This is a genomic window from Bradyrhizobium sp. CCBAU 051011 (genome assembly GCF_009930815.1).
In the GTDB taxonomy this organism is placed as follows: Bacteria; Pseudomonadota; Alphaproteobacteria; order Rhizobiales; family Xanthobacteraceae; genus Bradyrhizobium.
In genome coordinates, this window is sequence record NZ_CP022222.1 from 2,283,834 (window position 1) to 2,735,062 (window position 451,229).

The window sequence follows — 451,229 nt, forward strand, 5'->3', positions numbered from 1 at the left end:
CTAACGCAGAAGGTGATCGAGGCGGGCATTGCGAGCTGGTCCGGCGGCGAACACGAGGAGCGCCAATTGATCGTGCGCGGGCACGCCAATCTCCTGGAAGATCTGCACGCACTGGAGGATCTCGAACGCGTCAAATCGCTGTTCGACGATCTCGAGACCAAGCGCGGCGTTATCGATCTGTTGGGCCGCGCCGAGCGCGCCGAGGGCGTGCGGATTTTCATCGGATCGGAGAACAAGTTGTTTTCGCTATCCGGTTCCTCCACCATCATCGCGCCCTATGGCGACGCGTCGGGCCGCATCGTCGGCGTTCTCGGCGTGATCGGGCCGACCCGGCTCAATTATGCACGGGTGATTCCGACGGTGGATTATGCCGCCCGGATCGTCAGCCGGATGCTGGGTGGCTGATCCCGGGGGCGAATTGGCCTTATATCCGGCGCGGTTGTGCTTGATTTTCCGCCTCTAAAGCACGATATCCCCCGCAGCAAATCCCCATTGAGCCAGACGCGTTTTTTGAGAAGGCAGCCTTATGACCGATCCCAAGCGGCCGAATGACAACACGGCAAACCCGGCAGAGACGGGCGAGCCCGTGGTCTCAAAGCCCTACATCATGCCCGACGATCCCGAGGAAGGATCGGTGGAGCTGCTGGTCAAGGAAGCGACCGAAGCGCGCGACAAGATGCTGCGCACGCTGGCCGAGATGGAAAACCTGCGCAAGCGCACCGCCAAGGAGGTCGCCGACGCGCGCGCCTATGGCATCACCGGCTTCGCCCGCGACATTCTCGAGATCGCCGACAATCTGCAGCGCGCGCTCGATGCGATCCCGGCCGACGTGAAAGAGACCGCCGATCCCGGCATCAAGGCCTTCATCGAAGGCGTCGAGCTGACCGAGCGCTCGCTGCTCAACACGCTGGAGAAGAACGGCGTCAAGAAGTTCGATCCGTCCGGCGAGAAGTTCGATCCGAATTTCCAGCAGGCGATGTACGAAGTGCCCGATCCGTCGGTGCCGCAGGGCACGGTGGTTCAGGTCGTCCAGGCCGGCTTCATGATCGGCGAACGCGTGCTGCGCCCGGCGCTGGTCGGCGTCTCCAAGGGCGGCGCCAAGGCCGCGCCGGCGGCGGACGTGGCGAGCTAAGCCGAAAACCTACAGCGGCTTCTCGTCCGCTTTCGGACGATACGTCCCAAAACTCCAGAGATTGCCTTCCGGATCCCGGCAGGCGAAGTCGCGGCTGCCGTAGTCGGTGTCCCGCAGCTCCATTTCGATCCGCCCGCCGGCCGCCTTCACCTTGGCGTGCAGCGTGTCGGGATCGTCGACGGCGACGTAAATCGCATCCGTGCGGCGACCACCGATATCGCCGACAAGCTTGCCATATTCATCGTCCCTGCTCTGGCCGAACATCAGGATCGAGGGCCCATAGGCAAGTTCGGCATGATGGATCATGCCGCCGTTGCGGTAGACGACGCGTTCGGTGAAACCAACCACGTCCTTCAGCCACCCGATCATGGCCTCGGCATCCCGGCAGCGCATCGTTGGATAGAGGCGGGGCGCTTCGCTTTGGCCTGGACTGGTCACGGGCAACTCCTTGCTGGCTGCTCTACTGCGCCAACTATGCCCTAGTGCTCCAGTTCCGGCTTGAAGATTTGTTACCCGACGGGCTACGCAGCTAGCGCCTCGAGCGGCCGCGTCAGGCGGCTGTCGATCAGCGTCAGCCGCCGGGCCCAGGCCGTCGGCGTCTCGCCGGCAAGATCGACAAATTCGCGGGCCAGATGCGCCTGGTCGGAATAACCGCTTTCGGCCGCAATGGAGGCCCAGCCGCTTGCGGTTTCCGTCCGCGCAAGCCGGCACGCTTCATGAAAGCGCATCATGCGGGCGACCGGCTTCGGCGACAAACCAATTTCGGCCCGGAAGCGATCGACCAGATGCTTGCGGCTCCAGCCGATCTCGCTTGCAAGCCTAGTAATACGCACGCCGCCCGCGCTGCGTGTGAGCTGTCCATAGGCGAATGCGATCTCGGGAGAAGGCAGATGGCTGGCACGGCTAGCTACAAAATCCTCGACCAAATCGAAGCGATCCTGCCAGCTGCATGTCGCGCCAAGCCGTTCGCGCAGTCGCCAGCCTTCGTGGCCCAGCACCTCGCCGATGTCGACCATGCGCGCGGCGAGATCGACGACGGCGCCGCCGAAGAAGCGATAGGCGCCGAGCGGCGTGAAATCCACCTGCACGCATTCGGCGCCGCCATCGGATTCGATGTGAACCGGGCCGGCATAAAGTCCGGCGGCGAAACTCGGCTGCCGGTCATCAGCGTCAGGATCGCGCCCGAGCGCGATCAGGAACGGCGTGCCGAAGCTGATGATCAGCGGCACCACCAGGCCCGCGATTTCGCGCTGAAAAAACCGGCCACGCGCCGTTTCGCGATAGCCCGTCAATCCCGAGATCAGGCCGGCCATGCGCTGTGACGGCGCACGACGGATCATCTCGAACGCGAACGGAGCCGCCGGATCGGACATTCCAGGCCTCTGAAGCTGACGCGCCTTACGCCGCGATATCGCCCGACTGGATGCGCTTGACGCCGGCCTTGGTCATGTCGGCCCAGGCCTTGGCGAGCGAGCCCTGGAGGTCGATGCCGCGGCAGGCGTCCTCGATCACATAGGTTTCGAAGCCGGCCTTGCGCGCGTCGAGTGCGCTCCATGCCACGCAGTAGTCGGTGGCTAGGCCGGCGAGGAACACCCGCTTCACCTTGCGCGCCTTCAGATAGGCGGCGAGCCCCGTCGAGGTCTTGCCGTCGGCCTCGGTGAAGGCCGAATAGCTGTCGACGTTCTTGTTGAAACCCTTGCGGATCACGAGCCCGGCATGCGGGATTGCGAGATCCTTCGACAGCGACGCGCCCTCGGTACCCTGGACGCAATGATCCGGCCACAGCACCTGCTTGCCGTAGGGAAGATCGACCGTCTCGAACGGCTTCTTGCCGGAGTGGGATGTTGCGAAGGAGACATGGCCCGGCGTGTGCCAGTCCTGCGTCATCACCACATTGGCAAAGCCTTTGGCGATGCGGTTGATGACGGGAACGACCTGATCGCCGTCCTTGACCGCGAGACTGCCGCCGGGAAGGAAGCAATTTTGCACGTCGATGACGATGAGCGCGGAAGCGTTATCCGGCTTGATCGGTGCGGCCATGAGTGCTCCTGGTGCGAGGGCAGCGACCGATGTCGCGCCGATACCTGTCAGAACCAGCCTGCGAGAAAGCATAGCGCGTCTCCCCTGTTGCGAACCCGACAGGAGGCAAGGCTAGTTCCATGTGTGTACGAACGAAAGCTCGAAATTGCGGCGCGGGCCGCAAATTTCGCATTCAGCCCCGCGGATGAATTCCGTCGCGCACGGCGCGGAAGCGCGGAAAGGCCTTGCTCCAGTCGTCGCGCGGCGACGAGCCGATGATGCGCATCGAGGTCTGGGAGCCGAACCGCAGCCATTGCACGATCGTGACAGGCGTATTGTCCTTGCCGCTGATGGCGTCGATCCGCGTCTCGTAGCCGGGTTGGCCGTCGATGCGGACCGGCTCGGACATCGTGATCCGCCCGTCGCGCACGCCGGGAATGGTGGTCGCGATCTGCTGGGCGAAGCGGCCGCGATCGTCGGGCGACGCCGCGGTCGAGCCGATCAGGCCGATGATCATGAAGGGCGCGATCTCAAAACCCTTCTTTTCGTCGCTATCGGAGAGAATGAGGGCGGCGCCCGGCGCCAACGTGCGGATGTTCTTGAAGCTCGAGAGCTCGCTCATCTTGAACGGCATCAGCCCGAGCTGCTCCTCGACCGGCACCTCGTTGCGGATCTTGGCGGAAGCGAACATCTGCCGCACGGCATCGTCGGTATAGATCTTCGAGGCGTTCTCCGGCACCTGAACGGCGACATAGCCGGAGAAGGTAGGGCCGGGCAGGATCATCGAATAGCGGCGCACATTGGTTGAGCCATCCTTGCCGTTTTCGACCGTGTAGTAACCAAGTCCTGCTGATGTCTCGATGCTCTCCGGCTTGATGCCGCCGGTGCCGCCCGGGTTGGCCTTGAAGGCATTGGCGACCTCGCCATAGGCCTCGGCCGGCAGGTCCGCGACCAGGACCTTGACGCCCTGATCCTCGGTCTCGAATCCGATGAACGCTCTCGCCTTGTTGAGGCCGACCAGCGGCGTCATGCCGACCCTGGCGCCCGGCGGGAAGACCGGGTCGGCGGCAAACGCGGAAGAGAAGACGGCGGAATGGGCGGCAACGATCAGGGCAACCGCAGCAAAATATGGAAGGGGCTTCATGGAGTATCTACCGGGTTTGCATGGAGGCCGTTCAGCGGCCCGACGATGCGGCGCGTGGAATCTCGAGTGGAATCTTTCGGGCCTTGCGGGAACGACAGGGTCGTTCCGGTCGGCCCGCTTTTAGCGGTTTTGACGTCCCTGCAACAGGGCAGGGCAGGCGTCCGTTCCTCCGATATCTCGGCTTTTTTGCGGGTTTCTGCCCGCTCTCCGGGCTGTTTTTGAGGCGCTTCCAGCGGCCAAATACCGCTCCCCCCTCCCAGGCGGCGGCGGGCCAATGCGCAACGCCTCCGTGGCGCGGGCGATAAGCGGCCTTGCCGATTTCTTAACGCCGCTCCAGGCGCGGACCCCGGGCCCGCCCCGGGCTGACACATTCTTTCAAACGTCAGGCTTTTCAGGCCCTAAGCTTGCGTTCGGTCCTTGCAGGCATAACCCACCCTCCTATATGAGGCTCACCGTCGCAATATCGCGAGTATTTGAACGTTGGGGGTTCGGTTAGGTGCGCCGTCCAGGGCCCAGCCAACCTGCCGCAAAAAGAAGGATATGAGGACCATGGGAAAGGTCATTGGGATCGATCTCGGCACCACGAATTCGTGCGTCGCCGTAATGGACGGCAAGACTGCCAAAGTCATCGAGAACGCCGAGGGCATGCGCACGACGCCGTCGATCGTTGCCGTTACCGATGACGGCGAGCGTCTCGTCGGCCAGCCCGCCAAGCGCCAGGCGGTGACCAATCCCGAGCGTACGTTCTTCGCAGTGAAGCGCCTGATCGGCCGCCGCTACGACGACCCGATGGTCGAGAAGGACAAGAAGCTCGTTCCCTACAAGATCGTCAAGGCATCGAATGGCGACGCCTGGGTCGAAGCCGACGGCAAGACCTATTCGCCCTCGCAGGTCTCGGCCTTCATCCTGCAGAAGATGAAGGAGACCGCGGAAGCCCATCTCGGCCAGAAGGTCGAGCAGGCCGTCATCACCGTGCCCGCCTACTTCAACGACGCGCAGCGCCAGGCCACCAAGGACGCCGGCAAGATCGCCGGTCTCGAAGTGCTGCGCATCATCAACGAGCCGACGGCGGCAGCGCTCGCCTACGGCCTCGACAAATCGAAATCCGGCACGATCGCGGTCTACGATCTCGGCGGCGGCACCTTCGACGTCTCGATCCTCGAGATCGGCGACGGCGTGTTCGAGGTGAAGTCGACCAACGGCGACACCTTCCTCGGCGGTGAAGACTTCGACATGCGTCTGGTCGGTTATCTCGCCGATGAGTTCCAGAAGGAGCAGGGCATCAACCTGCGCAACGACAAGCTGGCCCTGCAGCGCCTGAAAGAGGCGGCTGAAAAGGCCAAGATCGAACTGTCGTCGACCACGCAGACCGAAATCAACCTGCCGTTCATCACGGCCGACCAAACCGGGCCGAAGCATCTGACGATGAAGCTGACGCGCGCTAAGTTCGAGGCGCTGGTCGACGATCTCGTCCAGAAGACCATCGAGCCCTGCCGCAAGGCGCTGAAGGATGCGGGCCTCACCGCCGCCGAAATCGGCGAAGTGGTGCTGGTCGGCGGCATGACCCGCATGCCCAAGGTTCAGGAAGTGGTGAAGCAGTTGTTCGGCAAGGAGCCGCACAAGGGCGTCAACCCGGACGAAGTCGTCGCCATCGGTGCGGCGATCCAGGCCGGCGTGCTGCAGGGCGACGTCAAGGACGTGCTGCTGCTCGACGTGACGCCCCTTTCGCTCGGCATCGAGACACTGGGCGGCGTGTTCACCCGCATCATCGACCGCAACACCACGATCCCGACCAAGAAGAGCCAGGTGTTCTCGACCGCCGAGGATAACCAGAACGCGGTCACCATCCGCGTCTTCCAGGGCGAGCGCGAAATGGCGGCCGACAACAAGGTGCTCGGCCAGTTCGACCTGATGGGCATTCCGCCGGCGCCGCGCGGCATGCCGCAGATCGAGGTCACCTTCGACATCGACGCCAACGGCATCGTCAACGTCTCGGCCAAGGACAAGGCGACCGGCAAGGAGCAGCAGATCCGGATCCAGGCCTCCGGCGGCCTGTCGGAATCCGACATCCAGAAGATGGTCAAGGACGCCGAGGCCAACGCGGCCGAGGACAAGAAGCGCCGCGAGGCGGTCGACGCCAAGAACCATGCCGACGCGCTGGTGCATTCCACCGAGAAGGCGCTGGCCGAGCACGGTTCGAAGGTCGAGGAAAGCGAGCGCCGCGCCATCGAGGACGCCGTCAGCGACCTGAAGGAAGCGCTGAAGGGCGAGGATGCCGAGGCGATCAAGGCCAAGACCAACACGCTGGCGCAGGCTTCGATGAAGCTCGGCGAGGCCATGTACAAGCAGCAGGCCGAGGCAGACGCCAAGCGGGATGCTGCCAAGGATGACGTGGTCGACGCGGAGTTCACCGAGGTCGACGACGACAAGAACAACAAGAAGTCGGCTTAAAGCGGGCTTTCGATCATGACCCTCATCCAACAGAGCGCGCGGCTTGCGTTCGATGGGTGGGGGTCATTTTTCTTTAAGCCGATGGCGGCATCTTCGATTGAGGGTGTTTTCGGTACGAAGACGAAATTCGGGCGGGTTTGACTAATGTCCACCAAGCGCTGCTATTATGAAACGCTGGAAGTCGAACGGGGCGCGGATGACGGCAAGCTCAAGGCGGCCTTCCGCAAGCTGGCGATGAAATGGCATCCGGACCGCAATCCGGGCGATGCCACCAGCGAAGTGAAATTCAAGGAAATCAACGAAGCCTACGAGGTCCTGAAGGACGGCGAGAAGCGCGCCGCCTATGACCGCTACGGCCATGCTGCCTTCGAGCAGGGCATGGGCGGCGGCGGCCCCGGCTTCGGCGCCGGCTTCGCCTCCTCATTCTCCGATATTTTCGAAGACCTGTTCGGCATGGCCGGCCAGCGTGGGCGCGGCGGTGGCCGTGAGCGCGGCGCCGACCTGCGCTACAACATGGAAATCACGCTCGAAGAAGCCTTTCAGGGCAAGACCGCCCAGATCGAGATTCCGGTTTCCGTCACCTGCGAACCCTGTTCGGGCACCGGCGCCAAGGCCGGCACCAAGCCGAAGACCTGTTCGACCTGCGGCGGCGCCGGCCGCGTTCGCCAGGCGCAGGGCTTTTTCACGCTGGAGCGGACCTGTCCCGGCTGTCAGGGCCGCGGCCAGATGATCGAGGATGCTTGCCCGAACTGCTCGGGCTCGGGACGGGTGACGCGCGACCGCACGCTGTCGGTCAACATCCCCCAAGGCGTCGAGGACGGCACGCGCATTCGGCTCGCCGGTGAAGGCGAGGCCGGCGTCCGCGGCGGCCCGCCGGGCGACCTCTATATCTTCCTGTCGCTGGCGACCCACGAATTCTTCCAGCGCGACGGCGCCGATCTGCACTGCCGGGTTCCAATCTCGATGGTGTCAGCCGCGCTCGGCGGCGAATTCGAGGTCCCGACCATCGACAAGGGCAAGACCAAGGTTAAAGTGCCGGCCGGAACACAGTCCGGCCGCCGTTTCCGCATTGCATCAAAGGGCATGCCGGTGCTGCGCTCGCGCCAGACTGGCGACATGTATGTCCAGGTGATGGTCGAAACGCCGCAGAATCTGACCAAGAAGCAGCAGGAACTGCTCTCCGAGTTCGAAAAACTGTCGTCGGGGGCCACCCAGCCGGAAGCGGCGGGCTTCTTCACCAAGGTCAAGGACTTCTTCGGCAACCGCGCGGGCACGTAGGCCGCACGCGCGGAGATAGCCGGACGGCGCGGCATCGCGCAGTCATGATTCATTCAGCTTGCACAGTGTCTTATCGCGGGCTCGCGGGCACTTTGGCGCGGCTGACGCATCACCGTTTGGCTTGACCATATCCCCGTCGACCTATACGTGTTTATGACTGTTTTCTGACATCCCGCTCGTCAGCGGGGTCCCGCCTGGTAGCGACATGCCTTTGCAATCGTCCGTGCGTGCGTTGAAGAAGCCTCTCCGTCTCGACGATGAGGTTCGCTTCCTCCGTTCATGGATCGAAAAGCCGCTGCACATGGGCGCGGTGATGCCGTCGAGCAAGCTGCTCGCCCGGACCATGGCGCAATATGTCGACGTCGAATCCGAAGGGCCGGTCATCGAACTTGGGCCCGGGACCGGCGCGATCACCAATGCGCTGATCGAACATGGCGTCGATCAGCGGCGGCTCGTGCTGGTCGAGTACAATCCGGGCTTCTGCGCGCTGCTGCGCGATCGCTATCCGCAGGCCAAGGTGGTGCAGGGCGATGCCTATGCGCTGCGCGCCTCGCTTGGCGAGATACTGGATGCGCCGGCTTCCGCGGTGGTGTCCGGCTTGCCGCTTGTGACAAAACCGATGCTGACGCGCCTGAAGCTGATCCGCGATGCCTTCGCGGCGCTCGCCCCCGGCGCGCCCTTCGTACAGTTCACCTATTCGGTCGCGCCGCCGATCCCGAAATCGCTGCCGGGCGTGTCCACAGAAGCCTCCGAGCGGATCTGGATGAACCTTCCGCCGGCGCGGGTCTGGGTGTATCGCAAGGGCTGAGCCGTCCTGCGTTGTCGCGCAGGGCCCGTCCTGATCCGCGATTTCTGAAACATGTCCGCGCTGAAAATCCTCGTGATCCCGGGATCGCTACGATCAGGCTCGCTGAATGCGAAACTGGCCGCTGTTGCGGCGCATGCCTTGGCGCAGCAAGGCGCCGAAGTCACCCGTATCTCGCTGTCCGATTTTCCGCTGCCGATCTATGACGGCGATCTGCAGGCGAAGTCCGGCGTACCGAAGCACGCGGTCAACCTGAAGCGCATGATGGCAGCCCATCACGGCGTGCTGATCGTGACGCCGGAATACAATTCCTCGGTGCCGGCGCTGGTGAAAAACACCATCGACTGGGTGAGCCGGGTGCAGGACGCGCACGAGACCCGCGGCCAGGTGTTTCGCGACCGGGTGTTTGCGATCGCCTCGGCTTCCGGCAACCGGCTTGGCGGCGCCCGCGCGCTGGCCGCGCTGCGGCTGATCTTGTCGGCCTGCCATGCCCAGGTGATCCCGAACCAGTTCGCGCTGCCATTCGCCGATGATGCCTATGACGAGATGGACCGCCTGAAGAATGCCGCCGACAGCGACGGGCTGAAAGCAATGGTGCGGCAGTTGATCGACATTTCCCAACGCATGATGTGAGGTGACATGCAGCCAGCCGATATCGCAGCCAAGGACCGCCTGATCGTCGCACTTGATTTGCCCGGGGTGACTGAGGCAGAAGCGATGGTCTCGCGGCTCGGCGACAGCGTGAGTTTTTACAAGATCGGCTACCAGCTCGCTTATGCCGGCGGATTGCCGCTGGTGCAGCAACTGGCGAAGTCGGGCAAGAAGGTATTCGTCGATCTCAAGCTGCACGACATCGGCAACACGGTGGCGCGCGGCGTCGAGAGCGTCGCAAAGCTCGGCGCGACTTTCCTCACGGTGCATGCCTATCCGCAGACCATGAAGGCCGCGGTCGAGGCCCGCGCCGGATCGGGTTTGAAGATTCTCGCGGTCACCGTGCTTACCTCCTATGACGACGGCGATCTGCATGCCGCGGGCTATCGCCTCAACGTCTCGGATCTGGTGGAAGCGCGCGCGCAGCAGGCGCAGGTGCTCGGCGTCGATGGCCTCGTCAGCTCGCCGGAAGAGGCGGCGGCGTTGCGCAAGATTGTCGGCCACCAGATGAACCTGGTGACGCCAGGCATCCGCCCGGCAGGTGCTGCGACCGACGACCAGAAGCGCATCATGACGCCGGCGCGTGCGATTGCCGCCGGCGCGGACTATCTGGTGGTCGGACGCCCGATCACGGAAGCTGCCGACCCGAAGGCTGCGGCGGATGCCGTCCAAGCGGAAATCATGCAGGCGCTCGGATAGTCCAACCGGCGAAACAAAAAACGGGAGAGTGAGATGGCGAAGGGATACTGGATCGGTCGCGTCGACGTTCACAATGAGGAAGGCTACAAGCCTTACATGGCGGCCAACCCGGCCATCTTCCAGAAATTCGGCGGGCGCTTCATCGTGCGCGGCGGCAAGTTCACCGCTGTCGAAGGCCAAAGCCGCTCGCGCAACGTCGTGATCGAGTTCGACAGCTACGAGGCCGCGCTGGCCTGCTACAACTCGCCGGAATACCAGGCCAATATCAAGGTGCGGCAGCCGCACTCGACTGCCGAGCTCATCGTCATCGAAGGCTACGATGTTCCCGGGCTGTCCGAAGAGGCCTGATCCGCTACCTGACGGGAAGTTGCCGTAATCGCCCGCCCCGGCTATACCCCGTGCAGAGGTAAGAGCCATGGCCGATATGCGATTGATCGTAGCGGGGGCCGGCGGCCGGATGGGCCGCGCGCTGGTGCGCGTCATTTCGGAGACGCCGGGCGCGGTTTTGACCGGCGCGCTGGAAGCGCCCGGCTCGGAACTGCTGGGCAAGGATTCCGGCGTGCTCGCAGGGTTGCCGGAAAATGGCGTCAAACTCTCCGCCGACCTGTGGGCGCTGTCGGCCAATGCCGACGGCATTCTCGACTTCACCGTGCCTGCCGCCACCATCGCCAATGTCGCGATCGCCGCCGAACGCGGCCTCGTGCACATTGTCGGAACCACCGGGCTGTCGGTGTCCGACATGGCCGTGATCAAGAGCGTTACCCAGCGCGCGGTGGTGGTGCAATCAGGCAATATGAGCCTCGGCGTCAATCTGCTCGCAGCGCTGGTCAAGCGCGTCGCACAGTCGCTGGACGAAAGTTTCGACATCGAAATCGTCGAGATGCACCACAAGGCCAAGATCGATGCGCCGTCGGGTACGGCATTCCTGCTCGGCGAAGCCGCCGCTGCCGGCCGCGGCGTTGACCTGCATGCCCGCTCCGCGCGCGGCCGCGACGGCGAGACCGGCGCGCGACGGCCGGGCGACATCGGCTTTGCCTCGCTGCGCGGCGGCACCGTCACCGGCGATCACTCTGTGATCTTCGCAGGCGCCATGGAGCGGATCGAGCTGACCCACCGCGCCGAGGACCGCACCATGTTCGCGATGGGTGCCGTCAAGGCCGCACTGTGGGCTCGGGGCAAGGCGCCCGGCTTCTACACGATGACCGACGTGCTCGGCCTGACCGACTTCTAACCATCGAACAACGGAATTTGTAATGAGCGATCGTCTTCTCGTGCTCGTGCGGCATGGCCAGAGCGACTGGAATTTGAAGAACCTGTTCACCGGGTGGAAAGATCCTGACCTCACCGAGCAGGGCATTGCCGAGGCCAAGGAAGCGGGCCGCAAATTGAAGGCGCAGGGGCTGACGTTCGATGTTGCCTTCACCTCCGACCTGACCCGCGCCCAGCATACGCTGAAACTGATGCTCGCCGAGATCGGCCAGACCGGACTGCCGACGACGAAGGACCTCGCGCTCAACGAACGCGACTACGGCGATCTCTCCGGGCTCAACAAGGATGACGCCCGCAAGAAATGGGGCGAGGACCAGGTGCTGATCTGGCGCCGCTCCTACGACGTGCCGCCGCCCGGCGGCGAGAGCCTGAAGGATACGCTGGCGCGTGCGCTGCCTTATTACGTGCAGGAGATTCTGCCCGGCGTGCTGCGCGGACAGCGTACGCTGGTCGCCGCCCACGGCAACTCGTTGCGTGCACTGATCATGGTGCTGGAGAAACTGACGCCCGAACAGATCCTCAAGCGCGAACTCGCCACCGGCGCACCGGTGATCTATCGGCTGAATGCGGACTCGACGGTGGCGACGAAGGTTGACCTGGCGGCGTGAATTAGGGCGCGTAGGGTGGGCAAAGGCGCGCAAGCGCCGTGCCCACCATCTATTGGCATCATCGGTCTGAAATGGTGGGAACGCTTCGCTTTGCCCACCCTACAAGTTCTCAATGCAGCCCCACCTGTCCCGCTTCCCAGCCGAGCATCGCCTGTTTGCGGGTGATGCCCCAGTGGTAGCCGGTCAGGGCGCCGCCTTTGCCGAGTGCGCGGTGGCAAGGCACGACGAACGACACCGGGTTGCGGCCGACGGCGGCGCCGACGGCGCGTGAGGCCTTCGGGCTTTTGATCTTGGTGGCGATGTCGGAATAGCAGACCGCGCGGCCCATCGGGATCTTCAACAGCGTCTCCCACACCCGCACCTCGAAATCGGTGCCGATCAGGACCACGCGCAGCGGCTGGTCCGGCCGCCACAGCCTGGTATCGAAGATGCGCTGCGCAAGGCCAACGGTGCCGTCGTGGTCCTCGACATGGGTCGCGTTCGGCCAACGCCGCTTCATGTCGGCGAAGGAGACCTGTTCCTGGCCGGGGTCAGCGAAGGCAAGCCCCGCCAACCCACGGTCGCTGGCGATCACGATGGCGGTGCCGAACGGCGAGGCATGGAAACCGTAACGCAGGATCATGCCGGCGCCGCCGTTCTTCCATTCGCCGGGCGACATCGCTTCATGGGTCACGAACAGATCATGCAGCCGGCCCGGGCCCGACAGCCCGGAGTCGAGCGCGGCATCGAGGATGCTGGCGGAATCGCGCAACAGGCCCTTGGCGTGGTCGAGCGTCAGCGCCTGCATAAAAGCCTTCGGCGTCAGCCCGGCCCAGCGGCGGAATAGATGGTGCAGTTCATCGGGCGTCAAGGCGGCGGCGTCCGCCATCGCCTCGATGGTCGGTTGCGCGCGCCAGTGCTCCGAGATGAAGGCGATGGCGCGGCGCACGGAATCATAGTCGCGCTGCGCGGCGCTCTGGAGGCCCGGCTTGGCCAGGCGCTGGTCATGTATGGCTGATATCATCATGGGTTCTGATTTAGGGCTCATGCGCGGCTCAAACCACCCGATTTCCGACAAGCCCAACGTAGCGTTTTCGAGCGAAGTGGGAACCGGTTCGCGCGAAGAAAACGCGTAAAAAAGAAAGCCTCAGGTGACGGGGTTGTAAGTAATGCCGCGCTTGGCGGTCTGCAGCGCAGCCAGTAAGGCTTTGGCAAAACTCGCCTTTTCGTCGGGACCCAAAAAATGGCCGATCGTAACCCGGCGGCCGCGGGATACCAGATAAAGGTGCTCGATGCCGAATTCGGGATCGCCGGTCTGTTCGAGTTGCACCCAGAGCGGATTGAACGACCATTCGATCAGATGACCGCGATGACTGACCCGCCGCACCCGCAATTCGGACGGCGTCACCACGATGTCCTCGGTGGCGTCAGCGCTGCGAAAATTGATCCGGAACGCCCAGTAGATCACCAGCACATCGAGGCCGAAAAAGCCGAGCACCGGCCAGGCACCCATCAGGCAAAATGCGATGCCGGCAACAAAACTCACCGCGCCGATGAATGCCATCAGCACCAGAAAGCCAGTGCGGTTGAGCGACCGATGCGGCGTCACCCGCGCCGAAAAAAGCGTCGGCTGGTCGAGCGCCGGATCAAAGTCGTTGCTTGCTGTCATCGCGTATCAGTATATCCCGATCATGGCCAAAATCATCCGCTCTCTCAGCGCCAAAAAACCCGGCGTTCCATCCGCGCCGAAAAAACCGGCCAAGAAGGCCGCCAAGGCGCCGCCCAAACCGGCGAAGAAATCAGCCAAGCCAAAATCTCTGAAACCAAAGCCCTGGACGCCGGCCGAGATCCATGAGGCCTTCAGCCGTTTTCGCAAGGCCAATCCGGAGCCGAAGGGCGAGCTCGAACACCTCAATCCCTACACGCTGCTGGTGGCGGTCGTGCTGTCGGCGCAGGCGACCGATGCCGGCGTCAACAAGGCGACGCGCGCGCTGTTTGCGGTCGCCGACACGCCCGAGAGGATGCTTGAGCTCGGCGAAGAGAAAGTGCGCGAGTACATCAAGACCATCGGGCTCTATCGCAACAAGGCCAGGAACGTCATCGCGCTGTCGGAAAAGCTGATCGCCGAGTTCGGCGGCGAGGTGCCGCGCACCCGGGCCGAAATCGAGTCGCTGCCGGGGGCCGGGCGCAAGACCGCCAATGTCGTGCTCAACATGGCCTATGGCGAACATACGATGGCGGTTGATACGCATGTATTCCGCGTCGGCAACCGCACAGGGCTTGCACCCGGCAATACGCCGCTGGAAGTCGAGTTGGGATTGGAGAAGGTGATCCCGTCCGAATTCATGCTGCACGCCCATCACTGGCTGATCCTGCACGGGCGCTACACCTGTCTGGCCCGCAAGCCACGCTGCGAGGTGTGTCTGATCAACGACCTCTGCCACTGGCCGGAAAAGACGGTGTGAGTTTCTTCTCAACCTCGCCCCGCTTGCGGGGAGAGGTCGACGCGCTCTTGCGCGGCGGGTGAGCGACTATCTGGTTTGTCAAGTTGCATTGGCATACGCGGTTCGCGCGTCGCGAGCTTTTGCGTTGAGCCTGACGAGGAGCTTGCGGGCAAGGGCAATGCGAACGACCATTTTCTCCTTGCCGGCCTTGAGCAGCCTGTCGCGGAACTCGGCAAGGCTTTTGTCGTAGCGGGCGGCGATGGCCGCGACGAGGAAGAGGATCGAGCGGACGCCGGCGCGACCACCGCGGGTGGGTCGCTTGCCCTTTCGCTTACCGCTGTCATTGGCGATCGGGGCAAGGCCGGCAAGCTTGGCAATGGCTTTGTTGGAGAGCGTGCCAATTTCCGGTAGTTCGGCATGAAGGCGCGCAACGGTCCGCCCGGCGACGCCCTTCATCTCGCGCCAGGTCTCGGCGAGCTTTGCCCACAGCGGATCGTCATCGATCATGGAGGCGATTTCCCCCTCGAGCGAGCGGGATTGGCGCTTGAGCAGGGCGATCACTTCGTCGAGGCTGGCCAGCATCTCGGGGTTATCGAGCAGGCTTGCGCGACGCTGCTTCTGCACGGTGAGATCGTCGGTGACCTGCCGGAGCCTTGCCACAAGCGCCTTCAGGCGCTGCTGGGCTTGGCTTGGCAAGGGGGTCGGAGCCAGGTTCTTGGCATGGGCGAAGCGGGCAATGACGGAGGAATCGATCCGGTCGGTCTTTTCCAGAATGCCCATCGCCTCGGCGTAGCGGCGGACGTTGCGTGGATTGGTCAGCGCGCAGCTGATGCCTTTTTCCCACAGCTCGACGAATGCCCGTCGCTCGTACCCGCCACTGGCCTCCATCACCACCAGCGTGACGGCATGTTCACGGCAGAACGCGGCCAGTTCCGCAATGCCTGCCGTATCGTTATTGAAGCTCGCAAGCCGATGCCCGGGCTCGATGCAGACATCGAGCTTGGCTTTCGAAACGTCCACTCCACAAATTGTGTTCTTCACGGTAACCTGCCTTGTCCATGCGATCGGAGCTCAAGCGACTGTTCGGTCGTGCGTGACATGGCGAAGATCCCAAAGCTCACCCACGGTTGTAGCCGGAGGGGGAACGGGCGACATCGCCACGCGTCTTGGCCGGTGGCCACCGGCCAAGACGCTAAGTCGCTTCCATCGCACAAATCTTGGCCGTGCAGATACAAGGGGGTACAGGTCCATCAATTGACGGAGCACGCGGAGAGAGCCCCTCACCCCAACCCTCTCCCCGCGAAGAGCGGGGAGAGGGAGAACTAAGCCACCGGCATTCCCGTTTTCCTCGCCGGCTCGATCAGCTCCGGCCGGGGGCCCGACAGCCGCTTGTGCATGTGGACCATGAAGGCCATGCCGAACACGGGTGTCGCCAGATTGACGATCGGGATCGAGACGAAGGCGGCGATGAAGAGGCCGGCGGTGAACACGGTCGCCGCATTGTCCCTGCGCATCGCCTTGGCTTCCGCCGGCGAGCGGAAGCGCATGGCGGCGAGTTCGAAATATTCGCGGCCCAAGAGCCATGCGGTGGCGATGAAGAAAATCAGAAAACCCGCACCCGCGAACAGCACAAAGGGCAGCGCGATCAGGTAGACCAGGATGGTCAGCAGCGCCGTCTTGATGCCCTCGGGGATCGAGATGCCAAGCGGCAGCGCGGCGCCGGGGCGCTCGGCCGGATAATGTTCGCGCTCGACATGCTCGGCGACGTCGTCGACGAACACGCTGGCGATCAGCGAGGTGACTGCCGGCATCAGGAAAATGCCGCCGAGGACGACACCGAGCCCGGCCGCGATCGAGATGATCCAGGAAAGGATGTTGAGCGTCGTGTGGAAGCCCGGCCCCAGCATTGCCTCGGCCCAGCCTTCGCCGTATTCGGCGAACCAGCTCAACGCGCGCTGCAAGCCGATGGCCAGCACCGTGATCAGCACCAGCGCCAGCCCGATCGAGCGCCACAAAATGGTACGCATCGGCGGCGACAGGATCTGCGAAAGCGCCTTGACGGCGGCGTCCAACATGGCGGTCTGGCCTCTTGTGAAAAAACCCTCGCGAGAGGTAGATAGCCCCAGGGGTTTCGGCAAGAGCCTGCCGGCTCCCGGGAGGCGAACCGCCGTCAAAAAACAACGCCGCTAGAGGCTGCTATGACCCGTGTTCAGGAACTCTATCCAGACAACAAGATCGTGCTGCGCGAGGTAGGCCTGCGCGACGGCCTGCAGCTCGTGAAGACGTTTCCGTCCACCGCCGCCAAGCAGCGCTGGATCCGCGACGAATATGCCGCCGGCGTGCGGCACTTCGAGGTCGGCTCATTCCTGCCGGCGAAGACGTTTCCGCAATTCGCCGATGTGCAGGACATCATCGCGACCGTGGCATCGCTGCCCGGCGCTTACGGCATCGCGCTGACGCTGAACGAGCGCGGTGTCAACGAGGCGCTGGCGTCGGGCGTTGCGGAAGTGGCGACGGTGGTTTCGGCGACCGAGGAGCACAGCCAGGCCAACGCCAACCGTTCGCGCGAATCTGCGATCGCCAACGTCAGGCGGCTCTGCGAGTTGCGCGACGCCAGCGCGCACAAGCCGGTGGTAAATTCCGCGATCTCGATGGCGCTGGGTTGCTCGATCGTGGGGCCGGTAGACCTAAAGGAAGTGTTGCGGTTGACGGAAAAGCTGTTCGAAGCTGGCGTCGACATGGTCGCGATCGCCGACACGGTCGGTTATGCCGGGCCGAAGCAGGTCGGTGAACTCGTCGCAGGGGCGGTGAAGATCGCGGGAGCCAGGCCGATCTGCATTCACCTGCATGACACCAGAGGCATGGGCATCGCCAACGCTTCCGCCGCGCTCGATGCCGGGGCGCGTGTGCTCGACGGATCGCTCGGTGGTCTCGGCGGTTGCCCGTTCGCGCCGGGCGCCACCGGCAATGTCGTGTTTGAGGACCTCGCGTTCCTGTGCGAGAGCAAGGGATTTGCCACCGGCATCGATATCGAGAAGCTGATTGCGGTGCGCGGAATTCTGAAATCCGAAATGCCCGGTGAGGCGCTGTATGGCGGATTGGCGCGGGCCGGCTTGCCGCGCGGGAGAGCGGCGAGGGCGGCCTGAACGCCTTTCGTCATGGCCGGGCTTGACCCGGCCATCCATGCCTTCCTTGCCGACGACCGCAACGGCTCGCCTTCCCAACTACAGCCGCGTCATCCGCAGCCGCAGCGCGTTGCCGACGACGCTCACCGAAGATAGCGCCATCGCCGCAGCGGCGATGATTGGCGATAGCAACAAGCCGAACGCCGGATAGAGAATGCCGGCGGCGATCGGGATGCCGGCGGCGTTGTAGACGAAGGCGAAGAACAGGTTTTGCCTGATATTGCGCATGGTCGCCTGCGACAGGCGGCGAGCGCGGACGATGCCGACAAGATCGCCCCTCAACAGCGTGACCCCTGCGCTTTCCATCGCGACATCGGTGCCGGTGCCCATGGCAATGCCGACCTCGGCGGCGGCGAGCGCCGGGGCGTCGTTGACGCCGTCGCCCGCCATCGCGACGATCCTTCCGGCCTTCTGCAGTTTTGCCACCACCGCGCTCTTCTGATCGGGCAGCACCTCCGCTTCGACATCGGCGATACCGAGGCTTCTTGCTACGGCGTTCGCGGTGGTTCGGTTGTCGCCCGTGAGCATGATGACCTTGATGCCTTCAGCCGCCAGCGCCTTCAGCGCGTCTGGCGTCGATGCCTTCACCGGGTCGGCGATGGCGAAAAGGCCCGCGAGCTTGCCATCAATGGCCATGCTGATGACGGTCGCGCCCTCGCCGCGGAGACGTTCGCCCTCATCGTTCAATACGCTCGCGTCGATGTTGAGCGATTGCAGGAAGTTCGCATTGCCAAGCACAATGGTCTTGCCGTCGACCTTGCCGGTGGCGCCCTTGCCGGTCGGCGAGTCGAACTCTTCGACTTTACCGAGATCGAGATTGCGCTCCCTGGCTGATCGCACGATCGCATCGGCCAGCGGGTGTTCGCTCGCCCGCTCGACGGTGGCAGCCAGCCGCAGAATATCGGTCTCGTTAAATCCGTCTGCCGGAACGATGGCGACCACCTTCGGCCTGCCTTCGGTCAGCGTGCCCGTCTTGTCGACCACCAGCGTATCGACCTTCTCCATGCGCTCCAGCGCTTCCGCATTCTTGATCAGCACGCCGGCCTGCGCGCCATGCCCGACGCCGACCATGATCGACATCGGCGTGGCAAGGCCGAGTGCGCAGGGACAAGCGATAATGAGCACGCTGACCGCAGCGACCAGGCCGAATGCCAGGCGCGGTTCGGGGCCGAACCATGCCCAGGCGCCGAACGCAAGCAGCGCCACGGCGATCACCGTCGGCACAAACCAGCCAGCGACCTGATCTGCCAGCCGCTGGATCGGCGCACGCGAGCGCTGCGCGTCTGCCACCATCTTCACGATCTGCGACAGCAGCGTATCGCGTCCGACTTTCTCGGCGCGCATGACGAAGCCGCCGGATTGATTGAGCGTGCCGGCGATGACCTTGCTGCCGGCTTCCTTGGTCACGGGCATGGATTCGCCCGTCACCAGTGCCTCATCGAGCGAGGAGCGGCCTTCGAGAATGACGCCGTCGACCGGCACCTTCTCGCCCGGCCGCACGCGCAATCTGTCGCCGACGGCGAGGGTGTCGATCTCGACTTCATGGTCCGCGTCATCGTCGCCGATCCGGCGCGCCGTCTTCGGTGCAAGCTGCAGCAGCGCCTTGATCGCTCCTGACGTCGCTTCACGCGCGCGCAGTTCGAGCACCTGGCCGAGCAGTACGAGCACGGTGATGACGGCAGCCGCTTCGAAGTAGACCGCGACGGCGCCGCCATGGCCGCGGAAGGTGGCGGGAAAGATACCGGGCGCGACCGTGCCGATGACGCTGTAGACATAGGCGACGCCGGTGCCCATCGCGATCAGCGTGAACATGTTGAGATTGCGCGTCTGTAGCGATTGCCAGCCGCGCACGAAGAACGGCCAGCCGGCCCAGAGCACGACGGGAGTGGCGGACGCGAACTGGATCCAGTTCGATAGCGTCGGATCGACGAAGCCATGGCCGCCGACGAGGTGACCGCCCATTTCGAGGACGACCGCGGGCAGCGCGAGCACGAGGCCGATCCAGAAGCGGCGCGTCATGTCGGCCAGTTCTGGATTGGGCGGCGTATCCAGACTCGTGACCTCCGGCTCCAGCGCCATGCCGCATATCGGGCAGCTTCCGGGGCCGACCTGGCGGATCTCCGGGTGCATCGGGCAGGTGTAGATCGCCCCTTCCGGCACCGCGGCCTTCGGTTGCTTGTCCTTTTCGAGATAGGCGAGGGGATCGGCGGCGAATTTGGTCCGGCAACCGGCCGAGCAGAAATGAAAGGTCTCGCCCTTGTAGTCGAAGCGGTGCTTGCTGGTCTCGGGGTTCACGGTCATGCCGCAAACGGGGTCGCGCACGGTTGCGGCAGCGTTACTGTGATGATGGTGAGCATGGCCATGGCCGCCGCAGCAGGCGCTGTTGGACGCGCCGTCTCGATCGGCGTTCTCATTCCTGTTCATCATCCGCTCCGGCGCTTGAAACCTATACCCTGTAGGGGTATATAGGCTCCATGCGAAAAGACATCAAGGCATCCTGTCAAAAGCGCCTCAGCCGGATCGAGGGCCAGGTCCGCGGCCTGTCAAAGATGGTCGACGAGGACCGCTACTGCATCGACATCGTCACGCAGATCTCCGCCGTGCGGGCTGCGCTGCGCCGCGTCGAGGAGGAAGTGCTGCGGGATCACGTCTCGCATTGCGTCGAGCACGCCATCACCAGCGGCAACAAGGCCGACCAGCGCGAGAAGATCGCGGAGCTGATGGCCGTGATCGGCCGCTCCGACAGATAAGGCAGCAACGCGCCTTAGTCGTAGTGATGGCCGTGCTTGCGCGCTTTCGGCTTCTTGTCGGACGCCGTCGGGATCATCACCACGCGGCCGTAGCGTACGCCGCGCTCGGCGATGATGTGATCGGCAAAGTGCCGGACCTCACCGCTGGCGCCCTTCAACGCCGTCACCTCCATGCAAGAGTCGTCGTCGAGATGGACATGCAGCGTTGCTAGCGACAGATCGTGGTGGCCGTGGAAGCTCTGCACCAACCGTTTCGACAGGTCGCGCGCGGCGTGATCGTAGACATAGACCAGCGCCGCAACGCATTGGCCTGACGGCGCTGCGTCCTCGGCGTTCTGCTGCAGGCCGGCGCGGGCGAGATCGCGGATGATCTCGGAGCGGTTCTGATAGCCGCGGGCTTCCGCCGCCGCGTCGATCTCGGCGAGCAGATCGTCTTCGATCGTGATGGTGATCCGTTGCATGGAAAATTCTGTCCTGAGCCGGAGTATGATATTTCTATTGTATCGTCATACTGCGCTTGCTAGCGTGAGGCGCCGGTTAAGTCGAATTGATGCGGTCGCATGCCGACTGTAGCAGTTATCCTGCGGGGCATGAGCGTTGCGTAGAACTGCCTGGGGAGCATTCTCCGCTGCCGCATCCCTGTTCGTCATGGCATCTCCCGCAGATGCGCAGAGTACCGCTGCGGCAGGGTCCGGCCAGCTTCCCGCGGTGACGGTTACTCCGCCCCAAGCATGGCCACGTAACCGGACCAAGCTGCCCCGCCGCGAGAGAAGTGCGCGAAATTCATCCGCAGTCCAACCAAGCGCTGAAATTCCGCCCCAGGTCAGTAGCGGCGTGACGGCCGGCTCCGCGACATCTGGTCCGGCATATCTCCAACCCACCGCCGCCAGTGCTATCAGCATCAGCGGCGCTGAGGTGAATGCCCGGCCGTTCTCGCGCGTCGGCGAGGCGCTGGAGGCGGTTCCCGGGCTGATCGTCACCCAGCATTCCGGCGAGGGCAAAGCCAACCAGTATTTCTTGCGCGGCTTCAATCTCGACCACGGCACCGATCTTGCCATCAGCGTCGACGGCATGCCCGTCAACATGCCGACCCATGGCCACGGTCAGGGGTATGCCGACATCAATTTCATGATTCCCGAGCTGATCCAGTCGGTGAATGTCCGCAAGGGTCCATACTTCGCTGATGTCGGCGACTTCGGCTCCGCCGGATCGGTCGCGATCGACTATGTCAACAGGCTGCCGAAGAACATTTTGGAGACAACCAATGGCAGTTTTGGCTATCACCGTGGCTTAGCGGCAGGGTCGACTGCGGTCGGTGCAGGCACGCTGCTCGCGGCTGTCGAAGGCGTCAAACACAACGGCCCGTGGGACGTGCCTGACAATGTGCGCAAGCTCAACGGCGTGCTGCGCTACAGCCAGGGCAATGCCACCGACGGGTTCACCCTGTCGGCGATGGCCTATTCCAACGGCTGGAATTCGACCGATCAGGTGGCGCAGCGTGCGATCGATCGGGGCATTATCGGCCGGTTCGGTTCGCTCGATCCGACCGATGGCGGCGTCGCGAGCCGGTTCTCGCTGTCGAGCAATTGGGCGCAATCGAGTGCGTACGGACAGAGCAAGATCAACGCCTATGTGATCAACTCGTCGCTGCGGCTCTACAACAATTTCACCTACTTTCTCGACGACCCCGTCAATGGCGATCAGTTCAGCCAGATGGATCGACGCACGGTCTATGGCCTCAACGCCAGCCACGCCTTCGACATGCGCGTGGGCGGTATCGAAACGCAGACTCGTGTCGGGTTGCAGACGCGCGGCGACGATATCCGCGTCGGCCTGTTCAAGACGTTGCAGCGCGAGACGCTTTCGACCGTTCGCGAAGACAGCGTGCGCGAGGGCAATGTCGGCCTGTGGGCCGACACGACGGCGCGCTGGACCGACTGGCTGCGCACCACGATCGGCATCCGCGAGGATTATTTTGCGGGGAGGGTGATCAGCGACACGCCGCAGAATTCCGGCAATGCGCAGGCGTCGATGACGAGCCCCAAGGCCGGCTTCGTGCTGGGGCCGTGGTACAGGACTGAATTCTACGGCAATGCCGGCTACGGCCTGCACTCCAACGATATCAGGGGCGCGACCATTACCGTCGATCCCATCGACAAGGTGACGCCGCAGGATCGCGTGCCGCTATTGGTCCGCTCGAAGGGCGCGGAGGTCGGCATCCGCACCAAGGCGGTTGAAGGGCTCACGAGTTCGCTCGCGGTGTTCGTGCTGAACTTCGATTCCGAACTGCTGTTCGTCGGCGATGCCGGGACTACCGAAGCCAGCCGGCCGAGCCGGCGGGTCGGCGTAGAGTGGACCAATCAATATCAGGTGCTGCCCTGGATGCGGCTCGATCTCGACGTCGCCTATACCCGCGCTCGCTTCACCGATTTCGATGCCGCTGGCAATTTCATCCCGGGCGCGCCGGCATGGGTGGCGGCCGGCGGCGTGACGTTCGGCGGGGAGACCGGCTGGTTCGGCGCGCTGCGCGGGCGTTATTTTGGCCCGCGTCCCCTGATCGAGGACGACAGTGTTCGTTCGCAAGCGTCGCTGATCTTCAACGCGCGGGCCGGCTACAAATTCGACAACGGCCTGCAGCTGCAACTCGACGTGCTCAATCTCTTCAACGCGCGGACCAACCAGATCGAATATTACTATCTGTCGCGATTGCCCGGCGAGCCGATCGGTGGCGTGGCCGACCGGCATGTGCATCCCGCCGAACCATTGGCAGTGAGATTGACGCTGGCGGGGAGGTTTTAGCTTGTAGATTCCATGGGGCGGTGAGCGTGCCCTCTCCGGTAGGTTTGGGTTTCCACACTCGAACCATCGGAGAGTCAGATGCAAGCATCGACCGTAGACACGCCCACCGCCGCACAGTTTGGCACGATTTTCGTTGCGATTGAACTCAGCCAGAAGAGCTGGTTGGTGACGCTGCACAGCCCGGACAAAGACAAGCTATCCCGCCATAAGCTGGAGGGTGGCGATGATGTCGAACTATTGGCGTTGATCAGTCGGGTTCGGGAGCGGGCGGCTCGGGCGCTGGGAGGCGTTCCGGCGGTGGTGAGCTGCTACGAGGCCGGCTATGACGGGTTCTGGCTACACCGGCTTCTGCTGGCGGCAGGAATCACGAACTACGTGTTTGACCCTGCGAGCATTGCTGTGGATCAGCGGGCGCGGCGGGTGAAGACCGACCGGATCGACGGCGAGAAGATGTTGCGGACGCTGATGGCGTATCTGCGCGGTGAGCCACGGGTGGTGCGGATCGTGCGGGTGCCGGCGCCGGAGCAAGAGGACGCCCGCCGCGCCAGCCGCGAACGCGGCCGGCTGGTCAAGGAACAGACCGCTCACACCAGCCGGATCAAGGCGCTGCTGCGGCTGTTGGGCATGGCGGTCGGGAATCCGCGCCGGCGCGACTGGCTGAGCTGGCTGGCGGTGCAGCGGGATTGGCAGGGCCAGGCGGTGCCGCCACGGATGCTGAGCGAGATCAGGCACGAACACGCGCGACTGATGCTGGTGCGCGAACGGCTTGAGGCACTCGCGCAGCAGGCCTCAGCGGATCCAACCCCTGGGGCGGCGCAGATGACCGAGCGTAGCGAGCTGTTGCTCCGGCTCAAATGCCTCGGCCCTGCGTTCGCGACGACGCTGACCAACGAGGTGTTCTACAAGGACTTCCGTAACCGGCGTGAGGTTGGGAGCTATTTCGGGTTGACGCCCAGTCCGTGGCAGAGCGGCGGGGTCGACCGCGACCAGGGGATCAGCAAGGCGGGCAATCCACGCGCCCGCTGTGCCGCGATCGAACTGGCCTGGCTGTGGCTGCGGCATCAGCCGGACAGCAAACTCACCCAAGAGTACCGGCGACGCACGCTCAATGCCGGCAAGCGCATCAAGCGCGTCGCCATCGTGGCCCTGGCGCGCAAGCTGGTGGTGGCGCTCTGGCGCTATCTCACGACCGGGCTTGTGCCGGATGGCGCAAGACTCAAGACCGCAAAGGCGTAACCGCTTCAACCAACGCCAAGGCGTCGCGGCATCGGCCGCGGTCCGCGCGGAATGGATGATGACCGTGCCACCCTCGGGCCAAATCAACAGGCCGTTTCGTAGATGGGTCTCATCCTCGTGGCTTCCTCGCCGCATGCATGCGGAATGTGGGTACCGGGCTGTACGCCCGACCGGATATGAGGTGATGCAGTGAGACGCTGCATAAATCGTCGGAAGCCAGTTCCTGAGCGCACCGACCGCGGCGGCACGCTGCGCTACGCATGGCTCCGCGCGCCGCCACTCCACCGAATACAAAATTCACATCCAAGCCACCAGTCGGCACGCTTGACTCGAATTGTTGGCTTGTAATGGTGGGCACGCTTCGCTTTGCCCACCCTACAATCCGTGCTTACGTCACCATCTCGCGCGGCTTCATCCGGCGCTCCGGCGGGCGGACCGGGACGTATTCGACGGCGAGATAATGTTCCGACACGGTGACGCGTTCGACCATCGTCGTTTCGACGGTGATTTCCTCGACGATCACTTCTTCAACCGCAACCGGAAGCGGCGCCTCTTGGTCAACCTCTTCAGGAACAAGCGGCGGCGACTTGACCTCTGGAAACACACCGAATTCGCCCGCTACCTCCGCGAGCGGCTTCTGCTTGTCGGCCCAGTGCAGGGCGGTGTAGTCGAAGCCGTGCACGATGGTGGGTTTGACGACTTCGAAATAGGGCGAGATGTCGAAATCGCGCGGCATGTAGAGCGAGGAATCGCGGATGTGCAGGATTTCGCGCCGGGCTTTTCGCGAGGCGGCGCGGGTGATCTTGGGCAGGATCGGATAACGAACGGCGTCGAACGCCTGCGCGATCAGCGCCGAGCAGATGATCTTGGTGGGATCGCCAGAGCCGAATGCGATCATGCGGCGCCGCCAGCGCTGCGGTATCGGCAGCGGAATCAGGTAGCGCATGAGGTCGACGATGTTCTTGGTGTCGTAGCCAAAGCCGATGCGATTGATGGCGTAGCGGCACACCGTGGTGCGGTCCTCGTAGGACAGGCCGATCGGGCGGCAGAGGCGGGTGTGATAGGGATAATATTTCGATAGCGGGGCCGAGGTCACGCCCTCGCCGATATTGGCCTCGATCAGCACATGCGGCTCGCCGTCGGGCTCGGTCGCGCCGTCGACCGGGCCGACATAGAGCGCGGCGTGCGACCAGGTGGATTGCGTGAGGTATTTGATGATGCCGGAAATGCGGTTGTTGCCTTCGACCAGCAGCACATCGCCGGGCTCGATGACGCCGCGCAGATGCTCGGGGTCGCTGGGTGTGAACGGCTCATAGCCCGGGACTTCCTTCTGCAGGTAGCCCGCAATCACCTGGCCGATAGTGTCGAGCATTACGCCCATGAAACTCCCCCAGAGCGGCTTTTCTCCCGCTTTTTTTGTTTCCTTATCATGGTCGCAAGCCGTTTCAATTTAGTTCATGCACAGGACGGATCAATCATGATTGATTTACCATGAGTGTTGCTGCGTCACGTGAGATGCGGCACAGTTCGCTAGCTGTTCTCGCTTCCTTCAGGCCGTGGAAACCATGACATGACATTGACCCGCCGCACCTTTCTGTCGGCGTCCGCCGGCTTGGCGGCGATTCCGGTTTTTTCCGGAGGACGGGCGGGAGCGGCACCCCTGCCACGCGACGCTGACATCGTCGTGATCGGCGCGGGCGCGGCCGGCATTGCTGCGGCGCGGCGGATCATGGCGGCGAATCGCAAGGTGATCGTGGTGGAGGCGGCCAACCAGATCGGTGGCCGCTGCCAGACCGACACTTCCACCTTCGACGTGCCGTTCGATCGCGGCGCGCGCTGGATGCACAATCCCGAGACCAATCCAATGATCAAGCTGGCGCGATCAGCGGGCCTCGAGATCGCGACCGCGCCCTCGGGCCAGAGGATTCGCATCGGCCGCCGTAACGCCCGGCCAGGCGAGACCGAGGAGTTTCTCGCCGCTCTGGTGCGCGCCAACCGCGCTATCGACGACGCCGCGCGGCGGTTCGACGTCTCCTGTGCATCGGTATTGCCGAAGGATCTCGGCGACTGGGCCGGCGCAACGGAATTCGTGTTGGGGGCCAGCTTCTCCGGCAAGGATCTGAAGGACGTCTCTGTCGGTGACAAGTCTCGCGCGCAGGACCGCAACACCGCGATCGGCTGCCGGCAGGGATTGGGTACGCTGATCGCAAAACTCGGCGAGCAGGTGCCGGTGGCGCTGTCGACGCCGGCCAACCGGATGTCCTGGAGCAACCGCGACGTCATGGTGGAAACGTCAGCCGGAAAGATCGTCGCGCGCGCCGCTGTCGTCACGGTGTCGACCAACGTGCTGGCCGCGGGCAATATCAAATTCGCGCCCGACATCCCGAAGCGCATGCTTGATGCAGCGTCGAAACTCAGTCTCGGCAGCTACGACCGGATCGCGCTGCAGATGTCGGGCAATCCGATGGGCCTTGCCCGTGACGACGTCATCATCGAGCAGAGCAATTCGACCAGGACAGCGCTGATGTACGCCAACATCGGCGGCTCGTCCCTCTGCATCCTCGATGTCGCCGGCTCGTTCGGTCGCGATCTCTCGGCGCAGGGCGAGAAGGCCATGGTGGCGTTTGCGGTGGAATGGCTGACCAAGCTGTATGGCAGCGAGGCGGCGGCCGCGGTGAAGAAATCGAGCGCGACGCGCTGGAACGCCGCGCCGTTCGCGCTCGGCGCAATGTCGGCAGCCGGGCCCGGCGGGCAGTCCTCGCGCAAGGTTCTGACCGAGCCGATCGGCTGCATGTATCTGGCCGGCGAAGCCACCCATGAAACGCTGTGGGGAACGATCGACGGCGCCTGGGAGAGCGGCGAGCGCGCCGCCGAATCTGCGTTGCGGCGGATCGGCGCGTTAAGGGATCCCGAGCCGGAAGCGCGGCCGTCGAAGCAGCGGCGGCGCGGGTCCCCGACCAACTGATAGCAGGGCCGTAGGGTAGGCAAAGCGAAGCGTGCCCACCATTCCGCTGACGGTGCGTGTTGTGGTGGGCACGCTGCGCCTTGCCCACTCTACGCATCTCGCATGTCAGCGCAGCACGCCATCCAGCGCCGGCAATCCAAAAATCACCGCCGCCGCGATCAGCGCGTAGCAGATCGCGCGGAATACGGTCTCGCTGGCCTTGCCGAACAGCGAGGCACCGAACCAGACGCCGCAGGCGTAGACGGGGCCGACCACGAACGCGAACTTGATCGCATCCAATGTGATCAGCCCGGTCGCGGTGTAGCTGACGGCCGAGAAGAGATCCGACGCGCCGAAGAACAGCACGATGTTGGCGCGCGCGATGATGGAAGGAATCGGGCGGCCGAGCCAGTAGCCGACGATCGGCGGACCGCCGGTCTGCGCCAGCCCGCTGCAAAAGCCTGATAGTCCTCCGATGCCGATCGCAATCGCCGCGTGGTCCTTGCCGCGGTAGCGCCAGCCCGAGAGCAATAGCATCAGCAGCGCGAATACGAAGATGGAAATGATCCAGCGCGTCGTCACCGGCTCCAGCCGGCTAAGGAAATAGGTGCCGATCGGCACGCCGATCAAGGCGCCTGTAACTATGACCGCGGTCGCCTTGCGGTCGGCCTTCTCCCACGCATTCGGCAGCAGTGGCGCGGCCGCAACGAAGTCGATGATCAGGAGCAGCGCCGCCACCAGCCGCGGGTCGGCGATCGAGCTCGCCAGCGGCATGAAGATCAGCGCCGAGCCGAACCCGGAAAACCCCCGCGCCGTGCCTGAGACGAAGGCGACCGCGCAGATCGCCATCGCCGCGTTGAGGCTAACGTCAGCCGGAATGAGCGCCGCGGGACTCATGCGGCATCATCCCCGCAAGGTGCCGCCGGTCTTCTTCGTCACCTCGGCCACGATCTTTGCCGCTACCGCGTCGATCTCCTGATCGGTCAGCGTTTTCTCGCGCGGCTGGATCGTCACGGCGATCGCGATCGATTTCTTGGCGGGATCGATGCCCTTGCCCTCATAGACGTCGAATACCGATACGTCCGTGATCAGCTTCTTGTCGACGCCTTGCGCGGCACGAACGATGTCGCCGGCCTTGACGCCTTGATCGACGATGAAGGCAAAATCGCGCGACACCGGCTGGAACGCGGAGAGTTCGAGCAGCGGCTTGGCGCGGCTTGGCTTCTTCTTGGCTTCGGGAATGCGGTCGAGGATCACCTCGAACGCCATCAGCGGGCCGTCGGCGCCGAGCGCTTCAAGCGTGCGCGGATGCAACTCGCCGAAATAGCCGAGCACGTTCTGCGGTCCGATCTGGATCGTCCCGGAGCGTCCCGGATGCAGCCAGCTCGCGCCACCCGGCACGATCTGCAGCGCCTGCATCGGCGCGCCGGCGGCAGCGAGCACAGCGAAGGCGTCGGCCTTGGCGTCGAGCGCGTCGGTCTGGGCCGAGCCGGACCAGTGCCGCCCCATGCCCTTCGCCGAAGCAAAACCGTGGCGCACGCCGGAGGCTGCGACAAACTGGTTTTCGGGTTTGTCGCCCTTGAAGACCTGTCCGACTTCGAACAGCGCGACATCCGGGTAGCCGCGGTTGGTGTTGGCCTGCGCCGCGGCGACGAGGCCCGGCAGCAGGCTCGGCCGCATGTCGGAGAGGTCGGACGCGATCGGGTTGGCGAGCACAAGCTCCGCCTGGCCGCCGCCGAACAATTCGGCGTGCGGTTTGGAGATGAACGACCAGGTCACGGCTTCCACCATGCCGCGTGCGGCCAGCGCGCGCTTGGCGCGGCGGGTGCGGGACTGGATCGTGGTCAGCACCGGCTTGCGTGCATCGTCGCCGCGTTCGAACGGCGTCATCGGCACCTTCTCGACGCCCACGATGCGGACAATTTCCTCGACGATATCGGCCTTGCCGTGCACGTCGGTGCGCCAGGAGGGGACAGCGATCTTCACCACGGGGCCGTTGCCGGCGACCATGAAGCCGAGGTGACCGAGGATGCGCCGCATCTCGACCAGCGGCACCTCGATCCCCGCGAGGCGTTTCACCTCGGCGAGCGGGAAATCGATGATGCGGTCGTCGCCGAAGGCATTGCCGACGACCACGGTTTCCGACGGCGTGCCGCCGCAGAGCTCCATCACCAGCTTGGTCGCAAGCTCGAGCCCCGGCACCATGAACGCCGGATCGACGCCGCGCTCAAAGCGGTAGCGTGCGTCCGAATTGATGCCGAGCTTGCGCCCGGTCTGGGCGATGTTGATCTCGTTCCACAGCGCCGATTCGATCAGCACGTCTGATGTGTTCTCGTCGCAGCCGGAGGTCTCGCCGCCCATGATGCCGGCGAGCGATTCGACGCCGTGCTCATCCGCTATCACGCAGATCGTGGGATCGAGCGTGTAGGTGCGGCCGTCGAGCGCCAGCAGGCTCTCGCCTTCCTTCGCCCGACGAACCCTGAGATTGCCCGTCACCTTCTTCGCATCGAACACATGCAGGGGACGGGCGCGGTCGTAGGTCATGAAGTTGGTGATGTCGACCAGCGCATTGATCGGCCGCAATCCGATCGAGATCAGGCGCTTCTGCAGCCATTCCGGCGAGGGACCGTTCTTGACGCCGCGCACCAGCCGCAGCGCAAAGCCCGGGCACAGCGTGGTATCTTCCACCGTCACCTTCACCGGGCAGGGAAATTCGCCTTTGACCGGCCTGATGCCGGGATCGATGAACTTGCCCATGTCGGCGGCGGAGAGGTCGCGCGCGATGCCGTGCACGCCGGTGCAGTCCTGGCGGTTCGGCGTCAGGTTGATTTCGAGCACGGGGTCGCCGAGGCCCGCCCATTCGGCATAGCCCTTGCCGATGGGCGCATCGGCCGGCAACTCCATGATGCCGTCATGGTCCTCGGAAATCTCGAGCTCGGCTGCCGAGCACAGCATGCCTCGGCTCTCGACGCCCCTGATGGTGCCGACGCCAAGCGTAATGTTCTTGCCTGGGATGAACGTGCCGGGCGGCGAAAACACGCTGACCAGGCCCGCGCGCGCGTTCGGCGCGCCGCAGACGACCTGCACCGGCGCGCCGCCGTCGCCGGTATCGACCATGCAGACACGCAGGCGATCCGCGTTCGGATGCTGCTCGGCCGAGATCACCCGCGCGATCGAAAACGGCGCAAGCGCCTTCGCCTTGTCCTCGATGCTCTCGACCTCGAGCCCGATCATGGTGAGTTTCTCGGCGAGCTTTTCCAAGGGCTCGTCGGTGTCGAGATGTTCCTTCAGCCAGGAGAGCGTGAATTTCATGGTGTTTGCTTCTCTTGTCCCCTCTCCCGCTTGCGGGGGAGGGGCAGGGTGGGGGCTCTCTCCGCAACAGCAGCGGCAATTGTTTCGAGAATGCCGGTGCGGTTTGTCATGACGTCGTGATTGCTGAAACGGAGGACCTTGAAGCCTTGCGCTTCAATAGCGGCGGATCGGACGGCGTCTTTTTGCTCTGCCTGATCAGAAAAATGCTGGCCCCCGTCGAGTTCGATCACGAGCTTGGCCGCATGACAGACGAAATCGGCGATGAAGTTCTTGATGGGGACCTGACGGCGGAAGCTAGCGCCGTTCAGGCGATGATTACGGAGTTCCGACCAGAGGATTCGTTCGACGTCTGTCGAGTTCCTGCGAAGCGCCCGTGCGTTTGTGCGCAGCCTGTCGGAGACCTTCCAGTTGGGATGTTCCGGATCGACCATCGACACCTCCGATGCGGAGATACCCCCACCCCAACCCTCCCCCGCAAGCGGGAGAGGGAGCTTGACCGCTTGCCTGGATGGAGGGTCCGTATCCATGTGAAGAAAGCTAGTCGCCCAAACGGCGGTCCATTCCCTCTCCCGCTTGCGGGGGAGGGTTAGGGTGGGGGCTCTCTCCGCGACGATGATGACGAGGGACGGCACGGCGGAGCCTGATGTCAGCTCAACTCCGCTCATGACTGCTTCGCCTGCCCAAACACCTCGACCAGCCGGAAGCGTTCGCACATCAGCATCATGTCTTCGCGAAACTTGCCTTGCCGGCCGAAATAGGTGCGGTGTGCCTGTCGCCAGTAGTCGAGGCTGCGATCGCCTTCGCCTTCATCATAGGCAAAGGCAGCGTTCACCTCGGGGAAGCGGCGATAGGTGACTTCGATCGTTTCGATCACGCAACGTGGCGCGCCACGCCCGTCGAGCACGACCCATTGTTCGCCAGGCGTCGACGTGTTCGGCTCGTCCTCGGTGGAGCAGGTCGCGGTCTTGAGGCCCCTGATCACGAGGTCGAGCAGCTCGTCGGCCAGCTCCGGCCCGTCGCCGAACGCGAACGAGCGCAAACCCTGATATTTTTCAGGGACCGAATTCACGTGCTCAGGCCTCCCGCGAGCGTCGGGACGTCGAGCGGCTTGAAACCGTAATGCGAGAGCCAGCGCACGTCGCTCTCGAACAACTGGCGCAGATCGGCGATGCCGTATTTGAGCATGGCGATGCGGTCGATGCCCATGCCCCAGGCAAAGCCCTGATAGACATCGGGATCGATGCCGCAGGCGCGCAGCACATTTGGATGCACCATGCCGCAGCCGAGAATTTCGAGCCAATCCTCGCCTTCGCCGAAACGAATCTCGCCCTTGTCGCGCCGGCACTGGATGTCGACCTCGAGCGAGGGCTCGGTGAATGGGAAGAACGACGGCCGGAACCGCATGTTGATGTGGTCGACCTCGAAGAACGCCTTGCAGAACTCGTGCAGGATCCATTTGAGGTGGCCGAGATGCGAGCCCTTGTCGATGACGAGGCCCTCGACCTGATGGAATTGCGGCGTGTGCGTTGCGTCGGAATCGATGCGATAGGTGCGGCCCGGGCAGATCACGCGGATCGGCGGCTTCTGCGACAACATCGTCCGCACCTGCACCGGGGAGGTGTGGGTGCGCAACAGCATGCGCGAACCGTCTTCTCCAGGGATGAAGAAGAAGGTGTCGTGCATTTCCCGCGCCGGATGCCCTTCCGGGAAATTCAGTTTGGTGAAGTTGTAATCGTCGGTCTCGATATCGGGACCTTCGGCGACGGAAAATCCCATGTCGGCGAAGATGGTCGTCAGCTCGTCCCAGACCTGGCTCAGCGGATGGATGCGGCCCGCTTCCGCGGGCGCCTCGCGCAGCGGCAGCGTGACGTCGATGGTCTCGGAGGCAAGCCGGGCGTCGAGCGCGGCGGATTTCAGGACATCGCGGCGCGCGGTGAGCGCCTGGGTGACCTTGTCCTTGGCGAGGTTGATCGCCGCGCCCTGCGTCTTGCGCTCGTCCGGCGACATCTTGCCGAGGGTGGCGAGCAAGGCGGAGATCGAGCCTTTCTTGCCGAGCGCTGCGACGCGGACGGCTTCGAGGGCAGCTTCATCGCCGGCGGCGGCGATATCGTCGAGAACGGACTTTTCGAGTGTGGCGAGGTCGGACACGGTCAAATCTCTTTCGCAAAAGGCCGCCGGGTTGTCGCCGCTCGGGGGCCAAAACGTCAAGCAAAAAGCCCGTCAAATGTCGGACCGGCGGCCCGGCACCCTTGAACCAATTCACGCGGAGCCGCACCAAGATGAGTTCGATCAATGGAGCTCGAGATACGTTTTGGACCCGGGATGGCTGTTCTGGCCCTCGTTCTATCGTTTGCCGCACCGGCCGCCGCCGAAGATTGTCCGGCGAAGTCGAGGGACGAGGTCACGGCGGCGATGAAGGCGGCTCCGAGTTGCAAGCGCGCCATGCAGATAGCCTCGGCCTGCTCGGGCGGGGCCACCGGCGACGTTGGGCTTACCGACGCCGTCAAGGCGAGATGCGAGGGTGACTTCCTGGCCCGCCTCAGCGCGCAGCAGAAGCGGACCTATCAGCGCGAGAAGGATGCCTGCGACCGAAAGTTCAGCCACGAGGAAGGCACTATGTACATTTCGTTCGCGGCGTTCTGCCGGGCGAAGGTCGCCCAGCGCTATTCGCAGCGCGCACTCAAGGCGGCCAAATAGGCCGGCCTCAGGCCGCCAGCGCGGCCTTGGCCTTCTCGGCGATCGCCTGGAACGCCGCCGGCTCGTTGATGGCGAGATCCGACAGCACCTTGCGGTCGACCGTGATGCCCGACTTCGACAGGCCGTTGATGAAGACGCTGTAGGTCATGCCGAACGGGCGCACGGCCGCGTTCAGGCGCTGGATCCAGAGCGCGCGGAAGGTGCGCTTCTTGCGCTTGCGATCGCGGAACGCATACTGGCCGGCCTTCTCGACGGCGGCCTTGGCGGCGCGAATGGTGTTCTTGCGGCGGCCGTAAAAACCCTTGGCGGCCTTGTAGACTTTCTTGTGCTTGGCGTGAGAGGTCACACCGCGTTTGACGCGAGACATGACTGGAATCCTTGATCAGAAATGAGGTGACGGGATCGCCGCGCGCAGGCGCGGCTCGGCTGTATCGGCGTGAACGCGATCAGGCGTTCGGCAAGAAGTACTTCTTGACGTTGTCGCCGTCGGTCTTGAACAGCACGCGGGTGCCGCGGAGCTGACGAATCTGCTTCTTCGTCCGCTTGATCATGCCGTGGCGCTTGCCGCGCTGGGCGTGCATCACTTTGCCGGTGGCAGTCACCTTGAAGCGCTTTTTAGCGCCTGACTTGGTCTTCAGCTTGGGCATTTGGCTCTCCTGTGGCCGCAACACGAAAACGCCCGTGAAGGCGTTGTGCCGGCTAAAATGCTCGTTAGAGCGTTGAAAGTGCTCAGGTTTTCCCAGAAAAAGGAATAACCCGCACGGACATCGACACGGCAGCCCTTGATCAGCCGGGCGATGAAGGTCGGGCTTATGACAGAGGAAACGCCAATTGGCAACGATGAACCGCGGCGCCCGACGCCGCTACCTATCGCTGACGTCATTAACACCCCGTCCGGAGCAGGAACAATGACCCATTTTCAGCGATCGATTGCCGGTTTTGGCACTTCTCCCGGCCTTCGGGCCTCGCGCTGGCTTCCCGTTTTCGCCGCTCTGGCCGTCATGGCGGCCCCGGTCACCGCCGAAGCTGCGCCGAGGGGAGCCAGGGCAATCCGAGCCTATGACGGCATCTGGAACGTGGTTTTCGCCACCACGCGGGGCAATTGCAGTTCAGGCTACAGCGTTCCCTTCACCGTCATCGGCAGCCGGGTTTCATCGGCCGGCGGCGGCAGGGTTTCGGGATCGGTCAGTCGCGCCGGTGTGGTTGCGGTCCGGGTTTCGGTCGGCGCATCTCGCGCCAGCGGCGGCGGCCGGCTTGTGGGCAGCTACGGCGCGGGCTCGTGGCGCGGCATCATCACCGGCGATTACTGTAGCGGTACCTGGCAGGCTACGCGGGGCTGACTTTTAAGAGCCGTAGCCCGGATGTAGCGAAGCGAAATCCGGGGTGCTGCGTATGCGGATCGACCTGCCCCGGATTGCGCTTCGCTCCATCCGGGCTACGAGAAATGAAAACGGCCCGCCGGATCGTCTGACGGGCCGCTTCATATCTTACAACCGACTAAACTCAGCGCGGCGCCAGCACCATCACGACCTGGCGGCCCTCGAACCTGGCGTCCTGCTCGACCTTGGCGAATTCGGCGACGTCGGCCTTCACCTTGTCCAACAGTTTGGTGCCGATCTCCTGGTGCGCCATTTCGCGGCCACGGTAGCGCAAGGTGATCTTGACCTTGTCGCCTTCCTCGAAGAACCGCTGCATCGCGCGCATCTTCACGTCGTAGTCGTGATCGTCGATCATCGGCCGCAGCTTGATCTCCTTGATCTCGACGATCTTCTGCTTCTTGCGGGCTTCGGCCGCTTTCTTCTGTGCCGAATACTTGAACTTCCCGTAGTCCATAATCTTGCAGACGGGAGGATTGTTGTTCGGCGAAATCTCGACAAGATCCATGCCCGCCTCGAGGGCCATCTTGATGGCCACCACGGTCTCGATGGTCCCGTGGTTGGTGCCGTTCTGATCGATCAGCTGGATCTGCGCGTTGCGGATATCATCATTGGTGCGCGGCCCGTCTTTGGTTGCAGCGGGCGGGGCTCTGTTGGGACGGCGAATGGGTAACTCTCCAAAGTTGTGAAAGGAAGGGCCGTAGTTTGAAGCAATATGCCGAAGACAGCAAGCGAACTCGCTCACTGCGCCCGAAAACCGTCAAATGCGAGGCAATTCGGTCACTTCAGCCAAATATAGGCCGGCCACCTGATCCGCAAGCGCCAGAGGGTCGCGCTTGACCCGTGAAGCGCGCTCGCGGACAAAGCGGCAGGGCGAGAGACCGATCCATGACCAATTCAGCAGCGATCGACCAGGAACCGACCTTTATCGAGGTGGGAGAGGGCGACGGCGGCCGCCGCATTGCCGTGCGCGCCCGCGCCGGCAGCGGGCCGGGACTGTTCTGGCTCGGCGGTTTCAATTCCGACATGAGGGGCACCAAGGCGCTGGCGCTCGACGCCTGGGCCGCGGAACACGGCCGCGCCTGTATTAGATTCGATTATTCCGGCCACGGCGAATCGGGCGGCGCCTTCATCGACGGCACCATCGGGCGCTGGCTGGAAGAAGCCGTCGCGGTATTCGAGCAGTTCTGCCGGGGCCCGCAGGTCGTGATCGGCTCCTCGATGGGCGGCTGGATGGCGCTCTTGCTGGCGCGCGCCATCGCCGACCGTGAGGCAAAGCAGGCGAACCTCGCCGGGCTGGTGCTGATCGCACCGGCGCCCGACTTCACCGAGCAATTGATGTGGAACAATTTTTCGGACGAGATCCGCGAGGAGATCAGGACCAAGGGCGTCTGGATGCGGCCGTCGGAGTATGGCGACGGCACGCCCTATCCGATCACCCGCGCGCTGATCGAGGAGGGACGCAATCACCTCTTGCTCGGCAGCGCCATCGAGGTCGGCTGCCCCGTCCGCATCCTGCAGGGCGCGAAGGATCCTGATGTGCCCTGGCAACACGCGTTTGCGCTGGCGCACCGGCTGCCGGCCGAGGACGTGGTGCTGACCATGATCCAGGATGGCGACCACCGCCTGTCGCGCCCGCAGGACATCGCGCGCATCATGGCCGCGGTAGCGGAGATGGGGTGATCTTCTTTTCCTTCTCCCCTTGTGGGAGAAGGTGGATCGCTGACGCGAAGCGGCGGCGAGCCGGATGAGGGGTTCTCTCCGCGGAGACAGACCCCTTGTATCTGCACGGCCAAGATTTGTGCGATGGAAGCGACTTAGCGTCTTGGCCGGTGGCCACCGGCCAAGACGCGTGGCGATGTCGCCCGTTCCCCCTCCGGCTACAACCGTGGGTGAGCTTTGGGATCTTCGCCATGTCACGCACGACCGAACAGTCGCTTGAGCTCCGATCGCATGGACAAGGCAGGTTACCGTGAAGAACACAATTTGTGGAGTGGACGTTTCGAAAGCCAAGCTCGATGTCTGCATCGAGCCCGGGCATCGGCTTGCGAGCTTCAATAACGATACGGCAGGCATTGCGGAACTGGCCGCGTTCTGCCGTGAACATGCCGTCACGCTGGTGGTGATGGAGGCCAGTGGCGGGTACGAGCGACGGGCATTCGTCGAGCTGTGGGAAAAAGGCATCAGCTGCGCGCTGACCAATCCACGCAACGTCCGCCGCTACGCCGAGGCGATGGGCATTCTGGAAAAGACCGACCGGATCGATTCCTCCGTCATTGCCCGCTTCGCCCATGCCAAGAACCTGGCTCCGACCCCCTTGCCAAGCCAAGCCCAGCAGCGCCTGAAGGCGCTTGTGGCAAGGCTCCGGCAGGTCACCGACGATCTCACCGTGCAGAAGCAGCGTCGCGCAAGCCTGCTCGATAACCCCGAGATGCTGGCCAGCCTCGACGAAGTGATCGCCCTGCTCAAGCGCCAATCCCGCTCGCTCGAGGGGGAAATCGCCTCCATGATCGATGACGATCCGCTGTGGGCAAAGCTCGCCGAGACCTGGCGCGAGATGAAGGGCGTCGCCGGGCGGACCGTTGCGCGCCTTCATGCCGAACTACCGGAAATTGGCACGCTCTCCAACAAAGCCATTGCCAAGCTTGCCGGCCTTGCCCCGATCGCCAATGACAGCGGTAAGCGAAAGGGCAAGCGACCCACCCGCGGTGGTCGCGCCGGCGTCCGCTCGATCCTCTTCCTCGTCGCGGCCATCGCCGCCCGCTACGACAAAAGCCTTGCCGAGTTCCGCGACAGGCTGCTCAAGGCCGGCAAGGAGAAAATGGTCGTTCGCATTGCCCTTGCCCGCAAGCTCCTCGTCAGGCTCAACGCAAAAGCTCGCGACGCGCGAACCGCGTATGCCAATGCAACTTGACAAACCAGATAGTCGCTCACCCGTCTCAATCGCGCTTCGCGCGATTGATCCACCCTCTCCCACAAGGGGAGAGGGGAAGAAAAAATGACGAGCCGGGAGGCAACGCCATGAACACCGCCACAATGCTCCGCGCCTTCTGCGACGCTGTCGAACTGCGCAACGGCAAGGCTTTCTCGGAACTGTTCACCGAAGACGGCGTCTATCACGACGTGTTCTACGGCGCATTCGAAGGCCGCGCCAAAATCGCAAGCATGATCGACGACTGGTTCTATCGCACGGCCACCGATTTTCGCTGGGACATGCACGATCCCGTCAGCGACGGTGAGACGCTCTATGCGCGCTACACATTCAGCTACCGCTCTACGCTGCCGGAAGCGGAGGGCGCGCGGGCGATGTTCGAGGGCGTCGCGGTCATGCGGCTGCGCGACGGCAAGATCGCGGAATATCACGAGGTCGCCAACACCGCGCCGGCCTTCGTAGATCTCAAATTTGCGCCGGAGCGGATTGCGAAGATCGTTGCCAAGCAGGGCGCGGCGCTGAAGGCGCGGCCGGAGATGAAGCGGCATTTGGTGGAGTGATTGCCTCTCCACCGTCATTGCGAGCGTAGCGAAGCAATCCATCTCTCCGCTTGCGGAAGCATGGATTGCTTCGTCGCTTCGCTCCTCGCAATGACGGATGAGAGAGCGTGTGCAATAACGAATGCGACTACGGCGGCGGCAACTTCGCCATCGGCTTGCGTTGCGCCAGCGCCGCGACCGTCGACGTTCCGATCGGGCCTTGCTCATCATAGAGCCAGCATTCGCCGATCGCGACGCCGTCGGTGGCGTGGTGGTTCACCACCTCGAAGCCAATCCAGGGCGTCACGGGAAGCCGGTGCAGGTAGAGCGTGACGTCGCTGTTGATGTAGCCGAGGCCCTGGTCGCCGGCGTTGGCGAAGGGGCTGGCGAAATCGGCGCCCGTTGCGACATGCACGAAGGGCGACATCGGGATGCCCTCGACCAGTTCGCGCACCTCGCTCATCCAGAGACGCCGCGGCCCAGGCGAACCCATGTGACCCACGATCGGCCGCGTGGTCCATTTGCCGTTCATGCCGAGCCTGACATCGGTGGGCTTCGGAATGTCCGCCGGCTTCGGCGCGTCCCAGTTCGGGGGCGACCAGACATTGCCCGGCGCGTTTTCCGTCTTGCGCAATAACTGGCAGGAAGCGCGCGCCATGCTGGTGCCGCCACTGAAGAATTCGGCCTCGACCACCCTGATGCGCAGCCCGTCACGGATCTGCCTGCTCCTGACCTCGATCGGCGTCGTGATGTTCGGCAGGCGAAACATGTCGACGGTAAGCCGCGCCGGCACGAAATCATCGGAGCCGTGGCGCTGCTCGATCACGTGCGCAAGCAGGCCGATGACGACGCGGCCGTGCAGCGAACTGGGGTCCCACGGGCCGTTAGAGACGGGCGTGGGCATGAAGATGTCGTTGGCGCGGTCGTGCGTGAAAAAGGGCTGGTTTTTTGTCATGCACGGCGACCATGGCGGATTTCGTTGCGTGAAATCAAGAGGCCCGGCCGGTGGCCTCTCCCTTCGAGACGCGCTGTGCGCGCCTCAGGGTGAACGGTCAGGCAGCGGTGGCGAGGCGCCACTCTGTCCGAACGTCTTCATTCGTCTCGGTGCCGATCGCCTTCGCCGCCAGTGCGTTAAATCTCTCGCGATCCACCAACTGCGACAGCGCCCATATCGCCGCGCCGCGGACCAGCGGGCTTGCGTCATCAAGCAAACGCTCGGCCTCTGCCGCCAGCGACGCATCCTCCGCATTGCCGATCGCGATCAGCACGTTGCGGATGAAACGGTCGCGGCCAATGCGCTTGACCGGGGATTTCGAAAACAGCGCGCGAAACGCGGTGTCGTCGAGCCGCGCGAGATCGGAAAGCTGTGGTGCTCGCAATTCGGCGCGCGCGGCGAGTTTGGCTTCACTGCTTTTCCTTGCAAACTTGTTCCACGGGCACACCGCAAGACAATCGTCGCAGCCATAGATGCGGTTGCCGATGGCTTTGCGAAATTCGCGCGGGATCGGGCCCTTGTTCTCGATCGTGAGATAGGAAATGCAGCGCCGCGCATCGAGCTTGTAGGGAGCCGGAAACGCCGCGGTCGGGCAGATCTCCTGGCAGGCGTTGCAGGAGCCGCAATGATCGGTGTCGGCGGCATCGCGCGGCAGGTCGGATGCGGTGAAAATCGCGCCGAGAAACAGCCATGAGCCGAATTCGCGCGAGACCAGGTTGGTGTGCTTGCCCTGCCAGCCAACTCCCGCCGCCTGCGCCAACGGCTTTTCCATCACGGCCGCGGTATCGATGAACACCTTCACCTCGTCGCCTGAGGCCGCGACCAGCCACCTTGCCAGCGTCTTCAGACGTTTCTTGATGACGTCATGATAATCGTCGCCCTGTGCGTAGGCCGATATCGCCCCGCTTGTGCGCTTGGCAAGAAGTGCAAGCGGATCTTCAGTGGGGCCGTAGTTGACGCCGAGCATGATGATCGAGCGGACGCCGGGCCACAGCACGCGCGGGTCCATCCGCCGCTCGGGCTGCGCCGCGAGCCAGTCCATGTCGCCATGCGCGCCGGCAGCGAGGAATTCGCGGAAATATTTTCCGGCACTAGCGATCGCGTCCGGACCGGTCACGCCGATGCAGTCGAAGCCGAGTGTCTCCGCCTCGCGCATGAGCGCGGTCTTCAAGTCGGCGGCGGAGAGTTTGACGGCCTTGTTCAGAAGTCGAGGTCCACGTAGGTGCGCGAGGCCGGCACGCCCGCCAGCCATTCGCTCAGCAGCGGGCGGAACGACGGGCGGGATTTTACCCGCGCGTACCACGCCTTTGCCGCGTCGTCCTCGCTCCATGGCACGTCGCCCAGATAATCGATCGCCGAAAGATGCGCCGCGGCGGCGAGGTCCGCGTAGCTCAGGCGGTCGCCGGCGAGGAAATTCCGCGTCTGCGCCAGCCAGCCGATATAGGCCAGATGATAGCGCACATTGGCCTTGGCCGCGCGGATTACGTCGGCCGCCGGCGCCCCGCCGCCATTCTCCTCGCTCATGAACCGCTTGTAGATGCGCTCGGTCACCAGCGGGTTCGAGGCCTCCTCGAAGAATTTTTCGTTGAACCACGCCATCAGCCGGCGCACCTCGACACGCTCGCCCATCGAGGCCGGCAGCAGCCGCCGGTCACCCGCTTCCAGGCCGTGCGTCTCGTCGAGATATTCGGCAATGACGCCGGCGCCCGGGATCGGCGGAAAGCCGTCGGCCATCAACACCGGCGTTGTGCCGGCCGGATTGAGCACGAGGAACCCCTCACGCCGCTCCCACGCCCGCTCTTCCACCAGGCGCAGGTCGAGGCCGTGTTCGCCGAGCACCAGGCGAATGAAGCGCGAATGCGGGCAGAACGGGTGGTGATAAAGCGTGTACATGAAATCCTTGGGGTAAATCGCGCCTGAAGGAACCCTCAAACCGCGTCATGCGAATCGGGACACTAGCCAAGCAGGCGCATGAGGCAACCTATGTTTGGCGTTTTTTTGCGATTGCGGCATGGGGAGGAATAGGCGAGAAGAACGCGCTTTTTCCAGCCAGAATGGACCACACCATGATGTCGGATGCAGTGAAGGCGGTGATTCTCGGCATCATCGAGGGTATCACGGAATTTCTCCCGGTTTCCTCCACGGGCCACATGCTGCTCGCGCAACGCTTCTTTGGCCTCGGCGAGGGCGCCTTCTGGCAGAGTTTTGTGATCCTGATTCAGCTCGGCGCGATCCTTGCCATCGTCATGCTGTATTTCGTCAAGCTGTCGCGCGTGGCGCTCGGGATGTTCACAAATCCCGACGACCGCCGCTTCGTCATCGGCGTGCTGTTGGCATTCCTGCCTGCGGTCGTCATCGGCCTGATTGCGGGAAAATACATCAAGGAGCTGCTGTTCAATCCATGGGTGGTGAACTTCACGCTGATTGTCGGCGGCGCGATCCTGCTCTGGGTCGATCAGCTCGAATTGAAGCCGACCGAGGATGACGCCACGCGCTATCCGCTGTTGATGTATCTTTGGATCGGCATCGCGCAATGCGTGGCGATGATTCCCGGCGTATCGCGCTCCGGCGCCAGCATCGTGGCGGCAATGCTGCTCGGTGGTGACAAGCGATCGGCGGCGGAGTTCTCGTTCTTTCTGGCGATTCCGACCATGGTCGGCGCGTTCGCCTATGACTTCTACAAGAACCGCGCCGAGATGACACTCGATCACGTCGGCATCCTCGCGATCGGCTTCGTGGTCTCCTTCATCACGGCGGCGATCGTGGTGAAGACGTTCCTGACCTACGTCACCCGCCACGGCTTCACGTTCTTTGCGTGGTGGCGCGTCGTCATCGGCACGATCGGCCTGATCGCGCTGGCGCTGGGGAAGTAAGATCCGAAAATTGTAGGGTGGGCAAAGGCGCTCTTGCGCCGTGCCCACCATTTATCTCGGCGGCGCGAATGGTGGGCACGCTTCGCTTTCCCACCCTACGAAACTACGCGCTCTTGCGCTGAAACTGCCCGGCGGCGCGGAAGCGCCAGAGATATTGCGGGGCGACCGCCTGCATCGAATCGGGGGTGATGCCGAGCCCTTCCAACGTGAGCCCTGCTGCCTTGGCGGCGTCAGACACCACATTGTCCGACTGCAGCATCGCCACCTGGTCCGGCGTCAGCTTCAGTGGACCCGGCGCAAATTGCAGGAAATGTGCCTGAAACCGCGCCAGTCCCCACGGCAGCGACAGCAGCATGCGCTTGCGCTCGGTGATCGCGAGAATGGTTTCCATGATCTCGCGCATGGTCAGCACTTCCGGTCCACCGAGCTCGTAAACGGCGCCCGGCTTCGTCTTGCCGTCGACGGCATTGGCCACAGCGGCCGCGACGTCGGCGACATAGGCCGGCTGCATCCGGGTTTCGCCGCCGCCGATCAGCGGCAGGAAGGGCGAGATCCGGGCCAGCGAAGCAAAGCGATTGGTGAATTGATCCTCGGGCCCGAACAGGAGCGAGGGCCGCAGGATGGTGGCGGAGGGCACCGCCGCAAGGACGGCCTTCTCTCCGGCCGCCTTGGCGCGGCTGTAAGCCGAGGGCGAGTTCTCGTCGGCGCCGATCGCGGATACATGCACCATTCGCGCGCCGGTGGCGCTTGCCGTCCTGGCGATGGTTTCGGCCCCCTTGGCCTGTACGGCGTCAAAGGTCTGCGCACCGCTCTCGGCCAGGACGCCGACCAGGTTGATGGCGACCGCCGAATCGCGCATCGCCGCCTCGACGGAGGCCGGATAGCGCAGATTGGTCTGCACGGCGTGGATCTGGCCGACCCGGCCGAGCGGCTGCAGGTGCCCGGCCAGTTCCGGCCGCCGCACCGCCACCCTGATCCGGTATTCTCGCTTGGCCAGCGCCCGCACCACGTTTCGCCCGAGAAACCCCGATCCGCCAAAGACCGTAACGAGCGTTTCCAGGTTCGATGTCATCGGGTCAATTCCTGCCGGTCAAATTCGAACGATAACGGTGGGATTTAGCGGATTCGCGATACGCCAACGTGACCCTGCTGTACAGCGTATTCGGAAGGCGATGAAGCGATTTGACAAGCGCGTGACCGTTCCTTACTAACCCGCCCGGGCCCAGGTGGCGGAATTGGTAGACGCGCTGGCTTCAGGTGCCAGTGGCTTCACGGCCGTGAAGGTTCGAGTCCTTTCCTGGGCACCATTGCCCTTGCCCATGATTCGCGAAAATGCGGGCTGCTTGGTCCGCTGACGGGTGCACGAGACCGGGCACAGCGGGCAGCCGACTCATCGCGATTGGAAACGGAACAGGCTCCTCGCCCGGCTGACGATTGGCAGGGCCAGCGAGAAGGCTTTGACGAACCAGCCAGGGCTCCCCAGGTGGCGCAGCGCTTCAATTGCACCCGCTGCGTGAGCTTCTTGAAAGTGAGCATCGCTGAAGTGCTCTGGATTGGCGTACCACTCCAAACATCGCGCAATACCCTCCTGCAGTTCGGCGCTGTCGGGCAAGCGAACAGCAAAGGCTAGCTCTCGGCGGAAGCAGATGGCCTCGATTCTTGCGCGCCGCTGTTCCTCGTATTCGATCCCGCATCGTTCGAGCCTTGCGTGTGTGGCTTCGTGCACGATCGTTGATGCGATCTGCTCGACCGTCGTGGCCGGGTCGGCCACATATCGCTCATCGAGGACGCAGGCCCTGAGTGAATGGTTGTATGCGCCAAGGCCGTGCGGCAGCAGGTGCAACCAAACTCGTTCAAGCTCGCGGGTGATGCGTGCGTAGTCCAGCGGGCTATGCTGCTTGATGAGCAGCAACGCACCTTCGACGCGCGTCAAGTCTTCGGGCCTGCCGCGCCAACATCCGATCCAGATTCCATCAAGGTGCCGGCCGGTGGACCTCGCGAGTTGAATTCTGTCGACGAGGCGAGGACGTGCCTGAGGCGGCCTATGGGGTTTCTTGCTCATCAGGATGCAATCAGAACCGGCTACGATCCGGGGCAGGCACGCCATGAAGCCTCTCGCGCTGGGCTCGAGCCAGACCAGGCGTTTCATCGCCGACTTCTTGAGTGAGGCAGCGCGTTTCAAATGCGACGCCATAAATTCGGCGCGGGCGATCCAGCCGTTCAGCTCCTGTAAGCTCAGCTTCGCTGCATCTGCCTCAGTCTCTGGTGCTCCTGATCGTTCGCCCATTTTCCGAGCCTCAAGCGTCAGTTAGATAGATGGAGATGCCGATATCCATCCCTGTCTCACCCGCAACGGCAGCTAGTCGTGCAGGAATTTCCAGGGACTTCATGACGGCCGAATCGGGAAATGCCACCGCAATGTCCATCTGCGAGGATCCAATGAGGTTTTCTGAGACCAGCCGCTGCATGCGGGCACCGATCGATTGAACGCAATCGAGAGCAGCAGCCCATTGGTCCTGATCACCTGGAATGTGGATCTGGGCATACGCGCAGACGCGATCCGTTGGCTGCTCGTAGCGATCCAGGGGCCGTCCCAACGCCGCCTCCAAGTCAGGCCGCGACAAGGTGACGTCTGGTATTCGGATCACGATTCCAAGGGGCTGCCGATTGACCATTTTTCATTCCGTCACTTCGTTACCGATCAGCGCGACGCCAATATCCGAGCCCGGTCAACTGCCTGACCAGCAACCCGCCACTGAAGCCTCGGTAGATTTCCAAACGATCGTCGTGCGAGAGGAACAGAAGCTGTCGTCCCGGCTTCGCCTCGACCAAAGCGTCCCAGCCCAGTTCAAGGGCAAACTTCACCGTCTTGGACAACCGTTCGACCTCGTTCGCTTCGAACCGATGGCCAGGGGCTTGGTACAGTCGACGCTCCTCATTATTCGCAGCTCGCCATTTTCTGTACCGCCTCCAGCTTTCTGTCGACGCCGAAGGCTCGTCCCACCCGTCGCCGCTAAGGCACCACAAAAAAACCAGCGTAGCCTCGGAAAATTTCCCGATCGATAGCGCGATTGTATTCGCGGCGGCCGCATAATCACGGTTGCCACTCTCGTAATAGAGAACTGATCTCGGATCAGCCTGTTCTGAGATCTCACGACGAAGCTTCTTCTCCAACAAAGTCGCTTCGTCTCGGGCCAAGAACTTCATTCTTTTATCCGTCGCCGAGAAACTGAATGACTATGCACGCCGTTCCGCCCGTCGATCTGAGCATATGCGGAGGCGCTGTCCCTTGCCTGCTCGTAGCGGTCCAGAGGCCGTCCCAACGCCGTCTCCAAGTCAGGCCGCGACAAGGTGACGTCTGGTATTCGGATCACGATTGCAAGTGGCTGCCGATTGACCATTTTTCATCAGGCTGTGGGCCGTTGTGACGCTATTCCGGTGAAACTCGCTTGAGTTCGCCAGCTTTTGCCGAGGAAAATTTGCTATCATCATTGCTGAGGCAGGTCAGTGTTGTTGACCACGCGATAAAAGTTCGTGATCAAGGTATTTCGGTCCTTCTGTGTAATTACGAACGCCCATGTTTCGACCCAAACCCCGTCATTGTCCTCGCCTGAGTCAATCGCAGAAACGATCATATTGGTCGCGACTCGGTCGATCTTGAATTTCCCTGGCTTGGCTTCAACGGTGAAGTCTTCACCAGTGAACACTTGAGGCCCCTCGTCTCGAATGATCATACGGATTGGGAGAGGCTTATCAGACGCGAACAACCCGGGACCGCTGACAGGACCAAGACTGCCCTCCCACGTGCCATTTGCACGGCCAAAGTCTTGGGCTTGGCCCGGCGTAGGGATCGAGAGGGTCCATGCGATGACAAGAGCGCCGACCAGCAAGAATAGCCCACGCGCAATATGCATTCCTTGCTCCCTCTCTGCTTTTCGCAGCAATCCGCTTGGCTTTATCGCTAACAACTTTTAGGCGAGTCGCCGTTACGGACTACTTAAGGACACCGCTCAAGTGCCGTTGATCTCATCGACCCAAAAGAAAGCCCTGGGCACCAAGTGCCCTTGCCCATGATTCGCTGAAATGCGGTCTCTTTGATCCGCTGACCGGGTCCGCAATACCACCGGGCCCTCGTGCGCACCGACCTCAGGGATTTTCCGACGGCTTCGGTCGGCCGCTCGCGGCGAACGCCGCCTCGATGCGCGCATAGCCTTCGCTTGCGGCAGGCATCCGCGGGTCGAGCCCGCGGGCGATTCGGAAATCGTCGAGCGCTTCCGGCAGCCGGCCGAGCTTCTCGTGGCTTTGCGCACGCTCGACATAGAGGCCGGCCTGCATGGGCGCGTTGCGGATCGCGAGCGTGAAGTCGTCGAGTGCCTTGTCGTGCGCGCCACGCTCGCGAAACATGCCGCCGCGCTGCACATAGGGGCCGACCATGCGCGGGTCGAGGCGGATCGCCTCGCTGAAATCCCTGGTGGCGCCATCGAGATTGCCGCCGGCGCGCCGCAGGATGCCGCGGGCCTCGTAGGCCTCGGCATGTCTGGGATCGAGGCGGATCGCCTCGTCGAAGTCGGCCGCCGCGCGTTCGCGCTGGCCGGCGGCGAGCGCAATCGTGCCGCGCGTGACCCGCGCCTCGGCCGACTTCGGATCGAGCCGCACGCCTTCCTCGGCTTCGGCGAGCGGATCGCCGGGCGCTTTCAACAAGGTCAGGGCGACGGCGCGGCGGCTGTGCGCGATGGCCAGGCCAGGCTCGAGCTTGATCGCCTGATCGAGATCGGCGAGCGCGCGCTCGGCGCTGCCGCCTTTGCGCAGCAGGCTGTCGGCCCGCTCAAGATAGAACACGGCGAAGTAGGGCTGGATCGCGATCGCCGCGGCGGCGTCGGCAATGGCGCGGTCGTGATCGCGCTTGCGGCGGTGGCTCGCCGCCCGCGCAATCTTGTAGAACGGATCGCCTGGATCCATCGCGATCGCCTGGTTGAGATCCCTGAGCGCGCCCTCGTCGTCGCCCTTCGCCTGATAGGCCTTGCCGCGCGCGGCGTAATGGCTTGCACGCCGCGCGTCGCGGCGGATCAGCTCGCTCAGGTCGGCGATGGCCAGATCGTGGTTGCCGAGCTTCTGGTAGGCCGCGGCCCGTTCGAGCAATGCCTGTGTCTCACGCGGTTCGAGCCGGATCACCTCGCCAAAATCGACGATCGCTGAATCGAGTTCGCCCGTGGCGGCGAGATGGCGTCCGCGCGCCGTGTAAACCTTGGCGAGGTCGTGGGTCTTGAATTGCCGGCCGAGCGGCAGGATTTTTGTAATCAGGACGACGCGCGAGCAGGCGCTGACGGCTTCAGGGCCGCCGTCACCGGCCGTGCAGGCCGCGAAGTCGTCGGATGGCGAGCAGGCGGCGAGGCCGAGGGCAAGCCCGAGCAGCAATATGACGTCGCGAACCACAGCCTCACCTCGATGCCAATTCGGCGAGGATTTGGTCGCTGCGCAGGCGCGCCGGGTTCGAGGTCGCCGGGCCGCTATGTCCGCGGGCGGATTTTTTCTGAAGCGTGAGCCAGCCCGCGACCGCGGTGACGCGACAGATCTGCGGGCTATGCCGCCGGATCCGGATCGTGCTCCGACGTATGTCCGTCCCGACCGCGGCTGAACACGCCATAGTCGCTGGATTTCATCCCGTTGCCGTTTGCCGTCGCAACCGTCAGCCCCAGCTTCAACAGCTCGCGCACCGCAGCGGCGCGGGTCGGCATGCGGTGCCTGAAGCGGAAATCATCGATCACGGTCAGTTCCTCGGGGGAGAGCATCACCTGGAGCCGTTCACCGCGGGTATCAGCCATGGCAAGAGGTCCTGATTGAGGAAATTGAGCAGGGTTGTCCAATTGAGCCGCTTACTCAACGCGCGTCGTTGCAGCCGGTTCCATCAAACCCGATTCCGACTTCAAATTAGCTAAATACATCAGTAAAAACAGTATTTTAGCGGTTGATTTACGGTTAGCCCAAGCGCATGATCTGGCCCCTGGAGTACGGCCATGACAGAGCACATCAAGCTGCCGCGTAAGCTGTCCGAAGAGCAGGAATGTCCGCCGCCGCGACGACCGAGCCACGCCAAGGTCATCGAGAATCTTGACCGCTGGGCCAATAGTCCGGAGCTGCAGCCGCCGACATTGTCCGACAAGAAGGCCGCTCCTCCGAATGCCCCTAAATAAGGCCTGCCACGCCGTCGCGACCGCGTCGCGCCAAGGCCGGGGAATGCACGTCCCGCGTGCAAAAATCCCGGCGAGGCCGCAAATTCCCGCCCTATAAGCCACGCCCAGCCGCTCGCCTCCCGCGGCTCGGAGCGCTAGTGTTCCGTCGAATCGACCAGAGACACGAGGCTTTCCTTCATGACCATCCGCCTGCATCGCGGCGATCTGCCCGATCTGTCCCGCTACAAGGATTCGGTGGCGATCGATACCGAGACCATGGGGCTCAACCCGCATCGCGACCGGCTCTGCGTGGTGCAGATGTCGAATGGCGACGGCAGCGCCGATGTCATCCAGATCCCGAAGGGCCACACCGATGCGCCGAACCTGAAGGCGCTGCTGGCCAATCCGGCCATCACGAAAATCTTTCACTTCGCCCGCTTCGATCTCGCCGTGCTCTACAACACCTTTGGCGTGATGCCGCAGCCGGTCTACTGCACCAAGATCGCCTCGCGGCTGACCCGCACCTATACCGACCGGCATGGCCTGAAGGATCTGGTGCGCGAACTGCTCAACATCGATCTGTCGAAGCAGCAACAGTCGAGCGACTGGGGATCGGCGAGCCTCAGCGAGGCGCAGCTCGCTTATGCCGCCTCCGACGTGCTGCATCTGCATGCCCTGCGCGAGCGGCTCGATGCCGTGCTGGCGCGGGAGGGGCGCAACGAACTGGCGCAGGCCTGTTTCGACTTCCTGCCGACCCGGGCCAAGCTCGATCTCGGCGGCTGGGAAGCCGAGGACATCTTCGCGCATTCGTGACCGAGACCATTTGAAGCGCCGCGGAGCCCGCTTCCGCCCCGTTTCGGTCACACTGATCGCGAGTGTCCGGGCTGCATAATCCCGCGATTGCGGGTAGAATGACGCTTTCTTGGGCGTCTTAGCGTCCCTTGGAGCCGCGGTGAACTCGATACAGAATCCAGCCTATGCCACCGGAATGGAGGCCCGCTTTGCGGCGGCCGCCCGCCATAGCCGGATGGTGCGGATGCTGCGGGTTGCGGTTCCCACGGCCGTGGCGCTGGCAATGGCCGTCGTCATCTACATCGCCATCTTCAACCCGTTCAAGATTACGGAGCTGGCGAAGCTGCCCGTCGACATCAGCAATCTCGTGGTGTCAGGCACCAAGATCACGATGGAAACGCCGCACCTCGCCGGCTTCTCCACCGATCAGCGCCCTTACGAATTGTGGGCCAAGGCGGCGGTCCAGGATCTGGCCAACCCCGACCACGTCGAGCTCAGGACGTTGCGGGCCAAGGTCATGATGGAGGACAAGAGCACGGTGACGATGGACGCCCGCACCGGATTTTTCGACAGCAAGCAGCAGATGCTGGACCTGCGCAAGGATATCTTCCTGCAATCCTCCACCGGCTATGAGGCGAAGCTGTCGCAGGCCTATGTCGATATCAACAAGGGTTCGGTGACGTCGGACGAGCATGTCGACGTCAAATTGCTGAACGGGACGCTCACCGCTGATCGGCTGAGGATCATCAACAGCGGCGAGGTCGTGCGTTTCGAAGGCAATGTCGTGATGAACCTGATCATGGAAAGCCCTCCGGCGCCTGAGCCCGAACCGGAGCCTGCGCCGCCGCCCAAGACGCGGTCCGTTACCGGCAAGTCGGCCAACACGAAATGAAATTTATGATGCAGTTGTTCTCGCGCAGTTTTGCGGCAGCCGCGCTTGCGCTCGCCTTGACCGCCTCCGGTAACGTCTTCGCGCAAGGCGCGATGTCAGGCGTGCCGAATGCGATGCAGGGCTTTTCGCAAAACCGCGATCAGCCGATTCAGATCGAGGCGGCCTCGCTCGAGATGCGCGACAAGAAAAAGGAGGCGACCTTCGCCGGCAACGTGAAGGTCGTGCAGGGCGACACCACCATGACCTCGAAGTCGCTGGTGGTGTTTTACGATTCCGGCTCGGATCAGGCCGCGCCGCAACCCGCCGCACCGAAGGGATCGAAATCCGGATCGATGCAGTCTGCGACTCCCGGACCCGGCGGCAGCTCGTCGATCCGCCGGCTGGAAGCCAAGGGCTCCGTCGTGGTGACGCAGAAGGATCAGGTCGTGACCGGCGAGACCGCGATCTTCGACACCCGGGCCAACCTCATCACCATGGTGGGTGGCGTGGTGCTGACCCAGTGCAAGAACGTGCTCCGCGGCGACCGCCTCAAGGTCGACATGACCACCGGCGTGTCGCGGGTCGAATCCGACAGCGGCAAAGTGCAGGGCATGTTCATCCAGGGTGAGAATTGCGGGTCCGGCTCAGGTGGGGCGAAGCAGGCGCCGGTTGCCATACCGTCGCTGATCCCCGGTAAAAAATAAGATAGATCAGTGCTTTAAAGATTCTTATGGGCGCGGATGGTTGAAGCTTGAGGTGCGAGCCTGTATCTACTGGCAGGGCGCACGGGGGGGTGTTTCGCTGGGCAGGGGACATCCATTCATTCATGGTTCGCGGGCGTAGCGATTCGCCGGCGGGCGCGTCGCGGTATCACCGTGAAAGGCTTAAGCGAAGCGGAATGGTGGATTTACTCGGCATGTTCCGTCGACGCCCCGCGAAACGCGGCGCACCTGGCTTTGCGCGCTCGCGCGAGGACATCACGGCGCTCGGCGATTCCTTCGGTGACATGATGACGAGCCCGGTGCGCGATGCGCCGCCGATGGCGCGTGCCGCCTCACTGCCCGGGCTGGACTTGCCGCAGTCCGAGCCCGACGTCGAACCGCCGCGCGAAGAGCGGCCACGTTCGCGGGCTCAGGCGCCGCGGCCCAAGTCCAACGTCAAGGCCAATGGCGGCGAAGCGCCACGCCTGATCAAGCGGCCCGGTTTTCTTGCGGTGCATAGCGTGGAAAAGAGTTTCGGCACGCGCCAGGTCGTGCGCGGCGTCAGCATCTATGTCCGCCGCGGCGAGGCGGTCGGCCTGCTCGGTCCGAACGGCGCCGGCAAGACCACGGTGTTCTACATGATCACCGGCCTGATCAAGGCGGACCGCGGCGCCATCGAACTCGATGGCCACGACGTGACGAAACTGCCGATGTATCAGCGCGCGCGGCTCGGCATCGGTTACCTGCCGCAGGAAGCCTCGATCTTCCGCGGCCTGACCGTGGAGCAGAACATCCGCGCCGTGCTTGAGGTTGTCGAACCCAACCGCAAGAAGCGCGAGGCCGAACTCAACTCGCTGCTCGATGAGTTCAACATCACCCGCTTGCGGAAATCGCCTTCGATCGCGCTGTCCGGCGGCGAGCGGCGCCGCGTCGAAATTGCACGCGCACTGGCGACGCGTCCGAACTACATGCTGCTCGACGAGCCCTTTGCCGGCATCGATCCGATCGCGGTCGGCGACATTCAGGACCTGGTCCGCCACCTCACCAACCGCGGCATCGGCGTCCTGATCACCGACCACAATGTGCGCGAAACGCTCGGCCTGACCGACCGCGCCTATATCGTCTATGCCGGGCAGATCCTGACCGAGGGCAGCCCGGAAGAGATCGTCAACGATCCGGATGTACGCCGCCTTTACCTTGGCGAGGAATTCCGGCTGTAGTGCGTGCGCCTTGCGAATGCGCGGACGGTTTGGCGTTAAGATATTGCGCTTATTCAGAAAACCGCGGAGTATCCCGGCCCGAAATCGGCTTTCGCCGTTGCCGATCGCGCCATAGCCCGTTTTTTGCATCCGTCAAGACGTGTACAAGGGCTTTAGACTAATATAAGCAAGAATCGGACCAACTTTTAGTGGATCGGTTCTTGACCTCATGGCGCTGACGCAGAGATTAGAGTTCCGCCAGTCGCAGTCGCTGGTGATGACGCCGCAATTGATGCAGGCGATCAAGCTGCTGCAATTGTCGAATCTCGACCTGTCGGCCTTCGTCGAGGAGGAGCTGGAACGTAATCCGCTGCTGGATCGCGCCAGCGACGGCCCCGAACCCCCGGTTGCGGGCGAACCGGCCGCCGAGGGGGCCGAGTTCTCCGATCCCGGCAGCTATGGCGAGGATGGCGGCGGCGATGCCTCCGATATGGGCACCAGCCCGGGGAGCGAGGCCTTCGAGCCCGGCCAGGAGGACTGGTTGAACAGCGACCTCGGCAGCCGCACCGAGATCGAGCAGACCCTCGACACCCCCCTCGACAATGTCTTTTCCGAGGAGCCCGCGGAAGCCGCCGCGCGCGCCGCGCAGGATGCAGCACCCACCGCCTACACCGAATGGGGCGGCGGCGCCTCCAACGACGACGACTACAATCTGGAAGCCTTCGTTGCCGCCGAGGTGACACTCGGCAGCCACCTCGCCGAACAGCTCGCGGTTGCGTTCTCTGCGCCGGCGCAGCGCATGATCGGACAATATCTGATCGACCTTGTCGACGATGCGGGCTACCTGCCGCCGGATCTTGGGCAGGCGACCGAACGCCTCGGCGCCTCGCAGGCCGACGTCGATGCCGTGCTCTCCGTACTGCAGAAGTTCGATCCGCCCGGCGTCTGCGCGCGGAATTTGAGCGAGTGTCTTGCGATCCAGCTCCGCGAACTCAACCGCTACGACCCTGCGATGCAGGCGCTGGTGGAAAATCTCGACCTGCTCGCGCGGCGCGACATTGCCGCTTTACGCAAATTGTGCGGCGTCGACGATGAAGACATCACCGACATGATCGGCGAGATCCGGCGTCTCGATCCGAAGCCCGGCCTCAAATTCGGCTCGGCACGGACGCAGACCATGGTGCCCGACGTCTATGTGCGGCCGGGCCCGGACGGCGGATGGCATGTCGAGCTCAACAGCGACACCTTGCCGCGCGTGCTGGTCAATCAGGTCTATTACACCGAGCTGTCGAAGACGATCCGCAAGGACGGCGACAAATCCTACTTCAGCGACTGCCTGCAGAACGCGACCTGGCTGGTCCGCGCGCTCGATCAGCGCGCCCGCACCATTCTGAAGGTCGCCACCGAAATCGTCCGCCAGCAGGATGGCTTCTTCACCCATGGCGTCGCGCATCTGCGGCCGCTGAATCTGAAAGCAGTGGCGGACGCGATCCAGATGCACGAATCGACGGTCTCGCGAGTGACCGCCAACAAATATATGGCGACCAATCGCGGCAGCTTCGAACTGAAATATTTCTTCACCGCCTCGATAGCGTCGGCCGATGGCGGCGAGGCGCATTCGGCGGAGGCGGTCCGTCACCACATCAAGCAATTGATCGACGCGGAAGCCCCGAGCGCGATCCTCTCCGACGACACGATCGTGGAACGATTGCGTGAATCCGGCATTGATATTGCCCGCCGCACGGTCGCGAAATACCGCGAGGCCATGCGTATTCCTTCCTCGGTCCAGCGCCGCCGTGACAAACAGAGCATGCTCGGTAACGCACTTTCCGCTCCCGCCACCTCCTCCGACCGGTCCCGCGACACGGCCCCAGCCTGATTGCGTTCGCGTCAGATCGCGATAGTCTCAGTTCCCCCAAGCCGGCCCGGGAAGACCAGAATAGTCGAGCCATCAAGCGAGGCATCAAATGACCCTTCGAATCTCCGGCAAAAGCATCAGCGTCGGCGAGGCGCTTCGTTCGCGCGTCAGCGAGCGCACCGATGAGGTTTTGAGGAAATATTTCGACGGCAACTATTCCGGCCACATCACGCTGAGCAAGGATGGCTTCGGCTTCCGCACCGATTGCGCGCTGCACCTTGATTCGGGGATTACGCTGGAGGCCGATTCCAACGCCACCGACGCCTATGCCAGCGCCGACCAGGCGCTGTTGATGATCGAGAAGCGCCTGCGCCGCTACAAGAGCCGGCTCAAGGACCGCTCGGCCCGCAAGGCCTATGCGGCCTCCGCGGCGCTGGCGGAGATCGACACCCCGTCGCTGGACGCGCCAAGCTATGTGATCGAGGCGCCGGCCGAAGGCGACGAGGAGGTCACCTCCTACAGCCCCGTCATCATTGCCGAGGCGACCACGTCGCTGAAACGGCTTTCGGTCAGCGAGGCGGTCATGGAACTCGACTTGACCGGGGCCTCCTGCATCGTATTCCAGCACGGGTCCAGCGGCCGGGTGAACATCATTTACCGCCGGACGGACGGCAATGTCGGCTGGGTCGACCCCCCGGCGGTTACCCCATGACATATATGGCGAGCCGCATTGACGCCCCGGGCCACCCTCCCTATGGTCCGCCGCCCCTAACGATGGCAGTGCAGGAACCCGCATCCGGGAGTTGGCACCGGCCAAGCGTTGGAGTAGAAGCCCAGCAAATCGGGACCCGGACTAACCCCGCCTCCCGTCTCATCTTCTTGACGCCCCGGTTCTAGAACCTATCTCGCAACCTGACGGTTAATTCACCTCGGAACGCCCCATGACGATTACCGATCTGGTCGCACCCGAGGCGATTCTCCCCGCGTTGAAGGTCATCAGCAAGAAGCAGGCGCTGCAGGAACTCGCGGCGCGCGCTTCTGCCCTGACCGGCCAGAACGAACGCTCGGTGTTCGAGGTGCTGTTGCAGCGGGAGAAGCTCGGCACCACCGCCGTCGGCTACGGCGTCGCCATTCCGCACGGCAAACTGCCGAAACTGGAAAAGCTGTTCGGGCTGTTCGCCCGGCTCGAGCGCCCGATCGATTTTGAGGCGATGGACGGCCAGCCGGTCGACCTGATCTTCCTGCTGCTGGCCCCGGAAGGCGCGGGCGCCGATCATCTGAAGGCGCTGGCGCGAATCGCCCGCCTGCTGCGTGACGTTGACGTCGCCAAGAAGCTGCGCGCCTCGCGCGACGCCCAGGCGATCTATTCAGTGCTGGCACTGCCGCCAGCGAGCGCGGCCTAGTTCCCTCCTGGGGGACGATTCCCCTCTTGGTAGAGAACGGGTTAAACGCAATTTTAAGCTAAATAGCGGTTATTTCGGGTGCTGGGATTTTCCATTTTGCCCGGAGTACATTGCCATGACGCTGCGGCTGACGATTTCGCGCGCGATATTGATTTTCGGATTGGTTACCGCCTTGGGTCTCGGTGCCGTAATTGCCACCAGTGTTTACGGGCTGTCACAGCTCAAGGTCGGTGGCCCGCTCTACAACCAGATCAAGCTCGGCAACGATCTCATTGCCGATATCCTGCCGCCGCCGGAATATGTCATCGAAGCCTATCTCGAGGCGACCCTCGTGCTGCACGATCCGGCGAAGCTTGCGGCACATCGTGACCGGCTTGCGCAGCTCAAGAAGGAATACGACGAGCGGCGCGATTTCTGGGTCAAATCCGATCTTGACCCCGTGTTGAAGACGAAGCTGGTCGACAAATCCGACGGCGAAGTGAAACGCTTCTGGACCGCGATCCAGGAGGGCCTGTTGCCCGCGCTCGCCAAAGGCGACAGCGCTGCGGCTGCGAAATCCTATGCCGAGATCACGGCGCGTTACACCGCGCACCGCGCCATCATCGACGATATCGTCAAGCAGACCAACGACCAGAATGCGGCGACCGAAGTCGCGGCGACGGAGCGCGTCAGCACCTTCACGTGGGTGCTGTGGGGCGTCTCTGCCGTGGTGTTCCTTATCATCGGCGCCGGCATTTTCGGCGTGGCCTTCGGCGTCATTCGTCCGATCGCGCAAATGACTTCGGTCATGAAAGGCCTTGCCGGCGGCGATCTCGCTGTCTCGGTCCCGGCGCTCAGCCGCGATGACGAAGTGGGTGCGATGGCACGCGCGGTTCAGGTGTTCAGGGACAACGCGCTGCGCGTTCAGTCGATGGAATCGGAGCAGGTGAACCTGAAACAGAAGGCGGAAGGCGACCGCAAGGCCGCGATGCAGCAGATGGCTGACGGATTCGATGCTGCGATCGGAAAAATCATCCAGACCGTATCGACCGCCTCATCCGAACTCGAATCGTCGGCCGGACAACTGACCAAGACCGCCGAAGTGACCCAGGTGCTTTCGGCAACCGTTGCCTCCGCATCGGAGCAATCCTCGGCCAACGCGCAATCCGCCGCAGCCGCCGCGGAAGAGATGGCGTCATCGGTGTCGGAGATCAGCCGCCGGGTGCAGGACTCGCACAAGATATCGTGCGAGGCGGTCAGCCAGGTCGAGCAGACCAATGCGCGCATCGCCGATCTCGCCCAATCCGCCAGCCGGATCGGCGAAGTGGTCAAGATGATCAGCGCGGTCGCGGAGCAGACCAATCTGTTGGCGCTGAACGCCACGATCGAGGCGGCGCGGGCCGGCGAGGCGGGACGCGGATTTGCGGTTGTCGCCTCCGAGGTCAAGGCGCTGGCCGCGCAGACGGCGAAAGCGACCGAGGAGATCAGCGAGCAGATCGGCCAGATGCAGTCGGCGACCAATCAGTCGGTGTCGGCGATCCAGGAAATCGGCGGCACGATCGGCCGCATCGCGGAAATCTCGCAGGCGATCGCAGCAGCCGTGGAAGAGCAGGGCGCCACGACGCAGGAAATCTCGCGCAACGTGCAACAGGCGGCGCAGGGTGCCACCCAGGTCGCGGGCAGCATCACCGACGTCAACCGCGGCGCGACCGACACCGGCGCTGCCTCGACGCATGTGCACGGGCTGGCCCGCTCGCTGCTCGCACAGAGCAACCATCTCAAGGGCGAGGTGGAGAAATTCCTCTCCACCGTTCGCGCGGCGTAAGAGACGCAAAAATACCAAAAAATACGCGGGCCGGTCCTGGAGGACGCGCCCGCGTATGATGAACTTTCTTTCGTTGCGGCCTCAATCGGCCATCACGGCAGCGCTTCTTGGCGGCCGCCGCGCGACTGAAGCAGCACGTGCTGCTTCAGCGACAGCGGCAAACGCCGCGTCAATGCACGCTAACGGCCTGAAGCTCGTTGCTCCATGCGTTGGCGATCGCAGCTTCCCGGCTGTCGGTCAGCATGATCGGGGTGCCGTCGGCGGCATGCAGCGCGAACAGTTTCAGCCCTGGCGCGATTTTCGGCGCCTGCGGAAACAGTCCCGGCACATCCTCGGAACGGACTTGTTTCACGTAGGCGATGTGGCCTTCACCTAGATGGGCCAGCGCTTCAACGGAAACCTTTTCGGATTCGAAGGTCACACTCACGTCACTCATGGTCTCGACTCCTTCTGGGTCTAAGCGGTCGAGTCCGCTACTTGTTCCATTATTCGTGCTCATTGATAGCTATTGTCTTAACGACCCTTTCAGGCTCCGGCCTGGCAAGATCGATCGACAGCAGCCCGTTCTTCAGATCCGCGCCCAGCACCAGCATCCCCTCCGCCAGCACGAAGGTACGCTGGAAGTGGCGCGCGGCGATGCCGCGATGGATGTATTGCCGGGCCTTGTCGTCCTGCTGGCGGCCCCGGATCACGAGCTGGTTTTCCTCAGTGGTCACATCGAGTTGGTCGCGGGTAAAACCCGCCACCGCCAGCGTGATGCGCAACCGTTCGGGCTGGCCGTTGGCGCGGTCGCACCGCTCGATGTTGTAGGGAGGATAACCGTCGGCGCCTTTGACGACGCGATCGAGCGCACGCTCAATTTCGTCGAACCCAAGCAGGAACGGACTGGATAACGAAGGAACACGAGACATCACAAAGTCCTCTCGAAGCGACTTTGAGGGGCCCTTTCGGCGCCCCATTCAACCGGCCGGCCGACTTGCCGTCCGGTCAAGGAACAATATGGGGGTGATTTGGGGACGGTTCAAGCACCTCTGAAAGCTGCGTAAATCGGCCGCGGCGGGTGTTTTCGGCGGTCATTCCGGGGCGGCGCGAAGCGTCGAACCCGGAATCTCGAGATTCCGGGTCTGGTCCTTCGGACCATCCCGGAATGACGGGGTCAGTCGCCAACTCGCTTCCGTCCATCGGCGGTAAAGAGATGCAGCTTGTCGCTAGCTGCCACCGCCCTGATTCGCTCGCCGATGGCGGGGCCGACGGCGCCGGGAATCCGCACGATGATTTCGCCCGGCGGCAGTTCGCCCGGGGTGGCGGCGACGCCCTGCTCCTCCTTCTGCCTTGTGCCGTAGACGAAGGTTTCGGCGCCGACGCGCTCGATCGCTTCCACGGTGAGGCCGAGCGCGACGCCGCCGGTTACCGTCTCGTTCGTGATGACGAAATCCTCGGACCGGATGCCCAAGATGCCGGCGTCACCAATGCGGGCATCATTGGCCAGTTGCGATTTCAGTTCGTCCGAGCGCAGCGGCATCAGATTCATCGGCGGGGCGCCGATGAAGGAGGCGACGAAGGTGGTCGCCGGCTTCTGGTAGATCTCCAGCGGATTGCCGATCTGCTCGACCTGGCCGCCATTCATGACCACGAGGATATCGGCCAGCGTCATCGCCTCGAGCTGGTCGTGGGTGACGTAGATCGAGGTCGTCGAAAGGCGGCGCTGCAATTTGCGGATTTCGACCCGCATCGCGATACGCAGCTTGGCGTCGAGGTTAGACAGCGGCTCGTCGAACAGAAACACTTTCGGCTGCCGCACGATGGCGCGGCCCATCGCCACGCGCTGGCGCTGGCCGCCGGACAATTGCCGCGGCTTGCGGTCGAGCATTGCCGAAAGTTCGAGGATGCGGGCGGCTTCCGTGACGCGCGTCTTGATCTCGCCCTCGGGCATGCGGCGGTTGCGCAGACCGTAGGCCATGTTGTTGTAGACGCTCATATGCGGATAGAGCGCGTAGTTCTGGAACACCATCGCGATGTCGCGGTCGGCCGGCTCGATCTGGTTGACGACGCGCCCGCCGATATCGATCTCGCCGCCGGTGATGGTCTCCAGCCCCGCCACCATGCGCAAGAGCGTGGACTTGCCGCAGCCGGAAGGGCCGACCAGCACGCAGAACTGGCCGTCGCCGACCTCGAAATCGATGCCCTTGATGGCCTCGAAGCCACCAAGATAGGTTTTGCGGACGTTGCGAAGCGTGACGTTGGCCATGACTACCTTACTTCTCCGTCTGGACCAGGCCGCGCACGAACAGCCGCTGCATGAATATGACCACCGCGACCGGCGGCAGCATGGCAAGGACCGTCGTCGCCATCGCGAGCTGCCATTCGGCAAGCTCATCGGTGGTCACAAGCATCTTCTTGATGCCGATCACGATGGTCTGCATCGAATCCTGCGTGGTGATCAGAAGCGGCCAGAGATATTGATTCCAGCCATAGATGAACTGGATCACGAACAGTGCCGCCATGGTCGTGACCGACAACGGCAGCAGCGTATCCCAGAAGAAGCGGAACGGGCCGGCGCCGTCGATCCGCGAAGCTTCCAGCAGTTCATCGGGCACGGTCATGAAGAATTGCCGGAACAGCAGCGTGCCGGTGGCGGACGCGATCAGCGGCAGGATCAGCCCGGCATAGGTGTCGAGCATGCGGAGATCAGCGACCACCTTGTAGGTTGGATATATACGAACTTCCACCGGCAGCATCAGCGTGATGAAGATAATCCAGAACGCTGTCTTGCGGAAGGGAAAGCGGAAGTAGACCACCGCGTAAGCCGACAGGATCGAGATAAAAATCTTGCCGACGGCAATGCCGATCGCCGAGACAAAGGAATTGATCAGCATGTTGGCGACCGGCTCGCGGCTAGTGCGCGAGCCGCCGACAAAGATGGCTCGGTAGTAGTTTTCCAGCGTTTGGCTGCCGGGCGTTGCCGGCATATGGCCGCCGACCACGGTCGCGGCGTCATGGGTCGAGGCGATCAGCGCGAGATAGACCGGGAAGGCGACGATAAGCACGCCCAGCGTCAGGATGGCGTAGGCGATGAAATCACTCAGGGGACGGTGCTCGACCATCAGTACTGCACCTTGCGTTCGACATAGCGGAACTGGACCGCGGTCAGCGCGATCACGATGACCATCAGCACGACCGATTGCGCGGCCGAGCCGCCGAGGTCGCCGCCGAGACGGCCATCGGCGTAGACCTTGTAGACCATGGTGGTGGTGGCGCCGGCAGGTCCGCCGCCGGTGACGGCGTCGATGATGCCGAACGTGTCGAAGAAGACATAGACGATGTTGACCACCAGCAGGAAGAACGTCGTCGGCGACAGCAGCGGGAAGACGATGGTCCAGAAGCGGCGCATCGGACGGGCGCCGTCGATGGCGCCGGCCTCGATCACGCTCCTCGGGATCGCCTGCAGGCCGGCCAGGAAGAACAGAAAATTGTAGGAGATCTGCTTCCACACCGACGCCATCACCACCAGGGTCATGGCGTGGTTGCCGTTGAGCAGCGGATTCCAGTCAATGCCCATGCCGCGCAGCGGGCGGGAGAGCATGCCGAGCGAGGGCTGGAACATGAAGAACCAGAGCACGCCGGCCACCGCCGGCGCCACCGCATAGGGCCAGATCATCAGCGTCTTGTAAGGGCCGCCCGCCTTGAGATTCTTGTCGGCTTGCGTCGCGAACAGCAGCGCGATGGACAACGAGAGTGCGGCGACCAGCGTCGAGAAGATCACCGTCGTCAGCATCGCCTTGTAGTATTCCGGCTGAGCGAACAGCGCCTGATAGTTTTCCAGCCCGACGAACTCGGAGACGAGGCCGAACGCGTCCTCGCGCAGGAAGGATTGCCAGATCGCCTGGCTTGCGGGCCAATAGAAGAAGACAACCGTGATGACGAGCTGCGGTAGCAGCAGCAGATAAGGCAGCAGGCGGTTGTTGAAGACGGTGGACTTTTCCATTCAGGCGTCGCGGTCTGCCGGGTGATGCAAGCGCCCCTCCCGGGTCACGGGAGGGAGCGCCGGTAGTGAGCCTTCAGATCGCTTACTTTGCAGTCTTCTCGAAGGTACGCAACATTGCGTTGCCGCGAGAGACGGCCGCGTCGAGCGCTTCCTTGGCGGTCTTCTTGCCGTCGAGGGCTGCCTCGATCTCCTCGGCCCAGAGGTCGCGCATCTGCACCATGTTGCCGAAGCGCAGACCGCGGGAATTCTCGGTCGGCTCCTTGTTGGTGAGCTCCTTCAACGGGGTCTGCAGGACCGGGTTCTTCTCATAGAAGCCTTCCTTGATCGACTTCTCGTAGGCCGCCTTGGTGATCGGCAGGTAGCCGGACTCCTGGTGCAGCTTGGCCTGGCGGCCGGTGTCCGACAGGAAGGTGAAGAACTTGGCGACGCCCTTGTAATCTTCCGGCTTCTTGCCGCCCATCACCCACAGCGAAGCGCCGCCGATGATCGAGTTCTGCGGCGCGCCGGCGACGTCCGGATAGTACGGCATCGGCGCGGAGGTGAAGTCGAACTTGGCGGTGGCCTTCACGGTGCCATAGTAGCCCGACGACGTCAGGAAGATTGCGCATTCGCCGGAAGAGAAGCGCGCCTCATTGGCGCTGGTGCGACCGCCATAGCTGTAGGTCTTGTCCTTCTGCAGGTCGACGAGGTTTTGCAGATGCTTGACGTGCAGCGGCGAGTTGAACTTCAGCTCGGTGTCGAAGCCGTCGAGGCCGTTGGCCTTGGTGCCGATCGGCACGTTGTGCCAGGCCGAGAACTGCTCGATATGCGCCCAGCTTGCCCAGGCGTTGGAGAAGCCGCAGGTGTCGTGGCCGGCGGCCTTGAGCTTCTTGGCGGCGTCGAACACCTCCGGCCAGGTCTTCGGGATATCGGCGACGCCGGCCTTCTTCAGTTCATCCTTGTTGATCCACATCACCATGGAGGACGAGTTGAAAGGAAACGACAGCATGTCGCCCTTCGAGGTCGAGTAATAGCCGGTGATGGTGGGCAGGTACGCCTTGGGGTCGAACGGCTCGCCGGCGTCCTTCATCAGCTGGTAGACCGGCTTGATGGCGCCGGTCGCGCCCATCATGGTGGCGGTGCCGACCTCGAACACCTGGATGATGTGCGGCGCGTTGCCGGCGCGGAACGCGGCGATGCCGGCGTTCATCGTGTCGGGGTAATTGCCCTTGTAGGAAGGCACGACCTTGTAGTCGGCCTGGCTGGCATTGAATTCCTCGGCAAGCCTGTTGACGACGTCATTGTTGGCGCCGGTCATGGCGTGCCACCACTGGATCTCGGTCACAGCGTGGGCAGGCGTTGCGAGCGCCAGCGCAACAGTCACTGCCGCCGCTGCGCTGAATTGTCGAAGTGCCATGGAATTCCTCCGGGTTGGGGTCGTCACCTTCGTTTCGCGCGATAACAGCGCTGGATGACGTGCAAATGACCCTATAAGCGAAAGGATGGTAGTGGGAAAGCGTGCGCCGAGGGAAGCCGGAAAATAGGCGAAGGGGACGTTTACGCCTGCGGCGAATAGCGGTGACGTGCCCCGGGTCTGCGGAGCAGCGTTGCCGGACGATGCTGCGCATCGCCTAGGCTGCACCGCGCCCGGGACACGAAACCGTCAGCGCTTGCGGTCGGAGCCGCAGACCGCGCCCTTGGCGACCAGCGCCGCGATCTCGTCTTTGGAATAGCCGAACTCGCCGAGCACCTCTGATGTGTGCTGGCTGAATTTCGGCGGCGTCCGGCGCAGGCTCGGCTTGGTCCGCTCCAGCCGGATCGGGGAGGCGACGCCCTTGTACCAGTCCTTTTCGATGATATCGCCGCGATGCAGCGTATGAGGATTGGTCAGGGCCTGGTCGATTTTTTGCACCGGACCGGCCGGCAGGCCGGCGGCCAGCAGGCGATTGCAGAGCGGCTCGGCCTCGTGCTGGCTGAACACGGCGGCAAGCTCGGCGCGCAATGCGTCGCGGTTGGCAATCCGGTCCTTGTTGCGGGCAAAGCGCGGATCGGTACCGAGCTCGGGCTTGCCGATTTCCTTGGCGAGCTTGCGGAAGGTGCCGTCATTACCGACGCCGATGAAGATGTTGTCGGTTTTGGTCGGGAAGATCGCATACGGCACTAGGTTCGGGTGCTCGTTGCCGGTCAGGCCCGGTGGCTTACCATGCATGAAATAATTCGCGGTATGTGGATGCATGATCGCGAGGCCGGTTTCATACAGCGTGGTTTCTAGAAACTGTCCCAAACCGGAACGCTGCCGCTCCGACAGCGCCATCAGGATGCCGATCGCCGCATAAAGCCCGGTGGTGATGTCGACCAGCGGAACGCCGATTCGCATCGGGCCGCTTTCGGGCGAGCCGGTCGCCGCGATCATGCCGGTCATGGCCTGGATGATCGCGTCATAGCCGGGATTGCCGCCGCGCGGGCCGTCGGCGCCGAAGCCGGAAATCCGGCAATGCACCAGCTTTGGAAATTTCGCGCGCAGCACGTCGTTGCCGATGCCCCATTTGTCGAGCGTGCCCGGCTTGAAATTCTCGATCAGGACGTCGGCGGTCTCCAGCAACTTCATCAGCACGGCGCGCCCGCCTTCGGAAGCGAGGTCGAGCCCGATCGAGCGCTTGTTGCGGTTGATGCCGACGAAATAGGCCGCGTCCTCATCATGGAAAGGAGGGCCCCAGTCGCGCACCTCGTCGCCGGCCGGCGGTTCAACCTTGATCACGTCGGCGCCGTGGTCGGCGAGGATTTGCGTGCAATAGGGGCCGCCGAGCACGCGCGTCAGGTCGATCACGCGCAGGCCGGTCATTGCGCCGGTAGAACTCATGGAGAAAACCTTCGCTCAGGATGAGAATGGAGGTCCTGAGCTAGCGGTCTTCAGGCGCGGCGGCAATGGCGTCGCGCGCACAGCCGCATGACGCGGTAGCAACCTCGCAAAAATTCCGCGGGGCGAACGGCCCGTCGATAGCAGCGGCGGGCCGTCCGGATCGTGTTGTCAGACGACGGCCGGTCGTTATACGACCGCCAGGCGGACATCCACATTGCCGCGGGTGGCGTTGGAGTAGGGGCACACCTGGTGCGCCTTCGCCACCAGCGCTTCCGCTTCCGCCTTGGGAACGCCGGGGAGCGAGACGGCGAGATCGATGTCGAGGCCAAAGCCGCCTTCCGAACGCGGGCCGATGCCGACGGTGGAGGTCACGGTCGCGTCCGCGGGCACCTTCGGACCGCCCTGGGAAGCGACGAACTTCATCGCACCGATGAAGCAGGCGGCATAGCCGGCCGCGAACAACTGCTCGGGATTGTTGCCGGCGCCACCGCCGCCGCCGAGCTCCTTCGGGGTCGCGAGCTTGACGTCGAGCGCGCCGTCGAGGGTGGCGGCAGTGCCGTCACGGCCGCCGGTGGCTTTGGCGCTGGTCTTGTAGAGCACGTTCACGGACATGGTGATCTCCCTTGGGTCTGCCGTTTCGATGGCCTATGTATTGCACACAATTAGATTGTGCGCAATATAAAATATTGCGGGCGGCACAATTTGATTGTATGCAATTGAAATCAAGCGTTTAGGTTCCCAAATCAGCGCCCGGGCGCTGCCCGTTAACGAGGTCGTGATGGCCAGGAAATCTTCGGCGGACCTTCCGCTCCGGCTCCATAATCAAATCTGCTTCGCGGTGTATTCCACCGCGCACGCGTTCAATCGCGTCTACAAGCCGCTGCTCGACAAGCTCGGCCTGACCTATCCGCAATATCTCGTCATGCTGGTGCTGTGGGAGCGCGACGGCGTGCCGGTGAAGGATATCGGCGAACGGCTGTTCCTGGATTCCGGCACGCTGACGCCGCTGCTCAAACGGCTGGAGGCCGCCGACCTAATCAAGCGAACCCGCAGCACCGAGGACGAGCGGCAGGTGCTGATCGCGTTGACGATCAAGGGCGAGTCGCTCAGGGAAAAAGCGAGGGCCGTGCCGCAATCGATTCTGGCGGCGTCAGCCTGCTCGGTTGGCGAACTCGTGGCGATGAAGAACGAGATCGTCGCGCTGCGCGACCGGCTGAATGCGGTGCTGGGGGAGTAGGGGGTGGGCGGTTAGAGGCGCTTCTTGGAGAAGGCGCGGCCGGACGCCGACTTCAGATACCTTTCGAAGGCGAACGCCTGCGCCGCATTGCTGAAGGCCACGTAAGTCTTGATCCTCCACGGTCCATGCTTCGATGTGTGCGGGACTTCACCAGCATTGTGCTTGGCCAGTCGCGCACGTGGGTCATCGGTAATTCCAACGTAGAAATGTAGCGAGTCGAGACTTTCGAGAATGTAGACGTACTTCATGGCGGATCGCCCCCGCCGTCCAGCCTACACTCGACCGATAGGCTTGCCGAGGCCCGGCTTCGCCCTTCGGGCTACGCCGCGGCAGCCTTCGCTTGCTTCGCTACGATGGAGCTCGGCTGGCTTGCCGAGCCGTAGCTTGCGAAGTAAGCGAAGGCTGGTGGAGCCAGGCGGGATCGAACCGCCGACCTCTTGCATGCCATGCAAGCGCTCTCCCAGCTGAGCTATGGCCCCTTAAGAATCGCGCGCCTCAAATTCGGCGTGCGGGCATGTCCCTCAACCACAGTTCAGGGACGATCTCAAGTCTCTTCATCACCTCCGACGTCGCCGATGATGTCGGTAACGTCTTCGTCGCCTTCTTCCTCGTCCGGAATGAAGGTGGAATCGTCGTCGTCATCGTCCTCGATGGTCTCATCGATCTCGATGTCGTCTTCCGATTCGGGAACCACGGCCTTGACCTTGCCGGTGTTCTCCTCGGCATCGGCCTCCTCGAGCGAGACCAACTCTTCGGCCTCGGCGGGCTCCGGCATGTCGGCAGCGGTGGTCGCGGCGGCAGCGGCGCGTGCGGCATCGCCACGGGCGGCCCGGGGCGGCGCAATCGGCGCAATCGGCACGACCTCGCCAGTGTAGGGCGAAATCACCGGGTTCTTGTTCAGGTCGTAGAATTTCTTACCCGTCGTCGGGCAAATACGTTTGGTTCCGAGATCGGATTTAGCCACGTGTGGATCCTGGGAAATTCTGAAAAACGGTGCTTCACTTGGCTAGTTGAGGGGCTGGTGTCAATAGCAGTTTGTCGCATTTGACGGCAGCGTGACGTGCTGGGGCCCATGTGATACTGCGGCCCCCGCAGAGGACCACAATCTTGACCCACTCAACCGCCCAAACCCCGCTGGAATCCCGCGCCGGCGGCCCCCTGACCGGGAAAGTCCGCGTTCCCGGCGACAAGTCGATTTCGCATCGCGCCCTCATTCTGGGGGCACTTTCGGTCGGCGAAACCCGCATTTCAGGCCTGCTGGAGGGTGAAGACGTCCTCAACACGGCCAAATCCATGCAGGCATTGGGCGCCAAGGTCGAGCGGTCCGGACCGTTTGCCTGGAAGGTCGCAGGCGTCGGCGTGGCCGGCTTCGCCCAGCCAGCCTCCCCGCTCGATTTCGGCAACTCCGGTACCGGGTGCCGGCTGGTGATGGGGGCGGTGGCGGGCTGCCCGATCTCGGCCGTGTTCGACGGCGATGCCTCGCTGCGCTCCCGGCCGATGCGCCGGATCCTCGATCCGCTCGAATTGATGGGCGCCAAGGCCGGCGAGATCAGGGAAGGCGGCCGCCTGCCGCTGACGCTGCATGGCGCGCGCGATCCCGTGCCGATTCTCTATCGGACTCCGGTGGCCTCGGCCCAGATCAAGTCGGCAGTGCTGCTGGCGGGGCTTGCCGCGCCCGGCGTCACCACCGTCATCGAGCAGGAAGCCAGCCGCGACCACACCGAACTGATGCTGAAACATTTCGGCGCCGAGATCGTCTCGGCCAGGGAAGGCAGCCACGGCCGCAAGATCGCGCTCACCGGCCAGCCCGAACTGCATGGCGCCGAGGTCGTGGTGCCGGCCGATCCGTCGTCGGCGGCATTTCCGGTCGTGGCGGCGCTGGTCGTCGAGGGCTCCGACATCGTTTTCTCCGATGTCATGACCAATCCGCTGCGCACCGGCCTGTTCACGACGCTGCGCGAGATGGGCGCGTCCATTGAAGAGCACGATGTTCGCGGCGACGCCGGCGAGCCGATGGCCACCTTGCGCGTGCGTGCCTCCAAACTGCGCGGAGTCGAGGTGCCGCCGGAGCGCGCGCCCTCGATGATCGATGAATATCTGGTGCTGGCGGTTGCGGCTTCGTTCGCGGAAGGCACGACGATCATGCGCGGCCTGCAGGAATTGCGCGTCAAGGAATCCGACCGGCTGGAGGCGACTGCCGCCATGCTGCGCGTCAACGGCGTCAGGGTCGAGATTGCCGGCGATGACCTGATCGTCGAGGGCCGCGGCCACGTGCCGGGCGGCGGTCTCGTCGCCACCCACATGGATCATCGTATCGCGATGTCGGCGCTGGTGATGGGACTGGCCGCCAACAAGCCGGTCAAGGTCGACGACACCGCCTTCATCGCGACGAGCTTCCCGGATTTCATTCCGATGATGCGCGCACTGGGCGCGGGGTTTTCGTGAGAGGCGGGCTTGCTGGGTTCAGGACGGCGCAAGCCCAAGGCTCGTCACCGCCTCAAGCCAGACCGGCGATTCTTCCCTGTACAATTTCTGCGTCTCCTCGAAGGTCATCGCGGTGTCATCGACGCCGAACGATTTCATGACCTTCAGCACCTTTTCGGTCTTGCCGCCGGCGACGAGGAGTTTTGAGAGTTTTTGAATGACGTCCGCCGGCGTGCCGGCGGGAGCGGCGCAGCACTGGAAGCCGGTCAATTGGAAGATGCGCGATGTTGCGCCCTGTTCCTTGAAGGACGGCACATCCGGCAATGTCGACATCCGCTTGCGCGAAACCGCGACCGCATGGCCGCGGCCGCTTTGCAGGACCGACAGTGCCGCGGAATAGCTGCCGTGGGCGCCGTCGATAAATCCGCCGGCAAGATCGGTCCACATCGGTGCCTCGCCGCGATAATGAACCGCTTCCATCTTGAGGCCGTACTGCTTGTTCATCTCGGCGACGGCCATGTGCGCGTATGACCCGGCGCCATAGGTGCCGATGTTGACCTTCTCGGCTTTCTTCGCATAGGCGACGAATTCATCGAGGGTCTTGGCGCCGGTCTTTTCGCTGGCGACGAACGGCAGACTGCCCGCCGGCATGATCGAGACGAGGACAAAATCCTTTTCGGCGTCGTAAGCGATGTCTTTGATCAGAACGCGGTTCATGATCATGGTCGTCGAGATCGTGAACATCAGCGTGTAGCCGTCGGGCGCGGCGCGCTTGGCTTCAACCGCTGCGACCGATCCCGAGGCGCCAGCCTTGTTTTCCACCGTCACGTTCTGGCCGGTCTCGGTCCGGATATATTCGCCATAGGTGCGCGCGAACAAATCGGTCTGCCCGCCTGCTGGATAGCCGGCGATGATCTTGATGGGCTTGGTTGGCCAGTCGGTCTGCGCATGGGCCGAAGTCCCGATCAGCGGGATCGCCGAGGCGGCGGCTGCGCTGCCGATAAAACGACGTCGTGAAATGGCGCTCATTGTGTCCCTCCCGCCGGTGCTATTTCTGCAGATCCTTGAATGGAATTCCCGGGCAGATTCAGATTAAAGGGGGTCAACGGCCTGGGCGAGGAAACATTTGGACGCATCTGGGGCGCGTCGGTCCGCACTGCGGAATTCACGTTCCTCAGTGGAGACGCCGTCGGTCCCCGAGACGGCGGTCCAATAACCTTTGGCGCGCGGTCTTGACCATCATCGCCGCTCTGTGCACATGGCACTCATGATCATCGCTATCGACGGGCCGGCGGCATCCGGCAAGGGTACGCTCGGCAAGCGGCTCGCTCACCATTACGGCTATCGCCATCTCGACACCGGCGTCATCTATCGCGCGGTGGCGAAGGCGCTGCTGGATCAGGGTTTTGATCTCACCGATGAGGCGCGCGCCGTCACGGTGGCGATGGAACTCGATCCCGAAAATTTCGGCCATCCCGAGCTGAAAACGCAGCGCATCGGCGACGCAGCTTCAGTCGTGTCGGCCATCCCCAGGGTACGCGAGGCGCTGGTCAATTTTCAGCGCCAGTTCGCGGCCGACCCGCCGGGCGCCGTGCTCGACGGGCGCGACATCGGTACGGTGATCTGCCCGAATGCCGACGTGAAGATCTTTGTCGTTGCCGATCCGCAGGTGCGGGCCCAGCGCCGGACGCTGGAAGCGCTGGCGCGCGGCGAAGCCGCCGACGAGGCGATGGTACTGGCGGACATCCTGAAGCGCGACGAACGGGACAAGAACCGCGCGGCCGCACCGCTGAAGGCCGCGGCCGACGCCCATATCCTCGATAACTCAAATCTCGATATCGAGGCCAGCGTGAGCGCCGCCATTGCGATCGTCGAGGCCGTCCGCGCCAGGCGGTGAAGTTTCGGTATCGGGTCAGGCTGTGCCGCAGGAGGCAAGGGCATCCGCGGCTTCAAGCCCTCTCAATTGAGTTGGATTTTGTCAGTTCTTCGAGCGCGCGCGGTCGAACGGCAATTGCTGTTCGGCCATCATGACGGGCTTCGACTTGGCAGCGGCAATCGCTTTGTCGGTCGCAAAAGCGGCCGGCTTGCCGGCAACGGCCACGGCGACGGTAAAGACGGCGAAGGCGGTCAGAGCGATCAGGCTCTTCATGGGTGGAGCTCTCCCTGTTTTTGGACCCGTGCCATCGTGTGGGGCGGGCGCTTAAGGGCGGGTTCCATCTCGCTTGGGCTTGCGGACCTTTCGCGTCATGCGGTCAACAAGGGGTTGAATGCGCGGTCCCAAAGCGCGGGCTCATGGTTAGCGTCCGTCAGCCTTAAGGGCCCGTAAATCGGGCCATTTCCGGCTTGCCGAAAATGGCCCTTGGGGCTATATCCACGGCCATCCGGGCCGCCGTCGATAAGATCAGGGCTGTCCGAGCGGGCCGGCAGGAGGTTTCAGCCCCTGCCGTCATTGGAGGAAAGTCCGCTCCAGGCTCCTGAAGTCGACACGCTGGTTTTCAGGCCCGGATAAATCAAACGTATCGAACGTGCAGGCATGCTGCCGGCCCGCTTTTGCGCTACTCCCGCAAAATGCGGTCGTTAGGGTTTGCGGACCCCTGACACTTCACGCGCGACGCGTCCCTTAACCCGAATGGCCGGCAATACCGCATCTGGAGAACATATGGCTTCGACTGCTGCTTCTTATAATCCTACCCGCGACGATTTCGCTGCAATGCTGGACGAGTCCTTCGCCGGCGGCAATCTGCAGGAAAGCTCCGTCATCAAGGGCAAGGTAGTTGCAATTGAAAAGGACATGGCCGTCATCGACGTCGGCCTGAAGACCGAGGGCCGCGTCGCGTTGCGCGAATTCGCCGGCCCCGGCCGCGAAAGCGATCTCAAGGTTGGCGACGAAGTCGAGGTGTTCCTCGACAGGATCGAGAATGCGCTCGGCGAAGCCGTGCTGTCGCGCGACAAGGCGCGCCGCGAGGAAAGCTGGGGCAAGCTCGAGAAGGCCTTCAACAACAACGAGAAGGTTCACGGCGTCATCTTCAACCAGGTCAAGGGTGGCTTCACGGTCGACCTCGACGGTGCCGTTGCCTTCCTGCCGCGCTCGCAGGTCGACATCCGTCCGATCCGCGACGTCGCGCCGCTGATGAACAACTCGCAGCCGTTCCAGATCCTCAAGATGGATCGCCGCCGCGGCAACATCGTGGTGTCCCGCCGCACGGTTCTCGAAGAGACCCGCGCCGAGCAGCGCCAGGAGCTGGTGCAGAACCTCGAAGAAGGTCAGGTGATCGACGGCGTGGTCAAGAACATCACCGATTACGGTGCGTTCGTTGATCTCGGCGGCATCGACGGCCTGCTCCACGTCACCGATATCGCCTGGCGCCGGGTCAATCACCCGACCGAGGTGCTCACCATCGGCCAGACCGTGAAGGTCAAGATCATCAAGATCAACCACGAGACCCACCGCATTTCGCTCGGCATGAAGCAGTTGCTGGACGATCCGTGGCAGGGCATCGAGGCCAAGTACCCGCTGAACGCGCGCTTCACCGGCCGCGTCACCAACATCACCGACTACGGCGCGTTCGTCGAATTGGAGCCGGGCATCGAAGGCCTGATCCACGTCTCGGAAATGTCGTGGACCAAGAAGAACATGCACCCCGGCAAGATCGTCTCGACCTCGCAGGAAGTCGAAGTGCAGGTTCTGGAAGTCGATTCGGTCAAGCGCCGCATCTCGCTCGGTCTCAAGCAGACCATGCGCAACCCCTGGGAAGTCTTCGTCGAGAAGTTCCCGGTCGGCTCGACCGTCGAAGGCGAGGTCAAGAACAAGACCGAGTTCGGTCTGTTCCTGGGTCTCGACGGCGACGTCGACGGCATGGTCCATCTGTCCGACCTCGACTGGAAACTTCCGGGCGAGCAGGTCATCGACAACTTCAAGAAGGGCGACATGGTCAAGGCCGTGGTGCTCGACGTCGATGTCGAAAAGGAGCGCATCTCGCTCGGCGTCAAGCAGCTCGAAGGGGACCCCTTCGCAGAACCTGGCGACGTCAAGAAGGGCGCAGTCGTGACTTGCGAAGTGCTCGAAGTGAAGGAAGCCGGCATCGAGGTGAAGATCTCGGGCACCGACTTCACCACCTTCATCAAGCGCTCCGAACTCGCCCGTGACCGCAACGATCAGCGCGCCGAACGGTTTGCCGTCGGCGAGAAGGTCGATGCCCGCGTCATCCAGTTCGACAAGAAGGCCCGCAAGGTGCAGGTCTCGATCAAGGCGCTGGAAGTGGCCGAAGAGAAGGAAGCCATCGCGCAGTACGGCTCCTCCGATTCGGGCGCCACGCTGGGCGACATTCTCGGCACCGCGCTGAAGAACCGCGAGAAGTAAGCGCTCGCTTATCTGTCTGCGACATCAGGCCCCGGTTTCAACCGGGGCCTTTTTGTTTCCCTCTTCCCGTAGCCCGGATGTAGCGTAGCGAAATCCGGGGTCCTTGCCGCGGATGAACTTGCCCCGGATTGCGCTTCGCTCCATCCGGGCTACGACGTGGACGGCAGGGGTCTTGTTTTCTTCATATTGCACCGCAATTGATGTAATCAGGTAAAGCTTCGCTAGCGCTGCAGATGCAAAACGACCGGGATATTTCAGGAGAAATTCGATGTCGCTCGATTCGGACGTGATCGTCGATCGCCGCAGGATCCGCCGGAAGCTGACATTCTGGCGCGTCGTGGCCAGCCTGGTTGCAATCGCCGCGATCGTCACCGTCGGCGTGCTCGCGACCAGGAGCGGTCCGGCTGCGCTGACGGCGTCGGGATCGATCGCGCGTGTCAATATCGAGGGGCTGATCCGCAGCGACCAGCAGCGCGTCGAGGCGCTGGAGCGGCTGGAGAAATCGAGCCACGTGGCCGTTATCGTGCATATCAATTCGCCGGGCGGCACCACGGCCGGCTCCGAACAGCTCTATGATTCCCTGGTGCGGCTGAAGGCCAAGAAGCCGCTGGTCGTGGTGGTCGAAGGGCTGGCCGCGTCGGGCGGTTACATCACGGCGCTCGCCGCCGATCATATCGTTGCTCGCCAGAGCTCGCTGGTCGGTTCGATCGGCGTGCTGTTTCAATTTCCGAATTTCACCGAGCTGATGAAGACCGTGGGCGTCAAGGTCGAGGAAGTGAAATCCTCGCCGTTAAAGGCTGCGCCCAACGGTTTCGAGCCGACCAGCCCGGAGGCCCGCGCCGCGCTCGATGCGCTGGTGAAGGATTCCTATGCCTGGTTCCGTGGCCTGGTGAAGGATCGGCGCGGCATGGATGAGGCGCTGCTCGAAAAGGTCGCCGATGGCCGCGTCTTCACCGGCCGCCAGGCGGTCGAATTGAAGCTGGTCGATCAACTCGGCGACGAAAAATCAGCCGTTGCGTGGCTGGTGGCCGAAAAGAAGATCAAAAGCGACCTGCCGGTGCGCGACTTCAAGCTCACCCCGCAGTTCGGCGACCTGACTTTCCTGCGCGCGGCAGCTTCCATCGCATTCGATGCGCTCGGATTGAGTTCCATCGCGCGCCAGATCGAGCAGGCCGGCGTTGCACAAGCGGTGGATCAGCTCAGTCTCGACGGCATGCTGGCGTTGTGGCGCCCTGCAGCCGCCAATTGAACCGCAGCGGCTGCTCTTCGCCACGTTCTCCCGCACCGCGGGTGTTGTCACAAACCCCTTCCGGGCGGCTGGGCATGCCATATCGCGTTGCCCAAAAGTGATTTAGCGTCTTGACAGTTCAAGGTATTTTCACGGAAATGGATATCCGCACGATCCCGGATCCCAACTTCGATGATCAAATCCGAACTTGTTCAGCGCATCGCCGAGCACAACCCGCACCTCTACCAGCGGGATGTGGAGAACATTGTGAACGCGATCCTCGATGAGATCGTCGCGGCTCTAGCACGCGGCGACCGTGTCGAGCTGCGCGGCTTCGGCGCTTTTTCAGTCAAGCATCGCCCGGCGCGCGCAGGCCGCAATCCACGCACCGGCGCGCATGTGCCGGTCGACCAGAAGAGCGTCCCCTTCTTCAAAACGGGGAAGGAAATGCGCGAGCGGCTGAACCGCGACGACAGCTCGCCCGAGGCCGGCGCGTAAAGCTTTTCCGGGCTTTGACTGGATGTAGCCGTGTTGCGGGGCTCGTACCCGCCTTTCTCCATCATATCGAGAGATGGTCATGCGAAAGTTCTTCACGGCGCTGGTCGTCATTCCCCTGGGGCTGATCTTCATCGTCTTTGCGGTCGCCAACCGCCATTTCGTGACGGTGTCGTTCGATCCTTTCAATGCGGCCGATCCGGCGATCGCGGTGAGCATGCCGCTGTTTGCCGTGATCATTACGGTGGCCATTCTGGGGGTCGTGGCCGGCGGCATGGCGACCTGGTTCCGCCAGCGGCACTGGCGCCGGGCGGCGCGCCACCATGAGGCGGATGCCCGTCGTGCCAGGGCGGAAACGGCCGATTTGCGGGCTGCGGCGGCGGTGTCCCGGGGCGATCAGCAGCGGCTTCCGGCGCCCTCTAGTTACGGATTCTATGGGGCCGCCGGGCGAGACAAGCAGGGCGCGACGTTGTAGAACCCGCCCCGTCAGCCCCGGTTCCAGCCGGTTACGGGGCTCGAACTAGGCGCCCGAGAAACCATGTCCCTGCTCGTCAAAATTTGCGGCCTGTCCACGCGCGAGACGCTCGAGGTGGCGCTTGAAGCGGGCGCCGACATGGTGGGGTTCGTGTTCTTTCCGCGGTCGCCGCGCCATCTCAGCCTCGAGACCGCGCGGGAACTCGGCAGGCAGGCCAAGGGCCGCGCCGCCAAAGTGGCGCTATCGGTCGATGCCGACGATGCGACGCTGGAAAACGTCGTCGAGACGCTGCGGCCGGATCTCCTGCAACTGCACGGCAAGGAAACTATCGCGCGGGTGCGCGACATCAAGGCGAAGTTTTCGCTCCCGGTGATGAAGGTGATCGCGGTCGAAACGTCGGCCGATCTCGCCGCGCTGCCGGGCTATGCCGGCGTGGCCGATCGCATCCTGTTCGATGCCCGCGCGCCGAAGGACGCCACGCGGCCCGGCGGGCTGGGCGCGGTGTTCGATTGGCACGTGCTGGAAAAGCTCGACCTCCAACTGCCGTTCATGGTCTCGGGCGGGCTTTCCGCCGCCAACGTGGCAGAGGCGGTCCGCGTCACCCGCGCCGGCGGCTTCGATGTGTCCTCCGGCGTCGAAAGCTCGCCCGGCGTCAAGGATCCCGAGCTGATCCGCAATTTCATTCGCGCCGCGCGCGCCAGCGAAGAACTGATGGTCCGATGAATCCTAACCTGCCCAATTCATTCCGCACCGGCCCCGACGAGCGCGGGCATTTCGGTAATTTCGGCGGCCGCTTTGTCGCGGAAACGCTGATGCCGCTGATCCTCGATCTGGAAAAGGCCTATGCGGCGGCCAAGGCCGATCCGTCATTCCAGACCGAGATGAACGGCTATCTCAAGGACTATGTCGGCCGGCCGTCGCCGCTTTACTTCGCCGAGCGGCTCACCGAGCATCTCGGCGGCGCCAAGATTTATCTGAAGCGCGAAGAGCTGAACCATACCGGCTCGCACAAGGTGAACAACGTGCTCGGCCAGATCATGGTCGCGCGGCGCATGGGCAAGAAGCGCATCATCGCCGAGACCGGCGCCGGCCAGCATGGCGTGGCCACCGCAACGCTGTGCGCGCGCTTTGGTCTGGAATGCGTGGTCTATATGGGCGCGGTGGACGTCGCCCGTCAGGCGCCGAACGTGTTTCGCATGGAGATGCTGGGTGCCAAGGTCGTTCCGGTGCAGTCAGGCACGCGCACGCTGAAGGACGCCATGAACGAGGCGCTGCGCGACTGGGTCACCAACGTGCACAACACCTTCTACTGTATCGGCACCGTGGCAGGCCCGCACCCGTATCCGATGATGGTGCGCGACTTCCAGTCGGTGATCGGCGACGAAACGCGCAAGCAGATGCAGGAGGCCGAAGGGCGGTTGCCGGATTCGCTGGTCGCGTGCATCGGCGGCGGCTCCAACGCGATGGGCCTGTTTCATCCCTTCCTCGACGATCCCTCGGTCGAAATTTTTGGCGTCGAAGCGGCGGGGCACGGGCTGACACAACTCCATGCCGCTTCGATCGCCGGCGGCCGGGCCGGCGTGCTGCACGGCAACCGCACCTATCTGCTGATGGACGATGACGGCCAGATCCAGGATGCGCATTCGATCTCGGCAGGGCTCGACTATCCCGGCATCGGCCCGGAGCATTCCTGGCTGCACGAGACCGGCCGCGTCACCTATCTTTCCGCGACCGACGACGAAGCGCTTGCCGCCTTCATGCTGCTGTCGCGACTGGAAGGCATTCCGCCCGCGCTGGAGTCTGCGCACGCAATCGCCAAGGTTACCGAGCTCGCGCCGAAGCGGCCGAAGGACCATCTGATGGTGGTCAATCTTTCCGGCCGCGGCGACAAGGACATTCCGCAGATCACGGAGATATTGAAAGGCAGGAAGCAGTGACTACCCGTATCGACGCACGCTTTGCCGAGCTCGCAAAAGAAGGCCGCTCGGCTTTCGTAACCTTCCTGATGGCCGGCGATCCCGATCCCGCGACTTCGCTCGACATCATCAAGGCGCTGCCCAAGGCCGGCGCCGACATCATCGAGATCGGCATGCCCTTCACCGATCCGATGGCGGACGGTCCGTCGATCCAGGCTGCGGGCCTGCGCGCGCTCAAGGGCGGCATGACCCTACGGAAGACGCTCGAGATGGTGCGCGGCTTCCGCAAGGAGGACAGCACCACGCCGCTGGTGCTGATGGGCTATTACAATCCGATCTACATTTACGGGGTCGACAAGTTCCTCGCCGATGCCAAGACCGCCGGCGTCGATGGCCTCATCATCGTCGACCTGCCGCCGGAGGAGGACGATGAGCTCTGCATTCCCGCGCTGAAGGCCGGTCTCAACTTCATCCGCCTCGCAACGCCTACCACCGACGACAAGCGTCTGCCCGCCGTGCTCGCGAACACCTCCGGCTTTGTCTACTATGTCTCGATCACCGGGATCACCGGCGCTGCCGCGGCCGATTCGAAGGCCGTCGGCGATGCAGTCGCCCGTATCAAGCGCCACACCAAGCTTCCGGTCTGCGTCGGCTTCGGCATCCGCACCCCGCAGGCGGCGCGCGCGATTGCCGAGAAGGCCAATGGCGCCGTGGTCGGCACCGCCCTGGTCGATGCGTTGCGCGACAGCCTCGACACGCAGGGGCAGGCGACCAGCAAGACGGTGGCCGCGGTGGCCGATCTGGTGGCGTCGCTGGCACAGGGCGTCCGGGGTGCCAAGCAGGCTGCGGAATAAGCCACAATTTGCGTGGAAATAGGCGGGCATGATCCGGAAAAGTGGAGACCGGTTTTCCGAAAAAGATCATGCCAAACTAGGAGGCAGCGGCTTGCCGGGTCCAGGCCAGGCCGCCATATATTCCAGTCAATGCGTTAACCGCATTCGGAGCGAAACATGAATTGGCTCACCAACGTCGTCCGGCCGAAGATCCGCAACATCCTGCGGCGCGAGACGCCGGAGAATTTGTGGATCAAGTGCCCCGATTCCGGACAGCTCGTGTTCTACAAGGACGTCGAGGCCAACCAGTTCGTCATCCCCGGCTCGAACTACCACATGCGCATGGGCGCGGTGGCGCGGCTGAAGTCGATCTTCGACAACGAGACCTGGTACGACATCGCGCTGCCCGAAGTGACGGCCGATCCGCTCAAGTTTCGCGATGAGCGCAAATATGTCGACCGCATCAAGGATGCCCGCGCCAAGACCGGGCTGAACGACGCCATCAAGGTCGGCTACGGCAAGCTGGAAGGCGCCGGCGTCGTCATCGCGGTGCAGGATTTCGATTTCATGGGCGGCTCGCTCGGCATGGCCGCGGGCGAAGCGATCGTGCGCGGGCTCGAACTCGCGCTCGAAAAGAAATCGCCCTTCATCATGTTCGCCGCCTCCGGCGGCGCGCGCATGCAGGAAGGCATCCTGTCGCTGATGCAGATGCCGCGTACGACTGTCGGCGTGCAGATGCTGCGCGAAGCGAAGCTGCCCTACATCGTGGTGCTGACCAATCCGACCACCGGCGGCGTTACCGCGTCCTATGCCATGTTGGGAGACGTCCATATTGCCGAGCCGGGCGCGCTGATCGGCTTCGCCGGCGCGCGCGTGATCGAGCAGACCATCCGCGAGAAGCTGCCGGAAGGATTCCAGCGCGCCGAATATCTGCTCGACCACGGCATGATCGACATGGTGGTGCATCGTCACGAGATGCGTCCGACGCTGGCGCGGCTGTGCCGGATCCTGACCAAATCGCCGCCGCTTGAAACAGCCTCCAAGCCTTCGCCGCAGGTCACGGACCCCGCCCAGATCGTCTCGACGCCGGAAGCCGTGCCGGCCGCGCCCCACGCGTGAACCTGCCGGCCGCCAATCCTCAGCCGCTCGGTGAGTTGATCGCGCGGCTGTCTGCGCTGCATCCAAAGCGCATCGATCTCAGCCTCGATCGCATGCACCGCCTGCTGGCGCGGCTTGATCATCCCGAGCGGACGCTGCCGCCGGTGATCCATATCGCCGGCACCAATGGCAAGGGCTCCACGATCGCCTACTTGCGCGCGATCCTCGAAGCCGCAGGGCTACGCGTCCACGTCTTCACTTCACCTTATCTCGTGCGGATCAACGAATGCTATCGCATCGGCGAGAGCGGCGGCGGACGGCTGGCCGATGATGCCGAGTTGCGCCGGGTGCTGGAGCATTGCGAACAGGTCAACGCAGGCGAGCCGGTCACGATTTTCGAGATGGAAACCGCGGCGGCGTTTTGCCTGTTCGCGGAGCATGACGCCGATGTCGTCTTGCTGGAAACCGGTCTCGGCGGAAGATTGGACGCCACCAACGTCATCGACCGGCCGGTCGCAACCGTCATCACGCCGGTCAGCATGGACCATACCGAGTTTCTCGGTAAATCCCTGACTGCTATTGCAGGTGAAAAGGCCGCCATCATCAAGCGCAGCGCGCCGGTGATTTGCGCGGAGCAGGGGGTGGAGGCGATGTCGGTAATCGAGGCGCAGGCCAATCGCATGCGCGCGCCGCTGCATGCGGCAGGCCAGCAATGGCATGTCGGCGTCGAGCGCGGACGGCTGGTCTATCAGGACGAGCGCGGCCTGATGGACCTTGCGGCGCCAAAACTGTTCGGCCGGCATCAGTTCGACAATGCCGGTCTTGCGATTGCGACGCTGCGGGCAATCGAGGCGTTCAGGATCGGGATGCCGGCATTCGAGGCCGGCATCGTTGGCGCTGAATGGCCGGCGCGGATGCAGCGGCTGGTCGCAGGCGCGCTGGTCGATCAGGGGCCGAAGGGCTGCGAGATCTGGCTCGACGGCGGACACAATGCCGAAGGCGGCCGTGTTGCTGCGGCGGCGCTCGGCGATCTCGAAGAGCGGGTGTCGCGGCCGCTGGTGGTGATCGCGGGCATGATGGCGAACAAGGATGTCGGCGCGTTCCTCGCCAATTTCGCAGGTCTCACGCGCCACATCATGGCGGTGCCGATTCCGGGCCGCGACAACGCGATGCCGCCGGACCGGGTGGCGGATGCGGCCCGCGCGCTCGGCATGCGCGTGGAAAATGCTGCAAGCGTCGAAGCCGCGCTGCACGCACTCTCGCGTCTCGCCTATGAAGTGCCGCCGCGGATTCTGATTACCGGCTCGCTCTATCTTGCCGGCCATGTACTCGCGATCAACGGCACGCCACCAGGCTAGAAATTAAATGACCGCTGGAATTGCTTCCAGCGGCCGCCCGGGAAGAAATAATTGATTGTTTATGGAATTCGCCAGCCCCGGTGTTTGCAAAGACTAACCAACGTGTCTGAAAGCCGCGAGTAGGAACCTGGGTTCCGCAATAGGAAACAAGGATAATGTTGCAGGCTGGTTTCACCCAAATGAGGTAGGTGGCCGCAGCATCGTTGTTGCATTGTGAGACAGAACAGCGGAGCTGTAATCGATATGCGTTTTGCCGTCATTGCCGATGTGCACGGAAACTATCTCGCGCTGGAAGCCGTGCTGGCCGACATCCGCGCGCAGGGCATCAAGGAAATCGTCAATCTCGGCGACATGGCAAGCGGCCCGCTCGACGCGCGGCGCACCATGGACGCGTTGATGGCGCTCGATGCCGTTCACGTGCTCGGCAATCATGATCGCTATCTGATCGATCGACCGCCGGAGAAGATGGGATCATGGGACCGCCCGGCCCATGCGCAACTCGATAAGCGCCATCTCGATTGGTTTCGCGCCGTGCCGAAGACATCAGTGTTTCGCGATCAGGTCTTTCTGTGTCACGCCACGCCCCAGCACGATGAGATCTATTGGCTGGAAAAGGTTTTGCCCGACGGCACGGTGCGGATGTCATCGCTGGATGAGATCGAGCAGCATGCGCTTGGCATCCCGCAATCCCTCATCCTCTGCGCGCACACCCACATTGCGCGCGCGGTCAGGCTTCGCGATGGCCGGTTGATCGTCAATCCCGGCAGCGTCGGCTCACCCGGCTATCGCGACGTCCATCCCTTTCCGCATGTCATCGAAGCCGGCACACCGGATGCGCGCTACGCGATCCTCGAACGCACCGATGGCGTCTGGCGCGTGACGTTTCGGCATGTGCCGTATGATCACGAGGCGATGGCGGCTCTGGCGCGGCGGAATGGTCAGGCCGAACTCGCGTCAGCGCTGGCGACGGGATGGATCGGATAGCCGACGCCCGTAGCCCTGTAGCCCGGATGGAGCGAAGCGCAATCCGGGGCAACTCCATCAATGAGCGAAACATCCCGGGTTACGCGGAGCCTGTCATCGGGCGCGCATTCGCGCGACCCGTTGGCTTCACTCGGGCTACGTGGTTTCGATCAACGCGGCTGATCGGCGACGTCGGACACACCGACATGGTCGCGATAGACCATCTCCCAGCCTTTCCAGCCGGTGAAGAGCAGGATCAGCACGACGACGAACGACAGCACCAGTCCGGTCGGGATGATGGCGGACGTGCCCTCGGTGTAGCGCGAATACCAGTTGTAAAGCTCGATCAGGACCGCAACGACATTGCCGCCGGCGTGCAGCCAGGCATCGTTGAGATTGCGGATGCGATCGTCTCCCATCAGGTCGATCACGCCGACGACGGCCGCGAGCGCGGCCATGATCAGGCCGATGCCGAGCAGCCAGAGCGATGCGGTGGCCCAGAACTCGTTCGAGGTTCGCCAGAACGCGATATCCGAAACAAAGGCCAGAACGAAGCAGGCGACCGGAAATGGAATGAGCATGGGATGGATTGGGTGACCGGCGATCTGCGCGGTCGATCTAGGGTTTGTCATGAATGCCTCCTCAATGGGCAATAGGCATTGAACTACCTATCAGGAGGCGAGTTCCTGCGCTGTGGCGCAAAGGGCGCGGGACAGTGCGTCGCACAACCCTGCGCAACGCCCGCTTCACGACATAGGGCCGCTCACTTCAGCAGCTTCATCGGGTCGGCGGCCTTCTGCTTGAGCTGATCGAAGGTGCATTGCCGCGGCGCCTTGTCGGGCCGCCAGCGCTGGATGGAGGTGCCGTGGCGGAATCGCTCGCCGCTGAAATGATCGTAGCAGACCTCGATCACGAGTTTCGGCTTCAGGGGACACCACTGCGCCGAACGCTCGGTCGACCATCGGCTCGGGCCGCCCGGCGCGTTGCCGGTGAAGCCGGGAGCTGCGATCAGCGGCTCCAACCTTGCCGTCAGTGCCGGCTTGTCCGCCTGCTTGATGGCGGAGGTGAAGCCGACATGATGCAGGACTCCCTCGTCGTCGTAGAGACCAAGCAGCAGGGAGCCGACAACCCTGCGGTTCGCTAGTCTGTTGGTGGCGTAACGGAAGCCGCCGACCACGCAATCGGCGCTGCGGAATTTCTTGATCTTCTGCATGCCGTCGCGGTTGCCGGCCTGATAGGGCAGGTCGATGCGCTTGGCGATCACGCCGTCCGACCCGCCGCCGGATTGCTTCAGCCATTTTTGCGCGGTGGCATAGCTCGTGGTGACGGGCGACAGGCGAAATGTCGGACTGGATTTGAACTGGGCCTTTGCAAAAGCCTCCAGTGCGGGGCGGCGCTCGCGCAGCGGCGAGGCGGCGAGTTTCTTGTCCGTCGCTGAGGCCAGCAGGTCGAATGCGAGAAACAGCGCCGGCGTTTCCTGGGAAAGCTTCTTGACGCGGCTTTCGGCGGGATGAATTCGCTGCAGCAGATCGTCGAACGAAAACGCTTTGCCGCGTGGCACGACGATTTCACCGTCGAGCACAAAGGCGCTGGCTTTCAACGCCAGCGCGGCGCGAACCAGTTCGGGAAAATAGCGGGCGAGGTCCTCCCCCGACTTGGACCGGAGGTCGACCTTGTCGCCCTGGCGGGATAGCAGGCAGCGAAAGCCGTCCCATTTGGGCTCGTACTGCCATTCCGCGCCGCGCGGGATGACATCGACCGAGCGCGCTTCCATTGCCGCGAGCGGGGCGGAATTCCGGCGAGCCTTACCAGACGGCAGGCTCAGGGATTCTTCTACGCGAGACATGCCGTCTCAACGCAAACGGCCGGCTATTCGCCGGCCGTTGTCGGAAAAATTCTATAAAGAGACGATCAGACCGCCGCGGTGATCCATTGCTGCAGCTTGGCCTTCGGCGCGGCGCCGACCTGACGGGAGGCCATCTCGCCGCCCTTGAAGATCATCAGGGTCGGGATCGACATCACGCCGTATTTCGAGGCCGTCTTCGGGCTCTCGTCGACGTTCAGCTTGACGATCTTGACCTTGTCGCCCATCGCGCCGGAAATCTCGTCGAGCGCAGGCGCGATCATGCGACAGGGGCCGCACCATTCGGCCCAGAAATCGACGACCACCGGGCCGGTGGCCTTGAGCACTTCGGCTTCGAAATCGGCGTCAGAAACCTTGCCAACGGCCATCGGAATTACCTCTTCGGTTAGAAATTAAGGGGCGCGGTCAAGAATCGCGCCCTGGGATGATGTGGCAAACCTATGAACGCGATCCTGCCGGGTCAAGCGCGGTCACGCCGAGATGATGGATGCCAGCTCGGCCTCCAGCGCGGGGGCCGGAATCTCCATTAATTCAGAGGTTTCGGTCCACAGCAGCGCGGTGCGGATCGGGAGCTGGGGATAAAGCTTGCCGAGCGCCGCCCGGTACAGCGCGAGCTGGCGGACATAGTCCCGCGGCGCCTCCTCCGGCCGGCTCGGCGGGGTATGGTTGGTCTTGAAATCGACGATCAGGACCTCGCTGTCCGTGACCACGAGGCGGTCGATCTGCCCGGACACCAGCGCCGGACGCCCGCCCGGCCGCTCCAGCCGCCCGACGATCGAGACCTCGGCGCGGCTGCCCGGGGCAAACACGGGCGCAAAGCGTGCCTCCGCGATCAGGGCCAGCGTGCTTTCGGCGAGCTGCTGCCGCTCCTCCGCGGTCCAGCCATCGGCATTGCGGGCCAGATAGGCCAGCGCGGCCTCGCGGCGGCGTTCGACGGCGACGTCGGGCAGGGATTGCAGCAGCCGGTGGACCAGCGTGCCGCGCTGCAGGGCGCGGGCGCGCTGCATGAGCGATTCGGCCGTCCGTACCGGCTGGTGCCCGCTGTCCGCGGGGTCGGAAGGGCGCAGCAGGCTTCCCGGCGAAATTTCAGGCTGTGCCGGGGTCAGCAGCCAGCTCGGCAGAACGATCGGCGCCGTCGAGGACGGCGTGGCAGCCGGAGCGGCCGATGGCGCAGTCTCCTCAGGGCGCGCATAGCGCTTCACGCGGCCGGCGGTCGTTTCGATCTCCTGAAGCTGCAATCCGGAACCGGCGAGCCCCTTGGTGATCAGATCGTACCAGGACAACGGCCGGACGCTCTTCATGTTGCCGGGCATGCAGCCGCCGACGACAAGGCGGTCCGCCGCGCGCGTCATCGCGACATAGAGCAGGCGGCGGTATTCATCCTCGGTATCGCCGATCATCGCCGCGCGGGCCGCGACGACGGCCGGCGGATCCTCGGCCTTGCGGCCGGCCCAGACCACGACACCTGGTGCATGCGGATCGGCATTGCCTACCGGCAGGTTGATCAGCTTCAGCCGCTGCGTATCCGAAGGCGAGGTCGTGGTATCAACCAGGAACACGACGGAAGCCTCCAGGCCCTTGGCGCCGTGCACGGTCATGACGCGGACCTCATCGCGCGAAATCTCCATGTCGCGCTTCACCTCGAGGTCGGCCGTGCGGAGCCACGCCATAAAGCCCTGCAGCGAGGCCGGCGCCTTGCGCTCGTAGTTCAGCGCCAGCTCCAGAAACTCATCGAGCGCGTCGTTGGCCTCGTGTCCGAGCCGCCGCAGGATTTGCGCGCGGCCGCCGTCGCCGCCGAGCAGCCAGGCATAGAACGCAAACGGCGTTTCGCTGGCAAAGCGACGCTCGCACTGCTCGAGCCGCCACAGCGCGTCGCGTAAGCGGCCGTCGGTCGGCGCGCGCGCGGTCAATGCGGCGCGGAGCGATCCCTTGCGCTGCCAGGCGATCTTGAACAGGTCGTCGTCGTCGAGTCCGAACAGCGGGCTCTTCAGCGCCACCGCCAGCGCCAGATCGTCCTGCGGCAGCAGGAGCGCGTCGGCGAGGTTCATCAGGTCGATGATTGCGATGTGCTCGGTCAGCTTGAGGCGGTCGGCGCCGGCGACCGGGATGCCGGCATGCTTCAGCGCCTGGATCACGGCGTCGAACGCGTTGCCGCGCCGGCGCACCAGCACCAGCATGTCGCCATAGCGCAGCGGCCGGCGGTCGCCCTTGCTGCCGGTCATGGCGCGACTGGCCACCAGCGCCTTGATCTCGGCCTGGATGCGCCGGGCCAGCTTCACTTCGGGGCTGGTCGCGGCAACGCCGTCGAACGGCGCGCGCCAGCCTTCGATGTCCTGCCGGTCGTCGGCTTCCGCGAGTTCCCAGAGATCGATCTGGCTCGGGCCAGCGTCGGCCAGCGCGTGATGGATCGGATTGCCGATATCGACCGCATGAATGCTGCGAAAGATATCCTGCTCGCGAAACACCTGGTCGACCGCATGCAGAATCGCCGGTCCCGAGCGGAACGAATAGGTAAACGATACTGGGTCGAACTTCAGCCCGGCACCCTCGAACTTCCGCTGAAGTGCGCGGCGGCGCAGGTCGAACTCGCGCGGGGCCGCGCCCTGGAACGAAAAGATCGACTGCTTCTCGTCGCCGACCGCGAACACCGTTCGGACCACGCCGTCGCGTGCGCCCGCGCCCGAGGTGAATTCGGAGATGATGTGCGCGACGATGTCCCATTGCCGGGGGCTGGTATCCTGCGCCTCGTCGATCAGCACATGGTCGACGCCGCGGTCGAGCTTGTAATGCACCCAGCCCGAGGAAACGCGGTCGAGCATGGCCAGCGTCTTGTCGATCAGGTCGTCATAGTCGAGCAGGCCGCGCTCCTGCTTCTCGCGGCGATAGTTCGCGGCCGCCGCGGTCGCGATATAGAGCAAGGCCTCGGTGCGGTCTCGGGCGACGACGGCGCGGCGGCGTTCGATCAGCGGGCCAAGGCGGCGAGCTTCCGATTCGAACAAGCGTCCAACGGCTGGATTGTCCCGCGCAAAATTCTTCGTCACCACGGATTTGCGCGGCGTGCGGTCAGCGTCGGTGAGAAACACGCAGAGATACTCTTCCACCTGGGCTGCGCCGGAAAACATCAACGCTGCGCGAAGCTGTGCGGCCTGGCTCTGATCGGTTTTGCTTCCGCTATCCAGTGCAGACGCGACTTCCTGCCAGCATGATCGCGGCAGGTTCGGTCCGTCCAATATCTCGCGCTCGACATCCTCGATGCGATCATCGGGAGCGACGCCGAGCGCCGCCGAAATCTGCGCCGCGGCGGCCTGCGCGCTCCCGGCGGCATCCGTCCAGGCCATGAAATGGTCGCGGCTGAGACAGGCCTCGCGCACCACTTCCTTGAAGGTGACGTCGGCGGCGCTTGCCATCGCCGTCATCAGTGCGCGTCCGGTGGCGCTGTCGGGATTGCGTGAAGCCTCGAGAAAAACGGCGAGATTGGCGCGCTCCATCATCTCGTTCTGGTCGCGGTCGTCGAGCACGGCGAAGCGCGCCGGCACGTTGGCCTCGAACGGGAACTGCTGCAGCAGCCGCGTGCACAGCGCGTGGATGGTCTGCACCTTCAGCCCGCCCGGCGTCTCCAGCGCGCAGGCGAACAGTTTGCGCGCCGACTTGCGCAAACGCACACTGGGATGGGGAATGCCGGCCTCGCGGATCGCCGCGTCCAGTGCGTCGTCGTCGAGCGTCACCCAATGGCCCAGCGTGGTGAACACGCGCTCAGCCATGTTGGCGGCGGCTGCTTTGGTGAAGGTGATGCAGAGGATCTTTTCCGGCGCCACGCCGTCGAGCAGCAGCCGGATCACCCGCTGCACCAGCACATGGGTCTTGCCGGAGCCCGCATTCGCCGAAACGAAAGCGGAAGCTGCCGGATCGGACGCGCGCGCTTGGGTAGCGCGAACCGCGTCGGGGATGATGCGCCGAGCCTTCACCATTCCTCGATCCCCAGGCCGCCGGCCGCCGACCATTCCTTGATCCGGGCGAGATCGTCATAGGCGCCGTAGCGGTTCGACCACATCGACAGGTTCAGCGAGGTGTAGGCGGTCTCCTCGTTTTCGAATTTGCGGATCAGCGCTTCAAGCTGCTCGCGGGCGTAGTCGGCCGCCTCGTCCGGCCGCTGCGGCGTATCGTTGTTCCTGATCTTCAGCTCCAGCGAGCGGTGCTCGCCGGGCGGATTGTTGCCGCTGAGGCGGACATAGACGAGCTCGCCGACGGAGGAGCCGGCGTCGATGTTCTCAAAGCCGCCTTCGCGCAGGATCGCGGCCTCCAGCGTCAGTTGCGGCGACAGGCCCATCCGCACCTGCTTACCCGTAGGCGGCTGGCCGGTCTTGTAATCGAGGATCGCAAAGCTGCCGTCATGGCGCTGCTCGATTCGGTCGGCGCGCGCCGACAGGGTGAAGATCCGCTCGTTGTCGAGCGGGATCTTGATCTCGCCTTTGATCTCGGCGGCAATTTTTTCGATGTCCTCGCGCCGCGCCTCTTCCCAATCCGCAAACCAGGTGGCGATGCGCTGAAACCGCGGCCACCACAGCGCCCGCGCCTCGGGCCGTTCCATCAGTGGTGCAAAGAATTTCTCGCCGATGCCGCGCAGCACCAGCGCGGGCTGCGGGGGCAGGGTGTCGGCAAATTTCTGCGTGAATTCGCCGAGTGCATCGTGGATGGCCGAGCCGCGATCGGCCGCCGACAGCGGCATGTCGACGGGATCGAGCGGATCGAGCCGCAGAATATATTTCGCGTAGATCGTATAGGGATCGCGCAGCCAGTCCTCGATCGCCGTGACCGACAGTTTGAGCGGCCGCGTCTCGACCGGCGGCTTCGGTGCGGGCTGCGCGATCGGTTCGACCGCGTCGGGCTGATCGAGTTCGGCAGCGAAGCGGACGTAATTATCGCCGGCCCTTCTGGCCTCTTCCCAGCGCGCTTCGCCCGCCACCGCCTCCAGCCGGTGCAGGAAGCGCGAGGCGACCGCCGGCGCGCCGCCGACCTTGGCCGAATGGGTCAGGATCACGTCGTCCATTCCCAATAATTGCGCGAAGTCGTGCGCGGAGAGGCCGATGCGCCGCTCCGGCAGGTCGAGGCCAAGCTCGTGGCGCATCGGCCGGCTGAGCCAGGGATCGACCCGCGGCGCCGGCGGCCACACGCCCTCGACCAGCCCGCCGAGGATGACGCGGTCGGATTCGGTGAGCCGTGCTTCGAGCTGGCCGTAGATCTGTAACTGCGCGTCGGCCTGCTCCGGCCGTCGCACCATGCGATCGGCATAGGCGGTCTGAAACACCTCGGGGTAATCGCCGAGCTGGACCATCAGGCCGCTCGGCTTCTGCTCGGCGAGCAGATCGTCGAACGCCGCTGACAGCGCCGATCCCTGGGCCTCCTCGAAGGCTACGGCCACGCCGTTCTGATCTGACGACAATGCAAGCAGGATCTCGCGATGGCGTACCGCGAGCTCGGCGAAATCGTACGGCTTTGACGAGCCCATGACTTCCAGCGGCGACAGTGCCTTCTGCAGCGATGCGATCAACGCTTGGGCCTGATCGAGTTCGTCATCCTTCAATTTTGCGCGCGGCTCGGAAGCGTGAAGCGAAGAAGTCTCCTTGCGCCGGAGCTTTCCGAGCTCAACGCGGAAACGGTCGAAGTCGCGCGCAAGGCCACTCGTTCCCGCTTGCGGCCGGGTGCCGCGCAGCAGCGCCAGTTCGAGAGTCTCGATGGCGTGCCTGAACGCGCCGGATGCGCCGCCTAGCCGGAACAGCGGATGCTTCAATAGCGCCAGCAGCGTCGGCGGTTCCAGTCCCTTGGCGACGGCTTCCGCGGCGAGGCGCGCAAAAATGCCGCTCGGCGTGTCCATCAGCGCGTCACCGCCGGAATCGTCAAATTCAAGATTCCAGCGCCTCAGCGCCGCCATCACCCGCCGCGCCAGCGCGCGATCCGGCGTCACCAGCGCCGCCGATTTGTTGAGGTGCCGCGCCTCGCGCATCGCTACCGCAATCGCCAGCGCTTCCATCTCCGAGCTGGGCGCCTCGACGACGGCCAGCTTCGTCATGCCGGCGGCGATCCGTTGCGATACATCCGGCTGCGCCAGCCGATCATGCCATTGCTCGGTCGCCGTCGACGGCCGCATCGTCTCCGACATCAGCACCTCGCGGCCCTGTTGTGCCGGCGTGCCCAGTATTTCGACGTCGCTCCGCTTGATGCCAAAACGATCCAGCAATCCCTGCATCGCGAATTGCGGATGGTTCGAGGAGGGCTGGGTGGTGAACTTGCCCTGCGCGTCCCGGATGCCGCCGATCGTCTGCCAGGCCTCCTCGTCGAGATCGGTGTCGAGCCCGGGCAGCACCACCGCGCCATGTTTGAGGCCCGCCACGGCTGTGAGGAATTTCGCGGTCGCGGGCATCGAACCCGTCGAACCTGCGGCAACTATGGGTCCTTCATGATACGCGGTCAGGCGCGCAGCTTCCGCCTCGATCAGGCGGTCGCGGCGTTCGGCGGGTTCGATCCTGCCGATTTCCTTCAAATGCTCCGGCCATGCCTTGCGCGCGATGCGCAGGAACTCCAGCGAATGCTGCCAGTATTTGTCGAACTGGTCGGGCACCAGCCTGTCGAGCGCTTCCCAGGCGACGCCGCGCGTCACCATGTCGTCCATCAGCCGCGCCAGATCGCCGGCCAGCGCCAGCGTCGAGGCCGGGCCGCCGACCACGAGCGGCGCCGACACCGGGCTCTTGGCCCAGGCCGCCACCAGATGCGCCAGCGTCAGTCGGCGCTCCAACTCACCGAGCCGTGGCGGAATGTCGAGCGGCGCCACGCCGCTGAATTGTTCGGAGCCTTCCGCAAACGCCAGCTCGTCCTCGTCGATGTCGCCGAGCGCCACGATGCGCGGCAGGATCGCGGCATCGGTCTTCAGCTCATCGAGAAAGATCTCCCGCGCCAGCCGCCCGGCGCGCCGGGTCGGCAGATAAAGCGTCGCGCGCGCGAGATTGAGCGGATCCTTGCGCGCCTCGAATCCCCCAACCAGCCGGCCGTCGACCAGCGCCGCGATGACGGTGCGCAGGAACGGCACGGAGAGGGGAACGCTGAAAATGCGCATGAGCTTCCTGATTCGAGGTCAGGCGCCAATATAGGCAGCGATGAGGGAGAGGTCATGCGGGTGAGGGCGGCGTCCCCGCTACTCACTGCCATCCGGGCCCATTCTACTTTGCATGGGGTTGTTTTCGAGATTTTTGTCTGAGCCTTGCGGCGGACGGCGTTCCCGGGCACGCATCGCGGATGCGTCCCGCCGACGGCGGATCGGTTCGAACCCCGGTCCAGCGCAGGATCAGGCCACGCTTTCCAAAAACGCTTCTTCCGCGGCCTGCACCGCGTCGGGGGTTCCGACGTGCATCCAGACGCCATCGAGCCGCAGCCCGAACAGCCGCTCCTGCTCGTTGGCGCGGTCGAACATCCTGGTCAGCGAGAACTCGCCAGTGGGTGCGTCCGCAAACAGCGACGGCGACATGATCGCTGCACCGGCATAGACGAACGGGACCACCTGATGTTCGCGCCGCTTGCGCAGCGCGCCGTCCGGCAGCATGGCGTAGTCGCCGCGGCCGGCATAGCCGATGCTGCTCGTGGTCGGCGCCATCAACAGCAGGATATCCATCCGTGCGGGGTCGAAGGTTTCGGCGAGCCGCTCCAGATTGGGCCGCACGCCATCGATCCACATCGTGTCGGCGTTGAGGTGGAAGAACGGCTCCGTGCCGAGCAGCGGCAGCGCCTTAACCACCGCGCCGCCGGTGCCGAGCACCTCGTCGCGCTCGTCGGAAATGATGATACGGGGACGCTTGCGGCCCGCGGTGTGCCGGATGATCTGGTCGGGCAGATAGTGCACGTTGACCACGGCTTCGGCGACACCGGCTCCGGCGAGCTTGTCGAGCACGTGATCGAGCAGTGGCTGGCCGGCCACGCTCACCAGCGGCTTCGGCATGTGGTCGGTCAGCGGGCGCATGCGCAAGCCGAGACCGGCGGCAAGGACCATGGCTTTGGTGGGCGTAACGGACATTTTCGGAGCTTCTCGAACCATCAAATCACGCCGCGGAGCATACCACGGCGATTCGCTTGAACCAGCAACCATGAGGCCTTAGTGGCCGCACATGACGGCCGTACGACGGCCACAGGCGCTGTCCAAACTCAGGCTTCGGCGTCCTCGGCCCCGCGCTTGGCCGCCTTCTTTTTCTTGTCGCCCTGTTTCAGGAAATTGACGCCGATCTGGTCGCCATTGACCCAGGCCAGTTCGCAGCGCCGATAGGCCAGCCCGGTGGACGACAGCAGCAGGAAGAATTCCTTCAGATGCAGACCCTCGACCGAACCTTCGACCGTCAGCTTGGCGCCGGTCTCGGAGACGTCTTCCATCACGCAATCACGCCGCCAGGTGCCGTCGATTCCCATCATGTGCGCTGCAAAGCCGCGCTCGAATACGACTCGATCTCCCCGGCGCCGTTCCGCCCCCGCCATGGCTGTCTTCCTGTTTCAAAAACCGGCTTACGCCATGGCTGCACAGCATGGCGGGTTCCAGATTAGATGCGGGTTGGCTAACAGGAGGTAAATCAGGGCAGTGGCGGCGGCACGTTGGCGGCATACCATTCGCGAAACGCCGCCAATGCCGGATGCGCCAGCGAGCGGTTCAAATAGGTCCAGATCCGCGGCTGATGGCGCAGATATTGCGGCTTGCCGTCGCGCCGGTTGAGCCGGGCGAAGGTGCCGAGCAGGCGCGTATTCCGCTGCGCCGACATGATGGCATAAAGTTCGGCGAAGCTGGCCGGGTCGAACTGACTGTCCGTCGCGCGCCGCGCCTTGATGTAGCGGGTCAAGAGCGACAGCTCGAGCTGTTCGGGAACGTCGAGCCGCGCGTCCTGCAATAGCGACACCAGATCGTAGGCGGCGGGGCCGATCACGGCATCCTGAAAGTCGATGATGCCGACGCGCAAAATCCCGGTGCGCTCACCGAGCCAGATGATGTTGGGCGAATGAAAGTCCCGCATCACCCAGGTTCGCGGCGCAGCCGCTGGCTTTTCCAGCAGCGTTCGCCACATCGCGATGAACTGGTCGCGTTGTTCCTGGCTCACCTCAGCGCCGCGATCTGGCAGATACCATTCGAGCATCAGCCCGATCTCGACCAGCCACGCATCGATATCGTAGCGCGGAATATCGTAGGAAGCCCGCGGCGCCAGCGGGGCCGTTTCCGGCAGGGCTTCGCGGTGCAACGCCGCGAGCATGTCGGTCGCCGCCTCATAGCGCTCGGCGATCGGCCGCGGCGGGTCGCCTTCGATGATGCCGGCGCTGCCGAAATCCTCGGTGATCAGGAATCCGGATTCGAGATCGGCATGGCGGATCGCAGGCGCCGAGAAGCCGTGAGCGCGCAGGCCATTGTCGATCGCGACGAACGGCTTGACGTCCTCGGCGAGATGAACGGCCGCGCTATAGGACTTGCCGCCATAGATCGCAGGGCCGTCCGGACGGCGCGGCGAATTCATCAGGATCGACGTGCCGTCTTTGTCGATCAGGCGTGCATAGGAGCGCGTCGAGGCATCGCCGGGCATGCGCTCACGCGCGGCATTCAGAAAGCCGGCGTCTTCGAGAAATTTTCGCAAAGCCTTCAGCCGCGCCACCTGCGCCGCCGCCTTGCCGTAGCCGGTGATCTCGGCGGCGCGGGCGGCGGAGCCGAGCGCGGGACGATGGCTGAAGGCGATATCGATGCGGTCTTCGGGCAGCGCATCGGGGGCGCGCTCCGGCCATTCGATCAGCGCCAGCGTGCCCTCGGGCAACGGCGATAACCCGATTTCCTCCAGCTCGCTCGCATCGTTGATGCGGTAGAGATCGGCGTGCAGAAGCGGAAACGGCTGGTCGTAGTTCTGCGCCAGCGTGAATGTTGGGCTTGGTACTTCCAGCGCAGGATCATCGGCGAGATAGCGGATCATGGCGCGCGCGGCGGCCGTTTTCCCCGCGCCGAGATCGCCGGAGAGCGTGATGACGTCACCCGGGCCGACCAGCAGCGCGAGGTCGGCCATCAGATGCGCCGTCGCTGCCTCATTTGCCAGCGCCGCCGTGAATGTTGTCGGGGCGGTCATTCGGCGGCGTTGCGGTGCGCGTTCTGGTCGACCGGGAAGTCGCAGGTGACCGCCGTGCCCTTGCCGACCACCGAATCGACGCGCACCCGGCCGCCATGCAGTTCGACGAAGGAACGCACCAGCGACAGGCCAAGCCCGGCGCCGCGGTGGCGCGACCCGTGCGAGTGGCTTTCGAACCAGTCGAACACCTTGTCCTTCACATCGGCCGGAATGCCGGGGCCGGAGTCGCTGACCGTGAAGATCACGCGATGCTCGGTTCGCCGCGCGCTGATGATGACCGCGGCATCGTGCGGCGAGAATCCGACGGCGTTGGCGAGCAGGTTATAGAGCACCTGCACCACGCGCCGCTCGTCGCCGGTGAAGTTGCCGATATTGGGATCGATGTCGACCTTGAGTTCGATGCGGTCGGTCGCCAGCCGGTCCTGAATGCCCTCGGCGGCGGCCTGAATGGCTTTTTCGATGTTGACCGGGCCGAGCTCGAGCTTCATGGCGCCGGCATCGATGGTGGCGAGATCGAGGATGTTGTTGGTCAGCGCCAGCAGCGCGTTGGTCGACTTGGTGACGTAGTCGAGATATTCGGCCTGCTTCGGCGTCAGCGGGCCGGTCGAGGGATCGCTGAGGAAATGGGCGAAGCCGATGATGGTGGTCAGCGGCGCGCGCAGCTCATAGGACACGTGGTGGACGAAATCGACCTTCATCTGGTCGGCGGCTTCCAGCGCCTCGTTGCGTTCGCGCAGCGCGCGCTCGACATTTTCGGTGTCGGTGATGTCCTGCAAGGTCAGTAGCGTCGCGCCGTCCGGCAGCGGCATGGTCATGCAATCCAGCACGCTGCCGTCCTTGCGCTCCAGTTTCAGCGCCAGCTGCGCCCGGTTCTCGATTCCCGTGATCGCTTCACGGAGCGCCCGCCAGGTCAGCGCGTCGTCGAACAGCGGCTTGCACCATGCTTCCACGGTCTCAATGTGGGGCTGCTCCTTCAGCGATTCCGCCGACAGCTTCCACATTCTGGCGAATGCGGGATTGAACAGCTCGACGCGGCCATTGCTGCCGAACACCGCAACCGCCTCGGCAAGATTGTCGAGCGTTTCATGCTGGACCCGCGTCAGCCGGTCGTAGCGGCGTGCGAGATCGAGGCTTTCGGTGACATTGTCGAACAGATAGGTGACGCCGCCTTCGAGGTTTGGCGTGGTGACGACGCTCAGCGCCCGGCCGTCCGGCAGAAACCAGCTGTAGGTCGCCGGCTCAACGGCGCGGTAGGCTTCGTGCAGCTTGGCCTTCCAGGCGCGGAAGTCGGGCTGTTCGGGCAGTTTGCGCGTCGCGCGCAAACGGTCGAGCACGCTGGAATCGTCGGGGTTGGAATCGAGGAAGGCCTGATCCAGGCTCCACAGCCGCCGGTAGGATTCGTTATAGAAGGCCAGCCGCCGTTGGCCGTCGAACACGGCAACCCCTGACGACAACTGATCGAGGGTTCGGCGATGGGCTTCCGCCATCCGCTCCATGGCGTCGCGCAACGCCGTCGCCTCGCTGGCGTCGATGGCGATGCCGGCACTGCCTCCGCCGAGCCTGAGTGCCTGAACGTCATAGATGCGCCGCTCGCCGCCGACCACGATCGGCAGCCGCGCGCTGAAGCTGGAATTGTCGTTCAGCACCTTGCCCATCTCGACGCGCTGGTCATTCTCCAGCAGTTCGAGATTGCGATGGAGCGTGTCTGCGAGGTTTGAGCCCTCGGTGGCGCGCACATAGGCCGTATTGGCGTAACGCAGATTGCCCTCGGTGCTCTTGGCCCAGATCGGCCAGGGCGCGGCGGCGGCGAAGTCGCGCAACAGATCCGTCTCCTCCAGCAGCGTTCTGTAGCGCAGATTAGCCTCGGCGAGGTCACGGCGCAGCCCGCCTAGTTCGCGAATCCGCACAATGGCCTGTCCGCCGATGGCGCGGCCCATCGCTTCGATGGCACGGCCGTTCGAGGTGGAGAGATTGAGCAGAAAGCCTTCGCCGGTCGCGCACAGTGCGTCGACCGCATGGTCCATCTGCAGCGCCGGTTCCGGCGGCAGCCAGGTTCCGAAGGCGAGGATGCGTTGCGGCGAGTTCGAGAGCGCGTCCTGCGAGATCAGAAGCGAGATATCGCCGCTGATCTGCGGCCGGTTGTCGCCCGCCGCCCAGGAGATGAGAACCTGGGGCTCGGCGAACAGAAGCGCACGCAGCCGGTCGGCCTGCACCTGCAGGTCGGCGATGTCGGAGCGCAGGCTGAGTTCGGTGCGGGTGGCCCGAATGCGTGTACGCATCAAGAGGATCGCCGCCACCACGGTGAAACCGAGCAACGACAGCGCCGTCGTCAGCGCCGCGAATTCCTGGTGATTGAGGTCTAACAAGGCGGAAATTGCCTGTGTGATAGTCAAATCGGCGGCGAACGCGGGTTTAGACAACGCGGGGAGAGCGATGGCAAGCGCGATCGTACCGTGGCGCGCCAGTGAGGTGCACGACAGCAGGGTTCGACGCATCGCCGCGACTACGCCCGACATTATTTGCCCCAAAAACGCACGACTGCAGGCCCGGCCCTACCCCCGCCGTGCACGAATCAAGTGAGAGTATCCCTCAAACGCGACTCAAGGGGTAAGAGTCCAGACCGTGAACGTGAATCTGGCTGTGAAGAAATCGGCGGATCAGCAATTTCAGCCGTGTTTAGCGACGCAATTCAACGCCCGGTCGACCCGAAACCGCCACTGCCGCGATCGGTTGTCGAGAGCGACGCAACGGGAACCAGTTCCGCCTGCACCACCGGCGCGATCACCAGCTGAGCGATCCGTTCGCCGCGCTTGATCGGAAACGGTGCGCCGCCATGGTTGATCAGAAGCACGTTGATCTCGCCGCGGTAGTCCGCATCCACCGTGCCCGGCGAATTCAGCACCGTGATGCCGTGCTTGGCGGCAAGCCCGGAACGTGGCCGGACCTGCGCCTCATAGCCTGACGGCAGCGCGATCGTCAGCGCCGTCGGTACCATCGCGAATTTTCCGGGCGAAAGAATCAGTGGCGCGTCCGCCGGCACCGCCGCGAGCAGGTCGAGCCCCGCGGCATCGGCGCTCTGATAGGCCGGCAGGGCCAGGCCTTCGCCGTGCGGTAATTGGCGGATGTCGACCTTCACCGTCGCGCTCACGAATTCTTCTCCACGCTTTTCGCAATCTTCGCCACCAGTTCGGTGGCGACCTGTTCCTTGGTCATGGCCGGCCAGGACTCGACCTTGATGTTGTCGGCATTGATCTCGTTGCCATCGCGCGTCAGCAGATGGACGGTGTTGCGATCGCCGCCCATCACGCCGGTTGCGGGCGAAACGTCGTTGGCGACGATCCAGTCGCAGCCCTTGCGCGCAATCTTGGCCTTGGCGTTGTCGATCAGGTGCTCGGTCTCGGCGGCGAAACCGATCACCAGCGGCGGACGCTTGTCCGTCAGCTTCGAAATCGTCGCGAGAATGTCGGGATTTTCGACCAGTTGCAGTGGCGGCATGCCGGCAGAGGTCTTCTTCAGCTTCTGCTCGCCTTCGTTGGCGACGCGCCAGTCGGCGACGGCGGCGGCGAAAATCGCAATGTCCGCCGGCAATGCGGCCTGCACCCGGTGCAGCATGTCGCGGGCCGATTCCACCCGGATCACCGTAACGCCGGCGGGATCGCGTAATTCGACCGGGCCGGAGACCAGCGTGACGTCAGCGCCCGCGGCCCGTGCTGCGGCGGCGATGGCAAACCCTTGCTTGCCGGACGAGCGGTTGGCGATATAGCGCACGGGATCGATCGGCTCATGCGTCGGCCCCGCCGTGATCAGCACGCGCTTGCCCGCGAGCGGGCGCGGCTGCGGCGGCCGCAGGATGTCGATGGCGGCGGCGGCGATCTCGACGGCCTCCGACATCCGCCCGACGCCGGCTTCATTGGACTCAGCCATCTTGCCGGCATTGGGGCCGATCATCTGGACGCCGTCGCGGCGGAGCTGCAGCACGTTGCGGCGGGTGGCGGCGTTATTCCACATCAGCGGATTCATCGCGGGCGCCAGCAGGATCGGCCGGTCGGCCGCGAGCAGGATTGCGCTGGCGAGATCGTCGGCATGGCCCTGCGCCATCTTCGCCATCAGGTCGGCGGTCGCGGGCGCCACAATGATCAAATCGCATTCGCGTGCCAGGCGGATGTGACCGGCGTCGAATTCGCTGCCGGGATCGAACAGATCCGTATAGACGCGCTCATGCGAGAGCGCGCTGGCGGAAAGCGGCGTGACGAATTGCTGCGCCGCTTTGGTCAGCACACAGCGGACGTCAATGTGCCGCTCCTTCAGCCGCCGGATCAGTTCCAGCGATTTGAAGGCAGCGATGCCGCCGCCAATAATCAGGGTGACGTTCCGCGCGTTGGAGGCGTCGACCGAGCGCGGGGCCTGTGCGGGGGCTTCGGCGGCGGAGCTGGGGGCGCCTGGCAATTCGGGACGTCCCTGGATGAGTTCTCCCAGGATGACCCGAACCTCCTCTTCGACGGAGCGGCCATTCCCGGCCGATCGGAGTCGCAAATAGGCTTTGACGGCTTCGTCGAGTTTTCGGATGGTCAGGCTGGCCATCGGGGGGCTCCGGCGGAGATATGCAGGCAATGCTAGCACATGATGCTATCATTGCAATCACAACTGCCGGACGGCGATCAGAATCCCGATAAAGGTCGCTGCGATGATCCAGAGCGCCACCGTCCGCCAGCGGCTCTTGCGGCCCTCGGCGCGGCCCAGGGCGGCGATCGTCTCTGGCGACAGCGTCAAGCCCTCGCGGGTCATCTTCTCCATGTTCTCGATCACGGCAACCGCCCGGGAGGCGATCGCAGGCAGGCTCGCCGCCACGCGGCCAAGCTCGCCCGCGCCGGACATCGCGCCTTGAACCCGGCCCAGCGGACCGAGATTGCGCTCGATCCATTCGCGCACCACGGGATCGGCGACCTTCCAGATATCCAGTTTGGGATCGAAGCCGCGCGCGACCCCTTCGACCACCACCATGGTCTTTTGCAACAGGATCAGCTCGGGCCGGGTCTGCATGTCGAACAGGCCGGTGACTTCGAGGAGAAGCGTCAACAGCTTCGCCATCGAGATTTCTTCGGCGGTGCGATTGTGGATCGGCTCGCCGATGGCGCGGATCGCCTGCGCGAAATTCTCCACCGAGTGATGGCCCGGCACGTAGCCGGCCTCGAAATGCACTTCCGCGACGCGGCGATAGTCGCGCGTGATGAAGCCGAGCAGGATCTCGGCGAGGAAGCGCCGCTCCTTCAGCCCGAGCCGGCCCATGATGCCGAAATCGACGGCGACCAGCCGGCCGGCATCGTCGAGAAACAGATTGCCGGGATGCATGTCGGCATGAAAGAAGCCGTCGCGCAGCGCGTGACGCAGAAAACTCTGGATCACCTTGCGGCCGAGATCGGGCAAATCGACCTGCGATGCTTCGAGGCGCGCGTGATCATTCAGCGCGATGCCGTCGATCCACTCCATCGTCAGCACGTTGTGGGTGGTGCGGTCCCAGTCGACGGTCGGCACGCGGAAATCCGGATCGTCGCGCGTGTTCTCCGCCATCTCGGATAGCGCGGCTGCCTCAAGTCGCAAATCCATCTCCATCGCGACCGAGCGCGACATCGTATTGATGACTTCGATCAGCCGCAGCCGCCGTGCTTCAGCCGAGTGCGCTTCCGCATTTCGCGCGACGAAGAAGAAATCAGCGAGGTCGCGATGGAAACGCGAGGCGACATTGGGCCGGAGGACTTTGACGGCGACCGCCCGGCGTACGCCATTGCGCTCCACCTCGCCGCGATGCACCTGTGCGATCGAGGCGGCAGCGACCGACGGTCCCAGGCTGACAAAAGCCTGCGCCACAGGGCGTTCCAGCGATGCGGCGATCACGGCCTCGGCTTCAACTTGCGCAAACGGCGGCAGCCGGTCCTGCAGGCTTTCCAGATCGCGCGCCATCGCGACGCCGACCACGTCGGGGCGGGTCGCCAGAAACTGTCCGAGCTTGAGATAGGCGGGGCCCAGCCGCGTCAGCGCGCGCGACAGCCGCGGACCGACCTTGGTGCCGGGCCGCTCGATCAGCCGCGCCAGGCGCAGCGCGAGTTGCCCGGGCGGCGGCACCAGGCTCGGGTCGACTACGCCGAACACGCCTTCGCGTGCGAACACGTAAGCGGCGCGGACGAGCCGCGCGATGTGGGGCGCCGCAGAAATCACAAACGCCAGCCCGAATGCAAAGCCACGATGCCGCCGGAGAGGCTTTCCCACTTCACCCGCGCAAAGCCGGCGGCGCGGATCATCTCGGCAAATTGATTGGGCCGGGGGAATTTCCGGATCGATTCGACGAGATACCGGTAGGATTCCGCATCGCCCGTCACGGCGCGGCCGAGCGGCGGGATCACCTTGAACGAGAACTGATCGTACAGCCAGTCGAGCCCGGGAACGTCAACGGTGGAGAATTCCAGGCACAGGAATCGGCTGCCCGGCCGCAGCACGCGATAGGCCTCGCGCAAGGCGGCGTCGATCCGCGGCACGTTACGGATGCCGAAGGCGATGGTGTAGGCGTCGAAGGAGCGATCGGGAAACGCCAGTTTCTCGGCATTGCCCTCGACAAAGGCGACCTGATGGTCGAGATGGCGCGCCAGCGCGCGGTTGCGGCCGACCTCGAGCATGTCGGTGTTGATGTCGCAGACGGTGGCATGGAAACCCAGGCCTGCCGCTTCCGCCGCGCGGAAGGCGATATCGCCGGTGCCGCCGGCGACGTCGAGCAGCGCAAACGGCGCGTCGTTTTTCGGCGGGTTGAGTGCCATAATCATGATGTCTTTCCAGACCCGGTGCAGGCCCGCCGACATCAGATCGTTCATCAGGTCGTAACGCCGAGCCACGCTGTGAAAAACGTCGTTCACCAGCGTCTGCTTGTCGCCCAAGGGCACGTCCCTGAAGCCAAAATGGGTGGTTTGATCCGGCCGGTCCATCAACTTTACTCCCTAGGCCAACCATAGCGCGCCGGCCGCAATGGCGCTATCACGTCACCTCCATAAGGTGAATGCCTGTATGCCTGAATTGCCTGAAGTTGAGACCGTCCGCCGCGGCCTGCAGCCCGCCATGGAGGGGTCGAAAATCCTCAAAGCGGAAGCCCGCCGCAAGGATCTGCGCTTTCCCTTTCAAAAAGATTTTATCGCGCGGCTGGAGGGCCAGACCGTGACCGGCCTCGGCCGCCGCGCCAAATACCTGATGGCCGATCTCGGCTCCGGCGACGTGCTGCTGATGCATCTGGGCATGTCCGGCTCGTTCCGGGTGCTGGACGGCGACCGGAACGATACGTCCGGTCAATTCCACCATCCGCGTAGCGAGGACCGAGCGCATGACCACGTGGTGTTTCACATGTCATCGGGCACGGCGATCGTGTTCAACGATCCGCGCCGCTTCGGCTATATGAAGATCATCGCCCGCAACGCGCTGGAGGACGAACCGCTGTTGAAGGATCTCGGACCGGAGCCGCTCGGCAACGAATTCGACGCCGCGATGCTGGCGGCATCCTGCGCCAACAAGAAGACCAGCCTGAAAGCCGCGCTGCTCGACCAGCGCGTGGTCGCCGGCCTCGGCAATATCTATGTCTGCGAGGCGCTGTACCGGTCGCATCTGTCGCCGCGCCGACTGGCGGCAACGCTGGCGACCAAGAAGGGCGAGCCGACCGATCATGCCGGGCGGCTGGTGAATGCCATTCATTCGGTGCTGAACCAGGCGATCAAGGCCGGCGGCTCCTCGATCAACGACCATCGCCTGACCTCGGGCGAACTCGGCTACTTCCAGCACTCGTTCCAGGTCTATGACCGCGAGGGCGAGAAGTGCCAGACCTCGAACTGCGGCGGCATTGTGCGGCGCTTCGTGCAGAATGGCCGCTCCACTTTCTGGTGCCCGAAATGTCAGAAATAACCGTCACTCCGACGCTCGAGACGAAGCGACTGATCCTGCGGCCGCTCGCGATGTCGGATGCGCCAGCGATCCAGCGCCATTTCAACAACTGGAACATCATCCAGCATCTCGCGCAGGTGGTTCCCTGGCCGTATCCGGAAGACGGCGCGGTGACCTTCATTACGCAGGAACTGGAAAGGGTCGCCGCAGGCGAGGAGATCTATAATTGGATGCTGGTGCTGCGCGGCGGCGATGGCGAGGCGATCGGGAATATTCGCTTTCGCCCGAGGTCGGACAATGTGAAGGGCAACCGGGGCTTCTGGCTCGCGGAGCGTTATTGGAATCAGGGTTTGATGAGCGAAGCCGTTTCGGCGGTGAATGATTTTGCCTTCCGCACGCTCGGGATCGAGAGCTTCTACGCCTGCAATGCGGCTACCAACGTGGCGTCGCGCCGGGTCAAGCAGAAGACCGGCGCCGAGTTCCTCGGCTATGTCGAGCTTGCCCATCACGACGGTCAGACGCTTGCGGAAAAATGGCGCGTGACGCGGGAAAACTGGTTGCGCCGGAATCGATAGCGAAGCGAAGCAATCCAGCCACCAGCCTCGCTGGATTGCTTCGCCTTCGGTCGCCGAGCTTCGGCGGATAAGTCGTCGCTCGCTCCCCGCATTGGCGTCGCGGGAGAGGGCTATCAGGTTCGAGCTGGGATTCTCAGGAAGCGAGCGCTGTCGTTCGCGATGGACGGGAGCGCCGCCATCGCGGGAAGAATCGCGGGCGTTTTCACCAACGCCTCGATGATCGGCGCGTCGCTGGCTGTCGCCGCATTGCCCAACCGCGCGTCGAGCCACTGCCAGAGGGCCCGGATTTCCTCGGCGGATTTGCCGTCTGGTGCATGTTCGCAGACCGCAAGGCCGGCGCTCAGTGCGTCCTGGTGATCGTTGCGCATCACGATGAGAGGCTTGGCAAGGATGTCGCCGATGTCGAGCGCGGCCTCGCAGCTCAGCAGGTTCTCCGCGCCCGCGAGGCGCGCCGCGGCCCGGATCGGGGTCTGATTCAGGACGTAGGCGAACGGCTTGTGCCAGGCCCTGACGACGCTGAGCGTCGCGGCCGTCGCCTCGATGTCGGCGATGCTTGGACGCGTCGGAATCAGGCAGAAGTCGGCATAACGAATGGCTGAATTGGTCGCGGCGCTGATCCCGCCCGCGGTATCGACGATCGCTACCGTCACGCCCTCGCGGCCGAGCGATTGCAGGCGCTGTTCGACCTCCCTGGCGGCGTAGATCGGCTCGACGATCGGCGCGGCATACGGGCGGCGGCGCTTCCAGTTCGAAAGGGTGCCCTGCTGGTCCGTCTCGATCAGGCGGACATTGTGCCCGGCCCGGATGGCCGCAAGTGCAAGGCTGATGGCGAGCGTGCTTTTCCCCGCGCCACCCTTCTGGGTGGCCAATACGATCGTCTGCATTCTGGATCCTCTGGATAGCTTTCAGGCATTTGGATTACGCCACGAGCCCCGCCGCATTCTGCGACGTCGAATTACGCGCTCGCTCAGACGTGCCCAGCCCGATCCAAAGGTCAGGGGATCGCGGTTGTCCGAATCAGTCAGCTTGCAATGATGCCCGATTCTGGAAAGGTGGTCATCCGGGCAAATACTGCCGTGTGGTGCATTTTGTGCCGGGTGAAACCACAACAAGAAACGGGAAAACAGCATGACGGGTCATTGGCGGGATCGCGCAGCCACCACTTTTCAGTGCCAGAAGCAGCCCGCGGCCGGCAGCCGCGGCATGGTGGTCAGCAATCACCCGCTGGCATCGAGCGCGGGCGCGGAAATGCTCGCGGCCGGCGGCAACGCCGTTGATGCTGCGATCGCGACCCTGTTTGCGCTGACGGTAGTCGAACCGATGATGGTCGGCATTATCGGCGGCGGCATGGCCCATGTCCGCACTTCCGACGGCAGCCACCGCTTCATCGACGGCCAGAGCACGGTGCCGCTGGCGGTCAGGCCCGATACCTACACCTCGAAGCCCGGCTCGGCGCATGACGTGTTCGATACCGTCGGCGATGAAAATCTGAACGGCCCGAAGGCCGTCGCGGTGCCGGGCTCGCTGAAAGCCTGGTGCGAGACGCTGCAGCGGTTCGGCACCATGAGCCTTGCCGACATCATGCAGCCCGCCATCAAGTATGCCGCGCGCGGCTATGCGGCGACGCCTTACTTGCACGAATGCATCACCGATAGCGCCGCAGAGATGTTGAAGGACAAGGCGATCTCGGCGATCTATTTGCCCAAGGGGACCCCGCTGAAAGCCGGCGAGCGCGTGGTGCAGTCGGAATATGCGGAGACGCTGCGCTACATTTCGCAGCATGGCGAGGCGGCGCTGTATCACGGTCCGCTCGGCGATATCCTCGTCGATTACATGAAGAAAAACGGTGGCTTCATCGCCCGCGAGGACCTCACGGGCTACAAGGCCGTCGAGCGCCAGCCGATTCGCGCCGATTATCGCGGCTGGCAAATTCTGGGGCCGCCGCCGCCCGCGGCCTCCGGCGTGCACATCGCCCAGATGCTCAACATTCTCGAAGGCTATGATATCGCAAAGCTTGGCTTCGGCTCGGCGGAGACCATCCATTATCTCGCCGAGGTGCTCAAGATCGCCTTTGCCGATCGCGCCGCCGCCAGTGGCGACCCTGAATTCATCAACGTGCCGGTCGAGCGCCTGATCTCGAAGGCCTATGCCGACGAACGTCGTCGGGCGATCGATCCTGATCGCGCGCAAGCCTGGAGCGCCGGCATCGCGCAGCTCGAAAGCGCTGATACCACCCACATGACGGCGGCGGATGCGTTCGGCAACGTGGTCGCGACCACGCAGACCATCAACAACCTGTTTGGCGCGAAAATCCTGATACCCGGGCTCGGCGCCATCCCGAACAATTACATGAACCTCTACGATCCCCGTCCCGGCCACGCGCTATCGCTGGCACCGGGCAAGCGCGTAACCACCTCGATGTCGCCGATGATGGCATTGCGCGACGGCAAGCTCGTTTACGCGCTCGGCCTGCCCGGCGGAAAGCGAATCTTTCCGAGCGCAATGCAGGCACTGATCAATCTGATCGACCACGGCATGAACTTGCAGGAGGCGGTCGAAGCGCCGCGGGTCTGGACCGAGGGCAATGCGCTCGAACTCGAACTGGCGGTGCCTGACAATGTTTGCGCCAAACTTGCCGCGATGGGTCACAAGGTGCAGCCGATGCCGACAGTCGCCGGCGGCATGAATGCAATCCAGTTCCACGAGGACGGCACGATGTCGGGCGCGGCGTGCTGGCGCGCGGACGGCACGCCGGTCGGCATCGCCGGTGGTCTCGCGCGCGCCGGGGTAAGGTTTGGGTTGAGCTGAGAACTCGCGCCGGCTCATCGGCTCCAGCATGGGCCGTCTCTGGAATACCGGGTCACCCGCTTTCGCTTTCGCGGGTGACGACGGCTTACTTCCTTACGCAGATCACGCGAACCACCGATGCTTTAGCATCCGGCGATCCACCGGCTGCGCTGACGCCATTGGCCTTGAGGAAGTTTCGTACCGTGTCGGCCGTCACCAAAACGGCCTGTGCCGCCGGCGCGCCATTCGCCAGCCCCGCTACCTGAACCGGCTTCAACAGTGCGATGCCGGCAAATCTGCCGTCGTCATCCTGCGCAGGGGCGCCGGAAAAGCCGAGTGCGGGCGCGGGCGTCAGCGCGATATCGTTGGTGCCGCCAAGCTGGGCCACTGAAGCCTTGGTGCTGGTTACCGCAGCGCCGCCGCCCTGGTTCTGCGGATCGGCAATGCCGGTGAGATCGAGCGCCGTTTTCATAGCGGGATTGGCAAGATTCAACGCCTTTAGCCCGCGTGCGCCATAGATGCGCAGCAGCGCGAGATCGTGCTCCTTGTCCTCGGCGATTCGATCGGCATTGCCGAAGCCCGAGATCGCCACCGTGAGGCAGCCGTCGGTGATCTGGCGGTCGGTGATGATCGCGCCGTCGTCACCGACGACGACACCAGTGCCGTATTCCACGGTCTTGCGCGGCGGCGGCCCCGCCGTTTGCGCGGCCGCAGGAAATGCGTTGAACGCGCTAGACATCGCGATCACGACGGGCTCCACCGTGTTCTCGGTCGCCTGGTCGTACATGATGGTGAGAATGCGGACCTCGTCGCCCTTGAAGGTGCCGCGGATGTAAAACTTCTTCAGGCCCTGCAGGCCGGACAGCACGAAGAAATCCGGCTTGACCACCGTGTAGTCGATGTTGCGGCCCGGCTCTTTCTTCTCGCGCTCGGCAAGTCTGGCGGTGGTCGGATTGGCCTCCTTGCGTCGCGCCAGTTGAATCTGGATGGTGCCGGTCGGCGAGGTCCATTTGGTGCCGTTGGCGTCACTGGCCTGCTGCGGCACCAGTTTGGTGGGGATCCCCAGCCGCACGCCGGTGCCGGGATCGGTGGCGATCTTCCAGCCGACGCTTTCCTGCTTTTTCCTCGCGGTATCGGCGAGGGCACCGCGCTCCTGCGGATTGAGCACGCCGGTCTGCTTGCCGCCGCGCGATTTCTGGAATTCCTTGATCGCATTGACCATGCGCTCGCTGACGTCGCCGGTGATGGCGCCGTTATATTGCCCGACCCAGGCCAGATCCGATTGCAGCGCCAGCCGCTCGGCCTGTCCCAGCGCCTTGGCGGTGTCCTCCGGCTTCTGCAGCGCGGGGCGTACCGGCACCGTCGTGACTTGTTTCGGCTGGACACCCGCTGTGGAGGGCGGCGTCATTTGTGCCTGCGCGGGGGCCCCGGCGATCACAAAGGCCGAGGCCGCGATCATCAATGTTGCTGAAGGCACCAATCTCATGACAAATCCCGGCGGAAGAGGGGAGTGCGATCATTGACGTCCGGCCAATTAAGCACATCTGCTTAGTCGGCAACAACCGCGCCCCGGTTCAGGGATTCTCGGTTTCCCTCGTTCTGGTTTGACTGTCGGGATGCGGGAGAAGGAAATAGTGCGACTATGCTGACGGCCGACGAACTCGAACGCTACGCCCGCCACATCGTGCTGCGCGAAGTCGGCGGCCCCGGGCAGGCCGCGCTGAAGGAGGCCTCGGTGCTGGTGATCGGCGCCGGCGGCCTCGGCGCGCCCGTCCTGATGTATCTGGCGGCGGCCGGTGTCGGCAGGCTCGGCGCGGTCGATGACGACATCGTCTCGCTGTCCAATCTGCAGCGGCAGATCATCCACACCACGCCAGATATCGGCCGGCTCAAGGTCGACAGTGCCGCGGAGACGGTTCGCGCGCTCAATCCCCATGTCCAGTTCGAGCCGCATGCGGTGCGTCTCAATGCGGGGAATGTGATGGCGCTGATCGACGATTACGATCTCGTGCTCGACGGCTCCGACAATTTCGAAACCCGCTATCTGATTTCCGATGCCTGCTTCTTCGCCGGCAAGCCGCTGATCACGGCGGCGCTGGGGATGTTCGACGGATCGCTGACGACAATCCGGGCGCACGAACGGGACGCCGACGGCCGTTTCAACCCGACCTATCGCTGCCTGTTTCCCGAACCGCCGCCGCCCGGCACCGTACCGGCCTGCGCCGAGGCCGGCGTGATGGGTGCGTTGGCGGGCATGCTCGGCTCGATGATGGCGCTGGAGGCGATCCGCGAAATCGTCGGCTTCGGCGAAAGCCTGGTCGGACGGCTGGTGATGGTGGACGCGCGCGCGATGCGCTTTGAAACCCTGCGCTACGCGCGCGATCCGCAAAACCCGCTCAACGGCGATACGCCCGTCATCGTCGATCTGAGCGGGCACGCGGCGTAGTATTCACCGCTTCTCGCTGTCCATATGCGCAAGCTGCGCTTCGGGATAGCGCGCGCCTGCGGCCACGCCCGGTGGGAATGCTTCGGCAAGCGCGGCCTGATGAGCCGGCGTCAGCTTCACTTTGAGGGCACCCAGCGCTTCGGCAAGACGATCGCGGCGGCGGGCGCCGACCAGCGGCACGATATCGTTGCCCTGCGCTGCGACCCAGGCGATGGCGACCTGCGCGGGCGAAGCGCCGACGTCGTCGGCAACGCGCCGCAAGGAGTCCACCAGCGTCAGGTTGGCGTCGAGATTGCTGCCCTGAAAGCGCGGGCTCATGCTGCGAAAATCCTGCGCGCTGGAACGATCCTTGGTCCAGTGGCCGCTGATCAGGCCGCGCGCCAATACACCATAGGCAGTGATGCCGATGCCGAGTTCGCGGCAGGTTTTCAGAATGTCGGCTTCGATGCCGCGTGCGAGCAGCGAATACTCGATCTGCAGGTCGATGATCGGATGCACGGCGTGCGCCCGGCGAATGGTGTCGGAGCCGACTTCGGAGAGGCCGATATGCCTGATCCAGCCGGCCTTGATCATGTCGGCCATCGCGCCGACGGTTTCTTCGATCGGCACATCCGGATCGAGCCGCGCGGGCCGGTAGATGTCGATGGTGTCGACACCCAGCCGCTGCAGCGAATAAGCGACAAAATTCCTGATCGCGGCCGGGCGGCTGTCATAGCCGAGAAAGCCCTTGTTGGGATCGCGCAGCGCGCCGAATTTCACGCTGATCTGCAGATTGTCGCGGTTGCGCCCCGTGAGCGCTTCGCGGATCAGCATCTCGTTATGGCCCATGCCGTAGAAATCGCCGGTGTCGAGCAGAGTGATGCCGGCATCGAGCGCGGCGTGGATGGTGGCGATGCTCTCGTTGCGGTCGGCGGGGCCGTAGAAGTCCGACATGCCCATGCAGCCCAGTCCGATGGCCGAGACGGTTGGACCTGTCGTGCCGAGTTTGCGATTTTCCATGATAGTTCTCCTCGATGTGCCGGCGGCCGTTTCGCGCCGTCGTGACGAGGCTGATATGAACCCTCGCGGCTGAACCGATAAGCTGGACAATTCGCAACAGCTTGTTCAGTATATCGAACAATGAAGGATTTCGACCTCCGCGACCTCAGTGCTTTCGTCGCCATCGCGCGCACCCAGAATTTCCGCCGGGCCGCGACCGAGCAGGGCGTTTCCGTCTCGAGCCTCAGCCAGCGGCTGCGCGACATGGAAGAGCGGCTCGGCGTTCGCCTGATGAACCGCACCACGCGCAGCGTTGCGCTCACCGAAGCTGGCGAGCTGCTGCTGGCCCGCGTTGCGCCTGCGATGCAGGATGTCGGCGAAGCGATCGATCAGGTGCGCGGCTTGCGCGGCGTGCCGTCGGGACGCCTGCGCATCAACGCCCCGCCGCCGGCGATCGACCTGGTGCTGGCACCGATGGTGGCGCCGTTTCTTCAGAAACATCCGAAAATCGATCTGGAGATCGTCGGTGAAAGTTCGTTTGTCGATATCGTCGCCGCCGGCTTCGACGCCGGCGTGCGCTATGGCGAACATCTGGCACAGGACATGATCGCGGTGTCGCTGGGTTCGCCGCAGCGTTACGCGGTGGTGGCGTCGAAGGAATATGTGGCGCGACACGGCCGGCCGGAAGCGCCGAAGGATCTGCTCGATCACGCCTGTATCCGCACCCGTTTCGGCAGCGGCGCGATGCTGGATTGGGAATTCGAGAAGGCCGGGCGTGTCGTCAAAATCTCACCGCCGGCAAAGCTGGTCGCGGCGCATCTGGGGCTGGCGCTGCGTGCCGTCCATGACGGCACAGGGTTCTGGATGACGTTTGAGGGTTACGTGCGCTACGGCATCAAGTCCGGCGCGCTGGTCAGCGTGCTCGACGATTGGTGTGCGCCGTTTCCGGGACCGTTTTTGTATTATCCGAGCCGGCGTCAGCCGCCGCCGGCACTTGCCGCATTCGTCGCGTTCATTGCGGAATGGCGCAAGCGGGAAAAGCGCAAGAGCAAATGAAGCGTAGCCCGGATGGAGCGAAGCGCAATCCGGGGACAGTGTGACTCGCGGATTGAGTTGTCCCGGATTTCGCTGCGCTCCATCCAGGCTACGTGTGCTCCCCGCTCACAGCATGCTGGGCAGCACGCGATCCGGCGGCTTGTGATTGTCCAGGAAGGTGCGGATATTGATGATTACCTTCTCGCCCATCTCGACGCGGCCCTCGATGGTGGCCGAGCCCATATGCGGCAGCAACGTTACCTTGCCGGCCTTGGCGAGCCGCACCAGCTTCGGATTGACCGCAGGTTCGTGCTCGTAGACGTCGAGGCCGGCGCCGCCGACGTCGCCAGCCTCTAACAGCTTGATCAGCGTGTCCTCGTCGATTACCCCGCCGCGTGCGGTGTTGACGATATAGGCGTCTTTGCGGATCAACTTCAGCCGCCGTGCCGACAACAGGTGATAGGTCGCCGGCGTATGCGGACAGTTCACCGAGATGATGTCCATCCGCGCCAGCATCTGGTCGAGGCTTTCCCAGTAGGTCGCGCCGAGCTCCTCGGCGATGCGCGGCGGCACGGGACGGCGGTTGTGATAGTGGATCTGCAGGCCGAAGGCGCGCGCCCGGCGGGCGACCGCCTGGCCGATGCGGCCCATGCCGATGATGCCGAGGCGCTTGCCGCCGATGCGATGGCCGAGCATCCAGGTCGGCGACCAGCCCGGCCAGCTCTTGCCGTCGGGGAGGATGGTTGCGCCTTCGATCAGCCGCCGTGGCACCGCGAGAATCAACGCCATGGTCATATCGGCGGTGTCTTCGGTCAGCACTTTCGGCGTGTTGGTCACCGTGATGCCACGCGCATGCGCTGCCGTGACGTCGATATTGTCGACGCCGTTGCCGAAATTGGCGATCATGCGCAGCTTGCAGTCGGGGTGCTTGAGCATCTCCTCGCTGATCGTGTCGGTGACGGTCGGCACCAGCACGTCGGCCGAGCGGCTGGCTTCGGCAATCTGCTGCGGCGTCATCGGCGTGTCGTCGAGATTCAACGTCGCGTCGAACAGCTCGCGCATCCTCGTCTCGATCGAGTCCGGCAGTTTGCGGGTGACGACGACGAGAGGTTTTTTCTTAACCGACATGTCCTGCTCTCATGAGGGGGTGCGCTGCAGCGCGCCGTTCAGGTCTCATTAACCCGGTTGTTCGACACTGCGATGGCCACGCGGTCCCGGTATCCGGCTGTTTGCTGAGGCAAGTCCCTTGGGTTCCCAATACTTCCTCGGATTCTCGGCGGAAAATCCAGGCGTTCTGGTTCTAGGCTTTCCGTCCTCTCTATCAGAAGGCCGGGCCAAGACAAGAACCCCTCGGATGTCGCAAGCCGGGTGCGGTCAAAGCGGGGGCACAGGGGTCTGGGGTTATTTCGGGCGTTAGCGGGCGGTTTCAACTCGAAGAATTCGAGTTGCGGTTGGCTCGGCAGGAGACGGGTTGATGGTGTTGAGGCGTTTCTGTTCGGTGGCGATGCTGGTGGGGTGCTGGCTTGTCGCTTCCGTCAGCACAGGATTTTCGGCCAAGGATTCGGCCACCACCACGAGCGGCCTGCCGGTGCCGCGATATGTCAGTCTCAAGTCCGATCATGTGAATGTGCGGGCCGGTCCGACCAAGGACAATGACGTCGCCTGGGTCTATACCCGCTCGGGCCTGCCGGTCGAAATCACAGCCGAGTTCGAGAACTGGCGCCGCGTGCGCGATTCCGAGGGATCCGAGGGATGGGTCTATCATTCGCTCTTGTCCGGCCGCCGCACCGCGGTCGTGACCATGAAGACCAAGGACGAGCTGGCCTCGCTCTATGACCGTCCCGATCGGACCAGCGCAATCGCCGCCCGCCTGCAGGCCGGCGTCGTCGCCCAGGTCAAGAAATGCTCCAATGGCTGGTGCCGCGTGATTGGCAATGGTTTTGACGGCTGGATCGAGCAGCAGCGCCTGTGGGGCGTGTATGCGGACGAGAAGGTGGATTGAGGCGCGCTAGCGGGTCTTTGCGCAGAAGCGTAGGGTGGGCAAAGCGAAGCGTGCCCACCATTCACGACAGCGATTTTGGATAAATGGTGGGCACGGCGCCTGCGCGCCTTTGCCCACCCTACGAATTCACGAAGTCTCTGCGAAGATCAGCGCTTCTTGCGCAGCCGCACGACCATGTCGACGCGGGCGATCTCGTAGCCCTCGGGCACGTCGGGCATCTTCGACAGCACCAGATGCGGGTCGGGAATGTCGACCAGTTCGTGGTTGTTCTCGAGATAGAAGTGGTGATGCGCGGTGACGTTGGTGTCGAAATAGGTCTTGGTGCCGTCGACCGAGACCTGACGCAGCAACCCGGCATCGGTGAGTTGGTTGAGCGTGTTGTAGACGGTGGCGAGCGAGACCGGGACCTTGGCCAGCGTCGCTTCCTCGTACAGCATTTCCGCAGTCAGATGGCGTGCGCCCTTGCCGAACAGCAGCCAGCCCAAAGCCATGCGCTGGCGGGTAGGCCTGAGACCCGCAGCCTGCAACATTTCGTTGACGTCGTGCCAGGGACAACCGGTCAACGCCGGCTGATGTCCGGCGGCACGGGCGGCCGGATCGATACCGTCGTCATTCAGGGGCGAGGCTTGGTCGTTCATGTCCACTTCGGGTACCACACGCGCTAACTTGGGCAATAATCTTGCCCAATATAAAAGGAAATCAGGTAGATGCAAGTTTTTCGCAACTAGAACTGGCCCAATGTAGAGGCGGAACAAGCGCGCCCAACGCTGCGTTTTAGCCCGTTCCGGTGCTTTCCCGGGCCCTAATGCCTATGTTACAGAGCGCGCGGACCACATATGCGATTTCGGCAGAGGCTAATGCCGATAGCACCCTAAGTAGCGCCAAATTGCGGGAACATGCGTTTCCGTCGGGAAACGGGTCCGGTTCGCTCAGAAAGCGCTCCATCGGGACATCTAAGGTAGAGGCGGGATTACGATGCTGGATCGGCGCAGCGGTTATGAATACGAGGACTTGCTGGCCTGTGGCCGCGGCGAGATGTTCGGCCCGGGCAATGCTCAATTGCCGCTGCCGCCGATGCTGATGTTCGACCGCATCACCGAGATTACCGACAAGGGCGGCGAATTCGGCAAGGGCCTGATCCGCGCCGAACTCGATGTGAAGCCGGACCTCTGGTTTTTCGGCTGCCATTTCAAGAATGATCCGGTGATGCCGGGCTGTCTCGGCCTGGACGCAATGTGGCAGATGGTCGGATTCTACCTCGGCTGGATCGGCGGCGAAGGACGCGGCCGGGCGCTGGGGCTCGGAGAATTGAAGTTCTCCGGCCAGGTGCTGCCGAACGCCCGCAAGGTTGTGTACAACATCGACATGAAGCGCGTGATGCGTTCAAAGCTGGTGCTTGGAGTCGGCGACGGCTGGCTTTCCATGGATGGCGAGATTATCTATCGCGCCAAGGATCTGAAAGTCGGGCTGTTCAAGCAGGGCACCGCGCCAGGCTGAGCAGCGCGATTGCGCAACGAACATATCTTCACAGGCGAACGAAACGGTAGGGCGAGGCGATCATGAAGCGGGTTGTCATTACGGGGATGGGCATTGTCTCGTCCATCGGAAACAACACCCAGGAAGTGCTTGCGAGCCTTCACGACGCGAAATCCGGCATCAAGCGCGCGGAGAAATACGCCGAGATGGGTTTTCGTTCGCAGGTGCAGGGCGCGCCGACCATCAATGCGGCTGACGTCATCGACCGGCGCGCAATGCGCTTCCTCGGCGAGGGCGCGGCGTGGAATCACATCGCGATGGAGCAGGCGATCCAGGATTCCGGCCTGACGCCGGCGGAAGTGTCCGACGTCCGCACCGGCATCATCATGGGTTCGGGCGGGCCGTCCGCGCGCACCATCGTCGAATCGGCCGACATCACCCGCACCAAGGGTCCGAAGCGCGTCGGGCCGTTCGCGGTACCGAAGGCAATGTCATCGACGGCGTCTGCGACGCTTGCGACCTGGTTCAAGATCAAGGGCGTCAACTATTCGATCTCGTCGGCCTGCGCGACCTCGAATCATTGCATTGGCAATGCCTATGAGACGATTCAGATCGGCAAGCAGGATGTGATCTTCGCCGGCGGCTGCGAGGAGCTCGACTGGTCGCTGTCGGTCTTGTTCGACGCGATGGGTGCGATGTCCTCGAAATACAACGATACGCCCGCCACCGCCTCGCGCCCCTACGACATCGGCCGCGACGGCTTCGTCATCGCCGGCGGCGCCGGCGTCGTTGTGCTGGAAGAACTCGAGCACGCCAAGGCGCGCGGTGCGCGCATCTATGCCGAAGTGGTCGGTTATGGCGCGACATCCGATGGTTACGACATGGTGGCGCCGTCGGGCGAAGGCGCCGAGCGGTGCATGCGCATGGCGATGTCGACCGTGAAGACCCCGATCGATTACATCAATCCGCACGCGACCTCGACGCCGGCCGGCGATCCCCCGGAAATCGAGGCGATCCGAAAGGTGTTCGGCACCGGCGACAAGTGCCCGCCGATCTCGGCGACCAAGGCGCTGACTGGCCATTCGCTCGGCGCCACCGGCGTGCAGGAAGCGATCTATTCGCTTCTGATGATGAACAACGGCTTTATCTGCGAGAGCGCCCATATCACCGAACTCGATCCGGTATTCGGCGACATGCCGATCGTGCGCAAGCGCATCGACAACGCCAAGCTAGGCACCGTGCTGTCGAATTCCTTTGGCTTCGGCGGCACCAACGCGACGCTGGTGTTCAAGCGGATGGATGCTTGATTTCGCTTTTATCTCTCCTCGCTTGCGGCAAGAGGTAGGCAAGCGGCGGAGGGGGACTTTGCTACAATCCGAAACGGGGTAGGCATGATTATCGAACCGCGCGTGCGAGGCTTCATCTGCACGACGGCACATCCTGTCGGCTGCGCCAAAAATGTCCGCGAGCAGATCGCCTATGTTCTCCGCCAGGGGGCTGTTCCGGAATGCCCCAAGCGCGTCGCCGTGCTGGGATGTTCAACGGGGTACGGCCTCGCGAGCCGCATCGTTGCGACCTTCGCAGGCGGAGCGGAGACCATCGGCGTGTCGCTGGAGCGCGAGCCCACGGCAACCAGAACAGGCAGCGCCGGCTGGTACAACAACCGCGCCTTCGAGATCGAGGCGCAAAAGATCGGACGATCTCCGCTCACGCTTGAGGGCGATGCTTTCTCCGACGAGCTGAAGAAGACCTTCATCGAGCGCGTGCGCGAAAAGTTCGGCCAGCTCGACATGCTGGTCTACAGCATGGCCGCGCCAGTGCGTACCGATCCGGTCACGGGCAAGACCTATCGTTCGGCGATCAAGCCGCTCGGCGACCCCGTCGAGATCAAGACCCTCAACACGGAAACCGGCGAGGTCTACGAGACCACCATTGCGCCGGCGAGTGAGGATGAAGCGACCGCCACGGTCGCGGTGATGGGCGGCGATGACTGGAAGCGCTGGATCGATCAACTCGCGGACGCCGGTGCGTTGGCGCCGGGCTTCCGGACGCTGAACTACACCTATATCGGCAGCGAACTGACCTGGCCGATTTACTGGAAGGGCACGCTGGGGCGCGCCAAGGTCGATCTCGACAACAAGGCGGAAGCGATCCGGAGCCGCCTCGGCCAGGACGCTGCGCGCGTGGTGGCACTGAAGGCCGTGGTCACCCAGGCGAGCTCGGCAATTCCGGTGGTGCCGCTCTATGGCACGGTGCTGTTCAAGGTCATGAAGCAGCTCGGCAATCATGAAGGCTGCATCGAACAGATCGATCGCCTGTTCCGGACCCGTCTTGGCCGGGATGCCGCAGTCGACGAGGCGCAGCGCCTTCGGGTCGACGACTGGGAGCTTTCGCCCGAAGTTCAGACGGAGGTGTCGCGCCGATGGCCGCTGCTCTCCACGGAAACGCTCGGCGAGTTGGCGGACCTTGAAGAATACAGGAGCCAATTCCTTCGCCTGTTCGGATTTGGCATCGACGGCGTCGACTACTCGCAGGACGTAGACCCCCGCGTCGTCGCATGAGCACCTAAGTTTCGTAGGGTGGGCAAAGGCGCATAGCGCCGTGCCCACCATCTATCACCGAACGCGCTTCTAATGGTGGGCACGCTGCGCTTTGCCCACCCTACGGCTTTTTCACCCCGCCGCGATCTTCTCCGCGCGCTGGAACGCCGGGCGCGCTGCGCAACGGTCGATATAAGCGTCGAACGACGGCCGCGGCGGCACCATCTTGAACAGGCGCACCGCGAAGTTCAGGCCTGAACCGAGCATGATGTCGGCGGCTGAAAACTTCTCGCCGAGGATCCACGGCCCCTTCTGCAGCGCGGTATCGAGCACGTCGAAGGTCTGCGCCGCACTCCCCCACGACGCCGTGCTCGGCGGCACCTCGAGCTTGGTGAAGAGCTGGATCAGCGCCGGCTCGATACAAGCAGGCGAGAAGAACAGCCATTGCAGATACCGCGCCCGCAGTGGATCGGTTACGGCCGGCGCGAGGTTGGTTTCCGGATAGCGGTCGGCGATGTAGGCACAGATCGCCGCCGCCTCGCCAAGCGTGGCGTCACCGTCCTTCAGCCCCGGCACCTTGCCCATCGGATTGATCGCGAGATATTCCGGCGCCTTCTGCGCGCCCGTGGTGATATCGGTGAGCACCCGCTCGTAAGGCAGTCCGGTTTCTTCGAGCAGCCAGATGGCCGAGATGGAGCGCGAACGGGGCGACCAGTAGAGCTGGATCATTCTGTAACTCCTCTTTCGACTAGCCGAAGGTGAGTTCTGCCGGTGCGATCTCACTCCTGCTTTAGGTAAGCCGCGACCGCTTTGTCCAGTCTGGCCGCAAGTAAGGCGCGGGTATGATCGCGCAGGGTCGAACTGGCGACCGCGTCCGCCGGTGATGCCGGGAAGTCTTCTGCCTCGAGCTTGGTGAGCGGGTCTTGTCCCATGCGTCCAAAGCTCCCCGCAAGGATGGCGCCCAGATCTGCAGACGGTCTTTTGGCGATGGCGAAACTCTGACCGTCAAATACCCTCACAACAAAATTGGCGAACAGGGACGTGTTGCTGAAGGGCCCCGAGCCGTGGTGAAGCACGCCAATGCCCGGGAGCGTCTGATTGGTGCCCTGCAATTGGGCTGCGTAGGTCGTGAAAACGAAATAGCGCGCGCAATTCGAACTTGCCGTGATCTGCCTGACGACGGCCGTCAGCTCTTCGTCATCGTTGCGAAACAGTCTTGTCGGAGGATGGTAATAGGGCTCGAACGCGCCCTTGGGAGAGGCGATCTTCCGCACGTTGATGCCGGGAGCGGCCGCGCGAACGCGAGCAACCACGAGATCGTCAAGGCCCCACGCGTCGATGGGTACCTCGGTCAGCTCGTTCCCGAACACCGTAAGGCCGACTTTTTGAACCGCAAACTTGCCGCCAATCGCCGAGATGATACCGATCTGGCACGGGCCGCTCTCTGGCGCGGGCTGCCTAGCAGCGGCTTTGCCCTTTGGCGTAGGCTTCTTGGCAGCAGGCGCATCGGTTTGCGTGGTCGCTCTCTGCGGAGACTGGGTTTGTGCTGATGCTGAAATGATCAAGCATGCAAGGAAAGTCGCGGCTGTGAATACTCGAAGCATAGGAACTCGGCAAAGTGCGGGGCGCATCAGGGTCTTTACGAAACTAGAGCGTGCGCAAGCGATGCGCAAGGCGAGGATGCTTGGTGCCTCGGATCAGTCGCTCTTTTTCCATCGATAATACTTCATCATAAAGCCGATCTTCGGTTCGAGCTCTTCCTTCTCGAACACGAAGCCTTCGCGCTCGTACCAGCGCCATGCTTTTTCATTCTCGCGCACGCAGCGTAGCCAGATTTCATTCGGCAGATGCTGTCGCGTGAAGGCAAGCAATTGGCGACCGAGACCATTGCCCTGATACTCCGGAGCGACAAATAGCTGGTCGAGATAGCAGTCGGGCACATCTATCGTGAGCATCGCGGCCAATTTTCTGTTGTCGTCGGCAACGTAGAGGCTCGAGCCGTTCTCCGCTCCCGCAGCGACACGCGTGCGCAACCTTGCGAGCAGGGAATCGCTGGCATCTTCCAGTCCGGTCGATACCCAACTGTTCATCCAGACCCGGGCGACTTCGTCATATTCGTTCGGTCGGACAGGGCGGATGATGGGTTGCGGCATGGCGATGCTTCCAGGCTTCTCTGGCAACGGTCGGATTCGAAGCGGCCCGTCCCCCCATGAACATGGGAGGACAGTGCCGCTGCGCACGGTGCACTTTCGGCCGTAACGGCCATGTCCGCAATGCCTCCATGCAAGGTATCCGCGCGGCCGCTTCTACGGCTTTCACGGAAGGAAAGCGGCGTTGCTGACGCGCTGGATTCGCTCGCATCTGCTGACAAGCGCGGCTGGCCTGATCATGGCGGGCATCGGTGGACCGGCCTTCGCGCAATCCGCGATCTGGCATGCGGCGCTTTCCAATTCGCATTGGTACGTCCCGGTCCCGCAGCTCCTGGCCTATGCCGCGCCGGCAACCGGCTTTTCCAACCCGATTGCGATCGGCGATCAAACCTTGTGGTCGCTTGGAGCGGCGACCAACGGCGCCTTCACAGGGTTCAGCAGCGCGCACCTCGCGATCGGGCCGGCGTCGCATACCGAGCATTCAACGATCCAGGGTTTTGTCACGACGTCTGGGCAGATCACCATGGTGTTCACGCCGATTGGCGGCGGCACGCCGACCCTAGGCCTCGGCCAGATGCGCCTGATCAACGGCGTGACGCAGATGGAAATGCAGATGATCACGGGCCAAAACCTGTTGATCACGCATTGGGCCTATATGACCCCTTACAACCCCGCAACTTTCACGCAGCCGGCCCCGCAACCAATCCTTGCGAATTCGGTGCCGGAATGGGCGTGGACTTCTGGCACACGCTGGCGCATCACGAGCCCTTCGATGTTCGGCACCATGACGCCGGGCCGCTTGGTGGTGAGCGACTTCCAGAACGGATATTTCTGGGGCAGCGGCGCGGCGCCCACCGGGAGTACTGCCGGTAATTTCACCCTGCTCAGCTCCATAACTCCCGAGGGTCGGGTGCTGTTCAACACGCTGTCGCGCGGCAATCTCACCAGTCTCTATGGCGCCGCCTCCGGCGACGCGTCGGGCGCGCAAATGCTCGTCAGCACCTACGATCTCTCCGGCAATCCGACCGGAGGATGGGCCACAATTTCCCTCGTGCAGCCTTATGCCGAGGTTTTGGCGGGACAGAACAACCGCGCAGGCCTGGGTGCGGCTGTTGTGCTCGACCGGATGGCGTCAACGCCACTTGGATTGACCGGCGCGATGACGCCGACATTTTCGATACTCGACAATCTCGATGCGCCGGCGCTGTCGACCGCGGTCAGCCAGACCTTGCCCGTTCTCGCCGGCGCGGCGTCGCAGGCGACCTACGCCACCAAGCGCGCGCTGCAGCAGATCGTTACCGGCCGCCTCGATGAAGTCTACGGCCTGCGCACTGGCGGAACGGCGGCAGACCGAAATGTCTGGCTCAAGCCGCTTGGCGGCATCGCCACTCAGGGCGGCAATGACGGTGCGCCGGGGTATCGCGCGAACGGCGGCGGCCTCGTCGCCGGCGTCGATACGCCGGTGTCGTCGCGCGCAGTGCTCGGTGGTCTGTTTTCCTATACGCATCAGAACATCGTGGGCAGCGATCCGACCGTGCCCAACCGGCTTGGACTGGATAGCTATCAGCTCGGGCTCTATGGCGCCTATGCTCTGAGGCCTGACACTGAAATCGATTTCCTGCTCGATGGCGGGATCAATCAGAACCGTGTCAACCGCTCGCTCTCGTTCGTGGGCAGCACGGCCGTCGCCGATTATCTCAGCTACACCGGCCATGCCGGGGTTGCGGTCAAGCAGCTCATTCCGGTCCACGAGGGATTTTCGATTCTGCCCTCGCTGCGGCTCGATTACGCTGAGGTGCGCGCGGATTCCTACAGCGAAAGCGGCGCGGGCGGACTGAACCTCAATGTCAGTTCGCAGCTTTATCGCGAGCTGATGCTGAGCGCGGGCGTGAAGGGCGCGTACCGGATCGCCGACCACACCTGGCTCACCGCCGACGGTGCGGCCGGTTACAATCTGCTCAACAACCGGCTGCAGATATCCGCGGCGTTTGCGGCCGGCGGCGACAGCTTCGTCACCACGGCGTTCAGCCAGTCGCCATGGCTCTATTCGGCGGGCATCGGCCTGGCCTCGCAGCGGACGGAGAATCTGGATATCAGCCTGCGCTACGGCGTGCAGACCAGCCCTTCCGGCTTTCTGAATCAGACGGGATCGTTCGCGCTCAGGATAAAACTTTAGCGCCCGTCGGCGCCGGAGCGCCGTCAGGCCCGCAATTTCCGTGATGGCGATTTCGCCTCGCGCTGTTCGCGCAAGGCGTCAGCGGCGAGACAAACCACTTCCGAGATCTGCTGAAGTTGCCCGGCGAGCGGGCTTGTCTTGCGCCAGACCATGCCGATGGTTCGTGACGGCTGCGGATTCCTGAAGCGGGCGACGGAGACTGACGCCGAGCGGGTCTCCACGCCCACTGCCATTTCCGGAATCAGGGTGACGCCGATGCCGGCGCCGACCATTTGCACGAGCGTCGATAGCGAGCTTGCATCCAGCACTTCACGCGGCGGCGAGGATTGCATGTTGCAGAACGACAGCGCCTGGTCGCGGAAGCAGTGTCCCTCTTCGAGCAGCAAGAGCCGCATTTCGCGCAGCGTCTCGTGGCTCGGCACCGGCGTTCCCTCGTCCTCGCCCGGTCGCACCAAAAGGAAATTCTCAGAAAAACAGATGACTTCGGTCAGCGACGGTTCGGATACCGGCAAGGCGACGATCGCCGTGTCGAGCCGTCCCTCGACGACCTCCTTGATCAGTTTCGGGGTCAGCGTCTCGCGGACGTGAATGTCGAGTTCGGGGTGCATGCGCGCCAGATTTTCGATCACCTTGGGCAGCAGGTAGGGCGCGATCGTCGGGATCATGCCGATGCGCAACCGCCCCGCCAGCCGGTCGCGCGAGGCGCGCGCGAAGTCACCGAGTTCGTCGACGGAACGCAGGATATCGCGGACGCGCTGGACGATTTCCTCCCCGAATTTCGTCAGCGTGACCTGCCGGGCGCTGCGCTCCAGCAACACGCCGCCGAGCACTTCTTCCATTTCCTTGATCTGCATCGACAGCGCCGGCTGCGAGATCGAGCATGCCTCTGCTGCGCGCCCGAAATGGCCGTGACGGGCCAGCGCATCGAAATAGCGAAGCTGTCTGAGCGTCATCTGCATCATCAGAATATCTTATCAGACCGATCATTAAAATCAACTTCACCTGATGGAAGACGCTGCTTAGAGTGCCTCCAATCCGAACAGGAAGCGGACCCTCAGGAGAAAATCATGGACGACAAAACCAAATGCCCGTTCTCGGGCGGCAATCGCGCGCGCACGAACCGCGACTGGTGGCCGGATGCGCTCGACGTTTCGGTCCTGCACCGCAATTCCACTCTCTCCGATCCGATGGGTGAGGCGTTCGACTACGCCAAGGAGTTCAAGACGCTCGACCTCAACGCCGTGATCAAGGACCTGCACGCGTTGATGACGGACTCGCAGGAATGGTGGCCGGCCGACTTCGGTCACTATGGCGGCCTGATGATCCGCATGGCCTGGCACAGCGCGGGCACCTACCGCATCACCGACGGCCGCGGCGGCGCCGGCGCCGGTCAGCAGCGGTTTGCGCCGCTGAATAGCTGGCCTGACAACGCCAACCTCGACAAGGCGCGCCGGCTGTTGTGGCCGATCAAGCAAAAATACGGCCAGAAGATTTCCTGGGCCGACCTGATGATTCTCGCCGGCAACGTCGCGCTGGAATCGATGGGCTTCAAGACCTTCGGCTTCGCCGGCGGCCGTGCCGACGTCTGGGAGCCCGAGGAGTTGTTCTGGGGCCCTGAGGGCACCTGGCTCGGCGACGAACGCTACAGCGGCGAACGCCAGCTCGCAGAGCCGCTCGGCGCCGTGCAGATGGGTCTCATCTACGTCAATCCGGAAGGGCCCAACGGCAAGCCGGATCCGCTCGCGGCGGCCAAGGACATCCGCGAAACCTTCTTCCGCATGGCGATGAACGACGAAGAAACCGTCGCCTTGATCGCCGGCGGCCACTCCTTCGGCAAGACCCACGGCGCCGGCGATCCGTCGCTGGTGGGAGCGGACCCGGAAAGCGGTGCGCTGGAGGATCAGGGCCTTGGATGGAAGAGCAAGCACGGCACCGGCATCGGCGCCGACACCATCACCGGCGGCCCGGAAGTCACCTGGACGCAGACGCCGACGAAGTGGAGCAATCTGTTCTTCAAGAACCTGTTCGAAAACGAATGGGAGCTGACCAAGAGCCCGGCCGGCGCGCAGCAGTGGAAGGCGAAAGGCGCCGAAGCCTCGATCCCGGACGCCTACGACAAGTCGAAGAAGCATGTGCCGACCATGCTGACCACCGACCTGTCGCTGCGCTTCGACCCGGCCTACGAGAAGATCTCGCGGCGCTTCTACGAGCATCCGGAGCAGTTCGCCGACGCGTTCGCGCGGGCCTGGTTCAAGCTCACGCACCGCGACATGGGGCCGATCGCGCGTTACCTCGGCCCGCTGGTGCCGAAGGAAACCCTGATCTGGCAGGATCCGATCCCGGCGGTGGATCATGAGCTGATCGGCGAGCAGGACATCGCCGCGCTGAAGGCGAAGATTCTCTCCTCGGGCCTGTCGGTGTCCCAGCTTGTCTCGACCGCATGGGCATCAGCGTCGACCTTCCGCGGCTCCGACAAGCGCGGCGGCGCAAATGGGGCGCGTATTCGCCTCAGCCCGCAGAAGGACTGGGAGGTCAACCAGCCGGCCGAGCTCAAGACCGTGCTCTCGAAGCTCGAAGCGATCCAGAAGGAGTCCGGCAAGAAGGTTTCGCTTGCCGACCTGATCGTTCTCGGCGGCTGCGCGGCAGTCGAAAAAGCCGCCAAGGACGCTGGCCTGGACGTGAAGGTGCCCTTCACGCCGGGACGCGCCGATGCGTCGCAGGATCAGACCGATGTCGAGTCCTTCGCCCCGCTCGAGCCGCGGGCCGACGGCTTCCGCAACTATATCAACAGCAAGAAGCATCAGTTCATGGCGCCTGAAGAGGCGTTGGTGGACAAGGCGCAATTGCTGCGGCTGACGGGCCCCGAGATGACGGTTCTTGTCGGCGGCCTGCGCGTCCTCGGCGCCAATGCCGGCAACTTCAAGCACGGTGTGTTTACCAAGCGGCCCGAGACGCTGACTAACGACTTCTTCGTCAACCTGCTCGACATGAGCACGCAGTGGCAGCCCGCCGGCTCCGACGGCACGTATGAAGGCCGCGACCGCAAGACCAATGCAGTCAAGTGGACCGGCACCCGCGTCGACCTGATCTTCGGTTCGCACTCGCAGCTCCGCGCCTTCGCGGAAGTCTACGCTTGCGCGGATTCCAAGGAAAAGTTCGCCAGGGATTTCGTCGCGGCATGGACCAAGGTGATGAACCTCGACCGTTTCGACATCGCCTGATCCCGGCGCGACCGATCCGGAAAAACAAAAAGGGCGGCCGAGAGGCCGCCCTTTTCACATGAGCTGCTCAGAATGGGTTGCGCGTCACGCGCCGAGCGTGCCGGCCTTTGCCGCCGCATAACGTTCGGCGATCTTGGCCCAGTTCACCGTATTCCACCACGCCTTGAGATAATCGGCGCGGCGGTTCTGGTAGTTCAGGTAATAGGCGTGCTCCCAGACGTCGTTGCCCATCAGGGCGCGCTTGCCGTCCATCATCGGGTTGTCCTGGTTCGGGCGGGTCTCGATCGCGAGCTTGCCGTCCTTGTTGACGGTCACAAACACCCAGCCCGAGCCGAACTGGCGTCCACCGGCGGCGTTAAAATCGTTCTGGAATTTTTCCAGGCCGCCGAGATCGCGATCGATCGCCGCGAGTACTTCGCCTTCCGGCTTGCCGCCGTTCGGGCCCATGATTTCCCAGAACATGGTGTGGTTGGCATGACCGCCGAGATTGTTGCGGACGGTGAATTTGATGCTGTCGTCGAGCGCATTCAGGTTGCCGAGCACGTCCTCGATCTTCGCCGTGCCCAATTGCGGATTGGTCTTGGCGACGTTGTTCATATTGGTGACATAGGCCGCGTGATGGCGGTCGTGATGGATTTCCATCGTCTTGGCGTCGATGTGGGGCTCGAATGCATTGGTCGGATAGCTCAGCGGCGGCAGCGTGAAGGGGCCGGTTGGGGCCGCGGCCGGAGCAGGAGCAGCCGCCTGCGCAAAGACAAGACGTGGGGCTGCAGCAATGGCCGCGATACCGGTTGCCGCAAACATCAAATGGCGCCGGGACATGGATGACATCGACTTCTCCTTACCTGTAGGTGAACTGGCTAAATATCTGTGGTCGAACGCCGAAGGCCGCTGCGCGCGGCAAGATACGGGCGGCGTGCGGGATCGGGTTTGGTTTTCTACCCTCGTGAGCCTGCGACGTAATCGCACAGGTGCTGCGGTCCCGGCAATGTAACTCGGGCGGGCAACAAAAAAGGGTGGCCGTACGGCCACCCTTTTGTTCACATTTTTGCGATGCCTTACTCGCCGGCCGCTTCGCGCGGTGCCGGGGCTTCCGCCTTCTGCTTGGCCTCAAGGTCCTCGCCAGTGGTCTGATCCACCACCTTCATCGACAGCCGGGTCTTGCCGCGGTCGTCGAAGCCGAGCAGCTTGACCTTGACCTTGTCGCCTTCCTTGACGACGTCGGAGGTCTTCTGCACGCGGCTGGCTGCAAGTTGGCTGATGTGGACGAGACCGTCCTTGGCGCCGAAGAAGTTCACGAACGCGCCGAACTCCATCACCTTGACCACGGTGCCGTCGTAGATCTGGCCGATCTCCGGGTCGGAGGCGATCGATTTGATCCACTTGATCGCGGCCTTCATCGCCTCGCCGTCGTTGGAGGCGACCTTGACGGTGCCGTCGTCCTCGATGTTGACCTTGGCGCCGGTCTTCTCGACGATCTCGCGGATCACCTTGCCGCCGGTGCCGATCACTTCACGGATCTTGTCGGTCGCGATCTTGAAGGTCTCGATGCGCGGCGCGTATTCGCCGAGCTCGGCGCGGGCGTTGGTGAGCGCCTTGGCCATTTCGCCGAGGATGTGGATGCGTCCTTCCCTGGCCTGGCCGAGGGCGACCTTCATGATCTCCTCGGTGATGCCCTCGATCTTGATGTCCATCTGCAGCGAGGTGATGCCCTGGTCGGTGCCGGCCACCTTGAAGTCCATGTCGCCGAGATGGTCCTCGTCGCCGAGAATGTCGGACAGAACCGCAAAGCGCGAACCTTCGAGAATGAGTCCCATCGCGATGCCCGCGGTCGGCCGCTTCAACGGCACGCCCGCGTCCATCAGCGCCAGCGAGGCGCCGCACACCGAGGCCATCGACGATGAGCCGTTGGATTCGGTGATCTCGGAGACCACGCGCACCGTGTAGGGGAATTCGTGGTGCGGCGGCAGCACCGGATGGATCGCGCGCCAGGCGAGCTTGCCGTGGCCGACCTCGCGGCGCTTGGTGCCGCCGAGGCGTCCGGTTTCACCGACCGAGTAGGGCGGGAAGTTGTAGTGCAGCAGGAACGTCTCTTTGTACGTTCCCGACAGCGCGTCGATATACTGCTCGTCCTCGCCGGTGCCGAGCGTGGTCACGACCATCGCCTGTGTCTCACCGCGGGTGAACAGCGCCGAGCCGTGGGCGCGGGGCAGCACGCCGACTTCGGCGATGATGTTGCGTACCGTCTTGACGTCGCGGCCGTCGATGCGCTTGCCGGTGTCGAGGATGTTCCAGCGAACGATCTTGGCTTCGAGCTCCTTGAACACGCCGGCGATGCGCAGCTTGTCGTATTTCGGCTCCTGCCCTTCCGGGAAGTAGTGCGCGATCACCTTTTCCTTGGCCGCGCCGACCGCGGCGTAGCGGTCCTGCTTGATCGGTATGGCGTATGCGGCGCGCAGCTCCTGCTCGATCAGGCCGAGCATTTCCTTCTCGATCGCGCTGTTGTCGATGGTGGTGACCTCGCGCGGATCCTTGGCGGCCTTCTCGGCCAGCTCGATGATCGCCTTGATCACCGGCTGGAAGTGGCGATGGCCGAACATGACTGCGCCGAGCATGATCTCTTCCGAAAGCTCCTTGGCTTCGGATTCGACCATCAGCACCGCGTCGGTCGTGCCGGCGACGACGAGCTCGAGCTGCGTGTCGGTCATCTCGTCGAGCGTCGGGTTGAGGATGTATTCGTCGTTGCTGAAGGCGACGCGCGCCGCGCCGATCGGTCCTTTGAACGGGGCGCCCGACAGCGTCAGCGCCGCGGAAGCGGCGACCATCGACAGCACGTCGGGATCGTTCTCCATGTCGTGCGAGAGCACGGTGACGATGACCTGGGTCTCATTGCGCCAGCCGTCGGCAAACAAGGGCCGGATCGGGCGGTCGATCAGGCGGGAGACCAGCGTCTCCTTTTCGGTCGGGCGTCCCTCGCGCTTGAAATAGCCGCCGGGAATGCGGCCCGCGGCATAGGTCTTTTCCTGGTAGTCGACGGTCAGCGGCAGGAAGTCGACGCCTTCGCGCGGCGCTTTGGCGGCGACGACGGTGGCGAGCACAACGGTCTCGCCATAGGTGGCGACAACGGCGCCGTCGGCCTGACGGGCGATCTTGCCGGTTTCCAGCTTGAGGGGACGTCCACCCCAGTCGATCTCGACGGAATGCTTATTGAACATAGTGGTCTTCTTTCATGGGTTCACGAGAGCGCGGAGCCCAGAAACACAAAGACCATGCGCAAGATTGCGGGGCACTGATCGCAACATGAGATCAGCATCCGGCGATCCTGCCATGGTCTTTATCTCTCGGATGGCGTCCATCCTCTCGGCAGTCACGGGCACCTTGCCCTGCCCAGCGGCCGGATTGCTGCTGGACGTTTGTCGAGCACGATCCTCATCGGATGATGCTCCTTGCGCATGATTGTCTCCAACAATCGGAGTCCGTTTTCTTCGGGAAATCATGCGAAAACGCGCGCAAACTGCGCGCGCGTACTCTCAAATCAACGACGAATGTTATGCTTTTCGAGCAACGCCTTGTAACGCGCCTCGTCCTTCTTCTTGATGTAGTCGAGAAGGGAGCGGCGCGTCGACACGAGCTTCAGGAGGCCGCGGCGTGAGTGATTGTCCTTCACGTGGGTCTTGAAGTGGCCCGTGAGATTGTTGATGCGTTCCGACAGGATCGCAACCTGGACCTCGGGCGAGCCGGTGTCGCCGGCTTTGGTGGCACTCGTCTTGATGACTTCCGCTTTGCGTTCGGCGGTAATCGACATCGTCAAACTCTCTCATTGCTGCGACCGGGGCTGGCAGTCAGCCCGGTCAGGTTGAACACGCGCTTGGGGATGAGTTCGCCATTGCCAATTTCAGCAAGCGCCAGAAGACGGCCTGCCACCGTGACATAGACTGTGCCGCTACTATTGGGCGCATCCCGTCCGCGCAACAAAACGGCCTGGCCCCTGTGGAGCCTTGCCGCATCAGCCCGTGTGACGGCCAGTGCCGGGATGTCGTCCAGCGCGGTCTCAACGGGCAAAAGCGCGTCGGCGAGGCTTCCCTCGCCAGACGCGGCTCTATTGCATAAAGCCTCCAACTCTTCCAGCGGAATCATGTCCGTTTCGCGGAACGGGCCGACCAAGGTCCGCCGCAACGCGCAGATATGGCCGAAACAGCCCAGAATTCGGCCGATATCGCGGGCCAAAGCCCGGACATAGGTCCCCTTGCCGCACTCGGCCTCGAACACGGATTGGCCGTTATCTCCATGTTCTACAAGGGTTAATTCGTGAATCTCGATCGGCCGGGGCTTCAATTCGACGGTTTCGCCGTCCCGCGCCAGATCGTAGGCCCGCTCGCCCTGGACCTTGATCGCCGAATACTGCGGCGGGATCTGCTCGATCAGGCCGGTGAACTGCGGCAGCAGGGCCCGGATCGCCTCCGCCGATGGCCGCAGCTCGCTGGTCCTGACAACCCGGCCCTCGGAATCGTCGGTGTCGCGCTCCTCGCCCCAGGCCACCGTGAAGCGGTAGCGCTTGCGGCCGTCCATCACGAAGGGAACGGTCTTGGTGGCCTCGCCGAGCGCGATCGGCAGGCCGCCGGAGGCCAGCGGATCGAGCGTGCCGGCATGGCCTGCGCGCTTGGCCTGGAACAGACGCTTGAGCACGGCAACCGCATGCGTCGAGGTCATGCCGATCGGCTTGTCGAGAACGACCCAGCCATGGACGTCGCGCTTGTCGCGCCGCGGCTGATTGTTCTGGCGCGGCTGCTTGTGGCGCGGATCATTATTGCTGCGGCGTTCGCCATCGTTGACGCGGTGTTCGTCGTCGCCGGCGCGACGTTCGTCGTCGCCAGCGCGACGTTCGTCGTCGCCAGCGCGACTTTTGTCGTCGCCACGCGACTCACCTGAAAAAATATTCTTTTCAGCGGCGTGCGAATCGGCCGTTTGCTGCGCGATCTCGCGGTTGGCGGTGGGCATCGTCATCACTTGTCGTCCGAATCGGGTGCGAGGTCTCTTTGCACCGCAGGTGTTCTCAGTAATTTCTCGATCCGTTCCGCTTCGTCGAATCGTTCGTCGGCGCGAAAGCGGAGTTCAGGGGAAAATTTTAAGTTAACGCGGTGAGCGATCTCGCCGCGCAGGAATTTCTTGTTGCGATCGAGCGCCGCGAGCACGATGTCGGTGTCTCGGCCGCCGAGCGGCATCACGTAAATCGTCGCCAGCTTCAGGTCAGGCGACATCCTCACCTCGGGAACGGTGATGATGTGGCCTTCGAGGTCGGGGTCGTGAACGTTACCCTGCGACAGAATATCGGCGACGGCATGGCGCACGGTCTCGCCAACGCGCAATTGTCGCTGCGAGCCGCCGGGAGCGGAACCCTTGTTGTGGTGGCGGGGCATTAGACTCTCTCATAGCCGTCAAGCCCGCGCGTCTCGCGGGCATCACGTCTTGCTTGTTAAATCAGGATCAGGACGTGGATGGCCGGAACAAGCCCGGCCATGGCGCCACATCTTCAGTCAATAAAATCCGAAGCTCTTCGTAAGATTTGGACTTACAGAGAGCGCTGGATCGTCTCCACGCGATAACACTCGATGACGTCGCCGACACGCATGTCGCCGTAATTCTCGAACGCCATGCCGCATTCCTGGCCGGATTGCACTTCCTTCACTTCATCCTTGAAGCGCTTCAGCGTCGAGAGCTTGCCTTCGTGCACGACGACGTTGTCGCGGATCAGGCGAACATTGGCGCCGCGTTCCACGGTGCCGTCGGTGACGCGGCAGCCGGCGACCTTGCCGACCTTGGAAATGTTGAACACTTCCAGGATCTGCGCATTGCCCAGCATGGTTTCGCGCAGCGTCGGCGCGAGCAGGCCGGACATCGCCTTTTTGATGTCGTCGACGAGATCGTAGATGATGTTGTAGTAGCGGATCTCGATGCCGTTGCGCTTGGCGGCCGCGGCCGCTTCCTTGTTGGCGCGCACCGAGAAGCCGATGATCGCGGCATTGAAGCCTTCCGCCAGCGTGACGTCGGATTCGGAGATGCCGCCGACGCCCGCATGCAGGATGCGCGCGGCAACTTCCTCGGTGCCGAGCTTTTCCAGCGATCCCAAAATCGCTTCGAGCGAGCCCTGCACGTCGGCCTTCACGATCAGCGGGAATTCCTTGCGGCCCGCGGTCTTGAGCTGCGACATCATCTGCTCGAGCGAGCCGCGCATGCCGGAAATCGACGCGGCGGCGTTCTCGCGCTTCTGGTGGGCGCGGTAGCTCGTGACCTGGCGGGCGCGGGCTTCGTTCTCGACGACAGCAAGGCGGTCGCCGGCTTCCGGCGGGCCGTTGAAACCGAGCACCTCGACCGGCACCGAAGGTCCGGCCTCGTCGATGTTCTCGCCCTGATCCGAGATCAGCGCGCGGACGCGGCCCATCTCGGCGCCGGCCACGATGATGTCGCCGACCCGCAACGTGCCGCGCTGGACCAGCACGGTCGCGACCGGACCGCGGCCGCGATCGAGCTTGGCTTCGATCACGGTGCCTTCGGCGGGCCGTTCCGAATTGGTCTTGAGGTCGAGCAGTTCGGCCTGCAGCGCGATCATCTCGAGCAGCTTGTCGAGATTGGTCTTGTTCTTGGCGGATACCTCGACGTCGACGACTTCACCGCCGAACGATTCGACCTGAACCTCGTGCTGCAGCAGTTCGGTGCGCACGCGCTCCGGCTTGGCATCGGGCTTGTCGATCTTGTTGATCGCCACGATCATCGGCACCTTCGCCGCCTTGGCGTGGTTGATCGCTTCCACCGTCTGCGGCATGACGCCGTCATCGGCCGCAACCACCAGGATCACGATATCGGTGACCTTGGCGCCGCGCGCGCGCATCGCGGTGAACGCGGCGTGGCCGGGGGTGTCGATGAAGGTGATCTTCTTGCCGCTTTCCGGCGAGGTCACCTGATAGGCGCCGATATGCTGGGTGATGCCGCCGGCTTCACCCGACACCACGTTGGCATGACGCAGCGCGTCGAGCAGCGAGGTCTTGCCGTGGTCGACATGGCCCATGACGGTGACGACCGGCGAGCGCGGCTCGGTGTCGGTGGAATCGTCGACGACGTCGAACAGGCCCTCTTCAACGTCGGACGCGGCGACGCGCTTGACGGTATGGCCCAGTTCCTCGGCGATCAGTTGCGCGGTGTCGGCATCGATCACGTCGGTGATCTTGTGCATCGCGCCCTGCTTCATCAGCAGGCGGATGACGTCGACCGCGCGCTCCGACATGCGGTTGGCGAGTTCCTGGATGGTGATCGCTTCCGGGATCGTGACCTCGCGGACCAGCTTTTCCTTCGGCTCGTTGGAGGCATGGCCCTTCAGACGCTGGGTACGGCGGCGGAACGAGGCGATCGAGCGCTCGCGCACATCGTCATTGAGCGCGGTGACCACGGTCAGGCGGCCGCGTTCCTTCTGCGGGCCGGGCTTGTGGGTGGTCTTGGGGGCCGCTACGGGGCGCATGGCGCCGCCGGGACCGCGCCGGACCTGACGCGGACCCTCGTCCTCATCGGAGCCGTCGGCGGCAACGCCCGGCGCGCGCGCCGCCGGCGTCGCGGCAGCCGGGCGGGCGCCAGCGGGACGCGCCGCGGCCGGACGGGCGGCCGGAGCAGGCGCAGCAGCAGCCGCGGGCTTGGCCTCGGCCTCGCCAAACCGCTTCTTGGCCTCGACTTCGGCCTTGCGCTTGGCTTCCTCTTCCTGGCGATGCCGTTCTTCCTCGGCCTTGCGGCGGGCTTCGGCGGCTTCGCGCTCGGCCTGCTCGATGCCTTCACGGCTGGCGCGGCGCTTGGCTTCTTCCTCGGCCAGCCGCCGTTCCTCGATTTCACGGACCTTGGCGTCGGCCAGCGCGCTGGCGCGGGCGGAACGCTCGTCTTCCGTCAGCGTCCGCAGCACAACGCCCGAACCCGAGCGCGGCGCAGCACCGGGCGCTGCCGCCGGGCGGCCGAGAGGGGGCTTTGCAGCAGGTGCCGCCTTGGCGACAACCGGCTCCGGCGCATGCGTTTCCGTGGCAGGCGCATCGCCGCCGACGCGGCGCTTGCCGCGCTTTTCGACCACGACCTGCTTGGTCCGGCCATGGCTGAAGCTCTGGCGCACGGTGCCCGTCTCGACCCGCGGCTTCAGCGTCAAGGTCTTGGTCGGAACACTCAGAGTCTTGTCGCCAGGCGTTTTGGTATCAACCATTCAGCAGTCCTAATCTCGTTACATTGTGCGCATTCGCACATTCATTGAAGCAAGGCTTCGGAACCAATCGTCGTCGTCAGAATTTCTGGCCGCCATCCCCGGTCTTGTCGTCGTCGTCCATCCGGTATCGAACCAGGATCTGGCAGCGCGACAGGAACGTTTTGCTCGCCGGGCCCGCGAGCAGCGCAGCATGTATCACATTTGACCGGCCCAGTGCCAAATCCAATTGTGCCGAGGTTAAAGCAGTCACAATCGGCAAATCCCGCGATTCGCCAATATTTCGGCCCCTTTGCCCGGCGATCGCGTCCAATTTGCGGATTCCGTCGGCTGCGCCGTCGGAAGCGTGGATCAGCGCGTCAGCCCTGCCCTGTTCGAGCAGGCCCTCGACCTTGGCAAAACCGGAAATGACCTGACCGGCCTTGGCCGCCATGGCCAGCGCCTCGATGCAGCTTCGTTCCAGCAGGGCCTCGGTATCGGCGGGAAGGGTGGCCGCGACCCGGACGTCGCGCTTGAACCCTCTGCTAAATTGGTGACGCCGGACCGCTTCCGCAACCGTTCGGCGCGAGGCCGATACCCAGAGGCCGCGGCCGGGCAGCTTGCGTTTCAGATCGGGAACGACGTCGCCGGAGGGGGCGACCACAAAGCGGATCAGCTCGTCGATGCAGCGCACCTCGCGGCTGACCGCGCACATCCGCATGGTCGCGGACTTGTCGGTCCGCGGCCCATGGTCGAGATCGGGGTCAGCCAAAGCGAGCATGCCTGTTGAACGGTTCCTGTCATCTGCGCACGGTCTGCGCGCAGAAAAGAGTTTCGGCTTTGCGGAACACCCGCATTACGCCGTCTGGTCTTCGGTAGCCTGGGTCGCCTCGGTCTGCTTGGCGAGTTCGGCCTCGGTGATCCAGCCGGCAATGACGCGCGCCTGCATGATCATGCGCTCGGCATCGTCGCGGGAGATCTCATTGGCGTCGAGAATGCCGGCATGCTTGGTCGGCTCGCTGCCTTCCTTGCGCTCGGTCCAGCCGACCAGATCGTCGGTCGCGCAACCCGCCAGATCCTCGACCGACTTGATGTCATTCTCGCCGAACTTCACCAGCATCTTCGAGGTAACGCCGGGCACCGTCTTCAAAGCATCATCCACACCAAGTTCCTTGCGCTTGTTTTCCAGCTCTGTCTCGAGCTGTTCCAGATATTCCTTCGCCCGGCTCTGCAGCTCGTTGGCGGTTTCCTCGTCGAAGCCTTCGATGCCGGCCAGTTCCTTGACATCGACCAGTGCGAGTTCCTCGACCGACGTGAAGCCTTCCGACGCCAGCAACTGGCCGACGACTTCGTCGACGTTCAGCGCTTCCATGAACACCCGCGTGGAGTTCTCGAAATCGGCCTGACGGCGTTCGGATTCTTCCTGCTCGGTGAGGATGTCGATGTCCCAGCCGGTCAGTTGCGAGGCGAGGCGCACGTTCTGGCCGCGCCGGCCGATTGCCAGCGAGAGCTGGTTATTGGTGTCGGGAACCACGACCTCGATCCGTTCGCGGTCCTCGTCGATCACGACCTTGGCGACTTCGGCGGGCGCCAGCGCATTGACGACGAAGGTTGCGATGTCGGGCGACCACGGAATGATGTCGATCTTCTCGCCCTGCAATTCGTTCACCACCGCCTGCACGCGCGAGCCGCGCATACCGACGCAGGCGCCGACCGGATCCACCGAGGAATCCCTGGAAATCACGCCGATTTTCGCGCGCGAGCCGGGGTCGCGGGCCACCGCCTTGATCTCGACGATGCCATCGTAGATTTCCGGCACTTCCTGCGCGAACAGCTTTGCCATGAATTGCGGATGGGTGCGGGAGAGGAAGATCTGCGGTCCGCGGGTTTCGCGGCGGACGTCGAAGATGTAGGCGCGGACGCGGTCGCCGTTGCGGAACACCTCGCGCGGCAGCATCTCGTCGCGGCGGATGATGGCTTCACCGCGGCCGAGATCGACGATCACGCTGCCATATTCGACGCGCTTGACGACGCCGTTGACGATGTCGCCGATGCGGTCCTTGAATTCCTGATATTGCCGGTCGCGCTCGGCCTCGCGCACCTTCTGCACGATCACCTGCTTGGCGGATTGCGCGGCGATGCGACCATATTCCAGCGGCGGCAGGGTGTCGGCGATGGTGTCGCCGACCTGGGCGCCCGGATTGGCGCGCTGCGCGTCCGCCAGCGAAATCTGGTTCGACGAGTTCTCGACCTGCTCGACGACCAGCATGTGGCGCGACAGTCGCAGCTCGCCCTTCTTGGCGTCGATCTCGGCGTGAACATCGGTCTCGCTGCCGTAACGGGCGCGGGCCGCCTTGGCGATGGCGTCTTCCATCGCAGCGATCACGATGCCGCGGTCGATCGACTTTTCGCGGGCGACCGCGTCGGCGATCTGCAGCAGCTCGAGTTTGTTGGCACTGACTGCCATGGCCTAGTCTCCTTCGGTAGGATCGGTCTCGCCCCTGCGCAGCCTTTCTGCGGCAAGGCGGTGTTTCTTGGTATTGGTCGGCTCCGGCTTCTTGCCGGACTTGTTTCCGGTTTTGGGCTTCGGCTTATTGCTCCTGGCCGGATCGCTTTTCTTGGCGTGCGGCGGAGGCGTAGGCGCCAGCCCGAGATTCTGTTTGAGTTCGCGCTCGGCCTGCTTGCCGCGCCGCATCGATTCCGCAATCAATTCGTCGGTCAAAACTAGCCGTGCGTCGGAGATGTCTTCCATCACCAGCAACACGTCGGCATCTTCGTCCGCGCGTGTGTCATCCCGATGTAGGCGCACGGCATCGCCTTCGACGCCGGCCAGCATACCACGGAAACGCTTGCGGCCCTGATGGGCGACTGCCATTTCGATCTTCACGAGATGTCCGCCGAAGCGTTCGAAATCGGAACGGCGCACCAGCGGGCGGTCGATGCCCGGCGAAGATATCTCCAGCCGGTAGGCGCGGTCGATCGGATCGGCGACGTCGAGCACCGGCGACAGCGCCCGCGAGATCGCCTCGCAATCCTCGATCTGCATCGTACCATCAGGCCGTTCGGCCATGATCTGGACGGTGCAGCCGGCCTCGCCTGAAATCCTGATCCGGACCAGCCGGTAGCCCATTCCCTGCAGCACCGGGGTCGCCACCGCCGACACCCGCGCCGCCACGCCCGGCTCGACGACGAGACGGGGCTCGGCCAAGAGGTCGGCATCCTCGGGAACAGCAGTTGGATCGGTCATGTCCAGGGTCAAAAGCGTCTTACTTGCATGGGTTTAGGCCGGGCCCTAACCGGAGGTCCGGCCGGTTCCCTGAGCCGCCCCTGAATGTCCATTCTGGGCAGGGCAGGTTCAGGTAATAAAAAAGAGCGGGTCCCGGGGGGCCCACTCTCAATACGCGATCGTATGAGATCCATAAGTTGCCGCGGATATAGCGGTTTTTCCGCAATCCGACAAGGCCCGCGATCTCGTTAAGTCCGATTTTGCCAAGCTTTGAAAGGCGGGCAATAATCTAACCCTTCATTCACGAACGCTGCCTAGATTTCCCGAAAAACCAGCCAATTAAGGCCGGTTTGGGCGGGTTTATGATAATTTCACCATCGCTGATCCCGGAACTCGACGACATCGTCAGTCGTGGCGACCCCAAGCGCCGCGCCGATGCGATGCGCCGTATCAGCGAGCTGTTCCTGCAGGGTGCCGCGAGCTTCCGCGCCGATCATGTCGATCTGTTTGATGGCGTCCTGACCAGTCTGGTCCCCCATGCCGAGATCGAGGCGCGCGCCGAACTGGCCGAGCGCCTGTCGACGCTGGCGAATGCACCGCGCGGCCTGGTCGGCCAGCTTGCCCATGAAGATGAAATTGCCGTCGCAGGTCCGTTGCTGCGCCACTCGCTGGTCATCGACGAAAAGATGCTGCTCGAAATTGCGTCCATGAAGGGCCAGGGTCATCTGCTGGCGATGGCGGAGCGGCCGACGCTTTCGGCCGATCTCACCGACGTCATGATCGCCCGCGGCGACCGCGCGGTGGTCAGGCGCGCCGCCGGCAATGCGGGCGCAGCGTTTTCGTCAGATGGCTACTCGACACTGATCAAGCGCGCCGGCCAGGATGGCGTGCTGACGATCAAGCTCGGTCAGCGCGACGACCTGTCACCTACCCAATTGAAGGAGCTGCTCTCCGGCTCCATCGACGTCATCCGCCGCCGCCTGTTCCAGGTCGTCAAGCCCGAGCGGCAGGCCGACATCAAGCAGGCGATGGTTGCCATCACCGCCCCGTCCGAACGCGAGGAGCGGCGCGACTTCCTGCCGGCACAGCGCACGGTGCTCAAGCTCCACCGCGAGGGCATGCTCGGCGAGGGCGCATTGCTCAACTTTGCCAGGGCGTTCAAATACGAAGAATCGATCGCCGCACTGTCGGCGATGACCGGCGTCAAGATCGAGACCCTCGATCGCCTGATCAGCGGCGAACGCTACGATCCGATCCTGATCGCCGGAAAATCCATCGACCTCGAATGGGCGACGGTGCGCGCGCTGATCATCCTTCGGCTCGGCCCGACGAAAACGCCGTCGCCGGCCGACACCGAAAACGCGCGAGTGAATTATGTGCGCCTGATGCCCACGACCGCCCAGCGCGTCGTCGAGTTCTGGAAGACGCGGTAATCCAGCGTCAGGTCTTTCCCCGTCATTGCGAGGAGCGCAAGCGACGAAGCAATCCATCTCTCAGCAAGCGGCGAGATGGATTGCTTCGCTGCGCTCGCAATGACGGAGTGCGATGAATGACCTCCCAAACGTCAAAGGAGCGCGTTATCCTCCGCCCTCAAAGACGCGGCACAGCGTCATTCCGGGGATCGCGACATGCTGACGGACGTTCAGGCGCAAGCCCATGCCGCTGTAGGCGCACGCCCGCTAGCTGACCCGTCGAAACTTTAAATACGCCGCGACCCGCCCCTCGCGCTCGGCTTTGCGGCCGTAGCGCGTCATGGTGTAGCCGTCCCACGGCTGTTGCCAGTCGGCGGCGCGCTCGGCGGTCCAGAGAAACTCGGGGCTGCGCATCAGATGCGCCAGCGTCCAGGCGCAGTAATCGTCGATGTCGCTGACGAAGCGAAACTCGCCGTCGTCTTTCAGGACGCGGGCCATTGCGTTGACTGTGGCATCCTGCACGAAGCGGCGCTTCCAGTGCCGCCGCTTCGGCCAGGGATCGGGATGGATCAGGTCGATCCGCGCCAGCGAGCGCGGTGGCGCCCAGGCCAGCAATTCCGCGGCATCGCCGGCATAGAGGCGGATGTTGTGCAGATTATGCGCCTCGATCTGTGTCAGGATTTTTGCCATGCCGTTGACATAGGGCTCGCAACCGATGAAGCCGATGTTCGGATAGGCCTGCGCTTCCGCGATCAGATGCTCGCCGCCGCCGAATCCGATTTCGAGCCTGACATCGGCGGTGCCGCCATTGAAGAGGTCGGCAAGCCGCTCCGGTGCCGGTGCTGCGATATCGAGTGCCAGGTGCGGCAGAAGATTATCGATCAGGTCGGCCTGATGGATGCGGAGCTTGTGGCCCTTGCGGCGGCCGAAGAACGAGCCGCGCCCGTGTGCCGACGCGCCGTCATTCGGCGGCGCGCCGCCGTCGCCGATATCGCGTGGTGCGGCCATCATCGCAGCGTCTGGTACAGCCGGTACAACAGCCGCGCCCTCGGCTCGATCGAGGAGATGTACATCTGCTCGTAATGGGTATGGGCACCCTGGCCGTCAACGCCGAGCCCATCGAGGGTTGCGGTATGCGGCGCGGTGAAATTGCCGTCGGAGCCGCCGCCTGTGGAGGTGTCGACCAAGTCGAAGCCGATCTCCGCCGCGATCGTTTTGGCATGCTCGTAAAGCGCCGCGCCGGCATTGCTCTTTTCGTAAGGCGGGCGATTCAACTCGCCGATCACCTTGACGGTGACGCCTTCGGTGCGCGATTTCAGATTGAGGATTTTTGCCACGAGCTCTTCGGAGTCGGCGAGCGTCGGCACGCGGGTGTCGACCTCGGCATAGGCTTCCTCCGCGACCACGTTCGGCTTGGTGCCGCCGCGGACGACGCCGACATTGACGGTGATGCCGCGCGCAAGGTCGTTCATCGCCTCCAGCGTTTGAATGACGTTGCCGAGTTCGCGGATGGCGCTGCGGCCGTCCTGCGGCCTTGTGCCGGCATGCGAGGGCACGCCCTTGATGAAGACCTCGAAGCGCCCGACGCCCTTGCGCCCGGTGACGATCTTGCCGCCGTCGCGCGCCGGTTCGGTGACCAGCACATATTTCGCCTTGCGCCCCTCGGCCTCGATCAGCGCGCGCGAGGTCGGGCTGCCGATCTCTTCATCCGAGACATAGAGCTGGGTGATGCCGAGCGACGGCCGGGCGCCATCAGCGCAAACCTGCCGGAACGCGTGATAGGCGAGGTAGGCGCCGCCCTTCATGTCGTAGATGCCCGGACCGAATGCGCTGTCGCCGGCGACGCGGAACGGCAGGCGCTCGATGAAGCCCAGCGGATGCACCGTATCGAGATGGCTCAGCACCAGGATTCCCGGCTCGTCCTGTCCCCATGAGGAGCGCGCCACCAGATGGTCGCCGCAGCCGGAGTGCCCGGCGATCCGCTCCACGGTGGCGGGCAGGCCGCGATAGCCGTCCGCGACGACGTCGGCCAGCTTGTTGACCTGCTCGGGTGCTTCGGTGGGGGTTTCGATTTCGACCCAGCGGCGAATGCCCTCGAGGATCGGCGTGGCGTCGAAAGGATTGGTTGTCGTCATGTCGTATCCGATACGGCGTCATTTCCCGATGCGCAATTGCCGATCGGGAATGAGGCATATTCCAGAATACGAAATTTTCAAACCGGACCCAGTCAAAGTTAGCGCGGGTCAGGTCCGTTGCGCGATGCGATCTGCTCGACCAGCTCGACAATGGAGCGCCGCATTTTGGAGTCGTCGATGCGCGTGAACGCGCGCGTCAGCGCGAGACCTTCTGATGTCGCGAGGAAATCGGACACATAGGCCGGGGAGGCGCCGTCGCCGAAACCCTCGCCGTTTGCCGAGCCGCTCGGTCCGCCGTCGAACAGAAACGACACTGGCACCTGCAGAATTTCAGAGATCTGCTGCAGGCGGCTGGCGCCGACCCTGTTGGTGCCTTTTTCGTATTTCTGAACCTGCTGGAAGGTGAGACCGAGCGCTTCGCCCAGTTTTTCCTGGCTCATTCCCAGCATGATGCGGCGCATCCGGACGCGGCTGCCGACATACTTGTCAACCGGATTGGGCGCTTTGGTAGACATCTGCATCGCTCCTGGGATCGCGCGCCGGGAATGAGGCAGTGCAAAGAGTCATGCCTCAGGCGCGCCGTTACCGTCATATCCTGCTCGGAGGATCGGGTAGAATTGCGGACGATCTGAGCAACGGAAGTGACTGGTTGTTGTTTTTGGCTTGCAACCGCAGAAAGCGAATTGCAGGCTGTCTGTCAACTGGTGGAACCGCACACGCAGCGTTTTTAGTAAACCAGTGACAAAACTGCGCTGCGGAAATCTCAGGCAGCGTGCTTCGCCGCGCGGCGTCTGATGACGAGCATCAGGGCAACGGCCACAATCACGGCCGCCGGGATATCTCCAAAGCGAGCATAAACCGTCGGCGACAGCGCCGATGGCAGGCTAGCGTCCAAAACACCTTCGATGCCGAGGCCGAGGCGTGCGACAATCCGCCCTGAAGGATCGATCACCGCCGAGATGCCGGTGTTGGCGGCACGCACCATCGGCAGGCCTTCTTCGATCGCACGCAGCCGCGCCTGCTGCAGGTGTTGGTAGGGGCCGGTTGAATTGCCGAACCAGCCGTCATTGGTCAGGTTGATGATCCAGCCTGGACGGTCGTCACGCGCCGCAACATTTCCGGGAAAAATCGCCTCGTAACAAATCAGCGGTAGCGCACGCGGCGCATTCGGTATCTCCATCGCCTGGCGCCGCGTGCCCGGAATGAAGCCGCCGTGTACCTTCGTCAGTTGCACGAAGCCGAGCTTTTCCATCCATTCCTGAAACGGCAGGTATTCGCCGAACGGCACCAGATGCAGCTTGTCGTAGACCGATAGCACGCCACCGTCATGGTCGATCACATATATCGAGTTGTAGGCGCGGGAGACGCGGGCGCCGGGCGGGCCATCAGGGGCGCGCACGGAGCCCGTGATCAGCACCGTCCCCTTGGGCAGGAGCTCGGCGATCTGTGCCATCGCATCGGCTTCGCGGGTCAGGAAAAAGGGGAAAGCCGATTCCGGCCAGATCAGGATCTGCGCATCCCGCACGCCGGTGGATTGCGGCCCCGAAGCGCGGTCGGACAGTGTCAGATACTTCTGCATCACCTCCGCCTTGGCGCCGTAGTTGAATTTGACGTCCTGCTGCAGGTTCGGCTGCATGATGCGCAGCTTGACCTTGGTCAGGGCCGTCGGCTGCAGCGACAGCCGTACGGTGCCGTAAATCCCCATTGCCGCCAGCAGCACGAGCGCCGCCACCGGCGCGATCCAGGGCTTGCGGCCGCGCGAGGTGCCATCGATCAGTACCGCCGGGCTGGCAAAGATCGCGACGCTGAGGAAGGTCATGCCCCACAGCCCGATCAGCGACGCCGTCTGCGCCAGCGCCAGCGGCTCCGAGAGCGCGTAGCCATAGGCATTCCACGGGAATCCCGACAGCATGTAGCCGCGCAGCCATTCGCTGACCGTGAGCGCGACCGCGAGCGCCAGCACGCGCGAGGCATCCCGTGTCCAGATCAGCCGTGCCAGCGCGAAGCCGAGCGTGGGAAACAGGGCCAGGTAAGCGGGCAGCCCGAGCACCGCAAACGGCATCAGCCAGGCAAATGTCTGCGCGTCGACCAGGAAGGCGTTGCCGGTCCAGTAGAGCCCGGGCACGAAATAGCCGAGCCCGAACCAGAAGCCTGATAGCGCCGCCGCCGGCACGCCGCGCCATTTTCCGGCCGCCGCCCCGTCGATCAGCCAGACCGCGACCGGAAAGGTGATAAACAGCACTGGCCAGGCATTGAACGGCGCCATCGACAACGCCGACATCGCGCCCGCGACAAGCGCGATCGCGGCGCGCTTCCAGCCCCAGGCGAGGATGATCGAGAGTCCCGCCACGCGGAATTTACTTGAGGGCATCACTGCGAGCCGGCTCCATCGCTGGAGCTCGGCGGCGTGTTGTCATTGGCTTGCGGTGTGCTGCTGTCGGGCGCGCTCTCGCGACGGCTGCGCTCCCGCGCGGTGCGCGGCGTCGGACGCTCTTTCCGAGCCCCGATCCGCAGTCGCTTGACCCGCCGCGGATCGGCATCGAGCACCTCGATCTCGAAATTGCCCGGGCCTGCGATCACCTCGCCGCGCACCGGCAGCCGGCCGACCTGCGCCACCAGATAGCCGCCGAGCGTCTCGACTTCCTCGCCGGCTTCGCCGGTGACGAATTCCTCGCCGATCATCTTGCGCGCATCCTCGAGGCTGGCGCGGGCGTCGGCGATGAAGGCGTTGTCGCCCTGCCGCACGATCGAGGGCGGCTCGTCGCTGTCGTGCTCGTCGTCGATTTCACCGACGATCTGTTCGACAATGTCCTCGATCGACACCAATCCGTCGGTGCCGCCATATTCGTCCACCACCAGCGCCAGATGAATGCGCGAGGCCTGCATCTGCGCGAGCAGGTCAATCGCCCGCATCGACGGCGGCACATACAGGAGCTTGCGGATGATGTTGGCTTCCGCCAGCGGCATCGCGAGGTTGACCGCGCGGAGGTCAAGGCCCGCGGGGAGCGGCTTCTTGCGCTTAGGCTTGTCGGTCTCGCCGACGCGCGCCTTCGCGGTCATGAACGCCAGGAGGTCGCGGATGTGCACGATGCCTTCGGGGTCGTCGAGGGTTTCGTTGTAGACCACGAGGCGCGAATGCGCCGCGCTTTCGAACAGGCTCATCAGCTCGCCGAGCGGAATGTCGCGCTTGACCGCGACGATGTCGGCGCGATGCACCATCACGTCGGCGATCCGCCGCTCGTTGAGGCCGAGGATGTTGCGCAGCATGGTGCGCTCGATGGCGGAAAAGCCGACATCGTCCGGCGTCGAGGCATCGAGCACGACCTGAAGATCGGCGCGCACCGATCCAGCCTTCCAGCCGAACAGCGTCCGGATCGCCCGCATCAGCCAGTTATCGGCGGCGGGGCGCAGTACCTCGCCTTCCTGCACCACCACCGGCAGGTTGCGCGTATCGCGCGGGTTGTCCTGTATCGGGTCAGAGTCCGGCATTTCAGTCCATCCGTTCCCGGTCCGCATACGGATCGGGAATGCCGAGCTGGGCGAGGATCTCCCGTTCGAGACTTTCCATGGCTTCGGCGTCGTCGTCATTCTCGTGGTCGTATCCGATCAAATGCAGGAAGCCGTGGACCGCGAGATGGCTGAGATGATGATCGAACGGCTTTTCTTCGTCATCGGCCTCTTTCCGCGTGGTTTCATAAGCGATGGCGATGTCGCCGAGCATGCGCGGCGCGTCCGCCGGCGCGCCCGTCGTCGGCTGCAGGGCCGGAAACGACAGCACGTTGGTCGGCTTGTCGATGCCGCGCCAGTTGCTGTTCAGCGTGCGAATACCTGAATCGTCGGTCAGCATGACCGCGAGTTCCGCCTCGCCGACATCGGCATCGGCGAATTCGGCCGCGGCGTTGATGGCGTGATGGATCACCGCCTCGGCATCCGGCTCGGTCTGCCAGCATTCGGCAACGACGAGAACTTCGGTGAGAGGAAGGGCGGACGACACGAGCGTTCCAGCGGTTTGCATAACATTGTTCTGGTTGCGGCCGCGGCCTGCCGGCAGCAGGTCCACGGCCGAGGATATTTCGATCAAGATTTTCCGGTTGCCGGTTTCTGCGGCAATCCCTCATAGGCGGCGACGATCCGCGCCACCAGTTCATGGCGGATGACATCCTCCGCGGTGAATTTCACCTGCGCAATGCCCTCGACGTTGTCGAGCAGCTTGCAGGCCTCGGCGAGCCCCGACGCCTGCCCGTTCGGCAGGTCGACCTGCGAGGGATCGCCGGTGATGATCATGCGGCTGTTCTCGCCGAGTCGCGTCAGGAACATCTTCATCTGCATCGACGTGGTGTTCTGCGCCTCGTCGAGGATGATGACGGCGTTGGTGAGCGTGCGGCCGCGCATGAAGGCGAGCGGCGCGATCTCGATCTCGCCGGCCTGCAGCGCGCGCTCCACGATCCGCGCATCCATCAGGTCGTACAGCGCGTCGTAGATCGGCCTCAAGTAAGGATCGACCTTCTCGCGCAAGTCGCCCGGCAGGAAGCCGAGCCGTTCGCCGGCCTCGACCGCGGGCCGCGACAGGATGATGCGATCGACTTCCTTGCGTTCGAACAATTGCGCGGCATGCGCCACCGCCAGCCAGGTCTTGCCGGTGCCGGCCGGGCCGACGCCGAACACGAGTTCATGGCGCTTCAGTGCGCGGATGTAGGAATCCTGCGCCGCCGTGCGTGCCCGCACCGGACGCTTGCGCAGGTTGATGGTCTCGAACGTCGACTTGGCGGTCTTGGCGTCGAATTCGAACAGCGAGCCCTGCGCGATCACGGCGCGGATGGCGCCCTCGACCTCGCCCTGCGAGAGATCATGGCCTTGCAACGCCTGCGCATAGAGCGTTTCCAGCACGCGCCGCGCGGCGTCGCAGCCGTCGCGGGTGCCGGCGATGGTGATGTGGTTGCCGCGGGAATCGACGACGACGCCGAGCCGCCGCTCGACTAGCGCCAGGTTCTGGCCGTAGGGGCCGACGAGGGCGGAAGCGGCGCGGTTGTCGTCAAAGTCGATGACGACCTGGGTCTCGGGCGGAACTTGCATGTCGCGGTCAAATTTGCGGCTGGGAGCGAGCGAAGGTGAATCCGATGCGCTTTTTGGCAAGGGTTCAGGCTCCCGTCGTCATGGAGGAAAGCGTCGATGGCGCAGGCCGCGTGCAGGGACCAGCGAGTTCGCCGAGCAGGCTGTAGCGCTCAAGGCTGTCGATCCTGACCGGCAGCACCTGGCCGATGATATCGGGCGAGGCAAACACATGCGCAGGCTGAAGGTACGCCGTGCGGCCGACGATCTGGCCGGGATTGCGGGCCGCGCGTTCGAACAGCACGTCGACGGTTTCGCCAATCATGGCCCGGTTGAAGGCCGATTGCTGGGTGTCGATCAATTCCTGGAGCCGCACCAATCGCTCGTCCATTTCAGCCGCTGACACCGTCTCCCGCATGTCCGCCGCCGGCGTGCCGGGCCGCGGCGAATATTTGAACGAATAGGCTGCAGCGTATCCGATTTGCATGACAAGCGCGAGGGTCGCGGCAAATTCTCCCTCGGTTTCGCTGGGGAAGCCGACGATAAAATCTGATGAAAACGCAATATCTTGGCGGGCGGTACGGAAACGGTCGATAACGCGTCGATAATCATCGGCGGTATGCTTGCGGTTCATGGCCGCCAGAATCCGGTCGGAGCCGGACTGCACCGGAAGATGGACGAACGGCATCAGCGCGGCGAGGTCGCGATGCGCTGCAATCAGCGTCTCCTCGACGTCGCGGGGGTGGCTGGTCGAATAGCGCAGCCGCGCGATGCCCTCGATTTCGGCAAGTCGATGCAACAGCTTGCCGAGCGGCCAGGTCCGTCCATCGGGGCCCACGCCATGATAGGCGTTGACGTTCTGGCCGATCAGGGTGATCTCGCGCACGCCGTTGTCGGCCAGCCGCTTCACGTCGTCGACGATCCTGGCGACCGGGCGCGAGACTTCTGCGCCGCGCGTGTAGGGCACCACGCAGAAGGTGCAGAATTTGTCGCAGCCTTCTTGCACGGTGACGAAAGCGGAGATGCCGCGCGCGCGGATGGCGTCCGGCTTCGGCTGCGGCAGGAAGCCAAATTTGTCCTCGACCGGAAATTCGGTTTCCAGCGCCCGGCCTTCGCTTTTGGCGCGCGCCAATAGCTGCGGCAGGTGATGATAGCTCTGCGGCCCGACCACGACGTCAACCGTCGGCGCGCGGCGAATGATCTCCTCGCCCTCGGCCTGCGCGACGCAGCCGGCGACCGCGATGCGCATCTCGCGCCCGTTCCGCGCCGCCTCGTCCTTGGCGACGCGCAGCCGCCCGAGCTCGGAATAGACCTTTTCGGAAGCCTTTTCCCTGATATGGCAGGTGTTGAGGATCACCAGATCCGCATCCTCGGCGCTATCCGTCTCGACAAAGCCTTCAGGCGCCAGCGTGTCGACCATGCGTTGCGCATCGTAGACGTTCATCTGGCAGCCATAGGACTTGATATGCAGCTTGCGCGGCGGCTTCATGGAACCTGGGATACCGGGCTTGAATGGCGCCCTCGCGGCGACTGGGGCTCAGATATAGCCTAAATGGCCAAAAAGCCAGCGTTGGTCCGTCATTCCGGGGCGCGAAGCGAACTATGGGGCCCCCCTGCGCCCCTGAGAATCTCGAGATTCCGGGTCCGATGCTGGCGCATCGCCCGGAATGACGGACCAACGCTCAGTTCGCAGTGCGCCAGAGATCGAACAGTTCGGGCGGCGGAACTTCCACCCATTCATTGCCGAGGTTGATACGGTAGGGGGTGCTGCTCGAAGCCCCCGACAGCCGCCACAATTTCGGATCGACGGGGCGGCCCTTGGTGCGCACCCATCGCGCGATCGGTTCGAGGGCCGCCGCCTGTTTGGCGGGGGCCAGCGTATATCCGCCCAGCATCACAAAGCGTAGCTGTCTGTCCGATACCAGCTGTTCGATATCCGCTGGCGCCAGGATCGGATCATCGCCGAGATAGCCGCCCATCGCCATGACCGGCTGGCCGGTCGCAAGGATCAGTGGTGCCGCGACATTGGCGTTGGGCACCGCCACGAGAAACTTTGCGGTCTCGCGATTGGCGGTCAGGTAGCCCGTGAGCTTCTGGCGTGCGGCCTCCAGCCGCGATGTCCGCGATGCCAGGCGGTCGGTGTCGGATGGCGCGAGCAGGGCCGTCATGTTGGCGATCGGCGCGGCGATGTTCGGGCGCCTCAGGACGACGCTGGCTGCGGTCAGGATCGGCGAAACCAGCAACGCGCCAAAGGCCACGACGGCGAACAGCTTTGGCAATCTGCCGTTCTGCTGCGGAAGGAAACAAAGGCCAGCGGCGCAAATCGCAGCGATTCCGATCGACGTCAGCCATGTCACGCTGAGCCAGTCGGATCCGATCGTCTCGGACCGCGCGATGCAGAGATAGGCCTGCCAGGCGGCCGTGGCGATGATAACCAGCGGCAGGTGCATCCGCGCGAGCTTGCCCGCCTGCCATCGCGACCACAGGCCGGCTGCGGCGATACCGGAAAACACCGCGAGCGGCGGACCGAGCACAGCGACGTAATAGGTGTGGATCAATCCGCCCGCGAAGCTGAGCACGATCCAGTACATCGCGAGCCAGCCGGTCCAGACAGCGGCGCTGATCCGGCGTGACCTTGCCGCGCCCGGCCCCGATGCGTCCGACCAGGCGAAAGCGAGGCCGAGAAGCGCGAGCGGCAGCAGCCAGGCGAACTGTGCTGCGGCCCGCGGCCGAAACAGGCGGAGAAGGCCGACAGGCGAGTCGTCGGTCATGACGGGCTGCCGGACTACCGTGCCGGCAGGTGCCGTCTCACTCGAGGCCGCAGGCGAAGAGTTTGCCGGACTGCCTGCGGGCGTGGCCATCGCAAGAAAGCGGGCCGCGCCATTATGCACCAGGGCAAGCTCCAGCATCGAATTATGCCTGGTGCTGCCCGCATAGGGCCGGTCCCGCGCCGGCGCGAGATCGAAGAGAACAGCCCAAGATAGCGAGACGATGACAAGGACCATGCCCGCGATGACCTGTCGCCCGAGATGCCACGTCACGGGAGCGCGTGGTCGCGCGAGGCTGAACGTCAGGGCCAGCACGGGAGCCAGCACCAGCGCCGCTCCCATCTTGATGTTGAAGCCGACGCCGATCGCGGCCATCGCGGCGCAGAGCAGCACGAGCCGGCCGGTTTCGGCGGCCCGTATGCCGAACCACGCAGCCGTCAGCAGCACCAGGATGAGGCAGCTCTCGGTATTGTTGGAACGATCGACCGCAACATTGACCGGACTGAGCGCGAGCGACAGCGCGGCCACAGCGGCCGCCGTCCTGCCCCAATACTTCTGCACCAGAATGTAAACCAGGAGGATCGCGGCCAGTCCCGCCATCACCTGGGCGAGCAGGATCGACAACGCGGAAAAGCCGAGCAGTTTGGCGCTTATGACCTGCAGCCAGATCGCCACCGGCGGCTTGTCGATCGAAACGAAGCCGGCGGGGTCGAACGAATTGAAGAGGAAATTGTGCCAGCTCTCCAACTGGCTGCGCACGCCTGCGGCGTAGTACTGCCTGCTGAATTCGTTCTGTGAAAGCTGCCAAGTTCGCGCGAGTGCCGCCACCGCCACGATGAACGTGAGTGGCACGGCCGCCTTCAACGCTTTGCTGTCCGATAATTTCACGATGCGCCGCCCCCTCACGCAGGTTCGCGTGAGATTATCACCTGCGGCTTCGACGCCCAGTTAACTCGCAGCAAGGTTGCCTATTGACGGCGGGAGCGACGCCGCGTTCTAGCCGGCCGTTCGACCGACGCGCGCAATCAGATCCGGCAACTGCCGCATATCGTCGAACGTCACGGCGGCGCCAGCGGCGAGCAGCATCTCGGCATGGCCTTGCTGACAATGGCTGCCGCCGTGAAAACCAAGCACGGTCATCCCGGCGGCGCGACCGCCGGTGACACCGGGAACGCTGTCCTCGATTACGAGGCATTGGGACGGTTGCACCTTCATCTGTTCGGCCGCGAATAGAAACAGATCGGGCGCGGGCTTGCCGCGATCGACCTGCGTAGCGGAGAAAATATGCGGCGCGAGTTGGTCGTAGAGGCCGGCGCAGGTGAGGCCGTGGCGAATCTTTTCCGGCGTTCCGCTGGAAGCGACGCATTTGGGCAGTCGTATTGCGCCAATCGCCTCGCTGATATGGGCGATCGCCTGCAAATCGCCCTCGTAAAATTTCAGCGTGGCCGCCTTCACCTGTTGCTCGAAGTCATCGGGCAGTTTGCGGTCGATCTCGCGCTCGATCGTTTGGCGCGCCTCGCGGTCAGAAACGCCGAGAAATCGAACGAGTACCTGCTCCGACGTGATCGGATAGCCGTGACGCGTCAGCGTCTCCGCATGCGCGCGGCATGAAATGACTTCGCTGTCGACCAGCACGCCGTCGCAGTCGAAGATGACCAGATCGAAATTCTGCTTCAAGGTGGCTCGCGATCAGGTTTTGTCTTCGTCGAGCGGGACGCAATAAAGCTCCAGCCGATGATCGACCAGCTTGTAGCCGAGTTTTCTGGCGATCTCGGCCTGCAATTTCTCGATCTCCTCGGAGGTGAACTCGATCACCTTGCCGTCGCGCAGATTGATCAGATGGTCATGGTGGCTGTCGGGCATCTGCTCGTAGCGCGCGCGGCCCTCGCGGAAATCATGCCGCTCGATGATGCCTGCATCCTCGAACAGCTTGACGGTGCGGTACACCGTCGAAATCGAGATCTTGTCGTCGACCGCGACACAGCGTCGGTAGAGCTCCTCGACATCAGGATGGTCGACCGAATCGGCCAGCACGCGTGCGATCACCCGGCGCTGTTCGGTCATGCGCATGCCGGTGGCGGCGCAGCGCGCCTCGATGCCGGTATTTTTCTGCGCAGACGGAGATTTCAATGCGGTCATGGTCTCTAAGGCCTTGAAGGGCGGATCAGGGCTTTGTGCCACACGCGTGCATATTACGACAAGTCGCGCCGCATCAGAAGTGCATTCAATTGTTCGCCTCCGGGCTGCTGATAGTAGCGTTCCCGGCGGCCGACGACCTCAAATCCGGCCCATTCATACAGCCGCCGCGCCGGCTGATTGTTCTCTTCGACTTCGAGGAAGACCTTGCATACGCCGTGGCCCGCGAGATGACCGAGATGTGTCAGCAAAAGGTTGCGCGACAGGCCACGGCCGCGCTGATTCGCATCGATGGCGATCGACAACAGTTCGGCCTCGTCGGCCGCCATACGCGACACCGCAAAGCCGATGATCTTGCGCCCAAGCCTGAGGCGGTGCACGAGCGTGTTGCGCTCGGTCAGCATCACCTCGAATTCGCCTTCGCCCCAGCCGCGGTGAAACGATGCGCCATGTAGTTGCGCCAGACGCGCCGCGTCGCGCTGGATCGCCGGTTCGATCACCGCCGTGCCGCCGCCCCACCAATCGGAGAGCCACGCCATCATGATGACGGCGGCTGCGCTGCGCCGGACAACGAATCCTTCGGCGGCTTGGCATCGGGCGCGCGCAGGTAATAGGGCCGCGCCGGCGAACTCTCGGGAGTGACCGCGACGCCCAGCCACGCTACCCAGGCGATATCGGGCGCGGCCTGCTGATCCACTTTGAAAGGCGGTGGCGCATCGGCCGGCCAGCGGTCGGCGAGGATATTCGCCGCGTTGCCGACCAGGTGTGGCGCGCCGAAGCGTGCCGCGTCGAGCGCTTCCGCAACCGGCGCAACGTTCGGCTTGATCAGCGAACCGCCGTCGCCGCCGAGCACCTGGAAATAGACATGATCATGCCGCGCATCGACGGCTGATATGACGGGATGTTCGCTGTTCGCGCTGACGATGGGCGCAGCAAACGCGGTCAGCGTCGTTACGCCCACGACCGGCTTGCCGGCGGCGAGCGCAATGCCACGGGCGGCGGAAAGGCCGACGCGCAAGCCGGTGAAACTCCCGGGGCCGGTCGTTGCGGCGACGCGGTCGAGTGCGGCAAAGCCGACGCCGGATGCCTTCATCACGCGCGCGATCAGCGGCATCAGGGCTTCGGCGTGGCCGCGCTTCATCGCCTGCGATTCCTGCGCGATGACGCCCGCGCCGGTGTCGAGCACAGCCGCGGCGCAGGCATCGAGCGCGGTATCGATGGAGAGGATCAGCATGAGAGGGCGAGTAGCGAATGGTGGGTAGCGAATAGATTATCGATATCAGTCTCTATTCGCCACTCGCTACTCGCCATTCGCTTCCTCTTACACCGGCCGGACTTCGACCACGTCGGGCACGAAATGCCGGAGCAGATTCTGGATGCCGTGCTGCAACGTTGCCGTCGATGATGGGCAGCCGGCGCAGGAGCCCTTCATGTTGAGATATACCACGCCGTCCTTGAAGCCGCGGAAGGTGATGTCGCCGCCGTCATTGGCGACGGCCGGCCGCACCCGGGTCTCGATCAGGTCCTTGATGGTCGCGACCGTTTCCGCGTCCTGCTCGTTGAAGAACTCGCCTTCCTCGTCGGAAGCCTCGTCGTTGCCGGCGGTGCCGTCCGCGAGCAGCGGCGCGCCTGACATGTAGTGCTCCATGATGGCGCCGAGGATCGCGGGCTTGAGGTGCTGCCAGTCGCCGTCCGCCTTGGTCACGGTGACAAAATCATAGCCGTAGAACACGCTGGAAACGCCTGATACGCCGAACAGCCGTTCGGCAAGCGGCGAGCGGGCAGCGGCTTCGCGGCTCGAAAATTCCATCGTGCCGGCATCGAGCACGGTGCGGCCCGGAATGAATTTCAGCGTGGCGGGATTGGGCGTAGCTTCAGTCTGAATGAACATAGGTTTTCTCCGGCGTCGCCGGTTCAAGGCCGGCGCGTGGGTTTCCTCTAGCAGATGGCGACGGGGTGCGCACGGTCAAGGGGCGCAGAGCAGCAATTATGCTGGAAAATCAAAGCGTTTTCGAGCGAAGTGGGGACCGGTTCGCGTGAAGAAAACGCGTCAAAACAAAGAAATACCTTAGGACAGGCCGTCGATGTCCGAATCCGTGAGATCGCCGGGCACGATGACGACCGGAATCGGGAACGAGCCGGCGACCTGCGCCATCATGCTGATCAGGGGCCCCGGGCCCTCGGGACCGGGATTGGCTGCCAGCACCAGCATCGAAATGTCGACGTCCTGGTCGATCACGTCGAGGATCTGGGTGATCGGATCGCCCTCGCGGATCACCCGCTCTGGCGTAATCGCGGCAATGCCGTTGGCGCGGCCGGAGGCGCGGTCGAGCGCCTCGTTGGCGGCGTCCTCCGCCTCGGCGCGCATCAGGTCAGCGACCCCCAGCCATTGCTGGTTCTGGTCCTCGATGGCGATGATGCGGAGCATCACCACCCCGCCGCCGACGCGCACCGCCCAGCGGCTGGCGTAATACACCGCGCGGTCCCATTCCGCGGTGTCGTCAACGATGACAAGGCATTTTGGCTTGTGACCCGTCTCGTAGCTTCGTCGCTGGGTGGTCATGCATGTCCCGGTGCTGCGCCAAACCGCCGCATGCTGCCACGGCGCAGCCACTCTCGACAAGCGGCGTCGCTGTTCGACGCAGCTAGCTCTTTCGGATGAAACCGACGATGTCCCGCGCCGCTCGCATCGTTTCATCGGCGATGACGCGCGCGCGGTCGGCGCCGTCGACCAGGATGCTGTCGACATGGCCGGGGTCGGCGACCAGCCGCTTCATCTCGGAGGCGATCGGCGCGAGCTTTGCGACGCAAAGTTCCACCAGCGCGTTCTTGAAGCTGGAGAACTGGCCGCCGCCGAACTCGCGGAGCACGTCGGGTTTGCTGCGATTTGCCAGCGCCGCATAGATGCCGACGAGGTTGTCCGCCTCGGGACGGTTCTCCAGCCCGTTTTCCTCCGACGGCAACGGTTCCGGATCGGTCTTCGCCTTGCGGATCTTTTGTGCGATCAGGTCGGCGTCGTCGGTCAGGTTGATGCGCGAATTGTCCGAGGCGTCCGACTTCGACATCTTCTTGGTGCCGTCGCGCAAGCTCATCACCCGCGTCGCCGGCCCGGTGATCAGCGGCTCGGGCTGCGGAAAGAACAATCCGTCACCGAAGCCGTGGCCGCGAATCGAATCGCCGAAATCGTTGTTGAATTTCTGCGCGATGTCGCGTGACAGCTCCAGATGCTGCTTCTGGTCCTCGCCAACAGGCACATGGGTGGCGCGGTACAAGAGAATGTCGGCCGCCATCAGCACCGGATAATCGTACAGTCCGACGGAGGCGTTCTCGCGGTCCTTGCCGGCCTTCTCCTTGAATTGCGTCATGCGGTTGAGCCAGCCGATCCGCGCCACGCAATTGAAGATCCAGGTCAGCTCGGCATGGCCGGTGACCTGGCTCTGGTTGAACACGATGTGCTTCTTCGGATCGATCCCGGCGGCGATGAACGCCGCGGTGACCTCGCGGGTGTTGCGGGCCAGCTCGGCCGGGCCGCCCCAGACGTCGACGCCCATCGTGATCGCGTGCATGTCGACGACGCAGTAGATGCAGTTATGGGTTTCCTGCATCTTCACGAAATTGACGATCGCGCCGAGGTAATTGCCGAGATGCAGATTACCGGTCGGCTGGACCCCCGAAAAAACCCGTTCAACAAAAGCCATCGTCAGCTTCCCCCAGGGATCCCTAATCGGATGCCTGTTTCGCGCCGTCGTTTGCCACGCGAGCCCTATTCGCGCAAGCGGCCAGGGCATGATCCCGAAAAGTGGGTACCGGTTTTTCGGAAGAGATCATGCCCAAATCAAAAAGCCTACCGTGCGGTTTGCCTGATGGCGTTAACCGCCTCGCGCCAGCCGATGACGCCGAAAAGCCGCAGAAACAGGCCGTAGGTCGCTATTCCCACCGAGATCACGGCCAGTAGCAGGACGGCCTGCACGAGGCCGTGAGCGCCCGAGGTGAGGGGAGGCAGCGAGCGTGTCGCAAGCCACAGCAGCGCGCCCATGGCGAGTGCGGCGAGAGCGATGCGCGGCAACCGCCGTTTTGCCTCGCGATCGATCGAGAACCCAAAGGTCTCCGCGCCGCGGCGGATAAGCCGGAACGCCATGCTCCACGCGCCGAGCGCAATCGCCGCCGCAATGCCCTCAGTGCCGTACCAATGGCCCAGCAGGTACGCGAGCGCGACCGCCAGCACCACGCCCGTCAGCGCGGCGACCAGCGGCGTCATCGTGTCCTCGCGCGCGAAGAATGCCGGCGACAGCGCCTTCACCAGCACATGCGCCGGCAGCGCCAGCGTCAGCCACATCAGCGCGCGGGCGGTTGCGTTTGTGTCATCGGCGGTAAACGCGCCGTGTTCGAACAAGAGCCGCACGATCGGCGCAGCTAACACGATCAGGCCGAGCGTGGCCGGCAAAGCGAGGCCAACGGCGAGTTCGAGGCCGCGCGATTCCGCGTGCGCGACGGCGGCGCGATCCTCACCCCGTACGGCGCGCGATAATTCCGGGATCAGCACCGTGCCCATGGCGACGCCGACGATGCCGAGCGGCAACTCGATCAGGCGGTTGGCGAAATAGAGCCACGACACCGCCGACGGCGAGCTTGATGCGATGATCGCGCCGGCGACCATCAGCAACTGCGGTGCGCTCGACGCCATCATGCCGGGCGCGGCCTTGGCCAGAAAGCCGCGGATCTCCTTGTCGAACGAGATTCGCAACGGCGCTGCGATGTTCTCGCCTCGGCGCAATACCAGCACCGATAGCTGCAACAGTCCGGCGACGCCGACGGTCGCGGCGACGATCTGCGCTGATTGCACCGCATCCAGTCGTGCGACCAGCAGCGCGGCCATCACAACGATCAGCGCGATGTTGAACAGCAGCGGCGAGAACGCCGTCAGCGCAAAACGGCCCTGCGCGTTCAACAGCGCCATCATCACCGTCACCGGCCCAACAAAGGCGAGGTACGGCAGCATCAGCCGCGCATTGTCGACCGCCAATTGCAGCGTCTCGCGCCCCGAGAATCCCGGCGCCAGCACGGCGATGACAAGCGGCATCGCGAGCGCGAGCAGCGCCGTGGCCGCGATGAGGGCGAGTGTGATCGTGCCGAGCACGCGCCCGGCAAACGCCGCCGCCGCAGTCGCCCCATCGGTTTCCCGCACCCGCAACCAGGCCGGCACCAGCGCCGCGTTCAGCCCGCCCTCGGTCAACAGCCGCCTGATGACATTGACCAGCTGAAACGCCGCCAGGAACGCATCCGCGATGGCGCCAGCGCCGAGCAGCGCGGCAAGCAAGGAATCGCGCGCGAATCCAAGCAGCCGCGACGCCAGCGTTCCCGAGGATACCGTGAGAAAGGAGCGGATCATTGGAGGTTCTATAGCAGTCCATAACCCGTCATGCCCGGCCTTGTGCCGGGCATCCACGTCTTTACGGTCTTGCAGTGACGAAGACGTGGATGGCCGGGACAAGCCCGGCCATGACGAGAGACTTTCGGCATCCAGCTTCCCTTGCTGCCATAGGGCCGATCTGATACCCCGCAACCTTCGCGCAAACGCCGTAAACAGGACGGACGAATGACTGACGCAAAATACGACGTTCTCGGGATCGGCAATGCGATTTTCGACGTGCTGGTGCAGACCGACGAAGGGTTTCTCGCCCGCCATGGCATGACCAAGGGCGGCATGGCGCTGATCGACGAGGCCCGCGCCGCCGCCATCTACAGGGATATGGGCCCGGCGACCGAAATGAGCGGCGGCTCGGGCGCCAACACCATCGTAGGCGTCGCCGGCTTTGGCGCGCGCGCCGCCTTCATCGGCAAGGTCAAGAACGACCAGATCGGCGGCCTCTACACCCATGACATCAGAGCCGCCGGCGTCGCGTACGAGACCAGGGCGGCCGCTGACGGCCCCGCCACCGGCTGCTCCTACATCCTGGTGACGCCGGACGGCGAGCGCACCATGAACACCTATCTCGGCGCCGCGCAGGATCTTAACCCCTCAGACATCGATGAGGCGCAGGTCGCGGCCTCCAGCATCGTCTATCTCGAAGGCTATCTCTGGGATCCGCAAAGCGCCAAGGAAGCCTTCGTCAAGGCGGCGACCATCGCGCACAAGGCCGGCCGCCAGGTGGCGCTGACGCTGTCGGATTCCTTCTGCGTCGACCGTTATCGTGACGAGTTTCTCGATTTGATGCGCAAAGGCACCGTCGACCTCGTGTTCGCCAACGAAGCCGAGCTGCACTCGCTGTACCAGACCTCGGATTTCGATGGCGCGCTGAAGCAGCTCCGCACGGATGCCAAACTCGGCGTCGTCACCCGCAGCGAGAAGGGCTGCGTGGTCGCGGCGAAAGACGGTGTTGTCGCGGTGCCGGCGCACCCGATCGAGAAGCTGGTCGACACCACAGGCGCCGGCGATCTGTTCGCCGCCGGCTTCCTGTTCGGCCTCGTGCGCAATGCCGGCTATGAAAACGCCGGCCGCCTCGGCGCGCTCGCCGCCGCCGAGGTGATCCAGCATATCGGCGCGCGGCCGCAAGTGTCGCTGAAGGAGCTGGCGGGGCAGAAGCGGCTGCCGGTGTAGGCCACGGCCTCTCCGGCCGGGCCACGCCTTGACCCGGGCATACACCTCTTCTCGTTCGCTGCCGGTAGAGAGCGTTCCATCCGTGCGCGGGCGTGTTCGGGGCGCAGTTGCCTGCACTGCTGGATGAGTTGACGGACTCTCTGGTCGTATGGTATATATCAATGATATATACCGCATGGACGGAGGCGGATGATGAGTGCAACCGCCAAGATATTTATGCATGGGCGCAGCCAGGCCGTGCGCCTGCCCAAGGAATTTCGCTTCGAGGGTAACGAGGTGCGCGTCAGCAAGGTCGGCGACAAGGTGATCCTTGAGCCGCTCAAGGCACAACCGGTTGATCTCGATAAGTTCTGGGCTGAGCTTGACGCGCTTGGCGCCAAGGACTTCCTGCCTGACGGGATTCCGGACGAAGCGCCGGCCGAGCCAGACCCGCGCGTCTTCTTCGACGAATGATCTGCCTCGATACCAACATTGTCATCGCGATCGTGAACGGACGCAGTTCGTCGCTCCGCCATCGGTTCGGAGAACAGATGCGGGGAGGCACGGCGATTGCGCTGCCAGTCGTCGCGTTGTTCGAAATGCGCTACGGGTTCGCCAAGGGTGGACGGAGTGAACATAACGAACGCCTGCTCGAAAAATTTCTCGGCCTTGGAATAGATGTTCTCCCGTTCGAGGTGGAAGATGCGGCGCACGCCGGAGATATCCGTGCTCGGCTGGAAAGCGCGGGCACGCCGATTGGGCACTATGATTATCTGATTGCCGCGCAGGCCCGTCGACGCGACGCGGCCTTGGTGACGCTCAACGTCAGGGAATTTTCGCGAGTGCCGGGATTGATCGTTACGGATTGGGCGGTGTGATGGATGCCCCAGCACTGATTTGCCCGACAACGCAAATCAAAAACCGCTCCTCCCGCAAAAATAATTCGCTTCTCGATTGACCCAAATCACTCCTACAACTTACGCCATCCCGTCCCCCAAAGAGGGGCGTTTCGCGATCGTCACTAAACGCGGGGCGGGGTGCGGTGGGGCGCGCAAACGTCGTCGCAGGGCGGGCTCTCTTGAGCCTGTGAGCGAAGGGACGGCACGCCGACGACCGATGCTAAAGCGCCTTCGTCAGGCCTTGGCGGATGGGTACCAAGCCCGCTGAGGCCCCTGATGTTGAGGCGTGCCGCGTACGGCCAAGTCGTGTGGTCCTGGCACCCGTGGCTGGTGTCAAGTCCGCGGAGGATGCGCCGGCCCGACCGGGCAAGCGCCATCCGTCAATCCGCGGATGATGGTGGCTAAAGGAATTCGCACACCAGGGAGAGCGCGAAGTACGCCGTAAAACCATTGCGCAGGGAAGGCCGGATGCTCTCCGCTGGACCTGTATGCTCGTGTGCGCGTTCTTTTGCGCATATTGCACACGAGACCGCGGGTGCAGCGCGCACCCGGTCTTCCCTGCGCCCTCTTTTCTCAAGGGCGTGAAAGATCAGGCAAAGCTCGGGCGAAACGCGCCGCGAGATCGCGAAGGTGTGTTTACTCCCTCGCCCCGCTCTTCGCGGGGAGAGGGTAGGGGTGAGCGGCTCTCTCCATGCACTCGACTCGTGGAGACAGCCCCTCACCCGGCGCTGCGCCGACCTCTCCCCGCGAAGAGCGGGGCGAGGTTACTTCTGAGGCTAGCGCGGGCTGTTTGAAATTATGAGGCGCGCGGCATGCTTGACGGCAATCTCTTTCCCGTCACGCCGTCTTCGCCGCCTTCAATCCCAGCTTCGCTTCCACCGCTTCCCGCATCAGGAACTTCTGGATCTTCCCGGTCACGGTCATCGGAAACTCGTCGACGAATTCGACGTAGCGCGGGATCTTGTTGTGGGCGATCTGGCCCTGGCAGAACGCGCGGACTTCCTCGGCAGTGAGCGTCTCGCCCGGTCGGGTCCGGATCCAGGCGCACAGCTCTTCGCCATAGCGATCATCCGCCACGCCGAAAATCTGCACGTCCTGGATTTTCGGATGGCGATAGAGGAATTCCTCGATCTCTCTGGGATAGAGGTTCTCGCCGCCGCGGATCACCATGTCCTTGATGCGGCCAACGATATTGCAATAGCCCTCGGTATCGATGATGGCGATGTCGCCGGTGTGCATCCAACCATTGGCGTCGAGCACGTCGGCGGTCTTTTCCGCCTCGTCCCAATAGCCCAGCATGACGCTGTAGCCGCGGGTGCAGAGTTCACCGCGCATCCCCCGCGGCACCACGCGTCCCTCGAGATCGACGACCTTGACTTCGACGTGCGGATGGATGCGCCCGACGGTCGATACCCGCCGCTCCAGCGGATCGTCGGTCGAGCTCTGGAAGCTGACCGGCGAGGTTTCGGTCATGCCATAGGCGATGGTGACCTCGCCCATGTTCATCTCGTTGTTGACGCGCTTCATCACCTCGATCGGGCAGGGCGCGCCGGCCATGATGCCGGTGCGCAGCGATTTCAGATTGAAACGCGCGAACTCGGGGTGATCGAGTTCGGCGATGAACATGGTCGGCACGCCGTACAGCGCGGTGCATTTTTCCTTTTCGATGGTCTGCAGGGTCGCCAGCGGATCAAAACCTTCGCCGGGGTAGACCATGGTCGCGCCGAGTGTGACCGAAGCGAGATTGCCCATCACCATGCCAAAGCAGTGATAGAGCGGCACAGGAAGGCAGATGCGGTCCTTTTCCGTCAGCCGCATCGCGCGGCCGACAAAATAGCCGTTGTTGAGGATGTTGTGGTGCGTCAGCGTCACGCCCTTCGGCGAACCCGTGGTGCCGCTGGTGAACTGGATATTCACCGCATCATCGAACTGCAGCGTCTTCGATAGCTCGGAAAGTTGCTCGCGATGCCGCGTGCCGCCCATTTGCGCCACGTCCTCGAACGCGATCGTGCCCGGACATTTCGGCCCGCCGATCTGGATCACCGCGCGCAGCTGCGGTAGCCGTGCCGACTTCAGTTCGCCCGGCCGCGAGGTCGCCAGCTCCGGCAGCAGCGTGTTCAGCATCTCCATGTAGTTGGAGGTCTTGAACGCCGTCGCAGTAACGATCGCCGCGCAGCCGACCTTGGCCAGCGCGAATTCGAGCTCGCTCAAACGGTAGGCCGGATTGATGGTGACAAGAATGAGCCCGGCCTTGGCGGCGGCGAATTGTGTCAGCGTCCATTCCGGTCGGTTCAGCGACCACACCCCGATCCGCGCGCCGCGCTCCAGCCCGAGCGCAAGAAAACCCGCCGCCAGCGCGTCGACGTGGCAGGCGAATTCCTTCCATGTCCAGCGCACATCATGGCTTGGCGAAACCAGCGCCTCGCGCTTCTCCCAGCGTGCGGCGGCCTGATCAAGGCAGCGCCCGATGGTGTCGCCGAGTAGCGGCGCGTCGGCGGTGCCGGAGACGTAGCTGTTGAGGGTGTCGGTCAAGGTGTGGTCTCCGAGTATGAGATCTATGATTATGAGTTCTGCAAGTATGACAGATGAAATTCACCGCGAATTCTGCAGCGCTCCCTTGCGGGGGAGAGTTAGAGAGTGGGGGTAAGCCACACAAGCCAGCGCCCGCTGCTTGCCCCTCTCCCTGACCCTCCCCCCGCAAGGGGGGAGGGAACGGAAGCACCGCGCCGTGAGGCGATCACGCCGCGCGCTGGCCGCTGCCCGCATCCAGCCCGGCATAAACCCCGCGCTCGAATCCCGCAAAAGCTTCCAGCGCCTTGCCGTCGGCGAACGGCAACAGCTGCATCAGGATCACGCCGGCGACGTTGCGGGCCGGGTCGATCCAGAAATAGGTGTTGGCGAGGCCGGCCCAGGCCAGGCTGCCGGCGCTGCGGCCCTCCGCTGTCTTGGCGGTGTTGATCATGAAGGAGAGGCCCCACTTCTTCACGATGTCCGGATAGAGATCGACATCGTTGGTGTAGACCGGCGCCATCGTCACCATCTTGCCCATGGAGAGATCGCCGATGTGGTTCTGGCCCATCAGTGCGACGGTCTCGGGCTTCAGCACCTGGTTGCCGTTGCCGCGGCCCTTGTTGAGGATCATCTGGGTGAACTTGATGTAGTCGGCCGCCGTGCCGTAGAGGCCGCCGCCGCCCATGTGGAATTCCGGATTCTGTTCCAGCTCGAACGGGATCGGCGCCAGCGCCCCGTCCTCGCCGCGCGCATGCATGCCGACCAGCCGTTGGCGCTGGGAGTCCGTGATCTTGAAGCCGATGTCGTTCATGCCGAGCGGCGCGAACATGTGGTCGCGCAGGTAAGCATCGAGCCGCTTGCCGCTCGCGGCTTCCACCGCCTTGCCGACGAAATCGATGTTGATGCCATATTCCCAACGCGTGCCGGGATCGGACATGATCGGCGCCTTCAGCGCGGCGTTCAGGCAGGAGAAGATGGCCGGGGTGCCGGTCTTCTCCATGTATTTGCCCATGTCGCCGTTCCACACGTCGTAGCAGAAGCCGGCAGTGTGGGTCATGAGATGGCGCAGCGTGATTGGCTTCGTGGCCGGGCGCAGTTTCGGCTCGCCGCTGGCGTCAAAGCCTTCCAGCACCTGTGGGGAGGCGAGATCGGGCAAGAGCTTGCCGATCGGTTCATCCAGCGAGAGCTTGCCCTGCTCGACGAGCTGCATGCCGGCGGCGCACGTAATCGCCTTGGTCATGGAGGCGATCCAGAACACGCTGTCCGCGGTCATGTCGTCGTCCTTGCCGAGGTCGCGCTTGCCGAACGCGCCCTGGTAGATCACCTCGCTTCCGCTGGCCGCCATCGCGACCACGCCGGGAATTTCCTTTGCCTCGCACTTCTGACGCAGAACCTGATCGATCGCGGCCTTGCTTTGCATGGGTCACCTCCCGCTATGTTTCTTATGGAAGTGGAACGATCTTCCTCCCGGCCGCTTGATCCCGCAAGCGGGAGCGGACGGCCGCAGGCAATGTCGCGATCTCGTGATGGGCGATGAAAGCTAAAATGCGTTTGGGCAGGTTCTTGCGGGGCCATCCGGCACAAAGGCAACACCCCACCGCATTCTGCGGTGGAAGACGGGCAATGGTCGTGACCGGATTCACCATCCACGATATCGTGATTTCGCCACGATTCCCGCCGCCGATTTTTTGCAGTAAAGCGTTCAAATTCCAGCACAAACGTTGCGCGTTGGCTGGTCCAAATTGACCAAAATTGTCTCAATTTCAGCCTGTCGCAAAGGTGCGCAATGATTTCGACTTGGAGTGAATGGAAGCGGTATCCCCGTCCCGGACGGGGCGAGAACATCGAGGCGCCGATTACCCCCGGGCTTTATGAAGTCCGCTATGCCGGTACCGGCGCGCTGCACTCGTTCGAGGCGGTCGACAACGTCGCCCAGGCGCTGGCGCAGCTTGCGGTCGGCTCCAAATCCTGGTTCGGCCGTCGCGATACCGCCAAACTGCCCGATCTCGAATACCGGACCTGCGCGACCTCCTCGAAGGCCGATGCGAAAGCGGCGGCGCAACGCATGATCGGCCGCCGCGAAACCTATATGAGCGGCGCGGCGTAAGGAGGCCGTCATTCCGAGGCGTGGCTGAGGTCGTCATTCCGGGATGGTGCGCTAGCACCAGACCCGGAATCTCGAGATTCCGGGTTCGATGCTGCGCATCGCCCCGGAATGACGTGCCCCCCCAACATTCGTTGAAGCAGACCCGCGTCTGCAGCCGATGCATTGCCGATGGTACAGGCCTATACTCGGATTAACCCTAAGAAAATCCGAGGAGTACGCCATGAACCCACCCGTCGCCGCACGCGCCCAATCCTCCCAGCCCTCACTGCACGACCGCCTCAAGGACCCCTCGCTGCTGCGCGATCGCTGCTACATCGATGGCGCCTGGGTCGGCACGCCATCGCGCCCGGTCACCAACCCGGTCAACGGCGTGGAACTGGCAAAGGTACCAGCGTTCAGCACGGCGGAAGCGACCCAAGCCGTCGAAGCCGCCGAACGCGCCTTCCCGTCCTGGGCCAAGCACACCGCCAAGCAGCGCTCCAACATTTTGCGAAAATGGTTCGAGCTGATCGCTGCGAACCGCGAGGACCTCGCGCTGATCCTCACCTCCGAACAGGGCAAGCCGCTGGCCGAAGCGCTCGGCGAGGTCGATATCGGCGGCGCCTATGTCGAATTTTTCGCCGAGGAAGCCCGTCGCGTCTACGGCGAGACGATCCCGACGCAACGGCCGGATGCGCGGCTGCTCGCGATCAAGCAGCCGATCGGCGTCTGCGGCGCGATCACGCCGTGGAATTTCCCGTGCTCGATGATCACGCGCAAAGTGTCGCCGGCGCTTGCGGCCGGATGCACCGTCGTGCTCAAGCCCGCGAATGAAACGCCGCTGACCGCGCTGGCGCTGGTCGCGCTGGCCGAAAAGGCCGGCGTGCCCAAGGGCGTGTTCAACATTCTCACCGGCAACTCGTCCGCAATCGGCAAGGTACTGTGCGAACATCCCGCCGTGCGTTTCGTCGGCTTCACCGGCTCGACCGAGGTCGGGAAAATCCTCTATCAGCAGGCTTCAGTGGGGGTGAAGAAGCTCGGCCTCGAGCTCGGCGGCAACGCGCCATTCGTGGTGTTCGACGACGCCGATATCGACGCGGCGGTAGAGGGCGCCATCGTCTCCAAGTATCGCAACATGGGCCAGACCTGCGTCTGCGCCAACCGCATCTACGCCCAGGACAAGATCTACGATCAGTTCGTCGAGAAACTGTCGAAGAAGGTCGCGGCGATGAAGATCGGCGACGGCACCGAGCAGGGCGTTGTGCAGGGCCCACTGATCAACATGGAAGCCGTCGACAAGGTCGAGAAGCATATCGCTGACGCAGTGAAGGGCGGCGCAAAGATCGTCACCGGCGGCAAGCGCCATGCGCTCGGCGGCAGCTTCTTCGAACCGACCGTGCTGTCGAATGTGAAGCCGGACGCGTTGGTAGCGCATGAGGAGACATTCGGTCCGCTGGCGCCGGTGTTCCGCTTCAAGGACGAGGCCGACGTGATCGCGATGTGCAACAACTCGCCGTTCGGCCTGGCGTCGTATTTCTATTCCCGCGATCTCGGCCGCGTCTGGCGCGTTGCCGAAGCGCTGGAATCAGGCATGGTCGGCGTCAACACCGGGCTCATCACCACGGAAGTCGCGCCCTTCGGCGGCGTCAAGGAATCCGGCCTCGGCCGCGAAGGCTCGCATCACGGCATGGAGGAATATGTCGAGATCAAATACGTGATGATGGCCGGGGTGTAGCGTCTATCCATCGTCGTCCCCGCGAAAGCGGGGACGACAGCTCGCCTCAATCGCTCGCGTCACCGGCAAACGCGCCATGACGGCCCACGCCCGAAGCGAACCGCGTCGCGCCCGACAGCGTTTCGCCCGAGGCGATCACTTTCAGCCCGCCGCGCATTTCATTGGCGATGGCGTCTTCCTCCGCAAGGTCCCATTGCTGCAGTGCCGACAGGCGGTCGGCGCGCAGGCATGTTTGCGGGAAGCGCGCGATCTCCCTTGCAAGCGCGATCGCGTGCGCGACGGCTTCGCCCCGGCCGACGATGCGATTGGCCAGCCCCATCCGCAGCGCCTCCTGCGCGCCGACCGGGCGGCCGGTGAGGATCAGATCGATCGCCTGCGAATGGCCGATCAGTCGCGGCAGTCGGATGGTGCCGAGATCGATCAGCGGCACGCCGAAGCGGCGACAGAAGATGCCGAAGGTGGCGTCTTCCGCGACCACGCGCATATCGGCCCACAGCGCAAGCTCCATCCCGCCGGCCACCGCAAAGCCTTCGACCGCCGCGATCACCGGCTTCGACAGTCGCAAGCGGCTCGGCCCCATCGGCGCAATCGAGTCATGGCCGCCAAGCTCGCGCTTCTTGTTGGGATCGCCCGCCGCCACCGCCTTGAGGTCGGCTCCCGCGCAGAAATAACCGCCGGTGCCGGCGAACACCGCAACGGATGCGCTCTCGTCGGCATCGAAGGCCAGGAACGCATCGTAAAGTTTCCGCGCAGTCGCGCCATCGACGGCGTTGCGGCAATGCGGGCGGTTGATGGAAACGATGGTCACGGGGCCGTTGCGTTCGACGAGGACGGAATCGGCTTCGGTCATGGGGCGCTCCCTGTTGTTGTTATGGGAGCCAGCTTGGCATCGGGAATGGCGGTGCGGCAAGTGACCTAACCGCGTCATTGCGAGCCAACGGGTCGCGCGAATGCGCGCCCGATGACAGGCTCCGCGAAGCAAGCCATCTTTCCCCGCGTTGAGGCATGGATTGCGTCGCTGCGCTCGCAATGACGGGAGAGAGAGCGCGCCGTGCGTTGAGGCTACCGCGCGCGCAATGACGACTTAAATAGTCAGCTCATCCCCCGTCACCCGCCGATACGCCTCGAGATAGCGCTTGCTGGTCGCATCCACCACGCTCTCGGGCAGCGGCGGGGGCGGGGCGTCGCCATTCCAGCGGCCGGCGCGGCGCTCGGCGTCGAGGTAGTCGCGGAGCGGCTGCTTGTCGAAGGAGGGTTGCGGCCGGCCGGGCTTGTAGACGTCGGCTGCCCAGAACCGCGACGAGTCCGGCGTCATCACCTCGTCGATCAGAATGATGCGGTCATCCGCCGCGCGGCCGAACTCGAACTTGGTGTCGGCGATGATGATGCCTTGGTGACGGGCGATCCGCTCGCCGAAATTATAGACCGTGCGCGCCATGCTCTCGAGCTTCTCGGCGACATCATTGCCCAAAATTTCGCGCACCCGCGCCATCGTGATGTTCTCGTCATGGCCGGTCTCGGCTTTGGTCGCCGGGCTGAAGATCGGTGTACCCAGCTTCTCGCTTTCCACAAGGCCGGCTTCGAGCTGCTCGCCGGCGAGCGTGCCGGATGCCGCATATTCCTTCCAGGCCGAGCCCGAGATATAGCCGCGGATCACGCATTCGACGGGGAAGACGGTAGTGCGCCGGCACAGCATCGCGCGCCCGAGAATGTCGGCGCGATGGTCCTTCAGCGCGGGCACCTTGCGGATGATTTCGTCGGCGTCGGCGCTGATCATGTGATGCGGCACCACGCCTTCGAGCTGGCGGAACCACCACGCGCTGATCTGCGTCAGCACCGCGCCCTTCATTGGAATGGTTTCCGCCATCACCACGTCGAACGCGCTGATGCGGTCGGTGGTGAGCAGCAGCACGCAATCGCTGCCGACGGCATAGATATCGCGCACCTTGCCGCGGCCGATCCGGGGCAGGGGCAAATCGCTGGCGAGCATCGTGTTCATTCGGTCAGGCTTTCGAACAGGCACGCGCGCAAGCGCGTGCCGAAACAGGAAAGCGGAGCAATAGCTCACTCCGGCAGCGGAATGAACTCATGTTCTTGCGGAACGGCGGCAAACCGGCCGGTTTTCCAGTCCTGTTTGGCCTGCTCGATCCGCTCCTTGCTGGAGGAAACGAAATTCCACCAGATGTGCCGCGGGCCTTCCAGCGCGTCGCCGCCCAGAAACATCATCCGCGTCGGCCTCACCGCCTTGACGCTGATGCGGTCGCCAGGCCGAAAGATCAGCAGCCGCGGCCCCTCGTAGCGCTCGCTCGCGATTTCGACCTCGCCGTCGACCAGATAGATCGCGCGCTCCTCATGGTCAGGATCGAGCGGCACGCTGGTGCCGGCCTGCGCCGTCACCTCGGTATAGAACCATGGCGATACCATGCTGACCGGCGATTTCACGCCAAAGCCGCTGCCTGCGATAATGCGTGCGGTGAAGCCGCTCTCCTTGACAGTCGGCAGCGCCTCGGCGGCGTAATGCTGGAACGACGGCGCGATCTCTTCCGACCCCGCCGGCAGCGCGATCCAGCTCTGAAGGCCCAGCATCTTCTGGCCGTCGCGGCGCTGCACATCGGGCGTGCGTTCGGAATGCGCGATGCCGCGCCCCGCCGTCATCAGGTTCATCGCGCCGGGCTGGATCTCCTGGATGTTGCCCTCGCTGTCACGATGCATGATCGAGCCGTCGAACAGATAGGTAACGGTGGCAAGCCCGATATGCGGATGCGGCCGCACGTCCATGCCCTTGCCGGCCATGAACTGCACCGGGCCGAAATGATCGAAGAAGATGAAGGGCCCGACCATCTGCCGCTTGCCATGCGGCAGCGCGCGCCGCACCGCAAATCCATCGCCGAGATCGCGGGTGCGCGGCACGATGATGAGGTCGAGGGCGTCGCAGGTCTTGGGATCGCCGAGCACGGGATCGTTGGAGGGTTGCCAGCTCATGGGGGCTCCTTGGTCTTTTGTGCGATTATAACAGCAATTGCGGGATGGACTACGGGGCAACGGTATCCCCACGTCATTGCGAGCGCCAGCGAAGCAATCCATAGCGCCGCTTGCCGAGAGATGGATTGCTTCCGCCTTCGCTCTTCGAGCTACGGCGGACAAGTCGTCGCTGCGCTCCCTTGCGCCAACGCTTGCGTTTTTCGCAGGCAATGACGACGGTAAGCACGTGGATAGGGAACAATAAGGCAGAGGCAGGAAACCCATGATCCCTCCGCTCAAGCCCGGCGCCAGATTGCTGCGCGTCGACGGTCCCGTCATCGAGACCGCGCGCCTGATCCTGCGTCCATGGCGCAGCGACGACATATCAGCGAATACGGCAATGCTGTCCGATCCCGATACCGCACGCTACATCACGCCCGACGGCAGGGCGATCACAACCGAGATCGGCGGATGGCGCAACGCCGCCGTGATCTCGGGCCATTGGGCGCTGCATGGTTTTGGCATGTTCGCCGTCGAGGAAAAATCGAGCCGCCGTTATATCGGCCGCGTCGGGCCGTGGTGCCCGCCAGGATGGCCGGGGTTTGAGGTCGGCTGGGGTATCGACAAGGAATACCGCGGCAAGGGTTACGCGATAGAGGCGGCGCGGGCGTCGATCGACTGGGTGTTTTCGACTTTCGAGATCGACGAGATCATTCATTGCATCGAATCCTCCAACGCGCGGTCGCAAGCCGTCGCCCGACGGCTGGGAGCGAGGAGGGATGGAGACGTCGATCTGTCCGGCAAGATCAATGAGCGCTGGGTGACGTCGCGGGGCAACTGGAAGGGCTGATCGGCGGAAATTGAACCACGGAACGACTCTCACTAGATTGACTGCGCGGGAATGACCCGCACCAATGGACCATCCAAATGCTGCTTTCCACCATCGACATCGCCTTGCGCGGCGCCACCGTGGCGCTGCTGCTGGTACTGGCGGTGTCGCTGTATCGCGGCTTTGGGACGGTGCTGGCCGGGCGGCTGGCGGCGGCCTTTGCCTTGGGGGCGGCCGCGCATGCGGTGACTTCGTCGATCGGCGCGACGTCGCCTGTATCGGCGGCGCATGCACCCGTGATCGCGCTGTCGACCGGCAATGTCGTAGTGTTCTGGCTGTTCACGCGCGCACTGTTCGAGGAGACGTTCAAGCTGCGCTGGTGGCATGCGCTGGTCTGGGCGGCGGTCACGGCGTTCAGTTTCGTCAATTGCATGTGGCTGGCGCCGGCCTCCGGCGTGAGAGCAGCGATCATTGCGATCAATCTGCTGGCGCTGGGATTCATCGGGCTCGCGGTCGGGCAAACCATCGCGTCATGGTCATCGGATCTGGTCGAGAGCCGCCGCCGCGTCCGTGTCGTCATCGTCAGTGCGGCGGCGCTGTATGGCGGGCTTAACGCGATGCTGCAGATATCGCTGTCCGGTGGCGGCGGAGTCGAGATCGCGAATACGCTGAACTCCGCGGCGCTGGCCGTCGTGGTCGCAGCGATATCGATTGCGATGATGCGGGTCGATGGCGCTGATCTGTTTCCGGCTGCGATCGAGATTCAGGCCGATGCCGGCGAAGCGGCCGTGGTCGGATCCGGCGCAGATCAGAAGCTGATCGACGCACTGATGCGCCTGATGTCAGACGAGCGCATCTACCGCCACGACAACGTCACCATCGGCACGCTAGCGACCAAGCTCGGGATCCCCGAATACCGGCTGCGGCGGCTGATCAACCAGCGGCTCGGCTATCGCAACTTCAATGTCTTCCTCAACGAGCACCGGATCGCGGAGGCCAAGGCCGCGCTTGCCGATCCGAACCAGGTCGAAGTCCCCGTGATTACGATTGCAATGGACGCCGGCTTCCAGTCGCTTGGGCCCTTCAACCGCGCCTTCAAGGCGATCACCGGCGTCACGCCGACTGAGTATCGCCGGCTGAAGGCCCGCCCGGCATAGCCACCATCATACTGTTATTACTATTGAATTTTGGAATCGGCGAGGCGCGTTGAGCTTTCGGCCAGCGCGAATTCCAAATCCGGCGAGCAGGCGGCGGCCGCTTCTCCATCCTCCTCGGCAACGCGCTGATGCGTAATGCCGGAGGCCCCTCGTGAAACGACGAAATCTCATCCTCATCTTAGCCACCACAACGGCACTGAGCGCGCTCGCGCTGTCGGCGGCCCGCGCCCGCGACGTGCCAAAAGTCGCGACCGGCTTTGTCGCCAGCGTGGTCTGCACCGAGACCTTCGTCTCCGGCCTCGATCCGGATCGGGTGTTCGCCGAGACCACATCCGCTATGCCGGGCGCCGGGCTGATCTCCTGGGCGCTGGACTATCGCGTCGACCGCGCGCGCAAGGACGTCACAGTGACGCTGTTCGGCCTGGGCCGGAGCCACGCCGTCTACCGCGGCGAAGGCCTCGGCTGCTATCTCGATCATGGGAGCGCGGTTGCCGACATCGCATTGGCGCCATCGGAGGCCAAGCCCGCGGTGCTGCCTGACATCGCTGGCCGCGCCATTGTTGAGCCGCAAGTGCCGCAACTCGCTGCCGCGCTCGACCGCGCTTTCGCCGAGCCGGACAGATCGACGCCACGCAATACGCGGGCGATCGTGGTCCTGAAGGACGGGCGCGTCGTTGCCGAGCGCTATGCCGACGGCATCGGCATCGACACGCCGCTGCTCGGCTTCTCCGCCACCAAATCGGTGATCTCGGCATTGGCCGGCATCCTCGTGCGCAAGCGCGCGATGAAGCTGCACGAGCCCGTGCCGATCGCAGCGTGGCAAGGCGCCGACGATCCAAGGCGTGCCATCACGCTCGATCATCTGCTGCGTCACACCGCGGGGCTCAATCTCGGCAGTTCGCTGCAGGCGTCGCTGCTGTCCGCGCTCGAGCCGGTCAACCGCATGAAGTTCATGGAACCCGACATGGCCACCTATGCCGTGAGCATGCCGCCGGAATCGGTGCCTGGCGCGGCTTGGAACTATCACGATGGCAACACGGTCATCGTCGCGCATCTGATCCGCCAGGCAACCGGCGGCGGCGCGGCCAATATGATGGGTTTTGCGCGGCAGGAATTGTTCGAACCGCTCGGCATGCGCCACGTAACCCTCGAATTCGACGCCTCGGGCAATGCGGAAGCGTCGAGCCAATTGCTGGCGAGCGCGCGCGACTGGGCGCGTTTCGGCCAGCTCTATCTCAATGACGGCACGGCCGGCGGAAAACGCATCCTTCCCGAAGGATGGGTGAAGTATTCGGCGACCCCGACGCCGAACGCCTGGGTCGGCCAGGGCGCGGGATTCTGGACCAACTTGGGCGAAAGCTTTGGCGCGACCTACCGCATCGAGCGCGGCTGGCCGCGAGATGCGTTTTTCGCCAAGGGCACGATCGGGCAATACGTGATCATCATTCCGTCCGAGCGGCTGGTGATCGTTCGACTCGGCCGCTCACCGAACTCGCCGCCGGAAGGCGACGGCGTGTTCGATCTGGTGCGCGACGTCCTTGCGGCCACGGGGAGCAAGGCGAAGGTGGCGGGAGCGAATTGACGGATGAGGCGGTGTCTCTTCTCCCTCGCCCCGCTCTTGCGGGGAGAGGGTGGGGGTGAGGGGCTCTCTCAGCGAGTGAGCTCTATCGATAGACCTGTACCCCCTCACCCGGCGCTACGCGCCGACCTCTCCCCGCAAGCGGGGCGAGGTTGGTCCACGCGCGCGGCAGCTACTGCCGCCCCAACTGCGTGGCCTTCTCGACACGGTCGAACCTCTCCAAGGAGAGGATCGCATCGGCGAGTTGATCGGCGCGGCCATTCAGCACCGGGCGGGCGAGCGTGAGGAATTTCTGCTGCATCGCCTGTGCGTCCGGAAACGAATCCGGCTCGCCGGAGGGATCGGCATAGAGCCGCTCGTGCACGCCGTCGTCGGTGGTGATGGAAACGCGCGCGCCGAAGGGGTGAGTGCGGCCGATCTCGAGGCGGTCGTCCTGCACCACGTCGAACTTGTCGGCGAGCGCATTCACCGCTGTATCGCCAAGCCGGTCGTAATCGTCCCAGCCGAAGCTGCCCTGATCGAGCGCCAGCGCGCCGGTGAAGAACATCGAGAACTGCCCGCCGACGATCGAGGTCGGATGCCGCTTGGTGGCGGCGTCGCCGGTCAGCGTGATGCCATTGCGGTGCAGGCCGATCTCGACCCGCTTGATCTGATCCGGCGTCAGATTGTGCTCTCGCCGCATAGCGATCAGCGCATCCAGCGCCGCATGGGTATAGCGGCAGCTCGGATACGGCTTCACGCCGATCTTCAGGGTCTCATAGGTCTTGCCGAGGCCGGCGGTCGCCTTGTCCGGATGTGCGTCGTCGCTGTAGCCGACGAGGAGGCCGTGCTTGCCCTCGACCGATTCCGTCGAACCGACGAAATTATTGCGCGCCAGCGTCGCGGCGATGACGCCGTTCATTGCAGACGCCCCGACCTGATAGCGCTTGTTCCAGGCGCCATTGACCAGGAATTGCAGCGAGCCCGCGGCCTGGCTGCCGGAAACACCGAAGGCCGAGATGATCTGATCCTTCGAGAGGCCGAACAGCTTTCCGGCGGCGGCCGCCGCGCCATAGGTTCCTGCCGTCGCGGTCGGATGAAAACCGCGCGCATAATGCGAGGTGGGATCGAGCGCGTTGCCGAGGCGGCAGCACACTTCATAGCCGGCCACGATTGCGGTCAGCACGTCACGTCCGGATGCACCGACCATTTCGCCAACCGCGAACGCCGCCGGCACCACGGGCGCGCTCGGATGCAGCGAGGAATCCGCATGCGTGTCGTCGAAATCCAGCGAATGGCCGAGCGCACCGTTGAGCAGAGCGGCGACCGCCGGCGTCCAGGTCTTGCTATCGCCGAATACGGTGGCTTCGCCCTTGCCGTCCAGCGCCAGCGCCTCCAGCATCTTCAGCAGCGACGGGGTGGATTCCGCGTCGCGCCGCGCCCGGATCGTGCTGCCAAGGAAATCGAGCGTCAGCACCTTGGCGCGTTCCAGCACCTCCGGCGGAATGTCTTCGAATTTGAGGCCGGCGACATAGGCTGCGAGCGTTGCGGTTTCGTGGGCCATCGTGTTTCCTCGTATTTGCCGGGCAGGGTAGGCGGGCCAACTTGACCTTTCAAGCCGCCTCCCTGTCGCGGGCATCAGCTATGCCTGCTGTCGTCTAGCACAAGCGTGGCGCGCAGATTCCGGGATGCAGCGCATGATGGCCTTCGCAAAACGCATGCTTGGAGCGATCCGGTCACGGAAGACGCAACTGGCGCTCGCCGTCAGGCTCGCGGTTGCCGCGGTCGCAGCCTATGCGATCGCCAGGGCGTTGCATCTGATGCTGCCGCTGTGGGCGGTGCTGACCTCGCTGATCGTCACCCAGATGAGCGTTGGCCGTTCGCTGAAGGCGACGCGCGATTACATGCTCGGTACCGTCGGCGGCGCGCTCTATGGCGGCGCCATTGCGATATTGATCCCGCATTCCGGCGAGGGTGGATTGCTGGCGCTATTGGTGCTCACGGTCGGGCCGATGGCTTTCATCGGCGCCGTCAATCCCAGCCTGAGCGCCGCCACGGTGACGGCCGTGATCGTCCTGCTGGTGCCGGCGATGAACCATGCCAATCCGCTGGATTCCACCATCGACCGGCTGTTCGAGGTCGCAGTCGGTGCACTTACCGGGCTCGTGGTCTCATTCCTGGTGCTGCCGTCGCGGGCGATCAGCCAGATCCGGATCAATGCGGCGCAGATTTTGGAACTGCTGGCTGCCGCATTCGCCGAGCTGCTTGCGGGACTGACGCGCGGGCTCGACAATGACGCCTTGCACCGTATCCAGAGCGGGATCGGTACCGCGCTGACCAACCTCCATGCGATCGGTCTGGAAGCCGAGCGCGAGCGCGGCGCGCGCCTGTCTTCGGGACCGGACACCGGCCCGTTGCTGCGCACCATCCAGCGCTTGCGCCATGATGTCGTGATGATCGGGCGCGCCAGCGTGGTGCCGCTGCCGGCCAATGTGCAGGCAAGGTTGGCGCGGCCGTTGGCCGATGTCAGCAAGGCGATCGTCGACTATATGCGCGCGGCGGCCGAATCGTTGCGGAGCGGTAGCGGCGCCGTGGACATCCGGCCCGTCGATGCGGCGCTGCAGGCCTATGCCGCCGAAGTCGCTGCGGTGCGAAACGACGGCCTGACTCGCGGCGTGCCAGTCGACGTGGCGGAGCGATTCTTCGCGCTGGGATTTTCGCTGGAGCAGATGCGACAGAACCTGACCGATCTCGACCGTTGCCAGGCCGACTGGTGCGGGAAGCGGGCCGTTGCAAAAATCTAGCGCGTTCGGCGAAGCAATCCATCTATCCTCGCGCGGACACATGGACTGCTTCCGCTTCGCTCCTTAAGCTTCGGCGGACAAGTCGTCGCTATCGCTCCCTTGCGCAAACGCTTCGCGTTTGTCGCAGGCAATGACGTTCAGCCCACTTGGCGCAGCAGGGCAGGCACGATCAGCCGGTGGAACGGCATGATGATCGCGAGATAAGTCCGGCCGAGCCAGTTGTGCGTCTTGACCAGCGTTGTTGCGGTGACCTGCGTGACGTCGCGCGGCGCCGTCACGTCGACGACGACACGAAAATCGAGATGGCGGTCGTTGAAGCCGATAATGAGGCGATCGCGCGTTTCGCTCACGACCGGAAAGATCCCGATCATGTCCCGCGGCGCGTCTGGACTGACGCCCGACGTTTTCAACCCGAACGGCGCGACCAGTAAATTACGCAGCGCCAGCAACGCTTCGGCCCAGCGCGGCTGCCGCGCCATCATCCGTTCCGCGGCGCGGCGGGCATCGAGATTGCCATCGCTGATTTCAATGCAAAAGGCGTCGGCGAATTGCGCGCCGGCCAGCAGCGCATCGGCATCGACGGCAGGCGTGACTTCGCGGACGGTCATGGTGACGGCAGTCTGCTGGTCAGTAGTCGAAATCGCAAGACGAGCAGAACGGCGAAGACCAAGGTGCCGATCGACAATCCGATCCAGACGCCACTGGCGCCAAGCGATGTCCAGAATCCAAGTGCGCAGGCGGAAGTAAAGCCGATCAGCCAGTAGCTCAAGGTGGCGAACAGCAGCGGCACGCGCGTGTCGTTCATTCCGCGCAGCGCACCGGCGGCAATGGTCTGGATACCATCAGCGACAAAGAAGGTGGAGCCGATCAGGAGCAGCGTGGCCGTCAGCGTCGCGGTCGCGTCGACGGCTTCGCCGAGGAACAACTCGGCAATCAGGAACCGTCCAAGGATCACGGCCAGTGTCATCGTGGCCATGAACGCAGCGCCGAGAAGTATCGCCACATAACCTGCGCGCCGGACGGCGCCGCTGTCGCGGCGCCCGATCGCATGACCGACCCGGACGGTTGCTGCCATACTGATCCCGAACGGCACCATGAAAAGGATGGCTGCGATCTGGAGTGCGATCTGGTGCGCTGCCAGTGCCGTGGTGCTGATCAGACCCATCAGCAGGCCGGCAGCACCGAACAGCCCGTATTCCAGCAGAAACGCCATCGAGATCGGCGCGCCGACAATCGCGAGCTTCGCCATCAACGGCCAGTCGATGCGCCAGATGTTGCCGAGCACGTGATATTTCCGGAACGGCTGGCGCAGCGCGGTGAACCACAGCCCGGCGAGAAACGTGCCGAGATTGACCATGCTGGTCGCAAGGCCCGCGCCGAACAGCCCGAGTTCGGGCAGGCCCCATTTCCCATAGAGCAGCAGATAGACCAGCAACGCGTTCGCCGGGATCGCGGCCAGCGTGATCCACAGCACCGGCTCGGGCCGGTTCACCGCGCTCATGAAGCCACGGATAGCGATAAACCACAGCGCGGGCAGGATGCCCCAGGCGAGGCCGAACAGGTATTGCTGCGCGAGCTTAGCCGCGGTCGGCGCCTGGCCGAGCGCGATCAGGATTGCCTCGCCGCGGAATGGCAATGCCATCAGTGGCAGAGCGATCAAGAGAGCCGCCCACAAGCCGACGCGCAGCGCACGCCGCACCATGCGCGGATCACGAGCGCCGAAAGCCTGCGCCGCTAGCGGTGCTACGGCCGAAACCAGGCCCATGCCGAACGTGAAGGTGACGAAGAACACCGTATGGGCGAGGGCTGCCGCAGCCACGGTTTCGCTGCCGAACCGACCGATGAACGCCAGGTCAGTCGTCATCATCGCGATCTGTCCGAGCTGCGTCAGCGCGAGCGGCACCGCGAGCTTCAGCGTCTCGGCGAGCTCAATCGCGAGATGGCGGCCGGGCACGGCCGCAGAGGCAGGCGGCGCAACAGATGCACGTTCGATTTTGTCGAGCGAGGTCATTGCAATGGACTACCCACGCCGAGAGCCGAAAAAATGACGGTGCCGCTGAGGACTATCCACCCTCGCGCGCGGGAACGCGGGTGATCCGGGCGCCCAGCGCGTTGAGCCGCTCCTCGATGCGCTCATAGCCGCGCTCGATCTGGTCGGCATTGTTGATGGTCGAGGTGCCTTCGGCCGCGACTGCCGCGAGCAGCATGGCCATGCCGGCGCGGATATCGGGCGATGTCATCAGTGCGCCGCGCAGCCGGCTCGGGCCGGCGACGATGGCGCGATGCGGGTCGCACAGCACGATGCGGGCGCCCATCGAGATCAGCTTGTCGACGAAGAACATCCGCGACTCGAACATCTTCTCGAACATCAGGATCACGCCGTCGCATTGCGTAGCGGTCACGATCGCGATCGACATCAAATCGGCCGGGAAGGCCGGCCAAGGCTGGTCCTCCAGCTTCGGCACGTGGCCGCCGAAATCGTCGTGGATCTTCATGGTCTGGCCGGAGGGCACGACGAGATCGTCGCCCTCGACGCCGCAGACGATGCCGAGCCGCTCAAAGCCCATCCGGATCGAGCGCAGATGCTCGACGCCGGCCTTCGCAATGCGCAGCGGCGAGCGCGTCACCGCGGCAAGCCCGATCAGCGAGCCGACCTCGATATGGTCGGGCTGGATCGAATAAGTCGTGCCGCCGAGCGTCGCCGGTCCGTGGACGATGATGGTGTTGGTGCCGATGCCCTCGATCTTGGCGCCGAGCGCGACCAGGAAATGCGCGAGGTCCTGCACATGCGGTTCGGAAGCAGCGTTGCGCAAATAGGTGGTGCCGTGGGCGGCGACCGCCGCAACCAGCGCGTTCTCGGTTGCGGTGACGCTGGGCTCGTCGAGGAAGACGTCGGCGCCCTTCAGCCTGACAGCGCGGAACTCCAGCCGGTGCGTCGCGGTGACGGTCGCGCCCAGTTGCTCGAAGGCGAGAAAATGCGTGTCGAGACGGCGGCGCCCGATGACGTCGCCGCCGGGCGGCGGCAGTGCCACCTCGCCGCAGCGCGCCAATAGCGGCCCCGCCAGCAGGATCGAGGCTCGGATGCGCGCGCACAGCTCGGGATCGAGATCGGCGGCGCGAACCTCCTTGGCGTGGATCGCCAGCGTATTGCGCGCCTTCCATTCCGCGGATGCGCCGACCGAGCGGATCAGCTCTACAAGCGTTTCGGTGTCGCGGATGCGCGGTACGTTATCCAGCGTCACCGGATGCTCGGTGAGCAGAGCGGCGGCGATGATCGGCAGCGCCGAATTCTTGTTGCCGGACGGTTCGATGGTGCCCGCAAGCCGGTGGCCACCTTCAACGATGTATTGAATAGGCGGCACGACGCGGTCCTTACCCATTTCCTAAATGTGACTGCCGGAATTCTTTAGCGGAATCAATGGTCAGCAACCGCATCGTAGCATGAAAGGCCGACACGAATAGCTCGGATTGCCTGACCCGGCTGGGGTTGAATTACACAGAACCTCCACTCCAGTCAAAATCGCGGACGGCTGGTTGCACGGTTCCGGAGCCAGGATATAGGCGGCATCGCCGTGCACGCCAGCCTCTAACGCCTTGGTCCATCCAAGCAGATCGGCGGGTCTTTTCATCGCGGCACGCGTGACTATGCAACAGCGGCTGTGATCGGGGCCGATGATCAAGCGGCAGGACGCCCAAAGGGTAGATAGCCCCGGCCGAGTTGTCTGTGGAACTGCAGCCAGATGGGAAGTTGTTGCGCCATCCGCCCGTCGCCCTCGATCGTCAATGCTTTTCCAGCGACCTCATGCCAATGCAGGTGTCCGAGATAAAGCCTGATAAGGACGGCAATATCGCTGCGAACGGTCAGATCGACGGCATATCCCGGATCCTTGAAGCATATGTCAACGCCAGCCCGTTCGAGAATCAGCCACATAACGCGCAACGCCGTTCGGCTTTTAGGAACGCCAGAGAATTCGAAACGGATCACCACGCGATGCTCCGGCAATGCACGGATGTCCACGCGCTTGCGCATGCGCCACATCAGCAGGCCGGGATTCAGATCGTCTGCAGTGAGGCGATCGCGGGCATGCGCCAAGCCCCAGCGCGAGAGGTCGCGCAACACATCGTGAAATGCTTCGCCTGACGGCGTCAGCCAATATTCACAGCCTGAATCGTCGGGGTGAGTTCTTCTCACGACGATGCCGTTTTCTTCCAGATGCCGAAGGCGCTCGGCTAGAAGCGTCCGCGACATCAACGGCACCCCGCGATGAATGTCATTGAAACTGTGCGCGCCCAACATCAACTCGCGCAGCACAAGCGGCGTCCAACGTGTGGCGAAAATTTCGGACGCCTTTGCTATCGGACAGAACTCGCCGTAGCCGCTTTTCATGGGAAGGATTCAAACACGTTCGGGTAGCCGGAACCAGTCCAGATTTTGGACTTGCTGGCATCAGGCATTCGGCAAACGATGCTGTCCTTTCTCGCTCGAAACCCGCTGCACAGCGGCAACTTGTGGAGAGAGCCATGGGCGAGTGCAGCGATGCAGGCTTTTCGCGCCGGGACGCCTTGGCCACGATCGGCGGTGCGGCAATTTCCGCCGTCGCAACCTTGGGAAATTCGAATGCGCAATCGCAGGAGGGCCGCAAGATGATCTATGTCCTGATCCATCCAGCCTGGTTCGGCGGCTGGTGCTGGAAAAAGCTAACGCCGCTGCTGCGTGCGCAGGGGCACGAGGTGTTCGCTCCGACGCTGACCGGGCTTGGCGAGCGTGCGCACCTGGCCAAGCCGGAAATCGGGCTCGAAGTACACGTCCGGGACGTCACCAGCGTCATCGAATATGAGGACCTGCGCAACGTCATCCTCGTCGGCAACAGTTCGGGCGGCATGGTGATTACCGGCGTTGCCGATCACATGCCCGAACGGATCGCGCACCTGGTCTTTCTCGATGCCTTCGTGCCTGATGACGGCCAGAGCATGATGGACGTGATCGCACCCGATCGCCGTTCGGCTCTCGAAGCATTGGTGCAGAAAGAGGGCGACGGCTGGCTACTGCCGCGTTTCGCGCCGCCGCCATGGAAGCAACTTGTCACCGAGACGTGGCAAGTAACCGAAGACGCGGATCTCGATTGGATACTGCCCCGCCTTCGCCCGACACCGTTCGGCCACTTCAAGGAGGCGGTGAAGAGCCGGCATCCTGCCGCCGAGAAGTTGCCTCGCACCTATATTCGCACCCAATGGCCGCATCCGGGCTTCGACCGCTATGCGACGGCCGCGAGCGAGAAGGCGGGGTGGCAATCGCGCAAAATCGCGAGCTCGCACCTGCCGTATATTACGCATCCAACTGAGCTGGCGACCCTGCTGCTGGAAGTCGCGGGCTAGCCAGGACAGGCGCGCCCTGCCTCACACGTCGACGTTGGCGCTGAGCGAATTATCCTGGATGAATTCGCGGCGCGGTTCGACCACATCACCCATCAGCTTGGTGAAGATGTCGTCGGCCTCGTCGACCTCCTTGACCTTCACCTGCAGCAGCGAGCGCTCGTTGGTGTCGAGCGTGGTTTGCCAGAGCTGTTCGGGGTTCATCTCGCCGAGGCCTTTGTAACGCTGCAGCGCCACGCCCTTGCGGCCGGCGTCGGTCACCGCCTCGAACAGGCTGACCGGCCCGTGAATCGCAGTCTCGGAATCCTTGCGGCGCAGCAAGCCGGGATTCGGATAGGCCTCCTGCAGCTTCGCGGCGTAGTCGTCGAGCTTGCGCGCGTCCGCCGAGCCGAGCAAGGCGTCGTCGATGATCGCGACGTCCTTGACGCCGCGGATGGTGCGCTCGAAGGTAAAGCCTTCGCCCTCGGTGAAACGGCCAACCCAGCCGCGCTCGACTTCGTCGGCCAGCTTGTCCAGGCGCTTGGCGATGTATTCGGCCGCGGCGTTGGCGGTGGCAAGATCGGCGGTGATCCTCGGGTTGAGCACGCCCGCGATCGCGGCCTGCTCGACCACCTTGCGATTATAGCGGCTGTGCAGATTGTTCAGGATGCCGCGGATGACGCGCGCGTCCTCCACCAGCGACAGCAGGTCGCGGCCGCCGCGCTCCGATCCTGTCGCCGGCCTGAAGACGCAGTCGTCGAGGCCGGTTCCGATCAAATAATTCTCCAGTGCGCGCTCGTCTTTCAGGTACTGCTCGGACTTGCCGCGCGTCACCTTGTAGAGCGGCGGCTGCGCGATATAGAGGTGGCCGCGGTCGATCAATTCGCGCATCTGCCGGTAGAAGAAGGTCAGCAGCAGCGTGCGGATATGTGCGCCGTCGACATCGGCGTCCGTCATCACGATGATCTTGTGGTAGCGCAGCTTGTCGGCCGAGAAGTCGTCGCTGATGCCGGTGCCGAGCGCGGTGATCAGCGTGCCGATCTGCTCCGACGACAGCATCTTGTCGGTGCGGACGCGCTCGACATTGAGGATCTTGCCGCGCAGCGGCAGCACCGCCTGGAATTCGCGGTTGCGGCCCTGCTTGGCGCTGCCGCCGGCCGAGTCACCCTCGACGATGAACAGTTCCGACTTGGCCGGATCCTTCTCCTGGCAGTCGGCGAGCTTGCCGGGCAGCGAGGAGACGCTGAGCGGGCTCTTGCGGGTCAGTTCGCGCGCCTTGCGGGCGGCTTCGCGCGCGGCGGCGGCCTGGATCACCTTGCCGACGATGACTTTCGCTTCGCTCGGATGCTCCTCGAACCACGCGGCCAGCGCCTCGTTGAGCACGTTCTCGACCACCGGCCGCACTTCCGAGGACACCAGCTTGTCCTTGGTCTGCGACGAAAACTTCGGGTCCGGCACCTTCACCGACAGCACGGCAGTGAGGCCTTCGCGGCAATCGTCGCCGGTGAGCGCGATCTTCTCCTTCTTCGCATTGGCCTCGGCGTAGCCGTTGACCTGGCGCGTCAGCGCGCCGCGGAAGCCGGCGAGATGGGTGCCGCCGTCGCGCTGCGGGATGTTGTTGGTGAAGCACAGCACGTTCTCATGGTAGCTGTCGTTCCACCATAGCGCCGCCTCGACGCCGATGCCGTTCGCCTCCGCCCGAACCATGATCGGGACGGGGACGATCGCCTTCTTGTTGCGGTCGAGATATTTGACGAACTCCTCGACGCCACCGACGTAGCGCATCTCCTCTCGCTTCTCGACGGCGTGACGCATGTCGGAGAGGATGATGTGAACGCCGGAATTCAGGAAGGCGAGTTCGCGCAGCCTGTGTTCCAGGGTCGCGAAATCATACTCGATGTTCTTGAAGGTCTCGGGCGAGGCGAGGAAGGTCACCTCGGTGCCGCGCCTGCCCTTGCCGTCACCGACCACCTTCAGCGGCGCCAGCGAGTCGCCATGGGCGAACTCGACGAAATGCTCCTTGTCGTCGCGCCAGACCCTGAGCTTCAGCGAGCTCGACAGCGCGTTGACGACGGAGACGCCGACGCCGTGCAGGCCGCCGGAAACCTTGTAGGAGTTCTGGTCGAACTTACCGCCGGCATGGAGCTGGGTCATGATGACTTCGGCGGCGGAGATGCCTTCGCCCTTGTGGATGTCGACGGGAATACCGCGGCCGTCATCGCGCACGGTAACGGAATTGTCGGCGTTGAGGATTACGTCGACGCGCGTGGCGTGGCCCGCAAGCGCCTCGTCGATCGCGTTGTCGACGACCTCGTAGACCATGTGGTGCAGGCCGGAACCGTCATCGGTGTCGCCGATATACATGCCCGGCCGCTTGCGCACCGCATCGAGGCCCTTCAACACCCGGATCGATTCCGCGCCGTACTCGACCGGAATGGGATGCTCAGTGTCGGCAGGGGTCCGCCGGGCAGGTTCTGTCATGTGAAGCCTTCGAGGGTGTCCGGAATCAGCTGCGCAATATGAGGCGCTGATTACGCTATTTGTGCCATGAAAGAGGCATTGCGCCTAGCGCAATCTCTCTGTCTACAAGTCTTTGAATAAATGGTGGTTTTTTACCCTTTTTCAAGGTGTTCCAGGGCCGATTCTGGGGCCCTCGAAAAGCGCGATTCGAAGGCCGATTTTGCGCCCTCGATCGCCTGATTTTCGCGGGCGGTCGCCGGGAAAAATGGCAGGCCGCCGCGGACCTGCTAGAGAGGACGGTACGACAGCTTGTGGACGTTGTCCGCCGTCGGTCGCGATCTCGGATTCGTCTGCATTGTCCTCGCCCCCACCAAAATATCGGCCGGATATCGATGGCCTCCGAGCCATCGCGGTGATGCTGGTCCTGAATTTTCACGCGTTCCCGGATGCTGCGCCGGGCGGCTTCGTCGGCGTCGACGTGTTTTTCGTGATCTCGGGCTTTCTGATCACGGGCATTATCGCGCGCGAGCTGGAACTCGGGCGCTTCAGCTTGATCGAGTTCTACAATCGGCGGATCCGGCGGATATTCCCGGCGCTGATCGTGGTGCTCTGCGCGACATTGGTGTTGGGCTGGCTCTGGATGTTGCCGCAGGCCCTGGCGCGGCTCGGCAGCGACACCTTTGCCAGCGCGGCGTTTTTGGCCAATGTCGCACTGCTGTTGCAGTCCGGCTATTTCGACATCGAATCCGCCAAAAAGCCGCTGCTGCATCTGTGGTCGCTCGGCATCGAGGAACAGTTTTATCTGTTCTGGCCGCTGCTGTTGATGCTCGCTGCCCGGCTGCGATGGCGCATTCTTGCGGTGGCCGCAATTCTTGGTGTGGGTTCGTTCGCGTTCAATGTGGTGCTGATCGGTCCGAATCCGGTTGCGACCTTCTATCTGCCGTTTACTCGGGCTTTCGAATTGCTCATTGGGGCGGCGCTGGCTTGCGGCTGGAACAAGGTCGGCCACGGTGTCAAAGCGAGCGATTGGCGGGCGTGGACCGGCGTGGCGCTGATCGCGGCGAGCGTCCCCATTATCGATAGCCACCGCGCCTTTCCGGGCTGGTGGGCGGCGATGCCCGTCGCCGGCAGCGCGCTGCTTTTGTCGGCGCCGGCGGCATGGGTGAACCGCGCCGTGCTGGCGAGCCGGCCTTTGGTGTGGATCGGCCTGATCAGCTACCCGCTCTATCTCTGGCACTGGCCGCTGTTGGTATTCGCTGGGATCGTGAAATTTGCTCCGCTGACGCTGCCGGAACGCGAATTGATATTGCTCGCGAGCGTGGTGCTGGCCTGGGCGACGTATCGGTTTGTCGAGACGCCGATCCGTTTCGGCGTCCCGAGCCGGCGCAAGATGTTCGGTCTCGGGGCCGGCATGGCCATGATCGCGGTCGCTGGCTTTGTCGCCGTCTGGGGGCGCGGCTTCGACTATCGGCTGCCGCCGGAAATCCGCGCCATGGCCAATGTGACGACGGAGAGCTTCAAATGGCGGTTTCACGAATGCCTGCTCGATCTCAGCCGCGAAATGACGTTTGCCGATACTTGCGTCGAACGCGATCGGCGGCCGCTGGTTCTGGTGTGGGGCGATTCGACCGCCGGCGCGCTGCTGCCCGGCCTGCGCAAGGCGCAGGAGGCGCGAAGCTTCGGCATTGCGCAGCTTACCTCCAGTTCCTGCATTCCGGCGCTGAACGCCGACATCCCGGGCACGCCCAATTGCCGCGCGATGAACGACAAGGTGTTTTCGCTCGTGCGGGAGATCAGCCCCGAAATCGTGTTGCTGCACGGGACTTGGGAAAAGCATCTCGACAATGTCGCTGAGACGGTGGTCGCGCTGAAGAGGAAGACGAATGCCCGCGTCGTCGTCCTCGGCGGGGTGCCGGCGTGGAAGCGCGGGCTTCCGTGCGAGGTGCTCAGATATTTCATGCTCCATCGCACGCTGATCCCGGAGCGCTCGCCCAGCGCCTCGTCGCCCACCGCCTATGATGCCGTCATGCGCGCCAGGCTCGGGCCGCTCGGCGCGGAATTCATCTCGGCGTCGGACGTCCTTTGCAACGCTGAGGGGTGCCTGACGCGCATTGGCGATGCGGCGGAAGACCTCACCGCGAGCGATCAGGTGCACCTGACCGAAAAGGCGTCGGTGTTTCTCATCGAATCGATCATCGATCGTTTGCTCGGCGGCGAGGCGCCTGCGGGCAAGGGGCGTTAACGAGCTTCTAGGCGCGGCGGCTCACCTGGCCGGCCTCCACGTCGAAAATCTCACCGGTTGCGCCGATATCGACGAACGCGGCTGGATCGGCGCCGGTCATCCAGACCTGCGCGCCGAGCTTTGCGAGTTCATCGAACAGCGCCTTGCGCCTGTTGGGATCGAGATGGGCGACGACTTCGTCGAGCAGCAACAGCGGGACGATGCCGGTCATCTCGGCGACGAGCGTGGCATGCGCCAGCACCAGCCCGATCAGCAGCGCCTTCTGCTCGCCGGTGGAGGCGTCGCGCGCCGGCATGTTTTTCGGCGCGTAGACTACCTGCAGGTCGGTGAGGTGGGGGCCATCAAGCGTGCGGCCCGCGGCGGCGTCGCGGGCGCGGCTGGCGCGCAGGATCTCGCGGTAACGATCCTCCACCGATGTCGCTGACTCCTTGACCAGCGCGTTTTCCATCCAGCCGTCGAGCATAATATGCGCCGACGGGAAGGCGGAAGCCGCGCCACGTTCGCGCAGCATTGCCGCCAGCCTCGTCACGGTCTGGCCGCGGGTGGCGGCGACCGCAACCGCAAGCTCGGCGGTCTCGCGCTCGATCGCGTCGCACCAATGGTCGTCATAGTTGCGCACTTCGAGCAGACGGTTGCGCGAGCGCAGCGAACGTTCCAGCGCCGAGACGCGGCTGGAATGCTCGCTGTCGATCGCCAGCACCAGGCGGTCGAAGAAGCGCCGCCGTTCCGAAGCAGCACCCAGGAACAGCCCGTCCATCGTCGGCGTCAGCCATACCATGCGCAGATGATCGCCGAACGCGGTCGCTGAACTTACGGGCTCGCGGTCGATCCGGCAGCGCCGACTGGTTGACGCCGCCTCCGCAGCCGGCGCATCGATGCCGGTGCCGAGCGTGGCAAGTCCGAGCGCGCCCTCGACCTCGGCGGAGACCGCCCAGGAGCCGTTGCCCTGATTGTCGGCGACATCCTCCAGCGTCGCGCGCCGCAGGCCGCGTCCCGGCGAGAGAAACGAGATCGCCTCCAGGCAATTGGTCTTGCCGGCGCCGTTCGGCCCGACCAGCACCACGACGTCCCCACGCGTCTGCACGCTTCCAGCGCGGTAATTGCGGAAGTGCGTGAGGGAGAGGCGATGGATACGGGACGGGGTCATATCAGGTTGTCATTGCCGGGCTTGACCCGGCAATCCATCGTCCGCGCTAGCGGACAATCTCATCGTACAAATCCTTCCAGTCGGGATTGCCCGCGACAATCAGATCGATTTTCCACTCGCGCGACCAATGCTTGATGTTCTTTTCGCGTTGAAGCGCGACCGCAATTGCGTCGTGTGCTTCGAAATATACCAGCGTCTTGATGCCGTATCGCTTGGTAATCCGTCAGCCAAGCCTTCCCGGTGCTGGTAGACGCGCCTCACTAGATTGTTCGTCACACCGATATACAGTGTTCCGCCGGGTTTGCTCGCGAGGATGTACACCCAATAGGTCATTTTGTTTTGATGGATTGCCGGGTCAAGCCCGGCAATGACAGTGAGCTCACACCCGCATTGGCATCAGCACATACAGCGCGCCCTTGTTGTCCTTGTCCTGCACTAGCGTCGGCGAGCCGGGGTCGGCGAGGCGCAGTACGGCGACTTCGCCTTCGATCTGGGCGGCGATGTCGAGCAGATAGCGCGAGTTGAAGCCGATATCGAGGGCGTCGGAGGCGTATTCTACTTCGAGCTCTTCAGTGGCGCTGCCGGAATCCGGGTTGGTCACCGACAGCACCAGCTTGCCGGCGGACAGCGCCAGCTTCACCGCGCGGCCGCGCTCGCTCGAAATAGTCGAGACACGGTCGACCGCCGCCTCGAAATCCTTCTTGTCGACGATCAGCTCCTTGTCGTTGTTCTGCGGAATGACGCGACCGTAATCCGGGAAGGTTCCGTCGATCAGTTTCGAGGTCAGCACGACATTGCCGAGCGTGAAGCGGATCTTGCCCTGCGACAACTCGATTTTGATTTCGGCTTCATTGTCCTCGATCAGCCGCTGCACCTCGCCCACGGTCTTGCGCGGTACGATCACGCCGGGCATGCCGGTCGCACCGGAGGGCAGCCCCAGATCGATCTGGGCCAGGCGATGTCCGTCGGTCGCAACACCGCGCAGGGTCGCGGCCTTGGCGCTGCCAGCGGTGTGCAGGTAGATACCGTTGAGGTAGTAGCGGGTCTCTTCGGTCGAGATCGCAAACTGCGTACGGTCGATCAGGCGCTTGACGTCGGAAGCCGGAAGCGAAAACGAATGCGTCATGTCGCCGGCGGCAAGGTCCGGGAAGTCGCTTTCGGGCAGCGTCTGCAGCGTGAAGCGCGAGCGGCCGGCGCGAATGGCCATCACCGAGCGGTCGCCGTCCGCTTCCAGCACGATCTGGGAGCCGTCGGGCAGTTTGCGGACGATGTCGTAGAACATATGGGCCGGCACGGTGGTGGAGCCGCCGGTCGCGGTCTCCGCCGCCAGGGTTTCGGTCACCTCGAGGTCGAGGTCGGTCGCCTTCAGCGACAGCCTGGCGTTTTCGGCGCGGACCAGCACGTTGCCGAGGATCGGGATGGTATTTCGGCGCTCGACCACGCGATGGACGTGACCCAGCGATTTCAGCAGTTGCGCGCGTTCGACGGTGACCTTCATTGCAATACCCGCCAGAGATGGAAAAGCCGGGCGGCCCGTCAAGGCAGCGCCGCGGCATTGGAAACCCGAAAAGCCGGATCAGGATCGGATTTGATCAAACCCCCGGGGGGACCGCAAGGTGGCGCGGATGGGGCGCCGGTGCAAGGGAGACAGGGCCGCGTTCCCCCACTTTTGCCGCAGAAAATGGCAGCAGAAAAAAATTCTCCCGCCCCACCCAACTCGGGCTTTACCCGAGTTAGGCATCCTAATTGTCGAAGTCGGATAGATCCGACTTCGATGAATCAGGGGCGGGAGAGGCTGGGAGGAGCCAGGTCCTTTCCTGTTAGCCGCTATTCCTGCAACTGCCGCTTCAGCGACTCGACCTCTTCGGACAGCGCATTGTCCCGGGCCACCAATGCCTCGATCTTGCGCACGGCGTGCAGCACAGTGGTGTGATCGCGCCCGCCGAACCGGCGGCCGATCTCGGGCAGCGAACGCAGCGTCAGCGTCTTCGCCAGATACATCGCGACCTGACGCGGGCGGACGACGTTCGCGGTCCGGCGGGACGACAGCAGGTCCGAACGGCTGACATTGTATTGCCGCGCGACCACCCGCTGGATGTCCTCGATCTTGATCCGCTTCGGTTCCTGCGGACGGATCAAGTCGCGCACCTCGCGTTCGGCCATTTCCAGCGTCACAGGCTGGTTGTTGAGCTTGGAGTGGGCGAGCAGGCGGTTGATGGCGCCTTCGAGGTCGCGGCCATTATGGGTGATGGTGCGCGCCAGATAATCCAGCACTGTTTCCGGCACGTCGAAGCTCGCGTGATGCGCGCGGGCCGCGGCCACGCGCGATTTGAGGATTCCGAGCCGCAGCTCTTCGCCGAGCGAGGCCATCTCGACGACGAGCCCACCGGCGAGCCGCGAGCGCACGCGGTCGTCGAGGCTTTCGAGATCTGACGGCGGACGGTCGGCGGCGATCACCACCTGGCGGCCGGCATCGATCAGCGCGTTCAGCGTGTGGCAGAACTCGGCCTGGGTCGACTTGCCCTGCAGGAACTGCAAATCGTCGATCACGAGCACGTCGATGCCGCGCAGCGCTTCCTTGAAGGCCAGCGCCGTCTGCGTCTTCAGCGCGGCGACGAAGCCGTACATGAACTTCTCTGCAGTGAGATAGAGCACCTTGCGCTCGCTGCCGGAATTGCCGGCCCATGTCACCGCCTGCAACAGATGGGTTTTGCCGAGGCCGACGCCGGCGTGAATGTAGAGCGGGTTGAACATCACGGGGTCGCCGCGGCGTCCCTCGGCGACCTGGCGTGCGGCGGCATGCGCCAGCGTGTTGGAACGGCCGATCACAAAACTTGCAAAGGTCAGGCGCGGATCGAGCGGCGAGCCGCCGAGCGCATCATGGCTGGCGGATACCGGCGCGGTCGCGGTGGCGCGCAATTCAGGCGCGGGCCGGCCATTGGCCTGCTCGGTGCGGCGTTGATCGGCTGGTGCGGTTGCTTCCTTGGCGGGCGCGGCAGATCGCATCGCCGTGCGCACGGTGAGGTCGATCCGGTGTACTTCCGGCATCTCGGCCTGCCAGCACGTCAGGACACGGTCGGCGTAATGCGCCTGGATCCAGCTCTTGAGGAACCGGGTCGGCACCGACAGATGCACGGCTTCGTCCTGCACGCCTTCCAGATCCATGCGCGCAAACCAGCTCGTATAGACGTCCTCGCCCACGCTCGTCCGCAACCGCCCCTTCACGCGCGACCAGCGATCCTGTTCCATGTTTGTCATTGCCTGAAAACTTTTCTGAATGAGTAAATAGATATCTTGCGAAATCGTCTGGCGGCTGCCTTGCAGGTTTCCTGCCAGACGTGACCTCGACATGGCGCTTCAGTCACCTCCAGACACAGATCAGGCGTGCGGCGGAATCGCCGTTTGCTCAGATCAAAGGCTGGAGGGAGTGAGAGGCTGCCGCGAGGTCAGCGCGTACTCGACGGTCTACCCGGAGCTCGCGTAAGGCGGCTAGATACGTTGTTCAGGGATTCTGAAGCATTCAGAGATTCTGAAGCGGTCACGATTGAAATGGGCGTGTCGAATGTCGCGTTGATTCCGTAAAGCATAGTACCTCCCCCTCTCGCCGCGAGAACGCGCGACGAGCAATCAGATCACAAGTGTTTTCAAAGCCAGTCTGCCGCCACCGAACATCCGCTTGTTCGTCGCTGCGCCGCCGCGTACCTCAGTCTGTCGTCTTCAACACGTTCACAAGCTCCGCGTTCCCCATCGCTGCATTGTCGGTAAGCATCTCATTCCCCTTGTCCGGAGCGCGCTTGCAACGTGAGCGCTACGCCGGGAAATTTAGACACAGAACAGCCGTTCTCATATTGCTATGAGTTACCAACTCAGCTTCGCTTGGAAAGCGCCGCTAACGCGCACACCGCCGCCGATTTGCACGTCCGCTCTTGGGTCTCATACCGCGCTGGTCAGGAGAGCCTTGAACGTCGCGAACGAGTTACAAATACACCAAGCGCGATTTCTGACAATCCGTGATTCGACGCGGCTGCCCGACTCTTCGTCGGTGTTGCAACGCTGCAATTGCGAAACTCCACACCAAGTTTTTGAATCAGCGCAGAGAATCCGGCGGCGCGAAGGCGCGTGACAGTTTTCGCTGCACTCGCAAAATTTTTTAAGAAACCGTTACAATCGTGGTTACCGCGACCGTTTTTCAAAACGCTTGTCCTCGCTATGTGGATAAGTGATTAGCGAGACGAAGTTTTTCGGAATTGTTTTTGAAGGGTAACCTTCGCGGCAGAGATGCGCATGGAGATGCCGGCACCAGATTTGGCGGCCGTTGTGCTCACGCCCTTCGCAACTGCGTACGATTACGCCGGTGCAATAAGTTGCACCTCGTAAAATTACGGGTGCGAGAAATGTGACACATGCGCCGGTGCCCTGCAATGAGACAATCGAATTGTCACGGTCGGTGCGGCGCGAGTCCTTCAGTGTGTGCCCGAAATTCAACAGGATGCACACGCGCGCCGAAATGGATCTTCCAGATCGTACGCAAAAGAAAAGCCCGGCGAAGCCGGGCTTTGAAGAATATCGATTTCTGTTCAGTTCACTTCGCGAGCTTGGCGATCGCGTGCGTCAGGCGCGATACCTTCCGGCTCGCGTTGTTCTTGTGAATGATGTTGCGCTGCGCCGCCTGCATCAGTTCCGGTTCCGCGCGCTTCATCGCTTCCAGGGCTGCATTGCGATCGCCGCTCTTGATCGCTTCCTCGACGGTGCGGACCGCGCCGCGCATCTGGGTGCGGCGCGACTTGTTGACGATGGTGCGGCGGGCAATCTTGCGGGTCGCCTTCTTGGCGGAAGTGGTATTGGCCATGTTCTCAACTATCCTTCGGCTGTCATCGCTCGGGTGGTCGGCCCTTGAGCGCGCCGGCCGTTCAAATTGCGTGGACGCTGGTTGTGTTTTCCAGGGTGTTCTGACGTAGCCGTTCTTGAGGATGCCATGGACGGAAGCCAAAATGCTACCGAAGGCGGCGCTGCTCAAAGAACAGCGGCGGCGGGATTGCGCCCGCCGCCATTGGGGGTCTTATAGAGGGCGAGTCCTGCACCGTCAACGCTTTCCGCCCGCCTTGGGGGCGGAAAAGGGGGCGTAAAGGGCGCGTAAGGTGCTGACGAGGTTGAATTTCCGGGGTGCCCCCGGTATTGGCTGACAGCCTTTTTCGGGGCGACAGGTATAAGGTGACGCATGATCCGCGGTTTTTTCCGGCTTATTGGCCTCCTGCTCCTGGCCGGCGGATTCATTTTCATGGTTTATGACGGCGCCCGTTTTGTCGCCGACCAGACCCTGCGGTTCACCCGGTTTGGCCAGTTCTGGAACGACGTCCATCAGTCCAGCCAGCTCGCGTTCCGGACCTGGCTGGAGGGCGTCTCGCCCTGGCTCTGGAACAGCGTCGTCAAGGCCCTGCTGGATCAGCCGGTGTTCGCCGTGCTGGGCGTGGTCGGAATTCTGCTCATGATCCTGTTCCGGCCCCGCAAGCCGCTGATCGGCTATTCGCGGGACTGACCGCGGCTCCTGTCCCAGGGGGGCGTAACAGGGCTGCGGCTTCAGGCGTAAAGACATATATAGAAGTCCAACCGGCCGACGCGCATCGTCGCGTCCGCCGATGTCCCGCCTGGAGGTATTCCATGTTGTTCATGCGCAAGACCACCGCGTTGCCGAGCGCAGCCGAAGCGCTGCCGGGCCGTGCCGCCCCGATACCGACCGCGACCACGCACTTCGTCAACGGCCGCAAGCTGCAGCCGCCCTATCCTGCCGGCCTGGAGCAGGCGGTGTTTGGTCTCGGCTGTTTCTGGGGCGCGGAGCGCAAGTTCTGGGAACTCGGGGACGGCATTCATGCCACCGCCGTCGGCTATGCCGGCGGCCATACCCCCAATCCGACCTATGAAGAGGTTTGCTCGGGCCGCACCGGCCATACCGAAGTGGTGCTGGTCGTGTTCGATCCGAAGAAGATCTCCTACGAGCAGCTCCTGAAGACGTTCTGGGAAAGTCACAACCCGACGCAGGGCATGCGCCAGGGCAACGATGTCGGCACCCAGTATCGTTCGGCGATCTACACGTTTGGCGATGCGCAGCGCCAGGCCGCCGACGCATCGAAGGCGATGTATCAGAAGGCGCTGGCCGCAAAGGGGCTCGGCACCATCACCACCGAGATCGCGCCGTCGGGCGAGTTCTATTTCGCCGAGGACTATCATCAGCAATATCTCGCCAAGAACCCGGCGGGCTATTGCGGGCTGGGCGGCACCGGCGTGTCGTGTCCGATCGGCGCCGGCGTGTCTGCCGCCTAACCGTCATTGCGAACCAACAGGTCGCGCCGCGCGCCCGATGAGAGGCTCCGCGAAGCAATCCATCTCTCCGTTCAGGGATAGAATGGATTGCTTCGTCGCTTCGCTCCACGCAATGACGGATGGTCTCGCCTCCGGGCTATGCGAGTGCCGCGTGCAAAAAACCCTTTGTTAACCATACCCGGTGCAAAACTAGAGCTGTCTCGCTTTGAGGGATGGCTCCGGTGCGGGTTGTACGCGCGTTTCGAATACCGATCACTGCGATCATCACTGCGCTCGCTTTGTCGGGCTGCATGCGCACGATCGGGCCGGTCGCCGTCGCGCCGCAAGGCGATCTTGATTCCGTGGCTTATGGTTCGCCTGGCAGCCCGCCGCCGCAGGCGGTCGCGGCCGATGCCGGCGGCGGTGCCATCGCAGCACTTCGTACCGCCTTCGCCTCCGCGCCACACGCGGCGCCGCCGCCCGTCGTCGTTGCCGCACCTGTCGCCTATGTCGAACCCATGCCGGCGCGATACGACGCGGCCTATCATCTCGATGCCGGCGACAAGCTGCGCGTCGTCGTCTACGGCCAGGAAGGTCTCACCAACACCTACGCGGTCAGCGCCGGCGGCTCGATCACGATGCCGTTGATCGGTTCGGTGCCGGCCCGCGGCCGCACCACGGCGGGGCTGGCGGCGGCGATCGCCGCAAAGCTGCGCGCCGGCTTCATCAGGGAGCCGTCGGTCGCCGTCGAGATCGAAGCCTATCGGCCGTTCTTCATTCTCGGCGAGGTCGCAGCGCCCGGCCAATATCCGTACGTGCCCAACATGACGGTCGAGAGCGCGGTGGCGATTGCCGGCGGTTTCTCGCCGCGCGCCCGGCGCGACAGCGTCACCGTCACGCACACCGATGCGTCCGGTACGTCGCGCTTTGTCGTTCCGCCCGGCAGCCCGATCAGCCCAGGCGACACTGTGCTCGTTAGCGAACGCTGGTTCTAGCGCGCAAAGCCGCATCGTCATTTTGATGCGGCTCTTTTACCAAGCATTTGTGTCAGGCAAATGCCGCGCAATTGGCCAGGAAAATTCATCATTCATGTCGGACCGAGGTGGGCGCCGCGTTCTGCATCACGTTGCGGGCATCAATCCGAACGGAATAATCTAACTAGCAGTGGCAGACGCGCGGCTTCGCACGTGTCTGGACGCTCAATGGAACCCGTGCGGCGGTATCCGGCCGGGTTCGGTTGCGATGAATTGGCGCTATGCGCTGAATCCGTTCGAAACCATGTTCCATCTTGCGCTGCAGCGATGTAGAAACTCGTCGTTCAAAACGAGGCGCGCCGGTTTGTCGGTCGAGTGCCTGCAATCCGGAGTATGACCATGAACTATCACTTGCCGGTCAGCGTGGTGCGCGCGGCGACTGCGGCAGCATTGCTTGCTTCCATCGCCGTGACGGCTTTGTGCGCCTCTTCGCACCAGGCTGCAGCGTCGGATCCCTATCCGAGCCGGCGCATCACCTTCGTCGTGCCCTATCCCGCGGGCGGCGCGACCGACGTCCTGGCCCGTTTGCTGGCCAACAAGCTGCAGGAGTCGTGGAAGACGGCGGTCGTCGTCGAGAACAAGTCGGGCGGCGGCGGCGTGGTCGGCAACGACAACGTCGCCAAGGCGCAGCCTGATGGTCACACCGTGCTGGTCGGCATCACGCAGATCATTCAGGCGCCGAGCCTCGTGGCGAAGCTGCCCTACGATGTGTTCAAGGATCTCGCGCCTGTCACCCAGATCGCCTTGTCGACCATCGTTCTGGTGGTCCCCGAGCAGCAGCCGATCAAGTCCGTCAAGGAACTGATCGATTATGCCAAGGCGAACCCCGGCAAGCCTTACGGCACCTTCGGCAACGCCACGACGTCCCACCTCTACGGCGAATTGCTCAAGAAGACCGCCAATATCGACATGACCCATGTTCCCTATCGCGGCTCGGCTCCTCTCACGAACGACCTGCTCGCTAACACGGTTACCTCGGCGTTCCAGGACCTGACCACGGCGAGCGCGCAAATCAAGGCGGGCAAGCTCAGGGCGCTGGCGGTTGGCGGCGAGAAGCGCAGGACCGCGTTGCCCGACGTGCCGACGATGGGCGAACTCGGTTACCCCGGTTTTGAAATCGAAGGTTGGCTCGGCGTGTTCGTTCCTGCCGCGACGCCCAAGGAGATCGTGAAGAAGCTTTCGGACGAACTCGCCCGCATCATCGCCTCGCCGGAGGGCGTCGCCGGGATCGAGACGCTCAGCCTCGTGCCGGTGGGTGGATCGGCGGAAACGTTCGAGAAAGTCTTGCGCCGCGATTACCAGAAATGGGCCGATGTCGTGAAGGCAACCGGCGTCAAGGGCGAGTGAGGCGTTAGTTGCAGTTCGTCATTCCGGGATGGTCCGAAGGACCAGACCCGGAATCTCGAGATTCCGGGTTCGATGCTGACGCATCGCCCCGGAATGACGGCGGAGAGTAGACGCCTTACTTCTTCAAATGCTTGGCGAAAAACGCCAGGCTGCGCGGCCAAGCAATATCCGCGCTGGCCTTGTCGTAGCTGGCGCGCTCGTCGCAGTGAAAACCGTGCTGCGCGCCGGGATAGATGTGGACTTCGACCTCCGGCCGCTTGGCCTTGATGGTCTCGACATCGGTCAGCGGAATGCCGGCGTCCTTCTCACCGAAATGCAGCTGCGTCGGCACGTTGGGCTTGTCGTCGGCGAAGCGGACGACGGCGCCGCCGTAGTAGCCGACCGCGGCCGACAGGCCGGACAGCTTGGTCGCCGCGGCATAGGCGATGCTGCCGCCGAGGCAGAAGCCGATGATGCCGATCGGCCCGACATCCTTCACCGCATCGATCGCTGCCTGGGTATCGCGCAGCATCGCGTCCCAGTCGGGATTGGCGATGAACTTTCGCGCGGTCGCAATCTCGTCGGGTGAATAGCCGCACTGGAAGTTCGGCTGGGTGCGATCGAAGATCGACGGCGCAATCGCGACATAGCCTTCGGCTGCCAGCCGATCGCAGACCAAGCGGATGTGGTGATTGACGCCAAAGATCTCCTGAATCACCACGATGGCCGCTTTCGGCGCGCCAGCGGGATCGGCGCGATAGCCGCCGAGTTTGAAGCCGTCCGAAGCCGTCAGTTTGATATCCTGTCCCACGGGTCATCCCTTTTTGTTTGGGTTGTTTGCACGAAGTCGATTGCGAGGGTCTGTTCGAGAGGCGGCTACTGCCACATCCAGTTGTGACCCCAGTCGCCCTTCCAGCCGGCCAGCCGACCTTTACGGAATTGCAGGAAGAGCCGGTCCTTCTTGTAGAACAGCCCGCTGCCGCCGATGTTGCGGAAGGCGAGGAAGATTTCCTCGCCGGGCCGGCCGCGAACATAATTGAGCGGGACGCCGAGCGCATGCGCGGCCTCATTGGCGTCCATGCCGAACGCCAGCGGTATGTTGTTCGACAGCATCTCGGTAAAAGGTGGCGGGTAGGGGCCGCCAATCGGCGGCAATTGTTGAGCCGCAGCTTGCGTGATGCTGCCTGCGATCAGGACAAGGGCGAGAGCGGTCGTCTTCATGAGGCGGCTTTCTGTGCTGCCTTGGCATCGAGGCTGTCGAGGAACGGCAGCACTGCATCGATGAAGGCTTGCGGCTGGTCGATGTTGACGGCGTGGCCGGCGGCCGGGATCACCACCTTCTGCGCGCCGGGAATTTTGGCTGCCATGTAGTCGGAGGCGGCGAGGAACGGCGTGTCGTCGGCGCCGACCACGATCAGCGAAGGCACCTTGATGTCAGGCAGGGATTCGATCACACGGGCGTCGCGCTGGGTCAGCATGCCGCGCGCGGCGCGCGCAAGGCCCGTAGCATCGCGATGGGTGACGCTGGAGCGCTCGCGGCTGGCCGATTTCAGAACGTCCAGCCCCTCGCGCTCGAAGCGGTCGCCGGTGTCATGCGCGCGCTTGTTCCAGATCTCGCGGGCGTTGTCCTTCTTGAAGCCGGGGCCGGTGTCGATGATCAGGAGCGCGCGAACGCGATCCGGATAGGCGCGGTAGAATGCCAGCGACATGTAGCCGCCCAGCGAGAGCCCGCCGACGATCGCCTTGTCGGCACCTACGGCATCAAGCAGCGCCGCCATGTCGGCGACCGTCAGCGCTTCGCTGTAAGCTGCGGTATCCTCGGGGTAACCGGACTGGCCGTGGCCGCGCATGTCCCACAACACGAGCTTGTGATGCTTCGACAAGGCCGCGATCTGGCCCTGCCACATCCCACTTGTCGAGGAATAGCCGTGAGTCAGCAACAGCGGTGGGCCAGAGCCGTGGACCTCGTAGTAGATCTTGACGCCGTCGCGATCGATTATCGGCATTGTCGATTTCCCAAAGCAAAATCATCGCAAATTCGGGCGCGGAGCCGTCATCGCCTGCTGCATCCTAGCGCGATTCATTCGGCAGTAGGAAATGCGGAAACGGAAGATGCGCCCGCCACGCGCGCGTGATTGACAAGCCCATGACAAGCCCTTGCCGCAGCGCACAAGCGACAGCTTGAAAAGCTTTATTCCTTTCGAACGATTCCAAACTGCATTGCCTCCGGGAAAGTTCGGTATCATTCTTCGCGCCGACCGGCATCGACCCGGTGGGTGCCGGCCAATACCCAAAGTGAGATGCCGCCGTAAGCGGCTTCATACACCGGAAGGGGAGCGAACATGCCTAATCTCAATATCAACGGACGGAATATGTCCGTCGAGGCGGCTGGCGATACGCCGCTGCTGTGGGTGATCCGCGAGCAATTGCAGATGACCGGTACGAAATTCGGCTGCGGCGCAGGTCTCTGCGGCGCCTGCACGGTTCACGTCAATGGCGAAGCCGTTCGCTCCTGCCAGACCCTGGTCAGCGAGATCGCCGGCAAGAAGATCACCACCATCGAAGGTCTGTCCGCCAAGGGCGATCATCCCTTGCAGAAGGCCTGGATCGCCGAGCAGGTACCGCAATGCGGCTACTGCCAGTCCGGGCAAATCATGCAGGCAGCGGCGCTGCTGTCCAAGAATTCCAATCCGACCAAGGATGAAGTGGTCGCGCATATGGACGGCAATCTGTGTCGTTGCATGACCTATTCGCGCATTCAAAAGGCGATCATGCGCGCCGCATCCGAAATGCGTACCGCCTCCAACGCCGGCACCGAGCGGAGGGCCACATGAATACGCACGTGAAAGTCGCCGGCAGCGCATCTGCCGATCTCAGCCGCCGCTCGTTCCTGGTCGGCTCGGCCGCCACAGGCCTCGTACTCGGTTATGCCGCGGTCCCCGGCATCGATCAGGCGCTCGCCGCACCCTCCAGCTTCGAACCTTCGGTCTGGTACTCGATCGCGCCCGACGGCATCGTCACCGTCACCTGCGGCAAGGCCGACATGGGCCAGCACATCGCGTCCACCATGGCGCAGATCGTTTCCGAAGAACTCGGTTCGAACTGGAAGGACATGCGGGTGCAACTCGCCTCCAACGATCCGAAGTTCAACGATCCCGTGCTGGGCGCGCAGATTACCGGCGGTAGCTGGAGCACGATGATGAACTTCGATGCGATGAGCCGCGCGGGCGCCGCGGGCCGGATCGCGTTGACGGAAGCAGCAAGCAGCATCATGGGCGTGCCGGCCGGCGAGCTGGTGGTGCGCAACTCCACCGTCGCGCACACGAAGTCGAAGAAGCAGATGAGCTTCGCCGACATCGTCAAGAGCGGCAAGGTCACCAAGACCTTCACGCCGGACGAACTCAAGGCGATCAAGCTCAAGACGCCCGACCAATACACGATGATCGGCGTCTCGGTGCCGCAGCTCGATATTCCTCCAAAGGTCAACGGCACGGCCAAATACGGCATCGACGTCATGCTGCCGGGCATGGCCTACGGCAAGGTCATCACCCCGCCGGTGCGTTTCGGCGCCACGGTGAAATCGGTCGATGACAGTGCGGCCAAGAAGGTGCCGGGCTTTATCAAGGCCGTTACACTCGACGACAAGACCGGCAGCACGTCCGGCTGGGTGGTGGCGGTCGCCAATACCTATGCCAACGCCCGCAAGGCGGCCGATGCGCTGAAGATCACCTACGACAATGGCCCGAACGCCAAGCTGTCGAGCCAGTCGTTGATCGACGAGGCCAAGCGGCTGCAGGCGCTCGACGATTCCGGGCAGTTCTTCGTCAAGGACGGCGACACGGCGGCGGCCTTCGGGACCGCGGCCAAGGTGCTGGAAGCCGAATACACCACCAGCATCAACATCCATGCGCCGCTGGAGCCGATGAACGCGACCGCCGAGTTCAAGGGCGATATCCTGCACATCTATTCCGGCAACCAGTTCGCGACGCGCTCTGGCGCGATCGCGGCCGGTGCTGCCGGGATCGATCCAAAATTCGTCGTGATGCACCAGATGTGGCTGGGTGGCGGCTTCGGCCGGCGGCTCGATGCCGACATGATGGTGCCTGCCGTACAAGCGGCGAAGGCCGTCGGCAAGCCGGTCAAGGTGATCTACTCGCGCGAAAACGACATGACCATGGACTATTCGCGTCCGCTGACCTTCCAGAAGGTCAAGGCGGGTCTCGACGGCGATGGCAAGCTGATTGCGCTCAATCACGACGTGGTCTCGGCGTGGCCGACCGCGCGCTGGGGAATCCCCGATTTCCTGACGCCTTCGGTCGACAAGAAGGGGCCGCTGGACTCGTTCACCGTGAATGGCGCGGACTTCTTCTATTCCGTGCCCAATCACAATGTGCGCGCGATCAAGAACGAGCTGGCGCACACCGCCACCCCGTCGGGTCAGTTGCGCTCGGTGGCGCCGGGGTGGACCTTCTGGGCGGTCGAAAGCATGATCGACGAACTCGCGCATGCGGCCGGCCAGGATCCCGCGCAGTACCGCATCGCGATGCTGGACGGCAAAGGCAAGAACGACGGTGGCGCGCAACGCCTGCGCAATACCCTGCTGGCGGCGATGGGCATGGCCGGTTACGGCACCACCAAGTTGCCGAAGGGCGAGGGCATGGGCATCGCCTGCGTCTCGTCGCAGGAGCGTGCAACCGCAAGCTGGACCGCCTGTGTGGCCCATGTTGCGGTGTCGCCGTCCGGCGAGGTCAAGGTCAAGAAACTGACCGTGGCGACCGACGTCGGCATGCAGGTGCATCCCGACAACATCCGTGCCCAGGTCGAGGGCGCGGCGCTGTGGGGCCTTTCGCTCGCCATGTATGAGAAGGCGACGTTGAAGGACGGCGGTATCGAGCAGACCAATTTCGATACCTACACGCCCTTGCGGATGAGCCAGACGCCGGAAGTGGCCGTCAACGTCATCGCCAATGGCGACAAGCCGACCGGCGTCGGCGAGCCGGCAGTGACGGTGGTCGCTCCGGCGCTCGGCAACGCCATCTTCAACGCCTGCGGCGCGCGCATCCGCTCGTTGCCGATCACGGCCGAAGCAGTGAAGGCAAGCATGAAGGCGTAAGACGAGCGTCATCGGTCGATGAATGATCCGCCGGGGGCAGGGCTTCCGGCGGATTTTTCTTTGCCCCTCTCAATGCCCCGCGCATGCGGGGCATCCAGTACGCCGTGGCCATGCCGTCTCCGCGGCCGTCACACTGGATCATCATCCGCTTTCGCGGATGCTGACGGTCGCGGGACGTTGTGGGTGCAGCGCATCACGAACCAGATCGCTAAAACTTTAGCGTTCACGCTAGCCTATATTCACGATGCCTCTTAAGCCCCGAGGAACTCCTTATCCGCTAGCCTCGGTTGCACGTCATCACCGCTAGGGGTCTGGGGTTTCATGACATCGGTAGCCAACAAGACTTCGACCAAGCGCCGGCTGCTGCTGGCTTCGGATCGGAGCGATCAAAGCAGCGAGCTCGCCAGCATTCTGCGATCGGTCGGTCAGGTCGACACCATCGCGACATCAGACATTCCCGACGCGCCGGGGCGCGATCTGGCGGGAATCGTGGTCGACATCAATCTGCGCTCCGCCGAGAGCGTGCAACTGGTGCGCAACAAGCTGCGCGCCGAGGCCTATCGCGAGATGCCGCGGCTGTTCGTGCTGGCGGACGCGCTTCACCATGGATCGATGCAGGCGTGGGCGCTCGGCGCCACCGATACGATAGCACGTCCGTTCGACGCGCAAGGCATTCTGCAGCGGATCCGCGCCGCGTTTCCGGACAGCGATGGATTTGACGAAACCGATCGCGGAAAGGCCCTGAACAGGGGCGTCGAGGCCGCGCATGCCGTGATGGTCAAGATCTTCGAAAAGATTCCGGCCGGCGTTCCCCTCAAATTTTCCGACATCGTCGAGGCCGAGAACAAGATTCTCAAGGCGATCAAGCATTCGTCCTTGCGCGAATGGCTGACGACGGTCGGCTGCCATCACGCCGGCAGCTACCGCCATTGCCTGTTCGTCACCGGCTTTGCGGTCGCCTATGCGCAGCATCTCGGCATGCGCGAGGACGACCAGCGCCGTCTGGCGCGGGCGGCGCTGCTGCACGACGTCGGCAAGGCGTTCATTCCGGTGGCGATCCTGGACAAGCCGGGCCCGCTGACGCTGGAAGAAATGGAAGAGATGCGCCAGCATCCACGCCGCGGCTATGATGCGCTCGCCGAACAAGGCGGCTTCCCGCCGGAGATGCTCGACGTGGTGCTGCATCACCACGAATTTCTCGACGGCACCGGCTATCCCAATGGGCTGAGCGGCAAGGAGATCAGCGACATCGTGCGGCTGACCACGATCGTGGACATCTACGCGGCGCTGGTCGAGAAGCGCGCCTACCGCTTGCAGTTCACCCACGCCCGGGCCTTCGGCATGATGGAAGAAATGGGCGACAAGCTCGACCAGCATCTGCTGCACGCCTTCCGCCCGGTGGCGTTCGGGTATTATTGAGCGTCTGGCTCCCCGCCGTCATGCGAGCCAACGGGTCGCGCGAATGCGCGCCCGATGACAGGCTCCGCGAAGCAATCCATAGTGCCGCATAACGGATGGTGGATTGAATCGTCGCTCACGCTCCCTTGCGCAAACGCTTCGCGTTTGTCGCAGGCAATGACGCGGAGAGAGCGTAGCCGCTCAACGCAAGCATGCCACTTTTCAGCCCGCTAGTTATCGGCGATCATCGGCTCAGCCGATGACTAACGATCGCTGGCAGGAAATCCATGGACACGACAGCGACCTCAGGCGGAAACCTCGACATTCCCGCCGATATTGCCGCCACGCTGGTCGACCCGGCGGCCTATGCCGATCATCGCATCCATGACAGTTACCGCTGGCTGCGCGCCAACAATCCGCTCGGCATCGCGCACCCCGAAGGGTTCGATCCGTTCTGGGTCGTGACGAAACATGCGCATATCCAGGCCATCAGCCGCCAGAACGAGCTGTTCCACAATGCCGACCGGCCGACCACGCTGACCAACCGCGCGGTGGAAGAACGCGTCCGCAAAATCACCGGCGGGCCCAACTTGGTGCGTTCGCTGGTGCAGATGGATGCGCCCGACCATCCGAAATACCGCGCGCTGACCCAGGGCTGGTTCATGCCCGCCAATCTTGGAAAGTTCGAGACGTGCGTGCGCGAGATCGCGCGGGCCACCGTGCAGCGCATGCTCGATAAGGGCGGTGCCTGCGATTTCGTCGAAGACGTGGCCCTTGGCTATCCCCTGCACGTCATCATGGAAATTCTCGGCGTGCCCGAAAAGGACGAGCCGCGCATGCTCAAGCTGACGCAGGAGCTGTTCGGCCCGCAGGATCCCGATACGGCGCGGATCAGGGAAAAGCTGACGGCGGAGCAGTTCTCCGGGATGATGCAGGCGGTGGTGGCTGATTTCGGCGCCTATTTCCGCGCCATCACCGAGGACCGCCGCTGCAACCCGCGCGACGACCTCGCCACCGTCATTGCCAACGCCAGGATCGGCGGCGACTACATGCCGGATCATGACGCCACCAGCTATTACATGATCGTAGCCACCGCGGGCCACGACACCACGTCATCCTCGACCGCCGGCGCGATCTGGGCGCTGGCGGAGGATCCCGCGCAATTCGAAAAGGTGAAGGCCAATCCCGAGCTGATTCCGGGACTGGTCGACGAGGCGATCCGCTGGATGACGCCGGTGAAGCATTTCATGCGCTCGGCGACGGCGGACACCGAGCTCGGCGGACGCAAAATTGCAAAAGGCGATTGGCTGATGCTGTGCTACGCGTCCGGCAACCGCGACGAGGACGTGTTCGAGGAGCCATATTCGTTCCGCTGCGACCGCAAGCCCAACCGCCACGTCGCCTTCGGCTACGGCGCGCATCTTTGCCTCGGCCAGTATCTGGCGAAACTGGAGATGCGGATACTGTTCGAGGAACTGCTGCCGCGCCTGAAATCGATCGCGCTTGATGGCGAAGTGAAGATGACGCAGGCCTATTTTGTGAACGGCCCGAAGAGGTTGCCGATCAGGTTCGAGGTGAGTTGAACAGCATTGCGTAGGGTGGGCAAGGGAGCGTTAGCGACGTGCCCACCACATTCTTGCGCTGTCGTCGATAGATGGTGGGCACGCTTCGCTTTGCCCACCCTACAAGCCATCAACCCAGCATCTTCCGCAATTCCGCCTTCGCCACCTTTTCCAACGTCGAGCGCGGCATGTCGTCGACGAAGTGGATTTCGCGTGGCACCTTGAAATCGGCGAGACTGGTTTTGCACGCAGCCATCACCGTATCATGCAGATCGGCCGGCGCACCCTTTACGCCGGCCTGCGGGATGATGAACACAACCGGCACTTCATCCAGCATCGGGTGCTTCTTCGCCACCACGGCGGCCTCGCGCACGCCGGGCACCACCGCGATTACCTGCTCGATCTCGGACGCTGCGACGTTCTCGCCGCCGACCTTGAGCATGTCCTTGGTGCGGTCGCCGAATTTTATGAAACCGTTCTCGAGCAACGTGACGCGGTCGCCGGTGATGAAATAGCCGTGCTCGTCAAAGCTTTCACGCGTGGCCTTTTCGTTGTGGAGATACTCCGAGAACAGCGACAGGCCGGGGATGCCCTTGATCAGGAGATTGCCGGTGCCGCCGACATCCGTCGGCGTGCCGTCATCCTCGACGATGCGGATCCGGTATTCCGGGGCGGCGCGGCCGATTGACATCGGCGTGTTGGGCTGGTCGACCTCGCCGACGATGCCGTGGGTGATGGTTTCCGTCATGCCCCACCAGCCGATCGTCTTGACGCCGAAGGCGGCAAATGGCGGCGGCTCGGATACTGCGGTGCCCCAGAGCCGGAATTTGTGGTTGTTCGGAATCTCGTGCTCCAGCAGCGCCTTCATGCAGAACGGGATCGTCGAGGTCCAGGTGCAGTTGTGTTCGAGCGCGACGCTCCAGAACCGGCTGGCCGAAAACCGTGGCTGGATCACGCAGGAGGCGCCGACCCACAGCGTTGCCAGCATCGAATAGGCCAGCGCGTTGGTGTGGAATAGCGGCAGATAGGTCTGGTGCACGTCGCCCGCGTGCAGGTCTTCATGCGCGGCGTTGATCTTGGCGCCCCATAGCGCATTGGCATGCGTCCACAGCACCGCCTTCGGCCGCGACGTGGTGCCGGACGTATATTGAACGCTGCATGGCGCGAATGGATCGGTTGCGCGGCGCGGCCGGTCGGCGCTGTCGGCGTACAGGGATTCAAAACTGTCGCCCCGCGACGCGCCTTGCGCAGGCGCAGCTCCGGCATCATGCGAGATCACGGCGATCCAGCGCAGGCCGCGGCAATTGGCCGAGATCAGTTCGGCGTAGGCCGGCTGGGTGATGGCGGCAACCGCGCCGCAATGGCCGGCGAAATACTCCATCTCCGCTGCCGCCGAACGGGTGTTGGTGGTGACCGCAATCGCGCCGAGCTCGACGCAGGCAAACCAGGCCAGCATGGCCTCGATGCAATTGTCGAGGTGGATCAGCACATAATCGCCGGGCTTGACGCCACGTTTGATGAGGCCGGCGGCAAGCGCGCCGACACGTTCGTTAAATTCGCCGTAGGACCATTTTCGCGCGGCGCCATCGAACGGCGCCCAGATCAGGAAGGGATGGTTGCGTCGGCTCTCGGCGCGCATCCGCAACAGCCACGGCACGTCGAGGCCTGCGAATGGTCCGACAATGCCCGGCGCAGATTGTGAAGCTGGCATAATTCCTCCCGTGCGGCCTTGCGGCGGCTTTTGATCTTGCTTGGGAGTAGTTCTGCCATCGGACGGCGCGGGGATCAAATCGGGAGTTTGTGGGGCTCTCTCGTCGTCATTGCGAGCGAAGCGAAGCAATCCATGACGCCACGCGCCGAGACATGGTTTGCTTCGTCGCTTCGCTCCTCGCAATGACGGGGAGAGGCTGCGCCTTAGCCTCCATCGCCTTCATACGAAGAAATCTCGATCAAACTCCCATCCGGGTCCCGGCAATAGACCGATCGCAGCGTGCCGCGGGCGCCCTGTTTGGCGACCGGGCCTTCCTCTATCGCAATCCCGTTGGCCTTCAGATGCTTCACGACTTCATCCGGCGTGCTTGACGTCAGGAAACACAGATCGTCGCTGCCGGCGGTCTCGTGGTCGGCCGTGAACCACTCCACCTTGTCGGCATCGCGCGGCCGTACATTGATCTTCTGGTTACCGAACACCAGCGAGGTCCGCGGCGTTTTGCCCGGGCCAGGATCGAATACCTTGACCTCCATGCCGAGGATTTTCCGGTACCACTCGGTGGAACGCGCCACGTCGGAGACATTGATCACGAGATGGTCGAGCGCGTTAACCCTGACGGACATGTCTTAATCCTTTCGTCGCGGTCTGCGGCATCTGTGTCGCACTGGCCGCACCTGACTTTGTTTGTTACAACGCGGGCCGCGTTCGGTTCAATAGAACCGCGCCTCAATAGAATCGGACTGGGCTCTGAATCCCGGCCTCCAAGGAGAAGTCTTATGATTTCACGTCGTACCGCGATTTGTCTGGCCGTCATCGGCCTTTCCACGGCCACTTCGATCGCCAGCGTTTCGGCGCAGGATTACCCGACCCGGCCGGTGAAATGGGTCGTCGGATATCCGCCGGGCGGCGCGACCGATATTATCGCGCGGCTGCTCGGCCAGCGGCTCTCGGAACGGCTCGGCCAGCAATTCGTGATCGAGAACAAGCCTGGCGCCGGTAACAACATCGCCACCGAATCGGTGATCAACGCCGAGCCCGATGGTTATACGCTGCTGTTCGTCAACCCGGCGAATTACATCAACGCCTCGCTCTACGCCAATCTGAAATTCAATGTGATTCGCGATATTGCGCCGATTGCCGCGTTCAATCGCGTGCCGAACGTGATGACGGTCAACAAGGACGTGCCGGCCAAGACGGCCGCGGAGTTCATTGCGTATGTGAAAGCCAATCCCGGCAAGGTGAACCTGGCGTCGTCGGGCAACGGCACATCGGTGCATCTGTCCGGCGAAATGTTCATGGCGATGTCCGGCGCCAAGATGCAGCACGTGCCCTATCGCGGCGCTGCGCCGGCGATCACCGACCTGCTCGGCGGTCAAGTCCAGTTGATTTTCGACAACATGCCCTCGATTCTCCAGCATGTCCGCGCCGGCTCGGTGCGGGCGCTGGCGGTCACCGGTACCGCGCGGTCGCCGCTGTTGCCTGACGTGCCTGTTCTCGCCGACACCGTCCCGGGCTACGAGGCGAGCGCGCTGTTCGGCGTCGGAGCACCGAAGAACACGCCAAAGGCGGTCATCGAGAAGCTGAACAAGGAGATCAACGCCGTGCTCGCCGAGCCGGCGATCAAGGCGCGCCTGCTCGACCTCGGCGGCGAACCGCTGATCGGCACGCCGGAAGCGTTTGGCGCGATGATCGTGGCTGAAACCGACAAGTGGAAGAAGGTGATCGAGGAAGCCAAGGTTGAGAAAGTGCAGTGATCTACCTCACGGAACATCGGCGCGGACGCGGTGTTTTCTGGCAAAGACCACGCGGTTTTTGCGTCACACGGAGGAGATCGAAGATGCGCAATGCACTGTTAGCGATATTGGCGCTGTCGGCGGCGACAGCCGCCACTGTGGCGGGCAGCTCGCCCGCTGCGGCGTATGATTACCCCTATTGCCTGCAGGGCCGGGGCATCGGCATTCCCGGTGACTGCTCCTACGCTACCTACGGTCAGTGCATGGCATCGGCCTCAGGCCGCGCGCTCTACTGCAACATCAATCCGCGCGTCGCCTACGGACAGCAGCGGCGTATGCGGGTTTATCGGGATTATTGATCGCGCTTTGCTTCCGCAACATGGCCGGATCATCCAGCTCAAGAAGCCCGGATGATCCGGCCATTTGCATTTCTGGTTGTCGCCTCTCGAATCCGTGATGCAGTCTCCGGCTTGACGGCGTTTCGTTTGTGTCTATACTAAACCATATGGTTAAGTATCAGGAAGATGTTCTCGATCGCACCTTTGCGGCGCTGTCCGATCCGACCCGGCGCGCGCTGCTGGCGCGGCTCGGCGACCGCGAAAGCCTGTCGGTCAGCGAACTGGCGCAGCCGTTTTCGATGTCGCTGCCGGCGATCATGAAGCATCTCGATGTGCTGTCGGACGCCGGCCTGATCGCGCGCGAAAAGACCGGGCGCACGGTGGCGTGCCGGCTCACCGCCAGCCCGATGGAGCAGGCGATGGATTGGCTCAATCGCTACCAGCGCTTCTGGTCCGACAATCTCGACCGCCTTGCCGCTTTTGTGGAGGAAGACCCATGGCCACCCAGTCAAGCCTTGCCAAGCAAGACCCCGCCCGCGATGCCGAACTCGCCGCGCGGCCCAGCCTCACCCTCACGCGCCGGCTCAACGCGGCGCCCGAAAAGGTCTACGCCGCGTGGGCCGACCCGGAAAAGCTAGTGCAATGGTTCGGGCCTGCCTCGGTAGAGGAGGGCTCGGTGAAGGCCGACATCGACCTGCGCGTCGGCGGCCGCTACCGCATCAGTTTCAACGCCAACGGCAACTATAACGAGGTCGGCGGCGTCTATCGCGAGGTCGTGCCGAACCGGCGACTGGTGTTTAGCTGGGCATGGCATTCCACGCCGGAGCGTGAATCGCTGGTGACCATTTCGATCAAGCCGGAAGGCAGCGGCACGCTGCTCGTCTTCAATCACGCGCAGTTCGTCGATGAGAAAGCGCGCGACAGTCACGAGCGCGGATGGACGGAGCTCTTGGCCAAGCTCGAAACGCATCTTGCTTAAGGAGAGCCGCCGATGCAGCCGCACAGAGTCGTCTCCCGCGATGACTGGATCGCCGCCCGCAAGGCTCATCTCGCGCATGAGAAGGAGTACACCAAAGCGCGCGAGCGCCTGAACGAGGAGCGCCGCGCTCTGCCCTGGGTCAGGGTCGAGAAGAATTACGTGTTCGACGGCCCTGATGGCAAGGTGTCGCTTGGGGACCTGTTCAGGGGGCGCAGCCAGCTCGTGGTGCAGCACCTGATGTTCGCGCCCGACTGGAACGAGGCCTGCAAGAGCTGCTCGTTCTGGGCTGACGGATTCGAGCGGATGATCCCGCATCTTGCCGCCCGGCACACCACGATGGTCGCGATCTCGCGCGCGCCGCTGCCAAAGCTCGCCGCATTCAAGCAGCGAATGGGCTGGACCTTCGACTGGCTGTCGTCCGGCGGTAACACGTTCAATTACGACTATGGTGTCTCGTTCACGCCGGAGCAGATCGCGGCGGGCGGCAACTACAATTACGGAACCACACCGTTCGGCAGCGAGGAAGCGCCCGGAATCAGCGTGTTCTATCGCGACGAGACGGGGAACATCTTCCATACCTATTCCTGTTACTCGCGCGGCCTCGACATGATGAACGCCGCCTATCACTATCTCGACCTGACCCCGCTCGGGCGTCACGAGGAGGGGCTGCCATATCCGATGGACTGGGTGCGGCTACGTGACCAATACCGGCCGGCGCAGGTTCAGGCATCTTGTTGTCATGGTTAGTTGTCACTAACCTTCAGTTGTCATTCCGGGTTCGATGCTGCGCATCGCCCCGGAATGACGTCGTATCGACAAGAAATACCGGAGAGTATTGCAATGCCCTACGTGGATGGCTTCATCGTCGCCGTGCCGAAGAAAAATCTCGAAGCTTATTCCCGTCTGTCGAAGAAGGCCGGCAAGATCTGGCGCGAATACGGTGCGCTGGACTACCGCGAATGGGTCGCCGATGACGTCAAGGTCGGCAAGTACACCTCGTTCCCGCGCAGCGTCAAGCTGAAGCCCGGCGAAACCGTCGTGTTCGCCTGGATCACCTACAAGTCGCGCGCCCAGCGCGACAAGATCAACGCCAAGGTGATGGCGGACCCGCGGCTCGGCGAGATGATGGATCCTAAGTCAAAGCCGCCGTTCGACGGCAAGCGGATGATCTATGGCGGGTTCGAAAGCCTGGTGAAAGTGTAGAACACAAGCGCGTCTTGCTCTGCCGCATGCCGCGCGGTGGAATCGTTGATCTATCCCGCGGTGTGGACCGACATCATCGCCTGGCTGCATTTCGGTCTGATCGAGGCCGAAGAACTCGGCGTCACCGCAGCCAATGTCGACGAGCGCCCGGCGATCAGCGGCTGCTCGGACGTCAGGCGATCTCGGATCGCGGACTGAACGCGACCTGGAGCAAGGGGCGGCCTGATGCACGCTCTGCCGTTCAAGTGGGGCGCCCTGCGGCACGCCGGGTTGACACCGGTCGTGCCGCAGCCAGACTGTCGCGCATGCGCATCACCCTGGTCCACGCCCTGAAACACTCGATCGTCCCGATCGAGGCCTCCTTCGCCAGGCTCTGGCCGGAAGCGGGCCTGATGAACCTGCTCGACGACAGCCTGTCGGCCGATCTGGCGCGTGACGGCGGGCTCTCCGACGCCATGACCGAGCGTTTCCTCAGGCTTGGACGCTACGCGGCCGGCACCGGGTCGGATGCGATCCTGTTCACCTGCTCGGCGTTCGGGCCCTGCATCGAGGCGGTCGCGCGTGCCCACGCCCCGATGCCGGTGCTCAAGCCGAACGAGGCGATGATCGAGCAGGCGGTCGCGCGAGGCGGGAAGGTCGGCTTGCTGTCGACGTTTCCGCCGACGCTGGTCTCGATGCCGCCGGAGTTTCCGCCGCGAGTCGAGCTGGTGCCGAAACTGGCGGAAGGCGCGATGGCCGCGCTCGATCGCGGCGACCGCGCCATCCATGACCGGCTGGTGGTGGAAGCGTCCATCAGCTTGCGCGACTGCGACCTGATCGCGCTCGCCCAGTACAGCCTGGCGCCGGCGGCGGACGAGGTCGCCAAGGCGACCGGGCGGCCAGTGCTGACTACACCCGATAGCGCGGTACTAAAATTGAAGGGAATGCTTACCGCCGGCCACACTTAAGTTCAGGGTCGTTGAGGGGAGGGCGATGGCAGTGCGGTTCAGTCGGCGCGATACATTGCGAACGGCGGCCGTCGCGGCGGCAGGCCTGATCCCCGGTGCAGCCATTCCCAGCCTTGCAGCTCCGCTCCGCTCGTCGCCGCGTGGCGGGGAAATCGACGCTATTTTGCACACTCGGGTCGATGCGGCAGACGTGCCGGGCGTTGTCGCCATGGCCGCAACCGAGCATTCGGTGGTCTACCAGGGCGCATTCGGCGCGAGAAGCGTGGGCACGGCTGCCAGGATGTCGGCCGATACGATCTTCAGTATCGCGTCAATGACCAAATTGCTGACATCCGTCGCAGCGCTGCAACTCGTCGAACGGGACAAAATCAAACTGGACGAACCGGCGGCAAGAATTGATCCGACGCTCGGCTCTCCCCAAGTTCTCGATGGTTTCGATGCGCAAGGGGTCCCGCAACTGCGCGCCGCGCGAAAGCCCATCACGCTACGCAATCTGTTGACGCACACATCCGGGCTTAGCTATCAGCTTTGGGACGCGAATGTCGTTCGCTACGGCAAGGCATCTCGCAACGATGCCGCGCTGCCGCGTGCGCCGCTGATGTTCGATCCGGACACCAGATGGGCCTATGGTGGCAGTCTCGACCGGGTTGGGCGGCTCGTTGAAATCGTCAGTGGGCAAAGTCTGGATCGCTATTTCCGCGATCACATCCTGGGTCCGCTCGGTATGAACGACACCGCTTTCTCGCTCACCGAGAAGCAGCGCGGCCGCCAGGCAAGTCTGCATTTGCGCAAGGCAGATGGAACGCTTGCGCCGCAGCCGTTGGCGAGGCGAACGGACCCGAAAGTGATTTCTGGGGGCGGCGGCCTCTATTCCACAGCGCCGGACTATCTGACCTTCCTCCAGGCGCTATTGAATGGCGGAGCACTTGCCGGGAAGGGCATCCTGCGGCCGCAGACGGTTGCACTCATGTCCACCAATCAGATCGGCAACCTCGATGCGGGAATTCTCAAGACAACAAATCCGGCATTGTCTGACAACGTCGATTTTTTCCCGGGAGTCCGGCTGCGTTGGGGGCTTGGCGATATGATCAACGTCGACCCTGTACCGGATGGCCGCAGGGCAGGCAGCCTGACATGGGCCGGGCTTTACAATACCTACTATTGGATCGATCCGGCGTCGCGAATCGCGGGTGTGATCCTGATGCAGATACTGCCGTTCGCCGACCAGCGCGCGCTTAATGTCTATCGTCTATTCGAGCGCGGTATTTACCGTGTCCATGGGGCCGCCTGAGCGCGAGCGGCCGCTTTCAGACGTCTTTCTTCTTGGCAGGCTTCTTCGCAGCCGCCGCCGCTTCCTCGGTCGCGTTCCGGATCGCCCGCGCATAACTGTCGGCGGTGTTTGCTGCCGAGTTCTGCAGCCGCCTCGCTGCGGCGGTGCCGAGCTCCATCGTGCTCCTGGCGATCAGCCGGAACTGGTCCCGCGTTTCCTTGTCCTTGGCCTTGGCCGCGCGGGCCATGATCTGATCGCGCCGTTTCTTGACGGCAGCCATCAGGCTCTTGTTTTGCGCTTTTGCGATTTGCCGGATGAGAACATCGAGATCGGCTTCAGCCATTATGGGTCACTCTTAACCGCACCATGCCGTCCGCACGGTGCGGGGATCATTGGCGCATTACGTTTGAAGGATGCGCGCCATTGTGTCGCCGCGCCGCCGTCATTTCAAGCGCCGATTCTCGCAATCAGACGCTGCGGGCCGTCCGCGCAACCCCGATAACAGTCGATTAACGTTGTATTGGTACGAATTCTCAACCAGCAGGAAGAGAGCGGCATGCGTAACCTCACCGTCTATCAGCGTTTTGCGATGATCATTGCGGCGCTGACAATCGTGCTCTTTGCCGTTTCCGCCCTGCAGATCCTGGTGTTGCGCGATGCGGTGCTGGACGAGCGGCGCACCACCGTCCGCAATCTGGTCGAGGCCGCGACGAAGATTCTTGCCACCTATGAAAGCGAAGCCAAGGCCGGCCGGATCAGTCCGGATCAGGCGCGTCAGGCGGCGTTTGCCTCGATCAGCGCCATGCGTTGGGGCGAGTACTCCGACTATATCGGCGTCTATGGCACGGGAAGCTCCGATGCCGGCGTCACCTATGTGCACGCCAATCCCAAATACATCAACGTCAACCGCTGGGAGTTCAAGGACAAGAGCGGCAAGCTGTTGATCCAGGACATCGTGCGGACGGCGCGCGCCGGCGGCGGCTTTGTCGAATATCTGGCACCCCGGTCGGCCGGTGGCACCGAACTCCGCAAGGTCTCCTATGTCGGCGCCTTTGGCGCTGGCGACAAGCTACTCGCGCTGCAGGCGGGCGCCTATGTCGACGATATCGATGCTGTGGTCTTCAGTCGGATGATGTGGGCCGGGATCGCGGGCCTCGGTGGCCTGACCCTCGCGGTGTTGGTTGCGTTCTGGCTCGGCCGCGGCCTGGTCATTCCCCTCAACAAGACCTGCGCGGCGATGGACGAACTGGCCAGGGGCCACCTTGCGGCCGAGATTCCGTTCGTCGACCGGACCAATGAAATCGGCCGGATCGCGCGCAGCCTCCAGGTTTTCAAGGATCACCTGGTCGAGACGACGCGGCTTCGCACCGAGCAGGAAGCGATGAAGTCGCGCACCGCCGAGGAGCGGCAGGCGGTTCTGTCCCGCATCGCCGACGATTTCGAGCGCAGCATCGGTGGCGTGATCCGCGGCACCGCCACCGCAGCCGACGAGCTGCAGAATTCCGCCTCATCGATGTCAACGATCGCGGTGGGGACGACGGGTCAGAGCGCGAAGGTCGCTGCTGCCGCCGAGCAGACGGCGTCGAACGTCCAGACCGTTGCGGCGTCGGCGGAGGAGCTGTCGTCGTCGATCCAGGAGATCGCGCGGCAGGTCACCCAGTCTTCGTCCATTGCCCAGAATGCGGTTGGGCAGGCGAACCGGACCGAGGCCATGGTCGGCCGCCTGGTCGAGGCCTCGCAAAAGATCGGCGAGGTCATGGCGCTGATCCAGACCATCGCGGGGCAGACGAATTTGCTGGCGTTGAACGCGACCATCGAGGCCGCCCGCGCCGGCGAGGCTGGCAGGGGGTTTGCCGTCGTGGCCAACGAGGTCAAGGCGCTGTCGTCACAGACGGCCAAGGCTACCGACGAAATCACCAGCCAGATTCAGGAAATTCGCGATGCGACCGGCTCGACCGTCAACGCAATCCGCGAGATCGGCACCACGATCGGGCAAATGAACGAAATCACCGGCTCCATTGCGGCCGCCGTCGAAGAGCAGGGCGCTGCGACCAACGAGATTGCCCGCAGCGTGCAGCAGGCGGCGCAGGGCGCCCAGGAGGTGATGCAAAACATCACGGGCGTGCGCGAAGCTTCGAGTAAGGTCGATGCTGCCGCCACCCTCGTCCTGAATGCCGCCGCGCAACTGACTTCACAGTCCGAGCAACTCGAAACCGAAACCGGCAAATTCCTCGGCAATATCCGCGCGGCCTAAAGCGTGATGACTTTTCTTCGAATCGTTATCCCGCTTTATCTTTTTGTTTGAGCATGATCTCCGCGCAAACGCGTTCCGCGTTTGTCGCGAGGGAAAACCGCTGCACACTTTTCCGGATCAAGCTCTAAGGGCGCGCGGAGGCTTTCTCGTGATGTCCGGCCATGACGGGCAACGGTGGCCAGCAACCTGCAGGCGTCAATTGAGCCGCGCGCCGATCCCCGTAAGCACGCGGAAATCGGGCTTGGACTGAACGCCGTTGTGCTGGTTGATGACCGGCACGCCGACAGAGACGAAGCCCGAGAAGCGGTCGAAGCCAACGCGCACGCCGGGTGAGAGATAAACCGTCGTGCCCCCCGAATTGGGGTCGGCGATGCCGGCGATGCGCTGCTTGTCGTGCCACTCGCCATTCAGCTCCAGCACGAGATCGAGCGTATAGGGCGTCTTCTTCATGTCGCTGTGGTCGTGATTGGCGTGATAGAGGCAGTGCTCCTGCAGCTGATTGCGCGGCTGCATGCAGTACTCATGCAGCTCAATCTCCTTCGCCGAGCCGGTGGGGCCGACGAGGCGGTATGACACCGCGGTGCCGAACAGAAAGCGGTCGCCGAGATTGGTGTTCTGCGTGCCGTTGGTGATTAGGTAATAAAGGCCGCTCACGTCGAACGACCAGCGTCCCGTGCGTTTGGTCAAGGCGGCACCGATCAGGCCGTCCCAGGAGCCCGAGCCCGGCTGAAACTCGGCCTGGAAGAGCTGCCCGAAGGCGTCGCGCTGGCTGGTGCTGCCGGTCGGCGCCTTGAAGCCGAACAGCACGGCGGCCGACGTTCCGGTCTGCGCATTGCTGTGGAAGCGATATTGCCCGAGCATGGTGACGTCGCCGAAGCCGGCGGAGTTGCCGCGCCGGTTGATGCCGTCGGGGCTCATCAGGCTGCTCATGTCGCTCGAATTCATGATGCCCATATGGCCGCCGCTCAGCATGTCTTCATGCGCCTCGCGAATGTCGGAGCGGCGGACGCCGGACGCGCGAACGGCAAGGGTCAGATCGTTGGTGATGCCGTAGGCGACCGAAAGCGAAACGCTGTCGAGCGAACGAAGTGAATGCGCATGCGTGCCGCGGTTCGCGGCGGCGATCAGATCGGCATCGCTGAGCTGACCCAGCCGGATAAATTCGTAGCGGATGGATGCAGCGAACATTCCTTCGGCAAGTGTGTCGGCTGAGATGGTGTTGATGGGGCCGCCGCTGCCGGTGTTGCCGCCGCCGCCGGGATGATGCGCTTCTGCAGGCGCGGCGAGAAGAAGTGCCATGGATGAAAAGATGCCGGCCGCAGGCCGTTTAAAATACGCACACACATTACGCCCCCTGTACTTACTGTCCGGCGATTAGCCATCGCAATCGGGCGCCAGATTGACTGGATCGTGCGAGAAGCGCGGCTTGCTGGCAACGGAAGCGAAGCGGAAAAGCGAAGACACTATCGCGGGCGCGACATCTGTGTGGCCATCGCGTGGTTGGCAAATGGCAAGTGGCGTAGTCCGCCTGTCGGTTGTGCGTCCGAATTTTTCGCGTTCAGCGCAGCGGTAGCCGCAATCACGTCCGGCGGCAGCCGCAATCACGGCGAGCACCAGCCGTAATCGCGTCTGAATGTTTCTCTACACGTTTCTCTGTCCAGCGCGCGTATCGGAGTAGGACAGTTATGACAACCGTCGTCAGAGATATCTTTGTGTTTGTCACTGCGGCCATTTTCATCGCCGCGACTTTGCTAATTGCGAGCGGCGCTGGCGCGCACGAGTTCAAGATAGGCGCGATCGACATCGGTCATCCCTGGTCGCGCCCGACCCCGAAAGACGCCAACATCGCAGGCGGCTATCTCACCATCACCAACAAGGGGAAGACGGCGGACCGCCTGATCGGCGGCACGTCGCCGGTGGCTAGCCAGATCGAGGTGCACGAGGTGATCGATGTCGACGGCATGTCGAAGACGCGCCCGCTCGCGAACGGTCTCGAGATCAAGCCCGGCAAGACCGTCGAGCTCAAGCCCGGCGCCTACCGCATCCTGCTGATGGGGCTCAAGGAGCCGTTCCAGGTCGGCCAGAAGGTGAAGGGCACGCTGGTATTCGAGAAGGCGGGGCCTGTCGACATCATCTACAACGTCGAGGAAAACGCCGGAGCCGCCGTCAGTGGCGTCAACGGTGTCTCGCACAAGCACCATTAGCGTGCCCGCTCGCGTCGAATCAGTGAGCAGCTGAGAAGAGGCTTGAAACAAGCGCCGCCGCGGCCAGCGGCGGCCGATCTTCGAACCGTAATTCTTCATTGGGATACTGACCCGTGTCCAGCTCAGGCCAAATGTCGCTCGCTAACTCGGGCACGGCGCAGCCGTCGTCGCAAGTAAAGTCAGTTGCCTTGCAGTCCGTTGCCGCGGTCTTGTCCGCATCGCTTCTCGGTGTTGGACTGGCTTACTGTGCTTGCACGTTGTTGATCCCAGCCGTCGCGCACGAGGGGAACAGTGCTTCACTTCTTTCGGCTGAGGGTCGTTCGCAGAATGTCATCTGCTCAAGCGACAACTCTTCGACCTCGGCGCAGGCGGCTCGCGCGGAGCAGTAAGATTCCGAGAGGCCGCTTCGCCTCCGCGCGCTGCTCGTCCGCCGTCAACGGTTCGGAAACCACGCGCGCTCTCTCCCGGCCCCGCTAACCAATCGAAAATCGTTCTGCCGCAAGTTCGTCTCCGGGAAAAGAAAGGGGAGATCCTGATATGAACGGCCTGGCAATCATGGAAAACGTTCGCCGATATCGCACGATCGCGTCGCTGTGCCGCCAAACCGCGGCGTACCGGCCGCTGCATAGCGGCTCCCTGCTGGCGCAGGCCAGCGAGTGGGAACATCGCGCCGTTGCCGAGCTTGAGGCTTACTATGAGGCTTTCTGTCACGTGGCGTCCGGCAACACGCCAGCGCGCTCAGGTAGCTGCGCCCTGAACTGAAGCCCGACGCCCGGAAATGGACGTTCGCTGATTTTCAGTTAACCAAGGAGAAATATGACGGCGTGGGGAGATCTCTCTGCCTTCGCCGTCCCCGGCGGGTGACTTGATCGGTTGGGCCGCCGACCATCATCGATGGCAATACGATCGAATTTCACGATAGCGCCTGCGGCTTTGGGTCGTTAACGCATCAGGGGTTGACCAATCCCGGATCAGGCAGCTCGGCCGATGCAGCGCCCCCACGCGCTCGAACCGATAAATCTCAGATTTTCTGATTTTTGCGCTGCGCTTGCAAATAGTCTTCAGCGGCACCATCAATAGCAACGCAGGTTCACCGGTGCCGCCATGGCTGACAGGGCAGATACCGCGAATGTGATTGTCCGGCCGCCGATCGCGTGGGCGCTCGCGGTGCTTGCCGGTTTCGCGCTCAACTGGCTCATGCCCTTGCCGCTCTTGCCGGCCCCTGCAGGCTGGCTCGGCGCGATCGTGTTTGCGCTTGCACTGGCGCTGCTCGCGTGGGCGATCTCTACCATGACCAGGGCCGGCTCGAACGTGCCCACCAACCTGCCGACCACGACCATCGTCGATGCTGGTCCTTACCGCTTCACGCGCAATCCCATCTATCTCGGCATGGTGCTGGGGCTCATCGGCTTGGCCATCGCCTTCAACAGCCTCTGGCTGCTGATGATGCTGGTGCCCTTCGCCCTCGTCATCCGCTACGGCGTGATCACCCGCGAGGAAGCCTATCTCGAGCGCAAGTTCGGCGACGTCTATCGCCGCTACTGCGCGCGGGTGCGGCGCTGGCTGTAGGGCTTGCCGGCCAGGGCACGGGGGCCGGGGAGCCCGTGCCCCACCGTTCCCGCTGCGCAGAACAGCATAGGCATGGGGCGTCGGAAGGCGTATGATTGTGAGGTCCTTCGCGCAAATTGATCGACATCACGTGGAGGTGGCCATGAAATATGTGCTGCTTGGTAATCTGAGCCCGGAATGGGCAAGCAAGCAATCGGAGCGGATCGGCAAGGCCAAGGCAAAACTCGACAAGCTGGGCATCAAGGTCGAGTCGATCCACTACACGCAGGGCTATTACGATTTCGTCGACATCGTCGATGCCCCGAATGAGGGGGCGATGCTCGCGTTCTCCGTCTGGTACGCGACGCAAGGTCTGGGGCGGATCCAAAGTATGCCGGCCTTCGACGCAAAGACCTTCGAAGCCGCGATCAAGGACGCGGCGGGCTAAGCGCCGGGGTCGTGGCTCACGGCTTTGCTGCCAACCAGCCGTGCTCATTTCGCTTGCGCGCGCGTGGTGCCGCATTCTTGCCGGTCGCGGTGGCACGGAGCAGGCTCGAAGGAGCCGATTAATGTTTCGCGCCCTGCTGGAAGATGCGGGGCCTTGCGAATAGCTGCGCTTCCCGTGAAAGCTTGGCTCATCGGGCTCCAAATTCCACCGGCGATTTCAGCGGCTTGATGCGGCAGCTTCGGACGCAAACGGGCGGGCCTCGGCATGGCCGGCTCGGTGCGGAAACGTGGCATTCGACCGACCAAGCCATAGCCGAATTGCATGTGGACGCCTGACCTCGCCAGGAAAGAGGCGAAGGTTCAGTTGGGCACAGTCGCGCACGGAGACAACCGGCAGTGGAAAGCCAAACTTGACCACACGGCCATTACTGTCACGGAACTATGCGATCTGTGTCTCAACCACTATTGTTTCTTCGTGCGGAGTCGCCACTCCTTCGGGCGCTATAGATCGGCCTCAACGTCGGACCAAGCTATTGCGGTTTTCTACAGCCCGATACGTGCCGCCTGATTCACCCGCAAAGGCTCCGCACCCGAGGAGAAAAAATTGAACCAGCCCGCTCTGCCTCGCTTCTCCGCTCGCCTGCTAACTCTGAGCGCGCTCGCATTCATGGCGGCCTCAGGTCCGGCGCAAGCGCATGTGAAGTGGTTTGCGCCGTATATCGTCGGCGCACCGCCACAGCCGATCGGGGCCACCCTCACCAATCCCTGGTTCTGGACCGGCATAGCGCTGGTGTTGGTGTTTTTCCTCGTGACAAGAGCGATTGAAAAGTCGAGTGCGGGCGAGACGATCCTGCGCGGCATGGACGGCATCACCGACCCCCTCTGGAATAGCCTCGACAACTTCGTGCGCGTGGTCATCGCCGCCTTCTTCGTGGCTATCTTTGCGGTCGGTGGCGTCTACCTGACACCCGACCTCAAGACGCCCGCCGAATGGGTGTCATGGACGCAGCTCCTGATCGCCGGGCTGATCTTCTCTCGCAAGACGCAGCCGCTTGCGGCTGCCGGCATCATCGGCCTTTGGCTGCTGGCGCTACGCGACTACGATGTCTTCCATCTGCTTGACTACCTTGCGCTCGGCGTCGGCGTCGCCGCCTATCTGGTGCTGGAGGCATCGTCCAATCCGGAATGGCGCAAGCATCGCTTCGAGGCGCTGCGCTGGGGCGTGGCCATCGCGCTGATGTGGTCCAGCCTCGAAAAGTTCGCCTATCCCGACTGGTTCTACCCGCTCGTGGAGGAAAAACCCTTCCTGACTTTCGGCATGCCGCGCGACGTCTTCATTCCAATGGCCGGCGTCGCCGAGTTCACGATGGGATTCGGCCTGATCTGGACGCCGCTGGTCCGCCGGCTGTCGGCCATCGCGCTCTTCGTCATCTTCAACGCAGCCGTCTATCCATTCGGCCGCACCGACCTGATCGGCCACGCGCTCATCATGGCGATCATCGTCGCCATCGCCGCCGATCATACAAGGGAGGTGCATTTCCTGCCCGCCCTCAAGCGCAGGCTGGCCGGCGTCCCGGCAGGACTTGCGGCCGCGCTTGTCATCTTCGTAACCGGATATTGGGGGCTGCACATCGCGATCTACGGCATCGAAGGAAATACGAGAGCGACGGCCGGCGAACGGCTGACGCACACGCCGAACCCCGAGCATCCGCACGGCATGCACGGCACCACCGCGACAGCGGCGACGGCCGAGGCGGCCTATCGCGCAGCAATGGACCGCATGCACGGCCCCATGATGCAGGGCATCGCCAATGTCGATCCCGACCAGGCCTTCGTGCTCGGCATGATCCCGCACCATCAGGGCGCGGTCGATATGGCCGAGATCGTCCTGAAATTCGGCAAGGATGCCCGAAACCAGCACCTTGCGCGCGAGATCATCGACGCCCAGCGGCGAGAGATCGGCGAGATGCGCGAATGGCTCAAGCAGAAGAACATTCCGCAACCCTAGGGAACGGCGACGAGCACAAGCGAACCGACTTGCGACGTCATGAGGACTCGGTTGAAGCGTGTTTTGATTACCGGTATGTCCGGAACAGGGAAGAGCGCCGTTGCTCGGGAGCTCGTCGCAAGGGGCCATCGGGCCGTGGACCTGGATACGCCGGAATGGTCCGAGTGGGTCGACAGCGCGCCCACGGACACGCTGACACCAGCGGAGGGAAAGGACGGGGTCTGGCGCGAAGACCGCGTCAGAACGCTTCTCCTGACGCAAGATCAAGCACCTTTGTTCGTCAGCGGTTGTGCCGAGAACATGGGGCGGCTGTTTTCTTTGATCGATATAGTCATTCTCCTGTCCGCTCCTGTCGCGACGATCATGAAGCGGCTCGAAGCGCGCTCGGCGGAGGGCTACGGCAGAACCGACGGGGAACGTCAGAAGGTTTGCGAACTTCTCGCGACGATCGAACCGCTGCTAAGACAATCAGCCGACCATGAGATCGACACGAGCGGCCCGGTAGAAGCTACGGTCGATGAGATTCTCAAGGTCATCTAAGGAGCGACGCCGGAGCGGTCCGCTGTCGAGAGCTGTCTCGCATGTGCGAGCTGTCACGGTATTGGCAGCCGAGGAGCGATGGACTGATAGGAACGCCTAAGGCCGCCGAACATCGCACGCGCTGCGACAACGAATTCCGTTCGGTGTGAACTGGCGGGGCGGATCGCAGGAAATCGTGGATTCTGCCCTTCCTGAGAGAGGGGTGACAGTTCATTCCGGAGACATGGGTTACACAATCGGGCCTTTTGCGGGGAGCGCAAAATGCCCTGGAAGGCGTGTAAACCCATGGATGAGCGTCTAAAATTCATTGCCCGGCGGCTGGACGGGGAGCGGATGGCGGGCCTTTGCCGCGAGTTCGGCATCTCCCGCAAGACCGGCTACAAGATCTTCTCGCGCTACAACGAGATTGGCTTGGAAGGGCTCACCGACCGCTCGCGCCGGCCCTATCGCCATGCCAACCAGCTGCCCACCCAGATCGAGACGCTGATCGTGCGCTTGAAGCAGGACAAGCCGAGCTGGGGCGCCCCAAAGATCAGGGAACGGCTGGCCCGGCTTTATCCGGATGTGCACACGCCCGCGATCAGCACCGTGCATGCGGTGCTCGATCGTCATGGCCTGGTCAAGCGGCGAACCCGACGACGCAACCGGGCTGAGGGCACCACACTCTCTCACCCGGCCCAACCGAATGAGCTGTGGTGTGCCGACTACAAGGGCGAGTTCATGCTCGCCGATCGCCGCTACTGCTATCCGCTGACCATCACCGACTTTGCCAGCCGTTATCTCATTGCCTGCGAAGCCTTGCACACCACCAAGGAAGCCTATGCCTTCTCGGTGTTTGAAAGCGCATTCAAGGAGTTTGGCCTGCCGCAGGCCATCCGCACCGACAACGGTGTTCCCTTTGCCAGTCCCAATGCGCTGTTCGGATTGAGCAGGCTGTCGGTCTGGTGGCTCAGGCTCGGCATCGCGATCGAGCGGATCAAGCCAGGCAACCCGCAGCAGAACGGCCGCCACGAGCGGATGCATCTGACCTTGAAGTTGGAGACCATCAAGCCGGTCGCGCGCAACTTCCTGCAGCAGCAGGCCAGGTTCGACGATTTCATCGACGGCTACAACAACGAGCGGCCTCACCAAGCGCTCAACATGCAGTGCCCGGCCGAGCGCTATATCCCCTCAAGGCGGATCTACCAGGGCCTGCCGGACCTTGATTATCCCTTCCACGACAGGACCGCGACCGTAACGACATGCGGCCGTATCTGCTTCAACCGGCAGAAAATCAACCTCAGCGTGGTCTTCGCTGGGCAGAACGTCGGGATTAAGCAGGTGAGCGACAGGATTTGGCTCGTCACCTTCATGAACTATAATTTGGGTTACTTCGACGACGAGACATGCAGACTCGAACCGATAGACAACCCGTTCGGCCCAAAGGTGTTACCTATGTCTCCGGAATAAACCGTAACCCATGTGTCCGGAACGGACCTTCGGCGATTGGCGCACCCGACACGATTCGAACGTGTGACCTTTGCCTTCGGAGGGCAACGCTCTATCCAGCTGAGCTACGGGTGCGTTGGGGCATCCTTTAGCCGATTGGCCGGGCAGGGGCAACGCCCCATGCCGGGGTTGGTGAGACCAAGGGAGACCAAGGTGGCGGCCGGTAACCACGTTCTCGACGCAAAATTCCGATCCGTTCCCGTTAATTGGTGCTAGTCTTGGCGTGTTGAACCATGGATGGGGACGTCCGATGTATAAGAAGGTTCTTCTCGCCTATGACGGTTCGGTCGAGGGGCGGCGTGCGCTGCGGGAGGGCGCAAAGCTCGCACAACTCTGCCGTTCCGAGGTTTTTTTGCTCGCCGTCGTCGAGGTTTCCTCGATCATGACACCCGAGGCCGGGCTGACGATCCCGATCGAACTTCAGACCGAGGATTACAAGGCCATCCTGAACGAAGGCGCCGAGCGGCTGAAGGCGCTGGGATTTACGCCGACCGTGCGGCTCGAGGTCGGCGATGCCGGGCAGAAAATCGCCGAGGTCGCCGAAGAAATCGGCGCGCATCTCGTGGTCGTCGGGCACCGCCCGCAGGGGGCGCTGGCGCGCTGGTTCGGCTCGATCGGCAGCTACCTGGTCAAGCGCCTGCGCTGCAGCGTGCTGGTGGCGCAGACCGAGATCAGCGACGCCGAGTTCGAGCGGTTGAAGCCGGCGGAGGCGACGGCCTCGGGCTAGACATAGGCTAGTTCGTGGGAACGATGACCTTGCCGATCGGCCATAGCGCGATCCCGGCAAGCTTCAGGTGTGCCCAGGCGAAAGGAATCCCAATGATGGTCACGGCCAGCAACACCGCCGTGACCACATGCCCGAGCGCCAGCCACCATCCCGCCAGCACCAGCCAGATGATGTTGCCGATCACCCCGAGCGGCCCGGTGCCGATATCTTCCTGCCCGGTATAGGCGTCGCGCGACACCGCGGTGAAACCGAACGGGAACAGCGTGTAGGCCGCGATGTTGAACGCGGCCCGCGCCCAGGGAATTCCGATGATCGTGATCGCCATGACGATGGCGGCAACCAGCCAGCCGAACGCCATCCATGCGCCGCCGAGAACGATCCAGATGATATTGAGAAGCAGCGAGACCGGAGACATGACCGAGAACTTAGCTTGCCGTGGATGCGATTGAAATCGAAAACAGCCCTGCGAGCGGAACCCGATTTGCCCCGTGCCTCGCAGCCGCTAAACTCATTTGCCTAACGACCGGGCAACAGCGTCGACAGGGAGAAACGTTCATGCGTCCACTCGAATTCGGCTGGTATCTGCCAACGCATGGCGACACCACGGCCTATGGCCTGATGGACGCGCAGATTCCGGGCTCGCCTGAACTGTGCGACCGCGTGGTGCAGGCGGCGGAACAGGCCGGCTTCGAATATCTCCTGATCCCGGTCGGCTCGGTGTGCTGGGAAGCATGGATCACAGGCGCGTTCATGGCGGCGCGTTCATCGTCGATCAAGCCGCTGATCGCGGCGCGACCGGGCTACATCAATCCCGTGCTGCTGGCGAAGATGATCTCGACCTTCGACCAGATGTCGGGCGGGCGAATCTGCATCAATCTGATCGCCGGTCAGAACGAGAGCGAGGTCGAAGGGGAGGGCGTGCTCTACCCGAAGGAAGCGCGCTATGAGTTGATGGAGGAGGAAGTCTCGATCCTCAAGGCGCTGTGGACCACGCGCGGGCCGGTAAACTTCGAGGGAAAGTTTCACAAATTGTCCGGCGCCCATATCCGGCCGCGGCCGCACCAGCAGCCGTTTCCGAAATTCTATCTTGGCGGTGGCTCGCGACAGGCCTGGGAATTGTCAGCCAAACATTCCGACGTGCATCTGTTCTGGGGCGACCTGCCGGAAAAGATCGCCTCGAACATCGCCGAGATCAGGGCGATGGCGCGCGCGCATGGACGCGAGAACGACATCGGTTTCGGCATGCGGCTGCAGGTGATCTGCCGCGAAAACGAGGCCGACGCCTGGGAGGCTGCCGACCAGCTGGTGCGGCACGCCACCGAGCGGCAGAAGCAGGAAATCAAGACGCTTTACAACAAATCGGAAGCGAACATGCGCGTGCAGCAGCTTGCCCGCGAGCACGGCGATCTCTTGCTGCCGCATCTTTGGACCGGCATCACAAAAGTCCGTCCCGGCGCCGGCATTGCCGTCGTCGGTAATCCCGTCCAGTGCGCCGAGACCCTGCAGCAATTCATCGATGCCGGCTGCCACTCGTTCTGCCTGTCCGGTTATCTGCATGACGAGGAGCCGAGCGCTTTGGCCGGCTGATCCGTGCCATTCTGGCCGAGAACAATCGCGGCCGGTGGGCGGCGTAAGGCAGAGGTGCGGCGGTCATGCTGCAGTGCATCCGTAAGACCACCTGACACGGGGCTGCTGCTGCGGTGCGCTAGTTTGCAAGCCTTTATATCACTCGCGATGGTTTTAGCCCGGCGCTAAAGTCGGGCCGTTTCAACTGGGTACCGCCAAATGAGTGGGTCGAGCTCGGTCCTCGCCTGGAGCTCCGCGCTGGAGGACTTCGCGCTGTTTCGAACGCTCAGTTCCGAACAGCGGCTGAAGGCTCTCAGCGCCATGGTCCGCCAGGATCTGGTGCGTGGGCAGATGCTGGTCGCGCAAGGCGGGCCGTCGGATTCGCTCTTCCTCGTGCTGCACGGCGCGCTTGCGGTGCGCAAGACCGGCTATCTCGAACCGATCGCTGAACTTCGAGCCGGCGAACTCGTCGGCGAGATCGGCTTCTTCGCCAATGTCCCGCGCACGGCCGATGTGATCGCGATCCGCGACACCAGCGTGCTGGCGTTGACTCGTCCTGCCTACCAGAAGCTCGTCGAGGAGGCTCCCGCCATCGTCGAAGCGCTGCTCGCGGCGCTGGCGCGGCGGTTCGCCAGGGAGACTGCGCGCATCGCGCCATTCCGCACCTCGCCGAAGGCGCGAACGGTGGCGCTGATCGGCGGCGGATTGGAGCCGCTGCCGGGCGCTTTCGAGCGCCGGATCCGCGAGGGGCTCGCCGCGATCGATGCCGAGATTGTCGACGCCGACCGTCTGCAGGCGATGTTTCCCGGCCGCGTGCTCGATGCGCATGATGTGACCGAGTGGCTCAACAAGCTCGAACACGCCGCGCCGCTGGTGGTCTATCTCGGTGGCCATGAGGCGTCGCCCTGGGCGCGCAAGGCCATCCGCCAGGCCGACATGGTCGTGTTCGCCTGCCGCGGCGATGCGCCGGCAGCCGCATTGACGGATATCGAGGCCTTTGCCTGCGAGGTTCATTCCATTTCGGCCCGACGCCTTGTACGCGTTCATGACCGGCGAAGCGGCGAGGTTTCTCGCACCGCGGCCTGGCTTGCCCGGCTGCCGTCCTTCATGCATCACCACGTCGCCCTCGAAGACCAGGTCGATATCGACAGCCTGATCCGCTTTCTGTGCGGCCGGGCAATCGGCTTCGTCGCTGCAGGCGGTGGCAGTTTTGGCACGGCGCATGTCGGGATCTACAAGGCGTTTCGCGAACGCGGCGTGATGTTCGATATCTTTGTCGGCACCAGCGTCGGCTCCGCGATGGTGGCGGGATTTGCCAAAAACCTCGAAGCCGAGGATCTCGAGCGCGGGACGCACGAAATCTTCGTCAGAAGCAGAAGCTTTCGGCGGCCGACCTGGCCGCGTTACGCGCTGCTGGACCACAAGGCCTTCGATCGCGCGCTGGCCCATCAATACGGCCCCGACTGCCGGATCGAGGATTGCTGGCGGCCGTTCGCCGCCGTCGCCACCAACCTGTCGACCCACAATCTCGAACTGATCCGCTCGGGGCCGCTATGGCAGGCGGTGCGGGCATCGAGCGCGATCCCGGGGCTGTTGCCGCCGTTCTACACGGCGGAAGGCGCGATGCTGGTCGATGGATGCCTCATCGACAACGTCCCGCTCGCCTCGATGCATCAGCTCAAGAGCGGCCCCAATCTGGTCGTGCATTTCGGCGAGCCTGCGGCGGAGATGTTCGACGTCGATTATGCCTCGCTGCCGGGACGGCTGGAGCTAATCGCCGCCATGCTGACGCCGTTCCGCAAGAAGCTGCTGCCCGCAGCGCCGAGCGCAGTCAACGTGCTCTGGCGCAGCCTCGTGGCGCATCAGCGCTACGATACGCTGCCGGTCGGGCCATTCGATACGGTGATGCGTCCGCCGCTTCCGCTCGATATCGACGTGACGGATTTCGATCGTCACACGGAAATCTTCGAGGCCTCCTACCTCTGGGCCAGGGAAGCGATCGCGGCGCTGGAGGCGGGGGGCAGTTCGGCGATCGAGGCGATACTCGATACCGGCGCGCTGGAACGGCGTCAGGCGACGGCCGTCGCGGCCTCCAATCGCACGCCGAGCAGTCGCCTCGCCTCGGCCGCGGGCTTGGGTGCGCTGAACAGGTAACCCTGCATCTGCGTGCAGCCGAGCTGGCGCAGCATCTCGCGCTGCTGCTCGGTCTCGACGCCTTCCGCAGTCGTGGTCATGCTGCGGGCGGCTGCGATATTCACCACCGCCTGCACGATTGCCGCCGAACCGTCGACCTCGATGTCGCTGACGAAGCAGCGGTCGATCTTGATCTTGTCGAACGGGAACCGCTTCAGATAGCTGAGCGAGGAGAAGCCGGTGCCGAAATCGTCGAGCGCGATGCGCACGCCGATGGCGCGGAGCTGATGCAGGATGGCGAGTGCGGTCTCGTCGTCATGGATCAGCACCGCCTCGGTGATTTCGATCTCGAGCCGGTCAGGCGCCAGGCCGGAGGCGGCCAGCGCGCCGGTGATCCGCAGCGCCAGCGTCGGCGACTTCAACTGGACTGGCGACACGTTGACGGCGATCCTGACCCGGGACGGCCAGCCGGCCGCCTCGGTACAGGCGGTCTGCAGCACCCAGACGCCGAGTTCGTTGATCAGGCCGGTATCCTCGGCGACCGGAATGAATTCGGCCGGCGAGACCATGCCGCGCTCGGGATGGCGCCAACGCAACAGCGCCTCGCAGCCGGTCACCTCATTGCTGGTGAGATCGAGCAGCGGCTGGTAGTGGATTTCGAAGCCGCCGTCGGCCAATGCCTGACGCAGATCCTGCTCCATGGTGAGCCGCGCCTTGGCGCGGGCATCCATCGTGGGCTCGAAGAAGCGATGGACGCGGCGTCCCTCGGCCTTGGCGGCGTACATTGCGAGGTCGGCGTGCTTGATCAACTGGTCGAGTTCGGTGCCGTCCTCCGGCGCGAGCGCGATGCCGATGCTGGCGTCGGTCGAAAGCTGATGCCCGAGGCATTGATAGGGCTGGCGAATTGCCTCGTAGACGCACGCCACGAATTCCTCGACATCGGCACGGCCGCCGATCGCGGTCTGGATGACAGCAAATTCGTCGCCGCCGAGGCGGGCGATGAGGTCACCCGGCTTGATGCAATCCTTGAGGCGGGCCGCGACCGCCTTCAAAAGTTCGTCGCCGACATGATGTCCGAGCGAGTCGTTAATGCCCTTGAATTCGTCGATGTCGATATAGAGCAGGGCGAATGATTTGCCGCCGGCGGCCTTGCGCAGCTCGCGCTCGATCTGCTCGCGGAACAGCACCCGGTTCGGAAGGTCGGTCAGCGCGTCATAATGCGCCAGATGCGCGATCTTCTCGTTGGCAAGCCTTCGCTCGGTGACGTCGTCGACGACGTTGATGATGTAACGCGCTTGACCCGCGGAATTGCGGATTCCAAGCCGCCTGGAGGTGATGTACCGCGGGCCCAGCCCTTGCGTTTCCCAGACGTGCTCGTCCTTGAACAGGCCGTCGGGGGATTGCAGTGTTTTCTCTTCGTCGGCCGCGATGATCGCGGCGGCGTCTTCCGGAAAGAGGTCGGACGCCGTCTTGCCGATGATCAGGTCGCGCGAAATGCCGAACTGAGCCTCAGCCACGCGGTTGACGAGCAAATAGCGCCGGTCATGCACGTCCTTCACGGTGATCTGCGAGGGGATGTGATCGATGATTTGGCTCAGAAACGCGTAGTTGCGGTCGCGCTCCTGTTCGAGATTGCGCCGCTCGGTGATGTCTTCCATGGTGGCAACCCAGCCACCGCCCGCCAGCGGCTTGCTTACTCCCATGAACGAGCGTCCGTCCGGGCCCTGCATGATGCTGTGATCGACCTGGCCGCGTGCGATGTTTCGCATCACGGTCGAGCAGAATTCGTCGACATCGCCGGCGAACGACCCGCTGTCCTTGCGGTGCTGCATCAGGTCGCGGAAGTGGCAGCCCGGTTTCACGATTTCGGTCGACAAATTGTACATGTCGATATAACGGCGGTTGAAGGTGACGACGCGCGCCGAGGCGTCGAAGGTGACCAGGCCCTGGATCATGTTGTTCAGGGCGGTGTCGAGCCGACCCCGTTCCGCTTCCAGCCGCTGCTGCGCCTCGCTGTTCTGGCGGGTGATCTGTCGGATGATCAGGAACAGGATCAGGGCGATCACCGCCGCCGCCAGCGTTGCCGCGATAACCAGGACCGTGGTTTGTTCGTGCCAATCGGCGAGCGCGGCGGTAACCGTGTTGGTCGCGACCACTATGCCCGAGTAGTGGCCGAGTGGGGCTGCCGATCCCAGCCTGGCCGTCTGGTCGATCGGGCTTTGTACGCGCAGTGTCTGCTGGGTGCCGCGCTCCCGGACCCGCTGCAGCAGCGGCGCTTTCGCGAAATTCTGGCCGATCAGGTCGTCGACCCGGGGATAGCGCGCAAGCAGGGTGCCGTCGGCATGAAACATCGAGATGGCCGCGCCGGTGCCGAGGGCTACGGAAGCGAAGAATTTTTCATAATTGGCGGGGTTGATGCGGCGCGTCATCACGCCGAGAAAAGTGCCGTCCTCGCCTCGCAATCGATGCGCGATGACGGAGTTCAGATTGCCGGTGAGATAGCTGCGAACCGATTCGGTCAGGATGGACGGTGAGCGCGAATCGAATTTGAAGCTTTTGAAATAAGCCCGCTCGGAAATGTTAAGCGTTGGCGCTGGCAGCGGCCGCGACCAGTTGATCATGTCGCCATTGGAGTCGAAGATCGAGATGTCGCCGAGATACGACAGGACGCCCGCCTTGGATCGCAGGATCTCGTGCGCTTCGACGCTCGCGACGCGTTGCCGGAATTCCTTCTCCGAGGCGATGCCGGAAATCTGCAGTCGGGTAATCACGTCATCGGCGAGCGTGTCGGAATCCTCGAATTGCTAGTCGAAATGGCGGGCGAGCAGACGAACGGTGTTCTCCAGTTCGCGTTCGCTGTTGACGAGCGCACGCTCGCGGAATTCACCGGCCATCATGATGGTGCCGACGAAAATCGCCGCGACCAGCATCCCACCGCATAGCGTCAGCCACAGCACCGGACCCTGGATAGTCGCGGCAAGGTGCCGCCCGGTGGCCGCCGTTCTGGCCTTCATGCCGTGCAGGTGGTGAATCAGCTCGCGCATTTCTCCCTTCTCCCGGAAGCCCAAATACGATGCGCGGATGTCATAAGCCATTAGGAAATCCGGTTACTTAAGGCTTAAATCGCGTGTCCTTCGGGCGCCGATGGAAAGGAGTTATTTTGCTGCGTCCGCGGCGAGCATCCCCTCTAGCGGCGATAGGTGCCGGTGCGGGCATAAGCCGCGCGGGTTTCCGGCGCGGGACGGCTGACCACCCCGGCGCGCGCCTCGCTGACGCGCGGGGTCGCCAGCTTGAGGTCTTCCAGGAAGATCGGCTTCGAGAAATAGTAGCCCTGCGCGTAGCGGATCTTGGTTGCGGCCTGCAGATAGGCCAGCTCCTCGAAGCTTTCGAGCCCTTCGGCGATCACGGTCATGCCGAGCGCTTCGCTCAAGGATTCGATCGCACGCAGGATGCCCTGGCTGCGCGGACGCTTATGGATGTCGGTGATGAAGGAGCGGTCGATCTTGATCTCGTCGGCGGTGATGTCGGCCAGCGCCGAGAGCGACGAATAGCCGATGCCGAAATCGTCGATCGAGATCCTGACGCCGAGCTTGCGGAACAGCGGCAGGATCTCGTCGTGGAAATGCGTCTTGGTGACGAAGGCGTCTTCCGTCACCTCGATCATGAAGCGCTTGGGAAATCCGGTGGCTTCGATCGCCTGCGCGAACGGCCCCATGAATTCGGGGTTGCCGGCCTGCTTGGCCGCGACGTTCATGCTGATCGTGGTGTCGGGGCCGAAGGTCTCGTTGATCAGGTCGATCGACTTGACGATCTCCGCCAGCACGAGGTGGGTCAATTCGTCGATCAGGCCGAGTTCGGTAGCAAGATTGATGAACGTGCTGGGAGCCTGAATCACCCCCTCGTCGTCGCGCAGGCGCACCAGCGCCTCGACGCCCTGGATCTCCTGGGTCCGGATGTCGACCTTGGGCTGGAAGGCGCAGCAGAAGCGCTTTTCCAGGATCGCTATCCGTAATGCCTGCTCGACCTTCATCCGCGCCAGCGCCTCGCGTTCCATGCTGGCATCGAAGAACGCCGCGGCGCCCTTGCTGCCATTCTTGACGCGGTACATTGCGATATCGGCGTTCTGACGCAACTCCTCATAGCTGCGTCCGTGCTCGGGATAGAGGCTGACGCCGATCGAGGTCGAGGCGAAGATTTCGGACTGGTCGATGAAGAACGGCGCCTTCAGCCGCTGCAGAATGAAGCGAATGAACTCGGCGACCTCGTCCTCACTCTCGATCGGGTTGAGCAGCAGCACGAACTCGTCGCCGCTGATCCGCGACAGGATGTCGGATTCGCGCAGGTCGAGACCGACCCGCTTGGCCATCTCCGCCAGCAGCGCGTCGCCGACCGAATGTCCGTAGTAGTCGTTGATGTGCTTGAAATTGTCGACGTCGAGGAAGGCGAGTGCGAAACGGCCCTGTCCGTTGTCGTACTTCAAGAGACTGTTGACGCGATGTTCGATCACGCGCCGCGTCGGCAGCCCGGTCAATTCGTCGTAATACGCGGAGCGGAACAGATGCTCCTCGAATGCCTTCTGTTCGGAGATGTCGGTGGAGCTCGAGATCAGCAAATTGCGCTCGGCGATCCGGATCGGTCGGTGCGAGGTCAGCAATACCTGCTTGGCCTGGCCACCGGCAATGGATTCTTCCAGCACGGCCGGGCGGCCTGCACGCAGCAATTCGAGGCAGGTTTCGCGGCGATCGCTCAGTTGCGACGGGTCCGGCGCGGCGGCAGCCGCCTGCAGCGCAGCCGCCGCGGCGTCGTTCATCAGAACGAATTCGCCATTCTCGTCCTGAACCGTCACGCCGTTCGGGAGCAGCCTGAAAACATCTCTCAGGATGTTCAGTTCGGATTCGAATGAGCTTTCATTGCCGGCCTGCGTCGCCGCGGCCTGAAAATCGTTCTTATTGGGACTATGCATGCCACGGAACTTGGCAAAGTCCCTTGTAGCATTGGTTAAGCGGACTTCCGAAAAGCCGCAACAACCCTAGAAGTCGGCGATTCCCAAACGGCGTCCGCTCGATCGTCATTAACAGAGTATCAACGCCGGGCGAGAATGTCGCGTGCAAGGCGAATCTCGATTCACGGCGTTTCGAGAGTGCGACGGACATCTTGCGTCGGCAAGGATGTCTCAAGATGAGAAAATGGCGCTATCGGGTCTAGTTTGCGGGAAGCCGGCACTGCATCGTGCAATGTACGCCGGTCTTGAGGAAGCTGATCTCGGTCTTGCCGTCGAAGGCACGAAGCGCCGATTGCAGCAGTTTGGTGCCGAAGCCCGCCGGGCCGACTTTTTCGACCGCGGGACCTTCAGTCTCGTCCCACGTGACGTTGAGGCGCCCTTCCGACACCGACCACGACACCTGCAGCAGTCCGCGGGCCGAGGAAAACGCGCCGTACTTGCCCGCATTGGTGGCGAGTTCGTGAAAGATAAGCGCTAGGCTGACCGCCAGCTTGGCCGGCAGGAACAGCGAGTCGCCGTTCAAGTTGAACCGGACATGGCCGTACGGCCCGAGCTCCGAGCGCAGCATGTCCTTGATGTCGCAGCCGCTGCCGTCCAGCCGCGCAATCAAATCGTCGGTCGCCGACAGCGCGCGGAGGCGGCGATCGATACTGCCCCAGATCTGCGGTTGGTCCTGCAGGACCTGGTGCAGCACGGCGTGGATCGTCGACGTCTTGTTCTTGAGCCTGTGCTGCAATTCCTCGACGAGGAGTTTGCGGTACTCTTCTTCCCGGATCAGGCGTTTGGAATCTTCCCGTTGTTGCGCCACGATCGTCCGGTAATGCTCGACGCCCCAGATGGCGAAGCCGCAGACCGCCCAGAACATCAATAGCAGCGCAAGCCGCGCGGAATCGGCCGTGGCGCCGTCGAAATTGACGGTGAGGCCGAGCACGCCCCCCGCGACGGCGGTGGCGATCCCGAACCGGGCGCCGCCGATCGCGGCGGCCAGGAACACGGCCGGGAAATACGGCGTGAAGAATACGTCGGGGCGGAGCTGGGCGACGCCCCACCGGGCGATCGTCGACACAGCGAGGCAGCCGGCCGCGAAGGCCGTGCTGAAAAGCAGCGAGGGCTGGGAGATGCCCTGCCAGCCGCGTCTGAATTCGTCGATCAATTTCTTCATCAGAATGGTCACTTCACGTGATCAGCGAATCCAAAATATGGCCGACCATGCCGAAATTCGAGGATTTCGGGGCGCCTTGAGGTCGCAAACCGGCCCGGCGCCGGCGGGAACGCGATGGAACAAGTGCGCTTGCCTTGCCGGCAAGAGACGGGAATATTGGCCTCAACCGATATCGGGGGGGTAACGACATGGGACGGCTGGACGGCAAGGTCGCGGTGATCACGGGTGCGACGAGCGGCATCGGACTGCGCACCGCGGAGATATTCGTCGCGGAGGGCGCGAAAATCGTCATCGCCGGCCGCCGCGCGCCAGAAGGCGAGGCGCTGGCCAAGAAACTCGGTGCCCACTGCATCTTTCGCCAGACCGACGTCACGGTGGAAGCGCAGATGAAGGCGCTGATTGGTCTTTCGGTAGAAAAATTCGGCCGCATCGATTGCCTGTTCAACAATGCCGGCGGTCCGGCCCAGACCGGCGGCATCGAAGGCCTGGAGGTGGAGCGGTTTGATGCGGCGATGGCGACGCTGATCCGCAGCGTGATGCTCGGCATGAAGCATGCGGCGCCTTACATGCGCAAGCAGGGCTCCGGCAGCATCATCAACAACGGCAGCATCGCCGGCACGCTGGCCGGCTATTCATCGTCGATGGTCTATAGCGCGGCCAAGGCCGCCGTCATCCACCTCACCAGATGCGTGGCGATGGAGCTCGGCGAATCCAATATTCGCGTCAATTCGATTTCGCCCGGCGCGATCGCGACCGGCATTTTCGGCAAAGCGCTCGGCCTGTCGGTGGAAGCCGCCGAGAAGACCCCGGCCGTAATGCGCGAGGTCTACAAATCGGCGCAGCCCATCCCGCGCGCCGGCCTGCCGGATGATATTGCGCACGCGGCGGTTTTTCTGGCCAGCGACGAATCTTCCTTCGTCAACGGCCACGACCTTGTGGTCGACGGCGCCATGATCGGCGGCCGCAACTGGAGCCAGCAACAGCAGGGCTATGTCACGCTGAAGAAGGCGTTCGATCAGGGCGCGGGATAGTCCGTCATTGCGAGCGCAGCGAAGCAATCCATCGCGCCGAACACGGAGACCTGGATTGCTTCGTCGCTTCGCTTCTCGCATTGACGGTTAAGATTTGGGGCAAAAGGAGACGCAAATGTCTGCAACATTCCAGCTATCGCCATCGGAAGGCCGCCCGCTCTATCTCGCCGTCATCGCCGGCCTCGCCTGCGCCTTCGTCATCGGCAAGACGCTGCCGTCGACCATGGACGCGGTCTCGGCGATCATCGAGCCGCTCTGCGCCAACAGCGTGACCGGTTCGCAGGATGTCGTCGAGCCGATCAGCTCGCATGCGCTGCCGAACGTGGCGGGCAAGCGCGTCACCATCGTGCGGGTGTTCTACGGCCCCGGCGGCTTTACGCCGGCGCACCAGCATGCCGGCTCTGTCACCGCCTATGTCACCAAGGGCGAGATCCGCTCGCAGTTGGCCGGCGGGCCGGTCGAGACGTTTGGGGTCGGCCAGTCATTCTTCGAGCCGCCCGGCTCGACCCATCTGGTCTCGGCCAATGCCAGCATGACCGAACCCGCGGAATTGATCGCGGTGTTCGTGGCCGATGAAGGTGCGCAACTGACGACGCTGGTGAAGTAGATGTAGTGCGTAACCCGATAAATGCTCGTCATGCGCGGGCTTGACCCGCGCATCTATCAAGAAAGACATTCAGCGAAGAGTGATGGATTGCCGGGTCAAGCCCGGCAATGACGGGTTCACACCGCCTTCACCACCACCCGCAATCCATCCCGCGGTTTCGGGATCGGCCACATCTGCCAATCAGCCTTGTAACCAGGCTCCAGCGACACTTCGAGATTCTGCAGGAAATGCCGGGCAAAGCATTTCGCCTGCATATAGGCGAAGTGCAGCCCGAGGCACATATGCGCGCCGCCGCCATACGGCACCCATGCGAAACGATTTCGGTTGCGCTGCGCCTCGTCGGAGAAACGCATCGGATCGAACTTGTCCGGCTCGGGCCAGATCTCCGGCATATGGTGCGTGAACAGCGGGTTGACGCCGACCAGCGTGCCGGCAGGAACGTCGTACCCCCTGAACGAAAAGTCGCGCACCGCGCGGCGCGGCATCGACGGCACCGGCGGCTTCAGCCGCAGCGCTTCCTTGAATGCCATTTCCGACAGCGGCATCTTTTCGAGATTGGCGATGCTGGAGGGATCGTTGGCCTCGATGCCGAGGCCTTTGACTTCCTCGCGCAACTGCTGCTGCCATTCGGGATGGGCGGCAAGCTCGCCGACAAAGGAGGTCAGCGACGATGTCAGCGTGTCATGCGCCGCCATCATCAGAAAACTCATGTGGTCGATGATGTCCTGGGTCGACAGCAGCGCGCCGTTCTCGTGCGTCGCCTGGCATAGCTGCGAGAACAGGTCATCGCCGCCGCCCCGCGCGCGGCGGATCGGAATCTGCTCGGCGAAGTAGGCAACGATCCGCTTGCGGCCGGCAACGCCGCGGCCCATCTGCGTGAACGGCAGCGGCCGCCGGATCGGCGCCACGGCTGCCGCCACCATGTCGACGAAGGCGCGGGTGATCTCGTCGACCTCGGGCCCAATCTTGGCGCCGAGGAACGACGTTGCCGCCAGATCGAGCGTGAGCTGCTTCATCGCCGGATACACCAGCATCTCGCCCGGCTGCGCCTTCCACTGCTTGACCCGCGCGGCAATGCCGCGGTCGAGATCGACGAGATAGGACTTCATCGGCCCCGATTTGAACGCGACCGACAGCGCGCGACGGTGCAGGCGGTGCTCTTCAAAATCCAGCAGCATCAGCCCGCGCGGAAACAGCAGGCCGAGGATCGGTCCCCAGCCATGGGTGGAGGAGAACAGGCGGGCCTGGTCGAACAGCACGAGCTCGTTGGCCTCCGGCCCGAGCATCGTCACGCTGGTCTCGCCGAACAAATGGGTGCGGTAGATCAGACCGTATTTGGCGGCCGACTTCTCGATCTGTCCTTTGGGGTCGGCCAGCACCGCCAGCGTGTTGCCGATAAACGGCCAGCCCTCATTACCGGGAATGTGCCGCAACGCCTTGGGGTTCGGCGGCACCGGAATATTGGCTGATGAAGCCACACTCGGCATCGACATGGCAATTGCTCCGGGCGATCTGCGAAAATCGCAAAGATTATCCTCTGTGTCGGTGGCTTTGTCGCGGCATTAAATATGGGCGTGCGCGGCGCGGGTTTAGCCTGGTCCGGCAAATAACTCCTTGTTTCCATGCGGCAAAGCGCGCGGCTGTCGGCGCCAGCCGTAGATCAGCCAAGTCGCGTCACAAAGCCGCGAGCGTGTGCTAGGGTGCTCCAAAATCAAATGGGCAGGGGGGTAGACATGCCGCGGATGCTTGGGTTGCTCGTGCTTGCGCTGGTCGCGCTGGGCGGAAATTCTCTGGCGCAGGCCCAGACCAAACCTTTGGTCAAAACGCTGGGGCCGGATTTTCCCAAAACTGAAATCTTCATCGGCAACAGCTTCTTCTACTACAACAACAGCATGCACAGCCACGTGCTGGCGATGCAGCGGGCCGCCGACGCCACCAACAAGCAGGCCTACCGCGCCACCTCGGTCACCATCAGTGGCTCCGGCATCGACTGGCATGATGTCGAAAGCTATCTCCGTCCAAAGGCGATCGGCTCCTATTCCTTCGACGAGCAGAACAACGTCGTCTTCAACAAGCTCGATAAATTGTTCGACGTCGCCATCATGATGGATTGCAGCCAGTGCCCGATCCATCCGACGCTCAAGTCGGTATTCACCGAGTTTGCCAAAAAGAGCAGCGAGATCGTTCGCGCCAAGGGCACTAGGCCGGTGTTCTTCATGTCCTGGGCCTATGCCGACAAGCCGGAAATGACGGCGCAACTCGCCGAGGCTTATACGATCGCAGGCAATGCGAACAACGCGCTGGTGATCCCGGCCGGCCTCGCCTTTGCGAAAGCGCTCGACAAGCAACCCGAGATCAATCTGTACGCCGCCGACAAGCGCCATCCGAGCCCGGCCGGCACTTATCTCGCCTCCTGTGTGGTCTTTGCCGCGCTCACCGGGCGCTCGCCGGTCGGCAACGCCCATCTCGCCGGCCTCGACGGACAAACCGTAGCGTTCCTGCAAAACATCGCGTGGGACACCGTGCAGGAATATTACGGGAAGTAGGGGGCGCTGCTTCCGGTGCCGCAATAGGGCAGAGCTGGCAACCCCGTCATTGCGAGGAGCTCGCGACAAAATTGCAAAGCAATTTTGCGCTGAAGCGACGAAGCAATCCATCTATCCCCGAGTTGAGGAATGGATTGCTTCGCGGAGCCTGTCATCGGGCGCGCGTTCGCGCGACCCGTTGGCTCGCAATGACAGGGATAAGTCTCGCCGACCCTAACGAGAAACATCACGCCTTGCGCTTCGCCGCTTCCTTCTGCAAATCCGGCGCGTTGATGGTCGGAATCGCAACCCGTCCCGGGCCGGTATGGGCAAGCGCCGCAGCCGCCTTTTCGTTCTCCATGATCTTGGCCATCACGGCCTGACCTGCGCGCTCGAACACCGCGCGGTTCTCGATCAGGAATTTCTGCGACTCGCGCAGCTTGGCGACGTAGCCGTTGATCTCCGGGATCACGTAGCGGGCAACCATGTCCCAGCTTCGCCGGGTATTTTCCGGATTGGCCCAGTCATGCACGAAGCCGATGATGGCGCCGACGCCGCCCGAGACGTGCATCAGGTTCTTGATGGTTTTGACCAGGTCGTCCGGCGTGCCGATGGTGGAGGCGGCATTTTCGCCGCCGGCCGTCTTCTCGATCGCATCCTCGGGCGAGGTGAACGGCTCCAGCCCCGGCCGCTGCAGCGTGCGGACATTATATTCATTGTGCCAGCGCATCAGACCGGCGCCGGCCTCGCGCTGTGCCTGCTCGCGTGTCTCGGCGATGTGCCAGCTCAAGAGCACGCGCCAGTCGGAACGGCTCACCGTGGTGCCGGCCTTCCTGGCGGCATCCTCGGCAAAGCCCCATTGCGTCGGCAGCGCCATCAGGCCCTGCGTGGACATCGAGCCGAGCGAGATGATGCCGATGCCGTATTTGCCGGCCAGCGTCATGCCCGAGGGCGAGATCTGCGACGCCACCACGAACGGCATATCTTCCTGCAGCGGCAGCAATTGCAGCGCGGCGTCCTGCATGGTGAACCAGTCGCTCTTGGCGGTGACGCGCTCGCCCTTGAACAGGCGACGGATGACCGCGATCGCTTCGTCCTGGCGGTCACGCTGCGTCATTGGATCGATGCCGAGCGTGTGCGCGTCGGAGGCGAGCGCGCCGGGCCCCGAGCCGAAAATGGCACGGCCGCCGGTCATCCAGTCGAGCTGCACCATGCGCTGTGCGACATTGTAGGGGTGATGATAGGGCAGGGAGACCACGCCGGTGCCGAGCTTGATGCGCTTGGTGCGCTCGCCGGCCGCCGCCAAAAACATTTCCGACGAAGCGATCATTTCCCAGCCCGAGGAATGGTGCTCGCCGCACCAGAACTCGTCGTAACCAAGCGTGTCGATCTGCTCGACGAAATCGAGGTCGCGGCGGAACTGGAGCAGCGGATTCTCGCCGATCGGATGATGCGGGGCGAGAAAGGCTCCGAATTTCAGACGTGCCATGGGGTTTGCTCTCCGAAATTAAATTATTGTTCTTTGGATTGGCTCGGCAGCAAACCTACGTGGTGGGCAGGGGCAAGGCAATGCTGCAAGCCCGCGGCCAGTGCATGGTTGTCGCGCGGCCCGGCCGACATGCCGTCGCCCGGAATTCCCGTTCCTGAGGCTCAATCAAACAGGCGCAGTGCGAGTCACGCGCTAAACGCGGACGCTCCATGTCTCCTTCGCCGTCGACAGCGTGATCAGTGTCTCTGTTCGCTCCACGCCATCCACGGCCTTGATGGTTTCAGTGAGAAACCGTTCGAGATCGCGCGTGGTGCTGACGCGCACCTTCATGAGATAATTCCAGGCGCCGGTGATGTGATGGCACTCCAGCACGTCGGGCGAGGCCTTCACCCGTTCCAGGAAAACCGCTTCGACCTTCGGATTGCTCCAGCTCACCATGATGAAGGCGAGCAGATCGAGTCCGATCGCCTCCGGTGCGATCCGGGCGTGAAAACCGGAAATCATGCCGGTTCGAACCAGCCGCTTGATGCGGTCGTTGATGGTGGAAACCGCGACGCCGATCTTCTCGCTGAGAACAGCCAACGCCTGACGGTCGTCATCCTGCAGCAGCATCAGCAGTTGCCGGTCGGTGTCGTCTAGTTTCGCCATCAGCCCTCGCCAGGAATTTCGGAAGTCTTACGGAATTAGACCGGCCGCCGAGCGCCTGCAAAGGCTTTCAGTGACTTTTCCGGCCCTCTTCTCGAATGAAGTCCGGAATGTATCGGTAGAACCACCAACAAAAACGGAAAAACCTGAAAATTCCGAAAATATACACTTAGAGGGCAACCCCGGTGCGGTCGCCTCACCACCGAAGGATCGCCAGCATTGCAGCGAGGGCGGCGGGCACAATTTCGAAACGGCAGACATGAAGCATCCTTCGCAACGCCGATGCTGCCTGGTCGCAGGCCGCGGGAGCTGCGTTCAGGGCACGGGTGATCGCTTACCTCGGGGGTAATCGCGGACATGACCGCAGGCTGAGATCATCCGCCGCACAGTTTCCCGGACGAGGCCGTTCTCATGCATCAGATCGTCTCAACTCCCGTCGATACTTCGCGCCGCTGGTTGGTGCTCGCGACCGTGGTTGCGGCGCAATTCATGTTCGGGGTCGATGCCTTCATCGTTAACGTCGCGATCCCGACCATTGCAGCGGAGCTGCACGCGAGCGCGGCGCAGATCGAGGCGGTCATCGCGATCTATCTGATCGCCTATGCGACGCTGGTCATTACCGGCGGGCGGCTCGGCGACATCTACGGCACGCGCAATGTGTTCATCGCGGGCGTGGCGGGCTTCACCGTCACCTCGCTGTGGTGCGGGCTGGCGCAATCCGGGCCTGAATTGATCGTGGCGCGGCTGGCACAGGGCGCGACCGCGGCATTGATGGTGCCGCAGGTGCTCGCCACCATTCACTTGCTGTTTGCGGATGCTTCACGTGCCCGCGCCTTCGGCATTTACGGCATCGTGCTTGGGCTGGCCGGCGCGGCCGGTTTTCTGCTCGGCGGCCTCCTGGTGACGCTCGATCTCGCTGGCGTCGGCTGGCGCGCGGTGTTTTTCGTCAACGTGCCCTTCGGCGCCGTCATCATTGCCGCCGCCTTCAGGATCATGCCGACGTTTCAGCGCCGGGCCGGCACGCGGCTGGACATTTCAGGCGCCATCGTGCTGTTTCTTGGGCTGCTATGCCTGATCGGTCCGCTGCTATCAGGCCATGACATGCAGTGGTCGCCATGGGTCTGGCTGGTGATGGCGGCGGGTCTTGTCATCATCGCAGGTTTCCTGCGGCTGGAGCGCGCGGTCGCCCGCCGCGGCGGTATGCCGCTGATTGATCTTGCGCTGCTGTCGGATGCCACGTTCATGCGCGGGCTGGCCGCAGTGTTCTTTTTCTTCTTCGCCAACCTCTCGTTCTACCTGGTCATGACGATCTACATGCAGAAGGGGCTGCATATTCCGCCGCTGCAGGCGGGGCTGGTCTTCCTGCCGCTGGCGCTGACCTTCGTGGTCGCCGCACGGCATGGTGGAATGCGCACCAAACATCGCGGCACGCTGGTATTGATCGAAGGGTGCGCGGTGCAGATTGCCGGCCTGGTGACTCTGGTCGCTACGGTCGAATGGATCGAGGCGCCGTCCGTCATCGTGCTGGCGCTGGTGCTGACGGTCTTCGGTTACGGTCAGGGGCTTGTCATGGCGCCGCTTTCAGGCGCGGTGCTGTCGAGCGTTAGACCGGCCAGCGCCGGTGCGGGCTCGGGCATGTACGGCACGACGGCGCAAATCGCTAACGCCGCCGGCGTGGCGGCGATCGGCGCGGTATTCTTCGCGATCGAATCAGCGCACTCGGCGCGGCTGGCATTGCTCGCTTCTGTCGCGCTGTTTGTCGCGTCGATCCTCGCCTGCGCCGCATTCCTGACATGGATGCGTCGGATCACAGGATGACACATTAACGTCACCTGCCAAAATTTGATTGTGGGGAATGACAGTGCACGGCCTTTTTATTTTGCGGTGCAGCAACTATCTGTTCTTTGAAGAGTAGTTAAGAACAATCGCCCCAGGAGCTGTCGTTGTCTCTCGCCAAGAACGTCGAATTCTTGCGCCATTTCCCGAAGCTGAACGGGTTCAATGGCTTGGGAATCTATGGCCGAAGCGCATCGCCCGGAGCTGAAAGTCCGCTGGTCGAAATCTCAGGATTCGGCACCAATCCCGGTGCGCTCAAGATGTTCGCGTATGTGCCGGAGCAATTGTTGCCCGCGCGCGCCCTTGTCGTCGTGCTGCACGGCTGCGGCCAGACCGCGACCGGTTACGATTTCGGCGCCGGCTGGTCGACGCTCGCCAAACGCTACGGCTTTGCGTTGTTGATGCCCGAGCAGCAGGCGGCCAACAACGCCAACACCTGCTTCAACTGGTTCAACCCGGGCGACATCGCGCGCGGCCGCGGCGAGGCTGCGTCGATCCGGCAGATGGTCGCGCGCATGGTCGCCGATCACAAACTCGATTCGCGCCGCATCTATGTGACCGGGCTTTCCGCCGGCGGCGCGATGACGTCGGTGATGCTGGCGACCTATCCGGAAGTGTTCGCGGGTGGGGCCATCATCGCGGGCCTGCCGTTCGGCATCGCCAGCAATGTCCGGGAAGCGCTCGGCGGTATGATGCAATCGACTTCACGCCCCTCGGGCAAGCTTGGCGATCTCGTGCGCAAGGCCTCCAAGCACAAGGGGCCGTGGCCGAAAGTGTCGGTGTGGCACGGCAGCGCGGACCGCACGGTGAACCCGGGCAACGCCAACGAGATCATCAAGCAGTGGCTCGACGTCCACGGTCTGCCGACGGCGCCGATGTCGATCGGCGATGTCGACGGTCATCCGCGCGAAGTCTGGTGGAATGCCGACGGCGAGACCGTCGTCGAATCCTACACCATCACCGACATGGCCCACGGCACGCCGCTGGGGCTATCCGGCAGTGACGAGCGTTACGGCGCGGAGGGCGCGTTCCTGATCGAGGCAGGGATTTCCTCGTCCTATCACATCGCCAATTTTTTTGGCCTGACCGAACGCGTCAGCCCGGCCAGCGAAGCAGCCAAGCCGGCGCAGGCGCCGAAGGTCGTTGCATCGGCTGCCACGGAATCCCTGCAGTCGTCCGATCTTGCCGCCAGGCTCTGGTCGAGGTCTCACAAGCCGGTTCGCCAGCCCAAGCCGGCACCGCGCGAGCCGAAGCGACGCGGCATCGATGTCAGCGGCGTCATCACCCGCGCGCTGACGGCCGCGGGATTGATGAAGTAGCACGGCATCACGGCCGTCAGGCGGATATTTTCAGCTCACATCTCGCCGGTGAGGAACGGATTGGTCAGCCGCTCCTGGCCGAGGCTGGATCCGGCGCCATGGCCGCAGATGAAGCCGACGTCGTCGCCGAGCGGCAGCAACTTTTCCTTGATCGAATTGATCAGCGTGGCGTGGCTGCCGCCGGGCAGGTCGGTGCGTCCGACCGAGCCGTTGAACAAGACGTCGCCGACATGGGCGAAGCGCAATTCCTTGTTGAAGAACACCACGCTGCCCGGTGAGTGGCCGGGGCAGTGCAGGATGTCGAAGGTGAGGTCGCCGATCGAGACCTGATCGCCTTCGTCGAGCCAGCGGTCGGGCCCGAAATTGCGCACCCCGGTCATGCCGAAGCGCTCGCCGCTCGAGACGACGTTGTCGAGCAGGAATTTATCGGCGATATGCGGGCCCTCGATCTTCACCTGCAGCGCGTCGCGCAATTCGGCGGCGCCGCCGACATGGTCGATATGGCCGTGCGTCAGCCAGATCTTCTCGACCGTGACGCCGGTCTGCTTGATCGCTTCCAGTATTCTGGGAACATCCCCGCCGGGATCGATCACTACGGCCTTCTTAGAGGGCTCGTGCCAGATGATGGTGCAGTTCTGCTCGAACAGCGTCACCGGCACGATCATCGCGCCGGCCTTGGCCTGGTTTTCGGCCTGGGTATCGGTTTTGTTGTCCATGGGGGCACCATATTCATCCCGGGAGGGTGGTCAACACGGCTTTGTAATCATCGTGTTACCGGCGTGTGATGCACACGGCTCCGTGATAGGGTTGCATGTGGTTTGACAGTTTGGCGTGCGCTGCCGGATAGCGCCGCCGCCGGCCAATTCCGGGGGTCATCGTGGTTTCGACAGTCGAGACTTCCACCAGCCAAGCTTCTGCGTCGCCGCTGGCCGGGCCCCGTATTACTGCCCGGGCCTTCTTCGTCAGCGAGCGCCTGAATATGTCGGGGCTCGAGCGCGGCGACGTCCTCGCCACGATACCGCTTGCGTTTCGCGTCAATGCGAATGGTGTCGCGATTCTGTTCCGCTATGGCGTGGTGGTCCTGATCGGGCTGAATGCGCTGGAAGAGGAGGAGTTCCTGCGCGGCCTGGAACATCGGATGACGGGCAAGCTCGCGCGACGCGACGAGGAAATCGCCATCATCGAGCTGGCTCCGGAAAAGGAAGATCAGATCCCGCCCGGCGGCCCGATCTGCCTGCAGAGCCTTTCGCCCGACCGCTTGATCCTGATCGGCGAGGCGCTGGCGAAGAGCGTCGTTCTGGCGCGGCACGAACGCGAGGTTGCCAGCGTCTTTGATACGACCGAACCGTTCGCGCGGGAACTGGCGCGGAGCGGGCGCATGCGCGGCAGCCGTCGCTCGATCCTGCAAAATATCGGCAACGCGCTTCTGGTGCGGCATCGGGTATCTGGGCCGGTCGAAGTGGAAGAGAAACCCGACGTGCTCTGGGACAAGCCGCATCTCGAGCGCCTGTATGCCCGGCTGGAGGACGAGTACGAACTCAAGGAGCGCGCTGAATCGCTGAACGGCAAGCTCGCCGTGATCGCCGAGAGCGCCCAGGTGTTGACCGATATCATCGACACGCGGCGCTCGCTGCGGCTCGAAGTGATTATCGTGCTCCTGATCCTGTTCGAGGTTCTGGTGACTATCTATCAACTCGCCATGGGGCGGCACACCTGAGCGGGGCCGTTATTGCAGATGGGTCATTCCGGGATGGTCCGTAAGGACCAGACCTCAGGGGCGCAATTGCGCCCCGGGGAATCTCGAGATTCCGGGTTCTCGCTTTCGCGAGCCCCGGAATGACGGGTAGGTCATACTACCGCTTGATCTGCGCCTTCAGCGTATCCTCGACGACGCGGTCGAACGAAGATGTTTTCGGCGCTGCCTTGGCGCGTTGGTCGGCGACGTATTTGTCACGCTTCGCCACCAGTGCAGAAAGCTTTTCGTTGAGCGCCTTGCGCTGGGTCATCTGCTTGTTGACCTCGTCTACGCGCTGCTCGGGCTTCAGCGCGCGCAGATTGTCGGGCAGGTCTTCCTCCTTGATGGCCGAAAGCCTGCTGCGGCCGGCCGTGACGTCGGCGACGAGATCGCCGTCGCCGGTGACGGCTTCCGACGTCACCTTGGAGCGCTTGTTGAGATAGCTTGCCATCTCCGAGGCCTGCGCCGGCGCGGCGGCGGCGACCTCGGACAATTGCTTGGTCTTGCCCTCGGTACGTTTTTGCAGGTGTTTCGGCCCGTAGGGGATCACGGTGCCGTTGATCTCGCGCTGCAGGATGATGATCTCCTCGTCGAACGGCGTTTCGATCAGCACCACTTCGCCGCCGTCCTGCGGGATCGGAATGAAGCGGCCGTTGCCGTTCTGGGCGATGTCGCGCCAGATCCGTGCGGTGTCCTGGGCGTTGCCGGCCAGCACCGCGTTGACGATGATGTCCCTCTGCTTCGCCACCGACAGCGTCACCGGATATTTGGTGTCCTGCGCATAATCCATGTGCGGCGGCGCATCGCCCACCAGGAACACGATTCGCCTGACATCGCCGCCGCTGGTCCACTGCAGCTTGTTGACGGCAACGTCCAGCGCCTCGTTGACGCTCTCCGGCCAGTCGCCGCCGCCGCGCGCCTTCAATTCGAGCAGGTGGGCGTAGAGATCCTGGATGTCGGTGGTGAGGTCGATCTTTTTGGTGACGTAGTCGTCGCCGATGTCGCGATAGGCGACGAGGCCCATGCGGATGTCGGCGTCGGGATTGGAATCGACGATGGCTGTGGCAATCGACCAGATCTTGCGCTTGGCGCCTTCGATCAGGCCGCCCATCGAGCCGGTGGTATCCAGCACGAAAGCGACTTCGACGGCGGGTTTGGCGATGGCCTGCGACAGGCCGGCAGAGAGAGGGAGGGTGGCGATAGCGAATGCGAGCGAGCGAAGGGTGATGCGTGACTTCATGGATCTCCTCCAGATGTTTCGTCCCCTCGGAACCCAGGTTCCACCGCCTTCGCGGTGGGCTGTGGCCGAAAACAAGGCGGCCGGGGTCGAAATTGCGGCTGATGGTGCGCTGGTCCGACTGTTGGACGGTCCGAAATCGGTTATGGTTCGAGCGCCATGGAATCATCACCCGCCCGCCACATCAGCCTCGTGCCCGCGCCGGATCGCCGCCAGTCGGAGACGGCGCTCGCGATCGCGCGCGGCACCGCGCGGCTGTTACGATCGCTGGGATTTTCCTGCATCAGCGAACTGCCGCTGCCGTCGGGCCGGCGCGCCGATCTGGTGGCACTGAACGAGCGCGGCGAAATCTGGATCGTCGAGATCAAGTCGTCGGTGGAAGATCTGCGCGCCGACCAGAAATGGCAGGACTACCGGATGCATTGCGACCGGCTGTTCTTCGCCTTCACGCAGGACCTGCCTTGCGAGATTTTTCCGGAAGGCACCGGCCTGATCATCGCCGATGCCTATGGCGCCCATCTGCATTGTGAAGCGCCGGAGCACCGTCTGCCGGCGGCCACGCGCAAATCGATGACGGTGCGGTTTGCAATGGCGGCAGCCCAACGCATCAACCGCCTGGTCGATCCGCAGGGGCATAGCGAGTTTTAGACTGCGAAGCGGCCTCGCCGGCGCAAAATCCGCAATCCGAGAGCGTGTCTGCTGGATTCAGCCAATGGGCGCATGAACTGGTTATCCTATCGCCTCTGGCATGATTCTTACGGTGATCGATGATCCCGGCTGCCGCATCAGCCCTGGCTTTTCAAGAAGAGCATTTGTGGAACCTAACGAAACCTCCGACGTTCTTTTTCGCGAATGAGCAGCGCCGTCGCCCCGGCGCAGCAAGCGCAGACGCCGAGGCGCTGCGCTGCGCTGGTCGGAGGAAACGCTCATGAGGCTCACCCTTTCGGTCATCAAGGCTGACATAGGCTCCGTCGGCGGCCATACCAAACCGTCTACACGCATGATGGCGGCTGTCGAGGGCGAGGTCGCGAAGGCGATCTGCGATGGCTTGCTGATCGACGCTTTCGTCTGCCACACCGGCGACGACATTGCGATCATCATGACGCACACGCGGGGCGAAGGGAGCTCCGAGGTGCATCAACTTGCCTGGAAGGCGTTCCTCGCGGCCACCTCGGTCGCGAAAACCTCCGGGCTTTATGGCGCCGGCCAGGATCTTCTCGTCGACGCACCGTCCGGAAATGTCCGCGGCGCCGGCCCGGGCGTCGCCGAGCTCAGCTTCGACCACAGCCTCTCGGGCACGAGACCTGCGGAGTCCTTCATGGTGTTCGCCGCCGACAAATGCGGCCCCGGCGCCTACAACCTGCCGCTCTATCTCGCCTTTGCCGATCCCATGTATTGCGCCGGGCTGATGCTGCCGCCGATGATCAAGGGGTTCCGTTTCCATGTCATAGACATGGACAACACGGCCGGCGACAGCGTGATCGAACTCGACGCGCCCGCGGATGGCTACCAGATTGCCGCACTGCTCCGCGACAACGAGCGCTTTGGCATTGATCGCATCGTTTCCCGGACCCATGGCGAGGTCGCCGTCGCCGTTTCGGCGCAGCGTCTTCACGCGATCGCAGGCAAGTACACCGGCAAGGACGATCCGGTCGCGATCGTCAGGAACCAGGGGATTTTCCCGGCGCCCGAAGAAGTCGTCTCGCCGTTCGCGAAGGCGCACTTCGTGGGCGGCGATGCGCGCGGCTCGCACGTGATGCCACTCATGCCTGTGCCGCTCAACACACCGGTGACGGGCATGTACTGCCTGCCGATCGTTTCCTGCGCGGGCTTCTCGATCGACAAGGAAGGCCGATTCGCGGAGTCCTATACCGATTTCTTCGACAACCCGGCGTGGGACGAGGTCCGCCGGCGCGCCCAGCGCAAGGCCATCGAGATGCGCAGCCAGGGCTGGTCTGGCGCCGCGATGCTGCCCTATTCCGAGCTGGAGTATGGTGGCTTCCGCGACACCGTGTCCTCACTGCTGAAGCGCTTTGAGGTGCGCAAGGAGCCGAAGCCGGAAGCGGCCGAGTAAGGGATCGCCTGCGAGGTGGGTATGGCAAAAAGGCGCATCGGCATTCTCACGGGCGGCGGCGACGTTCCCGGCCTCAACGCTGTCATCAAGAGCGTGACCTATCGCGGCAGCGAGAACGACATCGAGGTCGTCGGCCTCCGCCGTGGCTGGGAGGCCCTTACGCATGTGAACCTCGAGGACCCGGCCTCCAGGTCCCACTACATCATCCCGCTGAACCGTGACAACACGCGCACCATAGACCGCAGCGGCGGCACCGTGCTGCACTCGAGCCGCACCAATCCGTCCAAGATGAAGAAGCTGCCAGATCATCTCGCAGGCCAGGACTTTCCGGCCTCGCTCGGCACCAAGGGCGGCATCGCAACCAGGACGTGGGACGTTACCGACCAGGTGCTGGCTAACCTCTCGGGGCTCGGCATCGAACATCTGATCGCCATCGGCGGCGACGACACGCTCAGTTACGCATCCAAGCTCAACGACCTCGGCGTCAAGATCATCGCCATTCCGAAGACCATGGACAATGACGTCCGCAACACCGAGTACTGCATCGGCTTCTCGACCGCGATCACCCGCGCCAGCGACGCCATCCAGCGGCAGCGCACCACTGTCGGATCGCACGAGCGCATCGGCATCTTCCGCGTCTTTGGCCGCGATGCCGGATTTACGGCGCTCTACACCGCGTACGCCACCTCGATACGGTGCGTCATACCGGAGTACAAGTTCGATCTCGACAAGCTGATCCAGTTGCTCGTCGAGGAGAAGCGCGCCAACCCAAGCAACTACGCGCTGGTCGTGCTCAGCGAGGGCGCCGCGTGGCAGGGCTACGAGGTGCAGGAATACGGCGAGCCCGATGCCTACGGCCATCGCAAGAAGGCGAGCGTGGCGGAATCGTTCGCCGACGAGATCAAGCGGCGCGTCGGCGAGGAGACGATCACGTCTGACCTCACCTACGACCTGCGATCTGGCAATCCGGACTTCATAGACAAGCTCGTGGCCCTGACTTTCGGTAACATGGCCTATGATGCCATCCTGGAAGGCAAGACCGGCCTCATGTCGGCACTGGTGGAGGGGCGCTACGACCTCGTGCCCATCCCTGACGCCAAGCTCGGGCCGCGCAAATTGGACGTCGCCAGCACGTACAACACGGAGCGCTACCGCCCGATCTACGGCAATAAGCGAGGGCTGCCGATCTTTCTCAACCGCGCGTCATAGGTGCAGGTGGTAACCAACCAAGAACGTCTCCTGTGGAGGAGTCTCGGAAGTAGCCCTCGGCCAGATGGGGTCTACCGACGCGGAATCAGGGTCTCGTGCCGAGAATGAGGGAGTCAGGCTATGGAGATCGAACGCACTACATTCGGCACCATCACGATTGATGGAAAGACCTATGAACACGACGTGATCATTCGTCTCTCCGGCGAAGTGGCAAGGCGGAAGAAGAAGCTGTCGAAGAAGTACTACGGCACCTCGCATGTCCTCTCGAAAGACGAGGCGAAGTTCGTCTACGAGGACGGATGCGAGCAGTTGATCCTTGGCTCGGGCCAGATGGGCAATGTGCACCTATCGCCGGAAGCTGAGACGTATTTTGCGAAAAAGGGTTGCACGGTGCTGTTGCAGCCGACGCCTGAGGCGATTCATACGTTCAACAAATCGCATGCCAAGAAGATCGGCCTCTTCCACATCACCTGCTAGATCGGCCCGGCCGCTCGCATGAGCAAAAGCCCGGGAGCGCTGTAAACATCGATTGGTCGCGTGGTCGTGCTTGCTGACCGGAAGCTAATCCGCGCGTGCCCGGCATGTCACTCCTAGCGTTTGGTTTGGTCTTCCCAGTCTTCCCACTCTACATCATGGACTTCCAAATAGTGGGAAACGGCTGCGCCGATGGTCGGGAAAAAGCAATTCTCGCCTAGCTGCGCCAATAGTCCGAATTGCTTCAGCTTGTCCTTTACGGGATCCTTGAGTTCGGCAAAACAAAGCTCGATACTCTGTGCGTGTAACGCCTCGTCCAATTCGGCGAGTGTATCGCCGGCAGTGACGTCCACGCTGGTGACCGGCTCGGCGGCAACGACCAGCCAACGTACGGGCGTAGGTGATTTCGCCACCGCGTCCAGCGCGCGCTCCTTGAAAAATTCAGCGTTGGCGAAGAACAGGGGCGCATCCCACCGGAATAGAACCAGCCCGGGGATCTGACGTGCATCCGGATATCTCGTAATATCGTGATAACCTTTCACGCCGTCGGCGCGGCCCAATACGGCGGAGTGCGGGCGCCACCCGTCCCACAGGAACTCGGCAATGGCGATGGCGATTGCCAGACCTATTCCCGGAATCACTCCGAGCACGGCGACGCCGACAAGGCAGACGATCGATAGCCAGAACTCCCACCGCTGAATGCGATAGATCCGCTTGAGATCGGTGATCTCGATCAGGCCGATCGCAGCGGCGATGACGACGGCGGCCAATGCAGCGTTGGGCAAGTGCTGAAGGAGGTTTGGCGCCACCAGCAGAAGGAAGGCGATGGCGAGCGCCCCAACGACACTGGTCAGCTGGGTGCGGGCGCCGGCGGCTTCGGCAACGGGCGTACGTGAACCGCTGCTGCTGATCGGAAAACCTTGAAAAAGTCCGGTTGCCAGATTGGCGGCGCCGAGTCCCACCATCTCCTGGTTGGGATCGACCTTATCGCCCAATCGTGCGGCATATGCCCGCGAGAGCACGCTGGTGTCAGCAAAAGATACCATGGCGACCGCGCAACCGCCGATCAGCACCGGGATCACGTCGGCGGGGCCGATCCAGGGAACGGCGAGACCCGGCAGACCCGGCGCAAGGGGACCCAGAACCGTCACGCCGTAACGCGTCGCAAGATCCAGCGCCGCGACGGCGGCCGTTGCCCCGACGACTGCAATCAGGATGACTGGCAGTCGCTTGTATCCCTGAAGCAGCAGGATAGCCGCCAACGTGCCGAGCCCGATCCCGGCGGCTGCCCAATTGGTCTTTCCATCAAGGATGGCGCGGGCGATCGCCCATAAGCTCCGCAAAGGTCCGTCGCTCTCGATCGAGAAGCCGAACAGCTTCGGCAGTTGGCTGATCAATACGGTCAACGCAATTCCGTTCATGTAGCCGTAGCGTATCGGCTTCGAAAGAAGCTCGGTCACAAAGCCCAGGCGCGCGACGCCCGCCAGAATGCATATCGTCCCGGAAACGATTGCCATCATGGCGGCCAAGGTTACGGCGCGGACGGGATCGCCACCCGACAACGGAACGACAACGCCAAGGATGATAGCTGCAAGCGCCGAGTCCGGTCCCAGGACGAGGATGCGGCTTGGGCCGAACAACGCGTAGACAAGGAGCGGTATGATCGTTGCGTACAGACCGTAGATGCCGGGCAAGCCCGAGGCCTCCGCATAGGCAATGCCAACGGGGATCAGCATGGCTGCGAGCACGAGCCCGGCAAGTACATCGTGCCTAAGCCACGCCGCTTCATATCGACGGAGGGTGTCGAGACCTGGCAACCAGCGCATCCAATGCTTCATTGCCGGTCACTCCGAACCCGGCCGGGCTCGCTAGCTTGGGTAGCGACTGCGATTAGCCCAGCCAGAATACAGTCGAGGCTGTTGCACCCCGCGGCAAGCGAAAAAATATGATCCGCTAAGGGTCAACCGTTGCCGGCAATGCAATCGGAGGGCCGCCTTTTGCCTGTGGACGATCAGGTGGCGCGCTGACGAATCTACCGCGGCGCGCGCTTCGCGAGAATCCGCTGCAAGGTGCGGCGGTGCATGTTGAGCCGCCGCGCGGTTTCGGAGACGTTGCGGTTGCACATCTCATAGATGCGCTGGATGTGCTCCCAGCGCACACGATCGGCCGACATCGGGTTCGACGGTAGTTCGGATTTCTCGGTGCCGCTGGCGAGCAGCGCGGCGACGACGTCGTCGGCGTCCGCCGGCTTCGAGAGATAATCCACCGCGCCCATCTTCACCGCCGTGACGGCAGTTGCGATGTTGCCGTAGCCGGTCAGCACGATGGTGCGCGCGTCGGGACGCTTGCGCTTGAGTGCCGACACCACGTCGAGCCCGTTGCCGTCGCCGAGTCGCAGATCCACCACCGCGAAAGCCGGCGCGGCCTTGTTGATCTGCGCCAACCCGTCGGACACGGTGTCGCAGGACGTCACCGCGAAGCCGCGGGTTTCCATTGCGCGCGACAGGCGCTCCAGAAACGGCTTGTCATCCTCCACGATCAACAGCGAGCGGTCGGCGAGATCGTTCAGTTCGGCGATGGCGTTCAAGTCGGGTTCCCCCGGTTGCGGAGCTTATGAACCATATGGCGTGACAATATAGCACTGCCAAGGCCCTCCAAAGTCGACCGGTTCGCTTTCCCCATGCTTGGCACGGGCCTAATCCGCTGGCCCGGCAGCACTTTCCTCGGTTTCGAAGCGGGCGCGGGGCCAGGCGATCTGCACCACGGCGCCGTGATCGGGAAAGGTTCGGTTGGAGAAGGAAACCTTGGCGCCGGTCCGTTCCAGCAGCGTGCGGGCGATGAACACGCCCAGGCCGAGGCCAGCACGCGCGCTGTGGGTCTCATCGGCACTGCGGCGCCTGGATAAATAGGGTTCCCCGATCCGATTGAGCATATCGGGCGCGATGCCCGGGCCGTCATCGGATATGATGATTTCGACCGTATCCGCGTTCCACCAGGCGTTAACCTCGACCGTGGTCCGTGCAAAATCGACGGCATTTTCCAGGATGTTGCCGACACCATAAAGGATCGCCGGGTTCCGGGCGCCGACCGGCTCGCGCGTGGCTGCGACAGCAAGCCGCACCTTGATCGCGACGCCGAAGTCGCGATGCGGCGCCACCGCTTCCTCGATCAGCGTCGACAGCGGCATCAGGTCGAACGGCGCCCCGGACGAGGAGAGCTGAGTGAGCTTGGCCAGGATGTCGCGACAGCGTTGCGCCTGCTCGCGCAGGGTCTTGAGGTCGGAGGCGAGCTGGCCGTTGCCCTCGATCGTCTTTTCCAATTCCCGCGAAATCAGAAAAATCGTCGACAGGGGCGTGCCGAGTTCGTGCGCGGCGGCAGCCGCGAGCCCGTCGAGCTGGGTCAGATGCTGCTCGCGCGTCAGCACCAGTTCGGTCGCGGCCAGCGCATCGGAAAGCTTTCGCGCCTCCTCGGCCGCCTGAAACGCATAGAGCGAGGTGACGCCGATCGCGAGCACGATCGAAAGCCAGACACCGAACAGGTAGATCGGCGGCAGCACCAGCGGATCGTCGCTGTCCCAGGGCAACGGCAGGTGGAAGAACACCAGCGCCGAGGCGCAGGCGACCGCGAGCAGGCCGAGCCCGATCGTCAGCCGGATCGGCAGCACCGTCGCCGAGATCAGGACCGGCCCGAGGAACAGGAATGAAAACGGGTTCTGCAAGCCACCGGTCAGGAACAAGAGCGCGGCCAGTTCGACGATATTGAGCGCGAGCAGCGCCGCCGCGTGGAGCGGATCCAGCCGCTGCATCGGGTTGAAGGCCACCTGCAGCGCGAGATTGAGCAGCGCCGAGACGCCGACAACGGCGACGCAGGCAATGACGGGAAAGTCGAACTCCAGCCCATGCGCCACGATAAAGATCGCGGTGAGCTGGCCGAGCGCCGCCAGCCAGCGCAGCCGGAGTATCGTATCGAGGCGGACATAGCGGTGCGGCAGGCGGAAGTCGGAGGCTGCAACGTCGGACATGGCTGGAGTTTAGCCGTGCGGGGCAGCGATCACAAATTGGCGCGTGACCCAATACTCTTTCGGTCATGGCCGGGCATAGCCGTCCGAAGAAACGGCGTCGCTACCGCTTGCCTGTGGCCCGGCCATCCATGCGTGTTTCTTGCGGCGGCACCGGAAAGACGTGGATGCCCGGGAGCGCTGACAAGTTTACGTAGTCTGCGCCAGGCAGACTACTATGCCTGGGCATGACGACCTTATATGACGGGCCTCACTTGCGCTCACTCCCGCAATGGCTCAATGAACGTCCCGTAATGGTCGATAGCGAGACAGTGCCGGCGTCATCGTCCGCGGCCGGGCCGCAAGGTCCTGCCGCGATCGAGGTCGCGCATCTCATAAAACTCTACAAGACCACCCGGGCGGTGGATGACATCTCGTTCCGGATCGCGCGCGGCAGCGTTACCGGGCTGCTCGGCGGCAATGGCGCCGGCAAGACCACGACGATCGCGATGATCATGGGGCTGGTGCTGCCGACCTCGGGGCGCGTCCAGGTGCTGGGACACGCAATGCCGGAGCAAAGCGCCGAGGTGCTCGGCCGCATGAATTTCGAAAGTCCCTATGTCGACATGCCAATGCGGCTCACGGTGCGGCAGAACCTCAGCATCTTTGGCCGGCTCTATGCGGTGAAGAATCTCGCCGAGCGCATCGAACAGCTCGCCACCGACCTCGATCTGAAGGATTTCCTCGATCGCGCCAACGGAAAACTGTCGGCCGGACAGAAGACCCGCGTCGCGCTGGCGAAGGCGCTGATCAACCAGCCGGAGCTGCTGTTGCTTGACGAGCCGACCGCCTCGCTCGATCCCGACACCGCCGACTGGGTGCGGCAACATTTGCAGAACTATCGCAAGACCCATGACGCCACGATTCTGCTGGCGTCGCACAACATGCTGGAAGTGGAGCGGCTGTGCGACCGCGTCATCATCATGAAGCGCGGCCGCATCGAGGATGACGATAGCCCCGACCAGATCATGGCGCGCTACAACCGCACCACGCTGGAAGACGTGTTTCTCGACGTCGCGCGCGGCCGGGTGGTGGAGGGAGCGCCATGAGCGAGAGCGTCGCCCATTACGGGATCTCCTGGCATCGCATCCAGGCGATGGTGCTGCGCTATTGGTATCTCCTGATGTCGTCCTGGCCGCGGCTCTTGGAGCTGATCTACTGGCCGGTGCTGCAGATCATTACCTGGGGCTTTCTGCAGAACTACATCTCGCAGAACGACGGTTTCTTTGCGCGCGCCGGCGGCACGCTGATCGGCGCCGTGATCCTGTGGGACATCCTGTTCCGCGGTCAGCTCGGCTTTTCGATCTCGTTCCTCGAGGAGATGTGGGCGCGCAACATCGGCAATCTGGTGATGAGCCCGCTAAAGCCGATCGAGTTTCTGATCTCGCTGATGATCATGAGCCTGGTCCGGCTTGCGATCGGCGTCATTCCGATGACGCTGCTGGCGCTGTTTTTCTTCGACTTCAATTTCTTCGCGATCGGCCTGCCGCTGATCGCGTTCTTCTGCAATTTGATCTTCACAAGCTGGTCGATTGGGATCTTTGTGTCGGGCCTGGTGCTGCGCAACGGGTTAGGGGCCGAAAGCATCGTCTGGACGCTGATGTTCGGCCTGATGCCGCTCGCCTGCGTCTATTATCCGGTCTCGGTGCTGCCGGACTGGCTGCAATGGATCGCCTGGACGCTGCCGCCCACCTATGTGTTCGAGGGCATGCGTGCGCTTCTCATTAATCAAACCTTCAGGAGCGACCTGATGGTCTGGTCGCTTGCCATCAATGCGGTGCTGTTCATTGCCTCCTTTGCGATCTTTGTTGCCCTTTTGCGCAGTGCCAAACATCACGGATCGCTCCTCGGGGGTGGCGAATAAGTCACTATCCTGGTGGATTCCGCGGCTTTTTAGCCTGTGTAGTACGTAGATATACTTATCGATGCATTGACGCTTAATTTCGCATTTGGCAGCATGCTGCGGCGCAAAACAGAGGTCAGAATAGATGCCGATTGGTGAGTTTGGCGGCGCACCGCCGCTGGTGGCCGAAGGCAGTCCGGCGTTCACAACGCCGATGTACTGGATGTACGAAATGGGCCATGCGTCGCTCAACCCGGCGCGCGCCGTGACCGACGCGACCAAGATCCTGTTTCAAAACCCGCTTAATCCCTGGTCGCATACCGAATTCGGCAAATCGATCGCCGCCGCCTGCGAATTGTTCGAACGCACCACCCGCCGATACGGCAAGCCCGAATGGGGGCTCGACTTCACCGAGGTCAACGGCGTCCGTACGCCGGTCGAGGTCCGCTCGATCTGGGAAAAGCCGTTCTGCCGTCTCCTGCATTTCGATCGCAAGCTGACGCGGCCGTTGCGCAACCCCCAGCCGCGCGTACTGATCGTGGCGCCCATGTCCGGGCATTACGCGACACTGTTGCGCGGCACGGTCGAGGCGTTCCTGCCGACGCATGAAGTCTACATCACCGACTGGACGGATGCGCGCATGGTTCCTCTCACCGAGGGCCGCTTCGATCTCGACGACTATGTCGATTACGTCATCGAGATGCTGCACGTACTCGGCGGCAACATGCATGTGATCGCGGTGTGCCAGCCTTCGGTGCCGGTGGTGGCGGCTGTTTCCGTGATGGAAGCGGCGCGCGATCCGTTCGTGCCGCTGTCGATGACCCTGATGGGCGGCCCGATCGATACCCGCCGTAACCCGACCTCGGTGAACAACCTCGCGGCCGAGCGCGGCATCGACTGGTTCCGCAACCATGTCATCACCAAGGTGCCGTTCCCGCATCCCGGCGTGATGCGCGACGTCTACCCGGGCTTTTTGCAGTTGTCCGGCTTCATCACCATGAATCTCGACCGCCACACCGACGCGCACAAGGCGCTGTTCAACAACCTGGTGAAGGGCGACGGCGACATGGTCGATAAGCACCGCGAATTCTATGACGAATACCTCGCGGTGATGGATTTGACGGCTGAGTATTACCTGCAGACCGTCGACGTCGTGTTCGTCAAGCACGCGCTGCCCAAGGGCGAGATGACCCATCGCGGCAAGCCGGTCGATCCGTCGAAGATCCACCGCGTGGCGCTGATGACGGTGGAAGGCGAGAAAGACGACATCTCCGGCCTCGGTCAGACCGAAGCGACGCACGCGCTGTGCCCCCACATTCCCGATCATCGCCGTGTGCACTACGTGCAAAAGGGCGTCGGACATTACGGTGTGTTCAACGGATCGCGATTCCGTTCCGAAATCGTGCCGCGCATCTCCGATTTCATGATGTTGGCGGCGAATACCAACGTGTCAGCGGCCACTAAGAAGCCAACACTGGTCCGTGCGGCTGAATAGTGTGCCCGGCGGCCTCGCTTCCGAGCCGCCGATAAGTTGCTGATTAGATTCAAACATTCCAGATTCCGGTCGAATCAAGGGGTGAGTTCAGACTCACTTCTTGAGGCCGTTTCGGACGTCGGTTAGACTCCCGGTTCCATCCAAAAAATCCGGTTCCAGGCCCATCCTGTAGAGGCTTTTTGGCCCACAGCCCCTGTATATTGGGCAAATGATTTGTTTTTGCGCCGAGCGATTTAGATGAGATTCCCTTGGCAGCGGATATGGCAGAATCCGGGCGAACTCCTGCTCCCCGGACTCCAAGACATGGCTACTCGCGCCCTCCTTTATCGGCGGCCCGCCGAACCCGCGACCCTTTTGGTCAAACACGGCTCGCAATTCTTTGCGATTCGGCTGCGCCGGCATCGCCGGGCGCGGCGTTACACCTTGCGAATTCATCCGACGGATCGCGAAGCGATCCTGACCATGCCGCCGCGTGGCACACTGGTTGAAGCGCGAGACTTCGCGCAGATTCACGGCGGCTGGATCGCCGCCCGTCTCGGTCGTCTGCCGAAGGCCGCGCCGTTTCAATCCGGCACGATCGTACCGTTGCGTGGCGTTCCGCATCGCCTGGTGCATCGCGCCGGCGAGCGCGGCACGGTATGGACCGAAACCCGCGACAGCGGCGAGAAGATTCTATGCGTCGCCGGCGGCTCCGAGCATATGGACCGGCGCGTCCACGACTTTCTCAAGCGCGAGGCGCGCAAGGACCTCAACAAGGCATCGCTCGCCTATGCAGCGGAACTTGGCGTGCGGGTCAGGCGGGTGTCGATCCGCGATCAGTCGAGCCGTTGGGGCTCGTGCACCTCAGCCGGGTCGCTGTCGTATTCCTGGCGGCTGATCCTCGCGCCGCCCTACGTGCTGGACTATCTCGCCGCCCATGAGGTCGCGCACCTTGTCGAGATGAACCACTCGCCGCGGTTCTGGCGGGTGGTCGGCCGCATCTGCGACCATGTCGACCGCGCCAAGCGCTGGCTCGATACCTACGGCAACGACCTGCACCGTTACGGGGTCGAGGATTAGGTCATTGAATCGTAGCCCGGGTGGAGCGAAGCGAAACCCGGGTACGGTCTCACTAGCGGATAAACTGTTCCCGGATTGCGCGGAGCCTGTCATCGGGCGCGCGTTCGCGCGACCCGTTGGCTCCATCCGGGCTACAGGCCACGAGTCATCTTCCAAACAGCCGATCCACCAGCCAGCCATCCAGTCCCGCGGCTGCCTCCGGCCGCGCATTTGGATTGGGCGGCGGCGCGGAGCTGCGCGCCGGCGCTGGCCGATACGAACCGCCCTGCGGCGGTGATGGCGGCGGCGCGGCACTGGTCTGCGACGCGGTCTGGAACAGGCTCGACATGAAGCCGCCGCGTTGCGAACTCGGCAGGCCCGCGACCGGCACGCCCTGGTGCGCTGTGCGCATGAAGCGGGTCCACACTTCCACCGGCAGGCCGCCGCCGGTCGCTTTCTTGGTCGGCGAGTTGTCGTCGTTGCCGAGCCAGACGCCGGTTACGAGATTGGCCGTGTAGCCGATGAACCAGGCGTCGCGGAAATCCTGGCTGGTGCCAGTCTTGCCGGCAGCCATCCAGCCCGGAATCTCGGCCCTGCGCGCGGTGCCCGACAGCAACGTTTCCTGCATCATCGTATTCATCATCGCGGCATGGCGCGGCTCGATCACCTGGCCGAGCTGGTCAGGCTGTCGCGCATACAGCAGTTTGCCTTCATTGGTCCGGATCTTGGTCACCACATACGGGGAGATGCCGAGCCCGCCATTGGCGAACGGCGCATAGGCTCCGACCAGCTCGATAACTGAGACTTCCGAGGTGCCGAGCGCGATCGAGGGATTGGCCTCGAGCTTCGATGAAATACCGAGCCGGTGCGCGGTCCGCACCACGTTCTTCGGCCCGACCTCGAGCCCCAGCCGCACCGCGACCGTGTTGAGCGACATCGCAAGCGCCTGCGTCAGCGTCACCGCGCCGAAATATTCATGGGTGTAGTTCTCGGGTCGCCAGCCCTTCAGGTCGAGCGGGGCGTCCTGCCGGATTGTCTCCGGCGTCAGCCCGCCTTCGATCGCGGTCAGATAGATGAACGGCTTGAACGCCGAGCCGGGCTGGCGCTTGGCCGTGACCGCGCGGTTATACTGGCTCTCGGCATAGTTCCGTCCGCCGACCATGGCGCGCACCGCGCCGTCGGGCGTCATCGCCACCAGCGCACCCTGCGTGACGTTGAATTTCACGCTCTTGGCCGCCAGTTCGTCGATGATGGCGGCTTCCGCCACACTCTGCAGCTTCGGATCGATCGTGGTCTCGACCACGATGCTCTGGTCGATCTGGCCGACGAGGTCGTCGAGCACTTCGCCGATCCAGTCGGCGACGTAGTTGACGGTGCCGGCGCCGGCCGGCTTCACCTTGTAGGAGGGATGGCCGATCGACGCCTTGGCCTGGGCGTCCGTGATGAATTTGGCCTCCGCCATCGCCGCGAGCACGATGCCGGCCCGCGCTTCCGCGCCTTCCGGGTTGCGGTTCGGCGCCAGCCGCGATGGCGACTTGACGAGGCCGGCCAGCATCGCGGCTTCCGCGACCGTGACGTTCTTTGCCGACTTGCCGAAATAGCGCTGCGAAGCGGCTTCCACACCATAGGCGCCGGAGCCGAAATAAACACGGTTGAGGTAGAGTTCGAGAATTTCGTTCTTGGAATGCTTGCGCTCCAGCCATAGCGCCAGCTCCACTTCCTGCAGCTTGCGCGCCATCGTCCGTTCCTGGGTCAGGAACAGGTTTTTGGCGAGCTGCTGCGTTAGCGTCGAGCCGCCCTGCGAGACGCCGCGATGCAGGATGTTGGTGACCGCTGCGCGCGCGATGCCGACGGGATCGATGCCGTAATGCGAATAGAAGCGGCGGTCCTCGATGGCGATGAACGCTTTCGGCAAAAACGGCGGCAGATCCTTCAGCGCGACATTGGAGCCGGGCGCTTCGCCGCGCGAGGCCAGCACGCTGCCGTCGAGGCCGACGATCTGGATGGTCGGCGGGCGCTTTGGGATTTCCAGGGACTGGATCGCCGGCAAATGCGCGCCGACCCAGACCACGACGCCGATGATGGCGATCGCCGCCCACAGGCCCAGCACCGCGCCCCAATAGACCAGCCGGCCGAACCTGAAGCGGCGTTTCGAGCGCCGCTTGGCGCCGCTTTTGGCCGCGCGGGCTTTGCGCTCGCGCGGCGGCTCGTCGTCGTCCTCGTCGTGCTTGCGCTTCGGCACTGGCTTTTTCGGCTTGTCTTCTTCGTCGGTGGCGTCCGGAATGCGGTCCGCGGGCGACAGACGCAGGTCCGCGAGCGCTGCCGGAAGCCCGAACAGCGGCTCCTTGCGTCCGCCGCTCTTTTTCCGTCCCCACGCCATGACAACGCCGTTCACACCCGTCCTGCTTCACGCTAGCGGTGGCTGTTTAAGGGTCGGTTACGGAAAGGTTAATGCGGGATTAGGAGGTGCGGCGGGACCATACTAGGATCGACGCAAACGACAGTGTTTTCAGGGGAAATCTGCATGGGCCACATCGATCCCACGAGGGAAGTTTTCGCGCAATTCCGGGCCAACGACCGGCCGGGTCCGATCCACATGCTTAACCTGGTCCGGCTGCGCGAGCAGGCCGCCTATCCGGACGGCCGCAAGGCGACCGGTGCGGAAGCCTATGCCGCCTATGGCCGGGAAAGCGCCCCGGTGTTCGAACGGCTCGGCGGCCGCATCGTGTGGCAGGGTCGGTTCGAGCTGATGCTGATCGGACCCGAGGCCGAGCGTTGGGACCACTGCTTCATCGCCGAATATCCGAGCGTCGCGGCGTTTGCCGAAATGATCCGCGATCCCGTCTATCGCGAGGCGGTCAAGCACGGGGAGATCCCGGAGTGACCCTCTTGTCATGGCCGGGTCAAGCCCGGCAATGACGACGTGCAAAAAATCGGCGGCCCCGAGGGGCCGCCGATCGCTTCTTTCCGCCGATCGTTTCGATTGGGTCGCAAGCCTAGCCCGCGGGACCCTTGTCCTCGAGGATCGGGCCGAACATTTCCCAACGCTCGCCATTGAACCGCATCATCTGCAACTGCTTGTTGACGCGATAATCGTCCGACGACGTGTTGGCTGTGATGCCTGGCAGCAGGAGATCAAGCTGAACGTTCTTGAGGCTGGTCGCCTGCTTCATGACGTTCTCGCGGGTGAGATTGTCGCCGCACTGCTTGAGCACGTGAATCAGGAGTTGCGTGGTCATGTAGCCGTAGGAATTGAAGCTCGAATCCTTGTCGCCGTCCGGATAGTACTTCGCCATGAACTCGAAATACTTCTTCATACCCGGATCGTCCTTCCAGGTGGGATCGAGCGGGTCCTTGCCGTAGTTGACGCTGATCACGCCCTTGGAGGCTTCAAGCCCTGCCGGCTTCATGACGGCGCCGACCGAGGTGGCGTTGATGTCGAGGATGTGCACCGGCTTCCAGTTGAGCTCGTAAATCTTCTTGATCGCCTGCGCCGCCTGCTTTGGCGTGGTCGCCGAGAAGAACAGGTCCGCGCCGGCGTCCTTGATCTTGAGGATCTGCGAATCGATGGTCGGGTCAGAGACTTCGTAGGAAGCTTCCGCCACGATCATCTTCGCCGCCTTGTCGCCGAGGCCGGCCTTGATGCCGTTCAAATAATCCTTGCCGAGATCGTCGTTCTGGTAGAGCACGCCGATCTTTGCATTCGGATGTTCCTTGATGATGTACTGGCCGTAGATGCGACCCTCGACGAAGTAGTTGGGGTTGAAGCCCATGGTCCAGGGAAAGTTCTTCGGGTCGGTGAACTTCGAGGCGCCGGTGGCGGCGAACAGCTGCGGCACCTTCTTGCTGTTGAGATATTTTTGTACGGCTGCGTTCGAGGGCGTACCGAGCAGCTGGAAGGTAAGCAGCACTTCGTCGCTTTCCACGAGCTTGCGCACCTGCTCGACCGCTTTCGGCGGCGAGTAGGCGTCGTCATACTGGATCAAATTGATCTTGCGGCCGTTCACACCGCCCTGATCGTTGATCATCTTGATATAAGCGGCCTGGGTCTTGCCGATGGTGGCATAGGCGGAGGCCGGTCCGCTGAATGGATTGGTCTGGCCGATCTTGATCTCGGTATCGCTCGCGCCGGTGTCGTATTTTTTCTGCGCGGACGCCGCGGAGACCGATAGCGCAAATGCGAGCGCCGTGCCGGTGGCCAGATGGAAAATACTCTTCTTCATTATACTGCGTTCCTCGTGTGTTTATGATTGAGCGTGATCTTGCCTTGGGCCTGCTCGGCCGCGCCGCATGTCGTCGCTGCCACAATAGTGGCGGATGACATGTTGCAATGCAAGGCATCCAAAAGTGAATGATTCGGTATCGGGTTCCGCCCTGCTCAAAATGAATCCACTATTTGCATCAGCCGTAAAATGATGCGCCGCGCAGGGGTGAGGGGCGTTACAGGTCTCAAAACAAAAGCCGCCGGCGTTGTGACGCCGGCGGCTTCTGTTCTGTTCCAGGCAGTTCGCTAGCCGGCAGGGCCGGCATCCTCGATGATCGGGCCGAACAGTTCCCAGCGCTCGCCGTTGAACTTCATCATCTGCATCTGCTTGTTGATGCGATAGTCGGTCGGCGAGGTGTTGGTGACCATGCCTGGCAGCGACAGGCTGCCGCTGAAGTTCTTCAAGCTGGTCGCCTGCTTCATGATGTTTTCACGCGTGAGGTTGTCGCCGCATTGCCGCAGGATATGCACCAGCAGTTCCGCAGTCGAATAGCCATACGTGTTGACGGTGTTGAGCTTGTCGCCCTCCGGGTAATATTTATCCATGAAGGCGAAATAGGCCTTTATGCCAGGATCATCCTTCCACTGCGGATCGCCGGGGTCCTTGCCGTAGTTGGTCGAGATGATGTCCTTGGAGATGTCGAGACCGGCAGGCTTGAGCGTCGCCGAGACCGGGCTCGCATTGATGTCGAGGATATGGACCGGCTTCCAGCCGAGGTCGGCGACTTTCTTGATCGCCTGTGCCGCGAATTTCGGTGTCGAGGCGTCGTAGAGCAGGTCGGCACCTGCAGCCTTCAGCTTGACGATCTGCGAGTCGATGGTCGGGTCGGTCAGTTCATAGGAGGTTTCGGCGACGATCATGGACGCCGCTTTGGCGCCAAGCGCTTCCTTCAGGCCGGTGAGGTAGTCACGGCCGAGATCGTCATTCTGATAGAGGATGCCGATCTTGGCGTTGGGATGGTTCTTCAGAATGTACTGGCCGTAGATGCGCCCCTCGGACTGGTAGTTGGGATTGAAGCCCATCGTCCACGGAAAATTCTTCGGGTCGGTAAACTTCGACGCGCCGGTCGCGGCCAGGAGCTGCGGCACCTTCTTGCCGTTGAGATATTTCTGCACGGCGGCGTTCGAGGGCGTGCCGATGATCTGGAAGGTCAGCAGCACCTCGTCGCTTTCGACCAGCTTGCGCACCTGCTCGACCGCCTTGGGCGGTGAATAGGCGTCGTCATACTGGATCAGGTTGACCTTGCGGCCGTTGATGCCGCCCTGCTCGTTGATCATCCGCATATAGGCCGCCTGCGTTTTGCCGATGCCGGCATAGGCAGACGCAGGGCCCGAGAACGGAACGGTCTGGCCGATCTTGATTTCGGTGTCGGTCGCGCCAGTATCGTATTTCTTCTGCGCGCTTGCAGATGTCGCCGATAGCGCGATCGCAACCGCCGCCCCTGCAAGCAGGTGAAGAATGCCACTTCTCATATCGCTGCCTCCGTTGTGTTGACCGATGATCGTGTCCGGTCATCGGTTCGGATGGCCAGCCGTCATCGTTACCGGGGAGTGTGGCGGAACGGATTTGGCAACGCAAGGCAGTGACGAAAAGGTGAGCTTCTCACGCCAGCCAGAGCAGGACCAGGGCAAGCGCCGCGGGGGCCGCCTGTACATAGAGGATCCGGCGGCTGACGGTCGCCGCCCCATAGGCGCCGGCCACGATCACGCACAGCAGGAAGAACATCTTGATCTGGAACGCGAAGGCCGGATTGGGATGAAACAGGCCCCAGACGAGGCCGGCTGCGAGGAAGCCGTTATACAGGCCCTGATTGGCGGCCAGCACCTTGGAGTCCCCAGCCTTCTCGATTGTGTTGCGGAAGACCTTCAGGCCCAGCGGTTTGTCCCAGAGAAACATCTCCAGCACGAGAAAGAACACATGCAGCGCGGCCACCACCGCGACCAGAGCGTTGGCGATGAAGATCATGTTGCGGTCCCCCAACCGGCAGCGGAATTCGGGTGGACGCTAGCACGCCACGGGTGAAAAATGCGCCATGCCCCGCGGATATTTTTAGGGAATGATGATGCCCGAGCACTTCAGCCTCGACCACCTGCCGACGCCGATCGGGACCGCGCTGTTGGTCACCGACGCGGATGGCCTGCTCCGCGCGCTCGATTGGGAAGACTATGAGCCGCGCATGATGCAATTGCTGCGGCTGCATTATGGTGCGGTGAATTTGAACGATGCGCGGGCGCCACGCGATCTACGTGCTGCCTTGACCGGCTATTTCAACGGCGACCTTGATCGCCTCGCTGCGATCGAATGGCGCGTTGCCGGCACGCCGTTCCAGCAGAAGATCTGGCACGCACTGCCGAAGATCGCGGCGGGGACGACGATGAGCTACGGCGCGCTCGCTGCAAAGCTCCGGATGCCGCGCGCCGTCCGCGCCGTCGGCCACGCCAACGGTTCGAATCCGATCAGCGTGGTGCTGCCCTGCCACCGCCTGATCGGCGCCAACGGCTCGCTGGTGAAGTACGGCGGCGGGCTCGAGCGCAAGCGCTGGCTGCTCAAGCATGAGGGCGTGGAGATCTAATGCTCCGGAACAAGAAGGGCGGATCGGCCGGACGCATTGAACTTGCGCTCGGGGGCGTCCGCCGTTCAGGTCAATCGCGCTCACGGGGAGCGTTTCGCATGTCCCGCAAGATATAAATGAACACAATCAGCAGGGGTCCCCAAGCCAGCAGCGCGCCGATCAGCATTGCATTCACCGTCGCCAACATAGTTCCTCCGCGCTTATCGGCTGGAGCAGTAGTCGCTGCGGCCCGCAGGTGCCGGCACCTGGTACAGCCATTTCCAATAGGTCCGGTTGCGCTCCAGTTGACGCCTGTAGATGTCGCGGCACTTCGCCGAGCAAAACTGCTGGAAGTACCAGCTACGCCGGACCAGCCCGAAGGGGCGCTTGCATTCCGGATTTCCGCAACAATTACTCATGACGCGACCTCCGCATTCGCACGCCGTATCCAGCGGATGAAATTCTCGTGACCTTTGTCGAGACAGAAGCGTCCGCAATAGCGTTCGCGTCCTGGATTTCGCAAAGCAATGATCTTGGGTTCTTCGCAGTCACATTCGGAGCAACGTGGTTCCATACGCATGGCGACCTCCTTCTGAGGAATTGCCACTTGCCGAACTAAAATGTGTGATGCTTTGTGTCCTCCGTTCCTCGAAGGACATGCGAAGTCTTGCGCCGTCACTGGATTATCTTCAATTCGTCTAGATGTTTGGCGCGGTCATCCTTACGTATGAATGGCTCGCGCGCGCAGGGTCCGTTCATCTGGTTGCGGACTGGCGGTTTGACGCCAGCGCGGCTTCGAGGCACTGGATCAGCGTTTCCCCATCGAACGGTTTGCTCAGGAAACAGGTCGCTCCCGCCTTCATGGCGCGGTCGCGGTCGCTTTCGACCGAAAAGGCCGTGACGAAGATGAACGGAAATTTGCGTCCGGTGGCGAGTAAATGAGCCTGCAGGTCGAGCCCGCTCATGGCGGGCATTCTGATATCCGTTATCACGCATGACGTATCATTCAGACGCGGCGATCGCAGGAATTCCTCGGCCGACGCAAATGTATTCACGACGTAGCCGAGCGACCGCACGAGATTGTGGGTCGCGGCGCGAACCGATCCGTCATCGTCGATGATTGATATGATCGGGTTGGACAAGGCAATCCTTTGCCGAGACGACCAGAGGATGTGTTTTGCTGTGCCGCCGCGTTGGGGAAGAGTGCGCTGCAAATCAGGGCGGGAAAATCATACTTAGGTTTGCGGCTGGCCGGATGCGGGCCCGATCCCGAGCAGCTCGGCCATCCTCACCAGGTCAGGCAGCGATTTCGCCCCCATTTTCCGCATGATGTGCCCGCGATGTATCTTCACGGTGATCTCGGCCAGGCCAATTTCGGCTGCAATTTGCTTGTTCATGAGCCCCGTCGTAACGAGCGCCATCACCTGCCGCTCCCGGGGAGTGAGGGTCGCGAAGAGCTCCTGCAGGTTTGAGAGAACCTTCGCCTCATCGCGGCTGTTGCGGTCGCGTTCGATTGCCGCGGTTACGGCATCCAGCATGTCCTGATCGCGGAACGGCTTGGTCAGAAAATCGACGGCCCCGGCCTTCATGGCGCGGACCGTCATCGGAATATCGCCATGACCCGTCATGAAGATGATCGGGATCTGAATGTCGGCCTTGGCGAGTTCGGCCTGGAAGTCGAGACCGCTCAGGCGGGGCAGCCTGATATCGAGGATCAGGCAACTGGGGACGTTCGGAAGCTTGCATTGCAGAAACTCGTGAGCCGAGCCGAACGCCTCGACGCGCAATCCCACTGACCGGAAGAGGCTGCTCAGTGCCTCACGTACCGACGCATCGTCGTCGATGACGAAGACGATCGGCTCCTCGGCGCTTGCGAGGGAAGGCGATGGCCGGCGTCCGGTCATGGCGTACCCTCCTGATCCAGTGGCAGGGTGAAGTGGAATGTCGCGCCAGGGCCGGCATTTCCAGACGCGGACAGCCGTCCGCCGTGAGCGTCGACGATAGAGCGGCAGATCGACAGGCCCATTCCCATGCCGCCGGATTTGGTGGTGAAGAAGGCGTCGAACAGCCGGTCAGCATTCTCGGTGGCGAGCCCGACGCCGCAATCCTTCACCGTCACCATGATTTGCCGGCCCTCGCCATGGCATGTCCGGATCACCAGTTCCCGCGGCCGGTCCATTACCGGCTGCATTGCCTCGATGCCGTTGATGACCAGGTTCAGGATAACTTGTTGCAACTGGACCCGATCGGCGACGACCAGGGGGAGAGCGGAGGAGAGTTCCAGCCGCAACCATATCCGGTGGTTGAGCAGCTCATGCTGCACCAGGCTGATGACCTCGTTGATGACATCGTTGACGTTGAGGGGCGCTTTCTGATCGGGAGCGTTGTTCACCAGCGCGCGGACGCGCTGGATCACTTCGCCGGCCCGATTGCCGTCCTTGATGATCGACTCCAGGGTCCCGCGCGCTTCCTTCAGGTCGGGAGGATCGCGGTCGAGCCAGCGCCGGCATGCCGCAGCATTGGTGACGACGGCGGCGAGCGGCTGGTTCACCTCATGCGCAATCGAGGCGGCAAGTTCGCCGAGAGCCGTTACGCGCGTGACATGTGCGAGGGTCGCCTGCGCTTCCTGCAATTCCATCTCGGCTCGCTTGCGGGCCGTGACATCGGTCACCGCTCCAACAAATTCCATTTCGCCCGACGCATCTGTTACGGCATGCGCGGTGGCATGGACATGTTTGACCGAGCCGTCGGGCATCAGCAATCGATATCCGTGCGCAAAGTCCTTTCCGTCGCGGGACGCGCGGTCGATGGTCTGTTCCACGCGCGCGCGATCGTCTGGATGAACGCGCTGGAAGACGGTGGCGTGCTTGATGGAGGGGGCCTTGTCGTAGCCGAACATTCGGAATGTTTCTTCCGACCAGATGATTTCGCCGCTGGCGACACGCCAGCCGAAGCTGCCTGTGCGGCTCAATCGCTGGGCTTCGGCCAGATACATTTCACTCTGCCGCAAGGCATTTTCAGCCTCCTTGCGTTCGGTGATGTCCTCGCACGCGATCAGCACGATCAGTTGATTGTCGAGCCGCACGGCCTTGGCGTTTTCACGAACCCAGAGCGACGAGCCGTCCTTGCGAACCTTGCAGATTTCCCAACTGTGGGTCTGGCCGATATTTTCCAGGCATACGGCAACATTGCTCTGGGCGGCGCGTTGCTCTTCGGCAGGAAAGACCCTCAGTACGGATTTTCCAAGCAATTCGCTGACGGAGTAGCCAAGCTGTGCGGCGCCGAACGTGTTGACGGACAGCACGGTCCCCGTCGCATCGACCATGAAGTACATCACCGGGTTATGCTCGAAGACCTCCTTCCATTGCGCCTCGCTGTGGCGCAGCGTCTCGATCGCGTGCGCTTCGGCACTCATTCGGCCCTGAAGCATGGCTTCCATCTTCCGGCGGGTGCGGCCTACCAGGCCCATCATGATCAACGAGGCGGCAAGCGAAGCGATCAGCAGCACGAGGGCAGCAAAATAAGGGACGGACATCGGGACCGGACCGAGTAGCAGCCAGATACCGGCTACCGTGCCCAACGCCAGCGCCATGCTGCCGAGCAGCCATTGCTCGGCCGAGCGCCAGGACTTTATCGTCGGCTTCCGGATCATCAGCACTGACGCTCGGCCTTCCCGAGCGGCGCTGCGTCGCTAGGTGTTCGCAATCATCAGCGGCGACAACGTCGCCCTCCTAACAGGCCGGATGTTACCAGCTTTTCGGACGTCCGAACGGTAAAATCGGCTGCTCCTCCGTGCCTTCTCGCCTCCCGACGCGCGATCTTCCGTCGCATGAGGGCCAGGCTGCCTAAACCTCCGTATGATTCGCTCAACCGAAGGGAAAGTTTGGAATCAACCTCCGTTCAATGGCCCATTCCTTTTCGATGATTACGCTGACTGGCGAACCGGATGGCGGCGGAGCGCCGGTATTGCCATGCGGGAAAGTGTTACGGAAACCCATCGATCTGACGTCTTGGCGGTCGCAACCGTCGCTGTTGTCAACCCGCTCGTTCAGGGGATTGCCGACTGAACTCTGGGGACTGATATGCCGAAAGCGCGCCTGCATCTGATCCGTTGTTCGGGCGACATCGTACCCGAAGCAAAGCAGCGGAGATCCGACCGCAGCTTCCGACCTTCCGTGATTGATGGTGGCAAGCGGGCAATCGCCGCGCCGGCAGGGAACCCGTGGCAAGGTTTGATCGAACTGTTCGATCTGGGTGTTCTGGTTTCCCAGACAAATTATCTCGCCTTCGTGGCGGCGAGCCTGGCGGCACTCGAGGCAGCCACACCGCGCCTTCAGTAGCGTGCGCGCCGCGCCGGTCGGCAAGGCGCTGCTGAGGCGGCTGTTCACGCCGTGGCTTCGCGACGTTGTCCTCGCGCGACGGCAAGATAACCCGAGGGCAGATCAATTCGGATATTCCGAAATCGTGTCAAGACCGGAATCAAAAAATATTCCGCTTAACAGGTCGGGCAAATCAGTCGCATAACTCCGCCCGTCTTCCGCAGATGAGGGGCGCTCGCGATCGTCACGAACGTGCGGTGAGACGCGATGGACGCTGATGGCGCGCTCGACGTACGCGCCGGAGGCGTACGGCGAAGTCGTGTGGTTCGGACGCCGCGGTGCTGGCGTTAAGTTGGCGGTTGCGCATCGATCCTATCGGATCGAGCGCGGTATCCCGCCGATGACGGAGGCAAAAGAGCCGTTCTCCGGGAAGAGCACGAAGTAAGCCGTAAAGCCATTGCGCAGGGAAGGCCGGAGTGTTTCCGCTGTACCTGTATGCTCGTGTGCGTTTTCCTTTATGCGCAACGGCACACGAGACCTCGGGTGCAGCCAGCACCCGGTCTTCCCTGCGCCCTCCGATTGGAGAGGGCGGGATGTTTACAGCAAACCTCGGACAGCTCATGTCGCGAGAACGTTACCTCACATTCAGTTGTCGTTCCCGCCTTGTGCGCAATTGCGCACTGGGGCGGGTGACCCGTATTCCAGAGACGTCAGTGATTGAACCGATAGGTCGCGGCGTGCTGGATCGCCGCCTTCGCGAGGATGACGGCGGAGTATTGCGTCGCTATCTCGCCGTCATCGCGACCCGTTGGTTCGCAATGACGGGGGAGGGAGTGCGCGCATGCCGCGCATCTCGCACCCGCGTGCCACAGACTCACGCCGCCGGCTTGGCGACGTTGTCCTCGCTGGCGAGCAGATGAATCAGTGCGCTCTTGATTGCGGCCTGGCGGGTTGGCGCGGTGATCTGGGCGCCGAGCAGATCGGTGACGTAGAACACGTCGCGGGCGCGTTCGCCGAAGGTCGCGACATGGGCGGAAGCGATGTTGAGGTTGAGCTTCGAGATCGCCGTGGTGAGCTGGTACAAGAGGCCGGGGCGGTCGAGGCCGGAGACCTCGATCACGGTGTAGCGGTCCGACCACTGGTTGTTGATGGTGACCTCGGGCTCGACCACGAAGGCGCGCACCTTGCCGCGATTGGCGGCCTTGCGCGCCACCACCTCGGGCAGCCGCAATTTGCCTTCGAGCACGTGCTCGATCATCTCGCCGATGCGGGTGGCGCGCCGTCCCTCGTCCTCGTCGCGATCGTATTCCCTCGATATCGCGATGGTGTCGAGCGCGCGGCCGTCGGTCGTGGTGTAGATCTGGGCGTCGACGATGTTGGCGCCGGCGGAGGCGCAGGCGCCGGCGATGATCGACAGCAGCCACGGATGGTCGGTCGCCAGTATCGTCAGCTCGGTGACGCCGCGCGCCTCGTCGAAACCGACATTGATCGCGAGCTGATGTCCGGCCTGTTCGCTGGCGCGGATGAAGCGCGCCTGGCGGATTTTTCGCTGCAGGTCGACCTTGAGCCAGTAGGCCGGATAATGCCGGGCGATATAGGCGTTGAGTTCCGCGTCCGGCCATTCGGTGAAGGCAGCGCGGAATTCGGACTGCGCCACCGCGATGCGCTGCGCACGGTTCACTTCCGAGAAGCCGCCGGTTAACACCGGCTCGGTTTCGTAATACAGCGTGCGCAAGAGCTGCGCCTTCCAGCCGTTCCACACGCCGGGGCCGACGCCCCTGATGTCGGCGGTGGTCAGGATGGTCAGGAGCTTCATCTGTTCGACGGATTGCACGACGGCGGCAAAATTCTCGATCGTCTTGCGGTCGGAGAGATCGCGCGACTGCGCCACCGTCGACATCGTCAGATGCTCTTCGATCAGCCAGGCCACGAGCTCGGTGTCGGCGGCGGAAAAGCCGAGCCGCGGGCACAATCGCCGCGCCACCCTGGCGCCCGCGATCGAGTGATCCTCCGGGCGTCCCTTGGCGACGTCGTGCAGCAGCGTCGCGATATAGATCACCGCGCGATGCTCGGGCTGGATCTTGCGGAACAGGTCGCTCGCGACCGTGAATTCGTCGTTGCCGCCGCGCTCGATCTCCTGCAGGAAGCCGATGCAGCGGATCAGATGCTCGTCCACCGTATAATGGTGGTACATGTTGAACTGCATCATCGACACGATCTTGCCGAAGGCGCGGATGAAGTGGCCGAGCACGCCGGTCTCGTTCATCCGCCGCAGCACGGTCTCGGCGTCGTTCGAGGTCAGGATCTCCATGAACAGCCGGTTGGCTTCCGGGCTCTCCCGAAGCTGGGTGTTCACCAGTTTCAGCGAGCGCGTCACCGTCCGCATCGCGTCGGGGTGGAAGGCGAGATTGTTCTTCTGCGCCAGATGGAAGATGCGGATCAGGTTGACTGGATCATGCTTGAAGACGTCGGGCGCGGCGAGGTTGATACGGTTGTTGTCGATGATGAAGTCGTCGCTGTCGGGCACCCGCCGCCGCTTTGCGCCCGGCCGCAGCCGCGCCACCATGCGGCTCAGCACCGGCGCGGGCTTGGCCTGCTCGTCCTCCAGCTTGGCGCAGAGGATCGCAGTGAGGTCGCCGACGTCTTTAGCCACCAGGAAGTAGTGCTTCATGAAGCGTTCGACATCCTGCATGCCGGGATGCGAGGTATAGCCGAGGCGGACCGCGATCTCGCGCTGCATGTCGAACGACAGCCGCTCCTCGGCGCGCCCCGAGACGAAATGCAGGTTGCAGCGGACCGACCACAGGAAGTCGGCGCAGCGGCGGAAGGTGCGGTATTCCTGCGCGTCGAATACGCCGCGCTCGACCAGCTCACCGGTCTCGCGCACGCGGTAGACGTATTTGGCGATCCAGAACAACGTGTGCAGGTCGCGCAAGCCGCCCTTGCCGTCCTTGACGTTGGGCTCGACCAGATAGCGCGACTGTCCGGCGCGGCGATGCCGCTCCTCGCGCTCGGCGAGCTTGGCGGTGACGAATTCCGAAGCGGTGCCTTGCACGACGTCCTTGTCGAACCGCGCCACCAGCTCGTCATACAGCGGCTGGTCTCCGGTCAGAAAGCGCGTCTCCAGGATCGCGGTGCGGATCGTCATGTCGCCGCGTGCCTGGCGGATACATTCGTCGACCGAGCGCGTGGCGTGGCCGACCTTCAGCCCCATGTCCCACAGGCAATAGAGAATGGCTTCGGCTACCTGCTCGCCCCAGGCGGTCTGCTTGTAGGGCAGGATGAACAACAGATCGATGTCGGATTCCGGCGCCATCAGGCCGCGGCCGTAGCCGCCGGTGGCGACGACAGCCATGCGCTCGGCGCCGGAGGGCACGTGCGAGCGATAGAGATGCCGCGTGGCGGCGGAATAGAGGATGCGGATGATTTCGTCCTGCATGAAGCACAGCCGCTCGGCGCAGCGGCGGCCGTGGCGGTCCTTCAGCAGTATGGCCTGCGCGGTGGCGCGCGCCGCGATCATCTCGGCTTTCAGGAGTTGCGCCAGCGCCGAGCGAAACACGTCCTCGCGGCCGGCATGCTTTTCGGCGAGGGCATCGACCGCCGCGGTGATCCGCGCGGTATCGAAACGATCATCCTCCCCCGAGGGGGTCTCAATCACGATGCTATCCATGGCTACCCGATAACGGACGGCACAAAGGCTGTCACGGAGGATTGTAAGGCAACAGCAGATCTATGCTCGATTCTGATGCGTTGGGGCAAAGCCGTGCTCGCACAGGCGCATTGGCGGCATGTATTTTCCCGTTGCGTAGCGGCATAACATATTGAGAATAATGGTGTTTTCTACAGCATCAGAGGGGCGACAATGTCCAGGATTTCACGGCGCGCACTGGCGGCAATCATCGCGGTATCGACCTTGCTGCCCGGGGCGGCGTTTGCTGCCGACGCGCTCAAGGAGATACGCATCGACTGGGCGACCTACAATCCGGTGTCGATGGTCCTCAAGCAAAAGGGATTGCTGGAAAAGGAATTCGCCAAGGACGGCATCACCATCGTCTGGGTGCAGTCGGCCGGTTCCAACAAGGCGCTCGAATTCCTCAACGCCGGCTCGATCGACTTCGGTTCGACCGCGGGCTCGGCGGCGCTGGTCGCCAAGATCAACGGCAACCCGATCAAGTCGATCTATGTCTATTCGCGTCCCGAATGGACCGCGCTGGTGACAGGCAAGGATTCCAAGATCGCCTCCGTCGCGGACCTCAAGGGCAAGCGCGTCGCGGTGACGCGCGGCACCGATCCGCACATCTTCCTGGTGCGCGCGCTGCTCGGTGCTGGCCTGACCGACAAGGACATCACCCCGGTGCTGCTACAGCACGCCGACGGCAAGAGCGCGCTGATCCGCGGTGACGTCGATGCCTGGGCCGGCCTCGACCCGATGATGGCGCAGGCCGAAGTCGAGGAGGGCGCAAAGCTGTTCTTCCGCAAGGCGGACGCCAACACCTGGGGCATCCTCAATGTGCGCGAGCAGTTCTTGAAGGATCATCCCGACGCCGTCCGCCGCGTGCTCGCGGTGTACGAGGAAGCGCGCAAATATTCGCTGGCCAATTACGACGACCTGAAGAAGACCTTCATCGGCGTGACCAAGCTGCCGGAAGCGGTTGTCGACAAGCAGCTCAAGGAGCGTACCGAGCTGACCCACAGCCGCATCAGCGTTGCCCAGCGCGAATCCATCCTCGCCGCAGGTCTCGCTTTGCAGCAGGCCGGCGTCGTCGACGCCAAGGTCGACGTCAAGGCGACGCTGGATGCACTGATCGACGACCAGGTCCCGCTCCCGACGAATTGAGTCTTTCCCCTCTCCCCTTGTGGGAGAGGGGGGCGCCTCACGTAGTGAGGCGACGGGTGAGGGGTTCGCTCCGCGGAGACAGACCCCTCATCCGGCACGGACTTCGTCCGCGCCACCTTCTCCCACAAGGGGAGAAGGAAGAATTGTGCCCACCTTGCAATCCCGCGCGAGAAGCGTCTTGCTATGACCATGATCGTCGAAATCCCAGCGCTGGAACGCCGCGACATCGTGACGGCGCAGTCGCCTTCACGTCTGCGCCGTTATGCGCGGCCGGCGCTTGGGCTGCTACTGCCGGTCGGACTCGCGGTCATCTGGGAAATCTGGGTCTGGCTCGGCTATTCCAACGGCCGGCTGGTGCCGCCGCCGACCAAGATTTTCGCCACGGTGGTGGAACTGGCGAAGAGCGGCGAGCTGACGCGCCATATCACGGCCACCGTGACACGCGTGGCGGCCGGCTTCGGCCTCGGCGTCATCGCCGGAACCATCCTCGGCGCGATCTCGGGCTATTGGGGCCTGGCGCGGCAATTGCTCGATCCGACCGTGCAGGCGCTGCGCGCGATTCCCTCGATCGCCTGGGTGCCGCTGTTCATCCTGTGGCTCGGCATTTTCGAAACCTCCAAGATCGCGCTGATCGCGGTCGGCGTGTTTTTCCCGGTCTATCTCGGCGTGATGGGCGCGATCCTCTCCGTCGACCGCAAGATCGTCGAGGTCGGCCGCATCTTCCGCCTGAGCGGCCCGGCGATGATCCGCCGCATCCTGCTGCCCGCGGTGCTGCCGGCCTACGTCGTCGCGCTGCGCGTCGGACTTGGCCTGGGATGGATGTTCGTCGTCGCCGCCGAATTCATGGGCGCCTCCGAAGGGCTCGGCTATCTCCTGATCGACGGCCAGCAGCTCGGCAAGCCGGCGCAGATCGTGGCGGCGATTGTGATCTTTGCGATCCTCGGCAAGACCACCGACTGGCTGATCGAAATCGCCACCGCGCCATTATTGCGCTGGCAGGATGCGTTCGGCCGCCAAAGCGGAGGGGCCTGATGCTCGCGCTCGACCGGGTCGGCAAAACCTATCCTAACGGCGTCTACGCGCTGGAGCGCTTCTCCGCCAGGATCAAGCCCGGCGAGATTGTCGCCATCATCGGCGGCTCCGGTTGCGGAAAATCGACGCTGCTGCGGGCCATCGCCGGCCTCGACCGTGCGACCACGGGCACGGTGACGCTGGATGACGCGGCAATCACGGCGCCGCATGCAAAAATCGGAATCATCTTTCAGGAGCCGCGATTGCTGTCCTGGCTCAGCGTCGCCGACAATATCGGCTTTGGCCTGTCGGAGCTGCCGGCCGATGTCAGGCGCGAGAAGGTGAACCGCGCGCTGGCGCGGGTTGGCCTTGCCGACAAGGCAAAGGCCTGGCCGCGCGAACTCTCCGGCGGGCAGGCGCAGCGGGTGGCGATTGCGCGCGCGCTGGTGCCGCAGCCGGAAGTGCTGCTGCTCGACGAGCCGTTCTCAGCGCTCGACGCCTTCACGCGGCGCGACCTGCAGGACCATCTGCTCGACCTCTGGAAGGACACGCGGCCGACGCTGATCCTGGTGACGCATGACGTTGACGAGGCCGTGGTGCTGGCGGATCGCGTGCTGGTGATGCGGCCGCGGCCGGGGCGGCTGTTCGAGGTGATCAATATCAATTTGGCGCGGCCGCGCGACCGCGCTTCGCCCCTGTTTGAGAACTTCAAGCGCCACGTGCTGACCGCGCTCGATCGCTCGCTCGACCGCAACATACCGGACGCCGATCCAAAATCGATGGCCGGCGAAGCGATGTGGTGGTGACAGTGGTGCGATTTCGCTCTAAATCCGGCGTGCCAAAATAAAATCCGGGAGACGAAGATGGACGCCGCCGAACTCCGCGCGATGCAGGCCCCGATCAAGGAACGCTACAAGTCCGATCCCTCCGCCGCCGTCATCACCCTCAAGGCCAAAGGCTCGATCGACAATGAAGGCATCGCCTGCAAGGTCGAGACCGGCCGCGCGCTGGCGGTCGCCGGGCTCCATCCCGCCACCGGCGGCTCGGGGCTAGAGCTCTGCTCCGGCGACATGCTGCTGGAAGCGCTGGTGGCCTGCGCTGGCGTCACGCTGAAGTCGGTTGCCACCGCCGTCGAAGTGCCGCTGAAGAGCGGCATCGTCATCGCCGAAGGCGACCTCGATTTTCGCGGCACGCTCGGCGTCGACAAGGAGGCCCCGGTCGGGTTCGAAGAGATCCGCCTGCGCTTCGAGGTCGGAACCGACGCGCCGCAGGACAAGCTCGATCTGCTGCTCAAGCTCACCGAGCGCTACTGCGTGGTCTATCAGACCATCAGGAACGGCCCAAAAATCTCGGTGTCGATGAAGCGGGTGTGATCGCTTGCTTTCATCCTCCCCTGAAGGGGGAGGGTCGGCTCGCATGAGCGGAGCGAAATGCGAGACGGGGTGGGGTGATCTCTCCACTCGGGCACTGTTGGAGGTGGAGAGACCGTCACCCCACCCCGCCGCTCCTTCCAGTCGCGTCGACCCTCCCCCTCCAGGGGAGGGTATAAGGCTATCATGTCCCCCGAACTCACCTTCATCCTCACGCTCGGCCTGCGCATGGCGATCACCGCGGCGTTCGTGGTGACGGCTTCCATCGTCACCGAACGCTCGGGCCCGGTGATCGGCGCCCTGATCGCGACGCTGCCGATCTCGGCGGGGCCGTCCTACGTCTTCCTCGCGCTCGATCACGATGCCGCCTTCATCGCCGAAGGTGCGCTGGCGAGCCTGCCGATCAACGCCGCGACGATCTTCCTCGGCCTGACCTACGTCGTGCTGGCGCAGCGTCACGGCGCGCTGCTCAGCTGCCTCGCGGCGGTGGCGGTGTGGCTCGCGCTCGCCACCGTCATCCGCTCGGTGCAATGGTCGCTGGCCGGTGGGCTGATCGCCAATGTCATCGCCTACGCCATCTGCGTCCCGCTGCTCGCCCGCTATCGCCACGCCAAAATGCCGCCGATCAGGCGCCGCTGGTACGACATCCCGCTGCGCGCCTCGCTGGTCGCGACGCTGGTGGCGACGGTGGTCACGACGTCGAGCTGGGTCGGACCCAAAGTCAGCGGCATGATCGCGCTGTTCCCGATCGTGTTCACCTCGATGATGTTGATCCTGCATCCCCGCATCGGCGGCCCGCCGACAGCGGCCGTGCTCGCCAATAGCGCCTGGGGCTTGATCGGGCTTGGTATCGCGATCGCAGTGCTGCACGTCGCGGCGCTGCAGTTCGGTTCGGCGATGGGGCTAAGCCTGGCGCTGGCGACGTGTGTGGGGTGGAATCTCGGCCTATGGTGGCTCGGGCGGAGGAAGGCATTGCGAACTTAATCGTGCTTCGCCTGTGAATTCGATGTCCGCGGATGTCTCAACAGGAAGTCTGCCCTCGATCGCACTAGGGGACTCTGATCCGTTGACAGATGGGCGATTAGCGATCCCTCGTCAGGTATCTCCGACCGCACGGCGATCATCGCGTCTGCGGCGGCCTTCCTCACGAAGGGTGACTTGTCGCGGATGCCTGTTTTGACGAAGTCGGCAGAAAGACGATCTCGCTGAATGGTTCGCGTGTGCAGCACCGGCGTACGTCGTCGCAAGCCGTATACCTTGTCGATCCACATCCATTCGAAGCCGACGGGCCAGGTCGCTTTGCCGGAAATCAGGCATTTATAGGCGGCGGCTCTGACTGATGGTTGCACGGCGGCCTTTGCCAGCCGCGGGAGGTGCTGATCCATGCCGGGAAATCGCAAGGCATGGCGAAGACAGGCTGCGAGAGGACCGGTTGACTGCTCCTGCAGGCGGGTTGCTAGGGCGGCAAGGACGTCATCGCGCGTAAACACTAAGTCGAGGATATTTCCCTCGTCACGCCATCGGCCCCAGACAAAGCGCCGCTCGAGCAGGTATACGGCCGCATCGCCCGCAACGGCTGCTGCGATATCAGGCGCAACATGCTTGACGCATCGCTTCGCGGCCTGGCGAACCGGTTCAGCCCAGTCATTCAGTCGCCACGCCAAAGCCGCAAGGAAGAATGGCGAGGTCGGTGGTGTGGTTATGTGGTAGAGCGCCGCCTCCCTGAGGTAGCCGCTTGGGTGGAACAGGAACAGCCACGCGAGATCCGCATTTGCGGCGAGCAATTCTCGGTCAGATGGAAAGAGGACAGGTTTCGGCCAAAGCCGGTCCTTGATCCGCTGGAAAGAGAGGCTTGCTCGGTGAGTTGGGATGACTTGCCGCGGCCGCCGTTCCGGCTGCCACCAGCCGAGACCTGCGCGGGTCGCGATTTCCCCGCTGGCCCGTACGACTAGATGCGCCGGCAGCGCCGCGAGTTCGGTAAGGATGTCGTCCAATTCGCGCTTGGTCGCCGGTCGGGTGGCAAGAGCGGCAAGCTTGACCGAAAGCGATGGCGAGAGAATGGGCCGGGCAGGTGATGACATACCCCAGCTTGGCAGCATTCTCTGGTTGTTGGAAGCCGCGCTAGCCTACTTCGGCAATTTCGCCTTCAGCGCATACAACGCCTCCAGCGCCTCGCGCGGCGACATCTCGTCGGGATGCAGTGCCTTCACGGCTTCCATCAATAGCTCCGCCTCGCTCGGCGGCGCGGCTTCGGCGGCGGCGCGGGAGGGGACGGCGAACAGCGGCAGATCGTCGGCGAGTGCACGCGCGGTCTGCCCGCGGTCCTGGGCCTCGAGCTTCGCCAGCACCGACTTGGCGCGGGCGATGACGGCAGGCGGAAGGCCAGCGAGTTTCGCGACCTGAATGCCGTAGGAGCGGTCGGCCGAGCCGGGCAGCACTTCATGCAGGAACACGACGTCGCCCTGCCACTCCTTGACGCGCACCGTGGCGTTGAACATCCGCGCCAGCTTGGCGGAGAGCGCGGTCAGCTCGTGATAATGCGTGGCGAACAGCGCGCGGCAGCGGTTGGCTTCATGCAGATGCTCGATGGCTGCCCAGGCGATCGACAGGCCGTCAAAGGTTGCGGTGCCGCGGCCGATTTCGTCGAGAATGACAAGCGAGCGTTCGCTGGCCTGGTTCAGGATGACGGCAGTCTCGACCATCTCGACCATGAAGGTGGAGCGGCCGCGCGCGAGATCATCGGCCGCGCCGACGCGCGAGAACAGGCGATCGACGACGCCGATCCGCGCGCGCGACGCCGGCACGTAGGAGCCGATCTGGGCCATCAGCGCGATCAAGGCGTTCTGGCGCAGGAAGGTCGATTTACCCGCCATATTGGGACCTGTGATCAACCAGATCTGGCCGGATTTTTGCGTGGGCCCAGGCGAGAGGTCGCAGGCATTGGCGATGAACGTCTGGCCATCGCGTTTCAGCGCCTGCTCGACCACCGGATGCCGGCCGCCTTCAACGGCGAAACCCAGTGAGCCATCGACCTCGGGCCGCACGTAATTGTCGTCGACGGCGAGCTTCGCCAGCGCGGTCGCAACGTCGAGCAACGCGAACGCGTGCGCCGCGGCGCGCAAATCGTCGCTGGCGGCGAGCGCCATGGCACAGAGCCGCTCGAATATTTCCAGCTCCAGATTGAGTGCGCGGTCGCCGGCATTGGCGATCTTGGCCTCGATCTCGCCGAGTTCGGACGTGGTGAAGCGAACTTGCCCCGCCAGCGTCTGGCGATGGATGAAGGTTGCGTTGAGCGGCGGCGCCATCAGCTTGTCGCCGTGCTGGGCGGTGACCTCGATGAAATAGCCGAGCACGTTGTTGTGGCGGATCTTGAGCGCCTTGATGCCGGTGTCCTCGGCGTAGCGCGCCTGCATCGCGGCGACGACAAGACGCGAAGCGTCGCGCAGATTGCGGCTCTCGTCGAGCGCGGGCTCATAGTTCTCGCGGATGAAGCCGCCGTCGCGCTTGATCAGCGGCAGTTGTTCGGCGAGTGCGCGCTCGAACTCGCGTGCAAGATCGCGCGAAGGACGGCGCAAGGCTTCCATCACGGTAATGATTTCAGATGGCGGCGCTTCGAGCTGCGCAAGCCGCGCCAGCGCCTGGTCTGCGGCGAGGATGCCGTCGCGCAGGCCTGCAAGGTCGCGCGGGCCGCCGCGCCCAACCGACAGCCGTGCCAGTGCACGCGACATATCTGGGGCGGCGCGCAGCACGGTGCGGATATCATCGCGCGCCGCGCTATCGGCGACGAACGCCGCAATCGCATCCAGCCGCCGCGCGATTCCCGCGCTGTCGGTGAGTGGCGCCGCGAGCCGTTGCGCCAACAGCCGCGAACCGGCGGCCGTAACGGTGCAGTCGATCGCATCGAGCAGCGATCCGCGCCGTTCGCCGGCCAGCGTGCGAGTCAGTTCGAGGTTTGCGCGGGTGGCGGGATCGATCGCCATCGTGGTGCCGGCGGCCTCGCGTGAGGGCGGCGACAGCGGCGGGCGTTTGCCGACCTGGGTGCGGTCGATATAGGTGACGGCGGCGGCCGCCGCGGTCGCTTCGAGCCGTGACATCGCCGAGAGGCCGTCCATCGTCGCGACGGCGAAATAATCGCACAGCCGACGCTCGGCAGTGGCGCCGTCGAAAACGTCGCGGGTCAGCGGCGTCACCGACGGCAGTTCGCGCAGCAGCGGGCCGATGTCGGCATCGCCATAGAGAGCGTCGGTGACGATGGCCTCGTTCGGATTGATCCGCGCCAGCGTCGCCGCCAGTTCCGCGGTTAAGCATTCCGTGACCATGAACTCGGACGTGGAAATATCGATCCAGGCAAGCCCGATGCGGTCGCCGCCGGAGGAAGCGCGCGCACGAGCGATCGCCAGCAGATAATTGTTGGTGCGGGCGTCCAGCAGCGTGTCTTCGGTCAGCGTGCCCGGCGTCACCAGCCGGACCACGCCGCGGGCCACGACACTCTTGTTGCCACGGGCGCGCGCCGCGGCGGGATTCTCGGTCTGCTCGCACACGGCAACGCGATGGCCGGCATTGATCAGTCGATGCAGGTAATCCTCGGAGCGCTCCACCGGCACGCCGCACATCGGGATATCCGTGCCTTGGTGCTTGCCGCGTTTGGTCAGCACGATGCCGAGCGTTTTGGAGGCGATCTCGGCGTCCTCGAAGAACAGCTCGTAGAAATCGCCCATCCGGTAGAACAGCAGGAGCCCGGGGTGGGCAGCCTTGATTTCAAGGTATTGTTCCATCATCGGCGTGACGCGCGAAGATGCGTCAGTCGCCGGCGTGGCCTCGGGAGGAGCGGGGGCGGGGATGGATTGCTGGATCGTCATTGCGGGCGGCAAGCTACAAAATTTCGCCGTCCGGTCCTATTCCCTTACCCCCATTGTCAGAGTTTTCCACGCCCCACGCCGCATAATTGATCACGCCCGCATGCCGGGCATCCCGCCAGAGCACGACAGGAGCAGCATGCCTCAATTGACCTGCCGCGGGCACGCTCCTAAAACTCGCCAACAGTTCCGTAGGGCTCAACGCCTAAAGCACGGCATTCAGGGAGAGATTCTATGCGTGATGTATTCATTTGCGATGCCGTCCGGACCCCGATCGGCCGTTTCGGCGGCTCGCTCGCCAAGGTGCGCGCCGACGATCTGGCCGCGACCCCGATCAAGGCGTTGATGGCGAAGCATCCCAATCTCGACTGGTCGCAGGTCGATGAGGTGTTTTTCGGCTGCGCGAACCAGGCCGGTGAGGACAACCGTAACGTTGCAAGGATGGCGCTGTTGCTCGCGGGCATGCCGGAATCGGTTCCCGGCCAGACCCTCAATCGCCTCTGCGCATCGGGCCTCGACGCGGTCGGCGCCGCGGGCCGGGCGATTCGATCAGGCGAAATCGATTTCGCGATTGCCGGCGGCGTCGAATCCATGACCCGCGCGCCGTTCGTGATGGGCAAGGCGCCGGAAGCGTTCGCGCGCTCGGCCGACATCTATGACACCACCATCGGCTGGCGCTTCATTAACCCCTTGATGAAGGCGCAGTATGGCGTCGATGCGATGCCGGAGACCGGCGAGAACGTTGCCGAGGAATTCCAGGTCTCGCGCGCCGATCAGGACGCGATGGCGATCCGCTCGCAGCAGCGCGCGGGCGCGGCGATCGCGGCGGGCTATTTCGCCGAAGAGATCACGCCGATCCAGGTGCCCGGCGGCAAGGCCGGTCCCATCACCGTCGACAAGGACGAGCACCCGCGCCCTGAGACCACGCTCGAAGGTCTGGCCAAATTGAAGCCGATCGTGCGCAATCCCGGCACCGTGACCGCGGGCAATGCATCCGGCGTCAATGACGGCGCGGCGGCGATGATCCTCGCTTCCGAGGCTGCTGTGAAGAAGCACGGGCTGACGCCGCGGGCGCGCATCCTTGGGTTAGCCTCGGCCGCGGTGCCGCCGCGCATCATGGGCATCGGGCCGGTGCCGGCGACCAAGAAGCTGATGGAGCGGCTCGGCATCAAGATCTCCGACTTCGATTTGATCGAGCTCAATGAAGCCTTCGCCTCGCAGGGCATAGCCTGTCTGCGGCAACTCGGCGTCAAGGACGATGCCGACTTCGTCAATCCGCACGGCGGCGCGATCGCGCTCGGCCACCCGCTTGGCATGAGCGGCGCGCGGCTGGCGCTGACGGCAGTGCACGGCATGGAGAAGCGGGGCGGGAAGCTTGCCTTGGCAACCATGTGCGTCGGCGTCGGTCAGGGCGTTGCGGTCGCGATCGAAAAGATCAATTAAGACAACGATTTGGGAGGGCGAAAAATCGTCCTTTCCCAAATTAGTTATGTCATATAATGATCCTGGCGGCGCGGCTGACCGGCGCAACGCGAGGGAGGAATTCGTCATGACATTGGTCTATCCAGTGCAATCACTCGCAGCGCATCCGCCGCGGCTGTCTCCCGCCTACAAGAGCACGGTCAAGCGATCGCCCTCCAAGCCGTTGATTCCGATGCGGCACACGCTGTCGGAATTGACCGGGCCGGTCTACGGCCACGAGACCGTGCGCGCGAACGATCACGATCTCACCGTTCAGGGCAAGGGTGAGCCGCTCGGCGAGCGCATCATCGTGCACGGCCACGTGCTGGATGAAGACGGCCGCGGCGTGCCGAATACGCTGGTCGAACTCTGGCAGGCCAACGCCTGCGGCCGCTACGTCCACGTCGTCGATCAGCACCCGGCGCCGCTCGATCCGAATTTTACCGGCGCCGGCCGCACGCAGTCCGACGCGGAAGGTTATTACCGCTTCATCACCATCAAGCCCGGTGCCTATCCCTGGGGCAATCACCACAACGCCTGGCGTCCGGCGCACATCCACTTCTCGGTGTTCGGCCACTCCTTCGTCTCGCGGCTGGTGACGCAGATGTATTTCCCCGGCGATCCCCTGTTTCCGTTCGATCCGATCTTCAATTCGGTCACTGACGAAAAGGCGCGCAACCGGATGATCTCCGCGTTCGATCTGGAGAATACCAAGCCGGATTGGGCTCTGTGCTACCGATTCAACATTGTGCTGCGCGGGCGCAACGCCACGCCGATGGAGAACAAGTAAGTGTCCCAGACCAAGCCAGACGGGGTCACCCCGTCGCAGACCGTCGGTCCGTATTTCGCCTACGGCCTGACCTCGAACGGCAAGTACGACTGGAACGACGCCTTCAGCAACAACCTCGTCACGCCGGATACGTCGGGCGAACGCATTCGTGTCGAGGGGATGGTGTTCGACGGCGACGGCGTGCCGATTGTCGATTGCATGCTGGAGATTTGGCAGGCGGACGCGCAAGGGCGCTTGTCCGATCCGCAGGACAAGCGGGCACTGCCGAATTCCACCTTCAAGGGGTTTGGCCGCGTCGGCACCGATGCGAAGGGCGCTTACGCCTTCGACACCATCAAGCCGGGCGTCGTGCCCGATCCCGACGGTAAGCCGCAGGCGCCGCATATCGTGCTCGCAGTGTTTGCGCGCGGCATGCTGCTGCACCTCTACTCCCGGATCTATTTCGACGGTGAGGCCGCCAATGCCGCCGATCCGGTGCTGGCGCTGGTGCCGGCCGGTCGCCGCGCGACGCTGATCGCGACGCGGCAGCCGGGCAACGGCAACGCAGTGTATCGGTTCGACATCCATCTGCAGGGCGACAAAGAGACGGTGTTCTTCGACGTGTAGCCGCAATCGCATCGCGGACGAGGCTGAGCGACAGGCAAGACTTCGCACATGATGACGCTTCGCCAGGTCGAGGTGATTCGCGCCGTGATGGTCACCGGCACGATCGGCGGCGCGGCGCGGCTTCTGAACGTGTCGGCCCCCGGCATCAGCCGGCTGGTGAAATATACCGAGAAATCCCTGGGCGTGCGCTTCTTCCAGCGTCAGAACGGGCGCTACTTCCCGACGCCGGAAGCCCGCAACATTTTCGAGCAGATCAACGGCGTCTACGAGAAGATGGATGATCTCACCGAGATCATCTCCAAGATCGGCCGCGGCGATCTGTCCGAACTGCGCATCGGCTCGGTGCCGAGCATCTCGCAGGTGATGGTGCCGCGCGCGATCGAGCGGGTTCGCCGCCGCTATCCCGAACTGCGGATCGACATCAACATCCTCAAGATCGAGGAGGCCGTCGACTATCTGTTGCTGGGCCGCGGCGATTGCGTCGCCATGAGCTACCGGCTCGAGCATCCCGGCCTCGATTTCCTGCCGCTGGCATCGGGTGAATTGTTCTGCATCGTGCCGGCGGGGCATGAACTGGCCGGTTGCAAGCAGGTCTCGGCCAAGGAGATCATCCGCTATCCGCTGATCGGCATCGACCCCAACGATCCCTATGGGCGGATCATGGCGGAGATCTTCGCGCGCAACAAACTCGACTACGACATCACCATCCGCGCGCGTTTCGGCACCACGGTGTGCGCACTGGTCAAGGCGGGCCTTGGCATTGCCGTGATCGACCAGTTCACCGTCGCCCATGGCGGCTATCCCGGCGTCGAACTGTTGAAGATCGTCGAGCCGACCCGGTTCGACACCTACATCGCGGTGAAACGTGGTGCGCCGCTATCGCTGCACATCGAGCATTTCATCGAGTGCCTGCGCTCGGAAATGCGGGCAGTGGGGCCGGGCAAGGCGACGCCGCGAAAGGCCGATACCAGGCCCCGCAAAAAAATAACATGACGTTATCTATCCGGCATAAATGGGTAATTGTGTTAGGTCGGCAAAGCGCTATCGTTCGGCCGGATCGGGGCGTATCCCGGGTCGCCCGCTGCCGTTAATGCATTACGCCCGATGACGAGATCATGAGCCCTGCCGCCCGCCCCATCGCTCCGGCCGATCGCCGCTTCCTCACCGGCCTGATCGGCGCGCCGATCGCGCATTCGGCGTCGCCGGCAATGCATGAGCGAGCCGCCGAAGCGCTCGGCGCCCATTGCCACTACCAACTGATCGAGGTCGCAGGCGCCAGCCGCGAAGAGTTGAAGCTGCTGCTCGACGGCATGCGGCGGTTGGGTTTTGCGGGCGTCAACGTTACCTTCCCCTACAAGGAAGCGGTGGTTTCCCTGCTCGATGAATTGTCGTCAGGCGCGCGCGCGATCGGCGCGGTCAATACGGTCGTGGTCCAGGACGGCCGGCTGATCGGACACAACACTGACACGACGGGATTTGCCCGGGCGATCACCGAACTCGTCCGCGATCCCGTGCAGAGCCGCGTTGCCGTGATCGGCGCGGGCGGTGTCGGCAAGGCGATCGGCTTCGCGTTGGCGGAGACCGGGGTTAGCGAGATCCGGGTCTTCGATACCGACGCCGCCAAGGCAGCGCAACTTGTCGGCCAGATCGCGAATCGTGGCAGCGTGAGGGTTGCCGGCAGCGTCGAGGAAGCCATGCGCGGCGTCACCGGGGTCGTCAACGGCTCGCCGGTCGGCATGTTGCCGAACCGCGGCACGCCTGTGCCGGATTCACTGCTGCACAAGGACATGTGGGTAGCGGATGCAGTCTACACGCCGCTCTGGACGCCCCTGTTGAATGCCGCCAAGGCGAAGGGCGCCGAGGTCATGACGGGGCGAGAGCTCGCGATCTATCAGGCCGCGGACGCCTTCGAGCTGTTTACGGGGCTGAAGCCATCGGCCGTCGAGATGGGAAATGCATTCGACGCCGTGATGGCCAAACGCTACGCTAAAGTGAACGCAGCTTAACAACGCGGCCGGTCACAAGGTCGCGCATTGGATCAAAGAAGAGGGGATGGAAATGAGATCTGGATTTTTCGCAGGACTCCTGCTTGCGACCGTGTCGGCCGCAGCCGCATTCGCGCAAGGCGCACCGATCAAGCTCGCCAATGTCGCCGAACTGTCCGGCGGCGGCGCCACCGTCGGCAACAACTGGAAAAACGGCATCGACCTCGCGATCGAGGAAATCAATGCCAAGGGCGGCCTGCTCGGCCGCAAGCTCGAAGTCACGCATGCGGATTCGCAGTCGAATCCCGGCGTGGCGCGCGCGCAGGTGCAAAAGGCGCTCGACAATGAGCCCTACGTCCTGCTCGGGCCCGGCTATTCGGGCTCCGTCAAGGTCACCTCGCCGCTCGCTGCTGAAGCCGGTATCGCCCAGATCATGGGCGGCGAAGCTGCCGAACTGACGCAAGGCGGCAACAAGTTCCTGTTCCGCACCTCGTTCGGCCAGCAGTCCTCGATGCCGAAGGTCGCCAAATACATCAACGATGAGCTGAAGGCGAAGTCGGTCGCGGTCGTCTGGGTCAACAACGATTTTGGCAAGGGCGGCCGCGACGTCATCACCAAGGAATTCGCCAAGTACAACATCAAGGTCGCGGCTGACCTGTCCACGGAAGCGGGACAGGCCGACTTCGCCGCCGACGTCAGCAAGATCAAGGCCGCGGCGCCCGATGCCGTCTTCATCTACCTCAACGAGGAAGAAAGCGCGCGGATACTGAAGGAGCTGAAGCGCCAGGCGGTCACCGTGCCGCTGATGGGCGAGACCACGCTGGTCGGCCAGAAGGTTGTCGAACTCGCCGGCGATGCCGCCAACGGCGCGCGCGGCCATGTCGGCCTCACCACCGATGCGCCGGTCGATCTGGTCAAGGCCTTCAGGGAGAAGTTCGTCAAGAAGTACAATTACGTCCCCGATCATAACGGGCTGAAGGGCTATCTCGCGATCTACATGATCAAGGCGACCACCGATAAAATGGGCAAGGTCGATTCCAAGGCGTTCGCCGACACACTTCACGGCCTCACCATCAAGGCTGCGAACGAGCCCGGCATCCTGATGGACGTTACCTTCGACGCGAAGGGCGACATCGACCGCCAGGGATTTTTGGTCGAGATCGTCGAGGGCAAGCAGGTCGTCAAGCAGGTGCTGCCGAAACTTAATTGAACCGCGCGGGCGCGTGCGATTGAGCGCGTGCGCCCCGCTCAGCATAACGAAATCATTGGCGCCGTCCGTGCGTGACGGCTGAGGGGAGAAGCATGTCGAATCTGCTCGATCTTCTCGTGGCAGGTCTTGCGACCGGGGCGATCTATGCGCTTGTCGCGGTCGGGTTCACGCTGCTGTGGCAGACGTCGCAGACCATCAATTTCGCGCAGGGCGAGTTCGTGATGCTGCCGGCGTTCCTGATGCTGGCGGTGATGCATGCGGGCGCGCCGTTCTGGCTCGCCATCATTCTCGGCATCCTGCTGTCGCTGTTGCTGCTCGGGCTCGGTTTCAAGCTGCTGCTGGTCGATCCGATGCTCCGGCACGGCGTGCTGCCGCTTGCGATTGCGACCATGGCGCTGGCGATCGGCATGAAGGAAGCGGTGAAGCAGTTCTTCAGCGCCGAGGCCTCGCCATTCCCCTCCATCGTGCCGGCCGGTGACGTCTCGATCCTCGGCCGCGTGGTGTCGCTGCAGAGCCTCGGCGTGCTCGCGCTCGCGATTGCCGTGGTGATCGGCCTGACCATGCTGCTGAACCGCACGTCGATCGGTCACCAGATGCAGGCGACCGCGCAGAACCCGACGGTTGCCCGCATCATTGGCGTGCCCGTCGAACGCATGATCCTGCTGACGTTCCTGATCAACGCATTTCTGGTGGCGTTGGCCTCGCTTCTGATCACGCCGATTTATCTCGCAAAATTCTCCTCCGGCGAGGTGCTGGGGCAGGCGGCGTTCATCGCGGCGATCGTCGGCGGCTTCAACCAGGTGCGCGGCGCGATTGCCGGCGGGCTGCTGATTGGCGTGGTCGACAACCTGGCGGCGGCTTATGTGTCGACGCAGTATCGTGCCGCGGTGCCGCTGGTTCTTCTGATCGTCATCATCCTGTTCCGGCCGCAAGGCCTGCTCGGCCGGCCCGAGGAGCGCACGGTATGACCATCAACGGAAAATATCTGCGCATTGCTCTCGGCATCGCCGTTATCGCGGCGCTGATCATCGTGCCGATGAACTTCAACCGTTACGGCCTCTATATCCTGAGTCAGTGGGCGGTGATGACGATCGCCGCGATGGGGCTCAATCTGACACTCGGATATGCCGGCCAGGTCTCGCTGGCGCAGGGCGCGTTCGTCGGCATCGGCGCCTATGCGGCGGCGATCATGACCACACAGGGCATGCCGCTGATTGCGGCGCTCGGCGTCGCGATCGTGCTGTGCTTTGCGATCGGCTGGATCCTCGGCTATCCCGCCCTGCGCGTCCAGCATCACTATCTTGCCTTCGTGACGCTGGCCTTTTCGACGCTCGCGTTCCTGGTGTTCCGCAACGAGGACTGGCTCACCAAGGGCATCTACGGCATATCAAGTATTCCGCGGCCGAACGTCCTGGGATTCGCCACCAACCGGCCGCTGCCGTTCTATTATTTCTGCCTCGGCTCGCTCGGCGTCGTCTCGCTGGCGATGTGGTGGCTGATCCGCTCGCCCTGGGGCCGCGCCTTCGTGGCGCTGCGCGAAAACCCGGTGCGAGCGCTGTCGCTCGGCATCGACACAAGGCGCTATACGCTGATGGCGTTCGCGATCGGCTCAGCGCTTGGCGGTGTCGCGGGCACGCTCTATGCGCCGCTGACGCAATATATCGATCCGGTTCCGTTCAATCTCTCGCTATCGCTTGATCTCTTGATGATGGTGATCGTCGGCGGCTCCGGCTTCTTCTTCGGCCCGTTCCTCGGCGCCATGATCGCCGTGCTGCTGCCCGAATGGCTGCGCTTCACGCAGGGCTATTACCTGATGCTGTACGCGGTCGCCGTCATGCTGCTCCTGATCTATTCGCCGACCGGCATCCTCGGCATCCTCGACCGCTATCTGGCCGAGCGCCGCACCAAGGCGGCATCGGCACTGCGTGCGGTTACCAAATCCAGATTGGAGACGGCGCCATGACCGCGGTCCTTGAAGTCAGCGATATCAAGAAGAGCTTTGGGGGCATCAAGGCCGTCGATGGCGTCAGCTTCGACGTGCAGGAGGGCGAGATCCTCGGGCTGATCGGGCCGAACGGCTGCGGCAAGTCCACGCTGTTCAACTGCATCCTCGGCCAATTGGCGCCGACCGGCGGCGAGGTGAGGGTCGACGGCAAAGTCGTCACCGGGGTGCGGCCATCCGAACTGAATCGTCTCGGCGTCAGCCGCACCTTCCAGCTCCTGCAGGTGTTTCCGAAGCTGTCGGTGCGGGAGAATCTGATCCTCGCCGGGCAGGAGCATCAGGGCAACATGATGTCGCGGCTGTTCGGCCCGTCGGATGCCGGATTATCAGCGGCAGCCGACCAGATGATCGGCTTCTTCAAGCTGGATCATCTCGCGACCGAGGCCGCCGGCGGCCTGTCCTATGGCCAGCAAAAGCTGCTCGATGCCGCCATGGCGTTCATGGGCGGGCCGCGGCTGGTGTTGCTCGACGAACCCGCCGGCGGCGTCAACCTCACCATGCTCGGCGACCTCAAAGAGCGACTGGCGGCGATCAACCGCGAGAAGCGCGCCACCTTCGTCGTCATCGAGCACAACATGGAATTCGTGATGTCGCTGTGCACGCGCGTGATGGTGATGGCGGAAGGCAAGCTCTTGGCGATGGGCACACCCGCCGAAGTCCGCGCCAATCCCGCCGTCATCGAAGCCTATCTCGGCCACTAGAGGGATCGACCAATGAGCGATGCCATCCTCGATGTTCAAGGCCTCGTCGGCGGTTACGGCAAGATGACGATCCTCAACGGCACCAGCTTTTCAGTGCCGGCAGGCTCCATCACCACCGTCATCGGGCCTAACGGCGCGGGAAAATCCACCGTTTTCAAGGCGATCTTCGGCCTGCTCAAGCTGCGCGAAGGCAAGGTCGTCTTCAAAGGGCGCGACGTCACCGGGCTGAGCCAGCGCGAACTGCTCAATGCAGGCATCTGCTACGTGCCGCAGGGGCGCAACATCTTCCCCGAGCTGTCGGTGCGCGACAACATCCAGCTCGGCGCCGTCGTTGCGCGTGACATCACCGATCTGCCGGCCAGAATCGAGGCGGCGCTCGATAAATTTCCGGTGCTGCGCAAGAAGGCGACGCAGCAGGCATCCACGCTGTCGGGCGGCGAGCAGAAGCAGCTCGAAGTCGTCCGCGGCCTCCTGCTCAATCCGCAACTGGTGCTGATCGACGAGCCGTCGATCGGGCTCTCGCCGCTGATGGTGCAGCAGACCTTCAACATTCTGAAGAAATTGCGCGACCGCGGCGTGTCGATCCTGATGATCGAGCAGAACGCCCGCTCGGCGCTGGAGATTTCCGACTACGGCATTGTGCTCGAACTGGGACAGACCCGCCTCGTCGACAAGGCCGACCGCGTGCTGAACGATCCCCGCATCGGGCAATTATTCCTGGGCGGCGCCATGACGGAGACGGCCGCATGAACAAGCGCTCGATCGCAACCGTTTCGCTCAGCGGCGCGCTCGATGAAAAGCTGCGCGCGATCGCCGAAGCCGGGTTCGATGCCGTCGAGATTTTCGAGAACGATCTGCTGTCGTTCAACGGCAGCCCGCGCGACGTCGGCCGGATGTGCCGGGATCTCGGGCTGTCGATCTGCGCCTTCCAGCCGTTCCGCGACTTCGAGGGCATGCCGGAGCCGCAACGCGCCCGCAACTTCGCGCGTGCCGAGCGCAAGTTCGACCTGATGCGAGAATTGCAGACCGATTTGATGCTGATTTGCAGCAACATCTCGCCGGCTTCGCTTGGCGGTATCGATCGCGCCGCCGCCGATTTCCACGAGCTGGGCGAGCGGGCCGCCGCGCGGGGCTTGCGCGTCGGCTATGAGGCGCTCGCCTGGGGGCTTCATGTCAACGACTATCGCGATGCTTGGGAGATCGTGCGGCGCGCCGACCACAAATCGATCGGCGTCATCCTCGACAGCTTTCACGCGCTGGCGCCGTCGTTCCCGACGCTGCCGATCCAGTCGATCCCTGCCGACAAGATCTTTCTGGTGCAACTGGCTGATGCGCCGAAACTCGGCCTCGACGTGCTGTCCTGGAGCCGGCATTTCCGCTGCTTCCCGGGGCAGGGCGATCTGCCGGTCGCGCGTTTCGTGCAAGACGTGCTGGCCACCAGCTATGCGGGCCCGCTATCGCTGGAAATATTCAACGACCAGTTTCGCGCCGGCTCCGCGGTACGCACCGCGACCGATGGACTGCGCTCGCTGATCCTGCTCGAGGATGACGTTCGCGCTGCGGCGTCGAGCGGTCCGGCAGGGCCCTTGCCACCGAAAGCACACAGCCGTGGCGTCGGCTTCATCGAGTTCGCCGTCAGCGACGAAAAAGCCAAAAGCCTCGCCGCGATGTTCGGCCAGCTCGGCTTCCGCAAGACTGGCGCGCATCGCAGCAAGGACGTCGAACGCTGGTCGCAGGGCCATATTGACCTCGTGATCAATTGCGAACCCGACGGCTTTGCGCATTCGCACTTTGTCGCGCACGGCCCCGGCGTCTGCGCCATCGCTGTTGACGTGGATGATGCCGGCAGGACCATGGCACGGGCGGAAGCCTTGCAGGCGCGGACCTTCTATCAGCCGGTCGGGCCGGGTGAGCTGGAGATTCCGGCGATCCGCGGCGTCGGCGGCAGCCTGCTGTATTTCCTCGAAGAAGCCGGCAAGAACTGGGACCTCGATTTCGAATCGCTGCGCAGCGATGCGGCCAGCGACCGGCTCGATGCCGTCGATCATATCTCGCAGTCGATGCCCTATGACGAGATGCTGTCATGGCTGTTGTTCTACACCGGCATTCTCGATCTGGAGCGCCTGCCGCAGATGGAGATCGCGGACCCGGTCGGGCTGGTGCAGAGCCAGGCGCTGATCAATGGCAATCGGGGTCTGCGCATGGTGCTCAACGGCTCGTCAGCCACCCGCACGCTGTCGGCCCGCTTCATCCACGAATTCTTCGGTTCCGGCGTGCAGCATGTCGCGTTCTCCTGCGGCGATATTTTCGCGGCGATCGCCGACATGCGTGCGCGCGGTGCGGATTTCCTCAAGATCCCTGACAATTACTACGACGACATCGAAGCCAAGTACGGCCTCGATGCCGCCACCATGGCCGCGCTGCGCGACAACCAGATTCTCTACGACCGCGAAGGCGACGGCGAATTCTTTCAGGTCTATACCCATGCGTTCGACGAGCGGTTTTTCTTCGAGATCGTCGAGCGCCGCAACTATCACGGCTTCGGCGCCGCCAACGCCGCGATCAGGCTCGCGGCGCAGACCCGCGAATCGCGGCCGCTGACCATGCCCAAGGCGTGACTATCGGAATGGAAAACAAGAACACTGAGGGGAGGCGAGGCGATGTCGATCATGAAGGGGAAGGTCGTTGGCGCAACATTGCTGCTCGCGGCCTGCGGTTATCTCTCGCCAGCATCGGCCGATACGCTTTCCTGCGATGACGGTATCAAGACGGCGTTTCGCCCGGACGCCGACACGAAGGTCGTTGCAGTTCGCCTGGTGAAGAAGGGCGAGGAGCTGAAGGCAGTTGACGCGCCGCAGCCGATTACGGCTGCCGCTGATCTGTGCCTGGTCAAGCTATTGGTCGGCCCCGGCGCCACGGCGGAGAAGGACAGGAACGCGCGCTCCTGGTCCGAAGGTATCGGGATCGAGGTCTGGCTGCCGACGCAGGCCAATTGGAATGAGCGTATCCGCAATTACGGCGGCGGCGGATGGGTCGGCGGCGGTCATCGCTATGCGGACAAGATCGGCAGCAAGGTGCCGGCGATCGTCAATGCCAATATCGGATACGCCTCAGGCACCACGGACGCAGGCCAGCCCTGGTATCAGGATGGCTCGTTCGCATTTCTGTCCGACGGCAAGGTCAACGTGGAAGCGCTGCGCGATTTCTCGGTGCGCGCCATGGTGGAGCAGGCCGTCAAGACCAAGGCGCTGGTCAACCTCTACTACGGCAAGGCGCCGAAATATGCCTACTACGACGGCCATTCGCAGGGTGGCCGGCAAGGCCTGAAACTCGTGCAGGAGTATCCCGAGCTTTACGATGGCTACATGATCGCGCAGCCGGCGCTGAATATCGCGAAATTCGGGACGGCAGGGCTCTATCCGCAGATCGTGATGAAAACCGAACTCGGCTTCACGTCGGCGGACAAACCGAAGGCCACAGCCTTCGCCGCCAAGGTTGCCGCCGCCAACAAGCGCGCGGTGGCCGCCTGCGATAAGGCCGGCCTCGGGTTCCTGCTCGATCCCTTTGCCTGCGATTACAATCCCGCACGCGATGCCGACATGCTGTGCGCAGGCGAGGCCGGCGAGGGCGTCACCGGCAATAATGCCGATGGTGCGGCCTGCATGAGTCTCAAGGAGGCGAACGCGCTGAACCGGATCTGGTACGGCGCCACCAGCGATGGCAGTTTCGATGCCGCGCCGAGCGCCGAGGCGCGGTCCGGCAAATCGCTCGGCAAGAACCAGCTCTGGTGGACGTTCACCAAAAGCACCGGCATCGCTAACCTGATCACCAGCGCCTCCTCCTACGGCGTCGCTCTGGCGCTGCAGGATGTCAGCTACGCTCCTGACGCCAGCACGTCGTCAGGCGAACCCATCACGAACGCCTCGACCAATATGCGCAATAAATGGCTGGAGCTTGATTACGCCGGGCTCGCCGATGCCGTGAACAAGGGCGTCGCGCTGCAGCCGACGTTGTTCAGCGACCTCATCACCGACAAGGCGGACCTCGCGAAACTGCGCGATCTCGGCCGCAAGGTCATCGTCTACACGGGCCTCGTCGACGATGCGATCCCGCCGGCCGGCAACATCAATTATCACGAGCGCGTGGTGGCGGCGATGGGCGGGCATGCCGAGGTGCAGAAGTTCATGCGGATGTATCTCGTGCCGGGATCGGCGCACTCTTCGCAAGGGAGGGCCTATACCGTCGGCGGCAAGAACGACAGCGTGCCGTTGCCGAAGCTGCCGGGCAATGCCAATCAGACACCGACACGCGAGCAGGACCAATTCTTCACGGCTCTGATCGACTGGGTCGAGAAGGGCACCGCGCCCGGCGAAATCCTGCTGACGTCGCGTGACAACAGCCTGAGCTATCCCGTCTGCGTCTATCCGCTGCGGACGAACTGGAACGGCAATGGAGATGCAAAGCAGGCCTCGAGTTATAGCTGCCGGTAGCTGCCCTTGCGCCGCCCACGATTATCCGAGATCTCGCCCGGGTACGACGTCGTCGTGATCGGCGCCGGAGCCGCCGGCATGTCGGCTGCGCTTTTTTCCGCCATTCGCGGCGCGAAAACGCTGCTGGTCGAGAAGACCGGCTTTGTCGGCGGCACCTCCGCATGGTCGGCCGGATCGATCTGGATACCCAATACGCGCCATGCATCGGCCGCCGGCGCGATCGATAGCGTGGCGAACGTCGAAAAATATCTGCAGCAGATCATTGGAAACCATGCCGACGTTGCGCTGCGCGCCGCCTTCCTGAAGGCGGGTCCCACGGCAGTCGAGGTTCTGGAAAATCATTCCGAAGTGAAGTTGCGGGCCTATGCTCGTCATCCCGACTATCGCTCCGAGCTTGAGGGCGCGGCGTTCGCCGGGCGCGCGCTGGAGCCGTTGCCATTCGACGGGCGTTTGCTTGGCGAGGCGTTCCCGCTGGTTCGACCGCCGCTCCCGGAGTTCACGTTGCTTGGCGGAATGATGGTCGACAGGACGGATATCGGTCATCTGTTGTCGTCAACGAGGTCCGTCAAATCGTTGTGGCACTCTACCAAGCTCTTTGCGCGCTACGCACGCGACAAAGCGAGCCATGGCAGGGGCACACGGCTCGTAATGGGGAATGCGCTGGTCGGCCGGCTACTGTATTCATTGATGCGTCAGGGTGTAGATATCCTGACAGGCGCATCGCTTGCGAAGATCATCCGGAAACCTGACGGTGCCGTTACGGCGGCCGGTTTGATCTCGGAGGGAGTATCGCGCGAGATCGTCGTCAACGGCGCGCTGATTCTGGCGGGAGGCGGTTTCAACCGCCATGCCGAGCGACGCCTCGCCGCGCTTGGAACCGAGTCCGGATGGTCGTCCGTCGCGCCGGGCTCGAGCGGCGATGCGCAGGACAAGGCCCTTGAGATCGGTGCGCGCCTCAGCGAGCGCGATGTCAGCCCTGCATTCTGGGCGCCCGCATCGATCCGGCGGCGGCGCGACGGATCACAAGCGGTCTTTCCGCACTTCGTGCTCGACCGTGCCAAACCGGGGACGCTGGTTGTCGACAGCAACGGGCGTCGGTTCGTCAATGAAGCGATCTCCTATCACCAGTTTGCGCTGGAGATGTTGGCAAAGGGAAAGTCGGCCATTCCGGCGTTTCTGATCGCGGATGCGGTTTCAGTCCGAAAATATGGTCTTGGCATGGTGCGTCCTAGTGGCTGGGGCGCCAGAGCTGCTGTCGCCGACGGCTATCTCAGCGTCGCTGACACCATCGAGCAGCTAGCGCTACGACTGCACATCGATCCCGGTCAATTGCGCGCGACGGTCGACAGGATGAATCTGCATGCGCAAACCGGTCTTGATCCCGAATTCGGCAGGGGAAGCACGGTGTATCAGAATCACAACGGTGATGCGTCTGCGGGCGGGGCCAATCCCAACCTTGGCCGCATCGCGTCGGCCCCCTTCTATGCGGTCCGGCTTTATCCTTCCGATATCGGTACCTCCTGCGGACTTGTTACGGACGAGCTTGCCCGCGTTCTAGATGCCGGCAATCGGCCCATTGCTGGCCTCTACGCTTGCGGAAATGACATGCAGTCGATCATGGGTGGAACCTACCCCGGACCGGGGATCACGCTCGGGCCAGCGATCGCGTTTGCCTATATCGCGGCGTCGGACGCCGCTCGGCGCTTGGGCGTCGAATGACGCCGTCGTTTTCGCTTGCCGCGCTTATCGCGCTCGAACTTGCACCATGCGAATTGATCTGCATCTCCGCCGCAGCTATCCCGTCTCGTCTATCCGCTGCGGACGACGTGGAATGGCAACGGAGATGCAAAGCAGGTTTCGAGCTATAGCTGCCGGTAGGCCGGCGGGTTAGGATCGTGTCGTCGGTAGCGGCCTCAGTACCGGATTGAACATGATCGAACCCAAGGAAAGCGCGAGCAAAGCGCGCGAAGTGCTGGGCCTGCTCGGCTTCCTGTGTGTGGCCACAGCCCAGGTCTCGAACATGATCCTGGCGCGCGGCGTTGCCGGCAGCGTACCGCCGTTCTCGATCGCCTTCTTTCGCTGGAGCATCGTCGCGCTCGGCCTGTTGCCGGCCATCGTGATGGCATTGCGGGAAAGGCCCGGCGTGTTGCAGGGGCAGACGCTCGGCATCGCGGCGGCGGGCTTTCTCGGCATGTTCGTGTGCGGCGGCCCGGTTTATCTCGCCGGCGTTACGACCTCGGCGATCAACCTGGCGCTGATCATGGCGCTCGCGCCGCTCGCAGTACTGCTGTTCTCTTTCATGTCCGGCCAGGAACCCATTCATCGAAGCCAGATCATAGGCATGCTGCTCTCGCTGGCCGGCGCGGCCTTGATCATTACCAAAGGGCAGGCAGCCGTCGGCGCTGGCGTGGTAACCGGCGACCTGCTTGCGCTGATGGCGATGCTGGGTTGGGCGGGGTACACCCTGCTGCAGAATCGTGTCGGCAGCGGTGTGAGCTTTCTGGCGCGGATCGGCCTGTTCGCGGCAGCGGGCGCGCTGTTCTCGTTGCCCTTCGCCATCCACGAAATGTGGACCGCGCCGGCCGCCGCGTTCAACGGGCGTGCGGCGCTGGTGTATTTGTTCGCAGGATTGGTCCCCGGGCTTTTTGCCTATTCGGCCTATGCCTATCTCGGCGCGAAATTCGGCGCGGTGTCGACTTCCCTGAGCCTTTATCTCGGACCGATCGTCAGCGCGGTGCTGTCGATCCTGTTTCTCGGGGAGGCGCCTACCATGATCCATCTGATCGGCGGCGCACTGTCGCTCGGCGGCATGTGGTTGAGCCTGCAGGCGAAGCAGAGCGGATCACCATCCTAACGCGACGTCGGCGGCTGCCCGGAAATTTATCAAGGCATCTTCGCGCTCGATGCGCGTCGCCGATTTCACCTGACGAGTCGCTCTCTTTGTCGCGCCGTTCCGCGTGGCCGTCATAACGGCGGCCTTTGGCATCGACTTGACAATAAATGATCGGTTATATAACGTATTTGTTATATAGTAGATTTGAGATGGACGATGTCAAATCTCGATGCCGCCTTTTCCGCCCTGGCTGACCCAACTCGTCGCGCAATCCTGGCGCGTCTCGCGTTGGGCGAGGCCACCGTCATGGAGCTGGCCGAGCCGTTCGAGATGACGCAACCCGCCATCTCCCGACATCTCAAGGTGCTCGAGGGTGCAGGCCTCATCCTCCGCCGGGTCGAAGGCACGAAGCGGCCGTGCCGGCTGGCGCCGACGGCCGTTGCCGAGATCGACCAATGGCTCGGGATGCTGCGCCAGGCCCTGAGCGCGAACTACAACCGGTTGGACGACGTTCTGGCCGCCATGAAAACCGAAGAGTGAAAGGCAGTCCGATGAGCAAGTTGACGCTGAAGACCGAAGGCGACACCCACGTCGTTGTTACCAGGCATTTCGCCGCCACGCCGGAGGCTGTTTATCGCGCGCACACCGAACCCGCGCTGATCCAGAAGTGGCTGCTAGGTCCGGAGGGCTGGACGATGCCGGTCTGCATCAACGAGGCGCGCCCCGGCGGCAAGATCCGGTACGAATGGAGCGACGGCAAGGGCGGCGGCTTCTATCTGACCGGAGAGTTTATCGAGACCGTGCCGTTCACCCGGCTCGTGCACGTCGAACGGATGCATCTGCCCGACCCGACACCGGACAATCATGTCGAAACGAATTTTGCCCCCGATGGCACCGGCACATTGATGACCATGCGAATGACGCTGCCTGATGCTGCGACGCGCGCCGCGATGCTGGCGACCGGCATGGAAGATGGAATGGAAGCGAGCTACGCGCGGCTTGACGCACTATCTATCCCGGCGCGGCAATAACGAAACCGCGCGCGGACGGCTACTCCATCGCCGCGTGATCCGGCGCGACCGACTGTTCGCGTAAGGTGGCCTTGGTCGAGCCGATCATGATGGCGAGCGGGATGGCGCAGGCGGTGAAGATCATCACGAGCTGGTAGTCGTGGGAGAACGCGATGATCTGCGCCTGCACCTTGACCATCATATCAGCCATGGCGCGGCCCTTGTCTGTGGCGAGATCGATCATATCGCGCACGCCCGGCATCTGCAGGGCGTGATTGAACGGATTGATATTCTCCGACAGTACTGCGTAGGTGTAGCGCGTGCCCTGCGTCAGTTGCGCGATCACCAGCGAGATCCCGATCGAACTGGCGACATTGCGCATCAAGGTCAGCATCGAGGTGCCGTCGGTGCGCAGATGATTGGGAAGCGTCAGGAACGCCACCGTGGAAAGCGGCACGAACACCAGGCCGAAGCCAAAACCCTGGACCACGCTGATGATCACGATCTCGGTCGCGCCGGTCTGGTCGGTCCAACCCGTCATGTAGAACAGCGACAGGCAGGTGATGCCGAGGCCGGAGACGATCAGCGTTCGCGCCTCGATATGGTTCATCATGCGGCCGACCAGCATCATCGCCACGAACGTGCCGCAGCCGCGGCTCGCCAGCAGAAGCCCGGCGGTGATGATGGGATAGCCGATCACATTCTGCAGGAACGGCGAGGAAAGGGCCATGGTGGAAAACAGCACCAGCCCCATCACGGCCATGAATACGCAACCGGCGACGAAATTCTTGTCCTTGAACAGCGCGAACTGGATGAACGGATGTTGCGTCGTCAGCGAATGCGCCAGGAAATAATAGAAGCCGATGGCGGCGACGATGAATTCGGCGATGATCTCGTTGGACTCCAGCCAGCCGAGCTGCTCGCCGCGGTCGAGCGCGAGCTGCAGTGCGCCGATGGCGACCGCCAGTGCGGTGAAGCCGAACCAGTCGAACCGCAGCTCGAGGTCCTTCCTGGTCTCGTCCATGAAGATCACAAGGCCGAGCACGGTGATGACGCCGAACGGCAGGTTGACGAAGAACACCCAATGCCAGGAATAGGTCTCGGTCAGCCAGGCGCCGAGCGAGGGACCCATGATCGGCCCCATCATCACGCCCATGCCCCAGATCGCCATTGCTTTGGCGCGTTCGTGCAATGCGTAGGAATCGAGCATCACCGCCTGGGACAGCGGCACCAGCGCTGCGCCGAACACGCCCTGCAGCAGGCGGAATACCACCATCTGGGTGATGTCCTGCGCCAGCCCGCACATCACTGAGGCGACGGTGAAGCCGGCCGAGCAGACGATGAAGATGCGCTTGCGGCCGAAGCGGTTGGCGATCCACCCGACCGGCGCGGTCATGATCGCGGCGGCGACGATGTAGGAGGTCAGGACCCAGTTGATCTGGTCCTGCGAGGCCGACAGCGTGCCCTGCATGTAGGGCAGCGCGACGTTGGCGATGGTCGTGTCCAGCGCCTGCATGATGGTCGCTGTCATAGCGCAGATCGTCACCATGTTCCGGCGCAGGCCGGGAACGGCAGCCGATGGTGCGCCCGTCGTCATGGCGTTATTCGGGGTCCTGGTTCGCCACCGCCGGCGACATGCCGAGCAGGGCGGGCAACGAACGGCGATGGTTGGTGTCGATCGTGGCGTAGACGCTCATGCCGGCCTTCAGCTTGCGGACGAACTTGTCGTTCTTGTCGAAATAGATCCGCACCGGCACGCGCTGCACCACCTTGACGAAGTTGCCTGACGCGTTCTGCGGCGGCAGGATCGCGAATTGCGCCCCGGTGCCGGGCGAGAGCGACCCGACCGTGCCCTTGAACGGGTGATTGGGGAACGCATCGACCTCGAGCTTAACGGACTGGCCGACCGCGACATGGGTGAAATCGGATTCCTTCGGGTTGGCGTCGACCCAGGGGTTCGACGTGTCGATGATGCTGAACACGGGTGTGCCAGCGGTAACGAAGCGGCCGAGCTGAATCTGCTCGACCTGGGTGGCGATACCGGCCATCGGCGCGCGCATCACGGTATGATCGAGATTGCGCTGGGCCTGGTCGAGCGCCGCCTTGGCCTGGGCATAGGGCGGGAATTCGCCGAGCGGCAGGTCTGGATTGCCGAGCAACTGCGCTTTTGCGGTCGCGATCTTCTGCTGCAGCAACTGATATTGCGCGCTCGCGGTAACAAGGGCGGTCGATGCATTGTCGAGGTCGAGCTGCGAGCCGAAATTATTCTTCACCAGCGCCGACTTGCGTTCGACGTCGCGCCGCTTCAGGTCCATGCCCTGCTGCGACAGCTCGCTCATCTGGCCGTAGATCTTGAGGTCGGCGATCAGATTATCGTAGGTGACGTTCGCCTGCGCGAGGTTGGCCTTGGCCTGCGCGACGGCGAGGCGGAACGGGACGGGATCGATCTCGAACAGCACGTCGCCCGGACCAACCTGCTGGCCCTCCTTCACCACGACCTTTTCGATCTTGCCGGAGATGTCGGGCGTGATCAGGACCTTTTGCGCACCGACATAGGCATCGTCGGTGGTCACGTAGCGGCCGCCGTTGAGATAGAACGTCACTCCGGCCACCAGCGCGACCAGCGGCAGCACGACGAGCAGCAGGAAGCGGCGATAGCGACGCAGGCCGGCCAACAGGCGGCGGCGCGGCTCGGCGGCAAGTTTGGTTCGCGGCGATGCCGGACTGTTCTTCAGCTCGGGCGGGAATTTGAGCACGGGATCAGCCATAACGCTGCTCCTTTCGTGGAGATTCGTTCGCAGGATTCTGGATCGCGTTGCGAACGTTCTCCTTGATCAGGTCGAGTTGGTCGAGCAGGCGGTGCGCATCGGCAGGGTTGATGCCATCGAGCGCGGTCGCCGTCAGTTCGGAGCGCAGCCCGGCAAGCTTGCCGAGTAACGGACGCGCGGCCTTGCGCAGATAGAGACGGTTGACGCGGCGGTCGTTCTCGTCACCGCGGCGCTCAATCCAGCCATTGTCGCAGAGCTTGTCGATCAGCCGCGTCAGCGTGATCGGCTGCATCTCCATCTGTTCGGCGAGTTCTGATTGCTTCAGGCCCTCGGTCCGTTCGACCTTGGCCAGAACAGCCCATTGCGCGCGGGTGATGCCGTAGCGCGCCGCCTGCCGGTCAGCATAGGCGCGCATCATCCGCTGCACCTCGCCGAGCGTAAACAGGAAATTCATGTCCACCGAACCGCGCATCGCCCTCAGCCTCCTAAGCTAGCGATATAATAAGCTTGCTTATGAATTCCGCATGCCGAGTTAACAATGGCCTGATCCGCTTCCAGCACATGGCTGGGAACCAGCGGAAGCCGGGCTTTGGGATTGGCCGTCAGAAGTGCTACAAAAGGTTGAGATGAGCCTGACAAAGCCAACGTTTCCCGCGCCCGATCACGATCACGGCCGCTGCACTGCGGAAGCGATCGCCCATGCCGAACAGGTTTGCGCGCGCCGGGCACAGAAATTCACGCCGATCCGGCGCCAGGTGCTGCAGGCGCTATTGTCGAGCCACCGCCCGCTCGGCGCCTATGAGGTGATCGACGAACTCGCCAAATCGATGCCGCGCCCGGCGCCGATCACGGTGTACCGCGCGCTCGATTTTCTGATGGAAAACGGCCTCGTCCACCGCATCGAAAGCCGCAACGCGTTCCTCGCCTGTGCGCATGACCATGACGAGACCTCGATGGTAGCATTCTTGATCTGCGAGCTCTGCGGCTCCGTCGGTGAAATTCCAGCGGCCCCGGTCGCGCAAAGCGTCAACGCGGCGGCGCGCGCCTCGGGTTTCGCGCCAAAGCTCTCCGTCGTCGAGATCGCCGGCACCTGCGCCCATTGCCAGAAATAAAGAACACGGCGCCAAGCCGGTCACGAGGATAAATGTCGTCCAAGCCATTAGAACCTTCCGCCGGGCGTGCGCTCACCCCGGGCGCCATCGCCTTGATGCTGATGCTGTGCCTGAGCTGGGGGTTCAACCAGATCGCGGTGAAGCTTGCGCTGCCCGATGTCCCGCCGATGCTGCAGGCCTTGATACGTTCCGCCGGTGCGCTGCCGGTGATGCTGTTCGCCGGATGGCTGCGTGGCGTGAAATTCTTCGAGCGCGACGGTTCGCTGGGCCCCGGCCTGCTGGCCGGCACGCTGTTCGGAATCGAGTTCGTGCTGATCTTCACCGGGCTGGTGTTTACCTCAGCATCGCGCGCGGCGGTGTTTCTCTACACCGCACCGTTCTTCGTTGCGCTCGGCTCCTACCAGTTTCTCGGCGAGCGTTTGAGCATGCTGCAATGGAGCGGGCTGGGCCTCAGTTTTGCGGGCGTAGCGCTGGCGATCGGCGTGCCGCAGGCCAACGTCGACGCGAAAGTATTGCTGGGCGATTTGCTGGTGGTCGGCGGCGGCGCGCTATGGGGCGCGACCACGCTGATCGCCAAGGGCACTAAGCTTCGGAACGCCGCGCCGGAAAAAGCGCTCGGCTACCAGGTCGCGGTGTCGATCCCGATCCTGGGCGCCGCGTCGCTCCTGTTCGGCGAAAAGATCACCCACATGCCGAGCGCGCTGTCGATCTCGCTGCTGGCCTATCAGGCGATCTGGGTAGTTGGCTGCACCTTCGTGCTGTGGTTTGCGCTGGTGAAGACCTACTCGGCGAGCAAGCTCTCGTCGTTCACCTTCTTTACGCCATTGTTCGGCGTCGTCGCCGCCTATTTCATCCTGCACGATACGCTGACGATTGCGTTCGGCGTCGCGGCGCTGCTGGTCATCGCGGGGCTTTATCTCGTGAACAAGCCGGATCCGAAGGTGGTGCCGGATCCGAACGTGCCGGCGTAGCCGTTGTCGTATCGAACGCCTCTCGGGATTTTCGCTAGACGTTACGGAGAATTGTTTGAGCCCGTTCAAGAGCTGTATTTGCGATCGATTTGTATGGGTCCTTGATTGCCATGTCGGCAATCGCGCCATTGACAAAGTCGGGGTTCAGCTTGTCTAGAGTAAGGAGTGTCCTTGCTACCTTGTCCCGGTAGGAACGCAAACGCTTCAACAATCGCGTCTGTATGCTTCTCCGCCGCCGCCGCGATATCGAAAATATCGCGCGGTCTTATGCTCGCTCCTCGATGGTAGATTTTCTTGGTGATTATTTCTGGGACATTTTCCAGTTCGACGGATTCACCTTCAATTGTGCGTCGGATTGTCGGCGACGACGTCATTGAGGAACCGACGATGAAGTCGATTTGGCCAATGTCTTTGAAAGCCAGTTTCAAGAATCTTGTGCCGTCTCCTTCGTACTCGGTCGGGGCAACCTCGAGTTTGAAGTCGCGTTTTTGGGGATCGAGGAGTGGCAGGAGCTGAGGATCGGGCAGAAAGATATCTATGTCATGACTCTCGCGGTGATCAATTTGCAGCATCATTGCCGTGCCGCCACCGAACGTCCAATGAGTGATGACGGCCTGCTCGGCATTTGCCTGACGGATAACGGCGCAAGCTATCCGGAATAGCTGCGCCCAGTCAGGCGAATGTTTGGGTGCGCTCACGCGGCGAGCGGATAGGACTCGCCAGAATAAATGGCAAAGGCCTTGGCTGCGGTTGCAAGCTGTTGCTCGGTAATATTGTAAGAGCAGGCAAACTCGATTTGCAGCTCTGGACTGACTTCGCCAAAAAACGAAGACATATGCCCGGGTGCTGCTTTAGCGGCTTCAGGATGAAGGAGACAATAGGCAAGCGCCTGCGCGTCCAGCTGTTTGCTGTACGGCGCATTGACAGTAGTTAACACCAGAGCGGCGCTCGTCATCTTTATCACCTAGAGCTATTAGATTGGTCCGGTGGTACCCCTTGTCAACGGAATTAAGGCGCATTCCGTCAACGAACCTTAAACGATTTACCCCGTCTCGATCGGCAAGGATGCATCCTTGGCCCATTCGCCCATCGAGCCGTCGTAGAGGGTGAGGTTTCCGTAGCCGAGCCGGTGCAGCAGGAACAGGTCGACGGTGGCCGAGATGCCGCCGCCGCAATAGGCGACGACACGCTTGTCCTTGGTGATGCCCTGCGCCTTGAACTTGGCTTCGGCTTCCGCGAGCGGCACGAAGGCCTTGGTCTTGGGATCGAGCAGTGTCGCGGCCGAGACGTTGCAACTGCCGGGCACGCGGCCGGGCCGGCCATAGCGGCTGGGCTCCAGTCCCCTGTGAAACTGCGGGCCGAGGGCGTTGACGACGACGGTGTTGCGTTCGGCGGTGGCGGCCAGCGTCTGATGCTTGTCGATGAAAAATCCGTCCTTCGGTTCGGCGACGAACGTCGCCGGTGGATACCCCTTCGCAGGCCCGGTTTCGAGCGGACGTCCCTCGAACTTCCATTTGTCGAGCCCGCCGTCGAGCACAGATACCGTCTCGAAGCCCAGCGACGTGAGCATCCACCAGAACCGCGTCGCCCACATCGGGGTGCCGATGCTGTACAGCACCACCCGGCTGTCATTGGATACGCCATGACGTCCGAACGCGGCCTCGAGCTGCGCCACCTCCGGCATCATGAAGCGAAGCTCGGTAGCGGCATCGGAGAACTCGCCCTGCAGATCGAGAAAGTCCGCGCCCGGAATGTGGCCGGCTTCGAAGCTGTGCCGCCCGGGCACGGTGAGATAGGGCTGGCTGGAGCCTTCGGGTGCGGGTTCTAGGTAGGTGGTGCAGTCGAACAGGCGCAAAATGGGCTGATCCAGGAGATCAGCGAGTTCCGCCGTAGAGATGAGCCCGTTATGCCCCGACATTGATGGCCTCCCGTTATTTTGGGCCAATGCTAAAGCCCGCATCGGGCCATGAAAAGGCGGCCGGGAAGTGCGCTCGCCCTTTCAATTCGGCGATTCCTGTCCAATATAGCGGTTAACGGAAGCCGCGGTATTTTCGCCCGGCTTCCGGCGCCGTTAACGGAATAAGCTGTTGAATATACAATGCAAAATCCGAAGAGTGACGGGGCGCACAGACCTTTCGCCACCCCCTTGGTGATTGTCACCAAAACCTGATATTCGAGGCCCCATGAACAAGCCCGAAATAATCCCGCAAGACGACGTCGCAGGCCCCAGGGCCCGGCACAAAACCACCCAGGTCATGGTCGGCAATGTTGCCGTCGGCGGGGGTGCGCCGATCGTCGTGCAGTCGATGACCAACACCGACACCGCCGATATCGAAGGTACGATTGCGCAGGTAGCGGCGCTGACCCGCGCCGGCTCCGAAATGGTTCGCATCACCGTTGATCGCGAGGAGGCGGCTGCCGCCGTTCCGCATATCCGTGACGGCCTGCGCAAGCGCGGCATCACCACGCCCCTGATCGGCGACTTCCACTATATCGGCCACAAGCTACTCGCCGAATACCCTGATTGCGCCGAGGCGCTCGACAAATACCGCATCAATCCCGGCAATGTCGGCTTCAAGAACAAGCGCGACACGCAGTTCGCCGACATCATCGAGATTGCCAACAAGAACAACAAGCCGGTCCGCATCGGCGCCAATTGGGGCTCGCTCGACCAGGAACTGCTGACCAAGCTGATGGACGAGAATACGGCCTCGCCGAACCCGCGCGATGCGCGCGCTGTGACCCGCGAGGCCATGGTGCAGTCAGCGCTGTTGTCGGCCGCCCGCGCCCAAGAGCTCGGCATGCCCAAGAACCGCATGATCCTGTCGGCGAAAGTTTCCGCCGTGCAGGACCTGATCGCGGTCTATCAGACGCTCGCCTCGCGTTCCGACTACGCCATCCATCTCGGCCTCACTGAAGCCGGCATGGGATCGAAGGGCATCGTCGCCTCGTCGGCTGCGCTCGGCATCCTGCTTCAGGACGGCATCGGCGATACCATCCGTATCTCGCTGACGCCCGAGCCCGGCGGCGATCGTACCCTTGAGGTGCAGGTCGCGCAGGAACTGTTGCAGACCATGGGCTTCCGCACCTTCGTGCCGCTGGTCGCGGCATGCCCGGGCTGCGGCCGCACCACCTCCACCACGTTCCAGGAGCTGGCGCGCTCGATCCAGGATTTCATCCGCGACGAGATGCCGACCTGGAAGACGCAATATCCCGGCGTCGAGCAGCTCAACGTCGCTGTGATGGGCTGCATCGTCAACGGCCCCGGCGAATCCAAGCACGCCAATATCGGCATCTCCCTGCCCGGCACCGGCGAAGCGCCGGCGGCTCCCGTGTTCGTCGACGGCAAGAAGTTCCGCACCCTGCGTGGGCCGACGATTGCCGCCGACTTCAAGGCGCTGGTGATCGATTATATCGATCAGCGTTATGGCAGTGGTGCCAAGGCGCCGGTGACCGCGGCGGAATAACGCCCGCCAAACAGCTGCATTGTAGGGCGGATTAGCGTTAGCGTAATCCGCCTTATTTTTTGCCCGCAGGAGTGGCGGGTTACGCTTCGCGAACCCACCCTACATTGCTACCATGCCTTCCAATCAAGAACGGTTGGGAGAACGCCCATGAGCTCACTGTCCGGCAAGCAAGGACCTCGTTACAGGCACGCCGCCGACGAGAGCGAACCCTACGAAACCATCGCCGTCGAAAAGCTGACACCGATCATCGGCGCGGAAATTTCCGGCGTCGATATCGGCAAGCTCGTCTCGGACGACGCACGCTCCAACCGGACGATGGACGAGATCCATCGCGCGCTCGCCGAAAATCTTGTGATCTTCTTTCGCGACCAGCACATCAGCCCCGACCAACACCTCGCCTTCGGCCGCAAGTTCGGCGAATTGCATGTGCATCCGGCCGCACCCAACGAGGGCGATCCGGCGCTGATGAAGATCTACGCCGACAAGGATTCGCCGCGCGCCAATGGCGAGGGCTGGCACTCGGACGTGTCCTGCGACGTCGAGCCGCCGATGGGATCGATCCTCTACATCAAGCAATGCCCGCCGCATGGCGGCGATACACTGTTCGCCAATATGTACGCGGCTTACGAGGCGCTGTCGGACCGCATGAAGGCCTATCTCGACGGGCTGACCGCGCTTCATGACGGCGAGCAGACCTATCGCGGGCTCTACGCCAATTACGGCGTCGCCGACCGCCCGGAATATCCGCGCGCCGAGCATCCGGTAGTCCGCACGCATCCGGTCACTGGCAAGAAGGCACTTTACGTCAATCGCGGCTTCACCCGACACATCATCGGCATCCCCCGCGACGAAAGCGACGCGATGCTGGCCTATCTCTACCAGCACGCGGAAAACCCGTTATTCCAGTGCCGCTTCCGCTGGACCGAAAACGCCATCGCCTTCTGGGACAACCGCTGCGCCCAGCACCGCGCGATGTGGGATTACTGGCCGCATACGCGATCAGGCACGCGGGTGACGGTGAAGGGAGAAAGGCCGGTCTAATTTCGCAGGGCGGATTAGCGAAGCGTAATCCGCCCTTCTTCGCTTGATCGGTGGGTTACGCCTTCGGCTAACCCACCCTACGATGCGATCATGCCGCATTCGCGTTGACGCATCGCCCGGCCTGCGTCAATCTCGGTCAAAAGCAATAACAATCCGGAGGACGCCGCATGCTCCGCGCAGAAGACAACAAATTCCTCACCGAAAGCGGTGCAGGCACCGGCATGGGCGAATTACTGCGCCGCTTCTGGATTCCGGTGCTGTTGTCGAAAGAACTGCCCGAGCCCGACGGTACGCCCAAGAAGATCGTCGTCATGGGTGAGGAGCTGCTCGCCTTCCGCGACAGTCGCGGCGTGGTCGGCGTCATCGATCAGTATTGCCCGCATCGCGGTGCTAATCTCTGGCTCGGGCGCAACGAGGAATGCGGCATCCGCTGCGTCTATCACGGCTGGAAATTCGATACCGACGGCCGCTGTGTCGACATGCCGACGTCCTATCCCGACCTCAACGCAAAGGATCTGATCCGCATCAAGTCCTATCCGGTGCGCGAATGGGGCGACATGATCTGGGCCTATATGGGACCGGCGGATCAGATGCCGGAATTGCCTGATCTGGAGATGGCGCTGGTGCCGCCCTCGCACCGTTACGTCACCAAGAAATGGCAGGACTGCAACTGGGTGCAGGCGCTGGAAGGCTCGATCGACACCGCGCATTTCACCTTCGCGCATCTCTCCTTCGAAAAGGAAGAAAACGAGATTCTCGACATCAAGAAGCACTTTGTGAATCCGCTTGTACGGGTGGCGACCGACCACATGCGCTGGATCGCTGAAGACCCGCGCCCCGTGATCAAGATCAATCCGCACGAGGCTGGTCTCACGGTCGCGGGCGGGCGGCTGACCGGATCAGACAATATCTACTGGCGTATCGCCCAGTTCCTGATGCCGGTGCATGCCTATGCGCCAAGCTCGATGCCCGGCGAGAACATCTTCGGTCAGAGCTTTGTGCCGGTGACGGATACAAATTGCTGGATCTACACCTATGCATGGAATCCGGATCGTCCGCTGACGCAGGCCGAACGCGACGGTTACGATCGCGGCAACGGCGTGATGGCCGTGGTCGACGAGAATTATGTCCCGCTGCGCAACAAGTCGAACGACTATCTGATCGATCGCAAGCTGCAGAAGACCAGCAGCTACACCGGCATCAAGGGCGTGTCCGAGCAGGACGCCGCCGTGCAGGACAGCCAGGGCCCGATCGCCGACCGTACCCGCGAACATCTCGGCCCGACCGATCTCGGCATCATGCATTTCCGCAAGCTGGTCATGGATGCCGCCCGCGCGCTGCAGAAGGGCGAGGCGCCGCCGCACCTGAAGCATCAGGACCGCTACGCCGTGCGCTCCGGCGCCTGCGTCACCAGCAAGGCCAAGGATCTCACCGCTGTCATGATCGAGCGGTTCGGCGATGCGGCCGGCTATGTCGGCGGTCCCGGCAGGAACGCGGCGGCGGAGTAGGGAGCGCGAAGGCGTGAGCGGATTACTCGCGCAGATCGTAGCGGTAGGATTTCGAGACGATCTTCCAGCCGTCGTGCAGCTTCATTGCCACCAGATAATCGGTGAAGTAGCGCGGCGGCAACTGGCAGCGCACCTTGATGAAGGCGGTCTGGTCATCGGAGCGGTCGATCGTGACGATGAAATCGTCGCGCGGCTTGCCCTCGGCTTTCGCCGAAGGCTGCTTCTTCATCCAGTCCAGCCAAGCAGACAAGGTAAGAACTCGCAGCCTGCCGCTTTCCAACGAGCGTAGGTCGGCGGACGGGTGAAAGACGGCCGCCAACTTCTCGACATCGCCTTCGTACACGCCGTCGAAATAATGTTGGACCACCGCCTCTAAGGTAGAACGATCATGGCTCACGGATTGTGCTCTTTGCGCATGACGAGGCTGGTTGGAAATCGTTACTCGCGCAGATCGTAGCGGTAGGATTTCGAGACGATCTTCCAGCCGTCGCGCAGCTTCATTGCCACCAGATAGTCGGTGAAGTAGCGCGGCGGCAATTGGCAGCGCACCTTGATGAAGGCGGTCTGCTCATCCGAGCGGTCGATGGTAACGATGAAGTCCTCGCGCGGCTTGCCTTCGGCCTTGGCAGAGGGGCGCTTGCGCACGCGATCGAGCCAGTCCGGCACGGTCAAAACCTGCAGCTCGCCTTTCTCCAGCCAGCGCAGATCGGCAGTCGCGTCGAAGATCGCGCCGAGCTTTTCGGCGTCGCCCTCGTACAGGCCATCGAAATAGTTCTGCACTACGGCTTCGACGGTCGATCGGTCATGGCTCATGGGTCGTTCTCCCCGGCAGGATTGGATATGCTCGATTGAATTAAGCCACGAACCGCCAAATTGCGCTATGGCTGACTTTGACATCCGCGTGAGGAGTGATCGGTGGCCGGATCAGAAAATTCGAATGCTCGCATCCTTGTCGGAGAATGCTTCTGCCGCGCCGTGCGCTATGAGGTCGAGGACGCGTTCGCCTATGCATTGAATTGCCATTGCTCGAATTGCCGGCGCACCACCGGCTCGGCGTTCAAGCCATTCGCCGGAATTGCGCGCGAGAAGTTCAGCGTCGTCAGGGGCGGTGACGCCTTGCTGATTTACGGCGACGACAGGACGCATGACGCGCACTGCCGCGGCTGCGGCTCGCTGCTCTATTCGGTGGTGCGCGACGGCGCCTTCGTCCATGTCGCGATGGGAACGCTTGTCGATGCGCCCTCGATCCGGCCGAGCGCGCATATTTTTGTCGGCTCCAAGGCGCCGTGGCATGAGATCAGCGACGATCTGCCGCGATATCGGGAGCATGTTACGCCTGGCGCGGAGTAAATCGGCGCCTGGTCAGTTCGTCGCGTGAGATCGCTCTACTTGCGCCGTGGTTGTGGCAGTTGGTCCCAGCGAGAACGAAAGCACGACATTGTCGGCGCGTTGCTTGAATTCCTTTCCGACCGCGGCTCGCGCAGCCTCGGCGAGTTCGCGCAGCGGTTTGTCCTCAAGGAGTTTTGGGAAGGTGACGGTTACCGTCGTGAGCCGGCCGTTGTTCCAGTTGAAGCCGACCGTCGGACGGACGCCCGTCGTCTGCGCGAGGTCGGTCTCGACTGCCTTGGCGTGTTTGAAGCCGTCCACCAGGGCATCGACCGCGCCGCAGCCGGCAAGGCCTGTGGCAAGCAGGACGATGGCTATCGTTTTTCGTACCCTCGCGCCAGTCGCCCGGGATTGGGTCAATAGAACTAACGAATTGCGCCCTTCCATGGCTGCTCCGCTCTTGTTCATTGTTATGTGATCTTGGGCACGCGATCCCCTCGGCAAAGCGAACCGGCGGCCGATTTGGCCGACTAATGTTCAGGATGGCCCGACCAGGCTCCGGCGATCGTGAGATAACTCACAAAGGACCGCGGTTGCTTCTGGTAGTCAGGCCAGTGTGCTAGATTTGTCCTAGTTCTGGAAGCGTGACCATGAAATCGCTCATGAAATCGAACCGGTTGGTTCTTGCCTTGGCCGCCCTGCTGCTCTTGGTGAGCGGGCCGGCCCTTGCCGAAAAGCGCGTGGCGCTGGTGCTGGGCAACTCCAACTACCAGAATGTCGCACCGCTCGCCAATCCCGTTAACGACAGCAGCAAGATCGCCGCGACGCTGAAAGACGCGGGCTTCGATGTCGTCGATTCCCGGCGCGACCTGGCCGCTGCCGAGACGCGGCGCGCGCTGCGTGATTTCGCCGACCGGGCGCGCGATGCCGATATCGCCGTGGTCTACTATGCCGGCCACGGCATCGAGGTGGACGGCGCGAACTACCTGATTCCCGTCGATGCGCGGCTGGAACGCGACACCGACGTTTACGATGAAGCCTTCTCGCTCGATCGCATCCTGATCGCGATCGAGCCGGCCAAGAAGCTGCGGCTCGTGATTCTCGACGCCTGCCGCGACAATCCGTTCTCCCGGACCATGAAGCGCACTGTCGCGTCGCGCGCAATCGGGCAGGGCTTAGCCAAGGTCGAGCCGACCAGCCCGAATGTCCTGATCGCCTATTCGGCCAAGGCCGGCTCCACCGCGGCTGACGGCGATGGCCAGAACAGCCCGTTCACCGCGGCGCTGTCGCACCATCTGACCAAGCCCGGGCTCGACGTGCGCCGAGCGTTCGGCTTCGTCCGCGACGAGGTGCTCAAGACCACCAACAACCGGCAGGAACCCTTCGTGTATGGTTCGCTCGGCGGTGAAGACGTGCCGCTGGTGCCGGCGCCGCGCCCGGCGCCCGCAGCGGCGGCCCCTGCGCCAGCCCTGAGCGCGCAGGCCGAAGCCCGCCGCGATTACGAACTGGCGCTGCAGATCGGCAACAAGAGCGCGCTCAACGCCTTCCTTGCGCAATATCCCGACGGTTTCTATTCGAGCCTCGCCAAGCTTCAGCTCGACAAGATCGCGGCCGAAGAGACGCGCGTCGCGGCGACCGAAAAGGCCCGGCTCGCTGAACAGGAGCGGGCACGGCTTGCAGCCGAAGGCGCCCAGAAGTCGCAACAGGCCAAGGCCGAGGCGGAAGCCAAGGCCGCCGAGCAGGCGCGCATCGCGGCTGAAAAGGCCAAGCAGGTGGCGCAGGAGCAGGCGGCCGCGGCCGAACAGAAGCGCGTCGCCGCCGAAAGCGCCGCCGCCGACAAGGATAAGCCGGTGAACGTGGCCGCCCTCACGCCGGCCGCGCAACAGCCTGACGTTACCAAGTCGGTGCAGGCCGAACTGCGCCGCGTCGGTTGCCTCTCCGGCAACGCCGATGGCAATTGGAATAACGCCTCGCAGCGGTCGCTGACGCAGTTCAACCGCTACGCCGGAACCAAGCTCGACACCAAGGTCGCCAGCGTCGATACGCTCGATACGATCAAGCTGAAGTCGTCACGGGTTTGCCCGCTGGTCTGTGAGCACGGTTTCAAGGCCGAGGGTGAGCGCTGCATCAAGATCGTCTGTGCCGAGGGCTCGTACCTCAACGACGACAATGAATGCGAGAAGCGCCGCACCAAGCCGGTGGCAAGACGCGACAGGCCCGAACCGAGGCTCGCTCCTGAAGCAAGGCGAGTTCCGGAAGCAACAAAGAGAGTTGTTATCACGCGGTCTCAGACTGGTGCAGGGATGTCGTCTTCGGGTCGTCCGCTTACCGGCCAGGAACGTGCGACGGGTTGCCACTCGTTCGGAGCCATCATGTCGGGCGTATGCCCATAAAGCCGCGGAGACGCCGGGTCCGGCTGATCCTGTCTTGACGGCAGGGAATCCGGGTCCCGGTTCATGGCGGGACAACAGAGACTCAGATCGCGCTCGCCGCGATATTCACCATCAAGGCCAGCAGCGCCGTGTTAAACACGAACGAGACGATGCCGTGCGCCGTCGCGGTGCGGCGGATGACCTTGTCGGTGATGCCGACATCGGAAACCTGCGCGGTCACGCCGATCACGAACGAAAAGTAGACGAAGTCCCAATAGTCCGCATCCTCGTGCGCGCCGCCGCTCGGGAACTGTAGGCCGCCGGCTTTGCTGCCGCGGTAGAAATCATGCGCGTAGTGCAACGCAAAGGCGGTGTGCACCAGCACCCATGACAATACGATCGTCACTACAGCCAGGATCAGCCCGGCCGGATTGCCTTTCGAGGCGCCGAGCTCGAACACGATCGCGCCAAGGCTCGCGAGGGCGCCGAACGCGGTCAACAACAGGATCAGGAAACGCCCGTCGTCCTGCAACACCGCGCTGCGTCTGATATGGCCGACGTCACAGCGCAGCATCATGAAGTAGGCGAGCACGATATAAAGCGCGGCAAACACATCCCAGCCGACGACAAGCCGCGTCGGCAGCCGCAGCGTGCCGGGCAGCAGGAAGAATGCGATGACGCCGGCCGCAAGCGCGATGAAGGTGCGCGGCCGGCCATAGACCACGCGGATCGGCAGCGGCAGGTTTCGGAACCGAACAAGGTGCTCTTCGAATTCCCTGCTCATCCGCTGCCTTTGACTGCGCCCTATAGCGTTTTCGAGCGAAGTGGATCCCGGTTCGCGTGAAGAAAACGCGTCAAAACAAAAATGCTAGAGCCCGGTTCTGATTCAATCAGAGCCGGGCGCTAGTTTTTGCGCTCCGCGACGAAGCGCGCGGCCGCCCGCAACACGTCGCCCTTGGCGCCGAACACCGACAACGCCGAATCCGCTCGAGCCAGCAGATCGCGCACGCGCTGCTTGGCGCCTTCGATGCCGAGCTGCGTCACGAAGGTGGTCTTGCCGAGCGCCGCATCGGCGCCGGCCGGCTTGCCGAGCGCCGCGGCATCGCCCTCGACGTCGAGCAGGTCGTCGGCGATCTGGAAGGCCTCGCCGAGCGCGCGGCCGTAATCGTCGAGCGCGTGATATTCCTTCTGTGAGGACTGGCCGAGAATCGCACCGGCGATGCAGCCATAGCGCAACAGCGCGCCGGTCTTCATCTGCTGCAGCCGCGCCACGTCGACCGGTTCCCGATCGCCGAAGCGGCCTTCGCCGGCGAGGTCGAGGATTTGGCCGCCGACCATGCCGCCGATGCCGGCCCCGCGCGCCAGCGCCCGCGTCAGGAGAAGGCGCACAGTGGCGTCCTTGTGGATCTCGTCGCGGGTGACGATGTCGAAGGCCAGCGTCAGCAAGCCATCGCCGGCGAGGATTGCGGTGGCGTCGTCGGTCTTCTTATGCAGCGTGGGCCGGCCGCGGCGCAAATCGCTGTTGTCCATCGCCGGCAGATCGTCATGGATCAGGGAATAGCAATGGATGCATTCCAGCGCCGCGCCGACCAAGAGGCCCGCCTCGCGCGGGACGCCGAACACGGCGGAGCTTTCCACCACCAGAAAGGGCCGCAGCCGCTTGCCGCCGCCGAGGGTCGAATAGCGCATCGCTTCCATCAGCCGCTTCGGCCGCGCGATCTCGTCGGGCAGCAGCGTATCGGACAACAGCTTCGCCAGCAGCGCTTCGGTGTCCTCTGCGGTCTGGTCCAGTCGTTTGGTAAAATCGGCAGTGGCGGTGGTCATTAAGAATAGCTCCAGATCAATTTGGCCCGGACAATCGTTGATGCCAGAGGCTTCGTCAATTCCATGACTTCAGTCACAAAAGCGCTGGAAAACTTCCGAAATATCATGGAGATGTCACTTAGGGTGGGGCCTGTTCACCGGTCCTGGACGGCTTGGTCTGAACCGGAAGCATCCGTTTTGCGCATTGTCCGAATTCTAGTGCTGATCCTGCTGGCGGTGCTGTTGCTGCCCTATGTGGTGACGCCGTTCTACCGAACCGGCCATCCGGTTTCGATGCTGATGGCCTGGCGCTGGCTCAAGGGCGCGCCGGTGACACGCCAATGGATCGATCTAAACGCTATGTCGCCCTACCTGCCGCGCTCGGTGGTGGGTTCCGAGGACGCCAGATTCTGCAGCCATCGCGGGGTCGATTGGGGGGCCTTGCAGGACGCGATCGACGATGCCGAGGATGGCGAGCCCGCCCGGGGCGGATCGACCATCACCCAGCAGGTGGCCAAGAACCTGTTCCTGTGGCCGGGCCGCAGCGTGGTCCGCAAGGCGCTGGAACTGCCGCTCGCGATGTGGATCGATCTGGTGCTGCCGAAGCAGCGGATCCTGGAAATTTACCTCAACATCGCCGAGCTTGGCCCGTCCGGGCAGTTCGGCGCCGAGGCCGGGTCGATGTACGCGTTCGGCCGTTCCGCCGCGACGCTGTCGGCGCGAGAGGCTGCCTTGCTGGCGGCGATCCTGCCCAATCCGGTCAGGCGCAGCGCCCGCAATCCCGGACCCGGGGTGCGCCGTCTGGCCGCGACCTATATGGCGCGGGCCAATGCCGCGGCACTACAGCGCTGCTGGAGCGAGAATCGAGGTTTTTGAGCCAATTTTCGGCCGTTTTTACCGCAGGCTGGCCTAGCTTTACGTCGTCCGTTCCTCTATAAGCGCGGCCTTATCGGCATCGCAGCCCGTGCGCGAAGCGCTGGGCCGTCCGGTTTCGGACGATGCCTCCGACAACACCCCTAGAGGACCGTTATGGCCGTTCCCAGAAGAAAAACATCGCCCTCGCGGCGTGGCATGCGCCGCTCGGCGGACGCGCTGAAGAAGCCGACCTATGTCGAGGACAAGGATTCCGGCGAACTGCGCCGTCCGCATCATCTCGACCTGAAGACCGGCATGTACAAGGGCCGGCAGGTGCTGAAGAAGAAGGAATCCTGACCGGATAGGGGATAAGGCGCCGCTTTCGGCGGCGTCTGCCTGAATTTGGCCAACGAGTGGGCCAACGGTTCCCGAGGGGCGAGGCGGTGCTTTGCCCGGGGACATTCCGGTTTTCCTAGCAAGGCGCGATACCCATGGTCGGTTTTCCGCTGCTTCTGATTCCGCTCGCGATCTACAACATCATCGTCTTCCTGATGCCGGAGGTATCGTTCACCGATCCGCTGGTGAAGGTGACGCTGATGTCGGGTGCGGAATGGGCGGTGTCGCTGAGCGACGTGCTGCTCACGCTCAGCATTTTGCTGCTGCTCGCCGAAGTCATTAAAGGCGCGCGCCCTGGCGCGAAATATCTCACCGACCATCTGCTGTCGCTGCTCGTGTTCGGCGCGGCGGCGGCCGAATTCGTGCTGTGGCCGAAATTCGGCACGTCGACCTATTTCCTGATGACAGCGCTCTCGCTGGTGGATTTCCTCTCCGGCCTCGCCTTGCGGACGCGGCGCCGTGCTGTCGCGGTGACACCGGCGCCGGCGCCGAAAGGCGCCGAAAAGGTCGAAGCCCCCGTAGCCGAGCCCAAAATCGAGCCGGCGCCGGCAGCGCCACCTGCTGCAGCAGCAACGGCTACGCCAGCGGCGCCGGCGGCAGCCTCTGTTGCCGAATCGGTGTTGAAGGATCATCCCGAACCGAAACCGGTACCGCCCGCGCCCACCGTCGCGCCTGAGGCGGCCCCGGTCGCGTCCGACGCGGCCCCGCCGAAAACGCCTTCACCGGAAGCCACATCGCACGAGGCGTCATCGCCGGAAGTCCCGTCGCCGGGGCTGCAGCCTGGGTCAGGCCCAACGCCATCTCCGGATAAACCGGACACGCCTCAGCGCTGATCCCGCAGATCTAGATGGTTTGCCGTGTCCGGAACCCGGCGCTGCAACGCCGGCTCTGGCTGGCGCCATAGGCGGTCTGTGCATCCGCCAGCGAGGCCCGGCGCAGGCTGCGGGTTTGCGGCGCCTGGTCAGCGGTCGCGATCAGCTGCGCGAGGAAGGTCGGATCGGGCCGAGGGATGGCCGGTCTTCGCGACCACTGCACCGACTGGGTCACCGGCACGAGCTCGACGCAGGCCGGCTCGTCGAGATTGACGAACTCGCCGTCCAGGATTTCCTCTGGTCGATCGGCATCCAGCATCGCACACCGTAACCGGCTAAAACTGTCACGTTTTGGGACGTAACGCCCCACTGCGATAGGACCTCGCAAGGCCTATGCCGTTCCCTTCCGATTCGTTCCCGGCTGTCCCCGGAAGTCTGCGAAACATGGTTTCCGGATTATTTATGATCTTCGCCTAGCCTCTGGTTCGGAAGAGCCACTATCCTTGCCGTTGGGAATCACCCTGCGGTGTCCCGAATCGAGGCGGCCTGATGCTTCCTGTCCCACAAGCCTCCAGCATCCTTGCCTCGCTAGGCCAGGCGGCATTCCTCTGGGATCTGATAGCGGACACCCTCACCTGGAGCGACAACGCTGGTGCGGTTTTCACCGACATTCCACCGGAAGCGCTGGCTAGCGGCACCGGCTTCGCCCGGCTGATCGAGCCTTCCCGCTCGATCCGCACGGACGTGCTCGCTCAATCGGCGCCGGCGCGGGGCGACGAAGGCATCGCCTACCGGATCGAATATGGCGTGCGGGCCTCGACCTCCGCGCCCGTGATCTGGATCGAGGAGACCGGTTGCTGGTTTGCAGGTGCCGACGGCAAGCCGGTGCGCGCGCAAGGCATCGTCCGTGTCAACAACGAGCGCCACGCCCGCGACGAACAGCTGATGCGGCTGTCGCGGCACGATCCGCTGACCGGTGAACTCAATCGCACCCATCTCGTCGCCGCGCTGGCGGAGTCGATCGAGGAAGCCATGCGGTTCCGATCGACCTGCGCCTTCATGCTGATCGGCATCGATCATCTGGCGCGCGTCAACGATGCCTTCGGTTTCGACGTCGCGGACGCCGTGATTGCCGAAGTCGGAAAACGCATTCGCACCAAGATGCGCGGTGGCGACGTGCTCGGGCGGTTCTCCGGCAACAAGTTCGGGCTGATCTTGAGGAACTGCACCGTCGACGACACCAATATCGCGGCCGAGCGCTTCCTCGCCGGGATCCGCGACGAGGTGATCCCGACCAAATCCGGCCCGGTCTCGGTGACCGCCTCGATCGGTGCGATCACCACGCCGCGCTATGCCCGCAATGCCGATGAGGCAATCAACCGCGCCCAGGAAACGCTCGATTCCGCCAAGCGCCGCCGCGCTGGATCGTTCTCGCTGTGGAAGCCGAACATCGAGCGCGACGCCCAGCGACGCGTCAACATCCGCGTCACCGACGAAATCGTCACCGCACTGAATGAGCGGCGGATCGTCACCGCCTTCGAGCCAGTGGTCGAAGCGCGCTCGCGGCAGCCGGCATTCTACGAATGCCTGGTGCGGATGGAGCAGGAGGACGGGCAGGCGCTGCTGGCGCCCGATATCGTTCCGGTGGCCGAGCGCTTGGGCCTGATCCGGCTGGTCGATCACCGCGTGCTCGAACTCGCGGTCGCCGAGCTTGCGGCCTCGCCGAACGTGCGGCTCAGCCTCAACATCTCGCCCGACACCACCATGGACCCGGATTGGTGGACTTCGATTGAGTCGCTGATGCAGGCGCATCCCGGCGCCGGCGAGCGGCTGATCGTCGAGATCACGGAGACCGTTGCGATCCAGGATATCGACGATATCAGGGATTTCATCACCCGACTGAAAAACTTCGGCAGTCAGATCGCGATCGATGATTTCGGCGCCGGCTACACCTCGTTCCGCAACTTGCGCAAGCTCGGCGTGGATATCGTGAAGATCGACGGCGCCTTCGTGCAGAACATCGCGCGCTCGGCGGACGATCGCGCCTTCGTGCAGACGCTGATCGACTTGGCGCGCCGCCTGCAGATCAAGACGGTGGCGGAATGGGTGCAGGACGAGGAAGCGGCCGTGATGCTGCGCGAATGGGGCTGCGATTACATCCAGGGCCGCCTGATCGGGCTGGCCTCGCCGCAGCGGCCGTGGGCGGCGGCGGGAGATAGCGCGCTGCCGGCGGCGGGATAGATCGAGAGATAGCAAAGGTCGTCATGCCCGGGCTCGTCCCGGGCATCCACGTCTTTAGCAACCGTTGCACCAAAAACGTGGATGGCCGGGACAAGCCCGGCCATGACGAGAACAGCAAGCAGCTTCAGCAAAGAAGTCTCACTCTTCCTTCTTCGGCTCTTTCGACATGCGCTCGAGGCGTTCCTGCATGTCCTTCATCTGGCGGCGAAGGTCGTCGATATTGTCCTCGTCGGGCGCCGGCTCGGGCACCTTGTCCGGTTCGGACGAGTTCGAACCGGCGCGCGGCGGCACGAACGGCTTGAACATCGAGAAGGTCTGCTGAAACAATTCCATGTTGCGGCGGACGTGCTCTTCGAGCGGCGCGAACGGCGTGCCGCTGAAAGTGTTGGTGAGCTGCTTGCGGAATTTTTCCTGCTCGCGCGTCAGGGTGTCGATCGACTGCTCCAGATATTTCGGCACCACCATCTGCATGCTGTCGCCGTAGAAGCGGATCAATTGCCGCAGGAAAGTGGTGGGCAATAAATTTTGTCCGGCCTTGTTTTCCTGTTCGAAGATGATCTGCGCCAGCACCTGGCGTGTGATGTCGTCGCCGGTCTTGGCGTCATAGACGAGAAAATCCTCGCCTTCCTTCACCATCGCCGCGAGATCCTCGAGCGTCACATAGGTGCTGGTGCCGGTATTATAGAGCCGCCGATTAGCGTATTTTTTAATAGTCGTAGGTTGGTCTGACTTTGCCATAAGCTCACACATCGACACCGAGAGCGGGAACCCGGCAGCTTCGCTGACGGGCAGACGAGCAACGCAAGCGCAGCAAAGTAAGCATTTTCAATGCGGCTCGGCTACCGTTTTGTGCGGCACGGTTAATTCCAAGGCATGGACGCTGCTACGAAAACCCTGACCGGGATCATTTTGAATGCGCCGCGACAGGAATTTAGGCCTTGGCCGATTGACATGGGTCAACGGGGTTAACAGGATAAGGTGAGAGACAGGCACGCCATCCGGCCCGCCCGCCGTCCAAGAACCTCAAGCCCAAGAAACCCCATAAGGAGATGTCCATGTCAGACGATGTCGTCATCGTCAGCGCCGCCCGCACTCCGGTCGGCAGCTTCAACGGCGCGTTCGCCACCACCCCGGCCCACGACCTCGGCGCCATCGCCATCAAGGCGGCGCTGGAGCGCGCAGGCGTTGAGCCGGGCCAGGTCTCCGAAGTCATCATGGGCCAGATCCTGACCGCTGCCCAAGGCCAGAACCCGGCCCGCCAAGCCTCGATCAACGCCGGTATTCCGGTGGAGAGCCCGGCCTGGGGCGTCAACCAACTCTGCGGCTCGGGCCTACGCTCGGTCGCGCTCGGCTATCAGGCGCTGCTCAACGGCGATTCCTCCGTTGTCGTCGCCGGTGGCCAGGAATCGATGAGCATGGCCCCGCATGCGCAATATTTGCGCGGCGGCGTCAAGATGGGCGGCCTTGAACTGGTCGACACCATGATCAAGGACGGCCTGTGGGATGCCTTCAACGGCTATCACATGGGCAACACCGCCGAGAACGTCGCCAAGCAGTGGCAGATCACCCGCGCCCAGCAGGATGAGTTCGCTGTCCACTCGCAGCAGAAGGCGGAGGCCGCGCAGAAGGCCGGCAAGTTCAAGGACGAGATCGCCGCCGTCACCATCAAGACCCGCAAGGGCGACGTGGTGGTCGACACCGACGAATATCCTCGCCACGGCGCGACCCTGGAGGCGATGGCCAAGCTGAAGCCGGCCTTCGAGAAGGAAGGCACCGTGACCGCCGGCAGCGCGTCGGGCATCAATGACGGCGCCGCCGCGGTGGTGCTGATGACCGCCAAGGAAGCCGCCAAGCAGGGCAAGAAGCCGCTCGCCCGCATCGTGTCCTGGGGTCAGGCCGGCGTCGATCCGAAGATCATGGGCTCCGGCCCGATCCCTGCCTCGCGCGCCGCCCTGAAGCGGGCCGGCTGGAACGTCGGCGATCTCGACCTGATCGAGGCCAACGAGGCGTTCGCGGCACAGGCCTGCGCGGTCAACAAAGATCTCGGCTGGGATACCGGCAAGGTCAACGTCAACGGCGGCGCGATCGCGATCGGTCATCCGATCGGCGCGTCGGGTGCACGCGTGCTGGTGACGCTCTTGCACGAGATGCAGAAGCGCGACGCCAAGAAGGGCCTCGCCACTTTGTGCATCGGCGGCGGCATGGGTATCGCGATGTGCGTCGCACGCGATTGAACAAAAGGCAGAGTGAACGGTTGAATGATGAAAAGATCATCTCGTAACCGCGGCTCGAATTGATAAAGATGAAATGCCCGGTCTCGCGCCGGGCATTTTCATCTTATGCAAGCATTTCCAAGAATGCTTGAAAGCAGGAGCGCTTCGAATGCAGAAAGGTTGAGTTTCGTCAAAAGACCGGGACAATTCCGGCGTATCAAGAAGATTACCCAAGGAGGACTGCGATATGGCACGTGTTGCATTGGTTACGGGAGGGACGAGGGGCATTGGCGCGGCGATCAGCAAGGCGCTGAAAGCAGCCGGCTACAAGGTTGCGGCGAGCTACGCCGGCAACGATGCCGCTGCCGAGAAATTCAAATCCGAGACCGGCATCCCCGTCTACAAATGGGACGTCAGCTCGTTCGACGCGTGTGCCGAGGGCATCAAGAAGGTCGAGGCCGATGTCGGTCCGATCGACGTGCTCGTCAACAATGCCGGCATCACCAAGGACGGCGCCTTCCACAAGATGACGCTCGATCAGTGGAACGCGGTCATCAACACCAATCTCGGCTCGCTGTTCAACATGACGCGCCCGGTGATCGAGGGCATGCGCGCCCGCAAGTTCGGCCGCATCATCAATATTTCCTCGATCAACGGCCAGAAGGGACAATTCGGCCAGGTCAATTATTCCGCGGCCAAGGCCGGCGATATCGGCTTCACCAAAGCGCTGGCGCTCGAGAACGCCAAGGGCGGCGTCACTGTGAACGCGATCTGCCCCGGCTATATCAACACCGAAATGGTGCAGGCGGTGCCGAAGGACGTGCTGGAGAAGAGCATTCTGCCGCTGATCCCGGTCAACCGTCTCGGCGAGCCCGAAGAGATCGCCCGTGCGGTGGTGTTCCTTGCCGCCGATGAGGCCAGCGGCATCACCGGCTCGACGATGACGATCAATGGTGGACAGTATATGACCTGATGGCGTCTCGTCATCGCATGGCTGTTGCATGTCGCAACGGCTCATAAAAAGTCGTCATGCCCGGGCAAAAGCGCGAAGCGCGTCTTCGCGCTAGATGTCCCGGGCATCCACGTCTTTACAACCGGCGGCAAGAAAGACGTGGATGGCCGGGACAAGCCCGGCCATGACGAGAGAACTCTGCCCATGACTCCACGTACCGCCACCCTGGTCGGACTGACCGCGATCCTGATGTGGTCGCTGCTGTCGGTGCTCACGGTTGCGACCGGAAAGATCCCGGCGTTCCAGCTTGCAGCGATGACGTTTGCGATCGGCGCTCTGGTTGCCTTTGCGAGCTTCCTGTTCCGGCCGTCTGCCTTCGGCGCGCTCAAGCAGCCCGTAGTCGCCTGGGTCGTCGGTGTCGGCGGCCTGTTCGGCTATCACGCGCTCTATTTCCTCGCGCTTCGCTTTGCACCGCCGGCGGAAGCCGGCCTGTTGAACTATCTCTGGCCGCTTCTGATCGTGCTGTTCTCCTCGCTCTTGCCAGGCGAACGGTTGGCTCTGCATCACATCATCGGTGCGCTGCTCGGGCTCGCTGGTACGGTGCTGCTGTTTGCCGGCAATACCAGCGGTTTCACGCCGACCCAGATCCCGGGATTGGCGGCCGCCTTCGTCGCCGCCTTTGTTTGGGCGGCGTATTCGGTGATGTCGCGCAAGCTCAAGGTGGTACCGACCGATGCGGTGGCAGGCTTCTGCCTCGCCACCGCGCTGCTCGCCGCGCTGGTTCACAGCATGGTCGAGATCACGGTATGGCCGGAAACGATCGGGCAATGGCTTGCGATCATCGCGCTCGGCGTCGGCCCGGTGGGCGCGGCGTTCTTCGTCTGGGACATCGGCATGAAGCGCGGCGATATTCGCGTGCTCGGCGCGGCGTCCTATGCGACACCGCTGCTTTCGACGGCGTTTCTGATTCTCGCGGGCTTTGCGCAACCGACGGCCGCGATCGCCATCGCCGCGATCCTGATCGCCGGTGGCGGCCTGATCGCGGCGAAGGACATGGTTTGGAAGAGGTAGGTTGGGCAAAGCGAAGCGTGCACACCATCGTTCTGCGCTCGCGGTTGAGAATGGTGGGTACGCCGCGCTTTGCCCGCCCTACGATTTCACGTCGGCTCCCAGCCCTTCGGTGCCATCTCGAATTTCGCAAACTCAAATCCGGGAGCAACCGTGCAGCCGACCAGCGTCCAGTCGCCGTTGCTCTCGGCCGATTGCCACGCATGCGGCGGCACGATCGCCTGCGGCGCTTCACCGGCTGCGAGATCTGCGCCGAGATTCACGGTGCGTTGGCCCCTGCCGTCTGCGATCCGTAGCGTCAGCGCGGCGCCGGCGTAATAGTGCCAGGTCTCCACGGCATCGACGCGATGCCAGTGCGAGCGTTCGCCGCGCGCCAGCAGGAAATAGATCGCCGTCGATCGTGAACGTCCGTCGCTGTCGACGCTTTCGTCGCGAAACGTTTCGCGATAGTAGCCGCCCTCGGGATGCGGCTTGAGGTCGAGCCGCGCGATGATGTCGGCGGCTTCTTTCGGCAGCGCCATCAGGACTTGTTCTTGCGTTCGCGGAGTTCGCCGAACACTTCGACGGCGCTGGCGCCCTTCATGTGCAGATTCGCCGCCACCGACGGTTCGTCGGCGCGCAGGAACACATTGGCCTTTTTCTCTTCGCCCAGCAGTACCGGGATCGTCGGCTTGTTCTCGGCGCGCAGCCGCGTCACTTCCTCTGCGCGTGCTTTCAGCGCGGGGTTGTCGCCGTCGACCGTGAGCGCGAACTTGACGTTCGATGCCGTGTACTCATGGCCGCAATAGAGTTTGAAATCGTCCGGCAGCGCGCGCAGCTTGAGCAGCGAATCCCACATCATGGGATAGGTGCCCTCGAACACCCGGCCGCAGCCGATGGAGAACAGCGTGTCGGCGGCAAACACCGCCTTCTCGCCGTCGAATACATAGGAGATGTGGTCGAGCGTGTGGCCCGGCGTTTCCAGCACCCGCACCAGCAGGCTTCCGACCTTGATGACGTCGCCATGGCCGGTGCGCAGGTCGACATTGGCGATCTTGGTGGACTTGTCGTGCGGTGCAACGACGCGGCAGTTATATTTCTGCTTCAGTTCGGCGACGCCGCCGACATGGTCGTGATGGTGGTGGGTGATCAGGATATCGGTCAGCGTCCAACCCTCGCGCTCCAGCGCCTTGAGGATCGGACCAGCTTCCGGCGCGTCGATCGATGCGGTGGCCTTGGTCGCGGGATCGTGGATCAAATAGCCGAAATTGTCGCTGAGACAGGTGAAAGTACGAATTTCCGCGGCCATGATCGCTCCGTAGTTAGGACCTTCAGCCCCCACTAATTCCAAGAAATATGGCGTTAACGCTTGCGCGGCAATGCCATTTTCGGTGCGCCGCAATGTAACACGGTGTGGTAGATTGCGCGCATGACCATCGACGTCATCGATCTTCGCGATTTCTATTCGCAGCGCCTCGGCATCGTCGCGCGGCAGTTGATCAACCGCGGTATCCGGGCGCGCTGGCCCAACGCGGCAGGGCAGCGCGTGCTGGGCCTCGGCTATCCTACGCCCTATCTCGGCCTGTTTCGCGAGGATTCCGAGCGCTGCATCGCTTTCATGCCGGCGGCGCAGGGCGTGTTGAAATGGCCGACGGCGCGGCCGGCGCTGGCGACCCTGATCGATGAGTTTTCAATGCCGCTGCCGGACGCCGCGGTGGACCGCATCCTGCTGGTTCATGCGCTGGAAATGTCCGACGATCCGGAGCGCCTGCTGCGCGAGGTGTGGCGGGTGCTGGCGCCGTCCGGCCGCCTGATCGCCGTCATCCCGAACCGGCGCGGCGTGTGGACGCGCACCGACAATACGCCGTTCGGCCACGGGCGGCCCTATTCGCGCGCGCAGATCACGCAATTGCTGCGGCAGACCTGGTTCACGCCGGCGGCGTGGGGTGAAGCGCTGTTTCTGCCGCCGGTCGGCAATGGCTGGTTTCTGCGCTCGGCGATGGCGTGGGAGCGCGTCGGCGCCGCGCTGTCGCTGCCGTTTGCAGGCGTGCATATCGTGGAAGCGACCAAGCAGGTCTATCGCGCGATCCCCGCGGGCCGCGAACGCACGCGGCTGATACCCTCGCTGGAGCCGGTGCTGGTCCCGTCGTCGACGGCGACGCGGGACAAGCTGAAGGGATCGTAGATGGGGTAACGGGCCCCGGTCCACCCTCCAGGCAAGCCGCGCTTGCTACGGCGGTGTTGGGTGGCGCGCTTCGCGCGACCTGCCTGGAAGGCGGGCGGTCGTCCCTCACATTGATGGTGTTACGGAGTCAGAGGGATGAGCCTCGCTCCAAGCATCAAGGAGAGACGACCATGGAGCATTATGCCGGAATCGACGTGTCATTGGAATGCTCGAGCGTGTGCGTTGTCGACGCCAATGGCAAGATCGTGCGCGAGGCCAAGGTGGCGAGCGAGCCGCAAGCCCTAATCGCCTGGTTCGGTTCGCTGGGCTTCGGCCTGGAGCGGATCGGGCTGGAGGCCGGACCATTGTCGCAATGGCTGTTTGCGGCCATGAAGATAGCCGGCCTTGCCGTGGAACTGCTGGAGACGCGGCACGTGCGGAAGGCGTTCGAGGCGATGCCGGTCAAGTCGGATCGCAACGATGCCCGCGGCATCGCGCAACTGATGCGGCTGGGCTGGTTCCGGCCAGTGCATTGCAAATCGATGAGTGCGCAAGAGACCCGATCGCTGCTGACGGCGCGCAAGCTGGTGCAATCGAAGCTTCACGACGTGGAGAACAGTCTGCGCGGGATCCTGCGCGGTTTTGGCCTGAAGGTTGGCAAGACGACCGGGCAGACGTTCGCGGGACGGATCGAGGAGCTCGTGGCGGGCCACCCGCACCTGCAAACGATCGCCAAGGCGCTGCTAGCGGTGCGAACAGTGCTGCGGGCCGAGTTCGCAGCCTTCGAGAAGCAGATCCGCAGGATGGTGCGATCCGACATGCAAGCACGGCTGCTGACGTCAGTCCCGGCGGTCGGCCCAATCGTGGCGCTAACCTATGCCAGCGCGATCGACGATCCAGCCCGGTTCAAATCGTCGAAGCAGGCAGGAGCCCATTTCGGGTTGACCCCGAAGAAGCATCAATCCGGCGAGACCGACTACACCGGCCGGATCAGCAAGATCGGTGATGCTTCGGTGCGCACGGTGCTTTACGAAGCCGCCAACGTCATGCTGACCAAGCCGGTCAAAGGCTGTTCGCAATTGAAGAGCTGGGCCATGCGGATCAAACGGCGCGCCGGCACGAACAAAGCCAAAGTGGCGCTGGCGCGCCGGCTCGCGGTGATCATGCATCGCATGCTCGCCGACGGAACACCCTTTAACGCCGCTGCTGCCGCAGCCTAACAGGAGAGACACAACAGTTTTCGGGCGGGTCACAACACCAGGCCTTCTCGAAGCGAAGTCCCTTCGCCGGGACGATGGATCAGGTCAGGCCGTTGCCCACCAGGTCGCCCTCGTGAGCACGCACAACGTAGATTGGTCGACCTATCCTCTTCCAACCCCATCAGGTGGCGGCCCTGCGCCGACCCCGTACAGAAGCAAGACCCCGGCGGGCGGACAACGCAAAGGGATTGACTAATCGAGGCCCGTTACAGAAGGGTGGGCAAAGGCGCGTTTGCGCCGTGCCCACCAATTCATCTCGGATTTTGCGGAAGGTTTGGTGGGCACGCTTGCGCTTTGCCCACCCTGCGAAGACGAGTGCCTACTCGTTCCCCGGATTGAAATCTTCGCTCGGCGCGGCAGGTGCGGCCATGCTGTCGGGACGCGGGCCATGCGGCCGGCGACGACGGCGCGGGAAACGCTCGCCGCGGCCCTCTTCATACCCGCCAGGCGCGCCATTCACCTGCGGCTGCGGGCCGGTGATGAAGGAGGGCAGGCGATCGACACCGCCGGTATCGGCAACCACCGGCTGCGGCTGAGGCTGTTGCGGCTGATATTGCGGTTGCTGACGATGCTCGCGATCGCGATGATGCTCGCGCGGCTGCTGATCGCGCTGATAGGGCTGGTTGTCGCCGCGCTGCTCACGCTGATTATTGTCGCGGATATAGGGCTGCGGCTGCTGCGGCACGAAGCCCGGCTCCTGGCCGAAATGCGAGAAGCTCTCACCCTCGTCGTCGCCGTCTTCGGTCGGCTGTACTTCGGTGTCGACGCGCGGTTGCGGCTGGTTCTGCCGGAACTGCTCCTGGGCGGCGGCGATCAGGCGGAAGTAGTGCTCGGCGTGCTGGTAGTAGTTCTCGGCCGCGACCGGGTCGCCGGAAGAGCGCGCGTCGCGCGCCAGCTGAACGTATTTTTCGGCGACGTGCGAGGCGGTACCGCGGATCTTGATATCGGGTCCGTTCGATTCGAACACCCGGGTCATCGGGTTTTGACCACGCCGGTTATTATTGTTGTTATTGTTGTTATTCCGGTTACGCATCCGCTTGTTGTTCTGACCGTTTCTCATGTCTCGCCTTTAATTCCAGCCCTGAAAGTTATGCAGTTGCCGTCCTAGCCTGATCCGATCCGGCGCGCGCTCATGCGCACCGAATCACGATGCCGTTCAGTTTCATGTCGTCGATTTCGCCAACCATCGCGTTCAGCAAAGACGCGTTCCCCAACCGGCGGCGTACCTTCGCCCGCCGGACCAAATCATTCAGCCTGCCAAAACCAGCCTAATCGTCTTGCGTGACGGCTTCGCGAGAGTGGCTGTTGCGTAAGTCTTCAAGCGCAATATCAGGCTTTCGTTCGCTTTACGGTCGAGAGCAGCACAGCTCCAGCTATTGCGCTCGATTCGACCTGTGTTTGGAACCTTTCACCCGGAGGGCTCTCGTTTCGAGAACTCTGGCCTCACCCGCATGATCTACGGGGCCAGCGACCCTGGACCGATGTTGTGGCCGGAACGTAGTCGCTCCCGGGGAATATTCCAAGGGGTTTTTTTGCGTTCCAGAGGGACTTTATCGGGCCATTTTGTGGCCCGCGACCGCCCGCGGAATGCCCGCCAGGTCGGCCTTGGGGCTGGTTGTGCACATTAACCCCGCAGCCACCATAAGCGCCTGGATGGGGCCGCTTTGGCCCTCTCCGGCCTCCACAACCAGGACGGCGCCTGGGGCCAGAAGCACCCCCGCTTGGGGAATCAGCGCGCGGTAGGCATCCAGCCCGTCGGCACCGCCATCGAGTGCAGTCAGGGGATCGTGCTTCCTGACCTCTTGGTCCAGATGGGCGATTTCCGCCGTGCGGATATAGGGCGGATTCGAAACGATCAGATCGAACGGGCCGGCTAATCCGCTCGCATAGTCGCAGGCGACGAACGTTGCGCGCTCCGATAGTTCTGTCCGCGCCGCGTTGGCGGCGGCGGTCTGCAAGGCGGCCTCCGAAATGTCGGTGCCGAATCCTTGCGCCGCCGGCAATTCGGACAACAGCGCGAGCAGGATCGCGCCGGAGCCGGTGCCGAGGTCGGCGATGCGCAACGGACGATGGAGGCTTCCGCCGGCGCGCAGCAGTTCCAGCGCCAGTTCGACCACCGTCTCGGTATCGGGCCGCGGCACCAGCGTCGCGGCCGAGAGTTGCAGCGGCAGACCCCAGAACTCCCTCTGGCCGATAATGCGGGCGACCGGCTCGCCTGCGAGACGGCGGCGGGCGAAGCGCTCGAGGCGCGCCGATTCCTCCGGCGTGAGCTGACGCTGTGCAGACGTGATGATGCCGGTCAGGTCGAGTCCGAGCGTGTGACCGGTCAAGAGCCGTGCGTCGAGTTCGGCGGATTCGATGGCGGCGGTTTTGAGTTGCGCGGCGAGGGCGCGCCGTGCGGTTTCGACAGTGAGTTTGTTGCTCACGCCGCCGCGCCTTGCGCCGCGAGTTGCGCGGCCTGGTGCTCGGTCGTCAGCGCGTCGATCAAGTCGCCCAGCGATTCGCCTGCAATAACCTGCGGCAATTTGTAGAGCGTCAGGTTGATGCGATGGTCGGTGACGCGGCCCTGCGGGAAATTATAGGTGCGGATGCGCTCGCTTCGGTCGCCGGAGCCGACCTTCTCCTTGCGATCGGCGGAGCGCGCGGCATCGACGCGCTGGCGTTCGGCGTCATAGATGCGCGAGCGCAGGATATTCATCGCGGAAGCGCGGTTCTTATGTTGTGAGCGGCTGTCCTGCATCATGACCACGATGCCGGTCGGAATATGCGTGATGCGGATCGCCGATTCGGTCTTGTTGACGTGCTGGCCGCCGGCGCCTTGCGCGCGCATGGTCTCGATCCGCAAATCCTCGTTCTTGATGTCGACATCGACATCCTCGACCTCGGGCAGCACCGCTACCGTTGCCGCCGATGTGTGGATGCGCCCCTGCGTTTCGGTATCGGGCACGCGCTGCACGCGGTGCACGCCGGATTCGAATTTCAGCTTGGCGAAGGCGCCGCGGCCCTGCACCTCGGCGATGATTTCCTTGAAGCCCCCGACGGTGCCTTCCGAGGCCGAGATCACCTCGACCTTCCAGCCCTGCAAGGCGGCAAACCGCTCATACATCCGGAACAGGTCGCCGGCGAACAGCGAGGCCTCGTCGCCGCCGGTGCCGGCGCGGATTTCCAGCATCACGTTGCGGTCGTCCATGGCGTCCTTGGGCAACAGTGCCACGCGGATCTTCTGCTCCAGCTCGGCTATGCGCGCCTGCAGCGACTCCAGCTCGGCTTCGGCCATGCTGCGCATTTCGGGATCGGTGGCAACATCAGCCAGCAGCGATTCAGCGCCCGCGATCTCGGCCCGCGCCGCGCGATAGGCCTTTACGGCGTCGATCAGCGGATTGAGTTCGGCGAGCTCGCGCGTGATCTGGACATATTTTTCGGAGTTCACTTGGCCAAGCAGCTCGGCCTCGAGCGAAGCGTGGTGGGCGAGCAGGATATCGAGTTTGGCTTCGGGTAGCATGGCGTTGTTCTCAGGCGGCGAATGCGGAAAGGCGGCGTTGACGGGACAGAGCCTCGCTACAACGACAGCCCCTCGGCTTCCGCGAATTCCGTCAGCTTCTGCCGGATCGAGACGCTACCGGCCGGTGCGTCAAGCAGCGGCATCATGACAGCCTCGGCCTTCTTGGCGTCGAGGTCGAGAATCATCGCCTTCACCGGGCCATGGCCGGTCGCCGACAGCGACAGGGAGCGGTAACCCAGCGCAATCAGCGCCAGCGCGCCGAGCGGCTTTGAGGCCATCTCGCCGCACAGCGACGCCATCTTGTTCGCCGCCTGCGCCTTGCGCACAATGTCGCGCAGCGCCCGCAAGATCGGCGCCGACATGGTGTCGAAGCGATCGGAAACTTTCGCGTTGCCGCGGTCGACCGCGAACATGAACTGGAACAAGTCGTTCGACCCGACCGAAACGAAGTCGACCTTCTTCAAGAGTTCGTCGAGCTGGTAAAGTAGCGCCGGCACTTCCACCATGGTGCCGACGTCGATGCGTTCCGGCAGCGCATGACCGTGCTGGCGCAGATAGGTCAACTCGCGCTCGACGATGGCCTTGGCCTGGTCGAATTCGGCGACATCGGAAATCATCGGAAACATGATCTTCAGCGCGCGGCCGCCGCCGGCCCGCAGCAGCGCGCGAATCTGGCCGCGCAGCAATCCCGGCCGGTCGAGCCCGAGCCGAATGGCGCGCCAGCCGAGCGCGGGATTTTCCTCGGTCACGGCCTCCATATAGGGCAGCGCCTTGTCGCCGCCGATATCGAGGGTGCGGAACGTGACCGGCTTGGTGCCGGCGGCATCGAGCACGGTGCGATAAAGCGCGAGTTGGTCAGAAGAGCGCGGCAGGCTCTGGCCGACCATGAACTGCAACTCGGTGCGGAACAGACCGATGCCGGCGCTGCCGGTGTCGTCGATATGCGGCAGGTCGATGACGAGACCCGCATTGATCATCAGTTCGACCTTCTGGCCGTCCTTGGTCACGCAGGGCAGGTCGCGCAGCGCGGCATATTGCGCCTGGCGGCGGGCGCGGAACCGCACCCGCTCGGCATAGGCCGATTCGATCTCGGCCGAGGGGCGGATATAGATCGAGCCCGACGTGCCGTCGACAATGATAGGGTCGCCCGGATCGGCAATGCCGGGCGCGTTCGGCACCTCGCCGACGGCGGGAATGCCGAGCGCACGCGCCACGATCGAGACGTGCGAGTTGGCGGTGCCTTCCTCCAGCACCAGTCCACGCAGCCGCTTGCGGTCGTAGTCGAGCAGCGCCGCCGGGCCCATCGCGCGCGCGATCAGGATGGCGTTTTCGGGAAGCTGTTCGCGCGAGGGCGCATGATCCTGTCCGACCAGTTGCCGCATCAGGCGATGGCCGAGGTCTTCCAGGTCGTGCAGGCGGTCGCGCAAATAAGGATCGGTCGAGCGCAGCATGCGGGCGCGGGTATCGGACTGCACGCGTTCGACGGCGGCTTCCGCCGTGAGGCCGGTGGCGACCGCCTCGTGCAGCTTGTGCGACCAGCCATGGTCGTTGGCGAACATGCGGTAGGCTTCCAGCACCTCGCGGTGCTCGCCGCCTTCGGCAACGTCGCCGCGCTCCAGCATGCGGTCGAGATCGGCGCGCAGCTTGGCCAGCGCCGCATCCAGCTTCTTGATTTCCTTCGGCAGGTCTTCGGCGATGTAATTGGTGATGACGACGCGCGGCTCGTGCAGGACGACATGGCCGAGCGCAATGCCGTCGGAGAGGATCGCACCCGTTTTGTGCAGGGAATGCCGCGCCGCCGGTTCCGCGCCGGGCTGCGCCAGCGCCGCCAGTTCGCCGGAGGCGATCATCTCCGCCAGCACCATGGCGGTGGTCTGCAGCGCCTCGACCTCTTCCTCGACATAGGTGCGCTTGGCGCGGTTCTGCACGACAAGCACGCCGAGCGTGTTGCCGGCGCGCAGGATCGGCACGCCGAGGAACGAATGGTAGATTTCTTCGCCGGTCTCCGGGCGGAACGAGAACGCCGGATGGCTTTGCGCGTCGGAGAGATTGAGCGGGCTCGCCTCGCTCGCAACCAGGCCGACGAGGCCCTCATGCGCGTTCAGCACGGTGCGGTGCACTGCGTCGCGGTTCAAACCCTCGGTGGCATAAAGTTCGAGCGTGTTATCGATGCGCAGCACGTAACAGGAGCAGACCTCGGCCACCATGTTGGCCGCGATCAGCACCACGATCTTGTCCAGGCGCTCCTGGGCCGAGACCTTCTCCGCCATGGTTTCGCGGAGCCGTCTCAACAAGACGCGGGGACCTCCCGACGTGCTCCGCATATGCTGGTATCCTCCCCCGCGAGGCCCGCCCGCCGGGTGGCCGGTAGCTGGCGTGAAACACACGAAATACTACAATTTTATTCATTCGGCGCTGCCGCAGGCACGTGATCCCCGCCGAATCGGGATCGCCAAAACCTTGGTGCAGTTTGCGGCAACCCACCTCACAGGCCGTATAGCCAATCGAGGCTTGCTTTGCCAAGCAAAACGCCTGCCAGAAGCAATAACGTGTGTGTCAGGGCCGATGCTGCGCCCGCGAAGCCGAGATCCGCCAAACCAGGCCGGTTTGGCGATCCACGATGCGCTAAATTTGAGAGAAAATCGTGCTAGGTCTGATCCAGCCCGTAGAGCGTGTGCAGCGTGCGCACCGCGAGTTCGGTGTAGGCGGCATCGATCAGCACCGAGAACTTGATCTCCGAGGTGGTGATGGCGCGGATGTTGATGTTGCGCTCGGACAGGGCCTTGAACGCCTTCGCCGCGACGCCGGCATGGCTGCGCATGCCGCTGCCGATCACCGAGACTTTCGACACGTCGGTGGCGCTGTCGAGCCGGGCATAGCCGATCTTGCCCTTGGAGGAGGTGATGGTGTCGCGGGCGCGGTTATAGTCGGAGGCCGGAACGGTGAAGGTGAGGTCGGTGGTCTTGCCGTCCTCGGACACGTTCTGCACGATCATGTCGACATTGATATTGGCATCCGCCAGCGGGCCGAAGATCGCGGCGGCGACGCCCGGCTTGTCCTCGATCTGGCGGAGCGAAATCTGGGCTTCGTCCTTGGAGAAGGCGATGCCGGTGACGACGTGGCTTTCCATGATTTCCTCCTCGCTGCAGATCAGCGTGCCCGGCGGGGTGCCGTGCGGGTCGATATCCTCGGGCTTGTCGAAGCTGGAACGGACGAACACGGGCATGTTGTGCACCATGCCGAGTTCCACCGAACGCACCTGCAGGACCTTGGCGCCCAGCGAGGCGAGTTCCAGCATGTCCTCGAAGGCGATCTTGTCGAGCCGCCGCGCCTTGGGAACCACCCGCGGATCGGTGGTGTAGACGCCGTCCACGTCGGTATAGATGTCGCAGCGGTCGGCCCGGATGGCGGCGGCAATCGCCACCGCCGAGGTATCAGAACCGCCGCGCCCCAGCGTGGTGATTCGGTTGGTTTGCGGATTGATGCCCTGGAAGCCGGCGATGACGGCGACTTCCTTGCGATCGCCGAACCGGTTGATGATTTCCGTACCGTCGATATCGAGAATGCGCGCCGACGCGTGGGCATCGGAGGTCTTGACCGCGATCTGCCAGCCCTGCCAGGAGCGGGCCTGGATGCCCATGCCCTGCAGCACGATCGCGAGCAGGCCCGAGGTCACCTGTTCGCCGGATGCCACCACGGCGTCATATTCGCGCGCATCATGCATCGGCGAGGCATCGCGGCACCATTCGACCAGTTCGTTGGTCTTGCCGGCCATGGCCGAGACGACGACGGCAACATCATGTCCGGCGTCGACTTCGCGCTTGACGTGACGTGCGACGTTGCGGATTCGGTCGATATTGGCGACGGACGTGCCGCCGAATTTCATCACGAGGCGGCCCATGACGACGCGTGCATTCCCTGTGAGGATAAGTTAGGTGACCCGCACGGAAAGTGGAGCGCCCGGGTCGAAAGCGGCGTATACATAGCAGCGCGGTCCGGGGCAAGCACCCCCGGTTCCGTTTTCGACCCAAAATGGCGCAAATTGCTGTGGTAGCGGGTTAATTCAGGGCGAGCGTATGGGCCGGTATATCGACGAAATCCTGCAACCCGGCGAGAAGGTGCTGTATTCGACCAACGCGCACTGGATATTTTTCTTGCCGGCGATCATCGGCTGGATTGTGGCGGGCGTATTCCTGGTGCTCTCGGGTATGGTGCCAGCGGGCCCATCCGTCCTGATCTGTCTGTCGCTGGCGGGGATATCAGCCATCGCTGCGTTGTACAAAACCGTCACCGCCTGGTTCCATCGATGGACCACCGAGACCGACGTCACCAATTTCCGTGTCGTCCACAAGACCGGCTTTGTTCAGCGGCAGACGTTCGAGATGAGTGTGGACAAGGTCGAGAGCGTCGACGTCAACCAGAGCATCCTCGGCCGCATCCTCAACTACGGCGACGTAACGGTCTTGGGAGTCGGCGAGGGTGGCAAGACCCTCGACACCATTGCTTCGCCGCTGGCATTTCGCAATGCCATCACGGCGCGACCGGCCGGCACGTAAATCATGGCCATGCAGCAAAATTCTTCCGCCGGCCGTTCCGCCACCGGCTCGACCGTGGACCCGGCCGAGGTCGCGAAATTCTCAAAACTGTCCGACGAGTGGTGGGACCCCAGGGGCAAGATGGCCCCGCTGCACAAGATCAATCCGCTGCGGCTCGGCTATATCCGCGATGCCGCATGCCGCAAGTTCGAGCGCAATGCCCGGAGTCTGAGCTGCCTGTCGGGCCTGCGGATCCTCGATATCGGCTGCGGCGCGGGCCTGTTGTGCGAGCCTTTGACGCGGCTGGGTGCGCAGGTGATCGGGATTGATCCGTCGGCGACCAACATTGCCGCCGCCAGGCTGCACGCCGACAAGGGCCATCTGTCGATCGACTATCGCTGCGCCACCGTCGAGCAGATGGACCACCGCGAGCGCTTCGACATCGTGCTGGCGATGGAAGTGATCGAGCATGTCACCGATGTCGGCGCGTTCCTCACCCGCTGTGCGGCAATGGTCAAGCCGGGCGGGTTGATGGTGGTCTCGACGCTGAACCGGAACTGGAAGAGCTTTGCGCTCGCGATCGTCGGCGCGGAGTATGTGCTGCGCTGGCTGCCGCGCGGTACCCATCAATGGGACAAGTTCGTCACGCCGGACGAGCTTGCCCAGCATCTCGCCAACAATCGCCTCACCATCACCGAGCAGGCCGGCGTGGTCTACAACCCGCTCGCCGACCGGTGGAGCATCTCGTCCGACATGGACGTGAACTACATGGTGGTGGCGGAGGGGGTGTAGTCAGCTCCGACTGTCGTCGTCCCTGCGTTCGCAGGGACGACACCGATTTTGCGGCGCGCAATCCAGTCATGACGCCGCTTCGGTTGACCTGACCCATCCCGCCCGGCACGGTGCGGCAGCTCCCCGCCGGTATTCCCGATGCTCACCATCGCCTCGCTCTGGATTCCCTTCACCCTCATCGCTGCGCTCGGCCAGGTCGCCCGCAATGCGATGCAGCGGTCGTTGACAGGGCCGCTCGGGACCTGGGGCGCCACCAATATCCGCTTTCTGTTCGGTTTTCCGTTCTCGGTTATTTTCTTTGCGGTCGTCGTGGCGGTGACCGACGACCCCGTGCCGTGGCCGACAGCGGTGTTCTGGCCGTGGCTGTTACTTGGTGCGCTGAGCCAGATCGTCGCCACCGGCCTGATGCTGCTGGCGATGAACGATCGTTCGTTCGTGGTGACGACGGCCTATCTGAAGACGGAGGCGATCCAAACCGCGATCTTCGGCTTCATCTTCCTCAGCGATCATCTGACGTTCCTGAAGGTGGTCGCTATCCTGATCGCGACCATCGGCGTGGTCATCACCGCGCTGCGGCCGGGCGGCGAAAAAGGCTTTGCCGAGTTGAAGCCGACGATCGTCGGTCTCGTCGCCGCCGGCTGCTTTGCGTTGTCGGCAATCGGCTTCCGCGGCGCGATCATCACCGTGCCCGGCGTCTCCTTCGTCACCGCGGCGTCCTACACGCTGGTGTTCGGCCTGTTCGTGCAGACACTGGTGTTGACGATCTATCTGCTCGCCCGCGCCCCCGAAGTGCTGATGAAGATTTTCGGGCTGTGGCGGCCCTCGATGCTGGCGGGCTTCATGGGCGCGTTCGCCTCGCAATTCTGGTTTCTGGCATTTGCGCTGACGGCGGCTGCGAACGTGCGCACGCTGGCGCTGGTCGAGGTGCTGTTCGCGCAGGGCGTTGCGTATTACTCGTTCAAGCAGCCCATTTCGGCACGCGAGTTGTCGGGGATCGTGCTGATAGTGATCGGCGTGGCGCTATTGGTGGCGGCGTGATTCAAGCGGCCCCGGCCGTCATTGCGGGCGAAGCGAAGCAATCCATAGCTCAACAAGCACGAAGATGGATTGCTTCGCTTCGCTCGCAATGACGGGAGGACGGGAGCGTCAATTCCTGTCGTCCGGCAGCACCGGCAGCGGGGAGACCTCGACGCCTTCATCGATCAGCGCGCGCGCCTCGTCGGGTGAAGCCTCGCCATAGATCGGGCGATGCTCGATATCGCCGTAATGCATCTTGCGCGCTTCGTTGGGAAAGCGCTCGCCGACATTGTCGGCATTCTTGACGATGTGATCGCGCAATTCCTTCAGCTTGGCGCGCAACTCGCGCTCCTGCGCCATCAACAGCGGCGTCGAATCGGATGCCGTCGCCTCCGCAGGCGCGGCCGGCGCGGGCGCGGCCTGCTCGCGGCCCTTCTTGCTGACGATCTGCGGAGCCATGATGGCGCGCTCGACCTTCACCGAGCCACAATTCGGGCAGCTCACCAGCCTGCGCTTTTCCTGGCTTTCATACGCCGCGGAGCTTTGAAACCAGCTTTCGAAAGCATGGCCCTTCTCGCAGCGAAGGTTGTAGCGGATCATGCCGAACCCCGGACCAGATGCAGATGCTCCGGGCCGGCCTTGGGGTCGGCGATGCCGAAGCGCCTGCCATGCTGCAGCGACGGCACGGCCTTCCGCGCTGTCTCCACCTTGGATGTGTCGATCTTGGCGAGGAACACGCCGGGCTCGACGCCGCCCTCGGCGAGAATTTCGCCCCAGGGCGCGATGATCAGCGAATGCCCGTAGGTCTCGCGCTTGTTCTCGTGCATGCCGGCCTGCGCGGCGGCGAATACGAAGCAGCCGTTCTCGATGGCGCGGGCGCGGAGCAGCGTGTGCCAATGCGCCTCGCCGGTCTTCCTCGTGAACGCGGAAGGGACGGTGAGGAACGATGCGCCGGCTTCGGCCAAAGCCCGGTAGAGCGCGGGAAAGCGCACGTCGTAGCAGATCGTCAGTCCGATGCGGCCCCACGGCAGATCGGAGATCACCGCGGTTTCGCCCGGCTGGTAATTGGCTGACTCGCGATAGCTCTCGCCGCCGGGCAGGTCGATATCGAACATGTGGATCTTGTCGTAGCTGGCGAGAAGATTGCCGTCGGGCCCGATCAGGAACGAGCGGTTGACGGCGCGCTCCGGCGAATAGCGCAGCGCCAGCGAGCCGATATGGAGATGAATCTTCAGTTCAGCGGCCAGCGCGCGATAGGCTTTCAGCGAGAGATCGTCTGCTTCCGAGGCGAGATGCTCGAACAGCGCCTTGCGGTTCAGTTGCATCATGTTGCTTACTTCGGGCGTGAGCACATAGTCCGCACCCTGGGCCGCGGCCTCGCGGATCAGCCTGGTGCCCTGCTCGAGGCTCGGCTCAGGCAACAGCCCGGTGCGCATCTGCACCATGGCGGCGGTGAAGGTGGAACCAGCGCTCATGAGGAGGCCTTTTCTCCCGCCAGCAGTGAGTCGAGCTTGCCCGCGCGGTCCAGCGCATACAGCTCGTCGCAACCGCCGACATGGGTTGTGCCGATGAAGATCTGCGGAAAGGTCGAACCGTGGCCCGCGCGGTCGTACATCTCTTCGCGATAGGCCGGGTCGGTGGCCACATTCAGCTCCGTGAACGCGGCATTCTTGCGCGTCAGCAGCGATTTGGCGGCGGTGCAGTAGCCGCAGCCCGGACGGGTATAGATTTCAATGGCAGTCATGGCGCGCCCTGATTTGGCAAGTGTTTGAATTATATGGGAGCCCGGTGGCTGTCCACAACCCGCGCGAATACCAGCACGTCGACCTGCGCAGCCTTGGCGCGGAGCAGCGCGCGGGCACAGGCGTCGGTGGTGGCGCCTGACGTCAGCACGTCGTCGATCAGGATAACGCGGCGACCCTGGATATCAGCCATGCGATCGGCGGCGACCTTGAAGGCGCCCTGCACATTGCTGGCGCGCTGTGGCCGCGACAGACCGATCTGCTGCTCGGTCGCGCGAATGCGGCGAAGCGCCTCAGCGGTCAGTTTGACGCCGGTTTGCTGCGAAATCACCCGCGCCAGCGCGCCGGACTGGTTGTAGCGGCGGCTCCAGCCGCGTCGCCAGTGCAAGGGTACCGGCACCAGCACATCGGCCTGATCAAGCAATTCCTTGCCCGCCCGGGCCATCCAGCGGCCCATCGCGGGCGCCAGATCAGTGCGGTCCTGGTATTTCAGCGCATGCACCAGGGTGCGAGCGACATCGTCATAGCGCACCGCGGCGCGGGCGCGCTGATAGGCCGGCGGATTGGCGATCGCCTCCATCGACAGCAATTCGGAGCCGGGATCATAGACAAAGGGAATGCCGAGCCGCGGACAGAACGGCGGCGCGATGAACGACAGTTTCGCCCAGCACGCCGCGCAAACGCCCTCGCCATCCACCGGTTCGCGACAGGAAACGCACTGCGTCGGCAGCGCGATGTCGAGCGCGAGCCGCGGGATCTGTGCAAACATGTCGCGGCAGGCGCCGAGCGCGCTGCGGAAATGCCTGGAGATGGAGCGTGATGGTGATGCCTCGGCGTCCATGGCGCGAGGCTAGCGCCGTGCAGCGTGCGGCTCAAGCGTGGCATTGCCAGAGATGGGCAGCCAGCGTACCAACCGGCATGGCTTCGAATCCGACGACCGCGCCGCTCCTGTTCGACCGCGCGCTGCTGCGTGCGCGAATGGACCGCGCGCGGCGTGGCGGACCGGTGACGTTTCTGCTTGATCGAGTCAGAGAGGATTTTGAAGAACGGCTGCAGGCGGTGATGCGGAATTTTGCCGATGTCGCCGATATCTGGACGCCGGGCGAATTGCTGCGAAAACCTGTTGCGGATCGTTTCCGGTCGATCACCCGCATTGATCCCGATCCATCGGAAATGCTGTCCTTGCCGCCGCAGTCTCTCGACCTCGCCGTCTCGGCGCTCGCATTCCAGTTCGTCAACGACCTGCCGGGCGTACTGGCGCAGATCCGCCGCGCGTTGAAGCCGGATGGATTGTTGCTCGCCGCGATGCTCGGCGGCGATACGCTCACCGAACTGCGGCAATCCTTTGCTGCCGCGGAAGCCGAATGCGAGGGCGGGGTATCGCCGCGCGTCGCGCCATTTGCGGATTTGCGCGACATCGGTGCGCTGCTGCAGCGCGTCGGGCTGGCGCTGCCGGTCACGGACGTCGACCGCGTCGTGGTGCGCTATGACAGCGCGTTCGCGCTGATGGCCGATCTCCGCCGAATGGGGGCGACCAATATTCTGATCGAGCGACGCCGAACGCCGACCCGCCGCGCTACCATGCTACGGATGGCGCAAGTTTATGCCGAACGTTTTTCCGATCCCGACGGCCGCATCCGCGCGACCTTCGATGTGATCTGGCTGTCCGGCTGGGCGCCGCATGAGAGCCAGCAAAAGCCGTTGCGGCCGGGGTCGGCGAAAGCGAGTCTCGAGGCGGCGGTGCAGCGGGCAAAGCGCGATTGACGCGCAATTCCCGTCGGCGAAAGCCGCGAGTGGGGCCCATTCTACTTTGCATGGGGTTGTTTTCGCGATTTTGTGTCGTGGCAGGAGCCGCCGACCACAGGCCTCACATCAGCAAATCAATCAGATGCGGGATCAGCGGAATGTCCGCGGGCGGCATTGGATAGTCGCGCAGCTTGTTGGCGCGGACCCAGGCCAGTTGCTGGCCCTCGCGGGCGATTACCGTGCCTTCCCAGCGCCGGCAGATATAGAGCGGCATCAACAGATGGAAGCTGTCATAGGCGTAGCTGGCAAATGTCAGCGGCGCGAGGCACGGCTCGCTGACGTCGATGCCAATCTCTTCATGCAGTTCGCGGATCAGGGTTTGCTCCGGCCGCTCGCCGGGCTCGACCTTGCCGCCGGGGAATTCCCAGAGGCCAGCGAGCGCCTTGCCTTGCGGGCGCTGCGCGATCAGCACGCGCTTGTCGGTATCGACGAGGGCGCAGGCGACGACGAGGGTAAGCTTGATGTCTGCCATGCGCCGCTGTCTCGCTTAGGACCGGTAGTCGCCGTTGATCGCGACATATTCCTTGGTGAGGTCGCAGGTCAGCACGCGGTCGCGGCCCTTGCCGAGGCCAAGCGCGACCTTGATCTGGATCTTCGGGTTCTTCATCACCTCGGAGACCTCAGCCTCGTTGTAGGACGGATCGCGCGCGCCGCTTTTGGCGACGCGAATGCCGTTGAACGAGATCGAAAGCTTGTCGCGGTTGGCGGGCTCGCCGGCCTTGCCGACCGCCATCACCACGCGTCCCCAATTGGCGTCCTCGCCGGCGATCGCGGTCTTCACCAGCGGTGAGTTCGCGATCGACATCGCGATCTTGCGCGCCGAGGTCTTGGTGGTCGCGCCTTCGACGACCACCTCGACCAGCTTGCGCGCGCCCTCGCCGTCACGGGCGACCTGTTCGGCCAAATTCGCCAGCACCTCGTGGAAGGCTTTCGCGAAAGCCTTCAGGCGCGGATCGCTGGCGCGGCTGATCTTCGGCGCCCCGTCGGCCGCAGCCGCGCCGGTGGCGAAGGCCAAGAGCGTATCCGATGTCGAGGTGTCGCTGTCGATGGTGATGGCGTTGAAGGTGTCCTCGACGCCGCTCTTGAGCAGCGACTGCAGCACGGCGGACGAGAGCGGCGCGTCGGTGAAGACAAAGGACAGCATAGTGGCCATATCGGGAGCAATCATGCCGGCGCCCTTGGCCATGCCGTTGATGGTGACCTTGGCCTTGCCGAGCTTCACCGTGGCGGTTGCGACCTTCGGGAAGGTATCGGTGGTCATGATCGCCTTCGCGGCGTCCATCCAGTGGTCGGGTGTGGCAGTGTCAGCCAGTGTCCCCAGCACGCCGTCGAATTTGGTGGCGTCCAGCGGCTCGCCTATCACGCCGGTGGAGGCGAGGAACACGTCGGAGGTCGAGCAGCCGACTGCCTTTGCTGCGGTTTGCGCGGTCAGCGCCGTCGACTGCTTGCCGGTCTTGCCGGTGAATGCATTGGCATTGCCGGAGTTCACCACCAGCGCGCGAGCCTGTCCGCGGCCGAGCTTGGTGCGGCACCACTCCACCGGCGCGGAGGGGCATTTCGATTTGGTGAAGACGCCGGCGACCGTGGTGCCCTTGTCCATCACCGCGAGCAGCACGTCGGTACGGTTCTTGTAGCGGATGCCGGCGGCGGCGGTCGCGAGCTTCACGCCCGAAATCGCGGGCATGTCGGGGACATCGGTCGGGGCGAGGGGAGAGACGGAAGCGGACATGCGAGCACCTTGTTCGACCAGGTCAACCGTAGCCGGGGCTGTCAACTCGTCCCCAGACATGAAACGGCCGGGCGCTTCGGCCCGGCCATGACAACGGTAAATACTATCGGTCTCGAAGAAGTGACAGCGATTTTTTACTTCTTCGCCGGCGCCATCTTGGAATCCGCGGGCTTCGCGGCATCCGGCTTGGTGTCCGTCTTGGCGGCTTCCGCCGGCTTGTCCATGCGCTCGACCTTGGCGGCTTCGCGCAGCTTGGCGACGTATTCGGCCTGTGCCTTGCGCGTTACATAGGTCTCGATCTGCGCCTTGACCTGCTCGAAGTCGGGCGCCTTGCGGGCCCGCTTTTCCTCGACCTTGATGAGGTGCCAGCCGAATTGCGACTTCACGGGGTCGGAGATCTTGCCGGGCTCGAGCGTGAAGGCGACGGCGGAGAATTCCGGCACCATCTGTTCCTTGGTGAAGAACCCGAGATCGCCGCCATCGGAGGCGCCCGGATCCTTGGACTTCTTCTTCGCCAGCTCGGCGAAATCGCCGCCCTTCTTCAACTCTTCCGCGATCGCCTTGGCCTCGTCCTCGGTCTCGACCAGGATGTGCCGGGCGTGGACTTCCATTTCGCCAGTGATCTGCTTGGCGGCCTCCTCATAGACCTTCTTCATGGCCTCATCGGTGGTCGCAGCCTTGCCCTCGGTGGCGAGCAGGCTGTCCATCAGCAGGCGGCTGCGGGTGAAGGCCAGGCGCTTCTTGAAGTCTTCGGAATTCTCAACCTTCTTGTCCTCGGCGGCCTTGGCGACGATCTTCAGGTCGATCAGGAAGGCCAGCACATTGTCCTTCTTGGTCGCCGGATCCATCTGCGCGAGGCTGGGGCCGAGTTCCTCCTCCGCGAGCGCGACGTCGCTCTGGCGGATCTCCACGCCGTTAACCTTGGCGAGAACGGGGTTGTCCTGGGCACGAACCGGCAGGCTGGCGGCCAGAATCGCAGCCAGGCAGGCCGTTGCGGCCAAGGTGGCCGTGCCGAAGCGCAGGCCGGTTTTCGTTTCCGGGAACGAGGTGGTCATGGAAAATCCTTGTCTTGAAGAAGGGGGCGGCAAAGGCGGCGGGACACTCGCCCAATCATGCGGCCTTGGCAACGCGAAAAGTCTGTCAAAATGATGAATTCCCTGACAGATGGACCCACGTTGACAAGGCCCCAACCCAGCCATATCTGTGCCGGAACCTCCAGCGGCGATAGCGCTTATTTTGCTGCGTTTTTTGCTGTTGAACCTTGGATTGCTTAATTCCCACTCATTAGGCGGATGGCCCCCGGGAACGGGGTGTTTGCCGCGATGCGTCACGGTGAGTTGATAGGCAACTTGGTGGACCACGTCACGGCGCAACGCAAGTAACGGCAAAGGCAGGATTGGCATGATCGGCGCGCTCGCCCGCAAGTTTTTCGGCTCCGCCAACGACCGGCGGGTTAAGGGGTACCAGTCCCGAGTCAACGCCATCAACGCGCTTGAGCCCGAGGTCTCGAAACTATCGGACGAGGCGCTCAAAGCCCGTACCGCCGAATTCCGCCAGCAACTCGCCGAGGGCAAGACGCTCGACGACATCCTGGTTCCGGCCTTCGCCACCGTTCGCGAGGCCGCCAAGCGCACTCTTGGCCAGCGCCATTTCGACGTCCAGTTGATCGGCGGCATGGTGCTGCACGAGGGCGACATCGCCGAGATGAAGACCGGCGAAGGCAAGACGCTGGTGGCGACGCTGGCGGTCTATCTGAACGCGCTCGCCGGCCGCGGCGTCCACGTCGTCACCGTCAACGATTACCTCGCCCGCCGCGATAGCGAATGGATGGGCCAGATCTACAATTTCCTCGGGCTCACGGTCGGCGTGATCGTGCACGGCCTCGATGACGCCGAGCGCAAGGACGCCTATTCGCGCGACATCACCTACGGCACCAACAACGAATACGGTTTCGACTATCTGCGCGACAACATGAAGTACCGGCTGGAGGACATGGTCCAGCGCGGGCACTATTACGCGATCGTCGACGAAGTCGACTCGATCCTGATCGACGAGGCGCGCACGCCGCTGATCATCTCCGGCCCGCTTGACGACCGTTCGGACTTCTACAACACCATCGACACCTTCATGCCGAGGCTGGAGAAGAAGACCGACTACGAGGTCGACGAGAAGCAGCGCACGGTGACGCTGACCGAAGGCGGCATGGAGAAGATCGAGACGCTGTTGCGCGACGCCGGCCAGCTCAAGGGCGAGTCGCTCTACGACGTCGAGAACGTCTCGGTCGTGCACCACGTCAACCAGGCGCTGCGTGCCCACTCGCTGTTCACCCGCGACAAGGACTACATCGTCCGCGACGGCGAAGTCGTGATCATCGACGAGTTCACGGGACGCATGATGCCCGGACGGCGCTATTCCGAAGGCCTGCACCAGGCGCTGGAAGCCAAGGAGCACGTCCAGGTCCAGCCGGAAAACCAGACGCTGGCCTCGATCACCTTCCAGAACTATTTCCGCATGTACGAAAAGCTGTCGGGCATGACCGGTACGGCCGCGACCGAAGCCGACGAACTGTTCGACATCTACAAGCTCGAGGTCGTGGAAATCCCGACCAATGTGCCGGTGGCGCGTCTCGACGAGGATGACGAGGTCTACCGCACCCAGAACGAGAAATACGCCGCGATCCTGGCGGAGATCCAGCGCGCCAATGCGCGGCTGCAGCCGGTGCTGGTCGGCACCGCCTCGATCGAAAAGTCGGAAGTGCTGGCCGATTATCTGAAAAAGAACGGCTACAAGCAGATCGATTTCGGCGGCGAATCCGGCATGGAGAAGCTCTATGCCGCGGCGCGGGCCGGCAAGCCCGCAAAACTGTTCGCAGTACTGAACGCGCGCTTCCACGAACAGGAAGCCTATATCGTCGCCGAAGCCGGCGTGCCCGGCGCGATCACGATCGCGACCAACATGGCCGGCCGCGGTACCGACATCAAGCTCGGCGGCTCGCTCGAGATGCGGATCCAGCAGGAGACCGCCAACATTGCCGACGAGGCCGAGAAGGCCAAGAAGATCGAACAGATCAAGGCCGACGTCGAGCGCTTCCGCGAGATCGTGCTGAAGGCCGAGGAAGTGGTGGAGGTCGAGCCAGCCAAGGGTTCGAAGCCGGCCAGGACCGTGACCAAGCCCGGCGGGCTCTACATCATCGGCTCCGAACGCCACGAATCCCGCCGCATCGACAACCAGCTCCGCGGCCGTTCCGGCCGCCAGGGCGACCCGGGCCGCTCAAAGTTCTTCCTGTCGCTGGAAGACGACCTGATGCGGATCTTCGGCTCCGACCGGCTCGACAGCATGCTGCAGCGGCTCGGCCTGAAAGAGGGCGAGGCCATCATCCATCCCTGGATCAACAAGGCGCTGGAGAAGGCGCAGCAGAAGGTCGAGGCCCGCAACTTCGACATCCGCAAGAACCTGCTTAAATTCGATAACGTCCAGAACGACCAGCGCAAGGTGATCTTCGACCAGCGCATCGACCTGATGAAGGACGACAGCGTCGCCGAGACGGTTGCCGACATGCGTCACGCCTTTGTCGACGACGTCGTCGCCAAGCACGTGCCCGAGCATGCCTATGCCGAGCAGTGGGATGTCGCCGGCCTCAAGGACGAATTGAAGCGCGTGCTCGATGTCGATCTGCCGGTCGACGAGTGGGCCAAGGAAGAGGGCATCGCCGACGAGGAATTGCTGGCGCGCATCGAGAAGCATGTCGACGAGCGCATGGCGGCCAAGGTCGCGCAATGGGGCCCCGACGTGATGCGTTACGTCGAGAAGACCATCCTGCTGCAGACGCTGGACCACCTCTGGCGCGAGCATCTCATCATGCTCGACCATCTGCGCCAGGTGATCGGCCTGCGCGGCTACGGCCAGCGCGATCCATTGCAGGAATACAAGTCGGAAGCCTTCAGCCTGTTCGAGGCGATGATCGCGCATCTGCGCGAGGCGGTGACGGCGCAATTGATGCGCGTCGAGATCGTGCCGCCGGAAGAGCAGCAGCCGGTGCTGCCGGCGATGGAGGCGCACAAGTTCGATCCCAATACCGGCGAGGACGAGATGGCGTTCGCCAAAGCTTCGCTGGTGCCCCAGGTCGCGGCTGCCGATCGCGATCCGAAAAACCCCGCCAGCTGGGGCAAGGTCGGCCGCAACGAGGATTGCCCCTGCGGCAGCGGCAAGAAGTACAAGCACTGCCACGGCAAGTACGGTTAGGTTCGCGCTGAATCAGCAGGGTGGGCAGAGGCGCTGCAGCGCCGTGCCGCAAGACGCAATCGAATCTTGGATGGTGGGCACGCTTGTGCGTTGCCCACCATATGATTCCAATTCAATAGCTCCGCTGTCTTCCCCACGACAACATTGCTGGCAGGTCATCGCCCGCACCAATGTTTGATGATGATGTTCGACAGCCGCCAGCACCATTGCCGGCGACATCACCGAGCATTTAGCCTCCGGGCGGCTTGTACGAGCCACGAAGCTGGACCGCTTTTTGCCGGACCTGCATGATTTCGTCCTGCGTCCACAAGCGAGTGAGGTGCACATTGTGGATGGCGCCGGAGGCGACCACCGTGCCTGATATCGCCGGTGCCGAATTGGGATCGGGCACATCGAAGATGACGAGAACGCCGGGCCCTTCGGCCGCGGTGCTATACATCGAGATCAATTTGCCGCCGGCAGCTTCGATCAACTTCTTCGCTGCTTCGTAGCGACTGACGGTGGGATTTTCCAAAATGCCGGTGAGGGACTTTGGGGTGTATTGCGCCGTCATACAGAAATGCATGATGTCCTCCTGTCAGGGCGTGTTTGATCGATGAGGCGTTCGCCTCTCTTCCAGCTCAAATGAAAAACGAGCCGGCACAAAACCTGGAGATGAAGGATTTCGGCCCCGCCGTGGGCACGAGGCCGCTGATACTCCGACGGGCCTTCGGCACTGCCCGCTGGCGGCCTGTCATCAGGCTACATCAACTTCGCCGTTTCGGCCAACGATCACCTGAGGTGAGACGCTGCGGGTGATCTGGTACCGCTTCAGTTCAGGGGCTGGCGCTGGATCGCCGGCTTTCGCTGGCATGACAGTTTTCGCTGTGTGCAGTGAGAGCGCGTCGCGCTTCCTACTTCACCGCCCCGAAGCGGCTGTCGAACGAGTTCGTCGACATGATCGGCGCCGAGCCCGAGACTTGATTGTCCTTGGCGGCCGTAGCCGGAGCATCCGACAGCGACGGCTTCAGCGGCGGGCGGGTTGTTGCGGCAGCGTGCTTGGTGTCGGGCTTCGGTGCCGTGGTCTTGGGCGCGGACGCTTCAGGACGCGGCGGCTGCTTGACCTCGGCCGCCTTCGGCTTTGACGGCGGCGTGCTGGCGGTGGCGTCGGCTGCGCCGCCGCCGAACCCGACCTTGCGAGCGAGATTGGAGAACCACCCATCATTTTGGTTCGTGGCTGCCGGCGCTGCATTCGCCACCCGTGTCGGGGCGGGGGCAGGTGCGGCGGCCGGCGCGGCGACCAGCTTCGGCTGTTCCGGCGCGCCCATCAGCAAATTCTCGGACGGGGCCCGATCGGCGGGGGCTTTCGGCGGATTGACGTGGGAAGGAACGGTGCCGGGCGCCCGTGCCATCAGCGACAGGCTCGAGCCATCGCCGGGTTCGGAAAGACCGGTGCTGCCCTCGGGCACGCGGGCGGCGAACACCCGGTGCATGCCGCCGTCGATACCGGTGTTGGTCCGCGCCACCGGTGTTCCCTTGGCGATCAGGCGCGCGGTCTCGGCGAGGTCGGTGGCCTGCTTATCGCGCACGGCGTTGGCAATTTCTTCGGGGATTACATAGGCCGGGCACTTGGCCGAAGCATCGAACACCAGGTCACGCGTTGCGTTCGGCGGCTTGGCTGCATCGAACACGTATTTCTTCTCGCAGAAATCGACCTTCGGCTCTTGCTTGGTCACCTCGAAATGATCATTGCCTTCCTTGATCATTTTCCAGAACGGCATGTTCGGGTTGTTACGGTGCTTGGCCATGTTGGCCGGCGTCATCTTGAACGGATAGGCCTGCAACTGGAACGATTTCTGGCCGCCGAAGAAGGATTCGCGGCCCAGCGAATAGATTTCCGCGATCTGCTCGTCGGTCATCGCGTAGCAGCCGCGCGAGGAGCAGTCGCCATGCACCATCAACTGTGAGCCGGTGCGTCCCAGCGCCTTGTCGAATGCGTTGGGATAGCCGGTGTTGAAGGAGAGATAATAGGCCGACTGCGGATTCATCTGCGCCGGCGAGATCGAATAGAAGCCTTCCGGCGCCTGGCGGTCTCCTTCCTTGATCTTGGGACCGAGATCGCCCGACCAGCGGCAGATCGGGTAGGTCTTCAGAAGCGCGAAACGGCCGGAGCGGTCCTGCTTCCAGATCTCCAGTTCCGCTTCCTGCTTGAACAGGCGGACCAGGATCGGGGATTGCAGATCCATGTCCTTCGCCGTCATGTCGGCGACCAGCTTTGGCGGGACGGGCTGGTTGGCCTTGGCGTTATTGGCGAGCGACATGTCCTCGCCATTGCAGCCGGCTAGCAATGCGCCCGTGCCTGCGAGGGCAGCCGACGTGACGAGCGCGCGAACCAGCGACCGGTTAATCAAAGGCTAAGCTCCACACCCACCGGACATTTTCGCACCCCAAATCACAGCGAACATGCCCTGAAGCCATTGCGTAAAATAGTATCCTTTGACCTTCTGCGCCGCAACCCGAACGAGACCGTCCAGCGGCTGCGGCGGCAGGCATGGTCAACAGAATTTAAAGACCGGCCCCGCGGCCTAATTGCGGCCGAATCAAGTGCGCTGGCGAAAATAATGGCCGTTTAGAGGTTGTTAAAGATTGTGGCGGGCAGGCGCGTGCGACCACGCCAGCGTCAGGAGATTGGAGGCCGGAGCAATCAGCCCAGTTTGCGGCCGATATCGAGGAATTTCTGCCGCCGCTGCCGGCGGATGCCATCCGCATCGAGGTTGCGCAACTCGTTGAAGGCTACCGCGATGGCATCGCCGGTGGCTGAAATCATCGCGGCCGAATCGCGATGGGCGCCGCCGGAAGGCTCTTTCAGGATCTCGTCGATCACGCCGAAGCGCAGCATGTCCTGCGCGGTGATCTTCATGTTGGTGGCGACTTCCTGGGCCTTGGTGCCGTCGCGCCACAGGATCGAGGACGCCGCTTCCGGCGAGATCACGCTGTAGATCGCGTGCTCGAACATCATCACCTTGTTCGCGGTCGTGATGGCGATGGCGCCGCCCGACATGCCTTCGCCGGTGATGATTGCGACATTAGGGACGCCGAGCGAGAGGCAGGTGTCGGTCGAGCGCGCGATCGCTTCCGCCACGCCGCGTTCCTCGGCGCCGATGCCGGGATAGGCACCGGCGGAATCCGCGAGCGACAGCACGGGGATGCCGAAACGGTCCGCCATCTCCATCAGCCGCACGGCCTTGCGATAGCCTTCAGGGCGGGCCATGCCGAAATTATGCTTGATGCGGCTGTCGGTAGTGGCGCCTTTTTCCTGGCCGATCACGCAGATGCTCTCGCCGCGGAAACGGCCGAAGCCGCCCATCAGGGCCTCGTCATCGGCGAATTTGCGGTCGCCGGCGAGCGGGGTGAATTCGGTAATCAGCGCATTGACGAAATCGGTGAAATGCGGGCGCTGCGGATGGCGCGCCACCAGCGTTTTCTGCCACGGCGTCAAATTGGCATAGAGGTCGGTGAGCGCCTGCTGCGCCTTGTCCTCAATGCGCGAAATCTCATCGCCGATGTCGCTGCCGGACGCCGCCAGCGCGCGCAATTCGTCGACCTTGGCTTCAAGTTCGGCGACGGGTTTTTCGAAGTCGAGATAGCTGCGCATCTGATCCGGCATCAAAGCAATATAGGTAACAACGTGCATTGTGGCGAAGCGGTTTCGATTCGCTCCGGGAAAGCACGCATCTTCAATGATTTAGCGTGCATCTCGGTCCGGATGACCCGGATTTTCCGAAAGCGCGCCAAACAAGGCCGCGGGCGGGAGACGGCTGTTTCGGGGGAGACGGCGCGGAAGTCAAGGCGTGGCTTGCGGCGAGGGTTACTTCTCCGCTAGCGGATGCAGGTCGCGCACCAGGCTTTTCAGCCGTTCCTCGACCACATGGGTATAGATTTGCGTGGTGGAAATGTCGGTATGGCCGAGTAGCGTCTGCACGATGCGCAGGTCCGCGCCGTTATGCAGGAGGTGACTGGCAAAGGCGTGGCGCAGCACATGCGGCGAGACCAGCCGCGGCGCGAGGCCCGAGGCCGCCGCCAGTTCCTTCAGGTCGCGGGCAAAATGCTGCCGCGTCAGGTGGCCGCTCTCTCCGAAGGAGGGAAACAGCCATTTCGACGGGCTGGCGCTTTTCTTCTTTTCGGGCCTGAGCGCTTCCATCGCGGCGAGATAATCCGCCATCGCCTGCCGCGAGGCTTCGTTGAGCGGCACCAGCCGTTCCTTGTTACCCTTGCCGCGCACCACGATCATGCGGGCATCGCGCCGCGAGGCCGACAGCGGCAACGCCACCAGTTCCGAGACGCGCAGGCCCGTGGCGTAAAGCACTTCCAGAAGGCAATACAGCCGCAGCGCGCGCAGCCGCTGTTGCGGCGAGGCGTTCTCGGCCTCGGTCAATTGTTTCGCCCGCGTCAGCATGCGGTCAACGTCCGCGATCGACAGCACCTTCGGTAAGCCCCGGCCGCGTTTCGGGCCGGACAGGATCGCCGCCGGATCGTCGCTGCGGATCCGCTCGTTCAGGAGAAAACGGAACAGGTGCCGCATCGCCGACAGCCGCCGCGCCACGCTGGAGGATTTGAAGCCGCGGGTATCGAGGTCGGCGAGGTAATCGCGCAGCTCGTCAGTCCCGGCGCCGGCAAAGTTTTGTCGCTTGCGGCCGAGAAATTCCGAAAAATCCGTGAGGTCGCGGCGATAGGCATCGAGCGTGTTGTCGCCCGCGCCCTGTTCCGCCGCGAGCATGTCGAGGAACAGGTTAATCAGTTTGTTGTCGGAGGGTGTCGTACGCATTCGCTTTGATAGCGCATGATCTGGGCGGGATGGAGGTGCTTTCAGGCACGCTCCAACGTTATGTCCGGGAGCTAGGGCATCTGGCTGATGGCAGTGGCTTGCGACCAGACGACCACCCACCGCCCCTCTCGATATTCAAAGGTGTCCGTGTGCCAGTAATCGCCTGGCGCAACCCTATGGCCGCCGAACACCACTTCGAGCCTGGCGCGATACCGGATCACCGCGTGGCTCTGGTGATGTCGCACGGCGATGGGGCCGGGCTCCCAGGCGAGATATTTGATCTGCCCGCTTGCAATCGCTCCCAGGTAATCCTTCTTGGACAGGGCCATTCCGATCGGCGTAATCAACTGGAACTCGTTCGCATGAAGTCGCCCCGCCGTCTCTATGTCGCCTCCGACCAACGCGCGAAGTCGGGCACGCTCGGTCTCGCGGATGAGCTCGGCTTCGGGCGATGGATCCAGCTCGGTCGTGTAGGTGGACATAGGGTGTTCTCCATGATCGTGGGATTCGTAAAAGGCATGGTGGTGGTGGGACCGGGCGGCAGCCGCCGATCTAGGCTGTTGCGATCAGGCCGTGGTCGATCAGGCTCTGCGCAGTGGCGCGGATACAATCCTCGTCAGGCCGCGCTTTCCAGTTCAGCACCCGGCGCGCCTTTGCGGCGCTTACACTCAGGTCGCGATTGAGCTCGTGAACGATCATGCGCGAACGCGCGCTGAAGGGGGCCATCGCCCTCACCATCCAGTCGGGCACTTCGCCTGATGGCAACTGCGCAGCGTGCGCCGGAAACGACTTTGCCAGCACCGCGGCCAATTCTCTCAACCAGAAAAACCGACCGCCGACGATGAAGCGCTGGCCGGACGCACCGGGATGGGTCGTTGCCCTGATATGGGCGTCGGCCGCATCTCGCACATCGACCACCGAAAAGCCGAAGCGCGGAACGCGCCTGAGCTTGCCGCTCATCATTTGCCTGATCAGTCCGACCGACGTGCCGTGTTCCGGGCCGAGCAGCGGCCCAAAGATGGTGGCAGGGTTGACGACAGCCAGATCGAGTCCAGTTTCCTTCGCAAGGTTCCAAGCGGCCTGTTCGGCCAGCGTTTTCGACCGGTAATAGGGCGTGGCCCGCGGGCTTGCCGGATCGGTCCAATCGTTCTCGGTGAAGGGAGCCTGCCCATTGCCATGATTGGTGGCTGCGATCGTCAGCACCGCGCGCTCTACACCGGCTTCGTGGGCCGCGCGCAGCACACGAAGCGTGCCATCCCGCGCGGGTCGGATCATTGCGTTCGCGTCCTTCGGTAAGGTCGCCGGAAAAGGCGAGGCCGTGTGAATAACGTAGCGGCATCCCCTAAGCGCGAGATCCCATCCGGCATCGGCGCAAAGATCGGCCTCGACAAAGCTGATCGCGTCAGTCGTCGTATCGGGACAAAGCTGGCGCCTGATCCTGTCGCAAACGCCAATGCTGCGCACACTGCCTCGAACGCGATAGCCGTGTGCCAGCAATTGCTTGGCGATATGTCCGCCGAGGAATCCGCCGATACCCGTGACGAGAACAAGGGCGGCAGCGGCGTCGTTCAATTTGGAAGGCATTTATCAACTCCTCGGCCTGCGGAAGCGCCGGGCCGCGCCTCTATTAGACACTTGGACAATTATTGTCCATATGTTTTTGACGGCTTGGACGAAAACTGTCAGATTGCCCAGATGGAGCGGGTTGACCAGAAATCCGAGGCTATTCTCGACGCAGCGCTGCCGGTTTTCGTGCGTCACGGTTTTCGCAAGACTTCGATGGCCGACATCGCGCGTGCGGCACGCATATCGCGCGCGGCGCTTTATCTAAGCTTCAGCAGCAAGGAGGAGCTGTTCCGGGCAGGGTCAGCGCGTGCGCATGCCCGAACCATGCAAAACGTCGAGGCAGCGCTTGCGGCCGACGGCGACGTTTTCAGCCGGATCGAGCAGGCGCTCGCGGCTTTCCAGCGAGAACTGGTTGCGCCGTTTGCAGGCAGCGCCGACGCGGCCGAGCTGTTCGACGTCAACATGACGTTGGCCAGGGACATTACCCTTGGGGCGCGGGCCAGGCTTGTGGCTCTGCTCGCTCAAGTTCTGTCCGATGCAGAAGCAGACGGCGCCGTATCCCTGCAGGTCCTCGAGGCCAAGCCTGCCGATGTGGCCGGCATGATCGTCGCGGCAATAGAGGGGATTAAAGACGCGAAGGACGCTGGCCAGAGCCTGGACGAAGGCACGCGACTTTTCATGCGCTTGCTGCGTGCGGGGCTAGGCCGGAATGTTCCGAAAGGCTGACCGCGGAAGTGGCTGCCGCGTCTACTTCTTGAGGAACTTGTCTGCCGGGATGGTGACCGTCATTTCCCGGGGCTTCGGCGTGACGAAGTTCGCCAGCGAAAAAATCACTCCATAGATCACCCCGGCGATCACGCCGACGACCATCAGAAAGCGGAACAAACTGGGCATGCGGGGCTCAGGGCGGCGGAATTAACCAATGAAATCATCCATCATGTTCCCATCCCCGTGGCAAGAGTCTCTGGCAACGGCCTCGATGGGGGTAGTATAGGTGGCGCAGCGCGGGTCAAATCCCGCCAAAGAGCAGGGTTTTGATGTCCGAGACCGCCGCACCGGCACAGGCGAGCCCGACCCAGGAGGCCGACATCACGTCGGCGCTGGGAAGGCGTTCGATCGTGCTGGTCGGCATGATGGGCGCCGGCAAGTCGACCATCGGCCGGCGGCTGGCGGCCCGGCTGCGCCTGCCGTTTCTCGACGCCGATATTGAGATTGAGGCGGCGGCCGGGATGTCGATCCCGGACATTTTCGAAACCCATGGCGAGCCGCATTTTCGGGACGGCGAGGCGCGGGTGATCGCGCGACTGCTCGATGGCGGCCCGGCCGTGATCGCCACCGGCGGCGGCGCCTTCATGCGCGAGGAGACCCGCAGCCGCATCCGCGACAAGGCGGTCTCGATCTGGCTCAAGGCAGACGTCGACATCATCATGAAGCGCGTCAAGCGCCGGGCCGACCGGCCGCTGCTGCAGACCGAGGATCCGGTTGCGACCGTCAGCCGCCTGCTCGAATCGCGCGAGCCGGTCTATCAGACCGCCGACCTGATCATTCTGTCACGCGACGTGCCGCACGACCGTATCGTCGACGAATGTATCGATGCCCTGCGCGCCCGGCTGTGCGCCGGCGCGCCTTCTGCCCAGCCGGCAACCGACGGGATGAACGTCACGCCATGACTGCGCCACTGAAACATTCCGCCGATATCACGGTCGACGTCGCGCTCGGTGACCGCGCCTATGACATCGTCATCGGCCGTGGCGTGCTGGAGACGCTCGGCGCGCGCGTTGCCGCGCTGCGCCCCGGCGTGCGCACCGCCATCGTCACCGACCGCACCGTGGCCAAGCACTGGCTGGAGCCAGCCGAGCGATCGCTTAGCGAGGCCGGCATTCCGACTTCGCGCGTCATCGTCGAGGAAGGCGAGATATCGAAAACCTATGCCGGGCTCGAAAAGGTGAGCGAGGCGCTGATCGCAGCCAGGATCGAGCGCAACGATCTGGTGATCGCGCTCGGCGGCGGCGTGGTCGGCGATCTCGCCGGCTTCGCGGCGGCAATCTTGCGGCGCGGCGTCGATTTCGTGCAGGTGCCGACCTCACTGCTGGCGCAGGTGGATTCCTCGGTCGGCGGCAAGACCGGCATCAATTCGCCCCAGGGCAAGAACCTGCTCGGCGCGTTTCATCAGCCGGTATTGGTGATCGCGGATACCTCCGTGCTCGACACCCTGTCGCCGCGCCAGTTCCGCTCCGGCTATGCCGAAGTCGCTAAATATGGCGTGCTCGGCGATGAAGCCTTTTTCGCCTGGCTCGAAGCCAATCACGCCGACATCTTCTCCGGCGGCGCGGCGCGCGAGCACGCCATCGCAACCTCCTGCCGCGCCAAGGCCGCGATCGTCTCCCGCGACGAGCGCGAAAACGGTGAGCGCGCATTGCTCAATCTCGGCCACACGTTCGGCCATGCGCTGGAGGCCGCGACCGGCTTTTCCGATCGCCTGTTCCATGGCGAGGGCGTTGCCATCGGCATGGTGCTGGCGGCAGAGTTTTCCGCCAGGCTCGGCATGATCTCCGCGGCAGACGCCGCCCGCGTCGACCGCCATCTTGCGTCCGTCGGCCTGCCGACCCATTTGCAGGACATCGCGGGCTTCGCCCAGGAGGGGCTCGCGGATGCCGACGCCCTGATGGCGCTGATGGCGCAGGACAAGAAGGTCAAGCGCGGCAAGCTGACCTTCATCCTACTGCAGGCGATCGGCCGCGCGGTGGTGGCAAACGACGTCGAGCCGGCGCTGGTCCGCGATTTCCTGCAACAGAAGTTGTCGGGATGAGAACGGAATTGCCGGTGCCCAGCGTGGGGCGAGCGTCGCGCGCGGCCGGGGCCGTCACGAGGCATATATGAGTTCGACCGCGTTCAATCTGCTGCTCGCGATCCTGTTGCTCGCCGCCAACGCGTTTTACGTGGCCGCCGAGTTTGCGCTGGTCAAGAGCCGCGGCTTTCGCATCAAGGCGATGGTCGAGCAGGACCGCTTCGGCGCGCACTTGCTGCACGGCATGATGGGCAATATCGAAGCCTATCTCGCCTGCTGCCAGCTCGGCATCACCATGGCCTCGCTCGGCCTCGGCTGGGTCGGCGAGCCCACAGTGTCGGCGCTGCTCGAGCCGCTGCTCATTCCGCTCGGCATGTCGGAACGTACCCTGCACTTCGTGTCGTTCCTGGCCGGCTTCCTGATATTCTCCTCGCTGCATATCGTCATCGGCGAGCAGGTGCCGAAGACGTTCGCGATCCGCCAGCCGACGCCGGTCTCGCAATGGATCGCCTATCCGCTGCATCTGTCCTACCTGGTTTTCTGGCCGCTGAACTGGCTGCTCAACGCCGCTTCGCGCGGGATCCTGCGCATGTTCGGCGTGCAGGAATCCTCGCAGCATGAAATCCTCACCGATTCCGAGATCGAGGGGCTGGTGGAAGAATCGGCCGTGCACGGCGGCATCGAGAGCGGTGAGGCCGAATACATTCACAACGTCTTCCGCTTCGGCGACCTCGCCGTATCAGACGTCATGGTCCATCGCACGGCCATGATGATGATCAACGCCGATCTGCCGCCCGAAGACCTGGTGCGCGAGGTGCTGGCAACCGAGTACACCCGCATTCCCCTGTGGCGCGACAAGCCCGAAAACATCATCGGCGTGCTGCACGCCAAGGATCTCTTGCGCGCGATCCGCGCCACCGAAGGCGATATGTCGCGCATCAACGTATCAGCGATCATGCTGCCGCCCTGGTTCGTGCCGGAGATGCGGCCTTTGTCCGAACAGTTGAAGGCGTTCCGCCGCCGCAAGACCCACTTCGCGCTCGTCGTCGATGAGTACGGCGAAGTCGAAGGCATGGTGACGCTCGAAGACATTTTGGAAGAGATCGTCGGCGATATTTCCGATGAGCACGATGTCGTGGTTGCCGGCGTGCGTGTCCAGGCCGACGGCTCCGTGGTGGTGGATGGCTCGGTGCCGATCCGCGATCTCAACCGCGCCATGAACTGGCATCTGCCCGACGAGGAGGCGACTACGGTAGCGGGTCTCGTGATCCACGAAGCGCGCTCGATCCCCGAGCGCGGCCAGAATTTCACATTCCATGGCTGCCGTTTCCGCGTGCTGCGCCGCGAGCGCAACCGCATCACCGCGCTGAAAATCACACCCCTGCCGCGCGAAGCCGAGGCGGAGGAGCTGAAGCCGAAGCGGGCAGGGACGGCGTTCTGACGGCGCATGCCGCAAGTGGCGTCGGCTATTCAATATCGATCGCGACGCCAGAGAGCTTCCACTGGCCGTCGGAGGGAATGAAGCCGAGCTGGTACTTCACCTTCTTCGGCGTGGTGTCGAAGCGGCCCTTGAGCCGCAGCACGCCCTTGTCGTCGATCTTCGCATCTTCCTCTGAAATGACCGGGCTGGCGACGATCGCGTCGAACACGGCGTGCTTCTCGACCAAGTCCTTGAAGACGACCCGCAGTTTCTCGGGCGGAAACTGCTCGCGGAACGGCTTTGAGATTTTGGCGTGCAGGACCGTGAAATTGTCCGACGCCACCGCATCGTTGAGCGTCACCAGAATGCTCTTGATCAGCACTTCCTGGACAAAGGGGCTGGGCATGTCCAGCGCCTGCGCCCGCACGGAGGAGGCCGCAGCCAGCAGCGCCACGGCGGCGGCCCATCTGAAGCGTGCCCAATATCGCATCGGACGACCCCGTCGAGCTGCGATGGCATCGGGGTCAGCCCGCCCCCGTGTCCGAACCACGTCCATCGCCTTGCCGATTGTCTCACGTTTGCGAAAACCGTTCTACCGTCTCCTCCGATCTTCACAGGAAGCTGGCGGACCGTCTCATGTCAGATAGAAGATGGCTTCGGCGAGCAGCCGTTCTGGCGGCTGCGCCGACGTATCCAGCGTCAGCCTCGCATCGGTCCAGGCTTCATATTCCGCGCGTCGCTTTTCGACCCTTTCCCAGGTGACCTCGGCCATGCCCTCGATGCCGCGGATTCGCGCTTCGATCCGCCGGCGATGCGTCGCTTGGTCGACGCAGACGCATTCGATGATCGCGAGATCCGCGCGATATCTTGCGGCGAGGTTTCGCCATGCGGCGCGCGGCGCCTCGACCGGATTGACGGCGTCGATCACGACGGACTGCCCCAGCCGCAGATGCTCCTCGGCCAATGCTTGCGCAACGACATAGGCCGCGATTCCCGTATCATTCCGGGGCAGGCCGCCGCGCCGCATCGCCGCCTCGATCGGATCGATCGAAAACAGCGGTAGCGAAAAATGTCGGCAAAGGCCTTCGGCGAGCGTACTCTTTCCGGAACCGGGAAGGCCGGCTAAAACAATGAGCTTCTGCGACATCATGGACGCTCATATTTTTGCCGCGGATAGTCGGTCACCGGCCGGCGGTTTCTCCCGGCGCCTGCGCCTTGATCGCCAGCGCATGGACGGATCCCCTAAGTTCCGCCTCAAGCGTTGCATTTACCAGCCGGTGGCGTTCAATCCGGCTCTTCCCTTCGAAGGCCGGAGATACGATATACACTCTAAAGTGCGTCTCGCCGCCCGGCCGGTGACCCGCATGGCCCTCATGCAGATGAGATTCGTCCGTGACGTCGAGGCTTTCTGGCAAGAAAGCTTCACGCAACTTGTTTATGATAACGTCCCTGGTGCTCATGATAGTGGCAGTTAATTCCGTGTCTGCTTTCCGTCAATGTTGTATCCGAACGGAGGTATTCGCAATGTCAAGACTTGAAGCCTTTCGCATTGCGTAGTCAAAGTCAGCTATGCCGATTGATTCATCCAAGTTCTTCGATTCCATTCGCATCAAGCCCAACAAGGTCAGCGCGAAGGCGCAGGCGCGTGCGAATGAAGAATCCGCCATGTGCGAATGGGCGGGCTGCCAGAACAAGGGGCCGCACCGCGCGCCCAAGGGCCGCGAAAATTCCCGCGAGTACTTTCACTTCTGTCTCAACCATGTGCGCGAGTACAACCAGAACTACAATTTCTTCCAGGGCATGAATGCCGATGCCGTCGCGCGTTACCAGAAGGATGCGCTAACCGGCCATCGTCCGACCTGGAAGATGGGCGCCAACACCGCCGGCAAGAAGGGCAAGCAGCCCAGCGCCGAGGATTTTGACGGCGCCGCCGATCCCTTCAGCATGTTCTCAGAGCTCAACGGCCGCGGCCGCTGGCGGCCCGGCCCGGGTTTTGAGGCCAAGGCCGAAACGCGCAAGGTGATGAACGCCGAGCGCAAGGCGCTGCAGGTGATGGGGCTTTCTGCCGAAGCAACCCTCGATGACGTCAAGGCCAAGTACAAGGCGCTGGTCAAGCAGCACCATCCCGACGCCAATGGCGGCGACCGCTCCACCGAGGACCGCCTGATCGAGATCATCAAGGCGTATAATTACCTGAAGACGGTCGTCCGCGCGTAAGCGGGCACAGACCTGTAGCCCGGATGACGCGCAGCGCAATCCGGGATCTCTCTCACCGCTGAAAGACCGGTCCCGGATTGCGCGGAGCCTGTCATCGGGCGCGCATTCGCGCGACCCGTTGGCTCCATCCGGGCTACGGGTACTCGGTACACTCCTCACCCCGGCATTGGCCCGATATACGCCGAACTCGGCCGGATCAGCCGTCCGCCGCGCTGCTGCTCGCGCGCATGCGCCGTCCAACCCGCCGCACGCGCCACCGCAAAGATCGGCGTAAACGCCTGCCGCGGGATTTTCAGCGCGTCGAGCAGGATCGCGGTGAAGAACTCCACATTGGTGTCGAGCGGCCGGTCCGGATTCTTGATCCGCAACGCGCTGCGGATATAGGCCTCGACCTCGCCCGCAAACGGCAGGTCGGTGCCTTCACCGGCGAGCCGCTCGATCGCGCCCTTGAGCACGTCGGCGCGCGGATCGCGGACGCGATAGACGCGGTGGCCGAAGCCCATCAGCCGCTCGCCTCGGGCCAGCGCGCTGTCGACCCACGGCTTGATGCGTTCGGTCGAGCCGATCGCATCGAGCATTTCCAGCACCGGCTCGGGCGCGCCGCCATGCAGTGGGCCGGTGAGGGCGCAATATCCGGCCGTCACGGCTGCGAACAAATCGGCCTGCGTCGAGGCCACCACCCGCGTCGTAAAGGTCGATGCATTCATGCCGTGGTCGCACACCGTGACGAAATACGCGTCGAGCGCCGCAGCCTCCCGCGCGTCAGGCTTGCGGCCGAGCATCATCGACAGTGTGTCGGCGGCGTGGCTCGCGGTCGGATCGGGCGCGACGGGATCGTTGCCCTTCACCCGCTGCACCAGCGCGCCGGCAATCACCGGAAATGCGCCGACGATAGTGGCCTCATGTGCGAGGCCCGCTTCCGCGCGCAGGCCAGCGATCGCCGCGCGAAAACCGTCGATGATCGATAGGCCGCGTGTGATGCCAAGCAGGTCCGGCAACCGGGCGAAGGCGCGTTCACGCCCCGCGCCGAGCGCCGCGCGTACCGCGGCTTCGCCAATGGGGTGGCCGGTGCCGCCGCTCCACAACCGGGCGGTCACGCCCTCAAAACCGGTCTTGCGGGCGAGATCGCCGACCCGCTCGCCGGCAATGATCAGTTCCCCGCGCTCGCCATCAACATGGCTGAGCACGGTCTCAGCGGCCGGAATGCCGTCGAGGCCGATCGGGGTCTTGGAAATCTGCATGTTCATGGGGCTCTCCTTTGACTGCTGCCAAAGGTCGGGCCTCTCGACAGATTGATCAATCTTGATTATGTGAATCAATATGAAAAAATCCGCCGGCCTTTACCTCTCGGCCCGCGAGGCCTCCGCCGAACTCGCGATCTCGCAGGCCACTCTTTATGCTTATGTCAGCCGTGGCCTGATCCGCTCGGAGCCGTCGCAGGATTCCCGCAGCCACCGCTACCGGGCCGAGGACGTCCGCACGCTGAAGGAACGGCGCACCCCCTCGCCGGAGCCGCGCGGCCTGCGCAGCTTCGACGCCGATCTGCCGGTAATGGATTCAACGGTCGGAACCATTACCGAGGAGGGCGCGATCTATCGCGGCGTCAACTGCATCGATCTTGCCGAGCGCGACACGCTCGAACACGCCGCGACGCTGCTCTGGGACGTGACCGGCGTCGATCCATTCGATCAGGACAATTGCCCGATCGTGTCAGACGAAATGCGCGCTGTCGCCGAGGCCACACGCAAAGCCAACGCGATCGATCGCGCCATCGCCGTGCTGGCGCTGGCAGCCGCCGCTGACCCGCGCGCCTTCACCCGGGCGCCCGACGGACGCGCGATGGTCGGCGGCCGTATCGCGCGGCTGGTGGTTGCGACCATGCTGAACGCACGATCATCGGCAAAACCGCTTCATTCGCAGATTGCGCGCGCCTGGGCGCCCGACAACAAGCACGCGCCCGACCTGATCCGCCGCGCGCTAGTTCTGCTGGCCGATCATGAACTGAACGCCTCGACCTTCACCGTGCGCTGTGCGGCGTCGACCGGCCTGAATCTCTATGACGCCGTGATTGCCGGCCTCGTCGCATTGAAGGGGCCGAAGCACGGTGGCGCCGGCGTGCTGGCGGCGCAGCTTCTGAAGACGCTTGCCAATGGCGAGGTCGCCCCGGTCATCCGCGAGCGCGTCGCGCTTGGCGAGCGGTTCGCGGGCTTTGGCCATGGGGTCTACAAGCACGGCGATCCCCGCGCACGCGCGCTCTTGGAAGCGCTGGCGCGCTCCGGCGCCGACCGCAAGCTCACCCACGAAATTCCTGACAGCATTGCCGAGGCGACCGGCGAATTCGTCAATATCGACTATGCCCTTGCGGTACTCGTGCACACGCTCGGCCTGCCGCCGGGCCATGAACTGGTGCTGTTTTCGATGGCGCGCACGGTGGGGTGGATCGCGCATGCCTGCGAGCAATTGCAGCACGGCCGGTTGATCCGGCCCCGCGCCCGTTACGTCGGTCCGGCGCCGGGACGCAGCCCTGTCCGGGCCTGATCCGCAGCGGTCCGGCGTCGGCGCAGCGTCCAGACACCGAGCGCGATGATCGCCGCCGCGCACACGCCCAAAATCCAGAGATGTTTGCCGATGTGTTGGTGATGCGGCAGGCCGGCATAGTGGTGCAGCGCCGAGACTGCGAACACGCCCGGCAGAATGTGCGCCGAAGCCCACGCAAGGACCGCGGCAACGTTGACGCTGTAGAACCGGGCCGGCGACATCCCGAGCGCGCCCGCAGTGACCGGCACGAACGCGCGGATCGGTGGCGCAAAACGCCCGAACAGCACGGCGAGCGATCCCCAGCGCTGGAAGAACGTTTCGCTCTGCGCCATCACGGCGGGATATTTCGACATCGGCCAGGCGCTGAGAATCTCGCGTTGCGAGCGATGGCCGGCCCAAAATGCCGAGCCGTCGCCGAGCAGGGCGCCTGCAATCGCGGCCGCCAGCACGCCCCACAGGTTCAGTTCGCCGCCGGGCACCAGCGCGCTCAGGGCCAGGATGATGGTTGAGCCCGGCACCAGTGCGCCTGCGACGGGGATCGCTTCCAGGAGGGCAGCGAGAAATAGGGTCAGATAGGCCAGCCACGGATGGGCCGAAACGAAGGCAATGATGGGATCGAGGAATGAAGTCACAGCCTTGCCGTCCGCTGAGTGGGCCGCCTGCACCCACAGCTACCAAGCCCGGCTGGGGCCCGAAAGTGCCACCGCCCTCCGGTTTTGGGGCCGGGCAGGCGGACAAGTCGGCAAAAGTGCGGCGTGATTCGCAGGGCAGCCCTCCAAAAAGTCGATACACGGCCTATCTCAATGATAAGGCAACGGAACTTTGATTGCGCCGCGGGCTTCTGCCGGCCCTTGCTCTCTGCTAGGTTGGTAACAGCCCCCATCCGCAGCCATTTAACAGATCTGGTTTCGGGAACGCCCGGGACCTCGGAGGATTGATGACGACCGCCGCCATGAGCAAAGTTTCGGAGCCCGCCGGTTTGCCCGACATGAAGGTGTCGGTCCGGCAGGTCTTCGGTATCGACAGCGATCTCGAAGTGCCGGCCTATTCCGAAGTCGACCCGCATGTGCCGGAAGTTGATTCGGATTACCGCTTCGACCGCGCCACCACGCTCGCAATTCTCGCCGGTTTTGCCAAGAACCGCCGCGTCATGGTCACTGGCTATCACGGTACCGGCAAATCGACCCATATCGAGCAGGTCGCGGCGCGCCTGAACTGGCCGTGCGTGCGTGTCAACCTCGACAGCCACATCAGCCGCATCGACCTGGTCGGCAAGGATTCGATCGTCATCAAGGACGGCAAGCAGGTCACCGAATTCCGTGACGGCATCCTGCCTTGGGCGCTGCAGCACAACATCGCGCTGGTGTTCGACGAATACGACGCCGGCCGCCCCGACGTGATGTTCGTGATCCAGCGCGTGCTGGAAGTTTCCGGCCGCCTGACGCTCTTGGATCAGAACAAGGTGATCAAGCCGCACCCGTCGTTCCGCCTGTTCTCGACCGCCAACACGGTCGGCCTCGGCGATACCTCGGGCCTCTATCACGGCACCCAGCAGATCAACCAGGGCCAGATGGACCGCTGGTCGATCGTCACCACGCTGAACTATCTGGCGCATGACGAAGAGGTCGAAATCGTGCTGGCCAAGGCGCATCACTATCGCACGCAGGAAGGCCGCGACATCGTCAACAAGATGGTGCGGCTCGCCGATCTCACCCGCAACGCCTTCGCCAATGGCGATTTGTCGACGGTGATGAGCCCGCGCACCGTGATCACCTGGGCTGAGAACTCCGAAATCTTCGGCGATATCGGTTTTGCGTTCCGCGTCACCTTCCTCAACAAATGTGACGAACTGGAGCGGCCGCTGGTGGCGGAATTCTATCAGCGTTGCTTCAATGCGGAACTGCCCGAGAGTTCGGTGAACGTGGCACTCAGCTAGCCCATGGCGAAAATTTCCGTCGAGCGCACCATTGGAAAGACCAAGAAGGCGGTGCTCGGCGGACTTCTCGGCTTCAACGCCGAGAAGATGGGGAAGCAGAAATACAAACGCCTCGCCATCTCGCTGCGTGAAGGGGACAAGATCGTCGGCGGTATTGTCGGCGAAGTCTGGACCACGGTGCTGTTCATTCAGCTGTTCTGGATGGAGCAGAAGCTTCGCGGCAAGGACTACGGAACGAGGTTGATAAAGGCGATTGAGGACGAAGCGAGAAAGTTCGGGGCCACGCGGTCCTATCTGGACACGATGAGTTTTCAGGCGCCGGGTTTCTACCGCGCTTGCGGTTATGAGGAATTCGGTTCGATCGAAGGCTATCCCGGCGGCGTCACGCGGCACTGGTTTACGAAAGCGCTATGAGCACATCATCCAACTCCAAATTCCGCACCGGATCCAAGGAAGCGCCGACCGAGCCGTTCAAGCGCGCGGTGACCTCATGCCTGAAGGCGATTGCGAAAGCGCCGGAACTCGACGTGACGTTCGCGGCCGAACGTCCCGGTCTCGCGCCGGGCAAGGCGCGGCTGCCGGAGCCTGCCCGCAAGATGACCAAGCGGGACGCCGCGATCGTGCGCGGTCACGCCGATTCGATCGCGCTGAAGCTCGCCTGTCACGATCCCAAGGTGCATCGCAAGCTGATGCCGGGAAATCCGCAGGCGCGCGGCGTATTCGAGGCGGTGGAGCAGGCCCGCGTCGAGGCGATCGGCTCGCGCCGGATGTCGGGCGTTGCGAAGAATCTCACCGCGATGCTCGACGATCATTTCCATCGCGGCAAGTATGACGAGATCACCGACCGCGCCGATGCACCGCTGTCGGATGCGCTGGCGATGCTGGTGCGCGAGCGGCTGACCGGCCTTGCGCCGCCGACGGCCGCGAAAAAAATGGTCGATCTCTGGCGTCCGGTGCTGGAAGACAAGATCGGCGCCCGGCTCGACAAGCTGAGCCGCGTCACCGAGGACCAGGCCAAGTTCGGCGACCTCGTGCATGATCTGCTGTCGGCGCTCGACCTCGGCGACGACCGCGACGCGGACGCCGATGACGACGAAAACGACGACGAGAACCAGGACGGCGAGAACGATCAGTCCGGCGCCGAAGGCTCGCCCGATAGCGATGCCGCGCAGGAAATGAGCGCCGACCAGGCGCAGGCGTCCACCGACGAAATGTCTGAGAGCGCGATGGAGAGCGCACAGGCCTCCACGTCGGATACGTTTGACGACGGCGAACTCGGCGATGACGAAACGCCGGGCGAGGCGACGCGGCCGAACACGCGCGGCGCCAACGAGCCGCGCGGGCCGGAATATCACGCCTTTGCGCCCAAGTTCGACGAGGTGATCGCCGCCGAAGATCTCTGCGACCATGACGAACTGGAGCGGCTGCGGTCCTACCTCGACAAGCAGCTTGCGCATCTGCAGGGCATCGTGGCGCGGCTCGCCAATCGCCTGCAGCGCCGCCTGATGGCGCAGCAGAACCGCGCCTGGGAGTTCGATCTCGAGGAAGGCATCCTCGATCCCGCGCGGCTGTCGCGCGTGGTCACCGATCCCTATCATCCGCTGTCCTTCATGCATGAGAAGGAAGCGACCTTCCGCGACACCGTGGTGACGCTGCTGCTCGACAATTCCGGCTCGATGCGCGGCCGCCCGATCACGGTGGCGGCGACCTGCGCCGATATTCTCGCGCGCACGCTGGAGCGTTGCGGCGTCAAGGTCGAGATTCTGGGTTTCACCACGCGCGCCTGGAAGGGCGGGCAGTCGCGCGAGGCGTGGCTCGCCGCCGGCAAGCCGGCCAATCCGGGCCGGCTCAACGACCTCCGCCACATCATCTACAAGTCTGCCGACGCGCCCTGGCGGCGCTCGCGCAAGAATCTCGGCCTGATGATGCGCGAGGGCCTGTTGAAGGAGAACATCGACGGCGAGGCGCTGGACTGGGCGCACAAGCGCCTGCTCGGCCGGGCCGAACAGCGCAAGATCCTGATGATGATCTCGGACGGCGCCCCGGTCGACGATTCCACGCTGTCGGTCAACCCCGGCAATTACCTCGAGCGGCATCTGCGCCACATCATCGAGGAGATCGAGACCCGTTCGCCGGTCGAACTGATCGCGATCGGCATCGGTCACGACGTCACGCGCTACTACCGCCGTGCCGTCACCATCGTCGATGCCGAGGAGCTCGGCGGCGCCATCACCGAAAAACTCGCTGAACTGTTCAGCGAGACCCACGGCGCCGCGCCCGTCTCAGGCCACCACCGGCCGCGCCGCCTGCATTCGTGAGAACATGCTCCCGCCCATAGGCCGCCGCCGCCTTTTGAAATATGCAGCGGCGGGGCTTTCGTTGACGGCCATGCCGGCCGTCGCGGCGGCGCAAACGGCTGTTCAGCGGCCGCCGAAGCAGGCGAGCCCCGACGAGTTCACGGTCAGCACCCCGGTTTCGATCGACGTCAACGCCCGGCCGTTGCCCTCGTTCGATACCCGCGACCGATCGCGGGTGCGGTTCGGCGAGCTCGAATATCGCAGCGGTCTCATTCTCACCTCGCGCTTCCGCGGATTTGGCGGATTGTCGGGACTACGGCTGGACGCCAAGGGCGAGCGCTTCATCGCCATCAGCGACAAGGGCGGCTGGTTCACCGGACGCATCGTCTACAAGGGCCGCGAGATGACCGGGCTCGACGACGTCGAGGCTTCGCCGGTACTCGGTCCCGACGGCAAGCCGATCACCTCGCGCGGCTGGTACGACACCGAGGCGCTCGCGCTCGACGGCTCGCTGGTCTATGTCGGCCTTGAGCGCGTCAATCAGATATTGCGCTTCGACTTCGCCAAGGGATTTACGCGCGCGCAAGGCGAATTGATTCAGTTGCCGCTGGGCGTGCGCAAGCTGCCCAACAACAAGGGCATCGAGGCGCTTGTGGTGGTGCCGAAGGGCTCGTCCCTGGCGGGAACGCTGATCGCGATCTCCGAACGCGGGCTCGACGCCCAGGGCAACATCACAGCCTTCCTGATCGGCGGCAAGTTGCTGGGGCTGTTCAGCATCCGCCGCACCGACAATTTCGACGTCAGCGACGCGGTGCTGCTGCCCTCCGGTGGGCTGTTGCTGCTGGAGCGCAAATTCTCCTGGCTCGGCGGGGTCGGCATCCGCATCCGCCGCGTCGCGCTCGCCTCCATCGCCCCCGGCGCTGTGATCGATGGTCCCGCGATCTTCGAAGCCGATCTCGGCAACGAGATCGACAACATGGAAGGCATCGATGCCCATGTCACGCCGGAGGGCGAAACGGTGCTGACGCTCGTCTCCGACGATAATTTCTCGATGATACAACGCAATCTGCTGCTGCAATTCACGCTGGTGGAGTAGCGTCCTCGCGCGAATAACGGAACGGTTCTTGCAACGCTCCGGGACGTAAACCGGAGCTTTCGATGTACAAGTCCATTCACGCCCTTTGTGTCCTGTCCACCCTTCTTGTTGCCCAAGCGGCGCATGCCGAAACCTGGCCGTCGCGGCTGATCAAGGCGACCATTCCGTTCGGCCCGGGCAGCGCCACCGACGTGGTGCCGCGCCTGGTGTTCGAACGTCTCTCGTCCGAACTCGGCCAGCCCATCGTGGTCGAAAATCGGGCAGGGGCCGGCGGCACGCTCGGCACGGGTCTGGTCGCGAAAGCCGAACCCGACGGCTACAGCATTCTTGCCCATTCCTCGGCACTCGCCATCGCACCGGCGATATTCCCCAACCTGACCTTCGATGCGACGAAGGACCTCTCCTCGGTGCTGATGATCGGCTCGAGCGCCAGCGTCATGATCGTGCCGAACGAGCGTCCGTGGAAATCGATCCAGGACTTCATCGCGGAGGCCAAAGCCAAGCCGGGATCGATTTCTTTCGGCTCGGTTGGTGTCGGCAGTGCGGTGCACATCGCCGCGGAGAAGTTTCGGCTCCCCGCCGGCATCGAGGCAACGCATGTGCCGTATCGCGGCGGGCCAGAGGTGATCGCCGACATCATGGGAGGACGGATCGATCTCTACTTCTGTCCGCTGGCGACCGCCTTGCCACTGATCCGGCAGGGGCAGGTGAAGGCCTTGCTGGTTTCGACGCCCAAGCGCGCCGCCGATCTGCCTGATGTGCCGACACCTGGAGAGAGCGGCCTGAAAAATGCAGAAAGCGTGAGCTGGTTCGGCGTGTTCGTGCCTTCGAGGACACCGCGGGACATCGTGGAAAGGTTTCATGCAGTGGGAATGAAGGTACTGAGCGATCCCTCCGTGCAGGCGAGCCTGACGAAGCTCGGGGTCGAGCCGATGCCGATGAAGCCGGCCGAGATCGACGACCTCGTCAAGCGCGAGGCGGCGGCCAATCTGGAGCTGATCAAGGCGGCGGGGATCAAACAATAGGGGGAGGGTTGCAGTCCCGGCGGGTTGAGGAGGGGAGAGCGGCTCGCTAGCATTGCGGGTCGCTTTCCTTCCGGTCCGGATCCCTTAGCCCATGAGCGCTCTGTTTACCCCGATCAAGCTGCGCGGCCTCACGCTTCCCAACCGCATCATGGTGGCGCCGATGTGCCAGTACTCGTCCGTCGATGGCGAGGCCAATGACTGGCACTTCACCCATATCAATTCGCTGGCGCTGTCGGGCGCCGCCATCTTCTGCATCGAGGCGACGGCGGTGGAGGCGTCCGGCCGTATCACGCCGGGCTGCCTCGGCCTCTATAACGACGCCACCGAAGCCGCGCTGAAGCCGATCCTCGCTTCCGTGCGCAAGCGCTCGAAGGCCGCCGTGATGATGCAGCTCGCCCATGCCGGCCGCAAGGCGTCGAGCCACACGCCGTGGGACGGCGGGCAACTGATCCCCGTTGGCGAAGGCGGCTGGCGGGCGGAGGGGCCGTCGGCCATTCCGCACAAGCAAGGCGAGACGCCGCCGATTGCGTTCGATGCCGCCGGCCTTGCCCGCGTGCGCGACGCCTTCGTGGCGGCGACGAAGCGCGCCGAGCGGCTCGGCATCGACGCCATCGAGGTGCATTCGGCGCACGGCTACCTGCTGCACCAGTTCCTGTCGCCGATCGCCAACCAGCGCACCGATCAATATGGCGGCTCGCTTGCGAACCGCATGCGCTTTCCGCTCGAAGTGTTCGATGCAGTGCGCGCGGCGTTTCCGCACGACAAGCCGGTCGGATTGCGCGTCTCCTGCACCGACTGGGTCGAGGGCGGCTGGGATCTGGCGCAAACCATCGAGTTCGCGCATGAGCTGAAGAAGCACGGCGTCGACTGGATCGACGCGTCCTCGGGCGGCGTGTCGCCACTGCAGAAGATTCCGCTCGGCCCCGGCTACCAGGTGCCGTTCGCGCAGGCGATCCGCGAGGCGACCGGGCTCACCACCATCGCCGTCGGCCTGATCACGGAAGCCAGGCAGGCCGAGGAGATCGTGGCCTCGGGCAAGGCCGACATGGTCGCGCTCGCCCGCGCCATGCTCTACGACCCGCGCTGGGGTTGGCACGCCGCCGCCGAACTCGGCGGCGAGGTGTTCGCGCCGCCGCAATACTGGCGCTCGCAGCCCTCGACGCAGAAGGCGCTGTTCGGCGCGACCACGTTCGGGACAAGGTAGCCGCATACGCAGTCGCCCTTCCTTCTCCCGCAAGGGGCAAGGGGGAGGGAGTGCTCTCTCGCCGTCATTGCGAGCGAAGCGAAGCAATCCACATTTCGACTCGGGGATAGATGGATTGCTTCGCTTCGCTCGCAATGACGGCGGAGGGCATTCGCGCGCGACCCGTTGGCTCGCAACGACGATCTCGAATCCTGACCTCTGCCCATCCGTTTCGTCATAACTCGGCCGCACGCCAGGCGTGTTATGGTCTCGCTTGCGCGCGACAGACGCGCTTTCAACAACAACATACAGCGAGGATGCCCCATGGAGATCGGATATTTCACGATGCCGTCCCATCCGCCGGAGTGCGGGTTGAAAGAGGGTCACGACTGGGACCTGCAGACGCTGCGCTGGCTCGACGAGCTCGGCTACCAGGAAGCCTGGATCGGCGAGCACCACACCGCGCCCTGGGAGCCGCATCCTTCGCCCGATCTCATTCTTGCGCAGGCATTTTTGCAGACCAAGAATATCCGCCTCGGGCCCGGCGGCTTCCTCTTGCCCTATCACCACCCGGCCGAACTCGCCAACCGTGTCGCGATGCTCGACCATCTCTCCGGCGGACGGCTGAACTTCGGCGTCGCCGCCTCGGGCCTGCCGAGCGACTGGGCGATGTTCAATGTCGACGGCATGTCCGGCCAGAACCGCGACATGACGCGCGAGGCACTGGAGATCATTTTGAAGATGTGGACCGAGGACGCGCCCTGGACCCACACCGGAAAATTCTGGACGGTGAACAAGCCGGACACGATGTTCGACTTCCTCAAGCCCCACCTCAAGCCGCTGCAGGCGCCGCATCCGCCGATCGGAGTGGCCGGCCTCTCCAAGGGCTCGGACACGCTCAAGCTCGCGGGCGAGCGCGGCTATATCCCGATGAGCCTCAACCTCAACCCGGCCTATGTCGGCAGCCACTGGGAATCGGTCGAGATTGGTGCGGCCAGGACCGGACGCAAGCCGAAGCGCAGCGACTGGCGGCTGGTGCGCGAAGTGTTCATCGCCGATACCGACGAGGAGGCGTGGCGGCTCTCGGTCGGCGACATGATGGGCCGGATGATGACCGAATATTTCCTGCCGCTGCTCGGCCATTTCGGTTTCAAGGACTACCTGAAGGCGACGCCTGACATCGCGGACTCCGATGTCACGGCCGAATACTGCGCCCGCAACAACTGGATCGTGGGCTCGCCTGCGACCGTCACCGAGAAAATCGAAAAAATCTATCATGAGGTCGGCGGCTTCGGCACGCTGCTGGTGTTCGGCTTCGACTACAAGCACAAGCCCGAGGCGTGGTACAATTCGCTGCGCCTGTTGCGGCACGAAGTGATGCCGCGGCTGAAGCATCTCGACGCGAGCCTCACGAAAGCGGCGTGAGGTTGTTCCTTCTTCTCTCCTTGTGGGAGAAGGTGGATCGCTGACGCGAAGCGGCAGCGAGACGGATGAGGGGTCTGTCTCTGCGGAGAGAACCCCTCATCCGCCTTCGCTTCGCTACGGCACCTTCTCCCACAAGGGGAGAAGGGAAGGGAGCGCGTCGCCCCACTTCCTCAATGCGTCTTCGCGGCATCCGCGGCGCGGACCTGCCAGAATTTTAGCAGACGCCGGGCGTTCTCGACCGTCAGCTTGGCGTATTGCTCTTTCGCCTTCGCCAGTTCGTGACGGCCCATGCTCCCCGAAGCGAAGCGGCTGTCGAGGATGGCGGATACGGTTTCCCAGCTCAGGCCGGCGACGCGGCAGGGGATCAGCACGCCGTCGTCGCGCAGGCTCTGCATGACAGGGCGGATCACCTCGACGCTCGACGCCGACAGTTCGGCGAGCGCCGCGACCGTCTCGGCGTATTTGCGCTCTTTCGCGAATGCCAATAGCGCCGGCTCGTTGAGCTTGCCGTGTTTCGCCAGCGCGGCGACGAAGCGGCGGGCTGCGGAAAAATCGCGGGTGCGCGACATTTCGCGGTTGGCGCCGACGGACGCGGCTGCGATCGCGCTGCGGATTTCCTCAAACAGATGCGGCGGCGCGCGCGACAACAGCCGCGTGCGCACGACCTCGGTGGCGCTCTGTAGCAATTGCCGGCGCTGCTCGGCCGGCAGGTCGACGCGGATGCCGGTCTCGACCGCGAGATCCGGATCGCTTTCCGCCTGCTTCAGCACGATGGCATAGCCGGACGCCGACATCCGCGCGCCGGGATTGGTGACGAGCCGCCGGCTGACGGAGGGATAATGCCGCTTCAGCAGCGCATCGGTGACGATCTCGGTCAGCCACCAGCGCCCGGAGATCGCCAGCAGATGCTGCTCGCTTTTGGTCTCGGCGAGTTCGATCAGATCGTCGGCCGAAAGCCGCGCCGATTCGGCCAGCACCGGGCGGGCGATCGTAATCTCGTCATTGTGCGCGAGGCGGCGGATCACGGCCGCCGGCGCCTGCTTGATCGAGGCGAGCTGCGTGCTCATTTCGGCCAGCGCAATCCGCGCGGAGACATCGGCCAGCGCGCGCAGCTCGATGGTGCGGATCAGCCGTTCGAGCACGTCGCCGAACAGCTCGATCTGTTCGCCGGAATAGCCGTCGGCAGACAGCAGAAACAGGTCGGTGACCTGCTTCAGCGCATCCAGATGTTTTTCCGCCGAGCCGGCCTGGATGGCCGCCTCGACCTCCTCGGCGATCGATCGTGTCAGCATCGCTCGTCCTGAGCGTTTCAAGCCGGTTCTGGCCCCAGATGGGTGAGAATAGGGGGCAGTGTTGAACGATTCGTAAACCATTTGGGTCGCGCGGCGGCGGAACTGGGGCCGCAGGATTGCGGGGTGGTCGGCCAGTGGCCGAGTGGTGCGCTCTTCTCCCTCTCCCGCTTGCGGGGGAGGGTTGGGGTGGGGGTGTCTCCGCATAACGCGCTGTCGGTTTTGAATCGTGAGCGCGCTTCCGATTTTCTCATCCTGAATTTCCATCAACGGGTGGCGGCGCCTTGCTTCCATTCGACGAGTCATTATGCGGAAGCACCCCCACCCCGACCCTCCCCCGCAAGAGCGGGAGAGGGGGAGGCGCGCCGCCGCGTTCTCGCGGCCTGTTCGCCCGAGTCTTTCAATGTCGTTCACGCCCCCAAGAATCGAGAGGGCGCAGGGAATGCCGGGTGACGGCTGCCACCCGCGGTCTCGTGTGCAATAAGCGCTAAGAGAATGCGCACACGAGCATACAGGTACAGCCGGGGCACGCCGGCATTCCCTGCGCGATGGGTTGACGGCTTATGCCGTGCTCTCCCTGGAGACGAATTCCTTTTGCCTCCATCGCCGGCGGATTGAAGGGTTTGAAAAACCCGGTCGGGCTTTCGCAAATCCTCCGCCGGCTTAACGCCAGCCACGGGCGCCAGGACCACACGGTTTTGCCGTACGCGATTGCGCCGCTCGTCCTGCGCTGATTGGTTGCTCACGGCCTTATCGGCCGCCCTGCAACGTCTCGCGCGCGCGAGCGCTTTCACGTCCACCGCTCCCCGCACTCCACGTATCGTGACGACGCGTACGCCCCTCTTCGATGAGGCGGGATAGCGCGCAAAGGAGGGTGATTTGCGTTGGAAGGAAAGCGGAATATTTTTGCCAAGCGATCTGGACGACCCAAATCACGTTGAATCGGCTGGTGAAATTAGATTATTGCCGCAGCGGGTTTTGCGGTGCCGGGACGTGCCGCGAAGGTGTTGCGAGTTGCCACTGCTGCTTCCGCACAAAAGGTGTGTTCCCGCCGACTGCCGGTGCGGCGACGGTGTGCGTCTCTACGCAAACTCTCTCCCCGTCATTGCGAGCCAACGGGTCGGCGCGAAGCGCCGCCCGATGACAGGCTCCGCGAAGCAATCCATCGCGCGGCATAACGGATAGATGGATTGCTTTGTCGCTGACGCTCCTCGCAATGACGTGGAAACAGCGCACCCCTCAATCCGCCACGACCTCCTCCGCACTGGCATGCGCCGGCGGCACGGGCATCGGGAATTTCTCGTACTGGCGCGGCAGGTTCACCGGGCGGTAGCTCGGCAGCGCGTCCATGCGCTGCAGCGCCGACTCGTGGATCACGGCGCCGTCGGGAATGAAGCGCGGCTCGGCGTCGGGGATGTAATAGCCGAAATGCGCCTTTCGCGCCGGCCATTCCTTGTAGCTCGCGCTCTTCGGCAGATATTCGAGCAGCCACCACGCGCCCGTCAGCGAGGTGTGCAGATCGCCGCGAATGTCAGGCACGACATAGGAGAACGGGCTGCCCTTGCGCTGAATGCCCCAGGCGAGCTGGTTGACGGTGGCCTGGTTGACCTGCAGCCCGCACTTGGTCGCCTCGTCGATCATCCAGAGCAGCGGATATTTCGAAAGCCCGCTTTCCTTTTCCGGATAGCCGCCGCCGATATCGGCATGCACGCCGGCGAACCACACCTGCAGAATATCCTGCGGCTCGGCATGCGCGTCGTTGAAGCGGTTGTGCTTGAAGGTCTGCGGGTCATCCCACTTCTTGAGGCGGAACATGCAGCGCCGCTCGTCGATCGAGATCGCCTGGCGGAACGTCTGCACGCTCGGGTTCACAATGGTGAACGCGAGCTCCTCGAGGCTCGGCCAATAGAAGCGATCGGCCCGCGGCACGATCACGCTCGCCACCGTATCCCAGACGCCGACGAAGCGGATGGTGGGCCAGCGCGTCGAGGTGATGCGGGCGAACTGCGCGGCGTTGTCGAAGGCGCTCTGCGGCAGCGCGTCTTCGCCTGAGGCGACATCGGTGGCCGACTTGAACTTCGCCCGCAACTTCGGCGCCTCGTCGGAGGAGAACTGCTTGTAGGCGATGAGCCCCGAGCCTGCGAGATTGACCTGCTCCGGCGAGATCAGGCCCACCTTGTGAATGAGCCCCGCCAGCACCCGCACGGTATAGGCGCCGCGGGAAAAGCCGAACAGGTAGATCGCATCGCCCGCCTGGTAATGGTGGACCAGGAAGCCATAGGCCGCGAGCACGTTGTCATCGAGCCCATAGCCGGTGGCCAGCCCGAGAATGGCGTTGAAATCCTGCTTCAGTTTGTGCCACGGATCCGGCCGCTCCAGCGTGCCGACCCCCGGATCGTAAAACACCAACTGCCGCGGCTGCGTCTTCTCCGTCTTGCGCAGGCAGCGATAGAGCTTCAGCACATTGGAGATGTTCTCGGAAATCTCGTTGCCAGTGCCGTCGCAGCAGATGATGATGTTGCGCATGGTGGGACTCGCGGAGGCAGGGGTGATGCTACCTGGGCGAGTATAGCGCAATTTTTGTTGAGTGCGGAGCCGAATTCGATCGGATCGCGGTTGTCGAAAGAAATCCTATTTTGCTAATTGGTGGATATCATTGCTGATATTCTCTACGATACAAGTCGCCCGGTAGTACAGCTCGTCGAAGGTAAGGATTTCGGGCGCGTGAATATTTCTCCGATAAAGCTCGAAGCAGGCGACCTTATCGTCGTTACCTGTGAGTTGAGCGAGATTGCCGACGACGAGAAAGCTCCGAGGCTGAATCGCATAGGCAATGGCCCCGGTACTGTTTCCGATTTCGTCTTTTAGGTTATCTCGGAAACGATCGCGAGCGAACTCGAACGCCGTTTTCTGCGTCTGCGTTACCGCTCCAGATACTTCGTCGGAAACCCTCCAGCAGCCCGGGCGATAAGTGGCTCGGTGCAGCAATTCCGTACTGTTCTTCTTGATTTCAACCAATACGTATTGGCTTACTTCGGCGCGAGTCCGCATCAAGCCATCGGCTCGCTTACCCGGCCGGTCAAATGCCCCACCAGTAGTTCGCGCCTCGAGTTTCGTGCTGACTTTGTCAAGAAAAACGTAGTTCAATCCATGGCCGAAGATCCATGGATTGAGTTCGAAAAAGGCCTGCCAATCGGGCTCGGATACGCCATCTTCTTTAAGCATGGCATCGAATTCTGCTAATGCGGAGCGTTTTGTGGCGACTGCATAGATGTCATGATGTAATTCCGGCGTCGCTGCCAATTCCCTGATCAGTTCAGCTCCCTTCGTGCTGCCCAAGAGAGCCCCCAAGGCGCTCAGATGTATGTTATCCAGTGATATCCTTGTCTTCCGAGCATCGCTGAGGTCAAGCGTCGAGACAATCGAAAGGAATTCGCGCATCTGCGCTAGTTGGAAGCCGTTAATGTGAACGCTTCCGCGTTCCCGCCAGCCGAACCGGGAATGGAGCTGGAGCTTAGTGATTCTAAAGGTGCCAAAATCGCGTCGATCATTCACGTAAAAGGCAGATATTGCAATCTTGCTTCGCACGGTTACATCGATTTCGCCAATGACCTCTTCACTCTCGCCGGCGATGGTCGCGTAAGCGCCGGCCTTTCCGGGGTGAACATAGAGATGATTGTTATTATATCGTGCAATGAATTCGGCATCGTCCGGCATGCATCGCCTGCCTTGCTCTATGAGAGGCACTCAACTGTGTTGTTCTGGGTTAAGAGTACGCTTGTCAGATTGCCCTGTTAGTTTCCAACCTTAGCACCAGGCTCACTACTAGCTATTGTAATTTAGCGGCTAGATAATCGTCCATGACCAGAGCGATTCGATTCAGTAGTTCTGCAAACTTACTGAAGTCGATCGTTGAGACATTAGGTCTTACTACCTTCTCAGCGAATCGGGTCTTTCCATATTTTCCAGCTTCACCGTGCTTCTTGTCTGGGTCAAATTTCTTGCCATCGAGTTCAGTCGCCAGCACACTAAGAGGGAAAAGATTTTCGATGCATGTCTTGCCTTTTGAGGGGCCGGTTTCAGGGGTCTTCACCAACAATAGGTTGTTATGGATTCTGTAGAACGGTGCTGTCGATGTATGGGAGATTCCCGTGACACCCAGCTGCTTTGCAACCGAGAAAACCTCATTTGCTCCATCGTCATTGTCGATCAGTAGGATCACTGGATGAGAAAGTGGGCAGTGTTTGTAGCTGCTTAATAGTTCCTTGTAGCGAAGCATAAAGAATTTAAAATCTCCCGTGCCTCCCCCAAGTTGCAGGACATCATGAACAGTACTTGTTTGATTGAGGAATCGAATCTTTAGCTTGAGCTTGCCTTGTTCAATCGCGCCAAGTTTTGGATGAAATGCAGTCAGGCTTGTGATCGCTGCTCTCAGATACACGGCGTCTGTCTTGCCTTCAGGAATTATGAGTGGCTTGTCGAGTGCGACGAAGTTCTTATAGAAAAGAGAACGATGATAGAGCCGGCGAGTCGCTGTGGAGTCCTTCTTTTTATCCGCGCTTTTCCGTCGATCGACGCTATTGCGAACGTGGTAGATGTGATCAATCTTACCTTGCAGAGGCGCGAGCGACGTTGCTTCCTCCTTGATATCGGGATCTCCCCTCTGTCCACCCAACAAGGCCGCGGGGACCATCTGGTAGTAAACACCCTTGCTGAATAGCTCAGAGCACATGGAGCGTACTGTTCTGTAGTACTCTGGCCGAATATTTACTTTTTCATTGACCAATAGTCCCGTCGTCAATTGTCGCGATCCGCGAAACTGCATACGTGTCTTTGCGTCATTTATCTTGAATCCGGCCCTGTTGATCTCAGTCACAAGAGCCGTGCCGAGTTTCCATTCACCACTCGCGCCTGCGATCGGAGCGGCTAGGTCGGCTGGAAAGTCTGCGCGGTTAGTAGAAAATGTGATGTCGTCTGCATATCGCGAGTACGTGCTTATGTTCCTTGGCGAACCGAACTAGTCGGATATCCAGGAGATGGCCGACTATGTTTGAAATGACCGGCGAGCACGGACTCCCCTGCGGAAGTCTATTGTTATGGCAAGCAATCTGAGCAACGATGGTTGCAATCTTTGGCGAAAGCTCGAAGCGCTTGTCCTTTATGAACACGCCGCGCACCCGGCCAAAGTTAATAGTCGGAAAAAAATCTTCGAGATCGAGGTTCAGTACAAAACGCCGACGTTTGTGGGCTGATGCGTTAGTTACTATTGAAAGAGATCGCGCAAATCCGTGTGAGAGAGGACGACGCGGATTGCCATTCTTGTCAATCTCGGCGAGGCAAAGATAGAGCAGGTTAGCCAGTCGCCTCTGTAACGATTTTAGGTGAGGCTCGGGCGCCTCTATTTTTCTCTTCCCGCCGTTTCGCTTTGCGATCTCAAATTCTGAATACTTTGCTGCGTCTGGAATCTTGTAGACAATGTATGAGAGAGCACTTGGCTTATAGCCTAAGAGCCCCGCGATATCGTCGAGGGATTTAGCAGCTTTCAGTTTAAGGAGTGCCGACACCTTTCCCCCAAAAAGGGAGCTTACAGGCACTCCTATGCGATTATATCGTATCGTCTTATCGACCAAACGACGCATTACGATTGCCCTGGAAGCAAACGTAACTTGGCATCTTTGTCTTATATCGCGATGCGCGATAACAACTCTGCCTGTAAGCTCTACGTTACTCTTGGCGCAAAACTTTGCGTTTTGCAATCTGAAATTGCGCTAAACTTTTTCATCGGCCAACAGAGAAATCGCCGTTTTTCGACGCGGCCGCTTACGACTCTGATCTGCCGACGTGCTTCAGCTCCAGCCCCGGCGTCAGAACCTGCCTCTTGTCACCGGCACCGGGGGTTCCTATCCCCGGGCTCTCCGATTAAAGCTATCAACCGCGCTGTTATATTCCTCTATCGCGCTGTCAGCTTCGCGGCGTACGCACGATAGATAATCCTGGGCCTCGCTTTGATACGATGACATCTGACGTTTGCAGCGGTCGAAGTCGTCTTGACTATCGAACGCACCATACCGCGTGGCGCAAGAAGGACCGATGGCGGAGAGCAATAGGCAGCCGCGGGAGTAGCTGCGCTGGTTAGTGCGAGCATCGCCAAGGCCATCAGTGCGTTACGCACAGTCTTATGCTCCCGCCGGTCCTTGATTAACGTCCACCACGTGCCGGTCCTGTCCGACGGTAATAACAATCGTGTAGCTCTTCTTCCCGCCAGCCTGATCGGTCGGCGGCGCAAGGTGCAACTGACCTCCGTACCATTCGCCCGGCATCAGCGTGTTGTCCTTGATGACCGTCTGCTCAAGCATGGCCATGTTGCGTTGGCCCGACTCGACGGTGGCAGCCACCATGGCCTCGTTCTGAATGGCGGCGTTGTTCTGTGCGATCACGGCGGCCGTCGGGCTGTAGAAAGTGCCGGTGCGGCCGCTTGGTGTCGTGTAGGTGCCGCGACCGGCGTTTGAGGCGCTGTAGGAATTTGCAGCAACGGCAACGCCCGTAAGAATGGCCGCTGCCACTTGCCGGTTCTTTTCTTCCTGCTGCAGCATTTCGAACGTGACGACCTGCATTCCGAAGTCGGAGCCGCCGACGTGCTGGATGGCTTCCACCTGGGCTACACGAAATTCCGTCGGCTGTTTTCCGATGTTGTTGATGCCAACGACAAACACCGGGCGTCCGTTCGCCTGCAACTGGCGCGATGCCGGGCGCACCAGCACCAGCGAACTCTTCTGGCGTGAGACCAGCGCCGGTTGCCCGTCGCGCATCATGGCCTGTTGCTGTGGATTGGATGCGCGAAACGCAATGGTTTCGCCGTTTGAAACGCAGCCGCCCAAGGCAGCGCAAAGCGCTACGATTCCCAGATTACGCATGACAAGACCCCCCAGACCCGCCAGCGATACAATCGCAACCGCAAGGGGTGGGCAAGGGCGAACACGCGTCCGTCCTCACCGTGGAAATACGGTGCTTCGGCGGTGCGCTCGCTCTGGTTCATGCCATCTCCCGCGGAGGGTAGCGGCATGCTATATCTGTCTTGCAAGGGCGCCTTGGTGTGGCCCTGTGAGGTGAGGCAGAGCCGATATGTCAAAACCGGTCATTTTTACCATTTCCGCGACCTGGGACGATGAAGCCTCGGTCTGGACCGGGCATTGCGACGACATTCCGGCGGCGGCCGATGCTGCCACGCTCGACGAATTGCTGGCGAAGATATCGGCGATGGCGCTCGACCTGCTGCCTGACAATCATCCCGACGTCGATCCGGCGTCGCTATTCCTGCAAATCACCGCGCTGCGCGAAGCCGAGCCGGCTGCCGCCTGAAGTGGCTCCTCAGTTCGACAAGCCATTGCGCGATCTGCTGCGCGCCGCAGGATGCATGCTGGTCCGGCAGGGCAAGGGCAGCCACGAAATCTGGCATAGCCCGATCACCAAACGGAATTTTCCGGTGCCGGTGGGCATTCCGAGCCGACATACCGCCAACGCCATTCTGCGTCAGGCCGGATTGCCGAAGGCGTTCTGAGTCCGGCGTGCCTGGACAGCGCTGCCGATCGACCATCTGGCTTAAGCGAAGCAAGAGAGACGTGGATGGCCGGGTCAAGCCCGGCCATGACGGAGAGAGTGGTGCCGTTCTTAAAACAAAAACGGCCGGGTCTTCCGACCCGGCCGCTTCGTACTCCGATCCGCCGATTTCGCTTTGGGCTCAGCTCGCCTTCTTCACGAACGCGGGCTTGCCGACCTTCTTCTCGATCGCGCGCTTCAATTCCAGCGCGCGGGGGGAGAGGACGTCGGCCTTGGCCTTGATGAGGTACGCGTCCAGGCCGCCATTATGGTCGACGCTCTTGAGCGCGTTGGTCGACACGCGCAGGCGCACGTTGCGGCCGAGCGCGTCCGAGATGAAGGTGACGTTGGTCAGGTTCGGCAGGAAACGCCGCTTGGTCTTGATGTTCGAGTGGCTCACCTTGTGGCCCACCTGGGGGCCCTTGGCCGTCAGTTCGCAGCGCCGGGACATCTTGCAAAATCCTCTTCCATCCCCGCCTTTAGGCCAAGCCGCTTCTCGCGGGCGCCGCGGGGGTCCAAAATCGCGTCCATTTCCAGGAACCGCGGACGTATAGGGGGAGACGGCCACGGGGTCAAGGTTTTTGCCGCCCGCGCGGGGCGGAATGGGGCGGAATATAAGGGGTTCCAGCGGTTTAAGCCCTCCTTATAAAGGGCGCAATCCGCGCCGACATCATGGCTTTCGCGATTGAGACCCTCGGCCGCCGGAGGCGGCGCTTATACCGGGTCGTGTGAAGCGTGTTTTCGCGTAAACACGCGTTGTTTGCGGGATATTTTTGCCTAAATGAACAATAGCTTGCGCCGATCCCGGGACCTGCAGGAATTGACCAGCCGCAAAACCCCTTCATCCCTCACCAGGCTCACGCTCGGCCTGTGCGCCGCCGCGTCCCTCTGGCTGGCACCGCAGGCAGCTTTGGCGCAGGGCCGGCTGGATGCGCAATATGAGGCGACGCTGGCGGGCATTCCGGTCGGCAAGGGCACCTGGACCATCGAAATCGGCGACGACATGTATGCCGCCACCGCCCAGGGCGGCACCGCGGGGCTTCTGAAGGCGTTTTCCGGCGGCAGCGGTTCCGGCGCGAGCGTCGGCCGGATCCTCAACGGCGCGCTGGTCCCCAACTCCTATACCGCGACCACCACCACGCAGAAGAAATCCGAGACCATCCGGATTTCGCTGGCGAACGGCGGCGTGAAGGATTTTTCGATCGACCCGGCGCCGCCGGTCGATGCCGACCGCATTCCCGTTACCGAGGCGCACCGCAAGGGCGTGCTCGATCCCATGACCGGCTCGATGCTGCGCGTGCCGGGCAATGCCGAGGTGCTGAGCCCGGATTCCTGCCGCACTGGCACTGGGATTTTCGACGGAAGGCTGCGCTACGACCTCAAGCTCGACTACAAGCGCATGGAAACGGTGAAGGCCGACAAGGGCTATCACGGGCCGGCGCTGGTCTGCGCCATCTATTTCACGCCGGTCGCGGGCTACATCCCCGATCGCCCCGTGATCAAATATCTCGCCACCGAGCGAAAGATGGAGGTCACCCTCGTGCCGATCGTGGGAACCCGGATTTTGGTTCCCTTCCGCATGACCATCCCGACGCCGTTTGGCCTGGCGATGCTGGAGGCGACGTCGTTTGTCACGACCGCGACGCCGCCACGGGTAGCGAAGACGAATTGAAGCCTTTGAAGTCACCTCGCCCCGCTCTTTGCAGGGAGAGGTCGGATTGCGGAGCAATCCGGGTGAGGGGCTGTCTCCATAGCGGGACTCGCGGAGACAGCCCCTCACCCCGGCCCTCTCCCCGCGAAGGGCGGGGCGAGGGGGCGCAGCTCGGTCGCGGCGAAGTCGACGCAACCCGCATGAATCATGTTGACTCCTGACCACTTCTGATTCGACTCCGTGCCTTAAGAAATTGGTCCCGAAACCGTTGCTTGTGGAGCCCGCGTAAACTTGATCTAGTGCCGCCCCGGGCGTGTCAGCGCGAGATGTTGCGGTGAACGTATCGGGTCTCGGGAGGAGTCAGCGATTCGGACGCGATTCGTTCCAGACTCGTTCCAGAGCTTAAGCCGCGACCGCATCACCGTCGCAAAGTGAAACAGTTTCCCGTCATTGCGAGCGAAGCGAAGCAATCCATCGGGCCGCAAAGAAAGAATGGATTGCTTCGTCGCGTTGCTCCTCGCAATGACGGTTGAAGCGGCGGAATTTTTAAGAAACACCTGCACAGAATGGCTTTCTCTCCTTCCACGTTCGCAACCGAACGCGCGCCCGGCGCGGGCGTTACCGCCGTGCTCGGGCCGACCAATACCGGCAAGACGCATCTGGCGATCGAGCGGATGCTGGGGCATTCGTCCGGCGTGATCGGCCTGCCGCTGCGCCTGCTCGCGCGCGAGGTCTACAACAAGATCGCCGATCGCGCGGGCACTGAAAGCGTCGCGCTCGTCACCGGCGAGGAGAAGATCAAGCCGAAGAATCCGCGCTACTGGGTGTCGACGGTCGAAGCAATGCCCAGGGATCTCGACGTGAGTTTTCTCGCCGTCGATGAAATCCAGATCGCCGCCGATCTCGAGCGCGGCCATGTCTTCACCGACCGCATCCTGCATCGCCGCGGTCGCGACGAGACACTGCTGCTGGGTGCAGCGACGATGCGCCCGATCATCGAGCGGCTGCTGCCGGGCGCGTCCATCATCACGCGGCCAAGGCTCTCGCAGCTCGAATTCGCCGGCGACCGCAAGATCACGCGCCAGCCGCGGCGCACGGCAATCGTCGCGTTCTCGGCCGATGAAGTCTATGCGATCGCCGAGTTGATCCGCCGGCAGCACGGCGGCGCTGCCGTCGTATTGGGCTCGCTCTCGCCACGCACACGCAATGCGCAGGTGGCGATGTTCCAGAACGGCGACGTCGATTATCTCGTCGCCACCGACGCTGTCGGCATGGGGCTGAACCTCGACGTCGATCACGTTGCCTTCGCCTCCGACCGCAAATATGACGGCTATCAGTTCCGCAGGCTGACGCCCGCCGAGTTCGCGCAGATCGCCGGCCGCGCCGGGCGCGCCACCCGCAACGGCACCTTCGGCACCACGGGACGCTGCGCGCCGTTCGAGCCTGAACTGGTGAACGCGCTGCAGAACCACACCTTCGACAGCGTCAAAATGCTGCAGTGGCGGAATTCGAAGCTCGACTTCTCCTCGCTCGGCGCGCTGCAGGTGTCGCTGGCGCTGCCGCCGGGGCACGAGGTGTTGACCCGCGCGCCGATCGCCGAAGACCAGCGCGTGCTCGATCACGCCGCCCGCGACGGCGAGGTGAGGGACATGGCCCACGGTGCGGCTGCCGTGGAACGGCTGTGGGACGCCTGCGCGATCCCGGATTACCGCAAGATCGCGCCGGCTGCCCATGCCGAGCTCGTGACTACGCTTTATGCATTCCTGATGCGGAAAGGTCGGATACCGGACGCATGGTTCGCCGCCCAGGTCGACCAGGCCGACCGCGTCACCGGCGATATCGACACGCTGTCGGGCCGGATTGCGCAAATCCGCACCTGGACCTTCGTCGCCAACCGCCCGGACTGGCTGTATGACCCCGATCACTGGCAGGGGATCACCCGGGAGGTCGAAAATAAATTATCCGATGCGCTGCATGAACGTCTAACGGAGCGTTTCGTTGACCGGCGGACCAGTGTATTGATGCGCCGCCTGCGGGAGAACAGTGTTTTGAATACGGAAATTGGCAAGACCGGCGAAGTGATTGTGGAAGGCCACGCGATCGGCCGGCTCGATGGATTTACCTTTGCACCCGATGCGGCGGAAGCCGGCTCGGACGCCAAGGCGTTGCAGGCCGCGGCGCAACAGGTGCTGGCCAGCGAGATCGACGCGCGCGCCGGAAAACTCTCGGCAGCGCCCGACGATCAGTTCGTGCTGACCTCCGACGGCACCATCCGCTGGACCGGCGATGCCGTGGCAAAGCTCGTCGCCGCCGACGATGCGCTGCATCCGCGTATCCGCATCATTTCCGATGAGCGGCTGTCAGGCGCGCCGCGCGAAGCCGTGCAGGCGCGGCTCGATCTGTGGCTGAAGACGCATATCGAAAAGCTCTTGGGTCCGCTGTTCGGTCTCTCGAAGGCCGAGGACATCACCGGCATCGGGCGCGGCATCGCGTTCCAGCTCGTCGAAGCGCTCGGCGTGCTGGAGCGATCGAAGATTTCTTCGGAGATGAAGGATCTCGACCAGGCCTCGCGCGCGACCTTGCGCAAATACGGCGTGCGCTTCGGCGCCTATCACATCTACTTCCCCGCGTTGCTCAAGCCCGCGGCGCGCGCGCTGGCGTCGCTGCTGTGGGCCGAGAAGCAGGACAATGTCGACATGTCCGCGCTGTCGGGCGCGCAGCATCTGGCAAGCTCGGGCCGCACCTCGTTCCCCGTGGACAAGGCGCTGCCGCGCGATGCCTATCGCGTGCTCGGCTATCGCCAGTGCGGCGAGCGCGCGGTGCGCGTCGATATTCTGGAACGTCTCGCCGATCTCATTCGTCCTGCGCTGGCGTGGCGCGAGACGTCGCCCGGCGAAAAACCGGCCGGCGCGTTCGATGGCCGCGGCTTCGTGGTGACGCAGGCGATGACCTCGCTCACCGGTTCGGCCGGCGAGGATTTCGCCTCGATCCTGCGCGCGCTCGGCTACCGCATGGACAAGCGCCCGCCGTTGCCGCCGAAGCCCGCGCCGGAAGTCGTTGTCGAGACGGTTTCTGCAGAGACGCCGCCGGTCGAGGCGAGCGCTGAAGTAACGGCAGAGACGCTGGCGGAGGAAGTCGCGGCGGAAGTGCCTGTCATGAGCGAGCCGGTCATGAGCGAGCCGGTATCGTCGGCCTCGCTGCTGCCTGACGTGACGCCGTTCGCTGCGGAAGAGCCGGCGCCCGCCGAGGTAACGCCGGCGGAGGCTGCGATCCTGGATGCGCCGCCGGAACAGGAGACGGCCGAAGTCACCAGCGCCGCGGAAGCCGCTGCCGAGCCTTTGACCGCGAGCGAAGCGCCTGCTGAAGCCGAGGCACCGGCTGAAGCCGTTGAAGCCAAGTCTGAAACGGAAGCCGCGCCTGAGACTGAGGCCAAGCCTGAAACTGAAACCAAGGCTGAGGCAAAATCCGAGACGCCGGCCGAGCCGCAACTCGTCGAAGTCTGGCGGCCGGGCGGGCGTTCCGACGAGCGCCGTCCGCATCACGACCGCAACCGTCAGCGCCATCATCGCGAGGGCGCGCAGGCCGCCAGCGGCGAAGGCGGTGAGGGTGCGCAGCGCGAGCAGCGCCATCGCCGCGGACGTCGCCACAACGAATTCAGAAAGCCGCGCGAGGGCGCGCCGGCCGATGCTGCAGCGGCTCCGGCTGCAGAGGGCGCGCCGGCAACGGAGGCGCGTCAGGACCGTCCCTCCCGCGAGCGCTTTGAAGGCAAGGGCCGTGATCGCGAGGACCGCCGCGACAAGTTCGATCGCAACAAGGGCGAGCGCAAGGGTGGTCGCGACAAGGAACGCGGCGGCCGTGATTTCGGCGGACGCGACAAGGGCGGTCGCGACAAGCGCGACTCTGGTCCCTCGCACCGTCAATGGGCGACCAGCGCGAACCCGCGCGAGCGCGATCGCGTGGCCGATCCGAATTCGCCGTTCGCCAAGCTGGCGGCGCTGAAGGAACAGCTCGCCGGCCGAAAGGAATAGCCAAAGCGTTTTCGAGCGAAGTGGGCAGCGGTTCGCGGTCCAACAAAACGCGTCAAAAGGATAGACTTCGAGAGAGAAGTTGGAGCGGCAGCGTCTCGACAAATGGCTGTGGCACGCGCGGGTGGTGAAGGCCCGCACCTCCGCTGCCGCCCTCGTCGAAGCCGGTCACGTCCGTATCAACGGCGTGCGCGAAAAATCGCCGGGCCATTCGATAAAGGTCGGCGACGTCCTGACGATCGCACTGGATCACAGCGTGCGCGTCCTGAAAATCGTGGGATTTTCCGAGCGGCGTGGCGACGCCACGGTTGCGCGCGTGCTCTACGAGGATTTGCAGAACGCCAAACAATAACTATGTGAAGCGGGCCCGCAGGAGGCCTTAAAAACGGCTGCCAGCGGCGTGCTGCTTCACTTGCGGCAGCGCACCGCATGCGCTACGCAAACCCCGGAAAACTGATCCGTTTCGGAGCGTTGGATGACTTACGTCGTCACTGAAGCCTGCATTAAGTGCAAATATACCGACTGCGTTGAGGTCTGCCCCGTCGACTGCTTCTACGAGGGCGACAACATGCTGGTCATCCATCCCGACGAATGCATCGACTGTGGTGTCTGCGAACCCGAGTGCCCCGCCGACGCCATCAAGCCGGATACCGAGCCGGGCCTGGAGAAGTGGCTCGAGGTCAACACCGAGTACGCCAAGAGCTGGCCTAACATCACCCAGAAGAAGGAAGCGCCGCCGGACGCGAAAGAATTCGAAGGTGTCGAGGGCAAGTTCGAGAAATATTTTTCCAAGGAGCCCGGCTCCGGCGATTAAGCCTGTGGATAAGTTAAGGGCTCATTGGGCCTGATTCCGGCCCCAATCTGAACCGAACCAGCTTGTTGGATTTAACCCTGTTAGCGGACTTATGACGGGAACGGCCCCGTAAGGGCCCGGAACCCGGCGTAAATCATTGATTTTTGCGGAAAATGTGCTATATTGGGCACATTACAAGCCGATCCTGGCCATGCGTAACCTGTGGCCCCGGTGGGTGACCCGTAAAAATCGAACAGGGGCGTGGCAGTTCCGCGCGCAGGCTGTGTCACAGAAAACGCGTAAAAAGAGTGCTTCCAAGACCACGAAAAAAGCCGCTCCGGCCAGCCGCAGCGCAACCAAGGGCCGTGCCAAGGCGTCCGTAAAGGCTGCCAGGAAGGTTTCGGCCACAAAGTCCTCAAAGAACAAAAGAAGCGCGATGCCAGAAAAGACTGCCAAGACCGCCGCGAAAGCGACGGGTTCGAAGACCAATGCCCCGAAAGTTGCTGCCAAGGCTCCCGCAAAGACCCCTGTGAAGGCCGCTCCTGCGAAGGCTGCCGTTGCGCCGAAGGCTCCCGCCCACAAGCCGGCCGCTGCGGCCGCGCCGCGCGTCGAGGAACCGAAGAAGGTCGTGACCCAGCGTCAGGGCTTCAAGGCCAATGAATTCGTGGTCTATCCGGCTCACGGCGTCGGCCAGATCCTGGCCATTGAGGAACAGGAGATCGCAGGCGCCAAGCTCGAGCTGTTCGTGATCAATTTCATGAAGGACAAGATGACGCTCCGCGTGCCGACCGCCAAGGTCGCCAATGTCGGCATGCGCAAGCTGTCCGAGCCGGCGCTGGTCAAGAAGGCGCTGGAGACGCTCAAGGGCCGTGCCCGCGTCAAGCGCACCATGTGGTCGCGCCGGGCGCAGGAATACGAAGCAAAGATCAATTCGGGCGACATCGTCGCGATCGCCGAAGTGGTCCGCGACCTCTACCGCTCGGAATCGCAGCCCGAGCAGTCCTACTCCGAACGCCAGCTCTATGAAGCGGCGCTCGATCGCCTGTCGCGCGAAATCGCTGTCGTGCAGCATTCGACCGAGACCGAAGCGGTCAAGGAAATCGAAAGCCAGCTCGCCAAGAGCCCGCGCCGCGGCGCCAAGGCGGAAGCGACCGAGGCTGACGGCGAAGCCGACGAGGCGGATGTCGACGCCGACGGCGACGATGCTGCTGTGGCGGACGAAGCCGCCTGAAAGAATCCCGAGGACTGAAACGAAAAGCCCGGTCGCAAGACCGGGCTTTTTGTTTGGCGCCTTTTGTTTGGTGCTTGCGCGAACGGAAGATCTACGAGCGCGCTGTCGGCGCGAACGACGCGAGAGTTCCGGTTCCATTCCTTGGCGCGGAAACGGCCAGTTTTCGACCTCTTGTGACCCGAATCGCGGGAGATTGTCCCGGCCACTACTTCTAGATCTACCGCAAGGGGGATTCGATGAAAGGGCAGGTACAGTCCATCTTTTTCGCCGTTCTCATCGCGGCTTTCGTGGCCACGCTTGTTCCGCTGAGCGCGCCGGCCGCGCAGGTCAGGCAGTGCAGCGCCGCTGTGCCCAAATCGGCGAAAGGGCATTGGTCCTGGCGCATGATCGACGGCCGCAAATGCTGGTACTCCGGCAAGGCCGTGATCTCGCGGTCATCGTTGCGCTGGCCCGCCGCGGCGCCCGCGCAAGCTAAAGCCGAGGCGGCGGCAAAAGCCGCGGCGGCGGCAACGGTCACCGTCAGTGTCGCCACTCGCAGCGACCCCATGGATGCGCAGGCGCAGATGTCTGACGACGATAGCTTTGAGTCGCGGTGGCAGTTGCGCGTCGTTTCCAGATAGGGTCTCGGATAGCCCGCGGCGACGGGAAGCCTATCAAGAGCCGAGGGCTGCGTCGGTGAAGGCTGCGTGGGTCGAGCCGAAGTTCGTTGCCCGACATTGAGTACGACACACATCGCGTCGGAGGGCTTGCTGCGGGCAAGATCCTTCAGGGTTCCCAGAACGGGAACTTTACACGCGTTACCGGGAACTTTGAGCGCACCAACGCGTTGAAATGCATGACTTATGAAAACCGAACGACACCCCCGCGCTCTCGCGAGGAGCGAGCGGCATTGATGGAAAAGCGCCGTGAGGATGCCGAGAAAGCGCTCAACGAGCGCAGGAAGGCCGATGATGCCTTCCGGGCAAATTTCGAGCGGCTCAGGGCGGAGCGTCTCGCCCGCGAGGCGGCTGCCAGCAATTCATGATTGAGTGAGTGGCGGAAGCGATGCAAGCGGCGAACAGCGCTGCTGCATGCGGCTGTGCGTTCAGTAAATCCGTAGCCCGGATGGAGGAGCGCAGCGTAATCCGGGGGATGGCTCCTCAAGCCCAAGAGTCCCGGATTGCGAGTCCCGGATTTGCGCTGCTCCATCCGGGCTCCGTTCGCTCAGCCTAATCCACCACGATCTTGACGCGATCCCTGGGCTTGACCTGCGCGTGCTGGTCGAGGCCGTTGAGGATGCGGAAGCGCTCGGCCGGGCGGTCGACGCCGGACATGCGGTGGGAGAGCGATTCCACGGTGTCGCCGGGCTGCACGGTGATGACCTTGATGCGCAGCGGACGCGCGGCCTGGATTTCTTCCATCGTCAGGCGACGGAACGAGTTGACGGTCTCGCGCGCATTGCGCTCGCTTTCGGTGTTGCGCTGCTTGGCGGCGAAGATGAAGCGGTAGACGTCGCTGCCGTAGCGAAGCGCAAAGACCTTGAACTGCCACTGATCGCCGTTCGCGTTCGCCGCAGCGACCGGGAAACCGTTGATCATGAGGTCTTCGGTCGAGCCCTTGTCGACGCCTTCCATCCAGCCGGAATTGAGGTAGTCGGACAGCGACTGTTCGGCCGGCACGCGCACCACGTCGAAGCGCATCGCCTGCGTGCCGCCCTCGCGCACGCCGATCACGGCCTGCGCGGTATTGTCGAGCGTAAACGTCTCGGGCGCCTGGAAGGTGAAGCCGAGCTTGGGATGCAGGAAGCGGCGCCCGCGCACGAAGCCTTCGCTGGGATCTTCGCCATAGACGATGTTGTCGATCGCGGCGAGATAGGTCTCGCGGTCGCGCTCGCCGCTTTGCGGCGAGGAGTATTGCCGGGCGCTCGCCTGCGCGTTCTGCACGCGCTCGGGGGTCGCCGGATGCGAGGACAGGAAATCCTGCGCGCGCGGATCGAGCGAGGTCTTGCCGGCCTTCAGCGCCGCGTTGCGCTCCATCGCGGCAAGGAAGCGCGAGGCGCCATAGGGATCGAAACGGGCGCGGGCTGAAATGCCGACGCCAATACCGTCGGCCTCGAATTCCTGCTGGCGCGAGAAGCTCGCCATCGTCAGCTTGGTTTTCGCCAGCGCCAGCGCCGTCAGGTCGGGGTCGTTGCTCATGTCGGTGACGACACGGGTCACCACCGCCGCCTGCCGCGCCTGGTCCTCGCGAATCGAGGCGTGCTTGGCCAGCACATGCGCCATTTCGTGGCTCAGCACCGAGGACAGTTCCGACGTGTCGCTGGCGAGCGCGACCAGGCCACGCGTCACATAAAGCTGGCCGGTCGGCAGCGCGAAGGCGTTCACGGCGCCGGAATTGAGAATGGTCACCCGATAGGCCTGGTCGGGACGGTCGGAGGCCGCGACCAGCCGGTCGACCGTCTTGCCGATCAGGGTCGCGAGTCTCGGATCGTCATAGGCGCCGCCATAGGAGGCCAGAATCCGCTCATGCTCGCGCTCGCTCGCGGGCGTCTGCGCGACGGTGCGGCTCGGCTTCGGTTGGGGAACCACCGGCGCGGCGGTCTCGAGTTTTCCGAGATTTCCACAGGAAGAAAGAATCAGCGCGGCGCACAGCAGCGCCGGCGCAGCCAGAAGGCGGCAGCCCGTGTTTCCTTCGCGCCGTCGTGCACGATGCGTCAAATCAGCCACCAAGATCACGATCCGACTGGAATCGTCGATCCCATCCCTTTTTCGCGCGTGATCCAAATGAAAACCGGTGCCCAGTCTTCGGATCAAGCACTATTTCCCGCCCAGCACCTCAACCTGCTCCATCCGGAGCACCTCAATCCGTGACCCTCCCCGCGACGAGACAACGCCGCGGACACGAATCCGTCGATTTTCGAGCGACTTAGGTCCAAGGCCGGCGTTTTCGAACGCCGGAATGATGCGCCTTGAAATAGTCGCAGCGAAGTCCTGTGTCCAGTTCCGCCCGAAGTTCAGATAGGTAATTGCCCCCGCCTGCCGAACGGACAGTACTTTGCCCTCGACCACCCTAAAGTGCCCAATCGCGGCCAGAATATCGCCCGGACTTTCGGTGTTTTTTATGGCCGCGGTTTCAGCCCAAATGCCCAATTTGGCCTGCCGCGCGCTGGTCTCGGCCGCAGCCAGTGCTGCAGCGCAATTTTTTTCCGATATATCGGCCGATACCAACGCCGCACCGCGGCGAAGCAGCTCGCTTTGCACCGAATGCTCCGAACCCCCCACGAACACAAAGGCGGTCTGGCGGCCATAGCGGTCCGGCGTGTCGTCCTCGCCATGCAGCGTCACGTCGCGGCCGCCGACGATGGCGGACAATGCGGCTCTGATTCGGGCCTGATCGGTTCCAGCTCGTTCGATGCCGGCGAGGCGGACCTCGCGGCCGTCTTCGAGGCGAAAGCTGCGCGCATCGACCACGGCGGCGACGCGGCCTTCACCCTGCGGCTCGAGCGCACAATCGGCCGCCTCGGCGCGTGCGACCGAAGCCAGCGCGAGAAAAGATGCGGCATATGCCGGCAGCGCAGCGCTGCAACGCGATTGCTGACACATCATAACGCTGCTCTGGGCCCAGCTTGTTCCTATATGCTACGTCAGTAACGACATTGCTACCTTAGATTGCCGCCGGGAGAGACAATGGAAGTCAACGGCATCGCCCATATTTTCCTCACGGCCTCGAATTTCGAGCGCTCCCGCGATTTCTATTCAAAGCTGCTGCCGTTTCTCGGGCTGAAGCCTGTCATCGAGACCGAGACGACCTATTATTGCGTCGGCGGCCGCACCGCCGTCGGCATCAGCGCGCCGTCAGCGGAGCATGAAGGCGCCGCCTTCGAGCAGAAGCGCGTCGGCCTGCATCACCTCTGCTTCCGCGCCCGCGAGCGCGCCGACGTCGATGAGCTGCACGGCTTCCTGCAGACGCTCGGCGCCAAGATCATTCGCGCCCCGCGCGAGGATCAATGGGCGCCGGGATATTATTCGATTTTGTTCGAGGATCCGGATGGGATCAGGCTCGAGCTCAATCATGTGCCGGGGAAGGGGCTGTTGGGGTAGTTCACCGCGATGTGTGGTGCCGTGGATAGCGAAACCCATCACGCCACAGCGCGGGGATTGATGGGTTTCGCTTCGCTCTATCCATCCTACGGACTCCGCGTCATGGATTGCAGACAGCACAAGGTTGAATGTCCGCGTTCTTCTGCAGCCAATCTACAGCATCGAATGCATTCCCGCGATCAAACGGACTATGCCATCTTCCATTCTTGCCGCTGTCCGCTCTTTGAGTGCCGCGTCCATGATTGCAGTAAACGCAGTCAGCAAGATGTATGCGGCCTCGTTTGCGGTGCCAATTCTCATAAACGTAGTAGCGTTCATCCATACAGGACATTGTCATATTCGACAGCCTCTTTCCGGCGTCGCCTGTTAGAACCTGCAATGGGACGCTCGTATGCGCTGCATCGCCAGCACTTTAGTCCTTGGATTTCAGCGGTAGTGTCGTGAGGAATTGACGATGTTGGTCAAGCCAGTCAGGATTCTCGGTAGCAATGATGCCGACACATAGCTGCACGCATTCATTGCAAATGAAACCTCCAGCGCCTGCGATAATCTGCAAGACGTCCGGTTGGCTCTTCCCGCAGAATGAACATGCCACTTCGGGTGAAGCGGGCGTCGCTTCCACGACATTGATGCCCTCATCCCGCAGAGCCTGGAATAGGCTTTCGATTTCTTCCGGCTCCAGCTTCTCTGCTTCGATCAGCTCGTTCAACTGATCGAAGGTAATGGCGCGGCTGGCCTCAGCGATTTTGATCGCGGCTCGAATTATCTCCGGCAGTTTCATCTGACTGCCTCGTGAGTTGAAGACGGATCGATCCACTCCAGCAAGCCCTGCTGCTTCCCCGCAGGAGCTGATGGGTTTCGCTGCGCTCTACCCATCCTACGAACTATGATCCATGATTCTGCGCTTGGCTCTTCCTGCATCTACCCGTGACCTGAGCCGTCTCCATCCGAACCGTGATGCGATCCGTCGATTGACGGACCGGGACCGGAAATATCAGCGCCTAGCTTGGCCTTCTTTCGGAAAGGCCAGGCGATGGCCATGCCTCCTGCGACGAGCACGATGAGTGCAGTCGCTGCTATCCAATGTGAAATCATGGACGCCTCGTAAAGAGCCGACGGCTTTCATCGAATCCCGGTTCGCAATCTAGCAGGCGTGTCAGGACAAAACACGCACAGCGAGCGCTCAGCATTAATGAATAGTTGCGCCAGCGGATGAAACGATGGGTTTCGCTGTGCTCTACCATCCTAAGGAAGCATTCTGCGGCATGAAGCCATTCTCGCTGGCCGCAACAGGAGTAAGAGTTTCATCACGGGTGAGGTGCCTGCGATTGCTGAAAAGGATACACCGTGATCGCGATATCGGCGTCGATCCGCGCGATCTGGCGCAGCAGGTCGGCGCTGATCGTCGTATCAAGCGCTGGATAGTCCGCTCCGCGTTCAAATCCGTAGGAGAAGGTGCGGGAGGTGCAGGCCTTCCATAGATCCATTGCGGTGTCCGGGAGCGCGTCAATGATCGTCAGGAATTGCTGCGTACACGATTGCGCATCGTGTATCTGCTCAGCTGTCTGCTCAGCCAGTTCAAGACCGAGGATAAACTGCCGATAACAAGAACTCTTTCGTCCATGTTCGACGAGCGCGTCGAGGGTTCGAGTTCGATTTCAGAACGATATCAAGGTTCAGGAATTGAGGAGGTGTCGTTGAGCTATGGCGGGACAAGGCGCTCTACCCATCCTGCGCATCGGTTGTACAACGCTGCTTCACGCAAATCCCGCGCGCGTCACGATTCAGTTGTCGTCATCATCTCATGCGCTGCGTGGTAGCGAGCACTGTAGCCGGGCACCGTTCTTGCCGGAAATCGAGCGCCAACCGCAGCCGAATTGCTGCATCAAGGCGTGCCATGCCGGAGATCTTGGGCTAAGTTTTTACCCGCCGTGGCCCCGCATTCGGCCTGCTGTCAACCACACATCCGGTGGACCCCATGCAGCAGATTTCAGACTGGCTCGAGAATCTCGGCATTGGGCAATACGCGAAGCGTTTTGTCGAAAATGGAATCGATGTCAGTGTTCTGCCCGAATTGCGGGACGAGGACTTCGACAGGCTCGGGGTTCTGCTCGGCCACCGCCGCAAGATGCTGCGCGCTATCGCTGATCTCAACCAGGCCGAATTGATTGCGCCTCGCCGGCACGATGCCGAGCGACGCCACCTCACCGTCATGTTCTGCGATCTGGTCGGCTCGACGGCGCTCTCGGCGAGCCTCGATCCCGAGGACATGTGGGAGGTGATCCGTGCCTATCGCGCGGCCTGTGCGACGGTCGTCGCCGCCTATGACGGCGTGATCGCCAGGTTTGTGGGCGACGGAATTCTCGCCTATTTCGGCTATCCCCGCGCACACGAGGACGATGCGGAGCGCGCCGTGCGCGCCGGCCTCGACATCATCCCTGCCGTGAGGCGGCTCGACATGCGCACGCAGGAGCGGGTCGAGGTGCGGGTTGCCATCGCGACTGGACTTGTGGTGGTAGGCGACCTCACCAGCGGAAGCGTATCAGAGCAGCAGGCGATGGTCGGCGACACGCCAAACCTTGCTGCCCGGCTGCAAGCCCTGGCGGAGCCGGGGGCCGTTGTCGTTGCGGATTCGACGCGCCGGCTGCTCGGCGATCTCTTCACCTTTCAGGATCTCGGGCACCGCGAGGTCAAGGGCATCTCCGAACCGATTGCGCTCTGGGCGGTCGAAGGCGGAGCCGCGTCGGAGAGCCGTTTCGAGGCGGTGCGCACAGTGCGATCCATCGGCTTTGTCGGCCGCAAGGCGGAGATCGAATTCGTGCTCTCGCGCCAGCAACTGGCGTATCAGGGCGAAGGCCAGGTGGTGCTGATTTCAGGCGAAGCCGGGATCGGCAAGTCGCGCCTTGTGGCAGCGCTCTCCGAGAGCCCTGCAGGGGCGCCCCGACGGCTGCGGTATCAGTGCTCGCCCTACCACTCGAATACTGCGCTTCATCCCTTTGTCGCGCAGCTTGAGCGCGCCGCCGGCATCGGGCTGCAGGATACCCCTGCGCAGAAACTCGACAAGCTCGAGACCATGCTTGCGCTTGGAACGCAGCAAGTGGCCAAGGCCGTTCCGCTGATTGCCGCGCTGCTTTCGATCCCGACCGGCGAGCGTTATCCACCGCTGGGTTTAAGTCCGGTGCAGCAGCGGCGCCAGACCTTCGCCGTCCTGCTCGACCAGTTCGAAGGCCTGGCACGGCAGCAACCGCTGCTGATCGTCTGCGAGGACATGCATTGGGCCGACGCCACGACGCTCGAACTGTTCGACCTCGCAGTCGATCGGATCAGGGGATTGCCGGTGCTTGCACTCGCGACATTCCGGCCCGAGTTCGAGCCGCCCTGGGCGGGGCTCGCCAATGTCAGCCTGCTGCGACTCGATCGGCTTGACCGGCAGGAGACGCGCGCGCTGGTAGAGCAGGTGACCATCGGCCGAAAGCTGCCGGGCGAGATGATGAGGCAGATCATCGACAAGACGGATGGCATCCCGCTGTTCGTGGAAGAATTGACCAAGATGGTGCTGGAGTCGGGACTGCTCGTCGAAGATGCCGGGCGCTATCGTCTCGATAGTCCGCTGCCGCCGCTCGCCATTCCCGCGACGTTGCAGGACTCGCTGATGGCGCGGCTTGACCGGCTGGCGCCGGTCAAGGAGGTGGCGCAGATCGGCGCTGCCATCGGCCGCGAGTTCTCATACACGCTGCTGCGATCCGTTGCGGGCCGCGATGACCTGACGCTGAGCGCGGCGCTGGCGCAGCTCGAAGAGGCGGAGCTGCTGGAATGCCGCGGCACGCCGCCGGAAGCGACTTATAGTTTCAAGCATGCACTCGTACAGGAAACGGCTTACGAGAGCCTGCTCAAGAGCCGGCGGCAACTGCTCCACCAGCATATCGGCGATGTTCTGCGCGACAAGTTTCCAATCATCGCCGAGACCGAGCCGGAAGTGCTGGCGTACCACTTCACTGAAGCTGGACTGAGCGGCGTAGCTCTGGACTGGTGGCGCAAGGCCGGCCAGCAGGCGTTGAGACGCTCGGCCTATACCGAGGCAGTCGCGCATCTCGGCAAGGCGGTGGCCATCGCGGACAGGCTGCCCGATGAGCCGGGCCGCATCATGAACCGGCTGCAGCTCCAGATCGCCTATGGCCGCGCGCTGCGGGGCAATCTTGGGCACAGCGCTCCCGAAACGGTGACGGCATGGAAGCGCGCGCGACAATTAGCAGCCGACATCAATGATCCCGTTGAACTGGCGCCGATCCATTCGGGCCTGTTCAATGCCTGCCTGACCCATGGCGAGATCGCGCCGATGCGGGAGTTGGCAGAGGCCATCATGAGCGCTGCCGGGCGGCGGCCGGATTCGCCGGTGGCCGCCGTCGTCGCACACTGGACAACAGGGGTCACCTGCTGGTTCGGCGGCGATTACCTCAACGCGCGACTGCATCTCGAGCGCGCGCTTGCGATCTATGAGGCCGAGCCTGATCCGGTGACCTTCAAGGCGTCGGCGCTGGACCTGCCGTTCGTCATCATGAGGTTCCTTGCGCTGGTGCTTTGGCCGCTTGGCATGATTGACCGATCGCGACGGCTCGCGGCCGAGGCGGTATGTGCCACAGGAGAAAAGCGGGCGCTTTCCCAAGCCAACGCGCTCGTCCACAAGGCGGTGTTCGACGGAGTTTGCGGCGGCATGTTGCAGGAGACGGAGACGATTCTCGCGCTCGCCCTCGCCCGCGAGCATACGATGCCGTTGTATGTCGCAGCCGGTAGCTACCTGAACGGGCTGGCACAGTGGCGCGCCGGCGATCGAGCGGGCGGGCTTGCGGAAATGTGCCGGGGCTGGACATTGCTTCATGAAAACGACTGCTATCTCTGTGAGCCATTTTGGGGGATGCAGGTGGCGATAGCGAATGCGGAGGCCGGGCAAACGGAGGCCGGGCTGGAAATCCTGCGGGAGTTGATCTGCTGGACGGAACGCTCCGGCCAGCATTGGCTCGATGCCGAACTCCATCGCAGCCAGGGTGAGTTGTTGTTGCGTCTTGACCCGCCTGATGTATCGATGGCCGAAGACGCTTTCCGCAAAGCCCTGGAAATCGCCCGCACCCAACGAACGAAGACTTTTGAGCTGCGTAGCGCCGTTGGACTCGCGCGATTCTACAACGCAAATGGCCGGGCTGATTCAATATCAGGGTTGCTCGCGCCGATCGTCGTCGATTTCGGCGCGGGGCGAGATCTTCCCGAGATCGAGCAAGCTGCGGCGCTGCTCAAGCATGGACAAACCGTTCCCGTCGAGCCCTTGCGTAGGATCGGTTGAGCGCAGCGATACCCATCATGTTCTTGCACGGGAGTTGATGGGTATCGCTGCGCTCTACCCATCCTACGGGTCGTTCCGGTTAGGCATTCCGCTTAACGGAAAACGTCAGCGCCTTGCCGCTGTTGATACCATACGGCATGATCGCGCTGACCAAAATTCAAAGCCGCAAATCAATGCGGCGCGCCGACAAGGGAGGCCTTCCATGAAAAGAGCAATAACAGGCATGATTGCCGCCGCATTGGCGATGTCGGCGACTGCCGCATTGGCGCAGGGCAAGCCGCCGCTCAAGCTCGGCGGCATTCTCGACATGTCGGGCCTTTACGCCGATATCACCGGGCCGGGCTCGGAGACCGCCGCGAAGATGGCGGTGGAGGATTTCGGCGGCGAGGTGCTGGGGCGCAAGGTCGAGATCGTCGCGGCCGATCATCTCAACAAGGCCGATCTTGCCGCCAGCATCGCGCGGGACATGCTCGACAACCAGGGCGTCGAGATGCTGTATGACGTGGCGGCATCCGCGACCGCGCTTGCCGCCGGCGAGATCGCGAAGGCGCGCAACAAGATCGTGATGTATAGCGGCCCGGCCTCGATCCGCCTCAGCAACGAGGCCTGCGGGCCCTACACCGTGCACTATTCCTACGACACCTTTGCGCAGGCCAACGTCACCGGGCTTGCCACCGTCAAGTCCGGCTTCGAGACCTGGTTCTTTCTCACCGCCGATTATGCCTTCGGCCAGGACCTGGAGAAGGACACGACTAACGTGGTGGTGAAGGCCGGCGGCAAGGTGCTCGGCGGCGTCAAGCATCCGCTCAATACGTCGGATTTTTCATCATTCCTGTTGCAGGCGCAGAGCTCGAAGGCGAAGGTTGTCGGGCTTGCGAATGCCGGCGGCGATACCATCAATGCGATCAAGCAGGCGGCGGAATTCGGCCTGACCCGGAGCGGCGGCCAAAAGCTCTCGCCGCTGCTCGCCTTCGTCACCGATATCGACAGCGTCGGGCTGGAGACCGCGCAGGGCCTGCTGCTCGCTGAGGCTTTTTATTGGGACCTCAACGACGACACCCGTGCATTCTCGAAACGCTTCATGGAGCGCGTCAAGCGGCCGCCGACCGCGGCGCAGGCCAGCGTCTATTCGTCGGTCCTGCATTATTTGAAAGCCGTGAAGGCCGCGAACACCACGGATGCGGCGGCGGTCATGAAGATGATGAAGGAGACGCCGGTCAACGACATGTTCGCCAAGAACGGCAAGATCCGCGAGGACGGCCGCATGGTGCACGACATGTATCTGTTCGAGGTCAAGAAGCCGTCGGAGTCGAAGGCGCGCTGGGATTATTACAAGCTGCTGGCGACGATCCCGGGCGGCGAGGCGTTCCAGCCGCTGGAAGCCTCGCGCTGCCCGCTGGTGAAGAAGTGACGCAAAGCGTCATCCCGGGGCGATGCGCAGCATCGAACCCGGGATCTCGAGATTCCGGGTCTGGTCCTTCGGACCATCCCGGAATGACGCCGGCAACAAACCAACAACAACGAAAGCACGACACATGAGCGCAAACGAAATGGTCCTCCAGGAGCTCGAACAGGGCTTGCTCACCATCACCATGAACCGCCCCGATCGGCGCAACGCGCTCAATCCGGACATGACGCGCGGGCTGGTGGAGGCGGCGCGCCGGGCGCAGGATGATCACGAGGTCCGCGCGGTGCTGATCAAGGGCGCGGGCGGCACGTTCTGCGTCGGCGGCGACGTCAAGTCGATGGCGGAGGGCAGGGCGCCACTTCCCTTCGAGGCCAAGATGGCGAACTTGCGCCGCGGCATGGAAGTCTCGCGCATCCTGCACCAGATGCCGAAGCCGGTGGTGGCGCAGCTCGACGGCGCAGCCGCCGGCGCCGGCCTTTCGATTGCGCTGTCCTGCGACCTGCGCGTCGCCAGCGCCTCCTGCAAGATCACCACCGCCTTCGCCAAGGTGGGCTTCTCCGGCGATTACGGCGGCACCTATTTTCTCACCCAGTTGCTCGGCAGCGCGAAGGCGCGCGAGCTCTATCTTCTGTCGCCGGTCCTGAGCGCGACCGAGGCCTATAACCTCGGCATGGTGACAAAGGTTGTGCCGGACGCCGACATCGACGCCGAGGCGCGTGATCTTGCGATGTCGCTGGCGCACGGGCCATCGATCGCGCTCGGCTATATCAAGCGCAACATCAATAATGCCGAGACCATGTCGCTGGAGGCGTGCTTTGATGGCGAAGCGATCCATCACACGCGCGCCGGCGACACCGCCGACCACAAGGAAGCGGCAAAAGCCTTTGTCGAGAAGCGCAAGCCCTTATTTCAGGGGCAGTGAGATGGCGGAATATCTCAGGCTGCGGCAGATCTGCCTGGTAGCGCCGCATCTCGAGCCGGTGATCTCGGACATCTCCGCGATCATGGGCCTCAATGTCTGCTACCGCGACGGCAATGTCGCGAAGTATGGCCTGGAGAACGCGCTGCTGCCGGTCGACACGATCCTGCTCGAAGTGGTGGCGCCGACCCAGCCGGGCACCGCGGCAGGACGCTTCCTCGACAAGACCGGCGGCCGCGGCGGCTACATGGCGATCTTCTGCTGCGACGACCCCGATGCGCGTGGCAAGCACGCCAATGGAATGGGCGTGCGCACCGCGAACGTGATCACGCACGCGCCCTATCATGGCGTGCAACTGCATCCGCGTGACTGCCGCGCCGCGTTCATCGAGTTCAACCACACTGATGGCAGCGATGATGTGCTGGGGCCCTATCCACCGGCCGGACCGGACTGGCAGAAGGCAATCCGGAAGAATGTGACGGTGGCGCTGACGGAAGTTCAGATGCAGAGCCCGGATCCGCAGGGGCTGGCGGAGCATTGGGGGAAGATTTTGCGAGTCGCCGTCAGCAATGCGGGCGGCGAGCCTGAATTGCAGTTGCCCAATGCCAGCTTCCGTTTCGTTAAGGGCGCGAGCGATCTGATGAGCGGGTTGACGTTCAGGGTTGCCGATAGCGCGAAAGTGCGTGATGCCGCCAAGGCGAAGGGCTGCAAGGTGTCGGGCGACGCGTTCGATCTTTGTGGGGTGACGTTCAGCCTGGTGGCGTGAGCGCCGTGCTTCCCCTCTCCCCTTGTGGGAGAGGGTGGATCAATCGCGCGGAAGCGCGATTGAGACGGGTGAGGGGTCTGTCTCCGCAAACACAGATCTCTCATGCGGAGAGAACCCCTCATCCGGCGGACTGCGTCTGCCACCTTCTCCGACAAGGGGAGAAGGGAAGGGACGCAAGTGGCGCGTCTCAGCGCCCCTTGAAATTCGCGACGCGGCGTTCCGCCGTCGCTTTGACGCCTTCCTTGAAATCCTCCGTCGCGCGGAGTTTTGTCTGCTCGACGAGTTCGTGGTTGGTGGCAGCGAGCACGCGGTCGGCGAGGCCGGCGCGCATGGTGGCGCGGGTCGAGATCAGGCCGAGTGGCGAGCATTCGGCGATTTCTGCCGCGAGCTTCATTGCTTCAGCCCGCACCTGGTCCTGCGGCACGCAGACATTGGCGAGGCCCATCCTTGTTGCTTCCTCGCCGGTGACGCGGCGGCTGGTGTAGAAAATCAGCTCCGCGTTGTTCTTGCCGACCAGTTCGGGAAGCGTCGCGGTGAGACCGAAGCCCGGGTGGAAGCCAAGCTTGGTGAAGTTCGCCGCGAAGCGCGCTTCGGGGCAGGTGACGCGGAAGTCGGCGGAGACGGCTAGACCTAGGCCGCCACCGATGGCTGCGCCATGAACGGCCGCAACGACCGGCTTCTTGTTGCGGAAGATGCGCACGGCCTGGACGTAGAGATGGTTGATCGGCAGGTTCGCCGCCGGATCCTTTTGCGCGCTCTCTTCCTGCTCCTGCCGCTTGGGGTCGGAGAAGTCGGCGCCGGCGCAGAACGCCTTGCCTTGCGCGGCAAGCACCGAAGCGCGGATTTCGATGTCGTTGTCGAACTCTTCCAGCGCGTCCGCGATCTGGTTGATCAGCGAGACGTCGAAGAAGTTCAGCGGCGGTTTGCGGATTTCGATCAGGCCGACATGCCCGTGCTTCTCGACGCCGATATCAGTGTATTTGCTCATGAGCTTTCCTCGTTGAATTAGCGCAAGCCAAGCCGCGCGCTAGCGCAGACCAAGCCCGCGGGCGATGATGCCGCGCAGCACCTCGGTGGTGCCGCCCTGAATCGTCAGCTTGGGCGCGGTCTTGATGGCGAAGTCGAGCTGCTTTTCCAGCGTCTCGCGGTTGGTTGCGGTCTCCTCGACAAAGGCGGCGAGCTCGCGCACGCGATGCGGCAACTGCTGCTCCCAGATGGTGCCGATGTCCTTGACGATGGACGCCTCGACCACCGGCTCCTTGCCGGCTTGCAGCATGCCCGCGACTGAGACCGACATGCGCCGCATGGTGTGCACTTGCGCCACCAGCCGGCCGATGCCTTCGGCGCTGCGAGTGTCCGGGTCCTTGCCGACGGCGCGGACGAGTTCGGTCAGCACGTAATAGGTTTCGAGGAAGCGCTCGGGGCCGCTTCGTTCATAGGCGAGCTCGCTCGTCGCCTGTTTCCAGGCGCCGTCGATTTCGCCGAGCACGTGATCGTCGGGAACGAAGTAGTCGGTGAACACGACTTCGTTGAATTCATACTGCCCGGTGATCTGGCCGATCGGGTTCACCTGGATGCCCGGCTGCTTCATCTTGACCAGGAATTGCGTTAGCCCATGGCGGCGGTTCTCTTTCGTCGGTGGCGACGTCCGGAAGATCGCGATCATGTAGTCGGCGATATGGGCCGAAGAGGTCCAGATCTTGGTGCCGTTGATCAGATAGCCGCCATCAGTCTTGGTGGCGCGGGTTTTCGCCGCGAACAGATCGGAGCCTGAGTTCGGCTCGCTCATGCCGATGGCAAAGCAGATTTCGCCTTTGCAGATGCGCGGCAGGATCTCCATCTTGATGTGCTCGGGCGCGTATTTCAAAAGCACCGGGCCGCTCTGGCGGTCGGCGACGAAGAAGCGCCGCGTCGGCGCGTTCGCCACGCGCATTTCCTCGGTCACCACGTAACGCTCGAGGAACGAGCGCTCGTGGCCGCCATATTTCTTCGGCCAGGTCATGCCGAGCCAGCCGCGTTCGCCGACCTTTCGGGAAAATTCCGGCACGTCGGTATCTTCGCGGTTCGGCTTGTGCGGATCGAAAGTGCCAGCGGCGATTTCTTCGGCGAGGAAGGCGCGCACTTCCTTGCGCAATTGTTCGCATTTGGGCGGCAGGCGGATCGGGTCGAAACGGAGGGCTGCAGTCATTGCTAATCTCTATGCAGGCAAATCGGTATTGACGTCAGCGCGAGGCCACCAGCGGCCACAGTTCGTCGGCGCCTCTGATACAGACGAGCTTGCCGAGCTCGACCGCCCAGTAGCTCTCCGAGCCGAAATCGTCGCGCCAGGCCAGCGCGCGCAGCGAATAGCGATGCAGGATGTGCTCGACGGTGAAGCCGATCGCGCCGTGCACCTGATGGGCAATCGCGCCGCCTTTTTCCGCTGCTTCCGAGCAGCGGATTTTTGCCGCCACCGCTTCGAGAAACACTTCGTCGTCGAAGGAGGTGGCGTTGGCGATGGCGTCTGCGGCGGAGGTGGCCGCCGCGAGCGCCGCCGCCGACTCGCCGGCGAGGCGCGCCAGATTGTGCTGCACGGCCTGGAATTTCGAGATCTTTTTCTCGAACGCAACGCGCTCGTTGGAATAGCGCACGGAAATTTCCAGCATCGATTCCAAAGCGCCGGCGATCTGCAACGCCCGAGCGACGCCGCCCATCAGCATCAGCCGGGTCTGGTCGAAACCATCAGGCGCGGGCTTGGTCGTGACCGGCTGCACCTTGTCGAGCGTCACCGTATCGGAGTTGTCGCCGCCGAGGCCGATCCCAGCCTCGATCCGACACTTGCTGGCATCGACCAGCGCGATGGAGAAACTGCCCTTGGCATCGCCAGCGAGCACCGCAAAATGTTTTGCGGCCTTGGCAAACGGCACGCCGCGCGCCCGGCCTGACAGGCTGCCGTCGGCATTGACGGTAATCCGGTCTTTCGGGCTCGCGGGCACCACCGTCATCTCGCCGTCGGGCGAAGCGATTTTGGCCTGTGCCAGCAGCCAGCCGGCCAGCATGGTTTCGGCGAGCGGGACTGCGACGGCAAAACGTCCGGCGGCGCTGAGAACGCTAAAACCTTCGGCGAGCGAGGCGCCCGAGCCGCCGCAATCTTCCGGCACCCAGGCCAGCGGCAGGCCGGCTTCCGTCAGCGCCTGCCACAGCGGGGCTTTCCACTCGCCCTGCTTGTCGCGATTGATGGTTTGGGCGTCGGCGAGGTCGGCGAAGATTTTCTCCGCGGTCTCGGCAACGATGTTCTCACTCTCCGCCACAGCGTTCCCCGATGTTGAGATTGGCATGCCAGTCCCGACAATTGTGCCGGGTTCGGCTGCGGTCTTTTCTTGCGCTCAATGATGAGCAAAAGCCATAGCCGTGACAAGCGCTGTCCGCAGGGCGGCATGAGGCGGTGGCATGATGATCGCGGGCGAAGAATAAATTCCGCGCAACGGACTTCTTCGGATTTGCACGCGGTTTGCCGCGCGATATGGTAGCCACTGAAGCCCTCTCCATGGGCGGATCGAAACCCAGCCAAAAGCAACAAGAGGAAATGCGGATGTCGAAGGATGGTTTGTGCGCGATTGTCACCGGTTCAGCTTCCGGTTTGGGAGCGGCGACTGCAGCCATTCTGGCAAAGGGCGGCGCGCGCATCGTCGTGAACTATTCCAACAGCAAGGCGGAAGCGGAAGCCACGGCCGATCTCTGCCGCAGCGCGGGCGCCGAAGTCGTGGTGGTGCAGGGCGACGTGTCGCGCGACGAGGACTGCAAGAAGATCGCGGCCGCGGCCGTGCCGTGGGGGCGCCTCGACGTTCTCGTCAATAATGCCGGCACCACCAAGCACGTGCCGCATCACGATCTCGACGGGCTAACGGCTGAGGACTTTCAGCGCATCTATGCGGTGAATACGATCGGCCCGTTCCAGATGATCCGCGCCGCGCGCGCGCAGCTCGAGGCCGGCGCGAAAGCTTCGGGGCGGGCGTCCGCCGTGGTCAACGTGTCGTCGGTCGCCGGCATTTCCGGCGGCGGTTCGTCGGTTGCCTATGCCGCGAGCAAGGGCGCGCTCAACACCATGACGCAATCGCTGGCGCGGGCGCTGGCGCCCTTGATCCGCGTCAACACGGTGTGCCCCGGCTATATCGATACGCCCTGGTTCACCAAGGGCCGCGGCGAGGCCGGCGCCAAGGCGGTGCGCGACGCCGTGGTGGCGAAGGTGCCGCTGAAGATGGCGTCGACCGCGGAGGATATCGCGCAGCTCGTGTGTTTCCTGGCGTCGCCGGCGTCGAGCAACATGACCGGCGAGTTCGTGCGCATGGATGCGGGCATGCATCTGGTGTTGTGAGATCTCACCCGTAGCCCGGATGGAGCGAAGCGCAATCCGGGGCCACTGCCGCTGTCGTTCCCGGATTTCGCTTCGCTCCATCCGGGCTACGGTCTGATGCGGCTACGCTGTCACCGGTTGCCCGGATCGGAAATCATTCCCCTCGCGACCAGCCGGTTCCAGATGAACAGCACCACCAGCGCGCCGATCGTTGCGGTGATGAAGCCGGCGCCCTGATCGGGGCTGTAATGGCCGATCGCCTGGCCGATCCAGGTCGCCAGAAACGCGCCGGCGATGCCGAGCACCGTGGTCAGGATGAAGCCGGTTGGGTTGTTCTGGCCCGGCGAAAGGATACGCGCGATGATGCCGGCGACAAAGCCGACGACGATGATCCAGATAATGCCGCCCATGGGAAGTCCCTTTCCAATGCGTCGATGGTGATGCAGCGCGGTGCGGCATGCGCACCGCGCTGACGCGGCGTCAAATCCGTCCCGACATTTCGTTGTCGTCCGGCAGTCGCCCGTCCGGCGTCAGGTGATTGACGACGTCAGGCAGATACTGGCTGAGGCCTTGCAGCAAATCGTCGCGCGACAGGCCGCTCTGCGACGAGAGCTGATCGATCTCATCGGCGCCGAGCGCGTTGGCGAGATCGCCGGGCGCGACCTGCTTGTTGGGACCGTTGCTGACCCAGGAGTCGGCCTGATCGCCAAGGCCGTTCTGTTGCAACTGCTTCATGAGGTCGCCGAGGCCGCCGTTGAGGATGGTGCCGGCCGCTCCGCCCGCGAGCAGGCCGCCCAATCCGCCTTTGAGCATGTCGCTGAGGCCACCGCCGCCGGGTAGACCGGCCTGCACGTTGCCAGGCGCGGGCGCCGGCGCCGGTTGCGGCGCGGAGCCGGTCTGGTTGCCGCTGAAATGCTTGATGCCTTTCCAGGCCAGCAGCGCCAGGATCGCCATGGTCAAGGGCGACATTCCGCCGCCGCCGGATTGTTCGCTGGGGCGGCTCGGGCCGCGCGGGCCATTCTGCATGCCGTTGAGTACGTCGAGTAAACCCATGGTCGTGTCCTCCGCGTAGCCCCGCGCGAAACATAAAGTCGGCCCATGACGGTTACAAGGTGACGGTTACAAGTCGCCCGGCGATGCGTCCGATAGGCACTGGCTGATGGTTCTGCTATCGAGGCCTGTTGCAACGCGATGGGTGTCAAATGGTTTCGGGCCAGACGATCGGTGTCGCGGGGGCGGGCAGCATCGGCTGCTTCGTCGGCGGCATGCTGGCGGCCGGCGGCCGCCGCGTCGCGCTGCTGGCGCGTCCGCGCGTCATTACTGAAATCGAAGCCAATGGCCTGCGGCCGACGAGCTTTGAAGGCTTTGACCAAACCATCACGCGCGATCGGTTCGCATTGTCGGAAAATCCTAGCGTGTTTGAGAATGCCGGCGTCGTGCTGGTCACGGTCAAGAGCGCGGATACCGCTGCCATGGCTGATCTCATCGCCCGGCACGCACCATCAGATGCGGTCGTGGTCAGCCTGCAGAACGGCGTCGGCAATGCGACCGTGCTCCGTAATCGCCTGCCGGGCCGGCGCGTGCTCGGCGGCATGGTGCCGTTCAATGTGATTGCGCTCGGCAATGGGCGGTTTCATCGCGCCACCTCGGGCGACATCGTGATCGAACAGGACGCGGCGCGCACGGCGGAGATGCTGTCGGTGCCGGACTTGAAGGTGCGGCCGACCGCCAACATCGAGGGCGTGCAATGGGGCAAGCTGCTGCTCAATCTCAACAACGCGCTCAATGCGCTGGCCGACCTGCCGCTGCGGCGGCAGTTGGCGCAACGAGAATGGCGGCGACTGTTCGCCGATCAGGTCACTGAGGCGCTGGCGGCAATCAAGGCCGAAGGCATCAAGCCGGTCTCGCCGACGCCGATCCCGTTCGGCTGGATGCCGTCGCTGCTGCGCCTGCCGGATCCGGTCTTCGAAGCGCTGCTCGGGCGTACCATGAAGATCGATCCCGAGGCGCGCTCGTCGATGTGGGAGGATCTGCAGCACCGCCGCCGCACCGAGGTCGACTATCTGCAGGGCGTCATCACCGGGATTGCCGATCGCCGCGGGCTGGATGCGCCGCTGTCGCGCCGGATCGTGGAATTGATCCGGCAGGCCGAGCGGAACGCCAACGGCTCGCCCGGCCTGACGCCGGAGCAGATTCGCGCGCGCGATTGATGGGCCTTGAAATGGTGCTGATCCGGCGCGAATTTCGTATCGCAAAGCCGATGGGAGAAGCGAGATGAAACGAACGGGACTTGCGCCGCTGGCGATCGCCATTCTGGCCGGCTGGGCAATACTCGCGCCCGCGCAGGCCGTGCCGCCGACGGCGACACCATCGCCGGGCTATGACGCGCGCCTGCAGGAGCAACGGGCGGCGTCGCGGGCGGTCGTCGCGCCGAGTGTCAAGCCACGTCGGGTCAAGAAGCCGCGTGCGCGCTGACGCCGATATCACCGCGTGAGCACGCCTCTCACGTCGTCCCTGCCTAGCGCAATTGCGCACGGGCGCAGGGACCGATAGCCACCGGATGCAGTTGTCCTGAAATGACGTCTGCCGTTCCGCGTTATGGATAGATCACGCGGTATCGCGATGAGCGCAGGCGCTCACGCGGGGGTCACTGCGTTCGCAAGGACGACGGAAGGATCTAGCTTTTCTTCTGCTTGGCCGGCGGCTGCTGCTGCGGGTTGAGCAGCTTTTTCAGTCCGTTGATGCTCTCCGAGAGCCGCGGCCATTCGCACGAGAACTGGTTCTTGGCGCACTGGGCAGCCCGGAGGCGTGCGGCCTGCTTGACGGGACTGGCCACCGGTATCGGTACCTTTTCGGTCTCGATCGACGGAGCGGCCTGCATCGGAGCAGGCTGCTCCGTGCGCAGCGAGATCTGCTGCACACCTTGCGCGGGCGGTAGCTCTTGCTGCTGCTGCTGCTTGGCCGCCTGCGCCGCGGCGGCGTGATTGCGCCGCTCGCGCTCGAGATAGGCCGTATAATGCTCGTCGATCTTCTTCTGCTCTTCCGGCGTCGGATTTGGGCCCGCGATGTCGAAGGTGCGGTCCTGCATGAAATCGTAATAGGTGTAACCGCCGCCCGCCTTGCGGCGGCCGGCGAATTTCGCGTTGCATTCGGCAAGCTTCGCCGTTTTTTCTTCCTTGGTATTCGACTTCTCGGCCACATCGGCGCAGGATTCGAAATCCACCGGCGTGCTGCGCCACCATTGCGCGACGGAAGGCGCCGGCACGAACACGAGCAGGCCTCCGATCGCGGCAAAAACAAATGACGGTGCACGTGAGGCGATCACGGACGATTTTGCTCCAGTCGAATTCTTGGGAACTTTGATTGAGTCGATTGTCATCATTTTGGCAGCGCTGTCACGCCGAAATTGCACGATGTTCCCGCTGGCGTTGTGACTCTATCCGCTGGATGTGACCAATGGAACACAGTGCTAGGCCATTAGAAATCTTGAGGAAATTCAACGCCAAGGCAAAGCTGCGCGCGCAAAGTTCCAGCGATTCCAAGTGCACCATCAGAGGGCGGGCGGATAAGTGCGCCACATTGTGGCAACAATCAGTCGGCGCCGCGTGCGCGGGCCAGAGTGCTCGACGCCGTTTCATGGAACGTAGCGCGGTAGAGTCGCGCGAACTCACCCATGTGGTGGAAGCCGTTGGCGCGCGCGCACGACGTCACGGTGATCGCGTCGGAACCCTTCGCCAGTTGTGCGCGGGCCGACCAAAGCTGCTTGAGGCGCAAATAGCGATGCAGGCTCATACCGCGAACGCTCGCCACCGCCGTGCCGAGTGTCCTGACCGATACGCCGCATTGCTCGGCAAGGTCGGCGCTGTAGATCGGCGAGGCGGCGTGAAACGCGACATATTCGTCGATCATGCGAACGAGGCGGCAATAGCCCCTGCTTGCGATCCGGCCCGCCACATCAGGCGTTCTGCCGCTGCGGAACATCTCGTCGATGGCGAGCAGCAGGCCTTCCTGGAGAGCCAGCGCCGAACGCGGCTCCAGCAACAGCTCCGGTCTGGCCGAAGCCGTCTGCAAGATACCCGTCGTGATGGATCTGACGGTTGCCAGAGCCTCGAGGGTGGGCGTGAACGGGCAAAGCAGATCCGGCGTATCGAACCATTCCCGGTCTCGCAGGCCGGCGCCCAGCGTGATGATCGCGTGCAGCGATCCGCGGGGTTCGACGAACTGCAAATCGACATTGCCGCGCATGCCGATGAAGGCCGGACGGTCCACCGACATGCCGTTGACGGCTACGTCGTAATCGTTCTCGAGCTGGAAGATGACGACGCCGTGCGCCGCGCGGTAGCTGACGTCGACAATGCGGGGGAATGAACTGAGCACGGCGATCTGGCAGCCCGGCAACTGCACCATCGCGCGCGCGGTATGGAAATTAGCAAGGCTGAGCGGGACGCTGCGCGCGTCCGCGACAAATTCGACCGGCCGGAAGGCATCGATGTCGGAGAACTGGACGATCGAAAGTGCCGGCGAGGGGGCAAGCTTCTGGAACTGCATCGTGAGGCACCGGCAGCGTGCGAATCGTTGCCGCCAGCGTCGGCGGGTCTGGTTAAGGCCGCATTAAGAAGTGTGGCCGGGAGAGATTTCAAGCGGCTTTCGGTCGCGGAGAAAAAGCAGGGGTGTCAATTCCGCGACGTGTGGCGCTGGCCCGCGCGGTACGTGGGTTCACGCAGCACCGGCCGCCCGTTTCCCGACCGGCCGACCGGCCACCCGGACCCATCCAAATCCATTATACCTGCTCAAGCGGAATGCTAGTTGTTTTGCCGCAACCGAAGTCATCATGTGGCGGCTGGTCTGGAGCCCTCGTGCCGGGCGTACCGGAGCCGCAGGAGGGAAACAGTTTTTATGACCATCACCACGGCCATGACCAGCGTGCCGAAGCCCGCACCCGACCTGCTCGAAGCTTTCAGGGACGCGCCGACCTCGATCATCTCTGACAATCTCGCCCGCCTTCCGGGCGCCGTCGGGCTGCGGCCTTTCCATCGCGGCGGGCGGCTGGTGGGGGTCGCCTTCACTGTGCGCACGCGGCCGGGCGACAATCTGGCGATCCATCGGGCGCTGGAACTGGTTGGGCCCGGCGACGTGATCGTGGTCGATGGCGGCGGCGACGAGACGCGGGCGCTGGTGGGCGAAATCATGAAGACAATCGCCGAATACAAAGGCGCCGCGGGCTATGTAATCGACGGTGCGATCCGCGATGTCGCGGCGTTCGCCGCCTCCGACTTTCCATGCTTTGCCCGCACCGCGATCCACCGCGGGCCCTACAAGAGCGGTCCGGGCGAAATCAATGTGCCGGTATCGATCGGCGGTTCGGTGATTTCTCCCGGCGATATCGTGGTCGGCGACGAGGACGGCGTGGTGTCGTTTCCCGCTTCGACCGCAGTCGGCCTGCTGGCAGCGGTCCGCGCCCAGATCGCGCGCGAAGAGGATACGTTGCTTGCGATTCGCGAAGGCCGCTACCAGGGCAGCTACGGAAAATCCTGAGGGAGGAACGATGAGTCAGAAGGACGAATTTCACAATCTGGATAATCCGGCCGACGGCCTGTTCCGCGAACTCGCGTCCGGGGTCACGACACGAATCTTCTCTGGCGAGCACGCGATGCTGTCGGTGGTGACGCTGGCGCCGCACGCGCAAGGCACCCTGCATCATCATCCCGAGGAACAATGGGGCGTGCTGCTCGATGGCTCGGCCATCCGAGTTCAGGGCGGTGAGGAAATTCCGGTCAAGAAAGGCGATTTCTGGCGGACGCCGGGAAACGTGCCGCATACGATGCGGGCTGGACCGGAAGGCGCCCGCGTGCTTGACATCTTCAGCCCGCCTCGGCCCGAGTACAAGAAAGCCGGGTCCGGCTTCGGCACTTAAAAACAAGCCTGCGAAACAAGAACAAAAAAATCGCGGGCGGCCATGGGAGGAGAGCTTTGGTGAAGATTTCACGACGCAACTTGCTTGCGGCGACAGCCGCGTTTGCGGTGACGCCCGCGCTGGCGCAGCCGGCCAAAAACATGACGCTGGTGGTGCCGTTCCCACCGGGAGGATCGACCGACGCGCTGGCGCGGCTGCTGCAGTCCCACCTGCAGACGAAACTCGGCCGCACCGTGCTGGTGGAAAACAAGTCCGGCGCGGCTGGCTCGCTCGGCGCCATCCAGGTCGCCAAGAGCGCGCCCGACGGCGCGACGTTCCTGGTGACCTTCGATTCGCACGCGGTCATCCCCTCGATCCTGGAAAAGCCGGGGGTGGATGTCGAAAAGGATCTGGTGCCGGTGTTCCTGGTCGGCACTGCGCCCTATGTCGTCGCGGCGAATGCCGAGCGGCCATACAAGACCTTTGCCGACGTGGTGGCGGCCTGCAAGGCCAAGCCCGGCGCGGTGAAATACGCCTCCGTCGGCATCGGTACGCTCGGCCATCTGGCGATGACGGTGCTCGGCAAGAAGGCCGGCGTCGAGATCACGCATGTGCCTTACCGCGGCGGCGGCCCGGCGATGAACGACGTGCTCGGCGGCCATGTCGACATGATCGTGGGATCGGCGGCGCTGATCACGGCGCAGCTCGGCACCAACATGCTGCGGCCGATCCTGCAGATGGGGCGCGAGCGGATGCCGGTGCTCAAGGATACCCAGACCGCGATCGAGGCAGGCTTTCCCGATTTCGAGACGCTGGCCTGGTGGGGCATCTTTGCGCCCAAGGACACGCCGGCCGATATCATTGCCGCCATGGCAAAATCGGTGAAGGAGATTCTGAGCGAACCGGCGGTGGCGAAACAATTGCAGGAAACGCAGCAGATGACGCTGCTGCTCGCCGACGGCAAGGAATTTTCGGCGTTCTTCGCCAAGCAGGTCGGCATCTGGGGCCAGGTGGTGCGAGAGAACAATATCAAGGCGTAGCGCGGTGGGACGCTAATTCCGTCATCTTCGTCATGCCCGGCCTCGTGCCGGGCATCCACGTCTTTGCTTCAACCAGGCACCATGCTCATGAAAAAGGCCCCACAGGGTGGGGCCTTAATCATCAAAGCGTCAGACGCCTCAGTTGTAGTCTGAATATTTGAACTGCGGCATCGCCTTGAGCTGCTCCTTGGTGCCGCTCATCATCGCGTGATCCGGCGTCCAGTCGTTCGCGTCGCTGGTGCGCGTTGTCGTGGTGGTCGTGGCCGCGCCGGTGGTTGTTTCGCGCGGCGCGGTCGCGGTGTCCTTCGTCGTTGTCGTCGCCGTCGAGCTGGTGCGGACAGGCTCCTCGATGAATTTGAGCTTGTCCATGGAAACGGCGATGTCGTGCTCGCCCATACCCAGGAAGCCGCCGACGCCGATGACCACGGCAGCGACCTTGCCGTTCTTGTCGAGGATCAGCTCGTTGATGTCGCCGAGCTTCTCGTTGGCTTCATTATAAACGTCGAGGCCCATGAGCTTGGACGCGCGCCAATTGCCCTTGAGCATCATCTTTTCCTGGGCACCGGCGCTGGTCGCGGCAGGCGCGGCCTTATCCGCGGGCTGGGGCGACTGCGCATAGGCGGGAGCACTGAACACGGCGGCGCTCAAGAGAGCCGCAGCTAAGATCTTCTGCATTTTATCCTCCTCGAAAGTGATCGATGCTCCTAGAACAGGGCGCATGCGCGAATGTTCCTGAGCGTTTCGGAGAAGTTTCGAAACAGGCCTGAAGCGACGGCGCAGCGATACCGGCAGGCAGGGCCGGGCTGGCAAAACTAGTCCGCTCGCTAACGGACTTATTGCGCCTTGGTTCGGAAACATGTTCTCGCGGTCTGCGTTGAAATATCGGCTCATGCCGGGTGGTAACCGGCCGCAACGGAGAACGATGGACGCAGTTATTTTGCCGGTTTCTTGCTGCGACACCAACGCATCGGTACGCGCTGACATCTAACCCGTTCCCGGCGTGAGCGCTCTTTGCTGGCCCGCTGCTCCTCAAAATATGTGACCCGATTTCGGCAAATCCGTCATGCCCGGGCCTGTCCCGGGCATCCACGTCTTCGTCTCCGCCTGACAAGAGCGTGGATGGCCGGGACGTAGGCGAGCGGAAGCGACGCCGTCCCTCAGACGGCTATGCCCGGCCATGACGACGCTGAGACATCTGCGCAGCCTGCGCTTTTGCGTCTGGCGGCCTGGCGAAGAGGGCTGGCGATGCCAGACCTGCTTTGCTATGAAGCGTCCCAAGCACCTGCTTGTCCGAGCAGGTCCGCGGTCCCGTAGCTCAGCCGGATAGAGCGACGGTTTCCTAAACCGTAGGTCGGAAGTTCGAGTCTTCCCGGGATCGCCAGTTCATTAGCGCAATGAAGTCTTATTTTCTCTTCTGGTCCCGGAGCAATTAGCTGGCGGCCGGGGTGGGCCGTCACTCATACGCCCTTCTCCAACAACGCCCTGAAATCCGCTCGCGCGCGTTGCGCCTCGCGCTTCGCCGTCTCCGAGGCTTCTCCAAGCCCGAAATAGCCGTGGATCAGGCCGAGGCCGTCGTAATAGCTGGTCGGCACGCCGGCGGCCTTTAGCGCTTCCGCATAGGCCTTGCCTTCGTCGCGGAGCGGATCGAACCATGCGGTGCAGACGATGGCGGGCGCAAGGCCTGTGAGGTTTTTGGCGCGCAGCGGCGAGACGCGCCAGTCGGTGCCGTGGGCGCCGTCTTCGAGGTAATGGCCGCAGAACCATTCCATGGTGGCGCGGGTGAGGAAATAGCCGTCCGCGTTTTCGGCGCGTGAGGGAAAGCGCCCGTTCTCCCTGGCGTCGGCGAAATTTCCGGCGACGTCGGTGACGGGATAGACCAAGAATTGCGCTGCGAGCTTGATGCCGGCGTCGCGGCAGGCGATGGCGGTGGTGGCCGCCAGATTGCCGCCTGCGCTGTCGCCGGCAACACCGACGCGCGCCGCATCGCCGCCGAATTCGGCGATGCGGGCGATGACGTCCCGGGTGGCTGCGAAGGCATCCTCGAATGCGCCGGGAAAGCGCACCTCGGGCGGGCGGCGATAATCGACGGAGACCACGACCGCGCCGGTCTCGATCGCGAGCCAGCGCGCCTGCCGGTCATGGGTCTCGAGATCGCCGGCCACCCAGCCGCCGCCATGGAAGAACACGACCGTCGGCGATTTGTCGCTTGAGTTCCGGTAGACCCGCGCGGCCAGGAAACCGGCTGCGCCTTTCACCTTGATATCCTCCGCGCTCATCACCGGTGGCGGCGGAACCGCCGCGCGCGCGGCCGCCAATGCGCGCAGCGCATCGCGTGCGCTCTGCGGCGTCATCGTCGTGGGATCGCGCAGTGGCAGCAGCGGAATGATCTGGGCGACGACGGGATCGAGCGGCGGAATCATGCGGGACCTCACGAGGAGCGATGGAATGCCAGAATAGGTAACGGGCATGGCTGCGGCAATTGCGCTGGACGCCGCCCAGACCCGCCGATTTCCCTCAATTGATAACGATTCCTGCAAGCAGGCGCGTTGGTAGAATCGGGGCGCCGTTTACTTCTGGTTATCCTTAAACAAGCGTGCACGGGAACGGCTGGGGCACACCGCTCATTACTCCCTCCAGAGGGAGTGTGTGATGGATCAAATTTCCGGATTGGATCGGGCGCTCGACGAAATGCTGGTGCATCTCGGCGGCATGGTGCTGAAACTGTCCAGCCCGCAGGTGACGCGGACCGCCGAAGAGCGGCACGCGCTGGCGTGCTCGGTCAACCAATATTCGGTTTGCGCGGCGCGCTCGGGCGATCCGCGCGTGCACCAGCTCAAGGCCGAACTCGAAGAGACGATCAAGCCGCATCTGCGGCTGGTTGCCAGCAGGTAATGCAGCCGTTCGATTGCGGCGACGTCGACGTGCAGATGGACGGCCCACAGCCGGGACACCGGCCGTGGTAGCGCCAACGGCTCAGAGCGTCTTGAGGTATTCGATCAGCGCCTTCCGATCGCCCTCCGACAGCTCCGGCCCGATCACGCCCTTGATTTCCTTGTCCTTGTTGTAGTCCTTCCGGAATTCGTGGCCTCTGTTCGAGTTTCCGCGAATGGAGGTATCGAATAGAAATCCGTTCTTGATCGGATCGGTCTTGTAACCGAGCTTCACGGGGTCGTACTCGCGGCTGCCGAGGAAGAATTTCTTCGGTCGTTTCTCGGGGTCACCGAGCAGGTCGTCGATGGTCGGCACCGAGCCGTTGTGCAGATAGGGCGGCGTCGCCCAGACCCCGTTCAGCGGACGGACCTTGTAGGCCAGTTCACCGCGGAGTTCGTTCGGCATGTAACCGTCGATTCGTTTCCGCTCTGCTTCGCTGACTGGCGGCTTCTTCTGGTCGAAGCTGTAATTGACGGTCTTCTCGACCAGTTCGCCCAGCGCGAATGCGAAGCTGGGATTCTTGATGCCGAGATTTTCAGGCACCGCGACCGTACGGGCCAGCATGTCGGCGGCCTGTGCGTCGTCGGTTCCGATATGCGAGATCGGAACGTTCTCGACCTTGAGGATCGCTTCGCCGGCCTCGTTCTTGGTCCACCAGTCCTTGTTGTTGAAATCGTAGAACTCCGCGCTCGTCACCGGCGGCCGGTGACACTCCTGACAATGGGTCTTGTAGAGCCTGGCGCCCTCGTCGGCCAGTTTCTGGTCGATCGGCGGCAGGATGTTGCCCGGCCATTTCGGCGATTGCAGGCCGGAGAATCCGTCCTTCGCGTTCGGCGGCTTCTTGCCCTTTATCATCATCTCCATGTCGTCGAGCGCCTTGATGTTGACGCTCGATTTGTAGAGTCCCTTCGACGGTTCGGTCAGATTGAGCTCCGCCGACACGCCGAGCGATTCGCCGGCGTTGCGCACCATCGGCTGCATGATGGAGCCGTTGTACTGCACCCAGTCGAACCACGGCGTGTTCCAGATCCGGGGGAAATGCACCGGCGCGGAGGAGCCGGCATAGTTTTCCGGCTTGTTCAGGTCGATGGAGAACACCTGATTGCCGATCCGGTTCAGCGCGTCGAGCCGTCCGTAACCCTCCAGAATGCTCTGGGAGGCGACGCGTTCTTCCAGATTCTTGACCCGCTTGTACTGCGCGAGCACCTGATCGAGCTGGGTCTTCAGCGTCTCGCGTTCGTCGACGGTGGAGTCCGGTCCCAGCACGGCGTCGGCGAAGCGGCTGAAGCGACCGGGCCACACCCGCGTCAGCAGGAGCGAGATGCCCATGCCCTGCTTCATCGCGAAGAGATTGGTGAGCGCCGGCCCACCGTCGATGACGACGGCGGTGCCGTTATAGGTGAGGCTGCCGGTGTGGCAGGCCGCGCAGGTCAGCCCGATGCCGTTCATCTCCTTCTTGTCGCGCGGATTCTTCCACGTCGCCCCGGTCGGGTCCAGCATCGGGGTGCCCTCCGCAAACCCGATCGGAAGCGCCGTCTTGCCCGGGATGATCGTGTCGGCAATGAAGCCGTAGCGATCGAGATAGGCGGGGTCGCTGAACAGGCCGGGCGAGGTGAACAAGAGCCAGGGAATCGTCGGCTGCTCCAGCGCCATGAACCATTTATAGGGAAAGCCGAAGGTCCGCGTTCCCTGGTCGGCGTGATAGAACCAGCTCAGCGTTTCCTTATCGATCCCCTGGTCGAGCCAGACGGTTTTCTTCGGGGTCGGATGCTCCACGATCTTGACGTGAAGATTCTGCCAGGTCTTGGCGATGTCGTCCTTGAAGACCGCGTAACCGATGCCGACGACCGCCAGCGCGATCACGATTTTTGCAATCCTCCTGCCCCGCATGGCCTGCCCCTTCCTAAAACCGCGCTGCTCGCGCGCAATATCGGTCTGTTATCAAAAAACGCCGCAAGGCGAATCACCCTCGGCGTGCGATTGAATATGATCCCATCTTATAGTGGCGTCATAGGTCTGTCCATAAATCCAGCTTCTTCGCGCTCGGGTGATTTTGATGGTTGGTCTCTCGGTCCGGCTTTTCCAGTATAAAGTGCCGATGATGCCATTGAATGTCAGCCAGATCACATGACGGCAGCCGAGGCGCAATCGCTCCGGATTGAGGTGGGCTCCGATCAGGCGGTTTCCGCGCTGCTGATCGAGCCGCCGCAGCCTCGCGCCTGTTACGTGTTCGCGCACGGGGCCGGCGCCGGCATGGCCCATGCGTCGATGGAAACCGTTGCCACGGGCCTTGCCGAACGCGGCATTGCGACGCTGCGCTACCAGTTTCCCTATATGGAGAAAGGCAGCAAGCGGCCCGATCCGCCCGCGGTCGCGCACGCCGCGGTGCGGGCGTCGGTGGCGGTAGCTGGGCGGCGCTTTCCCGCGCTGCCGCTGATCGCGGGCGGCCGATCGTTCGGCGGGCGCATGACGTCGCAGGCGCAGGCGAAGTCAGCCTTGGCCGGCGTTCGCGGGCTGGCGTTTCTCGGCTTTCCCCTGCATCCGGCCGGAAAGCCTTCCAGCGAGCGGGCCGGGCATCTCGCCGACGTCAAAATCCCGATGCTGTTCCTGCAGGGCACGCGCGACACGCTGGCGGAATTGAGCCTGCTCAAGCCGGTCGTCCAAAGCCTGGGATCGCGGGCGACGCTGCATCTGCTCGATGGCGCCGATCATTCCTTTCATGTGCTGAAGAGCTCGGGACGAAACGATCGCGCGGTGCTGGATGAGGCGCTGGATGCGTTTGCGGCGTGGGTGGAGGAGGTTGTGGCCCAAGCTCTCAGATGACAGAGTTGCGCCGCGCGCCATCCTGGCTACGATGTATCAATGACAAAAATCCTGATCGTCAATCCGAACACGACCGCCGCGATGACCGAAACGATCGGCGCCGCCGCGCGCGCTGTCGCCGCATCCGGCACCGAAATAATTGCCATGACCTCGGCGATGGGGCCGGTCTCGATCGAAGGCTATTACGACGAGGCGTTCGCCGTGCCCGGCCTGATCCAGGCGCTGATGAATGCGCCGGACGCCGATGCGGCGATCGTCGCTTGTTTCGACGATACCGGGCTCGACGCCGCGCGGACCGCCGCGCCTTTTCCGGTGGTCGGCATTTGCGAGGCGGCGCTGGTGACGGCAGGCCAGATCGCCAAGCGCATCGTCGTCGTCACTACGCTGCCGCGCTCGATCGTGCCGCTGGAAGAGCTGGTGCGCCGCTACGGTTTTGCGGAGAGGGTGCAGGTCACCGCCTGCGACGTTGCGGTGCTCGATCTCGACAAGCCCGGCTCGGGTGCCGAAGCCAAGCTTGAAGCCGAGATTGCCCGCGCGCTCGACAAGGGTGCGGAAGCGATCGTGCTGGGCTGCGCCGGCATGGCCGATCTCTCGCAAAAACTGTCGCGGAAATTCGGCGTGCCCGTAGTCGATGGCGTGGCGGCGGCGGTGAAGCAGGCCGAAGCGTTGGCCGGGCTGAAGCTGACGACGTCGCGGCGCGGTTCTTATGCGTCGCCGGGCGTGAAGAATTACACAGGGCTCTTGGAACAATTCTCGCCGTCGGAGCCGTCATTGCGAGCGAAGCGAAGCAATCCATAGAACAGCGTTGGGATAGATGGATTGCTTCGTCGCTTGCGCTCCCTTGCGCAAACGCTTCGCGTTTGTCGCAGGCAATGACGGTGGTCAGACCGATTGCGGCGCGCCGTAGATCTTGTCGCGCAGCCGCCGCATGCCTGTTAGCCAGCGGTCGCGGTTGGAAGCCTTGCGCTGCATGTATTCGGCGACCTGCGGGTGCGACAGGATGAGGAAGCGTTCTTCCGCCATCGCCTCGATCACCATGCGCGCCACTTCCGGCGGTTGCAGCACGCCGTCGACCCTTGCAGCGCTCGGGCCGGGCGTCGTCATGGCTGTCTGCACCGATTGCGGGCACAGCACGGAGACGCGGATGCCGCGGTCGCCATATTGAATGGCGAGATGCTCGGCGAGCGCCACCGCGGCGTTCTTGGTCACGCCGTAGGGCATCGAGTTCAGCGACGCCAGCAGGCCTGCGGCGGAAGCGGTGTTGAGGAGATAGCCGGAGCCGCGCGCCAGCATGCCGGGCACCAGCGCGCGCGCCGCGAATACATGGCTCATGACATGAACACGCCAGCTCACGTCCCAGTCGGCATCCGACGCGGTCTCCTGGCCCTTGCGGGAAAGCCCGGCGTTGGAAAAGAACACGTCGACCGGACCGTATTTGTCCTCCGCCGCAGCGATCAGCGCCTTGATGTCTTCCTCCAGTCCGACATCGGCCGTGATCGGCAGTCCGTCGATATCGCCCGCGACCTTGGCGAGCTTCTCGCGCGAGGTCTTGAGATCGGCGACCACGACACCGCGTGCTCCGGCCTCCGCATAAGCGCGCGCCACCGCTTCGCCAATGCCGCTGGCGGCTCCCGTGACGACACAGACCTTGCCCTTGACGTGCATGATGCGGTTTCCCCTTGCTGTTCTCTGGCCTAGTACAGCCCCTTGTCGCGCGCCTGGCGGATGGTGAGCGCGCCCATCATGTCGAGCATCGGTGTCGAAAGTCCGGCGGCGCGCGCGAAGGCGGCGGGCGCGCGGACCAGCGCGTCGATCTCCATGGCGCGGCCGAGTTCGTAATCCTGCAGGATCGACGGCTTGTGATCCGGCGCCGGACCGGAGCGGGTCACGCGCTTGACCTCGGGAAAACAGCTTCGGGCTATGCTGTTGGCCTCGTCGAGCAGGCGCGGCACGATGTCGGCAAGGTCAGGATCATCGCGCACGGCGCGCGCGGTCTGCCCGGTCAGGAGGCAGAGAACCGACATCGACATGTTGGTCAACAGCTTTGACCAGATCGTCTCCCTGATCTGCGCGACTTCGGGCGAGTCGATCGCGGCGGCGTTGAGCGCCATGCGCAGCTTTGCGGCTCGCTCGCTCTGGCGGTCGTCGCACTCGCCGATCAGCAGCCGGTTGCGCTCCGGCGAGAGGTTGGCGACCACGCCCGGCGCGACGACTTCGTTCGATGAAAACACCACGCCGCCGACGATGCGCTCTTTCGGGATCGCTGCGCGCAGTCGCCCGGCCGGATCGAGGAAAGCCAGATCCGGCACCGGCGGATGTTTTGGCGAGAGCCCGATATCGTACCACCAGGGAATACCGTTCTGCGCAAAGACGACCGCAGTATCGTCGTCAAGCAGCGGCTGCAGGCCGGTAGCGAGGCTGGAGAGAGCTGTCGCCTTCAGCGTGCAGATAACAGCGTCCTGCCGGCCCAGCGCCGCGGGATCGCTCGATGCACGCACCTTCGCCTTGAACTCGCCATCTCCAACCCGCAGCGTCAGCCCGTTCGCTTTCACGGCATCCAGATGCGCACCCCGCATCACGCAGGAAACGTCATGGCCCGCCAGCGCGAGCCGCACCGCAAAATGGCTGCCGACGGCGCCCGCACCGAAAATGCAAATCCGCATGGATAGGAAATCCTGCTGGGGGAAATGGCCGTGCTAGTTTTCACAAGCCTTGATCGGGCGCAACCGGCTCGCCGCACAGGCTGGGTTGCGGCGCACGCGGCCTTGTCGGCGCGGGAACTTTTGGCATTCGGTCGGCGTTCGCCCACATGCCGTCAAGCTTGCGGCCTAGTGATAATGGGACATGCGACGATGAGGGGACGTGCCATGTCAAGGATCGCCGTGGGAATTGCCGCCATTGTCTTCGCAACGGCGCTGTGCGTGGCGGACTTCGCGATCGCGAAAGGAGGACATGGTGGTGGCCACGGCGGTGGTCGTGGCGGCGGCCATCATGGCGGCGGCCATCGCGGTGGCGGACATGGTCACGGCCATCATTTCGGCGGGCGTCATCATGGCGGCCATTTTCACGGCAGGGCGCATCATCGTTCATTCAGGGCGCATCACCGTTCATTCTCTGCACACCGTTCATTCTCTGCACATCGCATGAACTTTGCCGGCAGCGGCCGCGCGCTGAATTCGCGCGCACTCGCCCGCAGCTATCGCCACACCGCTGCGCTGCATAGTCCCGCCATGCGGGCCAGCGTGACCGCGGGCGCCGCACTGGCAGGGTGGCAATACGGGCGCGGCAGGGGTGGCGGCTGGTGGCGGCACGGCAATGGCGGGTACGGCTGGGTCGGGCCGCTGTTCTGGCCGTTCGCCTATTACGACATCTACGACTATACGCTTTGGGGACCGAATGTCGGCGCGCCGTTCTGGTACTATGGCTACGACGATATTTATGCCGGCCTGTTCGGGCCCTACGACTATCAGGGCCTTACCGGCTACCTGCCGCCGCGCGGTTCTCCGGGCGGCGGACCGGACCGGCTGGCGCTGTTATGCGGTGAAGACAGCCGCGAAATCGCAGGGCTCCCGATCGACCTGATTGCGCAGACGATCGAACCGACCGAAGCGCAGCGCACAGCCCTCGACGATCTTGCCAATGCGTCGGTGACATCTGCACAGAAGATCAAGGCGGCATGCCCGACGTCGATCGCGTTGACGGCGTCCGGCCGGCTGGCCTCGATGCAGCAGCGCATCGAGGCGATGATATCAGGTGTCGCGACCGTGCAGGCGCCACTGGACAGGTTTTACAGTCTTCTGAACGACGAGCAGAAAGCGCGGCTGAACGCCGTCGCTGAAGAACAGGAACGGAAAGCCGAAAGGCGCCGCAGCAGGTCCCTGGCGCGGCCCTGCGACGTCGCGCAATCATCGGCCCTGCAATGGCCGACCGAGGAAATCGATGCAAGGCTGCAGCCGACTGACGTGCAGCGCACCGGCCTGAAGGCCCTGCAGAACGCTAGCACCAAGGCCAGCGAGATGCTGAACGCATCATGCCGGCCCGAAGAGGCCGCCACGCCGTCCGCGCGGCTCGCCGCCGCAGGCAAGCGGCTCGATGTCATGCTGCAGGCGGTCAAGCAGGTGCGCACCGCGCTTGATGACTTCTATGTCACCTTGAACGACGAGCAGAAGGCGCAGTTCGAGGCCATCGGCCCGCGGCGGACATCTTTCGCCGACAGGGCGGACATGATGCAACGGCGCAGCCGCCGCTAGTTCGGAGGCGGTGACAACGCCTGCGATCCCGGCCTATGGTTCGGCATAACAACATGCCCAACAAAAGAGGCCGCCGAATGACTGCCAATCCGGTTCTGTGGAATCTCGACGCGCGCGGCGTCGCCACCGTCACGCTAAATCGCCCCGAGGTGAACAATGCCTATGACGCCGGGCTGATCGGCGGCGTGCTCGCGGCGATGGACGAGCTTGGCAGGAAGCCGAGCCTTCGCCTCGTGGTGCTGAAGGGCAATGGCAAGCATTTCCAGGCCGGTGCCGACCTGAAATGGATCAATGGCGTGCGGCCGAAATCAACGGAAGAGAACGAGGCGGTCTCGCGCGCGACGTTCGAAGCGGTGCAGCGGCTGAACACGCTGCCGATCCCGACGGTGGCGTTGGTGCAGGGTGGCTGCTTTGGCGGCGGCACGGGGGTGATCTCGGCCTGCGATGTCGTGATCGCCGCCGACAACGCGATGTTCTCGATCACCGAAGTGCGCTGGGGCCTGACGGCTGCCATCATCATCCCACAACTCTGCGACGCCATCGGCGTCCGCCAGGTCCGCCGCTATGCACTGACCGGTGAACGCTTTGGCGCGGAGGAGGCACGCCGTATCGGGCTGGTGCATGAAGTGGTGCCGCTGGCCGAGCTGGAGGCCGCGGGCGCCAAGGCGGTCGAGCAACTGCTTGCCAATGGCCCAGAAGCTTTGGCCGAAACCAAGCGGCTGGCGATGGAAAGTTCATTCGGTGGCATGAGCGTCGATGACGCGGCTTATGCGCGGCTGGTGAAGTTGCATTCCGCGCGGCGGCAGACCAGCGAGGCGTCCGAGGGGCTGGCGTCGTTTGCGGAGAAGCGGGCAGCGAATTGGGGGAAGGGCGCATAAGCTCAATCTCACGCGCTGTATGATGTCCATTGCAGGAGTATCGGATTTGCCATCCAAGCGAATCGCGATTGCCGGGCTGGGCGAGATCGGACGAACCGTGGCGCGCAAGCTGGCGGAGGGACTGCCGGGTCTTTCGCTCGCGGCCATCACGACGAGGGATCACGGGAAGGCGCAAGCCTGGCTCGATCGCGAAGGCTTCTCCTGCCCGCTGGTTACGCTCGATGAGATACCCGCTCACTCCGACCTCGTTGTCGAATGTGCGCCGGCAGCGATCCTCGATCAGATCTGCCGGCCGATGCTGAGCGCCGGCAAGCAGGTCATGGTGCTGAGCGCCAGCGCGCTGCTACCGCGTTCCGATCTCGTCGATCTGGCGCGGGCGCATGGCGGTCAGATCATCGTGCCGACCGGTGCGCTGATCGGCTTCGATGCGGTTTCGGCCGCCGCCGAAGGCACGATCCATTCGGTGCAGATGGTTACGCGCAAGCCGCCGAAGGGGCTTGCCGGGGCGCCTTACCTGATCGAGAACCGGATTTCGGTGGAGGGGCTGACATCCGCTCTCTGCGTGTTCAAGGGCTCGGCGCGCGATGCGGCTGCCGCCTTTCCCGCCAACGTCAATGTCGTGGCGGCATTATCGCTGGCCGGCATCGGTCCCGACCGAACCACGATCGAAATCTGGGCCGATCCGGCCGTGACGCGGAATTGCCACCAGATCAGGGTCGAATCCGACTCGGCGTCGTTTTCGATGTCGATCGAGAACGTGCCGTCGGAAAATCCGAGGACGGGCCGCATCACCGCACTCTCGGTGATCGCGGCGCTGCGCAAGCTGACCTCGCCGCTGCAGGTCGGAACGTAATCCCTTTTCTACAGCGCCGGCGCTAGCGCGCGCTTCAATTGCTGTAGCAGCGCCTGCACGGCGGCGGCGTTGACCCGTCGTTCGGGAATAGCCGCCTTGACCCACAGCTCGGGAATTACAAATTCCGGCAGCACGGCCTGCAACGTGCCGTTGCTCAGCGCGTCCGCAACGAGATAGTGCGAGATCAAGGCAATACCATTGCCTGCAACCGCGCTCTTCACCAGCACGTGGCCTTCGTTCGAACTCAACAGCGGGCGCACCTGGATGCTGGTTCGGCCACGCGGGCCGTCAAAAGTCCATTCCGATCCGGTGGGCAGAAAGCTCAGGCACTGATGATCGACCAACTCGCGCGGATGCCGCGGCACGCCATGCTCGGCGAGATAGGCCGGCGAGGCGCACAGCAATCGCTTGAGCGAACAGAGCGGCTCGTCAACGACGCCGCCGCATGAATGCGGGAATGCGCCGATGGCGATGTCGAATCCTTCCGTCACTGGATCGACCGGGCGGTCGATCAGCACGATCTCAAGCTTCAGCCGCCGGTTTTGGGTCTGGAAGGCGCTGAACACATCGGCAAGCCGGGCGATGGTGAGCGAGGTCGGGGCCTTGATGCGGAGGTGATCGACCAGATCGCTGTCCTTCTCGCCCATGCGCGCGAGCAGGTCGCCGACGTCGGCCACCACGCCGCGGGCGCGATGCAGATAGCGTTGACCCGCCTCCGTCAATCGCAACTGGCGGGTCGAGCGTCGGAACAGCGCGATGCCGATCTGGGCTTCGAGCTGCGTGACCCGCTTGGACACCACCGAGGTCGAAACATGGAGCTTGCGGGCCGCGGCCGAAAAGCCGCCAGCCTCGGCCGAGGCCAAAAAGGCCTGAAGGTTGGTGAGCGTATCCATCCACTTTTCACGATTCGAGAAAGCTGATCGCGCAATTTGCTGGATTGTAGTCTGTTGCGCATCAATTCATAGTGCCGGCAACAAAACCAGGGACGGAAAGCCACCAGTGTCGGCCAAAACGATCGAAGAACCCGCGCGCCGGGTGCCCGTCTATGGCGAATATGAAGTTGCCGTCCTCGGCGGTGGGCCCGCCGGCATTGCGGCTGCCGTGGCTGCTGCACGCGCGGGCCGCCGCACGCTTTTGATCGAGCGCTACGGCTTTCTCGGCGGCATGGGCACGGCGGCGGGCGTGACCAATTTTTGCGGGCTGCATGCCAACGTCCATGGCGAGATGCACCGGGTGGTGCAGGGCATCGCCTCCGATCTGCTGGCGCGGATCGACCGGCTCGATGGGCTCAACACGCCGCATCTGATCCTCGGCAAGATTTTTGCGCAGGCCTACGACACCGCCGCCTACAAGATCGCGGCCGATGACCTCCTGGCCGCGCACAAGGTCGACATCCTCTTTCACGCGCTCGGCGCCGGCGTGGTGATGGATGACGACCGGCGCATCCATGCGCTGATGGTGGAGACCAAAGCGGGCCGTCAGGCCGTGCGCGCCGGCATCTTCATCGATTGCTCCGGCGATGGCGATCTCGCGGCCCGGGCGGGCGCGCCGTTCGAGGTCGGCGACAATGCCGGCAGCATGCTCTACCCGTCGATGATGCTTCGTCTCAACGGCATCGATCCCGAAAAGGCGGGCGAAGCCTGGCGGACGATACCGGCGCTGATGGAAAAGGCCGAGGCCGCGGGCACGCATCGTTTCCCGCGCAAGTCCGCGATTGTGCGACCGCAACGCTCCGGCATCGAATGGCGGGTCAACTTCACCCAGCTTGCGCGCGAGGACGGCAGCGCGGTCAGCGGGATCGACCCGACCAGATGACGCGCGGCGAGATCGACGGACGGCGGCAGGCGGTGCAGGCGTTCGAATTCCTGCGCACCGTGCCCGGTTTTGAGAAATCCTACATCGTCGATCTGCCGCCGCAGCTCGGCATCCGCGAGACGCGGCGCGTGATCGGCGGCTACATGCTGTCGGGCGAGGACGTGCTTGGCTGCGCCTCGTTCGACGATTCCATCGGCGTCAATGGCTGGCCGATCGAAGCGCATGTCGCGGGCGATGTGATCTTCAAGTTCCCGCCAATCCCGGAATCGCGCGGTTTCAACGAATTGCCGTATCGCATGCTGGTGCCCGAGGGCATAGACAACCTATTGATGGCCGGGCGCTGTGCCTCGATGACCCATGAGGGCCAGTCGGCGGCTAGGGTCTCCGGCGCCTGTTTTGCGATGGGCGAGGCGGCGGGTCTCGCGGCGGCGCTGGCGCTGTCGGGAAATACGATTCCGCGCGACATTGCGGTTGAAAAGTTGCAACAAACGTTGAAACAACAGGGCGCGTTCATCGGGCGGGACCAGAGCGTGCCCGAGGGGTTATAAAAGAGTTGCGGAGGAAACCGGATGTCAAAATTTGCACGGCTCGCGCTGGCGGGCCTGCTCGCGGTGGCGGCAAGCGGGATCGCGCGGGCTGACGAGGCGCTGAAGGCAAAAATCGGCGTGCTCCGGCTGTCGTCGTCGGCGCCGGTGTTCATCGCGCAGGACAAGGGCTATTTTCGCGAAGCGGGCCTCGATATCGAACTGAAATTCTTCGACGCGGCGCAGCCGATTGCGGTCGCGACCACGTCCGGCGACGTCGATTTCGGCATCACGGCGTTTACCGCCGGGCTCTACAATCTCGCCGGCAAGGGCACGCTGAAGGTGATCGGCGGCATGAGCCGCGAGAAGGCCGGCTATCCCCTGATCGGCTATTTCGCCAGCAATAACGCCTATGCGGCGGGTTTGAAGACGCCGAAGGATCTCGCGGGCAAGCGCATCGCGGTGACACAGGTCGGCTCTTCCTTTCACTATTCGCTGGGACTGCTGGCCGACAAATACGGTTTCAAGCTGGCGGACGTGAAAGTGATGCCGCTGCAGTCGCTGTCGAACGCCGCGGCGGCGCTGAAGGGCGAAACCGTCGACGCCGCACTGCTGCCGATTTCGACGGCGCGGGCGCTGGTGGATTCCGGCGGCGCCAAATTTCTCGGCTGGGTCGGCGACGAGACGCCGTGGCAACTCGGCGCAGTGTTCGCCTCGCCGAAGACGATTGCCAACAAGGCGCTGGTCACCAAGCTCTTGGCCGCGCTGGTGCGCGCCGACCGCGAATATCACGACGTGATCCTGGCCTCCGTGAAGGACGGCAAGGCCGAGATCAACGACAAGACAAAACCGCTGCTCGAGATCATCGCCAAATACACCAATCTGCCGGTCGAGCAGGTGGTCGGCAATTGTGCCTATATCGATCCCGACGGCAAGCTGGATGTGAAGAATGTCGATAACCAGATCGCGTGGCTGCAGGAGCAGGGCTTTGTCGACAAGGGATTTGCAGCGGATGCGATCATCGCGAAGGAATATGTGAAGGCGGATTGAGGGAGCCAATGCCGTCATTCGAGCGAAGCGAAGCAATCCATCTCGCCAAGCAAAGGAAGAATGGATTGCTTCGTCGCTTTGCTGCTCGCAATGACGGAGCCAGTATCGAGCTCGGAACCACATGGATCTGATCGCCGACCATATCAGCCATCGCTTCGGCCCCCTCGACGTGCTCGACAAGGTGTCGTTCACCGTCGCCTCCGGCGAAGTGGTCGCGATCGTTGGTCCTTCCGGCTGCGGCAAGAGCACGCTGCTGTCGATCCTCGGCGGGTTGCTGCGCCCGAGCGGTGGAAGTGCGGAGCTGCGCGGCGCGCCGCCGGCCGAAAGCCTTAATCCACTGACGTTCGTGTTTCAGGATTTTGCGCTGCTGCCGTGGTGCACGGTGGAGGCGAATGTGGAGTTTCCGCTGGTTCATACCGGTCTGAGCAGCACCGAGCGCCACACCGTCGTCGATGATGCGCTGCGCCGCACCGGGCTGTCGGATTTTCGCGGCGCCTATCCGAAGCAATTGTCCGGCGGCATGCGCCAGCGCGTCGGCATTGCGCGGGCGCTGGCGGTGCGGCCGGCGATCCTGTTGATGGACGAGCCGCTGTCGGCGCTGGATTCGCAGACCCGCGAATTGCTGATGGAGGATTTCATCCGCCTGCTCGCCGACGGCGCGATGGGCGCGGTCTATGTCACGCATAATCTGGAAGAGGCGGTGCGGCTCGCCGACCGCGTCGTGGTGCTGTCGCGGCGGCCCGGCCGGGTCCGCGAGGTCGTGACGATCCCGATGACGCGCGCCGAGCGCGGCGGTATCGACGCCCGTGGCCAATTGCTGTCCTTGCAAAATCAGCTGTGGTCGCTGATCCGCGACGAGGCGATCGATGCCGAGCGCGAGGTGCAGCATGCTTGAGCGCATCCCCGCGCAGCAGCAGGACGAGAGCCAGAAGCGGCCGGTCGGCTTCCGCGGCGCGGGCTTTATGCCCGGCGGTGGGCGCGTCTCGGGGTGGATCGCGCTGGTGCTGGTGATCGCGCTCTGGCAACTCGCCGGCAGTGCAGGCTGGGTCAATCCGCTGTTCCTGCCGGCGCCGTCGGCGATTGCAGTCGCGATCTACAAGCTCGCCATCAGTGGCGCGCTCTGGCAGCACGTCTCGGCATCGGTCGTTCGCATCGGCTCAGGCTGGCTGATCGGCACGGCGCTGGGTGTGATCGTCGGATTTGCGATCGGGCTGTCGACGCTGGCGCGCGGCGTCGGCATCACCTTCATCTCGGCGCTGTTTCCGATTCCAAAGATCGCGCTGCTACCGCTGCTGATCCTCTGGCTCGGGATCGGCGAGGAGCCGAAGATCGCGACCATTGCGCTTGGCGTGTTCTTCTCCACCGCGATCTCGGTCTATAGCGGCGTCGACGCGGTGCCGCGCAACCTGATCCGGATGGCGCAGAGTTTTAATGTGCCGTTCCATGCCATTGTCCGCCGTGTGATCTGGCCGGGCGCGCTGCCCTCGATCCTCGCGGGGTTTCGCATTACGGCGTCGGTGGCGCTGTTGCTGGTGGTCAGCGCGGAAATGATCGGCGCCCAGTTCGGCATCGGCGCCTTCGTGCTGCAGGCCGGCAATCTGATGCAGACTGATCAGCTCCTCGCCGGTGTCGTGATCCTGTCGCTGTTCGGACTGGCGGTGGGGAAGGCGATCAACGTGCTGGAAGCGAAGCTGCTACACTGGCGGTGAAGCGGCGCGAGAAGCGGCCCTCGGCGTCATTGCGAGGAGCGAAAGCGACGAAGCAATCCATACTTCGCTTGCGGCACTATGGATTGCTTCGCTTCGCTCGCAATGACGGGGGAGAGACCGTCACATCACCTCACGCATTCCCGCGATCTTCGCGGAACAGATCCAGCTTCTGCTGCACCGGACGGTCGGAGAACGAGAACAGCACCGCATCGGTGTCGGCCTCGTGCGTGACCCAGTGCCAGCTCGGCACCACGAACAGGTCGCGCGCGCTCCATTCGAAGGTCTGCTCGCCGATCCGCGTGCGGCCCTTGCCTTCGATCGCCGCGAACACGGTGGCGTCGGTCGAGCGGTAGCGCGCGGTCTTGAAACCCTTCGGCAACAGCTGGATGAAGGTGCCGATGGTCGGCATCGCGAAATCGCCGGTCTCCGGGTTGGAGAATTTCAGCTTCAGCCCGTGGCAGGCGTCCCATTCGTCGCGCGTCTTGGCCTGCTCCAGCGCCTCGCGGGTGTAGCTATAGGGATAGTTGAAGATCGGCGAGGTCTTGGATTTGCGCTTCTCGTCGACCGGCAGCAGATTGTGGCCGTAGCGCGCAAAACTGTCGCCGGCGGGTTTTGAGAGCTTCTGCTGGTCCTCGTTCGATCCTTCGGCAAAGGAAGCGTCGAAGAATTGCACCATCGGGATGTCGAGGCCGTCGAGCCAGAACATCGGCTCAGAGGTCTCGTTGGAATGGTCGTGCCAGGTCATCGAGGGCGTGATGATGAAATCGCCGGGCTCCATCGCGGTGCGCTCGCCGTCGACGGTGGTATGGGCGCCCTTGCCCTCGAGCACGAAGCGGAGCGCCGACTGGCTGTGCCGGTGGGCCGGCGCGACATCGCCCGGGACCACCATCTGCACGCCGGCGAACAGCGAGGTCGTGACCTTCGATTGGCCGCGCAGGCCTGGATTCTCCAGGACCAGCACCCGCCGTTCGGCTTCCTTGGCGGTGATCAGCTTGCCCGCTTCGTTCATGTAGTCGCGGATGGAATCGAATTTCCACAGATGCGGGCGGCAGGCGCTGCGCGGCTCCGGCGTGACGAGGTCGCCGAGCACGTTCCACAATGCCGAGAGATTTTCGCCGTCGATCTTCTTGTAGAACGCCTCGCGCTCCGGGGTCTTCTGCACGGCTTCCATGGTCAAGCCTCCCGTCATTATTGTGTTCTGCCAATTGACAGTATACTTACAATATGGGTAGCGTCAATGACCGCCAATCAAGGGCGTAATGACAATAGACCGGGAGGTTCCGATGAAGCTGCATGGCTATTTCCGCAGCAGCGCCGCGTATCGGGTCAGGATCGCGCTCAACCTCAAGGGACTTACGGCAGAGCACCTGCCGCATCACCTTCGCAAGGGCGAACAGACCGCGCCCGACTATCTCGCGATCAACCCGCAGGGGCTGGTGCCGACGCTGGAGGGCGACGGCGGGACGGTGCTGACCCAGTCGCTCGCCATCATCGAATGGCTGGAAGAGACCCATCCCAATCCTCCGCTATTGCCAAAAGATCCGCTGCGCCGCGGCAAGGTGCGCGCGTTTGCGCTTGCGATTGCCTGCGACATCCACCCCGTTCAGAATTTGAAAGTGCTGGCCCGGCTGCGCCAGCTCGGCCTGGCGGAGGAGAAGGTGACGGAGTGGGCGGCATGGGCCAATCGCGAGGGTCTTGCCGCCTGCGAAGCCCTGGTAAGGGACGAGAAGGGGTCGTTCTGCTTCGGCGTAGCGCCGACAATGGCCGATCTGTGCCTGGTGCCGCAGCTCGCGAATGCGCGGCGCTTCGGCGTCGACGTATCAGGCTTTCCCCGCCTGCTCGAAGCCGAGGCCGTGGCCAAAGAGATGAAGGCGTTCGCGGATGCGGCGCCGGACAGGCAGCCCGATGCCGAGTAAGCCGCCGCCCATCACCATGGACGCGGTCTACACCGCGCCCGGCTATCTGTTCCGGCGGATGCAGCAGATCGCGGTCTCGATCTTCGTCGAGGAATGCAGCGCGTTCGACCTGACGCCGGTGCAATATGCGGCGCTGGTGGCGATCCACACCCATCCCGGCATCGACGCCACGCGGCTGTCGGCGGTGATCGCGTTCGACCGCTCCACGCTCGGCAACGTGATCGAGCGACTGGAGAGCAAGGCTTTGATCGAGCGCAAGCCGTCGCGGGAGGACAAGCGCGTCAAGCTGCTATATCTCTCGAAATCGGGCGCGATCGTGCTGCGCGACATCATGTCCTCGGTCGAGCGTGCGCAGGTCAGGATGCTGCAGCCGCTGAAGCCGGCCGACCGCAAGACGCTGCTGGCGCTATTGACGCAGCTCGTCGATCTCAACAACGAGGCCTCTCGCGTACCACTGCGTGCCGAAGACGCGCTCGAACATCTCGGGAAATCGAACTGATGGACGCAGGGCCAGTTCTCATCGCAGGTGGCGGGATCGGCGGGCTCGCCGTAGCGCTTGGGCTCGCGCAAAAGGGCATCCGCTCGATCCTGCTGGAAAAGGCATCGACGCTCGGCGAAATCGGCGCCGGCATCCAGCTCGGGCCCAACGCCTTCCACGCCTTCGACTATCTCGGCGTCGGCGAAGCGGCGCGTGGCATGGCGGTCTATATCGATCAGCTCCGGCTGATGGATGCGCTGACCGCCGAAGAGATCACCCATGTCGATCTCGGCGAAGCGTTTCGCTCGCGCTTCCGCAATCCCTATGCTGTGGTGCATCGCGGCGATCTGCACGGCGTTTTCCTGCGTGCTTGCCAAAGCCACGAGCTGATCGAACTGCGCGTCAGCAGCGAGGTGGCTGGCTACGACCAGGACGGCGCGTCGGTGACGGCGCGGCTCTCGAACGGCGAACGCGTCACGGGGCGGCTGTTGATCGGCGCCGACGGGTTGTGGTCGAACGTTCGCAAGCAGGTGGTCGCGGATGGGGCGCCGCGCGTGTCCGGACACACGACGTATCGCTCGGTGATTCCGACCGAGCAGATGCCGGAAGATTTGCGCTGGAACGCGGCGACGCTGTGGGCCGGGCCGAAATGCCATATCGTGCATTACCCGCTGTCGGGCTGGAAGGTGTTCAATTTGGCCATCACCTGTCACAACGACGCGCCGGAGCCGGTGGCGGGCAAGCCCGTCACCGACGAGGAAGTCATGCAGGGTTTTAGCCATGTGAATGAGCGCGCCAAGGAGATCATTCGTCACGGCAAGAACTGGCGGCTCTGGGTCCTGTGCGACCGCGATCCGGTCGAGCGCTGGGTCGACGGCCGGGTTGCGCTGCTCGGCGATGCCGCGCATCCGATGCTGCAATATTTCGCGCAAGGCGCCTGCCAGGCGATGGAGGACGCGGTGTGCCTGTCGCACATGCTGGCGAGCCACGATGATTATGCGACGGCGCTGGAAGCCTATCGCGCGCAGCGCTTCCCGCGCACCGCGAAGGTGCAGTTGCTGTCGCGCGCGATCGGCGAGCACGTCTATCACCCGGCCGGCGAGCATGCCCGCATCCGCAACGCGATCATGAGCGCAAAGACGCAAGGTGAGTGGCAGGGCGATCTGGCGTGGCTCTATGGCGGAACCGGATTGGATAGTTGAGACCGTCATTGCCTGCGACAAACGCGAAGCGTTTGTGCAAGGGAGCTCGCGACAAAATTGCAGAGCAATTTTGCGCTGAAGTGACGAAGCAATCCATCTATCCCCGAGTGGAAAGATGGATTGCTTCGCGGAGCCTGTCATCGGGCGCGCATTGGCGCGACCCGTTGGCTCGCAATGACGGTGAAACCGCTACATCTTCATCAACGCCTGGCGGTCGATCTTGCCGGTGCCGGTTTTCGGCAATTCGGCGATGAAGGTGATTTCGCGCGGATATTTGTAGGGCAACAGTTTCGCCTTAACGTAATCCTGCAATGTCTTGGTCGCGCTCCTGGTGTCGAACTCGCCCTTGTTCATCACGACCACCGCCTTCAGCGTCATGCGCCGGTCGGGTAGTTCGGCGGCGAACACGGCGCATTCCCTGATGTCGGGATGTTCAGCGAGGCAGAGTTCGACTTCGAGCGGGTAGACCCACTGGCCCGAAATCTTGATCAAATCGTCGGCGCGGCCGCGGAAGAAATGGAAGCCGTCGGAATCGCGCATGAAGCGGTCGCCGGTGTAGATCCAGCCACCCTCGCGGATAGTCTCGGCCGACTTGTCGGGCCGGTTCCAGTACAGCGGCGTGTTGGAATCGCCGCGCACCCATAAAATGCCTTCCTCGTTGTCGCCGACTTCGCGGCCGTCCTTGTCCCTGAGCAGGATTTCGTAGCCGGGCACGCGCAGGCCGGCGGCGCCGAGCTTTTTCTGCTCGGGGCGGTTGGAGAGATAGATGTGCAGCACCTCCGTCGAGCCTAACCCCTCGATGATCTCAAGGCCGGTCAGTGTCTTCCAGCCGTTGAAGACTTCCGCCGACAGCACCTCGGCTGCAGATAGCGCCATCCGCAATGACGAAAAATCGACTGCTGCCGCACCCTCGGCCTTGGTCAGCGAGGTATAGAGCGTCGGCAATCCGTAGAACACGGACGGCCGATATTTTTCGATTGCCTCGAAGATCGTTGCGGGCTTCGGCTGGCCGGGCAGCAGCAACGTCGCCGCGCCGACCGAGAACGGGAAGGTGATGGCGTTGCCAAACCCGTAGGCGAAGAAAATCTTTGGCACCGAGAAGCAGATGTCGTCGGGCCCGAGCTTGAGCACGCTGCGTGCAAAGGCCTGCTCGCTATAGGCCATATCGTGCTGCAGATGCACGATGCCCTTTGGGCGTCCGGTCGAGCCGGATGAATACATCCAGAACGCCATGTCGTCGCGTCCGGTGTCGGCCTCCGGCAGATCGGTCGGGAATCCCTGCAGCCATTGTGCTGCGTTGAGGGCCTTCGGCACGGCGTGTTCGCCTGCGGTCCCATTGACCACAATAAGGGTTTGCAGCGGCGTGTCCTTGCAGGCCTCGGCGTTGAACCGCGGCGCGAACTCGGCCTCCGCGACGGCCACGGCGGCGCCGGCGTCGGAGAGATAGAACTGCAGGAGGTCCGGCGGCGTCAGCGTGTTGATCAACAGCGGCACGAAGCCCGAACGCACCGCGCCGAAAAACGCCGCCGGATAGGCCGGCGTGTCGTCGAGGAACATCAGGATGCGGTCGCCACGCTTCAGGCCGAGCGACTGAAAGCCGTGACCCCATTGCGAGGCCTCGGCGCAGAGCTCGGCATAGGTCCGCGTGCCACCGGGGCCGGTCAGCGCTAGCCGGTCGCCGCGACCAGCCGCGAGATTGTCGAACAGGATGCGGCCGGCGTTATAGCGTTCTGGGATCGCAAAGCCGATCTCGCGCGCGCCCGGATTGTCGCGGGGCACCAAATCGGAAATCGTCGTCGTCATGCCTGGCTCCCGATTTTCTTTGTCGATTCGTAGCGCGCCATGAATTCCGGCGACATCGCGCGCAGCCGCGCGTCGGCGATCCGCCCGGAGCGGGTGATGTAGCTGTAGGCAAAATCCATCAGCTCGAGCTTCATGTGTTCGCCGAAGCGTTCGTACCAGTCGGCGCTGGTGCGCGCCGCCGTCACCAGCTTCTGCACGATCGGCTTGCGCTCGGCCTGGTAGCGGGCAAGGCCAGCGGGAATATCGCCTTCCGCCTCCAGCGCCTTGGTCAGCGCGATCGCGTCCTCGATCGCGAGCCGGGTGCCCGAGCCGATCGAGAAATGCGCGGTGTGCAGGGCGTCGCCGATCAGCGCCATGTTGGCGTGCGACCAGTTCTCGTTCCAGATCCACGGAAAATTGCGCCACACCGATTTGTTCGAGACCAGCGGATGACCGTCGAGCGTTTCGGCGAAGATCTCCTCGCAGATCGCCTGCGACTGTTCGATGGTCTTGTGCTCGAAGCCGTAAGATCGCCAGGTCGCCGCATCGCATTCGACCAGGAACGTGCTCATGGAAGGCGAATAGCGATAGTGATGCGCGTTGAACGAACCGCGATCGGTCTTTACAAAGGTCTGCGACAGCGTGGCAAAGCGCTTGCTGGTGCCGTACCAGGCGAATTTGTTGGTCGAATGCGAAACCGAGGCGCCGAATTCCTTTTCAAAACCGCGGCGCACCAGCGAGTTCAGCCCGTCAGCGGCGACGATCAAGTCGTATCCCGCAAGTTCGTCCAGCGACTGGATCGTGGTGTCGTATCGCGCCGTCACGCCAACTGCACGCACGCGCTGCTGCAGGATGGTCAGCAATTCGAGCCGGCCGATCGAGGAGAAGCCGATGCCGTCGATCTCGACGCTCTCACCCCGCAGATTGAGCGTGATATTCTTCCAGCTCTCCATCCGCGGCGCGATGGCATCGACCGTCTCGGGGTCGTCGGCGCGCAGGAATTCCAGCGCCTGCTCGGAGAACACCACGCCAAACCCCCAGGTCGCGCCTTCGGGATTCTGCTCGAACAGATCGATATGAGCGTCCGGATGACGCCGCTTCCAGAGATAGGCGAAGTAGAGGCCGCCGGGGCCTCCGCCAATGACGGCGATACGCACGTCTTCCTCCCAATCGACAGTATACTTACTAATTTGGAATGGAGACTAATCCGCGCCGGATATTTGCGCTACAGAAAAATCATTGGGGAATGCGGCGGCCGCCCGGTCCCGACGTCAGGACCGGGCGGCAATGGCCCTGTTTCTTACCGCCCGTTCTGTCCGCGAACGGTTGTCCGCTCTGCGGTGACTTGGGCGTTGCCGAAGCATTGGGGCTCAGGTGCAGCGGCGAACCTTGACGCCGTTCACCCACACGGTCTTGCAAACCTTGACCGGCTTGCGGACGACGACTGCGCCGCGAGGCCCGGCGCAGCCGGCGCGAACGACGCCGTCGGCGCATACTGCGGCGTTGGCTTCGATCGACGTAAAACTCAGGGTAGCGCCCAAGGCGAGGAAGGCGGATGCAATAATCAGCGAGTAACGCATATTGGTCTCCCGGACTCTTATTGTTGGCATTCAGTCACGAAATTTCTGATCGAAAGTTTCTTGTTGAGTTTTGGAAGGTTCTGCGGATGCCGGTTTCGGCGTGCGCGTACGCCGATCCCGTTACGGTGGCCGGCATGAGCGCCAGCCATCATCAGTCATTTCTTCTCGGCGGCTGCGAGCACCTTCTTGCAGGCCGGGGTGAGCTTGTCGCTCTGTTTGGCGAGGCCGGCGATGATGCGTCCACGCGCCGGGCGTAACGCTTTTGCAGTATTTCTCGAAGTCGCCCATTCAGGCGCTGCGCTGTTCGGCGGTCAACTCCTGGGCGAACGCGGCCGGGGAAATGCAGAGCATGGCAGTGACGGTCAGGAGGGTGCGTAGCATCGGCTTTCCTTTCGTCGTAGCCGCCGATTGTTGAGCTGACTATCCGCAATCCAGGCGGCCTTCTTGCTTCTTGATCGCGGACCCGCTGTAGTGAACCTCCCATTCATCGCTGCAAGAAAACCCAAGGAAAATTCGAGGGAAACTCATGGCGCAGGTCAGGGCCAGATGGCTGGCGTTCTATTCCGAACATGTCGAGCCGGTCTCCAAGGAAATATTTTCGCACGTCGAGAAGATGATCATCGGGACGTTGATCGTATCCGCCGGCGCCCATGTCTCCAGCAATGAGCCGGCGATCGTCCTGTTCGGCTATCTGCGCCATGGTCTTATCGGCCGCGGCGTCATGCTGTTCGGCGTCATTCTCCTGCTCTTGAACTTCGTCGACGGGCTTTACAGGCTCGCGAAGCTCAATTGGCATATTGCGTACCAAATCGTGATGACGATCCTTTATGTCTCGCTGTCAGTGCGGCTCATACAACTCATCCTCGCCTTTCGCGGCGGTGAGTGACCGGCGGTCTCCGGATCAATGGAAGACCGCCGCAGCAGGTGCGCGATTATCGCGCCGCGAACTGGGACAGAACGTCCTTGCACGCAGGTGAAAGCTGGGCGGCATTGGTCGCCAGACACTGCACGATCCGGCCGCCGCCGGCAGGAACACCGCCGCAAATCGAGCGGACGTCGGCACCGCAGGCGGACCGTAGCACGAACAGCTCTTCGCGCGGCCGCATCGGGCGCAGCACGATGACCGTCGGCGCTGCTGCTGCCGGTGCCGCGCCGGCGGCTGCCGGAGCTGCGGCCGTCGGAGCCGCGCCCGCCGCAGGTGCTGCCGCTCCACCGCCGCTGGCGGCGGCGACGGCTTTCTCGCAACCAGCCGACAGCTTCCCCTTGTTCTTTTCCAGGCATTGCAGCGCCGGCGCGCCGCCGGTCGGCACGCCCGCGCAGACCTTCGGATAGTCGGAGCGGCAGGCGCTGCGGATCGCGGAAACCTGTGCGCTGGTCGGCTGTCCCGCAGGGGCGGCGGCTGCGGCCGTTGGCTCGGCAGATTTTGCCGGCGCCGCCGTAGCGGCCGCTGGTGCTGCGGTTTTCGGCGCCGCGGTCTCGGCCGGCTTGGCGGGCGCGGCCGCCGGCGCCGCTACCGCACGCACCGCGCTCTGGCAGCTGGATGAAAGGCTCGACATGTTCTTCTGCAGGCATTGCAGCGATGCCTCGCCGCCTGGCGGCACGCTGGAGCAGTGCGCCATATAGTCCGAGCGGCACTGGGATTTGATGGCGTCGCGTTGCGCCTGGCTTGGCGCTTGCGCAAACGCGGGTGCTGCAGTTGCGAGTATCGCGGCCGCCAGCAACGGCCCGTACGCTGTCGCGCGCGTCAACGTGTTGATCATTTGAATAAATCCTTTTGTCGTCGCCGGAAGCCGCCGCTTCAGCCGATGTGAAATATCGAACGTGCCGACATAAAAAATCGGGCTGCATCATTTTCGCTTTCCGGTTCCGCTGCAAGCGGATTGTTGCTATTTTCATGGGGTAGCGGAAAGCCGATTTCTGAATAAAGCCTTTTCCAGAACAGAACCTGTTGGGGCACTGAAAATGAAGGCTTCGCGCTCGCCTGCACGCTTGAGACCATACGGCACCGTCGCACAAAAAGGCGCCGCCGCCTGGCGTGCGGGTTTCGCCATTGCGGCGATGGGTATCTTAAGTGCCTGCGAACAAAATACTTTTGTCCAGCCGCCGCCGCCGAAGGTCGACGTCGCGGTGCCGGTGCAACGCTCCTTCACGCGCTATCTGGAGGCGACCGGCAATACCGCAGCATTCAAGAATGTCGATCTGGTCGCGCGCGTGCAGGGCTTCTTGCAATCGATCAACTACAAGGACGGCGCCTATGTGAAGGAAGGCACGTCGCTGTTCACGATCGAGCCTGATACCTACAAGCTGAAGCTCGAACAGGCGCAGGCGGCGGAGACCGGCTCACAGGCATCGCTGCGGCAGGCCGAGGCGGACTTCAAGCGTCAGCAGGAATTGGTCCAGCGACAAGCCGTTTCCCAGGCCACGCTGGATACCTCCACCGCTAACCGCGACAACGCGCAGGCGAACCTGCTGCAGGCCCAGGTCAATACCAAGATCGCGGCGGTGAACTACGGTTATACCAACGTGACCGCGCCGTTTGACGGTGTTGTCAGCGCGCATCTCGTCTCCATTGGTGAACTCGTCGGCGCGTCGTCGCCGACGCAACTCGCCACCATCGTGGCGCTCGAACCGATCTATGTGAATTTCAACGTCAATGAGCAGGACGTGCTGCGGATTCGGGCGGAAGCCCGCCGGCGCGGGCTGACTCCGGATGATCTCAGGCAGTTGCCGGTCGAGGTCGGGCTGCAGACCGAGACTGGTTTTCCGCACAAGGGCAAGCTCGACTATGCCGCCGCGACGCTCAACCAGGCGACCGGTACGCTTCCCGTGCGTGGCGTGCTGCCCAATTCCGACCGCGCGCTGCTGCCGGGGTTCTTTGTCCGCGTCCGCGTGCCCGTGGATGAGGTGCAGAACGCGCTGTTCGTGCCTGACGTCGCGCTCGGCGCCGATCAGGCCGGACGCTATCTGCTGGTCGTGAATGGCGAAAATATCGTCGAACAGCGCAAGGTGCGGGTCGGACCGCTGGAAGACGGCCTGCGCGTCATCGAGGAGGGCCTGAAGGCTGACGACCGTGTCGTCACCGCCGGGCTGTTGCGCGCGATTCCCGGCCAGAAGGTCGATCCGCAACTGAAGAAGATCGAAGCACAGCCTGCTGCAGCCAAGTAGGAGCCGGCCATGATTTCGAAGTTTTTCATCGAGCGGCCCGTTCTTTCCAACGTCATCGCGATCCTGATGGTCCTGATCGGCGGCGTCTGCCTGTTCCGGCTGGCTGTCGCGCAGTATCCTGAGGTGGTGCCGCCGACGGTCCAGGTCACGACCCGCTATCCCGGCGCCAGCGCGAAAACCGTGATCGATACGGTGGCACTGCCGATCGAGCAGCAGGTCAACGGCGTCGAGGACATGCTCTACATGCAGTCCTACAGCGGCGCCGACGGCACCTATACGCTGACGGTTACGTTCAAGATCGGTACCGACCTCAACTTCGCGCAGGTGCTGGTGCAGAACAGAGTGTCGAGCGCGCTGGCCCAGTTACCGCAATCGGTGCAGAACCAGGGTGTGACGGTGCAGAAAAGATCGACGGCGATTCTGCTGTTCGTGACGCTGACCTCGCCGAAAGCGACCTATGACAGTCTGTTCCTGAGCAACTACGCCACCATCAACATTCGCGATGAGCTCTCGCGCCTGCCCGGCGTCGGCAACGTCACCGTGTTCGGTGCTGGCCAGTATTCGATGCGGGTCTGGCTCGATCCGAACAAGCTGTATGCACGCAACCTGATGCCGCAGGATGTGATCAACGCGATCCAGCAGCAGAGCCAGCAGGTCACCGCGGGCCAGGTCGGAGCACCGCCAACGCCCGCAGGGCAGGCGTTCCAATATACGCTGAACGTCAGTGGACGGCTCGACGACACCAGCGAGTTCGAGAACGTGATCGTCAAGACCGGCACTAGCGGTGACGTCACGCGCGTGCGCGATGTCGGCTGGGTCGAGCTCGGCGCCCAGACCTATAGCCAGGTGTTCTCGCTGAACAACAAGCCGGCCACCGGCATCGGCGTGTTCCAGTCGCCCGGCGCCAACGCGCTCGAGGTTCAGCAGGCCGTCGAGAAGAAGATGCAGGAGTTGGCGAAGGCGTTTCCGCAGGACGTGACCTACGACACGCCGTTCGACACCACCAAATTCGTCTCGGAATCGATCAATGAGGTCTACAAGACGCTGATCGAAGCAGGTTTGCTCGTTCTCGTCGTGATCCTGATCTTCCTGCAGGACTGGCGCGCGATGCTGGTGCCGGCGACCACGGTGCCGGTGACGATCATCGGCGCCTTTGCGGCGATGGCGGCGCTCGGCTTCACCATCAATATCTCGACGCTGTTTGCAATCGTGCTCGCGATCGGTATCGTGGTCGACGACGCCATCGTCGTGGTCGAAGGCGCCGCGCACAATATCGAGAAGGGCATGTCCGGCCATGACGCCGCGATCAGCGCGATGAACGCGCTGTTCGCGCCGATCATCGGCATCACGCTGGTGCTGATCTCGGTGTTCCTGCCCTCGGCGTTTCTGCCGGGATTGACCGGGCAGATGTATGCGCAGTTCGCGCTGGTCATTGCCGCAACCGCGCTGCTCAGCGCCATCAATGCGGCGACGCTGAAACCTACGCAGTGTGCGTTGTGGCTGCGGCGGCCGGTGCCGCCGGAGCAACGCAACTTCTTCTACCGCGGCTTCAACGCGGTCTATAACCGCCTGGAAGCCTGGTATGGCCGGCTGATCGGCCGGCTGGTCGCGCACAGCAATATATCTGTCATCTGCGCGCTGATCCTGATCGCCATCGGTGGCTACGGCCTGTCGCGGGTGCCGACCGGCTTCATTCCGATCGAAGATCAGGGCTATCTCCTGGTCGCCGTGCAATTGCCTGATGGTGCGGCGCTTGAGCGTACGCAGCGTGTGCTTACCCGGGTCAGCGAGATAACCGGCAAGACCGCAGGCGTCGATCAGGTGATCACCATTGCCGGCATCTCTGCGCTCGACAACTCTTCCAGCCTCGCCAATGCGGGCGTCGCCTATTTGATCCTGAAAGAGTGGAGCGCGCGCGGCGCCGGCGAGGATCTGCGGTCGCTGTTCGTCGGATTGAATGAGAAGCTCTCGGTGATCGATGAGGCGCGGATCCTGGTGGTTCCGCCGCCGCCGATCCAGGGCATCGGCAACGCCGCCGGCTTTGCGATGCAGGTCCAGTTGCGTGACGGCAGTTCCGATTTCAGCAAGCTGCAGGCCATCACCGGCGCCATCGTCGCAAATGCGTCGTCACAGAGTGCGCTGCAGCGGGTGAGTTCGCCGTTCCGCTCGACGGTGCCGCAGTTCGACATCGAGGTGGACCGGATCAAGACCCAGACGCTGCATGTCACGACCGACCAGATCTTCTCGACGCTGTCGTCCTACATGGGTTCGAGCTTCGTCAACCAGTTCAACAAGTTCGGTCGTACCTTCCAGGTCTATGCGCAGGCGGACGCGCAATTCCGCCTGACGCCGCGTGACATCCAGAACATGATGGTGCGTAACAGCAATGGCGACATGATCCCGCTCGGCACGGTGGCGAAGATCACGCCGGCGGTCGGTCCTTCGCTGATCAGCCTGTACAATCTCTATCCTTCCTCGACCATCATAGGCCTGCCGGCCACGGGTTACAGTTCCGGCCAGTCGATGAAGTTGATGGAAGAGATCGCCGCCAAGACCTTGCCGCCGGGCACGGGCTTCGAGTGGACGGCGATGTCGTACCAGGAGAAGGTCGTCGGCGGGCAGATCTACTGGGCGTTCGGGCTTGCGTTGCTGCTGGTCTATCTTGTGCTGGCTGGACAGTATGAAAGCTGGTACGCACCGATCTCGGTCATTCTCGCGGTGCCGCTGTCCCTGCTCGGCCCGATGATCGTGTTGACCGGGCTGGGGATCGAGAACAATCTCTATACCCAGATCGGCATCATCCTTCTGATCGCGCTGTCGGCCAAGAACGCCATCCTGATCGTCGAAGTGGCGCTGGAGCTTCACGTGCGCGACCGCAAGCCGTTGCTGGAATCCGCCATCAACGCGGCGCGCGCCCGGTTCCGGCCGATCCTGATGACGTCGTTTGCCTTCATCTTCGGCATGATCCCGCTGGTGCTTGCAACCGGCGCCGGCGCCAACGCCCGGAAATCGATCGGCATCACCGCTTTCTCGGGCATGCTGGCCTCGACCTGTCTGGCCGTGCTGTTCGTGCCGACGTTCTTTGTGGTGGTCCAGCGGTTCGAGAACTGGCTGAAGGACCGGAAGCAGAAAAAGGTTGGGGTGCAGGCCGCACCACAAGCGCCGGTCGCAGGGCATTAGTCTCCGCTGCCGAAACTCCCTCGCCCCGCTCTTGCGGGGAGAGGTTAAAGCAAAACGCCTTACACCCTCACCATGCGCTTGCCGCGGTTCTCGCCGGCGAGCAGGCCGATCAGCGCTTGCGGCGTGTTCTCGATGCCGTCGATCACGTCTTCTTTCACCTTGAGTTGGCCTGACGCCACCCAGGACTGCAGGTCCTTCAATGCCGCAGCGCTCTGGTCCATGTAATCCATCACGATGAAGCCCTGCATGATGAGGCGCTTCACCACGATCAGGCCGGGCACGCCGCGCGGGCCGTGCGCCGACGGTACGCCGTCATATTGCGAGATCGCGCCGCAGCAGGCGATACGGCCGCGGTTGTTCATCAGCGACAGGCAGGCTTCCAAAATGTCGCCGCCGACATTGTCGAAATAGACGTCGATGCCCTTCGGTGCCGCGGCGCGCAGCGCCTTGAAGGTCGCGCCGTCCTTGTAGTCGACCGCGGCGTCGAAGCCGAGTTCGGACGTCAGCCACTGGCATTTGTCCTTGCCGCCGGCGATGCCGATGACGTTGCAGCCCTTGATCTTGGCGATCTGCCCGACGATCGATCCGACCGAGCCGGCGGCGGCTGACACGACGACGGTTTCACCTTCCTTTGGCTTGCCGACATGCAACAGACCAAAATAGGCGGTGAGGCCGGCGACGCCGTAGACGCTGAGCAGATGCGTCATCGGTTCCATCCTCGGCATCTTGTTCAGATGCTTTGCCGGCACGGCGGCATAGTCTTGCCAGCCGGTGTCGCCGAACACGATATCTCCCGGCGCAAGTCCCGGCGCTTTTGAGGACACGACTTCGGCGATGCTGCCGCCCGCCATCACGGTGTTGGCCTCGACCGCGGCGCGGTAGGTGGCGCCGTGCATCCAGGCGCGGTTGGCGGCGTCGAGCGAGATGTAGCGCGTCCGCACCAGCGCCTCGCCGTCCTTCGGCGCGGGAACGCTCCCGTTGACCATCTTGAAATGCTCAGGTCCCAGCTTACCGGTCGGCTTCTCGACCAGCAGGATCTGACGATTGACGGTGTCGCTCATGACGTTTTCTCCCTCGGTGTCGCATTATGACGTGCCTTCCGGATCATGATCGAGGACAAGCCGTTCGGTTGCGCCGATTGTGCGCCACGTTCAGAAAAAATCCAAATCTTCCGCGCGGCCGCCCTTGACGACCGTCGCGTATTCGACCGCCAGGAATAATCCGCCCGCCACGTACACTTTTCGCTTTTGTGCCCGGGCCATATCCTGCGAGAGGCACACTGCCTCCGCGATTGTCGCGGCAACCTGAATGTTTGCTTTGGGATTGCCGAGCCGCGCCGCGGCGGCGATGGATGGCGCGTCGGCGCCCTTGTGATGCGCCGCGGTGCAGATGATGGTATCGAAGGAGGGCGCCAGCGCGCCGACGATCTCGTCCGCCTTCTTGTCGCGCGAAGCGCCGGTGACGAGAATCCAGCCGTCGGCGCCATGGACCGAGGTGAGGCTCGCAAGGGATTGCCTGATGCCATCAGGGGTGTGGCCGACATCGATCACGGTGAGCGGATCCTGCTGGATCACCTCCAGGCGGGCGGGCCATCGCGCGTCACGCAGACCCGAACGGATGGCAGTTTCGATCCGCTCGGGAATCTTGCGCGGGTGCTCGCGTTGCAGCCAGAGCAGAAACAGCGTCGTTGCGATGGCCGCGTTGTTGAACTGGAACGCGCCGGGCAGGCTCAATTCGATGCCAGCGAAATCGTAATCTCCGAAATGGAAATCGAAATGCTGGCCTGACACGGCCACAACCTCGTTGCCGATGTCGATCGCGTCGCGGACGAACAGCGAAGTGCAGCCGCGCCAGCGATTATACTCGGCGAGGTGCTGCCGCAGGCCGCCGCAGTTCTCGCCATAGATGATCGTGCCGCCGGCGGCGCAGGCGTCGCTCTTGTCTGATACGATCAGTTCGAGGGTGTTGCCGAGCAATTCGACATGCTCGTAATCAACCGAAGTGACGCAGGTTTCGCGGGCACCGATCAGGCGGACCGGATCGTAGCGTCCGCCGATGCCGGCCTCGAACACGGCGAAATCGCATCCGCTCTTCTGGAAGTGCAGGCAGGCGAGCGCGAACAGCGCTTCGAAGCTGCCGAATTGTTCGCCGCGTCTCCTCGCGACATCGGCGACAGCGGTCTCGACCTGAGCCTGCAGCCGGGCGAACATATCGTCGCCGATTTCGACACCATCGACCTGGATGCGTTCGTTGAAACGAAACAAATGCGGGGAAGTGAAGAGGCCTGTGCGCAGACCGTAGGCACGGCCGATTCGAGCGCACATCGCCGCCGTGCTGCCCTTGCCGTTCGATCCAGTCACCACCACCGAGATGCGTCGCAGCCAGGCGCGATCGACGGCCAGCACGTCCAACAGCTCCGCCATGCGCGCAAGGCTGATGCCGTCGCCGTATTTCGGCAGGTCGAACACTACAGCAATCCCATAGCGGAAAAGGTGTGATGCCAGATTTTCAGGATCAGGTCGCTTCGATTGGAATCCTCCAGCAAGCGGATCGCGGGGTTTGAATTCACCTCGATGATCTCGATTGTCTCCGGATCGCCGTCGGCATCGACGAACATGTCCACCGCCGCGACGCGAAGTCCGAGCGCGCGGGCAGCCTGCCGCGCCATCGTAACTGCCTTTTCGGAAGGCGCCGGCGCCAGCACCATCGTGCCGCCCGCACTCAGGTTCATCCGGCCGGGGATCTCGCGGCGCTCGCCCTTTGCCGGCACCGCATCGAGCGATGGATCGTTGACTGGCAGCGCAGCAGGCGACAGGCCGCGGGCGCGCAGGGCGTCGTTATGGGCAGCGAGCAGTTCGCGAATGCTGTGCGCGCCGTCGCCTGTGATGGACGGTGGATATTTTCGTGCGCAGTAGAGCGAATCATCGTCGAGCACGAAAACGCGATACTCCATCCCTTCGATGATCGGCTGGATCAGGACCGCGTCGTAATACTTCGTTACGTCGTCGAGATAACGAATGAGCGCCGCTTCGCCGCGAACGGCCTGCGCGAAATCGCCGCGCGATCCCGTGAGTGGTTTGACGAAGGCCGCGCCGCCCAACGTCTTGAAATGGTCGATCGCGTCGTTGCGCTCATGTCCCGCCGGGCGATGCGCGCGGTGGCGGTCGTGCAGGAAGAAGTATTCGCCGCCAAGCGCCGGCACGCCGGCGTCGCGCAGAATCCGGCTTGCAAAATATTTGTCGGACACCAGCGTCGAGGCGGTGGCATTGTTCTGCGGGTACCAGGAGCATCGGCCGGCGCCGAAATGAAGCTGCCGGTCGCGCGAGGCGACGCTGAACAGCAGTCCCGAGCCGCCGTCGAGGTCGCGAAATTCCAGCCCGAACTCGGCGCAGGCAAATTCCGCATAGACCGTCTGGTCCGGATAGAAGCCCGGTTTTCCCGTTCGAAACTCGCCTGGGCTTCGCATGCGATCTCTTTTTGAAACGTTCTTAATTTGCCGTAGTCATTTATTGCCAGATCAGCGTCGAATTCAGCAAGTTAATTGCGTGAAGGCGGCATTAACGAAGCCAATCGAACCTTTTTGCAAAATAGACCGACAGCTATTCCGAGTTCTCAATTGTGCTGTAGGTCATATTGACTATGTGTGTGCCGTGCGCAAATGAAGCGCCAAATCGCCGATGATTTCGCTGATTTTTGGCACTTTGAGGCCCGAAGACCGAAACGTTCTACATCGAGACGTCAGGAAAAACGAAAACACATGAGCGCGTTCTATCGAGAGAAAGTTCTTTCTGTCCGCCACTGGACCGACACGCTTTTCAGCTTCCGGGCCACCCGCGATTCCGGCTTCCGCTTCCAGAATGGCCAGTTTGCGATGATCGGCCTCGAGGTTGAAGGCCGGCCGCTGCTGCGCGCCTACAGCATGGCGAGCGCCAATCACGAGGAAGAGCTCGAGTTCTTCTCGATCAAGGTCCCCAACGGTCCGCTGACCTCGAAACTGCAGAAGATCCGCGAGGGCGATGAGATTCTGGTCGGCCGCAAGGCGACCGGCACGCTGATCACCGACAATCTGATTCCGGGCAAGCGCCTGCTGCTGCTGTCGACCGGCACGGGGCTGGCGCCGTTCGCGAGCCTGATCAAGGATCCCGACGTCTATGAGCGCTACGAGACCATCGTGCTCGTCCATGGCTGCCGGCAGGTATCCGAACTCGCCTATGGCGAGGATCTGGTCGCCACGTTGCGCGACGACGAACTGTTCGGGCCGCTGTTGTCGGAGAAGCTGCTGTACTATCCGACCGTGACCCGCGAGCCGTTCCGCAACCGCGGCCGTATCACTGATCTGATCTCGTCCGAGCAATTGTTCAACGACATCCACCAGTCGCCGCTCGACATCGAGACCGACCGCATCATGATGTGCGGCAGCCCGGGGATGCTGGAAGAGCTGAAGCAGATGTTCGAATCCGGCGGCTTCATCGAAGGCAGCGGCAACACGCCCGGCCATTTCGTGATCGAAAAGGCGTTCGTCGAGCGCTGAAAAGTTCTCTGTCATTCCGGGGCGATGCGAAGCATCGAACTATGGTGCGCACTTGCGCACCTGAGAATCTCGAGATTCCGGGTCTGGTCCTTCGGACCATCCCGGAATGACGGCACCGTAGCCCACCCTATCCCCCCGCTGCTATAACAACTCCCGCACGTCGCGCGGCTCGTTGCCGACGCTGCGATTGAGGGAGCGTTTGCGTGTCGGTACGCGACGAGATCGGCCGTGCCAAGACCGCCTTCGTGTTCGCAGGCGGCGGCAGCTTTGGCGCCATCCAGGTCGGCATGCTGCAGTCGCTTGCCGCCCACGGCGTACACGCCGACATGGTGGTCGGCTGCAGTGTCGGGGCGCTGAACGGCGCGTTCTATGCGGGCGATCCCACGCTCGATGGCGTGCAGCGGCTCGCCGCCATCTGGCGCGGGTTGCAGCGGCACGACGTCTTTCCGATGAGCTGGCGGACGGTGCTGAGTTTTCTGTGGCACCGCGATTTCCTGATTCCCCATGACGGTATCCGCAAGCTGATCGACGATCACATCCCCTATCGCAATCTGGAAGAGGCGAAGCTGCCGGTGCATATCGTCACCACCGACATCGTCTCCGGTGACAGCGTGGTACTGTCGGAAGGCTCCACAGCGGAGGCGATCGTCGCGTCCACCGCGATCCCGGGCGCGTTCTCGCCGATCCGCTACAAGGACTATTATCTCGCCGACGGCGCGATCTCCAGCAACACGCCGATACAGGTCGCGGTGAAGAAGGGCGCCAGGCGCCTGATCATTTTGCCGACCGGGCACGCCTGCGCGAACCAGGCGCCGCCGGTCGGAGCGGTCGCCAACGCGCTGCATGCGCTTACGCTCCTGATCGCGCGGCAACTGGTCAACGAGCTCGAGATGCTTGGGCCCGATATCGAGTATTTCGTGGTGCCGCCGCTATGTCCGCTGGTCGGTTCACCCTACGATTTCTCGCGAACCGCCGATCACATCGATCGCGCCATCCTCACCACCGATGCGTGGCTGGCCCAGCATGACCTGCAGCAGGGCAAGATTCCGCACGAGATGCGGCTGCACAGCCACTGACTGGCCGGGCGTCGGCTCGTTACGCTGCACTGCAAAAGTGCGACAGGTTTATTAATTCCGCCAACTATTTTTCTAAGCCGCCGTCACTTCCGCGAGTGCCGCTCCGTATATCGTGTAGCGCTCGTTCCGGCGGTTGGACTAAGCTGGCGCCGGCAACACGACAATTCGGCTGAGGGTTCTATGGAAACGCTGCTGCTGCCATTCTCGCCACGCTACATCGTGCTGACGGTCTGCGCCGTCGTCACGGCATTGCTGATCGGCATCGGGATTTTCGACCATAACGTGAAGGTGTGGGAAATTCTGCTGATCCCGATCGTGATTTTCGGCGCGCTCACGGTGCTCGGCATTCGCGATCTCTTGCAAAAGAATCATGCCGTCTTACGCAACTATCCGATCTCGGCGCATATCCGTTTCCTGCTCGAAGAGATCAGGCCGGAGATACGGCAATACTTCTTCGAGAGCGAGAAGGACGGCATGCCGTTCTCCCGCGATACCCGCGCCCTGGTCTATCAGCGCGCCAAGATGCAGCTCGACAAGCGGCCGTTCGGCACCCAGGAAGACGTCTATCGCGAGGGTTACGAATGGATGCATCATTCGGTGGCGCCGAAGGCTCATGGCGGCACGCAATTCCGCGTCACCGTCGGTGGTCCGGATTGCACCAAACCGTATTCGGCATCGGTCTTCAACATCTCGGCGATGAGCTTTGGCGCGCTCAGCCCCAACTCCGTGCGGGCGCTGAATACCGGCGCCAAGAAGGGCGGCTTTGCGCATGACACCGGCGAGGGCGGTGTCAGTCCCTATCATCGCGAAAACGGCGGCGACCTCATCTGGGAGATCGGCTCCGGCTATTTCGGCTGCCGCAACCGCGACGGTTCGTTCAACCCGGAGGAATTCGCCCGCGTCGCGGCCGACGACCAGATCAAGATGGTCGAGCTCAAGATCAGCCAGGGCGCCAAGCCCGGACATGGTGGCGTGTTGCCGGCGGCCAAGGTATCGGAGGAGATCTCCAAGATCAGGGGCGTCGCGATGGGCGAGGATTGCATTTCGCCGGCCACTCACAGCGCGTTTTCGACGCCACTGGAAATGATGGCATTCATCGGCGAGATGCGCAGGCTGTCGGGCGGCAAGCCGGCCGGGTTCAAGATGTGTATTGGCCACCCCTGGGAGTTCCTGGCGATCTGCAAGGCGATGCTGGAGACCGGCATCTATCCCGACTTCATTGTCGTCGACGGCAATGAGGGTGGCACCGGCGCGGCTCCGCTGGAGTTCATGGATCATCTGGGCATGCCGATGCGCGAGGGCGTCAGCTTCGTCCACAACGCGCTGATCGGCATCAACGCGCGCGACCGCATCAAGATCGGCGCCGCCGGCAAGATCGCGACCGCCTTCGACATGGCGCGCGCCATGGCAATCGGAGCGGACTGGTGCAATTCCGCGCGCGGATTCATGTTCGCGCTGGGCTGCATCCAGTCCTTGAGTTGCCACACCGATCGTTGTCCGACCGGCGTGTCCACGCAGGATCCGATCCGCGCCCGGGCGTTGGTGGTGCCGCTCAAGACCGAGCGGGTTTACATGTACCATCACGCCACCCTGCACGCGCTGTCCGAGCTTCTCGCCGCCGCCGGCCTCGACCATCCGAAGCAACTGCGGCCAATCCACTTCTCGAAGCGCACGTCGAGCACAGAGGTGATGTCGTTCGCGAAACTCTATCCGGCGCTGCGACCGGGCGAGTTGATCGAGGGCACCCAGGATCCGCGCTTCCGCGATGCCTGGGCGATGGCACGCGCGGATTCGTTCCAACCGGCGGGATAAAAATCCCAGCGGCTTCCCACGCTCTTTTGACCTCATCCGGATGGGATTTCTGGTAAGAGATTTGCTTCCGTGGTGGGAAGTGGTGGGAACGTGGTGGGAACCGGTAGCCACAAGAAAATGAGATAATGATCTACCTCGATCTCGGGATCGTTGCGGTCCTGATTGTCACCAACGGATTGCTCGCAATGTCAGAGCTGGCCATCGTTTCTTCGCGGCCGGCGCGACTGGCGGCGCTAGTTGAAAAGAACGTCAAAGGGTCTCGCCGCGCGCTGGCTCTGGCGTCCGATCCGGGCAAATTTCTCTCGACGGTGCAGATTGGTATTACGCTGATCGGCGTGCTGTCCGGGGCATTTTCCGGCGCCACTCTCGGTCTGCGACTGACGAACATGCTGGTTGAAGCCGGATGGTCGCAAGCTCTGGCTGACGTCATTGGCGTCGGCACCGTGGTGACGGTTATTACCTACGCGTCGCTCATCATCGGCGAATTGGTGCCCAAGCAAATTGCCCTGCGCGATCCGGAATCGGTGGCGGTGCGCGTAGCGCCTTACATGACGCTGCTTGCTAAGATCTCACTGCCTGCCGTCTGGCTTCTCGATCGATCGGGCAGAGCATTGTTGTGGCTGCTGGGTCACCGTGGTGCGGCCGGCGAGAAAGTCAGCGAGGATGAAATCCGCACGCTGGTCGTCGAAGCCGAGAATGCCGGCGTGCTCGAACCCGGCGAAAAGGAGATGATCGCGGGCGTCATGCGCCTCGGCGACCTTCCCGTGGGTGCCGTGATGACGCCGCGCCGGGAGGTGAGCATGATCAACCTGACCGACGACATGCAAACCGTCCGCGCCGCGCTGGCCGCCAGCAGCCATTCCCGTTTTGTGGTCTTCGATCCGGCCGCCGATGCCGCGGTCGGGATCGTCAATGCCAAGGACATGCTGGACTGCTGTCTGTCGGGTCAGGCGCCTGACATCGGCAAGCTGGTTCGTCCGGCGCCGGTGATTCCGGAATTTCTCGATGCGCGGGACGTCGTCGCGATCCTGCGCGACTCCGCCGTCCATATGGGACTGGTTCATGACGAGTACGGCGTGTTCCAGGGCGTGGTGACCAGTGCAGATATTCTCGAATCGATCGTCGGTGGCTTTCACACGGAGGAGGGGCCGCCGGAAGCGGCAGCCGTCAGACGCGACGACGGTTCGTATTTGATCTCAGGTTGGATGTCCGCCGTTGAGTTTGCTTCGCTGCTGCGGTTCGAGGTGCCGGTGTCCCATGACTACGAGACCGTTGCCGGCCTCCTGCTCAGCCATTTCGGCCGGATACCTGACGTCGGCGACCACATCGAAGTGGATGGTTGGCGCTTCGAGATCGTCGATCTCGATGGCCGACGCATCGACAAGCTGCTGGCCGTCAGGACTGGCGACGCTTCTCCCGGTGGAGAAGCGTGACGCGGGGCTCGCTTGAGCTGCTGCCCCAAGTGGGTTGCTCGCAGTTGAGCGGAAGGCCCAGACTAAAACTCCCCGTGAAAACGGCCGGAGAAGATGTGGACCGGGCCGCGGTCGGCGTTGTAGGCGGGGTTGGTGATCATCTGGTAATCGGCGGTGAACGTGAAGTTCTTGTCGATGGCGTAGGCGTAGTAGGTCTCGAGGATTCGTTCGTTGCTGTAGTTGAGACGGCCGTCGCCGATCAGCAGGCCGAGACCGCCGGCCGCCAGGAAATCGCGATGCGCGCCGGAAAGCCCATTGATTGCGCCGCCCAAACCGAATGTATCGCTCGGGCGTCCCCAATAGCTGCCCTTGACCGACAGACCTGCCGAGACGCTGCGGTCGATGTCGGTAAATGACAGGATTTCGTTGCGGCCGTCGTTCCAGCTCGCGCGGGCGAACAGGCCGACGTCCTTCATGACCTGTTGCTCGGCGTTGACGTAGAAACCGTATTTGAGATTTTGGCGCCGGATGTCTGTCATGACGTTATTGATGTCGAGCGTCGGGTCTGCGGCGCTGATCGCCAGCGCGTTGCGGTAGTTGCCGGTATTGCCGCGATTGGCGAAGATGCCGAGCCGCAATTTGCCGGGCTGGTCGAACACAGTGTGACGCTCTTCGAATTCGACAACAGCTCCGCCGGTCTTGAAGGTGAGGACATCGCTGTTGGGAGCCGAGGGCACCTGAAACAGGCCCGCGCGGACGGCCCAATCCTTGCGGTTGAGTTCGACCACGGCGCCGCGGGTAAATCCGGGGAGATCGGCCGGAAAGTCATAGGCCGCAGACGCCCACATTGCCCAGTTCATGAAATCCAAGCGGGGATCTTTTGCATAGGAATTGCCGTCGAAGAAATCTCCGACGGCAAATCGCCCGACCGTCACCGTGACCCGGTCGATGTCGCGCTTGCCCGGCAACTGATTGGCCGCGTCGGCCACTTCTTCCTGTTCGCCGCCCAGCCCGAACGTCTGCCGGAAGAAATAACGCTGTGCGCGGAATCTCGGATACTCGGCGCCACCTTTTTGCGCTTCGCCATTTGAAAAACCTGCCAAGCCTAATGTGCCGCCGATTCCAAAGCCCTGCGCCAGTTCCGGACCAAAATAGAACTCTCCGCCGTCCCACAACCGCCAGCCGAGAAAGGCTCCGACCGTCCAGGTCTCTCGCACGCGCCCGGCGCCGGGCAGGCTGTTCGTACCTTGATACGGCGAGCGGAAGCTCGGATAGCCCTGCGGAAGGAATGTCGTCTGGGCGTGGACGTTCCAGTCCTTGGACGCGGGAGGGGTGGGTAGACTGATGGCGTAATCGCTTGATGCCGCGGATCCCGGCCCGTCCCAGATCTTGTAGTTCAATCCGAGCTTGACCGTGTGGATCTTCGGATCGACCCTGACGTCCGGCAGCGGCACATCCGCAAGCCCATAGGTTCGGGCTCCCAGATCGATATAGTCGTATTCGAGCTTTGCGCTCCATTTGGCATCGGCGGCATACTCGACGCCGATGCCTGCGGTCCAGCCGAGATGTGTATGCCCGCGCGTGGACAGCACGCTTCCATCGGCGTCATTGATGTCGACATGGGTCCGCGCCCAGGCAACACCGCCGGTCATATAGGGCAGCAGCGTTCCGAACGCGTATCCGACGCGCCCGCGGGCCGTGGCAATGTAGTCCAAGGTGGTGTTGAAAGGGGCTGGCACCAGCCTTGGACGATCGAGCGTGCTTGGGAACGAAACATCGACCTCGGCGCCCAGCACCAGATTGTTCGGGAGTTGAAAATTGTAGCCGGCCTGATAGCCGCCGATCAGACCTGTGATGCTGTGGGGAAAAAACACGCCTTGCAGCGGCAGGGGATTGGTATCACGGCCAAAGCTGCCGCCGCCATAACCGACATGCCCGCCGATATAGAAGCCGCTCCAGTCGAACGCCGGGCGAAGATAGGGCGCTTTCAGCGGAATGTCGGCCGCGACCGCCGGGCTGCCGAGCGCCAGCGCACCAAGCGCGGCGCAGGCCAGCGCATGTTCCAGGGATCGGCGGTTGCGGTTCACAATAAGGAGACTCCCGGCGCGACCCGTATTGTCGCTGTCTGCCATTTCTGCAGATTCGAACGCCCGTCGCCAACCAGCAAATGCAGTCATTCAACCCCGTCGCCTTCGATCGGATTCCTGCGGTCCCCCAGTCAGCGCCAAGCCGGGTCCTTCCGCAATTTACGCCGTGACGCTTATTGCAAGCAATTCGCAATAGCAAGAAGAGGCCGGCAGCTGCGATTTCATCGCACCGTTGCATGACGGGGCTGCAACATCGGCAGCGCGTCATTACCGGTTCAGCGACCCGTTCGGACACATCGCCGACGGATGTTCGGAGACATGGTTGACAGATCGCGGCCGCCGTTGAGGAAGACGACTGTTGGCTTGGCTGCAAAAGGTTGACCCGCCCGGTGGGACGCCGGGCGGGTCGTGTTCGGCACGGGGGTGGATGAGGCGCCCGTGCCGGACGCAAATCCACGACAAAGCGTTTTCGAGCGAAGTGGCCTTCCGGTTCGCGTGAAGAAAACGCGTTTAAACAAGAGAAGCGTTTTCAGGGACTGATGTGGTTTGCCTGGAAAGGAAGACGCTTCTCAAACAGCAACCAAGTCAGCCGCAGAAATCAGTAAGCGCAGGTCCGGACGCGGCCGATGTAATTGCCGAAGGCGTCGTACTGGCGAACCCAGCCGCAGCGGCGATAGCCATCGTAGTAATAGCCGGGGCCGGAAGCGGCGATCGCGGTGCCGACGATGGCCGCGCCAACGAGGCCGGCGCCAACACCCCAGTGCAACGGCTTGGCCTGAGCCTGCGTGGAAGCCATGCCGCCGGTGACGGCAAGGGTGGCGAGAGCGATAGCGGCGAACTTGGTCTTGATCGACATGGAAGTCTCCATCCTGTGTTGAGCGGCCATTGTGGTCCGCATGCCCAGTTGGACGGAGCGCCCCGGAAAGCGGTTCGAAAAGACCGCCGGAAATATGGTTTCGTCAATTGTTTCTTAGATGTTACAGACGGTTAGGTGAGGAAATCTCAGCTTCCCATTTTCCGAAGAAACAATTCCGGATCGAATGTGTCGACGTCCTCGAGCAATTCGCAGAATGCGCGCGCGCCGTGATCGAGCAGTTGTTCGCCCTTCTCCGCGGAAGCTTGGGTGGCGTCGCCGACCGCACCGCTCTGGTGCAGGTCCTGCGCCTGCCATGCGAAGGGGACCGGCCGATGCGCGGAGAGCCAACGAAATTTTTTCTCCATCGCGATGCTGGAGGATTGAAAATTGGCGATTGCTTCTTTCCGCACGGTGTGCGGATAGCGCGCCAGCATGATTGACGTCTCGACCGCGCCACCATGGATGCCGTGACGGATCTCTTCGGTGGAAAACAATCCATCCGGCGCGCCGAAGCGCGACCAGCTCGTCGTCACCACGAGCAGCCCGTGATGCGCGCGCAGATCCTGCGCAACCAGCGACATCGCCGCGCTATTTCCGCCATGGCTCGTGACAATCACGAGCTTGCGGATCCCGGCTTGCGCGACACGCTCGCCGATCGCCATCCACTCCTTCAGCGCCACATCGGTCGGCAGCGTCTGTGTTCCCGGATAGTCGATGTGCTCGGTGGAAATGCCGACCGGCTGCAGCGGCAGAAAGGTGACGGGCAGCGCCACAGGCACCAGCTCGCGTACCCGCGCCAGATAGGCTTCCCCGATCAGGACGTCGGTTTCCAGCGGCAGATGTGGGCCATGCTGCTCGGTCGCCGCCAGCGGCAGCACCGCGATCCAGCGCGCGGCGTCGGCCTTGGCGACCTTGGGCCAGTGGATCTCGGTCCAGTCGTGGGGCGGAACGGTTGAGGCCATCGAGCGAAGCGTTTCTTTGGATGAATTTGCAGGGTAGTTTGTTAGATATTCCGGGGATTGGTCCGATCTCCGGATCGAATCCTCGGGGACGTTGTTCAACGTCCACTGTCTCCATCATGGGCCAGAACGATCGACGGAGTCCAACCATGAACCCGGGCTTTTTGCCGCGAGCGTTAACCGCAGGTCTTCTGGCGCTGGTTTCCGCCATGATGCCTGTGCGCGCCCAAACCCTCGACAAGGTTTCCTTCGGAACCAACTGGGTCGCGGAGGCTGAACATGGCGGCTTCTTCCAGGCGGTTGCCGACGGCACCTACAAGAAATACGGCCTCGACGTCACCATCGTTCCCGGCGGCCCCAATACCAACAACCGCATCCTGCTGACCGCCGGCAAGCTCGACTTCTTCATGAGCGCGAACACGCTGCAATCGTTCGACGCGGTCGCCAACAACGTGCCGCTGATTGCGGTCGCCGCGATCTTCCAGAAGGATCCGCAGGTTTTCCTGACCCATCCGGAAACCAAGATTGCAAAACTCGAAGATCTCAAGCCGCTGACGCTCCTGGTGTCCAAGGAAGGCGTGGCGAGCTACTTCCAGTGGCTGAAGTCCGAATACGGATTCAGCGAGAGCAGGGTAAAACCCTACACCTTCAATCCGCAACCCTTTATAGTGAACAAGCAGAGCGCGATGCAGGGCTATGTCACCTCGGAGCCCTACGCCGTGGAGAAGACCGCAGGCTTCAAGCCCGGCGTGATCCTGCTGGCCGATCACGGCTTCAATGCCTACTCGACACTGATCGAGACCCGCCGCGAGATCGTCGACAAGAAGCCGGATCTGGTGCAGCGCTTTGTCGATGCTTCCATGATCGGCTGGTACAATTATCTCTACGGCGACAATTCGGCCGGCAACGCGATGATCAAGCAGATGAACCCGGAAATGACCGACGAATTGCTCCGCTATTCCGTCGACAAGATGAAGGAATACGGCATCGTCGATTCCGGCGATACCTTGCGCGACGGCATCGGCGCCATGACTGACGCGCGGGTGGCGAGCTTCTTCGACAAGATGGTGCGCGCCGGCGTGGTTCGCCGCGACATCGACTACCGCCAGGCCTACACGCTGCGCTTCGTCAACAAGGGCGTCGGTCTCGACCTGCGGCCGAAGAACTGACGCGAGATGGCGGGGCCTGCATTGTCCGAGGCGGATATCGACGCGGCGGGCCTTGCCGTGCGTCTGCGTGCCGTTACCAAGATCTATGACAACGGCGTGACCGCGCTTGGGCCGCTTGATCTCGATGTCGCAAAGGGTGGATTCGTTTCACTGCTCGGGCCTTCGGGCTGCGGAAAATCGACCGCGCTGCGGCTGATCGCAGGACTGGCTGCGCCGAGCGCCGGCACGGTGGACGTTTCCCATCGCGCGAGCAAGGCGGATGGGCGGCATCCCATCGGTTTTGTGTTTCAGGAGCCCACCTTGATGCCGTGGGCGAACGTGCGCGAAAACGTTCGCCTGCCGCTGAAGCTGGCGCATGCGCCGGCGGCCGACGCCGACCGGCGTATCGCTGACGCGCTGGCGCAGGTGGGACTTGCCGAATTTTCCGAGGCCTATCCCCGTGAATTGTCCGGCGGCATGAAGATGCGGGTCTCGCTGGCGCGCGCGCTCGTCACCGATCCGGATATTCTCCTGCTGGACGAGCCGTTCGCGGCGCTCGACGAGATCACGCGCTTTCGCCTCAACAACGATCTGCTTGATCTGTGGCGCAAGCTGCACAAGACCGTCGTCTTCGTCACCCATTCGGTGTTCGAGTCGGTTTACCTTTCGCAGCGGGTGATCGTGATGACCGCGCGGCCGGGCCGCCTGGCGAGCGAGTTTCGCGTCACGACAGTGGAGCCGCGCGGCGAGGAGTTTCGCACCTCGGCCGAATATGCCGCTTACTGCCGCGAAGTCTCCAGCGCGCTCGCGCCGTCCTATTCCGGGCAGCGCAGCGCATGAGTTCCCTGCAGCACATCGGCCGCATGCTGATGCCCATCGCCGTGCTCGCGGCGGGCCTGGCGCTATGGGAGCTCGTGGTCCGCGTCAATGACATCCAGCCCTACGTGCTGCCGAGCCCATCTGTCGTGTTTCAGACGCTGGTCGGCGATTGGCCGGTCCTGTCGGAATCGCTCGGCGTCACCCTGCTCACCACGCTGGAAGGTTTTATCGCGGCTGCCATCGGCGGCATCGCGCTGGCGCTGTTGTTCAATCAGTCGAAGTGGCTGGAATATTCGCTGTTTCCCTATGCGGTGATCCTGCAGGTCACGCCTGTGATCGCAATTGCGCCGCTATTGCTGATCTATCTGCCGCAGCAGACCGCGGTCATCGTCTGCGCCTGGATCGTGGGATTCTTCCCCGTCCTGTCCAACACCACGCTCGGGCTGAATTCGGTGGATCGCAATCTGGCAGGGCTGTTTCAGCTCTATGGCGCCTCAAGGCTGCAGACGCTGCGGTACCTGAAACTGCCGGCAGCGCTGCCCTATATTCTCGGCGGCTTGCGGATCGCGGGCGGGCTGTCGCTGATCGGTGCCGTGGTTGCCGAAATCGCGGCGGGCTCCGCGGGCTCGGGCTCCGGCCTTGCGTTCCGGATCGCCGAGTCCGGCTATCGCCTCAACATTCCCCGAATGTTCGCGGCGTTGTTGTTGCTGTCGGTGGCCGGGATTGTCATCTATGGGCTGCTGGCGCTAGTTTCGCACCTGGTATTACGGCGCTGGCATGAAAGCGCGCTTGGAAAGGAAAATTGATGGCTGCCGCGAATGTTTCGTCCGAGAAGATCGATCTCCTGATCTACGGCCCGGTCCGGCCGATCCTGGAAAACGGCTTTTCGGATCAGTACGTCCTGCATATGGCGGAGAGCCGTGCCGACCTCGAGCGATTGACGCCGGATACGGTCGCGAAGATCCGCGGCATGGCAGTGACCTATCACATGGTGCCGGCCGACGGTAAGGCGCTGTCGCATTTTCCCAAGCTCGAAATCGTCGCGAGCTTCGGTGTCGGCTACGACCACGTCGATTCCGCCTACGCGCGCGAGCATAATATCGTTGTCACCAACACGCCCGACGTGCTGACCGAAGAAGTCGCCGACGTCGCCATGGGGCTTCTGATTTCGACCGTGCGCGAGTTCGTCAAGGCCGATCGCTATCTGCGTTCCGGCCTGTGGCAGACGCAGAACTATCCATTGAGCGTCGGTTCGCTGCGCGACCGCAAGGTCGGCATCGTCGGCATGGGCCGCATCGGCCAGGCGATCGGACGGCGGCTGGAGGCCTCGCGCGTGCCGGTATGCTATCACTCGCGCAACCCGTCCTCGGCCGTCTCCTACAAGCATTATCCCGACCTGATCGAAATGGCGAAGGACGTGGACACGCTGGTCGTGATCGTGCCCGGCGGCGCCTCGACCGCCAAGATGATCAATGCCGACGTGCTCAAGGCGCTCGGCCCGCGCGGCGTCTTGATCAACGTCGCCCGCGGCTCTGTCGTCGATGAGCCGGCGCTGGTCGCGGCGCTGAAATCCGGCACCATTCTGGCGGCCGGACTCGACGTGTTCGCCAACGAACCGAATGTGCCGGACGAACTGAAGGCGATGCAAAATGTCGTGCTGTTGCCACATATCGGCTCGGCTTCCGTGGTAACGCGTAACGCCATGGATCAGCTCGTCGTCGACAATTTGAAGAACTGGTTTGCCGGCAAGGCGCCGTTGACGCCGGTTCCGGAAACCCCGGTAAAAGGACGCTGATGTTGCGCAGGTGGTCGGGCATGGCGGCAGCGCTGACGGCGCTGCTGGCGTTGGCGTCGCCGGCGGCGGCGCAGGATGCCTCGACCCTGAAGAAGGACATGGTCGGGCAGTGGGAGCTCGCGACCACCGAGCGCAGCAAGACCTGCGTCATTACGCTGAAGAGCGATACCACGCCGCAGGGGCTCAAGCTCGAGCTTGAGCCCGCCTGTCCAAAGGCGTTGCCGTTCACCAAGGACATCACGGCCTGGAACATCAAGGGGCTGGATATCGTTCGGCTGCAGGATGCGGCCGGCCAGCCGGTGATCGACTTCACCGAGGTCGAGAGCGGCATCTTCGAAGGCCTGCGGTCCGGCGAGGGGATCTACATCCTGCAGAACCTCGCCGCCGCCCGCTCGCTCGCCAAGTCGATGGACCAGATGATCGGCGACTGGTCGATGGTCCGTGGCAACGGCCGGCCGATCTGCGGCCTGACGCTGACCAACACCGAAGCGACCGGCGATAATTTCCAGGTGTTCCTGAAGCCGAAATGCGATCCCGCGGTCGCAGCCTTCGCGCCGACGGAGTGGCGGCTGGAGCGCGGACAGATGATCCTAACGTCGAAGGGCGGCGAGAGCTGGCAATTCGAGGCCGACGACAATGCGCAGTGGCGCCGCGTGCCCGATACCGCCGATCCCCTGATCATGCTGCGGGGACAGTAGCGTCTGGCTGTTCGGGT

418 protein-coding genes, 4 tRNA genes and 6 pseudogenes (1 of these 428 only partly in view) are annotated in these 451,229 nt (G+C 63.3%); 217 read left to right on the forward strand and 211 right to left on the reverse strand.

The window, feature by feature from the left end; genetic code table 11:
- Positions 1 to 405, forward strand: partial view of a heat-inducible transcriptional repressor HrcA gene (gene hrcA, locus ACH79_RS10835; protein WP_161851017.1) — the 3' portion only. 684 nt of this gene lie to the left of the window's left edge; only the last 405 of its 1,089 coding nucleotides appear in the window; its start codon lies off the left edge, out of view; it ends in the stop codon at positions 403 to 405.
- A 121-nt stretch (positions 406 to 526) separates the two neighbouring features.
- Positions 527 to 1,132 carry a nucleotide exchange factor GrpE gene (grpE, locus tag ACH79_RS10840; protein WP_161851018.1) on the forward strand — a complete coding sequence of 202 codons (606 nt, stop codon included), beginning with the start codon at positions 527 to 529 and terminating at the stop codon, positions 1,130 to 1,132.
- Positions 1,133 to 1,141: 9 nt separating this feature from the next.
- On the opposite strand, the gene ACH79_RS10845 is transcribed toward grpE, so the two are convergent.
- The 4 genes from ACH79_RS10845 to ACH79_RS10860 all read right to left on the reverse strand — a co-directional run bounded on the left by ACH79_RS10845 (position 1,142) and on the right by ACH79_RS10860 (position 4,295).
- Entirely contained in the window at positions 1,142 to 1,525 is a 384-nt protein-coding gene (locus tag ACH79_RS10845) for a VOC family protein (RefSeq protein ID WP_161856308.1), read from the reverse strand.
- 128 nt (positions 1,526 to 1,653) lie between these two features.
- Complete coding sequence (locus tag ACH79_RS10850) at positions 1,654 to 2,505, reverse strand: AraC family transcriptional regulator (protein ID WP_161851019.1); 852 nt, start codon at positions 2,503 to 2,505, stop codon at positions 1,654 to 1,656.
- Between the two features lie 25 nt (positions 2,506 to 2,530).
- On the reverse strand, positions 2,531 to 3,244 hold the full coding sequence (gene pncA / locus ACH79_RS10855) for a bifunctional nicotinamidase/pyrazinamidase (RefSeq protein ID WP_161851020.1): 714 nt from the start codon (positions 3,242 to 3,244) through the stop codon (positions 2,531 to 2,533).
- A gap of 100 nt (positions 3,245 to 3,344) precedes the next feature.
- Entirely contained in the window at positions 3,345 to 4,295 is a 951-nt protein-coding gene (locus ACH79_RS10860) for a hypothetical protein (protein ID WP_161851021.1), read from the reverse strand.
- Between the two features lie 549 nt (positions 4,296 to 4,844).
- On the opposite strand from ACH79_RS10860, the gene dnaK reads away from it, so the two are divergent.
- From dnaK to ACH79_RS10900, 8 genes are all read left to right on the forward strand, one after another.
- The gene (gene dnaK, locus ACH79_RS10865; RefSeq protein WP_161851022.1) at positions 4,845 to 6,746 is read left to right on the forward strand and encodes a molecular chaperone DnaK; all 1,902 of its coding nucleotides are present in this window, start codon (positions 4,845 to 4,847) and stop codon (positions 6,744 to 6,746) included.
- A gap of 144 nt (positions 6,747 to 6,890) precedes the next feature.
- A complete protein-coding gene (gene dnaJ / locus ACH79_RS10870) occupies positions 6,891 to 8,024 on the forward strand; it encodes a molecular chaperone DnaJ (protein WP_161851023.1) in 1,134 nt (377 codons plus the stop codon).
- Between the two features lie 205 nt (positions 8,025 to 8,229).
- Positions 8,230 to 8,832, forward strand: coding sequence for a class I SAM-dependent methyltransferase (locus tag ACH79_RS10875; protein WP_161851024.1), 603 nt, complete (start codon positions 8,230 to 8,232; stop codon positions 8,830 to 8,832).
- 51 nt (positions 8,833 to 8,883) lie between these two features.
- Positions 8,884 to 9,462 (forward strand): NADPH-dependent FMN reductase, encoded by a 579-nt coding sequence (locus ACH79_RS10880; protein ID WP_161851025.1) that lies wholly within the window; start codon positions 8,884 to 8,886, stop codon positions 9,460 to 9,462.
- A 6-nt stretch (positions 9,463 to 9,468) separates the two neighbouring features.
- Positions 9,469 to 10,179, forward strand: a complete 711-nt coding sequence (pyrF, locus tag ACH79_RS10885; protein ID WP_161851026.1) for an orotidine-5'-phosphate decarboxylase — start codon at positions 9,469 to 9,471, stop codon at positions 10,177 to 10,179.
- 33 nt (positions 10,180 to 10,212) lie between these two features.
- Positions 10,213 to 10,527 (forward strand): DUF1330 domain-containing protein, encoded by a 315-nt coding sequence (locus ACH79_RS10890; RefSeq protein WP_161851027.1) that lies wholly within the window; start codon positions 10,213 to 10,215, stop codon positions 10,525 to 10,527.
- A 67-nt stretch (positions 10,528 to 10,594) separates the two neighbouring features.
- Positions 10,595 to 11,410, forward strand: a complete 816-nt coding sequence (gene dapB, locus ACH79_RS10895) for a 4-hydroxy-tetrahydrodipicolinate reductase (RefSeq protein ID WP_161851028.1) — start codon at positions 10,595 to 10,597, stop codon at positions 11,408 to 11,410.
- Between the two features lie 22 nt (positions 11,411 to 11,432).
- Positions 11,433 to 12,056 (forward strand): 2,3-bisphosphoglycerate-dependent phosphoglycerate mutase, encoded by a 624-nt coding sequence (locus ACH79_RS10900; protein WP_161851029.1) that lies wholly within the window; start codon positions 11,433 to 11,435, stop codon positions 12,054 to 12,056.
- A gap of 109 nt (positions 12,057 to 12,165) precedes the next feature.
- Here ACH79_RS10900 and ACH79_RS10905 read toward each other — a convergent pair whose 3' ends face one another.
- Both ACH79_RS10905 and ACH79_RS10910 read right to left on the reverse strand, forming a co-directional pair.
- Complete coding sequence (locus ACH79_RS10905) at positions 12,166 to 13,062, reverse strand: bifunctional helix-turn-helix domain-containing protein/methylated-DNA--[protein]-cysteine S-methyltransferase (protein WP_161856309.1); 897 nt, start codon at positions 13,060 to 13,062, stop codon at positions 12,166 to 12,168.
- Positions 13,063 to 13,182: 120 nt separating this feature from the next.
- Positions 13,183 to 13,704 (reverse strand): DUF2244 domain-containing protein, encoded by a 522-nt coding sequence (locus tag ACH79_RS10910; protein ID WP_161851030.1) that lies wholly within the window; start codon positions 13,702 to 13,704, stop codon positions 13,183 to 13,185.
- 22 nt (positions 13,705 to 13,726) lie between these two features.
- Here ACH79_RS10910 and nth point away from each other — a divergent pair, with 22 nt between their 5' ends.
- The gene (gene nth, locus ACH79_RS10915; protein WP_161856310.1) at positions 13,727 to 14,500 is read left to right on the forward strand and encodes an endonuclease III; all 774 of its coding nucleotides are present in this window, start codon (positions 13,727 to 13,729) and stop codon (positions 14,498 to 14,500) included.
- A 78-nt stretch (positions 14,501 to 14,578) separates the two neighbouring features.
- Here the strand turns inward: nth and ACH79_RS10920 are convergent, their stop codons facing one another.
- Together ACH79_RS10920 and ACH79_RS10925 are read right to left on the reverse strand one after the other, a co-directional pair.
- Positions 14,579 to 15,520, reverse strand: coding sequence for an IS110 family transposase (locus ACH79_RS10920; RefSeq protein ID WP_161849671.1), 942 nt, complete (start codon positions 15,518 to 15,520; stop codon positions 14,579 to 14,581).
- Between the two features lie 281 nt (positions 15,521 to 15,801).
- Complete coding sequence (locus ACH79_RS10925; RefSeq protein WP_161851031.1) at positions 15,802 to 16,554, reverse strand: sulfate transporter family protein; 753 nt, start codon at positions 16,552 to 16,554, stop codon at positions 15,802 to 15,804.
- A 123-nt stretch (positions 16,555 to 16,677) separates the two neighbouring features.
- On the opposite strand from ACH79_RS10925, the gene ACH79_RS10930 reads away from it, so the two are divergent.
- On the forward strand, positions 16,678 to 17,625 hold the full coding sequence (locus tag ACH79_RS10930) for a hydroxymethylglutaryl-CoA lyase (protein WP_161851032.1): 948 nt from the start codon (positions 16,678 to 16,680) through the stop codon (positions 17,623 to 17,625).
- A gap of 78 nt (positions 17,626 to 17,703) precedes the next feature.
- Here ACH79_RS10930 and ACH79_RS10935 read toward each other — a convergent pair whose 3' ends face one another.
- Positions 17,704 to 20,088 (reverse strand): heavy metal translocating P-type ATPase, encoded by a 2,385-nt coding sequence (locus ACH79_RS10935; protein ID WP_305764724.1) that lies wholly within the window; start codon positions 20,086 to 20,088, stop codon positions 17,704 to 17,706.
- Between the two features lie 50 nt (positions 20,089 to 20,138).
- Here ACH79_RS10935 and ACH79_RS10940 point away from each other — a divergent pair, with 50 nt between their 5' ends.
- Entirely contained in the window at positions 20,139 to 20,414 is a 276-nt protein-coding gene (locus ACH79_RS10940; RefSeq protein WP_027540012.1) for a metal-sensitive transcriptional regulator, read from the forward strand.
- Between the two features lie 14 nt (positions 20,415 to 20,428).
- Here the strand turns inward: ACH79_RS10940 and nikR are convergent, their stop codons facing one another.
- Positions 20,429 to 20,875: a nickel-responsive transcriptional regulator NikR gene (nikR, locus tag ACH79_RS10945; RefSeq protein ID WP_161851034.1), complete on the reverse strand. Its 447-nt coding sequence runs from the start codon at positions 20,873 to 20,875 to the stop codon at positions 20,429 to 20,431.
- A gap of 187 nt (positions 20,876 to 21,062) precedes the next feature.
- Between nikR and ACH79_RS10950 the strand changes: the two genes are divergently transcribed.
- Together ACH79_RS10950 and ACH79_RS10955 are read left to right on the forward strand one after the other, a co-directional pair.
- The gene (locus tag ACH79_RS10950) at positions 21,063 to 23,213 is read left to right on the forward strand and encodes a TonB-dependent receptor (protein WP_161856311.1); all 2,151 of its coding nucleotides are present in this window, start codon (positions 21,063 to 21,065) and stop codon (positions 23,211 to 23,213) included.
- A gap of 78 nt (positions 23,214 to 23,291) precedes the next feature.
- Complete coding sequence (locus tag ACH79_RS10955) at positions 23,292 to 24,449, forward strand: IS110 family transposase (protein ID WP_161851035.1); 1,158 nt, start codon at positions 23,292 to 23,294, stop codon at positions 24,447 to 24,449.
- Positions 24,450 to 24,837: 388 nt separating this feature from the next.
- On the opposite strand, the gene ACH79_RS10960 is transcribed toward ACH79_RS10955, so the two are convergent.
- Entirely contained in the window at positions 24,838 to 25,830 is a 993-nt protein-coding gene (locus tag ACH79_RS10960; protein WP_161851036.1) for a YiiX/YebB-like N1pC/P60 family cysteine hydrolase, read from the reverse strand.
- Positions 25,831 to 26,019: 189 nt separating this feature from the next.
- On the opposite strand from ACH79_RS10960, the gene ACH79_RS10965 reads away from it, so the two are divergent.
- Positions 26,020 to 27,414, forward strand: a complete 1,395-nt coding sequence (locus ACH79_RS10965) for an NAD(P)/FAD-dependent oxidoreductase (protein WP_161851037.1) — start codon at positions 26,020 to 26,022, stop codon at positions 27,412 to 27,414.
- Positions 27,415 to 27,519: 105 nt separating this feature from the next.
- Here ACH79_RS10965 and ACH79_RS10970 read toward each other — a convergent pair whose 3' ends face one another.
- The 5 genes from ACH79_RS10970 to pheS all read right to left on the reverse strand — a co-directional run bounded on the left by ACH79_RS10970 (position 27,520) and on the right by pheS (position 32,853).
- Positions 27,520 to 28,290 carry a sulfite exporter TauE/SafE family protein gene (locus ACH79_RS10970; RefSeq protein ID WP_161851038.1) on the reverse strand — a complete coding sequence of 257 codons (771 nt, stop codon included), beginning with the start codon at positions 28,288 to 28,290 and terminating at the stop codon, positions 27,520 to 27,522.
- A gap of 6 nt (positions 28,291 to 28,296) precedes the next feature.
- Positions 28,297 to 30,705 carry a phenylalanine--tRNA ligase subunit beta gene (pheT, locus tag ACH79_RS10975; protein ID WP_161851039.1) on the reverse strand — a complete coding sequence of 803 codons (2,409 nt, stop codon included), beginning with the start codon at positions 30,703 to 30,705 and terminating at the stop codon, positions 28,297 to 28,299.
- A complete protein-coding gene (locus ACH79_RS10980) occupies positions 30,702 to 31,136 on the reverse strand; it encodes an endonuclease domain-containing protein (RefSeq protein ID WP_161851040.1) in 435 nt (144 codons plus the stop codon). The genes pheT and ACH79_RS10980 overlap by 4 nt, the downstream gene beginning before the upstream one ends.
- 230 nt (positions 31,137 to 31,366) lie before the next feature.
- Positions 31,367 to 31,774 (reverse strand): ASCH domain-containing protein, encoded by a 408-nt coding sequence (locus ACH79_RS10985; protein WP_161851041.1) that lies wholly within the window; start codon positions 31,772 to 31,774, stop codon positions 31,367 to 31,369.
- Positions 31,771 to 32,853, reverse strand: coding sequence for a phenylalanine--tRNA ligase subunit alpha (gene pheS, locus ACH79_RS10990; protein WP_161851042.1), 1,083 nt, complete (start codon positions 32,851 to 32,853; stop codon positions 31,771 to 31,773). Before pheS ends, ACH79_RS10985 begins: the two co-directional genes overlap by 4 nt.
- Before the next feature lie 174 nt (positions 32,854 to 33,027).
- Between pheS and ACH79_RS10995 the strand changes: the two genes are divergently transcribed.
- On the forward strand, positions 33,028 to 33,402 hold the full coding sequence (locus ACH79_RS10995; protein ID WP_161851043.1) for a hypothetical protein: 375 nt from the start codon (positions 33,028 to 33,030) through the stop codon (positions 33,400 to 33,402).
- Between the two features lie 7 nt (positions 33,403 to 33,409).
- Here the strand turns inward: ACH79_RS10995 and rplT are convergent, their stop codons facing one another.
- Positions 33,410 to 33,769: a 50S ribosomal protein L20 gene (rplT, locus tag ACH79_RS11000; protein WP_029585523.1), complete on the reverse strand. Its 360-nt coding sequence runs from the start codon at positions 33,767 to 33,769 to the stop codon at positions 33,410 to 33,412.
- 79 nt (positions 33,770 to 33,848) lie between these two features.
- Positions 33,849 to 34,049 carry a 50S ribosomal protein L35 gene (gene rpmI, locus ACH79_RS11005; RefSeq protein WP_008539890.1) on the reverse strand — a complete coding sequence of 67 codons (201 nt, stop codon included), beginning with the start codon at positions 34,047 to 34,049 and terminating at the stop codon, positions 33,849 to 33,851.
- Between the two features lie 261 nt (positions 34,050 to 34,310).
- Between rpmI and ACH79_RS11010 the strand changes: the two genes are divergently transcribed.
- On the forward strand, positions 34,311 to 34,742 hold the full coding sequence (locus tag ACH79_RS11010; RefSeq protein ID WP_161851044.1) for a hypothetical protein: 432 nt from the start codon (positions 34,311 to 34,313) through the stop codon (positions 34,740 to 34,742).
- A 163-nt stretch (positions 34,743 to 34,905) separates the two neighbouring features.
- Here the strand turns inward: ACH79_RS11010 and infC are convergent, their stop codons facing one another.
- Positions 34,906 to 35,445 carry a translation initiation factor IF-3 gene (gene infC, locus ACH79_RS11015; RefSeq protein WP_057834032.1) on the reverse strand — a complete coding sequence of 180 codons (540 nt, stop codon included), beginning with the start codon at positions 35,443 to 35,445 and terminating at the stop codon, positions 34,906 to 34,908.
- Between the two features lie 221 nt (positions 35,446 to 35,666).
- Here infC and ACH79_RS11020 point away from each other — a divergent pair, with 221 nt between their 5' ends.
- The 3 genes from ACH79_RS11020 (at position 35,667) to ACH79_RS11030 (ending at position 38,270) form a co-directional block, all read left to right on the forward strand.
- The gene (locus ACH79_RS11020; RefSeq protein ID WP_161851045.1) at positions 35,667 to 36,461 is read left to right on the forward strand and encodes a carboxylesterase; all 795 of its coding nucleotides are present in this window, start codon (positions 35,667 to 35,669) and stop codon (positions 36,459 to 36,461) included.
- Positions 36,462 to 36,750: 289 nt separating this feature from the next.
- Positions 36,751 to 37,692, forward strand: coding sequence for an IS110 family transposase (locus ACH79_RS11025; protein ID WP_161849671.1), 942 nt, complete (start codon positions 36,751 to 36,753; stop codon positions 37,690 to 37,692).
- 107 nt (positions 37,693 to 37,799) lie between these two features.
- Positions 37,800 to 38,270: a nuclear transport factor 2 family protein gene (locus ACH79_RS11030; protein WP_161851046.1), complete on the forward strand. Its 471-nt coding sequence runs from the start codon at positions 37,800 to 37,802 to the stop codon at positions 38,268 to 38,270.
- 127 nt (positions 38,271 to 38,397) lie between these two features.
- Here the strand turns inward: ACH79_RS11030 and ACH79_RS11035 are convergent, their stop codons facing one another.
- The 3 genes from ACH79_RS11035 to ACH79_RS11045 all read right to left on the reverse strand — a co-directional run bounded on the left by ACH79_RS11035 (position 38,398) and on the right by ACH79_RS11045 (position 41,136).
- Complete coding sequence (locus ACH79_RS11035; protein ID WP_161851047.1) at positions 38,398 to 39,204, reverse strand: acyl-CoA thioesterase domain-containing protein; 807 nt, start codon at positions 39,202 to 39,204, stop codon at positions 38,398 to 38,400.
- A gap of 97 nt (positions 39,205 to 39,301) precedes the next feature.
- Positions 39,302 to 40,495, reverse strand: a complete 1,194-nt coding sequence (queG, locus tag ACH79_RS11040; RefSeq protein WP_161851048.1) for a tRNA epoxyqueuosine(34) reductase QueG — start codon at positions 40,493 to 40,495, stop codon at positions 39,302 to 39,304.
- Positions 40,444 to 41,136: a glutathione S-transferase family protein gene (locus ACH79_RS11045; protein WP_161851049.1), complete on the reverse strand. Its 693-nt coding sequence runs from the start codon at positions 41,134 to 41,136 to the stop codon at positions 40,444 to 40,446. Before ACH79_RS11045 ends, queG begins: the two co-directional genes overlap by 52 nt.
- A gap of 173 nt (positions 41,137 to 41,309) precedes the next feature.
- Between ACH79_RS11045 and ACH79_RS11050 the strand changes: the two genes are divergently transcribed.
- Complete coding sequence (locus ACH79_RS11050) at positions 41,310 to 42,116, forward strand: undecaprenyl-diphosphate phosphatase (RefSeq protein WP_161851050.1); 807 nt, start codon at positions 41,310 to 41,312, stop codon at positions 42,114 to 42,116.
- Positions 42,117 to 42,219: 103 nt separating this feature from the next.
- On the opposite strand, the gene ACH79_RS11055 is transcribed toward ACH79_RS11050, so the two are convergent.
- Entirely contained in the window at positions 42,220 to 43,188 is a 969-nt protein-coding gene (locus tag ACH79_RS11055; RefSeq protein ID WP_161851051.1) for a complex I NDUFA9 subunit family protein, read from the reverse strand.
- 148 nt (positions 43,189 to 43,336) lie between these two features.
- Here ACH79_RS11055 and ACH79_RS11060 point away from each other — a divergent pair.
- A tRNA-Leu gene (locus ACH79_RS11060) sits at positions 43,337 to 43,423 on the forward strand.
- A gap of 83 nt (positions 43,424 to 43,506) precedes the next feature.
- Here the strand turns inward: ACH79_RS11060 and ACH79_RS11065 are convergent.
- The 6 genes from ACH79_RS11065 to ACH79_RS11090 form a co-directional block, all read right to left on the reverse strand.
- Positions 43,507 to 44,403, reverse strand: coding sequence for a hypothetical protein (locus ACH79_RS11065; RefSeq protein ID WP_161851052.1), 897 nt, complete (start codon positions 44,401 to 44,403; stop codon positions 43,507 to 43,509).
- A 10-nt stretch (positions 44,404 to 44,413) separates the two neighbouring features.
- The gene (locus ACH79_RS11070; protein ID WP_161851053.1) at positions 44,414 to 44,791 is read right to left on the reverse strand and encodes a hypothetical protein; all 378 of its coding nucleotides are present in this window, start codon (positions 44,789 to 44,791) and stop codon (positions 44,414 to 44,416) included.
- A gap of 19 nt (positions 44,792 to 44,810) precedes the next feature.
- Positions 44,811 to 45,323, reverse strand: a complete 513-nt coding sequence (locus ACH79_RS11075) for a hypothetical protein (protein WP_161851054.1) — start codon at positions 45,321 to 45,323, stop codon at positions 44,811 to 44,813.
- 281 nt (positions 45,324 to 45,604) lie between these two features.
- Entirely contained in the window at positions 45,605 to 46,030 is a 426-nt protein-coding gene (locus ACH79_RS11080) for a hypothetical protein (protein ID WP_161851055.1), read from the reverse strand.
- Positions 46,031 to 46,262: 232 nt separating this feature from the next.
- The gene (locus ACH79_RS11085; RefSeq protein WP_161851056.1) at positions 46,263 to 47,549 is read right to left on the reverse strand and encodes a lipopolysaccharide assembly protein LapB; all 1,287 of its coding nucleotides are present in this window, start codon (positions 47,547 to 47,549) and stop codon (positions 46,263 to 46,265) included.
- Positions 47,550 to 47,695: 146 nt separating this feature from the next.
- The gene (locus tag ACH79_RS11090) at positions 47,696 to 47,938 is read right to left on the reverse strand and encodes a hypothetical protein (RefSeq protein ID WP_161851057.1); all 243 of its coding nucleotides are present in this window, start codon (positions 47,936 to 47,938) and stop codon (positions 47,696 to 47,698) included.
- 192 nt (positions 47,939 to 48,130) lie between these two features.
- Between ACH79_RS11090 and ACH79_RS42920 the strand changes: the two genes are divergently transcribed.
- The 9 genes from ACH79_RS42920 to ACH79_RS11130 all read left to right on the forward strand — a co-directional run bounded on the left by ACH79_RS42920 (position 48,131) and on the right by ACH79_RS11130 (position 56,914).
- On the forward strand, positions 48,131 to 48,307 hold the full coding sequence (locus ACH79_RS42920) for a hypothetical protein (protein ID WP_202639216.1): 177 nt from the start codon (positions 48,131 to 48,133) through the stop codon (positions 48,305 to 48,307).
- Between the two features lie 177 nt (positions 48,308 to 48,484).
- Complete coding sequence (locus ACH79_RS11095) at positions 48,485 to 49,099, forward strand: ribonuclease D (protein WP_161851058.1); 615 nt, start codon at positions 48,485 to 48,487, stop codon at positions 49,097 to 49,099.
- Positions 49,100 to 49,238: 139 nt separating this feature from the next.
- Positions 49,239 to 49,970 carry an LPS export ABC transporter periplasmic protein LptC gene (gene lptC, locus ACH79_RS11100; RefSeq protein ID WP_202639217.1) on the forward strand — a complete coding sequence of 244 codons (732 nt, stop codon included), beginning with the start codon at positions 49,239 to 49,241 and terminating at the stop codon, positions 49,968 to 49,970.
- A gap of 5 nt (positions 49,971 to 49,975) precedes the next feature.
- Positions 49,976 to 50,653, forward strand: coding sequence for an LptA/OstA family protein (locus tag ACH79_RS11105; protein ID WP_246738661.1), 678 nt, complete (start codon positions 49,976 to 49,978; stop codon positions 50,651 to 50,653).
- A 194-nt stretch (positions 50,654 to 50,847) separates the two neighbouring features.
- On the forward strand, positions 50,848 to 51,870 hold the full coding sequence (gene lptB / locus ACH79_RS11110; protein WP_161851060.1) for an LPS export ABC transporter ATP-binding protein: 1,023 nt from the start codon (positions 50,848 to 50,850) through the stop codon (positions 51,868 to 51,870).
- Between the two features lie 208 nt (positions 51,871 to 52,078).
- Positions 52,079 to 53,728, forward strand: a complete 1,650-nt coding sequence (gene rpoN / locus ACH79_RS11115) for an RNA polymerase factor sigma-54 (protein ID WP_161851061.1) — start codon at positions 52,079 to 52,081, stop codon at positions 53,726 to 53,728.
- 88 nt (positions 53,729 to 53,816) lie between these two features.
- On the forward strand, positions 53,817 to 54,419 hold the full coding sequence (gene hpf / locus ACH79_RS11120) for a ribosome hibernation-promoting factor, HPF/YfiA family (RefSeq protein ID WP_161851062.1): 603 nt from the start codon (positions 53,817 to 53,819) through the stop codon (positions 54,417 to 54,419).
- A gap of 229 nt (positions 54,420 to 54,648) precedes the next feature.
- On the forward strand, positions 54,649 to 55,110 hold the full coding sequence (gene ptsN, locus ACH79_RS11125; RefSeq protein ID WP_057839165.1) for a PTS IIA-like nitrogen regulatory protein PtsN: 462 nt from the start codon (positions 54,649 to 54,651) through the stop codon (positions 55,108 to 55,110).
- Positions 55,111 to 55,225: 115 nt separating this feature from the next.
- Positions 55,226 to 56,914 carry a methyl-accepting chemotaxis protein gene (locus ACH79_RS11130; protein ID WP_202639218.1) on the forward strand — a complete coding sequence of 563 codons (1,689 nt, stop codon included), beginning with the start codon at positions 55,226 to 55,228 and terminating at the stop codon, positions 56,912 to 56,914.
- Between the two features lie 169 nt (positions 56,915 to 57,083).
- Here ACH79_RS11130 and ACH79_RS11135 read toward each other — a convergent pair whose 3' ends face one another.
- The 8 genes from ACH79_RS11135 to ACH79_RS11170 form a co-directional block, all read right to left on the reverse strand.
- Complete coding sequence (locus tag ACH79_RS11135) at positions 57,084 to 57,350, reverse strand: DUF1150 domain-containing protein (RefSeq protein ID WP_028347912.1); 267 nt, start codon at positions 57,348 to 57,350, stop codon at positions 57,084 to 57,086.
- A 49-nt stretch (positions 57,351 to 57,399) separates the two neighbouring features.
- Entirely contained in the window at positions 57,400 to 57,825 is a 426-nt protein-coding gene (locus ACH79_RS11140; protein ID WP_057839164.1) for an Hsp20 family protein, read from the reverse strand.
- Between the two features lie 245 nt (positions 57,826 to 58,070).
- The gene (locus tag ACH79_RS11145) at positions 58,071 to 59,162 is read right to left on the reverse strand and encodes a sn-glycerol-3-phosphate import ATP-binding protein UgpC (RefSeq protein WP_161851063.1); all 1,092 of its coding nucleotides are present in this window, start codon (positions 59,160 to 59,162) and stop codon (positions 58,071 to 58,073) included.
- Between the two features lie 7 nt (positions 59,163 to 59,169).
- Positions 59,170 to 60,018, reverse strand: a complete 849-nt coding sequence (gene ugpE, locus ACH79_RS11150) for a sn-glycerol-3-phosphate ABC transporter permease UgpE (protein WP_161851064.1) — start codon at positions 60,016 to 60,018, stop codon at positions 59,170 to 59,172.
- The gene (ugpA, locus tag ACH79_RS11155; protein WP_161851065.1) at positions 60,018 to 60,899 is read right to left on the reverse strand and encodes a sn-glycerol-3-phosphate ABC transporter permease UgpA; all 882 of its coding nucleotides are present in this window, start codon (positions 60,897 to 60,899) and stop codon (positions 60,018 to 60,020) included. The genes ugpE and ugpA overlap by 1 nt, the downstream gene beginning before the upstream one ends.
- A gap of 82 nt (positions 60,900 to 60,981) precedes the next feature.
- Complete coding sequence (ugpB, locus tag ACH79_RS11160; RefSeq protein ID WP_161851066.1) at positions 60,982 to 62,295, reverse strand: sn-glycerol-3-phosphate ABC transporter substrate-binding protein UgpB; 1,314 nt, start codon at positions 62,293 to 62,295, stop codon at positions 60,982 to 60,984.
- Positions 62,296 to 62,541: 246 nt separating this feature from the next.
- Complete coding sequence (locus tag ACH79_RS11165; protein WP_161851067.1) at positions 62,542 to 63,738, reverse strand: CaiB/BaiF CoA-transferase family protein; 1,197 nt, start codon at positions 63,736 to 63,738, stop codon at positions 62,542 to 62,544.
- Between the two features lie 186 nt (positions 63,739 to 63,924).
- Entirely contained in the window at positions 63,925 to 64,350 is a 426-nt protein-coding gene (locus ACH79_RS11170; protein WP_161851068.1) for an organic hydroperoxide resistance protein, read from the reverse strand.
- Positions 64,351 to 64,516: 166 nt separating this feature from the next.
- Here ACH79_RS11170 and ACH79_RS11175 point away from each other — a divergent pair, with 166 nt between their 5' ends.
- Positions 64,517 to 64,975, forward strand: a complete 459-nt coding sequence (locus ACH79_RS11175; RefSeq protein ID WP_161851069.1) for a MarR family winged helix-turn-helix transcriptional regulator — start codon at positions 64,517 to 64,519, stop codon at positions 64,973 to 64,975.
- Positions 64,976 to 64,986: 11 nt separating this feature from the next.
- Here the strand turns inward: ACH79_RS11175 and ACH79_RS11180 are convergent, their stop codons facing one another.
- The 3 genes from ACH79_RS11180 to ACH79_RS11190 all read right to left on the reverse strand — a co-directional run bounded on the left by ACH79_RS11180 (position 64,987) and on the right by ACH79_RS11190 (position 65,939).
- A complete protein-coding gene (locus ACH79_RS11180) occupies positions 64,987 to 65,223 on the reverse strand; it encodes a GIY-YIG nuclease family protein (protein ID WP_161851070.1) in 237 nt (78 codons plus the stop codon).
- Positions 65,224 to 65,378: 155 nt separating this feature from the next.
- A tRNA-Ala gene (locus tag ACH79_RS11185) sits at positions 65,379 to 65,454 on the reverse strand.
- 65 nt (positions 65,455 to 65,519) lie between these two features.
- On the reverse strand, positions 65,520 to 65,939 hold the full coding sequence (locus tag ACH79_RS11190; protein WP_161851071.1) for a TIGR02300 family protein: 420 nt from the start codon (positions 65,937 to 65,939) through the stop codon (positions 65,520 to 65,522).
- A 143-nt stretch (positions 65,940 to 66,082) separates the two neighbouring features.
- Here ACH79_RS11190 and aroA point away from each other — a divergent pair, with 143 nt between their 5' ends.
- Positions 66,083 to 67,420, forward strand: a complete 1,338-nt coding sequence (aroA, locus tag ACH79_RS11195; RefSeq protein WP_161851072.1) for a 3-phosphoshikimate 1-carboxyvinyltransferase — start codon at positions 66,083 to 66,085, stop codon at positions 67,418 to 67,420.
- An 18-nt stretch (positions 67,421 to 67,438) separates the two neighbouring features.
- Here the strand turns inward: aroA and ACH79_RS11200 are convergent, their stop codons facing one another.
- Positions 67,439 to 68,428 (reverse strand): tripartite tricarboxylate transporter substrate binding protein, encoded by a 990-nt coding sequence (locus tag ACH79_RS11200; protein WP_161851073.1) that lies wholly within the window; start codon positions 68,426 to 68,428, stop codon positions 67,439 to 67,441.
- 238 nt (positions 68,429 to 68,666) lie between these two features.
- On the opposite strand from ACH79_RS11200, the gene cmk reads away from it, so the two are divergent.
- The gene (gene cmk / locus ACH79_RS11205) at positions 68,667 to 69,296 is read left to right on the forward strand and encodes a (d)CMP kinase (protein ID WP_161856314.1); all 630 of its coding nucleotides are present in this window, start codon (positions 68,667 to 68,669) and stop codon (positions 69,294 to 69,296) included.
- Positions 69,297 to 69,377: 81 nt separating this feature from the next.
- Here the strand turns inward: cmk and ACH79_RS11210 are convergent, their stop codons facing one another.
- Positions 69,378 to 69,548, reverse strand: coding sequence for a hypothetical protein (locus ACH79_RS11210; protein ID WP_161851074.1), 171 nt, complete (start codon positions 69,546 to 69,548; stop codon positions 69,378 to 69,380).
- Positions 69,549 to 70,058: 510 nt separating this feature from the next.
- Between ACH79_RS11210 and rpsA the strand changes: the two genes are divergently transcribed.
- The 10 genes from rpsA to ACH79_RS11260 all read left to right on the forward strand — a co-directional run bounded on the left by rpsA (position 70,059) and on the right by ACH79_RS11260 (position 80,146).
- Positions 70,059 to 71,759: a 30S ribosomal protein S1 gene (gene rpsA / locus ACH79_RS11215; protein ID WP_057837500.1), complete on the forward strand. Its 1,701-nt coding sequence runs from the start codon at positions 70,059 to 70,061 to the stop codon at positions 71,757 to 71,759.
- A gap of 268 nt (positions 71,760 to 72,027) precedes the next feature.
- On the forward strand, positions 72,028 to 73,008 hold the full coding sequence (gene sppA, locus ACH79_RS11220; RefSeq protein WP_161851076.1) for a signal peptide peptidase SppA: 981 nt from the start codon (positions 72,028 to 72,030) through the stop codon (positions 73,006 to 73,008).
- 171 nt (positions 73,009 to 73,179) lie between these two features.
- A complete protein-coding gene (locus tag ACH79_RS11225) occupies positions 73,180 to 73,485 on the forward strand; it encodes an integration host factor subunit beta (RefSeq protein WP_057837498.1) in 306 nt (101 codons plus the stop codon).
- A gap of 79 nt (positions 73,486 to 73,564) precedes the next feature.
- Positions 73,565 to 73,957 carry a lipopolysaccharide assembly protein LapA domain-containing protein gene (locus ACH79_RS11230; RefSeq protein ID WP_161851077.1) on the forward strand — a complete coding sequence of 131 codons (393 nt, stop codon included), beginning with the start codon at positions 73,565 to 73,567 and terminating at the stop codon, positions 73,955 to 73,957.
- Between the two features lie 63 nt (positions 73,958 to 74,020).
- Complete coding sequence (locus ACH79_RS11235) at positions 74,021 to 74,680, forward strand: phosphoribosylanthranilate isomerase (protein ID WP_161851078.1); 660 nt, start codon at positions 74,021 to 74,023, stop codon at positions 74,678 to 74,680.
- On the forward strand, positions 74,677 to 75,894 hold the full coding sequence (gene trpB / locus ACH79_RS11240; protein ID WP_161851079.1) for a tryptophan synthase subunit beta: 1,218 nt from the start codon (positions 74,677 to 74,679) through the stop codon (positions 75,892 to 75,894). The genes ACH79_RS11235 and trpB overlap by 4 nt, the downstream gene beginning before the upstream one ends.
- A complete protein-coding gene (gene trpA / locus ACH79_RS11245; protein ID WP_161851080.1) occupies positions 75,891 to 76,727 on the forward strand; it encodes a tryptophan synthase subunit alpha in 837 nt (278 codons plus the stop codon). Before trpB ends, trpA begins: the two co-directional genes overlap by 4 nt.
- 156 nt (positions 76,728 to 76,883) lie before the next feature.
- Positions 76,884 to 77,825, forward strand: a complete 942-nt coding sequence (gene accD / locus ACH79_RS11250) for an acetyl-CoA carboxylase, carboxyltransferase subunit beta (RefSeq protein WP_161851081.1) — start codon at positions 76,884 to 76,886, stop codon at positions 77,823 to 77,825.
- The gene (locus tag ACH79_RS11255) at positions 77,822 to 79,162 is read left to right on the forward strand and encodes a folylpolyglutamate synthase/dihydrofolate synthase family protein (RefSeq protein ID WP_161851082.1); all 1,341 of its coding nucleotides are present in this window, start codon (positions 77,822 to 77,824) and stop codon (positions 79,160 to 79,162) included. Before accD ends, ACH79_RS11255 begins: the two co-directional genes overlap by 4 nt.
- A 243-nt stretch (positions 79,163 to 79,405) precedes the next feature.
- Complete coding sequence (locus ACH79_RS11260; RefSeq protein WP_161851083.1) at positions 79,406 to 80,146, forward strand: metallophosphoesterase; 741 nt, start codon at positions 79,406 to 79,408, stop codon at positions 80,144 to 80,146.
- Positions 80,147 to 80,295: 149 nt separating this feature from the next.
- Here ACH79_RS11260 and ACH79_RS11265 read toward each other — a convergent pair whose 3' ends face one another.
- The 13 genes from ACH79_RS11265 to ubiE form a co-directional block, all read right to left on the reverse strand.
- Complete coding sequence (locus ACH79_RS11265) at positions 80,296 to 80,757, reverse strand: DUF2231 domain-containing protein (RefSeq protein WP_161851084.1); 462 nt, start codon at positions 80,755 to 80,757, stop codon at positions 80,296 to 80,298.
- A 131-nt stretch (positions 80,758 to 80,888) separates the two neighbouring features.
- Positions 80,889 to 81,899, reverse strand: coding sequence for an ATP-dependent DNA ligase (locus ACH79_RS11270; RefSeq protein WP_161856315.1), 1,011 nt, complete (start codon positions 81,897 to 81,899; stop codon positions 80,889 to 80,891).
- Positions 81,900 to 82,036: 137 nt separating this feature from the next.
- Entirely contained in the window at positions 82,037 to 82,357 is a 321-nt protein-coding gene (gene trxA / locus ACH79_RS11275) for a thioredoxin (RefSeq protein ID WP_016847387.1), read from the reverse strand.
- Positions 82,358 to 82,459: 102 nt separating this feature from the next.
- Positions 82,460 to 85,957 carry a double-strand break repair helicase AddA gene (gene addA, locus ACH79_RS11280; protein ID WP_371419382.1) on the reverse strand — a complete coding sequence of 1,166 codons (3,498 nt, stop codon included), beginning with the start codon at positions 85,955 to 85,957 and terminating at the stop codon, positions 82,460 to 82,462.
- On the reverse strand, positions 85,951 to 89,097 hold the full coding sequence (gene addB, locus ACH79_RS11285; protein WP_161851085.1) for a double-strand break repair protein AddB: 3,147 nt from the start codon (positions 89,095 to 89,097) through the stop codon (positions 85,951 to 85,953). Before addB ends, addA begins: the two co-directional genes overlap by 7 nt.
- A gap of 228 nt (positions 89,098 to 89,325) precedes the next feature.
- Positions 89,326 to 90,048, reverse strand: a complete 723-nt coding sequence (locus tag ACH79_RS11290; RefSeq protein ID WP_161851086.1) for a nucleotidyltransferase family protein — start codon at positions 90,046 to 90,048, stop codon at positions 89,326 to 89,328.
- A gap of 128 nt (positions 90,049 to 90,176) precedes the next feature.
- Positions 90,177 to 90,500, reverse strand: coding sequence for a PilZ domain-containing protein (locus ACH79_RS11295; RefSeq protein WP_161851087.1), 324 nt, complete (start codon positions 90,498 to 90,500; stop codon positions 90,177 to 90,179).
- Positions 90,501 to 90,592: 92 nt separating this feature from the next.
- Complete coding sequence (gene tsaE, locus ACH79_RS11300; RefSeq protein ID WP_161851088.1) at positions 90,593 to 92,113, reverse strand: tRNA (adenosine(37)-N6)-threonylcarbamoyltransferase complex ATPase subunit type 1 TsaE; 1,521 nt, start codon at positions 92,111 to 92,113, stop codon at positions 90,593 to 90,595.
- Positions 92,110 to 94,629 (reverse strand): PAS domain-containing sensor histidine kinase, encoded by a 2,520-nt coding sequence (locus ACH79_RS11305; RefSeq protein ID WP_161851089.1) that lies wholly within the window; start codon positions 94,627 to 94,629, stop codon positions 92,110 to 92,112. Before ACH79_RS11305 ends, tsaE begins: the two co-directional genes overlap by 4 nt.
- Before the next feature lie 173 nt (positions 94,630 to 94,802).
- Positions 94,803 to 95,261, reverse strand: coding sequence for a dUTP diphosphatase (gene dut / locus ACH79_RS11310; RefSeq protein ID WP_161851090.1), 459 nt, complete (start codon positions 95,259 to 95,261; stop codon positions 94,803 to 94,805).
- Entirely contained in the window at positions 95,258 to 96,694 is a 1,437-nt protein-coding gene (gene coaBC / locus ACH79_RS11315; protein WP_161851091.1) for a bifunctional phosphopantothenoylcysteine decarboxylase/phosphopantothenate--cysteine ligase CoaBC, read from the reverse strand. Before coaBC ends, dut begins: the two co-directional genes overlap by 4 nt.
- Before the next feature lie 57 nt (positions 96,695 to 96,751).
- Positions 96,752 to 98,326, reverse strand: coding sequence for a 2-polyprenylphenol 6-hydroxylase (gene ubiB, locus ACH79_RS11320; protein WP_161856317.1), 1,575 nt, complete (start codon positions 98,324 to 98,326; stop codon positions 96,752 to 96,754).
- Positions 98,323 to 99,084, reverse strand: a complete 762-nt coding sequence (ubiE, locus tag ACH79_RS11325; RefSeq protein ID WP_161851092.1) for a bifunctional demethylmenaquinone methyltransferase/2-methoxy-6-polyprenyl-1,4-benzoquinol methylase UbiE — start codon at positions 99,082 to 99,084, stop codon at positions 98,323 to 98,325. The genes ubiB and ubiE overlap by 4 nt, the downstream gene beginning before the upstream one ends.
- A 79-nt stretch (positions 99,085 to 99,163) precedes the next feature.
- On the opposite strand from ubiE, the gene mutM reads away from it, so the two are divergent.
- Positions 99,164 to 100,045 (forward strand): bifunctional DNA-formamidopyrimidine glycosylase/DNA-(apurinic or apyrimidinic site) lyase, encoded by an 882-nt coding sequence (mutM, locus tag ACH79_RS11330; RefSeq protein ID WP_161851093.1) that lies wholly within the window; start codon positions 99,164 to 99,166, stop codon positions 100,043 to 100,045.
- Positions 100,033 to 100,599 carry a GNAT family N-acetyltransferase gene (locus ACH79_RS11335; RefSeq protein WP_161851094.1) on the forward strand — a complete coding sequence of 189 codons (567 nt, stop codon included), beginning with the start codon at positions 100,033 to 100,035 and terminating at the stop codon, positions 100,597 to 100,599. Before mutM ends, ACH79_RS11335 begins: the two co-directional genes overlap by 13 nt.
- A gap of 113 nt (positions 100,600 to 100,712) precedes the next feature.
- Here the strand turns inward: ACH79_RS11335 and ACH79_RS11340 are convergent, their stop codons facing one another.
- Positions 100,713 to 101,483, reverse strand: coding sequence for a ParA family protein (locus ACH79_RS11340; protein WP_161851095.1), 771 nt, complete (start codon positions 101,481 to 101,483; stop codon positions 100,713 to 100,715).
- A gap of 244 nt (positions 101,484 to 101,727) precedes the next feature.
- Between ACH79_RS11340 and ggt the strand changes: the two genes are divergently transcribed.
- Entirely contained in the window at positions 101,728 to 103,407 is a 1,680-nt protein-coding gene (gene ggt / locus ACH79_RS11345) for a gamma-glutamyltransferase (protein WP_161851096.1), read from the forward strand.
- Positions 103,408 to 103,492: 85 nt separating this feature from the next.
- Here the strand turns inward: ggt and ACH79_RS11350 are convergent, their stop codons facing one another.
- The gene (locus tag ACH79_RS11350) at positions 103,493 to 104,872 is read right to left on the reverse strand and encodes a serine protease (protein WP_161851097.1); all 1,380 of its coding nucleotides are present in this window, start codon (positions 104,870 to 104,872) and stop codon (positions 103,493 to 103,495) included.
- A 156-nt stretch (positions 104,873 to 105,028) separates the two neighbouring features.
- Between ACH79_RS11350 and ACH79_RS11355 the strand changes: the two genes are divergently transcribed.
- Positions 105,029 to 105,832: a molybdopterin-synthase adenylyltransferase MoeB gene (locus ACH79_RS11355; protein ID WP_161851098.1), complete on the forward strand. Its 804-nt coding sequence runs from the start codon at positions 105,029 to 105,031 to the stop codon at positions 105,830 to 105,832.
- Positions 105,833 to 105,835: 3 nt separating this feature from the next.
- On the opposite strand, the gene ACH79_RS11360 is transcribed toward ACH79_RS11355, so the two are convergent.
- Positions 105,836 to 106,831, reverse strand: coding sequence for an aldo/keto reductase (locus ACH79_RS11360; RefSeq protein ID WP_161851099.1), 996 nt, complete (start codon positions 106,829 to 106,831; stop codon positions 105,836 to 105,838).
- 120 nt (positions 106,832 to 106,951) lie between these two features.
- Here ACH79_RS11360 and ACH79_RS11365 point away from each other — a divergent pair, with 120 nt between their 5' ends.
- Complete coding sequence (locus ACH79_RS11365) at positions 106,952 to 107,866, forward strand: LysR family transcriptional regulator (protein ID WP_161851100.1); 915 nt, start codon at positions 106,952 to 106,954, stop codon at positions 107,864 to 107,866.
- Positions 107,867 to 107,971: 105 nt separating this feature from the next.
- Here ACH79_RS11365 and ACH79_RS11370 read toward each other — a convergent pair whose 3' ends face one another.
- The gene (locus ACH79_RS11370; protein WP_161851101.1) at positions 107,972 to 108,973 is read right to left on the reverse strand and encodes a D-glycerate dehydrogenase; all 1,002 of its coding nucleotides are present in this window, start codon (positions 108,971 to 108,973) and stop codon (positions 107,972 to 107,974) included.
- Between the two features lie 346 nt (positions 108,974 to 109,319).
- On the opposite strand from ACH79_RS11370, the gene ACH79_RS11375 reads away from it, so the two are divergent.
- Positions 109,320 to 109,847, forward strand: coding sequence for an SH3 domain-containing protein (locus ACH79_RS11375; RefSeq protein WP_161851102.1), 528 nt, complete (start codon positions 109,320 to 109,322; stop codon positions 109,845 to 109,847).
- Positions 109,848 to 109,993: 146 nt separating this feature from the next.
- Here the strand turns inward: ACH79_RS11375 and irrA are convergent, their stop codons facing one another.
- Entirely contained in the window at positions 109,994 to 110,485 is a 492-nt protein-coding gene (gene irrA / locus ACH79_RS11380) for an iron response transcriptional regulator IrrA (protein WP_057844747.1), read from the reverse strand.
- A gap of 337 nt (positions 110,486 to 110,822) precedes the next feature.
- Between irrA and fabA the strand changes: the two genes are divergently transcribed.
- The 3 genes from fabA to fabV all read left to right on the forward strand — a co-directional run bounded on the left by fabA (position 110,823) and on the right by fabV (position 113,884).
- Positions 110,823 to 111,344, forward strand: a complete 522-nt coding sequence (gene fabA, locus ACH79_RS11385; protein WP_161851103.1) for a 3-hydroxyacyl-[acyl-carrier-protein] dehydratase FabA — start codon at positions 110,823 to 110,825, stop codon at positions 111,342 to 111,344.
- Positions 111,345 to 111,406: 62 nt separating this feature from the next.
- On the forward strand, positions 111,407 to 112,630 hold the full coding sequence (fabB, locus tag ACH79_RS11390; protein WP_161851104.1) for a beta-ketoacyl-ACP synthase I: 1,224 nt from the start codon (positions 111,407 to 111,409) through the stop codon (positions 112,628 to 112,630).
- 84 nt (positions 112,631 to 112,714) lie between these two features.
- Complete coding sequence (fabV, locus tag ACH79_RS11395; RefSeq protein ID WP_161851105.1) at positions 112,715 to 113,884, forward strand: enoyl-ACP reductase FabV; 1,170 nt, start codon at positions 112,715 to 112,717, stop codon at positions 113,882 to 113,884.
- Positions 113,885 to 113,995: 111 nt separating this feature from the next.
- Here the strand turns inward: fabV and ACH79_RS11400 are convergent, their stop codons facing one another.
- From ACH79_RS11400 to ACH79_RS11410, 3 genes are all read right to left on the reverse strand, one after another.
- A complete protein-coding gene (locus tag ACH79_RS11400; protein WP_161851106.1) occupies positions 113,996 to 114,592 on the reverse strand; it encodes a glutathione S-transferase family protein in 597 nt (198 codons plus the stop codon).
- Between the two features lie 50 nt (positions 114,593 to 114,642).
- The gene (locus ACH79_RS11405; protein WP_161851107.1) at positions 114,643 to 115,494 is read right to left on the reverse strand and encodes a hypothetical protein; all 852 of its coding nucleotides are present in this window, start codon (positions 115,492 to 115,494) and stop codon (positions 114,643 to 114,645) included.
- Between the two features lie 66 nt (positions 115,495 to 115,560).
- Positions 115,561 to 116,016: a GNAT family N-acetyltransferase gene (locus tag ACH79_RS11410; RefSeq protein WP_161856318.1), complete on the reverse strand. Its 456-nt coding sequence runs from the start codon at positions 116,014 to 116,016 to the stop codon at positions 115,561 to 115,563.
- Between the two features lie 181 nt (positions 116,017 to 116,197).
- Here ACH79_RS11410 and ACH79_RS11415 point away from each other — a divergent pair, with 181 nt between their 5' ends.
- Positions 116,198 to 118,189 carry an autotransporter outer membrane beta-barrel domain-containing protein gene (locus ACH79_RS11415; RefSeq protein WP_246738499.1) on the forward strand — a complete coding sequence of 664 codons (1,992 nt, stop codon included), beginning with the start codon at positions 116,198 to 116,200 and terminating at the stop codon, positions 118,187 to 118,189.
- Between the two features lie 23 nt (positions 118,190 to 118,212).
- Here ACH79_RS11415 and ACH79_RS11420 read toward each other — a convergent pair whose 3' ends face one another.
- A complete protein-coding gene (locus ACH79_RS11420) occupies positions 118,213 to 119,151 on the reverse strand; it encodes a LysR substrate-binding domain-containing protein (RefSeq protein ID WP_161851108.1) in 939 nt (312 codons plus the stop codon).
- Between the two features lie 105 nt (positions 119,152 to 119,256).
- On the opposite strand from ACH79_RS11420, the gene katG reads away from it, so the two are divergent.
- Positions 119,257 to 121,410 (forward strand): catalase/peroxidase HPI, encoded by a 2,154-nt coding sequence (gene katG / locus ACH79_RS11425; protein WP_161851109.1) that lies wholly within the window; start codon positions 119,257 to 119,259, stop codon positions 121,408 to 121,410.
- An 84-nt stretch (positions 121,411 to 121,494) separates the two neighbouring features.
- Here katG and ACH79_RS11430 read toward each other — a convergent pair whose 3' ends face one another.
- The 4 genes and pseudogenes from ACH79_RS11430 to truB form a co-directional block, all read right to left on the reverse strand.
- Entirely contained in the window at positions 121,495 to 122,241 is a 747-nt protein-coding gene (locus ACH79_RS11430; RefSeq protein WP_161851110.1) for a superoxide dismutase, read from the reverse strand.
- Between the two features lie 227 nt (positions 122,242 to 122,468).
- Entirely contained in the window at positions 122,469 to 124,625 is a 2,157-nt protein-coding gene (pnp, locus tag ACH79_RS11435) for a polyribonucleotide nucleotidyltransferase (RefSeq protein ID WP_161851111.1), read from the reverse strand.
- Positions 124,626 to 124,945: 320 nt separating this feature from the next.
- On the reverse strand, positions 124,946 to 125,215 hold the full coding sequence (gene rpsO / locus ACH79_RS11440) for a 30S ribosomal protein S15 (protein ID WP_057854808.1): 270 nt from the start codon (positions 125,213 to 125,215) through the stop codon (positions 124,946 to 124,948).
- A 2-nt stretch (positions 125,216 to 125,217) separates the two neighbouring features.
- Positions 125,218 to 126,234 (reverse strand): annotated as a pseudogene (truB, locus tag ACH79_RS11445) (tRNA pseudouridine(55) synthase TruB); the annotation flags it as partial.
- On the opposite strand from truB, the gene ACH79_RS45060 reads away from it, so the two are divergent.
- On the forward strand, positions 126,151 to 126,339 hold the full coding sequence (locus tag ACH79_RS45060; RefSeq protein ID WP_371419498.1) for a hypothetical protein: 189 nt from the start codon (positions 126,151 to 126,153) through the stop codon (positions 126,337 to 126,339). The pseudogene truB and the gene ACH79_RS45060 overlap by 84 nt on opposite strands.
- Before the next feature lie 74 nt (positions 126,340 to 126,413).
- Here ACH79_RS45060 and rbfA read toward each other — a convergent pair whose 3' ends face one another.
- The 5 genes from rbfA to rimP form a co-directional block, all read right to left on the reverse strand.
- Positions 126,414 to 126,827 (reverse strand): 30S ribosome-binding factor RbfA, encoded by a 414-nt coding sequence (rbfA, locus tag ACH79_RS11450; protein ID WP_161851112.1) that lies wholly within the window; start codon positions 126,825 to 126,827, stop codon positions 126,414 to 126,416.
- A 152-nt stretch (positions 126,828 to 126,979) separates the two neighbouring features.
- The gene (gene infB / locus ACH79_RS11455; protein ID WP_161851113.1) at positions 126,980 to 129,637 is read right to left on the reverse strand and encodes a translation initiation factor IF-2; all 2,658 of its coding nucleotides are present in this window, start codon (positions 129,635 to 129,637) and stop codon (positions 126,980 to 126,982) included.
- Between the two features lie 76 nt (positions 129,638 to 129,713).
- Positions 129,714 to 130,394 (reverse strand): RNA-binding protein, encoded by a 681-nt coding sequence (locus tag ACH79_RS11460; RefSeq protein ID WP_161851114.1) that lies wholly within the window; start codon positions 130,392 to 130,394, stop codon positions 129,714 to 129,716.
- Positions 130,395 to 130,469: 75 nt separating this feature from the next.
- Positions 130,470 to 132,080, reverse strand: a complete 1,611-nt coding sequence (gene nusA / locus ACH79_RS11465) for a transcription termination factor NusA (protein WP_161851115.1) — start codon at positions 132,078 to 132,080, stop codon at positions 130,470 to 130,472.
- A gap of 3 nt (positions 132,081 to 132,083) precedes the next feature.
- A complete protein-coding gene (rimP, locus tag ACH79_RS11470) occupies positions 132,084 to 132,860 on the reverse strand; it encodes a ribosome maturation factor RimP (RefSeq protein WP_161851116.1) in 777 nt (258 codons plus the stop codon).
- 341 nt (positions 132,861 to 133,201) lie between these two features.
- Here rimP and ACH79_RS11475 point away from each other — a divergent pair, with 341 nt between their 5' ends.
- On the forward strand, positions 133,202 to 134,272 hold the full coding sequence (locus ACH79_RS11475) for a DUF2336 domain-containing protein (protein WP_161851117.1): 1,071 nt from the start codon (positions 133,202 to 133,204) through the stop codon (positions 134,270 to 134,272).
- 246 nt (positions 134,273 to 134,518) lie between these two features.
- On the opposite strand, the gene trmB is transcribed toward ACH79_RS11475, so the two are convergent.
- The 17 genes from trmB to murJ form a co-directional block, all read right to left on the reverse strand.
- Positions 134,519 to 135,259: a tRNA (guanosine(46)-N7)-methyltransferase TrmB gene (trmB, locus tag ACH79_RS11480; protein ID WP_371419383.1), complete on the reverse strand. Its 741-nt coding sequence runs from the start codon at positions 135,257 to 135,259 to the stop codon at positions 134,519 to 134,521.
- A complete protein-coding gene (locus ACH79_RS11485) occupies positions 135,259 to 136,386 on the reverse strand; it encodes a M20 family metallopeptidase (protein WP_161851119.1) in 1,128 nt (375 codons plus the stop codon). Before ACH79_RS11485 ends, trmB begins: the two co-directional genes overlap by 1 nt.
- Before the next feature lie 98 nt (positions 136,387 to 136,484).
- Positions 136,485 to 136,901, reverse strand: a complete 417-nt coding sequence (locus tag ACH79_RS11490) for a helix-turn-helix domain-containing protein (protein WP_161851120.1) — start codon at positions 136,899 to 136,901, stop codon at positions 136,485 to 136,487.
- 248 nt (positions 136,902 to 137,149) lie between these two features.
- Positions 137,150 to 138,757, reverse strand: a complete 1,608-nt coding sequence (gene lnt / locus ACH79_RS11495) for an apolipoprotein N-acyltransferase (protein WP_202639219.1) — start codon at positions 138,755 to 138,757, stop codon at positions 137,150 to 137,152.
- Positions 138,757 to 139,875: a hemolysin family protein gene (locus tag ACH79_RS11500; RefSeq protein ID WP_161851122.1), complete on the reverse strand. Its 1,119-nt coding sequence runs from the start codon at positions 139,873 to 139,875 to the stop codon at positions 138,757 to 138,759. Before ACH79_RS11500 ends, lnt begins: the two co-directional genes overlap by 1 nt.
- Before the next feature lies 1 nt (position 139,876).
- On the reverse strand, positions 139,877 to 140,401 hold the full coding sequence (gene ybeY, locus ACH79_RS11505; protein ID WP_161856321.1) for an rRNA maturation RNase YbeY: 525 nt from the start codon (positions 140,399 to 140,401) through the stop codon (positions 139,877 to 139,879).
- A gap of 62 nt (positions 140,402 to 140,463) precedes the next feature.
- Positions 140,464 to 141,519 carry a PhoH family protein gene (locus ACH79_RS11510; protein ID WP_161851123.1) on the reverse strand — a complete coding sequence of 352 codons (1,056 nt, stop codon included), beginning with the start codon at positions 141,517 to 141,519 and terminating at the stop codon, positions 140,464 to 140,466.
- A 4-nt stretch (positions 141,520 to 141,523) separates the two neighbouring features.
- On the reverse strand, positions 141,524 to 142,924 hold the full coding sequence (gene miaB, locus ACH79_RS11515; protein ID WP_161851124.1) for a tRNA (N6-isopentenyl adenosine(37)-C2)-methylthiotransferase MiaB: 1,401 nt from the start codon (positions 142,922 to 142,924) through the stop codon (positions 141,524 to 141,526).
- A gap of 193 nt (positions 142,925 to 143,117) precedes the next feature.
- On the reverse strand, positions 143,118 to 145,055 hold the full coding sequence (locus ACH79_RS11520; protein ID WP_161851125.1) for a glycosyltransferase family 39 protein: 1,938 nt from the start codon (positions 145,053 to 145,055) through the stop codon (positions 143,118 to 143,120).
- 144 nt (positions 145,056 to 145,199) lie between these two features.
- Positions 145,200 to 145,880, reverse strand: a complete 681-nt coding sequence (locus ACH79_RS11525) for an HAD family hydrolase (protein ID WP_161851126.1) — start codon at positions 145,878 to 145,880, stop codon at positions 145,200 to 145,202.
- A 12-nt stretch (positions 145,881 to 145,892) separates the two neighbouring features.
- On the reverse strand, positions 145,893 to 146,342 hold the full coding sequence (locus ACH79_RS11530) for a Fur family transcriptional regulator (RefSeq protein WP_057862685.1): 450 nt from the start codon (positions 146,340 to 146,342) through the stop codon (positions 145,893 to 145,895).
- 53 nt (positions 146,343 to 146,395) lie between these two features.
- A complete protein-coding gene (rimI, locus tag ACH79_RS11535; protein WP_161851127.1) occupies positions 146,396 to 146,881 on the reverse strand; it encodes a ribosomal protein S18-alanine N-acetyltransferase in 486 nt (161 codons plus the stop codon).
- Positions 146,878 to 147,573, reverse strand: a complete 696-nt coding sequence (tsaB, locus tag ACH79_RS11540) for a tRNA (adenosine(37)-N6)-threonylcarbamoyltransferase complex dimerization subunit type 1 TsaB (RefSeq protein WP_161851128.1) — start codon at positions 147,571 to 147,573, stop codon at positions 146,878 to 146,880. The genes rimI and tsaB overlap by 4 nt, the downstream gene beginning before the upstream one ends.
- Positions 147,574 to 147,660: 87 nt before the next feature.
- The gene (locus ACH79_RS11545) at positions 147,661 to 148,230 is read right to left on the reverse strand and encodes a NifU family protein (protein ID WP_161851129.1); all 570 of its coding nucleotides are present in this window, start codon (positions 148,228 to 148,230) and stop codon (positions 147,661 to 147,663) included.
- 177 nt (positions 148,231 to 148,407) lie between these two features.
- Entirely contained in the window at positions 148,408 to 148,902 is a 495-nt protein-coding gene (locus ACH79_RS11550) for a universal stress protein (protein WP_161851130.1), read from the reverse strand.
- Between the two features lie 82 nt (positions 148,903 to 148,984).
- Complete coding sequence (trpS, locus tag ACH79_RS11555; RefSeq protein WP_161851131.1) at positions 148,985 to 150,037, reverse strand: tryptophan--tRNA ligase; 1,053 nt, start codon at positions 150,035 to 150,037, stop codon at positions 148,985 to 148,987.
- Positions 150,038 to 150,183: 146 nt separating this feature from the next.
- Entirely contained in the window at positions 150,184 to 151,728 is a 1,545-nt protein-coding gene (murJ, locus tag ACH79_RS11560; protein ID WP_161851132.1) for a murein biosynthesis integral membrane protein MurJ, read from the reverse strand.
- A 207-nt stretch (positions 151,729 to 151,935) separates the two neighbouring features.
- Here murJ and ACH79_RS11565 point away from each other — a divergent pair, with 207 nt between their 5' ends.
- The 3 genes from ACH79_RS11565 to ACH79_RS11575 all read left to right on the forward strand — a co-directional run bounded on the left by ACH79_RS11565 (position 151,936) and on the right by ACH79_RS11575 (position 153,794).
- Positions 151,936 to 152,937, forward strand: a complete 1,002-nt coding sequence (locus tag ACH79_RS11565; protein ID WP_161851133.1) for an adenosine kinase — start codon at positions 151,936 to 151,938, stop codon at positions 152,935 to 152,937.
- 192 nt (positions 152,938 to 153,129) lie between these two features.
- On the forward strand, positions 153,130 to 153,390 hold the full coding sequence (locus ACH79_RS11570; protein ID WP_161851134.1) for an antitoxin: 261 nt from the start codon (positions 153,130 to 153,132) through the stop codon (positions 153,388 to 153,390).
- Positions 153,387 to 153,794, forward strand: a complete 408-nt coding sequence (locus ACH79_RS11575) for a type II toxin-antitoxin system VapC family toxin (RefSeq protein ID WP_161851135.1) — start codon at positions 153,387 to 153,389, stop codon at positions 153,792 to 153,794. Before ACH79_RS11570 ends, ACH79_RS11575 begins: the two co-directional genes overlap by 4 nt.
- Before the next feature lie 858 nt (positions 153,795 to 154,652).
- Here the strand turns inward: ACH79_RS11575 and ACH79_RS11580 are convergent.
- Together ACH79_RS11580 and ACH79_RS11585 are read right to left on the reverse strand one after the other, a co-directional pair.
- Positions 154,653 to 156,347: an AMP-binding protein gene (locus tag ACH79_RS11580; RefSeq protein ID WP_161851136.1), complete on the reverse strand. Its 1,695-nt coding sequence runs from the start codon at positions 156,345 to 156,347 to the stop codon at positions 154,653 to 154,655.
- Positions 156,348 to 156,552: 205 nt separating this feature from the next.
- Positions 156,553 to 157,746, reverse strand: a complete 1,194-nt coding sequence (locus ACH79_RS11585; protein WP_161851137.1) for a serine hydrolase — start codon at positions 157,744 to 157,746, stop codon at positions 156,553 to 156,555.
- 366 nt (positions 157,747 to 158,112) lie between these two features.
- Here ACH79_RS11585 and ACH79_RS11590 point away from each other — a divergent pair, with 366 nt between their 5' ends.
- Together ACH79_RS11590 and ACH79_RS11595 are read left to right on the forward strand one after the other, a co-directional pair.
- A complete protein-coding gene (locus tag ACH79_RS11590; protein ID WP_065726288.1) occupies positions 158,113 to 158,433 on the forward strand; it encodes a hypothetical protein in 321 nt (106 codons plus the stop codon).
- Between the two features lie 220 nt (positions 158,434 to 158,653).
- A complete protein-coding gene (locus ACH79_RS11595) occupies positions 158,654 to 160,147 on the forward strand; it encodes an NAD-dependent succinate-semialdehyde dehydrogenase (RefSeq protein WP_161851138.1) in 1,494 nt (497 codons plus the stop codon).
- Positions 160,148 to 160,193: 46 nt separating this feature from the next.
- On the opposite strand, the gene ACH79_RS11600 is transcribed toward ACH79_RS11595, so the two are convergent.
- From ACH79_RS11600 to ACH79_RS11610, 3 genes are all read right to left on the reverse strand, one after another.
- Positions 160,194 to 160,997, reverse strand: coding sequence for a crotonase/enoyl-CoA hydratase family protein (locus ACH79_RS11600; protein WP_161851139.1), 804 nt, complete (start codon positions 160,995 to 160,997; stop codon positions 160,194 to 160,196).
- A gap of 234 nt (positions 160,998 to 161,231) precedes the next feature.
- Entirely contained in the window at positions 161,232 to 162,146 is a 915-nt protein-coding gene (locus tag ACH79_RS11605) for a phosphoribosylaminoimidazolesuccinocarboxamide synthase (RefSeq protein WP_161851140.1), read from the reverse strand.
- 65 nt (positions 162,147 to 162,211) lie between these two features.
- Positions 162,212 to 163,129 (reverse strand): pirin family protein, encoded by a 918-nt coding sequence (locus tag ACH79_RS11610; protein ID WP_161851141.1) that lies wholly within the window; start codon positions 163,127 to 163,129, stop codon positions 162,212 to 162,214.
- Between the two features lie 262 nt (positions 163,130 to 163,391).
- On the opposite strand from ACH79_RS11610, the gene ACH79_RS11615 reads away from it, so the two are divergent.
- From ACH79_RS11615 to ACH79_RS11625, 3 genes are all read left to right on the forward strand, one after another.
- On the forward strand, positions 163,392 to 163,958 hold the full coding sequence (locus ACH79_RS11615; protein WP_161851142.1) for a GNAT family N-acetyltransferase: 567 nt from the start codon (positions 163,392 to 163,394) through the stop codon (positions 163,956 to 163,958).
- A gap of 77 nt (positions 163,959 to 164,035) precedes the next feature.
- A complete protein-coding gene (locus tag ACH79_RS11620; protein ID WP_161851143.1) occupies positions 164,036 to 165,094 on the forward strand; it encodes a helix-turn-helix domain-containing protein in 1,059 nt (352 codons plus the stop codon).
- A gap of 151 nt (positions 165,095 to 165,245) precedes the next feature.
- On the forward strand, positions 165,246 to 166,676 hold the full coding sequence (locus ACH79_RS11625; protein ID WP_161851144.1) for a serine hydrolase: 1,431 nt from the start codon (positions 165,246 to 165,248) through the stop codon (positions 166,674 to 166,676).
- A 169-nt stretch (positions 166,677 to 166,845) separates the two neighbouring features.
- Here the strand turns inward: ACH79_RS11625 and ACH79_RS11630 are convergent, their stop codons facing one another.
- Positions 166,846 to 168,216 carry an MmgE/PrpD family protein gene (locus tag ACH79_RS11630; RefSeq protein ID WP_161851145.1) on the reverse strand — a complete coding sequence of 457 codons (1,371 nt, stop codon included), beginning with the start codon at positions 168,214 to 168,216 and terminating at the stop codon, positions 166,846 to 166,848.
- Positions 168,217 to 168,352: 136 nt separating this feature from the next.
- Between ACH79_RS11630 and ACH79_RS11635 the strand changes: the two genes are divergently transcribed.
- Positions 168,353 to 169,456, forward strand: coding sequence for an FUSC family protein (locus ACH79_RS11635; RefSeq protein ID WP_161856322.1), 1,104 nt, complete (start codon positions 168,353 to 168,355; stop codon positions 169,454 to 169,456).
- 137 nt (positions 169,457 to 169,593) lie between these two features.
- On the opposite strand, the gene ACH79_RS11640 is transcribed toward ACH79_RS11635, so the two are convergent.
- The 4 genes from ACH79_RS11640 to ACH79_RS11655 all read right to left on the reverse strand — a co-directional run bounded on the left by ACH79_RS11640 (position 169,594) and on the right by ACH79_RS11655 (position 173,843).
- Positions 169,594 to 170,064: a DUF2867 domain-containing protein gene (locus tag ACH79_RS11640; RefSeq protein WP_161851146.1), complete on the reverse strand. Its 471-nt coding sequence runs from the start codon at positions 170,062 to 170,064 to the stop codon at positions 169,594 to 169,596.
- On the reverse strand, positions 170,061 to 171,467 hold the full coding sequence (locus tag ACH79_RS11645; RefSeq protein WP_161851147.1) for an MATE family efflux transporter: 1,407 nt from the start codon (positions 171,465 to 171,467) through the stop codon (positions 170,061 to 170,063). The genes ACH79_RS11640 and ACH79_RS11645 overlap by 4 nt, the downstream gene beginning before the upstream one ends.
- 52 nt (positions 171,468 to 171,519) lie before the next feature.
- Positions 171,520 to 172,818, reverse strand: coding sequence for a UDP-N-acetylglucosamine 1-carboxyvinyltransferase (gene murA / locus ACH79_RS11650; protein WP_161851148.1), 1,299 nt, complete (start codon positions 172,816 to 172,818; stop codon positions 171,520 to 171,522).
- Between the two features lie 314 nt (positions 172,819 to 173,132).
- Positions 173,133 to 173,843: a helix-turn-helix domain-containing protein gene (locus tag ACH79_RS11655; protein ID WP_161851149.1), complete on the reverse strand. Its 711-nt coding sequence runs from the start codon at positions 173,841 to 173,843 to the stop codon at positions 173,133 to 173,135.
- Positions 173,844 to 174,100: 257 nt separating this feature from the next.
- Here ACH79_RS11655 and ACH79_RS11660 point away from each other — a divergent pair, with 257 nt between their 5' ends.
- Positions 174,101 to 174,832, forward strand: coding sequence for an alpha/beta fold hydrolase (locus tag ACH79_RS11660; protein WP_210255654.1), 732 nt, complete (start codon positions 174,101 to 174,103; stop codon positions 174,830 to 174,832).
- 21 nt (positions 174,833 to 174,853) lie between these two features.
- On the opposite strand, the gene gyrB is transcribed toward ACH79_RS11660, so the two are convergent.
- Positions 174,854 to 177,289: a DNA topoisomerase (ATP-hydrolyzing) subunit B gene (gyrB, locus tag ACH79_RS11665; protein ID WP_161851151.1), complete on the reverse strand. Its 2,436-nt coding sequence runs from the start codon at positions 177,287 to 177,289 to the stop codon at positions 174,854 to 174,856.
- Positions 177,290 to 177,623: 334 nt separating this feature from the next.
- Here gyrB and ACH79_RS11670 point away from each other — a divergent pair, with 334 nt between their 5' ends.
- A complete protein-coding gene (locus tag ACH79_RS11670) occupies positions 177,624 to 179,510 on the forward strand; it encodes an acyltransferase family protein (protein ID WP_161851152.1) in 1,887 nt (628 codons plus the stop codon).
- A 7-nt stretch (positions 179,511 to 179,517) separates the two neighbouring features.
- On the opposite strand, the gene recF is transcribed toward ACH79_RS11670, so the two are convergent.
- The 5 genes and pseudogenes from recF to rpsT all read right to left on the reverse strand — a co-directional run bounded on the left by recF (position 179,518) and on the right by rpsT (position 185,506).
- Complete coding sequence (recF, locus tag ACH79_RS11675) at positions 179,518 to 180,657, reverse strand: DNA replication/repair protein RecF (protein ID WP_161851153.1); 1,140 nt, start codon at positions 180,655 to 180,657, stop codon at positions 179,518 to 179,520.
- 46 nt (positions 180,658 to 180,703) lie between these two features.
- A pseudogene (locus ACH79_RS11680) lies at positions 180,704 to 180,990 on the reverse strand (GIY-YIG nuclease family protein).
- A 46-nt stretch (positions 180,991 to 181,036) separates the two neighbouring features.
- Positions 181,037 to 182,155, reverse strand: coding sequence for a DNA polymerase III subunit beta (dnaN, locus tag ACH79_RS11685; RefSeq protein WP_161851154.1), 1,119 nt, complete (start codon positions 182,153 to 182,155; stop codon positions 181,037 to 181,039).
- Between the two features lie 329 nt (positions 182,156 to 182,484).
- Positions 182,485 to 183,915 (reverse strand): chromosomal replication initiator protein DnaA, encoded by a 1,431-nt coding sequence (gene dnaA / locus ACH79_RS11690; protein WP_161851155.1) that lies wholly within the window; start codon positions 183,913 to 183,915, stop codon positions 182,485 to 182,487.
- Positions 183,916 to 185,239: 1,324 nt separating this feature from the next.
- Complete coding sequence (gene rpsT, locus ACH79_RS11695; protein WP_028347803.1) at positions 185,240 to 185,506, reverse strand: 30S ribosomal protein S20; 267 nt, start codon at positions 185,504 to 185,506, stop codon at positions 185,240 to 185,242.
- A 369-nt stretch (positions 185,507 to 185,875) separates the two neighbouring features.
- On the opposite strand from rpsT, the gene ACH79_RS11700 reads away from it, so the two are divergent.
- The 4 genes from ACH79_RS11700 (at position 185,876) to ACH79_RS11715 (ending at position 189,335) form a co-directional block, all read left to right on the forward strand.
- Positions 185,876 to 186,193: a hypothetical protein gene (locus ACH79_RS11700; RefSeq protein WP_161851156.1), complete on the forward strand. Its 318-nt coding sequence runs from the start codon at positions 185,876 to 185,878 to the stop codon at positions 186,191 to 186,193.
- Between the two features lie 122 nt (positions 186,194 to 186,315).
- Positions 186,316 to 186,975 carry a peptide-methionine (S)-S-oxide reductase MsrA gene (gene msrA / locus ACH79_RS11705; RefSeq protein ID WP_161851157.1) on the forward strand — a complete coding sequence of 220 codons (660 nt, stop codon included), beginning with the start codon at positions 186,316 to 186,318 and terminating at the stop codon, positions 186,973 to 186,975.
- Positions 186,976 to 187,187: 212 nt separating this feature from the next.
- A complete protein-coding gene (locus ACH79_RS11710) occupies positions 187,188 to 187,949 on the forward strand; it encodes a polysaccharide biosynthesis/export family protein (RefSeq protein WP_161851158.1) in 762 nt (253 codons plus the stop codon).
- Between the two features lie 378 nt (positions 187,950 to 188,327).
- Positions 188,328 to 189,335, forward strand: coding sequence for a tripartite tricarboxylate transporter substrate binding protein (locus ACH79_RS11715; RefSeq protein ID WP_161851159.1), 1,008 nt, complete (start codon positions 188,328 to 188,330; stop codon positions 189,333 to 189,335).
- Positions 189,336 to 189,450: 115 nt separating this feature from the next.
- On the opposite strand, the gene ACH79_RS11720 is transcribed toward ACH79_RS11715, so the two are convergent.
- The 3 genes from ACH79_RS11720 to ACH79_RS11730 all read right to left on the reverse strand — a co-directional run bounded on the left by ACH79_RS11720 (position 189,451) and on the right by ACH79_RS11730 (position 191,320).
- Positions 189,451 to 190,125 (reverse strand): dienelactone hydrolase family protein, encoded by a 675-nt coding sequence (locus ACH79_RS11720; protein WP_161851160.1) that lies wholly within the window; start codon positions 190,123 to 190,125, stop codon positions 189,451 to 189,453.
- Positions 190,126 to 190,190: 65 nt separating this feature from the next.
- The gene (locus ACH79_RS11725) at positions 190,191 to 190,535 is read right to left on the reverse strand and encodes a hypothetical protein (RefSeq protein WP_161851161.1); all 345 of its coding nucleotides are present in this window, start codon (positions 190,533 to 190,535) and stop codon (positions 190,191 to 190,193) included.
- Complete coding sequence (locus ACH79_RS11730) at positions 190,532 to 191,320, reverse strand: alpha/beta fold hydrolase (RefSeq protein WP_161851162.1); 789 nt, start codon at positions 191,318 to 191,320, stop codon at positions 190,532 to 190,534. The genes ACH79_RS11725 and ACH79_RS11730 overlap by 4 nt, the downstream gene beginning before the upstream one ends.
- A 336-nt stretch (positions 191,321 to 191,656) precedes the next feature.
- Here ACH79_RS11730 and ACH79_RS11735 point away from each other — a divergent pair, with 336 nt between their 5' ends.
- The 4 genes from ACH79_RS11735 to ACH79_RS11750 all read left to right on the forward strand — a co-directional run bounded on the left by ACH79_RS11735 (position 191,657) and on the right by ACH79_RS11750 (position 197,408).
- Complete coding sequence (locus ACH79_RS11735) at positions 191,657 to 192,148, forward strand: (2Fe-2S)-binding protein (RefSeq protein WP_161851163.1); 492 nt, start codon at positions 191,657 to 191,659, stop codon at positions 192,146 to 192,148.
- Positions 192,145 to 194,427, forward strand: a complete 2,283-nt coding sequence (locus ACH79_RS11740; RefSeq protein ID WP_161851164.1) for a molybdopterin cofactor-binding domain-containing protein — start codon at positions 192,145 to 192,147, stop codon at positions 194,425 to 194,427. Before ACH79_RS11735 ends, ACH79_RS11740 begins: the two co-directional genes overlap by 4 nt.
- A gap of 321 nt (positions 194,428 to 194,748) precedes the next feature.
- Positions 194,749 to 195,846, forward strand: a complete 1,098-nt coding sequence (locus ACH79_RS11745; RefSeq protein ID WP_161851165.1) for an HD-GYP domain-containing protein — start codon at positions 194,749 to 194,751, stop codon at positions 195,844 to 195,846.
- 266 nt (positions 195,847 to 196,112) lie between these two features.
- Positions 196,113 to 197,408, forward strand: a complete 1,296-nt coding sequence (locus tag ACH79_RS11750) for a cytochrome P450 (protein ID WP_161851166.1) — start codon at positions 196,113 to 196,115, stop codon at positions 197,406 to 197,408.
- 109 nt (positions 197,409 to 197,517) lie between these two features.
- Here the strand turns inward: ACH79_RS11750 and ACH79_RS11755 are convergent, their stop codons facing one another.
- Both ACH79_RS11755 and ACH79_RS11760 read right to left on the reverse strand, forming a co-directional pair.
- Positions 197,518 to 199,098, reverse strand: coding sequence for an AMP-binding protein (locus ACH79_RS11755; RefSeq protein ID WP_161851167.1), 1,581 nt, complete (start codon positions 199,096 to 199,098; stop codon positions 197,518 to 197,520).
- A gap of 203 nt (positions 199,099 to 199,301) precedes the next feature.
- Complete coding sequence (locus ACH79_RS11760) at positions 199,302 to 199,721, reverse strand: VOC family protein (protein WP_161851168.1); 420 nt, start codon at positions 199,719 to 199,721, stop codon at positions 199,302 to 199,304.
- Between the two features lie 153 nt (positions 199,722 to 199,874).
- Here ACH79_RS11760 and ACH79_RS11765 point away from each other — a divergent pair, with 153 nt between their 5' ends.
- The 9 genes from ACH79_RS11765 to ACH79_RS11805 all read left to right on the forward strand — a co-directional run bounded on the left by ACH79_RS11765 (position 199,875) and on the right by ACH79_RS11805 (position 205,589).
- Positions 199,875 to 200,852: a tripartite tricarboxylate transporter substrate binding protein gene (locus ACH79_RS11765; protein ID WP_161851169.1), complete on the forward strand. Its 978-nt coding sequence runs from the start codon at positions 199,875 to 199,877 to the stop codon at positions 200,850 to 200,852.
- An 83-nt stretch (positions 200,853 to 200,935) separates the two neighbouring features.
- Positions 200,936 to 201,190, forward strand: a complete 255-nt coding sequence (locus ACH79_RS11770; protein WP_161851170.1) for a DUF3551 domain-containing protein — start codon at positions 200,936 to 200,938, stop codon at positions 201,188 to 201,190.
- 128 nt (positions 201,191 to 201,318) lie between these two features.
- Entirely contained in the window at positions 201,319 to 201,807 is a 489-nt protein-coding gene (locus ACH79_RS11775) for a helix-turn-helix transcriptional regulator (protein WP_246738500.1), read from the forward strand.
- Complete coding sequence (locus ACH79_RS11780; protein WP_202639221.1) at positions 201,807 to 202,148, forward strand: SRPBCC domain-containing protein; 342 nt, start codon at positions 201,807 to 201,809, stop codon at positions 202,146 to 202,148. The genes ACH79_RS11775 and ACH79_RS11780 overlap by 1 nt, the downstream gene beginning before the upstream one ends.
- Before the next feature lie 12 nt (positions 202,149 to 202,160).
- Positions 202,161 to 202,895 carry a thioredoxin family protein gene (locus ACH79_RS11785; protein WP_161851171.1) on the forward strand — a complete coding sequence of 245 codons (735 nt, stop codon included), beginning with the start codon at positions 202,161 to 202,163 and terminating at the stop codon, positions 202,893 to 202,895.
- Between the two features lie 93 nt (positions 202,896 to 202,988).
- Positions 202,989 to 203,351 carry a DUF1428 domain-containing protein gene (locus tag ACH79_RS11790; RefSeq protein ID WP_161851172.1) on the forward strand — a complete coding sequence of 121 codons (363 nt, stop codon included), beginning with the start codon at positions 202,989 to 202,991 and terminating at the stop codon, positions 203,349 to 203,351.
- Positions 203,352 to 203,387: 36 nt separating this feature from the next.
- Positions 203,388 to 203,549, forward strand: a complete 162-nt coding sequence (locus ACH79_RS11795) for a hypothetical protein (protein ID WP_246738501.1) — start codon at positions 203,388 to 203,390, stop codon at positions 203,547 to 203,549.
- A gap of 107 nt (positions 203,550 to 203,656) precedes the next feature.
- Complete coding sequence (locus ACH79_RS11800; RefSeq protein WP_161851173.1) at positions 203,657 to 204,298, forward strand: arylsulfatase; 642 nt, start codon at positions 203,657 to 203,659, stop codon at positions 204,296 to 204,298.
- 25 nt (positions 204,299 to 204,323) lie between these two features.
- Positions 204,324 to 205,589, forward strand: a complete 1,266-nt coding sequence (locus ACH79_RS11805) for a serine hydrolase (RefSeq protein ID WP_161851174.1) — start codon at positions 204,324 to 204,326, stop codon at positions 205,587 to 205,589.
- A 16-nt stretch (positions 205,590 to 205,605) separates the two neighbouring features.
- On the opposite strand, the gene ACH79_RS11810 is transcribed toward ACH79_RS11805, so the two are convergent.
- The gene (locus tag ACH79_RS11810) at positions 205,606 to 205,911 is read right to left on the reverse strand and encodes a hypothetical protein (protein ID WP_161851175.1); all 306 of its coding nucleotides are present in this window, start codon (positions 205,909 to 205,911) and stop codon (positions 205,606 to 205,608) included.
- Between the two features lie 213 nt (positions 205,912 to 206,124).
- On the opposite strand from ACH79_RS11810, the gene ACH79_RS11815 reads away from it, so the two are divergent.
- A complete protein-coding gene (locus ACH79_RS11815) occupies positions 206,125 to 207,822 on the forward strand; it encodes a methyl-accepting chemotaxis protein (protein WP_161851176.1) in 1,698 nt (565 codons plus the stop codon).
- Positions 207,823 to 208,017: 195 nt separating this feature from the next.
- On the opposite strand, the gene ACH79_RS11820 is transcribed toward ACH79_RS11815, so the two are convergent.
- Complete coding sequence (locus ACH79_RS11820; RefSeq protein ID WP_161851177.1) at positions 208,018 to 209,121, reverse strand: transporter; 1,104 nt, start codon at positions 209,119 to 209,121, stop codon at positions 208,018 to 208,020.
- A 386-nt stretch (positions 209,122 to 209,507) separates the two neighbouring features.
- On the opposite strand from ACH79_RS11820, the gene ACH79_RS11825 reads away from it, so the two are divergent.
- The 7 genes from ACH79_RS11825 (at position 209,508) to ACH79_RS11855 (ending at position 216,018) form a co-directional block, all read left to right on the forward strand.
- Positions 209,508 to 210,026 carry a copper chaperone PCu(A)C gene (locus tag ACH79_RS11825; RefSeq protein WP_161851178.1) on the forward strand — a complete coding sequence of 173 codons (519 nt, stop codon included), beginning with the start codon at positions 209,508 to 209,510 and terminating at the stop codon, positions 210,024 to 210,026.
- A gap of 537 nt (positions 210,027 to 210,563) precedes the next feature.
- On the forward strand, positions 210,564 to 210,788 hold the full coding sequence (locus tag ACH79_RS11830) for a hypothetical protein (RefSeq protein WP_161851179.1): 225 nt from the start codon (positions 210,564 to 210,566) through the stop codon (positions 210,786 to 210,788).
- A 342-nt stretch (positions 210,789 to 211,130) separates the two neighbouring features.
- Positions 211,131 to 211,595: an isoprenylcysteine carboxylmethyltransferase family protein gene (locus ACH79_RS11835; RefSeq protein ID WP_161851180.1), complete on the forward strand. Its 465-nt coding sequence runs from the start codon at positions 211,131 to 211,133 to the stop codon at positions 211,593 to 211,595.
- A 142-nt stretch (positions 211,596 to 211,737) separates the two neighbouring features.
- Complete coding sequence (locus ACH79_RS11840) at positions 211,738 to 212,022, forward strand: GYD domain-containing protein (protein ID WP_161851181.1); 285 nt, start codon at positions 211,738 to 211,740, stop codon at positions 212,020 to 212,022.
- A gap of 603 nt (positions 212,023 to 212,625) precedes the next feature.
- Positions 212,626 to 214,029, forward strand: coding sequence for a DUF305 domain-containing protein (locus ACH79_RS11845; RefSeq protein WP_246738502.1), 1,404 nt, complete (start codon positions 212,626 to 212,628; stop codon positions 214,027 to 214,029).
- A gap of 75 nt (positions 214,030 to 214,104) precedes the next feature.
- Positions 214,105 to 214,569: an AAA family ATPase gene (locus ACH79_RS11850; RefSeq protein ID WP_246738663.1), complete on the forward strand. Its 465-nt coding sequence runs from the start codon at positions 214,105 to 214,107 to the stop codon at positions 214,567 to 214,569.
- A gap of 261 nt (positions 214,570 to 214,830) precedes the next feature.
- Positions 214,831 to 216,018 (forward strand): IS481 family transposase, encoded by a 1,188-nt coding sequence (locus ACH79_RS11855; protein WP_371419385.1) that lies wholly within the window; start codon positions 214,831 to 214,833, stop codon positions 216,016 to 216,018.
- Between the two features lie 37 nt (positions 216,019 to 216,055).
- Here ACH79_RS11855 and ACH79_RS11860 read toward each other — a convergent pair.
- Positions 216,056 to 216,132 (reverse strand) — tRNA-Arg (locus tag ACH79_RS11860).
- Between the two features lie 175 nt (positions 216,133 to 216,307).
- Here ACH79_RS11860 and ACH79_RS11865 point away from each other — a divergent pair.
- On the forward strand, positions 216,308 to 216,784 hold the full coding sequence (locus tag ACH79_RS11865) for a universal stress protein (protein ID WP_161851184.1): 477 nt from the start codon (positions 216,308 to 216,310) through the stop codon (positions 216,782 to 216,784).
- A 7-nt stretch (positions 216,785 to 216,791) separates the two neighbouring features.
- On the opposite strand, the gene ACH79_RS11870 is transcribed toward ACH79_RS11865, so the two are convergent.
- Complete coding sequence (locus ACH79_RS11870; RefSeq protein ID WP_161851185.1) at positions 216,792 to 217,199, reverse strand: YccF domain-containing protein; 408 nt, start codon at positions 217,197 to 217,199, stop codon at positions 216,792 to 216,794.
- Positions 217,200 to 217,339: 140 nt separating this feature from the next.
- Here ACH79_RS11870 and ACH79_RS11875 point away from each other — a divergent pair, with 140 nt between their 5' ends.
- Positions 217,340 to 218,371 (forward strand): LLM class flavin-dependent oxidoreductase, encoded by a 1,032-nt coding sequence (locus ACH79_RS11875; protein ID WP_202639222.1) that lies wholly within the window; start codon positions 217,340 to 217,342, stop codon positions 218,369 to 218,371.
- Positions 218,372 to 218,569: 198 nt separating this feature from the next.
- On the forward strand, positions 218,570 to 220,504 hold the full coding sequence (locus ACH79_RS11880) for a patatin-like phospholipase family protein (protein WP_161851186.1): 1,935 nt from the start codon (positions 218,570 to 218,572) through the stop codon (positions 220,502 to 220,504).
- On the opposite strand, the pseudogene ACH79_RS11885 reads toward ACH79_RS11880, so the two are convergent.
- The 3 genes and pseudogenes from ACH79_RS11885 to ACH79_RS11895 form a co-directional block, all read right to left on the reverse strand.
- Positions 220,420 to 223,497, reverse strand: a pseudogene (locus ACH79_RS11885) (EAL domain-containing protein). The gene ACH79_RS11880 and the pseudogene ACH79_RS11885 sit on opposite strands and share 85 nt — an antisense overlap.
- A gap of 173 nt (positions 223,498 to 223,670) precedes the next feature.
- On the reverse strand, positions 223,671 to 225,446 hold the full coding sequence (locus ACH79_RS11890; protein WP_161851187.1) for a bifunctional diguanylate cyclase/phosphodiesterase: 1,776 nt from the start codon (positions 225,444 to 225,446) through the stop codon (positions 223,671 to 223,673).
- A 238-nt stretch (positions 225,447 to 225,684) separates the two neighbouring features.
- Positions 225,685 to 226,647, reverse strand: a complete 963-nt coding sequence (locus ACH79_RS11895) for a sensor histidine kinase (RefSeq protein WP_161851188.1) — start codon at positions 226,645 to 226,647, stop codon at positions 225,685 to 225,687.
- Between the two features lie 188 nt (positions 226,648 to 226,835).
- On the opposite strand from ACH79_RS11895, the gene ACH79_RS11900 reads away from it, so the two are divergent.
- Together ACH79_RS11900 and ACH79_RS11905 are read left to right on the forward strand one after the other, a co-directional pair.
- Positions 226,836 to 227,678, forward strand: coding sequence for an SDR family NAD(P)-dependent oxidoreductase (locus tag ACH79_RS11900; RefSeq protein WP_161851189.1), 843 nt, complete (start codon positions 226,836 to 226,838; stop codon positions 227,676 to 227,678).
- A 115-nt stretch (positions 227,679 to 227,793) separates the two neighbouring features.
- Positions 227,794 to 228,285: a cupin domain-containing protein gene (locus ACH79_RS11905; protein ID WP_161851190.1), complete on the forward strand. Its 492-nt coding sequence runs from the start codon at positions 227,794 to 227,796 to the stop codon at positions 228,283 to 228,285.
- Positions 228,286 to 228,401: 116 nt separating this feature from the next.
- Here ACH79_RS11905 and ACH79_RS11910 read toward each other — a convergent pair whose 3' ends face one another.
- Positions 228,402 to 229,778 (reverse strand): cytochrome P450, encoded by a 1,377-nt coding sequence (locus tag ACH79_RS11910; RefSeq protein WP_161851191.1) that lies wholly within the window; start codon positions 229,776 to 229,778, stop codon positions 228,402 to 228,404.
- Between the two features lie 240 nt (positions 229,779 to 230,018).
- Between ACH79_RS11910 and ACH79_RS11915 the strand changes: the two genes are divergently transcribed.
- Complete coding sequence (locus ACH79_RS11915) at positions 230,019 to 230,831, forward strand: hypothetical protein (RefSeq protein WP_161851192.1); 813 nt, start codon at positions 230,019 to 230,021, stop codon at positions 230,829 to 230,831.
- 226 nt (positions 230,832 to 231,057) lie between these two features.
- Here the strand turns inward: ACH79_RS11915 and ACH79_RS11920 are convergent, their stop codons facing one another.
- A complete protein-coding gene (locus tag ACH79_RS11920; protein ID WP_161851193.1) occupies positions 231,058 to 232,299 on the reverse strand; it encodes an LLM class flavin-dependent oxidoreductase in 1,242 nt (413 codons plus the stop codon).
- Between the two features lie 192 nt (positions 232,300 to 232,491).
- Positions 232,492 to 232,947, reverse strand: a complete 456-nt coding sequence (locus tag ACH79_RS11925) for an Lrp/AsnC family transcriptional regulator (protein WP_161851194.1) — start codon at positions 232,945 to 232,947, stop codon at positions 232,492 to 232,494.
- Between the two features lie 408 nt (positions 232,948 to 233,355).
- Between ACH79_RS11925 and ACH79_RS11930 the strand changes: the two genes are divergently transcribed.
- A complete protein-coding gene (locus ACH79_RS11930) occupies positions 233,356 to 234,762 on the forward strand; it encodes an MFS transporter (RefSeq protein WP_161851195.1) in 1,407 nt (468 codons plus the stop codon).
- A 125-nt stretch (positions 234,763 to 234,887) separates the two neighbouring features.
- Positions 234,888 to 236,099 carry a PHB depolymerase family esterase gene (locus ACH79_RS11935; protein ID WP_161851196.1) on the forward strand — a complete coding sequence of 404 codons (1,212 nt, stop codon included), beginning with the start codon at positions 234,888 to 234,890 and terminating at the stop codon, positions 236,097 to 236,099.
- 35 nt (positions 236,100 to 236,134) lie between these two features.
- Here ACH79_RS11935 and ACH79_RS11940 read toward each other — a convergent pair whose 3' ends face one another.
- Positions 236,135 to 236,815, reverse strand: a complete 681-nt coding sequence (locus ACH79_RS11940; RefSeq protein WP_161851197.1) for an MBL fold metallo-hydrolase — start codon at positions 236,813 to 236,815, stop codon at positions 236,135 to 236,137.
- Between the two features lie 263 nt (positions 236,816 to 237,078).
- On the opposite strand from ACH79_RS11940, the gene ACH79_RS11945 reads away from it, so the two are divergent.
- Positions 237,079 to 237,816, forward strand: coding sequence for an RMD1 family protein (locus ACH79_RS11945; RefSeq protein ID WP_161856325.1), 738 nt, complete (start codon positions 237,079 to 237,081; stop codon positions 237,814 to 237,816).
- Between the two features lie 136 nt (positions 237,817 to 237,952).
- Here ACH79_RS11945 and ACH79_RS11950 read toward each other — a convergent pair whose 3' ends face one another.
- Positions 237,953 to 239,074 carry a VWA domain-containing protein gene (locus tag ACH79_RS11950; RefSeq protein ID WP_161851198.1) on the reverse strand — a complete coding sequence of 374 codons (1,122 nt, stop codon included), beginning with the start codon at positions 239,072 to 239,074 and terminating at the stop codon, positions 237,953 to 237,955.
- A gap of 156 nt (positions 239,075 to 239,230) precedes the next feature.
- Here ACH79_RS11950 and ACH79_RS11955 point away from each other — a divergent pair, with 156 nt between their 5' ends.
- The 4 genes from ACH79_RS11955 (at position 239,231) to ACH79_RS11970 (ending at position 242,831) form a co-directional block, all read left to right on the forward strand.
- Positions 239,231 to 239,719, forward strand: a complete 489-nt coding sequence (locus ACH79_RS11955; protein ID WP_161851199.1) for an MmcB family DNA repair protein — start codon at positions 239,231 to 239,233, stop codon at positions 239,717 to 239,719.
- 280 nt (positions 239,720 to 239,999) lie between these two features.
- The gene (locus ACH79_RS11960) at positions 240,000 to 241,145 is read left to right on the forward strand and encodes a fructose-1,6-bisphosphatase (RefSeq protein ID WP_161851200.1); all 1,146 of its coding nucleotides are present in this window, start codon (positions 240,000 to 240,002) and stop codon (positions 241,143 to 241,145) included.
- A gap of 21 nt (positions 241,146 to 241,166) precedes the next feature.
- Positions 241,167 to 242,354, forward strand: coding sequence for a 6-phosphofructokinase (locus ACH79_RS11965; protein ID WP_161851201.1), 1,188 nt, complete (start codon positions 241,167 to 241,169; stop codon positions 242,352 to 242,354).
- 120 nt (positions 242,355 to 242,474) lie between these two features.
- On the forward strand, positions 242,475 to 242,831 hold the full coding sequence (locus ACH79_RS11970) for an Mth938-like domain-containing protein (protein WP_161851202.1): 357 nt from the start codon (positions 242,475 to 242,477) through the stop codon (positions 242,829 to 242,831).
- 113 nt (positions 242,832 to 242,944) lie between these two features.
- Here ACH79_RS11970 and ACH79_RS11975 read toward each other — a convergent pair whose 3' ends face one another.
- The 3 genes from ACH79_RS11975 to ACH79_RS11985 form a co-directional block, all read right to left on the reverse strand.
- A complete protein-coding gene (locus ACH79_RS11975) occupies positions 242,945 to 244,666 on the reverse strand; it encodes a SulP family inorganic anion transporter (protein WP_161851203.1) in 1,722 nt (573 codons plus the stop codon).
- 194 nt (positions 244,667 to 244,860) lie between these two features.
- Positions 244,861 to 245,415, reverse strand: a complete 555-nt coding sequence (locus tag ACH79_RS11980) for an ActR/PrrA/RegA family redox response regulator transcription factor (RefSeq protein ID WP_057852373.1) — start codon at positions 245,413 to 245,415, stop codon at positions 244,861 to 244,863.
- Between the two features lie 108 nt (positions 245,416 to 245,523).
- Positions 245,524 to 246,849, reverse strand: a complete 1,326-nt coding sequence (locus ACH79_RS11985) for an ActS/PrrB/RegB family redox-sensitive histidine kinase (protein ID WP_161851204.1) — start codon at positions 246,847 to 246,849, stop codon at positions 245,524 to 245,526.
- Positions 246,850 to 247,139: 290 nt separating this feature from the next.
- Here ACH79_RS11985 and ACH79_RS11990 point away from each other — a divergent pair, with 290 nt between their 5' ends.
- From ACH79_RS11990 to ACH79_RS12005, 4 genes and pseudogenes are all read left to right on the forward strand, one after another.
- A complete protein-coding gene (locus ACH79_RS11990; protein ID WP_161851205.1) occupies positions 247,140 to 247,934 on the forward strand; it encodes an ABC transporter ATP-binding protein in 795 nt (264 codons plus the stop codon).
- Positions 247,931 to 248,749: an ABC transporter permease gene (locus tag ACH79_RS11995; RefSeq protein WP_161851206.1), complete on the forward strand. Its 819-nt coding sequence runs from the start codon at positions 247,931 to 247,933 to the stop codon at positions 248,747 to 248,749. Before ACH79_RS11990 ends, ACH79_RS11995 begins: the two co-directional genes overlap by 4 nt.
- A gap of 124 nt (positions 248,750 to 248,873) precedes the next feature.
- A complete protein-coding gene (locus ACH79_RS12000; protein ID WP_161851207.1) occupies positions 248,874 to 250,223 on the forward strand; it encodes a polyhydroxyalkanoate depolymerase in 1,350 nt (449 codons plus the stop codon).
- 208 nt (positions 250,224 to 250,431) lie between these two features.
- Positions 250,432 to 251,282 (forward strand): annotated as a pseudogene (locus ACH79_RS12005) (M48 family metallopeptidase).
- A 145-nt stretch (positions 251,283 to 251,427) separates the two neighbouring features.
- Here the strand turns inward: ACH79_RS12005 and ACH79_RS12010 are convergent.
- Positions 251,428 to 253,641 carry a transglycosylase domain-containing protein gene (locus ACH79_RS12010; protein ID WP_161856326.1) on the reverse strand — a complete coding sequence of 738 codons (2,214 nt, stop codon included), beginning with the start codon at positions 253,639 to 253,641 and terminating at the stop codon, positions 251,428 to 251,430.
- 144 nt (positions 253,642 to 253,785) lie between these two features.
- Between ACH79_RS12010 and ACH79_RS12015 the strand changes: the two are divergent.
- A pseudogene (locus ACH79_RS12015) lies at positions 253,786 to 254,127 on the forward strand (DUF1330 domain-containing protein); the annotation flags it as partial.
- Between the two features lie 130 nt (positions 254,128 to 254,257).
- On the opposite strand, the gene ACH79_RS12020 reads toward ACH79_RS12015, so the two are convergent.
- From ACH79_RS12020 to ACH79_RS12030, 3 genes are all read right to left on the reverse strand, one after another.
- Positions 254,258 to 255,484 carry an ABC transporter substrate-binding protein gene (locus tag ACH79_RS12020; protein WP_161851208.1) on the reverse strand — a complete coding sequence of 409 codons (1,227 nt, stop codon included), beginning with the start codon at positions 255,482 to 255,484 and terminating at the stop codon, positions 254,258 to 254,260.
- A 287-nt stretch (positions 255,485 to 255,771) separates the two neighbouring features.
- On the reverse strand, positions 255,772 to 256,998 hold the full coding sequence (locus tag ACH79_RS12025; protein ID WP_161851209.1) for an ABC transporter substrate-binding protein: 1,227 nt from the start codon (positions 256,996 to 256,998) through the stop codon (positions 255,772 to 255,774).
- A 130-nt stretch (positions 256,999 to 257,128) separates the two neighbouring features.
- Positions 257,129 to 257,491: a DUF1304 domain-containing protein gene (locus ACH79_RS12030; protein WP_161851210.1), complete on the reverse strand. Its 363-nt coding sequence runs from the start codon at positions 257,489 to 257,491 to the stop codon at positions 257,129 to 257,131.
- Positions 257,492 to 257,588: 97 nt separating this feature from the next.
- Here ACH79_RS12030 and ACH79_RS12035 point away from each other — a divergent pair, with 97 nt between their 5' ends.
- Positions 257,589 to 258,098: a methylated-DNA--[protein]-cysteine S-methyltransferase gene (locus ACH79_RS12035; protein WP_246738504.1), complete on the forward strand. Its 510-nt coding sequence runs from the start codon at positions 257,589 to 257,591 to the stop codon at positions 258,096 to 258,098.
- Positions 258,099 to 258,298: 200 nt separating this feature from the next.
- Here the strand turns inward: ACH79_RS12035 and ACH79_RS12040 are convergent, their stop codons facing one another.
- The 4 genes from ACH79_RS12040 to ACH79_RS12055 all read right to left on the reverse strand — a co-directional run bounded on the left by ACH79_RS12040 (position 258,299) and on the right by ACH79_RS12055 (position 261,729).
- Entirely contained in the window at positions 258,299 to 258,496 is a 198-nt protein-coding gene (locus ACH79_RS12040; protein WP_161851212.1) for a hypothetical protein, read from the reverse strand.
- A 336-nt stretch (positions 258,497 to 258,832) separates the two neighbouring features.
- Positions 258,833 to 259,219: a response regulator transcription factor gene (locus ACH79_RS12045; RefSeq protein WP_246738505.1), complete on the reverse strand. Its 387-nt coding sequence runs from the start codon at positions 259,217 to 259,219 to the stop codon at positions 258,833 to 258,835.
- 93 nt (positions 259,220 to 259,312) lie between these two features.
- The gene (locus tag ACH79_RS12050; protein ID WP_161851213.1) at positions 259,313 to 259,981 is read right to left on the reverse strand and encodes a response regulator transcription factor; all 669 of its coding nucleotides are present in this window, start codon (positions 259,979 to 259,981) and stop codon (positions 259,313 to 259,315) included.
- Positions 259,978 to 261,729, reverse strand: a complete 1,752-nt coding sequence (locus tag ACH79_RS12055; RefSeq protein ID WP_202639223.1) for a PAS domain S-box protein — start codon at positions 261,727 to 261,729, stop codon at positions 259,978 to 259,980. The genes ACH79_RS12050 and ACH79_RS12055 overlap by 4 nt, the downstream gene beginning before the upstream one ends.
- Before the next feature lie 430 nt (positions 261,730 to 262,159).
- On the opposite strand from ACH79_RS12055, the gene ACH79_RS12060 reads away from it, so the two are divergent.
- The gene (locus ACH79_RS12060; protein ID WP_161851214.1) at positions 262,160 to 262,417 is read left to right on the forward strand and encodes a hypothetical protein; all 258 of its coding nucleotides are present in this window, start codon (positions 262,160 to 262,162) and stop codon (positions 262,415 to 262,417) included.
- 853 nt (positions 262,418 to 263,270) lie between these two features.
- Here ACH79_RS12060 and ACH79_RS12065 read toward each other — a convergent pair.
- Positions 263,271 to 266,066 carry a [protein-PII] uridylyltransferase gene (locus ACH79_RS12065; protein ID WP_161851215.1) on the reverse strand — a complete coding sequence of 932 codons (2,796 nt, stop codon included), beginning with the start codon at positions 266,064 to 266,066 and terminating at the stop codon, positions 263,271 to 263,273.
- Between the two features lie 192 nt (positions 266,067 to 266,258).
- Here ACH79_RS12065 and ACH79_RS12070 point away from each other — a divergent pair, with 192 nt between their 5' ends.
- The 5 genes from ACH79_RS12070 to ACH79_RS12090 all read left to right on the forward strand — a co-directional run bounded on the left by ACH79_RS12070 (position 266,259) and on the right by ACH79_RS12090 (position 270,598).
- Entirely contained in the window at positions 266,259 to 267,233 is a 975-nt protein-coding gene (locus ACH79_RS12070) for an aliphatic sulfonate ABC transporter substrate-binding protein (RefSeq protein WP_161851216.1), read from the forward strand.
- A 183-nt stretch (positions 267,234 to 267,416) separates the two neighbouring features.
- Positions 267,417 to 268,265, forward strand: a complete 849-nt coding sequence (locus tag ACH79_RS12075) for an ABC transporter permease (RefSeq protein ID WP_371419386.1) — start codon at positions 267,417 to 267,419, stop codon at positions 268,263 to 268,265.
- On the forward strand, positions 268,265 to 269,050 hold the full coding sequence (locus tag ACH79_RS12080; RefSeq protein WP_161851217.1) for an ABC transporter ATP-binding protein: 786 nt from the start codon (positions 268,265 to 268,267) through the stop codon (positions 269,048 to 269,050). The genes ACH79_RS12075 and ACH79_RS12080 overlap by 1 nt, the downstream gene beginning before the upstream one ends.
- Before the next feature lie 57 nt (positions 269,051 to 269,107).
- Positions 269,108 to 269,617 carry an OsmC family protein gene (locus tag ACH79_RS12085; RefSeq protein WP_161851218.1) on the forward strand — a complete coding sequence of 170 codons (510 nt, stop codon included), beginning with the start codon at positions 269,108 to 269,110 and terminating at the stop codon, positions 269,615 to 269,617.
- Between the two features lie 183 nt (positions 269,618 to 269,800).
- Positions 269,801 to 270,598, forward strand: a complete 798-nt coding sequence (locus ACH79_RS12090; RefSeq protein WP_161851219.1) for a hypothetical protein — start codon at positions 269,801 to 269,803, stop codon at positions 270,596 to 270,598.
- Here ACH79_RS12090 and ACH79_RS12095 read toward each other — a convergent pair.
- Complete coding sequence (locus tag ACH79_RS12095) at positions 270,595 to 271,713, reverse strand: hypothetical protein (RefSeq protein WP_161851220.1); 1,119 nt, start codon at positions 271,711 to 271,713, stop codon at positions 270,595 to 270,597. The genes ACH79_RS12090 and ACH79_RS12095 overlap by 4 nt on opposite strands.
- A gap of 27 nt (positions 271,714 to 271,740) precedes the next feature.
- Positions 271,741 to 274,473 carry a DNA mismatch repair protein MutS gene (gene mutS / locus ACH79_RS12100; protein ID WP_161851221.1) on the reverse strand — a complete coding sequence of 911 codons (2,733 nt, stop codon included), beginning with the start codon at positions 274,471 to 274,473 and terminating at the stop codon, positions 271,741 to 271,743.
- 231 nt (positions 274,474 to 274,704) lie between these two features.
- On the opposite strand from mutS, the gene pcaF reads away from it, so the two are divergent.
- The 16 genes from pcaF to ACH79_RS12180 all read left to right on the forward strand — a co-directional run bounded on the left by pcaF (position 274,705) and on the right by ACH79_RS12180 (position 291,579).
- A complete protein-coding gene (gene pcaF, locus ACH79_RS12105) occupies positions 274,705 to 275,913 on the forward strand; it encodes a 3-oxoadipyl-CoA thiolase (RefSeq protein WP_161851222.1) in 1,209 nt (402 codons plus the stop codon).
- A gap of 106 nt (positions 275,914 to 276,019) precedes the next feature.
- Positions 276,020 to 276,721, forward strand: a complete 702-nt coding sequence (gene pcaH, locus ACH79_RS12110) for a protocatechuate 3,4-dioxygenase subunit beta (RefSeq protein WP_161851223.1) — start codon at positions 276,020 to 276,022, stop codon at positions 276,719 to 276,721.
- The gene (gene pcaG / locus ACH79_RS12115; RefSeq protein ID WP_161851224.1) at positions 276,722 to 277,327 is read left to right on the forward strand and encodes a protocatechuate 3,4-dioxygenase subunit alpha; all 606 of its coding nucleotides are present in this window, start codon (positions 276,722 to 276,724) and stop codon (positions 277,325 to 277,327) included. It begins immediately after the preceding gene.
- A gap of 48 nt (positions 277,328 to 277,375) precedes the next feature.
- A complete protein-coding gene (locus ACH79_RS12120; RefSeq protein ID WP_161851225.1) occupies positions 277,376 to 278,320 on the forward strand; it encodes a LysR family transcriptional regulator in 945 nt (314 codons plus the stop codon).
- 122 nt (positions 278,321 to 278,442) lie between these two features.
- Positions 278,443 to 279,333 carry a shikimate dehydrogenase gene (locus ACH79_RS12125; protein ID WP_161851226.1) on the forward strand — a complete coding sequence of 297 codons (891 nt, stop codon included), beginning with the start codon at positions 278,443 to 278,445 and terminating at the stop codon, positions 279,331 to 279,333.
- Positions 279,334 to 279,385: 52 nt separating this feature from the next.
- On the forward strand, positions 279,386 to 280,522 hold the full coding sequence (locus ACH79_RS12130) for an ABC transporter substrate-binding protein (protein WP_161851227.1): 1,137 nt from the start codon (positions 279,386 to 279,388) through the stop codon (positions 280,520 to 280,522).
- A 92-nt stretch (positions 280,523 to 280,614) separates the two neighbouring features.
- The gene (locus ACH79_RS12135; protein WP_161851228.1) at positions 280,615 to 281,490 is read left to right on the forward strand and encodes a branched-chain amino acid ABC transporter permease; all 876 of its coding nucleotides are present in this window, start codon (positions 280,615 to 280,617) and stop codon (positions 281,488 to 281,490) included.
- On the forward strand, positions 281,487 to 282,485 hold the full coding sequence (locus ACH79_RS12140; protein WP_161851229.1) for a branched-chain amino acid ABC transporter permease: 999 nt from the start codon (positions 281,487 to 281,489) through the stop codon (positions 282,483 to 282,485). Before ACH79_RS12135 ends, ACH79_RS12140 begins: the two co-directional genes overlap by 4 nt.
- Positions 282,482 to 283,225 carry an ABC transporter ATP-binding protein gene (locus ACH79_RS12145; protein WP_161851230.1) on the forward strand — a complete coding sequence of 248 codons (744 nt, stop codon included), beginning with the start codon at positions 282,482 to 282,484 and terminating at the stop codon, positions 283,223 to 283,225. The genes ACH79_RS12140 and ACH79_RS12145 overlap by 4 nt, the downstream gene beginning before the upstream one ends.
- 12 nt (positions 283,226 to 283,237) lie before the next feature.
- Positions 283,238 to 283,975, forward strand: coding sequence for an ABC transporter ATP-binding protein (locus tag ACH79_RS12150; RefSeq protein ID WP_161851231.1), 738 nt, complete (start codon positions 283,238 to 283,240; stop codon positions 283,973 to 283,975).
- Complete coding sequence (locus ACH79_RS12155; protein ID WP_161851232.1) at positions 283,972 to 285,843, forward strand: bifunctional sugar phosphate isomerase/epimerase/4-hydroxyphenylpyruvate dioxygenase family protein; 1,872 nt, start codon at positions 283,972 to 283,974, stop codon at positions 285,841 to 285,843. Before ACH79_RS12150 ends, ACH79_RS12155 begins: the two co-directional genes overlap by 4 nt.
- Positions 285,844 to 285,885: 42 nt before the next feature.
- Positions 285,886 to 287,715, forward strand: coding sequence for a tannase/feruloyl esterase family alpha/beta hydrolase (locus tag ACH79_RS12160; RefSeq protein ID WP_161851233.1), 1,830 nt, complete (start codon positions 285,886 to 285,888; stop codon positions 287,713 to 287,715).
- Positions 287,716 to 287,793: 78 nt separating this feature from the next.
- On the forward strand, positions 287,794 to 289,434 hold the full coding sequence (locus tag ACH79_RS12165; protein WP_161851234.1) for an FAD-dependent oxidoreductase: 1,641 nt from the start codon (positions 287,794 to 287,796) through the stop codon (positions 289,432 to 289,434).
- A 211-nt stretch (positions 289,435 to 289,645) separates the two neighbouring features.
- Complete coding sequence (locus ACH79_RS12170) at positions 289,646 to 290,569, forward strand: DMT family transporter (RefSeq protein WP_161851235.1); 924 nt, start codon at positions 289,646 to 289,648, stop codon at positions 290,567 to 290,569.
- Between the two features lie 195 nt (positions 290,570 to 290,764).
- Positions 290,765 to 291,088 (forward strand): metalloregulator ArsR/SmtB family transcription factor, encoded by a 324-nt coding sequence (locus tag ACH79_RS12175; protein ID WP_161851236.1) that lies wholly within the window; start codon positions 290,765 to 290,767, stop codon positions 291,086 to 291,088.
- Between the two features lie 11 nt (positions 291,089 to 291,099).
- On the forward strand, positions 291,100 to 291,579 hold the full coding sequence (locus tag ACH79_RS12180) for an SRPBCC domain-containing protein (RefSeq protein WP_161851237.1): 480 nt from the start codon (positions 291,100 to 291,102) through the stop codon (positions 291,577 to 291,579).
- A 19-nt stretch (positions 291,580 to 291,598) separates the two neighbouring features.
- Here ACH79_RS12180 and ACH79_RS12185 read toward each other — a convergent pair whose 3' ends face one another.
- The 3 genes from ACH79_RS12185 to ACH79_RS12195 are packed head-to-tail and all read right to left on the reverse strand — an operon-like array spanning position 291,599 to position 294,798.
- Complete coding sequence (locus tag ACH79_RS12185; protein ID WP_161851238.1) at positions 291,599 to 293,155, reverse strand: MDR family MFS transporter; 1,557 nt, start codon at positions 293,153 to 293,155, stop codon at positions 291,599 to 291,601.
- Between the two features lie 4 nt (positions 293,156 to 293,159).
- Entirely contained in the window at positions 293,160 to 294,326 is a 1,167-nt protein-coding gene (locus ACH79_RS12190) for an HlyD family secretion protein (protein WP_161851239.1), read from the reverse strand.
- The gene (locus ACH79_RS12195) at positions 294,319 to 294,798 is read right to left on the reverse strand and encodes a MarR family winged helix-turn-helix transcriptional regulator (protein ID WP_161851240.1); all 480 of its coding nucleotides are present in this window, start codon (positions 294,796 to 294,798) and stop codon (positions 294,319 to 294,321) included. Before ACH79_RS12195 ends, ACH79_RS12190 begins: the two co-directional genes overlap by 8 nt.
- Positions 294,799 to 294,952: 154 nt before the next feature.
- On the opposite strand from ACH79_RS12195, the gene ACH79_RS12200 reads away from it, so the two are divergent.
- Together ACH79_RS12200 and ACH79_RS12205 are read left to right on the forward strand one after the other, a co-directional pair.
- Positions 294,953 to 295,438: a Fur family transcriptional regulator gene (locus tag ACH79_RS12200; protein ID WP_161851241.1), complete on the forward strand. Its 486-nt coding sequence runs from the start codon at positions 294,953 to 294,955 to the stop codon at positions 295,436 to 295,438.
- A gap of 32 nt (positions 295,439 to 295,470) precedes the next feature.
- A complete protein-coding gene (locus tag ACH79_RS12205) occupies positions 295,471 to 296,409 on the forward strand; it encodes a DMT family transporter (RefSeq protein WP_202639224.1) in 939 nt (312 codons plus the stop codon).
- Between the two features lie 65 nt (positions 296,410 to 296,474).
- Here the strand turns inward: ACH79_RS12205 and ACH79_RS12210 are convergent, their stop codons facing one another.
- From ACH79_RS12210 to ACH79_RS12220, 3 genes are all read right to left on the reverse strand, one after another.
- Positions 296,475 to 297,107 carry a nucleotidyl transferase AbiEii/AbiGii toxin family protein gene (locus ACH79_RS12210; RefSeq protein ID WP_161851242.1) on the reverse strand — a complete coding sequence of 211 codons (633 nt, stop codon included), beginning with the start codon at positions 297,105 to 297,107 and terminating at the stop codon, positions 296,475 to 296,477.
- The gene (locus ACH79_RS12215; protein ID WP_161851243.1) at positions 297,104 to 297,364 is read right to left on the reverse strand and encodes a hypothetical protein; all 261 of its coding nucleotides are present in this window, start codon (positions 297,362 to 297,364) and stop codon (positions 297,104 to 297,106) included. Before ACH79_RS12215 ends, ACH79_RS12210 begins: the two co-directional genes overlap by 4 nt.
- An 87-nt stretch (positions 297,365 to 297,451) precedes the next feature.
- A complete protein-coding gene (locus ACH79_RS12220; RefSeq protein WP_161851244.1) occupies positions 297,452 to 298,327 on the reverse strand; it encodes a sulfurtransferase in 876 nt (291 codons plus the stop codon).
- Positions 298,328 to 298,592: 265 nt separating this feature from the next.
- Between ACH79_RS12220 and ispG the strand changes: the two genes are divergently transcribed.
- The 3 genes from ispG (at position 298,593) to ACH79_RS12235 (ending at position 302,425) form a co-directional block, all read left to right on the forward strand.
- The gene (gene ispG / locus ACH79_RS12225; RefSeq protein WP_161851245.1) at positions 298,593 to 299,876 is read left to right on the forward strand and encodes a flavodoxin-dependent (E)-4-hydroxy-3-methylbut-2-enyl-diphosphate synthase; all 1,284 of its coding nucleotides are present in this window, start codon (positions 298,593 to 298,595) and stop codon (positions 299,874 to 299,876) included.
- A 147-nt stretch (positions 299,877 to 300,023) separates the two neighbouring features.
- Positions 300,024 to 300,917 (forward strand): TauD/TfdA family dioxygenase, encoded by an 894-nt coding sequence (locus ACH79_RS12230; RefSeq protein WP_161851246.1) that lies wholly within the window; start codon positions 300,024 to 300,026, stop codon positions 300,915 to 300,917.
- Between the two features lie 167 nt (positions 300,918 to 301,084).
- On the forward strand, positions 301,085 to 302,425 hold the full coding sequence (locus ACH79_RS12235) for a Rieske 2Fe-2S domain-containing protein (protein ID WP_161851247.1): 1,341 nt from the start codon (positions 301,085 to 301,087) through the stop codon (positions 302,423 to 302,425).
- A gap of 22 nt (positions 302,426 to 302,447) precedes the next feature.
- Here the strand turns inward: ACH79_RS12235 and ACH79_RS12240 are convergent, their stop codons facing one another.
- Complete coding sequence (locus tag ACH79_RS12240) at positions 302,448 to 302,822, reverse strand: nuclear transport factor 2 family protein (protein ID WP_161851248.1); 375 nt, start codon at positions 302,820 to 302,822, stop codon at positions 302,448 to 302,450.
- A gap of 41 nt (positions 302,823 to 302,863) precedes the next feature.
- Positions 302,864 to 303,238, reverse strand: a complete 375-nt coding sequence (locus ACH79_RS12245) for a nuclear transport factor 2 family protein (RefSeq protein ID WP_161851249.1) — start codon at positions 303,236 to 303,238, stop codon at positions 302,864 to 302,866.
- A gap of 102 nt (positions 303,239 to 303,340) precedes the next feature.
- On the opposite strand from ACH79_RS12245, the gene ACH79_RS12250 reads away from it, so the two are divergent.
- Positions 303,341 to 303,775 (forward strand): GFA family protein, encoded by a 435-nt coding sequence (locus ACH79_RS12250; protein ID WP_161851250.1) that lies wholly within the window; start codon positions 303,341 to 303,343, stop codon positions 303,773 to 303,775.
- 12 nt (positions 303,776 to 303,787) lie between these two features.
- Here ACH79_RS12250 and ACH79_RS12255 read toward each other — a convergent pair whose 3' ends face one another.
- The gene (locus tag ACH79_RS12255; protein ID WP_161856330.1) at positions 303,788 to 304,198 is read right to left on the reverse strand and encodes a hypothetical protein; all 411 of its coding nucleotides are present in this window, start codon (positions 304,196 to 304,198) and stop codon (positions 303,788 to 303,790) included.
- 203 nt (positions 304,199 to 304,401) lie between these two features.
- On the opposite strand from ACH79_RS12255, the gene ACH79_RS12260 reads away from it, so the two are divergent.
- A complete protein-coding gene (locus ACH79_RS12260) occupies positions 304,402 to 306,144 on the forward strand; it encodes a caspase family protein (protein WP_161851251.1) in 1,743 nt (580 codons plus the stop codon).
- 82 nt (positions 306,145 to 306,226) lie between these two features.
- Here the strand turns inward: ACH79_RS12260 and ACH79_RS12265 are convergent, their stop codons facing one another.
- Together ACH79_RS12265 and ACH79_RS12270 are read right to left on the reverse strand one after the other, a co-directional pair.
- On the reverse strand, positions 306,227 to 306,907 hold the full coding sequence (locus ACH79_RS12265) for a DUF1345 domain-containing protein (RefSeq protein ID WP_161851252.1): 681 nt from the start codon (positions 306,905 to 306,907) through the stop codon (positions 306,227 to 306,229).
- A 119-nt stretch (positions 306,908 to 307,026) separates the two neighbouring features.
- The gene (locus tag ACH79_RS12270; RefSeq protein WP_161851253.1) at positions 307,027 to 307,947 is read right to left on the reverse strand and encodes a polyprenyl synthetase family protein; all 921 of its coding nucleotides are present in this window, start codon (positions 307,945 to 307,947) and stop codon (positions 307,027 to 307,029) included.
- Positions 307,948 to 308,124: 177 nt separating this feature from the next.
- On the opposite strand from ACH79_RS12270, the gene mtgA reads away from it, so the two are divergent.
- The 3 genes from mtgA to ACH79_RS12285 all read left to right on the forward strand — a co-directional run bounded on the left by mtgA (position 308,125) and on the right by ACH79_RS12285 (position 310,010).
- A complete protein-coding gene (mtgA, locus tag ACH79_RS12275) occupies positions 308,125 to 308,802 on the forward strand; it encodes a monofunctional biosynthetic peptidoglycan transglycosylase (RefSeq protein WP_161851254.1) in 678 nt (225 codons plus the stop codon).
- Between the two features lie 153 nt (positions 308,803 to 308,955).
- On the forward strand, positions 308,956 to 309,138 hold the full coding sequence (gene rpmF, locus ACH79_RS12280; RefSeq protein ID WP_024509484.1) for a 50S ribosomal protein L32: 183 nt from the start codon (positions 308,956 to 308,958) through the stop codon (positions 309,136 to 309,138).
- A gap of 134 nt (positions 309,139 to 309,272) precedes the next feature.
- Positions 309,273 to 310,010, forward strand: a complete 738-nt coding sequence (locus tag ACH79_RS12285) for a hypothetical protein (protein WP_161851255.1) — start codon at positions 309,273 to 309,275, stop codon at positions 310,008 to 310,010.
- A gap of 10 nt (positions 310,011 to 310,020) precedes the next feature.
- Here ACH79_RS12285 and ACH79_RS12290 read toward each other — a convergent pair whose 3' ends face one another.
- On the reverse strand, positions 310,021 to 310,308 hold the full coding sequence (locus tag ACH79_RS12290) for a hypothetical protein (protein ID WP_246738506.1): 288 nt from the start codon (positions 310,306 to 310,308) through the stop codon (positions 310,021 to 310,023).
- A 230-nt stretch (positions 310,309 to 310,538) separates the two neighbouring features.
- Here ACH79_RS12290 and ACH79_RS12295 point away from each other — a divergent pair, with 230 nt between their 5' ends.
- Positions 310,539 to 312,230, forward strand: a complete 1,692-nt coding sequence (locus ACH79_RS12295; protein WP_161851256.1) for a bifunctional diguanylate cyclase/phosphodiesterase — start codon at positions 310,539 to 310,541, stop codon at positions 312,228 to 312,230.
- Positions 312,231 to 312,368: 138 nt separating this feature from the next.
- On the opposite strand, the gene phaR is transcribed toward ACH79_RS12295, so the two are convergent.
- Positions 312,369 to 312,968 (reverse strand): polyhydroxyalkanoate synthesis repressor PhaR, encoded by a 600-nt coding sequence (gene phaR / locus ACH79_RS12300; protein ID WP_161851257.1) that lies wholly within the window; start codon positions 312,966 to 312,968, stop codon positions 312,369 to 312,371.
- A gap of 317 nt (positions 312,969 to 313,285) precedes the next feature.
- Between phaR and ACH79_RS12305 the strand changes: the two genes are divergently transcribed.
- From ACH79_RS12305 to ACH79_RS12315, 3 genes are all read left to right on the forward strand, one after another.
- Entirely contained in the window at positions 313,286 to 314,464 is a 1,179-nt protein-coding gene (locus ACH79_RS12305; protein ID WP_161851258.1) for an acetyl-CoA C-acetyltransferase, read from the forward strand.
- A 226-nt stretch (positions 314,465 to 314,690) separates the two neighbouring features.
- Positions 314,691 to 315,416 (forward strand): acetoacetyl-CoA reductase, encoded by a 726-nt coding sequence (phbB, locus tag ACH79_RS12310; RefSeq protein ID WP_161851259.1) that lies wholly within the window; start codon positions 314,691 to 314,693, stop codon positions 315,414 to 315,416.
- Positions 315,417 to 315,599: 183 nt separating this feature from the next.
- Positions 315,600 to 316,466, forward strand: a complete 867-nt coding sequence (locus ACH79_RS12315; RefSeq protein ID WP_161851260.1) for a DMT family transporter — start codon at positions 315,600 to 315,602, stop codon at positions 316,464 to 316,466.
- 86 nt (positions 316,467 to 316,552) lie between these two features.
- On the opposite strand, the gene ACH79_RS12320 is transcribed toward ACH79_RS12315, so the two are convergent.
- The gene (locus tag ACH79_RS12320; protein WP_371419388.1) at positions 316,553 to 316,984 is read right to left on the reverse strand and encodes a cupin domain-containing protein; all 432 of its coding nucleotides are present in this window, start codon (positions 316,982 to 316,984) and stop codon (positions 316,553 to 316,555) included.
- Entirely contained in the window at positions 316,984 to 317,751 is a 768-nt protein-coding gene (gene gloB, locus ACH79_RS12325; RefSeq protein ID WP_161851261.1) for a hydroxyacylglutathione hydrolase, read from the reverse strand. Before gloB ends, ACH79_RS12320 begins: the two co-directional genes overlap by 1 nt.
- Before the next feature lie 120 nt (positions 317,752 to 317,871).
- Between gloB and ACH79_RS12330 the strand changes: the two genes are divergently transcribed.
- Together ACH79_RS12330 and ACH79_RS12335 are read left to right on the forward strand one after the other, a co-directional pair.
- On the forward strand, positions 317,872 to 318,627 hold the full coding sequence (locus ACH79_RS12330; protein WP_202639225.1) for a methyltransferase domain-containing protein: 756 nt from the start codon (positions 317,872 to 317,874) through the stop codon (positions 318,625 to 318,627).
- Positions 318,628 to 318,797: 170 nt separating this feature from the next.
- Complete coding sequence (locus tag ACH79_RS12335) at positions 318,798 to 319,826, forward strand: IS110 family transposase (protein ID WP_161849768.1); 1,029 nt, start codon at positions 318,798 to 318,800, stop codon at positions 319,824 to 319,826.
- A gap of 358 nt (positions 319,827 to 320,184) precedes the next feature.
- Here the strand turns inward: ACH79_RS12335 and ACH79_RS12340 are convergent, their stop codons facing one another.
- From ACH79_RS12340 to ACH79_RS12360, 5 genes are all read right to left on the reverse strand, one after another.
- Positions 320,185 to 320,925 (reverse strand): DUF4167 domain-containing protein, encoded by a 741-nt coding sequence (locus ACH79_RS12340; RefSeq protein WP_161851262.1) that lies wholly within the window; start codon positions 320,923 to 320,925, stop codon positions 320,185 to 320,187.
- A 490-nt stretch (positions 320,926 to 321,415) separates the two neighbouring features.
- Positions 321,416 to 322,291, reverse strand: coding sequence for a peptide chain release factor N(5)-glutamine methyltransferase (gene prmC / locus ACH79_RS12345; RefSeq protein WP_161851263.1), 876 nt, complete (start codon positions 322,289 to 322,291; stop codon positions 321,416 to 321,418).
- Complete coding sequence (gene prfA / locus ACH79_RS12350) at positions 322,288 to 323,367, reverse strand: peptide chain release factor 1 (RefSeq protein ID WP_161851264.1); 1,080 nt, start codon at positions 323,365 to 323,367, stop codon at positions 322,288 to 322,290. The genes prmC and prfA overlap by 4 nt, the downstream gene beginning before the upstream one ends.
- A 56-nt stretch (positions 323,368 to 323,423) precedes the next feature.
- Positions 323,424 to 325,691, reverse strand: a complete 2,268-nt coding sequence (gene ptsP / locus ACH79_RS12355; RefSeq protein ID WP_161851265.1) for a phosphoenolpyruvate--protein phosphotransferase — start codon at positions 325,689 to 325,691, stop codon at positions 323,424 to 323,426.
- Between the two features lie 323 nt (positions 325,692 to 326,014).
- Positions 326,015 to 327,268, reverse strand: coding sequence for an aspartate kinase (locus tag ACH79_RS12360; RefSeq protein WP_161851266.1), 1,254 nt, complete (start codon positions 327,266 to 327,268; stop codon positions 326,015 to 326,017).
- A gap of 175 nt (positions 327,269 to 327,443) precedes the next feature.
- Here ACH79_RS12360 and ACH79_RS12365 point away from each other — a divergent pair, with 175 nt between their 5' ends.
- From ACH79_RS12365 to ACH79_RS12375, 3 genes are all read left to right on the forward strand, one after another.
- Positions 327,444 to 327,923 carry a PH domain-containing protein gene (locus tag ACH79_RS12365; RefSeq protein WP_161851267.1) on the forward strand — a complete coding sequence of 160 codons (480 nt, stop codon included), beginning with the start codon at positions 327,444 to 327,446 and terminating at the stop codon, positions 327,921 to 327,923.
- A gap of 3 nt (positions 327,924 to 327,926) precedes the next feature.
- Complete coding sequence (gene ubiG, locus ACH79_RS12370; protein ID WP_161851268.1) at positions 327,927 to 328,694, forward strand: bifunctional 2-polyprenyl-6-hydroxyphenol methylase/3-demethylubiquinol 3-O-methyltransferase UbiG; 768 nt, start codon at positions 327,927 to 327,929, stop codon at positions 328,692 to 328,694.
- 138 nt (positions 328,695 to 328,832) lie between these two features.
- On the forward strand, positions 328,833 to 329,732 hold the full coding sequence (locus tag ACH79_RS12375; RefSeq protein ID WP_161851269.1) for an EamA family transporter: 900 nt from the start codon (positions 328,833 to 328,835) through the stop codon (positions 329,730 to 329,732).
- Positions 329,733 to 329,840: 108 nt separating this feature from the next.
- Here the strand turns inward: ACH79_RS12375 and ACH79_RS12380 are convergent, their stop codons facing one another.
- From ACH79_RS12380 to ACH79_RS12395, 4 genes are read right to left on the reverse strand one after another with little or no spacing between them, the layout of a single operon-like run.
- The gene (locus tag ACH79_RS12380) at positions 329,841 to 330,311 is read right to left on the reverse strand and encodes a DUF1178 family protein (RefSeq protein ID WP_161851270.1); all 471 of its coding nucleotides are present in this window, start codon (positions 330,309 to 330,311) and stop codon (positions 329,841 to 329,843) included.
- Positions 330,308 to 331,186 (reverse strand): carbon-nitrogen hydrolase family protein, encoded by an 879-nt coding sequence (locus ACH79_RS12385; protein ID WP_161851271.1) that lies wholly within the window; start codon positions 331,184 to 331,186, stop codon positions 330,308 to 330,310. Before ACH79_RS12385 ends, ACH79_RS12380 begins: the two co-directional genes overlap by 4 nt.
- Positions 331,183 to 331,455: a glutaredoxin 3 gene (gene grxC, locus ACH79_RS12390; RefSeq protein WP_161851272.1), complete on the reverse strand. Its 273-nt coding sequence runs from the start codon at positions 331,453 to 331,455 to the stop codon at positions 331,183 to 331,185. The genes ACH79_RS12385 and grxC overlap by 4 nt, the downstream gene beginning before the upstream one ends.
- A 29-nt stretch (positions 331,456 to 331,484) precedes the next feature.
- The gene (locus ACH79_RS12395) at positions 331,485 to 332,294 is read right to left on the reverse strand and encodes a ComF family protein (protein WP_161851273.1); all 810 of its coding nucleotides are present in this window, start codon (positions 332,292 to 332,294) and stop codon (positions 331,485 to 331,487) included.
- Between the two features lie 77 nt (positions 332,295 to 332,371).
- Here ACH79_RS12395 and ACH79_RS12400 point away from each other — a divergent pair, with 77 nt between their 5' ends.
- Positions 332,372 to 333,217, forward strand: coding sequence for a methyltransferase domain-containing protein (locus ACH79_RS12400; RefSeq protein ID WP_161851274.1), 846 nt, complete (start codon positions 332,372 to 332,374; stop codon positions 333,215 to 333,217).
- A 103-nt stretch (positions 333,218 to 333,320) separates the two neighbouring features.
- Here ACH79_RS12400 and ACH79_RS12405 read toward each other — a convergent pair whose 3' ends face one another.
- From ACH79_RS12405 to ACH79_RS12415, 3 genes are all read right to left on the reverse strand, one after another.
- Positions 333,321 to 333,731 (reverse strand): (deoxy)nucleoside triphosphate pyrophosphohydrolase, encoded by a 411-nt coding sequence (locus ACH79_RS12405; protein WP_057840427.1) that lies wholly within the window; start codon positions 333,729 to 333,731, stop codon positions 333,321 to 333,323.
- 15 nt (positions 333,732 to 333,746) lie between these two features.
- Complete coding sequence (argJ, locus tag ACH79_RS12410) at positions 333,747 to 334,988, reverse strand: bifunctional glutamate N-acetyltransferase/amino-acid acetyltransferase ArgJ (protein WP_161851275.1); 1,242 nt, start codon at positions 334,986 to 334,988, stop codon at positions 333,747 to 333,749.
- A gap of 134 nt (positions 334,989 to 335,122) precedes the next feature.
- Positions 335,123 to 336,043 (reverse strand): peptidylprolyl isomerase, encoded by a 921-nt coding sequence (locus ACH79_RS12415; RefSeq protein WP_161851276.1) that lies wholly within the window; start codon positions 336,041 to 336,043, stop codon positions 335,123 to 335,125.
- A 346-nt stretch (positions 336,044 to 336,389) separates the two neighbouring features.
- Between ACH79_RS12415 and secA the strand changes: the two genes are divergently transcribed.
- Entirely contained in the window at positions 336,390 to 339,230 is a 2,841-nt protein-coding gene (secA, locus tag ACH79_RS12420) for a preprotein translocase subunit SecA (protein ID WP_161851277.1), read from the forward strand.
- A gap of 229 nt (positions 339,231 to 339,459) precedes the next feature.
- Here secA and ACH79_RS12425 read toward each other — a convergent pair whose 3' ends face one another.
- The 6 genes from ACH79_RS12425 to ACH79_RS12450 all read right to left on the reverse strand — a co-directional run bounded on the left by ACH79_RS12425 (position 339,460) and on the right by ACH79_RS12450 (position 345,618).
- A complete protein-coding gene (locus ACH79_RS12425) occupies positions 339,460 to 339,795 on the reverse strand; it encodes a GYD domain-containing protein (RefSeq protein ID WP_161851278.1) in 336 nt (111 codons plus the stop codon).
- A 328-nt stretch (positions 339,796 to 340,123) separates the two neighbouring features.
- Positions 340,124 to 341,620: a murein L,D-transpeptidase family protein gene (locus ACH79_RS12430; RefSeq protein ID WP_161851279.1), complete on the reverse strand. Its 1,497-nt coding sequence runs from the start codon at positions 341,618 to 341,620 to the stop codon at positions 340,124 to 340,126.
- 293 nt (positions 341,621 to 341,913) lie between these two features.
- A complete protein-coding gene (locus ACH79_RS12435; RefSeq protein WP_161851280.1) occupies positions 341,914 to 342,876 on the reverse strand; it encodes an acetyl-CoA carboxylase carboxyltransferase subunit alpha in 963 nt (320 codons plus the stop codon).
- Positions 342,877 to 343,077: 201 nt separating this feature from the next.
- Entirely contained in the window at positions 343,078 to 344,034 is a 957-nt protein-coding gene (gene xerD, locus ACH79_RS12440; protein WP_161851281.1) for a site-specific tyrosine recombinase XerD, read from the reverse strand.
- 71 nt (positions 344,035 to 344,105) lie between these two features.
- Complete coding sequence (locus ACH79_RS12445; protein WP_161851282.1) at positions 344,106 to 344,516, reverse strand: nuclear transport factor 2 family protein; 411 nt, start codon at positions 344,514 to 344,516, stop codon at positions 344,106 to 344,108.
- A 70-nt stretch (positions 344,517 to 344,586) separates the two neighbouring features.
- Positions 344,587 to 345,618: an aldehyde reductase gene (locus ACH79_RS12450; protein ID WP_161851283.1), complete on the reverse strand. Its 1,032-nt coding sequence runs from the start codon at positions 345,616 to 345,618 to the stop codon at positions 344,587 to 344,589.
- Positions 345,619 to 345,813: 195 nt separating this feature from the next.
- Between ACH79_RS12450 and ACH79_RS12455 the strand changes: the two genes are divergently transcribed.
- A complete protein-coding gene (locus ACH79_RS12455) occupies positions 345,814 to 346,326 on the forward strand; it encodes a TetR family transcriptional regulator (protein ID WP_246738665.1) in 513 nt (170 codons plus the stop codon).
- A 21-nt stretch (positions 346,327 to 346,347) separates the two neighbouring features.
- On the opposite strand, the gene ACH79_RS12460 is transcribed toward ACH79_RS12455, so the two are convergent.
- Entirely contained in the window at positions 346,348 to 346,494 is a 147-nt protein-coding gene (locus tag ACH79_RS12460; RefSeq protein ID WP_161851285.1) for a histidine kinase, read from the reverse strand.
- A 143-nt stretch (positions 346,495 to 346,637) separates the two neighbouring features.
- On the opposite strand from ACH79_RS12460, the gene ACH79_RS12465 reads away from it, so the two are divergent.
- The 3 genes from ACH79_RS12465 (at position 346,638) to ACH79_RS12475 (ending at position 349,829) form a co-directional block, all read left to right on the forward strand.
- Positions 346,638 to 347,270 (forward strand): shikimate kinase, encoded by a 633-nt coding sequence (locus ACH79_RS12465; protein ID WP_161851286.1) that lies wholly within the window; start codon positions 346,638 to 346,640, stop codon positions 347,268 to 347,270.
- Entirely contained in the window at positions 347,267 to 348,409 is a 1,143-nt protein-coding gene (gene aroB, locus ACH79_RS12470; RefSeq protein WP_161851287.1) for a 3-dehydroquinate synthase, read from the forward strand. The genes ACH79_RS12465 and aroB overlap by 4 nt, the downstream gene beginning before the upstream one ends.
- A gap of 67 nt (positions 348,410 to 348,476) precedes the next feature.
- Positions 348,477 to 349,829, forward strand: a complete 1,353-nt coding sequence (locus ACH79_RS12475; protein WP_161851288.1) for a hemolysin family protein — start codon at positions 348,477 to 348,479, stop codon at positions 349,827 to 349,829.
- Positions 349,830 to 349,854: 25 nt separating this feature from the next.
- Here the strand turns inward: ACH79_RS12475 and ACH79_RS12480 are convergent, their stop codons facing one another.
- From ACH79_RS12480 to ACH79_RS12490, 3 genes are all read right to left on the reverse strand, one after another.
- Positions 349,855 to 350,298: a hypothetical protein gene (locus ACH79_RS12480; protein ID WP_161851289.1), complete on the reverse strand. Its 444-nt coding sequence runs from the start codon at positions 350,296 to 350,298 to the stop codon at positions 349,855 to 349,857.
- Positions 350,299 to 350,442: 144 nt separating this feature from the next.
- On the reverse strand, positions 350,443 to 350,955 hold the full coding sequence (locus ACH79_RS12485) for an AAA family ATPase (protein ID WP_161851290.1): 513 nt from the start codon (positions 350,953 to 350,955) through the stop codon (positions 350,443 to 350,445).
- 34 nt (positions 350,956 to 350,989) lie between these two features.
- A complete protein-coding gene (locus tag ACH79_RS12490) occupies positions 350,990 to 351,268 on the reverse strand; it encodes a BolA family transcriptional regulator (RefSeq protein ID WP_161851291.1) in 279 nt (92 codons plus the stop codon).
- 109 nt (positions 351,269 to 351,377) lie between these two features.
- Between ACH79_RS12490 and ACH79_RS12495 the strand changes: the two genes are divergently transcribed.
- Positions 351,378 to 352,025: a J domain-containing protein gene (locus ACH79_RS12495; protein ID WP_161851292.1), complete on the forward strand. Its 648-nt coding sequence runs from the start codon at positions 351,378 to 351,380 to the stop codon at positions 352,023 to 352,025.
- Positions 352,026 to 352,180: 155 nt separating this feature from the next.
- On the opposite strand, the gene ACH79_RS12500 is transcribed toward ACH79_RS12495, so the two are convergent.
- Positions 352,181 to 353,272 carry a citrate synthase/methylcitrate synthase gene (locus ACH79_RS12500; protein ID WP_161851293.1) on the reverse strand — a complete coding sequence of 364 codons (1,092 nt, stop codon included), beginning with the start codon at positions 353,270 to 353,272 and terminating at the stop codon, positions 352,181 to 352,183.
- A gap of 73 nt (positions 353,273 to 353,345) precedes the next feature.
- Between ACH79_RS12500 and ACH79_RS12505 the strand changes: the two genes are divergently transcribed.
- Positions 353,346 to 354,563: a citrate synthase family protein gene (locus ACH79_RS12505; protein WP_161851294.1), complete on the forward strand. Its 1,218-nt coding sequence runs from the start codon at positions 353,346 to 353,348 to the stop codon at positions 354,561 to 354,563.
- On the opposite strand, the gene ACH79_RS12510 is transcribed toward ACH79_RS12505, so the two are convergent.
- On the reverse strand, positions 354,521 to 355,195 hold the full coding sequence (locus ACH79_RS12510) for a DedA family protein (RefSeq protein ID WP_161851295.1): 675 nt from the start codon (positions 355,193 to 355,195) through the stop codon (positions 354,521 to 354,523). The two genes, ACH79_RS12505 and ACH79_RS12510, sit on opposite strands and share 43 nt — an antisense overlap.
- A 305-nt stretch (positions 355,196 to 355,500) precedes the next feature.
- Here ACH79_RS12510 and cobS point away from each other — a divergent pair, with 305 nt between their 5' ends.
- The 7 genes from cobS (at position 355,501) to ACH79_RS12545 (ending at position 363,525) form a co-directional block, all read left to right on the forward strand.
- Entirely contained in the window at positions 355,501 to 356,499 is a 999-nt protein-coding gene (gene cobS / locus ACH79_RS12515; protein WP_161851296.1) for a cobaltochelatase subunit CobS, read from the forward strand.
- 3 nt (positions 356,500 to 356,502) lie between these two features.
- Positions 356,503 to 356,913 (forward strand): GNAT family N-acetyltransferase, encoded by a 411-nt coding sequence (locus tag ACH79_RS12520; RefSeq protein ID WP_161851297.1) that lies wholly within the window; start codon positions 356,503 to 356,505, stop codon positions 356,911 to 356,913.
- On the forward strand, positions 356,910 to 358,817 hold the full coding sequence (cobT, locus tag ACH79_RS12525; protein WP_161851298.1) for a cobaltochelatase subunit CobT: 1,908 nt from the start codon (positions 356,910 to 356,912) through the stop codon (positions 358,815 to 358,817). The genes ACH79_RS12520 and cobT overlap by 4 nt, the downstream gene beginning before the upstream one ends.
- 70 nt (positions 358,818 to 358,887) lie before the next feature.
- The gene (locus ACH79_RS12530; protein ID WP_246738666.1) at positions 358,888 to 359,892 is read left to right on the forward strand and encodes an esterase-like activity of phytase family protein; all 1,005 of its coding nucleotides are present in this window, start codon (positions 358,888 to 358,890) and stop codon (positions 359,890 to 359,892) included.
- 62 nt (positions 359,893 to 359,954) lie between these two features.
- Complete coding sequence (locus ACH79_RS12535; RefSeq protein WP_161851300.1) at positions 359,955 to 360,917, forward strand: tripartite tricarboxylate transporter substrate binding protein; 963 nt, start codon at positions 359,955 to 359,957, stop codon at positions 360,915 to 360,917.
- Positions 360,918 to 361,008: 91 nt separating this feature from the next.
- A complete protein-coding gene (locus ACH79_RS12540) occupies positions 361,009 to 362,121 on the forward strand; it encodes an NADH:flavin oxidoreductase/NADH oxidase (RefSeq protein ID WP_161851301.1) in 1,113 nt (370 codons plus the stop codon).
- Positions 362,122 to 362,424: 303 nt separating this feature from the next.
- Entirely contained in the window at positions 362,425 to 363,525 is a 1,101-nt protein-coding gene (locus ACH79_RS12545; protein WP_161851302.1) for an LLM class flavin-dependent oxidoreductase, read from the forward strand.
- A gap of 170 nt (positions 363,526 to 363,695) precedes the next feature.
- Here the strand turns inward: ACH79_RS12545 and ACH79_RS12550 are convergent, their stop codons facing one another.
- The 6 genes from ACH79_RS12550 to ACH79_RS12570 all read right to left on the reverse strand — a co-directional run bounded on the left by ACH79_RS12550 (position 363,696) and on the right by ACH79_RS12570 (position 371,728).
- Positions 363,696 to 364,817, reverse strand: a complete 1,122-nt coding sequence (locus tag ACH79_RS12550; RefSeq protein ID WP_161851303.1) for a DUF2336 domain-containing protein — start codon at positions 364,815 to 364,817, stop codon at positions 363,696 to 363,698.
- Positions 364,818 to 366,053: 1,236 nt separating this feature from the next.
- Positions 366,054 to 367,340, reverse strand: a complete 1,287-nt coding sequence (locus tag ACH79_RS12555) for a DUF2235 domain-containing protein (protein ID WP_161851304.1) — start codon at positions 367,338 to 367,340, stop codon at positions 366,054 to 366,056.
- A 105-nt stretch (positions 367,341 to 367,445) separates the two neighbouring features.
- Complete coding sequence (locus tag ACH79_RS12560) at positions 367,446 to 368,531, reverse strand: Shedu immune nuclease family protein (protein ID WP_161851305.1); 1,086 nt, start codon at positions 368,529 to 368,531, stop codon at positions 367,446 to 367,448.
- A 112-nt stretch (positions 368,532 to 368,643) separates the two neighbouring features.
- Positions 368,644 to 369,639, reverse strand: coding sequence for a hypothetical protein (locus ACH79_RS42925; protein ID WP_202639226.1), 996 nt, complete (start codon positions 369,637 to 369,639; stop codon positions 368,644 to 368,646).
- A gap of 127 nt (positions 369,640 to 369,766) precedes the next feature.
- Entirely contained in the window at positions 369,767 to 370,453 is a 687-nt protein-coding gene (locus tag ACH79_RS42930; protein ID WP_246738508.1) for a reverse transcriptase domain-containing protein, read from the reverse strand.
- A gap of 537 nt (positions 370,454 to 370,990) precedes the next feature.
- Positions 370,991 to 371,728, reverse strand: coding sequence for a hypothetical protein (locus ACH79_RS12570; protein ID WP_161851306.1), 738 nt, complete (start codon positions 371,726 to 371,728; stop codon positions 370,991 to 370,993).
- A 208-nt stretch (positions 371,729 to 371,936) separates the two neighbouring features.
- Here ACH79_RS12570 and ACH79_RS12575 point away from each other — a divergent pair, with 208 nt between their 5' ends.
- Both ACH79_RS12575 and ACH79_RS12580 read left to right on the forward strand, forming a co-directional pair.
- Positions 371,937 to 372,173, forward strand: a complete 237-nt coding sequence (locus tag ACH79_RS12575) for a DUF1902 domain-containing protein (protein ID WP_161851307.1) — start codon at positions 371,937 to 371,939, stop codon at positions 372,171 to 372,173.
- Position 372,174: 1 nt separating this feature from the next.
- Positions 372,175 to 372,372: a type II toxin-antitoxin system HicA family toxin gene (locus ACH79_RS12580; protein ID WP_161851308.1), complete on the forward strand. Its 198-nt coding sequence runs from the start codon at positions 372,175 to 372,177 to the stop codon at positions 372,370 to 372,372.
- A 180-nt stretch (positions 372,373 to 372,552) separates the two neighbouring features.
- On the opposite strand, the gene rpmB is transcribed toward ACH79_RS12580, so the two are convergent.
- Positions 372,553 to 372,861 carry a 50S ribosomal protein L28 gene (rpmB, locus tag ACH79_RS12585; protein WP_161851309.1) on the reverse strand — a complete coding sequence of 103 codons (309 nt, stop codon included), beginning with the start codon at positions 372,859 to 372,861 and terminating at the stop codon, positions 372,553 to 372,555.
- A gap of 330 nt (positions 372,862 to 373,191) precedes the next feature.
- Here rpmB and ACH79_RS12590 point away from each other — a divergent pair, with 330 nt between their 5' ends.
- The 7 genes from ACH79_RS12590 (at position 373,192) to ACH79_RS43815 (ending at position 381,134) form a co-directional block, all read left to right on the forward strand.
- Positions 373,192 to 374,082, forward strand: a complete 891-nt coding sequence (locus tag ACH79_RS12590; protein WP_161851310.1) for a DUF3108 domain-containing protein — start codon at positions 373,192 to 373,194, stop codon at positions 374,080 to 374,082.
- 545 nt (positions 374,083 to 374,627) lie between these two features.
- Entirely contained in the window at positions 374,628 to 378,089 is a 3,462-nt protein-coding gene (locus tag ACH79_RS12595) for a helicase-related protein (protein WP_161851311.1), read from the forward strand.
- A 79-nt stretch (positions 378,090 to 378,168) separates the two neighbouring features.
- On the forward strand, positions 378,169 to 378,438 hold the full coding sequence (locus tag ACH79_RS12600; RefSeq protein WP_161851312.1) for an RNA-binding S4 domain-containing protein: 270 nt from the start codon (positions 378,169 to 378,171) through the stop codon (positions 378,436 to 378,438).
- 123 nt (positions 378,439 to 378,561) lie between these two features.
- A complete protein-coding gene (gene fdxA, locus ACH79_RS12605) occupies positions 378,562 to 378,900 on the forward strand; it encodes a ferredoxin FdxA (RefSeq protein WP_161851313.1) in 339 nt (112 codons plus the stop codon).
- A 415-nt stretch (positions 378,901 to 379,315) separates the two neighbouring features.
- On the forward strand, positions 379,316 to 380,110 hold the full coding sequence (locus tag ACH79_RS12610; RefSeq protein ID WP_161851314.1) for a CarD family transcriptional regulator: 795 nt from the start codon (positions 379,316 to 379,318) through the stop codon (positions 380,108 to 380,110).
- A 236-nt stretch (positions 380,111 to 380,346) separates the two neighbouring features.
- On the forward strand, positions 380,347 to 380,730 hold the full coding sequence (locus ACH79_RS12615; RefSeq protein ID WP_161851315.1) for a hypothetical protein: 384 nt from the start codon (positions 380,347 to 380,349) through the stop codon (positions 380,728 to 380,730).
- A gap of 86 nt (positions 380,731 to 380,816) precedes the next feature.
- Complete coding sequence (locus tag ACH79_RS43815) at positions 380,817 to 381,134, forward strand: hypothetical protein (RefSeq protein WP_246738794.1); 318 nt, start codon at positions 380,817 to 380,819, stop codon at positions 381,132 to 381,134.
- 184 nt (positions 381,135 to 381,318) lie between these two features.
- Here ACH79_RS43815 and ACH79_RS12625 read toward each other — a convergent pair whose 3' ends face one another.
- On the reverse strand, positions 381,319 to 382,806 hold the full coding sequence (locus ACH79_RS12625; protein WP_161856335.1) for a M48 family metalloprotease: 1,488 nt from the start codon (positions 382,804 to 382,806) through the stop codon (positions 381,319 to 381,321).
- 99 nt (positions 382,807 to 382,905) lie between these two features.
- Positions 382,906 to 383,559, reverse strand: a complete 654-nt coding sequence (locus ACH79_RS12630) for a thermonuclease family protein (RefSeq protein WP_371419389.1) — start codon at positions 383,557 to 383,559, stop codon at positions 382,906 to 382,908.
- 216 nt (positions 383,560 to 383,775) lie between these two features.
- Between ACH79_RS12630 and ACH79_RS12635 the strand changes: the two genes are divergently transcribed.
- On the forward strand, positions 383,776 to 384,189 hold the full coding sequence (locus tag ACH79_RS12635; protein ID WP_161851317.1) for a VOC family protein: 414 nt from the start codon (positions 383,776 to 383,778) through the stop codon (positions 384,187 to 384,189).
- Positions 384,190 to 384,601: 412 nt separating this feature from the next.
- On the opposite strand, the gene ACH79_RS45065 is transcribed toward ACH79_RS12635, so the two are convergent.
- Both ACH79_RS45065 and ACH79_RS43830 read right to left on the reverse strand, forming a co-directional pair.
- Positions 384,602 to 384,970 carry a ClpX C4-type zinc finger protein gene (locus ACH79_RS45065; RefSeq protein WP_161851318.1) on the reverse strand — a complete coding sequence of 123 codons (369 nt, stop codon included), beginning with the start codon at positions 384,968 to 384,970 and terminating at the stop codon, positions 384,602 to 384,604.
- Positions 384,971 to 385,496: 526 nt separating this feature from the next.
- On the reverse strand, positions 385,497 to 385,676 hold the full coding sequence (locus ACH79_RS43830) for a hypothetical protein (protein ID WP_246738509.1): 180 nt from the start codon (positions 385,674 to 385,676) through the stop codon (positions 385,497 to 385,499).
- 491 nt (positions 385,677 to 386,167) lie between these two features.
- Between ACH79_RS43830 and ACH79_RS12650 the strand changes: the two genes are divergently transcribed.
- The 4 genes from ACH79_RS12650 to ACH79_RS12665 all read left to right on the forward strand — a co-directional run bounded on the left by ACH79_RS12650 (position 386,168) and on the right by ACH79_RS12665 (position 392,617).
- Positions 386,168 to 389,524, forward strand: coding sequence for an adenylate/guanylate cyclase domain-containing protein (locus ACH79_RS12650; protein WP_161851319.1), 3,357 nt, complete (start codon positions 386,168 to 386,170; stop codon positions 389,522 to 389,524).
- A 202-nt stretch (positions 389,525 to 389,726) separates the two neighbouring features.
- Positions 389,727 to 390,935 (forward strand): ABC transporter substrate-binding protein, encoded by a 1,209-nt coding sequence (locus ACH79_RS12655; RefSeq protein ID WP_161851320.1) that lies wholly within the window; start codon positions 389,727 to 389,729, stop codon positions 390,933 to 390,935.
- Positions 390,936 to 391,059: 124 nt separating this feature from the next.
- Positions 391,060 to 391,854 carry an enoyl-CoA hydratase gene (locus ACH79_RS12660; protein ID WP_161851321.1) on the forward strand — a complete coding sequence of 265 codons (795 nt, stop codon included), beginning with the start codon at positions 391,060 to 391,062 and terminating at the stop codon, positions 391,852 to 391,854.
- Between the two features lies 1 nt (position 391,855).
- Positions 391,856 to 392,617: a hypothetical protein gene (locus ACH79_RS12665; RefSeq protein WP_161851322.1), complete on the forward strand. Its 762-nt coding sequence runs from the start codon at positions 391,856 to 391,858 to the stop codon at positions 392,615 to 392,617.
- A 187-nt stretch (positions 392,618 to 392,804) separates the two neighbouring features.
- On the opposite strand, the gene ACH79_RS12670 is transcribed toward ACH79_RS12665, so the two are convergent.
- The 3 genes from ACH79_RS12670 to ACH79_RS12680 are packed head-to-tail and all read right to left on the reverse strand — an operon-like array spanning position 392,805 to position 395,907.
- Positions 392,805 to 393,605, reverse strand: coding sequence for an enoyl-CoA hydratase/isomerase family protein (locus ACH79_RS12670; RefSeq protein WP_161851323.1), 801 nt, complete (start codon positions 393,603 to 393,605; stop codon positions 392,805 to 392,807).
- Between the two features lie 39 nt (positions 393,606 to 393,644).
- Positions 393,645 to 394,805 (reverse strand): acyl-CoA dehydrogenase family protein, encoded by a 1,161-nt coding sequence (locus ACH79_RS12675; protein WP_161851324.1) that lies wholly within the window; start codon positions 394,803 to 394,805, stop codon positions 393,645 to 393,647.
- 34 nt (positions 394,806 to 394,839) lie between these two features.
- Positions 394,840 to 395,907 (reverse strand): acyl-CoA dehydrogenase family protein, encoded by a 1,068-nt coding sequence (locus ACH79_RS12680; RefSeq protein WP_161856336.1) that lies wholly within the window; start codon positions 395,905 to 395,907, stop codon positions 394,840 to 394,842.
- Positions 395,908 to 396,188: 281 nt separating this feature from the next.
- On the opposite strand from ACH79_RS12680, the gene ACH79_RS12685 reads away from it, so the two are divergent.
- Positions 396,189 to 396,971 (forward strand): SDR family NAD(P)-dependent oxidoreductase, encoded by a 783-nt coding sequence (locus ACH79_RS12685; RefSeq protein ID WP_161851325.1) that lies wholly within the window; start codon positions 396,189 to 396,191, stop codon positions 396,969 to 396,971.
- A gap of 110 nt (positions 396,972 to 397,081) precedes the next feature.
- On the opposite strand, the gene ACH79_RS12690 is transcribed toward ACH79_RS12685, so the two are convergent.
- The gene (locus tag ACH79_RS12690) at positions 397,082 to 397,360 is read right to left on the reverse strand and encodes a GlsB/YeaQ/YmgE family stress response membrane protein (RefSeq protein ID WP_161851326.1); all 279 of its coding nucleotides are present in this window, start codon (positions 397,358 to 397,360) and stop codon (positions 397,082 to 397,084) included.
- A 70-nt stretch (positions 397,361 to 397,430) separates the two neighbouring features.
- Positions 397,431 to 398,003, reverse strand: coding sequence for a YidB family protein (locus ACH79_RS12695; RefSeq protein ID WP_161851327.1), 573 nt, complete (start codon positions 398,001 to 398,003; stop codon positions 397,431 to 397,433).
- Positions 398,004 to 398,152: 149 nt separating this feature from the next.
- On the opposite strand from ACH79_RS12695, the gene ACH79_RS12700 reads away from it, so the two are divergent.
- Together ACH79_RS12700 and ACH79_RS12705 are read left to right on the forward strand one after the other, a co-directional pair.
- Positions 398,153 to 399,160, forward strand: a complete 1,008-nt coding sequence (locus ACH79_RS12700; RefSeq protein WP_161851328.1) for a 2-dehydropantoate 2-reductase — start codon at positions 398,153 to 398,155, stop codon at positions 399,158 to 399,160.
- A 64-nt stretch (positions 399,161 to 399,224) separates the two neighbouring features.
- A complete protein-coding gene (locus tag ACH79_RS12705; RefSeq protein WP_161851329.1) occupies positions 399,225 to 399,425 on the forward strand; it encodes a hypothetical protein in 201 nt (66 codons plus the stop codon).
- A gap of 202 nt (positions 399,426 to 399,627) precedes the next feature.
- Here the strand turns inward: ACH79_RS12705 and ACH79_RS12710 are convergent, their stop codons facing one another.
- Positions 399,628 to 400,329 (reverse strand): hypothetical protein, encoded by a 702-nt coding sequence (locus ACH79_RS12710; RefSeq protein WP_161851330.1) that lies wholly within the window; start codon positions 400,327 to 400,329, stop codon positions 399,628 to 399,630.
- A gap of 212 nt (positions 400,330 to 400,541) precedes the next feature.
- A complete protein-coding gene (locus ACH79_RS12715) occupies positions 400,542 to 401,498 on the reverse strand; it encodes a helix-turn-helix domain-containing protein (RefSeq protein ID WP_161851331.1) in 957 nt (318 codons plus the stop codon).
- A gap of 348 nt (positions 401,499 to 401,846) precedes the next feature.
- Here ACH79_RS12715 and ACH79_RS12720 point away from each other — a divergent pair, with 348 nt between their 5' ends.
- From ACH79_RS12720 to ACH79_RS12730, 3 genes are read left to right on the forward strand one after another with little or no spacing between them, the layout of a single operon-like run.
- Positions 401,847 to 402,485 carry an RraA family protein gene (locus ACH79_RS12720; protein WP_161851332.1) on the forward strand — a complete coding sequence of 213 codons (639 nt, stop codon included), beginning with the start codon at positions 401,847 to 401,849 and terminating at the stop codon, positions 402,483 to 402,485.
- Positions 402,486 to 402,495: 10 nt separating this feature from the next.
- Complete coding sequence (locus tag ACH79_RS12725) at positions 402,496 to 402,864, forward strand: dimethylsulfonioproprionate lyase family protein (RefSeq protein ID WP_161851333.1); 369 nt, start codon at positions 402,496 to 402,498, stop codon at positions 402,862 to 402,864.
- A 59-nt stretch (positions 402,865 to 402,923) separates the two neighbouring features.
- Positions 402,924 to 403,883, forward strand: coding sequence for a tripartite tricarboxylate transporter substrate binding protein (locus ACH79_RS12730; protein WP_161851334.1), 960 nt, complete (start codon positions 402,924 to 402,926; stop codon positions 403,881 to 403,883).
- A 138-nt stretch (positions 403,884 to 404,021) separates the two neighbouring features.
- Here the strand turns inward: ACH79_RS12730 and ACH79_RS12735 are convergent, their stop codons facing one another.
- Positions 404,022 to 404,558: a PRC-barrel domain-containing protein gene (locus ACH79_RS12735; RefSeq protein WP_161856337.1), complete on the reverse strand. Its 537-nt coding sequence runs from the start codon at positions 404,556 to 404,558 to the stop codon at positions 404,022 to 404,024.
- Positions 404,559 to 405,187: 629 nt separating this feature from the next.
- On the opposite strand from ACH79_RS12735, the gene ACH79_RS12740 reads away from it, so the two are divergent.
- Positions 405,188 to 405,264, forward strand: a tRNA-Arg gene (locus ACH79_RS12740).
- Positions 405,265 to 405,340: 76 nt separating this feature from the next.
- Here the strand turns inward: ACH79_RS12740 and ACH79_RS12745 are convergent.
- Positions 405,341 to 406,303, reverse strand: a complete 963-nt coding sequence (locus ACH79_RS12745) for an alpha/beta hydrolase (protein ID WP_161851335.1) — start codon at positions 406,301 to 406,303, stop codon at positions 405,341 to 405,343.
- A 229-nt stretch (positions 406,304 to 406,532) separates the two neighbouring features.
- On the opposite strand from ACH79_RS12745, the gene ACH79_RS12750 reads away from it, so the two are divergent.
- Positions 406,533 to 406,775 carry a hypothetical protein gene (locus tag ACH79_RS12750; protein WP_161851336.1) on the forward strand — a complete coding sequence of 81 codons (243 nt, stop codon included), beginning with the start codon at positions 406,533 to 406,535 and terminating at the stop codon, positions 406,773 to 406,775.
- 81 nt (positions 406,776 to 406,856) lie between these two features.
- On the opposite strand, the gene ACH79_RS12755 is transcribed toward ACH79_RS12750, so the two are convergent.
- A complete protein-coding gene (locus ACH79_RS12755; RefSeq protein ID WP_161851337.1) occupies positions 406,857 to 408,704 on the reverse strand; it encodes a di-heme-cytochrome C peroxidase in 1,848 nt (615 codons plus the stop codon).
- 237 nt (positions 408,705 to 408,941) lie between these two features.
- On the opposite strand from ACH79_RS12755, the gene ACH79_RS12760 reads away from it, so the two are divergent.
- Together ACH79_RS12760 and ACH79_RS12765 are read left to right on the forward strand one after the other, a co-directional pair.
- Complete coding sequence (locus tag ACH79_RS12760; protein WP_161851338.1) at positions 408,942 to 409,637, forward strand: alpha/beta family hydrolase; 696 nt, start codon at positions 408,942 to 408,944, stop codon at positions 409,635 to 409,637.
- Positions 409,638 to 409,676: 39 nt separating this feature from the next.
- Positions 409,677 to 410,435 (forward strand): aspartate/glutamate racemase family protein, encoded by a 759-nt coding sequence (locus tag ACH79_RS12765; RefSeq protein ID WP_161851339.1) that lies wholly within the window; start codon positions 409,677 to 409,679, stop codon positions 410,433 to 410,435.
- An 84-nt stretch (positions 410,436 to 410,519) separates the two neighbouring features.
- Here ACH79_RS12765 and ACH79_RS12770 read toward each other — a convergent pair whose 3' ends face one another.
- Positions 410,520 to 411,302, reverse strand: a complete 783-nt coding sequence (locus ACH79_RS12770; RefSeq protein ID WP_161851340.1) for an SDR family oxidoreductase — start codon at positions 411,300 to 411,302, stop codon at positions 410,520 to 410,522.
- A gap of 29 nt (positions 411,303 to 411,331) precedes the next feature.
- Positions 411,332 to 412,300 (reverse strand): ketopantoate reductase family protein, encoded by a 969-nt coding sequence (locus tag ACH79_RS12775; RefSeq protein WP_161851341.1) that lies wholly within the window; start codon positions 412,298 to 412,300, stop codon positions 411,332 to 411,334.
- A gap of 289 nt (positions 412,301 to 412,589) precedes the next feature.
- On the opposite strand from ACH79_RS12775, the gene ACH79_RS43835 reads away from it, so the two are divergent.
- From ACH79_RS43835 to ACH79_RS12790, 4 genes are all read left to right on the forward strand, one after another.
- Positions 412,590 to 412,784, forward strand: a complete 195-nt coding sequence (locus tag ACH79_RS43835) for a hypothetical protein (protein ID WP_246738510.1) — start codon at positions 412,590 to 412,592, stop codon at positions 412,782 to 412,784.
- Complete coding sequence (locus tag ACH79_RS12780; protein WP_246738511.1) at positions 412,781 to 413,887, forward strand: Spy/CpxP family protein refolding chaperone; 1,107 nt, start codon at positions 412,781 to 412,783, stop codon at positions 413,885 to 413,887. The genes ACH79_RS43835 and ACH79_RS12780 overlap by 4 nt, the downstream gene beginning before the upstream one ends.
- 77 nt (positions 413,888 to 413,964) lie before the next feature.
- The gene (locus tag ACH79_RS12785; RefSeq protein WP_161851343.1) at positions 413,965 to 414,765 is read left to right on the forward strand and encodes an enoyl-CoA hydratase-related protein; all 801 of its coding nucleotides are present in this window, start codon (positions 413,965 to 413,967) and stop codon (positions 414,763 to 414,765) included.
- A 22-nt stretch (positions 414,766 to 414,787) separates the two neighbouring features.
- Positions 414,788 to 415,618, forward strand: a complete 831-nt coding sequence (locus ACH79_RS12790; protein WP_371419391.1) for an aspartate dehydrogenase — start codon at positions 414,788 to 414,790, stop codon at positions 415,616 to 415,618.
- 8 nt (positions 415,619 to 415,626) lie between these two features.
- Here the strand turns inward: ACH79_RS12790 and ACH79_RS12795 are convergent, their stop codons facing one another.
- Positions 415,627 to 416,511: a LysR family transcriptional regulator gene (locus tag ACH79_RS12795; protein WP_161851345.1), complete on the reverse strand. Its 885-nt coding sequence runs from the start codon at positions 416,509 to 416,511 to the stop codon at positions 415,627 to 415,629.
- 106 nt (positions 416,512 to 416,617) lie between these two features.
- Here ACH79_RS12795 and ACH79_RS45070 point away from each other — a divergent pair.
- The 4 genes and pseudogenes from ACH79_RS45070 (at position 416,618) to ACH79_RS12815 (ending at position 420,716) form a co-directional block, all read left to right on the forward strand.
- Positions 416,618 to 417,981, forward strand: a pseudogene (locus tag ACH79_RS45070) (FAD-dependent oxidoreductase).
- Positions 417,982 to 418,002: 21 nt separating this feature from the next.
- Positions 418,003 to 419,007 (forward strand): ABC transporter substrate-binding protein, encoded by a 1,005-nt coding sequence (locus ACH79_RS12805; protein WP_161851346.1) that lies wholly within the window; start codon positions 418,003 to 418,005, stop codon positions 419,005 to 419,007.
- Between the two features lie 121 nt (positions 419,008 to 419,128).
- Positions 419,129 to 419,902, forward strand: a complete 774-nt coding sequence (locus ACH79_RS12810) for an ABC transporter ATP-binding protein (protein WP_161851347.1) — start codon at positions 419,129 to 419,131, stop codon at positions 419,900 to 419,902.
- Positions 419,895 to 420,716 (forward strand): ABC transporter permease, encoded by an 822-nt coding sequence (locus tag ACH79_RS12815; RefSeq protein WP_161851348.1) that lies wholly within the window; start codon positions 419,895 to 419,897, stop codon positions 420,714 to 420,716. The genes ACH79_RS12810 and ACH79_RS12815 overlap by 8 nt, the downstream gene beginning before the upstream one ends.
- 130 nt (positions 420,717 to 420,846) lie before the next feature.
- On the opposite strand, the gene gtdA is transcribed toward ACH79_RS12815, so the two are convergent.
- The gene (gene gtdA / locus ACH79_RS12820) at positions 420,847 to 421,887 is read right to left on the reverse strand and encodes a gentisate 1,2-dioxygenase (protein ID WP_161851349.1); all 1,041 of its coding nucleotides are present in this window, start codon (positions 421,885 to 421,887) and stop codon (positions 420,847 to 420,849) included.
- A 112-nt stretch (positions 421,888 to 421,999) separates the two neighbouring features.
- On the opposite strand from gtdA, the gene maiA reads away from it, so the two are divergent.
- From maiA to ACH79_RS12835, 3 genes are read left to right on the forward strand one after another with little or no spacing between them, the layout of a single operon-like run.
- Positions 422,000 to 422,632 (forward strand): maleylacetoacetate isomerase, encoded by a 633-nt coding sequence (gene maiA / locus ACH79_RS12825; protein ID WP_161851350.1) that lies wholly within the window; start codon positions 422,000 to 422,002, stop codon positions 422,630 to 422,632.
- On the forward strand, positions 422,622 to 423,131 hold the full coding sequence (locus tag ACH79_RS12830; RefSeq protein ID WP_161851351.1) for a MarR family winged helix-turn-helix transcriptional regulator: 510 nt from the start codon (positions 422,622 to 422,624) through the stop codon (positions 423,129 to 423,131). Before maiA ends, ACH79_RS12830 begins: the two co-directional genes overlap by 11 nt.
- Positions 423,131 to 424,312: a 3-hydroxybenzoate 6-monooxygenase gene (locus tag ACH79_RS12835; protein ID WP_161851352.1), complete on the forward strand. Its 1,182-nt coding sequence runs from the start codon at positions 423,131 to 423,133 to the stop codon at positions 424,310 to 424,312. Before ACH79_RS12830 ends, ACH79_RS12835 begins: the two co-directional genes overlap by 1 nt.
- Positions 424,313 to 424,501: 189 nt before the next feature.
- On the opposite strand, the gene ACH79_RS12840 is transcribed toward ACH79_RS12835, so the two are convergent.
- From ACH79_RS12840 to ACH79_RS12850, 3 genes are all read right to left on the reverse strand, one after another.
- Positions 424,502 to 426,115, reverse strand: coding sequence for a benzoate-CoA ligase family protein (locus tag ACH79_RS12840; RefSeq protein WP_161851353.1), 1,614 nt, complete (start codon positions 426,113 to 426,115; stop codon positions 424,502 to 424,504).
- On the reverse strand, positions 426,112 to 427,251 hold the full coding sequence (locus tag ACH79_RS12845; protein WP_161851354.1) for an FAD-dependent monooxygenase: 1,140 nt from the start codon (positions 427,249 to 427,251) through the stop codon (positions 426,112 to 426,114). Before ACH79_RS12845 ends, ACH79_RS12840 begins: the two co-directional genes overlap by 4 nt.
- Before the next feature lie 213 nt (positions 427,252 to 427,464).
- Positions 427,465 to 427,674, reverse strand: a complete 210-nt coding sequence (locus ACH79_RS12850) for a hypothetical protein (RefSeq protein ID WP_161851355.1) — start codon at positions 427,672 to 427,674, stop codon at positions 427,465 to 427,467.
- Positions 427,675 to 427,697: 23 nt separating this feature from the next.
- On the opposite strand from ACH79_RS12850, the gene ACH79_RS43840 reads away from it, so the two are divergent.
- Together ACH79_RS43840 and ACH79_RS12860 are read left to right on the forward strand one after the other, a co-directional pair.
- Positions 427,698 to 427,931 (forward strand): hypothetical protein, encoded by a 234-nt coding sequence (locus ACH79_RS43840; protein WP_246738512.1) that lies wholly within the window; start codon positions 427,698 to 427,700, stop codon positions 427,929 to 427,931.
- 269 nt (positions 427,932 to 428,200) lie between these two features.
- Positions 428,201 to 428,560, forward strand: a complete 360-nt coding sequence (locus ACH79_RS12860) for a hypothetical protein (protein ID WP_161851356.1) — start codon at positions 428,201 to 428,203, stop codon at positions 428,558 to 428,560.
- A 46-nt stretch (positions 428,561 to 428,606) separates the two neighbouring features.
- On the opposite strand, the gene ACH79_RS12865 is transcribed toward ACH79_RS12860, so the two are convergent.
- Positions 428,607 to 429,434, reverse strand: coding sequence for a hypothetical protein (locus tag ACH79_RS12865; protein WP_161851357.1), 828 nt, complete (start codon positions 429,432 to 429,434; stop codon positions 428,607 to 428,609).
- Between the two features lie 298 nt (positions 429,435 to 429,732).
- On the opposite strand from ACH79_RS12865, the gene ACH79_RS12870 reads away from it, so the two are divergent.
- Entirely contained in the window at positions 429,733 to 430,839 is a 1,107-nt protein-coding gene (locus tag ACH79_RS12870; protein WP_246738667.1) for an efflux RND transporter periplasmic adaptor subunit, read from the forward strand.
- Positions 430,840 to 430,848: 9 nt separating this feature from the next.
- Entirely contained in the window at positions 430,849 to 434,019 is a 3,171-nt protein-coding gene (locus ACH79_RS12875) for an efflux RND transporter permease subunit (RefSeq protein ID WP_161851359.1), read from the forward strand.
- Positions 434,020 to 434,078: 59 nt separating this feature from the next.
- Here the strand turns inward: ACH79_RS12875 and ACH79_RS12880 are convergent, their stop codons facing one another.
- From ACH79_RS12880 to ACH79_RS12890, 3 genes are all read right to left on the reverse strand, one after another.
- Entirely contained in the window at positions 434,079 to 435,080 is a 1,002-nt protein-coding gene (locus ACH79_RS12880) for an NADP-dependent oxidoreductase (RefSeq protein WP_161851360.1), read from the reverse strand.
- Positions 435,081 to 435,170: 90 nt separating this feature from the next.
- Positions 435,171 to 436,487 carry a folylpolyglutamate synthase/dihydrofolate synthase family protein gene (locus ACH79_RS12885; RefSeq protein ID WP_161851361.1) on the reverse strand — a complete coding sequence of 439 codons (1,317 nt, stop codon included), beginning with the start codon at positions 436,485 to 436,487 and terminating at the stop codon, positions 435,171 to 435,173.
- Complete coding sequence (locus ACH79_RS12890) at positions 436,487 to 437,485, reverse strand: hypothetical protein (RefSeq protein ID WP_161851362.1); 999 nt, start codon at positions 437,483 to 437,485, stop codon at positions 436,487 to 436,489. Before ACH79_RS12890 ends, ACH79_RS12885 begins: the two co-directional genes overlap by 1 nt.
- Positions 437,486 to 437,776: 291 nt before the next feature.
- Here ACH79_RS12890 and ACH79_RS12895 point away from each other — a divergent pair, with 291 nt between their 5' ends.
- From ACH79_RS12895 to ACH79_RS12910, 4 genes are all read left to right on the forward strand, one after another.
- A complete protein-coding gene (locus ACH79_RS12895) occupies positions 437,777 to 438,550 on the forward strand; it encodes a ferredoxin--NADP reductase (RefSeq protein WP_161851363.1) in 774 nt (257 codons plus the stop codon).
- Between the two features lie 203 nt (positions 438,551 to 438,753).
- Positions 438,754 to 439,626 (forward strand): patatin-like phospholipase family protein, encoded by an 873-nt coding sequence (locus tag ACH79_RS12900; protein WP_161851364.1) that lies wholly within the window; start codon positions 438,754 to 438,756, stop codon positions 439,624 to 439,626.
- A gap of 180 nt (positions 439,627 to 439,806) precedes the next feature.
- A complete protein-coding gene (locus tag ACH79_RS12905; RefSeq protein WP_161851365.1) occupies positions 439,807 to 441,438 on the forward strand; it encodes an FMN-binding glutamate synthase family protein in 1,632 nt (543 codons plus the stop codon).
- Positions 441,439 to 441,563: 125 nt separating this feature from the next.
- Positions 441,564 to 442,871, forward strand: a complete 1,308-nt coding sequence (locus ACH79_RS12910; protein WP_161851366.1) for a hemolysin family protein — start codon at positions 441,564 to 441,566, stop codon at positions 442,869 to 442,871.
- Positions 442,872 to 442,933: 62 nt separating this feature from the next.
- Here ACH79_RS12910 and ACH79_RS12915 read toward each other — a convergent pair whose 3' ends face one another.
- The 3 genes from ACH79_RS12915 to ACH79_RS12925 form a co-directional block, all read right to left on the reverse strand.
- Positions 442,934 to 444,937 (reverse strand): carbohydrate porin, encoded by a 2,004-nt coding sequence (locus ACH79_RS12915; RefSeq protein ID WP_371419392.1) that lies wholly within the window; start codon positions 444,935 to 444,937, stop codon positions 442,934 to 442,936.
- A 598-nt stretch (positions 444,938 to 445,535) separates the two neighbouring features.
- Positions 445,536 to 445,793, reverse strand: a complete 258-nt coding sequence (locus tag ACH79_RS12920) for a hypothetical protein (protein ID WP_161851368.1) — start codon at positions 445,791 to 445,793, stop codon at positions 445,536 to 445,538.
- Between the two features lie 146 nt (positions 445,794 to 445,939).
- The gene (locus ACH79_RS12925) at positions 445,940 to 446,755 is read right to left on the reverse strand and encodes a creatininase family protein (RefSeq protein ID WP_161851369.1); all 816 of its coding nucleotides are present in this window, start codon (positions 446,753 to 446,755) and stop codon (positions 445,940 to 445,942) included.
- 146 nt (positions 446,756 to 446,901) lie between these two features.
- Here ACH79_RS12925 and ACH79_RS12930 point away from each other — a divergent pair, with 146 nt between their 5' ends.
- The 5 genes from ACH79_RS12930 to ACH79_RS12950 are packed head-to-tail and all read left to right on the forward strand — an operon-like array spanning position 446,902 to position 451,212.
- A complete protein-coding gene (locus ACH79_RS12930) occupies positions 446,902 to 447,921 on the forward strand; it encodes an ABC transporter substrate-binding protein (RefSeq protein WP_161851370.1) in 1,020 nt (339 codons plus the stop codon).
- A gap of 6 nt (positions 447,922 to 447,927) precedes the next feature.
- Positions 447,928 to 448,740, forward strand: coding sequence for an ABC transporter ATP-binding protein (locus ACH79_RS12935; protein ID WP_161851371.1), 813 nt, complete (start codon positions 447,928 to 447,930; stop codon positions 448,738 to 448,740).
- Complete coding sequence (locus ACH79_RS12940; RefSeq protein ID WP_161851372.1) at positions 448,737 to 449,525, forward strand: ABC transporter permease; 789 nt, start codon at positions 448,737 to 448,739, stop codon at positions 449,523 to 449,525. The genes ACH79_RS12935 and ACH79_RS12940 overlap by 4 nt, the downstream gene beginning before the upstream one ends.
- The gene (locus ACH79_RS12945; protein ID WP_161851373.1) at positions 449,525 to 450,514 is read left to right on the forward strand and encodes a 2-hydroxyacid dehydrogenase; all 990 of its coding nucleotides are present in this window, start codon (positions 449,525 to 449,527) and stop codon (positions 450,512 to 450,514) included. Before ACH79_RS12940 ends, ACH79_RS12945 begins: the two co-directional genes overlap by 1 nt.
- Before the next feature lie 20 nt (positions 450,515 to 450,534).
- Positions 450,535 to 451,212 carry a protease inhibitor Inh/omp19 family protein gene (locus tag ACH79_RS12950; protein WP_161856338.1) on the forward strand — a complete coding sequence of 226 codons (678 nt, stop codon included), beginning with the start codon at positions 450,535 to 450,537 and terminating at the stop codon, positions 451,210 to 451,212.
- The last annotated feature ends 17 nt before the right edge of the window (positions 451,213 to 451,229 follow it).

Bases quoted from the DNA above. Each gene is read 5' to 3' on its own strand.
- grpE (WP_161851018.1), top strand. From the start codon at position 527: ATGACCGATCCCAAGCGGCCGAATGACAACACGGCAAACCCGGCAGAG.
- ACH79_RS10845 (WP_161856308.1), bottom strand. From the start codon at position 1,525: ATGCGCTGCCGGGATGCCGAGGCCATGATCGGGTGGCTGAAGGACGTG.
- ACH79_RS10850 (WP_161851019.1), bottom strand. From the start codon at position 2,505: ATGTCCGATCCGGCGGCTCCGTTCGCGTTCGAGATGATCCGTCGTGCG.
- pncA (WP_161851020.1), bottom strand. From the start codon at position 3,244: ATGCTTTCTCGCAGGCTGGTTCTGACAGGTATCGGCGCGACATCGGTC.
- ACH79_RS10860 (WP_161851021.1), bottom strand. From the start codon at position 4,295: ATGAAGCCCCTTCCATATTTTGCTGCGGTTGCCCTGATCGTTGCCGCC.
- dnaK (WP_161851022.1), top strand. From the start codon at position 4,845: ATGGGAAAGGTCATTGGGATCGATCTCGGCACCACGAATTCGTGCGTC.
- dnaJ (WP_161851023.1), top strand. From the start codon at position 6,891: ATGTCCACCAAGCGCTGCTATTATGAAACGCTGGAAGTCGAACGGGGC.
- ACH79_RS10875 (WP_161851024.1), top strand. From the start codon at position 8,230: ATGCCTTTGCAATCGTCCGTGCGTGCGTTGAAGAAGCCTCTCCGTCTC.
- ACH79_RS10880 (WP_161851025.1), top strand. From the start codon at position 8,884: ATGTCCGCGCTGAAAATCCTCGTGATCCCGGGATCGCTACGATCAGGC.
- pyrF (WP_161851026.1), top strand. From the start codon at position 9,469: ATGCAGCCAGCCGATATCGCAGCCAAGGACCGCCTGATCGTCGCACTT.
- ACH79_RS10890 (WP_161851027.1), top strand. From the start codon at position 10,213: ATGGCGAAGGGATACTGGATCGGTCGCGTCGACGTTCACAATGAGGAA.
- dapB (WP_161851028.1), top strand. From the start codon at position 10,595: ATGGCCGATATGCGATTGATCGTAGCGGGGGCCGGCGGCCGGATGGGC.
- ACH79_RS10900 (WP_161851029.1), top strand. From the start codon at position 11,433: ATGAGCGATCGTCTTCTCGTGCTCGTGCGGCATGGCCAGAGCGACTGG.
- ACH79_RS10905 (WP_161856309.1), bottom strand. From the start codon at position 13,062: ATGATGATATCAGCCATACATGACCAGCGCCTGGCCAAGCCGGGCCTC.
- ACH79_RS10910 (WP_161851030.1), bottom strand. From the start codon at position 13,704: ATGACAGCAAGCAACGACTTTGATCCGGCGCTCGACCAGCCGACGCTT.
- nth (WP_161856310.1), top strand. From the start codon at position 13,727: ATGGCCAAAATCATCCGCTCTCTCAGCGCCAAAAAACCCGGCGTTCCA.
- ACH79_RS10925 (WP_161851031.1), bottom strand. From the start codon at position 16,554: ATGTTGGACGCCGCCGTCAAGGCGCTTTCGCAGATCCTGTCGCCGCCG.
- ACH79_RS10930 (WP_161851032.1), top strand. From the start codon at position 16,678: ATGACCCGTGTTCAGGAACTCTATCCAGACAACAAGATCGTGCTGCGC.
- ACH79_RS10935 (WP_305764724.1), bottom strand. From the start codon at position 20,088: ATGAACAGGAATGAGAACGCCGATCGAGACGGCGCGTCCAACAGCGCC.
- ACH79_RS10940 (WP_027540012.1), top strand. From the start codon at position 20,139: ATGCGAAAAGACATCAAGGCATCCTGTCAAAAGCGCCTCAGCCGGATC.
- nikR (WP_161851034.1), bottom strand. From the start codon at position 20,875: ATGCAACGGATCACCATCACGATCGAAGACGATCTGCTCGCCGAGATC.
- ACH79_RS10950 (WP_161856311.1), top strand. From the start codon at position 21,063: ATGGCATCTCCCGCAGATGCGCAGAGTACCGCTGCGGCAGGGTCCGGC.
- ACH79_RS10955 (WP_161851035.1), top strand. From the start codon at position 23,292: ATGCAAGCATCGACCGTAGACACGCCCACCGCCGCACAGTTTGGCACG.
- ACH79_RS10960 (WP_161851036.1), bottom strand. From the start codon at position 25,830: ATGGGCGTAATGCTCGACACTATCGGCCAGGTGATTGCGGGCTACCTG.
- ACH79_RS10965 (WP_161851037.1), top strand. From the start codon at position 26,020: ATGACATTGACCCGCCGCACCTTTCTGTCGGCGTCCGCCGGCTTGGCG.
- ACH79_RS10970 (WP_161851038.1), bottom strand. From the start codon at position 28,290: ATGAGTCCCGCGGCGCTCATTCCGGCTGACGTTAGCCTCAACGCGGCG.
- pheT (WP_161851039.1), bottom strand. From the start codon at position 30,705: ATGAAATTCACGCTCTCCTGGCTGAAGGAACATCTCGACACCGACGAG.
- ACH79_RS10980 (WP_161851040.1), bottom strand. From the start codon at position 31,136: ATGGTCGATCCGGAACATCCCAACTGGAAGGTCTCCGACAGGCTGCGC.
- ACH79_RS10995 (WP_161851043.1), top strand. From the start codon at position 33,028: ATGGCTGTTCTGGCCCTCGTTCTATCGTTTGCCGCACCGGCCGCCGCC.
- rplT (WP_029585523.1), bottom strand. From the start codon at position 33,769: ATGTCTCGCGTCAAACGCGGTGTGACCTCTCACGCCAAGCACAAGAAA.
- rpmI (WP_008539890.1), bottom strand. From the start codon at position 34,049: ATGCCCAAGCTGAAGACCAAGTCAGGCGCTAAAAAGCGCTTCAAGGTG.
- ACH79_RS11010 (WP_161851044.1), top strand. From the start codon at position 34,311: ATGACCCATTTTCAGCGATCGATTGCCGGTTTTGGCACTTCTCCCGGC.
- ACH79_RS11020 (WP_161851045.1), top strand. From the start codon at position 35,667: ATGACCAATTCAGCAGCGATCGACCAGGAACCGACCTTTATCGAGGTG.
- ACH79_RS11030 (WP_161851046.1), top strand. From the start codon at position 37,800: ATGAACACCGCCACAATGCTCCGCGCCTTCTGCGACGCTGTCGAACTG.
- ACH79_RS11035 (WP_161851047.1), bottom strand. From the start codon at position 39,204: ATGACAAAAAACCAGCCCTTTTTCACGCACGACCGCGCCAACGACATC.
- queG (WP_161851048.1), bottom strand. From the start codon at position 40,495: ATGGCTGGCGGGCGTGCCGGCCTCGCGCACCTACGTGGACCTCGACTT.
- ACH79_RS11045 (WP_161851049.1), bottom strand. From the start codon at position 41,136: ATGTACACGCTTTATCACCACCCGTTCTGCCCGCATTCGCGCTTCATT.
- ACH79_RS11050 (WP_161851050.1), top strand. From the start codon at position 41,310: ATGATGTCGGATGCAGTGAAGGCGGTGATTCTCGGCATCATCGAGGGT.
- ACH79_RS11055 (WP_161851051.1), bottom strand. From the start codon at position 43,188: ATGACATCGAACCTGGAAACGCTCGTTACGGTCTTTGGCGGATCGGGG.
- ACH79_RS11065 (WP_161851052.1), bottom strand. From the start codon at position 44,403: ATGGGCGAACGATCAGGAGCACCAGAGACTGAGGCAGATGCAGCGAAG.
- ACH79_RS11070 (WP_161851053.1), bottom strand. From the start codon at position 44,791: ATGGTCAATCGGCAGCCCCTTGGAATCGTGATCCGAATACCAGACGTC.
- ACH79_RS11075 (WP_161851054.1), bottom strand. From the start codon at position 45,323: ATGAAGTTCTTGGCCCGAGACGAAGCGACTTTGTTGGAGAAGAAGCTT.
- ACH79_RS11080 (WP_161851055.1), bottom strand. From the start codon at position 46,030: ATGCATATTGCGCGTGGGCTATTCTTGCTGGTCGGCGCTCTTGTCATC.
- ACH79_RS11090 (WP_161851057.1), bottom strand. From the start codon at position 47,938: ATGGCTGATACCCGCGGTGAACGGCTCCAGGTGATGCTCTCCCCCGAG.
- ACH79_RS42920 (WP_202639216.1), top strand. From the start codon at position 48,131: ATGACAGAGCACATCAAGCTGCCGCGTAAGCTGTCCGAAGAGCAGGAA.
- ACH79_RS11095 (WP_161851058.1), top strand. From the start codon at position 48,485: ATGACCATCCGCCTGCATCGCGGCGATCTGCCCGATCTGTCCCGCTAC.
- ACH79_RS11105 (WP_246738661.1), top strand. From the start codon at position 49,976: ATGATGCAGTTGTTCTCGCGCAGTTTTGCGGCAGCCGCGCTTGCGCTC.
- lptB (WP_161851060.1), top strand. From the start codon at position 50,848: ATGGTGGATTTACTCGGCATGTTCCGTCGACGCCCCGCGAAACGCGGC.
- rpoN (WP_161851061.1), top strand. From the start codon at position 52,079: ATGGCGCTGACGCAGAGATTAGAGTTCCGCCAGTCGCAGTCGCTGGTG.
- hpf (WP_161851062.1), top strand. From the start codon at position 53,817: ATGACCCTTCGAATCTCCGGCAAAAGCATCAGCGTCGGCGAGGCGCTT.
- ptsN (WP_057839165.1), top strand. From the start codon at position 54,649: ATGACGATTACCGATCTGGTCGCACCCGAGGCGATTCTCCCCGCGTTG.
- ACH79_RS11130 (WP_202639218.1), top strand. From the start codon at position 55,226: ATGACGCTGCGGCTGACGATTTCGCGCGCGATATTGATTTTCGGATTG.
- ACH79_RS11135 (WP_028347912.1), bottom strand. From the start codon at position 57,350: ATGAGTGACGTGAGTGTGACCTTCGAATCCGAAAAGGTTTCCGTTGAA.
- ACH79_RS11140 (WP_057839164.1), bottom strand. From the start codon at position 57,825: ATGTCTCGTGTTCCTTCGTTATCCAGTCCGTTCCTGCTTGGGTTCGAC.
- ACH79_RS11145 (WP_161851063.1), bottom strand. From the start codon at position 59,162: ATGGCCAACGTCACGCTTCGCAACGTCCGCAAAACCTATCTTGGTGGC.
- ugpE (WP_161851064.1), bottom strand. From the start codon at position 60,018: ATGGTCGAGCACCGTCCCCTGAGTGATTTCATCGCCTACGCCATCCTG.
- ugpA (WP_161851065.1), bottom strand. From the start codon at position 60,899: ATGGAAAAGTCCACCGTCTTCAACAACCGCCTGCTGCCTTATCTGCTG.
- ugpB (WP_161851066.1), bottom strand. From the start codon at position 62,295: ATGGCACTTCGACAATTCAGCGCAGCGGCGGCAGTGACTGTTGCGCTG.
- ACH79_RS11165 (WP_161851067.1), bottom strand. From the start codon at position 63,738: ATGAGTTCTACCGGCGCAATGACCGGCCTGCGCGTGATCGACCTGACG.
- ACH79_RS11170 (WP_161851068.1), bottom strand. From the start codon at position 64,350: ATGTCCGTGAACGTGCTCTACAAGACCAGCGCCAAAGCCACCGGCGGC.
- ACH79_RS11175 (WP_161851069.1), top strand. From the start codon at position 64,517: ATGGCCAGGAAATCTTCGGCGGACCTTCCGCTCCGGCTCCATAATCAA.
- ACH79_RS11180 (WP_161851070.1), bottom strand. From the start codon at position 65,223: ATGAAGTACGTCTACATTCTCGAAAGTCTCGACTCGCTACATTTCTAC.
- ACH79_RS11200 (WP_161851073.1), bottom strand. From the start codon at position 68,428: ATGAGCGCCATTTCACGACGTCGTTTTATCGGCAGCGCAGCCGCCGCC.
- cmk (WP_161856314.1), top strand. From the start codon at position 68,667: ATGATCATCGCTATCGACGGGCCGGCGGCATCCGGCAAGGGTACGCTC.
- ACH79_RS11210 (WP_161851074.1), bottom strand. From the start codon at position 69,548: ATGAAGAGCCTGATCGCTCTGACCGCCTTCGCCGTCTTTACCGTCGCC.
- rpsA (WP_057837500.1), top strand. From the start codon at position 70,059: ATGGCTTCGACTGCTGCTTCTTATAATCCTACCCGCGACGATTTCGCT.
- sppA (WP_161851076.1), top strand. From the start codon at position 72,028: ATGTCGCTCGATTCGGACGTGATCGTCGATCGCCGCAGGATCCGCCGG.
- ACH79_RS11225 (WP_057837498.1), top strand. From the start codon at position 73,180: ATGATCAAATCCGAACTTGTTCAGCGCATCGCCGAGCACAACCCGCAC.
- ACH79_RS11230 (WP_161851077.1), top strand. From the start codon at position 73,565: ATGCGAAAGTTCTTCACGGCGCTGGTCGTCATTCCCCTGGGGCTGATC.
- ACH79_RS11235 (WP_161851078.1), top strand. From the start codon at position 74,021: ATGTCCCTGCTCGTCAAAATTTGCGGCCTGTCCACGCGCGAGACGCTC.
- trpB (WP_161851079.1), top strand. From the start codon at position 74,677: ATGAATCCTAACCTGCCCAATTCATTCCGCACCGGCCCCGACGAGCGC.
- accD (WP_161851081.1), top strand. From the start codon at position 76,884: ATGAATTGGCTCACCAACGTCGTCCGGCCGAAGATCCGCAACATCCTG.
- ACH79_RS11260 (WP_161851083.1), top strand. From the start codon at position 79,406: ATGCGTTTTGCCGTCATTGCCGATGTGCACGGAAACTATCTCGCGCTG.
- ACH79_RS11265 (WP_161851084.1), bottom strand. From the start codon at position 80,757: ATGACAAACCCTAGATCGACCGCGCAGATCGCCGGTCACCCAATCCAT.
- ACH79_RS11270 (WP_161856315.1), bottom strand. From the start codon at position 81,899: ATGGAAGCGCGCTCGGTCGATGTCATCCCGCGCGGCGCGGAATGGCAG.
- trxA (WP_016847387.1), bottom strand. From the start codon at position 82,357: ATGGCCGTTGGCAAGGTTTCTGACGCCGATTTCGAAGCCGAAGTGCTC.
- addA (WP_371419382.1), bottom strand. From the start codon at position 85,957: ATGGTGAAGGCTCGGCGCATCATCCCCGACGCGGTTCGCGCTACCCAA.
- addB (WP_161851085.1), bottom strand. From the start codon at position 89,097: ATGCGCATTTTCAGCGTTCCCCTCTCCGTGCCGTTCCTGCGCACCGTC.
- ACH79_RS11290 (WP_161851086.1), bottom strand. From the start codon at position 90,048: ATGTCCGTTACGCCCACCAAAGCCATGGTCCTTGCCGCCGGTCTCGGC.
- ACH79_RS11295 (WP_161851087.1), bottom strand. From the start codon at position 90,500: ATGGCGGGGGCGGAACGGCGCCGGGGAGATCGAGTCGTATTCGAGCGC.
- tsaE (WP_161851088.1), bottom strand. From the start codon at position 92,113: ATGACCGCCCCGACAACATTCACGGCGGCGCTGGCAAATGAGGCAGCG.
- ACH79_RS11305 (WP_161851089.1), bottom strand. From the start codon at position 94,629: ATGTCGGGCGTAGTCGCGGCGATGCGTCGAACCCTGCTGTCGTGCACC.
- coaBC (WP_161851091.1), bottom strand. From the start codon at position 96,694: ATGGCCAGCCTGACCATCCGAAAACTCGACGAAGCCGTCAAAGCCTAT.
- ubiE (WP_161851092.1), bottom strand. From the start codon at position 99,084: ATGGACCGGCCGGATCAAACCACCCATTTTGGCTTCAGGGACGTGCCC.
- mutM (WP_161851093.1), top strand. From the start codon at position 99,164: ATGCCTGAATTGCCTGAAGTTGAGACCGTCCGCCGCGGCCTGCAGCCC.
- ACH79_RS11335 (WP_161851094.1), top strand. From the start codon at position 100,033: ATGTCAGAAATAACCGTCACTCCGACGCTCGAGACGAAGCGACTGATC.
- ACH79_RS11340 (WP_161851095.1), bottom strand. From the start codon at position 101,483: ATGCAGACGATCGTATTGGCCACCCAGAAGGGTGGCGCGGGGAAAAGC.
- ggt (WP_161851096.1), top strand. From the start codon at position 101,728: ATGACGGGTCATTGGCGGGATCGCGCAGCCACCACTTTTCAGTGCCAG.
- ACH79_RS11350 (WP_161851097.1), bottom strand. From the start codon at position 104,872: ATGAGATTGGTGCCTTCAGCAACATTGATGATCGCGGCCTCGGCCTTT.
- ACH79_RS11355 (WP_161851098.1), top strand. From the start codon at position 105,029: ATGCTGACGGCCGACGAACTCGAACGCTACGCCCGCCACATCGTGCTG.
- ACH79_RS11360 (WP_161851099.1), bottom strand. From the start codon at position 106,831: ATGGAAAATCGCAAACTCGGCACGACAGGTCCAACCGTCTCGGCCATC.
- ACH79_RS11365 (WP_161851100.1), top strand. From the start codon at position 106,952: ATGAAGGATTTCGACCTCCGCGACCTCAGTGCTTTCGTCGCCATCGCG.
- ACH79_RS11370 (WP_161851101.1), bottom strand. From the start codon at position 108,973: ATGTCGGTTAAGAAAAAACCTCTCGTCGTCGTCACCCGCAAACTGCCG.
- ACH79_RS11375 (WP_161851102.1), top strand. From the start codon at position 109,320: ATGGTGTTGAGGCGTTTCTGTTCGGTGGCGATGCTGGTGGGGTGCTGG.
- irrA (WP_057844747.1), bottom strand. From the start codon at position 110,485: ATGAACGACCAAGCCTCGCCCCTGAATGACGACGGTATCGATCCGGCC.
- fabA (WP_161851103.1), top strand. From the start codon at position 110,823: ATGCTGGATCGGCGCAGCGGTTATGAATACGAGGACTTGCTGGCCTGT.
- fabB (WP_161851104.1), top strand. From the start codon at position 111,407: ATGAAGCGGGTTGTCATTACGGGGATGGGCATTGTCTCGTCCATCGGA.
- fabV (WP_161851105.1), top strand. From the start codon at position 112,715: ATGATTATCGAACCGCGCGTGCGAGGCTTCATCTGCACGACGGCACAT.
- ACH79_RS11400 (WP_161851106.1), bottom strand. From the start codon at position 114,592: ATGATCCAGCTCTACTGGTCGCCCCGTTCGCGCTCCATCTCGGCCATC.
- ACH79_RS11405 (WP_161851107.1), bottom strand. From the start codon at position 115,494: ATGCGCCCCGCACTTTGCCGAGTTCCTATGCTTCGAGTATTCACAGCC.
- ACH79_RS11410 (WP_161856318.1), bottom strand. From the start codon at position 116,016: ATGCCGCAACCCATCATCCGCCCTGTCCGACCGAACGAATATGACGAA.
- ACH79_RS11420 (WP_161851108.1), bottom strand. From the start codon at position 119,151: ATGATGCAGATGACGCTCAGACAGCTTCGCTATTTCGATGCGCTGGCC.
- katG (WP_161851109.1), top strand. From the start codon at position 119,257: ATGGACGACAAAACCAAATGCCCGTTCTCGGGCGGCAATCGCGCGCGC.
- ACH79_RS11430 (WP_161851110.1), bottom strand. From the start codon at position 122,241: ATGTCATCCATGTCCCGGCGCCATTTGATGTTTGCGGCAACCGGTATC.
- pnp (WP_161851111.1), bottom strand. From the start codon at position 124,625: ATGTTCAATAAGCATTCCGTCGAGATCGACTGGGGTGGACGTCCCCTC.
- rpsO (WP_057854808.1), bottom strand. From the start codon at position 125,215: ATGTCGATTACCGCCGAACGCAAAGCGGAAGTCATCAAGACGAGTGCC.
- ACH79_RS45060 (WP_371419498.1), top strand. From the start codon at position 126,151: ATGGACGTCGCGCTTGTCGCGCCGCGGCTGATTGTTCTGGCGCGGCTG.
- rbfA (WP_161851112.1), bottom strand. From the start codon at position 126,827: ATGCCCCGCCACCACAACAAGGGTTCCGCTCCCGGCGGCTCGCAGCGA.
- infB (WP_161851113.1), bottom strand. From the start codon at position 129,637: ATGGTTGATACCAAAACGCCTGGCGACAAGACTCTGAGTGTTCCGACC.
- ACH79_RS11460 (WP_161851114.1), bottom strand. From the start codon at position 130,394: ATGCTCGCTTTGGCTGACCCCGATCTCGACCATGGGCCGCGGACCGAC.
- nusA (WP_161851115.1), bottom strand. From the start codon at position 132,080: ATGGCAGTCAGTGCCAACAAACTCGAGCTGCTGCAGATCGCCGACGCG.
- rimP (WP_161851116.1), bottom strand. From the start codon at position 132,860: ATGACCGATCCAACTGCTGTTCCCGAGGATGCCGACCTCTTGGCCGAG.
- ACH79_RS11475 (WP_161851117.1), top strand. From the start codon at position 133,202: ATGATAATTTCACCATCGCTGATCCCGGAACTCGACGACATCGTCAGT.
- trmB (WP_371419383.1), bottom strand. From the start codon at position 135,259: ATGGCCGCACCACGCGATATCGGCGACGGCGGCGCGCCGCCGAATGAC.
- ACH79_RS11485 (WP_161851119.1), bottom strand. From the start codon at position 136,386: ATGACGACAACCAATCCTTTCGACGCCACGCCGATCCTCGAGGGCATT.
- ACH79_RS11490 (WP_161851120.1), bottom strand. From the start codon at position 136,901: ATGTCTACCAAAGCGCCCAATCCGGTTGACAAGTATGTCGGCAGCCGC.
- lnt (WP_202639219.1), bottom strand. From the start codon at position 138,757: ATGCCCTCAAGTAAATTCCGCGTGGCGGGACTCTCGATCATCCTCGCC.
- ACH79_RS11500 (WP_161851122.1), bottom strand. From the start codon at position 139,875: ATGCCGGACTCTGACCCGATACAGGACAACCCGCGCGATACGCGCAAC.
- ybeY (WP_161856321.1), bottom strand. From the start codon at position 140,401: ATGCAAACCGCTGGAACGCTCGTGTCGTCCGCCCTTCCTCTCACCGAA.
- miaB (WP_161851124.1), bottom strand. From the start codon at position 142,924: ATGAAGCCGCCGCGCAAGCTGCATATCAAGTCCTATGGCTGCCAGATG.
- ACH79_RS11530 (WP_057862685.1), bottom strand. From the start codon at position 146,342: ATGACCGCATTGAAATCTCCGTCTGCGCAGAAAAATACCGGCATCGAG.
- rimI (WP_161851127.1), bottom strand. From the start codon at position 146,881: ATGATGGCGTGGCTCTCCGATTGGTGGGGCGGCGGCACGGCGGTGATC.
- tsaB (WP_161851128.1), bottom strand. From the start codon at position 147,573: ATGCTGATCCTCTCCATCGATACCGCGCTCGATGCCTGCGCCGCGGCT.
- ACH79_RS11545 (WP_161851129.1), bottom strand. From the start codon at position 148,230: ATGTTCATTCAGACTGAAGCTACGCCCAATCCCGCCACGCTGAAATTC.
- ACH79_RS11550 (WP_161851130.1), bottom strand. From the start codon at position 148,902: ATGACCACCCAGCGACGAAGCTACGAGACGGGTCACAAGCCAAAATGC.
- trpS (WP_161851131.1), bottom strand. From the start codon at position 150,037: ATGGCTTTTGTTGAACGGGTTTTTTCGGGGGTCCAGCCGACCGGTAAT.
- murJ (WP_161851132.1), bottom strand. From the start codon at position 151,728: ATGATCCGCTCCTTTCTCACGGTATCCTCGGGAACGCTGGCGTCGCGG.
- ACH79_RS11565 (WP_161851133.1), top strand. From the start codon at position 151,936: ATGACTGACGCAAAATACGACGTTCTCGGGATCGGCAATGCGATTTTC.
- ACH79_RS11570 (WP_161851134.1), top strand. From the start codon at position 153,130: ATGAGTGCAACCGCCAAGATATTTATGCATGGGCGCAGCCAGGCCGTG.
- ACH79_RS11575 (WP_161851135.1), top strand. From the start codon at position 153,387: ATGATCTGCCTCGATACCAACATTGTCATCGCGATCGTGAACGGACGC.
- ACH79_RS11585 (WP_161851137.1), bottom strand. From the start codon at position 157,746: ATGCAAAGCAAGGCCGCGATCGATCAGGTTCTGCGTCAGAAGTGCGAG.
- ACH79_RS11590 (WP_065726288.1), top strand. From the start codon at position 158,113: ATGATTTCGACTTGGAGTGAATGGAAGCGGTATCCCCGTCCCGGACGG.
- ACH79_RS11595 (WP_161851138.1), top strand. From the start codon at position 158,654: ATGAACCCACCCGTCGCCGCACGCGCCCAATCCTCCCAGCCCTCACTG.
- ACH79_RS11600 (WP_161851139.1), bottom strand. From the start codon at position 160,997: ATGACCGAAGCCGATTCCGTCCTCGTCGAACGCAACGGCCCCGTGACC.
- ACH79_RS11605 (WP_161851140.1), bottom strand. From the start codon at position 162,146: ATGAACACGATGCTCGCCAGCGATTTGCCCCTGCCCCGGATCGGCCGC.
- ACH79_RS11610 (WP_161851141.1), bottom strand. From the start codon at position 163,129: ATGAGCTGGCAACCCTCCAACGATCCCGTGCTCGGCGATCCCAAGACC.
- ACH79_RS11615 (WP_161851142.1), top strand. From the start codon at position 163,392: ATGATCCCTCCGCTCAAGCCCGGCGCCAGATTGCTGCGCGTCGACGGT.
- ACH79_RS11620 (WP_161851143.1), top strand. From the start codon at position 164,036: ATGCTGCTTTCCACCATCGACATCGCCTTGCGCGGCGCCACCGTGGCG.
- ACH79_RS11630 (WP_161851145.1), bottom strand. From the start codon at position 168,216: ATGGCCCACGAAACCGCAACGCTCGCAGCCTATGTCGCCGGCCTCAAA.
- ACH79_RS11635 (WP_161856322.1), top strand. From the start codon at position 168,353: ATGGCCTTCGCAAAACGCATGCTTGGAGCGATCCGGTCACGGAAGACG.
- ACH79_RS11640 (WP_161851146.1), bottom strand. From the start codon at position 170,064: ATGACCGTCCGCGAAGTCACGCCTGCCGTCGATGCCGATGCGCTGCTG.
- ACH79_RS11645 (WP_161851147.1), bottom strand. From the start codon at position 171,467: ATGACCTCGCTCGACAAAATCGAACGTGCATCTGTTGCGCCGCCTGCC.
- ACH79_RS11655 (WP_161851149.1), bottom strand. From the start codon at position 173,843: ATGAAAAGCGGCTACGGCGAGTTCTGTCCGATAGCAAAGGCGTCCGAA.
- ACH79_RS11660 (WP_210255654.1), top strand. From the start codon at position 174,101: ATGATCTATGTCCTGATCCATCCAGCCTGGTTCGGCGGCTGGTGCTGG.
- gyrB (WP_161851151.1), bottom strand. From the start codon at position 177,289: ATGACAGAACCTGCCCGGCGGACCCCTGCCGACACTGAGCATCCCATT.
- recF (WP_161851153.1), bottom strand. From the start codon at position 180,657: ATGACCCCGTCCCGTATCCATCGCCTCTCCCTCACGCACTTCCGCAAT.
- dnaN (WP_161851154.1), bottom strand. From the start codon at position 182,155: ATGAAGGTCACCGTCGAACGCGCGCAACTGCTGAAATCGCTGGGTCAC.
- dnaA (WP_161851155.1), bottom strand. From the start codon at position 183,915: ATGACAAACATGGAACAGGATCGCTGGTCGCGCGTGAAGGGGCGGTTG.
- rpsT (WP_028347803.1), bottom strand. From the start codon at position 185,506: ATGGCCAATACCACTTCCGCCAAGAAGGCGACCCGCAAGATTGCCCGC.
- ACH79_RS11700 (WP_161851156.1), top strand. From the start codon at position 185,876: ATGATCCGCGGTTTTTTCCGGCTTATTGGCCTCCTGCTCCTGGCCGGC.
- msrA (WP_161851157.1), top strand. From the start codon at position 186,316: ATGTTGTTCATGCGCAAGACCACCGCGTTGCCGAGCGCAGCCGAAGCG.
- ACH79_RS11710 (WP_161851158.1), top strand. From the start codon at position 187,188: ATGGCTCCGGTGCGGGTTGTACGCGCGTTTCGAATACCGATCACTGCG.
- ACH79_RS11715 (WP_161851159.1), top strand. From the start codon at position 188,328: ATGAACTATCACTTGCCGGTCAGCGTGGTGCGCGCGGCGACTGCGGCA.
- ACH79_RS11725 (WP_161851161.1), bottom strand. From the start codon at position 190,535: ATGAAGACGACCGCTCTCGCCCTTGTCCTGATCGCAGGCAGCATCACG.
- ACH79_RS11730 (WP_161851162.1), bottom strand. From the start codon at position 191,320: ATGCCGATAATCGATCGCGACGGCGTCAAGATCTACTACGAGGTCCAC.
- ACH79_RS11735 (WP_161851163.1), top strand. From the start codon at position 191,657: ATGCCTAATCTCAATATCAACGGACGGAATATGTCCGTCGAGGCGGCT.
- ACH79_RS11740 (WP_161851164.1), top strand. From the start codon at position 192,145: ATGAATACGCACGTGAAAGTCGCCGGCAGCGCATCTGCCGATCTCAGC.
- ACH79_RS11745 (WP_161851165.1), top strand. From the start codon at position 194,749: ATGACATCGGTAGCCAACAAGACTTCGACCAAGCGCCGGCTGCTGCTG.
- ACH79_RS11750 (WP_161851166.1), top strand. From the start codon at position 196,113: ATGGACACGACAGCGACCTCAGGCGGAAACCTCGACATTCCCGCCGAT.
- ACH79_RS11755 (WP_161851167.1), bottom strand. From the start codon at position 199,098: ATGCCAGCTTCACAATCTGCGCCGGGCATTGTCGGACCATTCGCAGGC.
- ACH79_RS11760 (WP_161851168.1), bottom strand. From the start codon at position 199,721: ATGTCCGTCAGGGTTAACGCGCTCGACCATCTCGTGATCAATGTCTCC.
- ACH79_RS11765 (WP_161851169.1), top strand. From the start codon at position 199,875: ATGATTTCACGTCGTACCGCGATTTGTCTGGCCGTCATCGGCCTTTCC.
- ACH79_RS11770 (WP_161851170.1), top strand. From the start codon at position 200,936: ATGCGCAATGCACTGTTAGCGATATTGGCGCTGTCGGCGGCGACAGCC.
- ACH79_RS11785 (WP_161851171.1), top strand. From the start codon at position 202,161: ATGCAGCCGCACAGAGTCGTCTCCCGCGATGACTGGATCGCCGCCCGC.
- ACH79_RS11790 (WP_161851172.1), top strand. From the start codon at position 202,989: ATGCCCTACGTGGATGGCTTCATCGTCGCCGTGCCGAAGAAAAATCTC.
- ACH79_RS11800 (WP_161851173.1), top strand. From the start codon at position 203,657: ATGCGCATCACCCTGGTCCACGCCCTGAAACACTCGATCGTCCCGATC.
- ACH79_RS11805 (WP_161851174.1), top strand. From the start codon at position 204,324: ATGGCAGTGCGGTTCAGTCGGCGCGATACATTGCGAACGGCGGCCGTC.
- ACH79_RS11810 (WP_161851175.1), bottom strand. From the start codon at position 205,911: ATGGCTGAAGCCGATCTCGATGTTCTCATCCGGCAAATCGCAAAAGCG.
- ACH79_RS11815 (WP_161851176.1), top strand. From the start codon at position 206,125: ATGCGTAACCTCACCGTCTATCAGCGTTTTGCGATGATCATTGCGGCG.
- ACH79_RS11820 (WP_161851177.1), bottom strand. From the start codon at position 209,121: ATGGCACTTCTTCTCGCCGCGCCTGCAGAAGCGCATCATCCCGGCGGC.
- ACH79_RS11825 (WP_161851178.1), top strand. From the start codon at position 209,508: ATGACAACCGTCGTCAGAGATATCTTTGTGTTTGTCACTGCGGCCATT.
- ACH79_RS11830 (WP_161851179.1), top strand. From the start codon at position 210,564: ATGAACGGCCTGGCAATCATGGAAAACGTTCGCCGATATCGCACGATC.
- ACH79_RS11835 (WP_161851180.1), top strand. From the start codon at position 211,131: ATGGCTGACAGGGCAGATACCGCGAATGTGATTGTCCGGCCGCCGATC.
- ACH79_RS11840 (WP_161851181.1), top strand. From the start codon at position 211,738: ATGAAATATGTGCTGCTTGGTAATCTGAGCCCGGAATGGGCAAGCAAG.
- ACH79_RS11850 (WP_246738663.1), top strand. From the start codon at position 214,105: ATGTCCGGAACAGGGAAGAGCGCCGTTGCTCGGGAGCTCGTCGCAAGG.
- ACH79_RS11855 (WP_371419385.1), top strand. From the start codon at position 214,831: ATGCCCTGGAAGGCGTGTAAACCCATGGATGAGCGTCTAAAATTCATT.
- ACH79_RS11865 (WP_161851184.1), top strand. From the start codon at position 216,308: ATGTATAAGAAGGTTCTTCTCGCCTATGACGGTTCGGTCGAGGGGCGG.
- ACH79_RS11870 (WP_161851185.1), bottom strand. From the start codon at position 217,199: ATGTCTCCGGTCTCGCTGCTTCTCAATATCATCTGGATCGTTCTCGGC.
- ACH79_RS11875 (WP_202639222.1), top strand. From the start codon at position 217,340: ATGCGTCCACTCGAATTCGGCTGGTATCTGCCAACGCATGGCGACACC.
- ACH79_RS11880 (WP_161851186.1), top strand. From the start codon at position 218,570: ATGAGTGGGTCGAGCTCGGTCCTCGCCTGGAGCTCCGCGCTGGAGGAC.
- ACH79_RS11890 (WP_161851187.1), bottom strand. From the start codon at position 225,446: ATGCATAGTCCCAATAAGAACGATTTTCAGGCCGCGGCGACGCAGGCC.
- ACH79_RS11895 (WP_161851188.1), bottom strand. From the start codon at position 226,647: ATGAAGAAATTGATCGACGAATTCAGACGCGGCTGGCAGGGCATCTCC.
- ACH79_RS11900 (WP_161851189.1), top strand. From the start codon at position 226,836: ATGGGACGGCTGGACGGCAAGGTCGCGGTGATCACGGGTGCGACGAGC.
- ACH79_RS11905 (WP_161851190.1), top strand. From the start codon at position 227,794: ATGTCTGCAACATTCCAGCTATCGCCATCGGAAGGCCGCCCGCTCTAT.
- ACH79_RS11910 (WP_161851191.1), bottom strand. From the start codon at position 229,778: ATGTCGATGCCGAGTGTGGCTTCATCAGCCAATATTCCGGTGCCGCCG.
- ACH79_RS11915 (WP_161851192.1), top strand. From the start codon at position 230,019: ATGCCGCGGATGCTTGGGTTGCTCGTGCTTGCGCTGGTCGCGCTGGGC.
- ACH79_RS11920 (WP_161851193.1), bottom strand. From the start codon at position 232,299: ATGGCACGTCTGAAATTCGGAGCCTTTCTCGCCCCGCATCATCCGATC.
- ACH79_RS11925 (WP_161851194.1), bottom strand. From the start codon at position 232,947: ATGGCGAAACTAGACGACACCGACCGGCAACTGCTGATGCTGCTGCAG.
- ACH79_RS11930 (WP_161851195.1), top strand. From the start codon at position 233,356: ATGCATCAGATCGTCTCAACTCCCGTCGATACTTCGCGCCGCTGGTTG.
- ACH79_RS11940 (WP_161851197.1), bottom strand. From the start codon at position 236,815: ATGGACAACAAAACCGATACCCAGGCCGAAAACCAGGCCAAGGCCGGC.
- ACH79_RS11945 (WP_161856325.1), top strand. From the start codon at position 237,079: ATGTCGGGGCTCGAGCGCGGCGACGTCCTCGCCACGATACCGCTTGCG.
- ACH79_RS11950 (WP_161851198.1), bottom strand. From the start codon at position 239,074: ATGAAGTCACGCATCACCCTTCGCTCGCTCGCATTCGCTATCGCCACC.
- ACH79_RS11955 (WP_161851199.1), top strand. From the start codon at position 239,231: ATGGAATCATCACCCGCCCGCCACATCAGCCTCGTGCCCGCGCCGGAT.
- ACH79_RS11960 (WP_161851200.1), top strand. From the start codon at position 240,000: ATGAGGCTCACCCTTTCGGTCATCAAGGCTGACATAGGCTCCGTCGGC.
- ACH79_RS11965 (WP_161851201.1), top strand. From the start codon at position 241,167: ATGGCAAAAAGGCGCATCGGCATTCTCACGGGCGGCGGCGACGTTCCC.
- ACH79_RS11970 (WP_161851202.1), top strand. From the start codon at position 242,475: ATGGAGATCGAACGCACTACATTCGGCACCATCACGATTGATGGAAAG.
- ACH79_RS11975 (WP_161851203.1), bottom strand. From the start codon at position 244,666: ATGAAGCATTGGATGCGCTGGTTGCCAGGTCTCGACACCCTCCGTCGA.
- ACH79_RS11985 (WP_161851204.1), bottom strand. From the start codon at position 246,849: ATGTCCGACGTTGCAGCCTCCGACTTCCGCCTGCCGCACCGCTATGTC.
- ACH79_RS11990 (WP_161851205.1), top strand. From the start codon at position 247,140: ATGGTCGATAGCGAGACAGTGCCGGCGTCATCGTCCGCGGCCGGGCCG.
- ACH79_RS11995 (WP_161851206.1), top strand. From the start codon at position 247,931: ATGAGCGAGAGCGTCGCCCATTACGGGATCTCCTGGCATCGCATCCAG.
- ACH79_RS12000 (WP_161851207.1), top strand. From the start codon at position 248,874: ATGCCGATTGGTGAGTTTGGCGGCGCACCGCCGCTGGTGGCCGAAGGC.
- ACH79_RS12010 (WP_161856326.1), bottom strand. From the start codon at position 253,641: ATGGCGTGGGGACGGAAAAAGAGCGGCGGACGCAAGGAGCCGCTGTTC.
- ACH79_RS12020 (WP_161851208.1), bottom strand. From the start codon at position 255,484: ATGAAGAAGAGTATTTTCCATCTGGCCACCGGCACGGCGCTCGCATTT.
- ACH79_RS12025 (WP_161851209.1), bottom strand. From the start codon at position 256,998: ATGAGAAGTGGCATTCTTCACCTGCTTGCAGGGGCGGCGGTTGCGATC.
- ACH79_RS12030 (WP_161851210.1), bottom strand. From the start codon at position 257,491: ATGATCTTCATCGCCAACGCTCTGGTCGCGGTGGTGGCCGCGCTGCAT.
- ACH79_RS12035 (WP_246738504.1), top strand. From the start codon at position 257,589: ATGCCCGAGCACTTCAGCCTCGACCACCTGCCGACGCCGATCGGGACC.
- ACH79_RS12040 (WP_161851212.1), bottom strand. From the start codon at position 258,496: ATGAGTAATTGTTGCGGAAATCCGGAATGCAAGCGCCCCTTCGGGCTG.
- ACH79_RS12050 (WP_161851213.1), bottom strand. From the start codon at position 259,981: ATGACCGGACGCCGGCCATCGCCTTCCCTCGCAAGCGCCGAGGAGCCG.
- ACH79_RS12055 (WP_202639223.1), bottom strand. From the start codon at position 261,729: ATGATCCGGAAGCCGACGATAAAGTCCTGGCGCTCGGCCGAGCAATGG.
- ACH79_RS12060 (WP_161851214.1), top strand. From the start codon at position 262,160: ATGCCGAAAGCGCGCCTGCATCTGATCCGTTGTTCGGGCGACATCGTA.
- ACH79_RS12065 (WP_161851215.1), bottom strand. From the start codon at position 266,066: ATGGATAGCATCGTGATTGAGACCCCCTCGGGGGAGGATGATCGTTTC.
- ACH79_RS12070 (WP_161851216.1), top strand. From the start codon at position 266,259: ATGTCCAGGATTTCACGGCGCGCACTGGCGGCAATCATCGCGGTATCG.
- ACH79_RS12075 (WP_371419386.1), top strand. From the start codon at position 267,417: ATGACCATGATCGTCGAAATCCCAGCGCTGGAACGCCGCGACATCGTG.
- ACH79_RS12080 (WP_161851217.1), top strand. From the start codon at position 268,265: ATGCTCGCGCTCGACCGGGTCGGCAAAACCTATCCTAACGGCGTCTAC.
- ACH79_RS12085 (WP_161851218.1), top strand. From the start codon at position 269,108: ATGGACGCCGCCGAACTCCGCGCGATGCAGGCCCCGATCAAGGAACGC.
- ACH79_RS12090 (WP_161851219.1), top strand. From the start codon at position 269,801: ATGTCCCCCGAACTCACCTTCATCCTCACGCTCGGCCTGCGCATGGCG.
- ACH79_RS12095 (WP_161851220.1), bottom strand. From the start codon at position 271,713: ATGCTGCCAAGCTGGGGTATGTCATCACCTGCCCGGCCCATTCTCTCG.
- mutS (WP_161851221.1), bottom strand. From the start codon at position 274,473: ATGACGATCCAGCAATCCATCCCCGCCCCCGCTCCTCCCGAGGCCACG.
- pcaF (WP_161851222.1), top strand. From the start codon at position 274,705: ATGCGTGATGTATTCATTTGCGATGCCGTCCGGACCCCGATCGGCCGT.
- pcaH (WP_161851223.1), top strand. From the start codon at position 276,020: ATGACATTGGTCTATCCAGTGCAATCACTCGCAGCGCATCCGCCGCGG.
- ACH79_RS12120 (WP_161851225.1), top strand. From the start codon at position 277,376: ATGATGACGCTTCGCCAGGTCGAGGTGATTCGCGCCGTGATGGTCACC.
- ACH79_RS12125 (WP_161851226.1), top strand. From the start codon at position 278,443: ATGAGCCCTGCCGCCCGCCCCATCGCTCCGGCCGATCGCCGCTTCCTC.
- ACH79_RS12130 (WP_161851227.1), top strand. From the start codon at position 279,386: ATGAGATCTGGATTTTTCGCAGGACTCCTGCTTGCGACCGTGTCGGCC.
- ACH79_RS12135 (WP_161851228.1), top strand. From the start codon at position 280,615: ATGTCGAATCTGCTCGATCTTCTCGTGGCAGGTCTTGCGACCGGGGCG.
- ACH79_RS12140 (WP_161851229.1), top strand. From the start codon at position 281,487: ATGACCATCAACGGAAAATATCTGCGCATTGCTCTCGGCATCGCCGTT.
- ACH79_RS12145 (WP_161851230.1), top strand. From the start codon at position 282,482: ATGACCGCGGTCCTTGAAGTCAGCGATATCAAGAAGAGCTTTGGGGGC.
- ACH79_RS12150 (WP_161851231.1), top strand. From the start codon at position 283,238: ATGAGCGATGCCATCCTCGATGTTCAAGGCCTCGTCGGCGGTTACGGC.
- ACH79_RS12155 (WP_161851232.1), top strand. From the start codon at position 283,972: ATGAACAAGCGCTCGATCGCAACCGTTTCGCTCAGCGGCGCGCTCGAT.
- ACH79_RS12160 (WP_161851233.1), top strand. From the start codon at position 285,886: ATGTCGATCATGAAGGGGAAGGTCGTTGGCGCAACATTGCTGCTCGCG.
- ACH79_RS12165 (WP_161851234.1), top strand. From the start codon at position 287,794: ATGTCGGCTGCGCTTTTTTCCGCCATTCGCGGCGCGAAAACGCTGCTG.
- ACH79_RS12170 (WP_161851235.1), top strand. From the start codon at position 289,646: ATGATCGAACCCAAGGAAAGCGCGAGCAAAGCGCGCGAAGTGCTGGGC.
- ACH79_RS12175 (WP_161851236.1), top strand. From the start codon at position 290,765: ATGTCAAATCTCGATGCCGCCTTTTCCGCCCTGGCTGACCCAACTCGT.
- ACH79_RS12180 (WP_161851237.1), top strand. From the start codon at position 291,100: ATGAGCAAGTTGACGCTGAAGACCGAAGGCGACACCCACGTCGTTGTT.
- ACH79_RS12185 (WP_161851238.1), bottom strand. From the start codon at position 293,155: ATGACGACGGGCGCACCATCGGCTGCCGTTCCCGGCCTGCGCCGGAAC.
- ACH79_RS12190 (WP_161851239.1), bottom strand. From the start codon at position 294,326: ATGGCTGATCCCGTGCTCAAATTCCCGCCCGAGCTGAAGAACAGTCCG.
- ACH79_RS12195 (WP_161851240.1), bottom strand. From the start codon at position 294,798: ATGCGCGGTTCGGTGGACATGAATTTCCTGTTTACGCTCGGCGAGGTG.
- ACH79_RS12200 (WP_161851241.1), top strand. From the start codon at position 294,953: ATGAGCCTGACAAAGCCAACGTTTCCCGCGCCCGATCACGATCACGGC.
- ACH79_RS12205 (WP_202639224.1), top strand. From the start codon at position 295,471: ATGTCGTCCAAGCCATTAGAACCTTCCGCCGGGCGTGCGCTCACCCCG.
- ACH79_RS12215 (WP_161851243.1), bottom strand. From the start codon at position 297,364: ATGACGAGCGCCGCTCTGGTGTTAACTACTGTCAATGCGCCGTACAGC.
- ACH79_RS12220 (WP_161851244.1), bottom strand. From the start codon at position 298,327: ATGTCGGGGCATAACGGGCTCATCTCTACGGCGGAACTCGCTGATCTC.
- ispG (WP_161851245.1), top strand. From the start codon at position 298,593: ATGAACAAGCCCGAAATAATCCCGCAAGACGACGTCGCAGGCCCCAGG.
- ACH79_RS12230 (WP_161851246.1), top strand. From the start codon at position 300,024: ATGAGCTCACTGTCCGGCAAGCAAGGACCTCGTTACAGGCACGCCGCC.
- ACH79_RS12235 (WP_161851247.1), top strand. From the start codon at position 301,085: ATGCTCCGCGCAGAAGACAACAAATTCCTCACCGAAAGCGGTGCAGGC.
- ACH79_RS12245 (WP_161851249.1), bottom strand. From the start codon at position 303,238: ATGAGCCATGACCGATCGACCGTCGAAGCCGTAGTGCAGAACTATTTC.
- ACH79_RS12255 (WP_161856330.1), bottom strand. From the start codon at position 304,198: ATGGAAGGGCGCAATTCGTTAGTTCTATTGACCCAATCCCGGGCGACT.
- ACH79_RS12260 (WP_161851251.1), top strand. From the start codon at position 304,402: ATGAAATCGCTCATGAAATCGAACCGGTTGGTTCTTGCCTTGGCCGCC.
- ACH79_RS12265 (WP_161851252.1), bottom strand. From the start codon at position 306,907: ATGAGCAGGGAATTCGAAGAGCACCTTGTTCGGTTCCGAAACCTGCCG.
- ACH79_RS12270 (WP_161851253.1), bottom strand. From the start codon at position 307,947: ATGACCACCGCCACTGCCGATTTTACCAAACGACTGGACCAGACCGCA.
- rpmF (WP_024509484.1), top strand. From the start codon at position 308,956: ATGGCCGTTCCCAGAAGAAAAACATCGCCCTCGCGGCGTGGCATGCGC.
- ACH79_RS12285 (WP_161851255.1), top strand. From the start codon at position 309,273: ATGGTCGGTTTTCCGCTGCTTCTGATTCCGCTCGCGATCTACAACATC.
- ACH79_RS12290 (WP_246738506.1), bottom strand. From the start codon at position 310,308: ATGCTGGATGCCGATCGACCAGAGGAAATCCTGGACGGCGAGTTCGTC.
- ACH79_RS12295 (WP_161851256.1), top strand. From the start codon at position 310,539: ATGCTTCCTGTCCCACAAGCCTCCAGCATCCTTGCCTCGCTAGGCCAG.
- phaR (WP_161851257.1), bottom strand. From the start codon at position 312,968: ATGGCAAAGTCAGACCAACCTACGACTATTAAAAAATACGCTAATCGG.
- ACH79_RS12305 (WP_161851258.1), top strand. From the start codon at position 313,286: ATGTCAGACGATGTCGTCATCGTCAGCGCCGCCCGCACTCCGGTCGGC.
- phbB (WP_161851259.1), top strand. From the start codon at position 314,691: ATGGCACGTGTTGCATTGGTTACGGGAGGGACGAGGGGCATTGGCGCG.
- ACH79_RS12315 (WP_161851260.1), top strand. From the start codon at position 315,600: ATGACTCCACGTACCGCCACCCTGGTCGGACTGACCGCGATCCTGATG.
- ACH79_RS12320 (WP_371419388.1), bottom strand. From the start codon at position 316,984: ATGGCGCTGCCGAAAGAAGCCGCCGACATCATCGCGCGGCTCGACCTC.
- gloB (WP_161851261.1), bottom strand. From the start codon at position 317,751: ATGGCCGCGGAAATTCGTACTTTCACCTGTCTCAGCGACAATTTCGGC.
- ACH79_RS12330 (WP_202639225.1), top strand. From the start codon at position 317,872: ATGACCATCGACGTCATCGATCTTCGCGATTTCTATTCGCAGCGCCTC.
- ACH79_RS12335 (WP_161849768.1), top strand. From the start codon at position 318,798: ATGGAGCATTATGCCGGAATCGACGTGTCATTGGAATGCTCGAGCGTG.
- ACH79_RS12340 (WP_161851262.1), bottom strand. From the start codon at position 320,925: ATGAGAAACGGTCAGAACAACAAGCGGATGCGTAACCGGAATAACAAC.
- prfA (WP_161851264.1), bottom strand. From the start codon at position 323,367: ATGCTACCCGAAGCCAAACTCGATATCCTGCTCGCCCACCACGCTTCG.
- ptsP (WP_161851265.1), bottom strand. From the start codon at position 325,691: ATGCGGAGCACGTCGGGAGGTCCCCGCGTCTTGTTGAGACGGCTCCGC.
- ACH79_RS12360 (WP_161851266.1), bottom strand. From the start codon at position 327,268: ATGGGCCGCCTCGTGATGAAATTCGGCGGCACGTCCGTCGCCAATATC.
- ACH79_RS12365 (WP_161851267.1), top strand. From the start codon at position 327,444: ATGGGCCGGTATATCGACGAAATCCTGCAACCCGGCGAGAAGGTGCTG.
- ubiG (WP_161851268.1), top strand. From the start codon at position 327,927: ATGGCCATGCAGCAAAATTCTTCCGCCGGCCGTTCCGCCACCGGCTCG.
- ACH79_RS12375 (WP_161851269.1), top strand. From the start codon at position 328,833: ATGCTCACCATCGCCTCGCTCTGGATTCCCTTCACCCTCATCGCTGCG.
- ACH79_RS12380 (WP_161851270.1), bottom strand. From the start codon at position 330,311: ATGATCCGCTACAACCTTCGCTGCGAGAAGGGCCATGCTTTCGAAAGC.
- ACH79_RS12385 (WP_161851271.1), bottom strand. From the start codon at position 331,186: ATGAGCGCTGGTTCCACCTTCACCGCCGCCATGGTGCAGATGCGCACC.
- grxC (WP_161851272.1), bottom strand. From the start codon at position 331,455: ATGACTGCCATTGAAATCTATACCCGTCCGGGCTGCGGCTACTGCACC.
- ACH79_RS12395 (WP_161851273.1), bottom strand. From the start codon at position 332,294: ATGGACGCCGAGGCATCACCATCACGCTCCATCTCCAGGCATTTCCGC.
- ACH79_RS12400 (WP_161851274.1), top strand. From the start codon at position 332,372: ATGGCTTCGAATCCGACGACCGCGCCGCTCCTGTTCGACCGCGCGCTG.
- ACH79_RS12405 (WP_057840427.1), bottom strand. From the start codon at position 333,731: ATGGCAGACATCAAGCTTACCCTCGTCGTCGCCTGCGCCCTCGTCGAT.
- argJ (WP_161851275.1), bottom strand. From the start codon at position 334,988: ATGTCCGCTTCCGTCTCTCCCCTCGCCCCGACCGATGTCCCCGACATG.
- ACH79_RS12415 (WP_161851276.1), bottom strand. From the start codon at position 336,043: ATGACCACCTCGTTCCCGGAAACGAAAACCGGCCTGCGCTTCGGCACG.
- secA (WP_161851277.1), top strand. From the start codon at position 336,390: ATGATCGGCGCGCTCGCCCGCAAGTTTTTCGGCTCCGCCAACGACCGG.
- ACH79_RS12425 (WP_161851278.1), bottom strand. From the start codon at position 339,795: ATGCATTTCTGTATGACGGCGCAATACACCCCAAAGTCCCTCACCGGC.
- ACH79_RS12435 (WP_161851280.1), bottom strand. From the start codon at position 342,876: ATGCCGGATCAGATGCGCAGCTATCTCGACTTCGAAAAACCCGTCGCC.
- xerD (WP_161851281.1), bottom strand. From the start codon at position 344,034: ATGCGTACGACACCCTCCGACAACAAACTGATTAACCTGTTCCTCGAC.
- ACH79_RS12445 (WP_161851282.1), bottom strand. From the start codon at position 344,516: ATGTCCACCTACACGACCGAGCTGGATCCATCGCCCGAAGCCGAGCTC.
- ACH79_RS12450 (WP_161851283.1), bottom strand. From the start codon at position 345,618: ATGCCTTCCAAATTGAACGACGCCGCTGCCGCCCTTGTTCTCGTCACG.
- ACH79_RS12455 (WP_246738665.1), top strand. From the start codon at position 345,814: ATGGCCGACATCGCGCGTGCGGCACGCATATCGCGCGCGGCGCTTTAT.
- ACH79_RS12460 (WP_161851285.1), bottom strand. From the start codon at position 346,494: ATGCCCAGTTTGTTCCGCTTTCTGATGGTCGTCGGCGTGATCGCCGGG.
- ACH79_RS12465 (WP_161851286.1), top strand. From the start codon at position 346,638: ATGTCCGAGACCGCCGCACCGGCACAGGCGAGCCCGACCCAGGAGGCC.
- aroB (WP_161851287.1), top strand. From the start codon at position 347,267: ATGACTGCGCCACTGAAACATTCCGCCGATATCACGGTCGACGTCGCG.
- ACH79_RS12475 (WP_161851288.1), top strand. From the start codon at position 348,477: ATGAGTTCGACCGCGTTCAATCTGCTGCTCGCGATCCTGTTGCTCGCC.
- ACH79_RS12480 (WP_161851289.1), bottom strand. From the start codon at position 350,298: ATGCGATATTGGGCACGCTTCAGATGGGCCGCCGCCGTGGCGCTGCTG.
- ACH79_RS12485 (WP_161851290.1), bottom strand. From the start codon at position 350,955: ATGTCGCAGAAGCTCATTGTTTTAGCCGGCCTTCCCGGTTCCGGAAAG.
- ACH79_RS12490 (WP_161851291.1), bottom strand. From the start codon at position 351,268: ATGAGCACCAGGGACGTTATCATAAACAAGTTGCGTGAAGCTTTCTTG.
- ACH79_RS12495 (WP_161851292.1), top strand. From the start codon at position 351,378: ATGCCGATTGATTCATCCAAGTTCTTCGATTCCATTCGCATCAAGCCC.
- ACH79_RS12500 (WP_161851293.1), bottom strand. From the start codon at position 353,272: ATGAACATGCAGATTTCCAAGACCCCGATCGGCCTCGACGGCATTCCG.
- ACH79_RS12505 (WP_161851294.1), top strand. From the start codon at position 353,346: ATGAAAAAATCCGCCGGCCTTTACCTCTCGGCCCGCGAGGCCTCCGCC.
- cobS (WP_161851296.1), top strand. From the start codon at position 355,501: ATGACGACCGCCGCCATGAGCAAAGTTTCGGAGCCCGCCGGTTTGCCC.
- ACH79_RS12520 (WP_161851297.1), top strand. From the start codon at position 356,503: ATGGCGAAAATTTCCGTCGAGCGCACCATTGGAAAGACCAAGAAGGCG.
- cobT (WP_161851298.1), top strand. From the start codon at position 356,910: ATGAGCACATCATCCAACTCCAAATTCCGCACCGGATCCAAGGAAGCG.
- ACH79_RS12530 (WP_246738666.1), top strand. From the start codon at position 358,888: ATGCCGGCCGTCGCGGCGGCGCAAACGGCTGTTCAGCGGCCGCCGAAG.
- ACH79_RS12535 (WP_161851300.1), top strand. From the start codon at position 359,955: ATGTACAAGTCCATTCACGCCCTTTGTGTCCTGTCCACCCTTCTTGTT.
- ACH79_RS12540 (WP_161851301.1), top strand. From the start codon at position 361,009: ATGAGCGCTCTGTTTACCCCGATCAAGCTGCGCGGCCTCACGCTTCCC.
- ACH79_RS12545 (WP_161851302.1), top strand. From the start codon at position 362,425: ATGGAGATCGGATATTTCACGATGCCGTCCCATCCGCCGGAGTGCGGG.
- ACH79_RS12550 (WP_161851303.1), bottom strand. From the start codon at position 364,817: ATGCTGACACGATCGATCGCCGAGGAGGTCGAGGCGGCCATCCAGGCC.
- ACH79_RS12555 (WP_161851304.1), bottom strand. From the start codon at position 367,340: ATGCGCAACATCATCATCTGCTGCGACGGCACTGGCAACGAGATTTCC.
- ACH79_RS12560 (WP_161851305.1), bottom strand. From the start codon at position 368,531: ATGCCGGACGATGCCGAATTCATTGCACGATATAATAACAATCATCTC.
- ACH79_RS42925 (WP_202639226.1), bottom strand. From the start codon at position 369,639: ATGCAGTTTCGCGGATCGCGACAATTGACGACGGGACTATTGGTCAAT.
- ACH79_RS42930 (WP_246738508.1), bottom strand. From the start codon at position 370,453: ATGCGTCGTTTGGTCGATAAGACGATACGATATAATCGCATAGGAGTG.
- ACH79_RS12570 (WP_161851306.1), bottom strand. From the start codon at position 371,728: ATGCGTAATCTGGGAATCGTAGCGCTTTGCGCTGCCTTGGGCGGCTGC.
- ACH79_RS12575 (WP_161851307.1), top strand. From the start codon at position 371,937: ATGTCAAAACCGGTCATTTTTACCATTTCCGCGACCTGGGACGATGAA.
- rpmB (WP_161851309.1), bottom strand. From the start codon at position 372,861: ATGTCCCGGCGCTGCGAACTGACGGCCAAGGGCCCCCAGGTGGGCCAC.
- ACH79_RS12590 (WP_161851310.1), top strand. From the start codon at position 373,192: ATGAACAATAGCTTGCGCCGATCCCGGGACCTGCAGGAATTGACCAGC.
- ACH79_RS12595 (WP_161851311.1), top strand. From the start codon at position 374,628: ATGGCTTTCTCTCCTTCCACGTTCGCAACCGAACGCGCGCCCGGCGCG.
- fdxA (WP_161851313.1), top strand. From the start codon at position 378,562: ATGACTTACGTCGTCACTGAAGCCTGCATTAAGTGCAAATATACCGAC.
- ACH79_RS12610 (WP_161851314.1), top strand. From the start codon at position 379,316: ATGCCAGAAAAGACTGCCAAGACCGCCGCGAAAGCGACGGGTTCGAAG.
- ACH79_RS12615 (WP_161851315.1), top strand. From the start codon at position 380,347: ATGAAAGGGCAGGTACAGTCCATCTTTTTCGCCGTTCTCATCGCGGCT.
- ACH79_RS12635 (WP_161851317.1), top strand. From the start codon at position 383,776: ATGGAAGTCAACGGCATCGCCCATATTTTCCTCACGGCCTCGAATTTC.
- ACH79_RS45065 (WP_161851318.1), bottom strand. From the start codon at position 384,970: ATGAAACTGCCGGAGATAATTCGAGCCGCGATCAAAATCGCTGAGGCC.
- ACH79_RS43830 (WP_246738509.1), bottom strand. From the start codon at position 385,676: ATGGATCTATGGAAGGCCTGCACCTCCCGCACCTTCTCCTACGGATTT.
- ACH79_RS12650 (WP_161851319.1), top strand. From the start codon at position 386,168: ATGCAGCAGATTTCAGACTGGCTCGAGAATCTCGGCATTGGGCAATAC.
- ACH79_RS12655 (WP_161851320.1), top strand. From the start codon at position 389,727: ATGAAAAGAGCAATAACAGGCATGATTGCCGCCGCATTGGCGATGTCG.
- ACH79_RS12660 (WP_161851321.1), top strand. From the start codon at position 391,060: ATGAGCGCAAACGAAATGGTCCTCCAGGAGCTCGAACAGGGCTTGCTC.
- ACH79_RS12665 (WP_161851322.1), top strand. From the start codon at position 391,856: ATGGCGGAATATCTCAGGCTGCGGCAGATCTGCCTGGTAGCGCCGCAT.
- ACH79_RS12670 (WP_161851323.1), bottom strand. From the start codon at position 393,605: ATGAGCAAATACACTGATATCGGCGTCGAGAAGCACGGGCATGTCGGC.
- ACH79_RS12675 (WP_161851324.1), bottom strand. From the start codon at position 394,805: ATGACTGCAGCCCTCCGTTTCGACCCGATCCGCCTGCCGCCCAAATGC.
- ACH79_RS12685 (WP_161851325.1), top strand. From the start codon at position 396,189: ATGTCGAAGGATGGTTTGTGCGCGATTGTCACCGGTTCAGCTTCCGGT.
- ACH79_RS12690 (WP_161851326.1), bottom strand. From the start codon at position 397,360: ATGGGCGGCATTATCTGGATCATCGTCGTCGGCTTTGTCGCCGGCATC.
- ACH79_RS12695 (WP_161851327.1), bottom strand. From the start codon at position 398,003: ATGGGTTTACTCGACGTACTCAACGGCATGCAGAATGGCCCGCGCGGC.
- ACH79_RS12700 (WP_161851328.1), top strand. From the start codon at position 398,153: ATGGTTTCGGGCCAGACGATCGGTGTCGCGGGGGCGGGCAGCATCGGC.
- ACH79_RS12705 (WP_161851329.1), top strand. From the start codon at position 399,225: ATGAAACGAACGGGACTTGCGCCGCTGGCGATCGCCATTCTGGCCGGC.
- ACH79_RS12710 (WP_161851330.1), bottom strand. From the start codon at position 400,329: ATGACAATCGACTCAATCAAAGTTCCCAAGAATTCGACTGGAGCAAAA.
- ACH79_RS12715 (WP_161851331.1), bottom strand. From the start codon at position 401,498: ATGCAGTTCCAGAAGCTTGCCCCCTCGCCGGCACTTTCGATCGTCCAG.
- ACH79_RS12720 (WP_161851332.1), top strand. From the start codon at position 401,847: ATGACCATCACCACGGCCATGACCAGCGTGCCGAAGCCCGCACCCGAC.
- ACH79_RS12725 (WP_161851333.1), top strand. From the start codon at position 402,496: ATGAGTCAGAAGGACGAATTTCACAATCTGGATAATCCGGCCGACGGC.
- ACH79_RS12735 (WP_161856337.1), bottom strand. From the start codon at position 404,558: ATGCAGAAGATCTTAGCTGCGGCTCTCTTGAGCGCCGCCGTGTTCAGT.
- ACH79_RS12745 (WP_161851335.1), bottom strand. From the start codon at position 406,303: ATGATTCCGCCGCTCGATCCCGTCGTCGCCCAGATCATTCCGCTGCTG.
- ACH79_RS12750 (WP_161851336.1), top strand. From the start codon at position 406,533: ATGGATCAAATTTCCGGATTGGATCGGGCGCTCGACGAAATGCTGGTG.
- ACH79_RS12755 (WP_161851337.1), bottom strand. From the start codon at position 408,704: ATGCGGGGCAGGAGGATTGCAAAAATCGTGATCGCGCTGGCGGTCGTC.
- ACH79_RS12760 (WP_161851338.1), top strand. From the start codon at position 408,942: ATGACGGCAGCCGAGGCGCAATCGCTCCGGATTGAGGTGGGCTCCGAT.
- ACH79_RS12765 (WP_161851339.1), top strand. From the start codon at position 409,677: ATGACAAAAATCCTGATCGTCAATCCGAACACGACCGCCGCGATGACC.
- ACH79_RS12770 (WP_161851340.1), bottom strand. From the start codon at position 411,302: ATGCACGTCAAGGGCAAGGTCTGTGTCGTCACGGGAGCCGCCAGCGGC.
- ACH79_RS12775 (WP_161851341.1), bottom strand. From the start codon at position 412,300: ATGCGGATTTGCATTTTCGGTGCGGGCGCCGTCGGCAGCCATTTTGCG.
- ACH79_RS43835 (WP_246738510.1), top strand. From the start codon at position 412,590: ATGGTGGTGGCCACGGCGGTGGTCGTGGCGGCGGCCATCATGGCGGCG.
- ACH79_RS12780 (WP_246738511.1), top strand. From the start codon at position 412,781: ATGAACTTTGCCGGCAGCGGCCGCGCGCTGAATTCGCGCGCACTCGCC.
- ACH79_RS12785 (WP_161851343.1), top strand. From the start codon at position 413,965: ATGACTGCCAATCCGGTTCTGTGGAATCTCGACGCGCGCGGCGTCGCC.
- ACH79_RS12790 (WP_371419391.1), top strand. From the start codon at position 414,788: ATGTCCATTGCAGGAGTATCGGATTTGCCATCCAAGCGAATCGCGATT.
- ACH79_RS12795 (WP_161851345.1), bottom strand. From the start codon at position 416,511: ATGGATACGCTCACCAACCTTCAGGCCTTTTTGGCCTCGGCCGAGGCT.
- ACH79_RS12805 (WP_161851346.1), top strand. From the start codon at position 418,003: ATGTCAAAATTTGCACGGCTCGCGCTGGCGGGCCTGCTCGCGGTGGCG.
- ACH79_RS12810 (WP_161851347.1), top strand. From the start codon at position 419,129: ATGGATCTGATCGCCGACCATATCAGCCATCGCTTCGGCCCCCTCGAC.
- ACH79_RS12815 (WP_161851348.1), top strand. From the start codon at position 419,895: ATGCTTGAGCGCATCCCCGCGCAGCAGCAGGACGAGAGCCAGAAGCGG.
- gtdA (WP_161851349.1), bottom strand. From the start codon at position 421,887: ATGGAAGCCGTGCAGAAGACCCCGGAGCGCGAGGCGTTCTACAAGAAG.
- maiA (WP_161851350.1), top strand. From the start codon at position 422,000: ATGAAGCTGCATGGCTATTTCCGCAGCAGCGCCGCGTATCGGGTCAGG.
- ACH79_RS12830 (WP_161851351.1), top strand. From the start codon at position 422,622: ATGCCGAGTAAGCCGCCGCCCATCACCATGGACGCGGTCTACACCGCG.
- ACH79_RS12835 (WP_161851352.1), top strand. From the start codon at position 423,131: ATGGACGCAGGGCCAGTTCTCATCGCAGGTGGCGGGATCGGCGGGCTC.
- ACH79_RS12840 (WP_161851353.1), bottom strand. From the start codon at position 426,115: ATGACGACGACGATTTCCGATTTGGTGCCCCGCGACAATCCGGGCGCG.
- ACH79_RS12850 (WP_161851355.1), bottom strand. From the start codon at position 427,674: ATGCGTTACTCGCTGATTATTGCATCCGCCTTCCTCGCCTTGGGCGCT.
- ACH79_RS12860 (WP_161851356.1), top strand. From the start codon at position 428,201: ATGGCGCAGGTCAGGGCCAGATGGCTGGCGTTCTATTCCGAACATGTC.
- ACH79_RS12865 (WP_161851357.1), bottom strand. From the start codon at position 429,434: ATGATCAACACGTTGACGCGCGCGACAGCGTACGGGCCGTTGCTGGCG.
- ACH79_RS12870 (WP_246738667.1), top strand. From the start codon at position 429,733: ATGGGTATCTTAAGTGCCTGCGAACAAAATACTTTTGTCCAGCCGCCG.
- ACH79_RS12875 (WP_161851359.1), top strand. From the start codon at position 430,849: ATGATTTCGAAGTTTTTCATCGAGCGGCCCGTTCTTTCCAACGTCATC.
- ACH79_RS12880 (WP_161851360.1), bottom strand. From the start codon at position 435,080: ATGAGCGACACCGTCAATCGTCAGATCCTGCTGGTCGAGAAGCCGACC.
- ACH79_RS12890 (WP_161851362.1), bottom strand. From the start codon at position 437,485: ATGCGAAGCCCAGGCGAGTTTCGAACGGGAAAACCGGGCTTCTATCCG.
- ACH79_RS12895 (WP_161851363.1), top strand. From the start codon at position 437,777: ATGAGCGCGTTCTATCGAGAGAAAGTTCTTTCTGTCCGCCACTGGACC.
- ACH79_RS12905 (WP_161851365.1), top strand. From the start codon at position 439,807: ATGGAAACGCTGCTGCTGCCATTCTCGCCACGCTACATCGTGCTGACG.
- ACH79_RS12910 (WP_161851366.1), top strand. From the start codon at position 441,564: ATGATCTACCTCGATCTCGGGATCGTTGCGGTCCTGATTGTCACCAAC.
- ACH79_RS12920 (WP_161851368.1), bottom strand. From the start codon at position 445,793: ATGTCGATCAAGACCAAGTTCGCCGCTATCGCTCTCGCCACCCTTGCC.
- ACH79_RS12925 (WP_161851369.1), bottom strand. From the start codon at position 446,755: ATGGCCTCAACCGTTCCGCCCCACGACTGGACCGAGATCCACTGGCCC.
- ACH79_RS12930 (WP_161851370.1), top strand. From the start codon at position 446,902: ATGAACCCGGGCTTTTTGCCGCGAGCGTTAACCGCAGGTCTTCTGGCG.
- ACH79_RS12935 (WP_161851371.1), top strand. From the start codon at position 447,928: ATGGCGGGGCCTGCATTGTCCGAGGCGGATATCGACGCGGCGGGCCTT.
- ACH79_RS12940 (WP_161851372.1), top strand. From the start codon at position 448,737: ATGAGTTCCCTGCAGCACATCGGCCGCATGCTGATGCCCATCGCCGTG.
- ACH79_RS12945 (WP_161851373.1), top strand. From the start codon at position 449,525: ATGGCTGCCGCGAATGTTTCGTCCGAGAAGATCGATCTCCTGATCTAC.
- ACH79_RS12950 (WP_161856338.1), top strand. From the start codon at position 450,535: ATGGCGGCAGCGCTGACGGCGCTGCTGGCGTTGGCGTCGCCGGCGGCG.